Consider the following 461373-nt stretch of genomic DNA (forward strand, 5'->3'; position numbering starts at 1 on the left):
GGCGCACTACGCGTCAGGACAGACTTCCCACATTGATTAGAAACTGTAGCTGAAGGTGGTGTCGCTGGTACAGGTGTCACACTATAAGTTACCTCCGTAGCAGGCCCCCAGCAATTGCTGCTGTTTCTCCAACGGGCATATACCTTAGTCCCGGAGGTTCTGGTAGTGGATAGCCCTGATTCGGAAAGACTCGTCCCACTTGCACTGGACTGCCAATACAACGTGAAACCTGCCACTGTAGGCAGAGGAATAATATCGTCTTCTTTAATCAATTCTTCTTCAGGTAAGATCCTAATGGCTGCCGACAAAGTCGTACTGCCACAATTGTTGATTATAGAACTAATCACAGGAGAAGGTATGCCTGCCGGTAAAGTATAGGTTACCGTGCTTGCCGATGACCAACAACCCGTAACTGTATTCTTTGATCGTAGATAATACTTAGATCCCGATGTCCTGGTAATCGATTTGGCTGAACTGCTCGTACTCGTTCCAGATGTACTACTTTGCCAATAGTAGGTATGATTCGACGGTGGATTGGCTCGCGTGAGTGTATTGCCTTCACATACCACCAGCGTAGTGGGTACAGGGGGTGTAGCAGGTACACTTTTGATTGCATAGCTCATACTTCGAGCAGAAGACCAGCATAAGGTAGTATTATTCCTTGCTCTCAAGTAATATTTAGTTCCAGAAGTACGATTCAATGTAGTAGATGAATTGCTTGTACTTTTCCCGGATGAACTACTTTGCCAATACCAGGTAATACCTGATGGAGGTGTGCCTCGAGTCAATACAGACTTTCCACATTGGTTGGAAACTGTTGGTGTAGCTGGAGTAGTAGGGGCAGTATTCACAGTATAATTAACCGTCAGAGCAGGGCCCCAGCAATTACTACTATTTCTCCAACGGGCATATACTTTGGTCCCGGAGGTTCGAGTCGACGTCAACCCCGAAGTTGAAGTGCTGGTACCTGTGGAACTGGTTTGCCAATACAGGGTATACACTTCAGATGGATTTTCCGGTATAATCAAATCCTCTTCAACTGGTGAATTATTTATTAATGTTAAGCTCGGTCTAATGGTGATCAGAGTAGAGCCACAATTATTAGTTGTTCCGCTAAGCACTGGAGTAGGTATTGCAGCAGGCAAGGTATAACTTACACTTCGGGAAGAGGACCAACACAAAGTAGTATTGTTTCTGGCTCTCAAATAATAACTGCTGCCTGAAGTACGGTTTATAGAAGTTGCCGAACTACTCGTACTTGTTCCTGATGAACTACTTTGCCAATACCAGGTCACACCTGATGGAGGTGTTACACGAGTGAGCACAACTTTTCCGCATTGAACAGAGACTGACGGGGTTGAAGGTGTAGATGGCTTACTTTTTATGGCATAGCTTACACTTCGGGCAGAGGACCAGCATGAAGTAATATTATGTTTTGCTCTCAAATAATAGGTACTACCTGATGTACGATTTATCGAAGCTGCAGAATTACTTGTACTTGTTCCCGACGAACTACTTTGCCAATACCAGGTCACACCTGAAGGCGGAGCTCCACGAGTCAATACAGACTTACCACATTGGTTTGAAACCAAAGGTGTCGCTGGAGTAGATGGCTTACTTATTATGGCATAACTAACGCTTCGAGCAGAGGACCAGCATGAAGTAGAATTGTTTCTGGCTCTCAGATAATATTTACTTCCCGATGTACGTGTTAAAGTAGTGGCAGAACTGCTTGTGCTCGTACCTGATGAACTACTTTGCCAATACCAGGTTACACCTGATGGAGGCGTACTTCTAGTCAGTACTGATTTGCCACATTGATTGGAAACCAAAGGTGCCGAAGGTGTAGATGGCACACTCTTAACAGCATAGTTCACAGTTCTGATGGAAGACCAACATAAGGTAGTATTATTCCTTGCTCTCAAGTAATATTTAGTACCTGAAGTACGATTCAATATAGTAGATGAATTGCTAGTACTTGTTCCAGATGAACTACTTTGCCAATACCATGTAACGCCTGATGGAGGTGTTCCACGAGTCAATACAGACTTACCGCATTGGTTGGAAACTGTTGGTGTAGCTGGAGTAGTTGGGGCCGTATTCACAGTATAATTAATCGTTAGAGCAGGGCCCCAGCAATTACTACTATTTCTCCAACGGGCATATACTTTGGTCCCGGAGGTTCGAGTCGACGTCAACCCCGAAGTTGAAGTGCTGGTACCTGTGGAACTGGTTTGCCAATACAGGGTATACGATCCAACTAAAGGTTCTGGTGTTATGGATTCGTCCTCAATAAGCGATTTTTCTGTAAGTGTCTTTGGCGTTAAAATTGGTTTAATCGTAATTTTTGTAGACCCACAATTTTTTGTAGTCCCACTAAGAATTGGCGTAGGCATTGCAACTGGCAAAGTATAACCTACACTTCGGGAAGAGGACCAGCACAATGTAGAATTGTTTCGTGCTCTCAAATAATACGTACTACCTGATGTACGATTTATTGATGCTGCCGAATTACCTGTACTTGTTCCTGATGAACTACTTTGCCAGTACCAGGTAACGCCTGATGGAGGTGTTCCACGGGAAAGCACAACTTTTCCGCATTGAACAGAAACTGACGGTGTTGAAGGTGTAGATGGCTTACTTTTTATGGCATAGCTTACGCTTCGAGCAGAGGACCAGCATAAAGTAGAATTATTCCTTGCTCTCAGGTAATATCTGTTACCTGATGTACGTGTTAAGGAGGTTGCAGAGTTGCTCGTACTTGTTCCCGTTGAACTACTTTGCCAATACCAGGTCACACCTGACGGAGGCGTACCGCGGGTCAGAACAGATTTACCACATTGGTTGGAAACCGATGGGGTTGATGGGGTAGATGGTTTACTTTTTATGGCATAGCTTACGCTTCGAGCAGAGGACCAACATAAGGTAGAATTATTCCTTGCTCTCAGGTAATATCTGGTACCTGATGTACGTGTTAAGGAGGTTGCAGAATTGCTCGTACTTGTCCCTGATGAACTACTCTGCCAATACCAGGTCACACCTGATGGAGGCGAACTTCTGTTCAGTACTGACTTGCCACATTGATTGGAAACCAAGGGTGTTGAAGGTGTAGATGGCTTACTTTTTATGGCATAGCTTATGCTTCGAGCAGAGGACCAACATAAGGTAGAATTATTCCTTGCTCTCAGGTAATATCTGTTACCTGATGTACGTGTTAAGGAGGTTGCAGAGTTGCTCGTACTTGTTCCTGTTGAACTACTTTGCCAATACCAGGTCACGCCTGATGGAGGCGTACCGCGGGTCAGAACAGACTTACCGCATTGGTTGGAAACTGATGGTGTTGATGGAGTAGATGGTTTACTTTTTATCGAATAGCTAACAGTTCTGGGTAAAGACCAAGCTCCCGTGCTAATGCTCCTTGCTCTTATATAATATACTGAACCCGACGTTCTTGTTATTGATACAGAGGATGAACTAGTACTTGTTCCTGAACTACTGCTTTGCCAATACCAGGTCACTCCTGCAGGAGGATTGCCGCGAGTCAAAACGGATTTACCACATTGATTGGATACGGATGGAGCTGTTGGAGGGAATAACCTAGTAGGTATTGGTTCATCTCCATCATCTATAAGATCCCGGTCATCTATAAGCAAAGTCTTTTTTGGAATTTGCGAATAACAATTATTGCTTAATGAAATAAAAAGAATAATAAAGAACGCAAGGGCTTTACCATATATCATTAGATTAATTTTTTGATGGTATTTCATATTGTCTAAAATTCAATAATGTTTATTCCTGATGTTAATCGAATAGAATCCTCAGCTACTTTGGGAAGAAGCTAAATCTGAAGTAATAGTTCTAAATAATTCAAACTACCCCTGGCATTCCAAGAAAACTTTAATGAGAGTTAACTATGAATGACTTGAGGTTAAGAAAAATTTAGAAATAGAAAAGTTAGTGACTAAGCCTCTGGAGTACACTGCTGTAGTTAAACAATATGGATTGATTCAATTTGTCGTTTGACTCAAGAATTGAGGGCACGGACTTGGTGTGTTGTTTGGACATGGGATTGGTTGGTTAAAGTGCTAACTATAGCAAATAAAAAGTTTTGTCGCATAAAAAACAAATCATGAAGCTTTTCCAATTTTTTTCAGCGGGTGAGAATCATGCGAATGACTCTCATACGGCTTAGACCGGGCGAAAAAAATTGAAGTTACTTAAAGTAACTTTTTAATTACAGCCACTCTGTTGACCAATCAAAAACAGAAATAAATATGTATGACCTTAATAGAAAAAGCCCCTAACAATCAATCGATTATCAGGGACTTGATGTACCCAGGGCCGGAATCGAACCGGCACGGCCGAAGCCACTAGAGTTTGAGTCTAGCGCGTCTACCAGTTCCGCCACCTGGGCATTTTGGTCAACTTTTTACTCGTAAAAAGTTGCGGTCTGGTATCCTCTCTTTCAAAAGGGATGCAAACATATCCAAAGATTTTCAAGAAGTCAATATACCGAAGAGATATCAGTCCAATTTTATTTTCTGATGGTATGAATGTGCTACCGGGGAAGCAGCAAAAAGCCTCTTTGTTTCCGGCCACACTTGTCCAAATAAGTCAGAATCTCTATAGGCGTTGAGCCCATCTTCGTTGTTCCATATACTGTAGGTGGAGTAAACATTAGGGGCATGAGCATCGCTCAGCAACTGTAAGTGATTGCAACCTTCAAAAGCGCGTATTTTTTCCTTACTCTTATCAAAGATCTGGAGGAAATCGTCTATCGCATCTTCTCTGAATGTCATTCTTACTACACGTATAATCATGTTTCTAAAGTAAAGTCTATAAACACCTGGTCCCCTACCATCAGACCCAGCAATTCGGCACCCCTTCCCTGATTGATCCCGATTTGCAACCTGCCCTTAGAGTTAAAAATGACAAAACACTCACCTGAGCCTACATCTGAGTAGTGATTGTGAAGTTGAAGCACCTTTTCTCTCCTGAAATTCACTACATAAGGGAACTTGTCATTGATTTTCCAAATGGCATCAAAATCTGTTTTCATAATATTGGTAATCAGATTGCCATAATGGTCAATTCTAACAATGTTTCCTGCTATCTGTTTTTTTGTGGCTTTGGCTCGTGTAGGCATCAAGCGTTCAAGCTCGTCGAGTCGCTTGCCAAAATCCTGAATATCCTTACCGCTAGCTACTTTTCCGGCCAACGGACCATAAAGTGTCTTAGCAATAAAGGGCGACCGAACCGGCTTTACACCATTGATATCCACGATAGCTGCTGGCCTATCTTCGCTCAGCAAAGAAATCAATCCAGAATCTTCTCCAATAAAGATGTGATTTTCTAGCTTAACGGCAACGTTTTTCGCATTTCGGTTGACTGTATTGGATACGGCAATTACATGTACAGTACCTTCCGGGAAATCTCTAAATATGGCATCTAAAACGTAGGCGGCATGCCCAATGTCTCCGACAGAGATATCATGAGAAATATCTACAATATTAATATTAGGATTTTCTTTCAATATACTCGCCTTCACTGCTGCCACGTAATGATCGGAATGTCCAAAATCAGAAAGAAATGTAACGATGGCCATACAAGCTATTGGAAAATCTGTTTATTTTGTCTAACAAAAATATAATTTGACCGCAAATTAGATACTTCATTTGGTAGAAAAAATTATTACCCTAGAGAACATTCCACTCACTGAATTTTTGGGTGTAGAAAACCAGAACATCAATGAAATCGCTACGGCTTTTCCCAAGTCGAAGATTATTTCACGCGGTAACGAAATTCGCATCCAAGGTACTTCACCTGAAATCATCAAAATCAATGAAATTCTTAATTCATTGGTAGAGCATTATCACAAGTTTGGCAAGATTACCAATGATCAAATCAAGACGTATCTGAATCAGGAAGAGGATAAATTTCTTGATGGAGAGAGTGATGTACTCGTGTATGGTACTAAAGGATTTAAAATTTCGCCTAAATCCAAAAACCAGAAGAAGCTGGTCGAAACGGTAACAAAAAAAGATTTGGTCTTTGCCATAGGACCTGCCGGTACCGGCAAAACCTACATCTCTGTCGCACTGGCTGTCAAGGCGCTTAAAGACCGAGATGTTAAAAAGATCATTATTACACGTCCGGCTGTAGAGGCTGGCGAAAACTTAGGTTTTCTACCAGGAGATTTAAAGGAAAAAATTGATCCCTATTTAAGACCTATCTATGATGCCCTCCACGATATGGTTCCGGGAGAAAAGCTGAGATACTACATGGAAAATGGAGTCATCGAAATTGCTCCACTCGCCTATATGCGTGGTCGTACATTAAACGATGCCTTTATACTGCTTGATGAGGCCCAGAATACAACTCCCATGCAGATCAAAATGTTTTTGACGAGAATGGGGCCTAATTCAAAAGTCATCGTAACTGGTGACATGACCCAAATAGATCTGCCGATTAAACAGAAATCCGGTTTGGCAGAATCACTAAAAATTCTAAAAAGTGTCAAAGGCATAGGTTTCGTTGAACTAGACGGAAAAGATGTAATTCGTCACAAACTGGTTCGATCCATTATCGAAGCATACGATAAAGAAGAAAATTCTTAATTCCTTCGCCATAATCTCATTTGATTAGCTAAATTAGGCCAACAACATTCCTAGATTATCATAGAAATGTTGTATTGGACGAATTACCCTTTTCTAAGAATTTTATTCGCGTTTATCGCTGGCATTTTTATGGCCAGATATTCGAACCCCGCTGATTTAATACAAATCAACCCTTTTCTCCCTTTGTCCCTATTCATTGCTATTTCCCTGGGAAAGTTGACGCTAAATCGTATTTCAAATACAGTTTGGGGCAATCTATTATTGACTACAACTTTCATTATTGGATTTTCTCATATGCAATCCCATAGTCTGTCAAGCAGTCAAAGCAATCCCAATTCCGACTGGACCGAATGTGAGGCATATGTCGGTACTATTTCGTCATTTCCAATTCACAAAGAAAAATACATCATACACGAGGTTGAGGTCAACACGGGCATTAAGGATTCGGCGATCTTACAATCTCCTACTAAGTTACTGCTGTACGTAAAAAGATCAGATAGCTATCCCTCGGGCCTGAAATATGGTGACAAAATCAGAATAGAAGGCACTCCAGGGCCGATTCGTTCGCCACGTAACCCTCATGAATTTGACTTCAGCGCCTATATGGCCAATCGGAGTATCTTCTTGCAACACTTTGTATATCAAGACCAAATACATTTAATATCCTCTGATAATGGTAATGGTTTAATGAAGGTCATATACCAAATCAGATCACGATTTGAGCAAATTATAACTGAGGATATTCATGATTCAAATGAACAAGCTGTAGTCATGGCATTGCTCTTGGGTATCAAAGGGCAACTTGACCATGAGATCAAAAGCGCTTACGCTTCGGCCGGAGCCATGCATGTACTGGCCGTTTCTGGGCTACATGTTTCTATTGTGTGCTTTATTCTTAATTGGCTATTTAAGCTTCTGCCCTCAGGAAAGTCCCAACGTGTTATTGCGCCAGTAGCCTCAATCTCTGCCTTATGGATTTATGCCGTTTTAACGGGCTTCTCTCCATCCATTCTACGTGCCGTTTCGATGTTTTCAATTATTCTCATCTCAAAGATTCTGAACAGAAGAACGCATGCCTGCAATTCCCTTGCATTTGCCGCCTTTGTCCTACTTCTATTCAATCCCCTCTTCTTGTTTGATGTTGGCTTTCAGTTGTCCTTTTTGGCCGTAGCCGGTATTCTTTACCTATATCCTAAAATCTCTTCTGTATGGAATGTTACAAATTGGTTCGGTAAATGGGTCTGGCAACTTACATGTGTCTCTCTTGCAGCTCAATTAGCCACTTTTCCTTTGGGGTTATATTATTTTCATCAATTCCCAAGCTATTTCTTACTCACTAATCTGATTGTGATTCCTGCGGCTTTCATCGTGATGATATTAGGTATTGGCTTGATTGTCATTGGTTCATGGTTTGATTGGATTGGATGGCTGCTGGAACATACCGCTTTTGGTCTCAATTTGTTTGTACAACAAATACAAATTTTAGATGGTAGTGTGATTGAACGGGTATTTATTTCTCCCTTGCAGGTGATCCTAATCTATGCACTAATGGTAGCTTTTCTGGCTCTATTATCTTCAAAAAAGTCATATTACATGTGGTTGATCATATGCAGTGCACTGGGAATCACTCTCGACCGATCAATCAGACTTATTGAGCAATCGAACAAAAAGGAATTGTTGTTCTATTCTATCAATAAGGACCAGCTAGTTGATCAGGTGACTGGCCTCAGTGCTAAACTTTTCACACTTGATTCTATCAAAGACGCTAAAGTCTATCAGAAAAGAATCGCACCCTTCAGGCTACGACATTTTCTTCCTTACCCTGATTCAGTATTTCACATTGATAACGGGCTTTCGGACTTTGCCAAAATTCAGGTCTTACATAAGAAAAAGATTCTTTATTTCATTCAGCCTTTTGATTCCAACCAAATTTCTTACCCACTAAAAGCCGATATAGTGGTAATTGCCAATCAATCTTTTGAATCATTGGCTCAGTTGTCTCAAACTGTGACATGCGACAAGATTATTCTTGACAATTCGAACAAGAGAGAGTACTCGTCTAGACTAAAAATTGAAGCACTAGATTTAGGGATTGAAATAGTTGACCTAAAGGATCACTCCTATCTTATCTCGCAATCAGGGAATAAGAAATTCTTGAATATGTTTTTTTAATGATTCTTTATCCGCGCAAAGGTCTGGGTCGGCATAAATCTTGAGCATTAATTCGAATAACACATCCTCTTCATACCCAAGTTTAGCAGACATCTTCGCGCAAAATTTAATCTCCTCATTGTACAACTTGCCATCAATTTTCATCAATTGTACAATGGAGTAAATCAGATCATACTTTTCATCGTCGCTTAAATCAGACAGGTCTCCTATGGGCAACTCTACGTCAAAGCAGGATGCTATCTCCTCTTCGGTCATCCCATTAGCCTTGCCCACTTCGTTAATGAGATCTACTTCTTCCTGAACCACGATACCGTCGACTTTCGCCAATTGTACCAAAATATTAAGATGAGACTTTGCCATATGCTGCTGGTTTTGGTTTTAACAAATATAAGAAATCAGGAGAAAAGCCCTATATTATATTCGAATGAACTATCTATCTCACCTTTACTTGTCGTTTGACGACGATTCTATTGCTATTGGTAATTTCATCGCAGACTTCGTGAAAGGTAAAAAATATTTGGAGTACCCAGAGGGAGTGAAAAATGGCATTTTAATTCATCGTGAAATCGATAGCTATGCGGATTCACATCCAATTTTCCTGGATGGAAAGAGAAGGCTTGCGAAAGAGTACCGGCACTATGCAGGTGTGATTATGGATGTGTACTACGATCATTTTTTGTCCAAAAACTGGTCAGATTATTCCAATGAGGGATTAAAAGATTTCTGCACCAGGTATTACAAACTCTTAAATGACAACGAACAGTTCCTTCCTGAAAGATGTAGCTACTTGCTTAAGTATATGGAGTCTGGAGATTGGCTATATAATTACCAGTTTTTGGAGGGCATTCAATTTGCACTAAGCGGAATGGCCCGTAGAACGTCTTTTGATTCGGGAATGGAAAAAGCTGTCAAGAATCTAACTGACGACTATGCGAGATTTGAAGATGAATTTCAGCGCTTTTTTGAAGAAATATTAACCCATATCCATAATTTTACTGATCAAATAAAAATCAAATGATCATTTCCAAACCAAAAGTTGGAACCCTCTTTTCAGTAGGGCTTTTTATTGCGATGGCTCTGGGTCTATTCGTCTATGGATTAGTACAAATCCAATCTGTCACAGACCGGACCTGGTGGTATGTGTTGGTTTACACATCAGGTCCTGTTGGACTATTGGTACTCATGAAAATTCTGATTACACTAAAAGTGTTCAAAATCTCTAAAGAGAGGTTCGAAATTCGATTCCCATTCAAATTTCAAAAATATACTTTTACAGGAAAGGAAATAGACCATTGGTTTCATACCAGTATCAAGACTTATGGCGGATTGTACGAAGAGCTTAATATTGTATTGACTTCAGGAAGAAAGTTAGCCCTCAGCAAACAGGAAAATACGGAGTATGACAGGACACTTACTTATATGAAGAAGAAATTTAAGCGGCTTCAGAAATGATCAGATTAGCGTTTTTTGTAGGCCTTGGAGGCATGATCGGTAGTGTCTTGAGGTTTTTGATTTCACAATGGATGTTGAAAAGCACGCCTGGAATTGCTCCCATAGGGACATTGGTAGTAAATATTCTGGGCTCCTTTTTACTCGGGTTCCTTTTTCATTTTGTAGGCAAAATGGACCGTTCCTACTACGTCTTGCTCACATCCGGATTTTGTGGTGGCTTTACAACATTTTCTACCTTTAGCGTCGAAAACATCGATCTGCTCTTAACAAACAGCATAAGTTCGGCCATTTTATATATTTCACTTAGCCTGGTACTGGGGCTTGCAGCGGCCGGTTGCGGGTGGTATCTTGGGAAAATATATTTAGCATAAATATGATGACAATATCTACAAATAAAAATATAACCTTCTGGATCTTAATTCTACTTTTGTTTTCAACGTGTGGTTCTGAAAAAGAAACCTACGTACCATTTACGGCAGAAGAGGACTCACTTTTCGTATATAATAATTATGACAAGAAAGAGGTTTATATCCCCATGCGTGATGGCACCAAGCTCTTTACGGCCATCTACACACCAAAAGATCGTGAAGAAGCCTACCCAATAATCATGTATCGTACACCTTATTCGGTCCAACCCTATGGAGAGCAGAGGTTTAAGATTGACTTAGGGCCGAATATGCGTATGACAAGAGATAAATACATTTTTGTCTATCAAGATGTTCGGGGCAAATTTATGTCTGAGGGTAACTTTGTAAATATGACCCCGCACAAGCGAAGTACCAACGAAAGTACTGATACTTTCGATACCATAGAATGGCTGCTCGCTAATATTGAAAATCACAACGGGAAAGTCGGACAATGGGGAATCTCCTATCCTGGATTCTATACCGCGGCGGGAATGATCAACTCACATCCAGCGCTAGTTGCTGTTTCACCACAGGCTCCTATTGCCGATTGGTTTTTCGACGATTTTCATCACCATGGTGCTTTCTTTTTACCTCACACGTTCAATTTTTTCTCCAGCTTCGGGTTGCCTCGTCGAGAATTGACCAAAATAAAAAATCCAAGGTTTAGACACGGAACAAAAGATGGTTACGGTTTTTTTAAGGAAATGACCCCGCTCTCTCTGGCTAATCAAAAGTACTTAGGAGATAGCGTAAATTTCTGGAATGAGATAGTGACTCACCCGAATTATGATCAATTTTGGCAAGACAGAAACCTTCTACCGCATCTCAAAAATGTAAAATGTGCTGTACTCACAGTTGGGGGATGGTACGATGCCGAAGACCTCTATGGTCCATTGAAAATCTATGAAGAGGTGGAGAAAAACAATCCTGCAATCACCAACGCTCTAGTCATGGGACCTTGGAGTCATGGCGGATGGAGACGCACCGATGGAGACTACTTGGGCAACATCCATTTTGGTGCTAAAACCTCAGAGTTTTATAACAATGAAATTATCTATCCATTTTTTTCCTATCATCTAAAAGGTAAAGGAGAAAATGAACTGCCCGAAGCTTATATGTTTCAAACCGGCACTAATGTATGGAAAACATTTGATGAATGGCCTCCCAGAGACATCGAAAAAGTGAAATTTTATTTTAAAGTTAAAAAAAGACTGTCTCGAACACCTCCTGGTGACAATGAATTTGGTACTGATATTTTTGAGAGTGACCCTGCCAACCCGGTACCATTTATCGGATACAAAGATAATGGCATGCCAAAGCCTTATATGACAGATGACCAGAGTTTTGTCAACGATCGGCCTGATGTATTGTATTACCTCTCTGCACCACTTGAAAAAGACTTAAATATGGCAGGCCCCATTATGGCCAATTTGGTAATCAAAACAGATCAAACCGCAGCCGACTGGATCGTAAAACTGATTGACGTTTACCCCAGTAGCCATCCCCCCTTTCCACATCAGCCTAAGCAATCGATGAGCAGGTACCATCAGATGGTGCGAAGCGAAGTAATGAGAGGTCGGTTTAGAGATAGTTACGAGTACCCCAAGCCTTTCGTGCCAAAAAAACAGGAGGTCATTCAACTTCCGTTGCAAGACGTTCTTCATACCTTCAAAAAGGGTCATCAGATTATGATTCAAGTACAGAGCTCATGGTTTCCGTTGGTAGATATCAATCCACAGACTTATGTCGAAAATATTTTTGAGGCTAAATCTGATGACTTTGTAAAAGCCAAACATTTCGTAGGCAGATCAGGAATTGCACCTTCGTTTATTGAAGTAGGAATTTTAGAGGAGGAGGAACAAAAATAAAACCATCCTGGGTGGGATGGTTTCATAAACTGAATTAGGTCAGTCTGATTTTTGGAATTTTGTAGTTCTAAATTATTAAAACTTTTGGAGGAATCAAACTTTTTCATCGACGAATTGGCTGTTTTCTTCGACAAATGAAAAAAATTATCGTATTTCTCAGGAATTAAAGGTTTCAGCGCACAATATCTCGCTTAATATTTTTCCCTTCAAAATATCTTCTTAAGAGTGGATACATAATCACCGACAGCACTATGATCAGTGTACCCCAGTAAAAACTACCGTCCATTTTTTCTTCACTGCCAAACAAAAATACAGCAACCGTAATCCCATAAACCGGCTCCAGGTTGATTGTAAGATTAATAGCAAAAGCGGTTAAGTGATGCATCAGTTTGACTGCAATAGAATATGCGTAAACAGTACAGACCAAACTCAGGATAAGAAGATAGATAAAGTCATTAGTCGTTAATGCCAATGACAAACCATCCTCGGTAAACCAATAGCCATAAATTGGGGAAAAAATCACGATTGTCAGGCAGGCTCCTACCATTTCGTAATAAGTGATAGTGAAATGATTTTGTTTGGCCACCAACTTTCCGTTGATCACTGTAAAAACAGCGGACAAAAGGGCGGCAGCTATCGCTACTAAAAAGCCAATGGCGGCATCAATGGTAGACTGAAAAACAATCACAATTCCGATAACAGAAACAATTGCCACTAGTGGCTCATAAAATCTTACTTTTCGTTTATTGACAATCGGATCAATAAAACTGGTCCAAAGGGAAGCAGTCGCCATTCCGGCCAGGCAAACAGATACATTTGAAATTCGGGCCGCAAGGAAGAAAAGAATCCAATGTACCGCTATGAGGAAACCTGTTCCTAAGATTGCCCATAACTGTTTTCTTGGTACATGGGTTGAGATTTTACGCCATTTGAGCAGAATGTACAAACCGATGCTAGCCAGTAATGTTCGGTAAAACACGATTTCCACAGACGGTATTTCTATCAACTTACCCAGAATAGCGGTAAACCCCCATATGAACACAATGAAGTGAAGTTGAAGATAGGCGTTTAGTAACGAAGGCGTTTTATTCACAGACATGGGCTCGATTGCAAATTCTATTTAGGCACAAACCTGTACATCACGAGTGCAGCAACCAGGCCTACAATATTTGGAATCCATATAGCCAGAATGGGATGCATAGATCCTGCTTCGGCAATAGCTTTTACCAAAACGAAGAGCAGGATAAACACAAATGCAATCACAAAACCCAGTGCAATCTTAAATCCAGCTCCTCCTCTGGTTGATTTCTCCGCTGAAACGGAAACGCCCATCAAAGTCAAAATAATGGCTGTGAATGGGAGCATGTAGCGAATATACTTCTCAATTTCATACAGTCCTACTTCACTCGATCCACGTGATTTCAACAAAGCTATATATTCTTCCAGTTCGCCCATATTCATAGTGGCGTTAAGTTGATACTTGGTGTCAAAATCGTCAGGAGAGATATTTACTGCTGAATCCAAATCTTCTCCTCGTGTAAATCTTTCAGCAAAGTTCTTAATCTCCCGCAATTCCCAATGTCTAAAATGCCAGGTTTTCAGCGAATCATCCCAGGTCATTTTTTTAGCAAATAGTTTGGCCTCTAACCTGTTGTCGACAATTCTTTCCATGGTTACCCTATAGGCCGTTTCGGTACGATTGTTATAGCGCTGAATATATATATAGTCATCATCTGCTATTTTCAGATGAATATCTCTTTCATTGAAATAGAATGGTTTCTTCAGATGCTCAATTTCGAATGCAATTCTAAATTTATTTGAATTGGGAATTAACCAGCCATTCACATAGAAGCTCACAGATGCAATCAAACATGCGCCCATCAGATAGGGCACCAGCATTCTTCTAAAACTCACACCGCCAGACAGTATAGCAACAATTTCTGTTTTGACAGCCATTCCTGATGTCACCAATACCGTTGTAATGAAAACAGTAATTGGAGAAATTAAATTGGCTATCCAAGGTGCAAAAGCGAGATAATATTGGATAATCGCATCCGCTGGCACCTCATTTTTTATGTACTTCTCATTTTTCTCCGTAAAGTCTATCACCATGATAACAATGACCAATAGGCCAACTACGAAAACATAGGTTTTGAGAAATTTTGACAGTATGTACTTATCGAGCAGTTTCACCAATTATTGCTTAAAGTCGGGTAGAAAGTTTGGGCAATATAGCATTTTTCCATGCAGCAAAATCACCTTGCAAAATATGTGCCCTTGCCTCTTTTACCAGCCATAAATAAAATGACAAGTTGTGAATACTTGCAATTTGAGCTCCAAGCATTTCGCCTGTTCGAATAAGATGCCTTAGGTAAGCCTTTGAATAGTTCATATCCACATAACCTGCCAAATTAGAGTCTATGGGGGAAAAGTCCTTCTCCCACTTCTCATTCTTGATATTTATTATCCCCTCTGATGTATATAGCATCCCATGTCGAGCGTTTCGAGTAGGCAGTACACAGTCAAACATATCTACGCCTAAAGCAATACACTCAATAATATTGCTTGGCGTCCCTACTCCCATCAGATATCTCGGCTTATCCTTGGGCAATATATTGCAGACCAGATCGGTAGATTCATACATCATTTCTGCTGGTTCTCCTACCGACAACCCCCCTATTGCATTCCCTTCTCTTTCAAAAGAAGCGATGGTTTCGGCCGATTGAGTTCTCAGGTCGTGATAAGTGCTGCCTTGTACGATTGGGAAAAGTGTCTGACTATAACCGTACTTTGGCTCAGTCTCATCAAACCGATCACAGCAACGCTTGAGCCATCTGTGCGTCATCTCCATGGAATTCTTTGCATATGGCTTATCACACGGATATGGCGTACATTCATCGAACGCCATGATAATGTCAGCTCCAATGACACGTTGGATGTCCATGACATTTTCAGGGGTGAAATGATGGCGTGAGCCATCAATGTGGGACTGAAATTTCACCCCTTCTTCTGTAATTTTTCTTCTGTCCTTCAATGAATACACCTGATATCCTCCACTATCGGTAAGCATGGGGCTATCCCATCCATTGAATTTGTGCAGACCACCAGCTGACTCTATAACCTCCAATCCCGGACGTAGGTACAAATGGTATGTATTGCCCAATATTATTTCAGCCTTGACATCTTCCTTGAGTTCTCTCTGGTGAAGGGCCTTGACGGTACCGGCAGTACCTACGGGCATAAATATTGGGGTTTCGATTTCGCCATGATCGGTAATGACCTTGCCTGCCCTGGCTTTGGACTTTGAATCCGTTTGAAGTAATTGAAAATTCATCTTGTCGGCAAAAATAGGTTGATTTATAAAATAATCTTTTCACCGAGACTCATATCTTTGCATCCCTTTTTTAACAATCAGTTTTAATGGAGTATTCAGTAGTATTGGTAGTGTCAGTTTCCCTCGGGATATTAATTATTTATTGGACAGTCTTGTTGATCAAGATCCTGAGTTACAGGACAAAGCCAAAAAAGAATCATCCCGTTTCTGTTATTGTATGCGCACATAACGAACTCACTAATCTAAAGAAACTCATACCATTACTTTTAGAACAGGAGCATTCGAACTTTGAAGTAATCATTGTGGATGACAGATCTGATGATGGTACTTATGATTACTTACTGGAAGCTCAATCAGAGCAACTCAAATTTGTTAGAGTAGATCGTGTGCACGATCACATCAATGCAAAAAAGTTCGCTTTGACTTTAGGAATAAAAGCAGCCGTCAATGATATTGTTTTGTTGACAGACGCTGACTGCGTACCGGCCTCTGTTCAGTGGATCTCTGAAATGACCGGAAATTTTGTTAAAAAAACAGAGTACGTATTAGGTCTATCACCTTATAGCAAAAGCTCTGGCTTATTAGGTCATTTTATTCAGTTCGAAACGCAATGGACCGCAATGAACTATGTAGGCTTTGCACTAGCAGGCAACCCTTATATGGGTGTGGGGCGAAATCTGGCTTATCGAAAGTCTTCATTTTTGGAGCACAAGGGTTTTAGCACAATACAACACATCGTAGGTGGTGACGATGATCTATTAATCAATGAAAGGGCAAATAAAAATAACACCAGGGTGGTTATCGGATCCGATTCCCTTACTTACTCTATCCCAAAAGCAACCTGGAGCGAATACATTCGACAAAAAATCCGTCATTGGTCAGTAAGCAAATACTACCGAATCAAAGATAAGTTTCTACTTGGCCTACAAAATTTCGCAAACCTAGTTTTTTGGTTGGCTTTGACTATTTTAGCCGTACAAACCAATAACTATCTCATTCCAGCCGGGATGTTAATTTTTAGAATGGTATTTGTTACCATTTTGGTCAATTTGACATCCAAAAAGTTCGGTTATCGTATGAACATTTGGCTTGTACCCCTGATGGACATTTTGTACGCAGGATATGCATCTATATTTGGCATAATTGCGTTATTGACTAAGAAGGTTAGATGGAAGAAATAAAAAAACAATTCTCAGATAAAGCACTTAAGGATTTTAAACTCATAGATCATGCGGTGAATGAAGGGGACGAACAGGCTTTTGCCGAGCTCATGGAGCGATATAAAAGACCCGTATATCACATGATTCTTAAGATGATCAGAAATACTGATGATGCGGAGGATTTGACCATCGAGGCTTTTGCCAAAGCATTTAAGAATCTCCACAAGTTCAAGAAAGACTACACGTTTAGTACCTGGCTTTTTCGAATAGCTACCAATAATACTATCGACTTTATCAGAAAGAAAAAACTGAACACGTTCAGCCTGAATACTTCTTTTACTGATGACGGTGGCGAATCTGTAACTATTGATGTTGAAGACAAAAATCTGAACCCGCAGGAGGAAACCATCAAGGGGCAAAAAATTGAATTGGTGAGAATGTTTGTATCGAAACTGCCTCCCAAATATCAGCGACTGGTAAGACTCAGGTATTTTGATGAATTGTCTTATGACGAAATCGCAAAAACGCTTGATGCTCCTTTAGGGACGGTCAAAGCTCAATTGCATAGGGCTCGCGAGTTGATGTACGATTTGGTAAAAGACAAAAAGAAGCACATCTAGCCCAATTAGAAAAAACGATGTGAGTAGTTTTGCCTGATGGCAAACATGAACGAAGATATTGTATTCAAATACTTTCCTGACTTAGACTCAAACCAAACTGAGCAGTTCGCTCGGCTCATGCCCCTGTATGCAGATTGGAATTCCAAAATTAACGTAGTTTCCCGAAAAGATATTGATGAACTGTACTTGCGTCATGTGCTGCATTCGTTGGGTATAGCCAAGGTACAGTCATTTCTACCAGGCTCTCATATACTTGATATAGGCACAGGTGGGGGATTTCCCGGCATACCACTTGCCATTCTTTTTCCAGAAACAGAATTTGTTCTGGTAGATAGCATAGGCAAAAAAGTTCGAGTGGTAAATGAGGTAGCAAACGCCCTTGAGCTAAATAATGTGAAAGGCATACACACTCGGGTGGAAGAAATAAAAGGCCAATTCGACTTTATTGTTAGCAGAGCTGTTACTCGGATGAAACCATTCTACTCATGGACCAAGGGAAAAATAAAAAAGGAGTCCAGTCATGAACTCCAAAATGGTATTTTGTATCTAAAGGGAGGAGATTTGTCAGAGGAACTCAAAGAGTCCAAACTGAGATTTAAATTGTTTGAGCTCCCTTCCTATTTTGATGAAGATTTCTTTGACACAAAGAAAGTCGTTTATGTTCCACGTCAGTGACTAAATGTAGCCCCACTCATACTCAATGGTAAACACTACGTTTCCTCCCATGCTGTCTCCTTCCTCAATGATGTAGTCAACTGATTCGTCTTCCTGAAAAACTTCAAATTCAACCTTCCAGCCGTTACCAGATTCGCAAGTATGACATTTTGCGTTAATCAATTTTATTTCGACTATAGGATCAACTTTTCCTGCAATGTGAGGATTAAGGTCAAACTCGACTTCTTCATTCAGGTCCCCACCAGAGGCAGCCTTTGTAAAAACCTTTTTTCCATCAACATAAACTTCTACCCAGTCATCAATTTCCAGGAAAAGAAGTGAGTTTCTTTTAGGTGCTTCTGCATATGACAAGTGTACCAGCGCCATAAGCACCAATGAGAAGGCCAGGGTTTTACAAAAAACAGTTTTCATAATTCTAAATTTTAATTAAGCGTCGAATACGGCACTCATTTCAAATACCGTACCAATGTGCAAAACTAGGTATTAGAATACTTAACTGAAACATATGTCAGTGCTTTGGACATTTACGAAAGGTCCTTACAATATCCTTGGACTAAAAACTATCATACATGCGGATAATCTCGCCGTTCCCTTTTCCTTCCAGGCTTCTGATATAGCCATTGACCACCTTTCTCATTGGAATTGCATTGTGGCCTGGAAAAAAGTCTTGATACTTTTCTACTGCGTCTTCTACCAAACCAGAAGAAACTGCATTGATCCGGACTCCATTGGTCATTTCAAGAGCTGCAGCCTTCACAAAGCTATGGATGCCTCCATTCACCATCGCGGCACTGGTAGTGAGATCAACAGGATGGTCAGCCAATATTCCAGTTGTAAGGGTGAACGAGCCATTGGGTTTGATATACTCCATTCCAATCCTTACCAGGTTGACTTGCCCCATTAATTTGCTTCTTATGCCTACATAGTAGTCACCTTCTTTCATATCCTTCATAGCAGCCCATTTAGCTTCTCCGGCAATACTAATCACAGCATCAAATTCCTCTACGGTCTCATATAATTCTCTAATGGACTCAATATCAACCAAATCTACGTTTACATTTCCTTTGGATCGACTGGCTGTAACGATATCATGTTTTTTGGCTAGTACATCCACCACTCGGCGCCCGATGGCACCATGTCCACCTACTATTATTATTTTCATTGTAAATTGAATTAATAAACAAAAAGTCAGGCCCCATCAATTGCCTGACTCGTAATATATTAATAATCGATAATTATTCCTTTTTAGGCAACATATCTTTGGGAATCACTGGGTTGCTGAGTAGCTGACCCAGAGGCACCCAGCGATCATCAGTCGTCTCCGACTGTGATTCGATATAGTCCTTAACCAAGTCCTTGCCATAATTATAGTTGACCACATAGGTCCTGTATTTCTTGATGAAAGGGACAGATGTCGTTATCAAAGCATAGTCCTCCAGCCAGTGATTGATCTCTTCCTGGCTCATAGATCCGTTGACTATTCCCCTGGCTGCTTCATTACGTGCATAATTCAGTTTTTCTTTGATTGTGATATACTTGAAGTAAGCGCCCGAACCTGCAGTATCCAATCCAGCCAAAGGAATAAGAACTTCTTTAGCAAATTCATCGAACTTTTCTCCTGGAAAAGCCATATCGATGCCAAAATTTGCACTGCCTTCTGCGATCAACGACTGTGGACTAAATAGTGGATACAATGAAATTTCCACCCATCCTTTATCTACGTATAAATTCTTCTCCAACATCATATTATACACGTGATGCCCCGGATATCCCTCGTGACAAGCCAGGTCAATCACTCGATCCACAAGAATTGGGTGATCGGTATTGATTTGAATTAAACTTTTATATCCTCCCTGATACCAATTGTATCCACTCCAGGTCTTGTCCTGTACATACTCCAAGGTAAAAGTTTCTTCTGGCGGAAGGTCAAATCTTTCCTGGGTTATTTTTCTGGCTGCTTCGATGGCCACCTGAAATACGGTATCCATTCGCTCTTTTGGAATGGCAAATCTAGCAGTCAGCGCTTTTTCTCTCTCTTGCAAAGAGCCTTCTCCCGGCAGTGTTTTGTCAAGATCATCGATAAGAGCAATGAAATGTGCAGAGTCATAACTTGGGATCTTCACACCAAAGAGATCCTCCGCCTCTTCGTCAAATGTCCCGTAATCCTCCGCTACAATTCTGATTCGCCTATCGAAAGCAGTTAACTGCGAAGAAATCCAGTTGGCACGCATGACAGCTTCCTCGGGAGACGTTGATTCGCTGGCTATGGCATCCAGATTAGCTTTCAATTCGGATACTCTTGCCCTGAGCGCTTCGTGAGGAAATGTATCTGCTACCTGACCCCTGAACTTTAGCGAATCAGGTCCGTAGTATGCATCTACAAATACCGGATCATATGCTCCAATTTCAAGTCCCAGACGCACATATGCTATGGCGAGGTCATTGAGGCTTTTTTTGACTTCTTTAGGCTGGCATGCAGCAAAAAACAGCACAGAAACCATCATGTAAAATATCGATTTTCTCATAGTCTACTTGGGTTAATTAATAATCGCACAATTAGGCCATAACGGCAGAGAATTGCAAGTTAATTATGAGAATGGTTCAAATATCACCACTGATGGTGAAAATGACATCTGCCCTGCCATTGTTGTATTAACTGACCACTACCTATTGAAAGGATATTCATTGATCCAGTGAAACCCGCGATTCATTAAAAGGAATTCATCCTTTTTTTTGCGTTTAGCTTGAAGCCCAATTGAATCCGAAAATAAGACGCCATGCATGTACAGGGAAGAGTCTGATAATTCGCAAGCCAAGCGGTATCGGTTGGTAGTATCTTGGCGATCAATTACTATCAATTCTTGCGACAATGAGTCCCAGTCAATTTTGTGATAAGACCTGGATTTGTCCATTTTTTCGACGCTCATGAATGTCTTGTAGTCTACAGCGATTTTATTCCATCGATCGGTATTATTAATATTCGCCGGAATAGTATCTCCGTTTTTAACAAACCAGTCAATTTCATACAATCCATATAGCGGTGGTTTTACTGCTCCGCTGCCGTAGGATTCATAGCTTGAACTAATTCCTGCCAACATCGGGTAAAGGATTAGTCCCATCATCAAAATTTTTCCTCCTTGGGCCATTCGAAGATGCTTCCCTTTGGCAAAAGTCAGGTGATATTTTTGAGTAGTATCTACGGCCTGATTGAAAAGAACTCTGAACAACCGATTCATATCTGGGGCCATTATTATCATAGACATGACGAGTAAATGGGATGAAAAGAGCTTGACAGGTACATCGAAAAAGAAATTGATTGCGACGATATTGACTAAAACAACATTACAGACCAGGCTGCCAAGCAAGGATGTTCTGCGGTGTAGCAATAAAACACCTCCAAAAGCTTCACCAAGACCAATAAACAAATTGTAGCCTTTCGAGTAGCCCATAAACGTCCAGGCCAGCCCCATTGGAGACATATCTCCAACCGATTGAATTAGCCTTCCAAACGAAGGGTCAGAGAATTGTAATTTTACAATTTTGATTAGACCATAGTGTAATAAAATAAACCCAACTGAAAAACGAAGCCATACTATTAGCCAATAATTCAGTTTTTCAAAATTTCGTTTTTGCCTATCAAACACCGCCCAAACCGAGGCACCAATTAGCGAGACTACCGCCCAAAACAATACCAGCACATAATCATATGTGGTATCTCCGCTACCGTTACTAAAAACAGTAATATCTTTTTCCAAAGACAATATGTTTTTACCCAACCAGGGAATGATGATCTGATAAAAAGACGTTAACCCGTCATCCACAAACTCTAAGGGTTCAATATATGCTAAAAAAGAAGGGAACTGATAAAGAAAAAAATAGATGAAGAGCCATCTGAATAAAAAAGATTGATTGGTTATCATGAAGTATTTAGGTTAATCTGCCACTTTCAAAAAAATAAAAATAGGAATAATTCCTTAAAGGAAATCATTCAGCCTTTCCCCGTCCTTTCAATAGCTTTGAAAATTTTCACTGCATATTTTATGAATCAAATAGGTTGGAAAGCATGCCCAATTAGTTCTATTTTTGCGACCCTCATTTTTAAGTATTTTAACAAACCAAAAAAGTATTCAACATGAAAATCTGGTATCAGTGCAAGGCAAAATATGCAAAAGAAAACGATGAAGGGATGCTCAAGCAGACATCCGAATTGCACCTTGTAGATGCGGTATCCTACACAGATGCGGAATCTCGTATCTATGGAGCCATGGAGCGAACCGTAAGTGGTGAATTTCAGATAATGACCATTGCGAAGACGAACATTGGAGAGGTCATTAATTTTGAGGATGCTGACTACTGGTATAAATGCAAAGTACAATACAGCACGGTGGATGGAGATTCCGAGAAGGAAGTAAAAATCACGACATATATACTCACCAGCGCCGAAAACGTAAAACAGGCCTATGAAAGAGTGGAGCAAAGCCTGGACAATATGCTGGTTCCATTTGAAATATCGAGCATTGCCAAAACAAATATCGTAGAAGTGTTTCCTCAAATGGATGATGAAATTCCTGACAATTTGACTCCTTTAAGTGAATCACAAGAAGAATTTGAGGCAGATGAGGAACGTGAGCTGGTTGACTAATAACCTGAGCCCGAGTCTTAGGGCTCGTCCTTTTCAAGTCTAAGCGTAATATCGATTAGCGCCTGATCAAGGTCGTCTGACTGCCCTTTCAGCTTTTCGATGAGTTCTTCCTTTTCTTCAATCGTAAGCTTGAAATCAAATAATTGGATTATGCCTTTAATATTGGCCACAGGCACTCTTAGATTGTGGGCATTCATAAAGGCATAATCTGAAAGTGTCTTGTTCTTGTTTGTCAATTCCTGGGTTCTGTCCTTGACCATTTTTTCCAAATTAGCGTTGACCGAATTCAATGCCTCATTAGCCATATTTAACTTTTCAGATTGGGTAGAAATCTGTTTGTTTTTTTCAGTTAGTTTTTCGTTGGCCAGTTTTATCTCCTTTGTCCTCTCATTTACAACCTGCATAAGCACTTTTTGGTTTTGACTAAGCTGGCTTATCCTCCACCTGAATAGTCCATACAACACTGCAATAAACAGCAGGACTCCAAGTACGCGCGCCCAGGTATTTTCGTACCATGGTGCCACAATCTGAATCGGATAGCTTAATGTTTTGCTGTAGACATTAGACTCCCCTATAGCTCGAAAATCAAATACATAAGACCCATATGGGATGTTTCTGTATTCGGCCACACCATCGGGCTGGAGTGAGCTCCAAGCTTCATCAAATCCTTCTAATTTGTACTGGTATTGCAATTTATGAGGAGCCGCCCAATCTATAGCTGAAAAATGAAAAGTCAGATGATTAAGATGATGTGGTAATCTGAGATTTTCCGGGTAGTTATAAAAAGGGATTACTGGACTATCTACATCGGTAAGTTGACCACTAATACCACAATCTGAGCACTCGCTTTCGCTAAGTCTTCTAAAGTCCACGAACTCCTGATTGATTTCCACATAATTCAACTGTACTTCTGGCTGCTTACCACTTACTGTAAACGAATTCAAATCCAATTTTGTGATGCCCTTACCATGCCCCCACCACACTTGATTATTTCGATCCAGACAAACAGCGTTTAGTGCGAGGTCCAATCGTTTCAGACCGTCCCACTTGGTCATATTGGTACAAGTAAAATTCTCGTTAGACTGAGACGATTGAAGTACACTTATTCCTGCTTCAGTGCCCACCCAAATGTTATCATTTCTGTCCTCAATTATGGACAAAACCAAATCATGAGTCAACCCACTTTCTTTCGTGAAATGCTCAAACTTATTACCGTCAAATTTGCATAAACCACCTCCCCAAGTTCCAAACCACATGTTGCCTTTTTTGTCCTCATATATGGTCATTATAATATTACTAGGTAGGCCGGACTGCTCGCTCAGATTCATCAATCTGGTTCCATCATATCTGGAAACACCACCACCATCAGTACCAAACCATAAGTTTCCTTTCTTATCTTCGGCTATACATCTGACAATATTTCTTCCTAACCCGTCCTGTTCACTTATTGTTGAAAAAGATGTTCCATCAAATCGACTAACCCCACCTCCATAGGTGCCGAACCAAAGGTTGCCATTAATATCCTCGTGCATACTTCGCACATTGTTGTGGGCCAGACCATCTTCTTCTGTATAGCTCACAAAATATTCTCCATCGAATGAAAAGACTCCTCCTCCACGTGTACCAAACCAAAAAGTACCATTCCTATCTTCCAACATGCAATAAATATCACCATTAGGAAGTCCGGTAGCCTTCGAATAGGTCTCATAGACACTGCCATCAAATTTGGTCATACCTTCACCATCCGTACAAAACCATATGTTGCCTCTCCGATCTTCGATTATAGACCTTACGGTGTTGTTTTCAAGAATGTCTTTGCCTAAATAACTATTGAATGAATTCTCTTTCAGCTTGCTGACCCCACCACCGTTGGTCCCAAACCATATGTTGTTGCTCCGATCTTCGAGAATACTCAGCACAGTATTGTCTGAAAGCCCGTCCGTTTCTGTGTAATGACTGAATTGATGCCTATCAAATTTGATAGCTCCTCCGCCATATGTACCAAGCCAAAAATTGCCTTCTTCGTCTTGAATCATTGAAAGAATTTTGCCATTCGGCAGACCTTGTTTTTCTCCATAGAGGCTTAATGTTTTTTCATCGTATTTGCAGAGTCCGCCTCCGTTGGTTGCAATCCAAATGTCACCAAATTCATCCTCAATAATCTCACGAATTTGATCGTTAGGCAATCCATCTTTGACTTGCAATCGAATCGTTTGCTCTCCGTCATATATTGATATTCCTCCTCCATCAGTCCCAAACCACATATTGCCCGCCAGATCCTCCATAATGGCGTATACTCTTTCTCCGCTCAGACCATCCGATTCATCTAAAGTGAAAAATGAGTCCCCGTCGAAACGACTTACTTTACCATTAGCAAACCCAAACCACAGCTTGCCTGCTCTATCTTCATGTATGCCATATACTCGGTTATCTGCGAGACCGTTGTCGGTTGAATAATTTATAAAATTCTGCCCGTTGTATTTAATCACTCCACCTCCATTGGTTCCAATCCAAATATTGCCAGACTGATCTTCCAATATCACTCGAATCCTGTTATTCGAAAGGCCTTCTATATCCGTATAATTGTGAATATTTTTACCATCGTATCTGCAAAGCCCACCTCCATAAGTTCCAAACCAAAGATTTCCTTTTTTGTCCTCATAGATAGAGTATACGAATGACGAAGAGATTCCTTGTTCCACATCCAGATACTGAATATTGAATTGTGCAGCATCCTTAAATCGCATGGGTAAGGCTTTAATTGGAACTGGTTGTGAAATCAATTGAGGCTGAATATCACCAATTGTTGTGATTCTATCCTCTTTGGCCTCGACTTGAACAATTTCCAGATTTCTCCTGTTAATTGGGATAATCTGAGGTTCTTTACTTTTAATGTTAAATGACGAAATTTTGCGTTTCATCGGGGCCTTCGCCTTCACTTTGGTTCCGACTGCCTTTGTTGGCTTTAGGTGGCCAATAAGTGTATCGGACGTCGAAGACAGGTTTACAATTAGGTTTGGTTCCAGAATGCCGTACTTCTTCTGTTCGCCAACATCTTCGTTGCGAGACTCAACCTTTTTACAGCCCAATATTCCAATAGAAAAAGTAGCTAAAATGACAATGATCATTTTGCTAAAGCGAAGAATTTGGGAGTACTTAATGGTGTTTTTTAAATCTTTGAATTTAAAGTGTGTGTTTAAGCACATTCCAGCCTAATTCAGTTATTCAATAAGTTAAAGAAATTCTTCCTCAATAAAAATCCACTGAACTTCAGATTTGAAAATAAGAATATCAAATAGGACATAACCTGGCAGTATTTGACATAAACAGTGTTTTGTTTTACCCAATTCTGATGGATTGGACCTTGACAAATCAACTTACAAAATAAACTGACTCAAATCCTTGTTTTCAACCATTCCGTCTAGCTTTTCCTGCACTTTAGATTTATCAATTACTATTTTAGCATTCGGGCCTATGACATCTGGAATATCAAAAAGAATGTCGTTCAGCAATCTGCTCATTACGGTATGAAGTCTCCTCGCCCCTATATTTTCAATCTCTGCATTGATATTGAAAGCAATTGAAGCAATTTCATCAATGGCTTCATCATTGAATGAAATATCTACATCTTCCGAGCCTATTAGCGCAGTATATTGTTTTGTCAATGCATTTTTAGGCTCGCTCAATATTCTTACGAAGTCTTCTTTGGTAAGATTTTCTAATTCTACCCTAATAGGAAATCGTCCTTGCAATTCCGGGATCAAATCTGACGGCTTTGCGAAATGAAATGCACCTGCTGCAATGAAAAGGATATGATCTGTATTAATCACTCCATATTTGGTATTCACGGCACTGCCTTCTACTATGGGTAATAGGTCACGCTGTACGCCTTCTCTACTCACGTCAGGCCCTCCCTTTTTCGATGCTCCAACAGCGATTTTATCCACCTCATCAATAAAAATAATACCTGTATTCTCGGCTTTTTCTATGGCTTCTTCCTTCACCTCATCCATGTCGATCAGTCGAGAGGACTCTTCTTCCATTAATAACTTTCTGGCATCCGCTATGGTAACTTTTCTTTTCTTCGATTTTTTAGGCATCATCTGCCCAATCATCTCCTGAATATTCATCATGGAGGTTTCGTCCATAGCCCCGCCACCAATCATGCCAATGCCACCTGAAGAATTTTGATTCACGCTAATATCTATCTTACGATCTTCCAGTTCACCGTTTCTTATTTTCTCTCTGAACCGTTCGCGAGTTTTTTCATTCAATTCGGTGTCGTCCATCGGAATAGTCTCAAATCCATCAGAGTTACCACTCAAGCTCGGGGTTGATTTTTTTATCGGCGGAATGAGGGCGTCGAGAATAATGTTTTCTACAATTTCTTCTGCCTTTTCTTTGACTTTGTCCTTTTGTGCATGTTTTACCAGGCTTACTGCCTGTTCCACTAAGTCTCTAACCATGCTTTCAACATCGCGACCTACATAGCCCACTTCCGTAAATTTTGAAGCTTCCACTTTTACAAAAGGAGCATCTGCCACTTTGGCCAATCGCCTCGCGATTTCTGTTTTTCCTACTCCAGTTGCACCTATCATAAGAATGTTGTTGGGTACGATTTCACCTTGGATTTCTGTTTTTACATTCATCCTTCTCCATCGGTTTCGAAGTGCAATGGCCACATTCCGCTTGGCATCTTTCTGCCCTATAATGTATTTATCCAGCTCAGCAACAATCTGCTTGGGAGTGAGGTATTGATCTTTTGATAACATCTTATATGATTGACTTTTTCTTAAATACTCTATTCAAATTACTCGTAATGGTGAAATAGCTTCGACCACTATCTACATGGTACGTGGTAAAGGTATACGCTAGTTCAAAGGACCTTACTTTGGCCATCAGGCCAATAGAAATGCCCGAAAGACCTGATTTTTCTGCAAGGCTCAATTCCTTTCTAATCCGATGATTGTAACCCAACCTTATGTTAAAATTACGGCTGAATAAAATTTCTGTTCCAATATTTACATGTCGGAATATTTTATCCCCTATACCAGGTTCGCTATTCCCGGCATCCAACCTTTCGTCGAAGTAATTTTGATTTGGGTGAAACAGGTTGTGTCCTGTAAACGAAAATCGGAATGGCATGTGCTCAGGCTTGAAAGTAATCCCTATTTGTAAATCAGTTGGTAAAGAAGAATCGGAAGTATTGGAATAATCTGATAATACGACTCCCAAATTTTTGAATAATATAGATATTACCAACTCCTTGTTTGGATGGATGAACATACCACCTATATCTAGCGCAAGTGCGGAAGAGCTATATGTGTATATTCCTGAATGCACATACTTCAAATTAGCACCCAACTTAAAAATGCTAAGCTGGTGGCTGTGAGAAACAGTGACTGCGGTTTCGTTAGCATTGAATGTTCCAATGGAGTTGCCGGATGCATCGTAGCTATCGATAGATCCATAGCCCAAATGCTGAATCCCAATACCAAAAGTCCCAGCTTTTTCAAATTTTTTAGCATAAGCCAGAGAATTGTATTTCACATCCGCGTAAAAACCCAGGTGGCTAAAAGAGACATGATTATCGTTTGTTGAGTCCAATAAGGCTGGATTGGACAAAAATAGATTTACGTCATTGTCTGTCGCAGATGCAATAACACCACCTAATCCGGCCACTCTAGCCCCAACGGGAAGGTTCAGGAACTGGAATGAATTGTCTGATTGGGCAAATAAAAAACCTGCCTGTATCCAAAAAAGAATGACATAGGCAGGTTTCTTCATGTTGATTTTATTTTAGCTATCAAAGATAAGATGATTTTACCCTTAATTTTTGACTGTGCTCACCAATTCCATTGCGTTTTGAACTTTCTGAGGAAGAAGAGCTACTGCCAGCACTTCCTCCACCGTCTCGGCAAAGTGAAATTTCAAACCTTTCAGATATCTCTCATCAATCTCATCTATGTCCCTCTTGTTTTTCTCACAAAGAATTATCTCCTTGATACCGGCACGTTTGGCAGCCAGTATTTTCTCCTTAATCCCACCCACAGGTAAGACCTTCCCGCGAAGGGTAATCTCTCCTGTCATGGCCAATTTTTGTTTCACCTTACGTTGTGTAAAAACTGAAGCCAGTGAGGTCAGCATAGTTATACCAGCAGATGGACCATCTTTAGGTACAGCTCCTGCTGGCACATGGATATGGAGGTCGTAATTATCAAAAACTCTATAGTCCAGCTTGAGATTTTCGGCATTAGACTTAAGATAAGAGAGTGCTGTCATTGCTGACTCTTTCATCACGTCCCCCAATTGGCCGGATAGGGTCAGTTTGCCCTTGCCTCTGCTCAAACTAGACTCGATGAATAAAATTTCACCTCCAACCGATGTCCAGGCCAAACCTGTTACCACTCCTGCGTGGGTATTATCTTGATAGAGCTCTTTATCAAAAACCTCTGCACCCAAAATTCTACGAATCTCTTCTGGTGTAACTTTTTTGGCATATTCTTCCTCCATCGCAATAGACTTAGCGGCATCACGTACCACAGCTCCTACCTTGCGCTCAAGGTTTCTTACCCCGGATTCACGTGTGTAGTCATCCACCAGTTTGGCGAAGGCCTTTTGATCCATAGACAATTGACTCGACTTCATACCATGCTCTTCCAGTTGCTTTGGTAAAAGGTGCTTCTTTGCAATTTGGATTTTTTCTTCGAGTGTATAGCCTGTAATTTGGATGATCTCCATTCTATCACGAAGCGCAGGCTGAATAGTATCTAGAGAGTTTGCGGTGGCGATAAACAGAACTTTTGACAGATCATATTCTACTTCAAGAAAATTATCTTTAAATGTTTCGTTTTGCTCAGGATCCAGTACTTCCAACAGCGCCGATGAAGGATCCCCTCTAAAGTCAGAAGAAACCTTATCAATCTCATCTAAGACAAAAACAGGATTTGAAGTTTTTGCCTTATTAATGTTTTGAATGATCTTACCTGGCATTGCGCCAATGTATGTTTTTCTATGTCCGCGAATCTCAGCCTCGTCGTGCACTCCGCCCAATGACATACGCACGTATTCTCTGTTCAATGCCTTGGCTATAGACTTACCCAAAGAAGTTTTACCTACACCAGGAGGTCCGAATAAGCATAAAATAGGTCCTTTGAGGTCATTTTTTAGTTTTCGTACCGCAAGATATTCTATGATTCTGTCCTTGACTTTTTCGAGCCCAAAATGGTCTTGATCCAAAATCTTTTTAGCACGTTTGAGATCAAAATTATCTTCTGAAATATCATCCCAAGGCAGTTCAATCAATAGTTCGGCATAATTCATCGCCACCGGATATTCTGCCGCCATTGGGTTCATTCTTTCGATTTTACCCAGTTCTTTTTCAAAATGCTCTGCTACCTCGTCAGGCCAGTTTTTCTTCAATCCTTTGGAACGGAGCTCGTCTAGCTCTTGCTCAGCACCACCATGTCCTAGTTCATCCTGGAGCACTTTCATTTGCTGACGCAAATAGTAATCACGTTGCTGCTGATCTATATCAGTATTTACCTTGTTGTGTATCTCGTGCTTGAGTTCAAGTACCTGAATGTCTTTCAACATGTACTTAAGAAGTGCCTCAGCGCGCTTATTCCCATCATTAATTTCAAGCAGTTTCTGCTTGTCCTTCACCTCCGTGTTGATATTGGAACACAAGAAGTGTGTTAAAAATTTATAGCTGTTGATGTTCTCTAGAGCTGCCTGTGCTTCTTTAGGGATTTCAGGGTTTAGCTTCAATATCTTTTTGGCCGCGTCCTTCAAAGAGTATATGATCGCTACAGTTTCTTTGTTCTCATCTTCCACAAAGTTTTCATGTAGCAGATTGACTTTAGCTGTGAGATAAGGGTTTTCCTGCACAACCTGCTGAATCTCCATTCTACTCTTGCCCTGAATAATAATAGTTGTATTGCCATCAGGCAAAACCAACATCTTCAATATTTTCGCTACAGTGCCTACCTTATATATTTCTTTTTCTCCCGGATCTTCTGCTTCCGAATTCATTTGCGCAGCCACGCCAATGATCTTGTTGGTCCGATAGGCCTTCTTTACTAACCGGATAGACTTCTGTCTCCCCACGGTAATTGGTATGACTACGCCTGGAAAAAGAACTGCATTCTTTAATGGTAAAATGGGCAGGTCATCAGGTAGATCCTTCGGATCCAATTCATCATCCTCTCCCGTAAGGTCAAGAGGGATAAGCTCCTCTGAATCCTCATCTGCTAGTTCCGAAAAAAGGTAAGAATTATAAAAATTATTCAACTCCATAAACTATTCATCCAATGCTGTCATATTGGCACAATTACCCGAAGACAGCCGGTCTATTTTTTAGAACAACATAAATTACAATCGGCATGCCAAAGTAACTATATTTAATCACAGCTTTCATTCGTTATCAAAGTTGTCTGCACTAAATTTGAAAAACGCTGTGTGGTCTTATAAATTCTTAAGATAGCTGATGTACTTGTAACGAAAAAAGGAATTTTCATTGATTAACTTTTCATTCAAAAATATCTTCTTATTTCTTTTCACCCTGATCTTGGCATACTCTTCGTCAAATGCACAGTTATTGGGTAAGAAGAAGGAATCAAGTGCACTTTTACAAGTTGATACACTGGGTACTGAAGGACAATTCAGTATTTATAATTTTAAAAACATCAACGTCATTAATGAATATTATAACAAAGGAAAAATGCAGCATATTCAAAAGTTGGAGGCTGATAAGAAATGGGCTCAGCTCTATCCTGCTCTCCAGGATTATGTAATGCAATTTGGAATTCGTAATTTTTATGTGGACACCTATTGGATTTGGCGACTGGCCAAATTGACAGAGATTTATGGCACGGAAGAAGAGGCCCGTTCACTTTACAAACTGGCTTTGAGGCATCACCATCAGAAGATCGATGTCCGTGAAATAGAACTCTACTACGACTCTCTCAATACTCAAGAAATAGACAACTTTGTGCCTTTAGACTACTACTACAAGTTGGTAGAACATCGGAAGGCAATAGATACTATTCGACCGCCAAGAGGAGTACTGTTAAATATGGGACGAAAGATTAATTCTCGTCAGGCAGACTATGCACCGACTCTTGGTATGAATAATCAGGTCATGATATTCACATCCAAAAGAAATGAACAGCTACAAGGTTTGAGTTATCGAAAAAACGAAGATCTGTTTATCTCACTCAAGTCTGATGGCTATTGGGATTTAAGCACTGATATGAGGGAAATCAACACGCAGTACAATGAAGGATCGGCTTGCATTTCCAAAAATGGAAGAACACTGTATTTTTCGAGATGTGAATCACCCGAGTCAATGGGCAACTGCGACATATTTGTGGCTAAATTAAATGAGGATAGTGTTTGGACTGATATTGAAAACATCGGATTTTCAATTAATAGTGTCAGTTGGGATTCTCATCCAAGCCTATCTCATACTGAAGATACGCTATATTTTGCTTCTGACAGGATAGGAGGATTCGGCTTATCTGACATTTATTTTACTTACAAAAATGACAAAGAGGAATGGATGCCCGCACAGAATTTGGGACCGGTAGTCAATACTCGAAAAAATGAGGTGAGTCCATTTTATCACCCCAATTATGAAGTCCTATTTTTTAGCTCAAACGGCCAGCTGTTCAAGTTTGGAGAGTTTGATATTTACAAAACCTATCATAATAATGACCAATGGAGTGAACCCATCAATATAGGTCCACTCGTAAATGGAAGAGGCAGTGAGTTCTATTTTTCAATTGATTCTGAATCTAAGGATCTATTCTATTCCAGGTCTGCGACAAGAGACTTAAACATGCTCGACTTATACTCATTTCCATTGCCAATGGAAGCACAGCCAGAAGCCCTGACTACCATAGCGGGCTCACTCACTGATTCTTTGACTGGCAAGCCATTTACAGGTATTGTATCGGTAATCGATTTAGACGAAGGCACGGCCGTGGCTCCTAAATACCTCCGACCGGATGGTAGTTTTGAGTTCGATTTGATCAACCACAGAAACTACTTGTTAATTATTCAAGGGGATGAATTTTTCAGAATTGAAGAAATGTTTTACCTGGATGGCCCAGTCCAGTTTCACGAAGTTACTGAACCAATAGCCAGCAAAGTGAAATTCGAATCTATTGAATTCGATGCAGGTCAGGCCAATTTGAAAGTAGAAATGTATGGTGATTTGAACAAAATCATAAATTTCATGTACGACAATCCAGATTTCTATTTGCGTATATCCGGACACACAGATAAATATGGATCAGATCTGTTGAACTTACAACTATCCAAAGACCGTGCGCAGACGATTCGGGATTACATCGTAATCTTTGGTGGTGTAGGTTCTAATCGGGTCGAACATGACGGTTTCGGCAGTGCCCAGCCCATAGTAGATGAAGTAAGTGAAGAGGACCGTAAGCTAAATCGCCGTGTAGAATTTGAAATCTATCGTCCTGCCATCGTTAAAGAGCAGGATATTGATAGTCAATTTGATGATCAGTAGGAATATTATTCTATTATTCCAAACCCAATCCTCTCATATAAGCTTCGTTATTTGAAGGTCGACCAAGAAATTCCTCCACGGCTTCTACCACGTCTCTCTGGGTACCATTGGCCAGAATTAACTTCCGATAACGCATACCTGTCGCCTGATCCTGCAATCCATTTTCCTCAAATACGCTGAACATATCCTGAGCATACACATCGGACCATAGATAACCATACATATAGACCGGATGTGTATTGATATGAATCCAGCTGGACTGGGGATGGGTACCATCTACGAAAGCATCCATAAGACCCAACTCTTTGTCAATTTTCTTCCAGATGTCGTCTGTAGGTATCTTGCTATTTGGGTCATAAAGGTCATACAGATTTAAGTCGTATATACAACGGCGAAGTGAATTAATCGCCGACAATCCAGAAGTGATATTTTTAGCCCTAACCATATTGTCAAACAACTCTTTGGGTAAAACCTCTCCTGTCTTATAGTGCATGGCAAACGTACTCAAGGTCTCATAATCCCATATCCAATTTTCAAAAATTTGTGACATCGCCTCCGAAAAGTCTGATTTTGAATTTGCTTGAATGGCAAAATCTCCTCCGTACGACATACCGTCAACAATGTGTCCAAACTCATGAAATAAGGTGCTTAATTCCCCGTGACTCAAAAGTGAAGGTAGAGTTTCTGTAGGTCTTGTAAAATTCCCTAGCAACATGGATATCGGTACTTCATAGCCATCTTTCATCAACCTGCCATCAACCAAGGGTACGCCGTAGAACCAGGACTCTTTGTTCGGTCTGGGAAAAAGGTCTAAATAGAATCTGCCTTTCAAATTACCCTCCTCAAAAACCTCATACATCTCAACTTCTTCATACCATACCGATCCATTTTCAACCTTTCGGAATTCTAAGCCTAAGAGGTTTTGGTAAAGAGTGAACATTCCTTCCAGACAATCATCCATACTCAAGTATTCGCGGATTTTTTCTGAATCAACGTTATACTCAGTTTTTAGCAGTTCATTTTTATAATAGGATACGTCCCATGGATCCAATACTGCGTTGGGTTGACTGACATCTTTGGCTCTGGCCTTATCCAATAGCGCCAAATCCATCTTTGCTTTCTCCGTAGTTTTCTCCACCAGATCATTGATAAACTCCCAGACCGTCTCAGGATTCTTCGCCATTTTAGGTGTAAGGTTATACTCAGCATAAGTATCATGACCCATCAATTGAGCCAATTCGTATCTTTTTTGGACAAGAGTATCCAAAATATCCAAATTCTTGTCTGCAGCTCTATTATTGAATTTGACATAGTAAGCCTTTCTGGTGGCTTCTAGAGATGCATTTTTCATGACGGGTCCATTCGTCGCATTTATGACAGGTACCTGGTATTTGCCTTCTCCAAATGAATAGGTCTCTTTGAAATTTTCAGGAAGACCTTCTGCACCAGCCTCATCCAGCTCTAATAATTCATTCGAGGTATTCATGTTGTTGGAATACCTTGAGGTCAGGTCATTAATTTTTTGTGTAAGTCTTTTATATTCAATCAACTGATCTTCGTCCAGGTTCACACCTGATCTCCTGAGTCCATCAATTATGTCATCTACAAGGTTCTTCTTGTAATCCTCCAGATTTTCATAATCTATAGAATTACTGAAACTGAGCATTTGATTGAATAGACCCTTGTCGGAATAAATAACCGTGAACAGAGAGTCTATCTTTTTATATCCCGACAAACCTGTAACCCTGGTCAGCGAGTCGGGCGACACCCAGTAGAGCATAAAGCAGTTATTGGAAGCCTTGGTCATTTTATTATTTGCGGCATCCATGGCAGCAAACACATTGTCGAAAGATGGGGACTCCACTGCTTTGATTGATTCAATGTCTTTTGCGGCTTCGCTGAGTGTTAGAAGCGTATACTCTTCGAGATCTTCAGCTGTGGTTTTTGCGTAGTCAATGGGTTCGTTGAGTGGAATGAGAAACGGATTCGAGATGAGATTTTCGGGTGATTCGGCAGTTGGCTGACAGGCTAATACTATTGTTATTAGCGGTAGACAATACAAGAATTTCATTTTGGCGATGTTTAATGATACTTTGAACATGTCCAATGGATATACTGACTAGCTATATCATAGACAAACAACAATTTACCACCAATCCACAAAATTACCTTTGATCAGGAGGGATATTCTCGTTTTTCTCCATGAGCGGTAGAAAGGTCTCCATATCCACTGGATTAAATACTAGTTTGCCGCTTGGTGGGTGCTTCGCTATTCCGCCTTTTGGCCGAATGGGCCTTTTTTCAAACCCTCCACCGCAGTTGGGGCAGACATTGTGCAGAACCTCATTTACGCAGTCCGCGCAAAAGGTACATTCATAGCTGCAAATCATAGCTTTCGTACTATTAGGTGCTAGCGATTTATTACAATTTTCGCAGTTGGATCTGATTTGGAGCATGAGTTTGAGTTTTTCGACTTGTTTTAAGCAATATCCAATATAACCAAAACAGGAAGTAATGAATAAAAGAATCTCTTCAAATTTTAAAACTTTGAAGAGGCTTGCGATAGCCCGGTTTGTCCTGGTGCTAACCTGTTCTTTTAAATTAACTTGGTCAATTAAAACCCAATCTTGAGCGAGGCATAAACATTCCTACCAGGTCTAAGTACGCCTCCCCAGTCCAGATGCTCACGATAATTTTGGTTGAACAGGTTTTCTATTCCGGCTGATAGATCAAAGTTATTTTTGTTCCAACTCCAGTCCTTACTACCTCGAATGTGAACCAGCTGGTAAGCCGATGTAGCCTGCTCACCGGTATTTTCGCTTACTCGATTTTGGGCTATTGACCATTCGCCCTCTACTTGAATTTTGAACCCTTTTAGCTCTCCTACAAATGTTAAATTATTTTTTAGTGGAGGAATCAATGGCAAAGGTTTACCATCGTCATCTGAGGCATAAGTAGCCTTCATAGCGTACAACACTTGTAGGAATTGCGCCGGGCTGTAAATAGCCTGAGCATCAAACCCTCTAAAAGTCACCCCATCGATGTTTTCATATACTTTTGTGCCATTGGCACCTATGGTCATGGCATCTAAGTTTTCATCAACGTAACCAATGATGTAGTCATTAAACCAGTAGTGAAATCCACTCACATTTATTTCGAAGTTATCCACGGGTTTGTATCGAAATGACCCTGTCAACTGATAAGATTTTTCTTTTTTGATGTTTGGGTTGCCAACATAATCATAGCCATCAAAATTATTGTAGAGATAGAATCCATACATTTCTGAGACTGATGGCAAACGTTCACCATAACTCGCTCCAAGCTGGGTTGAGAAACTTTCTGACCATTGGTAATCGATCGAGGTTCCAGCATTCATCACCATTTGATTGACTTTGAAATCTCCGCTATCATGACCGAAAACAGAGAATTGTTGCTGACCCATCTCACTTTTCATTTGAGTAAAGGCCTGCTCTACACGTAAGTTGGCAGTTGCTGTCAAACGGTCCAAAGGTTTCCATTGATCAGAAAAAAACAAGCCAATATCCTGACGGTCCACGTCTGGCCAGGTGAGCATAAACATGTCTAGCTCGTTGGGAATGAACATGGTCATCTCGGCATAGGCATTAGTAGCATAGCCATCTAGCTTGGCCTGAAAGGCATGCTTCCCTTTGATAGCACTTGTTTGAACATAACCGCCATAGGTTTTGGTTTGACCAGGCATATCCATACGTACAGGGACGTCCATTCTTTTAGAGTCATCCATCAAGTGATTGACTGCATTCGCATACCCTTTAAATTCAATCTCCTTTATCCAGGTCAAAGGTTCAAAAATAGTATAACTGACCGCTCCTATTTTCGCTTTGGCATATGCCACATCCATGGGCAATCCAGGATAACCAATATCCCTGGCATCGTCCAGCAAAATGTCGAAATTCACCAGATTGTTTCCCAGAGTTCGGTAGGCCACACCTAGCGAATAGTTTAGTTTTTTGTATCCGGAGTGATAGACTTTTTGGCCACTGCCATTGGTATAATCCTGATAATTGCGATAGCCGCCATTCATACGAATAGCCAATCTATCTGTACCGTAATTCACATTAGCCGATTGACTAAAGCCATTGGACACTGACTCGAATCGTGAATTGATGCTTCCATTTAGAGCTGAATTAAACTTAGGGCGTTTGAGTTTGAAATCAACGGCTCCTCCGACTGTACTACCATGAGCACTTCCTCCTCCACCTTTTTCTATCACGATACTTTCTAAATTATTAGGTTCTACGTAGGAAGACACCGGATCCATCTTGTCGGTGCAGGCACCAAACATACGCATGCCATCAATCGCAACATTGATTTGACCACTACTTAGGCCGTTTATTGTAGGCTCCCAAGCATAATTACCTCGTCGAATCATATTGATGCCAGCCAAACGAGACAAAACCTCTTCAGTACTATTCAGTGGATTGTTCTTGTAAAAACCAAAAGCTACAGCTTCACCCGAATTGCGCTTACCAGTCAGTTCCAATTCATCGAGCAATACTTCTGTACCCATATAAGATTCGCTTTGTATAGAATCTAACCAGGTATCATAAGAGACCTGTGCCTTTCCAGCTTTTGCGATTAGGAGCCCTGCAATGATGATATAGATAATGCTTTTTTTCATATCAAAAGAGCTGTTTCAAGGTCATTTGACTTAATCAAACAACCTTGAAACAACCATTTCTAACTATAATTCAACTTCAAAAGCTTCTTCGGCGAGTACAGTGTCACCATCCTTGATAGTGACGTTGATTAACCATTCACCGGTCATAGTAAAGTTGACAGTGCCTTTGTAATGTCCAAGTGCATCGTGCACAGGATTCACATTATTAGGGGAACCATGACCCATAGCCGGCATTTCCGGTTCAATCTCGATAGTAAGGTCTTCAACAGCTGGCCAGCTCATCATGGATTCTCGCATATGCACGGTAAGCTCTAAATCATTGCTTCCAACTTTAAAATCCTGAGTATTCAACATGGAGATAAAATAACTTTTCTCATTACTCGTGACAGATTTGAGTCTGGTTAATTCTGGTGCCGTCACAGTGACCGGCAGCGAAACTGTACCTTCGAACTCAGAGTCCATCTCCATCACGCTCACGTTCAGTGTCCAGTCTCCTGCGGTAGAAGGCATCACAAATACGGTGGCAAATGACTGCAACATATCCATGCTGGCGTCGTGTACTGTTGCCTCAAATGGTGCGCTATGCATCATATCCATTTCGAACATTTCCATCATGGGTGTAATGCTGAGATGTGAATTACTCATCCACTCTCCATCAGCGCTGTAGAGGCCTAGAGAAAAGTGGTTGTATCCAACTTCTAAAGAACGAGCCTCCTCTATATACATGACTACTTTGAAATCAGAGTCGGGTATGGCGACTGATGCTACTTCGGTCATCCCCGAAGCGGGGTTCGTTCCTTCGTTATCATCATCCGAACAGGCTTGCGTCAACGCCAATATGGCTATAAATAATACTTTATGTAATTTTTTCATCGCTTAACTTGGTTTGTATTCTGACCTTGATTTAACGCCAGCATTACGTTTATTGAAAAATTTGAATGTACTTCCTCTATACAAAGAGAAGAAAGAGGGATTCCCTATTTAATTAACAATCCCAAATCAAATAAGAAGGGTCATCCAAGATAGATGACCTTAAGCGATGGGTGGTTGAAAGATACCGTTCAGGTATCCTGTCTGTACTGGTTCATCTTCTCCGCTTTCAATCAGTATGAAATCAGAGTTTGAAAAGTGAAATTTTGTAAAAGCATGAATATTCATCAACTCTATTTTGCTCAACTGGGTTAATTGCTTCGCTTTGTGACTTTCGCTGTCATTGATTTGCTTTTTAAGCTTCGTCATCAAAAAACATTTCCCCTGACATTCCAGTTCAGGCCGACCCTGATTCTCACAAAGGTATGCGGCTATATAGTCTCTATTCATAGCGAAGTCCACAACAGTCCATGTGCACAAAATAGGCTTGTACATCATAACTGAAATAAGCAATATGGAGAGTAACCGTATTGGCATGACGCAAATCTAGCCTAGTATTTTCAAAAAAATATGACGCCCATCATTGTTTTGAATGAAATTGGTCAAGAGTATTGAAATGATTACATTCACGATTGCGTTTAATTCTATATACCTCAATTATGACATTATCACCCGAACAAGATCGTTTTAGAAAAAGAATGCTCAATGCATGGTTGTTCAGAACCTTTCTTTTCTTTAAAATCCCTTTAGGGTGGGCGTCAGGCATGAAGGTTTTAGAACTGAATCATGATTTTGCGACTACAACTGTCGCTTTTCGCTGGCTCAATCAAAACCCTTTTAGATCCATGTACTTCGCAGTAATGGCAATGGCTGCTGAACTGTCCACAGGAGCCATAGCTCTAATGGCTATCGAAGGAATTAAGCCTAGTGTTGCTAGCATCATTGTAGGCATGGAAGGTGATTTTAGAAAAAGGGCTACTAAAAGAGTGAAATTTACTTGTTCGGAAGCTGGTCGAGTATTTGAAGCCGTAGAAAGGTGTATGGTCTCCGGAGAGTCAGAAACGGTAAAGTTGCGTACTGAAGGAATTACCACGGATGGTACTGTGGTCGCCGTTTTTCATTTTACCTGGTCGTTCAAACAACGTATGGACAAAGCATAGTCATCTGTCAGACAGCCCGTTAATTCACCTTCACATTATACCAATTCGGTAAAAAAGTTCTCCTGCATAATCTTCAGTCAAACCAGGCAGGTCATTAAAGACATCCTCAAAGTAGTTGAAAGCTTCTTCATTTTCATTGAATTCTACATCGGCAACATTGAAATTATTGATTAAAATATCCAAATCAATCAATTCGTTGGCCTAAGATTCAGTAGGGTCCTGTAAACTTAAAATGCAGCAGGACCGGAAACCGTAACTATGAATATTTGCTGAAGGCGAACCTGAGTAGTTAACTTTTTAATATCCTCTTTAAAAAGTAGGTTTTCAAAATCGTTATTAGTTGGTTGAACTTCAGCCCTCACACCAAATGTACACCCATCTTCTCCAGGGATGTTTAAGTCCAACCTATATTGGGTATCAGATTCACTTTCTAACAACACGTGGAATGTTGTTGGCTTGATAAATGTTTGAACCCTAAATATAGTATATCACAAGAGCTATATGTCTTTTAGAAGCTTGTTGCCTTTCGACTTACAAAGATCGACCTGAAGTAAATCAAGTGATTTTTCAATGGTCAAAAGATTTTTAACTTCAGTCTCGTGAAGCTTTCTATCTCCATCCTCTTCTAATTTTTTTAGGACAAAATTGATATCAATTTGATTAATGTCGAGTGCTGGCAGGTAAACATAATTGGCACCTTCATCACTCAAACTTCTTGCTAGTACACCTGAGGTTACCAGTCTATTGATCGCATTGCTAACAAACCTATGGGGAATTTGAAGGTCTATGGCTAATCCACGTTTTGTCCACGGCTTTTCGTTGTTTTTAAAGGCTTTTACTATGGCATGAACAATCAACAATGCAATTTTATTTTTCTCTGCCATGCTAAATTTCACATCTTTTTCATCCGGTATATACTCATCTGCCTTTTGGATGGCGAAAGATAGTTCTCCTCCAATACAAACTATTGTCCAACTCAACTGGCAAAAAATAAAGAATAATGGAAGCACTGCAAGTCCGCCATAGACAGCACCATAGTTACCCATTAAAAAAGAAAAAGTGATAAATCCCTGTTGGACGATCTGGAAGAGTGTTCCAGCTATGACACCCGCGATCAGTCCATAAATGAACTTTACCTTAGTGTTGGGCATGATGACATAGATCATAGTGAATAATAACCAGATCAGTACAAACGGAGATAGTTGAACAAAAAATGCAGCAACTGGGGTTACATAGGCCTCAATTTCTCCTGTCTGTCCAATTTTCCTAAGTTGCTGCTCGACGAAAATGGTGACACCACTAGATAAGATGATTAAAATTGGTGAGATCACAATCAGTGCCAGATAATCTGTAAACTTTCGAATGATATTTCTTCCTTTTTGCTTGCCCCATATGTTGTTAAACACGTCTTCGATATTGTTGAGCAGCTTCATCACGGTAAAGAAGAGTACCACAATCGACACTCCTATTATAAGACCACCCTTTGTATTACTTAGCATATTTTGAGCAAATTCAAAGATGGTATCTTTCACCACTTCTTGACCCAAAAACATTTTATCAAGTTCGGTACGGATCAGGTTTTCAATTCCAAAGCCCTTAGAAATACCAAATATCATTGCAACAAGCGGTACAATAGATAGGATGGTCAAATAGGTTAGTGCAGAGGACTGCAAAACAATTTTGTCCTTTTTGAACTCCTTAGCAGTAATGATTAATATCTTCAGAATCCGCAGACGTAATCCTTTCCAACCCTCGGTTTCGGTTGTTTTCCAAATTTCAGTTTTGATAAATTCAGAAGCTTCTTTGGTCTTTGCTAGAATACTCATGTAAACTTGAAGATACTACAATCCAGCTATTATTCTAACGTATTCTTATCATAAAGAAAACTTATGATCCCGTCTTTTAGACCTACATCAGGTACCATAATTTTCTTGGCCCCAGCTTTTTTCATGATTGTTATATAAATTTCCGATGCCGGGATAATTACATCTGCACGATCTTCATTAAGTTGAAGATTGACTACTCGTTGATCGTAGTTCATATTTTTAAGGATCTCGAGCTCTTCTTCAAGTTTTTTCAGACCTATATACTTGCCTTTTTCCTTATTTGTCAACTCATACAATTTCCGAATGTTGCCTCCAGTTCCTATGGCGGTCAACGGGGCTTCCTTTCCTTTATGGTTCATAATCCATTGCAACATTTCATCCCAAGTACCTGCATGTTCAGATTTTTTTAAGAGACGAACCGTTCCAATTGGAAAAGAGTTCGAAACTACTTTTTGACCTCCATGATACAGAGTCAACTCAGTACTACCTCCACCTACATCAATGTGGAGATATTGTTCATCTTGCTGCAGATTGAAGGCAATTACTCGATTGATCAGTTCTGCTTCCAAGTCTCCGCTAATAATATTGATATCAAGGCCACAGGATGCCTTTACTGCTTGCAGAAGTGCATTACCATTTTCAGCCTCACGCATGGCTGACGTGGCACAGGCGTAATATTCGTCAACCTGATACAAATCAATCATAGCCTTGAAAGCATGCATGAGTGTAATGAATTCTCTAAATTTTTGATCCCCAATTTGCCTATTCTCGAATACATCAGTACCTAACCTGAGTGGAAATCTGATGTACTGAAGTTTTTTAAAAATGGTTATCCCATCATAGGTTATTGGGCGGCTAATTTGAAGCCTGACGGCGTTTGAACCAATATCGATTGCAGCTAATATCATTAGTCGGTTTCTAGCCCCTGACCCATTAAAAATGCTTTGATGTAATCATCTAAATCGCCATCCAACACATTCTGCACATCAGTACGCTCTACTCCAGTGCGAGCATCCTTGATTAACTTATAGGGGTGTAATACGTAATTTCTTATCTGACTTCCGAAATCAATTTTCATCTTATTGCTTTCGATCTCGTCTCTCTTTTCATTTCTCTTGTCTACTTCGATTTGATAAAGCCTGGACTTCAACATTTTCATGGCATGCTCCTTATTAGCAAGTTGAGAACGCTCTATGGAGCAAACAATCACAATTCCGGAGGGTTTATGAGTCAGCTGTACTTTAGTCTCCACCTTGTTTACATTCTGGCCACCTGCACCACCTGATCGCGAAGTTTGCCACTCAATATCTCCTTGATTGACCTCAATTTCGATAGAATCGTCAACTATAGGATAGACATAAACCGACACAAAAGAGGTATGTCTTCGTCCTCCGGAATCGAATGGAGAAATCCTTACTAGCCGGTGAACTCCAATTTCTGACTTTAGATAGCCATAGCCAAATTGACCATCAAATTCCAAAGTGGCTGATTTGACACCTGCAGTTTCCCCTGCTTGGTAGTTGAGCTGCTTTACAGAATAGCCATTCTTCTCACCCCACATGATGTACATCCTCATGAGCATAGAAGCCCAGTCCATGCTCTCAGTTCCCCCCGCGCCTGGATTGATTTCCATTACAGCACCTAGTTGGTCCTCTTCTCCGCTTAACATGCGTTTGAATTCCAGCTCCTCAAGTACCTTTATGAATTTTTTATATTCAGTATCAACTTCTGACATATCAACCTCATCCGCTTCGTAGAACTCATAAAGCGTCTCCAGGTCTTCATACATTCCATTTACTTTAGCGAATCCGTCAGTCCAGATTTTTTTGGCCTTGATTTGTTTCAGCATAGCTTCTGCTTGCTTGGGGTCATTCCAAAAGTCTGCTTGGGTAGTTATTGATTCTTCTTCTTCTACTTCTTTTACTTTGATATCGTAGTCAAAGATACCCCCGGAGATCACTCACTCGGGCCTTTGCTTCTTTCAACTGATCTGATGTCATTGAATTTGATTTGTTTAAACAGGTGGCAAATTTATCAATCAATTGCTTTTCCAATCATGTATTCGCTATTTTTTCGTTTCTATCTCACTAGTTTATTTTTTTGATTTAACCTATTTTTGCGCTCCTCCTGTCTAAGTACTTGGATAACAAATATTTTATGAAAACTCTTTTTGAAGCAGAAGATGCTATCTTTCAATTTGATGAAGACAATACCACATTTCAGTTTGGCTGGAAAGGTACAGTAGGCCTGGTCTCTATGCAGAAAATCATGCGCATGGCAACGGAAATAGCCAGTGATTTTAAAAATGTTCATTGGCTGGTCGATCGTAGAGCACTAGAAGGATATTCTCCTGAATGTCGAATTTGGATTAAGAATGATTTCGTTCAGAAGGACGGGAAAGAAATGCTCGTTAAGATTGATAAAATCGCCGTGCTCGAATCTGAGTCTCCAATGGCTACTTTATCGTCCAACGTACTCGCCGATGCAATCAAAAAAGTAAACCCGTCTATCGAATCAAAAACTTTTGATTATGTACAACCCGCTAGCAATTGGTTGGCCGGCATAGTTGTTGAGCCAGTTGTCGAAAAGAAATCAGGTTTAAGAAAACTTTTCAGCAAAAAATAGATCATGCTCTATTTTCCCAAGAAGGATAAGGACACAAAAAAACCCATTTCTTAATAGAAATGGGTTTTTATTTTAATCAGATGGTTAGAAATTATCCGATTGTAATTCTTTTGAACTCAGCAACAGTCATTCCCTTATTTACACTATCCAAATATTGAGCAATGTTCATACTATTGTCTTTCACAAATGCCTGGCTCAACAAAGTATTTTCTTTGTAGAACTTGTTCAATTTACCAAGTGCTATCTTCTCAAGCATGGCTTCAGGCTTGCCCTCTTGTCTTGCTTGATCTTTTCCGATCTCGATCTCTTTCTCCACTACCGAAGCATCAACTCCGTCTTTATCCACTGCGATTGGGCTCATCGCTGCGATCTGCATGCCTACATCTTTTCCTGCTTCCAGTACATCAGTACCATTCGTGTTTTTCAAAGAAACTAAAACGCCTAATTTACTTCCAGCGTGGATGTAGGGAACAACTGCTTCTCCCTCCATTACTTCGTAGGCTACGATGTCCAATTTCTCGCCAATTTTACCAACAAGCTCAACAATTTTGTCGCCCAAGGTAATATCCCCGGAGGTTAAGGCCTTCAAAGCGTCTGCATTGGCAGGTTTATGAGTAAAAGCAGCAGTTGCTAGCTCTTCACCTAACGCTACAAATTCATCATTTTTAGCTACAAAGTCAGTCTCACAAGAGAATGCCACCAACACACCTACTGTATTGTCTTCATTCGTCTTTACAATAACAATTCCTTCGTTAGTCTCTCTGTCCGCTCTTGAAGCAGAAACCTTTTGTCCTTTTTTTCTAAGAATTTCGATCGCTTTTTCGAAATCACCTTCAGCTTCTACCAAAGCCTTTTTACAGTCCATCATACCAGCTCCGGTCATCTGACGCAGCTTGTTTACTTCTTGTGCAGTAATTGCCATTATTAATGTATTTTTTGTCTTTAAATCGATTTAAACAAAAATTGAACACCGAGTGATCAATGTTCAATTTTCTTATATTGTAAGCGAATATTTACTTAGTAATTATTCTGCTGCTTCTGCTTTTTCATCAACTGCCGCTTTCGCTGCTGCTTCTTCCTGATCCTTCTTCTCGTCTCTATCTTTCTTTCTCTCAGCCAGAGCTTCTTCCATTTCTTTGCCGATGTGATTGATAATCAATTGGATTGATTTGAATGCATCATCATTAGCAGGAATAGGGAAATCTACCTGATTTGGATCAGAGTTTGTGTCTACCATTGCGAATACAGGAATGTTCAATTTCTGTGCTTCTTTAATGGCAATGTGCTCTCTTTTGATATCTACTACGAAAAGTGCAGCAGGCAATCTTGTCAAATCAGCGATTCCACCAAGGACTCTTTCTAATTTCACTTTTTCTCTGCTGATCATCAACTTTTCTCTTTTCGCAAGATTCTTGAAAGCGTCGTCTTTCAACATCTTATCCATAGAAGACATCTTCTTAAGAGATTTTCTAATTGTTGCAAAGTTGGTAAGCATACCACCCAACCATCTATCGGTCACGTAAGGCATTCTTAATCTCTTTGCTTCTTCAGTTACGATTTCACGTGCTTGCTTTTTGGTAGCAACGAACATTACTTTTCGTCCTGATTTCACGATCTGCTTGAGTGCATTTGATGCTTCTTCGAGGCATTCAAGCGATTTATGTAGATCGATAATATGGATACCATTCTTCTCCATGAAGATATATGGTGCCATACGCGGATCCCACTTTCTCGTCAAGTGTCCAAAATGAACACCAGCATCAAGTAAGTCTTTATGCTCTAATTTGGCCATTAAGTTTACTTATATATAAAATTTAATATGATTAACGCTTACTGAACTGGAACGCTCTTCTCGCCTTTCTTCTACCTGGCTTCTTACGTTCTACCATTCTAGGATCTCTAGTCATGAATCCCTCTTTCTTCAATGCTGGTCTATGCTCAGGATTAACTTCTACCAATGCTCTTGATATAGCTAATCGTATCGCTTCGGCCTGACCTTTGTAGCCTCCGCCTCCAACATTCACTTTAAAATCAAAGTTGCCATCCTCTTCAACCAATACTAATGGCTGCTTCACGATAGTTTGATAGATCTCAAATGGGAAATACTCTTTCAACTCCCTGTTGTTGATTTTTACCTCACCTTTTCCAGGTGTCATGAACAATCTGGCTACAGATGTTTTTCTTCTTCCAATGGTGTTTGTTACTTCCATCTAGATTATAGTTTTATCTCTTTAGGACTTTGAGCTTCATGCTTATGCTCTGCGCCTTCATATACGTACAAATTACCGAACAAAGCTCTTCCAAGTCTGTTCTTAGGAAGCATACCTCTTACAGCTCTTTCAACAAGAATAGTGGATGATTTAGCCAACACTTCATTTGGCGTTTGCTCTCTCTGACCTCCTGGATAACCAGTATGAGAAATGTACTTCTTATCAGTCCATTTTTTACCAGTCATTTTTACTTTGTCAGAGTTGATAACCACTACGTTATCTCCACAGTCCGTATTAGGTGTATAGCCCGGCTTGTGCTTTCCTCTTATCATCTTGGCCACTTCACTAGCCAATCTTCCCAATACTTTTCCATCAGCATCCACAACTACCCAGTTTTTACTGGCAGTTGCCTTGTTGGTCATCGCTGTTTTATAACTTATTGAATCCACTGTTTTTATCGATTTTTTCTAGTCAAAATCCTACTCCCCTCAAAAAGGGACACAAAAATAGAAGTTTAATTTTTGAAATGCAAAGGAATGATGAAAATTAGAAGTGACGGCTAATGGATATGGCAATTTAATTCTGATTACAGCCACTTGTTGGCTCAATAGGCCCTAAATCCTTCTGTTGCTGTATAAATTCCAACACTAATGCGTCTGGGTACCGATTGCGAATGTCTTTAAAAGTTGACACGCCCCACCTTCCTCTGTTGTACTTAACCATACTTTCATCTTTATAAGCCCCGGAGACTGCCTTATCACTTATGGGCCACCACAAACTTTCTGAATTTCTATCCCAAAGGATGAAACTTTCTTTTGCGTCATATGCATTAGGATCTTGATACGTAAAACCACTAACGGCAAAAGTCAAAGTCCGTCCACAGTATTCACGCGTATATACTGAAGCTAAATCAGCCAAAAAACAATAGACAACTGCAATGGGCTCACCATCTACAACTTCATTGACAGTCTCATGGCGTCGAAGAATTTGATAAGGGTAAACTTTAACCGTATTTTCAAAACTAACAATAACAGCTCTTGAAGTATCAGGATAGTTAACCGATGTCTCGCTAAGTAGTTCGTAATCAGGATCCGTAAGAGCATAAAATGCTTCTCTACCTAAACCCTTTTTTAGATTGCAGGAATTCAGGGTCCAGTCTGTTATCTCAAAATGAGTGGCGGTATCTTGTCCTCCCCATAGAAAAGTCTGGTCATCCACCTCATAATATAAGCCAGATTCTATCACCCTATTGCTACATGCAGATAAGTCTTCCGGCTCCGGTGGAATATAAATTTCGTCTATACCTTCACAGCTTCCTATAAAAAGAAGAATGCCTGTAAGATATAATAAATTAACTTTCATCAACCTTTTAACAAATTATGTGTTTCCATAGTTCAAATATCAAGGTCAAAAAAAACTCCCATGGTATAACTAGGCTGAACGTACATTAATTGACCTGAAATTGCCTTGGCCATACTCGCGGACACGCCCCATTTATCAGACATTTTGAATGCCAATTCTGGGGAGACAATAGTATACTCAGTATTATTGGACAGGAGACCTTCGAAAAACAAATTATCATCTACTGATCCGTTATAGAAGCTTTTTACTCCAAAGACTTTAAAAATAATATTCCATTTACCAGCTCCTATTCCAGTTTCAAATCCGTATCTAAACTCATCAGAAAAACCTTCTGTCCGATTATTGAATCCTGTATTTAAAGAAACATATGGATACGCACCTGCAACCTTGATTGACGAGCTGAAATCGAGGCTTATCATCTGATTAAACTCACCATCTCCAGTTTGCAATGATCCATCTGTACCCTTATTCACTTCACCAACTGGCAGGCCTAATGTAAGAGAAGCACTTACCACAATGCGGCTTTGAGTCAGAAGTCCATACTTGATAGCAATGTTGGTATCTCCTATGGAGGAAAATGTTTCGCCATCATGCAGCACCATTCCGTTCGCAGAGTTTTTTTGCTCAAACAGAGTTGATTTGCTATAAAACGGAAAATAAACGATGCCCGTCAACCTATCGGAAATGCCATACTCTGCATAAAGAGAGGTAGTCCCAAAGCTTCTGCTTCGATCTGTAATAGTTGCTCCATCCTTGTCATAAAATTGATTAAAAATGACCCACTGTTGCCCAAATTTCAAGTAAAGTTCCTTTTTGCCTTGGGTCCAGCCGCCTCCTGCTTCAGCGTAAGAAGTACTAAGTATAAAACAAAAAATGGTTAGATATCTAATCATGAAGTCAGTTTTGATTTCCCATCAATAAAACATTTTATTGACCTCAATAATTCCTTTAAAGCAAAAAACCATCACACAAATGTGTGATGGTTTTTATTATTAGTTTTAATCAATGCTTATTGATTCCAGAATACTCGAGTGGTCACTGCATCTCCACCAATTTTGGAAGCTGCAGCACTATAGTTAGTGCCGTTCAACGTAAGCTCTCTCAAAGGATAAGTCATACGAACAGGAATGTCTGCTACAGTCATTGTTGGAGGAGCATTAAAGGCAGGGTAGCCCATTCTTCTCCAAGTAGACCATCCTTCCAAACCTTGGTTGTACAATGCCAACCAAAGCTGAGTACCGATCTTCTGCTGCCAAGTACCAGTAGCAGTAGTATAAGCTACAGTTGGCTCAGTAAGGTAAGTACCAATGGTAGCTCCCCACTGATCAAATGAAGCTGTAATACCAGCGTTATAGTGAGTTTCAGCAGTACCAGTTACACTGTAACCACCTCTTTCTACCATTTCAGCCATCAAAAAGTGAGTTTCAGCAGCATTGTACAATACTCCAGGAGTAGTTGGCTGATGCAGAATGTCACCAATTTGAGTGAAGTTTGCATATGCGTTGGCATCACCATAGATACCTCCATCAAATACTCCAGCTCCAAGATTTTCTCTGAAATAAACAGATCTTCTTGGATCATTATAAGTATTCATCATATCAACAACAGTATTGGCCGCAATAAAATCCGCTCTTCCACTCAAAACCAAATCCTCATGAACTGGACTTGTATTAGGCGAACTAGTTTGATACGTCATTGCAAAATTCTGCGCATTCGTGGTAATTACACCGGCAGTCATAGCTTCGTTAGCCCAGGTTACAGAAGTAGCAGAATTAGTACTTGCCAACTTCATAGCCATTCTCAACTTAATTGAATTAGCAAATCTCGCCCAAGCAGCAGCGTCTCCTCCGTACACTAAATCAGAAGAACCGAATCCTCCTTCAGCAGTGTTAGCCAAAAGTGTAGTACTAGCTGTAGTCAAGTTACCAGCAACTGAAGTATAAATAGTTGCAGCATCATCATAAACCGGATTAAGATTCGTAGGATCCAAAGCCTCAGTATAAGGAATGTCACCAAAAATGTCAACCATAGTTATGTATGTGTAACCCATCAAAATGTCAATAATTGCCATTCTGTTTCCAAGGTTTGCATCGCTATTACCAGAAGTCCCTTCAGCTAACTCAGTAGCTATGATTTGTCTGGCATCTTTCAAATCAATCAATACATCTCTGTACTGGTTCGTCCAGATACCCAGAGATATTTCACGAGCGGTGATTGTATATTGACTTTCATCAGGATACGTAGTTTGCGCCCACATTTGTGAATATAATCTGAAAGGATTATCGTTTACGCTCATACTAACAATGTTATCCACTGCCTCTCTGGTAGCTCTTGCGAACAAGGACTCCGCAGCCACTGAAGCAGGATTCTTCTGGTCAGTATTTAATTCTTCTAATCTGTCGTCACACCCTACAAATATTACTGTAAGAAGGACTATATATAATAAGTTTTTCATATTTCTTCTGATCAATTATTACAATGTAATTTTAATGTCAAATCCAACAGATCTAACCGTAGGATAAGATCCAGACAAATAACCTTGAGAGAATTGACCTCCAAGACCTGATTCAGGATCTGCATATGGTACATTTTTGTTAATAATCCACAAGTTTCTACCTACAACAGAGATATCAACTCCTTGAGACCATGATCCTACCAAACTTGATGGCAAGCTATAGGTTAATCTCATTTCTCTCAATTTAACAAATGACGCATCATACACTGTCATTTCGCCAGGGTTTCTTGTAGCGTTACCCCAGTAGAATGCACCTCCGAAGTAATCTGCAGGAGCTCTGGTTGTATTCTCAGAACCGTCGGCCATTACACCTTCGTTCAACACACCACCACTTGTAGCATCAGTAGTAACTGGGTTTCTGATTGGATTGCCCAAATCGTTAAGTCCAGCAGTATGCTCCAATACACCAGTTCCTTGTCCGTAGTGCATATCCAAAGAATAAACATCACCGCCTTGTGAAACATCAATTAAGAATCCAAGAGTTATTCCTTTGAAAGAAACTGTATTATTGAATCCTAATAAATAATCAGGGTTTGGATCGCCTATGATTTGATCAGCTTCAGATAGGTAACGACCTTGTGAGTCTACCACTCTTCTACCATCCAAATACTGGTATCCAGTACCTTTCAATACACCTAAAGGCTCACCTACTGTAGCGTTTGAAGAAATATTTCCTTGGTAACTTTGGATCGTATAATTATCCGTTGAGTTGCCATCAGCATCATTCAAATCCAAAACTTTGTTTCTGTTTCTGGTGAAGTTTATAGCAAGATTGTACTTAAGTGCATCAGTTCTAACAATATCACCACTCAATACCATCTCAATACCTTTGTTCTCGATAGTACCAACATTAACAAAAGTACTAGAGTAACCAGTAGCTCTTGAAATTTCAACAGGCATCAATTGATCCGTTGTTTCTCTGCTATACCAAGCAAAATCAACATTCACTCTTCTATCTAAGAAAGAACCTTCAAATCCAACCTCAGTTTCTGTAGTAATCTCAGGCTTAAGGTTTGAATTGTTTTTGTTACTTCTCACAGTAGTCATAACTGTGCTCCCGAAGTTGTCTACACGAGCATAAGTATCATTTACTCTCAAAGCACGGGTATCATTACCCACCTGACCAATACTTGCGCGAACTTTACCGAAGTCCATCCAGCTTACGTCAACCAACTCAGAGAATACAAATCCAACACCCACACCGAAGTAATCATACTGATTGTTAGCTACTGGAAGAGCTGAAGAAATATCAGTTCTGTAGTTAGCATCTAGGTATAAGAAGTCTTTATATCCAAGGTTTACGTTAGCGAAGTAGCTATAAATCTCTTTCTCCCATAGAGTTTCAACAGGGAAAGGGTTAGTTCCAACAGAGTTACTCAAAGCATATAAGCCCGGAACAGCCAATCCACCACTAGTAGATCCGAATGTATTTGAATATCTCTCTTTTTGAAGGTTGAATCCAACCAAACCTGCTAGGTTCAAATCATCGTTCAACTGCTTGTTGAAGTTCAACATAGCGTTGTAATTCCACTCGTGGTTTTCTATGTCAGTTCTAGCATATCCAGAAGGCTCATCAGTCAAGTTCACGCCAAATTCAGCAGCGATACTACCTACAGCTCTTCTTTCTTCTCTTGTTTCTGTGTAGTTATCCAGAGATACTCTACCATTTACAGACAACCAATCGGTCAGTTTGTACTGGAATCCGAATTTAGTCAAGAATCTATCTCTAGTATCAGAGTTGAAGTTCTCATATCTGGTCCAGTATGGGTTATCCCAGTAAATTGGAACTAAAGGAGTGTCATGGCTCGCACCATTCCAAGTATAGTTCAATCCAGTTCTATTATAAACTCTTTCCAATTGCTTAACATCAACGTTAACCTGCCACCACTGACGGAACTGAGACATTAAGTTATCGCTATATCCAGTAGAGAATCTACCAACAGCGTTTTGCTTATTGTACTGCATCATCACATCAGCAGACAATTTTTCGCTCATTTTTGTAGTAGCATTGAAATTGAAAGTATGCTTTTTCAAAGAACTATTAGGCAAAATATCATCCTGATCATGGTTGGTATATCCAAATCTGAATGTCGCTAATTCTCCTCCACCTGTTAAGGCAATGCTATTTCTCTTGATCACCTGAGTTTCGAAGAAGTCTACCGGAGTAGTTGAACCAGCTACATAAGGATAAGACTGACCGAAATTAGCTTCACCAGGAACAAATGAATCCCACTGATAAGCACTAATAGACCCATCTAAAGCATCTCCATAAGAAGCATCTTCAGTAGTTGGAACTACATTGTCATCATTACCATCTCCGTTAACGTCAATTGCATAAATCGCACCGTTTGGCGTATGGCTACCATAGTATGGTCCATATCCAGCTCCATATTCGTTTTGATATTTAGCGAATGTAGACTTGTCAATTTTACCTATAGTAACACCTGTAGATAATTCAACGCCAATACCTTTTCTAGACGTTCCTTTTTTGGTTGTAATCAAGATTACACCATTTTGGCCCCTAGATCCGTAAAGTGCAGTCGCTGCCGCACCCTTAAGGATAGACATAGACTCAACATCTTCAGGATTGATATCAGAAGCAGGGTTACCATAATCATAACCTCTACGTCCTTGCGCCTGAACAGCTGTGTTAGAAGTTCTGTTACTTACAGGAACACCATCAATAACAAATAATGGGTTGTTGTTCGTAAAAGAAGAGTTACCTCTGATGTTAATTACAGCAGAACCACCCATTGCAGTAGTTTGTCTCACCTGAACTCCAGCAGCTTTACCAGAAAGTGAACCGATGATGTTATCAGACTTAACTCTGTTTACATCCTCAGTACCCAATGTTTGCTGAGCATATCCTAAAGAAGCCTTTTCTCTAGATACACCCATTGCGGTAACAACTACTTCAGTCAATTGCTGAGCGTCTGGCTGCATAACAAGATCAATCACGCTTCTAGAGCCGATTTCAAGTTCTTGTGTAGAAAGACCAACAAAAGAATAAACTAGAGTACCTCCTTCAGAAGGGACAGATAACTTATAGTTCCCATCCAAATCGGTAGTTGTACCTGTAGTTGTACCTTTTAGTACAACCGTCACGCCTGGTAATGTTGAATCGTCTTCTGCAGACGTAACTTTACCAGAAACTGTCCTGTCCTGTGCGGAGGCTTGTGCTATCAAACCTGACACGAACAAGAAAATCAGTAATAGTTTTCTCATAATAAAATATGGTTTAGTTAAAAATAAAATAAAAAATCTTCCAGCAGTTCACTGCTTGAAGTTGGTTTAATTCTTTATTTCAAAAATTTCAATCATCTGCTTGAAAATTGCTAATATCTCAATACAGACAACTGTAGTAACAGCAATATTACTATTTTGACAACATTTATGAAACTTTATTGACAATATTTAAAGTCTTGGTGTAATTGGCGACATTTACAAACAATTGATTTATAATATAAAATTCCAATATTCATTGAATTTTAATTGAACTTATTAAGTTTTTTAAGAATTAGACTCATATCCTTTGGATAATCGCAAGATATCGAAATAAAATTTTTATTAACATTTGTTAGTTTAATTGCCTGCGCGTGAAGACCTACACGGTTAAATAGCGGCCGTTCGTCCACATCTTTCTTCCATTTGAAATCTTTTTTGACCGCTGAGAGATATATCGGCACTCCACCATACAGGACGTCTCCAGCTATCGGGAATTCCAAATATGCCAAATGCGCCCTGATCTGGTGCATTCGACCTGTTAGCGGCTTAGCCTCAACAAGCGTATAGTCCTTGAAAAACTGCTTTGGTCTAAATAAGGTAGTAGCTTCCTTGCCATTCCTCCTGTCGTTTACAGCCTTTCCTGATCCAGATGTGCGTAATGGGACATCTACCTTTATAACTTCGTTCATAAACCTTCCTTTGACCAATGCGTGATAGACCTTTTCCACCGTTCTTTCCTGAAACTGCATCGCCGCTGACCGAAACGCTTCGTCATTTTTTGACAAAATCAATGCACCGCTCGTTTCTTTGTCTAGTCTATGGCATACTTGATAACTTGCATTCAACTCTCTAAAAAGACTTAAAACGTTGGTGCTGTCATTTCGATCCTCCAAAGTAGACAATGAAGCAGGTTTATTTATTATAGTGTAGTTGTCATCATCATACACAATCATTTCCCTTGCATTCCAGGCGTTTTTTTTCATAAAGGCAAAGTAATCACGAAAACGACTAATATTTAAGAAAGCGAAGAATTCTATTCTGAATGGAATAAGTCAAGCTCAAAGCTAAAGGAAGAACCTTCAGTAACATTGCTTACTACTTTTACCTCACTGCCATGCGCCTCAACAATGTGCTTTACAATTGAGAGCCCCAGACCTGTTCCTCCTTGCGCCTTTGAGCGACTTTTGTCCACTCGATAGAAGCGCTCAAATATCCGATTAAGATGTTCTGGAGGTATTCCAATGCCATTGTCCTTCACTGTAACATCGAGTTTTAATTTATTGATTGCGAGTGAAATAACAACTTGGCCGTTTTCGTCAGAATATTTAATAGCGTTAGAAATCAAATTAACGAATACTTGATGGATTCTCTGACTATCAGCTAAAACTAAGATTTTGCTTGGTTCTTGCGTCTCCAGCTTAAGGTCAATCCCCTTTTTTGCGGCTCGCTCCTCTAATTGATCAAAAATCTCATAGATTACCTCGCAAATATCGGTCGGTTCAAACTGCATTGTGATATCGCCCGCCTCCATGTGAGATACCGTGAGTAAATCTTGAACCAGCGCATCTAGTCCATCAAGATTCTTGGCCGCTTTTTTTAAAAACTTCATACGAATCGCCATATCATCTATCGCACCATCTAATAAGGTATGTACGAAGCCTTGTGCGGCAAAAATTGGTGTTTTGAGTTCATGGGATACATCAGCAAGAAACTGCCTCCTGAATTTTGCCATTTGTTTGAGCTCTTCAATTTCAGATTGTTTGACATGGGCATAAGAATAAATTTCCTGCTGAATCTGGTTTAATGAACTGTGGCCATATGTTCTTTTTGGCTTGATGGTGGACAGATCATTTTTTCTTATTTTTTCGAACATCTCATAGATGTTTCGCAATTCTTTGAAAAACAAAAATTCCAAAACCACATTAATCAGAATATAGCTGGCTCCAAAACAAATAACAGGAACCAACCAAAATACAAATGCCGGTAGCTCAGGAATTAGCAAGAGACTTGCTCCTATTATGACAGCGATACTCGCAGCAAGAATAAGTGCTAAACCCTTAGAATTTAATAACATTTACTATTTGTTAGTCGAGTTCAAACTTATAACCAACACCTTTGATGGTAGATATATAACCATCACCTATTTTTTCTCTTACTTTTCTGATATGAACATCGACGGTTCTGGCAAGTACAAATACATCAGTTCCCCAGATATTAATCAATAAATCGTCCCTACTAAATACTTTTCCGGGATGTTGAGCCAGAAAGAATAATAGTTCGAATTCTTTTTTGGGAAGAGTAAATTCGCGATCATTTTGCGTGACCACGTAGCTCTGTCTGTCTATAACTAAATCTCCAGCTGTTATTTTCTCATCTACATCTACTTCTTTTTTGGATCGCCTAAAAATAGCGTTTATTCTGCTCATCAAAGCCCTTGGTTTAATTGGCTTTGTTAAGTAATCATCTGCACCACTGTCGAATGCAGCAATTTCAGAATATTCTTCTACTCTTGCGGTTAAAAAGAGAATGAATGTATTAGAAAGTGATTTTAATTCACGAAGTTGTCTACAAGTCTCAACTCCATCCTGACCAGGCATCATGATATCAAGCAGGATTAAATCAGGAACAAAAGTTTGTGCAACTTCAACTCCCTTTATCCCATTATTTGCTACTTCTACCTGATACCCTTCCTTTTCCAGATTATATTTCAAAAGGTCCAGAATATCTATTTCATCATCGACCACTAGGATTTTTTTATTCCCTGACATATTTAGAAAGTGATTAACTTATTAATGTAAAATTTAGATTAACAATTTCTACATGCAAATTCCCAAATATTAATTACTTAACCTGTCTGATAGAAAAGACATAACAATTATTTAATACTTGGGAAATATAATAAATGCCCGTCAGTCTTCCATTTTATAGAATTCTATAAATTTCTTGAGGTCCCCACGGAACTGACTCTCCAGCTGAAATTTAAAGTCTTCTTTTTTTGAATCATAACGCTCAAAAGTCATAAAAAAGGCATTATTGGGGAGCTTCTTTTGGAATCGCCCATGGTAAATGCTATCATCTGAAAAGGATATTGAATCTAACCTTTGAACCCAGTCCTTAAGATATGTTTTTTTGGCTTGGTTCTTCTCCGTATTCAACATCTCTGAACTAAAGCCTGAATATAAACTATCTAGCTCCTTTACTCCTAATAGACAATGTTTTATGAATTTTTGGACATCAAATTCACTCTCAATGTATTTACTATAGACCATATTTTCAATCCCATGTTTATTGGCCATAAAAAGTTTTGCTCCCTGCTCTCCAATAAAAGATGCCAGGTTTTCATTGAACGTTAATGAATCTTTAATAAAAATATTTGCATGAGTAATTTCATGAATAAATAACTCTGCAATACTCCCTTTACTTCGTTCTAAATTCTTGGATAGAATTGGATCGGAAAACCAACCCAAAGTTGACCATGCATTGACAGGCCTTATCCTTGTGTCATATCCTTCTTTCTTTAACAATTGTTCTTCAGACTTCGCCCTTTCTAGATCAAAAAAACCTTTATAGGAAACACTTCCGACAATTGGGAAATACCACTCTACGGATTCCAGTACATATGGCTTGCTTGCCGATAAATTCCACAAAATATCTTTCCCATTTTGGTCATAGATGGTGGTGTAGAGACCGTCAGACTTTAAACCCAATTCCTTTTCGGCAAACAATTTGACTTCCCTCACAAACTCAATTTTGGTCTTCAGCTCGGCATCGACCGTTTCGTCTGTTAGTACCGCATCAATAGTTCTTGCATTCCACAGTACATTTAATTGTCCTCTTGCTTGCATAAGAAGATAACTAATCAGGTCATGCTTTATCAGTCCTATGAATAAAAGTACGATAAGGCCTGCAGCAAAAGTCTTCTTTAAAAATTGTTTCATTATAAAAATTCAATAGCCAAAAATAACAAGAGTGATGTCTCAATCAACCTTTATAACCGGCTATATTTAAAAGGGCTAATACTAAATTTTTTAGTATTTTAGATAGAATATTGATTTTATAGTTATACATTTACTAAAATTTTTATGCAAATACGGCAATTAGATGCGCTAATAGTCGTGGAATTGAAATAAATTGCGTCTTTATTAGAATCTGAAAAAATCTTACAATGAGCGAAAATGCTGAAAAATTAAAAGCACTTCAACTGACCATAGACAAACTCGAAAAGTCATACGGTAAAGGAGCCGTAATGAAATTGTCCGATGAAAGTGTAATAGACATCCCATCCATCCCAACAGGCTCTGTAAGTCTCGATGTTGCCCTTGGTATTGGAGGTATTCCCAGGGGTCGAATTGTAGAAATATATGGCCCAGAATCTTCAGGTAAAACTACATTGACTCTGCACTGCATTGCTGAAGCACAAAAGCAAGGTGGAATGGCAGCTTTTATAGATGCCGAGCATGCTTTCGACAGAGGATATGCTGAAAAACTTGGAATAGATACGGAAAATCTATTGATCTCACAGCCTGACAATGGAGAACAAGCCCTGGAAATAGCCGAACACTTGATCCGCTCAGGAGCCATTGACATTATAGTGATTGACTCAGTAGCAGCCCTGGTTCCAAAAGCAGAACTCGAGGGAGAAATGGGGGATAGTAAAATGGGACTCCAAGCCAGACTGATGAGCCAGGCCCTGAGGAAACTGACAGGAGCCATAAATAAAACAGGCTGTACTTGTATATTCATTAATCAACTGCGAGAAAAAATCGGTGTTATGTTTGGAAACCCTGAAACCACAACGGGTGGAAACGCGCTTAAATTTTACTCTTCTGTCCGGTTAGATATCAGAAGAATTGGTCAAATTAAAGAGAGTGCTGATAACGTTTTAGGTAATAGAACCCGCGTCAAAGTAGTAAAAAACAAAGTGGCTCCACCCTTTAAAGTCGTGGAATTTGACATCATGTATGGAGAGGGGATATCCAAAGTAGGCGAAATCATTGACCTGGGTGTAGAACTCAGCATTATCAATAAGGCCGGTTCCTGGTTCTCGTACAAAGGAAATAAATTAGGTCAAGGCCGTGATTCTGTCAAAACTTTACTCCTTGATAACCCAGAACTGATGGATGAAATGGAACTCGGTATACGAAATAAAATAAACGGCGTCGAAGAAGTTGATGAACCCGTAAATACGGAAGCCTAAATAATTAACCTTACAAAAAAGGAATGCTAACCCAGCATTCCTTTTTTTTGTCCTTTTCTGGCAGCAGTGCTCGACATTAGCTCTTAAAAAAAGGGTCTAAGCGCTGAATTTTTATAATTTTGCCGTTCAATTTTTTAATGACGAGCAATGTCCATTTCTACAAAATATGATCCCGCGGAAGTTGAAGGAAAAATCTACCAAGAATGGCTAGAAAAAGGTTTTTTTCATTCAACTCCGAATCCTGATAAAGAACCCTATACCATTCTTATTCCTCCTCCTAATGTCACCGGATTGTTGCACATGGGGCATATGCTCAACAATACCATTCAAGACATCTTAATACGTAAAGCTCGTATGGAAGGTAAGGAGGCTTGTTGGATACCAGGAACTGATCATGCGTCTATTGCCACAGAAGCCAAAGTTGTAGGTATGCTGCGTGAACAAGGCATTAAGAAATCAGATCTTACCAGAGAGGAATTTTTGTCGCATGCATGGAAGTGGAAAGAAAAATATGGAGGGATTATTCTCAATCAACTTCAACGCCTCGGGGCATCTTGCGATTGGGATAGAACATTTTTCACTTTGGATGAGAAAAATTCAGATGCCGTTGAAGATGTGTTTATCAGCTACTTTAAAAAAGGGTTGGTATATAGGGATTATAAAATGGTAAACTGGGATCCAACCGCTCAAACTAACATTTCTAATGAAGAAGTGATTTATCGTGATACAGATGCTGCTCTTTATTATGTAAAATATGCCATCAAAGGTTCTGATGAATTTGTAACAATTGCCACAACACGTCCGGAAACCATTCTTGGGGATACAGCCATATGTATCAACCCAAATGATGAGCGCTATACTCATTTGAAGGGTAAACAAGCTATTGTCCCACTTGTAAATAGAATCATCCCAATTATTGAAGATGACTATGTAGATATTGAATTTGGTACGGGCTGCTTGAAGGTGACTCCCGCCCATGACACCAATGACTATGATCTGGGCCAGAAACATGACCTAGAAACTATCGACATTCTCAACGATGATGGCACACTCAATGAGGCCGCACAATTCTATATAGGTGAGAGTCGGGAAAGTGCCCGAAAACTGATATCAAAACAGCTTAAGGAACTGGGTAGCCTTATCAAAACCGAAAACCTGAGACATAAAGTAGGTTTTTCCGAAAGGAATCCCGACACAGCCATAGAGCCTAAACTATCCTTGCAATGGTTTGTAGACATGCAAAAATTGGTCACACCAGCGCTTGAAAATGTGATGAATGATAATATTCAGTTCTTTCCTGACAAGTTTAAAAACACCTACAAGCATTGGTTAGAGAATATCAAAGACTGGCCTATATCGAGGCAGCTATGGTGGGGACAACAAATACCAGCCTACTACTACGGAGAAACTGGAGTTGCCGTTGGTAAAACAAAGGAAGAGGCCCTAGATATGGCTAGAAAAGACTCAGGCGATGAAAATTTATCCCTTAATGATCTAAAACAAGACGAGGATGTCGTAGACACCTGGTTTAGTAGTGCGTTGTTACCGATTTCAGTTTTCGATGGATTTAGAAATCCAAATAATGAAGAATACAAATACTATTATCCCACTCAGGTATTAGTAACCGGTTGGGATATAATTTTCTTCTGGGTAGCCAGAATGATCATTTCTGGCTACGAGTTCGGAATGGATAAGCCCTTCGAGAAAGTATATTTCACAGGTATGGTCAGGGATTTGCAAAGGAGAAAGATGTCTAAGCAGTTAGGCAATTCTCCAGATGCACTTGGTCTTTTGGATCAGTATGGAGCAGATGGAGTAAGAGTTGGCATGCTCCTAAGTTCAGCAGCAGGAAACGACCTCCTTTTTGATGAGAAGCTTTGCGAGCAAGGTCGAAATTTCTCCAACAAAATATGGAACGCGTTTAGACTCATTAAATCATGGGAAGTGACTAATATAGAACAGGATCCAGCAGCAGCAGTAGCAGCTTCCTGGTTTGAAAATCGATTCAATGAAACTCTTGAGGAAATCAATGATCTATTTTCAAAATTCAGGCTGTCTGAGGCTTTAATGGCCACGTACAAACTGGTATGGGATGACTTCTGTTCTTGGTATCTGGAAATGATCAAACCTGGTTATCAGCAGCCAACCGATCAGACTACGGTAGACCAGGCAATTGGCTTTATTGAGCAATTAATGCGTGTGCTACACCCATTTATGCCTTTTATTACAGAAGAGATTTGGAAAAATATCAAATCGCGTGGGGAAAATGATTATTTGATCGTATCAGAATGGCCTGTTGTGAATTCATTCAATAAGAAGGAGCTTCAATTGACTAATGAAGTTTTTGAAATTATTTCCAACATTAGAAACGTGAGAAACTCGTCGGGGATATCACCGAAAACAGCATTGCAGCTATTTGTAAAATCAAATGAGTCACTTCCTTTTGAGCATTATGAGGTAGTTATTAAAAAATTGGCCAACATTGACTCAATTGCTACAACATTAGAAAAAATTGAAAACTCTTCAAGCTTCATTATAAGAAGAAATGAATTCTTCGTTCCATTAGGAGAACATGCCAGTGCCGAAGATCAGAAGGAAGATGCGATTAAAGAGATTGGTAGACTGAAAGGCTTCATTACGGGAATTGACAAAAAACTTAGCAATGATAGATTTGTGAATAATGCGCCGGAAAAAGTAATTGAAATGGAAAGAAAGAAAAAAGCTGACGCCGAAGCAAAAATTGCAATATTAGAAGCACAATTATAATTTAAAGCCAAAAGCACATGTTTTGATTGGAAGTATTCTTATTTATAACTACTTTGAAGAAATATAAAAATCAATCCAATAACAGAATGACAATTAAAAATACAGTTCTTGCATGTGCTCTTTTTTTTGTTTGTGCTTTATCATCATGCACAGGCGAACTTGAAGCGGAAAATGCCCAACTCAAAAAAGATTTAGCAGAAACTCAGGCCCAGCTTAAGGAGCAAACAAAACGTTCAGATTTTTCGAAGGAGCAGGCCACAACAGCGAAAAGAAGAGCTGATGAGGCAGAAAAAGCCTTAGCTGAGTGCAACGGAACAAAGTAATTCCTAAAAACGTGCCGCCATAAGCAGATTTAAATCTTTGAATCGTAATTTGAACTTCTCTGATAGGTGATAGTTGGTCATATATCCTTTATAGGTATAGACCCCTTTCATAAACCATTTGTTTTCAAAAATCATTTGATCAACCCCACCGTTGTTGGCAATACTGTTCAGGATGGGAGTAAAAATGTTACTAAGTACCTTGGTAGAAGTTCTAGGAACTTTTGACGCTATATTAGGAACGCAGTAATGTTTTACTCCAAATTTTTCGAATACCGGATTTTTCAAATTAGTGGGGCGTGACGTTTCGAAACATCCGCCTTCGTCGATACTTACGTCTACTACTACAGCACTGCTTTTCATTGCTTTCACCATATCCTCACTTACGATTTTCTTGAGAATTCCCTTATCAGCCCGGACGGCTCCAATCACCACGTCTGCTTCCATTAACGCTTTTTTCAATGCTACTTGATCGATTGTAGAAGTAAACACAGGTGAAGACAGAATGTGTTTCAGTCTATGAAGCTTGTAGAGATGTCGATCAAATACCTTTACTGAAGCTCCAAGGCCCAAAGCCGTTCTGGCTGCGTATTCAGCCACTGTCCCAGCACCAAGTATCACTACATTAGTTGGCGGCACGCCTGTTATTCCACCAAGTATGATCCCAACACCACCCTGATTTGTGCTCAAGTAATCTGCGGCAACAGGTATTACTACCGCCCCTACAATTTCACTCATAGCTCTGACTATCGGGAGTCCTCCGATTTGATCTTCAATGAATTCATACCCAATGGCGGTCGCCTTTTTCTGATTCAAGAGAGATAGTCGCTGTCCTAAATCTTTGTCAGCATGTATAGTTGAAATAATCGTTTTTCCCAAACTCATCATTTCAATTTCCTTTTTTGTTGGAAATTCTACCTTAAGGATCAAGTCCGATTTGAATATTTCGCTTGCACTCTTTGTGATATTGGCACCGGCCTCTGTGTACTCCTTATCAAAAAAGTTGGCAGCATTGCCTGTCCCTGACTCGATGAGTATTTTGTGACCATGACTGGTGAGGGCTCCTACCGCCTTTGGAGTAAGAGGCACACGATTTTCGTAGGTCGAGTTTTCTTTTGGAATACCAATGTTCAAAGATTGATTGGTTGTACGTACAGACGCCAATTTCTCTTGTGGATACAATTTAGATTCTTCTACCAGCGCCGATACGCTGCCCATCAAATGCTTATTCATGCTTACTTAGGCTGACAATTCGATTCCTTTCGTTATCTAAGTTAATACTAATTTTTAGGTTTTTAGCTGGGATTAGAGAAGGTATCCTTTCCCACCATTCGATAAAGCATAGTCGGCCTGAATAGAAATATTCATCGGCGCCTATATCGACAGCCTCGATTTCATTTTCTATTCTATAGAAATCAAAATGATAGAATTCATCACCAGACTGATTTTCGTAGACGTTCACCAGAGCAAAAGTTGGCGAACTTGTTTCGTCAACTATACCCAACTGTCTGCAGATTGCTTTTATGAGAGTTGTCTTACCTGCTCCCATCTCTCCTTCAAATAACCAGATGGTTTCTCCTTCAGCATATTTAATGATCTCATTGGCTACGCTGTCAATGTCTTTTAAGTAAGATAGATCTAATTGCACAATTTTAACTCTTTGGGATCAAATGGATCAGCGGTACAATCATTTCCTCCATGGATATCCCTCCATGTTGGAAAGTGTCTTTATAATAGTTTACGAAGTGATTATAATTATTTGGGTAGACAAAAAAATCATCCTTCAAACCAAAAATATAAGAACTGGATACATTTTCCTTTGGTAGATGTAACTCTTCCGGGTTTCGGCAAATCATAACACCTTCCGTATCATCAACATTGAGGTTTTTCCCCACTTTGTAGCGCAGGTTGGTATTTGTCTTTTTGTCACCTACTATTTTGTAAGGCTTTTTCACGCGAATCGTTCCATGATCTGTCGTGATAATTACTTTCACATCTTTTTGAGCCAGTATTTGAAGTAATTCAAGTAATGTTGAATGCTTAAACCACGATAATGTCAATGATCTATACGCTGGTTCATCCGGCGCCAATTCACGAATCATTTTCATGTCCGTTCTGGCATGAGAAAGCACATCAATAAAATTATAAACTATAGCATTCAAATCATTGTTGAGCAAGTTATTCACATTAGCCACTAATTGGCGACCATGCTGTTTTTGCAAAATCTTATGATAAGAGAAGCTAATATCAAAATTATTTCGTTTCAGGTTTCTTCTCAGAAACTCCTCTTCCTGCATATTTTTACCCTCCTCACCATCTTCAGATATCCAGATATCACTATGTTTTTTGGCCATCTCGTCAGGCAACATGCCACTAAAGATTGAATTTCTTGAATATGCAGTTGTTGTGGGCAACGTGGCATAAAATGGTACTTCCTTTTCTATGTTATAATATTCTGAAATAATGGGTTCTAGTATTTCCCATTGATCATACCTCAGATTATCAATCAAAAAGAAAAAAACCGGTCTTTTTTCTTCTAGTAAAGGAAATACTTCCTCTTTCATTAAACGATACGAAAGCAACGGCTTATCTATATTGGGGTCGTTGAGCCAATCCGGATAATTATCCATTATAAACTGACAAAATTCAGAATTAGCCTCATCTTTTTGCATATTGAGTACTTCAGCCATTGCCCTTTCTTGAGTGTCATCTATTTCCAGTTCCCAATAGACCATCTTTTTGTACACATCTATCCACTCCTGAAAATCGAGGTTTTCATTTACGGCAGAACTAATATTCCTGAAATCCTGCTGATAATTCATATTGGTTTTCTCAGTTACCAGCCTTTTATTATCTAAGATTTTCTTAACGGACAGTAGTATTTGATTAGGATTCAGAGGCTTGATCAAATAATCGGCAATCTTTGCCCCAATGGCCTCCTCCATGATATGTTCTTCTTCACTCTTAGTGATCATCACAACAGGGACATTGGGATGGCTTGTTTTTATTTCGGCCAAAGTTTCCAGCCCTGTAAGTCCGGGCATATTTTCATCCAAAAACACTACATCGAAAACATTGCTCTTCATTACATCCAAAGCATCTGAGCCACTATTTACCGGTGTGACATTGTAGCCTTTGTTATTCAAAAAAAGTATATGGGGTTTTAAGAGATCAATTTCATCATCGGCCCATAATATTTCATAATTTCGCATATTGTATATTTCTTTGAATAATTTGAATGCTCTTTTGCAAGAAGGTTCAAAATAAGGGAAACCGGATACAACTACCTACTAATCGCATCTCAATTTGACTACTAACAAAAACAAAATTATCAATGACCCGGTATATGGCTTCATCACCATACCCAATGATCTGATATTTGAAATTATACAACATCCCTTTTTTCAGCGCCTTCGCCAGATCAAACAGCTTGGTTTGACCAGTTTAATTTATCCGGGCGCATTACATACCCGCTTCCATCACGCATTAGGTTCAATGTATCTAATGCAGCAAGCGTTGCATAGTCTACGCTCAAAAGGCATAGAAATTTCAGACAAAGAGTTTGAGGGCTGCCTAATTGCCATTTTACTACATGACATCGGTCATGGACCATTCTCTCATACTTTAGAATTCAATTTGCTCAATGATATAACTCATGAAAAGATTTCTGTACTTTTCGTAGAGCGCCTCAATACAGTATTTGGTGGAGCCCTCGATACGGCGTTAAAAATTTTCACCAATCAATACCCTAGAAATTTCTTTTATCAGTTGGTTTCTAGCCAGCTCGATATCGACAGACTTGACTACCTGAAACGTGATAGTTACTTCACTGGAGTGTCAGAAGGTCATATAGGTTCGGAACGAATCATTAACATGCTGAATGTAAAGAACGACGAAATCGTGGTTGAAGAAAAAGGAATTTATAGTATTGAAAATTTCCTTAGTGCTCGGCGCCTGATGTATTGGCAGGTCTATCTACACAAAACGGCCGTAAGTGCTGAGGAAATGCTCATCAAACTCATCCAGAGAGCAAAGTATTTAACCCAAAACGGAGTGAATGTGCCTGCAACCCCGGCACTTAAAATACTTCTGGAACGAAATATAGCCCTCAAACATTTTGAGGAAGATTCTGAAATACTTGACCTTTTTGCTTTGCTTGATGACAGTGACATTTGGGGCTCAATGAAATTTTGGAGAGAACACGAAGACATCATTCTTTCAGGCCTAAGCACTAAGCTACTTGAGCGGCGAATTTTCAAGATTATCCTTGCAAATGAAAAACCCCTCTCAGAATGGGTAGATGCTCTCAAATCTAAAGTACAGGACAAATATCAACTCAATTCAGATGAAATCGACTACTATACGGGGTCGGGTCAAATTAGCAATTCAGCCTATATATCAAGTGGTCAAAAAATCAAGATTTTAACTAAAAAAGGATCAACGGTCGATATTGTAAAAGCGACAGATCTACCTAATGTAAAAGCTATGAGTAAAATTGTAACTAAACATTTTTTTTGTTGGCCTGAGGTAGATTGAGCTTAGGATAACTTTCATTTGAGAATAATTATGTTCGGCCTTCGCAGAAGGCTATTATGTTGCGGAATTTTAGGTATTAGCATCTCATCTTGAATAAAATTCCGCTAAATTGCCGACTTCAAATCAAATCAAACAATTGTTAATAAATTCAGCATGGAAAAAACCGAATCAGTAGTTCCGGCATATGATCCAAGTATGCCAGCGGCTTTTGACATCAATCAAATCACAAAAATTTTACCACATCGCTACCCATTCCTTCTTATTGACAGGATTTTTTATAAGGATGAAACCACTGTGGCTGGTATAAAAAATGTGACTTTTAACGAACCTTTTTTTCAGGGACATTTTCCTGACAACCCAGTAATGCCTGGTGTTCTGCAGATCGAAGCTATGGCACAGATTGGTGGAATTCTGGTATTGACTTCAGTACCTGATCCCGAAAATTACTGGGCCTATTTCATGGGTGTTGAAAAATTTAAATTCAGAAAAATGGTTTTGCCTGGCGATACACTCGAAATTAAGTGTGAGCTGCTTGAGCCTATACGAAGAGGTATAGCCAAAATGAAGGGGACTGCGACTGTAGCTGGAAAAGTGGTTTGCCAAGGAGAAATGACTGCTACTATCGTTAGAAAAGATAGTTAAATCTACCCTCAATATCTCTCGCAAGAGGTGAAAACTATCTCATTTATTATTCTATGTTTCGACTTTACTTTATTCCAAATTCGTGGAGCGAGATTTTTAGAAAAAAATGATAAATCCAAAATTGCAGCTCCATACTGAGATAATAAGTACCTTTCCAACGGATCGGCATGGATTCACAACAAATTTGGTAAGGAGTAATTTCATCGAATTATGGATGGGTTATTAGGTATAATATTCAAAAAGATATATTTTTGAGAGATTAGGATTTTATTAATTTAAAACACACAACAACAATGAAACATTTTTCAAACATTTTTAAAAGCGCGCTATTCCTATCACTCGTAGTAGCAATGGCGAGCTGCGGAGGAAGTGATGATCCAGGACCAGGAGAAGACACTACTCTTGCAGATGCTTTAGCAGGATTGATCAAAGGTCAAGCTAATTTTAATTCCGTAGTTAAACCTACCGGAGCTACAGATTTAGATTGGTCTGCTATGACTATTCAGTTTTCAGGAACAGTGGATGGTGGAACATACGCTACGACCAATTCGGCTGATGCAACAGTCTGGCCTGCTTCTGGCACGTGGGTTTTCACTGATGCGACCGGAACAAAGGTGACCAGAGATGACGGCGTAGTTGTAACAATTAGAGTTGGAACGCAGCTAGAAACCGAATTCACAATTCCAGAGCCAGGGGGCAGAACAAAAGTTGTCTCAGGAGGATGGTTATTCACTTATGATTATCAATAAATAAGAAATAAAACAATATTCAAAAACCTCTTGAGCCTAGCTTGAGAGGTTTTTTTGTGACTATACTTTTCTGCCTCAGATTAAAACCTGTATTTTTAAAAAAAACATCTTCGACTATGAAATCATATGCAATGAGCAATGGCGATCAAATGCCTGCACTTGGACTTGGCACCTGGAAGTCTGAACCCGGAGACGTATATAAAGCCGTCCGCTCAGCGTTGTCCGTAGGCTACCGCCACTTTGATTGTGCCTACATTTATCAAAATGAACAAGAAATAGGAGCTGCACTACACGATGCGATCATGACTGGTGAGGTGAATCGCGAGGAACTTTGGATTACTTCCAAGCTTTGGAATACGCATCATGGGCTATCAGATGTACGAGAATGTTTGCAAATCACCTTGAAAGCCTTACAGCTTGAATACCTTGATCTCTATCTGATACATTGGCCAGTGGCACAGCAAAAGGATGTCATCTTTCCTGAGGACGGAAGTGGATTGATTAGTTTGAGTGAAATCACTCTTGAAGAAACCTGGAGAGGCATGGAAGAAGTGCTTTCCGAGAAACTTACCAGGCACATTGGAGTGTCCAATTTTAGCACGAAGAAAATCGATAGGGTAAATCAGACAGCAAAACACAAAATTGAAGTTAACCAGGTTGAGTTACATCCTTTGCTTCAGCAAAAGGAGTTGTTAGAGTATTGCAATGAAGAGAATATTATTGTCACAGCGTATTCCCCACTTGGTTCACGTGATCGAATAGCACAGATGAAAGCTGATGATGAACCGGATCTATTCAAAATCCCTGAAATCGTAGATATTGGAAAAGAACACAATTGTTCTCCTGCTCAAGTACTCATTGCCTGGGCCATCAACCGTGATACAGTAGTAATACCCAAGTCTACCAATGAGGCTCGGCTAAGACAAAACTTTGAGGCTGCAGATATCAAACTTTCCCTTGAAGAAATGTCTCAAATTGATCAGCTAGATAAACATTATCGGTATGTGACAGGTGCTTTTTTTGCTTTACCTGGCTCAGACTATACAGTTGCTAACCTTTGGGATGAAGAGTAATGAAGAAGGAAGATAGCAGTCTGAAAAGGATTGCTCAAACCACTCTTGAAACCAAGTAGATTTATCTTATCTCTGCATTGGGAGGCTCAATGACTCCATTCGGCGAATACCTTTCTAAAAAAAGAGAAATCAGTTTAATTTCATGTTAAAAGAATGATGATTCTAATCACCTGAAAGATTCCCATATGAAGATGGCAAACAAATTGTTATTGATGGTTGGATTTGCTCTTGGTTTAGCCGCTTGTGGAACCGAGAAAAGCCAATCAGAAGAACCTCAAAAAGCTTTTATTGAAAACTCATTAGACATCATAGCTTATTACAGCGGAAGCGGGGCTGATATCGGCAACTATCCTATAGAGAAGCTGGATCAAATCATCTATAGTTTTCTACATTTAAAAGGTAATGAGTTGGCCGTTGATAATGCAGAAGACAGTCTGTCACTATTGCAAATCGCAGCACTAAAAAAAGAATACCCTGGCTTAAAAGTACTAGTTGCACTGGGAGGTTGGGGAGGTTGCGAAACCTGTTCCGAGATTTTCTCAACTGAGGAAAACAGAAAAACATTCGCCTTATCTGTTATTAGCCTTTTAAAAAAATACAATGTTGATGGACTCGATCTCGATTGGGAATATCCTGCGATCAGCGGCTATCCGGGCCACTCCTACAAACCAGAAGACAAACAAAATTTTACGGCTTTGGTGCAGGAATTGAGGTCAGCCATGGGCAACGATTATGAGTTAAGTTTTGCTGCCGGAGGGTCTGACAGATTTCTCATAAACTCAGTAGAATGGGATAAGGTCATGCCCATGTTTGATCGGGTAAATTTAATGTCTTATGATTTGGTCGGTGGCTTCAGTGGATCGACCGGCCACCATACTCCTCTATATTCCAATCCGGATCAACAATCGTCTGCAAATGATGCCATACAGTTTCTCGATTCGATTGGCGTTCCTATGGAAAAAATAGTAATTGGAGGAGCGTTCTATGCAAGAATGTGGGAAAATGTAGCTAACGAGAACAACGGCTTGTATCAATCCGGAAAGTTTCTCAAAGCTATAAGCTATCCCGAACTTGATGACATACTATCTACGAGCAATGATTTTACAACCTTTTGGGACTCTACTTCTATGGCTCCGTATGCCTATAGTGAATCTTTAGAACAATTTGCAACATATGATGATCCCAGATCATTGGCAGCCAAAGTGCAATACGTTAAAGAAAAGAAGCTTGGAGGGATTATGTTTTGGGAATTACGCAATGACAAAAAACAAAATGGATTGCTCAATGCTATTTACGAAAGTGTAAATAAATAACTAACCATAAAAAAAGGGTCACCTTATGATATGACTCAAGTGCCGGGCACCGCTCTTTTCTTTAAAAGCTCGTGAATCAAGCAATCCTTTACTTACAAAATCAAATTTCTAATTTGACTTCACTTTTCTAATTCAATTCTTTTAAATTGCCTCCTTTGTAAAGAGAGTCGATCATTAAATCAATACTATGAAAAATATTCTGAACATCCTTTGTATCGGATTGCTAGTTGCCTCGGTTGTAGCTTGTAGTTCTGGTAAAAAATCTGAAGAAGCTGACAAGGCCACGTTGGAAAATGTAAAAGAAAAAGTAGAAAAAGAATTTGAATATCCTATTCCTACCTCTTTCGAGGTGACCGAACTACTTCAGGATGCCGGAGCAGCATTTGTATGGAACATTACCAATCCATCTACCAATGTGGATAAATATGAAACACAACGCGATAAAGCCCTAAACCTCGGTGTATATGGGGCCGACCTGAGTTATGCATGTACATACAATAGCCAAGAGGAGACCATGGAAATGCTTAAAGCTTCTAAGACGCTTATAGATGGTTTAGAAATCCCCAGCGTATTTGATGACGAGATGGTGGCAAGAGTAGAGAATAACTTGGGCAACAAAGATTCACTAATTCTTATTGTGACAAAGTCGTTCTACAACACTTATTCCGAATTGAACAAAGCAGGTCAGGACAAAATGTCTTTTCTTGTAGTAGCAGGTAGCTGGATAGAGGGCATTTACATTACTTGTCAATTGGCTATCTCAAGCGAATACGATCCTCGAATGTTGAACATTGTTGCAGAGCAGAAAAAATCGGCTAACAAACTAGCTGAGTTTGCTACTCAATATGCAGATGATCCGGATATTGAGGCTGTAAGACCGCTTCTAGAATTCATGAAGATCATTTATGAAGGAATAGACCCTGCTACGGGTATTACAAAGGGACAACTTGACGACATCTTCAGCAATGTAGAAAGCACAAGAAACGAGATTATCGGATAGCCGAACAAATAAAAATAGAATTAAATAGAAGGCATCTCGCAGTAGCGTGATGCCTTTTTTTATATATTTATTTCCTGAAGCCTTAATAAAGAACTTACCTGTATGAGTGAATCGATTATCAACGCATTAATGCGTTTGTTTGCCATTATTGAAAGTGTGAAGGACGAAGTGGTCGATTCTGGCGATATAATCGTAAAACCTTATCTCGAAAGACAGCTCAACCACGATCTCGCACAGCAATACCTGAATCTGTATCAGGACTATGTAGAGTTTTATAGACGTGAGGCTTCATCATCTGAAGAAGAACTCGAAAACGAGACTAAAAACATCATCCAGGTTACCAAAATCTGCCAACAACTCAATAAAGAATTACTACAGCATGAGCGCGTAATCGTTTTTATCCAGCTTGTAGAACTGATCAATACTGACAATAAGGTTTCCGACAAGGAAAACGACTTTATGCAGCTGGTAGCACTAAATTTCAACCTTCCAAAGCAGGAGATCAATGACATTACGTCTTTCATCTTAGATCCGGACATAAAGAAACTTTCCAAGGCAAATGGCATGTTGATCGACAATAAAGTGACCGAATGGCCTGAAGAAATCGCCTGGATGATGAAAAAGAAAAATCAGCCGGGCATTACTGAGTTTCGACATATTCATGTAGAAAACCTCTTTGGACAGATTAAAGTACTGTTTGTTCAGAGCATCAGTACCTTTGTAATTCAATACGAAGGGCCCCTCAACCTATATCTCGAGGGGAACAAAGTTTCAAAAAATAAAACTTACATTCTCAAGTCGGGTGCGATTATCAAAGGCAGTACCATAGAACCAATCTATGAGTCTGAGATAAGCAAGCGCTTTCTCCTCGATCTTAAAAAAATCAATCTGGTCTTACATGGCGAAGACATGCAGTTCCGATTCAAAAATAGTTTCAATGGCATCCAGCCCTTTAGTTTTTTTGAGGAATCTGGTCAGCTCATTGGGATCATGGGAGGCAGTGGAACTGGTAAGTCTACGCTGATAAACCTACTCAATGGCAAGTTGGAGCCTTCTGCAGGAAAAATTAAGATCAATGGCCATAGCATTCCACGTTGTGTCCATTCTGGAGTAATCGGATATGTGCCACAAGACGACCTTTTATTTGAGGAGCTCACAGTATATCAAAACTTGTATTTCAATGCTAAGCTTTCATTTAGTGACTTCTCTAAAAAGAGACTGGATTTGGCGATCAACAAGGTATTGGAAGACCTTGATATCGATGAAATCCGGGACCTCGAAGTTGGCAGTCCGCTCAATAAATTCATCAGTGGCGGACAAAGAAAGAGGCTCAATATTGCCCTTGAACTTTTGCGTGAACCCTCAGTCCTTTTCGTGGACGAACCTACCTCAGGGTTATCTTCTACGGATTCTGAGGCAGTAATGAATTTATTAAAAGAGCAAAGCAGGAAGGGAAAATTGGTTATAGCCATTATTCATCAACCATCTTCAGATATTTTTAAACTATTTGATAAGCTTTGGCTGCTAGACAAAGGTGGATACCCAATCTATAATGGCAACCCCGTCGATGCAGTGGTTTATTTCAAAACGATGAACACCCAGGTGAATGCCGCTGAAAGCGAGTGTCGTGTTTGCGGCAATGTGATTCCGGAACAAATTCTCCACATCATCGAGGCCAAGGAAATCAACGAAAATGGAGAAGCTACCAAACAGCGGAAAATTTCTCCAAGTCAATGGTATGAAAAGTACAAGGAGAATCTGGCCCCAAAACTCAAAAAGATTAAATATCAGACGGCGCTTCCTCCCTCCAACTTCTTGATTCCAAACTTGGCTCAGCAGTCCAATATCTTTCTCCAGCGAATACTGCTCTCCAAAAAAACCAATCTTCAGTACATACTGCTCAACTTGTTTGAGCCTCCACTGCTCGCATTGATATTAGGGATTCTTTCTAAATATTCGGTAGGAAACGAATATATTTTTAGTGAAAATAAAAACATTCCCGTCTATCTTTTTATGACTGTCGTGGTTGCGCTCTTCCTGGGATTATCCGTCAGTGCCGAGGAGATATTCAAAGATAGAAAAGTGCTTGAGCGAGAATCATTTCTTAACCTCAGCAGATTTAGCTACATAAATTCCAAAATTATATACCTTTTCGGATTGTCTGCTTTGCAAATGTTCATATTTGTTTGGTTTGGCAACTATCTGCTTGAGATCAAAAATTTGAATTTCAATTTCTGGCTGATTCTATTTTCTACCGCATGCTTTGCCAATATTGTAGGACTCAACATTTCTTCCGGCTTGAACTCGATCGTTACCATATACATTTTGATTCCACTGATACTGGTGCCGCAACTATTGCTTGGTGGAGCTATGATCAAGTTTGACGAATTGCATCATAAGATTGGAGATAAAAAACATGTACCGCTGATTGGAGATACCATGGTTTCCAGATGGGCTTATGAATCTCTGGCAGTTGAGTTATTCAGCAACAATGACTATGAACAACACTTTTTTGAATTTGATAAGAGAATGAGTGATGCTAGTTTCAACTATGCTTACCTCATACCAAGAATTCAAAATAAGTTGAACGTAGTCTATCACAATATTGAAATCGGCAACCTCTCCACGGCACTGGAACGTGAAATAGATTTATGTCGTAGGGAGTTAGAAAAAATGCAGGAGAAGGATGATAATAACCCATTTTATCGACTAAGGTTTCTCACGAAAGACAAGTATGATTCAACATCCCATCAGCAGTTGCTTTCTCAATTAAATCTGCTCAAAAAGAGGTATAAAAACCTAAAGGATGAGGCAGTAAAAGAAAGGGAGGCCCATTACTTCGAATTGGTCGAAGAAATGGGAAAAGATGGTCTGTTGAAATTAAAAAACAGCAGTCACAATAAGACTCTTGAAAACCTGGTCACTAATCGCGATGAGATCGAAAAAATCTTCGAAGCGGACGACGAACTGATACAGAAGAAAGATCCCATATTTAAGACACCAGATTCTCATTTTGGAAACGCACATTTCTATTCTCCAGTTAAAGTTTTTGGATCCCTACACATAGATACTTTTTACTTCAATATTATTGTTATTTGGTTGATGACCATGTTCTTCTATATGACTTTGTATTACGATACTCTTCGTAAATGCATTACGTTTATTACCAATAAATTCAATAAATATTAAACATCACCTTTAACCTTTAACTCAAAAATGAAGCTCAATTATTTACTCATTCCTCTGGCCATGCTATGTACGCTGGCAAGCGCTCAAAAAAAGAAAAAAAATAAGCCATCTCAAGAAGCCGTTTCTGCAAACAATAGCAGTCGTGTTTCGGGTTTTATCGACTATTCTTTGGATGAAAGTCAAGACCGAATCCTTCTACACGTTTCCCGGCTGGAAGAAGAATTTCTTTATCTGAGTTCTCTATCTTCAGGTGTTGGTTCAAACGACATCGGCCTTGATCGGGGGAAATTAAATGAAGAACAGGTCGTAAGATTTGTCAAATTCGGAAATAAGCTGCTACTGATTCAATCCAACTATAGTTTTCGAGCGATAAGTGACAATCCGGATGAGACACGTGCCGTTCGTGAGGCGTTTGCTCAATCTGTCATTTGGGGATTCTATATAGAAGAAGAAATCAATGGAGTTTATACGGTCGATGCTACTTCCTTTTTTGTTCGTGATGCAGCCAGCATAAGCCAAACATTGTCCCAAACAAAGCAGGGCAATTATAATCTAGATTTGACCCGATCAGCACTCAATTATTCCCGCATTAAAAACTTTCCGAAAAATTCAGAGTTTGATGCATTTCTTACTTTCGTCGGCGAACCCAAAGGTGACTGGATTAATTCAGTTACACCTTCGCCAGAGGCCGTCACAGTAGCTGTCCATCACTCATTTGTGGCGCTGCCAGATTCTAACTATCAACCTCGCAAATTTGATCCTCGTGCTGGCCTATATGGTATTGAATACTACGACTTCGCTACTCCTATAGGGGAGCCTTTAAATAAAAAATTTGTCAATCGACACAGGCTTGTCAAGAAAAATCCGTCGGCCGCTAAATCAGAAGCAGTAGAGCCCATTGTCTATTACCTTGATAGAGGAGCACCCGAGCCCATCCGAAGTGCACTAATGGAAGGAGCCTCCTGGTGGAATCAAGCTTTTGAGGCAGCCGGTTTTATCGATGCCTTTCAGGTAAAACTATTGCCAGAAGGTGCAGACCCAATGGATGCCAGGTACAATATCATACAGTGGGTTCACCGTTCTACACGTGGTTGGTCGTATGGTACGGGCGTTTCCGACCCACGTACCGGTGAAATCATAAAGGGTCATGTCACCTTAGGCTCTCTTCGAGTCCGTCAGGATTATTTAATTGCTGAAGGTCTTCTTTCTCCTTATGTCAATGATTCAACCGTTTCTCCCGAAATGGAGAAAATGGCGTTAGCCAGATTACGCCAGCTTTCGGCCCACGAAGTGGGTCACACACTAGGTTTAGCACATAGTTACGCATCCAGTTCGGAAGGACGTGCTTCGGTCATGGATTATCCGCATCCCAAAATTGATTTGATTGATGGAAATATATCTTTAGCGCATGCTTATGATGACAAAATTGGTAACTGGGATAAAGTAGCTATTGCCTACGGTTACACACAGTTTACTGAAGATACCGATGAAGATGAGGCGCTCAGCGAAATCATCTCAAAGTCACTGAAAAATGGTCTCACTTTCCTTTCTGATCAGGATGCAAGGCCTCAAGGCGGTTCACATCCTTACGCACACCTTTGGGACAATGGAAAGGATGCCGTTGCTGAACTCCGTCACTTGATGGAGGTACGAAAAATTGCTCTTAGAAATCTGGGTAAAAATTCAATACCGAAGGGAACCACTTATGCAAAATTGGAAGAGATACTAGTACCTATTTATTATCTGCATCGTTATCAGGTAGAGGCGGCAGTCAAACTTGTAGGTGGTAGAAATTATCGCTATGCACACAAAGGTGATGGTCAATTAATCACTGAGGAAGTACCCGGAGACTTGCAGATAATGGCCATCGATGCCTTACTTAAAACAGTAGAACCTCATAATCTGGTTTTACCTGAAGATTTGCTTGCCATGATACCACCTCGCCCATTGCATGTCGCTCGAACTAGTGAATTAGTAGAATTACGAACTTCACCCAATTTTGACGCGCTATCAGCTGCAGCAACTGCTAGTGATCTGGTATTTTCACTTATGCTCAATCCACAACGTGCTTCACGAATGATTGAGTACAGCAGCCGCAACACAAATCAGCCCGGCCTTGAACTATTAATCAACAAAATGATTGCTGCTACCTGGTACCAAAAACCTGAAAAAGGCTATTTGGGAGAAATCCAACATGTGGTCAATCTCAACTTACTGAATCATTTGATAAGACTGGCAGCAGACGAATCAGCAAATCCACAAGCCAATGCATTGGCCTATCAAACTCTTTTGAAGCTAAAGGGTCGTTTAGCTGGCAAACTACCAGCTTCGCCTAATAGCAACACACTGGCCAATCGCCAATATGCCGTTAGGTTGATCGAATTGTTTCAAAATGATCCAGATGATTTCGAAACCAACAAAGCTCCTGAAATACCAGCAGGTTCACCTATCGGAATGGATATGAGGTGCGGGTTCTAATGTATCAATTGATGATCTTGAACACAATCTTTTCAGTTTTATACCTAAAGATGTTCAACTCTTAATTGCTGCATGATGGCTTGAATTGCTTGTTCTCCACCGTCTAAAATCCGTTTCGCTTTGGCAGCATCTTCGGCATCCACAGGCTTATATTTCAAACTCCACCTGACGTTTTCCATCAGTACGGGAAATAGGTCTATACCCTTGTCCGTAAGTAAGTAAATAATTTTTTGCTTGTGATTAGGATCGTTCTTCCTGTGAATGATACCCTCCTCTTCCAAAGACTGAAGTCGGCTCGTTAAAATATTGGTTGCAATTTTCTCTTTCGACTGAAGAAATTCTCTGAAATGTTTCTTTCCCTCGATCATCATATCACGAATAATAAGTAGCGTCCACTTGTCGCCAAACACATCGAGAGCCAGGTATTGAGGGCAATGCGATTTGTATTTTTTTTGTTCGGGCATAAGAAATGTTCAATTACCACTTGCAATATAAAACTAGTTTATTACATTTGAAACCAGTTGTATTATACAACTGGTTAATTTTACTGATTTACCCCCTTGTCATGAGAAACGAAACTATTTTAGAAAAATCTTATCAGCGGTCAGTCTTGCTGAATACTGCTCCTCAGAAAGCGTTTGAAGCTCTCACAAATGAAATTTCCAAATGGTGGGGGGACACCTATCTCTCAGCCCAAAAAGTGGGAGATACTTTCAAAGTGTCATGGGGAGAACCCTACTACCAGTTTGAGGTGACTCAGTTAAAACCAAATGAAAAAATTGTTTGGGATTGCATCGACTGTAATCAAATCCATGAGGGACTCGAAGGAATCGAAAAGGAATGGGTGGGCACAAAGCTCTTTTGGACTATAGAAGACATGGCCAACGGGCAAACCAGGGTTAGTCTTTTGCACGAGGGGCTGGTTCCGTCTTTCATTTGCTACGATGTCTGTCATTCAGGTTGGGATCATTTTATTAAGGATAGTTTAAAGAACTATCTAGAAGGTAATTAGTCCATCGTTGGAATTTCTGTTTTTGTAAAAGCTAAAAACGCTAATACCGATTCATTTTATCAGATAGAAGTCAAAGATTTTCACGCGGCTCTTTCCATCATTAAAATGGACCCACGGATCAGAATCTGTCATATCTTAAAGACTCACCCAATCATATCAACGGAGTCGATTACTTAGAAGCTGTATTTGAATCGGCCAAAGATCAGCGATCCGCCGTCTCCGTAAAGCGTCATTCGATCGCCGCGAAACAGCTGAGCTGCGATCAAAAAATCAAAATTTTCTACCACAGACCAGCTCACGTTTGGGCCAATAAACAATGAACCGTCTTTTGGATTTATCATAGATGCCAAAGCGGCACTGAGAATAGGTGATAATGCTCCCGAAACCTGGAAAAACAAATTATGCATAGCCGGACTCAGTGTTTGCACACTTAAACTTCGATCCAAATAAAAAGCTGAATAATTACCATTTTCAACGTTTAGTCCTCTGGAATTAAAAAGGTAGGCTGTTTGTAGATAGATACCGTTCGACATCGTATAGTCAAACTCAACCGTGCCTACAAATTGTGTTTCTTCAACTTTGTCTTCTTTTGGTATAAAATAAGTCCCTTCTCCCTTGAAGCCGGCACCTTTTATATCACCAGCCCAGCCTCCACCAACCACAAAAAATTCGCGTTGATAACCTCCGATGAATTGAATGTCATAAGTGTTCTTGTTGAATTTGTATTTGGCCGCTAGCGTACTTTGTTCTAAATCATCTGCCAGCGCATAGACCATACTCACCGACGATGTGGATCCCGTATAATAATTGAACTGAACAGCATCCGTACCTGGACGCTCTTCATAATCAAAGTCGAAAAATGAATAGGAATTGAAGATATCATTCGGGTTCCAAATCAATGCTGTCCCCCAATTGACACGTTGTCGCCCGGCTATAATTTCTAGTTTGTCATTTTGATAAGTCAGATTCATCCGATCAAAAACAGAATGTAATGCTGTACTGGTGCCATTTGACCAGAGTATGCTTAAATCAAAGTATCCGGTGTCATCGCCCAGGTTAGAGTAGATAAATGGAATGTCTCTTACCAACTCTCCCCAAAAGAAGCGATTTCTCATAGAAGTTTTAAAAGTAAGATTTTCACTCAGATACCAGGTATAGTTCAAACGATTGTGAAGAAAATTGTCTGTGATCATGGTGCTGTCATATGCCGGTACGATTGTCGTATGCATATACTTCAGATAGCCGTTGAGCGTCATGTTGCTTTTCCCATCCTGCGATTGAATATGCTGCGCTATTGAGACCAGCACACAGACCAGCAAGAGCTTACTTGGTTTCATCGGCGAGTACTTTACCATCATCCAATTTGATCAATCTCTTAGCGCGGCTCATCACCCGATCATCATGAGTGGAAAAAATAAATGTAGTCTCTTCTTTTTCATTCATTTTCAACATGAGATCCAGTAGGTTATTGGTAGCCTTGCTGTCCAAATTGGCCGTGGGTTCATCCGCTAAAATGAATTTTGGTCTCGAAGCCAGTGCTCTTGCTACCGCCACTCGCTGCTGCTGACCTCCCGATAGTTGATTAGGTCGCTGATGTGCTTTGTCAGCTATCTCCATGGCTTCTAGCAATTCCATCACTCGCTCTTCGACGGTTTTCTGCGGAAACTCCTGTAACTCCATAATAAAAGCCACATTTTCGTAAGCGCTCATTACCGGTATGAGGTTATACGCCTGAAATACAAAGCCAATATTATGTAATCTAAAGTCCGTTAGCTCGGTGCCTGTCAGTTTGGAGATGTCTTCTCCCTCTACACTTACTGAACCCGTTGTTGGTGTTTCTAATCCGCCTAATAGATTCAAATACGTGGTCTTTCCGCAGCCAGAAGGTCCCACAATGGCGGAAAATTCCCCTTTCTCAAAAGAGAGAGTGATGTCATTGACCGCATGCACTGGCACCGTGTCCGGGTTATATACTTTACTGACGTTTGCTGTTTGTATAACACTCATGATTAATCTCTTATAGCTAATGCAGGGTTCAACTTAAATGCTCTGATAATTGGGAATATAGAAGATAGCACGGCTGTAAATACAACCATTAATGTGATAATCGCATAAAAACTGTAGTCCAGTTTTGGATAAATATGAGCGGACATACCAAACTGTTCCATGCCTTCTTTGAAGCTCTCGAAATGCATACCTGCACTTCCGAAATATTCTATAGCTCCAAGTGCCAATAGGTTACCCATGACACCTCCTACCAGACACAAGAAGATAGTTTCAAGGGTAATCATTTTGGCAATCTTTCGCTTACTCATGCCTAGTGATCTGAGCATACCTATTTCTTTAGTTCGTTCCAGTATCACCATCAACATGGTATTGATAATACCAAAGATCAGAGCAATGAGGACTATTCCAACAAGTATGTAATTGAACAAGGTCATCATTGAGCCACTCATGCTCAAGGTAGGGTTAATTACTTTCCAGTCCCGTATTTTGAAATCAGGGAAAGTATGCTGTAAAACATTGACTGTGCTTTCCAGGATTTCCGGGCTGGTCACCCGAAGTGCTACCTCATGCACTTGGCCATCTTCCAGTTTTAATATTTTTTGTAAATCAGATTTCCTGACAAACACATTGCGATCATCGAACATGGTACTGTTAGTATCAAAAATTCCATTCACCTTGAAATTCTCATAGGCCATATTTCCCGTCTTATCTGCAAGCGTAAAGATGATTTTAGATTTCAACCTTACTTTGAGTTTTTCCGCTAACCGCTCTGAAATTATGACGGGTTTGAATTTGGACTTGGTTTCTAGGTATTGCCCATCAATCATGAATTGATGCACTTCAGTTACCTTTTTTTCCTCCTCAGGGTCTATCCCTATCAAGCTCACCTGAGTGCTATTATTGGCTGTCATTGCCATCGCCTCTGTTCTTATTCTCGATGTGTACGACCGCACATTCGTATTCTTTTTTAGTACGGAAGCTAGCTCCTTCTCTCCCATGGTTAATCCTAGTTCTTCCATGATCAGATATTGTGCCTGATGAATCTGAACCTCTGAAATTTCGTTTTCGATCGCGTTTTTAATCCACTTGTCGACCATGCCATTCGACATGCTCGCAATGAGCAAAGCACCAAAAAGCCCCATGGTCAGTGCTAAAATCACAGCAAAGCTCCGGGTCTTATTTCTCCATACATTACGCCATGCGAGTGATGCGATCATTGTCTTCCACGAATTATATCCACAATATTAAATTTCATGATGTTGTTGAGCGGAATGACTGAAGCAACAATACTCACGCAAAGAACTACAGCAAATTGCAACACCATATATCCGGGTTTAATAGATATTTGCAAAATTGGCTCCATGTTCATTTGACGATACATATCCGCACTCTCCTCAGGTACCGGAATAGGGTTCAGATAATAAAAATACACCGCAGGGAAACTAATGATTAGTCCGGCCAGAGCCCCTATTCCTGCAATCATAATAGACTCAAGAATAACCTGAGTCAATAGCTTGGTTCTACGCATACCGATAGCAATCATGATAGAAAACTCTTTCTTCCTCTCCATGGTCATCATGAGAATGGTTCCGAAAAGCCCAAATCCGATCACCATGTATAAGATACCGATCATGATTTTTCCGAAAAAATTGTCGGACTCTATACCAGACAAAATCTCCTTGTTCATGGTTCTCCAGCCTCTGGCTTCGAGCAATGTCGTATCCATTTTCGATTGGTAGTAAGTCTGCGTATTAGATACTTCTTCGTTATCCTTGAGTACTAAGTTCACATTGGTAAGCCTACCTTCCATAAAAAACAAATACTGTGCGGTGGCCAAGGGCAAAAAGACCAGTCGTTTATTAAATTCAGCCATGGGATGATCATAAATACCCTTTATCGGATATTTGGCCGCCGCAGTGACTCCCATATAGCCTTGACCAAGCAACACAATCGTGTCTCCCACGCCAATTCTGAGAAATAGCGACAGTTCCTTTCCTATTAGGACTGCTTCATCTTCATCACTCAAATATGAACCCTCAATAATTTTTTCCGATAGGTTAATCTGACGATCCTGCACTTGCGGGTCAACTCCCTGCACCAAAACGCCTCGGGTATGCTGGCCCGAAGAAACCAGTGCTCCGCTGAACAGTTGGGGTACCCAAAAGTCCAGATTAGGGTCAGCCCTGAGCACCTCTTCCAGGTTTGGCGGGAACTCCATGCTGTTCAAAAGTGTCTTATCATCCCAATAGAGTTTGTCCATCAGTGCCACATGGCCCGTGGTTGATGTGATAGCATCATCAAGCATCTTATCATAAGTACCCAGCTGTAATCCACGCATCATTGTGGCAATAACCACCGCAAATGTCACGGAGGCCAACGTGATGTAAGTTCGCTTTTTATTTCGCCAGAGATTCCGCCAGGCCAAGATGATTTTTCTTTTCACGTGTTTATCATTTGATTTTTATAGGTCACATGGAACCGCCATGACATAATCCACTTATAAGTATGATCCTTCTACATGATGGTTTCATCGTACTCGTTTCATGTTTTGTTGAGAAAAGAAACCTTGCTGAAGATTGGTACTAAATTTCAAATTCTTATTTAACATGATCGTTTGGTTACCTGGCTTATTCAGTGGTGTCATGACCAACTTAGCAGGCAGTTTTCGATCATCAAACTGCGTAATCTCAGAAGCCTCCATAGTATTGATTAATTCAAAATCTTCATCAAAATACTCGCCCTTCATCTGGTAATATTCTTCCTTAGAAACCCACATGTTAATTTTTCCCCACACCACCGATGAGTTCGGCTTTGGGATAAGTTCAATTTTGTAACAATCAAGACCATCTATCTGATCTTCTCCAATCAGTTTATGAGTATAATCTTCTACCAGGCTATTCATTTTCACTAAATCGTCGTTGGTGAAATCCGATCCCATCCAATTTTGTCCCATCATGGATGGAGGCAATTTTATCATTCGGCTAATATTCGGAATCCAGTTCCACATGTCCGTTTGCCTCTTCAAAAACACCTGACCCTTGTCTCTGGCCGGACCGGTTATATAAATCAAAAAATATTCATTCCCTAAACTCCATGATTTCATAGTCATGGATCGTGTATATCTTGGTCGGACGATGGTCATTTCCATTTCGCCCTGGCTACTTTTTCCGTTGAGCTTATCAAGTGATTTCTGAATGATTTCTGTTGAATTCTGCGCAAATGCCGAAAGGGAAGTAAGGCATACTAGAACAAGTATCTGAGTTAATTTGATCATGAATTGAATTTAAAACATATTGTTCAAATCTATAGTCGAATATGATTCTAAAAGGTTCAAAAAAAGGCGTAGTTTTTTTTTCTCGAATTACTGTATCTTGTCTTTCAAAAAAAATGAAATCCATTCCTTACCTGTTTATTGTCTTCATTTGTTTCGGATGCGATGGCCAAATGAAAAATAGGACTCCAGAGCAAGCCACTACGCCTGTCAAAAAGAAGCGTCCTGTCTCAGCCGACAATGGTAAATTTTTCAATTTAAGTGATACTCGGATGATGTATGGCGGCAAAGACAGCACCCAGCATTTCAACATTTCTAATCTCACCCTAAACGAGGGTCAATTTCACTATGGCATTGGCAGAGAAGCATTTCCTGCCCTACTCGCTCCTGAATTCATTTCACTGGAAGCCGCTGATACCATCTGGGCCGATAGTACGAGATTTCTAGTAGGTTCGCTGAATGGCGAGACCAAGGCTTATTCAGTTCCCGACCTGACAAGACATGAAATCGTAAATGACAGCCTCGGCGGAAAACCTGTAATGGCAGCTTATTGCATTCTGGCTGATTTAGGAGCTATTTATGAGCGTACATATGATGGAAAGGCCTTCACCTTCGGGCTAAGTGGATATACCTACTACGATCCTAAGGTTTGGGATGGTTTGGATGGATTTGTTTTTTGGGATAGAGAAACCGAAAGTCTTTGGTGGCCACTTGTAGGCAAGGCTGTCTCCGGACCACTGGAAGGAGTACCTTTACTGGAAATGGATAAACAATATTGGGAGGATGTCACCTGGGAACAGGTAAAACAAAAATACCCTGATGCCAAGGTGCTTACTTCAGGGCAAGACTTTGAGCGCCCATTATCCTGGAAGAAGTATGAAGATGTGGCCTCAATCATTGAGAAATATTCGAATTAAAATAGATCACAACCAATCACTATACTGAAATGAAAAAATATACTTTTTTCTTACTTGTTCTTTCGGGATTGATGGCCTGCGAACCCGTCAAGACCAAGGATATCATAAGCGGTCAGTTTGCTCACACTGTTTTGATATGGTTAAACAATCCTGATAGCGAATCTGATAAGGCAAAACTGGAAGCGGGGCTGAAATTACTTATCGAAAACTCTGATTACGTAAGGTCTGCTCATCTTGGTGTGCCTGCATTGACAGATAGAGAAGTGGTAGACAACTCTTATACATATTGTTTAATTGTAACCTTCGGATCAAAAGAAGCACAGGATAAATATCAAGTAGAACCTGTCCATAAAAAATTTCTAACTGACTGTAAGCATCTTTGGAGTAAGGTCTTGATTTATGATTCTATCAATGTGCTTGAGGAGGGTGAACGTTTGAAGTAGGAATATTATATAAATTATATTCTTCCTCAAGAAGCGGATTTGGAACCCAAGATGCTTTAATCATGTCTGAATATTAATTTGGAAGGGCGGATATTCAAAACATCCTTGTAGTTTTGGCCAAACAATACACGTCTTGAATATGAGTTTTCCCGGTAGAAAAAGCCTTGTCTCATTCATTTTCCTTATTTCCCTGAGTTACCTTTCAGATGCGGATCCTGGAATAATAAATGTGCAAGCAGATACACTTGCAGCAAGCCAGCACTACGCCCTTGCCGACTCACTGTACGCAGCTGGTAATTATGAAGATGCCATTGTACTATTTCAAAAGGCAGCTTCAAATTTCGAGCAACTAAAGTACTGGCGAAGATTGGCTGATTGCTTCTTCGGATTATCTAGTACGTATTTGAAAAAATTCCAGTTGGACCTTGCTGAGGAATATGCGAATAAAATTCTTTATGAATGTGCGCCCAAGATAGATGAGCCAGGCCTGCACCAGGGAAAGGCCTATTATCGTTTGGGAGGAGTAGCTACACGTAAAAGAGAATCGAGCAAAGCGCTTATTCACTACGAAAAAGCCATCCGTGCAATCAAGCAGAAAGAAGATCAGCACCCTTTTTTATTTAATGTCTATCAGGAACTGGGTAAAGAATACTATATGCAAGGTGAGATTGACGAAAGCTTAGCTGCCCTTAGTACCGGGTTAGAAATATCGGTAGCAGAGTATGGTGAGGAAGATTTAAATACCGCCGTTTGCTACAACAATCTCGCAAACATTTACTTCAGGGCCAGAAAGGAATTTATACGTGCGAGAATATATTATGAGAAAGCGATTAGTATAAGATTAAAAAGATATGGAGAGAACCACAGTTCCTTAATTTCCCCATACGCCAACATTGCTAGTCTGGATATTTGGCTAGGAAATTACGAAAAGTCACTGTTTTATAGCCAGAAGGCCCTCCAGTTAGTTTTGAATACTTTCGGATCCGATCATCCATATGTAGGTATGCTATATATAAACATTTCCGAATCCTACCGAAAACAAGAGAAATACGATGATGCACAGGTCTTTTTGAATAAAGCCCTAAATCTAAGTCAGACAAAAAACCATCCTGACATAGTTGGGCTGTCTAATATCCATGCAGGTCTATCAAAAAATTATACCTTTCTAGAAAATTATGAAAAGGCTATCCAACATGCTCAAATTGCCATTTCACTGTCTGAGGATAATGGTGAAGACAGCAATGAAGTGGGGGCCATAAGCTATGGTGCACTAGCATTTGCAATACTAAACCAGGGCGATTATAGGGAGGCCATAGAAGTGGCTAAAAAGGTAAAATCTATCTTTAGAAACCTCTATGGTGTTTCGCATAGTCAAACAGCCTATCAAGATGAAAATATTGGCATCGCTTATCAAAAATTAGGACAATATGATATGGCTATTGCGCACTATGACTCTGCTCTTTATGCTAATTCCGAGTTACTTTCAGATGACTCCAAGATCAACAAAACATTAAGTTCAATTCTTGACCCTATTGTCCACCTCGCAGGTCTAGCTCATAAAACTGATTGTTTGACTGAATACTATCTATCCAATGGTGAAGATGAATTACTAGAACAAGCCATTAAGCATGGTCAGTTAACTGATTCTCTGATTATTATCCTCAGGTCCTCACATTATAACGAACTTGATAAAATATCTTTCTCCAAAAGAGCTGCAGAGGCTTACGAATATGGTATAAAAGCCAATTTTCTTAAGTACAATAGTACTGGTGCCGAGTCCTATAAAAAGACCATGTTCTCCTATGCAGAAAAAACTAAGAGCAATCAATTAAAAAACGTTGTTCATTCTTCTCTTGATATCGATTACTCAGGGCTTGCGAATAGCCTTATAGAAAAAGAAAAGTTGATAAAAGCTGATATTAGACACTTGCAGTCCCGATTGGACAAAGCGAAACTCGGGTATCAGTCATTGGACTCAGTGAAAATCAAAACGTATAAAAGCAAAATATTTGAATTGAGCAGATCACATGAACAACTTGTAAATACTCTGAAAACTAATTACCCGGATTATTTTAATCTAAAAATTAATAGCCAGCTGGCTTCCCTGCAAGAAGTTCAAAATATGCTCGACGAGCACTCAACACTAATTGAATATTTTGTAGGAGACAGTGCCATTTATACTTTCGTTATTGACAGAGACAGCTTGTACGTGCATCAGCAGAGAGCAATAGAAAATCTGGACGAAATGATAGAATCCCTTCAAACCGCAATCGTTGATAGTGATTATGAAAGCTATATTAAAAATGCATCTACTCTCTATCAACTATTGATCGAACCAGTGAAAGACAAAATAGCAGGCAATCGGCTTAAAATAATACCAGATGGCGAATTATGGCATGTTAATTTTGATATGCTACTCACTTCAGATCAAAAGGAAACTTATAAAAATCTAGACTATCTGATTAAGGATTATGTAATTAGCTATGGCTACTCAGCAGACCTTATGGTTCATGAGTCTCAAAAACTATACTTACAAACATCAAACAAGGGCCTGTTGGCCTTTTCATTCAATAAGGATGAGAAAGGAGCTGAAGGCGATTCTATACCCTTGAGAACCTTGAGAGGTATTGCAGATGACTTACCTGGCAGCAGAGCAGAAATCAAAGCCATTTCGTCACTGGTAGATGGAGAATACTACTATGGCAATCTGGCAGACAAAGTCAATTTCAAAAAAAATGCCAAAGACTACTCCATCCTGCACCTGGCTTTGCATGGAACATTGAATGAGGATTATCCGATGAATTCAAAACTGCAGTTCACTTCGAACAAGGACTCGATTGACAATGGGGCGTTGTATGCTTACGAGTTATACAACATGTCACTCAATGCAGAATTAGCTGTACTGAGTGCTTGCAACACAGGTGCGGGACGGATAGCTAAAGGAGAGGGTATTATGAGCATGGGCAGAGCTTTTACTTATGCCGGATGCAAAAGTATTGTACTTACACAATGGGCTGTACCAGATGAAACAACTCCCCAGATCATGAAAGCTTTTTACCAAGAATTGAAAAACGGAAAGCCTAAAGATGTTGCGTTGCAGCAGGCAAAACTTGAATACTTAACCAAATCTAGCGAACCTCTATCTGCTCCGCTTTATTGGGGATCTTTTGTTCTCTTAGGCGATAGCGCTGTGATAGATTTACATAATGATCATAAATTACTGTTGTATGCAATCGTTGGCATTGTGCTTATCCTGATCATTATCTCTGTTAGCATCTATAGACGGAGAATTGCAGCATCCATAGAATAGAACTTACTGAGGCGTTTTAGGCAAACCTTAACAGCTCTCAACACATATGTCACATTGATCCAAATTTTTAACAAAGTAACGTTACTTTTGCAGTCCGGTGAATGGAAAATAAAAGATGAATCTTGACCTAAAAGAACTGGTTCAGCATTTAAAAAGGAATGACAATACCTGCCTAAAAACAATCTTTTTGGAGCATGGTAACTATTGTACAAAAAATCTGATCAAAAAAACAAATTGCTCAGTAGAAGATGCTGATGACATATTTATCGATGCTATTATCAATTTCAGAGAGCGCTTGCTGTGTGATAAAATTGAATATCTGACGAACATTAGAGCTTATTTATTTTCAACCTGTTACAACATGTGGTTGGTAAAGTATCGAAAATCTAAACAACATGAATCTCATGCTGAGGACATCAGAAGCTTCTACAAGGATTCGGCCAACACCTCAGATCTAGATAAGGAGGAACTCTATACTCTAGCAAATAATGCCATTTCTACCTTAGGCGATAAGTGCCAAACCATAATCAGGTTGTTCTACCTCAACAAATTGACTATGACAGAGATTGCAGAGGAGATGGGCTTTGCAAGTGCGGGCGTAGCCAAGACTATAAAAGCTCGCTGTTACAAAAAACTCATGGAAGAAGCCAAGAAACAATTAGCTCAAAATAAAGTATATTTAAGTTGATGAATGATTTGTCTGAGAGCGATTACAGGCTGATTGAAGCCAAAATTGATGGATCAATGACTGACCAGGAGCAAGATTTATTTGCTCAAAAGCTCAAAGATTCCAAAGATTTTGAACATGAATTCCAAACCCAAAATATGGTCATTGAGTCTTTGGTTCAGTCAAACAACGAAGTACTCAGAAAAGAATTCAGACCGTATCTTGAAGAATCCAAACAGCAACGCAAAATAGATGACGCCAGAAGAACACTGATGCTTGCAGCATCACTGTCATTTCTCGTGCTATGTGGTATTGTGTATTATTTATTTTCGCCTGAAGTAGTCAATCATGAGACTATCTATCAGGCATATTTTGAGATCTATCCTGCCCCACCGATTACACGAGGCAATGAGGTTGGGGCCAACCTATCTGATTTTGATCACTATCGGAAAGGTGAATACCTTCAAGCTATTGAAACTTTCAAGTCGGGTCCACAAAGTGAAATGACACCTGTTTATCAGGCCATGTGCTATCTAAAAACAGATCAAGTTAATAAGGCCATTGAACACCTTAATGAAGCCCTGGGCTCCAGTCATCTAATTGTTAATCAAACTGCTGAATGGTATTTAGCCTTGGCTTATCTAAAGGAAAATAAGGTGAATAAGGCGCAGGGCCTTTTAAAGAAAATCACAACTGAGAAACAGTTATATTATAAACAGGCACTTGAAATTCTCAACAAGATTAGCTAGGCGGTAACTGCATTTTAATGGTATTCGAGTCACCATTATTACTATCTCAAAAATTTCGGAGGGTTCAACCTTTTTCCAATAAATATTTTTAAATTACTAACTCCCCGCTCAAGATAATCTTCCTTTTCTCGTTCACCGGAAAAGACTCCAACAGCAGCGAGTCCAGCATAAAACTTTTCAGAGTTGTAACCAAGAGCAGTCCGCAAAGCCAACTGTCCTGTGAATTTCGCCTCAACATCTGCTTCTCTCCCATTTAAAGCAGGTGTTTTCTTGATTTCAGGTCCTAAACCAATAGCGAAAGTCAGAGAAAAGAAAACCCGTTTCCCAATAACGAAATTGTGCGCATAACCACCAGAGAGGCCATACCGGATATATTCACTGCCTCTAAAATCAACCTCTGCATTAAAATTTGCCACAGCTTCCATTGGGATCAAAGTGGAATCTGCATCCATTTTGTAATAGCTAAAAAATGGCCCAGCAAGAAAGGAACCTGCTCCTTTTATTTGTCGCTCATTGTAGGTGAATGCGCTTCGATAAGAAAACTTATCATGTTTGAAAATATAAAGTGCACTGATCCTAAAATTAACAGTTCGAATATCCGACCGGATGGGATAGGGATTGTCAGGGTCGTAGCTCGTTCTGTAGTCTTCCGGATTGGCACCATAATACCCCTTGTATTTTAATAGGTTAACATCTATGGCGAACTTTCTTGCATATATATTGGATTGAATATCGAATCTTTTGGTGTTTCCGAAGGTCTCATCATCATCGTTAACCCCAGAAAAATTAAACGCCAAATCGACTCCAAACCACTTGTACCCCAAGCCAAATCCAATGTTGAAGTTTTCATTAGGTTTATATTCAATCTTTGCCTCTGTCTGATGATTTACATGGGCGATTGTGTTCGATTTTATTATGCCATAGATTTTAACAGACAGTTGGTCTGAATAGTCTATGATATATCTTTCATTGATTGGACGCGTCTCAAATCGCTTGTATTCTTTTTGCTGGGCTTCTAGAAGAAAGGGCATCAACAGCATCATAAGATGCATGATACATTTTAACAAGTTTTTGTTTTGAATATGGACAACGTTCATCTTTGACTAAAATACAACCACAACCGAATATTTCCTAAAATTTCATCCTCCCAACATTTGAACCGGGTCAAAACAAATTGTTTTAGCATCAACATATCAATTTCCTGCACAGCAAAAAAAATCTATTTACAGACCATATTTTGATTTGTAATTCGTAATATTGTTAAATTAATATGTACTACATTATTATTTAATGAACAGCCAATCACTACTAAGCAATCCAATTCCAACACCAAACAAAACAGAATTGGTGGTAGATCGAATCATGGATTACCTTCAAAATTCTGACGTGCGACCCGGTTCATCTGTTCCGAAGGAAACTGAACTAGCCGCTAGTCTGGGTGTCAGCAGAACTATTGTAAGGGAGGCTCTCAGTCATCTCAAACTACTCGGCTTAATTGAGTCTAGAAAAAAAAGGGGAATGATACTTTCCGAGCCAAAAATGGTACCGGCACTGGGTAAGGTTCTACTCCCCAAACTCTTGGAACAAAAAACCAGACGTGAAGTTTTTGAGCTCAGATTGATGCTTGAAGTAGGCATTGCCGATGCTTTGTTTGATAGAGTCTCAAATGAAGATCTCAAAGCACTGGCCCAAATCATTAAGGGCGAACAAGCACTGATGGAACAAGAGAAGACCAATGTTGTCATGAAAAAATTGATTGCCATCGATACCAACTTTCACGCCTATCTATACGAGATCACTGGAAATACTATCCTGCAGTCATTGCAAGAAGTTTTTCTGCCTACAATCGAACACGTGATTAAGCATCAGTTCGACATAGACCCTATGTCGTACGGGCAGGTTTCACACCAAAGATTACTGGATGTACTAAAATCAGGTACTGCTGAGGATTTCCGCCTGGAGATGAGAGAGCACTTATCTGTCCACTTTGATCAATTATTCCATACCAATGAAAAATCCAACTGAACTCAAAAATAAAGTAGTCCTTATTAGCGGTGGCGGTGGTGCACTTGGGGGAGCGGTAGCCTCCTTTATGGCTCAAAAAGGAGCCAGAGTAGTAATCATTGGGCGCACGGAAAAATCCATAAAAGAAAAGGAAGATCAAATCAATGATAGTGGCGGACTGGCTCTGGGGTTGGTAGCTGACGTCTTATCTCAAACAGATTTAGAACAAACCCGAGATAAAATTCTTGCAAAATGGGGGAGCATCGACATCTTGATCAATGCTGCCGGCGGCAACAAACCTGGGGCTACCATAGGCCCAGATCAAACCATATTTGACCTTTCGATAGACCATTTTAATCAGGTAACCGCTCTAAATTTAAACGGAACCGTATTGCCTTCATTGGTATTTGGAGCGGTTATGAAATCACAAGGCGCGGGTGCCATAATCAACTTTTCGTCAATGGCAGTTAATCGTGTACTTACGCGAGTCGCTGGATATTCTGCATCCAAAGCAGCCATGGAAAATTTTACCCGATGGATGGCCGTTGAGGTCGCTATGAAGTTTGGTGAAAGTATTCGTGTAAATGCCATAGCTCCAGGGTTTTTCATAGGAGATCAGAACAGAGACCTGCTTCTCAATGAAGACGGGACTCCAACAGATAGAGGTCAAACCATTATTCGCAATACCCCTATGGGGCGGTTTGGTGAGGCGGATGAAATTAATGGAGCTGTGGAGTTTTTATCAACGAGTGCTTCCAAATTTGTTACAGGCATAGTCATTCCTATAGATGGCGGATTTAGTGCTTTTAGCGGGGTTTAAATCAAGGAAAAATGAGCTTATTCAAAACTTGGCGATGGTACGGACCCAATGATATTGTTTCATTGGATGATATACAGCAAACAGGTGTGAGCGGGATCGTTACGGCCTTGCACCACATACTAGTCGGAGAAGTTTGGAGCGTAGAAGAAATTCAAAAACGGAAAAAAAATATTGAATGGGATGAAGCACAAAACCGTCCCAGAAATTTGGTCTGGTCTGTTGTAGAAAGCGTAAATATACATGAGTCCATTAAAAAGGGACTTCCGGAGCGGGATATTTACATTAATAACTACATACTAACACTCAAAAATCTTGCAAATGAGGGTATAAAGACGGTTTGCTACAATTTCATGCCCGTGCTCGACTGGACACGTACAGACCTCGATTTTGAAATAGCAGGAGGTGGAAAAGCACTTCGCTACGATACTACACGTCTGGCTGCATTTGATCTCTATATTCTGGAGCGATCTGAGGCCAAAGAGGAATACGATGAAACAATGAAATCGAAGGCAAGAGACCTTTTTCTCTCCCTGACTCCGCAAGAAAAAGATCTACTTCAGCGCAACATATTAGCAGGTGTGCCTGGCAGTGGAAGCACCATGTCTTTGGATGAGTTCAAAGTATTTTTAGATGGGTATAAAAATATTGATGCCGCTGCCCTCAAAAACAATCTCGCCCACTTTCTCCAAAAGGTAATTCCGGAGGCCGAAAAACTGGGTATCAAAATGTGCTGTCACCCCGATGATCCGCCCTACCCGATTTTTGGCCTTCCACGCGTGATATCCAATGAATCAGACCTTGAATACCTGACACAATGCATCGATAGCCCAAGCAATGGTATCACTTTCTGTACAGGCTCTCTGGGACCTGACGCGTCTAACGATTTAAGCGGAATCATTAAGAGACTCGGACACAAGTTTCACTTCATTCATTTACGCAATGTCCAGCGGGAAGTGGACGGCAGCTTCTATGAAGCTCATCATCTGGGAGGCAGTGTAGATATGTATGGAGTGATAAAAGCATTAACCGTAGAAATGAATAAAAGAAAGGCTGCAGGTAGAGACGATTATGAAATCCCCATGAGACCGGATCATGGCCATCAGATGCTTGACGATTTAGATAAAACAATCCCTTTTCCCGGATACTCCGCCATTGGTAGGCTCAAAGGCCTGGCAGAGCTTTGCGGATTGGAACTGGGAATACAACGAAGTAATGAAGCTTTAAATAAATAGATATGACCAAATTTTTACTCCTCTTTTTCAACCTATCAATCATTTGTCATCTAACACTGGCACAACAAGGAAACTGGGAACAACTATTCAACGGGAAGAATCTAAGGCATTGGAGAATTGTAAATGGTACGGCCCAATTCGAAGTTGATCAGGGGACAATCGTAGGTACAGCCGTCGACAATACACCTAATACTTTTTTAGTTACTCAAAAAAACTACGCCGACTTCATTCTGGAATATGAAATGAAAGTGGACATAGGACTCAACTCGGGTGTTCAAATCAGGAGTCAAAGCCTCCCTGATTATATGAATGGCGCTGTGCACGGTTATCAGGTAGAATACGACGATACAAACCGTGGGTGGGCGGCAGGTATCTATGACGAAAGTCGAAACGGATGGCTATATTCTTTGGAATACAATCCTGAGGCTAAGAAGGCTTTGAAAAAAGGAGAATGGAATCAATTTAGAGTAGAGGCCTTCGGAAATCGTATTCGTACTTTTCTTAATGATCAGCCGGTTGCAGATTTACTAGCCGACTACAGTTCAATGGGGTTTATCGGTCTTCAAGTACATTCTATCAACGGCCAACTTGAAAACGAGGGAAAACAGATCAGGTGGAAAAACATTCGCATTCTCACCGACCATGTGGAAGATAATATGCGCCCCGAAACTACAATCAGGCAAGTGAACTACTTAAATAATGTACTATCCGAAAAAGAGAAAGAGGAAGGTTGGAAATTGCTCTGGGATGGTGCAACCTCTAAGGGCTGGAAGTCTGCTAAATCGGAAAAATTCCCTGAAAACGGATGGAAAATAAGCGACGGTATCTTGTCGGTTGAAAAAAGTAATGGTGGAGAATCTACAAATGGCGGAGACATCATCACGGAGAAACAATACAAGGATTTTATCCTCGAAATTGACTTCAACATCACCAAGGGAGCCAATAGTGGCATCAAGTATTTTGTAGATCCCAGTTTGAATCAAGGAGCGGGATCTGCCATTGGGTGTGAATTTCAGATTCTGGATGACAAAGTGCATCCTGATGCTCAGAAAGGAGTAAATGGAAATCGCACCTTAGGCTCGCTTTATGACCTCATTCCTTCCAACGGTAAGCTTTTCAATCCCCACCTCAACAAAAAAAGATTCAAGGGCATAGGTACCTGGAATCGCGCAAGAATCGAGGTTCGTGGTCAAAGGGTCACACATCATCTTAACGGGTCTAAGGTGATCGAATATACTCGAAGCACTCAAATTTGGAAAGCCCTTGTGGCCTATAGTAAATATAAAAACTGGCCTGCATTTGGTGAAGCAGTAAACGGGCATATCTTATTACAAGATCATGGCGATGCTGTCTCTTTTAAAAACATCAAACTACTGGAACTGGAAAAAATTGATAACTCTTCAAAATAGAATTTGATTATGGAAAATAAAGTATCAAGAAGAAAATTCATTAAAAAAACAGCATTGGCAGGAAGCGGTGCACTAGCCCTTGGAAGCCTTCAAATGCCCGCCTACAGTTATGCTAAGATTTTAGGTGCTAACGATCGAATCAATTTTGGAGTGGTAGGTATGAATGGTCGTGGTATCCAACATATCAACATGGCAGCGAAAGCCAAAAACACGGCCATCAGATATCTGTGTGATGTGGACAGCAGAGTGCTTGAAAGAGCAAACAAAATGACCCTTGAACTCACCGGAAAAAAGGCTAACCCTATTGAAGACTTCAGAGAGCTTCTAGAGAAAAAAGATCTCGATGCGATTATGGTAGCTACTCCTGAACATTGGCATGCTCCCATGGGAATCATGGGCATGCAAGCCGGAAAGCACGTATACCTGGAAAAACCATCAAGTCATAATCCCAGGGAGGGAGAAATGCTCGTTCAAGTTCAGCAGTCTACTGGAAAGACATTACAAATAGGTACACAGCAACGATCGGCTCCCACTTCATTTCAGGCAGTCAAAGACATCCGTGACGGCATTATTGGCAAGGCTTACATGGGCAAGGCCTGGTATTCGAACAAAAGAGGGTCAATTGGTATAGGTAAGCTAGCATCTATACCAAATTGGCTCAATTGGGAACTCTGGCAAGGACCGGCGCCGCGCACTGCCTATAAAGACAATATTGTACATTATAACTGGCACTGGTTTGAACGCTGGGGTACCGGAGAAATACACAACAACGGCACCCACGAAATAGATATTTGCAGATGGGCCTTGGGCGTAGATTACCCAGCTCGGGTTACCTCTTCTGGTGGCCGCTATCATTTTCAGGACGACTGGGAGTTCTATGACTCCCAGATGGCGAATTTTGAATTTGAGGGTGGCAAAATGATTTCCTGGGAAGGACGAAGCTGCGCACCATTCAAGCATCATGGCAGGGGCCGTGGCGTAACTATTCATGGAACTGCAGGAACAATACTCCTAGACAGAAATGAATACATCGCCTACGATATGGACAATAACATTATCAAGAAGATGGCCGAAGATGAAATAAGTGCTACTACAGATACTGTAGGTGCTGGGGGATTAGATGATTTTCATATCAATAACTTCCTTGAATCCATTCGATCAGGAGCACCACTCAACGCACCGATTCAGGATGCCCATAAGACCAACGTACTTTGTCACTTGGGAAATATTTCGCAAAAGGTGGGCAGAAGTTTAAACATTGATACCAGCAACGGTAAAATTCTCAATGATGAGGAGGCTATGAAAAGCTGGTCTCGTTCTTACGAAAAGGGCTGGGAACCTAAATCATAATTTGATGATGAAAAGAAGAGATTTTGTTAAGTTGAGTGGCCTGACCGTTTCTGCCACTGCATTGGGTGGCCCTAACGTACTTTCGAATTCGCTGAAGGGAAGTAACAAAGTAAGGATTGGTGTCATAGGTACCGGTAGCAGAGGTCTTGGAATGATAACTGAAATGAGTTCGATTGCAGACCTGGTGGTAGTAGCCTGTGCTGATATTATACCCTCTCGTTTAAGCGAGGCGGTACAAAGGACCAACGGACGATCCGAGAGTTACCAGGATTACCGAAAGCTACTGGATGACCAAAATGTAGATGCGGTCTTCATTGCCACACCTTTTTCCATGCACGCCCAAATGGCGATTGAGGCATTGGATGCAGGAAAACACGTTTACTGTGAAAAGACCATGGCCAAAGGAGCTGAGAGCATTCGAAAAGTAGTAAAAGCTGTTCACGCGTCTTCTAAAGTTTTCCAAACCGGCCACCAGTATCACAACTCCAGATTATATCAGGCTATTGCCCAAATGGTTTCAGATGACAAAATAGGGCCCCTCTCCTCGTTTCAATGCCAATGGAATAGAAATGGTGACTGGCGAAGACCTGTAGAGGATCCTAAATGGGAAAGAATGATCAACTGGAGAATGTACAGGGAATATTCCGGAGGAATGATGGCCGAACTGTGTTCACATCAAATAGATTTTATCAATTGGATCACCGGAAGCCGTCCGCAGACAGTAATGGGCATGGGAGGTATTGATTATTGGAAGGACGGACGTGAAACCTACGACAATATTCACGTAATGATGGAGTATAAAAATGGGCTTAAAGGAAAATTCACATGTCTAACCACCAATGGCTTTGATGATTACAAAATCAAGTTATTTGGTAAGAAAGGAACCATTGTGGTGGACTATGCAAACGCCTGGCTGTACTCAGAAGCAGACACTGAAAAGAAAGAATTTGATGATATAGATGGTGTATCGGGAGCAACTGTTAAACGATCCGGACATCGAAACTACGTCAAGATAAACGTACCACATAAAGACCCTTCAAGACAAGCCCTCATAGACTTTAGGGATAGCATAAGAGACGGGCAAAAGGTAATTTCCGATGTAAAAACAGGAGCTCTTGCTGCTTATGGCGTATTTATGGCTAACCGTGCCATGCAAAAGCAGACGATTGAAACATGGGATGATAATTTTTACCAAATCTAGAAGCCGATCACATGTCTTTCATCACCGAAAATTTCTTACTTCATTCTAAACCTGCTCAGAAGCTCTATTTTGATTTTGCTGAGAAACAGCCCATCATCGATTATCACAACCACCTCAGCCCACAAGAAATAGCGGAAAACACATCTTTCCCAAGTATTACAGAAATCTGGCTAAAACATGACCACTACAAATGGAGAGCGATGCGGGCCAACGGCATCGATGAAGCATTCATTACTGGTGATCGTTCGGACGAAGAGAAATTCTGTCAGTGGGCGACAACAATGCCTTATACCATACGCAATCCCTTATATCATTGGACTCAGCTAGAGCTTAAGCGATATTTTGGAATAGATGAGCTTCTAACCCGGGATAACTGGCGGGTCATTTTCGACCAATGCAACCATGCACTATCCCAACCTGAGTTTACACCCAGAAGTCTTTTGCGTAGATCAAAAGTAAAAGTCCTTTGTACAACAGATGATCCTTCCTCTAATTTAGAATTTCATCAGATGATAAGGGAACAAGGAATTGGGATACAGGTGAGACCCACCTTCAGACCTGATCAAAGTCTGCATATTAGCAAGCACAGTTTCGGAAATTATATAACTGATCTATCGACTTTGATGGAAAAGGAAATAAGAAATGCGTCTGATCTAATCGAAGCCTTGGCGGAAAGGGCTAAATACTTTAATGACTTGGGATGTTTTATTTCTGACCACGGCTTGTCCCATGCCCCTTCTATGAATTTTACCGAACAAGCTGCCAATCAAATATTTTCCAAAAGAATGACTGGCCATACTATCACCGAAGAAGAGGAAGATATTTACGTTTCGTACGTGTTATACCACTTAGGACTTATCTATCATAAAATGGGCTGGACACAACAGCTCCATCTAGGACCCCAGCGAAACAACAGCAGCAGAATATACGCTCAACTTGGCTCGGATATGGGCTGTGATTCTATAGGAGACTATCGTCAATCCACCAACCTGGCTGCATACCTGGACGCACTGGATAAGACCGATCAGCTACCCAGAACCATACTCTATAATCTGAACCCTTCACTGAATGAGGTTTTTTCCACCATGGCTGGAAACTTCAACGACGGAAGTATACCCGGCAAGGTGCAATGGGGACCTGCCTGGTGGTTTGCAGACCAAAAGACTGGCATAGAAAATCATCTGAATGCACTATCAAATGCAGGTTTATTGAGTAGATTTCTTGGCATGGTCACCGACAGTAGAAGCCTATTATCCATGACCAGGCACGAGTATTTCAGAAGGATTCTCTGCAATCTGATTGGTAACGATATTGAAAATGGTGAGCTACCCAATGATATTACCTGGCTGGGCCAAATGATCGAAAATATCTGTTATCGCAATGCTCGACAGTACTTTGATGTATATGACTAAAGCAATTGAAAACATATGGATCGCTCACATTTTCCTCATAAAAAACAGGTGGAAACATACGACAGTAATTGTTGTCGCTATCATATGCTTTACATGTTTATCATGTAGTGAGAACAATTCGTCCAAAACTCTCTTTCTGGCCCACTCCTTACCCGAGACGCATCCGGTACACCAGGGCATACTCGACTTTAAGAAAGAACTAGAAAAAATATCTGGTGGTAACCTGAAAGTGAAAGTCTTTCCCAATGGGCAATTGGGATCCGAAAGAGAAGTGCTTGAATTATTGCAGATTGGCAGCATCGCCATTACCAAGGTGAGCACCAATACCATGGCCAATTTTGCTCCCAAATATGGCATTCTAAGTGCGCCCTATTTATTCAAAGGCAAGACACACTTTTTTGAGGTGTTAGAAAGTGAAATTGGCGAAGAAATCCTTGAGAGTAGCAGCAATTTTCTGCTAAAAGGGTTGTGCTACTACGACGCTGGTAGTCGAAGTTTTTACACAAAAGATCGACCCGTCCGAACACCGAAAGACTTGCAAGGGCTAAAAATAAGAGTTATGAACCACCAATTATCTATCGATCTAGTCCAAGAATTAGGTGGATCTGCCACACCCATGTCATTTGGCGAATTATATACCGCGCTACAGCAAGGCGTAGTAGATGGTGCTGAAAACAATCCCCCCTCCTTTGTGTCATCCAATCACTTTGAAGTATGCAAATACTATACGCTGGATGAGCACAGTTCCGCTCCTGATATTTTGGTGATCAGTACAAAATCTTGGAATTCATTAAGATCTCAACAACAGGGCTGGGTAAAAAAGGCGGCAAAGATATCCGCCCAAACGCAAAAGGAATACTGGAAGGCGTCAGTAGAAAAGTGCATGAAAATATTGGAAGAAAACGATGTCGAGATCATCCGTCCGAACAAATCTCTCTTTCGTACTAAGTCTGCACCGCTTCTGACTCAGTTGGCAAAGGAGCCAGAAATGAGCTCAATCATTCAAAAAATCCAATCCTATAAACAAAAATGAAAAAGGTGTACAATTTCATAAATCTGAGCATAGAGTATCTGATGGTGAGCATTTTTGCCATTCTGGTGATAGATGTACTGGCACAGGTCTTTGCCAGGCATCTGTTTTCGAATTCACCTTCTTTCACCGAAGAGTTGGCCCGCTATGCACTCATTTGGTTGAGTATTTTGGGCATGGCCTATTTGAGCGGTAAGCGAGAACACCTGACTATGAATTTTCTATATAGAAAATTAACCATAGCATCACGAATCAGGGTTTTCATTTCGATCGAGCTGATGATCATCTTATTTGCGGCAATGGTGATGGTCATCGGAGGTGGAAATCTGGTGATGATCACTTGGACTTTAGATCAGGTATCTCCAGCGCTACATTTGCCACTAGGCATGATCTATTCTATTGTGCCACTAAGTGGCCTGCTTATAATCTACTACGCCATCTACAATATTCTAACAGGAAACAAAAACGAAAACGAAAAGTGACAGAGCTTGAAATCATAGCGGCGATTACCTTGTTTGCTACATTCTTCGCATTGCTTTGTATGGGACTGCCCGTGGTGTATTGCATAGGTATTTCCAGTACCGTCGCGCTATTGTTCCATATCGACATGATTCCTGCGGTAACCACGATTTGTCAGCGAATGACAACAGGGATCGACAGTTTTACACTTCTAGCCATACCGTTCTTCGTCTTGGCGGGAGAGCTCATGAAACAAGGGGGAATTGCTGATCGGCTGATCAATCTGGCTCGCGCCATCATAGGAAGAATGCCGGGTGGTCTTGCTTATGTCAATATACTGTCAGCCATGTTGTTTGGAGCAGTTTCCGGATCAGCGGTGGCCGCCGCTTCCGCTATAGGTAGCATTATGACTGATCGAATGGAGAATGAAGGATACCCCAGAACGCTCAGCGCCTCCATCAACATAACAGCTTCTACGACGGGACTGTTGATTCCACCGAGCAATATTTTGATTGTCTATGCACTGGCCAGTGGTGGTACCGCATCTGTGGCAGCACTATTCGTGGCCGGCTATCTTCCCGGCTTTTTGACTGGTCTGGGCCTTATGATCACAGCCAGCTATATTACGATGAAGCATAAACTGCCGCGTCGGGTGCGTGTTCCTTTAAATACTGTACTAAAATATTTCCGAGAAGCTTTTTGGAGTCTTATGCTTCTCGTTGTGGTTGTGGGAGGAATTGTAGTCGGTGTTTTTACAGCTACCGAAGCCGCGGCTATTGCGGTATTGTATGCCACCATTTTAGCTTTTATTTATAACACCATTCGGATCAAGGATTTATCAGGTATTCTGCTAAAAAGTGGGAAAACCACTGCCATGGTCATGGCCGTCATCAGTACTTCCATGGCTATGTCCTGGTTATTTTCCTTTCAAGGCATTCCACAAGCTATCACCTCATTTCTTTTAGATACATTTAGCCACCCTATTGCTATTTTTCTTATTATCAACATTATTCTATTAATCATTGGAACGTTCATGGATATCTCTCCGGCTGTATTGATATTTACGCCCATCTTTTTACCGGTTGTGACTTCTCTCGGCATGGATCCCGTTCATTTTGGAATTGTGATTGTATTGAACCTGTGCATTGGGATTTGTACTCCACCGGTAGGTACCTTACTGTTTGTGGGAAGCGGTATTGCCAAAGTAAATGTTTCAGATGTCATCAGACCTCTCATTCCATTCTTGGTTACGATGATTATCGTTTTGATGCTGATTACTTACTTCCCAAAGCTTTCTCTATTTCTCCCTGAATTGTTTGGGCTATAGAAACCTCCAAAATCTAATAATTGTTAGTACTGTCCGGTGCCAAGCATGACCAAAGTACAACCAAAAACAACCTCAATACCCTGTGATTCAGCGGCTTTGGCCAACGCCATATTTTCTGTTCCGGGATTGAAAATGATTCTAACGGGAGTGAGACTCAAGATATAATCGAGCCATTCGGTAAGGCGAGGAGCCCCTATGTATAAAGTAACTGTATGTACATTTTCAATAGCAGGCCTGTCTCTCAAATCCAAAAAAGACTCTCCGAACAATTCTCCTTTCTTGATACTAACCAATTTGAAAGGTTTATCATGGTTTTGCAGGCGCTCTGCTGCCAAATAGGCATATCTGGATGGATTTGGAGAAGCTCCCAATACCACGGTTAAATTCTTATCGTCAGACATTAATATATTGCTCAATTAGTTTTTCGGCACATTTTTCTCCATCAATAGCTGCAGACATGATCCCGCCCGCGTATCCAGCGCCTTCTCCACAAGGAAACAACCTTTTGAGTTGAATATGTTCCCAGGTTTCCTTATTTCTTGGAATATGCACAGGTGAAGAAGTCCGGCTTTCGACTCCTACTACTACGGCTTCGCTGGTAACGTACCCTCTCGATTTTTTACCAAAATCCTTAAACCCCAATTGCAACCTACGATAAATCGGCTCCGGTAGGACCTCGGAGAGCCTGGTAGCCTGTAGTCCTGGCTGGTAGGAACAATCTGGTAGGTTTTGAGAGAGTTGATCGCCAAGAAAATCGGTCAGGCGCTGTGCAGGTGCTTTTTGTTGGCCTCCTGTAATCTCACATGCCCTTTTTTCTATTTCAGATTGAAAGGTCAACGCGCTAAAATTTCCGTACTTGTGATACTCCTTCAAGTCACTATTCTCAATGGCCACAACTATTCCCGAATTGGCAAACTTGGAATCTCTTTTCGATGGGCTCATGCCGTTTACCACCACTTCGCCCGGTGCTGTGGCGGAAGGAACCATAAATCCTCCAGGACACATGCAGAAAGAAAATACCCCTCGCTGCACATCATTCAACCGGGTTTGAGTGGTCAGGGCATAGGGAGCAGCGGGGAGATAATCACCACGGTTGTCGCAATGGTATTGAATGCTGTCAATCAGCTTCTGAGGATGCTCGACCCGAACACCAAGAGCAAAGGGTTTCGACTCGATTTTAATTTTTTTCTTTTCCAAGAGCTCAAAAATATCTCTTGCTGAGTGGCCAGTCGCAAGAATCACTCCGTCGCCTTCATGTTTTTCTCCATTTGCAAGTGCTATCCCCTTGATTTCGCCATTTTTTAGAATGAAGTCCTCTACTCGGCTATTAAAATGAATTAGTCCTCCTCGTGATTCAATGGTGTCACGGATATCAGCGATGACTTTGGGCAACTTGTTGGTACCAATATGTGGATGGGTATCAATCAGAATATCTTCGCTTGCTCCATGTGCCACCAACATTTCCAGTATTCTACGAACGTCGCCCCGCTTTTTGGATCGGGTATAAAGTTTGCCGTCAGAATAAGTCCCGGCGCCGCCTTCACCAAAACAATAATTGGAGTCAGGATTTACAACATGTTCTTTATTAATTCTGGCCAAATCTCTCCGGCGTTCCTGAACATCTTTTCCGCGTTCAAACAAGATGGGCCGAGCTCCAAGTTCCAGGCAGCGCAGGGCAGCGAACAAGCCGGCGGGACCCGCACCAACAATGAGAACTTTTCTGGCATTAGAGACGTCTCGTTCTGGTTTTTGATAGGTGATTGACCAAGGGTCCTGTGTGTCTTGAAACAATCCAATTTCCACATCCACGCTTACCTTTCGTCCCCTGGCATCTATTGATCTTTTCAGCAACTTCCAGCTCGCGCCATCCTTTATTTTAGGAGATACAAAAGAATGCAGGTTCTTTTCATCCAAAGCGATTTCTGGCTTGAGCCTATATTTCAGAATTTTATTCATTTGCCGCGGGTTTATCGTGGCGAAGGTATCGGATTCTTAGTCTTTTTAAATCCCAGGTAGCCAATATTTATTCCAAAGAAGATTGGGATATACAGACTGGATTGATTCACATCCGTGAAGTATTGATCGTAAGTAGTGCCACTGTAGAGCGGAGCATAGTCTCTTTTACCTATGCCCACACCAATGTAAAGATCAATTGTCAAACCGGCATTTGCAGGGTCTTTCAGCAATCTGTCTCCGACAAAAACTCCATAGTAATATCTATTCTCTTTCGCTCGAACCTCATGAGTGGCTAAAGTTCCCCCCTCGCTGATATGCGCAGCATGCTTGATAAAATCAGCGCCAATTAGATGTCCAAAGTACAGCATTCCCATTGGTTCATCCTTGCTATAAAATTTATGCCTCAAAACCACACTGGAACCTGTAGCATATAAATCTCCAGTTGAAATGCGATTATGATTTTCGAAAAATGGCTTTCTATGGTAGGTATAAATTAATTCAAACCCCTGTCGTTCCTGCAGGTAGTATTCCACTGCCAAGGGCATAAATCCCAATATCGGGTACAATGGGTTTGATCCGAAAATCACTCCTTTGTACTCATTTACTCTTGAAGTGAAGTAGCGAGATTTTCTGTTTTTGAATTTATATTCGGGCTTGTCATAATCCTCTTTGTTCGCTTGTTCGACAAACGCTTCACTTTTCATAAACACGGGATTATTCTCCCCATAAACGGGAAGATAGGTACCTGCAACTTCGCCGTTCTTTTTATAAAGGGTCCATTCACCAACTCTCCGGCCTTGAGACAAATTCCCCATCATTTTCACATTCCCATTCAGATAGTAACCTTCGTATTTTCCTATGCCGTCTTCATCGAATTGAGCCTGCCCTTCTACATTACCTTCTTCGTCATAATAAGTCCACTGACCATAATTTAGGTCTCCTCTAAAATTGCCCGTAACTTTTAAATTTCCACTGATGTAGTACTCCTTATATTCTCCCGTTCCTTCGTCGAATTCCCCTACACCTTTGATCACTCCACTGTCATAGAACATCTTCCAATAACCATCCTTAGACCCGTTCTTTTGAAGACCTTCAGCACTTTTTGCTCCGTTGGAATAATAGTAAATCCAGTTTCCCAATGTCTGTCCATTTTCATAGCCTCCTTCAGCTGATAATTTTCCATTTTTGTAAAAGTATTTCCAGGGTCCGGTTTTTAATCCTTGCTTATAATAGCCTTCGGCCATTTTTTCTCCTGATTCGAAGTAATGCACCCAAAGACTGTCGCTCTTACCTGATTTATTGAGACCTTCTGTCTTTAACTGACCAGAAACATAATATTCTTTGTACGTACCACTACCATTTCTGAACATCGTCTGAGCCTTCATACCTCCGCCTTCATAATAATATTCCCATGTGCCAGTCCTGATTTCATCATCATATTGTCCCCTACTTTTCAAGCTACCTACCTCATAATAATATGACCATTCTCCTCCCTTTTTTCCATTAGACAGTATCCCCTCCGATCTCAGTTTCCCATTTTCGAAATAATCAGACCAGATTCCAACCGTACGACCATAAAGAAAGGACCCCGACTGCCTGACTCTTCCATTTTCGAAATAATAAGTCCATTGACCCGATGCCTTATTGTTAGTATAATAGCCCTCCGACTTTTTTATTCCTGAAAGATAGTAGGACGTATATGGTCCATTAAGTTGATTTGAAATTGTATCATCTACTGCAAATACCTCCTTTACAACTGTTTTTTCTTGATCATAATAGGTACGCAACACTACCCCCTGTCCCAATAGGGAGGTGCTGATCAACAATAAACCTATGGCAAGAAATTTCTTCAATTAATTCTGTTCTATTTATTAAAAACGGTTTCTTCCACCCAGTTCTTACCCCAATTGTCCTTTTCTTCCTTGCTCCATAATTCAGGAAAGAATATCACTCTTTGAAATCTTGGTGGCAGATACTTTTGCCAGTTTGTACCTCCAGTTGCTGCTATTACTTCTGGATCTCTCTGCAAATACCTAACGGCAGATTTATAATGTGCAAGTCGCCACTGCACATTTGAAAGCTGATCCAATTTTCTTAGGGCCTTTACTATTGTCTCACTCTTATCAGAAGATTTATAATTGCTATTGTATTTCTGCCACACATTGGTGCTTCTGTACTTATCTGATAGTTTTAAAAAATCTCCTGCGTACTTACTTTCAAACTGCTTCAAAGTCAATGTTTTCTTGCCTGTGGCCAACTCGGTAGCTCCTCTTTTCCAGTAAAGGTGATCGTACATCTGTTGCACATTTTCAGTGTCCATTTCTGTCCTCTTATTCTCTTCTACAAGATTGAGCAGGTCAGTGCATGAGATTTCGAACATTCGTATCTGAGCAGACTGAAATCCACTAGCAGGAAGAAGAGACATGCGAAAGTCCAGAAATTGTTTCTGATCCATACCATCTATCATCACATCGAAAGAGTCGACAAGATGCAATAAGTAACGATTGATCCTGTTCACTCTCAACAGAAAACGGTCTGGTTCTACCTCATCCTCAAAAGACAACTGCTCTATTTCATTCAATATCAATTTGAAATAAAGTTCTGTGATTTGGTGATAAATGATAAATATTTTTTCATCTGGAAATTGAGTCTTTGGATTCTGTAGACTTAGCAAAGTATCCAAATGAATATAATCCCAATAGGTCAGATAATCAGCATGCAGCAATCCATCCAAATAAGAAGATAAATCCTGTCCCATGGCTTCATATTTTTCTTCTAGCTGCCGTAGTTGTTCTAGTATTTTTGTATCAAAGTTCGAATTAGTCATGAGGGTATTGTTGTCATTTAATATTGTAAATTTGCGCCTAAATTTGAATAACCTACTAACAACAAAAGTAATTATTAGACAAAGTATACTGAATCTGATGATTATCATAAAAAAATAATCATGCACATGGCTTTCCAGACCATATTTCAAATTTCAGGAGTGCCGATGGTACGATTTTAACCTGTTCGCAAGGTTATTTAAGATTGCACAGGCAAAATTTCATTATTACCCAAAACGGTAATATTTTGAGCCCAGAATGAATGAGTTAACAATTTTAAACAACAGCCCTTCTTATGAAATCTAATTTTTCTGACGAATTCGAATCTCCTGACTTTTACCAAATTGATGATTTATTGACCGAAGAACATCGGATGATCCGAGGTTCAATACGCGATTTTGTAAAAAAAGAAATAACCCCATTTATCGAAGATTGGGCTGAAAGAAACCACTTCGAGTACCCAATGGTCAAGAAATTCGGAGACATTGGGGCCTTCGGTCCTACCATTCCTACTGAATATGGCGGCGGTGGTATGGACTATATCTCATACGGTTTGATCATGCAAGAGATTGAAAGGGGAGACTCTGGGATGCGGTCTACGGCATCAGTCCAGGGATCCCTGGTGATGTACCCGATCTACAAGTTTGGTTCTGAAGAACAACGAAAAAAGTATTTACCTAAACTTGCTTCAGGTGAGTGGTTAGGATGCTTTGGCCTAACAGAACCTGATCATGGTTCCAATCCAAGCGGTATGGTCACCAACTTCAAAGACATGGGCGACCACTATTTGCTCAACGGTGCCAAAATGTGGATTTCAAATGCTCCTAAAGCAGATGTAGCAGTGGTATGGGCAAAAAATGAAGAAGGCAGGATTCATGGTCTTGTAGTAGAAAGAGGCATGGAAGGATTTACCACGCCGGAAACCCATGGCAAATGGTCACTTCGTGCCAGCTGCACTGGTGAGTTGGTCTTTGATAATGTGAAAGTGCCCAAAGAAAATCTGCTACCCAACAAGAGTGGCCTTGGAGCTCCTATGATGTGTTTGGACTCCGCACGATACGGCATTGCATGGGGTGCCATTGGTGCTGCAATGGATTGCTACGACTCAGCAAGGAGATATTCATTGGAAAGAATCCAATTCGACAAGCCGATCGGCTCATTCCAGTTGATTCAAAAGAAACTATCAGAAATGCTAACTGAAATCACAAAAGCGCAATTGCTCAATTGGAAACTTGGCAAAATGTTCGAGGAAGGGAAAGCAACAACACCCATGATATCGATGGCTAAGCGCAATGCTGTTGCCACTGCTTTGGATATAGCACGAGAGGCGCGTCAGATTCACGGAGGCATGGGCATCACAGGCGAGTATCCCATGATGAGACACATGATGAATTTAGAATCTGTGGTAACGTACGAAGGTACTCATGACATTCACTTGTTGATCTTGGGAAATGAAATCACAGGTATTCCGGCATTTAAATAACCAGATTAGGTCAATCACTTTGGAATTATCCTCAAAGTGATTGACTCCCTTTTCAATTCCACGAAACGTGCAAATCAAACGTTTCCTCGCCCTTGGACAAGGCACTCAATATCTCGACCTTCACGTTTTTACAATTGCAGATTTCTGCTGCCCTTTCTATCCATCCGGCAATCCTAAATTCTAACAAACTGTTATTAACCGGCAGTTTAGTACAGCGAATCTTTACGCTTCGATTTGAGCTTTCAACCACCTTCAACTCGCTGGGGCGGTAAAATGTGGACATGATACGTGGTGCTTTCTTAAGAATATACGTTGGTGTCGCGATCATCGCAAAAACCTTGTAAATACCTGTAAGCCCTTGCTCTGCAGCGAATCTGCCCATTTCCCATGCGCCAATTTTTTCGTCTGAAAATATTAATTCACAAACTACCAGAGAAGGTTGTATCATTCCGTCCTGGATTGAACACCAACTTGACACAGATGAGCTTGCCATCAAAACCTTGGTCTCACTTGGAAGTCGACTCTCCCACTTAGCGTAATTTGAGGAATGCTTAATTTTTACAAAATCAACAATACCTTTTAGGATTGACCCCCTGACTTCCATAGATTTCTATTTTTTTTTTTTAGTATGAGGTCAGGCATGGAGCAATACTATACCTATAACTGAATAACAAAAAAAAAATTCGCCTAGGCTATCCAAACACTCGGCGAAAGCCAATTATCGCTCTTTAAAAATCATAGTACTTAAACCCTTCTGAAAATTCCTCAGCGGCTATTTCGGGGTTGACAACCACTTTTGAATATTCGTACAATTCGTATAACCCTTTGTCATCAAATACTTCCATTTTTAGTGGGACAAACTCCGTGGCGTCAATGATGAGATTCAATTTCGGAGAATAATCATTTGGGATCAGAATTGTTTGGCCTGGAATCACATCTTCGTAATTCTTTATTTTAGGATTCTTTTCAAGGATCATGTAGGCGCTGAGTTTATATTTGTCGGCAATATGCTCAATCGTCTCTCCTTCTTCAATCTGGTATTCAATTAATTCGAAGTAGGGATTTACAAATGTAATCGAGTGGCTCATTCTGCCGTCTTGCATCACTTCACCATTATAGACCACCATCTCATCGATCCGGTCTTTGTATTTAATGCAAAGGAATTCAAGAATAGATACCACATGATCAAATCCGGACTGAAAAATAGTATGGTGCTGGTCGTTCCTCATGATTCCATCGTGAGGGTTCAATTTAAGATTGAGCCAGGGAAATCCGTTTGGATTGATTAGTGCCTTATCGTTATTCAATCCTTGTACATAGAGAACTTCCATACCGTCATTTGGATAGGTCTGTCTTAAATAGACGGCATAGGGACTCTTCTGCATTTTGGTAAAGGAAACCTGCTTAATAATCTTACCTTTTATTCTCTCTTGTTTGGTAATCGTATAAGTGAGCGTTTGGATGTCTGCTGTTCTGCCAAACATTTCTCTGGCAATTTCATAGCCTGATGGGTTGTCACCCATCATAAAAAAAGAGCTACATATAGTGCACAGAAGAATGAGAATTGAGAAGCCAGTCTTTGTCATGAGTATTTGTTATATCGTTTGGGAAATCCGGCGTGTCCAAATTTATTAAGTGCACAAGCTAAATAATTATTATATTATCTTGGCGCAGAGAGGATGAAAACAAAACAGGCCTCGCTGATGCGAAACCTGTTTCATTTTTAACTGTTTTTGACCATTGGGGTTCAGAGGCGTCTCCTCTGACCTCATTATATTATGAGTATACAGATAAGATGCACCCTAAGGTCAAAAAGTTGCACAACAACGGCGTAAATTTTAAATTTTTATCGGAACCACCACTTTTGTAAAGTCCCAGACCATGGCTAACTCGACTCCAGAATCATTTGACGTCAGCTCGATAAGAAATTGCTCGGTACATGAATCAGCCTTCTGTACGGGTACGGTAACCTTCGCAATGTCAAGGGTATAATCCGGCTCCCAATACCCCCATTTTTCTGTCTCTGAATTTAGCACAACGTCCCATTCGCTTTCTCGAGGAATTGTGTAAATCCTATAGCTCCCGGCCCTGATAATGTTAGCCCCAAATGTAAAGTCGTTGGAAAATGTAATTATTGTAGGTTCATTTGCTCCGGTACGCCAATAGGTGTCGTATGGCAACAATTCTCCAAATATCTCCCGACCTTTCTTATAGGGTCTACAGTAATCTACCTTGATATTATAATTTTCAGTTTTCAATTCAGCAGTTGCGGCAGGGCTATGCTTCTTTGTAGTAGCAATTTGGTATATGACTATTGCCGCAAATATGATCACAGCTGCTCCTACTACCCAGAGTATTTTTTTTATCATTAGTTCGTTTAATTAAGGAATAGATAGGAATAGTACTCTAAATGTCGACCCGGAGTTTCGAAAGATGATAAATATGTGGTTCAATTGACTATTAGACCGTATATAGATTGAAAAATAAAACCAATGCCTATATTATATTAATTAAAGGGTTAATTTTGAACCTTGCAAAAAGAGCAAATCACATCTCATGATAGAATACAATACAATTAGAGAGCGCGTCACGCTGAAAGAATACGGAAGAAACGTACAAGACCTGGTTGCCCATCTGGCCACAATAGAAGACAAGGAAGAAAGATCAAAAAAGGCCGCTACTTTGGTCGAATTGATGAAACAAATCAACCCAGCCATGCAGAATACGCCTGAAGTAGAGCAAAAGCTTTGGGACGACCTTCACATTATATCCAAATTCACTGTAGAAATTGACGGCCCTTTTCCTACACCGAGTATAGAAATATTGGAAAAAAAGCCTGAAAAAATGAGCTATCTCACCAATGAGATTACTTTTAGGCACTTTGGCAGAAATATCGAGCTTTTGGTAGACAAGGCGATCACACTAGAGGATCCCGAAGAGCAGGAAGCAGCCATCATTCATGTTGGCAAACTGATGAAAACATTTATCTATTCATACAATAGAGACAATATTGAAGATGATGTTGTTTATCTAAATATCCGCAAGCTGTCTAAAAACAAACTGGACATAGATATGGAGAAAGTGAAAGCAGGTAATCTGTTTGAACCTATTCGAAAGGAAAGACGTAGTGATCGTGATAACAGCGGAGATCGAAGCGAAAGAAACGATCGAAATAGAAATAGAAATAAACGAAACAGCAATCACAAAAGAAGAAGATAAATGGCTTCATTCCGGGTCGTTGGAGGGCATCCTCTGAAAGGCGAAATTACCCCTCAAGGCGCCAAAAACGAATCGCTTCAAATCTTATCCGCAATACTCCTCACCAAAGAAGTAGTTACTATTCATAAGATTCCTAATATCAGGGATGTCAATAAGCTAATCGAGCTGCTTGAAGAAATGGGTGTGAAAGTCACAAAGCTTGGAGAAGAGTCCTACTCGTTTCAAGCCGATGATGTGGATACGCATTTTCTTGAAACTGAGAAGTATAAGCAAATGGCCAGCTCACTGCGGGGATCAATAATGATCCTCGGCCCCATGCTAGCCAGGTTCAAAAAAGGTAAAATCCCACAACCTGGAGGAGACAAGATAGGCCGACGTAGATTGGACACTCATTTCGACGGCTTTCAGAAGCTGGGAGCTAAATTCAAATACGAAAAGAAGACCAACTACTATAACATCGATGCCTCGCATCTAAAAGGCGCTTATATGCTCCTTGATGAAGCCTCGGTGACAGGTACTGCTAACATTTTGATGGCCGCATCACTCGCGAGCGGCACTACCACTATTTATAATGCCGCCTGCGAACCATATATACAGCAGCTTTGTAAAATGCTCAATAGAATGGGTGCCAAGATCAGCGGCATTGGCTCTAATCTTTTGAAAATCGAAGGAGTTGAAGAATTGGGTGGTACAGAACACACCATGCTTCCGGACATGATCGAAATAGGTAGTTTTATCGGACTAGCTGCTATGACCCAGTCTGATCTAACAATCAAAAATGCCGGTATCGAACACCTGGGTATTATTCCCGATATTTTTAGAAGGTTAGGAATAAAAATGGATTTCCAGGGAGATGATATACACATACCGGCTCAGGATCACTACGAAATAGAGACGTTCATCGATGGTTCTATCATGACAGTGGCTGATGCTATTTGGCCTGGTTTTACTCCAGATCTGTTGAGTGTTGTGCTAGTTACTGCTACTCAAGCAAAAGGCACCGTGCTTGTCCATCAGAAAATGTTTGAAAGCAGGCTTTTCTTTGTCGATAAATTGATCGATATGGGTGCACAAATTATTCTTTGCGACCCTCACCGGGCGACTGTGATCGGATTGAATAAATCGACACCATTACGAGGAATTCAGATGACTTCTCCCGATATTAGAGCTGGTGTTTCTCTTCTTATAGCAGCCATGTCTGCGGAAGGAGAAAGTTTGATTCACAATGTGGAGCAAATCGATAGGGGATACCAAAATATTGACCAGCGGTTGAATGCTATTGGGGCTATGATTGAAAGGGTTTAGATAATTAAATCTTCAGTAGCATAACATGAGAACATTAATTCTAAGCCTGGTACTCTTACTAAGCTGTCATTTGGTCGATACCCAAAAGGGCGATACCTCCTATCCTTCGCTCAAATTGAAATCGGTACATCAACTCATCATGACCGATACGCTCAATTTCGACTTCAGTGGTATTGTGCAAAAGGATGATTCCATTTTTGTAGTGGCAGACAAACCATGGAATACCTATATTTATTCAATTGCTTTTAATCAAGACGGATGGTTTGTTGATGCTCAGAGGGCCATTACCAGTACGGAAAAATTTGATCTGGAAGCCATTGATTTCTCCGATGGTAATTTCTACCTAGCAAATGAATATACAGGTTCGGTGAATCTTCTTGTTCCTGGAGCTACAGAAATTCAGCCAATACCAATCAATTTCGATGCTCATGGATTGGCCCCAGGTACGTGGAAAAATGCCGGATGGGAAGGACTAGCTATAGATGCTACAAAAAAAACCATGTATTTGACCAAAGAACGCCAGCCGAGGTTCATCATTGCTGTAGACATGGCGACCTGGACTATCAAAGAGCAGTTTGACATTCCGCAAACTGAAAGCAATGACTTCTCAGACGCCAAGTTTCATAAAGGACACCTCTACCTATTAGAACGAAACGGCAACTATGTCACCAAGATAAATCCAAAGACTAAAAAAGTACTTGCCAAGTATCACTACAGACATATTGCCAGTCACCCTAAGGGCAAGCTGTACGAACCTGAAAAATATGGCATGGCAGAGGCACTGCTTCTTACTGAAAATGAGATTTGGATAGGTATTGACAACAACGGGTTGGATGTATCAGACTATGCCCAGCAGGCCTATCGATTAAAAGCCAAAGCCCCGGCCATTTTAAAATTTGAAAGACCTAAGGACTTTTAAAAAAAAGCCTGGCATAATGCTTTGCATGTCTAAAGAAAAGTTTGGGGCTCACCTGACAACTTCTAAGCAACCAAATTACGAACCGATAGTCGCCACTTTTTAATGCCACCATTGCCATTTTGAGCCAGCAGAGGCTTTTCATTGACTTACTCGTTGAATAATTCCTGTATACTGAATGATAAAATTTTATTTTAGAAGCAAATGAAGCCTGCAACGAAGCACTTCTTTCATGAAGATGATATCTGCTCCCTATGAAATTCACCTTTTTAAATTTCAAACCTTTTTGAGCCAGTGCCAGCCAAAAGAGCATATCCTCTCCATAGTCATATTCAGACAAAAACCTCGTACCTCCTATGGCCTCACATCTGATCAAAAATGAATGTACCTGGGGATGATATAGAAAGATATGTTCTGCAGGCCGATCTTCCATTTGATAGAGGTGGTCAATAGAGTCATTTTGCTGATGGTTGTAAGTATTTATCTTATTGTCCGGTAGATGAGCACCTACTACCTCAACTCTACAAGAAACCAAATCTATTTCTTCTTTTTCGATCACCTCAATCGACTGCTTCAACATATTTGGCAATAGTACGTCGTCGTCGTCCAAAAACAAGATATAATCCCCTTTAGCATTTTCCAGACCAATATTCCGACAAGTAGGAACGCCCGAATTGGACATATTCCTTTTTAAGTGAACCCGAGAACTAAGGCTGGATATAGCATCAATTTGGTTTTGGCTTTCAGGATCTGAAGCATCGTCAATAATAATAATTTCTAAATCTTCCAGTCTCTGATCCAATACTGAGTTCACAGCCTCCTTCAACTGTTCGGGGCGATTGTAAGTTGGAATGATAACGGATAATTTAGTCATGAATCTGGATTGCTCGTTCAAAAAAAGGCAAAAAAAGGAGAACCTGTTACTTTTGTAGCATGAATAGTATCAGAGAGTTTTCAGAAAAGATAAATGAGGCGTTGAAAACACAACAATTGGTAAAACTCACATTGAGTAAACCAGTTTATAAATCAAATGGACTTCAAAAAATATTTATCCGACTTGTCGAGATAAAAGGTGACGAAAAACTTTCTTTCAATAACAGATACAAAACCAAGGATATAACCAAAAACTATGATCGGACAGACGGTCTGATTGAAATTGAATCCTTACTTACTGAAAAATTCAAAAATGCGACTCTAATTACCAATCAAATCACCTATCAACTTCTTCAAAATAAGAAAGGTAAGGTAACGATCACAGCATCAGAATCAACTCAGGTGACAAGTTCGATTAATCATGACAAAGAGAAAAATAAGCGAGCCCCACTGGCCGCTCTCTATCTTCATGAACTCGGCATTACCAATTCTGATGGCGAACTCATTCCCAAGATGGCAGATAAGTACCGTCAGATCAACAAATACCTGGAGATCATGGACAACCTTATTACCTCAGGCATTCAAAAACCAGAGTTAAATTTGGTCGACATGGGGTCGGGCAAAGGTTACCTGACATTCGCGTTGTATGACTTCTTGTGGCGCATCAAAGGACTTTCGGTAAGAATTACTGGTATTGAGTTGAGGCAGGAGCTGGTTGATTTTTGCAATGAGAAAGCCATGAAATGCGGATTTGAAAAATTGCAATTCATTAACCAGAGAATCGAAGAATATGACAACAATGATATTGATATCTTGATTGCCCTTCATGCCTGTGATACGGCGACAGATGATGCCCTGGCTAAAGCTATAATGGCTAAAGCTCATTTGATAGTCTGCGCCCCTTGCTGTCACAAACAAGTACGTCAGCAGGTAAAAGGTAAATCTCAGGAAAATCCGTTATTAAAATATGGCATCTTTCAAGAGCGCCATTTTGAAATGGTAACTGACACAATTCGAGCCCTAATTCTTGAACAACACGGATACCAATCCAAAGTTTTCGAGTTCGTATCCAACGAGCACACACGAAAAAACATCATGCTTGTAGGATCCAAGTCATCCAAAATTGATCATGAGCAAGCGTCAGAAAAGATAGCAGCTTTAAAAAAAGAATATCACATTGACTACCAATATTTAGAGCAATTGGTTAATTTAAAATAATAACGGATCAACCAGCAAAGTCCGAATTATTGCCAAACTTGAAAAGTACCAAGGCCATGTTTGCTCCATCATTGACTAGGCCATCTCATCCGAGTAGATTGAGATGTCTTGTAATACTCGTCTGTCTTCTCCTCACTTCATTCCGACACTACGGGCAAAGTCTTGAAAGTCTAACCCAGTACATTGAAACCTGTGAGACCAAAACATGTCTGGATACCTTGAGGACTTTGGATTTACAAGCTTACCTAAATGAAATAACGCTGAGTAAGAAACTGCTAAAAGTTGCACTTAAGAAGGCGAAATCAATTGAACATAGCAAATTGCTACCAGTGATAAACACAGAACTCGCCAGGCTATTTTACTACCAAGGCGAGATTGATTCAAGTTTTTATTATCGGATTGAAGGTATAAAGCAATTTGAAGCAATGAACGAATTATCACTGGCAGGCCGTGAATATGCAGAGCTAGGGTATCAATACAAGAGAATTAATCTGGAAAAAGGGTTCAAGTATATGCGCCTAGGAGTAAATATGCTTGAAGAAATCAATGACACTATTGGTCTTGCTAATACTTATAACAATTACGGCGTACTCTTCGAAATGAAGCACAAAATGGATAGTGCGCTGTACTATTATCGGTCTAGTCTAGAATTGAAAGAACACCTCGATGACTCCCTGGGTATACCTTACAGTCTGGAGAACATAGCGCTGATTCAGCTACTAAATAATGAATACAATCGAGCGGAGTCAAATCTAAAAAAGGCGCTCAAATACAGAGTGGCTCTAAATGATCAACAAGGTCTACTTGGCAACTATATTAATTTGGCTGAACTCTATCAATATAAAAATGAACTACGAACCTCAATTTCATACTTTCAAAAAGCACTAGATAAGGAGAATGAAATAAGTCAGCCCTATGCCGCTCAATATTGCTATGAAAAACTAACTGGGGTTTATCGAAAACAAGGAAACTACCAATTGGCACTCGACTCACATATCAATTATACAGCCATCAAAGACAGCCTCTCCACTGAGCAAAATGTAAAAAATGTAGAAAGGCTAACCATTCAGTATGAAACAGAGAAAAAGGAACAAGAAATAGAATTACTCTCTGTTGAGAATCAACTGAAAATTGCAGAAGTCAAAAATGCCAATAATAGATTCTACGCTTCTCTCGGAGGAATTGGCCTGATTGTATTGAGTGTATTCCTATTATTCAATAGATATCAGCACCAGCAGCGCGCACTTTTGGCTGAGGAAAGATCACATAGCCAGAAACTTGGTTTTAAATCCTTGATCGAAGGTGAGGAAAAGGAGCGAAAACGAATTGCGCAGGAATTGCACGATGGCCTTGGACAATTATTATCCACAGCCAGACTCAATATTTCAGCCATAGAAGACCATGTCGAGTCACTAGTCGTAAAACAATGGGAGAATTCGGTCAAACTGATCGACCAGGCCGTAACTGAGGTAAGACACATTTCTCATAACATGATGCCTAATGCTTTGATTTCAATTGGACTCGAAGCCGCTATTAAGGAACAAATTCACATTATTAACGACGCGGGAAAAGTTCGGGTACACGCTGAAATGCCTGCTGAAAAAATCAATCTGCCTGAAAGCGAGGCCATCGCACTCTACCGCGTCATTCAGGAAGTGCTCAACAACGCGTTGAAATATGCTGAGGCAGAAAATATTTGGCTAAAAATCAAAAGCAAGGACCAAATTCAAGTTTATATAAAAGACGATGGGAAGGGCTTCGATAAAAATCTGTTAAGTAAAACAAGCGGTATTGGATGGAGAAATATTGAGTCAAGAATGGAAATTCTCAATGGAAAACTAGACATTCAGACGGAATTGGGTAAAGGATCTGAAATTTCTTTGAAACTTGCTATCTAATGGATCAAAAAGAAAAGTACAATATTTTAATAGTCGACGATCATCAGATGTTCATTGATGGCATTCAGTCATTGTTAATCGGACAGGACAAATACGGCATTAGCCATGAAGCCAACAATGGCAACGATGCACTCGAAATACTAAAAAATGATGCGCATAATATTGACATTGTTATTTCAGACTTGAGCATGCCTGAAATGCCAGGGTCAGAACTTGTGAAGATTGTAAAAGAGAAATACCACGAAATCAAGGTGCTTGTACTGTCCATGCACAACAACAGGGAGACGGTTAGTGAAATTTTAATGTCTGAAGCCGAGGGCTACATCTTGAAAAATACAGGAAAAAAAGAACTAGTAATAGCTTTGGACCGCATCACAGAAGGCAGTACGTTTTACAGCAAAGAGGTAATGTCAATCATGCTGGAAAAAGTCCAAAAAGAAAGGAGAATCAGTGAAGAGACAAAGCACCTCACAGATAGGGAATTGGAAATTCTTCAGCTCATTGTTCAGGAGTTTTCCAGCGAAGAAATTGCTAACCAGCTATTTATCAGTAGGCGTACTGTAGACACCCATCGCAAACATATTTTAAAGAAGACCGCCTCGAAAACTATCGTTGGTCTCATTAAATTTGCCTTCAGAAACGAGCTAGTGACCTTAGCTTAGGACACTACTTCTAGTTGTTGCAACACACGCTGAGCCTGGATGATGTGGCGCTGATTGTGACCAATCAAAAACCTAAAAGCGTCCCCCAGTTTAAAAGTAACAATCGGACCAATAGCCGATGTTATTTTAATCTTGTTCAGATCCAATGCTTTACTTTTTTCCAATGCATCAATGAGCTTTTCCTGATCTTCAATGAATTTAGCTAGTGTATCATATTGCACATTGACCTCAGGAATAAACTTTCTCATCGTTTTCATAGGTGATGGAATAGTACCATCTTCCCTCGGTTTGATCATTTTGACAAAATAGTTACCGATCCAACCTGGCTTGAACTTTGGGTTATCACTGGTAATAGCGTCCTCCAATTTTTTATCGAACTGGCCTATATAATGAGCATCCGCAATATTGAGATGCTCGATGCACTCTAATACACTCCATTGTTCTTGAGTAGGTTTATAATTCAATTCTTCTTTGCTCAGTGATTCAAAAGCTTTAGCCTCATCCTTTACTTGTTGGGTATCCCTGATGAGCGAGTTGAGTAGATCTAATTTATCCATTGTGAGTTCCTTTTTTTTTGTAAAAGTAGAGATTGTCGAAATACAAAAAATTGATCTATATCAAGAAAGGTAATGGAGCTATTCCTTCCCGATTCTTTGCCTTCGCATTCTACTGAAGGTCTCCGGTGTCATGCCCACATAGGAAGCAAGGTACTTTTGAGGAACCAGCTGAAAAATATGTGGGCTTTGATTGAATAATCGATCAAAACGCTCTTCAGCCGAAAAACTTCTAACCTCAACCTGTCGCCTGCCCATACCAATCAGTGCCTGTGCATTAAATATTCTTCCCCAGCGTTCCAATGACTTATATCGATCAAACATTTCCATTAGGTCTGCAAAACCTATTCTCAGTAGTTCGACCTGTGATATAGTTTGGATATTCCAGTCTGTAGGCTTTTGGTCCAGAAAAGAGTCATATGCACCAGAAAAATCACCATTGTAAGAAAATCCCACACTCACATCCACTCCTTTATTGAGCACGTAAGCCCTCATTACACCATCGTGGACGAAATAAAAATATTTTTCAGTCTGCCCGACCTGTATAATATGTTGGCCCTTTTCAATAACTCTTGTATCCCAACGAGATGAAAAGTCTTCCCATTCTTGGTCGGTCAATTTCGAAAGGCTATTGACTTTATTTCTTAAATGTGTAAGTGCATCCATACTTCAGTAAAAGTAAATCGATTTGAAATGATAGTCATTTCGATTCTGATTTCTTTAAATATCCCTACCAATACGGATTGAATTTGGCCACTTATACGACTTTATTTGGAGGATTCGACACAAACCCAGGCTATGGATTTATCCCAACGAGAAAAAGAGATACTAAAACTGATTGTTAGAGAACGTTCTTCTTTGGACATTGCCCATGAATTAAAGATTAGCATTAGAACGGTAGATACACATCGAAAAAACATAGCCAAAAAACTCAAAACAAAGTCACTTATCGGATTGACAAAATATGCCATACGCGAAGGAATGGTAGATGGGTTTCTATATTCTGGCAAGAAGTAGACACAAAATACCTAATAGTAGGTATTCCCTCGATTTGAGTTAATACCTATTATTACTTAATCAAATTTTAATGAGGTATGAAAATCGTAAAACTAGTATTTTCAATCCTTCTGTATATCCTCACCATTACATTGTTCATTTGACATTTGTCAGATAAAGTGAGGTTTTAACTGATTTTGCGGCTCATTCGTTACAGGTGAAGCTAGTGAGAACCTCCTAATTGCGTCAGTTAGGAGGTCTTTTTATGTAGCCCCTATTGATCTGCTTTTTTGTCGGATTGAACCAAGCGCGCGAAAACCATAATAAGCCCCTGGCAAACAGACGCTATTAGTATGAGGTACATGTAATCTTCAAAGGACATAAAATCGGTAATTTCTATCAAAAGGACTGGAATGGTCAAAACCACTACTGCAGGATCAATTTTATTGATGAATTGACAAATCAAGACATTAACCCTATTTCGCCCATTCTCCAAGCACGAACAGATAGGAACATACCATTGACATAATAAACTCCTGCTCAGTTTTATTCCTTGTCAGTTTTTATATTTTTGTCGGTTACAACTAAATAAAAATATTTAACCCTGGCTTATGCAGCAACTCAACGATTTTTTGCTCCTTATTGATAGTTTTATTGGAAGCGCCATTTGGTTTCCTTATGCTTTACTCGGCACCGGGCTATTTTTTACCATCTATTTGAAATTTCCTCAAATCAGGTTTTTTGGTTTTGCTATCAAAATAGTAAAGGGCAAATTCGATAAATCAGATGACGAAGGGGATACCTCGCATTTTCAAGCCCTTGCTACGGCATTGTCAGGTACAGTAGGAACAGGAAACATAGCCGGCGTCGCCTTTGCTATCCACATTGGAGGTCCTCCGGCACTTTTTTGGATGCTTATGACTGCAGCCGTAGGTATGTGTACCAAATTTGTGGAAGTCACGCTTTCTCACAAGTACAGGGAAAAAGCTGCAGATGGTACTATGGCGGGTGGCCCAATGTACTTTATGAAAAACAAAATGAATATGAAATGGCTGGCAGTTGCTTTTGCAATAGCTACAGTTCTATCCTCTTTTGGTACAGGTAGCTTGCCACAAGTAAACAGTATTTCTAATTCCCTTAATGCAACATTTGGTATTGACCACATCGTAACTGGGGCTGTTTTGGCAGTTTTGTTGGCCTTTGTTACCATAGGAGGAATCAAAAGAATCGCGGCCGTTACGGAAAAGTTAGTGCCTGGAATGGCCATTATATATTTCATCGGCGCCTTTGCAGTCATATTATATAACCTCGACAACATTGGTCCATCCATAGTTTCAATCTTCGCAGACTTATTCACTGGTTCAGCCGCATCCGGCGGGTTTATTGGAGCATCCATCGCTTATGCATTTAATCGTGGCGTAAATAGAGGTTTATTTTCAAACGAAGCCGGGCAAGGTAGTGCACCTATTGCTCACGCATCAGCAAAAGGCCATGAGCCGGTATCGGAGGGCATGGTTGCCATATTAGAGCCATTCATAGACACCATCGTTATCTGTACGGTGACCGGGCTGGTACTTCTATCTTCTGGTGTTTGGAATCAAAAGCATGTAAATGACTTTCAGGTTTCTGACATGAGTATTGTAGTAGGTAGCGGATATTCTGATTCAACTGACGATGGCATCGCTCAACTCTACGGACATATCTCTGGAGAAAAACCACTTTCCGTATTCTCAGGAGATCTCGACATCCAAAACGGTCTTATAAAAAATGACGTAACAGTTCTCCATGCAAGATCTTTGGCAGAGAACGTGACCATTACCAAAGACGGACAACCATTCAACGGCCTAGTCAATATTGCCGATGGTAAACCGAGTGATCTGAATGTAACATTCACAGGTAAGTCTTTAGTGCATAGTGCGCCGTTAACTACTATCGCCTTCACAAAAGGCTTCTTTGGTGACTGGGGACAGTATATTGTGTCCATCGGCTTGCTATTATTTGCCTTCAGTACCGCCATCTCATGGTCCTACTATGGAGACAGAGCTATGACATTTTTATTAGGTAGTAGTTCCGTCAAATATTATAGGATGGTTTATGTTGTAGCATTCTTTTTTGCTGCTTTCACGGATACTACCATAATCTGGACATTGTCTGCTATTACAATAGCTGTCATGACATTGCCTAACCTGTTTGGCCTGCTATATCTAAGAAAGGACATGAAAACCACACTTGATGAATTCTGGGTAAACTTCAAAAAGGAATACCCTGACGAAAAAACACCGCAATAACTTATTAGTAGAAAGCCCTGTGAAATTCGCAGGGCTTTTTACTTACCATAAATTACCGCATGAGCAAAACACATAACTATAATAGTAAACTTGTTTGGACCGGCAACTTGGGGAATGGAACAAGCGATTATCAATCATATGACAGGTCTTTTGATCTGCATAGTGACGGCAAGCCTGTAATTGCCGGCACGTCCGATCCTGCTTTTAGAGGAGACCCCTCAAAGTATAACCCGGAAGAGCTCTTTCTCTTTTCAATCAGCAGCTGTCACATGCTCTGGTATCTTCATCTTTGTTCAGTGCATGATATTGTTGTGACCGACTACAACGATGAGGCTATAGGAACTATGGCAGAAGAAAATGATGGCAGCGGTAAGTTTATTGAAGTAGTCCTACGCCCCTCAGTTAGAATCACTGATTCCTCCAAAAAGGAATTGGCCTTGCAGTTACACCACAAGGCCAATCAGATGTGCTTCATTGCCAACTCATGTAATTTTGAGATTAAACACGAAGCACGAATCCACTAAATTCCAAAATCAGCTATCTCTTTGCAGTAATCAAGTCCCAGGTAAAAGTATTTACCTCGACAGGCTCACTGTCATATATATTGTCAAAAATTTCTTCTACTACCACGAAGCTTGCTTGATTATGCTCATTTTCATAACCCAGCATAAAAAACTCCCAAACCTCTCCGTCCAATTCTATATCAAGCTCGTACACCGAGAGAATATCTAAGTCATTACCAAACTTCTCAATAAATTTCTTGGCGGTCTCCTCATCTACTACATTGGCTTTGCTATGCCATAGTTCACCAGACTTCACAAATGCCTTAACGCTTAGCGTGCCACCATATTTGTGGTGATGAGGATGCTGGATCACAATAAAATGATCAAAATCCTCTAACTCAGGTTCACTTCTGAACTTACCTGAATAAAACTGAGCATTCGCGCTCAGTGCCAAAATCAGACTCAGAGATAAAAAAGTGATTAAGCGTTTCATTATTTAAGATAGTTTTGGTTGCCTTGTTCAAATCTCAAAATGTATTTAGCTGGCTTCCTGATTCAAAACAGTACATTTTCACTATCTATTGATAATCGTATCGATGAATGACTCGGAATTTTCGATGGGAATTTTAGACATATTAGAATAGTACAATTTGCTATTAACATGTGACAAAATCACCTTACAACCGCACTTATCATCGAGTTCGCCTAAAAGATCACATCGATCCAACCATAACTAAACTCGCTGTGTCTTGGTATAAACCTTTAATGTACAAGTCATGAGACCAACGTATGTAAGAATTAGACTTATGAGTGTCTGATTATAGTTATAGCGGTTCCATATGACATATAAAAAACAAATTACAAACAGATGAAAATAATAACTTACCTTGTCTTGTCTGCGGTCGTTTTATCCTCTTGCGGCAGTCAAAGTCCTGTGCCAAGCGAATTAAATCAAGACTCTTCAAATAGCGAGTACATTATCTTCGGTCATTTCTACGGATTCTGTGGAGGAGAAGAGTGCATTGAAATTTTCAAAGTGACCAATGATGCGTTGTTCGAAGACACTAATGATTTCTATCCCAATAGCGACAATGTTTATGACGCCGAATTTATCCAACTCGATCAATCTAAATTTAACAAATTGAAAAGTCTGGATTTTGTAATACCAGATCGATTGTTTGACGAAACTGAAATTATAATCGGGGCACCCGATGCAGCAGACGGAGGTGGAATTTACCTTCAATTGTCAGACGGACGCTACTGGCTTTTGGATATGAGTTTGACGTATCTTCCGGAATACCTACACCCATTACGTGAACAAATCAGATTGACCATAGAAAAAATTAATGAATAGACCTAGCTACTTGGCGTTAGTCTGATAAGCCAATTTCTTCTTGTCTGAACGATCCATGATAGCATCATCAATGCAATCATGGATACGTTCCAGCCCGATCTTGTGCGACAGACCAGATTTGAACAATTTGTCTCTTACCGGCCCTATAATGTTGACCATATGAAATTGGATCTCACGATCACTCAAGGTTCTAACAATATCCTCCAGACCATCGAGCCCACTGGAATCCACATCACTAATACTTTGCGCATCCAGGATCAATTTCTTCATTGCCGGCTTTCTTTTTACCAGGTCTTCAATTTTAGATTTCAATGAGCCAATATTTGCAAAAAACAGTCTGGCATCAAATCTGAGAATGCTAACCTTAGCATCATCAATCGCGGAATCAAAACGGTCCAGGTTTCTGAAATATATGGTTCCTTCCACTCTACCCAGAACCGCCATGTGTGGTGTAGATGTTTTATAAACCAGAACGAGCAAGGAAAGCAATATTCCAACACCAATACCCCATTCGATGCCTAATACAAGCGTCCCTAAAAAAGAGGATAACAGCATAGCAAAATCATATTTATCGTTATTCCAGAGATTTTGTGCGATTCGAAAATCGATAAGTCCTAATACAGCCACAAAAATAATGGCCCCAAGTAGTGCCTCAGGCAAGTAATGAAAAACAGGCATAAGAAAAAGTAAAGTGACTATGACAATCATAACAGATATCAAAGCAGCTACTCCTGTCTGTGCTCCCGCACCTTCGTTTACTGCAGAGCGACTAAATCCTGCCGTTGCCGGAAATGACCTAAAAAAAGAACCAACCACATTTCCCAGACCTATCCCTATCAATTCGCGATTTGGATCAATTTCATATTCAGTCTTGTGCTTTGATTGGAGACGCTGGCCAATTGAATAAATCTCAACGAACCCCATTAAGGCTAGAGTAAATGCCAACGGTAGTATTTCTTTAATGGGTAATGCGTTGAATTCAGGAATCGCAAAAACAGGAAATCCACTTGGCATAGCACCAACCAAATCAATCCCAATCTGATCAAAATGAAAAATGTATGATAGCAAAACACCGGCAATCACCACTAGAAGGCTCGTTGGTGCTTTTGGAACCCATTTTTTCCCTGCAATTAGAATGAGTAAAGCGCTTAATGCCAATAGCAAAGTAGACCCATGAACAGCATTCAGATTTGAAATATAAAATGCAAATTCAGTAAAAACACCGGTCGCTGATACAGGATCTATCTTAAGAAGATATTTAATCTGTTTAATCGAAATAATTACAGCCGCGGCAAAGGTGAATCCAAGAATTACTGGCTTAGATAAGAAATTTGCAATAAATCCCAATCGAAGAAAACCCATAGCCAATTGAATAGCCCCTACTACCAAAGTAAGTGACACTACAACTATAATATATTGTTCAGTTCCAACATTGGCTATTGTGCTAACTCCAGCAAACAGTATCAAAGAGTCCATAGCAACAGGCCCAACAGATACATGCCTTGAAGAGCCAAAAAAAGTATAAAGGATTGAAGGAAAGATGGCGGTGTACAAACCATATACAGGCGGGAGGCCTGCAATCATGGCATAAGCCATGCCCTGAGGTATTAGCATAACTCCAACTACAAGTCCGGCGGCAAGGTCCTGTCTAAACTTTACTCCCGTGTATGACTTCAGAGAATTGATAAAAGGAAACACTTTCTCCATTTACATTTTGAGGGTTAATTGGGGACAAAGGTAAGTTTTTCGAACTGCAAACCATGTAACCTCAATTGGCCATTTAAAGAAATTTAATGTTGATTCGGCCCATTCAATCCAAAATATTTAATGTTTCCGATATAAAATATTCAGAGCGCCATAAATCCTTTCAAAATTCTAGCTAAGATTTTAATTATTAACAATATATATCTAAATTTGCGCACTCATTTCCTATACAAGGAAAAATGAAAGAAAACAGACAATACAAAATCGACATTTACGGACTCAAATTAGGGGTTCATGAATTTGATTTTGTGTTTGACAAAAAGCTCTTTGAAAATGTTGAAGATAGTGTGATTGAGTCAGGTCATGGGCAATGCACCATTGTACTGGACAAAAAAGAAACACTGATTTCAATCGATTTTAAAATCATTGGGGTGATTGAATTGATTTGCGACAGAAGTCTGGAGTCATTCGATTATCCAATAGAGATTAAAGATAACTTGATCGTGAAATACGGTGAGGAGTTCGATGATAGTAGAGATGATCTTTTGATTATACCTAATACTCAGGAGAGTATAAATGTAGAATCAAATATTTACGAGTATCTAACACTTGCGGTACCAATGAAAAAGGTTCACCCTGATTTTCAGGATGAGGAGGAAGATGAGGAAGAGCAAATAGCATTAGTTTATTCATCACAAGATGAAGAGACTGACAACGAAGAAGACAATGATGTAGTGGACCCAAGATGGGCCGCACTAAAGAATATTAAAGATTTAAAGAAATAAAAATAAAAGAAAGATGGCACATCCTAAGCGGAAAATATCAAAGCAGAGAAGGGATAAAAGAAGAACACACTACAAGTGTGAAGCAAAAACTTATGTAGTTTGCCCTACTACTGGTGAAGCCCATTTACCACACAGAGCCTACTGGCACGAAGGCAAGCTTTACTATAAAGGTAAAGTGGTGATTGAAAAAGAAGTATTAGCTTAATATTTCTTTTGAATTTCTATAAAATAAACGAAGTCTGCTTTTCAAGCAGACTTTCTGTGTTTTATATCAGTTATGCACGCATACTATTTTGATCGCCAAAACAAGCTATCAAAAGTCAATTAATTCATTAAATTGCCAACGTTTTTTGGCGACTCGTCGAATAGCAAGACCAGTTCAAAAGTATAAATACTTCAAATGACTAAAATAAGAGCAGCAATAACGGGTGTTCATGGTTATGTCCCTGATTATGTATTAACTAATAAGGAATTAGAAACCATGGTAGAAACCAGTGACGACTGGATTACATCACGTACCGGCATCAAAGAAAGAAGAATTCTAAAGGGTGATGGTCAAGGTACCTCAGTTATTGGCATCGAATCTTCTAAGGCACTATTGGAAAAGACCAATACTGATCCTAAGGACATCGACCTTATCATTTGTGCAACAGTCACTCCGGACATGCCATTTCCTGCTACGGCCAATCTCATCGCAGACGAAATCGGCGCAATCAATTCTTTCAGTTATGATATGTCTGCTGCTTGCTCGGGTTTCTTATATGCCCTAACCACCGGATCTCAGTTTATCGAAACTGGTAAATACAAAAAAGTGCTGGTGATTGGAGCAGATAAAATGTCCTCCATCATCAATTATAAAGATAGAACTACTTGCATCATTTTTGGGGATGGCGGTGGTTCCGTACTACTCGAACCTACGGAAGAAGAGGTTGGCGTAATGGATTCTATTCTAAGATCAGATGGATCAGGAGCTCAATACTTGCAAATGCCAGGCGGAGGTAGTCGTATGCCAGCTACGGTTGAATCGGTAGAGGCCAATAAACACTACGCCATGCAAGAAGGATCGGCAGTATTCAAGTTTGCGGTAACTAACATGGCTGACGTAGCTGCTGAGATCATGGAAAAAAACAGCTTGTCTGGTGATGATATATCATGGCTTGTTCCGCATCAAGCCAACAAGAGAATTATAGATGCTACTGCTCGCAGAATGGGAGTTGAAGAAGACAAGGTCATGCTCAATATTGAAAAATATGGCAATACGACAAGTGGAACACTCCCGCTTTGTCTTTGGGACTATGAGAAACAACTAAAAAAAGGTGATAATGTAATTCTTGCCGCCTTCGGAGGTGGGTTCACTTGGGGCTCCATCTATTTGAAATGGGCATACGATTCTAAATAACAACATAAAAAAGCAACAAAATGGCTTCAACCGCTGACTTTAAAAATGGGATGTGCATTGAATATAATCATGGATTGTATTTCATCATCGAATTTCAGCACGTAAAACCAGGTAAAGGTCCTGCCTTTGTCAGAACAAAACTTAAAAACGTCAAAACAGGAAAGGTGATAGACAACACTTTTACCTCAGGACATAAGGTCAACACCGCTCGTATTGAGAGAAGAAATTATCAGTTTCTTTATAAAGACGATATGGGCTACAACTTCATGGATAGCAGCACCTATGAGCAAATCAGCATCCAAGAAGAACTCATAGATGCACCCCAATTCCTGAAAGATGGACAAGAGGTGGAGGTTATCTTTCACGCCGAGGAAGAAATGATCTTGGGCTGCGAACTACCCAATCATGTTATTATGGAAATCACCTATACGGAGCCGGGGTTAAAAGGTGACACCGCTACCAATGCTTCGAAACCAGCAACCACAGAAACAGGAGCCACGATTCAAGTTCCGCTTTTTGTCAACGAAGGAGACATCGTGAAAGTTGATAGCAAAACAGGAAATTATGTAGAAAGAGTAAAGAAGTAATCCTTACTCTTTTTTATAGAGATCACCAAGTTTTTATATCAAGTGATTCTCTTTAATTTTGAACATTGAAATAAACTAGAGGATGCCAATCCTTTTAAACATCACTAACTAATTAATCACGTTTGCAAAATGTTCGCATTTTTCAGACTAGCTTAACAACGAATAAACACTTAGCAGATGAAGGTAAAAGAAATCAGAGATTTGATAGACTTCTTATCAAGTTCAGGACTTGAAGAAGTAAATATAGAAACTGACGAATTTAAGATAAAAATCAAAAGGAGCAACGAGGCTCAGGTAGTTGAAAGAATGGTAGCAGCTGCACCTGCACCACAAGCTGCACCTGTAGCAGCAGCTCCGGCCGCTGCACCTGCGCCAGCAGCAACTCCAGCTGAAATCGCTACCGACAGCGCTCCTGCTGGCAACTACGTAGAAATCAAATCACCAATGATTGGAACGTTCTACAGGTCGGCTAATCCTGAATCACCGGCATTTGTAAACGTTGGAGACAAGATATCAGCAGGATCTACGGTATGTATTGTAGAGGCCATGAAACTTTTCAACGAAATTGAATCTGAAGTATCAGGTACAATAGTAAAAGTATTGATAGATGATTCTCAACCAGTTGAATACGACCAACCATTATTCTTGGTTGATCCGTCTTAATTGATTTTTATAAGTTAAAGACTAACCACGTGTTTAAGAAAATATTAATTGCTAATAGAGGCGAGATCGCTCTTAGAATCATCCGTACTTGCCGTGAGATGGGTATAAGTACAGTAGCAGTCTATTCCTCAGCTGATAAGGAAAGTTTGCATGTGAAATTTGCTGATGAGGCTGTCTGCATCGGTCCCGCACCGAGTAAAGACTCCTACCTTAATATGAAGGCAATTATCTCCGCTGCGGAGATTACCAATGCCGATGCAATACATCCTGGATTTGGTTTCCTCTCAGAAAATGCTGAGTTCTCGAAAATCTGCGAAGAATACAACATCAAATTTATTGGTGCCAGCGAAGAGATGATCAACAAAATGGGAGACAAGGCCAGTGCCAAGGACACCATGAAAAAAGCGGGAGTTCCGACCATTCCTGGTTCAGACGGACTTCTCGATTCTGTTGCAGAAGGAAAAAAGATTGCCAAAAAGATAAAATATCCAGTAATACTGAAGGCTACCGCCGGTGGAGGTGGTCGTGGAATGAGGATTGTAAAAGAGGAAAGTCAATTTCAAAAAGCCTGGGATGACGCTCGACAAGAATCTAAAGCTGCTTTTGGAAACGATGGCATGTATTTGGAGAAGTACATAGAAGACCCTCGCCACGTTGAAATTCAGATCGTAGGAGACAATAGAGGCAAGGCTTGTCATCTGTCAGAGAGAGATTGTTCTATCCAGAGAAGACATCAAAAACTGACCGAAGAGACACCATGTCCAGCCACGGTCATGAATGATAAGCTTCGTAATAAAATGGGTGAGGCAGCTATCAAAGGTGCTGAGGCTATCAAATACGAAGGTGCCGGCACAGTAGAGTTCTTGTTGGACAAGCACGGTGATTTCTATTTCATGGAAATGAACACCAGAATTCAGGTTGAGCATCCAATTACGGAAGAAGTGACTGATTTTGACTTAATCAAAGAACAAATCAAAGTTGCAGCCGGTATAAAAATTTCAGGAAAGAATTACTTCCCTCAACTACACGCTATTGAATGTAGGATAAATGCGGAAGACCCAGCAAAGGATTTTCGTCCGTCTCCTGGTAAAATCACGCATTTGCACATGCCGGGCGGGCATGGTGTACGTGTGGATAGCCATGTTTATGCGGGCTATACGATTCCACCTAACTATGACTCAATGATTGCAAAATTGATCGTCTCTGCTCAGACAAGAGAAGAAGCGTTGGTTAGAATGAAGAGGGCTTTGAGTGAATTTGTCATTGAAGGCGTAAAAACAACCATTCCTTTCCATATAAAACTGATGGATGACGAAAATTTCAAATCAGGCCAATTTACCACGGCTTTCATGGAAACTTTTGATCTGACTGATTTGTAATTATTTAATTCGAAATACAATATTTACTTTAGTAACCACGCTATTCTCATGGCGTGGTTATTTTTTTAATATGCGATACACAAACTTCCTTTTTATAGTTGTAGCTCTTGTCTTGCCAGAGGTCGAATGCTTGGCTCAGGATTCATTGCAACGAAAGAAAAAAGAAATTCACTTTGGACTTGGACCGGCATCATATAGTGGTGATTTAGGTAATGCTTATTCCAGCAGTTCTCTAATGGTGAATTTTGGTCTGAAATTAAACAAGGAAAAGAAACTTAACGGAAATATCAAAGTATCGATAGGTAGGGTTACTGGCCAGGAACTAGATTACACAACTACCGACAACAGTGGAGCCGTTGCCACACCAAATACATTTTTTAAAAGCACTTTTTTTGGTCTCAATTACGAAGTTCAATATAATCTGATTGATAAAGACAAAATAAAAGTTTACCTCTCTCAAGGTATTGGGTTCTTTCGTTTCGAACCACAGGATCAATCCGGACAAAGCTTGGTTGATCAAACTGATACGCGACCATTAGGGGAAACATACCGAAACCTGACTATTCAATTACCCGCTCAGATAGGTGCCAAATATTACCTCTCAAATGATTTTGGAGTAGGTATTCAGGTTGGATTTGTGAACCCTATCACAGATCACCTTGATAATCTAGGAGTTTGGGGCAATAAAAATGGCAATGACAACATATTGTCTATTCAGTTTCAAATTCACGTGCCGATTTCGTTCTAAAGTGGCATTTAAACTGATTTGCTTATAAGACTTCAAACATCCTGATTTAAGCCATTTTTCATCTTATCGGGAAAGAGTGAAAAGATAAGCAAGAGTATTCCTACTCCGCTCAATAAACCTATAATAAATGCTCCCAGTACCCCATTACGTAATACGATACCATCTAATAGCTCCATATTAAAAATCAGAAATATCCCAATTCCTAAAAGTCCGATAGAAACTAAAAGCATTTGTTTTCGATATTTATTCATACTCTGAACAATTTTAATATCACTAACCAAGGAACACATACAATCATTTTATTCCTTTGAGAATCACCTAATACAAAAAACAGAAATGTCACAATGAAAACATTCCTAAAGGAACTTTTTTTGGACAGTAATGATATTCATTTCAGAAATCAGCAATTATGTCTAAATGATAGATTCATAATATACACCTATTCCATCACAAGGGGCATGAAAATGCATTCAAAGTAAACCTGAACTGCTCTTTTGCTAATAAATATTTTAATTTATCTACCCATCGCCTGCATGTTGATCTGTTGCTGCTTGTATCCGTCAGGTATTGTAAATTCGTCGTCAGAAATAGATTGTTCGGTTAGTGATTCTACAATATTTTCATTTGCAGCTCTACCTTCCTTATAAGAAATGGTTTTAACTGGTATTCCGTCTTTTAATATTGGACTATTTTCATCAAAACTTAGTTGAGAAAAAGAGCCACCTGTTGGCAAGAGCGCCACCACTTCTTGTAAGTTTTCTTTGAAGTAATTCATCATTTTTTTCATTACCTCAAATTTATCCTGATCGACACCGAGTGTTTGATAAGAAGCTATATTCATTTGAAACAGTTTGTTATCCTCACTAAGTCCATCATAACCGGTCGTTTTCCAGGAGCCAATTTTATCGTTTTTGCCGTTTGTTTTGTAAGTCATCATATCACCTCCGGGGTTCAAAATTTTATCAAACCTCTGTTTTTGATCAGCCGGCATTTGAGCAGCAAATTGCTGCATCATTTTGGCCATCATTTTGATTTGCTCTTTGAGCTGCAGCAATGTAGGCTTATCAAACTGATAGTATTCCTTTTTTTTATTGTCAATAAAGGTAAATATCTCCGTGTTCGCGTCGAAGATGATTGAACTATTGTCAGCCCCTGAATTTTTCACTAACATCCGGCTGGAAGTTAGATAGATTTCAGAAGTGGAAATACTTCCATTCTCTAACGTTTTGGTTTTTGATAGAATAAATATTCCATCCCCTGCCCATGCTGAAAAACATAAAAAGAAGGTCATTCCAACTAGGAGTAATTTTTTCGATGCAATCATTTTAATAATTTTTTAGTCGTTGTAATTCACTGATTCAAACGAAGTAAATGCTTCTTTTGGCACTTCATTAAATACTTTTATTTCGGATAATTGTCCCTTTCCTCGATTACCTGACAGCAGAATGTTACCATATTTCTGATAGTCGTCCCACGGCGTAATAAAATCTGGGTGTGGGTTTTCAGAAGACTCATAAAAGGCCCATTGGGTTACTAAATTACTCTCTTCATCTACCCAAACCTGATAAACATTGTCTGGTGTATCTCCTACATTTTCGAACGTCAACTGAAGGACAAATGACCCCTGCCCAGTCTGGGTGGTGTCATTCCCCACATAAAATAAAGAAACGCCCGAATCCTTTAATTTGTATGGCATCACCAGCCAATACGAATCATTTATCCAAATACTTTTTGCTTTCTTCAAATAGCTTGCCAAAGAATCAGTATTGCTGATTTCCTGAGTACCTACCAGAGCTCGGCCGTTTAAACTGTGAATGTTCACCAACAGTTTTTCGTCTCTATCCAAATACTCAATTCGGACGTCACCGGTAAACTTATCCCAGAGCAGCTGACGCCTTCCAAAAAAGGTCCAGCCAATATACCTGGTCTCATCCCAAGCTTTTCTGCCACCCATAGCCGTCATTACCTTATCCGCAATTACTACTGCTTCGGGATCCGACTCTTGATAGTTAAATCCATCCATTGGAAGATTTACATCTGTGATCTCAACAACTGTTTCGTCATCTTCCGTATCACTTTTTTTTGATTGACAAGATACCAAAACCAAGCCTAATAGGGCTATCAGTATATTTTTCATTTGTTTATAGTTTATGTTTAGTGTCAGCGATTCTCTGCTGGGATCGGCCCATCGAAGCGGGAACTTTTCCATAGTGAATTAAAAATTGTATAGGTCTGTTTTTTTGAACACCATCCACAAGCTCATTTTAACTATCTCTCCCATATTCTTACAATCCATAAACTTAGGTTCATGATAAAAATCAGCTAGGTCTTTTTTAAGTGACAGTACATTTTTAGGGAATGATATTGTATCAGCGATCATGGCACGCATCAAATCTACCACCCGATATCTCGCCACTCTCAACCGATTGGCGATCAATGATCTTTCTTCTTTTTGATACTGCCGTACTGTCTCGGGAGTCATATGCTTAAGACCCATATTGATCAGTGCATTATTTTGTTTAAAATATTGTGGAAGGTATATATTTTTCCGGCCTTCATAAGACTGTTGATCAAAGTCTATCGCTTTCAATCTATAAGAGATTTGCTCAAAATCCGGAATAATATTCACTACAAAGTTACTTGAATGCATATCTCCGAGCAGTACAACAAAACATCGTTCGTTGAATTTTACAAACTCCTTAGCCAATCTAATTTCATTGAGATTCTTGTCTTTCAGATATTCCTTAATGAACTGGTCTCCCGGTATTCCTGCAATGTGTTCCTCTATCAAGGTATTTTTGTGCACCACATAGTTAATCCGATTCGGCGACAATAAGTGCTCAAGCTCCAATCCATATATCCTTGAAGCATCCGCGTTTTTGATATAGAAGTAATCAAAATTATCATTGATTAGATTCACAATTCTTACCCTAAAGGGTTTAGTATTCCCATACTGACAAATGTCTACCCGTTCTACCATGAGATGATCCATTACACTCACATCACCATCTGCTTTGATTTCAGAATAGATTTGCTTGAGGTCATGATGGATCATAGCCATGTCGGACTGAGGGTAAAAGACAGTTTCCCAGAGGGTATCCACTCCTTTATTATCGTACAGAGGAATAGAATTGTCATACCTCAGCAGCGATTCATACTCTATAGGCACAGCAATTGTCCTCTTGTACTTATGCAAGTACGATCTTAGCTGTTGGCTAATTTTAAACGGAATCTTTTTCTTGCTTATTATGGCCATTAGAAGGTATTCTTACCACTAATATAATTAGGGTAAATGCTTACTTGCTGATAAGATCGAAATATTTTACCGCGGAAATGTGAGTGTAAATTCGGTACCCTCATTGACTACCGATTGAACTGATATGTTGCCATTGTGCTTCCGCATGATCTGCTTTGAAAGACTTAATCCAATCCCGGAACCAGATTTTTTAGTCGTAAAAAATGGAATAAATACCTTTTTAAGTGCTTCTTCATCTATTCCTGTACCGTTATCTTTAATTTTTACTAAAATTCTTTCGTCACTTTCGACTACGGTGCAAATGCTAATTTCTTTGGGTTTGTCCAATTCTTCATTTTCTCCCATTGCCTGGATCGCGTTTTTGATCAAATTAATCAGCACCTGCTCAACCTGTTCCTTATCGGCTCGAATCATTAGATGTTCGGGCTCAATATTCAAATTCACATTGATTTCATTCTGTTCAATATCAAATCGAAGTAAACTCAAAATTGGCCTGATCAAATCACAAATCAGTAAATCTTCGTGATTGGGAATGGGAATTCTTGTCAAATTTCTGAAGTCGCTTACAAATTTTATCAATCCTTCGCTGCGCTTATGAATGGTATGAAGAGCCATGTGAAAATCTTCAAGGTCGTCTTTGGAAATATTCTCAATCTTGAAATCCTTTGAGTTAATTTGACTTTCCAATTCTGACTCTACTGTTGCCGCCAATGAAGAAATCGGTGTCACAGAATTCATAATTTCATGGGTCAATACCCGAATCAGATTTTGCCAAGCGTCCATTTCTTTCTCTTCCAATTCACTTTTGATGTTTTGAATTGAAATGAGCTTGAATTCCTCATCTCTTCGCATCAGTTCGATGGCATAAATGGCCAATTGAACATCCTCCCCTTTCTTTTCGATCTTCATCAAATCCCGCCCTCCGGTTTTAAGCTCCATTAGACTATCCACCAGCTCTTTACTAACGCTTTTCAACTGTTTGACATTCTTGATTAGATCTACCCCCAAAAGTGACTTGGCTGTTGAATTAATGATTTGAATTTCACCAGTTTTATCAAAGGTTATGATACCAATACCAACATGCTGTACGATTGTCCTTAAGTATTGATGCTGAGCTTCTTTTTCAGCTCTAATTTCACGAAATTTCTTGATTACGTTATTAAACTGATGATATAGAGCATCCATTGAAGTGCCCGTTTTTTTAGTTGTGTAGGTGTGCGTAAAATCATCGTATTTTATAGAATTGAGAAAACCAGCCAGCTCCTTGTTGGTTTTATCCAAATACTTAATCAATACATAGATTTCATAGACCAGTAATCCTGCTACCAGCACCTTAGTCAACGAATAGGATTCACCGTAAAAGAGATCAATCAACAGCATACAAGTACAAAAAATAAGAATGACTCGTACAATCAGATTGATCTTGAAATTATTGTTATAGGCCATGCTTTTCCAGTCGACGGTAAAGTGATGCTCTGGTCAGTCCCAATTCCTTTGCAGCTTTTGATATGTTACCATCGTGACGATCGATAGCCTTTTTAATGACATTTCTCTCTACTTCATCCAAATTGAAGGTATCGGTTTCGCTGTCCGATTGCCCTTCGGGTTTATGATTCAGAAAGAAAAAATCTTCGGGAGATAATGTAGATTCGTCACTCATTATTACCGCACGCTCTATAGCATGTTGCAATTCTCTAATATTTCCCGGCCAGTGATATTTTTGCAACTTCTTTAGTGTAGTTGCTCCAATCTTCTTTCCACTTTTTCTGTATTTAGAGCTATAAATTTTCACAAAATGCTCTGCTAAAAGTGGAATATCATCCAATCTTTCTCTTAGTGCAGGCAAATGTATTTCTACCGTGTTTATTCTATACAATAAATCTTGCCTGAAGGTACTTTCCTCCACCATATCGTAAATCGGCATATTAGTAGCACAGATTAGGCGAATATCTATATTGACTGGCTTATTCGCCCCAATTTTTGTAACCTGTCTGTTCTGGATTACAGTGAGCAGCTTGGACTGTAGCGGCATACTAAGGTTGCCAATCTCGTCCAAAAATAAAGTCCCTTTATTAGCCACTTCAAATCTTCCCGTTCTATCTTCTTTAGCATCAGTAAATGAGCCCTTTTTGTGACCAAATAGTTCACTTTCAAAAAGAGTTTCAGTGATGGCACCCATATCTACTCCTACAAATACATTGTCCTTGCGAAGAGATTGTGTATGAATGGCTCGAGAAATCAGCTCCTTTCCAGTACCATTCTCCCCTAGGATCAGTACGTTGGCATCGGTTTCGGCTACCTTCTCTATGATCTTGAATACATCCTTGATGACTTGGCTTTCGCCTATAATTTCTTTGAAAGGTTGGTTAATCTCTTCTTCGAGCTGTTTTTTTGCGCTTTTTAATTGATCAACTTCCTTGTAGGATTTTTTCAATTTAACAGCCGTATTGAGTGTGGCCAAAAGCTTCTCGTTTTGCCAAGGCTTCAGTACAAAATCAGTAGCCCCTTCTTTGAGAGCCCGAACTGCCATCTCAACATCTCCAAAAGCTGTAATGAGAATTACGACAGCCTTAGGATCACGTTCTAGTATCTGCTCAAGCCAATAGAAACCTTCTTTGCCACTGGTGATATCTTTGCTGAAATTCATATCAAGCAAAATGACGTCATACGTGTCGTTGTTCATCAAGAAGGGAATCTTCTTGGGATTCTTTTCGATGATCACATTTTTGGCATGTTTCTTTAACAGCATCTTGGCTGCAAATAGTACATCTTCATCATCATCAATAATCAGTATGTTTCCTAGTTCTTTATCCACGGTTTTTTATTTATTAAAATCTTGTTACTCAGAATATGTGCCAAATATGAAAATGTATGATTCTTTCTATTAAAGCCCTTTTTACATTAAAGGCAAATCAGGAAACGCTCCATATTGAACAAAAAACTGTATCAATATCGGACACAATATAATGAAAAAAATGACGGCATTGGATGCTTGTTGCACTCGATGTGGAGTCGAATCGATAAATGCTTACAGATTTATTTTTTTTGTCAGGTTTTGTTTACCTGATTTTACTTTGATTACAAAAATCTTGGACTTGATTTCGTCGAATTGATACTCTAATTCAGATTCTTTAGCTTGTTTGACACTTTCTTTCAATATTAAATTGCCAATGACATCATAAATTTTAATGTCAAGATAATCCGAAGGTTGATTGATAAATTTAACCTTGAAAGCATTTTCCCCAACAGGAGATAGCTCATATTCCAGAGGTTTAGTGACCAACTTGTTATTGTAATTAAGGGTGCTTTCTGGTGGACGTGAAAAAGTCAAAGCCGACTTCTCTTCATTAGCAACAACTGCTTCCTGGCCAATAAGCAGCGAAGAACAGATCAGCACTATTAGAGCAAAGAGAAGTAAAGGTTTGTTCATTGGTCGAATTTTACAAAAAAATCAAGCCAAAACCTTGCCAAGCTAGGCTTTAACCTGATCTATTAATGATAAATTTTAAAGTTCGGTTGTCTGAGGCTTACTAAGCTTCTACAACTTCTTCAAATTCCTCCACAGGTATACAGCTACAGAAAAGATGTCTGTCTCCATAAGCATTGTCTACGCGACCAACAGAAGGCCAGAATTTATTCCTTCGTAAGTAATCCAGTGGATAGGCTGCCTCAGATCTTGAGTATCCATGATTCCACTCATCTGCTAAAACTGAGTCCGCAGTATGCGGAGCATTCTTCAGCACATTGTCATTAGCATCCATAGCACCGCTCTCTACTGCTTCTATCTCTTCTCTTATTTGCAACAACGCATCACAGAATCTGTCAAGTTCTTCTTTCGTCTCACTTTCTGTTGGCTCAATCATTAGAGTACCGGCCACAGGAAAGGAAACGGTAGGTGCATGGAACCCATAATCCATCAACCTTTTAGCGATATCTTCTACTTCAACACCGAATGATTTAAACGCTCGACAATCAACGATCATTTCATGTGCACAACGTCCATTTGTCCCTGTATAAAGAATTGGGAATCTGGTTTCTAATCTGGCCTTAATATAATTGGCATTTAAAATAGCCATTCTCGTAGCATTCAACAGACCATCTGCTCCCATCATAGCCACATATCCATAAGATATTGGCAAGACACCTGCGCTACCAAATGGAGCAGCCGAAATCGATGAAATAGCCTTTCCGTTATCAATATCGATTAAAGGACTACCCGGAAGGTAAGGAGCCAAATGCTCTGCCACACCGATAGGTCCGATGCCTGGTCCTCCACCACCATGTGGAATAGCAAACGTCTTATGCAGGTTCAAATGACAAACATCAGCTCCAATATGGCCAGGGCTGGTCAAGCCTACCTGTGCATTCATGTTGGCGCCATCCATGTACACCTGTCCTCCGTTTTGATGAATGACATCACAAATTTCGATAACACTTTCCTCGAATACACCATGTGTAGATGGGTAAGTGATCATAAGCGAGGATAAGGTATCCTTATATTCTTCCGCTTTTGCTCTCAAATCAGCAATATCAATATTTCCTCTTTCGTCACACTTTACAATCACCACTTTATTACCAGCCATTACAGCACTTGCCGGATTGGTTCCATGGGCTGATGACGGGATTAGAGTAACATCTCTATGACCCTCTCCTTTGTCCTCTTGATAAGCTTTAATAACTAAAAGACCAGCATATTCTCCCTGTGCCCCAGAGTTGGGTTGTAAAGATGTAGTATAAAAACCTGTAATCTCCGACAGCCATTCTGTAAGATTTGTAATCAGTTCTCTATATCCTGCGGTCTGATCTACAGGCGCAAATGGATGCATCAAGGCAAATTCTGGCCACGTGATTGGAATCATTTCAGAGGTCGCATTCAGCTTCATCGTACACGACCCTAATGAAATCATAGAGTGTGCCAGGGACAAATCCTTATTTTCCAGTCTTTTCAGGTACCTCAGCATTTCATGCTCTGATTGATATTTCTGATAAACCGGGTGTTCGAGAAATTTTGAGGTTCTTTCGAATTCACTATTGAATTTAATCTCTACCTGATTGGCAGCTTCAAGTACCTCCGATTTGTCTATTACCTTATTTCCAAGTTTGCTAAAGATCGAAACTAATTCTACCAGCTCTGCTACGGTATGGGTTTCATCGAAAGCAATACCAATAGACCCAGCGTTGTAGTAATTGAAATTTATTCCGAAAGCCTCAGCCTCCTTTTTAATCTTTTCTTTAAGTGAATCGTCAGCTTTAATCTTTAGTGTGTCAAAATAGACTTTGTTTGATTGCTCAAATCCCATCTCAGACAAATACTTGCTTGCCAATTGAGCCAGACCATGGATTCTAGAGGCAATTCTTTTCAATCCTTTTGGCCCATGATAGACAGCATAAGCCCCGGCTATCACACCCAACAACACCTGAGCCGTACAAATGTTAGAGGTCGCTTTCTCTCTTCTAATATGCTGCTCGCGAGTTTGAAGAGCCATTCTGTAGGCTTTGTTGCCGTGGCTATCCTGTGAGACACCTATTATTCTTCCTGGTATTTGTCTTTTGTAGTCTTCGCGCGTAGCAAAAAATCCGGCGTGTGGTCCTCCAAATCCCATTGGGACACCAAATCTTTGAGTAGTTCCAATCACCACATCTGCACCCATTTCTCCGGGAGGAGTCAAAAGAACAAGGCTCATTAAGTCTGCCGCAGCAGTAATAAATACCTGATTTTCCTGGGCTGTCGCAAATAATTGACGATAATTTTCAACACTACCTTCAGCATTTGGGTATTGAACAATCAAACCAAAATATTCTGATGCAGCAATGTCAATATTTTCATATTTATCAACGACCAACTCTATGCCCAATGGCAATGCGCGAGTTTTTAGTACATCCAATGTCTGAGGAAATATTCTCTCATCTACAAAGTACTTGGTAGCTGCTTTCTTTTCTTTTTTTCTTAGCGAAAACTGCATTGACATCGCTTCGGCGGCTGCGGTCGCTTCATCCAGCAGAGACGCATTGGCAATCTCCATTCCGGTAAGGTCTGACACCATCGTCTGAAAGTTCACTAATGCTTCCAACCTTCCCTGCGCAATCTCTGCCTGATATGGCGTATAGGCGGTATACCATCCAGGATTTTCAAGTATGTTTCTCTGGATAACTGCAGGAGTCACACAGTTATAATAGCCCAGCCCAATAAAGGACTTAAACACTTTATTTTTGGAGGCCATTTCTTTGACAGAACGAACATAACTGAATTCGTCCAATGCCTCCGGAATATTTAGGGCAGCTCTTTTTCTGATATTCTCTGGAACCGTCTGATCGATTAATTCATCCACGGAATCAACACCAATGGTGTCTAACATTTGCGAAATATCATCTCTGGATGGGCCGTTGTGCCTTTGCTGAAAGTGGGTGCGCTCGTTAAGATTTGCTATCATTTTGGATTTGGAGTTTACATCTAGTCAAACAAACAAATTTTACTTCGAAAATTTGCGCAAATCTAATCTGAATTAGGCAAAAAAAGACGAACTAATTAGCTTAAAATGATACTTAATTGGCTTACAAAAATGATATGATATTGATGAAGGTTGAAGTGAGGTGAGATCGATACTTGTGGGATTAGGTACCGATGTACCTATTCCCCACAAGATCTTTTCAACCAGCTATGGAAAGAAAGACTTTTTAATCCATCTTTCTGTAGCAATTATAACCTCTTTCTTTATTCTGGTAAATTAAATTCTATGAATCGAAATATTTTTTCGACGAATCAGTCAATTTCTTAGACGAATGAAACGAGATCATCGCTTCCTCTTTTTGGTATTTTTTGATTTCTGACTTTTCTTGTCATGAAATGCACCTTGGTAAGTAGGATCTAGTTTCTTTTTGCGGTAATCAATTTCCCTAAGTTGTTCTTGTTGCTCAACAAAAGGTGTCTTCTCCACGACAATTTTGGCTGGAATAGATTGAACATCTATTTTCTTATCAATCAACTTTTCAATCTGCTGTACATGAAACTCTTCGGCTTGATTGGCAAAGGTAATAGCCACACCCACATTCATCGCTCTTCCAGTCCTTCCAATTCTGTGAACATAGTCTTCATAGATCAGCGGGACATCAAAATTTATCACGTGAGAAACCATGCTCACATCTAATCCCCGAGCAGCTACATCAGTAGCAACAAGAATTTTAATTTCTCCTTTCTTAAAGGCGTCAATTGAATTAAGTCTGGTGTTTTGTGCCTTATTTCCATGAATTACTTTTACAGACTTGGTTACTTTTCGTTCTATGAACTTGAATATGTTGTCCGCATTCGTTTTGGTCTTCACGAAAATAATTACTCTGACGAACTCCTCCTGATCCAGAAGGTAGTCCAGCATGTTAATCTTGGATTTGAAATTTGGTACCAGATATAAGTGCTGAGTAATGGTATCGACGGTTGAAGACTGCGGTGTCACCTCTACTTTCTCAGGAAACTCTAAAAACTCAGCTGATAGGTTTTCAACTATAGCAGACATGGTGGCCGAAAAAAGAAGATTTTGACGTTTGACTGGAATGACCTCCAAAATCTGCCTGATCTGTGGCATGAACCCCATATCCATCATCTTATCCGCTTCGTCGATCACAAGGGTCTTAATTTGTTTGGTATGGAAAGCTCTTTTTCTATACAAGTCCATAAATCTACCGGGTGTCGCCACCAAAATATCTATGCCTTCAGCCAACTTCTCCTCCTGCACTTTCATACCTGTACCACCATACACGGCCGTAAATCTCAAATCTACATATGTACAGTACTTATTGATGTTTTCATTGATCTGTATTGCCAGTTCCCGGGTTGGTGCCAAGATCAACGCTCTGGGGTCATTGGTCTGAGCATATTTCAATTTCATTAGAAGGGGTAGAACAAAGGCGGCCGTCTTACCGGTACCGGTCTGCGCAATGCCCATGATGTCATGACCAGCCAAAACCAAGGGTATCGCTTTCTGCTGAATAGGCGTTGGTGTTTCATAACCAGCCTCCTCTACAGCATTGAGAATTTGTTTATTGAGCTTAAAATCTGAGAAATTTTCTATGTTATTCGCCATCGATAGCAATTAGATGCCAGAGCCAGTTAATTTTGCATGCAAGTTATGAAATAACATGGAATCCTTAAGTCAATTACGCAAATCGCTGGAATTGATACTGGCAAGAACTAAAGTCCAAATACCTTAAGAATCCTTGAACAAAACCGAACAAAAGAATGGCCAAATACACGCTCATTAAAAATGCTAAAATTGTAAACGAAGGCGAAATACTAGCACATGATGTACTTATCAAAGATCAGCGCATAGAAAAGGTGGGTTTTGACCTTTCTCATGACTCAGCTGAGGTCTTGGATGCTGATGGCAAGTTTTTAATTCCTGGTCTAATCGATGATCAGGTACATTTCAGAGAGCCAGGTCTAACGCATAAGGCTAACATTTACACTGAGAGTCGTGCCGCGGTGGCAGGAGGTATTACATCTTTTATGGAGATGCCGAATACAGTTCCTAATGCCCTGACTCAGGAATTATTGCAAGACAAATACGACATAGCTTCTCAATCATCCCTGGCCAACTATTCTTTTTTTATGGGCGCCTCAAACGACAACATAGATGAAGTAATGAAAACCAGTCGCCAAAACGTCTGCGGTATCAAAGTATTTATGGGTTCATCAACCGGCAATATGCTGGTGGATGACGAAAAGACCCTTACCGAGTTGTTTTCCAGAGCGGAGCTGATTGTAGCCGCTCATTGTGAAGACGAGACTACCGTTAAAAGAAATACTGAGTTATTTAAGGAAAGGTATGATGGGAAAATACCTATGACTGCCCATCCGCTTATCAGAAGTGAAGAAGCTTGTTATTTGTCTTCTTCGAAAGCTGTCGGGTTGGCCAAAGCCAATAATACCAAGTTTCACGTGCTGCATATTTCAACAGGTAAAGAAACCGAGCTATTTGATAACACTATTCCGCTCAAAGACAAATTAGTTACCGCTGAGGCTTGTATTCATCACATGTGGTTCTCTGATGAGGATTATCTCACCAAAGGTGGATTGATCAAATGGAACCCTGCGGTAAAGACAGCATTTGATAGGGACACCATCTTTCAGGCCATGTTGGATGACAAGATTGATGTGATAGCCACCGACCATGCACCTCATACCTTAGATGAAAAAAGTGGAGATTATCTTAACTGCCCTTCCGGAGGGCCTTTGGTGCAACATGCCTTACCTGCTATGCTGGAGCATCACCTTAACGGCAAAATTTCGATAGAACGCGTAGTTGAGAAAATGTGCCACAATCCTGCCATTCTTTTTGAAGTGAAAGAAAGAGGATACATCCGTGAAGGGTATTATGCCGATCTGGTACTTGTAGACACCAAAGATTCCTGGGTAGTGCAAAAGGACAATGTACTTTCAAAATGCGGCTGGAGCCCATTTGAAGGGCAAACTTTCAGAAGCAAAATCTTGCACACTTTTGTATCCGGCCACCTGGCTTATGAGCAGGGAAAATTTAACGAAGGCACGGTTGGTGAAAGAATGCTTTTCGACAGAAAATAAATGCTAAATTAATTTTGGAAATTAGGTCTAGTAATTTCTAAATTTGCACTCCTTTTTAAGGGATCAACCAACGGGTTGATTAAATATGGTGATTGTAGTTCAGTTGGTTAGAACGCCTGGTTGTGGTCCAGGAGGTCGCCGGTTCGAGTCCGGTCTTTCACCCAGATAAAGCCTTGCAATAATGCGAGGCTTTTTTTGTTTTGGACTTTTGAGAAGATTATCATTCGGTTATCTGGTATTATGATTCTTTCCTATCCTTTTGATACAAAATTGATCAATATGTTCAAAACATTGACCATTTCAACATCAGTCAAACCGGCTCACCCGAAAATCCATTAAATTACTCTAAACAACTATACTGCAAACATGAAACGAAGCTTCTTGATTGGCCTGATGTTGTTGAGCACTTTGCCTTCCTGGTCACAGGCTCAATTGACATTGGAAGACATTTATAAGAATGACACCTATAAAGCGGAACGCTTTGGACCAGTTCGATGGATGAAGGATAACTTGGGGTATTCTACGCTCGAAAAAAATGAACAAGTTGATGGTGATGACATAGTCAAGTACAAAGCACAAACTGGTGAAAGAACGGTCCTTGTTTCTGCCCAAAAACTGATACCAGCCTCTGGAAATAAACCATTGTCCATTGCCAACTATGAATGGTCATCTGACAATTCAAAACTTCTTGTCTTTACAAATACGCGAAAGGTATGGCGCTATCATACCCGAGGAGATTATTGGGTGCTTGACATGAATTCAGGCAAACTCACACAATTGGGTCAAAGCGTAGTGCGAACCACTATGATGTTTGCCAAGTTCTCGCCTGATGGCACTCGCGTAGGCTATGTGAGCAAAAACAACATTTATGTCGAGGATATCTCCAATGGTAAAATTACTCAACTGACTTTCGATGGCGGTGAATCGATAATTAATGGCACTTTTGACTGGGTGTATGAAGAAGAATTGGATTGTAGAGACGGTTTTCGCTGGAGTCCTGATGGCTCTCAAATTGCCTATTGGCAGTCGGATACCAAAGGCATGGGCACCTTTTATCTGATTAACAACGTCGATTCGATTTATTCCAAGCCCATACCTTTTCCTTATCCTAAAGTGGGTACAGACAATTCAGCCGTAAAGGTGGGTGTAGTCAGTGCTTCCGGTGGTGAATCCAAATGGTTAGATGTACCCGGAGATCCCAGGAATAATTATTTGGCACGGATGGACTTTATTCCCAATTCTACTGAAGTGCTAATTCAACAACTCAATAGAAAACAAAATACGAATACGGTGTGGGTAGGCAATACCCAATCCATGAAACTCACCAATATTTTCACCGATAAGGACGAGGCATTCCTAGACGTTCACGACAATATCATGTGGCTGGACAATGGACAGAGTTTCACCTGGACGAGTGAGAAAGACGGATGGATGCATCTCTACAAGGTTTCAAGGGACGGCAAGAATTTTAGCACCATTACCAACGGTGATATTGATGTCGTGAAAATTGACTGCATAGATCCAAAAGGAGGCTTTGTCTACTATACGGCTTCTCCTGAAAACTACACGCAGAGATATTTATATAGAAGCAAAATCGATGGGAGCTCCAAGCCTGAGCGTGTAAGTCCAAAAAATCAACCCGGGCAACATGCCTATCAAATTTCGGGAGATGCCGCTTTTGCTATTCACACCTTTCAAAATTCGACTACACCGAACAAAATATCACTGATCGACCTTCAAAAGCACAAATCCATTCGGACTCTGGAAGACAATAATGCACTGAAAGAAAAAGTAGAAGCCTTGAATCTCAAGCCAAAAGAGTTCATCAAAATAGATATTGGTGAGGTCGTATTTGATGCCTGGATGATCAAACCAATTAATTTCGATATTTCTAAAAAGTATCCAATAGTCTTCTTCATCTATGGTGAACCCGCTAATTCGACGGTACAAGATGCCTGGCAGCGTGAAGACCTATGGCATCAGTATTTATCTCAGCAAGGGTATGTGGTAGTCAGCATAGACAACAGAGGCACCAGAGCACCAAGGGGAAGGGATTGGAGAAAATCCATCTATGGACAAATAGGGATACTGGCCACACACGATCAAGCTGCTGCGGCTAAAGTATTGTTTAAAAGCTACGACTTCATTAATACTGAAAAAGTAGGCATGTGGGGCTGGAGTGGTGGAGGCCAAATGACTATGAATTGTCTGTTTAGATACCCTGAGATTTATAAATCCGGATTGGCACTCTCGTTTGTCTCGGATCAAAGGCTTTATGACAATATCTACCAGGAGCGATTCATGGGACTACTTCAAGATAATGAATCCAACTACATCGCCGGTTCTCCCATCACTTACGCAAAAAACCTCAAGGGCAATCTCATGATCATACATGGCACGGGCGATGACAATGTGCATTACCAGAGTTTTGAACGGCTTGTCAATGAACTGATTAAGCATAATAAACCTTTCGAAATGATGTCTTACCCCATGCGAACACATAGCTTGAACGAAGGAGAAAACACCTCTCTACATTTGAGGGAAACAATGGCCAGGTATTGGCGGCGGGTTTTCGACGACTAGTAAAGAGGCCAATACTTGCCATCATCAGCTATTAAAATATTAACTTTAATAAGACTAAACCCGAAAGATATGGCTACTTCGAGTATTTTCAATGATGTGATTGGACCCGTTATGCGTGGACCTTCAAGTTCTCATAGTGCGGCCGCTTGTCGAATAGGGCTACTTCTTCGCGATCTGATGAAAGGCGATATCTCGCACATGTCGATTGATTACGATCCCAATGGCTCATTGGTGACTACACATGAAAGTCAAGGTACGGATATGGGTCTCTATGGAGGTCTCCTGGGCTGGCAAGCAGATGACCATCGCATGATGGATTATAAAAAGCACATCGACGAGTCGGGCATCAACATCACGGTCAATTACTTAAGTTATGATGCAAAACACCCGAACAACTACCGCATAAGAATAGGCAATGACACCATTGCACACACATTGTCGGCCATCAGTACAGGTGGTGGTATGATGGAGGTACAAGAAATAGATGCATCTGAGGTTTGCATCAATGGCGATTATCATGAGCTGCTTATTTATGGTGCTGAACTTGAATTGATTGACAAGCTTCTTCCTGCGCTGGCTTGTGATTTTAAACTGGTCCATAAAAGTTTTATAGAACTCAAAAGTGCGGATCCGTTTGAAGAATCTCTCATCGAAAAAATTGAAGGCATACCGGGTGTAAACAATGTTTGCTATCTGCATCCAGTACTACCGATTCTCTCCAGAAAAGATCTTGAGGTTCCCTTTCTGACCTGCAAGGACATGATGAAATTGGGTCAGTCGCAGCAACTGGATTTGTGGCAACTTGCTGCTTTATACGAAAGTCAGCGAGGGGGAATTACCGAGCAAGAGGTTTTATCCAAAATGATGGCTATTGTCCAAGTCATGCGAAGCGGAATCGAAGAAGGACTAAAAGGCACTTACTACGAGGACCGTATCCTACCTGTTCAATCCTTGGGATTCAAGGATAAAATGGATGGGAAGCAGCTTCTGGATGGAGGAATGCTCAACACGATTGTCTTGAATACCACAGCCATGATGGAGGTAAAAAGCTCTATGGGTGTATTCGTGGCTGCGCCTACAGCGGGATCTTGTGGTGCATTGCCTGGAGCCATTTTTGGTGCTGCGGAAAAGTTAGGAAGTTCAGATCAGGAGATTGTACGTGCACTGCTGGCTGCTGGTATCATGGGGGTATTTATATCAGAACATTCAACATTCGCTGCAGAAGTTGCGGGGTGTCAGGCTGAAACAGGAGCTGGTGGATCTATGGCTGCTGCTGGTTTGGTGACGCTTATGAATGGTACCTTGGAGCAATGCGTTGCTGCGGCATCACTGGCACTCCAAAATTCGCTGGGCATTGTCTGTGATCCTATAGGCAACCGTGTCGAGGCACCTTGTCTCGGAAAAAATGTAATGGCCGCTTCGAATGCCTTATCATGTGCCAATATGGCTCTTGCCAATTATGAACACTTGATTCCCTATGATGAAGTCGTTCAAAGCATGAAAGAAGTTGGCGATATGATGGCCCATGAGTTGACTTGTACGGGTCTAGGTGGTCTAGCCGCTACACCAACCGGTAAGGCGATAGAGGCCAAGCTTAAAGAAAAAGCAAAGTACTGTTGATGACCTAATCCGTTGGTATCAGATAAATACTTTCGGACCGCCTTTTAGTAGGTCTTGAAATTCTGATGGCCCAATCAATTCTTCCTGCAAGCGACCGAATTCGTCCAAGGTCTCTGGTGATAATAATTCAACTACCTCGTCCATGGCAACGCCGCTTAGCATATAAGGGTAGTCACCCATGACCAGCTGATCACCGACGCATTGCCCATAAATTTGGCACTCCGCAAGATCTTCCGCCTCGAGATTTTTAACTACACAGCGATTAACCCACGGGGCTAAATCGGTATACGATTCGTTAGTAATCAATTTCTTACGTCCTTCAATATCTATATGCGAAGCAAAATACTCATTGATGCTTTGCATCGATTGACTCGAAATTTTGCTCTGATAGCCAGTCATGCAATCCATACACATGGCATATTCAAAAATCGTTGAATAAGACCGCAATCCGTCGTATGGTTTTAATGCCTTTTCAATCATGTAGGGCACATTTCCATCTAATAAATTGCATTCGCAAGAAATACATTTATCCATTGGGGCTCCAGTGATGTCGGCATAAAAGAGTTTGGGTATTTGAACGAGATTCCCCGGCTTATTCTTTTCTTGATTCATTATACAAATGAATGTAATGGGCTTATAAATTCAAAATTGCCTTGATAAGTTCTCTAATTTGAGGAACTGCCTTCCATGGCTTCGATAAGCTCGTCCACTGTAAGGTTCTCTGCATAGGCAACTTCTACTCGCAGTGCCCGCAAACCTGTTACCCCTTGAAGATCCTCCAGTTCCAAGTCCTCAAATCCTTTTTTCACATATCCTTTAGCAGCCAGGAACTGCAGGTACTTTCGGTATTCGCGAGCGTCCTGCTCTTGGGAATAAATAATGGCCAGACGACCGGGTTGTGTAATTCTTTCACTTGTTCCCTTAATATGTGCTTTGTCTACACGTTTTTTGACAATTTCATACCGTGCATTGTAGGCACCTTCTACATCAAAACGCTTTTCATCCATTCTGAAATGCACGGACAAGGAGGTGTTGTAAACCAAAATAAGCGACGCGATTTCAATAGGCATGGGCAAGTCTTTTTGCATTGCCCTGAATTCATTTTCCATCTCGCACATCACAACCAATTGCCATATCCTGAGATTTCTAAGGAATATTTTATCAAATTTCCGATCCCTGGAAATGGACTGACCGATATACATGTTGTACTCCACACCATCAGTTTTGTACCGTTCGAAGTAATGCGGAAACATTTCTTGTGCGACAATCTGTTTTTCGTCAAGATACGAGGCCAATCTTTGATTGATCTGATTTACGCTGGTATCGTATTTCTTACGCTCCTCATACACTGTTTTCAGATCGGGATCCAGTAAGGTGTTATAATGATCTACCAATTTTTTCAGGTAGTCGTCCTTTCTTTGTAAATGATCGAAGATGGGATATATTTCTGATTTGAGGAAGCTTAGTATTTTATGTTCGCTACCTGCTGACAGCCCTCTCTTTAGTTCGTTTTTGTGATTATCCAGGCGAAAGGACAATTCATCGTAAGCTGGCATTTTAGTATGCTCAAAGGCATACTTCAGGACTTTTTTTATCGCATTGATCTGCTTGAGAAGATCTTTGCTGACAGCTTCATTTCGTCGCGCAGAAGAGCCCTTAATATCCATTTGCCCGTACAGCGGGTATAGATTATTGAATTTGATGTCTTTGAATACTGGTTGTTCGTTCTTGAACTGCTGGTTCATGAATTTTTCAGCTTCCTGCTCAAACCTCCACTTCACTGAATGATGAATGGTAGTACATTCCTGCTGAATGATGGCTTCGATACGATTCTGGTCTTCAGTCATAAAGCGCTTATGAGCCATTGCCAGTACGGGCAGTACTTCGTCCAGTCTGGCCATTGTTCCGGGATTTAGTTCATATCTACCCGGGGCTGCCAACTCCATAAACCCAAGGAGCTCTTCCTCATGAATTAATGGTGCCACTAGGTAACTTTTGAAGTCGGACGTTGCCAATTTCTCAGACAAGCCGCTTTCAGATCTTTTATGAAAATAATCGACATCTGAAATAACCAAAGGTTCCTTCTTGTTCAGCAATTGACCATATGCGTAATCACACAGATCAGTTTTACAGTCCAAGGCCTCATCTTTACTCAGGACAATACTTCTAACTTGTTCTTTATTCAAGGGCACCAGTTTATTCTGGTCCAATGTGATGACACCCATTTCCAATTTCGGGTGGTTGAGTAAGCTCCTGATACTGTTCTGAATCTTTTCAAACGTGTCAGTGGATTTCACCAGGAGATTAGAGGTAATTGAAGACATGGATTGATCCAGAGAAATATCGACCAAATTGATGATATTGACACCCTTCATAATCCAGCTGTTGGGGGGAAATTTTTTCTTCCAGATTTTGATGTCCCCGAAGTTGTCCACGAGTTCTTCAAAATCTTCACGGGATATATCAATCGCCTTCTTTGTCGGAATAAATTCACACATGTCGGCATTGATCAGCATCTTGTAAGTGCGCATCAATCCCTGATCTTTGTTAAAGATTTCCAGTTTCATGGCTCCTCCGCCTGGTGCAGGGTATCCATAATAACTGCCCAATATGAAATAGCAGCAATACAGGTAGAAGGTATCCTCGTCAATATCCTTCATTTCGTATGAAAACTCCTTACCAGATGCTTTAACGATATTGTCGAACCTGGTAGAGGTATATATGGGTTCGAAATAAAAAGGAGGGGTAAGTGCTTTGATTTCGTTAGTCAAAAGAGCGTCCGGAAAAAGGATTCTACCTATTTTTTGAATTGATTTCTTATACTTTTTTAATTGATCAATACTCCCAATACCGTCTTTCAATTCCGGATACTTTTCCACTTCTTTTAAAAGCTGCAGCGCATAGTTGACAACACCTTGATCCGTATCCTTGGCCATCAATTCCAAAGCTTCAATCGCTTTGAAGAAACTAATCTGCATCACTGCAGGGAATGGCACTTCTTTTCCATTATAAATCATAACCCTCTTGTTTTGTCGGACTTGCTAGATAAATTTATACGATAGATTACTGAAATAGTATGTCTTTTTCTAATAAAGCAGTTTCAAACTGGAATTAAAGATTTATTTCTTTTGAATATACTCTGGTGAGATAGTCGGCAATAAAACAAAAAAGAGGCTCTCGAATATCATTCAAGAAGCCTCTCTAACTTACTCAACAACCTCTAACTAACTCTCCTGTTAAGTTTTTTATGTCATTTATTATTTCACCACCAATGTATACTCTGGGGTGGGGTTCATTGGACAAAAGTATTTGTACGTACCCTTGGTTAGGTTTACTTCTTTGGAAGATGAAGTTTCACCTTTGTTGATCGTCTTTGCCAAATAACCCGCCTGGATATGCTCTCCCGCCTTGCCTTCTGATGTAACCGGAGCGATTACAAAACCTACTTCTTTGTCTACACTCTGATTGCTAACTTCAAAAACATAGGTTCCGGGTTTTAACGTCAGTTCCTTGGTGGTAAACTCGCCCTCGACCTGGCTTAATTTAACTTTCTTGGCTTTCTTTTGAGCAAACGCCTCGTTGCTTGAGATGATCACTGCCATCATTACAGTAAGGATTAAGAATAATTTTTTCATCTGATTTTAATTTGTTTTATATGATTAATTTAATTCTTGTTGAAGTTCGGCAGCCAAAGGAAAATCTATCGGCGTGTCCGCGACGTGATTGATGTAATTGGTGAATGTATTTAGTGCCACATGACCAATTAATTCTGCAAGAGCCGCTTCATTATATCCGGCGTTAAAAAATTTTCCGATTAGTGTTTGTGACGGTTTTCCTCTTGTGATTACCAAACTAGTGGCCAACCTTACAAGTGCACTGAGCCTTGGGTCATCAATATCTCCAGTCCTGATCTGAATGGTCTCTGCTTCAGTCAACCCGTTCATTTTAGCAATTTCTGTATGTGCAGACAGGCAATAACTGCAGCTGTTGGCCTGACCTACGGCAAGCGCAATGGCTTCTACCTCTTTTCCGGAATATTCGCCTCCGGTTAAATTATCCCCGAGGGATAGCATCGAATTCAGGGCTTGGGGCGAATTGGCTACTGCCGCATATAAGTTTGGCACCAAGCCAATTTTGCGTTTCAACTTATCAAAGACCTGCTGTGTTGGAAGATTTACTTCCTCTCTCGACAAAACTTTCAGATTACTCATTTGGAAAAAATTTAGTTGTTGATTAATTACAAATACACAATCAATATGTAACTTTAAAAGTTCCATATTGAGATAAAAAAATTTAGAAAACCCCCTTTATAGCTTCTGACACTTCTTTTTCTCCTATAATTTTTTTCAGTTTGTTTGTAAGGAAAGCGATCGATACCTTTTTCAGCTTGGGTTTCATGGACCGTTCGGCCTCCTGGAAAGCGTCGAACAAGAGTCCTGAGAGATTGCTGCTCACCACACACTCGTGGTTTACCTTGGGCCTGTGAAAAAACTCTTCTTCTTTTGTTGCCTCAAAAATGTTCCACAGAGATATTTCTTTGGCTGGCCTCAGCAGATGGAATCCACCTTGAGAACCTGAGACACTTCCAATGATGTTGTGTTTTCTTAGTAAAGCAATAAGTCGCCTGACCACTACCGGATTGGTCTTGAGGCTTTCTGCCAACTGACTGGAGGGTATGAGTTTTCCTTTCAGATTGATGTAGATACAAATATGAATGGCTTTCGTGAAATTGGCACTGGCTTGCATGCCTTAAATATAACTTAATATGTTACAATAAATTTCTCTATCAAACTATATTAATACCTGTCAAGTAAGCTTTAAAAAAGCTAGAGCAAATTTTTCAAGTAGTCGTTACACCAACATTAGATTTACTGTTCTACCACAACCGCCCCTTTAGTTTTTTTAAAAAGCGAGTCATCAAAAGTTGATTCAGAAATTAGTACCTTTTCAAACTCGGCCGCACCTTTCGGTTCGGTGATCACTCCTTCTTCAGACTTATACCAGGTCATTGACTTCGGCAATATCAACTCTTCGAGTGTCTGCCAATCATTATACCTAATCCATCTAATGTCCGGACTTTTTTCTTTTGAAAAATAAGTAACCGTATAGCCAAGCCATTCCATTTGATAAGTTTCCGGATCATAGTGAAGGAAATATTCATCCTGTGCACTCATGCCCACACCTGCATTGTAGCTTATTTTGATTCCCGGATAAGATTTATCTTCAAAGGATAGTTCATCAGCCTCAGAGTAGATAATACCTTCATCCGCCAAAACAAAAGGCATGGCATAGAAATAAAACATTAGGTTGTGATAGAATACAGGATCGCCGCTATAGGTCGTATCGGTTTCCAACCAAATATTCTCCCCATCATAACCGGTCACGAAATTGGCAGCTTCAATGCGCTCCCTCCTATCGTGCAAATGGATCATTTGCTTTTCATTCATTTCCTCACCAACTATTTCATAAGAAAGGGACTTCATTTTTTTCCATGTATCGAGGGATCCATGTTTAGTAAGTATTTTCTCTAATGCAGGTGGATATATGCTATTCTCGGTCTCCTCTATTGAGGATTGTTTAGGACCGCTACAAGCGAGCAATAGTCCTAATAGAAAAAGTGTAGTTCTTTGCATGGTCTTTTTTTAATGTTTGCGCAAGCTATATTTTTATGGGCCGTCAAGTAACCTAAACCCAATCTTGATACAAAGCGTTCCTTGGATTGAGCAAAGATCAAAAAACTCCCGTATTATTATTAAGACATACGAAACTAATCCCACTTGCTACAAGTATTTACACAAGTAGATTTGCCCCTCAAAACCAAGAAATTCTCCTCCGTTTTTATTAACTTATTTGTCCTTTTTTCACTTCATAAACCACTTCATTATGGGACAGTCCAAATTTGAGATTTTTAAAGGCTCTAACGACCATTTCTATTTTCATCTAAAAGCTGGCAACGGCGAGGTTATCCTGGCCAGCCAGGGCTATACGACCAAGGCCAATTGTCAAAAAGGTGTCCATTCTGTAAGCACTAACAGCAAAGACGAGGGAAATTTCGCCAAGAAGAAATCCAAGGATGGGAAAAATTATTTCGTACTCATGGCTACTAATGGACAAGTAATTGGCAACAGTCAAATGTATACCACTTCATCAGCCAGAGATCATGGCATACATTCTGTCTATCAAAACGCTACCTCTGCCGTGATTATTGACATTACCAAGTAGAGTGCCCAGCGGCTTAACCTTCTACTTGTTAAGGCTATTAGAATCAAAACCAAAAGGGAGAAGGTCTCTCACTGTGGTCTTCAATATTTGATTGCCAGGCCGTATGAACAAAAGTTCAATGGTCTCTTCTTGTCTGCTTTGATACTCCATCATTGCCTGGCGGCAGTTGCCACAAGATGAGGCGGCCACGAAGTCCTTTGCCTCAGCGGGTTTTGCAGCAATAGCCAGTTTTTCAATTTTGACATTGGGATGATTAGCTCCCGCACTGAAGATCGCTACTCGCTCAGCACAGAGACCAGAGGGATACGCTGCATTTTCCTGATTACTTCCTTTTACCACAATGCCATCAGCCAACAAAACCGCTGAGCCGACATGAAAATCAGAGTAGGGAGCATAGGCACCTGCGACCGCTGATTTGGCATCATCTACAAGGCACCGTTCTGAAGAACTTAGCTCGGAATAATCTAATATTTCGGCTTCCACCTGCTGTATTACTTTCTTGGCCATGGTTGGAAATCTATGTTTAAATGCACTAAACGAATATGGACAATTTAATACTTATTTTTTTAACTAAATGTTTTGCTTGTGACCTTGAAAATGAAATATTTGCTTCTTTTTTGGGCCAACCAGCAACTGAAAAATACAACATGTTAACCCAAAACATAATACATCTATAATGAAAAAAGTACTTGTACTTGGCGCGGGAAGATCTTCCTCCACATTGATCGGATTTTTGCTAAATCATGCTGAAGAAAATGACTGGCATGTGGTCGTAGGAGATCTGGATGAAAACTTGGCTAAGGAAAAAATAAACGGCAGTTCAAGAGGGGAAGCGGTGCGCTTTGATATTTTCAATGAAGCTCATCAGCAGAAATTGACTGATGGTTTTGAACTGGTCATTTCAATGATGCCGGCCTCCTTTCACATCCATGTCGCTAAAATTTGTGCAAAGCATGGTATTAACATGTTGACTGCCTCCTACCTGACTGATGAAATCAAATCATTGAGTAGTGAATTTGAGAAAAATGGTGCCGGTCTAATCATGGAAATGGGATTGGATCCGGGCGTTGATCACATGTCGGCCATGAAAGTGTTGGACAGAATTCGGGAAGCAGGGCATGAGCTACGCGCTTTCGAAACTTTCACGGGTGGACTCCTGGCACCGAGTGACGATGACAATCCATGGGAGTATAAATTCACCTGGAATCCAAGAAATGTCGTATTGGCCGGTCAGGGCTTTGTGAAGTTTATTCAAGAAGGCCGATACAAGTACATCCCCTATCAAAAACTTTTTAGAAGAACAGAAGTCATTCACATTCCTGAATATGGATACTTCGAAGGATACGCCAATAGAGATTCTTTAAAATATCTGGATGCCTACAAACTCCGTGGCATAAAAACTTTATATCGTGGTACACTTAGACGGGTCGGCTATTCCAAGGCCTGGGACGTATTTGTGCAGCTGGGAGCGACTGACGATACCTATGAGCTGCACGACGTATCTACCATGACACACCGGCAGTTTATCAATTCTTTTTTATCTTATAATCCCGACGACTCCATTGAGCTGAAATTGGCGCACTATCTGAATCTGGATCTTGAATCAGACGAAATGTTCAAGATGAAGTGGCTAGGTTTATTCGATGATGAACTTGTAGGTCTGGAAAAAGGTACACCAGCTCAAATCCTGGAACACATCCTAAAGAAAAAGTGGACGATTGAGCCAGATGAAAAGGATATGATTGTGATGTGGCACAAATTCGAGTATTACCAAGATGCGGCATTGAAGCAAATTCAATCCTACATGGCTGTGGAAGGCGAAGATTCGATTAATACGGCGATGTCCAAAACGGTCGGGTTGCCATTGGCGGTATCTGCACAGCTAATTCTTCAAGGAAAAATGAGCCCTAAAGGTGTTCACATTCCTACGGAAAAGAGTGTTTATATGCCTGTACTTAACGCATTGGAATCGCACGGAATCACATTTAAGGAATGTGAGATCACCAGTTGATTTGGGTAAGTAACGTTACTCCTCTTTCAAAAACTCAACCGGATTGATGATGCACGCCCTGATCAATTTGTTGATTATTGAAAGTAAGGAAAAAGTGACAATAGCGGTAAGTACGGCAGGGGCTATCCAGAGCAGGTGGTCCCATAGTTCAATTCTGTAGTGAAAGCTCGACAACCAATTGCTCATAGCGTACCCGGCTAATGGAATGGCGACGACACTTCCAAACAGTATCCAAAGTATTATTTTAGAACCCAATACCAAAAATAGATCGGTAAAGGAAGCTCCTACTACTTTTCGAATCGCTACTTCCTTGCTTCGGGTATTAATTAAAAACACACTCAATGCCAGCACACCAAGAACGGAGAGTAAAATGGTAACAAAAGCGGCATATGTGGTAATTTTCTCTGCTCTCAGTTCATTTTTATAAGTACTAGTAAATTGATCATCCATAAACTGGTAGTCAATCACATAAGCGGGATCATAGTTTTGTATGACGGACTCAATAGTGCCGATGGTCTGCTTAAGATTATCTTCTTTGAGTTTCAGCGCCAGAACCTTTCCATGAAGGTTTTCAAATGTGAGAACCAGCGGACTTACTCCATGGTGTAGAGACTCAAAATTGTAGTCTTTCATGACTCCAATAATCTCTCCTACTCTACCACCCATGTAAACCTGGGTTCCCAAATCCGGGCTTCCAATTTTCTTATAGGCAGACTCGTTTAGAATAAAATTTTTTCGATCCGATTGCAAGTCGTAATCATAGTCACGACCTGAAACCAACTTCAAATCAAATGTATTGATGTAATTGTCGATTACACGTACGTGGTTAACTGTTATCTGTTCATGATCAGGAGCGCTTTTCACCTTAAAAAACTGGCCACTCGTGCCTCCGCCCGGTGCGGCCTGTGCCAGACAAATCTGTTCTATCCCAGCGAGTTTTCCGAGTTCATATTTAATCACATCGTAATTTTTCACCAGGTCAAAATTATTAACGAGCAATACACGCTCCTGATCAAACCCTTTGGGCATATCTTTCATAAACTGAAGCTGTACATGCATGATCACAATAGAAACCATGAGAAGAGAAGATATCAAAAACTGAGCTACTACCAGTGAAAGTATGGCCGGATGCATACGATGTTTGGTCTTACTTAGAGACTTGTGGAGCGTAATAGATCTGGATAAATAAATGGCAGGATAAATGCCAGCTAAAAACCCTGTGGTTACTACCAGAAGACCAAATAGGAGAAAATATGAAAGCGTCCAGTGCTCTAAACTGAATAGCTCCGGAGCGATCAATTCGGGATCGATCATTTGAGCAATCACTTCCAACAACCCTAGGGCCAGCCCACCAGCCAAGGCCACAACAACTATAGATTCAATGACTATTTGCAAAGCCAGTTGATTTCTGGAGGCGCCCACTACTTTCCTCAGACCTATTTCTTTTTCTCTGCTTTGGGCACCGGCTATCTGAAAGTTGACATAATTGATTGCGGCCAGGATCAAAATAAACAACCCCAAGACACCAATCACTTTCAGTGCTTGCAAATTCCCTGCACTCAGGCTGTTTGTAATATCTCCTGATTTCATATGCAGTTCTTTGAGGGAAATCAAAAAAGAGTCTCCCGCATAACCTTGCCATCTTGAATCAAGTGATTCGTTATAATGGTTTGCAAGCAAATCCAGGGTTTGCTGATGGTCAGCATTTCGTTCTAGCAGCACGTAGGTATGAAATTCTAACCCAGATTGATGGACAAGTGAGCGATAGTCTGGCATAGATGCGAGAGGAATCACAATGTCAAACTGAAATTGAGAGTTGAGCGGCACATTTATTACGTCGCTCACCAGATAGGTAACATCCTTGAATCGCACCTCTCGCCCAATGGCTGACTCGTCCCCAAATAATATTTTTGCAAATTTCTTACTGAGAATGGCTTGATCTGGTCTCGCGAACTGTCTTTTTTGGCTATAACCAAAATCAAACACATCAAAAAATGAATAATCTGAATAGCCAATCTGAACCTGATTGAATCTTTCCAAGCCAACTTCCAATTCTCCGACTTGTCTGTAATAGCGTGTGGCAGTCTCTACCTGTTCAAAATTGGCCAGATATTCATCGGCTAGTGTGCCAAATGAAATCCCATAGCTACTTAGCTTTCCCTTGGGATCATAAAATTTCGAAATAACCTTATACGTTCGGTCAGAATTAGAATGAAAATGATCAAAACTGGACTGATAGTGAATATATGATGCTAAAATTATAACAATGGACAAGCCAAGGGTCAGTCCGGATATGCTGATGAGGCTGATCGTTCGGTTCTTGACAAACCGTCTCAAACCTGCTTTAATATGAATGAGCATAATCTGAATTTTTGAGTGAGAGATTCAACGTTGTCATTAAGATGTTCAACTGAGGCAAAAAGTTCTAATCGCTCTTATTGATAGATCTCATTGGAATTGTATTCCAACACTGACTTTTTATATTTGTAGCCTCAAAATTTAGATCGAAATGGGAAGAGCATTTGAATTCAGAAAAGCACGAAAACTAAAAAGATGGGGCGCCATGTCCCGGACTTTTACCAGAATTGGAAAAGACATTGTTATTGCCGTAAAGGCTGGTGGCCCTGACCCTAACACCAATTCAAGGTTGCGAGCAGTCATGCAAAATGCCAAGGCTGCCAATATGCCCAAAGACAACATCGAAAGGGCAATCAAGCGTGCATCAGACAAAGCGCAGGGAGATTTTAAGGAAACTTTGTTTGAAGGCTATGCACCGCATGGCATTGCGGTATTGGTGGAGACCGCTACAGACAACAACAACAGAACGGTAGCTAATGTAAGAAGCTACTTTACGAAATGCGATGGCAACTTGGGTACTTCAGGTTCGGTAGAGTTTATGTTTGAGCATACTTGCAACTTTAGACTGAGCAAAGATGGATTGGATGCTGAAGAACTGGAGTTGGAGTTGATCGACTTTGGAGCCGAAGAGGTTTTCGAGGATGAAGATGGCATGATGGTCTATGGTGGTTTTGCAGACTATGGCACACTTCAGAAGTACTTTGAAGAAAACAACATCGAAATCCTTTCTTCAGGGTTTGAAAGAATCCCAACTACAACTAAAGAACTATCCGAAGAACAACAAGAAGACGTAAATAAGCTACTCGAAAAACTCGAGGAAGATGATGACGTACAGAATGTCTTTCATACGATGGCCTGACACTTAACTGCTTCATTTTGATGCAATCCTGAAAAACAGTCAAATTATTGACTAATAGCGTTTAATTGCCTTTTTGCAGCTCTTATCTTTAAACTTAGAATAGATAAGAATATGCGATGAGAGGGTTTAATCAGATTGTATCGGGCTTACTTATATTGTCAATATTCTTTGGGTGCAATGAGCTAGAAAAAGGAAAAGGCACACTATTCCATAAAATCAGCTCCACACAATCCAACATTCATTTTCAAAACAACTTAACTGAATCAGAACGATTCAATTTTCTCACTTACGACTACTTCTACAATGGCAGTGGAGTGGCCATAGGCGACATCAATGGTGACGATTTGCCTGATCTCTATTTTGGTTCTAATCAGGGAGCGAACAAACTCTATTTAAACCAAGGTGATTTTTCATTTAAGGACATTACCGACAAAGCGGGAGTTGCGGACCAATCCGGATGGACTACTGGTGTCAATATGATTGATATCAACGGTGATGGGAGGTTAGACCTATATGTTTGTAAGTCTGGCCCCATTCGGGATGCCAAACTCAGAGAAAACAAACTCTATATCAACAATGGTGATTTAACATTTACAGAATCAGCGGCCCAATTCGGTTTAAATGACAATGCGTTCAGTACGCAATCCTATTTTTTTGATTACGACAAAGATGGTTGGCTTGACCTCTACCTGGTCAATCACAGAATAGATTTCGAGAACAATTCTTATTTATCCAGAAATATTGAATCTGCCTATGAACGTGAATCAACAGATAAGCTCTATCGGAACCAGGGAGATGGCACTTTTGAAGATGTGACTTACCCGGCCGGTGTGCTGAACAAGGCCTGGGGACTAAGTGCTGCTATTGGCGATTATAACAATGACAGCTGGCCTGACATCTATGTTGCCAATGACTTTGTACAAGGAGACTATCTCTACATCAACAATCAGGATGGTACTTTTAAAGATAGTTTAAAACATTTTGTGAATCATACCTCATATTTCGGCATGGGCAGCGATCTGGCTGATATCAATAATGATGGTTTTGAGGATTTGATCGTGCTAGACATGGTACCTGCCGATCATGTTCGATCCAAAATGCTGATGAATAACATGAGCACTGAGGCTTTCAATGTTCTGGTAGATTTTGGGAATCACTATCAATATATGCTCAATACTTTGCAGTTGAACAATGGTAATGGAACCTATAGTGAGATCGCTCAACTGGCCGGCATAGACAAAACGGATTGGAGCTGGGCGCCCTTGTTGGCTGACTACGACAACGATGGGGATGTGGATTTGTTTATTACTAACGGCATCAAAAAAGATGTCACTGATAATGACTCCCGGAGAGCTATTCAGGCCAAAGTCCAATTCGAAAAAGTGGAGATTCAAAAATTGCTTAACCTGCTTCCGGAAGCTAGAATAAAGAACTATGCCTTTGAAAATAATAGGAATCTTACCTTTTCTAAGTCGGGTAAAAGATGGGGACTTGATGAGGCTACCAACTCCAACGGTGCTGCTTATGCCGATTTAGACCAGGATGGTGATTTGGACCTGGTGGTCAATAATATCGATGAACTGGCCGGAATTTATGAGAATATGGCGGACTCGAACAACTACATTCAAATCAAATTGACTGGTTTGCATGCGATAGGCTCAACCGTTGAAGTGGCTACTAATAATAGCACTCAACTCAAAAGGTATTATCCTACTCGAGGCTACTTATCATCGGTTGATCATGTAATTCACTTTGGCTTAGGTCAGGCATCAGAAATAGTTCAAATCAAAGTAAGCTGGGCTGACGGTAGAGCAACTATCAAAGAAAACGTGGATTCGAATCAATTAATGGAACTGGATTATTCTCAGGCGGTTATTGAAGCAGAGGCTAACGCTCAGACCAGGACCCTGTTTTCAAAACTAAACCCAATTGAACTCGGTCTTGATTTTACACATCAAGAGGATCAGTATGATGATTTTTCCAAAGCGCTTTTATTGCCACATAAGCTATCCACCCTCGGGCCCTTCATATCTACCGGTGATGTGAACAACGATGGATATGAAGATGTTTTTATTGGTAATGCCAAAGGAGCCGCAGCCGCACTTTATATCCAAAATGAAGTGGGCCTTTTCAATTCATCCAATAATAACTTATGGCATAGCGACAGGGCATTTGAAGACATGGGTTCTGTTTTTTTCGATCTGGAAAATGACGGAGACCTGGATCTTTATGTGGTCAGTGGTGGAAGCAAGGACCTTAAAGGCGATTCTGGCGTATTGGATCGACTATACATAAATAATGGTAAAGGCCAATTTTCAAGGTCCCGCAACTTGCCGCATATTGCCACCAGCGGGCAAACAGTACGCACCGCCGACATTAATAATGACGGTTATGCTGACTTATTTGTTGGTGGTCGCTTAGTGCCAGACGCCTATCCAAGTCCAGCTTCTTCGGTGATTCTTATCAATGAGCAAGGGATTCTGCTGGACAAAACCAATGAATTAGCGCCAGAACTGGAACGAATCGGAATGGTAACAGACGCCCAATGGCTAGATGTAGACGGCGACAGCGATATTGATCTGGCCATCGTTGGTGAATGGATGGCTCCTACATTTTTTTTAAATGAAAACGGGCGATTCAAAAAACAGTCGTCAAATGTGATAGAAGACCGTGGGTGGTGGTTTTCTCTTAGCGCTGTGAATTTGAACAACGACGGAATCCAGGATTTGATTGCTGGAAATTTAGGGCAGAATAATAAATTTCATCCATCTACAGCAGAACCACTAAACCTATTCTACAACGATTTTGATGACAACGGCACCATGGATATCGTGCTAAGTCATCAGTCCCAAGGCAAAGAAGTCCCGGTCAGAGGCAAACAATGTTCGTCAGAACAAATGCCTTTCATCAACGATAAATTCCCAACATTCAGATCATTTGCCGAAGCTGACCTGAATGAGATTTATGGAATAGAAGAACTCAATCAGTCGGTTCAGCTATCTGCCAGCACATTCGAAAGTGCGGCGTTGGTAAATCAAGGAAATCTTGATTTTAGAAAAATTACCTTGCCGAAAATGGCTCAATTCTCCGCTTTGCGCAAAGTTCTAAATCTGGATATTGATAAGGATGATAATCAGGATTTGATTACAGTAGGTAATTTGTATGATTCTGAAGTGGAAACTCCGCGATATGATGCAAGTTATGGCGCGGTTTTGAAAGGAAACGGTGATGGCTCTTTTGAAAACATAACTGTCACGCAATCCGGCTTTGATGTAAGAGGGGATGTCAGGGACATGGTTTTGATCAATTGGAAAGACAATAAGTCAAGGCTCCTACTCGTATCTGCCAATAATGGCTCATTGCAGGCCTTTGAAGTCCAATTCTAACTTTCTAACCCACCGAATTGATCAAATTTTCAAGGTAGTTTTAATATAACTGGCGAGCATATCGGCCATTTCTTTTTGCTCAACAACGGTGGGATGTGCCTTTGTTTTCCGATAAGGAAATATTAAGGGGAATAAATTCTTTTCACCAAGATCTCTGAGTTGACCAACGGCTGATTCAACATATCCCGGCCATGGAGAACCTTCTTCCGCTGCACTCATATTTCCCAAAACGCAAAAAACACTTGCCTCTGGGTAATGACCTCTGATGATTGATACAAAGTTTTTGTAGACATCAATGATTTCTTTTTCTTTAGGCACAGGGTCCATTTGCTCTATCAACCAGGAGTCATTCTGAAACAAGTTAATCACAACGACGTCCGGAGTCCAGAGTGCGAAATCCCATCGACTGTTCTTGTCATTTGGGTTGAGCCTATTATACATTTCGGGCATGGTGAGTGGATACCAGCTTTTGATGATTCCAATGCCGCTCATGGAAATACATCTATAATCGGCGTTTAAAGCTCTTGAGGTGATAGCGCCATAAGCGTAATAGTTGTCCCAGGTGGTTCTATTGTCGTTGTTTTCTCCTGACTCGTCCAAAACCCCATGGCCTGAAGTGATGGAATTGCCATAAAACTCAATTTTTAAGCGGTCGTTGGTCGGAGATTCTAGTAGGTGTCCATTCCTTTCAATCAAAAAACCGAGAAACTTAGTTGCAGGACTGGTACTATCCGTTCTTCTGACCAACTCAATGGTATGTGGTCTGTCTTCCAGGTGATCAGCTACCGTGTAGGTATTTGCACCAGCATGGCAATCAATTTCTATTGCACCTGCAGCATCTCCATCAATAATAGCTTTGTAATAGTTTTCACCATTGTCCTCTAGCTTTACTCGAATCGTTGTGCCTTGAAATGTGGCCGCTACCGAAGTTCCTGCCCAATAAAGTATAGGTTCTTTTGGATTCGAAAAATCGATTCTTCCTGAGTAGACAAGGCCTTTATGATCCGGACTTATAAGTTGATACTCTTGATTAGAATCAATCGTTTTTTTCCTTTCTGTGCATTGGATAGTCACGCATAAGAAAACCAGACCCATGCAGAGCGGTTTGATACCCATCATCAAATCTACTTTTTGATTAATTTGAATGTACGGTTCACATTGCCCTCTAAAATAAGGTAATACAATCCTGTTTCGAATTGACTGAAGTCTAAAGTATCAGTATCCCGCTGCCAAACAACTCTTTTTAGTTCGTTTCCGGCTAAATCTACCACTCGAAGTGGTCCTGCAAAGCCCTTGATCGAAAGCGTGTATGCTATCGGATTAGGATAAATTGCCACTTCAACGTTGTTTTCCTCTACATCCAGAACTATGGTATCCGATGAGTCATTTCCGCTTCGTGCCAGTGCAGCTACCAGTATGGATCGAAGTTCTGTTTCATTCGGTTCACGTCCATTCTCGGCTATGAAGGTCTCTACATCCTCTTCTGCATTCGCATAATAATTTTCGTGTGTGTAATAGATTTTCTGCTTTTCATTTTTGTCGTTGATCAACCAAAAACCATTCTGCTTACCGTCTATTACTTCATTGTTGTACAATTCCCAATACAAAACAAATGGGGCTCCCCATTCCAGGGCAGCGCGCATCACATGACGGCTTTGGGCATCTTGTTCTGTTTCATTGGTGGGGTCCAGGTAGCCGATGTTTTCAAAATCGTTCCGCCCATTCGGGTAACCATATTCGCCAATCCAAACGCGTTTGCCTTCCGGTAATCCGTCTTTATCTTTTAACTTCTCTTCTATGAGGTCCAGAGCCTCTTTGAGTTTTGTACTTACTCCTTCGTAAGTATTATCCCATGAGGTCGCATCATAGCAGGAATAAGAGACATAATCCACATTTACAAATGGAAGTACTTTGCTAACCAAACTTGGCAATTGTTTTTCAATCGTCTTTCTGACCAAATTGGCTTCGACGTAGAGATAGACCTCAACATTTTCATGAGACGTAGCTGCTTTGGCATCATCAACTGCCTTTTGTCTGATATTCAACCAATCAATCATACCCTGAACTGTCTCCGGGGCCAAAATACTTTTGTTGACATCCCATTCCGTGTCCGGTGTATTATAGTCGTCAACCAGGTGCCAATCTCCTTCCCAGTTGCCCAGATAGAACGTTTTTCCTGTTCCTGAGTAATTGGTTAAAAAATGCTCGGTCAGTTCATATATGGCATCATATTCCTCTTGTTCCTCTGCTTCAGTTTGTCCATCATAGAAAAAAGAAGGTCCGTAGGCCCATAAGTGGTAATAGCTAAAATCCATACCAAACACTTGCTTAAAAGACCGATGTTCAGCTTTGTTTTTTAGTGTGCCAGTCAAATCCGTCAAACCGTAGCTATCGCCAAAAGACACCTTCAGCACATTAGAACCCATAGCCCTTGTGACTTCAGCAGATTCGATCAATTTATCTTTTGAAGTAAACTGATAGGCAGGCCCAATAGACTGCGTACCCAATCGAAAATTAAATCGGGAGGACACTTCAGTCAAAATGCCACTCCCCGATAGTGTTGTTGCTTCAATAGAGCTGCTTAGTTCGGAGATGTTTCCGAAAATATCTTCGGCCTTTACCGACCACGAGTAAGTAGTAGAAGCAGTCAGTCCGGATACGTAATGGTAAGTCAATGATGTAGTTTTTATCTGCTCGGCACCCTGGTAGATCAGATAATTCTTTACGGCCACGTTGTCTTCAGACTCATCCCAGGTCAACCTTACAGACGAGTCGGTAATTTCTGAGCTGGTAAGATTCGCCGGTATGCTGGGTGCCTCGGTATCACCAACACCCTCTCGCTCTACTTCGTCAATAAACCATTCATTTCCGGCGGTGGCCCCATTCAGGTCAAAAAATATTACCATTTTGGTATACACGCCTGAGCCTTTACTGCTAAAGTCGAATTCATACGCGTTCCACTCACTTGGCGTGGGTGTGACCTCTTCTGAAAATGACTGACTATTGTCTGCGTTTTCGAATTTCAAAAGCACCTTCCCGCCGGATGCCGGTGGTAGTACTTTAAATCTAAAAGTAGAAAACATGGCAAAATCGAAGGCTGATGCCTCGTTGAAAAGTATCAGATCATATTGATTGGTCGTGCTTTTGATCTTACCACAATTTGCGGTTGAATTAATCAGACTGGCCGGTATGGGGTTAGCCGTCTTCTCCAGCGAGTTATTATTTTGCCAGCTGGCTGTTTTACTATCCCAATCTGAAATAATATCTATCTGCTGACCCATGGCCCACTGAACCAATATCAACCAAATCATCACTACCAATACTCCTCCTTTTTTCATCTGTTTAATTTTTTTATCGGTCATATGAACCGCCATGGCATGATTATCCCATCGTGGGAAGCCTTGTATGCCTGTTGGTTTCATCTTCTGCTTTGTTTTTAAAATGGGAATGGCCCTATACCCAAAACAAATGAGCCATCCCTTTTTGTAATTCCTTAATAATTTAGTGTTGAATGACAATTTTGGTAGGTCTCTCTCCTTCCACTTTCAATACATACACACCGCTTTTAATACTTACAACATCCAACTGTCCTTGTCCAATCACGGTGGATGCTACCAAGACCTGGCCGCTAAAATTGACTAATTCAACCGTTTTCCTTTCGTAGTTTTTCATATCCAAGTTCAAGTAATCTGAAACTGGGTTTGGATATATCTGATAGCTCAGTTGCTCCTCAACCACTGAAGTTACCAGCTGGCAATCGAATGCGGTCGGATTTTGCTCAAGCTGTCCTTGCGAACTCAAGTCTTTACCTGAAAAGCCAACATAGTTGTGGGGGTATCTTATGGCTCGAAAGACAAAATTATCAGGATTTGTTCCTCCTTCCGGGATAATATCATCTCCTTGCGAAAGTGCTCCTCTGATGGTGATCGGATTGATGTATTTCCAAACCATCTCTCCTGCTGCATTGATTTCGAAGAATGTACCGTGCGCGCCGTCGTCTATCAATATGTTGCCATTCGGCAATTGCTGGGCTCCGGAAATAAACCATGAATAGAAATCTGTTGGAGTAGGCGCCACATACTCCCAATCGTAGTCTGTCGGCAAGAATCTGCCCTGATCTGAGTTGTATCTACCTTCATTGCTCACTGCCGGATCAATTTTGACAATGCTTGTATACTTTCCATCAAGTCTGTTAATACCATTATTGAATACCATTATTTTGCCAGCATCGGGAAGTCCGGCTGGTATCCAATGTGTATTGTGTTGACCAAAAAGTTTTCTATCCTCTTCTGTCCCCATTTTGTAGGCCATTGGGTTGCCCCAACGGTAGATTAAATCACCCGCGGCACCTTTGGCTTCTTCCGTTGTGGTATTATGATCGATCACCCAAAGCTCATCAAATACCCTTGTGCTGATCATGATCTGGTTCAGATCGGGATTGTAGTTCAAAGCGTTGGCATGAATCCAATCAGCTTTTCCTTCACCACCATTCGTAAAGTTGAGATCTATCTTGTTGATATTTTCACTCACGGATCCGTAGTTGGCCTTGGTTTCATCAAAATCCTGAACCAGGTGGTCCCAAACGTGCCATTCCCATACCATCTCACCTCCATCTGAGCCGGTGGGTTTTATTTCGACGACATGCTCTGGCCATACTGCATCTTCTGTGATGAGCGACGGGTTTCTCCCGGCTGCTAATGCCTCTTCTGAGGTTTTCAGCTCCCAGGCTAAAAGAAGTACGTTGCCATTAGGCAAGACCTGAAAGTCATGATGCTGTCTGTATTGGCTGGTTGAGTATTCATATTGCCAAACCAGATTGCCATCCCAATCAAATTTCTCAACAATTCCTCCTGCCCCACCTGCTGTGAGGTCCGTGCCGGATGTCTTACCGGCTCGATACAGGCTCCCATCTTCAGTTAAGTAAACCGAAACACCGGGAAAATACGTGCTGTACCATTCGTGTACCTTTTCTCCACAATTGTTGATCAGGTAGATGCTGGTGTTGCCATGGGGAGAAAATAGCGTATATCCGTTGAACGTTTCTTCACCGTTGAGCATAATCCCAACAGTCCTTTCCTGGGCTACCGCCATTGACGTAATGGCCCACGCTAATATGAATGTCTTTAATATTTTCAAAATGCTCAATTTCGTCTTAGAAAAAAGGGAATTCGATATTGATTAACCGAATTCCCTACTAAAAATTTAGACTATTCTTTTACCTGTCCAAGATTGTCCCAGTAAAACTTTCTGGCCGTGTCGCCATTGCCTTCGTCAAAATGCCAGGTGATCTTTTTCAACTCACCCTGTGAGACATCTGTTCCTGAGAAATCAAAATATATGGCTTCCCATTCATTGGCCTTTGTGGTCTCAACAGTTGCCTTAGGATCACCGGTTATACCTTCCAGTTTCATGGTGATTTTAGCATTTCCATCTGCATTCGGATTGTAAACGTGCACCTTAAAGACTTGCCCATTCGCAAAATCAAAATTAGGGAGCTTACCGTCTTCGATGCTAATGCCGATCAGTGCAAGCGACTGATTGTAACCATAGGAATAGGCATCCACTTTCGTCAATTGAAGCACTTTGGTGCTATTATTGGCATCCGTGGCATCAGGATTGTCAGCGATTGCCGCTGCCCCACCCAACCAGCTTACGCCAAAGTCATTGGTTCCGTCCTCAAAATCTGCCAAAAAGGTGATGTCCTCCTCTGGTAGTTTGTCCAACTGCTCTAAACCGTCCCAATAGAACTTTCTGGCTGTATCGCCATTGCCTTCGTCGAAATGCCAGGTGATCTTTTTCAACTCACCTTGAGAGATGTCTGTCCCTGTGAAGTCAAAGAAAATCTCTTGCCATTCATTGGTTTTACTGGTAGTCACGCTCGCTTTCGGATCGCCAGTAATACCTTCTAGTTTCATGGTGATTTTGGCATTTCCATCAGCATTGGGGTTATAAACCAATAATCTGAAATATTGTCCATTCGCAAAATCAAAATCGGGAAGCTTACCATCTTCCAGGCTAATGCCTATCAGCGCCAACGATTGGTTGTAGCCATAAGAATAGGCGTCCACTTTCGTCAATTGAAGCACCTTGCTACTATTGTTAGCGTCTGTTGCATCAGGATTATCTATGATGGCCGCAGCTCCTCCAAGCCAGCTCACTCCAAAATCATTCGTGCCATCATCGAAACTGGCCAATTGTGTACGTCTTGGTCCATCTACAGGTGGCACATAGTTCACGGCTGTAATTTCCCATTCCTTGGTTCTGCCATTAGCCGCTGTAATGGTATACACTACAGGTTCAGTGAAATCCTGCGCCGACCCGGAAGCAGGAACAACAGAAGTACCTTCCGTAGTTTCAATCACGGGTGCTAAAGCTGTAAGGTCTACCGATTCGCCTACAGTTACTTTAACAAACGCTCTTACAATGTGATCATCAACAATTGCTTCGCCAAGCATTTCATCCATGGATACGGATACAATTTCGGCCTGGTATCCGGTGTCATTGATTATACCTTCTTCATCTTCGCATGCCCCAAACATCAGGACAGCAAAAAAGAAGAGCAAATGATATTTTTTATAATTTTTCATTTTTCTAATTCTTTAAGTTCTAAATCCCGATTAGTTGGTTCCCAACAAATCATTTTGATCCAATTCGACATCCGGGAGCGCATAATAGTAGGCGTTTCTCACGATGGTCTTAGCGTATTGTCCTTCTAGCACTGTTTCCATCTTACCTAGTCTTCTCAAGTCAAAGAGGTGCTGAAACTCATAGGCCAGCTCCCAGGTTCTTTCCTGATAAATGGCTTCTCTGAAAGTATTCACATCCATGCCACCCGCGAGATTGGGCAATCCTGCTCTCGATCTTACCTGATTGACGGCGGCGTAGCCTTCGGCGGTAGGGCCAACAGCTTCTGCGTAAGTCAGCAGCACTTCGGAAAACCTCACTACGTGATATTTGTTACCGGATATTTCTACTCCACTAGATCGTCCTGCATCTAAGTACTTCAGGGTGAATGGCCTATCCAACTTTCCGTTGGCAACGGACCATTCCTGACCATCTTCAGCAATCGCACTGGTAGCAAAGAGTATGTTCTTCCTGACGTCCGCATTATCAAAAGTGTCGTAAAACGGCACTTCTACAAACACGTGCTGCCACCCAAATCCAATCTCATATCCGCCTTGCTCTGCGCTCAGTGTGGCTGACTGTTGATCAAAATATGGGGTGGTGAGCGTACCTGCCAGATCTGTAGCAGATTCGCCGATTTCAGTTCTACTGGCAATCACCTCGAAAATACTTTCTGGCTCATCGACTACTTCCGAATTATACATCGATACCAAATCACTGTTGAATGAATAGGTAGACTGATCGTTGATTACGTTTCCGGCAAAATAGGCCGCAGAATCATAATAAGTAGCCGTGTTGGCTGTAGCAAATTGATACCCATCCAGCTTGTCCGTATTTTGGCCTGCTGAGGCCATAAACAAATACGCATTAGCCAAAAGACCTTGAGCGGCCACTTTATTGGCCCGACCTCTTCTTCGGGTATAGTCCATCATCGATTCCGCTTTTCGCAAATCTGAAATAATTGAAGCATAAATCTCTTCGATAGAAGCCAACGGAAGATGTGCATCATCCAGGCCTTGCAAACTTGTTAGCCTCAAAGGAACTGCGCCAAACAATCTCACTAGATTGTAATAGTTCAGTGCTCTTAGAAAATATCCTTCACCCACGTACTGATTTCTCAAATCCGTATCCATGGTGATATTTGGAACATTTTCTATAATGGCTATCGCTCGATTGATGCCAATATAGGCATGTCTAAAAGCCTGCTTTGTATCTCCATTCGTTTCACTTTGTGCTAATCCATCGAGATCTTTTTGATCCTGACTGGCATCACTTTTTTGTGTAAACTCTTCGGTAGTCTGATGCAAGGAGTAGAAAAAATGTCTGGAGTAATAGCCCATCGTAGGCAATACTGAATATGCGTAGACTAAGCCTGCTTCTGCATCGGCTGCCGTCTTATAAAAATTCTCTTCGTTCAATTTGCCGAAGACCTCTTCATCCAGTGAACATGATTGAAATATCATGGCCACGGTGGAGAGCATTGTTATATATATTTTAAAATTTTTCATGTCTCTATTTTTTATTCAAATGACACTTTTAGCCCCAGCGAGAATGTTCTTGATTTTGGATAAGAACCATAATCGATGTTAGGCACATCTCCGTTCGCTATTTCCGGATCATATCCTGAGTAGCCAGTGATCACGGCCAGGTTGTCGGCATTGACATAAACACTCAAAGTCCCAATTCCATTGATATTGGCAGTATTGACATTGTAGCCAAGCGTGACATTAGAAACTCTTAGGTAAGAACCATCTTCCACCCACCAATCCGATATAGCACTCTCTCTACCGCCTCTCAAACTTGGGTAATCCTGAGTGGGGTTATCAGCTGTCCATCTATTGATCTGGTTAGATCCTGAGAATTTCCCAACGTTGAATATGTCAGCTCCCATGGCGCCAGTCATTAAAATACTGGCATAGAAACCTTTGTATTCAAAATTGTTGGTGATACCGAAGCTGACGTCAGGATGCGTATTGCCCACGATGGTTTTATCGTTTTCATCGATCACACCATCGTCGTTGAGGTCCACATATTTGAATTCTCCTGGCAGGTATTCTTCTGTGTCCAAACCAGTGACATCGTATGTCTCACCGTCTTGAATAATGCCCTCCGTTCGAAATCCCCAAATCACATGGGTAGGTTGTCCCACCTGCAACCTTGTGGGATTGTCTCTGAATGTTTCCAAATATGGGCCGGTTTCGATGCCATCTCTATCGGACTGATTGATGCTTTTGAGCGTGTTTTTGTTAAAGAAAGCATTGGCACTTACGTCCCACTTAAAGGCTCCTTTAGAAAAAACTGCCGCCGACAATTCAACTTCCCAACCTTTATTCTCGATTTCCCCATCGTTGATCAGAATTTTGTCATACAATGAAGAATAAGGCAAAAACTCCTCTCGTAACAGGTCAGAAGTATTTTTGATATAGTAGTCCAGCGTCAAGCCAACCGAGTTATTGAAAAGGCTGATGTCCACACCCACATCAAATGTAGTAGTGGTTTCCCATTTCAAATCGGGGTTGCCAAAAATATTGTGATCTGGTCCGAAGCCAGTTGCCAGTCCAGGGTTCTGTGTTCCGTTTGGGTACTTCTGCGCAGCATAAAGATTTAAAGAACTATATGGCGATAAGGCCCCAATATTTCCTGTAGAACCATAGCTGGCCCGTAGTTTGAACTGGTTGATTACGCTCAGATCAGACATAAAAGACTCTTCATGCAATTTCCAGGCTACCGCCGCAGATGGAAAAAAGCCCCATTTGTTGTTTTCACTAAAGTGATTGTATCCGTCTCTTCTGCCTGTAAAACTTACTACATATCGATTGTATAGGACATAATTGATCCTTCCAAACTGTGAAATGAGTAAGTCTTCTCGCTGAGAATTTTCAAGATTTTGCAATTCGCCTGTGGACAAATCCTGATTAGCCAAAGCGTCATTTACAAACTGCTCTGCTATCAATTTGGATTCGCGTACATTGGTGTTCTGATAAGTTACCCCGGCAACTACATTGAGTTCATGTCCATCGGCTACCTCTTTGTTGAAGGTCAGATAGGTCTCACTCAAAATTCGAGAGTCGTCGTAGTTACTAAGCTCTCCCCGGCCATTCGTGGCTCGTCCCTGAAGTGTAGTAATCGGAAAGTATCTATCTGCGATACTATTACCCAATTTCATTCCAATGTTTGAGCTTAATTTTAGGTATTCCAAGATATCCCATTCCAATCCAGCCTGTGCGATGACATCATAACCTTTGCTTTTATCTGTCAGTTGCTCCGAGAGCACCACTGGGTGGGAATTATCCTGTCCTATAAAAAACAAGGTGCCATCTTCATTATAAACAGGGAAAATTGGTGATCTACCGACGCTATTAAGTGCGCTTGAGTTGTTATCCTTGATAAAACTCATCTTCAAATCACCTGTTATTTTAAGGTTGTCCAGCACTTGCTGCTGAAGGTTTATGGCAGCCGATATTTTGTTGTAGTCATTTCCTATGACTGTTCCTTCCTGGTCAAAATAAGTGCCACTCAGTCTAAACTGAGTTTTATCATTACCTCCTGAAAAAGCCACATTCACATTGTTTGTTACGGCCGGTCTATACACAAAATCAATCCAATTGGTTTGATATGGCCATGCGTTGCTTTCTAATTCCGCCACCGAAGGGTAATAGGTTCCTGATCTAATACCTCCATCATAGGGTAATTCAAATACCCGAGAATCATTGGCGGCTACTTCATTAGCCAGTGTAGCGTAAGTCACGGGATCTTTGATCAGATCCAACTTGTCTACCAGTACATTAGTCACCCCTGATTGCGCAGTGATATCTACTGAATTTCTACCTCTTTTTCCTTTTTTGGTAGTAATTACAATCAGACCGTTAGCCGCCCGAGTACCATAGATGGCTGTGGTTGCCGCATCTTTCAATACTTCAACAGATTCTATGTCCTGAGGAGAAATTTGCTTTAGTTCGCCAGCTCCTCCTATCGGAAATCCATCAACAATGATCATTGGCGCATTGTTTCCACCAAAGGAGCTACCTCCTCTTAACTGCACAATTGCATTGGAACCAGGCTCACCGCTACTACTTGTGACTTGCAGGCCAGGAACCTTTCCTTGTAGCATAGCCTCTACATGAGCAGTGGGTATCTGAGGAAGATCACTACCTGCCACCTTTGAAATAGACCCAGTCAGATTTTGCTTCTTTACGGTACCATAACCTATCACTACTACTTCATCGAGCTGAGTTAGGTCAGGGCTCATTGCTACATCGATGGTGGATCTTCCACTGACCGCATTTTCGGCCGAAATAAATCCGATATAAGAAAACACTAAAGTGGTGCCGTCTTCTACTTCGATAGAATAATTGCCATCGAAATCAGTAACGGTACCATTTGCGGTTCCCTTTACCAACACGCTCACTCCAGGTAGTCCTGACCCATCCTGATTGTCAGTCACTTTACCCTTTACAATGGTAGACTGTGCATACATCTGTTGAGATGCTAAAATGCATATCCCCATTATCAAACCTGTAAATAATTTTTTCATAAGCTTTAAATAATTGTATCAAACTATTTAATCACTACCGCATGATTAAATCAATCACTCATCTGACAGGAGAGTATTAACTTAATATATTTTGGCAAATTAGGCGGTTGCTGAAAGTCAAACCAATATGTTCGTGGTTATAAATGATACTTTTATGAATACAGACCCACAATTTCTGTATAATCTCTTTGATTTGTTATACTTTCATTAAAATTACCTAAGATTCAACAAATAACAATATGAAAGTATATCCGGAAATCACACCTGTAAAAGACGACGATGTTTTCGTGATCCTGAATCATAAAGATGCTGATTTTGACTATCCTATTCATACGCACCCGGAATACGAGCTCAATCTCGTGATCAATAGTTTAGGAAACAGGATTGTGGGTGATTCGGTATTAGAATACGGCCCGATTGATCTAGTGTTGATAGGACCAAAAATTTATCATTGCTGGGATAATGACAAAGAGAAGACCAGTGGTACAAGTGCACAGGTCATTACTATTCAGTTTGATGAGAATTTGTTTGATGAAAAATTCTTATCTCGGGATACTCTCCGACCGATCAAAGAATTGTTAGAATTTTCAATAAGAGGAATTTCATTTGACGGAGATACCAGGGATGACATCATGGTAAGAATGAAAAAACTGAGTCATATGAAAGGTTTCAAGGCCACACTGGAGTTTCTTGACATTCTACACACGCTGGCTGTTTCAAAAGACAAAACCTACCTGGCAAGCGTTGGGTTTTCATCTATGCCAGAAAAAACGACTTACAAGAGGATCAATGTTGTTTATGACTATATCCTTGAGAAATTTACTGACGTAGACCTAAATCTGACTGACGTAGCCAAAATTGTGAGCATGAGTGATTCCGCTTTTAGCCATTTTTTCAAAAAATGTACTAATAAGAGCTTTACGCAGTTCGTTGTGGATTTGCGCATTGGATATGCCTCCAAGCTGTTGCTTGAAACTCAGGACAGTGTAGGGCAGATTTGCTACGCTTGTGGATTCAACAATGTATCTAATTTCAACAGGCTTTTTAAGAAAAATCGAAGTCTCACACCAAAAGATTATCGAAAGCTATTTAACAAGGGCTCTATGCTCGATCATCACAATCTTACAGCTGCTGTAAAAACCCAATTTAGCGTGGAGGAAGAGGCTGTGGGCTAGGAAATTTGAATTCAGTGGAGTCGGTGCATCTTTAGCCTCATTATACCTTACGGAATATGTTCACCTACCAATCTTACTAATAAATCGTTCAGTTTTTCAACCTTAAATTCTCCAATAGTAGGTTCAAGATGATCATTGCCAATACCACTATCATCTGTAATGAAAACGTAGGTTCCATTCGTCAATATGGCAAAAGAGCGCATTAGATATTCCGTTGACTTATCGATACCAGAAGCTGTAATTGGTATTATTTTAATTCCCTCTTCTGCAGCTTGAATTAAGTTTCTTTCAATACTTGAAATAACCTCTTGCGTGTAGTGTGGTGGTGCGTCTAATAGCAGAAACATGATGCGGGTAGAGGCATTTTCATTCCAGGAGTTTTGAGTTATCGCAATATCCATAGCAGAATGCACGGCTTCCGGAAAATCTCCTCCTCCATCGGCAGATTGGTCTGTTATAAAGGAAATCAGGCTTGTTTCATCATTTGTAAAATCAAAATTGCGAGTGATATACTCATCTCCTTCATCTCTATAAAAAACCGATCCAAATCGCGTTTCTAACAAAGGATTGTTGGCTTTTACCTGTTCAATGACATTGTTTAACTCCGCTTTTAAGTAATCAATTTCATCCCCCATTGATCCAGTTGCGTCTACGGCAAAGTATATATCTATGATTTCCTTACTTGCTATTACTCTTTCCAACTGTACTTCGTTGATACCTTGAGTGTACTCTTTTACGTCGACTACAATTTCTTCAACACCTTCAACCTCAATTAAAGCAGTTGGTCCATCAAGTTCTAAATCTGACCATAGTGTAGCTTTTCCTTTGTGGTCTGTTTTGGTTTTCCATACTTCTACTTCATTAAAAATGAGGCTGATTTCGGCATTCGCCACAAATGATTCCTTTTCATCTACAACCAAAAAACTGTACCTTTTTATTTCTTTCAGGTTCCATTTGTTTACATCATCATAGTACTCCTGATTACTTAACAAAGTATTCCAGAAATCCCAGTTATCAAGATCGTTCCATTCACCAGCTGTTAATACTCCCGGTTCGAATTGTCTGTCTGGATTTCCGCTTCCCCAATCTCCCGAGCTGCTTGTTGAACCTCCTTCTCCAAGTGCAAATGATTCAGTGGCCGAATCTGTATATTCTCCACCTTCGTAGATGTTATCTAGGTTCGGCTCAGGCTCGATGACTTCCCCGAATAAACTGGTCTTTCCGCTCGCTACTTTTTTTTGAGGTTCAACATTTTGCGAACAGCTGTATAACAATAATACAATGGCTACTAGCGCTAGTCTTTTTGATCTGTTTAGTCGTCTCATAATAAATTCGTTTATTACAGGACACTTCTAAGAATTCAAATGGTTGGAAAAGTCTAGATAAAATTTCCAATATTCTTCTTTTCCTATTATCAAATTAGTTTTTTGAAGTCATTTAGGCTAACAACTGAATATCACCAATACAGGATGGCAAATAAGAAGCAGAAGGCAATCAATAAGAAAGACAGCACTCTATAATTCTTGTACCATACCACACCTTCCAGTTCCTTACTATCTTCTTTAAATACTTCTGCGGACCAGATCATACCTTTCAGTGATTCTTCAGTTGGTTTTTCTGTCATTAAACTCACTGTAATTGCAACAAGTAATGAGGCAATTAGAATAAATGGCACCATCAATAAAAAGTGAAGATCGACCAGTGGAGTAAGGTCTTTGTAGAGCATCAGAAAAACTGCCACCACCAAACCGCCAATCAATCCGGCAAATGCACCTGTTGCGCTGGCTCGTTTCCAAAACAGCCCGAGTAAGAAAACACCTACAATTGGAGGTGCGATGTAAGAAATCATGGTCTGGTAGTATTTCACCAAAGTACCAAATTTCTCTACATGAGGTGCCCAGATGGCGGCTATTATGATGATAACCACGGAGGCCAATTGCCCGACTCTTACCAATTTTTTAGAGTCAGTCCCGGGATTCATCTTGGAATAAAAATCCATCGTAAAAACCGTAGAGGCGGAATTGAGCACGGCACTGAGTGATGAGGCCAACGCTGCTACAAGTGACGCTATAATCACTCCTATCAGGCCGATAGGTAATAATTCTTTGATCAATGTTGGGTAAACTCTGTCCGGATTGTCCAACCCGGGAAACAGATAACTTGCCCATACGCCAGGGAAGATGAAAATGTATAAGGTGAGCACCATCAAAGCGCCAGCTAAAAATAGCCCTTTTCTTCCGTCATCAACAGATTTGGCACTCAATACACGTTGCACCAAAATTTGATTGTTGCCCCAAAAGAAGAATGCCAGCACGGGTACTCCTACGATCATTCCCAGCCAGGGAACAATGGGGTCGTCCATGGGGCGTACGATATGGAGTGTCAACGTATTTTCAAACTGAGCCATAAAAGCCTCCCAGCTGTCGATGGCGTTGTAAGTAAAAACAGAAAGAATGATTGCGCCTATAAGCAGGATCACAGCCTGCACCAATTCAGCATTGATTGCAGACGAAAGTCCGCCGGGAATCGTGTATGAAGCCACGACAAAGGCTATGCAGAAAATTATGATTTGCATATCGACCCCAGGAAATACCAACTGAATAAGTACTGCCCCGGCGTAAAGAGTAACTGCTGCGTCCACGAAAACATTTCCAACGATAGTAATCACTGAAAAGTAATACTTGGACCTCTTATCGAATCTTCTTTCCAAAAACTCTGGCATGGTGTACACGCCGGACTTGATATAAAAGGGTAGAAAAAACCAGGCAAAAAAGATCATCACCAATACAGATATCCATTGAAAATTGAAGACGGCCAAGCCGGTATCATAGGCTTCTCCCGACCATCCCAGCAAGGAAGAACTTGACACACCAGCAGCAAACAATGACAAACCTACGGCCGGCCATTTCATATCCCGACCGGCCAGGAAATAGGCTTCTGAGCTTTTATTGGAGGCGTGACGAAGTGCCCACCAAACAATAGCCACTATGTAGACACCAATGATGGTTAGATCAATTGTACTTAAGGATATCTGATCCATTATTTCTGAATTTAACTAATTGAAAATTAATAATTAATGGTAGTAAGCACGACCACGCTACCGGCTGGGAGGTGTACTGACATGGGCTCGTTCAAGGCCACCGACGTCCGCACTTCTGATACTATAGTCAGTTGGTTTTCTTGCTGATTGAATTGATCCGGATAGTAACCGTATGAGTTTAAATCCATTTGAGAATCATAATTGAGGTTTACTGAAATAGCTTGATTCCTATTCGAATTGTTGACCAGAGCCACCGAATAATCATCGCCATATCTGGCGGCGGTTAATCTGACCTTATCAAAACCTGTGGTGTCTGACCTCAAAATCGTGGACCCGTTTGGAAAATACTTGCACATCCACGACCACGGATAGTAGCCTGGTCTGATTTCTTCATCTTTTGGATTACCACATATTTCAGTTCCCAAAATATTCCAAAAACCCCATCTTTTCAGTTTTGTAGTATCTCCAGTGTCGCCCAGCGTATGCATGGCATCATCCAAATCCCAGACTACTACTCCATCAACACCTGCATTCATACCCTGGATGGTGGCATCCACCAAATCCACGCCATAATCAAAATCATAGACGCGCATATTGGAGTCGTCACTGGCATGGGGATCATCTTTGATCCGTTGGTCATTTCGAGCCTTGGTCTCACCTCCCCATTCCTTCAGCCCTAATTCACCCAGGAAAAATGGCTTCCCAGTGGCATTAACCTTGTCCATGACACCGGTCACACTTAGATAGTCCAGGTATGTTCCATTCCTGATGGCAGCTTGGTCCACATAGGCATGAACATCGTAGTAACCTATTTGATCATTTAATTCATCAACCGATTTGGGCAGCCATTCACTGCCTTTTACTTCCGACTTTTCATTGTCAAATTGGGGGACGCTACCGGGACCAGATGCGGCAATGTATCGGTCCAATTTATTGGACTTGAAAGCAGAATCCAGCCTTTTGATTCCGGACTTCCACTCTTCCCAGTTGCCGTCTGCCGACGACCAGTACCCATTGGGTTCGTTTACCAGATCATATATTTTGATACAGGTATATCCCTTGTCGATGATCAGAAAATTCAGATAATCAACAATCATCTGTATCCATTTGAGATCATTGGCATCACTTTTCGGATCGATGGCAGAACCAATTTCTCCAAACAAAACTGTGATGTTGTTTTTTTGACAATAGTCTAATATTTTGAAAAGTGACTGGACTTCTTCGCTGTCGAAATCGTTAATTGGGGTACCATTTTCATCCAGACCTCTGAAGTATCTCCATTCGGCCATATCAAATATTCTAATGAACTGTGGCTTCATGTAGTCCAATCGACTGTACAAGGTATCCCACTTAGCATCCGTCATTATATTACCCCATTCGGCAGTTGAAGCATCGGCATGAGGATAGGCAGACCACTGCACGCCATTTCCTATAAAATTCTCTCCAATGACTTGATCAGGATAAATGTTAATGACACTCCCTTCTTGATCCTTATTCGCTGAATTGCAACTTAGCATCAAGCTCATTGCAAACATCACTAACATCCAACCTGTTTTCATAACTCAATTATTCACCAAAATCTTTAAACAATTTATGCATTTACTACTTCTTGGTTAGCTCTTTCCCTTGAGTTAGACTTGATAAACCCTACTAATTCATCAACCTTACAGGTAGCTACACCACAATATTGATCGGCAGCACCATAGTATACATACAGGGTGTTATCTACGATTACATTTCCTGTGGGAAATACACAACCATTGTACAATCCTTCATTTTCATAGTCAAACTCCGGCTCCATGATAAAGTCTTTGGTCTTCGCCAAAACCTTTGCCGGGTTTTCCAAATCTAACAACATGGCACCCACACGATAAATCCCTTTGTTATCCACACCGTGATAGAGTGTCAACCATCCGTCTTCTGTATACAATGGTGGCGTAGATCCACCTATTTTCTCTTCCCAGGCTTCTTCTCCCTGAATCACCATGACACTCGTGCTGTAATCCCAATTCATCATGTCGTCGGACAGAGTCAACCATATGGCCGGATATTTACAACCATAATCAGGCCCTATCCATTCTTTTGGTCTATTGAGCAAAGCATACTTTCCGTTAATTTTTTCTGGAAAAAGAATTACATCACGGTCGTCCAGAACCGTTTCTGTCATTCTGCCTAATCTCTTAAATGATTTAAAATCTTTCGTAATGGCTAAGCCCGTATTTGCGATGTTTTTGTTTACCACTGCCGGCGCATTTTGCCCGTGATTGGCAACATTTACCTGATCCGGTGCCATAGTCCAGTATTGCCCTGGAGGAAATGGTCGATAGGCATAGGTGACATAGTAATAGTCGTCGAATTTCACGATTCGAGCGTCTTCTACGCAGCCAGCATCAGGTCCGTCGCTACTGGGTGAAAACACCGGCTGGTCTGACATTCTTTTGAAGGTAAAGCCATCATCGCTCACTGCTAATCCAAAATGAATCAAATGATCTTCGTCGTCCCCTGCTGCACGGTATAATAAATAGAATTTCCCGTCTTCATACCAGGCGCCTGGATTACAAACCGCCAGGTTCTCCCAACTGTTGTTTGGATTTGGTGATAAAATCGGATTTTCTGAGTTCTTTTTTAATTTCATAAGTCCTGTCTAATTGAAGAATATCTGCTGTTCAGATTTGAAATGCACCAAAACGAAATAGTCTTTAGAATAACTGTGATTCAACTCTCTCGTTTTGGTTTACTTCATTAATTCTAGTTGTTGTAAAAAAAAAATTATAATCATCCTGTCAAATGATACTCAAAAGTAGAATGGTGCGATTTTGGAGACTATTAGTATCAAGTCAATAACTGACACTATTATGAATTCAACTTGTCTTCGAGGAAGAAAGAGGCCATGGCTGTATGATTTGTGGCCATATCTTTCGATCATAGGTTAGTTCCTATTAGTACTAATACTTAATCATTATTGGCGTTTTCAGAGCAAAAAAGTATTATTTTATAAATATTATGTCTGGAATTATAAATTGTACTTTTATGAAAAGTAAGTCTTATGAGCATCAACAAAATTGAGAAATCAGGCGCTTACTCCTGGTACTATTTTGAATGAGGCGGAAAAATCAAGCTTATCTCATCTTAGTTATTATTCTGTCATTTGTAGCATTGATTTTTAGTCATCAGTAATGTCGGGCAGGCCCTGACAAAGGCTCCCCTCGCTAGACGATGCTTACCCTATTTGTTTTGGCCGTAGCCCTGATGTGCGCTCCTGCTAAAAGATATTCTTCTTTGCTCTGGAGATGTTCCATGATAATGGGTAGATCACCATGCAATCTGGAAAGGCAGATAAGCAACATTCCTAAATCTAACGTGCCCTTACCCGGACGCACCTCACGGATACAAGCTGGAAATTGATGATCCAAAACAACGTCCTTGACATGACAACTTTTGATATACGCCCCAAGTCTCGAAACAAAATCATCTATTATTTCCCTATGATTGAAATACCTTTTCGGTGAGTAAAGCAAATTGACAGGATCAAAATGTACTGCAAAGGCTGACCGATCTATCGCTCTTATTAATTTGAGGTAAGAATCTGCAGATTCCGGAAATATCCAAGGCATAGTTTCCAAGGTATAAAAAGTTCGCCGAGGCTGAACTTCATCTATAATCTCTCTGACTTTTTCAACAATCATATCAAAAGTCTCTGAGGAGAAATTGGTGCGATGAGGTCCGTCCCAAACCTTAGAGCGAGAACCCGCAATATTTACACTGCAACACGCACCGATCCTATCTGCCAAATAGAGACGCTTTTTCGCTTCCGAGGTGGCCAATTGCCTTTCTTCGTCATTGGGTGAAATCGTATTGTTCCAAATCCCTACCTCTGCTATCGTTAGATTATTTTGAGTGATTAACCTACTCAAAAAATGAATGTCAGCCTCGCTTGCATCTGACCCTAAAGGGCAAATAGCAGTTGAGTAGTTGTACGCCTTTACCCTTTCAATCCACTCCTCCAAATTCTCCCATTTCTCGGGAATATCTCCTCCAATCTTCATAGCTGCTGTTAATTAATTATTCCAAGATAATGAAGCTAAAAATCTGGAGAAGAATTCTTTCATAATAGTATCAACGATTAGCCAATGGATGTAGAATTGGCCTGTATTCAACCCAAAATACAGGCTAAATACATGTTAAATGACAGTTGCGTTTATGTATCCCCATAGCGAATTCCCTCTTTCTTTCATGATAATGTCAGATATCTGCGGCTGGGTACTAGAGTGCACTTTTAATTATGAAAACCTTTGAGGTTATCAAAAATCTAAAAAATGCACGATGAGAAACGTTATTATTAAAAGTATCACAAAACCTGCCTTTTGTATTATCCATTTTATAATAATCCTAACCCAATCTGCATGGGCACAAACCGATGTGCCGACGAGCCTTAGCGCTACTAATGAAACTTCAAGTTCTTTCATTTTGAACTGGACAGCACCTACCGGCTATACCATCCAGGGCTACAATATTTACAAAGACAACAGCTATGTGGGCTGGGCCAATGGGGCTGCCATTTCCTATCAATTGAACGGAATCAGCCAGGGAGTCAGCCACGACTATGTGGTCAAGGCCATAGATGGCTCATTCAATGAACACGCCAGTGCGGTATTCAATTTCACCCTCGGAGGAGGTTCAGATACTCAGGCGCCAACGGCCCCAACACTTGCTTCATCGAATGTGACAGAAAACTCAGTGACACTATCCTGGAATGGTGCTACCGACAACGTCGGGGTAACTGGATATAAAGTTTACCAGGATGCTTCCGAGATTGCTAATTTGGCGACTTCCAGTTATCAGGCAACAGGCTTAACTGCATCCACTTCCTACGCTTTTACAGTGCTAGCTTATGATGCCGCTGGAAATCAATCCGTACTCAGTAATACAGAAAATGTGACAACCAGTGCCGCCTCGGATACTCAGGCGCCATCAGTACCCAATGGACTATCAGCGTCGAATGAAACATCGAGCAGTTTTGCATTGAGCTGGAACACATCATCAGACAATGTAGCTGTCACCGGTTATAAAGTCTATCTGGACGGCGTGCTGAACCAATCTGTGAGTAACACCGGCGCTTCTGTAAGTGGGCTAAGTACTTCTACAAATTACAGCGTAACTATTTCGGCCTTAGACGCAGCCAGCAACGAGTCTGCGCAAAGTGCAGCACTACCGGTAACTACCACTGCTTCATCTTCGAGTGACGTGCCGACAAACCTTCATGCAACAAACGAAACAGCGACCAGCTTTACGCTCAACTGGACGGCTCCAACCAACTATACTGCGGCTGGATACAACATCTATCTGGACTCGGATCAAACCTGGATTACCTGGATCAATACAGGCACCACTTCATATACTATTGATGCCAACGCACATACCAGTATCAGTCCCGGAGTTAATCATGATTATTTAGTTATCGCGTACAACCCTTCCTGGCAGCCATTTCAAGCCACATTCAATTACACAATTGGTGGCGGAGGCTCGGATACTCAAGCACCAACGGCGCCCACACTCGCCTCCTCTAATGTTACCCAAAACTCAGTTGATCTTTCCTGGAGCGGAGCAACTGATAATATAGGAGTTACAGGATATAAAGTATACCAGAACGGAACTGAAATCGACGACTTAGCCTCTACCAACAAAACGGTGAGCGGCTTGACTTCATCCACTGCTTACGCCTTCACCGTTCGAGCCTATGACGCAGCCGGTAATCAGTCAGTACTGAGCAATACCGAAAACATAGTAACTCAAGGCGTCGGGTCTCCGGTAATCATAGCTCCAACTCACCCAAAATTAGCCTATGTAGGACGACTTGACTCCACGAACAATCAATTCGTCAAAATGGATTGGCCAGGCACTGGCGTGAGGCTGAAATTTCAGGGATCGTCACTAAAAGCTAAGATCAACAGCGTGCCAAGCGGTAACTCTGACTATGTCATGGTAGTTATTGATGGATCTACTCCGACAAGGCTCCAGCTATCAGCTGGAGGAGTAGAATACACTTTGGCTTCCGGGCTAGACGCCAATCAATCACATACTGCTGAAGTTTACAAATTGACCGATGCTTCAGATGGTTATATCGGTTTTGAGCAATTCGAATTGGAGGCTGGCAAATCATTAGAGGATTATACGCGCCCTCCATACAAGATCGAGTTTTACGGTGACTCTCAAACGGTGGGTTATGCCATGGATGATCCTAACAGAGCCGATGGCGATAGCGGAGACGCTCAATACAAAAACAATTACATGACTTACGGAGGAGTAGCTTCAAGAACCCTTGAAGCTGAATATCATACCATTGCCAGAACGGGTATTGCTATCAAATCCGATCCATATGGTACGCCAATTATGCCTTCGGTATACAATCGCACCTTACACGCTGATGCAGGTGCCTATGATTTCTCCAAATGGAAGCCTGATTTGATCGTTATCAATCTTGGACAGAACGATCATTGGAATGGAGCCGCCAACGGAGACATCACCAGCAACTATGAAAGTTTTGCGAATACACTTAGGACTGCCTATGGTGACAACCAACTTCCGGTGGTCTTATCATTAGGAGATATGGACGCTACTGCAAATCCAAATTATGTGAACTACATACAAAATGCAGCGACCAATTTGGGTGCCAACACCTACTCCCTCATATTTCCGCATGATGCTAGCTTTCAAGGACACCCTAATCAAGCGCGTGCTCAGGTCATGGCCAACGCACTGGTAAGTTTGGTTCAAACCCACAACCTGCTTAGCGGAACGCCTCCACCACCAGTTAATCAGATCATGCATGAGGTCATTAGTAATTGGGAAGATGTGACTCCTGCCTGGGTAGAAAGTGATGGAGCATATAGTACTGTGTCAAATCCGGAATCCACAAGTGACAACAATAGTGCAAGCTGCGGTAAGCTGGTAACCAATGGAGGTTCTTACCCCCTGTTGAAATTAGAACCGGGAGGAACTTATGATTTCAGCACCAAACCTTATTTCAGAATGAAAATCAATGGTGCCAGTGACAGAGGATTGATTATGTTGAAATTTGAAAATCCTGATAATTCTCAATCCTATTATAAAACAGCTTTTGCACATGGCAAAGGGGAGACCGGATGGGAAGAATTGATTTTCGATATGAGCGGTGCGCAATCAGGTGTATTTACCAGAATGGTGATTCTTATTGATTTAGGTGATTATAATGGTACCAATGGAGATAACTGGTACATTGACGAAATCGAAAGATTTGGTGTAAGCGGAGATACACAAGTACCATCAGTTCCCTCAGGGTTGTCCGCCAACCACCAGGGGCAAAATTTTATAACCGTGGAATGGGACAAGTCTGCTGACAATTCTCAGGTAGCAAGTTATGAAGTGCATGTAGATGGTAGCCTGTTTACTACAAGCAAAGACAATTCTGTATTAGTCTATGACCTGTTGCCCAACACGGCTTATAGCATACAAGTAAGCGCGGTAGATATGGCAGGAAACAAATCTGCCCTGAGTGGCGGATTGACTGCATCAACCATTGCAAATCCAAATTCCATAGTACCTGATGATTTCAATTACATTTTGGGTACTCAGACTTTCAAACCCAACTATCAATTTACCGATGCCAATGGTCTTACGGAAACAGCCAACGGCATGATTGCTATGGGATCGAACATTTTAAAGATGACGCTTCAGCCTGGCAATTATATTGAGCCTGATCCTGGCTACCTTGCACCTATGGATGCGATCAACAACTATCCTTTCTTAAGAGAAGCGATGGATATGCCGCAATTCAAGCATATTTTCTTGTGGGTTTATTCTCCAAATGTTTGGGTGAGAGATGACGGTATGAGATCTGACGAATTAGCTAACGAAGACAATACTGTTTATGCCTTGACCAAATATTTGCTACAGCAATACAACGGCACAGACAAAACCTTCTACATCGGTCAGTGGGAAGCAGACTGGGAATTGGTAAACGATGTCTCCGGTATTGAAGATTGGAATCAAAACAAACCGACCGTCGATCAGCACAGAATAGACGGTATGATTGCCCAGATCAATGCCAGACAAGCGGCTGTGGACCGAGCAAAAGGAGAAGGCGGTTTTAGTGGGGTTCAGGTTTATAATTACACAGAAGTGAATTTGCCAAAAGCAAGATCTTTAGATCAGGGATTAGCGAGTATGCTTTCCCATGTACTTCCACATGTAAATGTAGATTTTGTGTCTTATTCGTGTTATGATGCCATCAGAAACTACAGTGATGAAACTACCATCAGGCAAAATCTGATGACTGTGATGGATACCCTTCAAAATGCATTGCCAGCCAAAGCCGGGCTTCCATTTGAGAAACGCGTGTTCGTTGGAGAGTTTGGATTTCCAAACGGACGTGAGGACAAGTACAACACTTATGCCGAACCTCAAAGCCAGGAGGATCAAGACTTATGGTCGAGGTACGCCATGAAAGCGGCCATTGAATGGGGGTCGCCTTTCGCCTTATACTGGACGTTCTATGGTAATGAGCATAAGACTGTCGATGGCATAGATTGGAATACACAAAATGGGTATTGGATGATTGATAACATCAATCGTAAACAGAAGATCTATCATACTTACAAGAACTATTATGCTGCAGCAAAACAAGGAGTCGCAGACTTCATGAACGCCAACAGCAATAGCTTGCCAAGTGAAGCGCAGTTCAGAACGATTGCTCTAAATGCCTTGAATGGCGCTTCCAATACGTCTTCAAGAAATTTCGAAGAGGAGCGTAAAGTACTGGCAGAAGAAAAGCCAAATTTGAGTCTAAGAGTTTATCCAAACCCCGTCACGGATCAATTTTTTATTTCTAACCACTCACTTAGCATCAGCTCTGTTCATCTTTTCGATTTGTCCGGTAATAAAATACTGACAGCGTCTAAGTTCAACCAAGGTGTCATTAGATTGGATGTCTCCGCACTCAAAAAAGGTATTTATCTTTTGAAAGCAACTACAATTGAAAACACCATTTCGACGATCAAGATCATGAAGAAATAGATTGAGCAAATCTATACCTTCGAAAGCCCGGCCCTTTAATAGGCTGGGCTTTCTCTTTATAGAGCTTGGCTCATTATCATACCATAGCTACACTTAATTGTATTTATTTTTCTTTCATCAAAAGGAGATCTTTATGGATTCACCCAAAAGGTTTGGTTTGCTCAATCGGTGCCCTGGCACTTTAGGATTTTTTTAAATCTTTCACTAAATCTTTTTTGTATGAACAAAACAACTACAAACATTTTTCATAGGAGCTTGATGTGCCTTATTCCGGCCATTCTGTTCTTTGTAACTACCGCTACCGCCCAAACTACGTGGACCGAAGTGGCCAACGATGATTTTGAATCCAACTGGGGCACCTGGAATGATGGGGGCTCAGATTGTCGCAGAAGCATCAATGACGCCTCAAAAGCCAATAGCGGTTCTTATTGCGTACGCCTAAGAGACAATACCAACACCTCTGTGATGACCACTGACAACCTCGATTTGAGCAGTTATACATCAGCCAAAATTGAATTCTCCTTTATTGCCAGTAACATGGAAGTGAATGAGGACTTCTGGCTTCAGTATTCAACCAATGGAGGCTCCAGTTTTACTACAGTGGAAGACTGGATCACCGGTACAGATTTTTCTAATAATCAAAGGCTGAACCCATCAGTTGAAATTGCCGGTAGTTTTACGGCTGCGACACAAATCCGTTTTCGCTGCGATGCCACGGCCAACAATGATTGGGTTTACATTGATGATGTCGTCATCTCGGGAGGGACAACATCTGGCGGTGATACAGAAGCTCCAACAATACCGGGTGGGCTTTCGGCTTCCAACATCACCGAGACTTCGTTTGATGTTTCCTGGAACGCTTCTACTGATAATGTTGGAGTGATCGGCTACAATATTTATCTCAACTCTGCTTACATAGGTTCCACAGGCACGACTTCTACACCTTTGAGTAGTTTAACAGCTGACACGCCATATACCGTCCATATCGAAGCTTACGATGCTGCGGGAAATACTTCGGCATGGAGTAATGTATTGAATGTGACGACGGCCACACCAAGCAATAATGTTGTCATTTCAGATTGGGACGGCACGACTGCTTCTTTTACAGTCAGCAACGGAGCTTCCTACAGCACGGCAACCAATCCTAGCCAGGGCGGTATCAACTCCTCAGCCAACAGCGGGCTTTTTGTTTCTACTGCTTCGCAGTGGGACTATCTCAGATTGGATCTATCCGGCACTACAGATTTTACAGCCTTTCCTGTTTACAAACTCAAAGTAAGAGCAGACTATACAGGTGGTGAAATACTATTCAAATTTGAAGCAGGAACAGGTGGCAATTGGGTGTCTCGAACAGGCTCACCATCAGTTGTAGGACAATGGGAAGAGTATACTTTTGATTTTACCGGAGAGACAAGCGATACTTTCAGCAGATTAATCATCGCATTAGACAGGACCAATACTACAGCCGGAAACAACTGGTATGTGGACGACTTGATCAAGGTAGGAACTGGTGGCGGAGGAGACACAGAAGCTCCTTCCACTCCATCTGGTCTTTCTTCCAGCAATATCACAAGTAGCTCGTTCGATGTGTCATGGACAGCCTCTACAGATAATGTGGGCGTGACAGGTTATAATGTTTATCTGGACGGGTCTCCTCACTCTTCGCCAAGCAGTACTTCCGCTTCTTTTTCTGGGTTAACGGCTAATACCAACTATGCAGTCACTGTAGAGGCCAAAGATGCTGCCGGTAATATTTCAGCACTCAGTTCTGCTTTGATCGTACAAACAGCGGTAAGTCAGGGAAGTCCAAAGACATGTCAAACCACTATTGACAATTGGAATGGCACTACAGTCACCTGGGCAGACAATGGCCAAATGCAAACGGTGGCTAACCCGGATCAATCCGGAGTAAATACTTCCAGTACTTCTGGTCTATTTACTTCCTCCATTGGCCAGTACGACAACATCAATACAACATTTGGACAAGAGATAGATCTCGCAGCCAATCCTGTATTTCGGATCAAAGTGTTGGCTCCACATCATGGCACCGTGGTGATGAAGTTTGAGAATTCGGATAATTCTGCCAGTACTTCAAGAAGCCTGGTTCCTGACAAGCAGGGAGAATGGGAAACGTTGGAATTTGATTTCACCGGGGACGCCAACAATGGCTATGTGAAAATGGTCATCTTCTTTGACTTGTTTTATACCCAGGTGGGTAATCTATGGTATGTGGATGATGTAGAGCAAATTAGTGCCAGCTGTGTAGCTACCGCTGATAATTATGCTCCCGATGTTCCTGCCAATCTTGCAGCCATTGATGCTTACGAAACCTCAGCGATTATTTCCTGGGATGAATCTATCGACGATTGGAAAATGGACAAATACAATATCTATGTGGACAACGTACTGGTAAAATCTACCACGGGAACCAAAGAAACACTGGATGGTTTGACTGGAGGAAATTCTTATGCTGTAGAAATTCAGGCTCAAGATGCAGCCGGTAATACTTCGGCTAAAAGTAGTTCGATACAAGTGAATACTACATCAGCTAATGCACACGTCATACCGGCTGACTATAACCTCAGGTTAGGCACTCAGATTATTGGGCCATCCTACGCTTTCACAAGCAACGAGCTCATTGAAACTGCTACAGCCATTCGTGAGATGGGGTCTAATATTCTGAAAATATCGACGGACGTCAACTCATACGATGGTGTGAATGGAAGTTACAATTCTGTAAAGGAAACGGTAGAACTCAACTCATCTTACCAGACGGTATTGAACATGGACTTCAGTCATTACTTCCTTTGGGTATATGGTAATGGCTGGTTTGCCGATGGACTGACACCAGCAGAGACCACTCAGGCCTACAACGAGGCTTATGACTTGACAGAATACCTGCTAACACAATACAACGGCACCGGTAAATCATTCTATCTCGGTCACTGGGAAGGAGATTGGCATTTATATCAGGATAGCTATGACGACCCTTGGGGGCCATTGGTCCTGCAAGCGGTTACGGGTATGATCACCTGGCTCAACACCAGACAGGACGCCATTGACGCAGCCAAAGCGGCGAACCCGACCAGTGATGTGCAGGTCTATCATTACACGGAGTGTAATTTGGTGACCAAGGTATTCGATGGCTATGAAGCGTTGATTACTGAGGTATTGCCCAACGTGGACATAGATTTGGTATCCTATTCCTGTTACGATGCCACATCATATCACAACACCTACGCGGATGTCAACACGAATTTGACTGCAGCTTTGGATTTGATCGAATCTTACCTTCCGGCAAAAGCGGGATTGCCTTTCAACAAACGGGTTTTCTTAGGAGAATATGGCTATCCAAATGGTAGAAACGACTTCGAAAACAAAGGCTACAAAGATCCTGTCAACCAGCAGCAACAAGACGAGTACAGCAAAAATGTGATGAAAGTGGCTCTCGAATGGGGTGTTCCTTTTGCACTCGTTTGGCAGATGTATGATAATGAGGAGAAATGGACAGACGGCACGGGCAACGGCTTTTGGGTGATCAACGACGACAACGAAAAGCAGGACTTGTACTTCACACATGTAGACTACTACCAGGAGATGGAAGATCAGGTGGAAGCGTACATGGCTGCCAACAGTGGAGCTACTCCTTCTTTCAGCGAGTTTACCACCATGGCGGTAAATGTGATTGATGGCAATATTTCAGCCAGAATGCTGACTAAAGAGGATGGCAACTTTGATGAGGAATTGGAACCTTCCGGGCCAATCACCATCTATCCAAACCCGGCCAGGGATATCTTAAACATCTCAGATCCTGGTGGGAATTTATTGAACGCAAGTATTTATGATCTTTCGGGTCAACGAGTATTGCAAATAGATCTGAGGAGTAAATCTGTTTCGCAACTCAACATTGGCAATCTGGACAAGGGTATGTACGTGCTACATTTACAAACTGTAGATCAGCAATTAATCTCCAAAAAATTCGTAATAGAAAAAGATTGATATAACTGATAAGCCGGCCTGGTCTTAGGACTGGGTCGGTTTTATTTGTTTAGGAATAGCCCACCCCAGCCCCTTCCAGGAGGGGCTGGGGTGGGCTCGTTAGGGTTATCCACCATCTTCCTTATTGTTCTCGATCCAATGATAAATCTCGTTTACTACCCAATTCATGTTTTTCTTGACATCCAAATCATCGAACCGGAGGAACTTCACACCCAACGATTCCAAACGCTCCTGTCTTAAAGCATCTTTTTCTGGTGCATCGTCATGATAGTGGTTATCCCCATCTATTTCAATGGCGAGCATGAGAACTTAGTAATAAAAGTCTACTATGTAGTTATCTATGGGGATTTGCCTGCTAAATCGAACTCCTAATTGTCGGCCTTTGAGTTCCTGCCAAAGGAGAATTTCGCTTAGCGTCATGTTGGCTCTGAGTTTTTTAGCTAATTCGACCAAGTGCTTTTTGTATGGAATAATTTTTCTCAAATACTGAACTGTTGGATTGTGTTGAAGCGCTGGCAAACGGTAAGTGGCTAGGTTCGTCCTGGCAGCGATGAATTTAGGAAAATAGTGTGAGGTGGACAAAGGCAGGGGCTGATTTGATGGAATTAGAAGTTTTTTGATGCTCTAAACCTGGCTGCAGCCAGTCCGTAAAATTTGCAATAGAGGTGCCACTCACGAATCCGGTTACCGTTTCTTCTGGCAGGCCAAACCATTCAATTAACCATTTCTACACCACAGTTTCCGACCTGGAGGTTATCGGAGACATGACTTGCATGGCTGAGTTCTGATCCCAAAAAGTAGCCAGGCTTTTTGCGGCCAGACCAACAGGTACAGCGTCGGCATTTACAAAACCAAAGTATCTTTCCCCAATTTGAGAAACGGTAGCAGGAGACCCAAGTGAGTTCAGTTGATTCAGTACCTCCTAGGCCTCACCGTACTTCACTGGCATATACTCTTCAAATCTTGACAGTTCTCTAAGTGCCTCTTCCGTAGGATAAACATTTCTATCAAACGCATCTTTCAGATATTGTAACGCATAACGGTCTACTTACTAGAAAAGAGTCTTGTTTTTAATTTCAGAAAGCTTTGTTTCCCGCAGGTTCTGTTATTTTCTATTTTAATTTCTTGCTCATTGATTGTTTATGGGCCTTACGCAATGTCCACATCAAGGTGACAAACAATAGGTATTCAGCCCTGGATATTACAGAAACAACAGGAATTTTAGTTCATTGGCAAAGTGAACCCAAACGTGCTACCCTGACCCTTTTTGCTTACGATGGTTAGTTTCCCTCCATTCATACGGGTAAACTCCTTGCACAGCGTAAGCCCCAGTCCAGTCCCCTTCTCGGACTGAGTTCCGGGTGTAGATTCAACCGCTCGTTCTTCTAATATGCAATCAGCTTTTTCTTTTGACATTCCCACTCCGTTATCTATTACTTCGACCAGCACTTGCCTGGTATTTCGAGTAGCAGAAATACGAATGAAGCCACGTTCTTTTGTGAATTTGGTGGCGTTGTTAAAGAGGTTGGCAATGATGCTTGAAGCCGTAGGCCTATCTGCCTCTACAACTAAATCAGGGTCCACCTGCAAATCGATTTCCAATTTTTTCAGTTCAGCACTTAGTCTATAGGGTGCAATACTTTCTTCGACCAATTCCTTAAGGTTAAGTGGCTGCTTTTTCAATTCAATGATCCCTTGATGAGAGAGCGCCCAGTTCAATAGGTTTTCAAGCAGTTTATGAACGCTTCCCGAGGAATTGGTCAGCATTTCCAAAGCTTGTTTATGGGCGTTTATATCGCCTTGGCTTGACTTTAGTACCTTAGAGAGTTGATGAATATTGGCAATAGGACCTCTCAGATCATGGGCGATAATCGAAAAGAGCTTATCCCTTGTATCGAGGGCACTTTTGAGTTCTAGTTCTGAACACTTAAGTGCCGTAATGTCCCTGGTAAAGCAGGCTACTCCAACAATTTTCTTCTCAATTTGCACCGGATTGTAAGACACCTCAATGTATCTGGGGGAATTATCAAATTCAAATGAATCTACTACCTCAAAGCGCTCTCCGGCCAATGCCCGATCATAACGTTCTTTCCAAACCGCCTTCAAAGATTTGGGCAAATAGTTGATGACCCGATCTCCTATTTTCAAGTTGCAGCGAAAGCCCTGACTGAATTCTTTTTGAAAAACAGAATTCATGGTGACCATTTCGTATTTGTGATTGACGGACCAGATGCTGTCCGATGTATTTTCAATTTGAGCATACAAGTTGGCCTCACTCTGCTTTAGCTGAATCTCAGCCCGCTTGGTAGTGGTAATGTCTTTTGAGCTACAGGCAACTCCTGTCACTCTACCATTTTCAAACACAGGATTAAATGCCACTTCTACATATTCTGGCACACCTACAATCTCAAAGCGATCTACCAACGTAAATTTTTCGCCGGTCAGCGCACGATGATACCTCTCTCTCCAAACAGAACATATCGGTTCCGGGACGTTTTGTAGAACATTGATGCCAGGGGCCAATCTTATACCAAACGCCTGAAGATAATCATCACTCATGTTCTTGTTAACAAAAGTGCAATTAAGATCAAGATCATAGGACCACAACCGATCATTAGTATGTTCGAGTTGCGCGAGTAAGTCTTTTTGCTTCATTACTCAACTTATTCTTACCATAAGTTAAGCAATTTCTAAGATGAAAACGCCCTAAATACTTAAAGAGGTCAATATTCTATTATAATTTTAATATTGATAGGCAAAAAGAAGTTTGAGATAGCCGGTAGAATCAAGAGGCCACCGGCCAAATATTCAGGCAAATTGCCCTACTTGGTATGCTCCTGCTTTTGTTTTAAAAGCTTTCATAAATCTGTTCCATCCGTTGATTTTTACAATGGCCAAAGTCAAGGCAGCGATTTGATTTTCACTGTAAAACTTTCTAAGTGATTGATAAATTTCATCATCGATATCATATTGAGACAAGAGTGTCAATTGCTCTGCATATCGGAGAGCTGCTTGCTCCATTTCGCTAAAAACATCTGTTTCCTTCCATGCTGATACCATGCTCAATCTGACAGCAGATTCTCCTACCTCAATTGCTTCTTTGAAATGCATGTCCAAACAAAAAGCACAACCGTTGATTTGAGATATTCGATAATCCACTAGCATCAGCAGCTTTCTGTCGAGCCCCGCATTTTCTACATAATTACCCATTTGATAGAGGCCATTGTATAAGCCTTCCGGTGTCGTTTGAAAACTAATTCGTTCCATCTCTATGTGTTTTTAAGTGATTAATTATTTGTTCACTCAAAGCTCTATCGAAGATGGTATTTATTTCTTAATGTAGTTCAAGAACGACTGTCGACTTTCTTTTTTCTGATCTTACTTAGGAACTCCGGAGTGAAGCCTAGGTAGGAAGCCAACATATACTGTGGTACTCGTTGGACAAAATCAGGATTGTGATCATTAAATGTATCGTACATCTCCTCGCCAGTCAGGTTGAACATATACTGAATACGCCTTTGATCTGAAATATGCCGCTTTTCTAGAATCACACGGAAATAATTATTGATGGCAGGTGATTTTGTTATCAATTCGTCAAAATCGGTCTTGCTTAGACTAACTACTTCACAATCTTCCAGCGCCTGGATATTGAGCTGTGAGATGCTCTCGTTGACGAAGCTGTCGTAGTCAGCCATCCACCAATCTTCTATCCCGAAGTTGACGATTTGTTCTACTCCCTTATTATTCACAAAGTAGGAACGCATTAAGCCTGAAGTTATAAAATGTTTAAAATGACATCGGTGTCCTTCAGTGAGAACATGTTCCTTTTTGGTAAAATGTCTTTTTGAAATGGCGCCTTCAAGTAATTCCAGATCAGGTTCTTCAACTTTGGTAAATTTTCTGATATGCGCAAAAAGCCTTTCGATCATTTTATGGTAGTGATTTGTGCCATCTGCTTACACGTAGGACAGACTCCACAAGGTTTAGCATTTTTATTCTCATCATACTGTGGATGTCTACACCACCAGGTATGCTGTTTGACAGGTTCGGGAAGAAAGTTCCATATTTCCTCTTTGGTGAAATCAATAACTGGAAACAGATATTCTGGCGTTTCGATGGCATCGAACATAATGACGGATTCAAGAATGGACTTGGTACGTGCAGTTCGCTTGACATAGCTGGTGTCTGCACCTTCCAAATCTGTTTTTGTTCTTCCTCTCACTATCTTCGAAATGGCCGGGTAGGCAGCCACCAGATTGGCAGCCATAAAGGTACAAATATCCATATCGAAGGGAAATCTTTTGGATTGCAGCGGTGCAAATCCAGTAGTGTCCGAAGTACTCTCAGTATATATAAACTGGGCCTGAAGATGGTCTACGTAATAGTTTAAAATGTTTTTTACGGCCTGCGATTCTGCCAGGGCACGGCGTTCTCTATTCACAATATTGATATGATGCACGATCAAATCGAAGCCCTGGTATTGGTCATTAGTAATCAGTTGATGCAAGGCCCCGGTAGAATCAACACCTCCGGATAATAAACAAAGGATCGCCGGCTTCATGATTGATTTCCAATTATCGGAGCCATATCCTTACATGATATACACGCTCCACAGGTTTGTGGATCGCTTCCATTTTTGTATACCGGTCGCCGACACCACCAAGAGCTTTCGCGAACTTTTTCAGGAAGAAAATCCCAAATTTCTCTTTTTGTGAAATCGACAACAGGAAAGATATATTCAGCGGGCTCAGCACTTTCAATTGTCAAAGATGATTTAAAAATGGCCTGAGCTCTTCTCATTCTTAGGGCAAATCCTTTTCCACCACCTTCCACATCGCTTCTGGTTCTACCCATGGCAACATGTTTTATGGCTGGTTGTGCTGCATGGAGTTGTGCTGCGGTAAATGCACAAACGTCCATATCCATAGGAAATCTATTGGATTTTAAAGGTGCAAATCCCCTGGTATCGAAGGTGTTTTGCGTAAAAACAAATGAGGATTTTCCTTCATTCCTATAATAGTTGAGGATGTTCTTAACTGCCTCTAACTCTACAAGAGCACGGTTCTCTCGATTCCAGAGATGGATGTGATGAACTATAAGGTCGAAAGTGCTATATTTTTCATTGGTAAGTAGCTCATGCAATACACCAGCGGAGTCTACTCCACCTGAAAACATGCATAAAATCGTAGGCTTGCTCACAAGTAAGTTCTATTCAATTACTACATCCAAGATAGTCATTTTGATAGTTTCCTTAAATAAACAAGACATCTTTCACAACGGGTTTTCCAAACTCTTTTTCGAGCAATTGAATGACCTTGAATCTTGAATTATTAAGCTCATGCTTGAGCGGGGCTGAATTGAGCGTCACTATCAGAATATTGTTTCGTACTTCAATCTTGGTGGTACGATTGGCAATGGCCTGACCCATGATTTTATTCCAGGTCGAAACCAGCGTTGTCTGATCAAATTTCTTGCTCAGATTATAGGATTTCAACATTGCATTGATCACATCCTTAACAGTAGCGGTGCCTTCATTCCTTATACTAGCAGCGTGTGGTTTCCTTTTTGCCATACCTAGAGAGGGTTTAATGGATCTTGCTTCAAAAGTAGCACTAAGATCCCATAGAGGTTGGGCATCAGGCTTTTAAATTTTTCAGGCCGTTCAAAAAAATTCTCTACGGCCACTGAGAAAAATTCATCAGGATTTGTTCCTGCATAGTCTCTAAACATTCTGCTGTTGCCATTTGCGATGCTCTTCATCTCCGAATCTGCAAGTACCTGCCAGCGTTCCAATACTTCTTCATCCAAAAAGTTGTACTCAGCGTTTAGAATTAAGTTTTCTAATCTTAAGGCATGTGCCATCTCGTGCAATCCCAAATTCTTACCATCGGATTCACTAATGTACCCTTCTACAAATGCTTTCCATGCGAGCACAATTGCTCGAAGCCTGGGATTTACTTCTCCTTTATGATAGGCTTTGTTGATGGTAGAATAATAATTGTCCGGATAAATCAGAATTCGCTTAAAATGGCTTAGAAAAATTTTGGGATAACCAAAGGTCAACTGCACTGCACAAGCAGAAATTAGCACCTTCATTTCTTCTGTTACCGATGGTATTTGCCTGGGAATAAACTCTTTAACATGAATAAAATACTGGACCTTTTGCTCAAACCTGCGCTTTTTATTATCTGAAAGGCCATTATAAAAAGGGAATCTTTTCCTCAATATCTCCTTCCTTTTGCTTGGCAATGGATTTGGAAAGCCCGGCACTCGAAATCCCATGTTGACGCGGCCAGATAGGGCCGAAAGTACAATCACTGCTATGCTCAACAAAGCCAGAACGACGACATCAACAAAGTTGGCCGGTGGAGGGTCTGCCTGAAGTAGGAGAGCAAAAAAGGCTTGCGTCATTTAGAAATACGGATTTGCTGATCTAACACTTGTCCATGACAAAGACTCTTCCAAAATTTATCGTTCAGATATTTCTCTTTAATAAAATTCGCCAGTGCTTCAAAATCTGACAAGTCACCTGTCAATAGAGCTAAGGTAATCTTTTCCTCAATGGTTTTTTTGAATTCCTCCAGATCAGGTGTAATCCATCCTGAACTATCGCCGGCGATTTTGAATTTGCAGTAATAATAGGCGGTAAGCTCCTGCTCACCAATTTCCGGAATGATAAGTTCATATTCGCGATTCAGGTTTTCAATGAGCTGATCCATATTCTTTCCTGCCAGATCATACAATACCAATGACTTGAAGGTAATATGAACTTCAGCTTCCTGAAGTTGCTTCCAATGTGACAGTAAGGCTTGTGTGTCCCCATCTGCCATATGATGTCTTACGATATCTTTTACTGAAACAGTTGGATCAATATTTTTGAATTGAACACAGGCATCCAAAAACTCATCTTGAAGCTCAAAGAACTTGGTTAAGGCTCTTGCCTCTAAAAATGTAATTGAGAGTCCTCGACTTGCAGCCTTACGCCAAGCCGATACAACAGACCATAAAGAAGCGCTCATGAGCGCCAGTCCAAATAGTCCCACTGCTATCAAAATCAGGAATATGATATCCATCTAGAAAAGATAGGGAAGAATGAGGAAAGCAGGAAGTCATACGTAAGAAGACTCAAATCGAAGACAATTTCCGATTGCCATCTCGCATATTCCCGCTCCTTTTACAAGGTCTTCAACAGCTTCTTCAAATCAACTGCATTCTCGATTTCAGAAACCACTTCGTCTACAGACACTCTGCGCTGCTCCATAGAATCTCGCTCGCGGATGGTGACCATCCCATCCTCCAGGGTTTGGTGATCCACTGTGATACAATATGGTGTACCAATTGCATCTTGTCTTCTATATCTTCTGCCGATAGCATCTTTCACGTCCATCTGAACATTTACTGAGAACTTGAGCTCGTTCATGATTTCACGGGCTTTTTCAGGTAATCCATCCTTATTGACCAAAGGCAATACTGCAGCTTTTATTGGAGCCAATACTGGAGGAATCCGTAGTACAACTCTACTACTGCCGTCTTCTAAAGTCTCTTCCGTATAGGCACTTGAAAGTACGGCTAAAAACATTCGATCCAATCCAATAGAGGTTTCAACTACATATGGAACATACGATTTCTCTTCTTCCGAGTCAAAGAATTGCAATTTCTTGCCACTATGCTCTTCATGCGCCTTCAGGTCAAAGTCAGTTCTTGAATGAATGCCTTCTAGTTCTTTGAAGCCCATCGGGAAATTGAATTCAATATCGCAGGCAGCATTGGCATAGTGAGCCAGGTTGAGATGATCGTGGAATCGGTAGTTCTCCTCACCGAGGTCGAGTGACTTGTGCCAATTAATTCTTTTTTCTTTCCAGTTTTCGTACCACTCCATCTCTGTACCCGGCTTAATGAAAAACTGCATTTCCATTTGCTCGAATTCCCGCATTCTGAAGATGAACTGGCGTGCAATGATTTCATTTCTAAAGGCCTTACCCGTTTGAGCAATTCCAAAAGGCAGTTTCATTCGACCTGTCTTTTGTACGTTTAGGTAGTTGACGAAAATACCTTGTGCGGTTTCAGGTCGTAGGTAAATCTTACTGGCTCCTTCAGTAACGGCTCCTAACTCGGTAGAAAACATGAGGTTGAATTGCTTCACTTCCGTCCAGTTCTTTGATCCACTTACCGGGTCGGCTATTCCCAATTCTTCAATTAATAATTTGAGATCTTCAAAGTTTTCTTCCTCAATATCCTTTTTGAATCTGGCGTTGATGGTATCTATTTTTTCCTGATTCTGAAGCACTCGTCCATTGGTGGACAGAAACTCATCTTTGTTGAAAGAGTCACCAAAACGTTTAGCGGCTTTTGTTACCTCTTTATCAATTTTGGCTTCGATCTTAGCCACAAACTCCTCTATCAATACATCTGCTCTGTATCTCTTTTTAGAATCTTTATTGTCGATCATGGGGTCATTGAAGGCATCTACGTGTCCGGATGCTTTCCAGGTGGTGGGATGCATGAAGATAGAAGCATCAATACCCACAATATTTTCATTCATTTGCACCATGGCTTTCCACCAATAGTTGCGGATGTTTTGCTTCAATTCCACCCCATATTGGCCATAGTCGTAGGTGGCACTTAAGCCATCATATATTTCGCTGGAAGGGAATACATAACCATACTCTTTAGAGTGAGCAATGATTTTTTTCAACAGATTTTGATCTTCATTTTTCGCCATAGCCGCAAAGATATACGAATCAATGATTTGGCGAACTTATGGCTGATCAAAGTTTGCTGAACTTGAAAGGTGCATTGCAATAACAAGCATTTCCAAAGTTTAAAATTTTGTAAATGCTAATAAGAGTTTCAAGAACCAGCCAATTCTGCTTTTCTCTTGGCATCTCGCCTACGTAATTCGTCCACAGAAAACCGGCCTCCGCCGAAGAGAAGGTAGACGATCAGTCCTACGAGCACCAAAGCCGACATTTCAAGTTCCATGAGGCTATCCATGGTAAGGAAATGAGTAGCATTGAAAATGACTGCACCAAACAGTATGGGAACATTCAATGCGCACATCACGCGGGTATAAGCACCTAACGCAATCATCAGACCTCCTGCGGCATGCGCCAAATAAATATAATGCGCTGCGATTACAGCGATGTAAACCAGACCCATTGATTGCACATTGTCCGCAAGGACTTGAAAATTTGCGGTGAATATTAAACCTTTGACGAAAAGGAAAATTCCAAGGACAACTCTAATAATGTCTAGCCAGGCTGGTGCGAATCGTGCATCCATCCATTGGTCAATTTTTGTGATGAGATTCATGATATTACGATTTTTGGGAGTACATAAGATACTCAAAATCAACAAGAAAGGCAAGTGAAACGCTAGTTAGAAGGCAATGAGACCGTAAATACTGAGCCTTCATTTTCTACACTCTTTATCGTAAGTCTACCTCCGTTTATTTCAATAAAATCCTTGCAAAGCGTGAGACCAATTCCATAACCCTTCTCGTTGTTCGTACCGTAGGAGGTATGATTCTTGTCATTGGAGAAGAGTTCGTTCAACGCCTTAGGGCTCATTCCAATACCTGTATCTTCTAGCGAAAATTTTAAAAAACCATTCCTTGAGCTCATTTTTAAGGTAATCTCACCATTAGCCGGAGTGAATTTGATGGCATTCGACAACAGGTTTCTAACCACGAGATCTATCATGTCCTCGTCCGCAAAGGCGTACTCATCATTCAATTCTGTAGTTACGCTAATAGCTTTCTCTTTGAATAGCGTCAAAGCCAATCGAAGGTTGTTTTCAATTATAATTTTTGGTTGGATCAGGTTTGGTTTTGCCTGAATACCATCCATCTGAGACTTAGCCCAGTAAAGTAGGTTATCCAACAAATTCAAAGTACCGTCTAATGACCCCTCCAACTTTTTTGCAAATAGCCGAAGTTCATCGCCCTGCAAGGACTCCCGCTTCATTAGCTCTAGCACGCTCTTTACCGAATTGAGCGGATTTCGAAGATCATGCGAGACGATCGAAAAAAGGTTGTCTTTTACTCTATTTAACTCTTCCAATTCAAGTCTTTGATCTTCTATGGATTCATTAGCCGAAGAAAGTGAGGCCGTACGTTGTTGCACCTGTTTTTCTAGCTGCTGATTGATGTCTTGCTGAATATGAAGTTTCTCAGACTGAAGTTTATTGATACTATAACCAATCACATAAGAGAATAGAAAAAGTTGAAAGAGCACACTGCCAAAGAGTACCAGGTTCGCAACCCAGGCCAAATGTGCTGTAGCAGCTATGAGTCCAAGATGATTCGAAAGCCAAAAAGCAATAAAGGCACAACAACCAACCAATAACGGAATATTTGTAAGCAGAAACAAGCGTCCCCTGGGACTTCCTTTTCGGTGAATGCGATAACCTACCCAGAGCCAAAAGGGAATGGTACTTAGACCTACCAATGCTGCACCAATTGCCAGCCCGTTATTGAGAGAAGTGTTGTTCCAAAATAGAAAATTTGAAATAAGAAGTGCGCCAACACCTACAACAAAGTAGAGCAAGAACTTATAGTAGAAAGCGGCACCGCTCAAGTGCTTTTCTATTCTTAGAAACTCTCCGGAAAATAAAGCGCCCACGGATATCATAGTTGACGCAGAGATAATTGATAAAGGGGCCACTATAGCTCTTGAAAATACGAGCGTGAGCGTGATCAAACTGGCATATAAACCAAATGAAAAGATATAATAGCTGTAATAGTAGTATACCTTCCTTTTCACCAAAAAGGCCAGTAGAAGATTATAAATGGCAAACGTGAAAAGTATGGCTGTGAAGATGTAGGAAACGATCAGGCGCTTGTTAATTTTTTGATCTACCTGTTCGAAGTCCTTGATTTCCGCCCCCAATTCTTTTTCCGCACTTTCCGGAAATTTCATTAGTAGAACCACCTCTTCTCTGGCGGCAATTTCTATTGGCAGGGCGTTTACAAATGACATTCGATAAGCTGCATGATCAGGGGCTACTGTGGATCCCGTTCGAAGAAACAATGGCTCCGCTTTCTCTGAGAATTTAATAGCTAATAACCGTTCGATCCGGACATTGAAAGTGATCATTACTTTCTGATGGTGACTACCACCAAGTAGCTTTAGCGCAGCGATGGAGCTCTGGAATTTGTCTTCATTGTCAAGGAAATGCTCGCTGAAGACTGCACGCAATGAATCTTCCGATTTATCTCTGAGAATAAAATAATCGGTAATTGGAATGGTCTTACCATCGAAGAAATCGAGACTTTCAAGTTTAAGGATGTGGTTGGAGCGGTTCTGACCAAAAAGTTCGAAGACCTGAAAAAACATGCAAAAAACAAACACAAATCTCATAGGCTGCTATGAATGTGTTCTTAATATAAAAAAAGTCAGCCATAATTCCGATGGAATCTGACTGACTTATCACTTTGGGTTAAACCGTCTTAATACGAAAGAAAATCTTCTGCAGAGTTAAACAGCTTCAAATCAGCCCTTTAATTCTCCTCGACAAGATTTTAATTATGAAGCCGGAAATCTTCTGAGTTTATTGTGCTGCGTTAGTACTCTCGAAAATTTTGTCTGCTGATTTGGCTATAAAGCCTTGAAAGAGCTGTCCATCGGTATCTTCATACCTTCTGGCAAATTCGTAATAGCAAGACGGTACTTCGAATGAACCTTCGGCAAATTCAATAGCTTTCTTGTCAGCAAGAATGCTAGACTGCTCTAAAAGTGCTTCCGGTGAGCCTTTGATCTCTCCACCCGAAACGTTCATTGGAAATCCATTGTCTTTTAGGAAGGTGTTCATTTCTTCCAATGATTCGATCGCGGTCAGATGATTCACATTAATCGTGAAATGGTTCGCGCAGAATCCATATACATACATCCAGGCTGCATATTCCGATTCTTCTCTCAACTTCAAATAGGTTTCGTGTGAAATCGTACCCCAAGGTCTCCCTGCAAAAATGGTTGAGTTTGTCTCAATCAATCCCATAGGGATTTCACTGATTTTCTTCAAAACCAAATACTGTAGTTCTTCTGAAAATTCTTCCAGCAACAATTCACTAATGAATATTTTTGGAGCTTTAGGGTCAGCATGCTGATAGTGTTTGGCTCTCAATTTCTTCGCTTCAAAAACATAGCTGTCCTTTTCCTCATATCCACAAGCCAGAAATGGTTTGGCCAATTGCTCTACATTGATGCTTGGATGATTGAATGTACGGAAGGCAATGTGATCATTACTGATTCGCTCTCCCTTTGCCTCAAGTAAGTCATGAATTTTACCTGCCGAAGGAGTAGTTTTTACATATTCCTTCCAAAAGATGTTAATAATTTCTTCGTATTGCATAGCTTAAATATTTGAATGCAAAGTGAAGTTATATTTATCTTATTCAATGATTTAAGGAAATAATTATCTAATTATTAAATGATTTCATGTCAAATTATCTTAAATCACATGCATAATAAGTAATTTAACAATATCAACTATTTATTATACCTATGATTGGTCAATTTGACTCGACAGATAAAAAAATATTACACAGGCTCAGTGAAAATGCGCGTGTTCCCTACTCCACTTTAGCAAAGGAACTGGGTATCTCTAATACTATGGTTCATCAGCGTGTGAACAAACTCAGGCAAAGTGGAGTGATAAAAAATGCGACCTTCGTATTTGATCCGAAGGTGCTAGGATACACCACCGAAGCCATGACCCGAATAGAGGTAACCAATGCCAAATATGTGAACGGACTAATCGCCTCACTCAAAGAAATTCCTGAAATTGTGGAGTGCTCAAACATCACGGGCAAATACGCTTTGATTATTAAAATCTTTGCCAAGGATAACAGCCACTTGCGAGATGTACTCTACAGCCGTATCCATCCGTTAGCAGGAGTAGAAGGTACAGATACGACTATATCTTTTGAGACGGCCTTTCAAAAGAATATCGCAATCGATTAGTACTTATTGAGTCTTCACCAATTCGAGATTTTCGATTTTATCAATTTTTATACACTTCTCGGTTCCGTTGCCTACGGTGTATCGTAAAACAAAATCTTCTTCATAGGAGCCCGTGGTTTCTTTACCCTCATCGGAATTGCTCTTTACCGGTACTCCATCCATCTTTGCCTCGATTTGACCTCTTAGCGTATACATCTCCTTATCATTGATGGACGCCACCTTCTTGTTATTCGCATCGAATAGCTCCCAACTCGCTTTTCTATTCTTGAGCCACACGTCCTGGATCGAGACCTTTTTATTGTTATTACTGCTAATCTGAACTTCATACTTGGTGACCACATAGCCGGTGGACACGCCCGGAGCAATTTCTTTGAAGCTCGAATCCATTATTTTAAGTTTGGTCCCAAAAATGCACATGGTGCTAACCAGGACGGAGGTCAATAAGGTATTCATCATTTTTCTTTATTCTGAGACTAAAAATTTTTGTGTGTATAAGCCTTTAGCTGTAGAGGCTTTCACTATGTAAATACCAGGCGTTAGCTGTGCCTTGACATTCACATTGTTGTTCTTGAAGGAGCTTCGAGCGGTGTATGTGGCCATTTTACCATCCATTCCATACACGTTTATTTCTGCGTACTTGATGGTCTGATCCAAAAACTCTAAGTTGATTCCACGATCAAATACAGTGACCTTCATTTTATTCTCCGTCAATTGATCTTCCACACCTGCAACAGTTGTAGTTGTGAAATTCCAGGTAGTTTTATCAGCGATTCCAGCGAAATTACTTCCACCTTCATCCATAAATGCTGTTGGCTCTATTTCAACGTAATAAGCCGTAGCAACCTCTAAAATTTCTGTAGGATTGATTGTTACCACCGCATCCGCAATTGAGATATTGGCTGATGACACAAGCATGGATTCTTCAACGGAATCGTCCGCTTCTTTTTTGATAATGACTGATCCTCCTGCATCGACCACATTCTCACTAAATGTAATCGTCAAATCATCGGCCAGGCCTACGTTAACTGCGTCATCGGTCGGTATACTAGATACAATGACTGGAGCCGCTGTGTTAGCCGTGAAGTTCCAGGTTGTCTTATCACTAATACCGGCAAAATCGTTTCTTCCTATATCTTCGAATGCATTGGACTCGATCTCTATGTAATAACCTGTAGCTGTTTCCAAATTAGCGGTAGGATTTATTGTAACCACCTCATCTACTATCGAAACCAATGCCGATGATACTAAAATTGATTCCACAATGGCGTCATCAGCTGTCTTTTTAATAATTACTGATCCTCCTCCATCTGCTACTGTTTCACTGAAAGTAATCGTCAAATTGGCAGTAAGATTTATGTCTACTGCATCATCAGCTGGTGTTGTAGAGACAATCGTCGGAGGTGTAACATCCGTCGTAGAAAATATGTTAGCGCTAAACATTCCTTTCCCATGAGTCCCTATTGCCACATATCCATCTACCTTACGTGATCTAATCATTGATACAGGTACATTTCCAATTGTGGAAGGGCCTTCTTGCGTCCATACGGTGCTAGTTCCATCAAGGGTAGATGTAGAGTACAAACCAGTGGTAGCTCCGACCAGATAAACATTAGTAAAGTCCTTCTTTTTAAATACATGAATCCATCTAATTGCTGGTCCTGCACCAGACCCGTCAACATTTTCTTCAAGATTACCACTGATATTGGTCCAGGTGGCTCCGGCATCAGTACTTCTGAAAATGGAGATGATTTCATAATTGGAGAATGTGACATAAACATGATCTGCATTGTCCGGATCAACATCGATAGAACTAATAAAGCCCGTGGATAGGCCCGAAGATACATCAGTCAGAGTAACGGAGGAACCAGTATGTGCATCCGCAATTTTATAAAGTTTACCTAGGGAGGTGCCTACATACAAGACATTGGCAGGCGTCACAGAAGTTTCCAGAGCAGTGATATTGCCTTGCAAAGTTGCACTAAAAGTCAAATTAGTCCATCCTTCGCTGGTTCCATTAAAAGCCGCTCCACCTACATTTACAGTGGATATAGTGTTATTACGCCATAATTCTTTTTTTGCCGTATAGTACATGATATTCGCGTCATTTCTGTCCAAAATAAAAGGAGAAATAAAGGTATTGGTACTGCTTGATCCATAGCCACTTGGGTTTACTCCCGGTCCATTGGGAACAGTTGTTGAATTTCTTTCTATGAGTCCATTTTGCTGAGAAATGTACCATATATCTCCACCCGGGGCCACTGCGTTCCAGGCACCATCGCCGCCATAGGGTTCTTGATTCCAGTTGGAGGTGCCTGAGATATTAGTTGTGCGAAAATTTCCATTGTCTTGAAAGCCAGCTACAATGTCGGGGCTGTCTTCTGTAGTTGGATCAATAGATATGGCGTAAGCCTGTGTGGTGTAGAGTCCATTATTCAATATCGTCCAAGTCACAGGATGCGGTTTAGAAAAGCCAGAAGGCACCCCGTTACTAGCTATAATATCAGTGGTCATGCTCAATCCACCATCGTGGCCACAAAGTACCTTTTTGGGGTCACTGGGAAAAAAGACTAATTCATGAACATCCGGATGATGATTGGGATAACTACTTACATCATTGTCCGGAGAGTAGCCTCCAATCCAGGTGGTATTGTCAGTATTTGGGTCATTTGCTGAAGTAGCTGAAGTGGCAAACCCATCGGTAGACCTCCATAATTTGGTGTCTCCAATGAATACCGTATTTTCATCATCCGGTTTTACACGCATCACCATATTGTACGAACCTTGGGTATCGAAATCTCCTACATCTCCGCCCAGAGTGGGTATTTGAGAGGATCTATCAGTCCAGGTGGTATTGCTGTGTTGATACTTGATCAGCATGTCACTGGCAGGAGACAGGGCATCTCCGTGTGCCAAAAACCAAACTATATCAGTATTACTTGGTGCAATTGAAACACGTATTCTTTCCCAGGTACCGCTAAACCCAGAAGGCGCATTAATGGAGCTCCAGGTCACGCCATCTGTTGACCTCAAAAAACCAAAATTAGTTCCTGTACTGTGTGCACCGGCATAATAGACTCTGTTACTGGCATCCACTTTAGCGACATCCAGGTGAACCACATCTCCAAAGCGGGTATCGCCTGCGGCGTCAAGCACTTCGGTCCAGCTCGTTCCTCCGTCGGCAGATCGGTAGATACCTCCGATATTACTTACGAGCACCGCTCCATCTATTGGGTCAATTGCGATGTCATTACAGAGCTGCCAATCAGCTCTGGCCCCCTGACCGAGGAGTGCCGTATTCTCCGGTGCCGTACTAGCTAATTGCGTCCATGTGACACCATTGTCAGCAGATTTGAACACGCCCGCGCCCAAATAACTTTGCGTTGCCTGGTTGGTGTTGACACTTTCCTTTACCTCACCGGTGATATAATACCAAGTATCCTCGTTCAGGGGATCTTGTGCCACACCGACAATTGCAGGATTGGCTTGTGAATTAGATACGAGAGACCAGGACGCTCCGCTATCTGTTGTCCGATACATACCACCGGATGTTCCTCCAGCCAAGATGATACTTTCATTTCTGGCATCAATGCCAATGGCCTTTGTTCTACCACCCTGGTTGAAAGGCCCTCGCTGGGTCCATGTTTGTGTTTCTTCCGTCCGTCCATTCGATTGGGGTCTGAGTCGGGCGTCGAGGCCGGCTCGTTGAGACTGAACGAATTGTAGTTCTTTTTGCCTGATGTTTCCAGGTACTTTTTTGGTCAAAGGGTTTTTGTACATGTTGTACTCATGCTCAAGTCGGCCTTGGCGGTCTTCTTTTTTTCTCGGTGATTGTTGGGCTAAAGCCTGACCAATAAGGCATACCATAGCCAGCGTAAGGGAGTGCTTCCAAAATGAGGTCATATCCAGAGTTTGTAGTTGAGGATTATTTAATACAATAATTCAATTTAATCCATAATTCCAAATCTAAGTATATTCCGCACGATTCATTCGTCGAAAAGAATTCCCTATCTCATACGCTTAACCTAATTCCTAATCAAAATTAAACATCTCTTCTAGGAAGGCAGCCACTCCAAATCTAATACCCCAATCTACGTATTCGCCATCCTGAAATGCGGCCACCCCTTCCAGCCTGAAAAGACGAAAGATGTTGTCGATACTGTAGCCCGCTTCGGTATAGTTGAGCGCTGAATTCGTTCCCAGGTAGTTGACAAATACACTTTCTCGAACTCCACGTTTTCTAGCAAATTTGAATCTTGAGAAGAAGAGCTTTCTGAATTGATAATGCGTAAGCAAAGTAAAATAGGCATCGTCTGTACTGAAATTGTAATAGGGCAACAAGCGATAACTCTTCACTACATCGATATCCTGAACAGGGGTTCTGTTACCCATAAAATGGTTGTAATCTAAGAAGGTCACGCTATCCTTGGCCAGGAAGCCTCCACCACCTACACGAAAACTCAATCGCCCCCTGATTCCGACATCGAGAGAATGCCGAATGTCAGCCGTCCATCTGTGAAACGAAATTTCTGCATCAGCTACTGGTAAGGCATTATCGTATGACAGTGTCACCTCTGGTGAAGAATGAGTGATAGCTCGTCGCTCCTTGTTTTTAATGTAGTACTTCTGCCATGGTTTCATACTCACTTTTACTGTGGTCAAAAAAGCATGATGTGCCATAAAAGATGTATTTGGAAGCTCAACATTTGCTGGTGTATTGGGAGTATACTCGTGATCCTTTTTGTTAAACCAGGTGTGACTGGTACGATTCGTCATTGGTAATCTATTAGCATATTCTGCAATGACATTCACACGATACTTATCAGATATCTTGTGATTATATTTCAAAGACAAAAACTCTTTTTGATAAATTTTCATGTAATTGTCTTCTAGCATAAGTGTGACCAACGAATTGACAATTGGATAAATAGGTTGATCGGGATTGATCTGATACACATGTCTTCCACCCTCCAGTGATATACTTTTATCATTGAACTTATAGGTAGTCTTGAGTTTACTCTGGAATTGCTCAATAGAAAATCCGTATCGAACCAATGGAGCAATCTCTAGCCAATGCTTGTTTTCGAACGTTTTTGTGAAGCTCAGCTCATAGTTAAAATTATATCCCTCCACTGTATTAAAATTGAGCGACTGCAAGGGTGATACTATTTCCAAATGGGCTCTCTCTCCTATTTTATAGGTGTTGCCCAGTGCTAAATCATAGATTTTAAATCCCTCTTTGCCTTGCTTAGTTTTGATTGTATCTCCTTCGGCTTCACGCTTATCAACGAGAGCCATACTGTCCATTTTGTGATAGCCCTTGATCTCATAGTCGGAAAGTGGTACCGGTCGGACTGATTGCCAAAAAGAAGAGTCTTTTTTATAGGCCAGGGAGTCTATGATCACATTATTGATATACTGTACATCAGGAATGGTATCTTCCTCCATTTCCATTTTTTCGTATTCGCGCATGAGCTTTCTCATCTCTTTACGTGTCATCTCTTTCCCACTGGTCATTTTCGCCAATGTCTCGTTTTGAACATTCTTGTTTTGAGCTTCCAACTTAGCGGCCAATTCTTTGTCTACCTTTTCATCGATTACTACCAGCTCCACATCAAGATCTTTATTCAATTCTATTTGATAGTTGCTAACTGTGGCCAGATAGTCATACTCAAATTCAAATCCAAAGAAGGTTCCTTCTACATCAAACTGATGGCTGATGGGTAACCAGACTTTGTTTTGGATTGGGTTATAGATTTGATTGATGTTAAACTCTATGCCCAAATAGCTGGTCTTTAAATTGAGACTATGAATACTCCAATACTCTTCAACAATTGAGATTTCTCCTTCGAACACGTCGTCACCTTTTGACCTGGGAATGACCCTAATCTTGCTGAATTCATAGTCCTGGTCTTTGTAGGTACCCAGATATTCAAATCGATAATACCCGAATGCCTTAGGGGAGAGGGGCGAAATGGCATTGCCTAACTTTGATTCATAAAAACTGCCCTTGAGATATTCCATAGGGCTGGTATTGTTGTCTTCGCCATTGCTTCGAATGGAAATCACCTCTTCCTCATATACATTGGGTCTGGAGTATTTTACCTTCGTAATGGATTCCGTAACAAAAGCTGTAGTAGAATCCACTCCCTCTTTGGCTATGGTTTTGCGCAAAAAGAAGGGAGAGTCTATGAGTCTTCCCGATCCCTTGATATATACCTCAGCTTCATAGCTATCCAATTGCTGTTGATGGAATTTGGCCTTGGCTATCGCCTTTCTCATTATGGTGTAGGCGGGATCTTCCTTACCTGCCCTAATCTCCACATCCCTGAGGACGATAGTCTGTGGCTGCAATTGGATATTGACTTCGCTGAAACCTTTGGAAACCTCTATAAATTTGACCACCGATTTGTATCCCAAATATTGAAATACCAGATCGTATTTGCCGGCTGGCAAGGGGTATTCGAAATATCCGTTGTCGTTAGAGGTCGTTCCGGTTTCTATGTTTCGAACATATATGGTCGCAAAGGGTAGAGGTTCTCCACTAGATGATTTAATGGTTCCTTTAATTCCCTGTGAGTATGTTGTGAATGAGGATGCAAGCAATAAAAAGAAGAGAACACTTCTTTTAAGAGTAATACAATTAGGCATGAGTAGATTTTACTATGAGTTTTTTATTAGTCTACATCCATGATGCAGAAGTTACAACTTGGGTTGCTTGTTAGATACAAATTAAACAAATGAGCTTGAATATTTTCTAAGCGTGCGAAGAGCAAAACCGATACTCATAAAAGTGAATACTGCGCCCATCAGGTATGGAGCTCCAGGAAAATAGACTCCCAGAGAATCATTAGTAAACCTTGCAAATAGATCTGTCATCAGTGGTGGGCCTACAATGGCCGTAAGACTGATCATACTGGTAATTGCCCCTTGTAATTCTCCTTGCTGATCAGCAGGAATCTGTCCGGTCATGATACTTTGCAACGCAGGCCCGGCAAATCCACTTAATGCATAGGGTATCATAAAAACAAACATCATCCAGCCTTCGGATGCAAAAGCGAAAAGTACAAAGCCTATGAAATATAGTGTTAGTCCGAGGTAAACCCCATTCCTATCGCCTATTTTGGGAATAACTACCCGAATCAATCCTCCTTGAACTATGGCAACCATCAACCCGACAAAACCCAACGAATAACCCACCATTTTCACATCCCAACCAAATTTTTCCATGGTATAATAAGCCCAGGTACTTTGTGTAGCATGAGAGGCCAGGTAGACAAAGAACATGGATACCATAAGACTGACCGTAACGGGAAATTTCTTGAGTTGCATGAGAGAACCCAGAGGATTGGCCCTCTTCAAACTGAATGGCCTCCTCTTCTCTTTGTCCAGTGATTCGGGAAGTATGAAATAGCCGTATAGCCAATTGAGCAAAGTCAATGCAGCAGCAGCTATAAACGGCACGCGAGATCCATAGACTCCCAGTAGTCCACCAATAACAGGTCCTATGATAAATCCCAAACCAAATGCTGCTCCTATCATTCCAAAGTTTTTGGCTCTATCCTCTGGCTTACTAATGTCAGCTATATATGCCGATGCCGTGGTCATGCTTGCCCCAGTAATCCCTGCCAGTATTCTTCCCACAAACAACCATCCAATGGTTGGGGCCCAGGCTAATAGCAAATAGTCAATCCCAAAGCCAAATAAAGAAGCCAGTAAAACCGGCCTTCTGCCAAACTGATCACCCAAACCTCCCATGATTGGAGAAAAGAAGAATTGCATAAAAGCATAGGCGAACATGAGCCAACCTCCATAAACAGAAGCCTCACTCAAGGAACCTCCTATTAACTCTTTGATTAAATCGGGAATGACAGGAATGATGATACCAAGCCCTGTTACGTCAATTAATAGTGTAATAAAGATGAAGGTTAGGGACGCCTTGGATTTGCTCATTTAGGTAAGTTTTGATCGAAGATACGGGATATTGCACGTTTTGTTTTCCAGCCAACAAAAGAGTATAAAGTATGATGCAAAACAATCAATTGGTTATGGCTATCTTCATGTTGACAAGCAAATCTTAATTTTTTTGTCCAAAATAATTAAGACCAATCGTCATTGTACCAAAACAATTTAAGAACTATGAAAAATTTTAAAACTCTACTATTTACTCAGGCCCTGATTCTTTGCGGACTGACCGTCTTCGCTCAGAATTCCTTGACTAAAGAAGAAAAAAACACTGCTATCAATCATCTGAAACAATCTCAAAACGAACTACTGGTAGCTGTCAAAGATCTGACTGAAGCACAGCTCAACTATAAATCAAGCGAAGAAGTTTGGTCGATTGCTGAGACCATGGAACATATTGCGATTGCTGAAAAGAACATTTTCGGAATTGTGGAAATGACATTGAAAGCTGATCCGGATCCATCCAAGAGAAGTGAGGTGATGATGTCTGACGAACAAGTCTTGGCATTGATCACAAGTCGTGACCAGAAAGTAAAAACAAGGCCAGAATTCGAGCCGACCAATAGTTTCGGATCGTACACAGGATCATTAGATGCATTCAAGGCACAGAGAAAATCGAATATGGTTTTTGTCAAGAAAACCAAGGAAGACCTGAGAAACCGATATTTTGATTTTCCATTTGGCAAGGTAGACGCCTACCAAGTCGTTTTGTTTATGAGCGGACATACACAGCGGCACATGAAACAAATCGTTGAGATCATCAAGAGTGATTCATTTCCGAAAGCCTAAAGTAATTGAACCCGTCTGGTTTCCAGTCGGGTTCTTTTAAATCCTTTAGATCAAAGATAGAATTTCATCAAGTTTTTCTTTATTCAAAGGCTTAGACAAGAAACCCCTCACTAAATCGTGCGACTTGGCTTTTTCAATATCTTCAGGGTTCACTGAAGAGGTGAGCATAATTACCGGAATATTTTTACTGACGGACATTGTAGAAAAATTCTCCAAAAACCCCCAGCCGTCCAATACTGGCATGTTAATATCTAGAAGAATAAGTTCAGGAAGATCATGAACTTGTGAGTTATCAGCAAGAAATTCTGCGGCGTCTTTACCATTTTTGAATTCCATACTTTCCAGAAATGAAGGATGTTGGTCAAGTGCAAGTTTGATAACAAACGAAGAAATAGGATCATCTTCGACCACAAAAATTGATTTAACGCTCTTCATCGAAAAATATAGTAAATGTGGTACCATGTTCTACTTCACTATCGACTTCTATTCTACCTTTCATGGCTTCAATTTGATTTTTGGTAATATACAACCCAAATCCTCTCGCATCCTCGTTGGCATGAAATGTCTTATACATTCCAAATATTTTATTCCTATGAATGTCCATATCTATACCTAATCCATTATCTGAGATGATGATTTTCACCAAACCATCACTCGTAGTAGCATTTATTTTCACTTCGGGAAGGATATTTGGCCTCCTGTATTTGATAGCATTACTAATTAAATTCAAAAGTATGCTATCCAAATAAGCCGGGATGATGCTAACCTCAAGATCGGAAGGAATATCAAGGATGATATCTACTTGATTTTCATGTATTTCTCCTGCCAAAACTTGAATCGTTTTTTCAGTCTCAATGAGAAGGTTTCTTTTTTCAACAGGTTTGTTGAGGTTTTGATTGACTGTAATGATTTCATTCAAATTCATTATTGTCTCTTCCAACTGACCGGTACTACTCTTGAGCATCTGAAACATCTTCTCCTTTTCTGCTTCAATTTGGGTAGTTTCCATAAATGAAACCAGCGAAGTCAAATTGGCACTATGAGAGCGAATATTGTGAGATACGATATGCGCAAAATTCTGCAGTCGCTTGTTTTGATCACTAGTCATGCTCAGCAAATTTTGTAGCTCCTCCTGCTTCTGATTTTGTGTCGTCACATCCCTCAATATACCATGGTGGAAAATTTTATTTCCTGATTTATCATATTGATAGAATCCATGATCTTCGACCCAGATTTCGTTACCATCTTTTTTTCTTAACCTATATTGGTTGGAGTGCTTAAACCGATCCTGTTCGCTAAAGTATAGTTCCTTCTTAATGTCAATGGCAAGCAATTCCTCTTCAGAATCATAACCGAGCATTTTCACCAATGCCGGGCTCACCTCAACAAACTTTCCCTCAGGCGTACTTTTATAAATGCCGTCCAATGAGTTTTCGAATATGCTGCGATATCTTTCTTCACTTGCCCGAAGCACATTTTCTGCTTCAATTCGATCGGTGATGTCTCTCATGATAGCCTGAACATACTGCCCATCGCCAAAACTAAATTCTGACAAAGTCACATCAACGGTAAAAAAAGAGCCATCTCCTTTTGTATGCAGCCATTGAAAATTATCTGTTTCCATTTCACGATCAGACAATTGTCCATCCGGTTGAATCTCTGGTGAAAGTTCACAAGGTCTAAAACCGATCAAATCCTTCCTTTCTCTTCCAAATACCTCCAGGGTGCGATCATTACATTCTATAATGATATCATCCTTCAATATGAATATGGCATCGTTGGCCTGAGAAAATAGCATTTGATACTTTTCTCTTTCTTGATTTAGCTCATTTCTTGTCGTTTCCGCGGCGGTAATATCCCTTGAAATTCCAGACAAATTGGTGCATTTCCCTCGCTGATCAAACACCGGGGTCAGTTTTGTCTCAACTATCGTTTGACTCTTCCCTGAACCAAAGGTTATTTGATAGGTAATAGGTTTTTTAGTTTTTATAGCCTGTCGAAAGTATCCGAGAATTGTATTGGCCCTTTCCTCATCCCATATTTCATGTATGGTTTTATCAACTACTTCATTCTTCTTTTTCTTGGTCAGTTCCAAATATGCACGGTTGGCAGAAACGCATCTAAATTCGTCATTCGGTTCAACTGCAATCAAGAAAATCAGGTCATTTGTGCTACTATAAATTAGATCAAAGCTTTTTTCTCTAGCAGCCAGGTTCTCTAAGTGGCGTGCTTGCACAATTTTGATTGCCACCATTGAGGCTATAGTAGTAAGGATATTAAGATGAATAGGTTGAAAAAAATCCTTATCAGGGTGTTCGGAATCTATTATACCTATTAGTTCATTTTCATGAATAATAGGAATGGTGATTTCCGAAAAACGCCATTGATCATCTGGAATATAGTCTTCGCTGCTGCTTGTATCGCTGGTAATTCTTGCCTTCTTTTCAATAGCAACCTTACCAACAATACCTGTCCCCATTTTGATTAGGGCGGCATTGGTAACTTTCGTTTCTTTGTTCTTATAAGCTTGAGAGGCTACTTGTATGAGGTTTTGTTTGTCATCATCCAGCAAGTAGATGGCGCAATCGTAAAAGTCGAGTTTCGATACCACATTGTCAATCACACTCCAGAGTGTTTCCTGGATTGTACTTTGACTCAACAACCCAACAGCAAATTGATTGATGATGTCCAAATACTTTTCTTCCCTGATTTGTGTCCTCGGCATATTTGGTGGCCTTTGTCCAAAACTTAATAGCTTGAGGTCGGTCAGCTTACTTTGAGCCATAACCTTCCTCTCTTATTAAATTTAATCAAAATAACGGAGGAATTGGAACCACATTTCGGCAATAGTCCCAAAGTGTCTGATTGAGGAGACTAAAAATGTACCAGTCCGCAAAGTACAAGAGTGTACGTTTAGATTTAGAATTAAAGAAGATCAAACTCTGGAGTTTATTGCTTGATCTATTAAATACGTACCGTAATTGGCTGGATACAAAAAAAGGCTACGCTTGCGCGTAACCTTTACCACCTTAATAAATTACTTTAGAGCCTTCGCTAAATACCTTAATTCCCATAGCTGGTAAATACCGAACCCCGTCTGTCATGCAACAAGCAGGTAATTAATTGCTAATGTTGCCTCTAATCCTTCTCCTGCTGGCTCTTCTGTAACTATATCATTACACTCAGCATCGTGCACGCCAGTACAAACCCAAAGGTTAATATCGTACCCAACACTACCTGTCTCACTACTCTTTCTGCTGATTTGAATTTCGGTTTCATAACTTTGTTGTTTTCTGTCCTACTAAATATTTTAAGCCGCGTTGAGTTGCGGTTCTTCTTCTGTTTCTTCTCCGAGAGAATTAATTACTGGTACTGATACAAAGTTGAATTCATATCCAAAAAACGAACTGAAATCCTCTCCCGCTTCCAACATGTCGTCGTCTTCATCCTCATAGTACCAGTTTACGATCACTCGCTTTCCTTGCTGATCAAAGTTTTCCAGTTTTCTGAGCAAATTAAATATGCACTTAGATGAGCTGGTATTAAAATATTCAAACGCCAGATTCACCGTAATATTTCCCGTACTACTTTTTGCGTAACGATCCATATTCAAAAGAAGGGAACCATAAAAACTTAACGGGTTTTCCGGACTCGACTTCCCTCGTAGATCCAAAAGCTCCTTCTTAGGATTGAAGTAAACTGATGGTGTAACTCTTGATGATCTGATAAAATATCCTTGCATAGTTTAAAAAATTTTAATCCAATTCAACATTTTAGTTGTTTGCATTCTAATTCTATGGTTCAAAGATGAAGAGCTTATTGCATTAATAAAATACAGGATATCCGTAAATAGTTTTTTAAGCAAAGAGGAAACTAAATTTTGATAAAAAGAGAGAAAAAAATTAGAAGTGCTCATACTTCTCTTAAAGGGCGATTACTCCGCTTTAAAGTGCAAAAAAAGCTAAGCAAATTACCTAGGATGTAAGAAAATCCTTCAAAATCAGGCTTTTTTAGACACTATTTATTCCGAGAGTCCTTGCTCATTTTCCATAACATGGGGTAACATATGATCTCATCATTGTCGATTTTTTCACCAGACTGCTCGAACCCAAGCTTCTGATACAGACCTATCGCATGGCTTGATGAGAAAAGTGTTAATGACTCTGGATTTAGATGCGAAAGCATATGTTGCCATAGTCTGGTCGCTATTCCTTTTTTTTGATAATCGGTATGGACGAACAGATTATATAGGTGTGCAGGTAGTTTGATGGCAATTAGCCCAACCATTACCTCCTCCTCGAATGCTCCCCAGTACATAAATCCATCTTCAAGGTTCTTTACCATGCCTTCGTTCAAAACCTTAGATTTAAAATTTTGATAACCCCTTTCCGTAAAATCATCGAGCGTATATTTATTGCTAACCTGTTCTATGAGCTGACTAGCCTCCGCCACATGGGCTTTGTTTAATTTTCTAATTATCATTTCTTCGAAGATAAAAAAGCCCTGATAAATATCAGGGCTCCAAAACCAACCTCAATCAACTTGAACTATATGATCTTTAAATGGGTTCCGCTCAATCCCAATCTCCTTGCCCTTTAGACACACTGTACTTACCAGCACCCAAAAATGCTATTGCAAGTCCTCCCACCAAATAGAGCAAAGGCAATTCAATCATCCAGCCACCATAATCATCCACGCTAAAAATATCTCCTGAATGAGCAATAACTATAGCGAACAACATTGTGAAAGACATCACCAATCCACCCAGTCGAGATTTGTATCCGATTAAAATCAACAAGGGAGCTACCACTTCACCAAGTATTACTCCATATCCTATAAAGCCAGGTATTCCCATCTCCTGTAGCATACCAGCTATGTAACCTGCGCCACCCATGATCTTGCCGTATCCGTGTATCAGCATGGCAAATCCCAAAATAAATCTCATTAGAAATTTTCCCTGGTCTTCAGCGTTTTCTCCTTTTAGTAGTTGTACTAACGTGTTCATTTATTTTTATTCTTAGTGATTAATATTTTATAGTGCCTTTTCAAACTGAATCACTGCTTCCCTCAAACTACCAGATGCTGTCTCCTCGGTGACCACACCCGCTCCTTGATCGAACGTATCGTAGAAAGAACCCAGACTAAAAGTAGCTGCCACCTCTCCGGCAAAGTACTTCATCTTAGTATTTAGATCGGCCAGGCTACCTGCCGCACCTCGCGGACCACCTGAGGTACTCAACAAAAGCGCGGGCTTACCTCCAAAGAACTTGCCTTCCAGCCTTGATGCCCAGTCTAAGATATTTTTGAAAAACGCTGACAAACTACCATTGTGCTCTGGAGCACCTATTATATAAGCATCGGCCTCAGCCAGTTTGCTGACCAGAGCCTGAATTGACTCTGGAATGCCCGCCTTTTCTAAATCCGAACTATATATTGGTGCATCGTAGTCTCGCAGATCAATGACTTCAACAGTCGCACCTTTCACCAATGACGCAGCATACTTTACTAATTGTACATTAATAGATGTAGAACTGTTGCTTCCTGCAAATGCTATTATCTTGCTCATTTTATTTGTTTTTACGTTTGTTGTATTTACAATTGTTTAGGTAAAAAAATTATCCCCGAAGCTTGTCCAGCAGATCACTTAGCTGCTCGGATTCTTCTTTAGTCAACGCGTTATTCTCAGAATTTTGCATCTCCACCTTGGGGTCCAGATCACTGAGCAGTTCCAAGCCCTTGTCTGTCACTTTGAGGTTGATCATCCTTCTATTGTCAGGATTGATATCTCGTTCTACCAATTCCATAGCTACCAGTTTGTCTAGCAGTCTGGTTAAGTCTCCCCGTTTGTTTATCAATACTTCTTTGATCTCTCCCGGACAAATCGTGTGAGGATGACGACCTCTCAAAATCCGAAGAATATTAAAGTGTTGTTCGTTGATTCCAATGGGCTTCAATATTGATTCAAATCTATCTCGCAACCAATTGCCTGTGTAGGAAATATTAATAATGGCCTTTTCCCTTGGGTCTTTGAATGCTGACTGCTTGATCTCTTCTTCGAATTTCATATTGCGACTATTAACGGAGTTACGTTATTTGTAGTTACAAATATTATTGATTTTTTTCATTAATAGAAAATATTCCTTCACAATAGCAGATATTAATCGCTGATGATTAATATTGAATTACATACAACCTCTTTTTTACTATGGACGCATTGATGACTCCCGAGGGGCTTATTGCCTTACTTACCCTTACTTTTCTCGAAATTGTACTTGGTGTAGACAATATTATCTTCATATCGATAGTATCCAATAAACTACCGCATGAGCAGCAGGCAAAAGCTAGAAACATTGGCTTACTATGTGCGCTTGTTTTTAGAATAGGCCTTCTATTTGGTATCACCTGGATTATTAGTTTCTCAGAGCCTTTGTTTTCTGTGTTCGGCCATGCTTTCAGCGGGCGCGATTTAATCCTGGCCGGAGGAGGGCTCTTTCTTATGGCCAAAAGTACGGTTGAGATCAATCATAAGATGGAGGTGCTGGAGCACAAAGAGGCCGCCAGCAAGACTACCGCAACCATTGGAGGAGTTATTGTTCAGATCATCATGCTGGATATTATTTTCTCTTTTGATTCCATACTTACCGCCGTAGGTCTTACGAGTCATTTGATGATTATGATTATCGCAGTGATTATTGCCATGTTCATTATGATGTCCTTTGCAGGAAAAATCAGTTCTTTTATTGCTAAAAATCCGTCACTAGAGGTGCTTGCATTATCATTTCTTATTTTGATTGGTTTTATGCTGATGGTTGAATCCATGGGACATCATGTGCCGAAAGGATACATTTATTTTGCTGTATTCTTTTCGTTAGTGGTCGAGATGCTGAATATTAAAATCAGAAAAGGAAGGCAAAAGATTAAGCTGAACAAAAGAGTTTCCCAGGAGGGTATCATCAATTAATCCTACTTTGTCATGCTATAATCGTTAGTGCCCGTATTATCACATACAAATTACCTAACCATGATTGTTTACATAGGCACCTGTGTGTGCGTTGACATGACAAACCACGACCTTAGTTTAAACAGGCAGTTCAGGTAGCCTTTCTGATTACCCTTTTTAGGCTTTTTTATTCCGGCGGATTCGTAGTATCAAAACTCCAATCCGTTTTTTGCGAGAAAAAATGATACTTTTCCATAATTTGATCTAACTGTTGATTTACCTCATCTGACCCATGCATTTTTACCTGCCAGATATATTCTTCCAAGGCTTCAAAAAGTTTGTACTGCTGTGTTTCTAAATTTGCCCTGGCTACTCTTATAGGATCGGCCTTTTTCTTTCTAAGGACTTTCCTTATGCTACTTCTGATATTCATCACTATCATTTTGGTTATTATCTTATTCGGTATACAACGGAATCAAGGTAAGAGCGACCCAACTGATTATATATCTGTCAGCCTACATATTCCAGTACTAAAAAAGTTGTCATAACCAATTGACTGGAATACTTCTCTAACCTTTTCAACCGATCTTCACCCAAATATGCTGCTATTGAATTCGGTTTCGCTATGACAAGGAGAAAGACAGGCAGACCGTCTGTCCACCTGTTATGGTAAATTTCAATAAAAATTAGTTGCTATAATTCAGAAACTTACCTTTCTACTTGCTTACTATTTTATGTTTCCTAATCAGGTGTGGTACCGAAAAGTAACCCACCTGTTATTACCCATCCCTTCATTATTTTGCCACGAGCAATTTCTGATAACTCCTCTTTCCACCTTGTACCATCTGCATGTGATAAATACCCGGCTTGAGCGGTTCATCAAACCTGATCTTCACATTCAGATTGTTCAATACTTCGGCATTGATATAATGCTGGGCTACTACCATTCCGGTTGTGCTCATGATCTGAATTTCAAGATCATCTTCCAAATTATTGGTCATCACAGCCAACCTAAACGCCTTGCCATCAAATGGCATCGGGTACACATGTGACACCAACAGAGGAATCAGATTGTCTGTCTCGACTGCCACTACTTTGGAATAGTAGTCTACCGTGTCAATCATCTGTTTCAAACGATAGAATACGATGTTACTGAAGTTGATCTCATCCATATGATTCTCAATGTTGCCATTGTACCTGGCGATTTCCACGAAGTTGACCCCATCTCTCGATCGTTCGATCATGGTCTCATCATAGAGATCGTAGGAGGTCCAACTCACCTCAATTTCGCCGGTTTGTTTTCTGTCGGCCGCCAAATCTGTTGCTTGCCTCGAACCGGTATTGAGATAGCCAAAATCCTGAAGGGTAAATCGTATCCATTGATCCTCCTGTTGAGCGTTTCCGTACTTGTCCTCCAAGCCCGACAGGTATACTTCTATCTCTTCGTTAGAATAAATCACTTTGAAGTTTTCTGTGGGAAAGATTTTCAACACACTTCCTTCGGCAACAACCTGATACAAAGACGCATTTATGGCTACAGGTACTCCATTGACTATCTGACTAACGCTAACCGTACCTGACACATTTTCGTCCAAAGCTTCGGAATAATCGAAACTAAAGTAGTAATCTGTGTCATTCAAGACTCCATCCGACGGTCCAAAAACTCCTGTATACCATGGAGCCTTGGTGTCTATGACACCATTGGATGAATTGGAATACAAAGGCTTGCCATTGTCTCCGTAAGCCACAGCCTGTACTGCATAACTACCATCAGACAGGGCCGTATTGCTAATGTCCCAGGTAATTTCTACCATTGGCTCTGAATAAGCCGATGTACCTGATTTATATATGGCCCTAAGGTCAGCTATCGTATAGCTCGCAATTTCATTAAACTGATTGCCATTGGTCTTGCGGTATACCAGCTTCAGACTGTCCAAATCCTTACCCTTGGTACCGTGCAAGTCATAATCATCTACAAAGAAATCCACCGACTGCGTATTTGCATTCATTACCCATGTTTTAGGGGTATTGATATTCACTGGAGAAACATTTTCAGCAAAATTGCCAATGGCAAACGTGATGAGATTTTCTTCGAGGAGATTCCCATAATAATCGGTGACTCCCAACAACTCGATTTTTAGTGTATCACCGAACGCTGAATGTAGCAGTACATCATCAATATCATTGAGGGTAAACCCGGTCCAGTTGGAGTTGATAAACCCTTGCATGCGATCTGTAAAATCCGTAGATGACCCGTCATCATGAACAATTGCTGCACTAAAACTTAAGCCATCCCGGTCATACATTTTCTCACTGTAAGTGACCCTGATCTGGTCTCCCCAATCTACCACCCTACTGTCCGGTGCTACATTCATCACAAATGGATTGATCCGATCGAATGTACCGTTGATACCGTTGGAAGTACGCAATCGACCTTCTCCCCAGGCCACCAGCCTGAAGTTGTACTCTCCGTCCGGAATATGTGCTGTGACTAGCATGATCGTATCCTGTGGCTTTTTGGTATGGTCCGGGCTGTACAATTCATAACTCTCCCGCATCTCATCGATGGTCAGTGCGTCATAGGTCAAATAGGTATCAGTACCTACCTTTCTATATTGCAGTTCCACAGAGTCTAAGACACTATAATTCTCATACAACTCCATGGCCGCCATCACAAAGGGTATTTCGCTACCGGAAGACTTATTGACCAGTACTACGGATGGATCATACAATTTGATCGGTGATACCGGAAACTTGAAGTTGTCCGATCTAAACTTCCACACCACATCATCCGCCACATTGCCTACCAGGTCCTTAAGCCCGGAGATGGTAAACTCCACATCCTTGCCGTCTACTTCTCCCAATATCTCCTCATCAATGATGATATCGATACCCGATCCACTGCACCTCAATTCGTACTCCGATATCTCCGGATCGCTATGGAAGGTCAACGTACGATATTCCGTACCGTCCAGCTCATAAACTGTCAAATCTGTCAGTTCAGGGTGGGCATAGAAATAGTCACAGTTAAGCATCTCATCCATACTGACACCGATCACATCGCCTCTGGACAAAATTTTGTCTGTCGGCTGTGGCAGATTGACCACTCTTGGCGCTCGGCGGTCTATCGTACCCAGCGGGAAGGTCGGTGAATAACCGATCTCTCCATCAGGATGGACGATGGCTGCCCGGATCATATAGTTACCGTCCAGGATACCGGCATCCGGCGTCCAGGCAAACGGATAGTATTCGTAAGGGTAGATATGACGGAATTGATCATAATATGACTGCAAAAATTCCTTGCTCAGCACCGTTTCTTCATCCTCGTCCGTCATCTTGGTCCAGCTGTAGTTGTCTCCATCAGTTCTTCGGTATTCCAACCAAAGCTCTTTGAAGTCTGCCTGTCTGATATCCAACCGGTAATTCTGGATCCCAAAGGTCCACGACGGTACATTTTGCGTGATGAACCAGTTGTCTTCCTGCTCAAAACCTACCGGTGGCAATGGCCTTCTGAAATGGATATTCAAAGTAAGGGTGTCCGTGGTCTCAGGATGCACCCAGCCATTGGCGATCTCACACTGCGGACCTACAATCACATGGACATCCTCAAAGTCATAACCCAGACCGGCACCATAGGACCCAAAGCCCAGCTGACCATAGGTAGGCTCATCACCGTGTACATACAACAGTTTTGAGGTAGATTCCCCCATAATCTCCTGACCATAGACCATCTTTAACCCCTGCACGTTGCCATGCGCCCCTTGCATGATGCCCCATTTACGGGTTTCGTAGAAGGGTGCCAGGTTCGTAACCTGTAAAGGTATCGGGTAAGAACCCTGGAATGGTCTCAGATCATAATAATTAGTCGGGTACTGCACCCCGTCTTCATCCATGGCTTTAAGCTGTGGCATATCCCTGGGGATCGTACCCTCTTCATAAGGACAGCTACTCTTGCCCGCCGCCAGGATAAAATCAGGTGTAGCAGCATAGTTGTATCCTGTCGGATCATGCAGTACCCACGTGTTGAAGTGATCACCCGGATCATTGTCATCGAGGGTATAGCTGATCTTCAGCGACTCACCCGTCGTCCATCCCTGGCTGAAATCAAAAGTAGCGGTACCTGATAAGCCAACTTTGAAGTTAGTTACAACCTTAGTACCTTCTACCTTAGTTATTGTACCGGCACCAACACCAGCGAAAGTACCATAGATGACGTTTTCTGATGAAACCTTAGACGATTTTGTAATATCTATTCCCAAAGAAGCTTTTAAATTTTCCGCCAGCGATTGGACAATGGAGGTAGAAGAAGTAATGGTTTGTGTATAACCTGCCCCTGACGAAAACGACCGGTTTTCTACCAGATCTCCAAAACTTTCATTCTGGGCGTAATCAGTGTAAAATCGATCCAGGTCGTTTTGATTGACAAATGCACCATTATAATCAAGGGTACTGGCCTGCCTGACCACTTCCCAAACGTTATATCTTGCCCATACCTGCTGGAAGTATTCGGAATGATCTTTGTAGTCATCAAAGTCTTGATCCGTCCACCGTCTGCCATAGCTTGCTTCATCACCGCCCACGAGATTAACGTATATACCTTCTTCAACATACTTGAAAAGATTCGAATCACAGAAATCTTCAAGGTCTTCAAATTCTGTTTCTCTATCCTTATCTCCAACAATAAACCTTTCGCGTTCGATGTAATAATCTCCATAAAACTCTCCGTCTTCATCTTTATGAGGTTTACTCCCTACTTTATCGTCTAAAAGGTTACGAATCCCTTGGACCATGCGACACATATTGGCAGGGGCCCTGTTTCGATAGTCATGCCACTCCAGGATAGATTCCCAGTTGTCTCTGATTCCTCCCCATTTGTCTCTCAGACCTGCTTCGTCATCTTCACCTTCAAAAGATACCTCGGGGTCATTAAGCAGCTTGTCATAATAGTCAATATTACGTTCGATCTCAGAAATGGTATAGCTCCAGGTAGTCGAAATATCAGCCAGATCCACAGTGATTATCTTCTCTTCAGTAATATCACATGCGTCATCCGCATTTGATACCCTGCGAGCTACACCATAGAGCAGGTTGGCTCCCATACCCACAATAATATCGGACTCTCTGCCCATCTGGTACTTCTTTCGATCCGGATCAAAAGTAGCGCTGCCCGGAGTAGACAAACTTTCTTTGAAATCCAGGCTGAAAGAATAGCTGTTGCTATGTGTACTGGATTCATCTAACCCAATTTTTAGGTTAATTTTACCTCCAAGACCGAAAAAACTGTATTTAAAATCTTTATCCCATTTTTGACTCCCTGAAAACACCATTTTAGACGCATAATTGTATTTGAGGCTGGTGCCTTTTTCGATGGAAGCTTTACTGGCATCACCAGGTGGGTCGCGCAAGACGAAAAGCGGAAATTCAGTCTCCTCCGGATCGGTCACAAAATCCGAATCCCCGATGTTTTTCATACCGGTCACGATCACCTCCTGCAATTGGGTGGCCAGGTACTTGTCATGGGCATCGAAATAATGTACCTCAATGAGCATGGTATAAGGCGCCACCACATTCAGGTCAGCGGCCGTAAAGGTATAGGCACCATCCCATCCCTGGCTGACTGGATTCCATTTTCTCCAGGCCGGTAAGCTATCGTCATACCGTAGGGTATCTATTGGATCCGAAGGCAACATATTGTTGACCACTAACAGATACCCTTCGGTCACCGTACCGAGATTCCCGTCGAAATCCTCTTCAACATCAAAACCCAGAGTAACTGAAGTAGGGCTGTCGGCGCTGATCCCTGCAATCACCGGCAGGTCCTTCACATCGGTAGACACATCACAATCAGACCTTTCCAGTCCGCTTACCCTGATATTGGGGACCTTGTGAAACACCAGGTCTACGTCGGTGACAAACAGTTCATCCTGTTTTTCGTATACCTCAGCCTTAGTCACTATACCATCTGTAAAACTTTTGAGGCTGTCCTGATGGGCCAGCTGGATGGTTACCGGACGGAAGTAAGCGATCACTGCCTCGGCCAGCGCAGTCTGACGATCCACGCTGATCAAATTGACCTCATAGTTGAGCGGAGGAAGCTGAGCAAGGAGTACTCCGGCCGGGTTGGTGGTCAAAGTAGTATCCACCTCTCCGCTCGTGTCTCTAAAGCGTAATGTCCATCTATAATCATTCATAGGACCGGCTACAGTCCTGACAGCAAAACGAGTGGACACTCTGAGTGTGTCTTCAAAAGAGGCACGCAATTCGTCCCCGGACCTCAGCGTCGTGGCATCAAGCAATTGAGAACGCACCTGCCCATTGTCTTGCCCGAAGTATGTATAGTAATACTCATCTGCTACTGTAGGGCCTTCCTGGTCACTATCTTCCACCTGAGAATTGTGATATTCCGGATCCAACTGCACCTGGTAAGCCACGTAAGTTGGGTCGACAGGCCTACTAAAACTATAAGCCCCGTCTTCGGATTCTTGTTGGTCCAGCTCTTCTGCAACTCCGTTCAAGGAGGTATAACCAAGAAGCTTGACCATGACATCAGGGACTTTAGATCCTTTCCATCCATAGTCGAGAATACCTGATACTGTAAAGCTACTCTCATCCCGGAATGCATTTACCGCTTGTGTGGTCTCGGCTGAAGAAAGATATACCTCTTGATTTTCAGGCATGATCACACGATCCACAGACATAGGCGTCACGGCATAAACAGCAGGTTCCTGCGGATCTTCACCATACGGAATACCGGTAAAGAAATATTTACCATCACTGCGTGTAGTGACCTCTTTGGAAATCATCCGGCCATCAAACATACCTGACAAACGCATGGTCACACCTCCAATGCCTATCCCGGTAAAGGAGGTCACCGAACCAGACACCTGACCATCCGGATCAGCCAAAGGACCTGCCAGTACAGCATCAGACTTACTTCCTTGTTCTACTTTGTATAGGTACCGTTCACCTGGGTTCACCTCTTCATCTACATATACCTGATCTAATCCCGAAGCCCAGGTCTGCAGCAATACACCGTCTTTGTACAGTTTGATTTCAGTGGCTACGCTTGAAGTGATGGACAGGTCAACCGCATAGGCCTGAGGGGTGGCCCCCATCGTTGCTGTAGCTCCACCGGCCAACGAAACGGACATAGTTCCCGCTGACGATGAGGTTCCGCCCGTCTTTTCTGCTTTTATAGCAACAGTTTGGCTTCCTGAGCCCTTGATAAGAAGCGATCGCTCCCCGGCCTCCAGTGTTTGTGTTGATGGCGAGGTTACGGACCAGTGATCCAAATCAAAATCCTCGTAATCCCAGGTGATCAGGGCGTATTCGGTGCCCTGCTCAGCTACTGTCAATACAGGCGCCGGTAATACCGGAAAAGTCTCAGTTGCGCTATAGTCAGGCCCCTGATACAAAACATCGTTGCGTGTCGTCATGGGGATGATGCTAAAGTCATAAGCCTTTCCGGATATTCCCCGGTCAAAAGTGAATGAGTGAGTTGTTTGTCCAGGTACAGCTTCCAATTGACGGATAAGCACCAGGTCCGATGTTCCTGCCTTGTTCACCGTTACTTGAAAACCATCCAGGGTCTTGACTGCATAATCCCAGGAAAGGGTAAGTGTCATGGTCTCCGGATATGGCTGTGCCTGATGGGTATCAATAGCCGGTAATTCAGGATAGAGGATCTGCACCTCCTGGCCTACCGACGGGACTGCATCTTCGTCGTTTGATCGATAGGTCGTGACCCTGTAGGTATTCACAATACCCGGAATACCGGTAGTATCTTCAATCGAGGTAGGTAGTTCTTCACTCAAAGACAATACTTTTCCGTTGCGTTCTACGGTGACCCGGGTGATGTCCGCACTACTTTCATAATCCCAGCTCAGTGTTGTCGTGTTGGTTTCCACATCAGCCAACGAGGTGATCGATATTACCTCCATTGGATACGGGTATGTTACGGTTACTTCTTCATAGCCACTACTTCTGGCAATGTAGTCTTCCTGTGGTCGCAAGGTGTGTACTTTGTATCGGTAGACATCTCCTGCCTTACCGGTCTCATCAATGAAGGTATTTTCACCGTTAGTCAATACCGCTATTTCCTCCTCATTTCGCAGGATCTGGTATCCATTATTTGCCACAGCATCGCGCCAGATCAATTCAATTTCTCCGTTCCGGATTTCGGCTACGAGGTATTTCGGTGCATCCAGTGCCGGATAATACTCGGTGATGGAGGTTTTTTCCATTCCATATACCCTTTCTCCCTGATTATCATACACATATGGTATGGCCAGATAGCTATAATCAAGGCCACTTTCTCCGCTATGGTCGGTCCAAGAAAGGTCAGAGAGATTATCTATCTCAGTGATCAACCTTCCACCACGATAGACCTCTACTCCATCATAATCTCCATTGGACGCTTGAAGCTTCAGATCCATCGAAAAGCCATCGGCATCAGGATAAGCATGGAGCGCAAAAGCATCTGCCACTTGAGTGCTGCCAGACGGTACCACTTCATAATCGTCAGTGATCCGGAAGTTGTGTATGGTGACAGGCCGGGTTTGATCAAAAGTTATGGCTACGTCATCCACCATCATCTGGTAGTTGTCTTTGGTCAGATCAAGCGCGTTTTCCAACCAAGTTGCCCGCAACATTACAGACTCCTGGTCAGGATAATAAAGCTTATTCAATTGATAATACCCCGTGCTGTCCGTAAGTACAACTGAGTTGGCTACATTGACCTTGATGTATGGCACACCGTATCCATTGGCATCATACACGTGGCCTTCAATAGTGAAGGGTACCCTGATCATCCCCGCTGCCGTAGCACGAGAAGAGTGATAGTCAATCTGACCGTCCTCATCCTCATCGTAAATGGCTCTGACCTGGTAGGCATGATATTCGTTGACAGCTATAGATGCGTCCCAGGGATCAATAAAATGATGATCCGTGACTGTAGCCAGCAAGATATTGTTTCTATAAACTTCGAACTGTGCGTGGGAAAATTCTTCATGCTCCCAGGTCAGAAATACTTCATCTGAAAGGTCTGTACTGGCCTGCAGGTTTTGAATTTCCGGGAACACGGCACTTCCACTACTCAATTCACCGCTAAGTTCGATATCTTGAGTTTGAAGCAGATTATTCGCTTCATCATATTCATTGAGCGACCAGGACAAGAGTACACTATGCCAACTAAATATAAAACTGCGAACAGTTGGATCCAAGTCATAATTAATACCACCGTCAGATACCAATCGGGTACGTGCGGTGGTCAATGATAATTTGTCCTGATCGGACTGGTCCATTGTCCAGGTTACTTTGGCATAACCTTCTCCTTCGGTTATTGCGATGGTTTTGTTCGATAGATCACCGCCATCTGCAAAGGCAGGTTCATTAGAGAAAGCTGTCTTATGAACTATCGCTGTGAGGTCCTCATTGGTTTTGTAAAATCCATATTTATAGGCCATCACGTCACCTGCCGATCCATTACGATTTTCAAATTGATAATACCTGGTGGAGGTTCCATCCCTGAGTAGCTGATCAATACTGCGGGTATCTATGGCCTGGCCATCGGCATAGAGTACCACGCCATCCACAGGATAGTGATTGTCGGCATATGCTGCATCCAACCCGTCTATTGTCAACTCGATTTTGTGCCCGGGAACATTCGTTAATGGTACTACACTTGCCAGGCCAACTTGCAAATAATCGGTCACGGCCGGATAGGTGATCATGACTTGGTTTGACGAGGCAGATTCGTTTGCGCCTGTTCTGACTATGATTTGATAAGTATAATCCGTACCAGGGATACCGGTGTGGTCAGTAAAGGCATAAGATGTTGATTGATTATTGATCGATAATGCACCGATCAGTGTAGAATCTCCATCGGCGTACGAACGATAGATATCAAACGCATCTACCAGAGTCTGATCTGCCGAAGTATAGCTAAAGCTGAGTGCTATGGCGTCGCCTGCTCCGGAAACCTGTGCTACCAAATCGGATACAGCCGTCATCCCAGGATAAACTCCTGATATCAAGGTGTCCTTGTAATGAAATTGCTCTTCAACCGCATCATAGTAGTAAGTGAGAAATTTATAGGCATATTCTTCTCCTGAAATCCCAGTAGGATCTGAAAAAGACTGTTCGATGTAAGCACCCTCACCCTCTTCTAATCTCTCTCTTCGATAAAGATTCTTGTTATGAGAGCAGGGATATGCTTCAATGATCTGCGGGTTTGTTTCTAACACCCATGAACCATTCCCATCATTGGGGCGACATTTATATTCCAGAGTCGTTAGTTGTGTAGTTTCATGTCCATTGTTTCCACCACGAACAATACCGATCAATTCATCATTGCGATACACATTGGTGTAGAGATGGAAATCAGGGTCGTGTAGATCCACGACCCCATCTTTGTATTCAGTATACCATCTGAAAGAAAAAGTATTTTCGATATCCGAGTGATTATCACCTAACCAACTTAAGTTATGAATCAGATTTTTGTCCTCACTGGCCGGTGCAAGGGAATCGGTCTTCAGAAAAACCTCTTTTTGAGGATAGTCTTTGCTCAATTCGAAAGTGGCACCCAACAGATCCTTTAAGCGGTAAGTGGCATGATCACCATAGTAGATACCTGATCTGATAAAACTACCGTCTGCCTGATTTGCATCAAGCGTAATTGTTTCTTCGGCACCTTCGATACTCGCACTGGCCTCAATCGACGTATTAGCCAAAGCCAGATCGTTTCTTTTGTCGATCAGGTATCCACTGATCGTACCATTGGTACCGGTCTGCTGCTCCGTATATTGCCCAAACACAATCTGAGCGTTTCTCACCGGATGAATCCCATAAGTATGTGTCTTGCCATAAGTCATCTCCTGATCGACATAGGTATCAGCTCCCACCAGGCGGGCAATAACCTCCCCGTCCCTGGTGATCATTACGGTGTCGGTAAAATAAGTGGCTATGGTAGTCTGGTCCCAGCTCAGTGTAATATCATCCACTCCGGGGGTGGACACCAGACCCATATCCAGTGCCTGTTGACTATCGGAGACCTTTCCGATTTCATCATCTAAAAAGGAGGTCTGTTCGTAGTAAGGGATCACCTCATAGGAATAATTTGTACCTCCTCGTATGGATTGATCACTGTCAAACGCATAAAAATCTTTGAGAATCATGTCGACCTGGCCGCGATCGTCTTCCTCAATCTCTAGTTCATCGATCTTGATTCTTGTATCGGGATCTCCGCCGGTGGTACGCCAGACTTCAAATTTTTCGGCCACACTGGCACTTACGAAGTGAAGCTCAACGGTGTCCTTGTGGACATTAGTGGTATTTAGAGTAGCTGCAGGTGAAGAGTATGAAGTAGCCGATGCGGATGCATAAGTATGTCTAATTCCACTGCCCACTTCAAATATTTCCATCAGAAAATCATGGGTGATGTCGGGTTCTACATATTGGGTATAGGGAATTGTGATATCGATATTGCTCAATACAAAACTCTCTACCCATTCGAGCTCGAAAGATTCCACATCAGTTGTGGTAAAAGCCAATGTACCTCCATCTGATTTTCCGTCAAGTCCATTGTTGAACCCAAACACATCTGCGAATACCGGATCGTCCATGACCCACTCGTTGATCATACTCGATGGGGCCGAACCCTGTATTCTGTAGAGGTCTAGGTGATCTTCAAGCAACTGATCCTGTGTGCGAGCACCCTCCCAGGCCCGTACCATGCCCACGTCCATATTTTGGACAAAGTTTTCATGATTTCTGTTTCCGTTGATGAATTTGGGTCGTTCTGAGGACGCTACGGGCTCTAATGCAGGAGTACCATTGATATACATCCGGAGTTGTCCGGCCTTGTTGACCAGCGATAAATTGAACCAGGAGGACATTGGTAAGTTTTCACTGATCGATTCGTTCTTGAATCGAATCTTTCCTTCCTGATTATCTATGACTACCAGGGAGGTATTGTCGTTGCTGACAAGCGCTGAAACGTCAAAGGTACCGAGTGAATCGACCTTCAAAATCATTTCTAAAGTCCAGTCTCCTGAAAGATCAGTGAACGAGGAAGGCAAAGTACCATAAACACCCTGTGCGTCGCTTCCTTTAGCTTCAAGAGACAGGTCCCAAAAGCTACCTACCTGTTCGCTGATATGATCGATCAAGCCGTTTTCACTCCCGGCTATTTCTTCTCTTAAAGACTGATCCGTAATACGAAAGAAAAGCGAATTATTTTCAAAACCTGTAAAAACATCATAACTGACCGTAATCTCATGTCGCAGTTCATATTCATTCATTGCAGCTACGTTGTAATTTATACCTGAAGTGGTGCCCTTTACACTAGAGCTATATTCGGTGATCCAACCGGCTTCGAGCGAAACATTGAAGGCCACCACTTTGTAGTAGTATTCTGTTCCAAACTTGAGATTATTATCCTCGAAGGTTGTCACGTCTCCCCAGGTGGTCGCTACGGCGTAGTCCAATTCCGCATCTGTCCAGTTGTCGTCAGATTCACTACGAAACAACATGTATCCATCTGCAGCAATACCTTCGTTGAAAAAAAGGTCCCAGCTTACCTCAATCCTTGTGTTATAAATTTCATTTGAGGCACCCAAGAGTGCTGCCTGTTCCGGCAAATAATGACCAAAACCAATTGAATTGGTATGTTCGAAATCACCACAAAGGTCGCCTATGGTATTGCCAGGCATATAGACCATCACCTGCTTCCCTGACGGAATCAGTGCGCCAAGATCCATATCGGCACCAGGACAGTCCTCAAAAGTGGAAGTTCCGTTAATGTAGTAGGGCATCTGACCATCTTCTTGTGTCATGGCTGCCGTATGAAACCACATAGTTTCATTCTGAATGACACGATGATTCCAGTCCTGGCCAAGGGCCACCTGTCGACCGGATAGACCAATCAGTATCCATCCGATAATTATGTATATTCTTCTCATTTCTGATTTCTTTTATAGTGTGATCAGGCAGTTCGTGGAAATCGACATTTCAGGCCAGCATTTTTCACATGCGTGGCGTGGTTGATTGTCACATTCATCCACCCTACCCTGGGATACTAAGTCTTGAATGATGACCTTGGGATCTGTAAATGTTCAGATCCGAAACTTCATTATTTCAAGACAGGGGATAATACAAAAGCAAGCTCAGGTCAGGCTTGAAGAGCTGGCTCACTAGTCTAGCAGATGATCAAGTTGAGCTTTCAAAGCCTCATTTTCTTTTTTCATCTCTATCATGTACAGCGTAAGTTCCTCGATCTTTTTGAGTAGTGTAGCATCCATTTCGGCCACGTCATAGCCATGATCGCTTATATGCTTAGCGGATGGCACCTCCGGAAGATGATGGTTTTGGTCTATAAATGATTCCACCTCTTTTAAAGTCCTTAGTCTATAGGAATTGGCGAACACATAGTCCGGGAAGGCCAGCGTCGGATTGACCTGCTGGTTTTTAACGAACAGGTATTCCATTTTGGTTGTACCACTTATGCTTAATCCGGAAGCTTCTATGTCGCCGGTCAACGAACCGTTTAACGTGACCGTACCAGAAATAGTGGCGTCTCCGTTTACCTCCAGCTTAGCTTCGGGGTTATCTGTACCAATGCCCATACGATCAGCATTTACGATCAAAAGAGAACCATCTCTATTGGCTTGTGTAAAGTCGTCTTGTTGACCAGAGCTTCTACCTAAAAGTTGAAGTAATGGGTTAAGGTTATCTTCACCCTCCTGTCCATTATCGCCTACCATAAAATCCATTCTCCCTCCGTTCTTGTATCCATTAGAATATACCCTTATTTTAGCCTGATTGTGCCTATTATTTCCATCCTGATATCCAAAAGAAAGGGTACTTCTTAGCGCTTGGTGATGTGCGGTAAACCCACTTATAAATTTCATGTGAGTAGAGCTACTATTGGCGGTTTGCTGAAGCAGCAAATCCCCGATAACATGGAGTTTTTCTTCGGGTGCCGTCGTTCCTATTCCTAAATCACCGGCGTCAGTCAGAGTCATGTATGTGGGGCCGTTAAGCCTGAAATCCAGATTGCCTACACCTTTTTTGTGCACAAAACCATGAGAACCACCATGTCCTATTTCCGTTCGGTCGTTAAATGATGTGGATCCCGCATACACAATACCCTTGGCAAAGATGTTACCATTTACCTCAAGTTGTTGGGTCGGATTTGTAGTATTAATACCTACTTTGCCGTCTGACTTGACACGGATTCGTTCTTCGGTGTTGGTGAATAATCCAAGGCCATGATCGGTCCAGGTACCTAACGCACCAATCTGCAAGCCGCCAAACCCGCCGCTGTCCGTTCCATCAGCTCCTACCCTCATTCTAACGTTATCACTGCCGTCACGCCATTGGGTAAAACTGGCATATGTACTATTAGTGCTCTGAAGATCCAGGAGATTACGGTGAGCTCCGTCAATATTCACCTGATCATTAATATTCACACGGGCATTGAATTCCGCCTTGTCACTCATCAATGAAAAAACATTTGTATAACCGGAATTCGGTCCTTCATCTTTGTGTATCCAACTGTCCGAATGGAGAAATTCCAAACTGTTCGGAGAGACATCTCCTTTACTTCTGATCAGCCATGAATTTTGATCATCCGGAATAATAAAACCTTTTCCGTTGTTGTATGCAGAGGGATTATCTGTACTCTCATCATCATCCAGGCTGTAATACTCATAGACAGTTCCACCTTGAGCATACCCTGATTGTGTGATAAGCATTGCTGACATTAGTATAATAGAAAACCCCAGCCAAAACCTGAGCGGTAATCGCACCCTCTGACAGATTGCCAGTACATCGCTTATGTGAAAAACACATACCTCATCATCGAATATCGTGGTTCTTTTTGCGTTAGTTAAGTTTTTCATAATGCTTCTTTTTTCTTTAAATAAGGGCGGATCCTCGATGTTCAATTCAGCGCCCAAGCCCTACTCAGCGCTTGTTCAAAAGAAGCAAGAAGTATGGGTATTTGACCCAAACAAATCGGACAGTGTCTGATTTGTGATGATATAGTCCGAAATGTAATTAAACTAATTTTGAGACCTTATGAAACGGACAGTACAAATCGGACAAGAGTATACCTCTTATCTACAACAGAAACTGTGTTAATCTTATTTTGAGCCTTATCCAGGATAGGCAGGAGCCTTACATTCAAATCTGTGATTTGAAATGCCCTCTTAAAATAATAAACCACCGGTCTTGTACGCTTGGCCCGGATGGACCGTAGGTATAGACTATCCGGAGGTTAAACTGAAATTCCATGCTATTTAGTTGATTATCATGTCCCGAGCGAACAGATGCATCTTGTGATACAATCCACAGGTTCCATAAACAGGCAAAGGACATGGCTAAAAAGCAGGAATGTTTGATATAAAATGAATTCAGCTTGCCCAAGCTAGACTGATCTACAAAGTGAGGAATCAAGATAAGTTTTGGAGAACCACCCAGGTTATGAATGTCGCACTATGCTCATCGGTTCTGGTCGTAAATGTCAGATATTAAGGATGCCTGACTTAGGCTAATCAAGTGCTTCATAGATAAAGTCAGAAGGCCTTTTCCCAAACCTTTCATAATATATTTTGGTAAAGTAGCTCGGGCTCTCTATACCTACTGCGTAGCTTACTTCTGCAACAGAACGTTCATTACCAGCCAGAAGCAACTCCCTGGCCTTCATCAGCCGTATTTCCCTAAAAAAGTGATTGGTACTCAAACCGGTAGCCTTTTTGATCTTGCGCAGAATAGTCCTTTCGCTGATACCCAGCTCTTCTGCCAGGTCATGAATGCTAAACTGAGGATTAGCCAATTCACGCCTCAGGATTTCTTCTGCCTTTTTTAACAATGACACGGGAGAAGCAAAAAATTCCATGCCTGGTTCTTCTTCATTTTGATGCTCGAATTCTTCTGCATGTAGATCAAAGTTAAGCCGCTCTTGCTTCCTTCTGAGTAGATTTTGACAACGTACAAGCAATTCCTCAGCCGAAAAAGGTTTGGTGATATAATCATCTACACCGAGTCGCAGGGCACGGGTTTTGTCTTCCTGGCCTGTCTTGCCTGTCAACATGATTAAAACGAGCTCATCGAACTTTTCGTCACTCCTTATTCGCTCAACCAATGTAAACCCATCTACTTCCGGCATCACTGCATCTGTGATCAGCAGATCAATATCATAAGTTGATGAATGCAGAAGGTCCATTGATTTTTTGCCGTTTTCGGCAACGATAAGATTGTAATGTGGACTCAGAATGTCCTGTAAACAGCTCCTCATACCGGGATGATCTTCCGTCAAAAGTACAGTCAGTTTATCTTGATTTAGTATGGTGTCCATATTTTGGGAAATTCCGAGAAAGTCATTGTATGCTTTATCGGGCCCATGACTTACCAATGATTGATCCTCCACCTTCTGCACTATCTTCATAGGAAGGAGAAGTGTGAACGTGCTACCCTCACCCAAACGACTACTCACTTTTATTTTTCCCCCAAATAACTTGGTGAGTTCCTCCACGTAGGCCAAGCCTATACCTACTCCGCCGGCGCCGGTAGCCAATCCAGATTTGGCCTGATAATAGCGATCGAATATATACACTTTGTCTTCCATGCCGATGCCGATGCCGGTATCCTTTACCACGATTTTTAACTGGTGGGTTTCCAGGGTTTGATCTACACTTACTATTATTTTACCGCCGGACGGGGTGTATTTTATGGCATTGTCTATAAGGTTGCGAACGATCACATTCAATTTATCAACATCAGTCTCGATCCAGATATTTGTATCCAGTAAATAATTGAGTTGATAATCAATTTGCTTTGATTCGGCTCTGGATTCAAATCTTTCAAAGCAAGCATGGATCAAAGAAGATATATCTACCGGAGCTAAATCCAAATCTATCTTTTTTTCTGTGAACTTGGACAGATCCAATATTTGGTCGGTCATCATTTTTAATTCATCGGCTTGCTGAATGGCTAATCCAATTCTCTGTCGATTCTCTTTGCTTACGTCATCCTGTGAAATAACCTGCGATAAGGTTCCCTGTAAGACTGCCAGAGGTGTACGTTGCTCATGAGAGATGTTTGCAAAAAATCTGGATTTGATTAGCAGAAGTTCTTTATTCAGCAAGAGATTTTTTTGGCTAAACCTCAATCGGGCTCTGAAATAAAAAAGCATGACCAGACCGAGTAAGACAGCAAGCACTACAGCCCAGGTCAATAAAAGTTTTTGCCTGGCCTCGGCAGTCCGACGTTCTTTCAGCATGGATATTTCCAGATCCTTTCTTTGGATTTCGTTTTGGCTTTCAATTTTCGAAAGCTCCCATGTGTTGACCTGATTTATTAAGGAATCTTTCAATCTCAAATGGATCAACTCAAAATGCCTGGATTGATTTTGATTTTGCAGATTATTATAAATTTTACTAAGGGTTTTGGCCACTGTTATTTTGAGTTCATTGGACCCAATTTCATCTGCAATCACAAATGCATTATTTGCCTCTTCAATAGCTAGGTTACTTTCTCCTTTTGCGCTATAAATTTCACTCAGTAGATTTAGCGAAATCCCCACCCTTGACTTACTACCTAATTCCTTTTTTAGTGCAATCGAACGATTGACCAAGTCAAGGGCCTCTTGAAATTGACCACGGTCGAAATATACTCTTGCCAGATTATGCATAGTTATTGCAAATGGAATTTCCTTCTCGGATTGTCTTTGAGCGAAATTTTTTTTATGAAAGCTGATGGCTTTGTCATAATCTCCCGTTTGTCTATAATAGGCCCCAAAGGCATTATAAATGTCGGAAAGTCGCTTTTTGTCATTGAGCTTCATACTCAGTTCTTGTGCCAAAGTAAAGTACTTATGTGCGTTGTCATAGTTTTTGACATCCATAAAACACCAGCCAATTCGTAAAAAAGAATCTGCGATCAAGGATGAATCTCCAATTTCCTGGCTTATGTTCAAACACTCCAGATGATACTTGAGCCCGATTTCAAAAACCCCCAGAACTCTATATACACGTCCTATACGATTCAAAGCAAAAGCCATTTCTTCCTTATTGTCGCCTAATTGATTTATTATGTACAGCGTATTGAAGCATCTGAGGGCCAATTGATACTTTGAGCCCTGTACGAGGATGCTACCCAATCTTCTCAAGTTTGAATTGACTGGCGGAGAATAGGGCAATTGATGAGATAATTCAAGTGCTTCACTGATCAAAGTAGAAGCTACCTCTGAAGAGTCTTTATGAAGCTGTATTAGATCCAGGTAATCTACGAGGAGTTCCAGCCTCACGGTGTCATTCGCTTGATGTTGTTGGATTCTTTGATAAAGATCAATTTCTGGTTTCTTATCAAATTGGGCCACCTCAATGGCGCTATTTTGCCACGCTCCAATCAAAAGGAGAACAGGCAATAAGATCACAGTGACCATTAAGTTGTTGGTAATATTAATCTTTCTCATATGCGTCTCATTAGATCTAAATTTTAGCCACTACTCCGCTATTATCCGGTTTTCTTTCAGCATTCCTGAAGAAGCCGTGTAGGTTAAGTCGCACAAGTATTGTAGGTTAGGTAGGTGCCCTTAAGCTTTTTTTTCGTCGGGCATCATGTTGATCGTTTACTCCTGAGATCGGTTGGTCCGTTTTATCATTGAGTGATTTATACATAAATCAGGCACATCGCAGTTCGACCATATATCTCCTTTTTATAACAGGATAGGTCGTTTCATAATAGCAATGGCAAAAAAGTTTCCCTTATATCGACATGTTGCACACTATTCTCAGCCTTCTGACAATTTATTAAAAATCCAAAAGCCGACCCTTTACCAAGCTCACTTTGAACGAGCAAACAGGATTCATGAACATGTAACAATTCCTGACAGATTCTAAGGCCCAATCCAACTCCCTTTTCATTGAAGGTTCCGCTGGCAGGTTCGATGACTCTGCCAATCTTGTTCACTTGCTGTTCGGGCATACCTAAACCACTATCTTTAACCTCCAGATATATCCCGTTATTTTTAATTGTGGATGATACCGTTATCTTTCCTCCTTCTTTTGAAAACTTTATCGCATTATTTAATAAATTTCTCAGCACAGCTTTTACGATTTCAGAATAGCAGGGGAGATGAACTACATTCAAATTCAAATTTAGTGTTAGGTTTTTTTCTGCTAATTGTTCTGTAAAGAATATCTCCAATTCTTCTATGGCATCCTTTAAGTCCAAGTCCGTTGATTCCAATTTAGTATCCCCGGATTGACTTTTCACCCACATGAGAATATCACTTATCATTGCGGTTACACCATTTACTTGTTTGCCTAACTTACTCAAAATGGCAGTGGAGACATCTTCATATAGAGATTGCTGATTCACAAGGTTTAGTGTCATGTTAATATTATTCAAGGGAGATCTGACGTCATGCACAAGCAGTGCAATAAAACTTTGCTTCAATGCGTTCATTTGCATCACTTGCCGATTTTTTGCTATCAAATCAGACTCGTTTTGCTTAAGCAAATTGTTCTTATGAAAACTTTGACGCTGCAGATACTCTGTTCTGTATTTGAGCAACCCAATGCCCACAAAGCTGATCGACAGAATCAGTATGGCGAATATGACAAAGCTCCTGTCAAAACCATGATCCTGAAAAAAGAAGGCAGCTAACATGGCAACAAGGATAGGACTCATTTGAAGCGCATGAAAATAGCGAACACCTGAAAAACCATAAATTCCAAAAATAATTAATGGCATAATGCCTACCACCTTTTCTTCACCATAACCATTGAGCATAATCATGGCCAACTGAGTGGTAAATGTGAAGAGAAAAATAAAAAAGGTTAAAGCGTAATACCTATTATAAGATAGGTTGCCATAGGTCAGTAAAATCCATGACAGCATATAGAACGGAAGTACCAGGTAGAGTTGAACATGTATAGAAATCATCGCCCGATCAGGATTAATCAGGATATCTTTGACTGCAAAAAACAGGTTCACCGCAAATAACAGTACCAGAAAATACCTCAGAAAATGTATCTCCTTTTTTTTCAAGGCTAAACAGAATGATTTTTCCATCTTGAAATCAACAAACTTCAGAGAAGATGGCACCATAACTTTTGCATTCAAAAGCCTTTGCTCGACACTATCGTTTAATTGATTTAAACCTTCCATAGTTTACTTAGCCTATCCAACTGGAATTGATCCATTCAAAAATCAGGACTAGCCCATTCTGAATTTACTCAAGGCCAATTGCTCTGGTCTCTGCTAATTATATGCTGCAGACCCTTATTCTAAAGATAAATGCTATATGTATGAATATCTGCAGGTAAAAACATCTATGGCAGTTTTGTTTCAAATATGGCAGAAATACCCTAATGTTTTGTGAAGAGGATCCTGGAGGCAAGAGTTGTTAAAAAATAAAATACCAACGTCAGACTTATTAATACCAGAGTTATGACAATTAAAAACCCCTGGTTTTATGCTTAGTAGGTTGATGTCAACTTTCTGTAGAGGTCTATTAGTCGACAGATTCGTACAGGTACTGGGATGGCTTTTTCCCAAATCTTTGATAATAGATTTTGGTGAAGTATCCTGGATTGTCAAACCCTACCGCAAAACTGACTTCGGATACGGATCTGTATTTACCGGAAATCAGCATGTCATGTGCCTCTACCAGCCTTAATTCTCTAAAGTAGCCATTAGGGTTTAGGCCGCTAATATTCTTTATTCGGCGGTGAAGTGTGCGATAGCTTATCTTCATTTCTTCGGCCAGGTTCTCCATCAAATATCCGGAATTACCGAGTTCGCTTCGCAGAAGATTATCGATTTGATTCATAAATCGCTGGTTTGCTGTCATCTGCTCTTCCGGTGAGTCCATTACGTCATTATTAGCCTCTCTACTCTTCAGCCTGTTCAATTTGAATTTAAGTAGGTTACGACATCTTGCCAATAATTCTGAAGAATCAAATGGCTTACTCATATAATCATCTACCCCGATAGTCAGTGCCCGGATTTTATCATCAAATTGTGCCCGTGCAGTAAGAACAATGATGGGCATGTCAGACAGGTCCGCATCAGCTTTGACCATCTCTAATAAAGTAAAACCATCCATCTTTGGCATCATAATATCGGTAATGACAAGATCTATCTTACTATTTTCATCTTGTAAGGCAACCCACGCCTTCTCCCCATTTTCCACACTAATAAACCTGTAGTAAGGCAAAACGATGTTCTCAATGTATTTACGCATGTCCGGATTATCTTCTACGATCAAAACGCAAACAGACTCTTTTGACAATTTAGCATCAGCTTCCGAATATCCTTCTTCTATCCAATAGTCAGCTGGTTTTGCTTGCTGATATGGTTCCTCCGGCGTGGCAATTTTCCTAGGCAGGATTACTGTGAATGAACTTCCTATCCCCATTTCGCTTTTTACTTCTATGCTGCCTTTGAGCAGATCTACCAGCTCTCTGACCATCGCCAAACCGATACCAAGCCCTCCTTCTATAGGCGTATCCTGGCTACTTACCTGATAATATCGATCAAATATATAGTCTATATCTTCCTGTCGAATCCCTCTCCCATCATCCTGGACCATAAATTTAACCACCTTCTGATCGGCTTGGTCAGTACATACAGCCTTTACATGACCTCCCTGGTCCGTATACTTTAGCGCGTTTCCGATCAGATTATTCAATATCTTTTCCAACATGACCGGATCTATTTCTAAACATAAATTGGGAGGGAAAGAGATAGATAATTCATAATCAATTGATTTGGCCTTTGCTGCGGACTCAAAAGCCCCCAAAATCCTACGGATCTCATGCTCAATCATCACTGGTTCCGGCTTCACTTGTACGGCATCAGATTCGAGTTTGGACAGCTCCAATATTTCATTATTCAGCTTTTCCAGTTTATCAGAATACTTAAGCGCAGTCTTTAGTTTTTCGTATGATTTATCATCCAGGTCGTGATTTGCATCTAAATCCGTCAGTGGTCCCTTTATCAGCGATATTGGAGTCCTTAACTCGTGTGAGACATTAACAAAAAACCTTGTTTTCATGTTTTCAAGTTCTTGTTTTTTCTGAATAAAAAGGTTTTTGCGGGCAATCTCCACTCTTGCCCGCCAGAAGGCAATAAGCGCAACAACAAAAAGAACTAGAGAAAAAGTTACGATCATTGTCCATCTTTGCCTTGCCAGCTGATTATTTAGTGTGGCGTTGTCTATCGCCTTACTTAAAAGTTCTTTTTCTGCTTCTTTTTGTTGTAATTTTAGTTTGGTGTCCCGACTGTCAATTTTCCTGGCCGTTTCCAAATTAAATATTCTCTCATGAATTTTTCTGTTTTCTTTTTCATATCGAAAGGCAACTTCGAACTGTCCTAGTTTTGCATATTCTCGTGAAAGATTGGCGGTAATTTCCAGTAGCTGCCTGTCCCGCTCTAACAGATTAGCCATGGTGTAGGCCTCTTGCCAGTATTTGATGGCTGTGCGAATATTTCCCTTGTAAGATTCCAGATTTCCCAATTCAAATGTTGCATCTGTCAGACCTGCGGGAAATTCCAACCTACCCGCTATAGCATAGGCCTCTCGAAGAAAACTTTCTGCCTTATCCGGGTCTTCTTTGGCCAAATACAACTCTCCGATTCCCACAAGACCTGAGATCATTTCCGCCTGATTTTTTTCTGCTCTTTTTATATCTAAGGATTCCAGTAAATAATTTTCTGCCAGATCATAATTACCCAGACCAGAATAGCAATTACCTAACTTTTCTATAGTTGCGGCTAGATTTCTCGCATTGTCCTGCAGCCTTCTGATCTCCAAACACTCATTATAATAAGCTAATGCCTTTTCATAATTTTTCATATCAAAATGGATGCTACCGATATTGCTTAAGGCAAATGAAATTCTGGACGAATCCTCTATGCTTCTGGCCAAACTGAGAGATTGTAAAAAATAGTCAAGCCCCTCCTCAAACAACCCTCTGGAAGCGTAAATAATACCCAGTGAATTAATTGTGATAGATTGCCCTACTGTATCATCCATTGCATGATAAATTTCCAGTGCCTTAAGTCGACTCGTAATAGCTTCGGTATAATTGCCAAGTTTTTTTTGAATCTGTCCGTAATTATTGAGATTTGCGGCTTCTTGAGATTTGTGTCCAATCTCTCCGGCCAAACTAGCAGCCAATCCAAAGTATTCGGCTGATGTTAGGTATTCCGATTGATAGTAGTAAATGTGTCCAAGATCGCTTAAGGTAAGCGACTTTAATTCCATTTGATCCTTTTCGAAATAATCAAGAGATATCAAATAAAACTGCTTAGCATATTCTCTCGGTTTATGATCCTCAAAAACACGACCCAATCGTCTGATAAAAGGAGCATTGTTGTGAAGGTCTTGATCAGAATTAAATGCTTCATCCAGACGATCAATATATTCCTGTAGTTTCTTATGATTTTTTGACTTCCATCCTGATAAAAACAGTCGAAGAAGAGTTGTGTAATAGTCTTGCTCACGACTAACTGAGAAGTCCGGTCTAATCGCCATCAATGCTTTCAAATTTTTTGTATATCTGATTTTTTTCAGAGAATCCTCGCTTACCGTTCTCCAATATTCAGAAATGAAGATTCTCAATTTGTTTCGAAAAGCAGTTTCATCACCTGTCATGGCAGACGTTTGCAATTGTACGAACAAGGTATCCAATGGAAGTGTATCTTCACTGCGGGAATTGTCATATGCCAGACTACTAATTGAACCGGTTTTGGTTATAGCATTATAGGAGGTGAGAGCTAATGGCATGGCGACGAGGTGCCCACCGAAATTTGCGACAAAACCACTCATCATCACTACGGCGGGAATAATAACCAGGCCTATCAAAAATTTGATATCCATTTTCATGCTATGAAACTTATTTCAAGGTAAAACTGGTTAGGTAGGTCACTGCATAAGGCTACCAGAAATGAAAATTTGCTCCGAAACTGACGTCCTCAATTCTTACTATGCTAGAAGTTAATTTTTTTCCCCCTTATTCTGCATATTCTTTCTGTTTTTTGTCATCGAAATGTGAGGTAATATTCTCCGCCTTTGCATAAAGGCCGGTACAATTATCATTGTAGTAGAATCCCTGATAAAGAAGGGTCCATCTTTAGTTTGGTAGTAACGCAAACTGTATGATTATTCCATTTCGTCCGAATATGTACATTTTCTTCACAACAACATTTTCGTAACTTACTTGTAACCTGATACTTACGATTATGGCATAGTATTAGTCCAATAGCCCATGACTTATACTTGAAATTATGCTAAAACACTACTTTGCTCAGTTCTTCAGAAACCTGATGCGCAACAGGTTATTCTCGCTAATTAACATTCTAGGCCTGTCTGCTGGAATCTGTACGTCTTTACTCATTTACCTATATGTGGACTATCAAACCAGTTTTGATAATTTCCATAAAAATGGAGATCATCTTTACAGAGTCAATCAGACCTTTATATGGAGCGACCAGGTAGATGAGCAGTTTGGCTCTACTGGTCCAGCGGTGGTATTCGCTGTGTCAGAAGATCTGCCAGAGGTAAAGCACGGAACTAGGCTACTGCAGCTCAATGAATATTTGGTTTCTTATGAGAACGAAAGTGGCCAAAAGGTTTCTTTCAAAGAGCCACGTGTAATTGCCGCTGATTCTAACTTCCTCGACCTATTTTCTTTTGAGCTACTACGAGGTGATCGAAGCGATCTACTTACTGATCCTAAAAATATTCTCTTAACCGAAACCACAAGCCATAAGTATTTCGGGAAAAAAGATCCCATCAACCAATTGCTGGAACTTGAATCCGCAGGCAAAATCTACACTTACAAGGTGGCCGGAATCTTAGCTGATGTCCCTTCTAATTCACATATCATTTTTGATATGCTCCTACCAATGAACAGTATTTCTAGAGTAAAAAGGCAGAACTGGTCATGGGTTTGGACTGGGTTTGTCACTTTCGTGGAACTAAACCCTCAGGCCAATCTTGCCCTGGTCAGGGAGAAACTTAAAGACATTCCGCGTAAGCATGCAGAACAAACACTACAGCGGGTGATGGACATGTCGTACGATGATTATCTCAAAGAAGGAAAGCAATGGGATATTTTCTTGCAGCCGCTGTCTGATATCCATCTTAATACCAACGTGATCAATCGCATCAATCAGCCCGTAAATATCCAAATTGTTTATGCTTATGGATTAGCTGCTGGATTTATCATACTCCTGTCCTGCATCAATTTCACAAACCTGACCACCACTCAACATTTGAAACGCGCTAAATATTCTGGAATTAAGAAATTGCTTGGTTCTTCCAGATGGCAATTGAGCTTAGGATATATGACAGAATCCCTGATTTACTGTGTGATGTCGGCAGTTATTGGCGTCATAGTTCTGTGGTATGTCTTACCATTCTTCGGAAATCTAACTCAGACACATCTATCCTATAGTGACATTTTCCAGTTGGAGGTTATTGGCCTGTTGGTCGCTTTGATATTGGGCATGACTCTGGTAGCTGGAGGTTATCCTGCTTTATTTCTAAGTGCTTTCAAGCCCATTGATGCCATGAAAGGCAAGATAAAAAGTGGCAAAGAAAGTGCTCCACTCAGAAATGGATTGGTGATCGTTCAGTTTGCCGTATCTGTCATACTGATTTCCTGCACGCTTATTGCCTTCAAGCAGCTCAGATTCACGAACGAGAAGGATGTTGGGTTTAACAAAGACAATCTGGTAACCATCCACAATATGGAATGGATGGAGCCCTCAGCCAGGCAAACCTTCCAAAATGAGCTGGCTCAAATTTCAGGTATAAAATACGGTGCCATTTGCACATCAGTACCTCCAAATCATTGGGCCGGCGATCAATTTGAGCCTGTCAATGCCTCGGTCAAAACTACGCCCATCGATTACACATTGGTAAATGAAAATTATTTAGAAACTTTCCAGGTTCCATTGTTGCTTGGCAGAAATTTTTCAAAGGAATTTCCTGATGATGTCAACTCGGTGATTGTAAGCGAAGAGGCAGTAAGAAATATCGGCTGGACTCTGGACGAATCTGTCTTGGGAAAGAAAATAAATTATGACAATGGTAGAAAAAAATTCAAAATTATAGGCGTCATTAAAAATTTCCACTATCGCGGACTGAGAGGAACTATGGAGTCTTTCGCCTTATTTCATTTGGGGTCAGGATTATTTGAAAGTGGTCGACACTATCTTGTCACGTCTATGCAGACTAGTTCGTTGGATCAAACAACAGAATTGCTGTCACAAATTGAATCCAAGTGGCAACAGTTCGTCATAGATCGTCCGTTTGAATACCAATTCGTGGACGAGGTCTTTGCGGCTGACTTTGTAGAGGAACAAAACTTCTTTAAAGTACTTTCGCTTTTCTCCAGTCTTGCTATACTCATTGCCAGCTTGGGTCTGTTAGGTATTATTATTTATGCGATAGAACAGCGAACGAAAGAGATTGGCATCCGCAAAATTGTGGGAGCCAGTGTCTGGCAGTTGGCCATATTATTGTCTAAGCAGCATGCGAAACTGATCTTAGTTTCCATTGTGTTGAGCGTACCAGCTACCTTATATATGATGCAAAAGTGGCTCAATGATTTTGAATACAGAATTAATATCTCCCCATGGACTTTTGTGATTTCCGGGCTTTCAATCCTGGGACTTACACTGGCTATATCTGCTTTTCATTCGGTCAAGGCTGCCTTGGCCAATCCTGTAGATGTAATTAAGGATGAATAACCCCTACTCTTAAGTAAGTTTAGACACTTTTCAATACTACAATTAGGAAATTACTCAGGATTTCTTTATCCTTGCAATACTACAATTAGGAATTAACCATGGGTAAGAACCAATTAGGTGAATTTGAAGAAATCGTAATGCTCACCGTAGGCGTCCTTTACGGAGATGCTTATGGTGTCTCTATTAAAAAAGAAATCGAGTCCAGGCTTGAGCGTAAGGTCAGTGTAGGCGCACTGCAATCGGCTTTGGTCAGGCTGGAAAACAAAAATTTCCTTATTTCGAAAGAAGGGGGAAACACTAGTGCACGCGGAGGAAGGCCTAAAAGATATTTTACTATCACTGCGCTTGGTAAACAGGCGATCCAACAGACCAGGGATATGAGAAACCAGCTCTACAGTGCTATTCCTGAGATTGCACTAGACGTAAGGTTTTCCTAATATGAAACCCGCTCCTTTCCGATTTTCAATCAAATTTTTCCGGTGGTTTTGTAATCAAAACCTACACCCATCGATCGAAGGTGACCTTTTGGAATTATTTGAAGAAAACGTCAAAACCAAAGGAGTTTTACGTGCTAAATGGCTTTTTCTATTCGATGTCATCAAACTCCTTCGTCCAGACATCATTAAGTCCAGGCGGCAAACCTCTCATTTTAATCAACTCACTATGATCAGAAACTACATTAAACTCGGATGGAGAAATATTGCCCGTCAAAAGCAATTCTCTGTTCTCAATATCATTGGCCTTAGTGTAGGTTTTACTTCTTGCCTACTTGTATTTCTTTATGTTCACAACGAGCTATCCTATGATACCTACCATACCAAGCTGGATCGTATCTTTCGGGTGCTTCACGCATACGGCAAAGAAGAACCTATTGCTCCCGAAGGCTATCAGGTTTGGGGTGGGGCACCGGTAGGCCCGGCTCTTCTTGAAGAATTTCCTGAAGTAGAAAGCTTTTGCCGGTTTACGAGTCCAAATATCATGCTGCTAGAGCATGGCGAAAACAGATTTCAGGAAAACAACATCCTATTTGCCGATTCTACGGCTTTTGAAATATTCAGTTGGAATCTGCTGGAAGGTAACCCGGCCACGGCCCTAAAAGAACCAAATGCCATAGTACTTACCCAATCGATGGCCAAAAAATATTTCGGTAACGAAAGTGCTTTGGGCCAAGTTATCACGGTAGATCACAAGGACTTAGTAACAGTTACCGGAGTCATGGAAGACCTACCCTCACAATCTCAACTGACTTTTGACGCATTGGTATCTATGGTTACCTTCCATCGTATGCGCCCGAACATATTTGGTTATTGGGGATATGTTGATTTTTATACCTACGTACAATTGAGTCAACCATCTGCTGTTCAAGCCTTAAAAGAAAAAACAAAGACTTTGTATGGTCATCGGATACCAGAAAATGTAGGAGCGGCCCGTCTTGATTATGAACCGATGGAAGGCTCTTATTTGAATTCGGTGGCATCCAGGCAACCAGGCCCTACAGGCAACCTGACTGACATTTACATGATCTCTTGTATAGGAATTTTTATATTGGTCATTGCCTGTGTCAACTTCATCAATCTCACCACAGCCCGATCCGTAGAACGGGCCAAAGAAGTAGGTGTAAGAAAAACCCTTGGTGCAAGGAGAAGAGATTTGGCCTTTCAATTTTTGGCCGAGTCCGTTCTGATTACACTATTTTCTGTCATCCTGGCCATCACAGCAGTTGCATTTTTATCATACTACCTTTCTCAACTGGTAGGTAAGCCTATTGCGTATGACGTTTTATTGACCTGGCAATCTGGCTTATTACTCATTGGCTTAACCCTATTTATTGGAATTATTGCAGGGCTTTATCCTTCCTGGATATTGACCAAATTCAGACCCACCGAGGTTCTGAAGGGCAAGTTCAAATCTTCTCGCTCAGGTTCCAATTTGCGTCGTATTCTAGTTGTATTCCAATTCAGCCTTGCCACCTTATTGATCATCGCCACGACAGTAGTTTATAATCAACTTCAATATTTAAAAAATCAGGACCGGGGATTTACGGAAGATCAAATGTTGGTGATTGACTTCGGCTGGGATAGCATTGTCCAAAACAAAATCCAAACACTTAAGAACGAATATCTGGCTCACCCCGAAGTGGTTTCGGCCTCTGCATCAAGGGCCGTTCCGGGAGATTTCTTTCCAAATGCCCATACCGGTATCGAAGACTCAAATGGAGACTTACTCTATCACGGCCCGGCCATCTATGAAGTGGATGCTGACTTTATCTCTAGTTTTGGTATGGAAATGGCTGCAGGTAGGTCATTCTCACGCGACTTTTTGAAAGATTCAGCACAATCACTAATGATTAATGAAGCTGCGCTTGGTCTATATGGCTACTCCAAGGCTGAAGATATTATAGGGAAAAGGTTCGAGCAGTGGGGTAGACAAGGAAAAGTAGTTGGGGTCATCAAAAATTTCAACTACAAATCACTTCACAACAACGTGGAACCTCTGGCGGTAAGGTATGGACAAGCGCTGGACTTAAGAAAATTATCCTTACGGATACAATCTAATAACATGCACCGCAGCCTTGCAGAGATGGAAGAAATTTGGAATAAACTGGTTCCGGAGCGCCCGTTTAATTTCACATATCTTGATCAATCCTTTAATGCACACTATCAGACAGAAGTCCGATTTGGGTATATCTTTGGCACATTTACTTCGGTAGCCATATTTGTTGCTTGTTTGGGATTATTTGGCCTAACCGTCTATATCACCGAACAGCGCACCAAGGAAATCGGTATCAGAAAAGTATTAGGTGCCTCAGCGGCAAGTATCATGAAATTGGTAAGCAAAGAATTTCTAATTCTTATACTCCTTGCCATGATAATGGCAATTCCAACTTCCTGGCTTGGTATGAATCAATGGCTTGAAGGGTTCGCCTATCGTATGAAAATCGGCCCTGGTATATTCTTGACCGCAATATTTCTCACGGGGCTTATTGCCATGGCAACTATGAGTTGGCAGACTGTAAAAGCAGCTCACAAAAATCCGGCGGATGTAATCAAAGATGAATAGTTACAGATTCGGTCTGCTACTCACTTCTCAATGAATCAACCGGATTCAATCGAGTGACAGCAACAGCATGATAGCCGGTGACACTTACGGTAATTACCAAAGTGACAAAACCAGCTATTATGAATATCAACCAATTAATATCAACAACATATTCAAAATTAGACAGCCATTGCTCCATCAGGAAATAGGATACGGGCCAGGCGATGAGGTTGGCTATCGCCACCATATAAATAAAAGGTCTGGCGAGCAAAAGAATGACGTGACTGATCCGGATTCCCAAAACTCTTCTAATACTTACTTCTTTGGTTCTTTTCGAAACCATAAAGGAGCTCAGTCCGAAGATGCCAATACCAGCAATTATCAGAGCCACTATCACGGCAAGATTGACAAGATCCGATAACTTTTTTTCACGAGTATAGAGCGTTTCAAGCTGTCGGTCTAGCAGTTTGTACTCCAACGGCCATTTCTGACCAAAAGCGAGCCACACTGATTCCAATTTCTCAATTAGTGCCGGATAGTCATCCGTTTGAAATTTCAAAAGGTAATGATCAAAACTTGTAGTCAAATCAAAAACTGCCGGCCCAACCGGATGATGCATAGACTCATAGTGGTAATTTTTAATGACGCCTACCACTTTTCCCTCCTTCACTATTTGCTCTGTCCCAGCTCCAAACAGTTCTAGTTTTTTGCCAATTGGATTATCTGTCCAACCCAAGACTTTCACAGCTTCCTCGTTCAAAACAAAGGCCTTGTCTTGATCCGATGGGTGCTCCCTGCTAAAAAAACGCCCGTATTTCATTTCTATATTGGCCGTTTCTGAGAAATCATAACCTGTCCATGTGACCGGAAGTAGAACAGGTTGTGATCTGTTACCCTCTTCAGGAACAAATCTTGAGCTGTTCATCCCTGTACCTGGTACGTCAGTGATGCCACACAAATCCGATACCTCAGGTAATTTTATTATTTCATTTCTGAAGGCTATGAAATTCTTGTTGTATTCATTTCTGGCCTTGATGACCAGCATATTGGTTTTATCAAAACCCAAGTCCTTCGTGAGTAAAAACTCTCTTTGCTCATTGACTATGATGACTGAAATGATAAGAACCACGGAAGCGAAAAATTGAAAAATTACCAGGGCAGTTTTAGTGGCAGATTTGGAAAGAGCAGATTCTTTTTTCGAAATATTAAAGGACTTGAATCGAGCTAAATGTACCGCCGGATATATTCCAGCCATCATACCGATCAAAGTGATAAGGCAGAAATACAAAAACAGGTTAGAGAAGGTAAAATAATTTGCAAGTGAAATTGACCGATCTGTCAAATAGTTGAGATACGGCACAGTCCACTGTGTGAGCACCAATGCAATTATTCCAGACGAAAGACATAAAAGGACAGTTTCAATAAGCATTTGGCTGATCAGAACTGATACGGAAGCGCCTAACGTTTTTCTAATTCCAATTTGAAAAGCCCTGGTCATTCCGTCTGCCATCATCAGGTTGACAAAATTGATAACTGCAAGTAAGAATAAGATGATTGCAATCAATGAGAAAATTTTGAGATTGCTCAAACTTCCGTTGGGTTTGATTTCGAAAAGCAGATTAGAGGTCAGATGAATGTCGTCGATTCTTTGCAAATCTATTGAGCTATCATCTTTCCACTTTTGTGGAAAATGAGCCTGAACAAAAGCCGGCAGCTGTGAGGCTACATACTCCTTCTTTTCATTGTCAACAAATTTTACATACGTCCAGGCACCCGTCCAATACCATTTATTTTCGCGCCCTTCAGCACCTGTTTTCTGATGCCAATTATTGAGCTGTAATTGTAATGGTGAAATAAAATCAAAATCGAAATGGGAATTAAGGTCTGAATTGTCCACTATTCCGGTAATCTCCAAAAGCTGTTGACCGTTATATTCCAAGACCTGTCCCACTGGGTTTCCTTCGCCAAAATACTTTTGTGCTATGCGCTCTGAGATCACGACACTATTAGGTTTTTGCAGCACTTTTTCAGGGTCTCCGGCTATAAGGGGATATCCAAATACGCTGAAAAATGCCTCGTCGGCAAAAAAGAATTTGCCCTCTGTATACTTCAGATCCTCCCGGATAATTAGTGGAGTACTGAGTGGCTTGAATATTCTTACCACCTCCTCTACCCCAGAAAAATCTTCATTGATGGCCGAGGCCATTGGAAACTGCGTGCCTGCCTCATTATAAACTACTCCGCCCGATTTAATGGAGACCGTTAGCCTATAAAGGTTTTTATGGTCAGGGTGAAATTGATCATAACTCAATTCATCGCTTACATAAAGGCCAACATTTAAGCAAACCAATACCGCAAGCACCAGCCCCAAAAGATTGATAGAAGTATACATCTTATTTCTCAATAGGTTTTTATAGGAGGTTTTGAGATGATTTTGGAACATATGCGCTGTGTTTAGGGGCTTGGTGTTTTTTAGAGCAAATGGTCGAATGAGTTTGAATACTTGCATCCAATAATTGAACTTGGTTTTCCAGTTCTTGACTTCTAATCTCTCGTAGGATTCATGCAAGTCTCCTTGAATTCCTTCTATCAGTTCTGACTTACAGAACCAATTAAGAAATTTGTCTGCTAGACGTGGCGGTATATCCTTATTAGTGGCCACTTATATTTTGTTAAGAGCCAAATCTGGAATTTGCGTCCAGAGCTTCACCTTAGCATCTCGGCTTTTGATTAGTGTACTTTTACCCGAATTTGTCATTCGGATAAGTCTTTTCCTTCTACCCCCGCGTTCATTAGTTGGGTCGCTCATAAAAGTCTCAACAAAGCCTTTCTTCTCTAGTCTGGCCACAGTAGCATGCACAGCGCCTATACTCGCTGGTCGGCCGGTTTGGCTTTCGATTTCATCACAAATGGCCAATCCATAGGCCTCATCCTTCATCATGGCTACCATCAGCATGACGAGCTCTTCAAATTCTCCTAAATATTCCTTGCCCATTTTATATTAGTTCTATTTAATAGATCTAATGTACGGAATTAAATTCTTATTTGTTCTATTTTATAGATATAATGATTGATTAGGGTCTTTCCCGCTAAGATATCCGATCTAAAAACAGTAAATAGATTTCACCGCGAGAAGGAAGATATCTTCAAAAAAAACCTAATAATTAAATACAAGGATATCTCAATTTTGTACTATATGAAGGAGTTCCTGCTTAAAAAGCAGCTCAAAATAATGGTCCATTTTTCATAGGAGAATCTCCTAATTCATCAGAGTATCCCCTATACAAATATGTTAATAATCCTATTTTTACTTCATTCATCGAACAAAACTAGTCAGTCAACTAATAATATTTATATAATTAAACCCTGAAGGTAGTTTTGTGAAGTATAGGATAATCTATGATGAAAAGGGAATTAAAAAGGATGAAGTCAATTAGGACAATACTTATTTGTATTTTGCTCAAAAGTGCATTCATCACCTTCGGCCAATCTCCAGGAAATGTCAGTACTAATCTCAATCTTTGGCTGAAAGCGAATGCTGGAGTAACAGGTACCTCTTCGGTATCAGCATGGGCAGATCAAAGTGGACAGGGAAATAATGCTGAACAATCCACGTCTTCTAAAAGACCATCACTTACAACTGATGCTTTTAATTTTAATCCGGCAATCACCTTCGATGGTACCGACGATATGCTGGACGTTCCATACAATGCCAATCTGAACGGCTCTAATGTAACAGTCTTTTCGGTGCACAGACTCAATGCCGATGACAATACATGGAGGTCTCCCTTTACTAGTAGAGATGATTATCCACAGCGAGGGTATATTATTTACGTAAGACAGGATACGGATCAATATGATCTATGGACCGGCTCTGACTCAGGATGGGACGCTTTTACTCAAGCCATTTTACCAGGAGCGGATGTTCAGGTGCTCAATGTCACGTTGAACAATAGCCCGGGGGACAAAAATTTCTATCTTGACGGCAACTTAGAATCAAGTGGTTCAGGTGAACTATACACTCCCAATACAGCTCGGCCATACAGAGTTGGTGCAGGTAGTACTGAAACTACCTCAGGCCAGTATTTCTGGTTTGGAGACATTGCAGAGCAGATCGTATTCAACCGTGAGATCAATGCAGACGAACGATTGAGAATTGACACTTATCTCGCCATCAAATATGGAATTACACTAACCCACGACTACTACAATATAAATTACGATGGCACTAACGCAGCCTCTACTGCAGTATATGATGTAGATGGTGGTTATGGAAATGATGTAGCCGGAATTGCTCAGGAAGATGCTGAATCTTTGAACCAAACCAAATCAAGAAGTATCAATGACAACTCAATTGTTACGGTTACTTCAGCATCGGATTTGGATGATTCTGAATACCTGGTCTGGGGAAACGATGGAACATCCGGAACTACTACTAGTGATCTACCAGTTGGTTTTGATCAGCGACTAAATAAAGTTTGGTACTTCGCCGAGACAGGAGATGTAGGAACCATAAGCATCAAATTTGATTTGACAAAAATAGGTGGGACTACCACAGACCCCAACGATTTCGCACTCTTGACCAATAACGCAAGTGCTACTTTTTCTTCTGCTTCTATTCATACCAGCGGCGCTACGATTGTAGATAACATACTTACATTCACCAACGTCGAAATTCAAGACAATGACTATGTGACACTTGCCGTGTCTCCAGTTGGAAGTCCCGGAGGCGTGGCCAGTAATCTTATGCTGTGGCTGAAAGGTGATCTGTATACGACAGATATTGATGGTATCACTTTAGATCTGTGGTCGGATCAAAGTGGAAACTCTAATCATGCAGAACCTAATCCATTCAATCGGCCAGAAATAGAAACTAGTAGTACCCTCAATTCAAATGCCTACATCAACTTCACAGCAGATAATGCGGGTCAGGTTGCGCTAGCTTCTTCTTCAGAAGAATTCGAATTTCTTTCAGTCCTTAGGACTTCCACTAATGGTAGTGATATTTTTGAACGTGATGATAATTCCAATCCAAGATTGGAAGTAGAAAACGGTGTGTATCGAGGCAATGGTAATGGTGGTTTTGTTTCCACCAGCAATACCGGCGACTGGCATATTGTTGGTTTTGAGCAAGATGCCACAACTGAGAATCTATATATAAACGGAATAGTAGAAGATGCCGTGACTGGAAACATAACCATTCCATCTTCTACTAACTACAACCTATTTTCGGATTTTACAGGTGAGGTCGCTGAGGTCATTTTCTATGAAGTGGCATTGAACAGCACCAATCGCAGAAAAGTAGAATCCTATCTTGCCATTAAATATGGTATTACGTTAGACATTACATCTCAAGATTATGTAGATGGTTCGGGAAGCTCTATTCTTGACCGAACAGCATTCAGCAGCTATGCCTTTAACATAGCGGGTATCGGAAAAGCGGCGGCTGAAAATGGAGATGACGCACAAGTCCTGAATCAAGTTCAATCCCAGAGCATCAACAACACAGGAATAGTAAACATAGGCAATGCCTCAGGTATGGAAGACGGTGAGTACCTGATATGGGGTAGCAACAACGAAACCGCCCTGGCCTCTCTTACCGAGTCGGCACCGTTGCCTTCCATTTCTGGAGTGGATATGATTCTTGGAAGAAAGTGGAAAGTAGCAGAAACAGGAGATGTCGGAACAGTCACTATTTCTCTTGATTTGAGCAGTATTAGCTCAGTAGCTGATCGAGAACTTGCAAGTTATTCATTGATTATCGATGACAATGAAAATATGAGTAGCCCCACGAATATTCTCAAGCCGTCATCCGTTTCGTCCAATGTAATCACGTTCGAAAATGTAGACTTTTCGACTGGCGATTACTTTGTACTAGGTACAGCCGTTAGTGCCTCGCCAGGCAACGTTTCCTCAGGACTTTCCCTGTGGTTTAAAGCAGGGGCAGGAGTATCCACGTCCGGATCAAATGTAACCAGTTGGGTCGATCAATCTCCAACAGGTCTTGACCTGAATAGCCAAAATGGTGATCCTACAATGAGTGCAGCGGCCATCAATTCCAATAGCGCAGTAGCCTTTGACGGGAACGACAATGTCTATAACTCAGGGACCTATGATACGGAGAATCTTCTCTCGGGTGGAGCCTTGACCGGACAACATACGTTTTACATAGTAGCCCAACACACTGCGGCGAACCCATCTGCCAGAAATGTCTTTTTCAGTAACGGCAGCGACCAATTCCGCCAAGGACTTCACACCAACCCAAGAGTACATATCAGAGAATCCGGAAGCGCCAACAATAATGTTAGCCCCGGATCAATCAATATTGACAATCCCAACATCTATGTCATCAAAAGAACGAGCAATAATACGACTGGCGGTGGCACGCTTTATATAAATGGAGTGACGGTGACCAACTATAATACAGGTAATGGTGTTACGGATGACACTAAAATAGTGATAGGTGGAGAAAATGACGCAAACGGCTCTAATGGGTGGGTCGGGAACATTGCTGAGGTAATTGCTTTCGCAACCAGTGAAGATGATACTGACAGACAAAAAATTGAAACCTATCTGGCCATTAAATATGGCATTACACTATCCAGTAATTACCTGGCCACCAGCGGCAGTCCTATTTATAATGTATCCAATGGTTATGCCAACGATATTGCCGGAATTGGACGTGAAGATGATGAACTACTGGCCCAAACTCAGTCGAAAAGTGAAAATTCAGATGCTATAATCACCATAAGTAACGCAGCGGAACTCGATGACGCCGAATATCTAATCTGGGGAAATGACGACGGCGCCACTACTGAAACCACCTCTGGCCTTCCTTCAGGAGTCAATCAAATGTTGACTCGTAAGTGGTCTACCACCGAAACAGGTGATGTGAAGGGTGTTCAAATTCAATTTGACTTGACAGGCCTTACGGTAACAGGTACAACAGCCAACGATTTTTCTTTGATCGTAGATGGAGATGCAACATTCAACGACGGCGATGAGATACTATTTACCGCAGATGACTTCAGTGCTAACATAGTTACGTTCAATAGCATTGACCTTTCTGACGGAGCTGTGTTTAGTCTGGCCACTAGCGTAAGCAGTAATCTTGTGGAAATTGCAAGTTCGGTAGGAGATTACGAGGTGACTTCCAGTTGCCCTGTACTTAGCGGGAACAGCTACATTGATGTACGAGATAGTAACAATAGACTAGTTTATTCTATCAATCCAAATGGCAACGATTTAGGCGCTACATGTTGGGGTGTTAGAATCCGTGCCAGTGGTAGCTCTAGTGATGACCTGGTGAACAATGAGGATTATTACCTGGACCGCAATTTTTATATTACGCCAACCACACAGCCTTCATCAAATGTTTCCATAAGGTTTTATGTACTAAGTGATGAAATCGATGACATCAGAAATCGATTAACAACCGATGGAAAGTCCTCAGGAAATGATGTTGCAGAATATCTGCAGGATTTTCTAAGGATAACCAAGCAGGAAGGTTCCGATTTAGATCCACTTACAAGTGCTGGTTCAAGTCAGGTATTTGCCCCTACCATTGCTGCCTATGGCTCGTCAGGTTATACAATAGAAGTCAGTGTAGGAAGTTTTTCCGAATTTCTCCCAGGTACTGACTCTGAGGACTCAAACTCTTCTCTGCCTGTAGACCTGCTTTATTTCACAGCAGAGGTAGAATCGGAAGGTGTCAATCTCAGCTGGGCCACGGCATCAGAAATCAACAACGACTATTTTACTATAGAAAGAAGCAGAGATGGCAAGCATTTTGAAACGATAGAAGAGATATATGGAGCTGGTAACAGTAATGAAACTATCGTCTATGAAAGCGTAGATTATTCTCCTTTTTCCGGTCAGTCCTATTATCGATTAAAACAAACGGATTTTGACGGAACTTTCAGTTATTCCGAAATCGTAATGATTGAACGTCAATCACATACAGAACCTTTCGGAATCAGCTACTATCCCAATCCAGTCAAAAACCATCTAAATATTGAACTAAGCACTTCATTATTTGATGCTGATTATCGCCTGGAAGTATTTACACTCAATGGTAGTCCCGTTCAAGTATCGAGCATTCAAGAAAACGATCATTTGATTCGTCTGGATACGTCTTCTTTGTTTAGTGGAATGTATGTTGTTCGATTGACAACCGGAGGACATGTATCCTTCGCAAGGTTTACGAAGTAATCGAGGGCCAATTCCGTTTAGATAAGGTTACTAAGCGAATAAAAGCCTCGATCCGTTTCCGCAAACGGAAGTGATTTGTGAGGACATAAACTATAGTAGAGCTACCATCAGCATGACAAGCTCTTCAAATTCTCCTAAATATTCCTTGCCCATCTAATATTAATTCCATTTAATAGATATGACTACTGCAAGGATTGAGAGAAGTACTGAAATTGAGCGGAAATGACTAATTTAGAATCTTACGACCAAAAACTCAATTATGGCGAGCAATTCTAAATCTTACCTCCTTCTCATTGTGCTAACTACCATTGCCACTGAACTTTTCTCGCAAGCTCAGTTCAAAAAGGACCTTGCACATACCTATTCGGTCGTGCTCAGAGATAAAAACACTGGAGAGTTGGCGGTTGGCGTCCAAAGTCATTGGTTTGCAGTAGGTACACGTGTATCATGGGGGAAGTCCGGAGTTGGTGCCATTGCAACACAATCTTTTACAAATCCTGCCTATGGCCCTGATGGTTTGAAATTATTATCTCAAGGGAAAAGTGCAACTGAAGTGCTGGAAATAATAACCAAAGGAGATGAAGGAATTGATTTCAGACAGGTAGCTGTGATAGATGCCAACGGAAATGTAGCTGCACATACTGGTAAGAAATGTATCAAATCGGCCGGTCATCAAATTGGCGATAACTATTCTGTTCAAGCTAATATGATGCTCAACGACCTGGTGGTACCAGCCATGGCTAAATCTCTCGAGCAGAGTATCAATCTTCCAATTGCAGAACGAGTTGTCCAGGCCTTGCTAGCTGCCCAAGATGCTGGTGGCGATATCAGAGGTAAACAATCGGCGGCACTGATTGTGATGGGATCAAAAAAGACAGAAAAACCATGGTTGGACAAAACCATAGATTTAAGAGTGGATGATCATGCCGAGCCATTGAAGGAGCTTCAGAGGCTTCTCACCGTGCATCAAGCCTTTGTTTATATGAATGAAGGGGATGCTGCGATTGAGACCGGTGATATGGCAAAAGGGCTGGAACAATACGAGGCTGCGGCTAAAATGCTCCCAGACAACCTGGAAATGAAATATTGGAGAGCAGTCACATTGGCCAATAATGACAGACTGGACGAGGCGTTAGTCATTTTCAAAGAGGTGTTCGGCAAAGATGAAAATTGGAGAGAACTTACTAAACGATTGCCGGCATCTGACTTATTGAATTTATCTGACAAAGATCTAGATACTATAATTAAACTATAAGAAAGTTATACAATAAATCCTTTTGCAATTACTTACCAGGACAGCTTGACTGCAGGAATCCACGATGAAAGATAAAAAGGCTTTTGAGGATCTTTTCAAAGAGTACTATCCGTACTTGTGCTCGTTTGCAAAAAAATATGTCGCCGACATAGACGACTGCAAGGATATTGTGCATAACGTATTTCTGAATCTCTGGCAAAAGCAAGCTGATCTGCATTCAGATACTTCATTAAAATCATACCTTTTTAAATCCGTTCACAACCGATGCCTGAACTACATCCGTGATCGGAAGAAAATAGTCCATCATGACTTGAGTATGGAGAGTCTACCCCTGGCCGATTATATCGAATCGACAGATTATTTGGAGCAATCCGAATTAGAATTAAAAATAAAAGTGAGCATAGATGACTTGCCTGATTCTTGTCGCCAGGTCTTCATATTGAGCAGGTTTGAAGAGAAAAAATATAAGGAAATAGCCGAACAACTAGGCATATCTGTAAAAACAGTAGAAGGCCAAATGTCTAGAGCATTGAAGATCCTAAGAGAAAAACTGGGTGCCTATTTGCTTGATTTGCTGATTTTGTTGACGATTACCATAGGGTCTTGATGCACTTATGTGTGTAAAGAATATATAACTAATGAAAGAGGATACTAAACATACGGAATTGATTGATTTGACCATTAAAAAAATGGCCAATGAAGCGTCGCAAGCTGACCTCGATCGTTTGGCCGTTTTACTTGCAGATGACCCTGCAAATCAGTCTATATACGACGAGCAAGTTCGCACCTGGGAACTTACAGCGAAAGCCAAAGGGATTTCAAATCAGGAAATAGAAGAAGAATGGAATCGTCTGGATCAGGCCATTGATGAATTACCGCTTAAAAAATCCTCATTCTCCTTAATGAAAATTGCAGCTGCAATCACCGTTATTTTAGTTAGTTCATTCCTCGCCTTTCAACTTTTATTCAATACCGGTGATGTCGAAATCATTGCTGACCAGCTCATAGAAACGCAGTTAGAGGATGGGTCGCAAATTACACTGGATATGAACACCCAACTGAGCTATTCCAAAAATTTCAATAAAGAAAAAAGAGAAGTTATCCTTAGCGGAGAGGCCTTTTTCGAAATAGCACGTGATACCGAGAAGCCTTTCATTATTCATGTTCATAATACAGATATACAAGTATTGGGCACCTCCTTCAACGTAAAGGCCGAAAAGAAAAGTGCAGTCACAGAAGTCGTAGTTGTCACCGGAAAGGTACAAGTTTCACATCTTTCAAATCGCGTGACTCTCCTGCCGGGAGAAAAGGCTGTGGTGAATAAAAAGACTGGAAAACTTTTCAAAATCCAGAATGATGATCCGAATTTCCAGTCATGGAAGACGAAAAACTTTATATTCTCCGACTTGCCACTTTCTGAAGTGGTAACCTTGCTCAATGATGTATACGGAGAATCCATTTATTTGAAAACTAACAGAGCCTCCAATTGTCCAGTCACTGTTTCCTTCGAAGGTCAATCTTTAGATTCGATTGTCAAAGTATTAGCTAATACTTTAGATCTTACCGTAGAAAAGTCGAGCAAAGGATTCATCATTGATGGAGATGGTTGTGAATAACAGGTAACTTAGCTGTACACTTTGAGGCCCATGTCAAATGTTCAATTAGTTCTAAAGTTCTGCCTATCGGCTGTCATATTTTTGATGGCCAATGACGCTCGGTGTCAGGAGGAAATTTTGCAAAGAAGAACCTCGATTGATTGTGAGAATATTTCCTTGCATGAAGCGCTAAAAAAAATTGAAGTCTCCGCCCGAGTTACCTTTTCATATAGTAGCAAGCAAATATCTTCATCCGAAAAAGTCTCACTCAAAGTCACGGATCGTCCATTACAAGAAATTCTAGATCGTTTGTTTCAATATCAAAACATTGAATATCTGGTCATAGAAGGCAAAATTATCTTAAAGCAATCAAAAGCAGATCTTACAAAAGTCAAATATACCGTCAGTGGTCATATCCAGGATGCCGATGACGGTGAGACGCTGATTGGCGCAACGGTTCTGGTTACCGACCTGGCGCAGGGCTCCATCTCCAACACTTATGGATTCTATTCAATCACATTGCCAGCAGGCTCTTACAAGCTCAAATATTCATTTGTAGGCTACAAAGATGTTGTTCAGAACATCGAACTACGAGCTAACCAACAGGTTGATATGAAGCTGGCACTGAATACGGCCCAACTGGACGAGATAATAGTGTCTCCGGATGATTCCACTACAATTATTGAAAACATACATACAAACTCCTATGCTATAGACCATGAGACCGTTCTTTTGAAAACCGCTGCGATGGGTGAATCTGACGTCATTAAATCATTGGATATAATCCCTGGCATACAGCTTTTTCGTGACGGTTCTACTTTCTTCAATGTAAGAGGAGGCGATCGTGATCAAAATCAAATTCTGGTAGACGAAGCCCCAATCTATAACCCTGCGCATTTTATGGGTCTTTTCAGTTCTATAATTCCGGAATCAATCAAGGACATGAAAATGTATCGAGGAGATCTGCCGGCCAGTTTTGGAGGACGGTTGTCATCCGTCTTAGATATAAAGACGCGGGACGGTAATCTGAGGAAATTTAGCGTAAACGGGAGTCTTGGCCTCATTTCAGCCCGCCTGGCTGTAGAAGGCCCCATCAAAAAGGAAAAGAGTTCATTCTTTATTTCCGGTCGTCGTTCGTATATCCAGAGCGTATTGAAATCTGCAGATTCTGATCTAAACAAAATCTATTTCTCAGATTTCACCGCCAAGACTAATGTGTGGATCAATCAGAAAAATCGTTTGTTTCTATCCACCTATCTCGGAAGAGACGAGTTCAGTACAGACGGTGGTATCGAATGGGGGAACAAAGCCGGGACTATACGCTGGAATCACATTTACAATAGTCGGTTATTTTCTAATACCACTTTCTATTCAAGCAAGTATGAATATACTTTGATCCAATCGCCTGAATTCATCTGGAAAAATCACATTTCCAACGTGAGCTTAAAAATGGATTTCACTAATTATCTAAGTCTCTCCAATACGCTGAAGTTCGGATTCAAGTTGAGCGGTCATAATTTCAATCCTGGTAATGTTGAAGATCAAACCGGCAATATCCCTACTGGTCAACCTTTTGTGCCTAAGAAAAATGCAACGGAGCTTGCCCTTTACCTAAGTCATGATCAAAAAATCGGCGATCACTGGCTCATTACCTACGGACTTAGATTGAGTAGCTGGACCAACATCGGTAAGACGATTGAATATGAAATTGATGAGGATTACACAGTGGTCGATTCTACCGTCTATGATACCAGAGATTCCTACAATGACTACGGCAATTTGGAACCACGTCTTAGCCTGACTTATATTGTTAATTCCAAAAATATAGCCAAGCTCAATTATTCGAGGTCAGCACAATACATTAATTTAATCAGCAACTCCATAAGTCCGTTCAACAACCTCGAAGTATGGCTGCCCGCCAGCGTTAATATCAAACCACAAATAGCTGATCAATTCTCCCTGGGTTGGTTTAGGACATCAGAAAAATGGCAACTGAGTGTAGAAGGCTATTATAAATTCATGCAAAACCAGCTGGATTATGTAAATCAAGCAAATATTCTTCTCAATCCTTATTTGGAAGCGGAATTGAGGTCCGGAGATGGCAAGGCGTACGGATTAGAAACCTCACTGACCAAAAGAACCGGCAAATGGACAGGAACCATATCTTATACTTATTCCAAGTCTGTCAGAAAAATATCTGGTATCAACGATGGAAAGGAATATGTATCACTTTGGGACAAACCACATCAATTTGCTATTAATGGCAATTGGTTACGTTCAAAAAGAATGACACTCTCCGCCACACTCTATATTAGCTCCGGAGGACCGATTACTACACCCACATCCTTTTATGAATATTCAGGGCGTACAATTCCAATTTATGGTAATAAAAACAACGACAGACTTCCGGTGTACCATCGCTACGACATGTCTATCAATTTTCGCCTAAATAAGACCGACAGAAAATTCAACCATTATCTGTCATTCTCACTATTCAATCTGTATGCACAGAAAAATAGCATCCTGCTCAATTTTAACAAAATAGAAGAAGGAGATAAGCATGTGGTTCCATCTAATACTTTGGGAGCCAATCCCGTGGTTTCGTCTCAGGTGTTTGTTTACAATATTGTACCATCTATTAGCTATTCATTCAAATTATGAGGAGTCTTAGATACATAGTATTGCTCTTATGTCCTTGGTTCATACTTTGCTGTGAAGAAAGCTTCGATTGGAAAACTGAAGGTCTGGAAGAACCACTTTTGGTCGTAGAAGCCCTTCTCACCAACGAGAAAAAAAGGCATCAAGTGAAACTTAGTCTGACCAGAGATGATCTGGCTCAAATGCCCGAGTATGTCGATAATGCTTTTGTCTTTATCCATGATGGAGATACCTCCACGCTACTTGCCAAAGACCCCAATCAGCCGGGCGTATATTTGACAGATTCTATTCGAGCCCTTTTCGGTAAATTTTATACGCTATTCATCGTCTATAACCAAAAGGAATATTTCGCGCTGGCCACCTCATCGTTTGGAGCACCTCTTGAACCGCTCATCACCTCAGAAACTGAGGATGGTCAATTGGAATACGTCTACCAGGAAAGTAGCTCCCCGTCCATGACAGAAGTGGAAATCAGATGGACAGACCTTGATGAATCTTCTGACCCGGATATCAGGGCATATTACTATACCTTGAATGTAATCGACATCAACAAAGTTTTTGCTCCGGACAAGGAGAAAATAATATTTCCGAAAGGAGCGCAAGTGACTCGAAAAAAGTACTCCCTTACGCAAAATCATCAAGATTTTCTTAGATCGCTTCTGTCAGAGACAGACTGGCGAGGTGGCCTGTTTGATGTCGCTCCGGGAAATGTAAATACCAATTTGAGTGAGGGCGCCGTAGGTTACTTTGCTGTCTCTATGGTAAGTACAGATGTGTCTCAAGTAGAGTGAAAACAATTTTTTCACTCTGATTATCAATTAGTTAAGTAACTTTTTAATAAAAAATAGATTTTCACAAAGGGTAAACAAGGGTTGGCGTGTGATAGTATCGAAATCAATAACAAAGTAAAGATCTAAAAAAATTAAAATCACATACACATGAAAACTTTAAATCTAAATACACTGTTGATCGCATCGTCCTTCCTCTTGCTGACTATGGCATGTGATGATGCTCTGGAACAAACTTCGTCGGGTGAAAATATCGTACCTGCTAAATTCAAAGTGGACGTACCTGAAACACTGACTACCTCTCCCGCCAATGGCAGGACAAAAAACGGATTATCTAAAGATGAGCTCAACGGCAACGAAATTTATGAAGCCTTGAGCGCATACATTAAGATTGGTGAGGCCTCCGCAGAAATTATAGAAGCAATTATGACGAGTATCGGTAATATTGGTATTCATGGCGTCATATTTATTGCTTATGAAAGCGATGACGATGGCAGAGTAAAAAATCTGACCGTTACTGAAAATTCGGATTTTGAAGGAAAAACCTACCAATATCAGTTGACAGTAACTGATGCAGATTCAGAAAGTAATGACGACGGAGGTAAAGCCATGCAAGTCTTTTGGAACCTGGACCCTATAGAAGGTATAGCAATTCTTAAGCCCTATAACATTGACCGGGTAAAGGATATCGACGCTGGAGATGCAATCTACAGAATAGACTACAGCGAAGTGGAAACTGATGGATACGAAGCGCATATGATTGTGTCAATCAGCAATCTTCCATTAGCCAATCCATTAGATGACCCATATTCAATCGACAACCTGAAAATGTTTGTTGGTAAGACTGGAGATGTTGTCGACGTTTATGGAAACTCTAATCATCCTAATGCGTCCTTTTTCACCAGTGACGCTGGATTTACCTGGTCATTCGTTGCTTCAGGCATCGACAGTGAAGATATTGGAGTTGCGGAAGTGGGATTACCTCCTAATAATCTGGACGAAACCGACAGAACTGTAATTCTTGAAGATTATGCGATCAAAACAGTATTTTCTGATCAGATATCTACTGTATGGCCTAACCTGGATCAAAATCTAATTGACCAATACCTGACCAATACTGAAGCTCCAGGATTTTTTGCGAAGAATGGCTTTGTGCAAGGAGGCACCTCTCCCAGCGCTGATTATGACCCGCTGGTCTTGAGAATTCAGGATTTGACGCCATATAAACCGCTAGACATTAAGAACCTTACGGTTGAGTTTAAATAGCTGATTGATTACCAAAGGCCTTGTTTACTCATAGCAAGGCCTTTTTGTTTTGCAAGAAATTATGAAATTGAAATAATTTTCTAGCTGAGGATAAATTCAACCCATATAAATTTAAGAGCTTCAATTACAGATTACTTACGTCAACATTTGAAGCGCAAAATCAACTCTAGTGCCCTCTTAGCAAATATTGATTTTAACAAACTACCCTTAGTATTCATTGGTTTTTACAAGATGAGCCATATCACGACTAGCAATGATATTCATTGTTTTCAGACGAAATCTGAACAAGAGAAAACAAACATCATTACAAGTACATATAGCACTAATCTTAAAATCAATACTCCCGCCTTTATATTATTTTCTCCACCATACCAAAATGAAAAAGGGGTTGCTCCCTCTGCAACCCCTAAATAAAAACCAGAGCCTTAAACACGCTCTTATTTTTAGAATGCATATGGCGAATGATTTTCATCCAAAAAATGTAAGAAATTTATATTTCGGAAACTAATGGCCACAGGAAAGCAGATGCTATGACCATTGTTTTATTACATTTAAGAATTCTACAGGCGCGAAGAACCATTTCAAGCGTTAGCTGGCCATATCAGTTATTTCTTGTGGCACTCTTGATTTTGGCAATTACAGGGACAGTGATTAAAGCGAGTCAGCCTCAAGGCAGCATAATGCTGTCATTCGCGTTTGCTGGGATCATAGGATCTTTTCATTGGTTCAGACCAGATTATCAGTTTCTAAGAACATACTTTATCGAGTATCGTTGGCTATGTTTTGCAGAATATACCGTTTTGTCTATTCCGTTCCTAATTGCAGTTCTGATGTCGCCCAACAGCTACTTAGCTCTTTGTTATTTAGCCTTTCTACTTAGCCTGACTTACTTGATTAAGCCATTTAGACGAACGTCAGGAAAGACGAAATCGTTATCATTCATTCCCAACTCGTTCTTCGAATGGAAAAGCGGATTAAGAAAATATTTTTACCCTATGCTAACCATCTGGCTATTGGGTATGTTGTTCTCCTTTCAAATGGGAGTAAGTATTATCTCTATCTTTCTTTTAGGCTTGATTTCACTTGGATTTTACGATAATTGTGAGCCACTGAGCATACTGAGTGCTTCGCGACTGGGACAAAGAGCCTTTCTTTGGACCAGAATTAAAGGTCTGTTATTCGCATCATCCCTGATGTATTTGCCTTTGCTCTTGCTATTCTTTGTTTTCCATCCCGTCCACTGGTTTATTCCATCAATAATAGCACTTGTTGTTTTGTCTTATCAGTTTTATGCTTTGACCATAAAGTATGCCTTCTACGAACCTAACACCAAATCGAGCAAAAACACGGTACTGCTTTCCCTAGGTGCCCTAGTGTTTGTACTTCCATTTATTTTACCAGCTATCTGGGTCCTTACAGTTCGATTATATTTTAAATCCATAAAAAAACTAAGTTTCTATTTAAATGATTACAATTAATAATCTTACCGTTAGCTACGGTAGTGAGAAAATGGTCATTAATAACCTTCATCTGTCACTTTCTTCCGGACAAATTCATGGTCTTGTGGGATTGAACGGAGCTGGAAAAACAAGCTTACTCGATGCGCTACATGGATTACTCCGGCCTACATCTGGTAGTATGAAATACCAAGAAAGACCCTTGAACAAGAAAGATATCAGTTTCTTGCCAACCGAAAATTACTTCTACCCAAGCATTACCGGAAGAGAATATTTAAACCTATTTCCAAATACTGACTTTCAAATTGAAGACTGGAATGAACTGTTTCACCTTCCTCTAGACCAGCTGATTGACGGTTATTCTACAGGAATGAAAAAGAAACTCGCCATACTGGGTGTACTCAAAGAGGATAAGCCAATATTGATTCTGGATGAGCCTTTCAATGGTTTGGATCTGGAGACTGGAAGAACGTTACACTCGATTCTTTCAAACTTAAAATCAAAGCAAAAAACCATACTCATAACTTCTCATATCTTGGATTCATTGATAGATTTATGCGATGAGATTCACTATCTTGAAGCAGGAATGATCAAAATCAGCATCCAAAAGGAAAATTTTGAATCGTTCAAAGAAGAGCTGTTCGAAAAGATGGCTCAAAAAACCAAGGGCAAACTCGATATGTTGTTGTAACTGTGACTGAAAGTAGACCGCGAAATAAACTTCTGAATTTCATTCATTTTATGAATGCCAAGTACAGAGAGTTCGTCCTGTTCACTCTGCTCATGGTCATAATATTGATCGTATTTGAGTCATTTCAGCAATACTATTACATTCTACAATTCAACCTGGTACCACCATCGAGTTTTACGTTTTCAGAATTGATAATCGGACAGACCTATCGTTGGTTAATGTGGTTGGCTATAACCTTGGCCTATTTTGGAACTACCATCTATAGTGGCCAGTCTGACAAGCTTTTCAAAATTACAAGACCATGGCCGAGTGCCTTTCATTTGATGATATTAATTGGCATCAATGTACTTATTGCTTCCATTCTTCGGTTCTTTTTGAATGACCAAGCTATTAGTCTGGACAACCTGTGGGATAATTGTGTGTTTTATTTTTTTCAAAAAACTCCCATTTATACTTTGGCACATGGAGCCATGCTGGGTCTGTTTCACTTGGTGAACTCCAATCAGAACCTGGTCGTTGAAATTCTTGACCTGAAAAATCAAAAAGAATTAACCACGTCGGAGACTCCGCAGGCTCTTTCTATTAAAATAGGTACGCGCAATAAGATCATTCCCCTTAGTGATATCGTTTGGATAGAAGCATACGATTACTGCGTGAAAATTCATACCATCTATCAACATGCTTACGCCATGCGTAATTCACTGAAAGCTTTGGAAAAGAGGTTGCTTGAGCATCAATTTCTACGGGTTCATCGAAAGGCGATTGTTAATATGAATAAGGTATTGGAAGTTACTTATAATTCATCCTCATTTTTAACGCTTGAAGATCAGACCAAAATTGATATTGCTCAAAGCAGAATAAAAAACATTAAAACCTTTTTTGGATAATTGATGTTTGTCCATAAAATCGATATTTAAAACATGATCAGCTACACTAAATACACTCACGACTTACGATTTCCTCCTCTCATAGTAGTTGTTTTTATCATTCTTCTTCTCAATGCGTGTAGCTCAGATAACGATCCGACACCTGCTGAAAATCAATACCTAGAATCCTATACTAAAGTCGCCGACTATGGTGCCGTTCTTTTGCAATTTGGGGCAAGCCAACAGGGATTGTCATCCGTGGCAAGTCAGCTCAAATACGACATCGCGATATATGAAATTGAGTATAAGACGAACTACTTGGGGTCAGAAATTATCGCATCAGGCTTGATTGGAGTTCCCAACACGAATGAAGAAGTTCCCATTTTAAGTTTTCAGCATGGCACGATAGCGGCCAACAGTGATGCACCAACCGAAAGCGCTGAAGGTGTATTTTATGCCTCTTTTGCATCACTTGGATACATCTCGCTTATTCCTGACTTTATTGGTTTTGGCAGTTCTTCAGAGATCTTGCATCCTTATTATAATGAAGACCTGATGGCCAGCTCCATTATTGATATGATTAGGGCTGCGAAAGAGTTCATTGCGGAAAATGACATAAATTCTGATAATAGGCTTTTACTGGCAGGATACTCAGAGGGCGGTTATGCTACCATGGTCACCCATAAAGCGATTGAGGAAAAGTATGAAAGTGAATTTGATTTGATTGCCTCTGCCCCAGCTTCGGGCGGATATGATCTAGTGGCCATGAAAGATTATATGGTGTCTCAGGATACTTACGCTCAGCCATTTTATCTGGCATTTGTCACAGTAGTTTACGCAGGCATCAATAATTGGACAACACTTGTTTCTGATCTTTTCAATGAACCGTATGCTTCGGCTATTCCAGCACTATTTGATGGAAACAATAGCGGTAGCCAAATAAACGCTGCCCTGACTACAGATGTATCGGCCTTGCTTACTGAAGACTTTCGGCTTAATTCTAATAGCGACTCAAAATATGAACAGCTTAATGAGGAGTTGCTAAATAACAGCCCAATTGACTGGCAACCTATCCATCCGATGTATATGTACCATGGTACCGCCGATATCACCGTTCCGTTTGAAAATTCCCAGTCCGCCTATGACAAGCTCATAAGTGCTGGTGCGTCTGCTGACAAAGTATCATTTGTTTCTCTCGAAGGAGCAAATCACAGTACGGGAATAGCTCCTTATATCATTAGCATAATCGACCTTTTCAACAATCTGAAATGACCTGGTAGATTAGCCGATCTCTCTTTCCCGCTGATCAGACTGCTTGCTTACTGCAAAACTTGCTACGCTCCCTGCATGAACTTAGGGTAATTCAATTTCTGCATTGATATTGTCTCAAAAAACAAAAATTATGAAAACTCAAATGATATGTGTGCTACTCGCACTATTTTGCTTCAACTGCTTTGCTCAATACGATTATGCACCCAGCAAAGATTACCCATATGGCAGACCTCACCCCGATGCTCCAAAACAAATCATGGATTATGAACCTATGATCGGACAATGCCAATGCAAATCTTTTCGAAAGGGGTCAGATGGCAACTGGGGTGAACCTGTAGATATGGTTTGGACTTTCCAATATATTATGAATGGAAAGGGAGTTCAGGATTTTACGTTGAAATCTGATGGGTCTCATGGCGGCAGCATACGGCAATATGACATAGATAGTGCCACATGGAACGTGCATTATTATAGTTCTCTTTCTACGGGTGTTGGTCCTCTATCCAATTGGACGGGCAATAGAGAAGATGGTAAAATTGTACTTTACAAACCTCAAAAATCTCCACAAGGTTATGATGGATTTTCAAGATTAACCTTCTACGACTTTTCAGAAAATGGATATAAATGGATCGGAGAATGGGTTGATGTGGGTAACACCATTGTCTTTCCTTTCTGGAAAATTGAATGTAAACGGGAATAAAAATAAGCTGAAAGAGTGATTGTTTCTTCGAATCAATTACTCTTCAGCCCATCTTCTGAATTACAGGTGAAATTAAGCAGGTTGAACCAAGATCTTGTGCCTTTCAGATGGGCTATGCACATTTGGTTCATCATAATAATTAATCTTTCCCAACTGAACTTAAACGCCAAAATAAATAATAGATCTATTTATTGCAAATGGTGCTACTGTCATCGCGCAGTAACTTATTTCTTGTATTGGTAAAAAACATACATATTTGGTATCTTGAAATTGGCCCAAATCGAGCCACTCAATATGCCTCAAAAGTTATTCGACTTTCAGAATAGAAACATCAATCAAACAGGATATGCAATTCTATTTGGTGTAAGCTCTATGCTCTTAGGCTTTGTGCAATTCAGCGTGCCTGGTGTTGAAGGCGTATCGAGCGACTTTAGAGAAGTACCCCTTTTGATCAGCCTATTTTACCTGAAGCACCCCATTTTCATTGCCATAGAGTGCATCATTACCACAGCTAACATCCCACCTGACGCATCTTATATCGGTTCTTTTGCGATGCATTTTTTTCCTCTTTGGCTGGGTCTATTCTTTTACAATCAAGTACTCAGTAATAGAACAACTACACATTGGAAGCTAACATTACTCTGGATTTTATTCACAACTGCTTACTATTATCTTCTGATAATTCCCATCATGATGTTGATCAATGAGCTATTTGAATTGACACAAGGAATGGATTTTTTAAATAATTACTGGAGCGTGATTTTCTCTATAAGGTTTGAAACACTTAGCACTATTTTAATTACAAGCATTTTTTTGGTACAACTGAAGACCAGACAATCGCTTCAGGAGCATGAAAAGAACTTGGTTGTTACCATCAATGACAAGACCAAGGCGTTGGCGGACGCTAACGCTGAGCTAAAAATAATGAATGAAAATCTTGACCAACTGGTGAAAGAACGTACACAAAAGGTTCATGATCAGTTCGATCAATTACTTAAATATGCTCATCACAACTCTCATGAAGTCCGAGCACCTCTTAGTCGTATGCAAGGCCTGATGTCTATCATCATGCGGGAAAAGGATAACCAGGTCAAGATGGATCTGATTGAAAAGTTGAAAATATCTTCTGAAGAATTGGATGCAGTCATTATCGAAATGAACCAAATATTGGAATCCGAAATACTTAAAGAGAAGAAATGAAGTACTGAAGGTCGCTTTGCTGCACTATCCTTCGATTTCTTTCACCAGGTCTTCATACCACTGCTCTCCGTACTTCCTGATAAGTGGCTCTTTTAAAAATTTATAGATTGGTACTTTCAGTTCGTCACCCAACTGGCAAGCAGGATCGCAAATATCCCACTGATCATAATTCAATGCATCATAATGATCGTACTTGGTGATTCTAATGGGGTATAGGTGGCAGGAAATCGGTTTTTTCCATTTTGTCTTTCCATCCAGATAGGCTTGCTCGATGGCGCATTTGAGGATGTTTTTCTCATCATAAATAGCAAAAGCGCATTCCTTTCCATTGATAGTAGTGGTAGAATAATCACCTTCCTCATCGAGGATATAAGTACCTTCCTTTTCAATTGCAGCCAATCCTTCATCTGATAAATAGGGCTTCACTGCTTCCAGCACCTCCTCTATTTCAGGTAGCTCGTTTATTTCCAATGGCGCACCTAGATCTCCTTCTACACAACAGGCTCCATGGCACTTGTTGAGATCACACACAAAGTGCCTTTCTTTGATGTCGTCGGATAATACAGCATTGTCGAGAATGATCATATTTACTTATTTACAAGACAAAGTTAAAAGATCAAAAAGTATTAAGCGATAAGTAAACTGGAATTGACAAGTAATATATGCGCCTCAAAAATTCTAAATTCGCATATGTCTTTTGAAATCATAGAACCCAAATTAAATCAAGTCCCCATTCTGGTGAGTGTACCACACTGCGGTACGGAGATTCCAGACTCGATTCGGAGCCAGTACGATCCGGAAATGATTCAAGCCATTGACGATACCGACTGGTTTGTTGATCAATTGTACGATTTTGTCAGTGATTTGGGAATCAAAATGGTCAAAGCCAAATACAGCCGGTGGGTAATTGATCTTAATAGAACTGCCGATAGCAAGCCACTGTATGATGACGGTCGGGTAATTACCGCACTATGCCCAACCACCAACTTCAATAGCAAGCCGATTTATCTGAGCAAAGGACCTGATCAGGAAGAAATCAATCAACGAATAAGTAGCTACTATTACCCATATTATGACCAGGTTCGCCTTGAGCTTACAAAGTTGCAAAGACAATACAAACATGTTTTGTTCTTCGATGCACATTCCATCCGGCAATTCGTACCTGGAATTCGAACCGAAAAATTTCCTGATCTAATTCTTGGAGATGTAGATGAAAAATCTGCCGATTCTGATATCATTCGAGCTGCGACTGAGATACTTGGAGCGTCAGGCTTTTCGTTCAACCACAACCACCCATTCAAAGGAGGTAATTTGACACGAACTTTTGGGCAACCCGAAAAGCACATCCATGCCTTGCAGCTGGAGATGGCTAAAACAGTGTACATGGATGATAGTGAAACAAAGTATGACCAAATAAGAGCAGAAAAAATCAGAAAATATCTACGCAGAATGTTCGAAGAACTGATCGCCACTTTAAACGAAATGAACAAATGAGTAAAGTTTGGAAATTCGACGGCCTACTACAGGAGGAAGGATGGCTCACGCCGTGCTACGTCAAAACTGATTCAAAGGGTCATATTGAAGAAATTTCTCAAATCAGACCAAACGATACTGGACATTTGGAGTCGGTTGAAGGGTTTGTCATTCCAGGCTTTCAGAATTCTCACTCCCACTCCTTTCAATATGCCATGTCTGGTCTGGCAGAGATTCACCCAGACCCGGCCTCTCAGGATGATTTTTGGAGCTGGAGAGAAACCATGTACAGTATCGCTCTCTCTATGAACCCTGATCAGTTTGAGCATATTGCGGCCATGCTTTATGCTGAAATGCTGTCTCATGGCTACACACATGTGGCAGAGTTCCATTATGTACATCACAACAAAGACGGAAGACCCTATTCCAATCTTGCAGAAATGGGAGAGCGGTTAGTCTCAGCTGCAAAAACGGCGGGGATAGGAATTACGCTGGTTCCAATTTTTTACCAAAAAGGAGGATTTGGAAAGAAGGCCGTTGAAAAACAGAGAAGATTCATTTCTAAAACATCGGCAGATTACCTCGAACTACTGTCTGCCTCAGACAAAGCAACAAATAACTACAGCAAAGCCAATATAGGACTGGGTATTCATTCCCTAAGGGCTGTGGATCAGCATTCGATTGGTGAGGCATTTCAAGAGAGCAAACATTCACCTATACATATTCATATAGCCGAGCAACTCAAAGAAGTAGAAGATAGTTTGGCCTTTTACAATCAGCGACCCGTAGAATGGTTGCTGGACAATTTCAACGTCAACAAAAAATTTCATTTAGTCCACGCCACCCATCTTAGTGAAAATGAAGTTGCGGGAATCGCTAGGTCGGGCGCTCATGTAGTGCTGTGTCCATCTACGGAAGGCAATCTTGGTGACGGAATTTTTCCACTTCATTCCTTTCAAGAGCAAAGTGGCAATTGGTCGATTGGCACTGACAGTCACATAGGCCTAAATCCTCTGGAAGAACTTCGAATACTGGACTATGGGCAACGCTTGACGACTCATCGTCGAAATCAATTCATCTCCCCGACCAATGGAGATTCGGGCCTGTTTGCAGTGGACATGGCACTCACTTCAGGAAGAAAGGCCATGGGTAATTCCAACGAAACTTATTTCAAGATAGGACAACCGATGGATGCAGTCGTTATTGATTCTAAGAGCCCATTGATCGCAACTTGCGAAGCAAAAAACATACTGTCTACCTTGGTCTATAGTGGAGATAGAACCAACGTATACGGAACACTAGTCGATGGTGAATGGAAAGTAAAGGACGGGAGGCATCAGAAATTAGATGGTATACTGTCCAACTTCAAAAAATCGCTTAGTGAATTAAAAATAAGGTAATTAGAGATAAGTGTCTATCTCTTTCAGAATATCAGAAGTCAATGGCTTAGTGAAAAGCTTCTGTACCTCCCGATATTGATCAGCTAATTCTGCATCCTGATAGTATTGAGAAGAAGTTAAAACAAAGAGCTTAATCTTCTCACTCTCTACCGAGGTCATCATTTTCCGATACTCTCGAATGAAATCCCATCCGCTTATGGTAGGCATATTAATATCCAGTAAGATTACATCTGGTAATTCCTCAGAATTGTTCTTAACTAAATCCTCCAAATGGGTAAGCCCCTTTGTGGAACTGGTGAGAGATTCTACTGACATTTCAGGATTATAATCTTTGATGACCTTAGTGCAAATCAGATTATTTATTTCGTCATCATCAATTATTAGAACCTTAATTTGTTTTGCCATTATACTTATTAGAGGTGGTGGACAATAAGACCGTCAATTTAATTTAAAAATATGAGAATAAGGAAATAAATCAGCCATTGACCCTCATCCATATAAAAATAAACAAGAACCTATCTGTGGGCATTTCCGTTTCCAAACCAAACAAAAAACTTGAACTAATGAAAAAGAACTTAACAATTTCGACCACTACCCTTTTGATCGTATGTCTCATGACAACTTTCAACATAAACGCGCAGCAAAGAGCCAGCCCGGCCAAAGTTTCCGAAGCCACCGTAAATGGCAACAATATTACAATTAAGTACAGCAGCCCATCGAAAAAAGGCAGAGATATTTTTGGAGCATTAGAACCTTATGGTAAGGTATGGCGAACAGGAGCAAATGAGGCTACTACTATTGAACTCTCAAAAGACGCTACTGTAGGTGGCGTGGCTGTGAAAGCAGGCAAGTATGCCTTGTTCACCATTCCAGGTGAAAAAGAATGGACGGTAATTATCAATGCAGATGCTAAGCAGTGGGGAGCTTTTAAATATGATCAATCGAAAGACATAGGAAGATTTACAACTTCACCATCTACACTGAGTGATACTGTCGAAAGTTTTACTATCGATGCGAACGACTCGGGAACGGTTGCCTTAAGCTGGGACAAAACTAAAGTGGAATTCAGCATTAAGTAAAATATTTTTTCTTGTAAAAAAAGGCTCTGAATTGAATTTCAGAGCCTTTTTTGTGTTTACTGAAAATAAAATGAAACATTAATCGTAATTTTACGATAATAGGTTTAGTTAAAAATTAATCGTAATTTTACAATCAATATGAAAACATCAGAATTTTTAAGCATCCTCAAAGAAAATCCCGATTTGGGATTGGAATTTGAAATCGAAAGTGGAAAGTTCGTAAAGCCGACCTTCCACATCACCGAGGTAAAGAATGTCTCCATTGAATCGGTAGACTGCGGTGGTAACCCTGATAGTTACAAACAGACCATTGTTCAGCTCATGGTCAATCCCCTTGAGGAAATGAGAAGGCCATGGTCGGCTCAAAAAGCACTGGACATTTTCAACAAAGTAGAGGCCTTGAAGCCTATGGATCATGAAGCCGAAATATTTTTCGAATATGGTGATCTTGAAATCCGTACCTCCAACTTTAGCGTTGAAGACATACTTTTTGCTGACGGAAATATTAGACTTGAGCTATTCGCTAAACCTACAGTTTGTAAGCCAAGTTTGACTCCCGGTGCCAAACAGTGCTGCTGACGACATGAGTCGTTCAGAACGAAACTTTAACAATACTGTGGTTCGTATCTTCACGAACCACTATTTCATTGACAGCAACCCGCTTATCTCTAAAACAATCAAATGAAAAACCTTATTATTCTTTGTACTGGTAATAGCTGTAGAAGCCAAATTGCAGATGGCTATTTCAAACATTTTGCCAATGATGAATTGAAAGTTTACAGTGCAGGTATTGAAACTCATGGTGTAAATCCCAGAGCTATTAAAGTTATGGCTGAAGATGGTATTGATATTTCGGCCAACACTTCGAACAATATCACAGAATATCTTGATGTCAACTTCGATTATATCATTACCGTATGCGACCACGCACAAGAAAACTGTCCGTACATCCCGGGTAGTGGAGAACGTGTTCACTACAACTTCCCTGACCCTGCCAAGGCCACAGGAACAGAAGACCAAATTTTGGATAGTTTCAGGTCAACACAAGGTATGATTAAGGACTTTGCTAAAAAATTTGTTGAAGATCGGGGACTATGACTATAGTCCCTTTGCTACCGAATCATTGGCCGGCAGTAGAGAAAATCTATCAGGACGGTATTGACACTGGGCAAGCGACTTTCGAAACTACTACTCCCTCTTGGGAGGTCTGGGATAAAGGTCATTTTGATACACCCAGATTGGTCATGCTAGATAATAGTAATAAAGTTCAGGGTTGGGCAGCCCTATCCCCTGTTTCCAAGCGCAAGGTCTATAGTGGTGTAGCTGAAGTAAGTGTCTATATAGCCACCAATCATAGAGGGAAGGGAATTGGAAAAAGGTTATTAGAAGAATTGATTATTCAGTCCGAAACCGCTGAGGTTTGGATGTTGCAGGCCGTTACCTTTCCGGAAAACGAGGCGAGTGTCAAATTACATCAAAGTCTCGGTTTCCGATTAGTGGGCAGAAGGGAAAAGATTGCTCAACAACATGGTATTTGGAGAGATACGGTATTGCTAGAGCGACGGGCCACAGACGGCTAACCCAGGAAACATCATTAGACCTGTTGCTTAAAACCATATCTGCTCCTCTTGGTTTCAACAAGGTTTTTTTGGCCTATATTACAGATCAATCAACCTAACATCTTTACCAATTATGACGATTAGAAGCCTAACCCCTTCATTGCTGATTGCACTTGTGCTTTCCATAACAATTACCTCGTGCAACCGCAAAGCCCACATCTATGTCTACAAGAGTCAGGAAAATAATTTCAACTTCCCGGAAAAGGAACTAAACCTCCCCTCTACAGGTATCTGTTTTTCAGGTGGTGGGACCAGAGCCATGACCTCCGCCATTGGCCAAATGAAGGCTCTGGACAGTCTCAACCTATGGAGTAAGGTGGGGTACATTTCATCTGTTTCGGGGGGTAGTTGGGCATCTTCTATTTTCACGTATTACCAGCCTACGCCCAACGGCCCAAAAAATGACAGTGAATTGCTAGGAACACCTCTGGGGGCAAAACAATTGACAATTGCTGAGTTAGAAGCCCCTATTTCGGTCAAACGCATGACTCATGTGATGACAAAAAACCTTACAGGTAAACTCCTTGAATACCTACTCAAAGGAGATCTGAGCCGTGGTTTACTTGAAAAACCACAAGATATCTGGATTGACGCCGTCGGTGCTACTTACTTACAACCCTTTGGGTTATACGGAGGAGAGAAAAAATACTTTACGCTCAATGACTCGACCGCCAAGAGCATCGTAAGGCGATCTCCCAAGCTCAAGCTTTCAGTTGCCGATTTCTACGTGGTACATCGGCAAGCCGAGGATGTCAAGCGCCCTTATCTGATCATCAATTCTGCTGTACTAGCACCTGCTGAACTCCTACCATTACCCAAGCCGGACTCAATGACGGGATTCAATTATTCACCGTTAGGTGTAGGGTTAGCAAAATTTCAAGAGATCTCGGTAAATAAAGAAATAGAAGGAATAATCAATTATCCTGTAGGCGGTGGTTTCATTGAACCATATGCTATGGGTGGTTCAGCGCCAATCGGTGCCACTGCTCCATGTGGGAATGTCAATCATTGTGCTACCATTGAATTGCCGACAATGCACAAATTCAGACTGGCGGACGCTGTCGGAACGAGTAGTGCAGCTTTTGCCTCAACCTTGGCTCAAAGTATTCCAGCCGAAATCCTCTCCGAAGTGCTCGCCAGAGGATCTATCATACCAGAAGAACCGTACTGGTCAGTTGAAAGACCTCAAATACCAGCAAAGCCCTATCGATTTGCAGACGGTGGCAATCTCGAAAACTATGGCATTATTTCTTTGATCCAGCGAAAAGTAAAAAAAATAGTGGTCTTCATCAATACAAGTAGCCCGATAGACACCACTTTCGTCGCTGGTCAGTCTGCACCTACTGCCAAAACAATCGACTATGATTTTTATACCCTCTTCGCAGATTATAAGTACGAAGACTTTACCGCAAATCAGACTTTTTCCAAGGAGGACTTTGTAAATGTCTTCAATCAATTCAAGAAATGTATCCGTGACAGCACAACGGTATTGGCAAGGGTAAAGACGAAGACCATTACAAATGATTGGTGGGGAATTCCAGCTGGTCAGGAAGTAGAAATCTTATGGATCTACAACTATAGCGTGCCAAAGTGGGAGGATCAACTTAATTCAACGATCAGAAACGAGTTGAGTAAAGGGGAAAATGGCATGTTCCCCAATTTCCCTCATTATAGTACCATGTTTCCTTACATGAAAGACAGGCTTGTCGAACTATCTCCAGCAATGACCAAGCTCTTGTATGAACTCCAATTTTGGAATGTATTTGAGAATGGAGACACTTTTCAAGATTTCTTTAAGAATTAAGGAAGGAAATTCGCGCAATTATTTTTAGGGAGGACAAATTCAATACCCGTACTTGTCCTTCCACTGCGCTTTCAGTTTTTTTCGCATTTCTTCCTCACGGGGATTCTTACCGGGTTTAAAAAGTACCTTACCTTTTAGCTCTTCAGGCATAAATTCATAGTCCACAAAATTTCCGGAATGATCATGTGCATATTGATAGCCCTGTCCGTAGCCTATTTCTTTCATGAGTTTGGTCGGTGCATTTCGAATACCAAGCGGTATCGAAAGATCTCCAGTCTCTTGTACCAATCGCTGTGCGTCCTTGATAGCCACATAGGATGCGTTGCTCTTGGCAGAACAAGCCAGATAAGTCACGCACTGACTGAGTATAATTCTAGATTCCGGATAACCGATCACGTTCACAGCTTGAAAGGCATTATTCGCTATCACCAAGGCAGTAGGGTTGGCATTTCCAATATCCTCAGAGGCTAATATCAACAATCGTCTGGCAATGAACTTCACATCCTCCCCTCCTTCAATCATACGTGCGAGATAATAAACTGCCGCATTGGGGTCGCTGCCGCGAATTGACTTGATAAAGGCGGAGATGATGTCATAGTGCATCTCTCCACTTTTGTCATAAATGGCTGCTTTTTTCTGTGCGATCTCTGTGACCACGTCGTTGGTAACGATAGCTTTTTTACCTAACGAATCTACCACCAATTCCAGCAGGTTTAAAAGCTTACGACCATCGCCACCAGACAATCTCATCAAGGCTTGATCTTCTTTAATTTCAATTTTCTTGTCCTTAAAAATATCAGGGTGATTAATGGCCTTGTCTATGAGATCATTGAGGTTTTCTTTAGCCAGGGCATTGAGTGTATAGACTTGACATCTGGATAGCAGGGCGGCATTTACTTCGAAACTTGGGTTTTCTGTAGTAGCTCCAATTAATGACACCTGGCCTTTTTCTACCGCGCCAAGGAGCGCATCCTGCTGTCCTTTATTGAAGCGATGAATCTCATCTATAAAGAGTATGGACTTGCTCCCTAATCTTGATTTTTGAATCACATCACGAATGTCTTTCACGCCGGCGCTTATTGCACTAAGTGTGAAAAAAGGCATTTTAGCCGAATTGGCAATGATGTTGGCAATCGTAGTTTTGCCAACTCCCGGAGGTCCCCAAAGAATCATAGACGGTACGGCACCCGAATTAATAGCACGTTTAAGAATGTTCTTCAGATGATCCTGACCGACCAGTTCATCCAATGTTTGTGGTCTCAGTTTTTCCGCTAGAGGAATGGGATTGTCAAGCATAATATACGCTACGAAAAATGAAGAAAAAAGAATGGAAAATTACATGGAATCCATGAGATAATCCGCATGGAATGTATACAAGTTCGTTCGCTTGATGGGCATACTGCTAGATTTTAGCATGTTTCGTAAACAGATCCGCTGTGCTGAAATGAGAAAAGAAGATCAATTTTCGTCTTCAGGCTCATCCGGAGTTTCAAGGTTTTCTTCAGGAGCAATCTCTTCCGAAGCAGGTACCCCATCGACCGGCTCTTCAACGGCTTCTTCGGGTTGGTCCTGAACCTCGTCATTCTTCTTCTTGAACAGTCCTCCCAGACCCTTCTTTTTCACTTCCGTTGTATCAGACTCCTGCAATTGTTCTTCTTCCAGTTTTTCGGGCGATGGAGGGGGACGATTGTCTATAAATAGCTCTCCATAATACTTGTTGTAATACACTTGTTCCTGATTGTACCCATTATCAAGCGCATAACGATATTTGTATTTGGGCCCTTCCGGTTCCTCTTCCTCCACTTGTGCCAGCAGTGGTGCGGTAGAAAGCGAGTCTACACCCAATGTATCGGTATCAACAAAATCCTCGGCAATGAAATCACCCTGATCAATTATCATCTCGGAAGTGGTGTCCACCGGGATTGGTGCCAGAACATTTTTCTTAGGGGCGGTCATCAACTCGTAATTCTTTCTGAATAGGCTTGTATGTTTGTTCACTCCATACTTAGTTCTTCGGCCAGCCATGGCAAATTTGGGGGTACTGTCATTGGCAAAATAGGAGTATTTGGCCAGACGCATAGAATCATCCAGAATATATGTACTCTGAAAAGCCGGGCATACCACGTTGTCTTTACAAGAGTAAATCACAAGGCATAACACAAATAATATAGGAAAACTAGTTCTCCTCACAAACTCACAAATTTTATCAAATTAGAGATTAGGTGGATACAATCACTAACCCTCAAAAATGGATAATATTTCCTGATTAATATAATTATTTGATTCAATTCTCAACATTGAATTGGCCGTATAAATCAAATATGAACATATAATCTTTAAATAATCCTAGTTAACTACTTTAGCATGGCGTAGACCTTGTGATATGCAGCATCAACCCATTCCTTATACATTTTTCCTGAAGGATGCAGCCCATCCTCTGCGACAAGTGAACGGTCTTCAGCAGCTCGTCTACTTCCTGGTGTGATATCAACAAAAACCACTTGATAACTGTCGCAAATCGTCTTGGCTATGCTGTTATATTCGTCGAGTTCTCTGGCAATTTTTGAAGGATTTTTATCGGAAGCAAAAGGCGTAACACCATAGTCTGGTATGGACACAACAAAGGTACGGTCTCCTCTCCCACCGGCAAACGCAATAGCTTGTTTGAGTAATAATTCAAATTCAGTTTTGTATTGCTCGATCGGGTAACCTCGGTATTGATTGTTTACCCCGATAAGCAATGAGACGAGATCGTAGTTATTCGAAGGTTTTTCCTTATCGATGGCAGCTTGCAATTCATCTGTGGTCCAGCCGGTGGTGGCAATAATTTCAGGTAATTCCATTTTGATTCCATCACCTACCAATCTCCCCTGTAAAACATGGGGCCACCTTTCATCTGCTGCGACTGCTTCACCAATTGTATATGAATCACCTAGTGCCAGGTATTTATATGCCATTTTATGCGCTTTTCATTTTCGAATGCTGTGCATCAAATAAAAGCAATTGCAGATAGAGTACAAAATGAGGATATCAAGAGCGCAGTAAAATTTTGTTGTTCAAATGGCCAATTAACTTTTTGAAATAAAAGTCATAGGTATGCCTGATCTAGAGCTTATTTTTTGGCCTTCGCGCAGACCGCCTAAGTGCTCTCTATCGTAATACCAAATGATTTCTACCTCTTCCAGAGCGCTGCGCTCGCTCCAAACCTTGGTGAGTACCTGATAGATCCACCCCAAAGAGCCTGTTTCCATTATATCAAGGTCAATTCTAATTTTTTTAAGCCGGTTTCCGTGGTTGTAGTACGAATCAAGAAGTTCCAAAACTTTTGTACGAAAGGCAGACATTTTTAAAGAAAGATAAATTTGTCCCTGGATCAATAAAGAATTGTCAATAACAGATATGCCTGCAAATGGAGTGGTTGATGTTTCCTCTATCATATAGCTTCTGAGCTTGTAGGCATCGATAGCCTGAAGGTGGTTTCTGAGCATAGTTAGTTTATTTTTTTATTTAAAATATTACAACTATTTCTCTAAAATACTGCTGCGTATTGAAATGGTAATATGAAGCTAGCCATGTTCTGATAATATCGCAATAGGTACTGATACCTATACGAAAAGCCCTGAAATACCTATTAAATTAAGAAATAGGCGTAACCTGGTATAAATATTAATCAGGCTCGTATTGAGATATTTTGAATAATTGTCAAAATTATATTTCAAATTAATAATGTCGATATTAATTGTTTTACCAGCACAGAGCAAGGGGTAATAAAGAAAGTGCGAGAGCGAAATACTATAATTCGTATAACAAGAGAGGAGCAGTCAATATGACTATCATAAACTAACCAATTGGAAACAGTTACAATTTTTTTCCTAAGAAAACCAGCGCAATGGCAATGAACCCGACTCCGGTAATGCCCGGAGGCAGAATATTGGCTTTTACTGAGAGATAAATCATGACAACACCAAGAATGATTAGAAGGTAGGCTACGGCTTTTTTCATTGTTCTTTTTTAATGTTCGCCATTCTGGCAACCATGAATTTATGCAAAAACCGGATCTAATCAAATACAACCGCTATCGAATCATTCATACCTTAAGTTGTCCACGGGATTTAACCGCGCCGCTCGCAGAGATTGTATGCTGACCGTCAGCACCGCAATTGACAAAGAGATAAATGTTGCGACAATAAAAAACAGTGGACTCAATTCTATCCTGAAGGCAAAATCATCTAGCCAGCGTCTGGTTAGAAAATAAGTGACCGGCAAGGCCAGCACGATAGATATGCCTACCAAACGGAGAAAAAAAGCTGAAACAAGATACAAAACATCTGAAACAGAGGCGCCAAGTAACTTGCGAATGCCTATCTCCTTGACCCTCTGCTCAACATGAAAAGCTGACAGGCTGAATAATCCTGAGCAGGCTATCAGAATGGCAATGGCGCTAAATAAGGTCATAATTTTACTGAGCTGATTTTCCAACTGATACTGCTCATTGAATCGCTCGTCGAGAAAATTCAGAGTGAAGACTTGGTCAGGGTATAGCTTGGCCCAGGTATCTGAAACAAACTCTACAGCCTCCCTTACGTCTCCATTAATCTTGATTGACATAAACCCAACACCTCTCTCGGTTGGAAGGATAATCATGGGAGGCACTTGCTCATGTAGAGAGTAATAATGAAAATCTTTTACAACTCCTATAATCTTACCCCCTCTACTTCCCCACTGAAAATCTTGTCCGACGGCCTCATCATTGGTCCAACCAAACTCTCTGGCTCCTGTTTCATTTATCATAAAAGCGTTGGTTTGATCTGTGATCATATCGCTGGAAATATCTCTTCCAGCTACTATCTCGAGTCCATAAAGTCTCAAAAAATCATCTTGTGTCAATAAAGAAAACATGACCTTACTTTGAGATTCATCTCCATTGGGATAGCCTACTCTATTGAGTAACTGTTCTCCCGGAATGCTGTTCGATGCCGTAACCAATCTGATGTTCGGAGATTTCAACAGCTCCTCTTTAAGAATAGAAGTGTTCTCTCGTGCCTGTCTATTGTTCCACAAATCTATAACAGCAACTTGCTCACGATCAAAACCCAACGCAGACTTTAGCATAAAATTAAGTTGTCCATCAATGATCAAAACCCCGCATATCAATAGAGTAGCCATTGCAAATTGCATCACAATCATGCTTTGATTGGCCAATTTTTTACTACTCCCCATATTGAATTTTCCTTTCAGGTTACTTATTGTCTTAAGTGACAGGATTCGTACAGCAGGAAGAAGTCCAGCTGTCAGGCCTACTATGAGTACAAGTACACCTATAGTGGTCATCGAAAACCAACCTGTCCACTGCGTGGTAAGGCTTCTTGAAACCAGGATTTCAAAATAGGGCAGTAAAGGATAAACCAACAGAGAGGACAACATGAAACTAAGGCAGACCAGCCATACGGTCTCAGTCATAAATTGATGAATCAACTGAATTCTACTAGCTCCTAATACCTGCCTCACTCCAACTTGTTTCACAAACTTGGCCGATCGTGCAAAACATAAATTGATAAAGTTGAAAACACTAATCAAAAAGATGATACCCGAGATCCCACCAGCTATTCGTACGTATTGGATATTACCGTTTGACGAAATTTCACTACCTAAATCAGACTTCAAGTGGATATCCCACAATGGCTGTGTAAAGACCTTTATGTTAAATCCAATTTTCTCAGCTTCCTCTCCGTAATTATCCATGACGATATTTTCAACCTTTTGCTCAAAAGCAATGGGATCAACATGTTCCCTTAGTCGAAAATAAGTGTGGGTCCCAAGTGCAAACCAACCTTGAATATGTGGATAGAGTTGCTCACGGGTTTTATGAGAAATCAGATAGTCGAAGGTGAAATGAGATTCATTTGGGACATTGGCAATTACCGCAGTTATCTTTAGATTGAGCGTATCCCTCATTCGTAGTTGTAGAGTTCTCCCTATAGGATTTTCATCCCCGAAATACTTGATTGCCATCTCCTGGGTAAGTACTGCTTCGTAGGGTTCATCGAGAGCTGTTGACAAGTCTCCATGCAAGGACTCAAAACTAAAAATGTCAAAGAATTCCTCGCCAGCAAAAAAGCCTCCGTCTTCGAGAAACACCTCATTCTTAGCAGAAATCATCGTGCCTTGACAATTTCGTATTCTAACCATCGATTCCACTTCTGGATACGTTTCCGCAACGGCTGGCCCGACCAATGCTGATACCCAGGCCAATCGTCGTGTCGGTTGGTTTTCATTCTCTAGCTGATAGCCGAATCTAAAAGTGCGCTCGCCATGTTTGTGAAATTTATCATAGCTCAGTTCTTCGGAAATAAAAGAGACAAGCAAACCACAGGCGGCCAAACCAATGGATAGGCTGATTACATTGATTAAACTATACAGGCGGGAGTTCGCAAGATTTCTAGCGGCATACCGGAAATTGAGCATTTGCATTTCAAATGCACTGAGCCCTTTTTTGTTTGACCTTCTTTTTATGGCAAAAGGCCTGAAAAACATCATTACGTTGAAAACAAACAGGATTCGAGCTTTTGTCGGACCATAAGCCTCCACTCTTCTATCAAATAGCTCTATCAGGTCACCTTCCACGGCATCCGAAAGATCTTCTCTACAGAACCATCTCAAAAACTTTAGAGCCCATTTCGGTGGTCTAATATTGTTTTTTACTTCGTCTGCCATATCATTTCGGGTATTGCGTTCCACATCGAGTTTCTGAGTTCTTTTGACTGCTGAAGACATTTCTTGCCTGAAGTTGTCAATTCGTATAGGCGCTTATTCCGCCCTCCTCTGGCGTCCGTAGCTCCGCCCATGAAGGATTTTAGAAAGCCTTTCTCCTCCAATCTCACTAAGGCTTTATGCACGGAACTAATTGTTGCCTTACGTTTGGTTTGCCGTTCCAGCTCATCTGTGATAGCCAGTCCGTAAGCATCCTGGTATAGGATCCCGACGGTGAGAAGTACGAGCTCCTCAAACTCTCCAATACTTGTTCTCATAATATTATTTGTTTCACCTTTGCCTAGTAAACTGAAAAAATGATGAAAGGGTTACAATTGGGTAATTATTTGTGAAAGCACTCGGACATGGTAAATACCTGAGATGAACGTAAGACCTTTGTGTTCATCCAACAATGCCATTGATAAATTTTAAGAATTAGAGCCGAAAGTAGATTTGGTTTCTTGACATTCCTATAGATATTTGCGCGTCTTGAGATTTCTAAAAAACATAGCCATCGGTCTACTCACTCTCCAAATGATAGGGAGCGTTTGGATGGTTCCTTTGATTCACCTCGATTTTGAGTTAAGACGAAACTACATTGCTAACGTGTTGTGTATCAATCGCGACAAGCCCATGACTGTATGCGGAGGAAAATGTTTTCTTAAAGATCAATTGGAAAGAACAGCGCAAAGACAAAGTCATGAAGCCGAATCTGTCATGCAAGAAATTGAGTTCAATTTCTTCAATCAGGAGATCGGTCAGATGGCATTCGGCCTGTTGTTTCCAGCCGTCGAAACTGACTTTTCCGGATTAACCTCCATGGAATTCTCCAGCACGTTTATTGGTGAAATATTCAAACCTCCCCGTCTTTCATAGTTTATTCTTCTTGATCAGATCCTTCTGATCCTCTTTATTTTAAATTATCTTATAAAGAATTCAATACAAAAATTGTATTGAATGAAGGCGTTATGCTCATGATTTTCATAACCAAAAACTCGTGGCCGACACGCCTTTAAATCATCTATAAACATGAAGACCAAGAGTCAATTAATATTTCTTATCGGCCTGCTTTGTATGGCCATTGGTGCAGAAGCACAACAGATTTTGAACGGAGTAATCACGGATAAACAAACCGGTGAACCACTTATTGGCGCGGAGATCCTCATTCCGGGAACTTCAATGGGAACCTTAACTAATTCCATTGGCCAATTCACTCTTGAAACCAAGGAAGCGGTAAAAATTCTGGAGGTTCACTATATCGGCTATGAAACGCTACAAATCACAGACTTTACTCAAGGCATGCATGTGGCTTTGGAAGAATCCGTGAATTCACTCGAGCAAGTTGTAGTATCGGCCAACAGGGAAAAAGAGCTACGCTCGGAGGTTCCGGCTGCCATAGCAACAATATCGCCCAAGGTCATAGAAGAAACTGCTCCAAATACGCTAGATCAGGTCTTAAACAAAATTCCTGGCGTATTCGTAGCTGACCTGGCCAATGAACAACACATGACCAGTATTAGGCAACCCATTTCTACAAAAGGGCTATTCCTTTTCCTGGAAGATGGACTGCCAACTCGGCCAACTGGTGTGTTTAATCACAATGCCATGAACGAACTCAATCAAGGTGCCATCAGAAGCATCGAAGTCATTCGTGGACCTGTCTCTTCGACCTATGGTGCAGAAGCAATCGGTGGAGCTGTTAATATTATTACGCACGCTCCTTCTGTAACACCTACAGGGCGTGTTGCTGTGAGAAACAACAGCAACGGGCTTACCAGAAGCGATTTCAAAGCAAGCAACACTTTTGGAGAGACTGGTTTTTTTGTTGGCGGATATTACTCGCGAAGAAGGGATGGTTTTTTTGAGCATAGCGATATGGACAAATACTCAGGGACTCTGAAAATCACACAGGTGCTTTCACCAAAGACGGATTTGAATTTTTCATTGACCTATACTGATCATGAAACAGCTATGACCGGAAGTTTGGACAGTGCCTCTTTTTTTGGCGGAGATGTGACCAGTACCCAAACTTTTACTGAGCGCACTGTCAAAGCCCTAAGGGTGCAATCTACCCTCAACCATGACTGGAACGAAACATCCAGCACTACCACCAGGTTATTCTTCCGTAATAATTCGGTCGGTCAAATTCCATCCTACCGCATTCGTACAGATAGAAATTCCGGAATTGTTTCTGGCACTATCAACGAGCAGAGTTTCCGGAGTTTTGGTGGTATTGTTCAACATGCGTTGGAAATACCAAACCTACGTGCCAAACTCATCGGTGGATTGTCCCTGGACTACAGCCCTACCGAGTTTTTCGAGGACTATATCCTGGTGGAACAAAACAATCAGGGTATTAATGTGGGCTATACCGCACTCGATTCTGCTTTAACAAAAAATGAGATCGATTTGACGAATTTGGGTACCTATTTCACGTTTCAAATTTCACCTATTGAAAATTTAAAACTGTCAGCATCGCTCCGTTACGATCGGTTTAATTACAATCATCGAAATTTTCTGACTCCTTCTGCATTCTCAGGTTCACCAAATGCCGAAAGCACCTTTGATGCCGTGACGCCGAAGTTGGGTGCTACCTATGACTTTGGCAACAACCAAGGAGCATACATGAACTTTGCACAAGGCTTTGTTCCTCCACAGGTTGGTGATTTGTATCGTGGCGTGGAGGTTCCAACCTTAGAACCTTCTGTTTATAACAACTATGAAGTTGGTGGCTGGTTTTCCTTTCAGCTGTCAGATCAAATCAAGGGTTACACCAATCTGGCCATTTATCAAGTCAAAGCAACCAACCAGGTCATATCGGTGCAATTGGAAGATGGAACCAGGGAAAATCAAAATGCCGGCGAAACCAAATCCATTGGAATGGAATATATGCTTAGGCTAAGTTTCACTAAACAGCTGCAATTCCGCTGGAGCGGGTCATTTGCCAGACATGAATTCATAGAATTTGTAGAAAACGGCAACGTATACAATGGCAATGAAATGCCACAGGGAGCTCATATCCAATACAATTGGGAGGTCACCTACCGGCCATCGTTTATTCAAGGATTCAGGGTTTCACTTGAAAACCAATTTCTCGGACCTTACTGGATGAATAGTGATAATACCAAAGAATATGGCGGATTTAGCTTATTCAATATTCGGACCGGATACCGCATCAAAGGATTCGACCTCACTTTTGCGGTGCTGAATCTGTCAGATGAACTCTGGTCTCCGCGAGCGAATGCTTCGCGATTTGGTACGACCTATACTTTAGGTATTCCGAGAACCTACCAGTTCGGTTTGGCTTACAACTTTGGAGGAAAATAAGATCATGCAGGCCAGTCGTCTTTCGGCAGGCCTCTCTATTCTTTCAGATATGAAAAAGTCTTCTTACAACTGGATATGGAAATGGCATTTTATCAGTGGTCTGGTTTCATTTCCGATAATCTTTGTATTGGCAATAACAGGCATTATCTACCTGTTTAAAGATCAATATGAAAAGCCAAGGTACGCTTCCATCAGAGAAGTAGAAATAGGTGTCGACCGATTGTCCTATGATGAGCAATGGCTAATTGCTCAAGATCACTCAAATGAACCGATCAGCAGCATCGTCCTGCCTTTAAAGAAAAATCAAGCCACTGAATTTATCTCCGGCCGCTTCTCGGGAAAATCGAGCCTCTTTGTGGACCCCTATTCCGGTAAGGTAACAGGAACGCTAGCCACTCGGGAAACTGATATGTTTAAGGTGCGAAAACTGCACGGAGAGTTATTAATGGGGAGTTTTGGCACCAAAATAGTGGAACTAATCGGAAGCTGGTTGATTGTGCTCATCATGAGTGGCTTGTTCCTATTTTTTCCCAGAAGGAAGAAAGATTGGATTAAGCTTTTTAGGATTCGTTTGACAGCTTCCAGGCCAGTTCTTTTCAGAGACTTGCATCAGGTAGGTGGGTTTTGGTTTTCCATTGTCCTTCTTTTGATCCTGTCGGGCGGCATGCCCTGGACCGATGTATGGGGTGATGGTTTCAAATGGATCCAAAAGCAAACGGGTACCGGGTATCCAATAGCTTGGAACGGAGTAGGAATCAATTCTATAAATAGTGGCGAAAGGATAGCGTTGGATCAGGTCGTTGATTATGCCGAATCCTTGGCATTACCGGGTGAAGTTTCCATCACCTTCCCAAAATCACCTTCGGGCGTTTTCAGTGTGCACAACATCTTCTACCGTGATCAATCTCAACAAGTCGCGGTCCATGTGGACCCATACTCAGGCAAACCACTGGCTTACCTGGAGTGGAAAGATGTAGGTATACTCATGCGAGGAAGAATGTGGGCGATGGCCTTTCATCAGGGACAACTCGGAATCTGGAACTGGATGCTGGTATTAGTAACTGCGATTGGCTTACTTGTTTTGAGCGGAGCAGCGGTTTCGTCTTATTTCTTAAGAAAAAATAGCGAAGACTGGAGTGTGCCACAGACAGCTTCCATCCCGGCTGCTCCTGGGTGGTATGCACTCATTATATTAATCGGTATGCTTTTGCCTCTTTTTGGGCTGAGCATAATATTTATCTGGGGAATAAGCGCTCTGAGAAGGAAAGGAGTGGAACTCATACAAAATAAACGTTTGCTTGATCGTACCTAAGATTTAGAAAAAAAAGGAAGCCGCGTCTCGGCTTCCTTTTAGTCTACTTGAAAAGGTTGTTGGGGTAAAGACTATTGTTTTTTCTGAATTTGCATTTCCATCGATCTCTAATTCTCAGGACTCAGCCACCGGAGACCGGCCCAAACCAATACATAGAGTAGTTAAAAACGGTATAATTATAGGCTTAAGCATGATTCCTATTTTTTAATGATTCTTTGGGAATGGATTAATTCTCCATAGGCTGCAACCTGGACAAAGTACAGACCTCTTTCTCCATTGATCTGAAGTGTCTGCCTCCGGAATGAATTAAAGTGTTCATTAAAAAGAACATCTCCTCCTAGAGAAAGTATCCGAACTTCCACCTGCTTTAGAGACTCCCCAAGATCAATAGTGAAAGAGCCGGGAGTCAACGTAGGGAAAACCCTCGCTTCGGCTTTATTTTCTTGTGCAGATAGAACCCAATCAAAAAACACACACTCGGAAGTAGCGGTACAGACTCCATTGCTTACTTCTACATAGTAGTTACCGGTGGTTGGTGGGGTCAATTGGGGCTGATCCTCTACGCCTATTGGCTCCTCTGTATCACAATCGTACCATCGGTAGGTCGCTCCGGATTGTTCTTCCGCAAACAACACTACACCATTTACTTCTATTTCGGCTATGGGTTCTGGAACTTTCCCAAAGGTTAGGGTGACCAGTGAATCGCACCCGGATTGATTAGTGAATAACTCATCATATACCCCTGATTCGGTCAGTAACTTTGTACCAAATTGGTAGTCTCCACAGCCATCTATGACCGCCTCAACTTCATCTGGTTCGCTAATCTTTAGATTCAACGTCACCAAACTGTCGCAAGAAGATTGATTGGTGAATACGCTGATGTATTGTCCTGATGTGGTCAGTACAGATCCATCAAATTCATAGCTTTCACAGGCCTCTACATTCAAGATTTTGTTATCTCCCTGGAAAGTGAAATCAAGACTGACCAAACGGTTACACCCATCTTCTGTTAGAAAGTTGTGTTGATAAGTTCCGGTAGCGGATAATTGAGTGCCATAAAAATCATATACTTCACAGCTGGCTAACTGCTGCAATTCTATTGCTTCGGATATGCATATCGTGTTGCGGTAGAATCTTGCAACATTACCTTCCTGTAGGTGAGAATTTCCGGTTATTATTAAGTCGTCATCAAAATCACCGTCTATATCAGCAAAAGCAACACCTCCTCGTCTGATACCATGGAATTGGGTGCTTTCAGATTTAGAAAAACTGCCCTCACCATCATTTAAGTAGAGAATAGTAGTGGCACCAGCATAAGATGTGTCCGATTGAGAAATGGAACCCGACACAACAAAATCCAGATCCCCGTCGAGATCAACATCTGCAAATGATGCAGCACTGGAGTGCAGCCCATCAAGTTGCTGAAAAAAGTTAAAAGTACCTGACCCATCATTTTTGTATATCACCTGATCCCCACTCCCACCGATGAGTAAGTCCAGATCATCATCATCGTCCAGATCCTGCAATGCAACATGACCATCGCTAACATCAATAAAACTATTTGTGACATCTTCTGTAAAGTTCCCTATTCCGTCATTGATGTACAGTTTTGTTGAAGCCAAGTCAGAATCATCGAGTCCACTCAGTAGGACATCTAATGTCATATTGCCATCCACATCTCCAATGGCAACAGCTGTCATGCTAACTCCATCTATTCCAGAGACTGAAGTAGTGAAATTTCCAGTACCGTCATTGATATAGAGTTGAGCAACTTTTGAGTCTGAGGCATCCAGACCAACGAGGAGTACATCCTGATCATCATCTCCATCCGCATCAAAGAATTTAGCCTGACCTTTGCCAATTCCTATGAATGGTGTACCTGTATCAAGTGTGAACAATCCATTATTATTCAGATACAGATTGGCGATTGGAACATCAGAATCTGAGAGGCCGGTCAGTAACACATCCTCAAACCCATTGTCATCCACATCTGCAAAATCTAAGCTGGCGTATCGAACACCCGGAAATAGTGCATTCTCATCCAATTCATAATTTCCCAAGCCATCGTTGGTATAAACACTTGTTATCCTGTCCTCATCTATATTCCACCCAGCCATCATCAAGTCCAGGTCTCCATCCCTATCTATGTCTGAAAATTTCAGATCGGATTCACTTAACTCTTCAGTGAGGTTAAATTCTTGCTTCACAAAACCATTTGTTTGATCGTTTATGAAGTACCAGTTTCTTACCGACTCCAGACCACTCGTATAACCATTATGGAAAATATCCTTGTACCCATCACCATTGAGATCCCCCACCGATAGAATTTGACCAAAGCGCAAACCTTCGTATGAATCGCGATCTACGTACTCTCCTGAGCCGTTATTTTTCAAGACGAACATAAAAGATGAATTGCCTATAAGGGTGCCTAGTTGGAACATGATAATTTCCGCAGCTCCATCTCCATCAAGGTCAGTGAAAATGCTTCCCAATCTATTTGACACAACCATTGTATCCAGATTTACGGTTGATAAGCTGTAGACACCATTGCCTTCATTGATATATAATTGATGATAATATATGGTATCAGACTGTATAGTTCCTTCCAATAAAAGGTCTTTATCACCATCTGCGTCTGCATCTGCAAATTGATGGTGTCCATAGTAAAACGCGGGAAAGAATGAATCCGAAACAAGATTAAAATTACCCGCCCCATCATATTGGTAAAGCGCAGTTACCTCAGCAAAACTGCCATTGTATCCGCTGATTATAATATCTCGCTTGCCTCCATCATAAGCTGGAGAAATGGCATGTGCGCCTGCGAAAGAGAAATCCAATGAAATGGATTGATCCTCGGTAAACACTCCATTTCCATCATTCAGATATAAAAAAGCACCCCGATTTGTCGGATCACTTCCAGTAATAAAAATATCAAGATATGTATCTTGATTGATATCTACTACGCTAATATCTCCCTTGGTCGCCGATGGCAGTACTTGCGCAGTGTTTTCAATCAGTCCTGCATCCTGGGTTCCCCAATAAATATGAGTAAGGACAAGTGGGTTAGAGTTTTTATAGTATCGGTAATGTGGTCCTCCAACGACCAAATCATTTATACCATCACCATTGAGGTCACCCTGAGCAGAAACCGGATAGTTTAGACCAAGCGCATGAATTTTGTCCAGATCGTAACTTGTATCCGTTTTTTCAAAATGACCATCACCATCATTTCTATATACGTTTGCTTCACTTACGCCAGAGTTTGTGTCGCTGTATTGAAGGATGTCCTTGTCACCATCATTGTCCATGTCATAGAAGACAACAAATCCGTTCTGCCCTAACTCAAGATCAGCGTTTATATCTGCCGCATTGGATGGATTCATTACCTCAAAAGAAGGATCTTGAGACTGTGCCTTCAGGGAAGAAATACTTCCCTGAAGTAACAAAAGAACTATAATCCACAGTTTAATATCTCTGACAATTTTAATCGTCATCACGGTTTCTTATTCAGCCCTACTTTCCACCCTCCTCTGATGCCCAAGGTTCTACTGGTAGTGTTTTCATCGGCTTCGAAATCAAATTCGAGACTTTCACCGTCATCACCGATTACTAAAGTAACCACCAGTCCGTCATCCCGAGTCAATTCAGTGAATTCATCATTCAGGTCAAAAGAACCCGAAGTAGGCCATGGAAACTCTTCGAGGGTCAGTTGGTCACTGTTGGTTACAAAATTCAGATCTCCATCTATTGCAATCTCAAAACCGGTCAACAGATGCGTGATATCCTGGTCTTCGATGAGGACATAGCTGTCCTCATCTACTGTCCAGGTTTGGGAAATATTATTGATAAATGCCTCTTTGCTGGAGGTATCAAGCGTTGCTTCTGGTCCGCATCCCGTCGTTAGGCTGAGGCTGACAAAAACTGTTAGTAAAAAGGGTATAATTATAGGCTTATGCATGATTTCTATTTTTTAATGATTCGTTGGGTATTGATAATTGTGCCAGCGGCACGTACCTGAAGGAAGTATATCCCGGTAGGCTGCTGAACTTGAAAAGTTCCTGATGTAAAGGACCCGTATGACTTATTGTAAAGCATGGTTCCGTCCATTGAAAGCACCCTTATATCTACATCGTTTGTAGGATATTGCAAATCCACGGTTAACTCTCCATTAGTAAGTGTTGGATACACCCTAACCTGATTCACAATGGGTTGAGTTGTGGAAAGTACCCAATCAAAAAACACGCATTCGGAGGTAGATGTACATGCCCCATTGCTGATTTCGACATAGTAATTGCCAGTAGCCGGTGGGGTCATTTGTCGTTGATCTTCTCCTTCTATAACTTCCTCAGTATCGCAATCATACCATTGATAGGCTCCTCCGATTTCTTCAGTGGCAATCAGTACTACTCCATTCACTTCTACCTCTGCTAAAGGCTCTGTAAATTGAACAAACGTGAGTGCAACAAGCGAGTCACACCCGCCCTGATTAGTAAATACTTCATTGTATTCACCGGATTCAGTGAGCAGTTGTGTACCAAATTGGTAGTCTCCACAGGCATCTATGACCGTCTCAACTTCTTCTGATTTGTTAATCGTCAGATTCAAGGTAACCAGACTATCGCAGTTTTGTAGGTTAGTAAACATACCTTGGTATTGTCCTGTGGCAGTCAACACATTCCCGTCAAAAAGGTAACTGTCACAGGCTGATGCGTTTTCTACTACATTATTTGATTGAATTGTAAGATTCAAGGTCACCAGACTATCACATCCCACTTCATTTGTAAAGAATCCCTGATACTGACCAGAGGCAGTCAATGTCGAACCATCGAACAGATAGCTGTCGCAAACACCGACGTCTTCAATCACATGATCTGATTCATTAATTGTTAGATTGAGTGTGACAAGGCTATCACACCCAAACTGGTTCATGAACATTCCTTGATATTGACCGGTGGACATCAATGTATTTCCATCAAATTCATAACTATCACAAGACACTACATTTTCAATCAAAATATCTGGATCATGGATCACAAGATTTAGTGTCACAAGACTGTCGCATCCATGAGTATTTGTCAGCATTCCCTGGTATTGACCGGAGCTTGTAAGCGTCATTCCATCAAATTCATAACTATCGCAGGCGTCAATATTCTCTACCACAACATCATCCGAATGTATGGTCAAATTCAAAGTCACCAGGCTGTCGCATAGATGACGATTGGTGAATATACCCTGATACTGACCAGTAGTAGTCAGCGTCATTCCATCAAATTCATAACTCTCGCAGGAATCAATATTTTCCACAACATTATCCGACAGTATGGTCAAGTTTAGCGTCACCAAACTATCGCAACCCACCTGATTCGTGAACATACCTTGATACTGGCCCGAAGCAGTTAATACTGCTCCATCGAAAGTATAATCATCGCAAACTTGTACGTCTTGATTGACGTTGTCAGCAAATTTATCTGCATGTACGGTAACCGTCCAGTACTGGCTGTTTGATCCATCTTCTGCAGAAATCAAGTATGTGACAGGAATACTAAAATCATTGGCGGTAACTCCACTTATTTGTGGAATAGAACCACTCATCCCTAGAACTTCAGCTGTAGCTCCGGGGGAAAGCTCGAATGAAAAAATAAGGGCAGTAGGGTCTGTGCAATCTGCTACAGTCACGTCAATGGTATGGTTCACAGGATCAATTATGGCCGGTGCCAACAATTCTATTACCGAAGCACTCTCAAATCCGGCACTTTTCAATATCATATTCGGATTTGCAATAGTACTTAGCGCATCACTAGGTACGTCAAAATCTCCAAAACTTGCTCCTGAACCCAAATTCCGATAGATCTCTAGGACACTTCCATCAGTAAGGTTGGCCCCTGTCAAAATAATATCAGGTTCCCCATCATTATCCAAATTATCACTAGTGATAGAGAGGGTAAATATATTTGTACCAATATAGACCTCATCACCAAAACTTATACTGCCTACCGTACTTTCATTTTCTAAGATGCTAAATCCATTGAATAAGTCTGAAAAGAACATGTCCAATTTGCCATCACCATTGATGTCTGAAAGGGACATCCAACTAGCTTTTTCACTTAAATCGGTGCGCACAAAACTTAAAGAACCAGGTGAGCTGGTATTTCTAAACAATTCAATTTTGTTTTGGGAACCGGAAATCATAGGAGTAGCGATAGATGAAACTGCAATATCAATTGACCCATCCTCATCAAAGTCACTAGTGACAATGTGTTTCGGTTCTCCGCTTAAACTATAATCTTGTTTGGTAGAAAAACTTGAGGTTCCAACAGAACTAGTATTGAGCAGAATAGACAATGATCCTGAGGCATTCGCTACAAGTAAATCTGGTTTTAAATCTAAATCTATATCTGCAATGGCCACACGGGAAGGTTGATCACCTGTTGCAAAATCTACCTTGGTCGCAAAGCTAATAACTCCAACACCGGAACTTGTATTTCTAAGAATTGATACCACATCATTGTCCCAATCTACAACAGCAATATCCACTTTCCCATCACCATCCACATCACTCACAGCCAATGAGGTCGGACTGGAACCTGCAGCAAAATCTACCTTTGCATCGAAACTAATACTTCCACTACTGGTATTTCGCAAAATAGAGATATTTCCAGATCCCCCATTTACTACTGCCACATCTAGCTTACCATCAGCATCAAAATCTGCGGTTACCAATTCACTTGGACTAGAACCGACCTGATAGTCTACCCTGTCCTCAAAATTGATATCTCCAATGCCAGTGCTTGAATTTCTCAACAATGATATATCATCATCCATCGAATTGCTTACTAGTATGTCCAACAGTCCATCTTCGTCCAAATCAACTGTGACACTTTCCCAGGGACCCATTCCTGTTTCAAATAATTCAGATGTATCAAATGACTCCTCTGCAATATTTCCATCACTTTCGAATGTAACTTCAAAGGGTTTTGTAGACATAGCAATTGATCCGTTTACTAAAACCGAAATCCGTTCATAAGATGCTCCCGGCGGAACAATTATAGTCAGGTGAGTAGAAGTGGCCGAAGTAACGGTGGCTTGTGCTGTCCCGAAAAATACTTCATTATTCGCTGGTGTGGGGTCGAAATTGGTACCGTTCAATATTATGCCAGAACCAACTGGCCCACTGGTAGGGGTAAAGGTAGTAATAGTTGGCACTTGAGCTACTACCTCACATATAGTTAAACATAGCACTCCAAGGAGGCCTATTAATTTTCTCTTCTTCATAGCTTATTATTTTAAGATTAAAATTTTGACCATTTAATAAGAATGGCCAATTCGCTTTTATTGATTTTTAAATCGTCAAAGCGCAGGATGAATGAGACAATTCAAAATTCCATGCACAATAGTATATTTTGAATACTGAATAGGATCAACATGACAGGTCACTAAAGGTCACGCTAAGAATACAAAAGGTTACAATGAAGGTTACAACAGGTTACGTTTATTTTAAAAATGACTTCTATTGCCGTTGATGGCTGTTTTCAAGGACTAGATGTTTTTTATCAATTCATTCAAATCTACCGCCCCACCTAGTTTTTTTCTAATCCTGTGGCGTGCAGATTTGATAGCGCCTTCTGTAGTATTTCTGAAATGAGCAATGTCTTTATTACTTAAATTGAGGCGGATAAGATATATGATTTCAATTTCTGTCTTTGTAAAATCGGGATAGTGTTCTTTTAGACGTGATTCAAACTCGGCGTTTACATGATCTAATTGGTCTTCAAAAAAGTCAAACTTCTTTTCCTTGTCTACCTGCATTCGGAGGTCTAGAATCAAACTGTTCATCTTCTTAATTAAATCGGAGGGTTTCGCTCTTTTGAGTTGTTCCAAATCTTCCAGAAGTGCATTCTTAAATTGATAACGCATTTTATTATCAGAAATTACCATGGTTAAGTCGCTCTCTCTGAATAGTAGGTCACGTTCGAGTTGGTTTTTGTCAATCAAAACATTGTTATACCTTTTAGCCAAGGCAAATGAAAGGGCAGACACTTCTATTACAGAACCCACCATATATAGGTTCTCGGTGATGAAATTGATGGGCAATACACCTACCAACAATAGCACGTACATCACTACTCCAATCCAACCGATGAACCACGCCACCAAGTAATATATGGCATTGCGATCACCGTGGCGTATGGCTACAATACCCGAGACCACAGCAGTAATTGTGAACAGCAGGGTGGCATAAGAAAGCATTTTGAAGGTCGACGGGTAACCCACTGTATGGAGAACATAGGGAAACAGAATTGCGAATAACCCATACCCTACCACGGCATAAAACATATAATAGGCCAACTTGCTGTATTCTCGAATATTGATAAAGCGGATGCAGAAAAAGGAGCTTAGTATTGAAAAACTCGCAATATTCACCGGCACAAAAAACAAGGACAGTTCAGGTTGATTATTGAATACATAGCCTGTAAAGAAGCCTTTCAACGTTAACGTTGCGATTAACGAACCAAAATTTGAAAGGGCATATAGTAGATAAAGCGGGTCATTAATACCGAAGCCTAAAAACAGACTGTAAGCAGTGATGATGATTAACGCACCCAGATAAAAACCAATAGTAATGGTAGAAGCCTGTTCATACTCAGCATGTTCGTAATCAGACGTCACGTATATGGCAAGTTGCTTACTGTGCATGCTGACAATTTTTAAATAATATTTAACCGTGTCTTGAGCGGCAACCTGTATTCTGAAATAATTGGAGGTACTATGTTTGAATTCTTGTTCTCTAGCCACCAGTGCTCCGGTCATTTCTTTTTCAACCACCCCTTCCGATGAGTGATACAGCACTAAAGTGTCAAGAATAGGCTTATTGATCCTAAGTATTCGACTGACATCCTTATTGCTTGAATTGGCAAAAGTAAAAGCGAGCCAGTCCGCTCCGATATTGTAGCCAAAATTCAAAATTTCGCTTTCGCAAACTTCGAATTCTCGGTTTTGAACTTCCCCATAATCCAGTTCATTCAAAGGATCGTAAAAATGCGAGAAGTGCAACCCAATAGGAGTTTCTACCGGTCTAACTATATCTAGTATACTTTGCGCAGCAAGTTCTATTGCACATTGTAAGACCATATAAATAACAAGTGCCAACCTGAGCATTACTTTTTTTCGGTAATAGTAGAGTGGTCCTATTTTCTTTCCAAGAATATAGTAGTACAAAAGGTAACAGATGTCAAAAAATGAAATTGGTAGGGGTTACAAAGGTTTAAATTCGGGATAAAGCAGCCTTAATTCATTAACTCTCGTGCGAAACCAGGTCTCAGAATTCTGATCGAATGAAGTCATCAAGATTCTGGTTTTCTAGTCGAAGTTTTGATTTCAGGCGATATCTGGCCATTTTAATCGCTCCTTCTGATGTACGCCGGATATCTGCTATCTCTTTCAGAGACAGGCTTGTTTTAATGTATTGACACATCTCGATTTCAGTCTTAGTCAGCTGAGGAAATGCCGATTTCAGTTTCTTCTCAAAACCCGCATTAAGTACTTTTATATTATCCGATTGATAAATAAATTTTTCTTCACTATTCAGCCCTTGTCTGAGATTCAGTATAAGTGATTTAAGTTTGTTTTGTAAATCATCCGACTCATGTCTCACAACCTTATTTAGATCGGACAAGAAATTTTTACGTTCGGTGTATCGGATCTTGTTGTTAACAGCCAACGTACTAAGGTCCTTTTCTTTAGTTTGCAAATCGACTTCCAGTTGAAGCTTCTCATTTTGGAGGCGGTTATATCGATCAGCCAGAGCAAAAGACAATAGAATTGATTCAATCACACCTGAGGTATACACAAAGTATTCACTAAACCAGGAACTAGAAATCACTCCAACAATGGTCAACAATTTAATCATCAAGCCAAACCAAAGAACCAGCCAGCCCACCAATAAAAAGCGCGCATCACGATTACCTTTTGAGTAGGAGACAACAACAGTAACGAACGCGAGGTTGATAAAAATTAAATTTACCACTGGTATTAGAAGGTACGTTCCATCAAACAAATAGTAGTAAATGGTACCATGCACTATAGCCAGAAATTCAGCCATGATAAGACCTAACATGGCCCAATACCAAAATTTATCTTGCTGCCTCAATTTCAAGAATTGAATAATAAAATTTGCAGAAAAGATTCCAAATAGACCAACGCTCAAAGTCGTTACAAACGGAGAGGTATTATAGGGTATGAAAGGAAAAACAACTGGCATTAGTCCTAACATGGTCGTAGAGGCTATCGTCTCTATAAAATTGGCGGCAGCAAAGTGAAAGTATAGTCTATCACCTAAGGAAAAACCTAAACACAAGTTGTACAAACTGATCACAAGCAGGGAGCAAAAAATTGCTCCGGCAAATAAATTAAAGACCTGCTCATCTTCGTCCAGTTGTTTTCTATTGACCAGCGAAATATTCATTTCTTTATTGTATGGGGTATTGATTTGCAAAAAAAAGATACTTACAGAGTTTGCATAGAGTGTCACAGGAAAGCTTATTGCATTCAAAACCATCTCTTTTTCAGCGTCATCAATAGAGTGTCCGGATATACTTTCACGTACACCATCCTCTCCAATTTCATAGAAATGAACATAGTGTGTTAGTCCTTCCTTCCAACGCAAGAACATGCCAAGGGTCTCGTCTCCCAGATTCTGTACAGTTATTTTTACCCAGGTCACATCACTGGAAAGTCCCAGGTTTTTTACAGGACTGACAGTTTTGAAGAGCCCGATACTGTCCAATCGCTGTATCTCAGGTAAAGCGAGTTTTTTAGTAGCATCATGGTAGATTGAGGTTTTGATAACTACTGGGGCATCTTGCGCATGCACGCTGATAATCATTGATGTGAGGAGAATGCTAAGAACACCGAACAAAAACGAGGTTGTCTTGTATCTTTTTACCATATTTAAATCTAGTCAAGTTAGATTATTTTGAAATTTACATTTACTTAATTCAATGCTCCAATTCGTACTACAAATTTGGTAGCATAAAAATATGAATAATACCTTCCTCTACCCCTTAATCAATTCTGAATTCAACAGTTTTCAATTTTATTTAACCGGAGCATTGTCCAAAAAAAAGGAAGCCGCGTCTCGGCTTCCTTTTAGTCTACTTGAAAAGGTGTATTACCTTCAAACTTGTACTAGTCAGTTCTTAATGAATGGGACACTCACATTCTGGCTTCCACTCGATATTATCAGTATATACTGCCCACTTTCGAGCTCTGGTAAAAACAATGTTTTCGTCTCAGAAAATTCTGGGAAACCTTCCACGCTCATCACATCTTTTCCTTCCAGGTTGGTGATTTTGTAATAGATGCTTTGACCCTCCGCTACTGTCCCTGTCTTTACGTTAAGCAGGTTGTGTTGAACTGGATTGGGATATACCAAATAATTAGTTGTGAAGCTATCATCAGCTAAAACTGAAATGACCTGGCTGAGTGCCGAACTGCCATCATAATCTACCTGCTTCAGTCGGTAATAACTGTAACCTCTCAATGGTCGAGTATCGGAAAAAGAATAGGTTTTCAAGGTGTTCACGGTACCATGGCCATTCACCATACCGATTTTTTGAAAATTCTGACCATCGCCTGACCTTTCTATTTCAAAGCGATCATTGTTTAATTCCGAAGCGGTAGCCCATTCAATGAGTGTCACGCCGACATTATTTGTCCCGGTAAGGCTTATTAATTCTACAGGAAGTAGCGTATTCCCTTCTTCTGTGCCAATGGTGTGATAGTCACTTGCACCAATAAATGAGGAGATGGTACCTGTGATTGAACTCAAATTTGCCAGATCTGAATTATTGGCGTCCAGCCCCAGATCTTCCCAGGTGCTCGTGCCATTGTTATACTGGATCAGCTTCAAGTGCGTACCATCTAGAATTTGGTCATTGTCTGGCGTAGAGCTGCTGGTGGATTCTTTGTAAAAGAGCTCCACTGCCACATCACCAGTTCCTGACCCACGCTGAATTTCCCAATAGAGAGAGGCCATTTCGGATGCAAGCCCGGTCCCTACCGAAGTATTGTCCGGAGGGTTGCTGTTGAAAAATTCTATTGCGACATTGGAGCTGGAGACAGGAGAGATAATGACGGGTCTGTATACTGCCCCGTCTCCTACATGGAAAGTGTAGCTACTGGATATCCCCTGAACTTCCAACGGGCCATCGAAATAATTGGTGCTGGAAGCCCCAACTATAATTGCCGAACTAGTGATTGTAATTACTTCAGAGGAGGAAGAAGTAGAGAACACCCCACTGGTTAGGGTTAGCCGTTCGTTGATCGTGAGGTTAGAATTCAGGATTACCCCGGAGCTGTTGTTTACGGTGACCCTGCCCGCCTCAGTCACACCAATCGTTCCGAAGTTTAGGGTTTGCCCGCTTGCACCCTCAAAGTTGTACTCCACCTCATTGCCAATGGTGAGGGTGCCCTCTGCTGCAAGCGTAGCGGCCAGGCCGGTAGTCGCATTTGAATTGATGATAGCACCGTCAGCGATCGTGAGATTCAGGTTGTTGTTGGTTCCGTCGTTTAATGAAAAGGTATACCCATTGACGGTACTCGTTCCATCGATAGAGAAGGTACCATTGAATACCTCTTTATCTGATTGCAATTCAATGATGGTTGACGAGAAGGAAAGTGATCGAGTGTCCAGATCTAAAGAGCCACTTCCTCCTAAAAATAAGGTGCCTCCGGTATAAGTAAAATTGGCACCATTATCCAGTATGATGTTTCCATCGCCCAGAAACCCATCCCTGATCGTGACGCCATTTCCCCCATCAATGGTGAAGGTACCCGAGCTTACTTTGAGGATACCGTTCAGCGACCACAAGCCTGGGTCGCCGGTGGCCCCATCTACCTCAAGAATTGGATAAATTCCTGTGGCTGTGGCAGGAAAAAAGTCGGTATTGTAAGGAAAATCACCAGTCGCCGTGTAGTACAGGACGGCATCTGTCTGCCACTCGATCTGGGTGGACTCAGCGATATCATCAAGTGCATTTGTATTGGAGCAAGAGAACATTCCACCACTTTGAATCTGAGCCGTGCCGGTTAAAACCGGTATGGCATTTCCATCAGATAAATCCCATATGCCACCACTCTCTACCGATAAATCAACTCCAGGGCCATCTGCAAGGGTAAGAACATCACCATTTTGATCCATGCTGATAGTGCCCCCACTTTCGATGACGACTTGATCTGCTGTGATATCTGCATCTACAGAAATGTCATGTCCGGATCGTATGTAAATGGTTCCAGTGGTAGCGCTTGGGTACGTGATGGCCGTTTGCCATCCCGTGCCATCCCAAAATTCCCAGATTGTGGCAAAGTCCGCTGTCCAGTTTCCAGAACCAGCGGTCTGATAAGAAATAGCTGCCGTGATGTCGGAGGAAGTGATTGAAGTCAAAAAACTACCTCCTGAATCATCCACATCAATGTTGAAGTTTTCTGAAACGTCATACCTCAGGTCGGAATAACTGTACCTTCCTGCGGTGAGAGTCTTGGCAGTAAGAGCAGCATAGCTGGCTCCGGATTCCGTGAGTGTGTTGGCGCCAGTGCTTCCCCGACTGAGGATAAAAGTAGAGCTGTTGTCATCCAGGTCAATGTTTCCTGATGCGTCAGTAGATATAATGGTCAGTCCAAAATCCTCCAGGAGCCCCACTGTGGTTGGAGGTTCTTCGAATCCCCAGTTGGTTCCTACTACTTCGATAGTGTTGTATAAAGCATTGGAGGATGCGGATTCGGTCAAAGTGATAGTGCTGGTGGCCCCACTGAAGGTGAAGTCTGATCCGGCAACACTAACTTGAAGCAGATCTCGATCTATCTCTTCAGAGATGGAAGTATTGAGCCATACACTCAGTGTAAATGTTTCACTGCCATCGTCCGGAACGTACCCAACATCTGACGATGTGATACCAATACTCGAAAACACTATGGTATTGCTGGTAACAGCGGTGGCATTGATCGCATTTCCTCCACTGTCCTCAAGGCGTGCCCCGGCGATCACATCGCTCCAGTTGTCGGTCCCATCACCTGTCGCTTTGTTGAAAACCACATCGGTGAATTGTATAGGAAAGGCGTCCGCACCGGTGGAAGCATCATCTGTGATGGTGAAATCTAAAATGTCCTCTCCCGGATCGGTAGTAGAAGTGGAAGAGAAATCTCCGAAGTTTGTTGTTCCTGCAGTGATGGTTCCTTCTCCCGAACCAGCGGCTATAGTTGCGGTAATATCAATATCTATGATGGCAATAGCGGCAGCATTTGCATCATGTTCTCTCCAAACCCATTTGAGATAATAGTACGCACCATCGCTTATTGTAGTATTAGCAGTTCCAGTCAGCGTGATTGCCGCAGCTGTCATATTGCTTGGATTTGAATAGGAGGTACCAAGCCCCGCAACCTGTGTATAACTGCTATTGTCCGCACTGTAGTAGAATTCAATTTCGGCGGCGGTGCCACTACCGACATAACCTTGGAGGTCATATTCAATATCCCAGCTGGTAATGTCCCCACCCGTGTTATTTTGTAACCGGAGAATAGCACCAATATCTCCCTGGTGACCGGTAAATCCGTTTCTTACACCCAATCGATTCACACCATTGTAGGTGTACGCCTGGAAACTACCCGGTGGCCAATTCCCTGCATTGTATGCACTGGCAGAAGCATTATTAGCGTAGATTCCAGCTGTATTGGTATCACCAAAGTCCGAATCCATGGTTCCATTATCATCCAGGTCAACACCCCAGGTATTTGAATCGAGAGACCCGGTTGTGGCGGCACCTGGACTAAATCCTGTTCCTGTATAAGACGTGAAGTTGATTGTTTGTGTGGCATCTCCCGTGATGGAGTACTGTGCTGAACAAATGGTCCAATTGAAAAATATTACTCCCAAAAGGAGCCAAACCTTAGCTGATATCTTCATAGCATATGATTAGAAAAACAATTATTCAATGAATGCGAGCCTTCTGCTCTTATGGCTAAGTCAGTACTGAATACAACGATCTGAAACAATCCTGTGACGCTGGAAAAAGTATCACTCCCAATTGATTTAAAAATATTTGTCCCCTTTGAATTACTTATGATCATTAGTTAAATACTGTCATGTCTTCTTGTTGCTTAGTTAGTAGTACAAAGGCCAGTAACTGAAAATCCCTACCATCTACCATTCTGCTTTTCATATTGAACATCATATTTTCTAAGAGGTAACATAGACTGTTCCTAAGTTTCGTTTGACCTGAGTGTTTTTACTTTCAAAGCAATAACTAAAAAGCTGCGTGACCTTTTCCTGATTAAGAGGCTTGGTCATGTACATATTGACATTTGCCCTTCTTTCTATTTCGTTCAAATCACTTTCATGTGTCGAACTGGAATGAATACAGATAATGGGGTCTTCATCAAATGGGTCAAGTATGGTCGAATAGACGTCCATAAATTGCCAACCATTCATGTGCGGCATTTCAATATCACAGATAATGATTTCAGGCCATTTCTTTCGTCTTTCGGCTAAATAAACCAGTGCTTTATGAGCTGAGTTCATGGTTATGATTTCTGACACCAGATTGAACTCCTTAATAGTTCTCGCATTAAGTTCCAAAAGGATTTCATCATCGTCGATCAGTAGTATTGAATTAAGTCTTTCCATATGAATAGCTGCTACGTTTGATTAAAAAGGGAGGCTTCCCAACCTCCCTCAACCACCAATTACAATTTTTTGATCTTTTGAAGAGGCACTCCATTGCAGGCGAACGTATTTATCTCCTGCTCAAATGACACCTCCAGCCACCTCGAATACCAAGTGTTCTGCCGCCTGTATTTTCGTCGGCTTCAAATACAATGAGTAATTCACTCTCATCTTCAGATAAATCAAGGTTGATGACTAATCCATCGTCACGTGTGAGCACGGTCAGTTCGTCATTGAGTGCAAAGGAGCCCGAAGTTGGCCATGGGAATTCTTCTATGGTCAACTGGTCACTGTTGGTAGTGAAAGTCAAGTCTTCATTTATCGTCATCTCAAAGCCCATCAAAACTTCAGTTATATCCTGATCATTGATCTCCACCTGGCTATTTTCATCAATGGCCCAGGTATTTGCTATACTCGTGATGAAAGCATCTTTACTCGATGTATCTAATACTTCCTCCGGCTCACAACCTGAGAACAGTGTGATGCCAGTACAAAGCGTAATTATGAACGGTATTATTATTGGTTTCTTCATAGCTAATTATTTTTTGAGTACTCGTTGTGTATCTATGATTTCACCCTGTGCACTTACCTGTACAAGGTACATTCCAGATGGACCTTTAAGAGTGAAATCTGATTTTGAGAAGGACGTGTAATAGTCACTAAACATCACACTGCCATCCATGTAGAGAATCCTGACATTTACATCAATTGCTGATTGATTAAGATCTAGTGTGAAAACATCGCTTGTAATGGTGGGGTGCACCTTTATTTGGTTCCCCTGTGCTGCTTGAGCCGACATCACCCAATCAAAAAAGGTACAATCTGAGGTGGCTGTACAAAGTCCATTGCCGACCTCTACGGCATAGTTGCCTGTTCCAGGTGGTGTTAGCTGACGTTTATCTTGTCCTTCGATAGCCTCACCGGTATCGCAGCTGATCCACTGGTATGACGAAGCGGTCTGGTCTGCTGCAAATAGTACCACTCCATGCACCTCAATCTCTCCACTTGGTTCTGGCAATTGGCCAAATGTGAGCACCACAGTTGAATCGCATCCTGCCAGGTTGGTGAATGTTTCGGTATAAATACCAGACTCGGTCAAAAGTTGAGTGCCAAACTCATAGTCTCCACATTCATCTACGAATGTTTCTACTTCTTCCGGCTCCAAAATGGTCAAGCCCAAATTAACCGGATAGGAACAACCATATTCATCAATATAGCTACCTTGATAACTGCCCGATTCTGTAAGTGTCGTTCCGTCGAATGCATAACTGTCACATGCACTAATCGTCAAGTCATTCGATACAATTGTATTAATGTAAAGTCCGGAGAAAGGATCCGACCTATTCAATCCACTGATAAATATATCCGGGCGAGTATCACCATCGACATCTCCTGATGTAATAGAAGCATGTCTTAACCCTGGAAAACAGGAAGTTGACTCTGTAAAATGACCGTAACCATTGTTGATGTATATGCTGGTGTGGGTTCCGCTGTCTAGTGTTTTGCCGCTAATAATGAGATCCTTATCGCCATCCATATCTAAATCAGCGAACTCCGCATCTCCGTTGGCAATCTTTACAATATCAGAAGATACATCAGTAGAAAAATTACCGTTACCATCGTTGATATAAAATTGAGAGAACTGAAACCCAGCACTATTAGACTTCCATCCTGCAACAAACAAATCCAGGTCATCATCGTTGTCAATATCTGCAAATTCCACGGTAGATAGGTACATTCCATCAAAGGGTTGATTAGTCTTTTCTTCAAAATTTCCTAATCCATCATTGATGTAAAGCTCTGCAATCATGCCTCCACTTGAAGGATCACCCGTAACAAACACGTCCTGATCGCCATCACCATCTACGTCGCCAAAGTCTACTGTACCTAACGTTGTACCGGTAAAAGGAGTACCTGGTTTTTCAGTAAATCCACCGGAACCATTGTTGAGTAATAGTCTGGTTACCTCCGATTCCCCATTGAGCATAAGATCCTGGTCACCATCTCCGTCGACATCGGCTGCATCAATGGCTGTTTGGTATTCTGCGGGAATGTTAGCGTCCGTTTTTTCCGTAAAACTACCTGTCCCATCATTTATGTATAATTTACCAATCGCATTGAATGGACTTGGACCATCTGGGCCAGTAACGACTAGGTCCAAATCGGTATCTCTATCCACATCAACCAGAATTGAGCCTTCTGGCCAGGCAGTAGTACCAATTATCCCGTGATCCGTATCTTCAATCATGGTTCCATCTCCTTGATTAAAGTATATATTTGTATGGTACACAGACAGGCTCGCACTTTCATTATCTGATCCGGTGATCACAAGGTCAAGATCTCCATCTTGGTCGAGATCCGCCAAATGCGATGAACCCAACCACAAATCATTTACTGGTGCATCAGCATCTTCTTTAAACAGTGTGAAATCTTGTGGATCATAGGTGTCTGGTTCGATAATAAGATTAATCACAAGCGTACTATCGCAGCCGGTAGATGCTGTATAAGGTCCAAAAGCGTATTGACCCGATGTATTTGCCACACCGTTACCATCAACATCATAGCCCTCAGTCGCATACACATTTTCATAAAAGTGCGTCGGAAGAACGGTTAAGTCTAAGGTGACCGTACTATCACAGTCAGCCTCGTTCAGGAACTTCCCTGTATAGGTTCCTGAGTTGGTCAGCATTTGACCATCGAATTCGTAACTCCCGCAGGCTTCTACGATTTCGTTGACTTCATCAGCAACGCATCCCAGTGTAATTGTGACGGTCCAATCCTGAACCCCTGATCCATCTTCTGCATATACCGTGAATGTCATTGGATTGGTATAGTCAAGTGCGGAAATTCCAGAATCCGGATTGAGGCCACCTACGGCAGGCAACGCTCGGTGTGAAGTAGTAAACGTGGCAACAAGGTTGGTTAAATCAGGGACATCACTTACCTCCAGGTCAATCGTATGCGCGTCAAAGTCAATTGCAGCGACTCCAGTTTGCTCTGCCATACTAAAAGTGAGCATATCGGTTCCTGACCCCAGGTTTCTGGCTACGTACATTATTGGGGTAGGTGAACCAAAGAATCCTCCAACCCCTCCCACAGTTACAATCTCAGGTTCTCCATCACCGTCCATGTCGTTTGCAGATACATTAGACAAGGCATAATCCAATGGAATACCAACATTGACTGCGACTGAACTAGCAAAACTTATACTTCCGATGGTACTCGTATTGGTGAGTATTTTTAAATTATCGGCTCCATCATCCACCATGGCATCAAGCATACCGTCTCCATTTAGATCACCCAGTCCAGGAAAACCCTGACTAGTATTGAATATGATATCCTGATCCGTCACGAAGCTTAGATTTGAAATTGAACTGGTATTTCTGAGAACGGTAAGGTACCTGGCATTCTTAGTGACCACATCAGGAAGTCCATCTCCGTCTATGTCTCCTATCAAAACTACATGGGTCGAGCTAGTGGAGTTCACCGAAACATCCACCTTGGTTTCGAAACTCAATACCCCACCTGATGTCGTGTTCCTAAGTATCGAAACAGACCTATCATCAGCATTCGCTGTAATGATATCAGACAAACCATCTCCATCAATGTCTGCAATTGCTACAGAAACAGGCTTGGCTCCAGTAGTCAGGCTTAATTCTGAACTAAAGTTGACGCTTGAGGGTGATGAGGTATTTTCCAGATAAATAACCTTATCATCTACCGGGTCCAGAACAACCATGTCTACTTTACCATCAGCATTCAGGTCTGCTGCAGCTATAGCAGGAGTAGAAAAATCCAGCAAGACATTAAAATCATTCGTCATACTAATATCTCCTGGAGTACTGTTGTTGGTCAGTACTGTCAAATTTCTAAGTAATGCATTTCCATTCGAATTCGCCGTGGCAATGTCCATTTTTTCATCCCCGTCAAAGTCAGCCACGATCACATGGTCTGGTTCAAAAGAAACCAAATCAAAATCAGTGTCTGCAGTGAAGCTTAGATCGCCGGGTCCCGAAGAAGTATTGTGAAAAACAGACAGGCTCATATCTGAAGACTGATTGGATACGATGATGTCGAGCAAGCCATCCCCGTCCAAGTCGGTTTGTACATTAAAACTAGGGCTATCACCGGGTGTCCAACTTATCGCACTATTGAATCCTGTTGAAGTAAGTGACCCATCACTTTCAAAAGTGACTTGGAAAGGGTTTGGAGAATAAGCGACCCAATCATGGGCATGTACTGATATCAGATCGTTGGAAGCCCCTGCAGGTACTTTCACTATGATTTCCGCTCTGGAAGCAAAGAGCATCTCTGCTTTGACTCCGCCAAAATAAATTGTATTGGCCTGTGAAGGACTGAAGTCTTCCCCGTTAATGGTGACTTCTGTACCAATCGGCCCACTCGTGGGATTGAATGAAGTGATAATTGGTACTTGAGAAAATAACGCAGTTGTCAATAACACCATACCTAGAGATAAGGCACCCCTTCTTCTTCTTTTCATAGCTTATAATTTTGTAGACAATTCGTTGATGATTCAACCAACAGTGCAATGGTACTTAGGGGAGAGAGAATAGCTGTATTCTCTCAGGTTACCAAAGGTTACATGTGCTGTACAAAAGGTTACAAAGGTCCTATGCTTGCTGTAAAGGCATTTTTATAAGCGGGTGACTTCTCGATTCAATGAAAAAATTTGTTCAATTAAAATTGGATCTAAAGTTCTCGTATTAAGGTATCAATCGTTTGATCCGTCAAGCTCAATTTCTTTTTAATTCTATGCCGCATGACCTTAATAGCTCCGACAGAAGTTCCGCGTAATCTTGCTATTTCTTTGGTAGATAAATTGAGCCTGATATAGTGACAAATTTCTATCTCCGATGAGCTTAAGTCAGGATATTTGGCTTTGAGTTTGGATTCAAACTGGGTGTTGATTTTTTCAATGTTTCCTTCTATGTAATTGAATTTCTCTTCGGTCTCTAATTGGAGTTTAAGGTCTGTAACGAAGCTGTTCAGTTGAGATTTTATATTTTCTGTTTCGGAATTATTGATTTCCTCTACTTTTTCAAGAATAATCTTCCTGAATTGGTACCTCATTTTATTATCGCTAATCACCATGGCCAAATCTCCCTCTTTGTTTCTCAAATTTCGTCTTAGGGTATTACTTTCGGTCTGCAGGTAATTGTACCGATCTGCGAGCGCAAATGATAATAGCAAAACCTCCAGTACCGAACCTATCAAATAGAAATTGGCCGTAAAGTAATTTCGCTCAATATAACCAACAATCATCAGCGTATAGAGCAATACACTCAACAACAGTAGGGTCCAACCCATCAAATAATATTTCGCATAGTGGCTACCATTTCTATATGCCATTATGCCCGCATAGATAGCAGTGATAGTAAATAATATATTGGCATGTGCCAGCGACAAATTGTGTATAGTATATCCAAAAAGCCTCACCACACTAAGTCCCACTGCAAGCAACAAGGAAATAGCGGCAACCAAGAGCATCATGTAATAAGCATGCCTGCTGTATTTTCGAAGATTGAGTATTCTAATATTGAAATTAGAAGACAAAGCGATATATAATGCGGTAACTCCTGTTATTAAATGTGGCGTCCAACCCGCATAATCATCAGGAAAATAGTAGGAGAAAAATCCTCTCACAGAAAGGGCAAGCATGATGGCTGCCAAATTAGCCATTGCGTAGTGAAAATAGACGTTGTCCTTAATTGAGAACCCAAGGAACAGATTGTAGAGAGTAATAATCAACAGCGCTCCCAAATAAAACCCCTGTATCAAAGATTCATTCGTATCTCTGGATTGAAGTTCTTGTTCATCCAGTATTGAAATAGAAAATTGAATCCCATATGTACTGACCGCTCGTAGATACAGAGTCGCAGTATCCTGACCTTCAATTTCAATTGGGAAATAAGAACTTCTACCCTTAATCAGTTTTTGTGAGTTTGGTATATTGACACCTGTCATCACTGAGCGCCAGTGATCTCCCTGCTTAAAAAATAACTGAACGCTATCTACGAGTAATTTACCGACTTTCAATAATCGATTTTGTACAGCGTTCGTAGTGTTAACTACTTCAAGTGCAAGCCAACACGCGTCATTCGTAAACCCAAAGTCAAGTACACCTGTCTCACTTGGCTGAAAATTGGTCTTGTGTATTTCATCAATCGTTGCTGTTCGAGAGGGGTCCTTATAAATTCCGATTTGACGGATCTCCAGAGTAGAAGGGTCTACTTCACTCACGTGTTCCTTCTTTTGACAAAAAGAGCAAACGGGTAGAAGGATCAACAATACGAAGATATGCACAAAAGCATGACCTGACCTGTACTTCATTTAAATAGAATGGAACTCAATAAGTTAAATCCCAAAGCTAGTTAATTCACACAATTGTGATCGGTCTTTTTTATGCTTCCGTGTTCTGAAGTGTTATTTCCACTTCTTCTAAGGACGAGACATTCATTTTCTTCTTAATTCGGTGCCGCGCCACTTTAATGGCACCTTCCGAAGTTTTTCTCAAACCAGCGATTTCTTTATTGGATAGATTCACTTTTATGAGGTAACAGATCTCAATTTCTCCTGGAGTAAGTTCTGGACAACGCTCCTTTAGCTTGGCCTCAAACTCGGCATTGATTCGCTCGATTTTATCCTGAAAATAGTTGAGTTTATCTTCGGTCTCAAGTTGCATCTTAAGTGACGTGACAAAGCTGTTTAGCTTACTTGGCATCCTTTCCATGCTGGCATGGTTTATTTCCTGCACTTTTTCCAGCATATTCTTTTTAAACTGGTGACGATACCGGTTGTCGCTTATCACCATCTCCAAATCTCCCTCACGATGTCTGAGATTTCGCTTCAATTCGTTTCGTTCGAGTTGAATGGCATTGTATCGACCTGCAAGACCAAATGACAGCGTGAGCACTTCTATTACTGAACCGATGAGGTACAGGTTTTCGGTGAAGAAATTGAGCGGAAGAAATCCATTTAATAGTAGCGCATATTGCAAAGCACCGATCAGGCCAATGGTCCATCCCGCCAAATAATATTTAGCATTTTTGTTTCCGTTGCGCACTGCAATCACTCCAGAAACCCAAGCGATAATGGTGAAAACAAAAGTACCAATGGACAAAGGCATGTAGGTGGAATGAAAACCCATTTGAGTCATCGAATAGGGATACACCACAGCAATCACTCCAAATACAATCACTCCAATAAACAAATAGTAGGTCAATGCACTGTATTTCCTGATGCTGACCATCCGGATACAGAAACAGGAAGAAAACAAAGTAAAACTAATAATGCAGACCGGTACGACGATCAATATGGCCTCAGGGTTGTTAGGAAAAATATAGCCGGTGAAAAAACCTTTGAGTGCCAACGTAGCTAATAGTGCACCTAAATTTGACAGTGCATAAAACAGATACAATGGATCTTTAACCGTAAGACCTAAAAACAAATTATATAAAGTAATGATCAGCAGGGCTCCAAAATAGAACCCTATGGTCAGCGTCACTCCCTGCTCGTACGTACTATATTCATAATCATTGTTGACATGAATGGATACCTGCTTGCTGTGCATACCAGTAACTCTTAGAAAATAGGTGATCGTGTCTCTGGCTGAAAGAGCTATCTGAAAATAATTGGATTTACTATGTTCATATTTCTGTGATTTGAGGACCATGGCTCCTGTGATCTGCCTTTTCATCACCCCGTTGGATTCATAGTACAATTCCAGGCTGTCTATAATGGGTTTGTCAATTCTGAGGATTTTCTCGACCACCTGTTCGCTAGAATTGAAGAGTGTAAACTTCAACCAATCCGCGCCAGTATTGTAACCGAAATTGGGTACTCGTGCATCCAGAGCAATAAAGGTTTTACCTTTGATTTCCTGATACCCCATTCCTCTCGACGAGTCATAAAAATGGGTCGTTCGCTGTCCAATGGGGTTTTCAATTACTTCTTCCCCCACATCGATAATTTCTTGTGAGTAGCTGCACAAAGAATTAAAAAATATCCCTAGACCAAAAACCAAAATAACTATTTCTCTCTTCATGCTGCCTGCCGGTTATAATCAATGTAATATTAGGAGGCCGACCATCAATCACATAACAATGGGTGGGGACAAATGGGTGACATGAATTTAATGCACTGATAATCAAGAGTTTACAAAATATACTTTCAGACAATTTGAAGGGACAAAAAGTTATCTTTGACAAACAAAAAATTACCAACGAATAACTCTTTTCTGATATGAAGTGGATTCGAAACGCTATAACTACGTTCCTATTTACCTGCACCCTTATACTTTTCGAAACAGAGTTGATTGGACAACCCGTCTCCACTTTGGATTCTTTGATAGCCGTATTAGAAATGGAAATTTCAGACAGACAAAGAGTAGACACATACATCAAAATATCAGAATTTTACGGCGCTTCAGATTCAACAAAAACAGTATCTTATGCCAACCAAGCGATCGATCTTGCTAAAAAGATTCAATACAAAACAGGCGAAATTGATGCCTACTATGCACGTGTCCATGTAGCCATGTCGATGGGACACATTGCTGTGGCAGCCAAAGAATTCCACCGAATTGTAACCCTATCCAAAGCGATTGGTTATAAAAGAGGAGAAGCCAACGGATTGAATGGTCTGGGTGCTACCAGAGATTTTCAAGGGGATTATTCAAAAGCACTCGAATACCTTTTTCAGTCCTTAAGGATCAGCGAAGAAGAAGGAGATCAGAGAGCCATTGCCAGTAGAACCAACAACATTGGTCTGGTTTTTTCGAGTCAGGAAGAATATACGGATGCTATAAAATACTTGACCAAATCACTTCAAATCCATAATGATTTGCAAGACACATATGGCGTGGCATTGGTTAATAGTAACATCGGCGAAGTCTACATGAAGCAAAATCAATTGGACAAGGCGCAAGAATCTTTCAATCGATCGATAAAATTTTATAATGAGATCCAGGATCAGAACGGTATTGCCTATACCTATAAAAACCTAGCCGACGTCTGTCTGAAGAAGGGAGATGTCCCAAAATCGATCGAACACTACAATTACGCATTGGACATCTACGACAAGATCGGAGGACAGTATTTTATATCCTACACACTTATAGGTTTGGGAAGGTCTCACATGATGATTAAGGAATGGCAGACAGCTAAGAAGTATTTCAAAAAAGGGCTCAAACTGGCCAGCGAATTGAGGCATATGGTCAACATTCGTGATGGCTGGAAGTACCTAGCCGTAATTGAGGAAAATTTAGGGAATTATAAAGCCGCCTTGGAAGCACGGAAAAATTACAAAGCAGCAGCTGACAGTATTTTAAATACTGAACAAACCAAAAATCTAACTCGACTTGAAGCCAATTATGAATTTCAAAAAGAAAAAGACTCTATCGCCTTGGAACAACACAAAGCCGAGCTAGCCTTTGAAAAAGAAATCGAGCGGCAGGAATGGCTGAAGCTCGTGGCCTTTACCGCCGCTTTGTTTGTCACCATAATCGCCCTGATCATCTACCGTTTCTATTTGATCAAACGGGACAAGAACAAAGAATTGGCTAATAAAAATGAGATCATTGATTTGAAAAATAAGGAACTCATCTATCGAAATGATCAAATTGTGACGTTAAGAACGAACGAAAAAGAATTGGCTGAAGAAACGCTGGCTTTGAAGGAACGGGAGTTGGCCACAGTAACCATGCTCTCTCACGAAAAAAATTCGCTTCTTCAACAACTTGGAGAACAAATTGGGTCACTTGCGAATAAAGTAGACCAAAAGATTCTGCCCGACCTGAAGGAAATCAAACGGACCATTAAAGCAAATCTGAATGAGGAAAGCTGGTCCATGTTTATGTACCAGTTCGAAAAAGTGCATCCAAAATTCTTCAATGAGCTAAAAGAAGAATATCCATCCATTACCCAGCATGATCTGCGACTTTGCGCCTACATCAAGGTGGGTATGGACAACAAAGAAATCGCTCAGGTTTCTAACATTACTACAGCAGCGGTGAAAAAGAGCATCAATCGGATGAAGAAGAAGATGGAATTATCACCGGAAGTAGATTTGAGAGATTTTTTGATTCGGAAATAAAACGTTCATAAGCTTTCCTGCAATCACTTGCATCTACGTCACCCTTCATAACTTAAATTGTTTATGAAACAATGGCGTGCTCTGCGCATGAATTGCTAATAGTAAACGCCTCAAATAATAAGGGAATATCAAATGGTAGGACAATCTAAAAGAAGCCTACCAAGCAAAAAATAATTAGAGGTTCAACGAATTTTTAACTACTCCGCCTTCAAAGCATTCACTGGATTGTCCATGGCTGCCTTGTAAGTCTTTAGCCCGATGATGCTTATGGATATGGCACCAAGCAGCAGTATCGGTAAAACAATCATTGGTGCATCTATAACAATGCGATAGTCGAATCCATTAAGCCATTCGTTGCCCAAATAGTAAATAGCTGGAAACGCAAGAATAGCACCGACCAGGATAAGCTTTAAAAAACCAAAAACAAGATGATACATAATTCTTCTCGCTGTTGCTCCAAGCACCTTTCTGATTGCAATTTCCTTCGTTCTTCGTTCGAGTGAAAAAGCAGCTAAAGAGAACAATCCAATCGAAGCAATGATTATAGCCAGTCCTGAAAAAGAAGTAAATACATGACCAAACCTTCTCTCTTCAGCATATAATCTATCGAAAGATTCGTCCAGAAAAAAACCTTCGAATGGATAACCCGGAACATACTTATTCCAAGCAGTTTCAATCACGGAAAGGGCTTCTACAAAGTCACTAGAAGTCCTGATGTGAATGTAACGTGCAAAGTACTCTGGGTTAGATGAGGCGTATCTAAATATTACTTCTCGTGTGTTGTATTGACCATTTCTCAAAATAAAATCTTTGACCACTCCAATCACCCTGAAGCGTGTAGACCTCCCACGATTAAGCAATTGACCGACTGGTTCCGTCCACCCCGCTTTTCTTGCGAAGGACTCATTGACAACAACCGCTGTAGAATCTGTGGCCATTCCTTGAAAAAAACTCCCTGCTACCAACTGCAAGCCCAAGGTTTGCAAAGCAGACGAATCAGCGAATATGTTGTCAGGATTCAATGTAACTGCATTTTCGCCCATGGTCAGGTAGCTCCAATCATATATTCGTCCGGAAGGATAGTGACTCAATGCGCCTAACTGTTCTATATGGACTGAGGACATCAAGTCATTTACAAAAGCCTGATAGTTGTTTCCCAGCCTATCATCATTTCTAACCACAAAAATTTGATCAGCATTCATTCCTAAATCTCTACTGGAAACGTGTTGTACCTGATGGAATACGATGAATGTAGCAGTAATTAGAAAAACAGAAACCGTGAATTGAAAGATCACCAATACCGTCCTTAGTCGACTACTTCTGCCTTTGACGGCCTCTTTGCGCAAAGAATCGATGGGTTTGAATGAAGAAAGGTACAGCGCCGGATAGCTGCCTGCCACTAAGCCCACAACAATAACAAACGCAACGACCCACCCTAGCATATTCAAGTTGATAATATTTCGCCAACCATAATCCGCATCTGTCATGATATTAAAATAGGGCAACACCAGAATAGCCAGAATCACTCCCAGAAGGACTGAAACCAACGTAATAAGCACCGACTCCAGCAAAAATTGTTGTACAAGATGCTTTCTCACCGACCCCAGCACTTTTCTTAGTCCAACCTCCTTGAGACGCAAAGAAGACTTGGCTGTTGACATGTTGATGTAGTTTATACAAGCAATGAGCAGTATAAAAGCAGCAATAATGGAAAAAGTGAGCGTATTATTCCGGTTACCTGGATTATTCAATGTTAGCCTTTGATGATTTAAGTGAATATCCATCAGTGGTACAATTTCAAAAGAACGATGGTTACCTGCAGCCAGAAAATCACTCCAGGAGTCATACTCAGACATAAAGGCAATCAACTCTTCCGAAAGGTGTTTTTCGGTAAATTCCAGGAATTTCTCCCTCAATCTTTCTGGATCTGCGCCAGCCTTTAATTTCAAGTAGGAATACACATTATTGCCTGACCAGTTGCCATCAGTCAACCATTTGTCATGGGGAAAAGAAAATATCGCACGATATGGAATGGTTGAGTTTTTCGGTTGATCTGCCACTACGGCCGTGACCTGATACGCGTCTTCGTCATAGACGACTGTCTTGCCCATAGGATTCTGGTCTTCGAACAACTGATCAGCAACGGACTGAGTTAAAACGATTGAATTTGGAGAATTAAGAGCATACTCCACTTTACCATTAAGAAATTTTGTAGGAAAAATATCGAAGAATGTGGAATCTGCGCTCAGTATGTCATTTTGCTTAATAAATTGATTATCCATTTTAAGCACTACATCATATAAACCATAAATTCTGGTGCCTGACTCTATCTCCGGAAATTCAAGAAGCATCTGCTGTACAGCAGGAGTTGGTGTGAAAGGACTGTAGTTAGTCGAACCACGATCATTAACTAACCGATAAATTCGATGTCCGTCCTGGACATATTTGTCAAATGACAATTGATGAGAGATATGTGAAATCAGTAAAAGACATGAGGCTATTCCTATCGACAATCCAAGGATATTCAGGAGCGTGTAGGTACTGTTTTTTCTCATGCTTCTCAGCGACACTTTAAAATAATTTTTGAACATACCGTATGAAGTTTTGGGTCTTATATCTTCTAAATTTTTAATGTACCGGATCCGAAAAAAGCGAATGACGTTCCATAAGAATCTGAGTTTTACATATTTGACATGAGCAGCAACCTGTCTCTCATATATTTCGATCAAGTCGCCTTCAACCGTTTCCTTATAATAGGGCTTGCAAAACCAGCTCAACAGTTTGAGAGGCCACTTTGGTGGCTTGGTTTTTACATCTTTCATTGTCCCAACTTGAGTGATACTGCGGGTATTTGTGCGTAGAGATTGTTTCTTACTTGTCGATTAATTTCAATGGCTTGAATCCCAAGGTTGGTTACTTTGAAGAATCGCTTTCTTCTACCTCCTCTTTTTGCCTGTGCTCCCCCTACGTATGAAGACAAAAAACCTTTTTTCTCCAATCGATCCAGCGCCGTATGAACGGCACTAATGTTTACCTTTCTACCCAACTGACTGGCGATTTCGTCCATCACATTGACCCCATAGGCCTCTTCATGGAGTATGGCAGTAATGAGCAGGACTGTTTCCTCAAATTCACCCAACTGTACTCTTTCCATAACATTTACAAATATGAAACATAGGTAAATGTATGGATTAACTATTTCATTTACAATGATGAAACAAATAAATACTGCTTTGCGTCAGCCGCTCGATTTTTAGAATTCGTTTGTGACTGGCCAGGATTTATTTCTATCCTTCACAGGTTTCTCTTGCCTTAAGCCTGGAGAAAGAAGTGGTAGAAATTGATAACTAAAGTTAGTTTCACTGATCTGCCGCAGTTGCTTTTTCAAACAACTCACTGGTATAATCCAGCAACTCCCGGCCGCCCCAAGAGCCATGTCCTGGTACGATTATTTTAGCCTCGGGAAATTCTGATTTTATTTTTTCTATGGTATTCGACCATTCCTCAAGATTAGCGTCTCCGGTATATCCCTTTGAGGCATTCATCTTCTTAATCAAGCAACCTCCAAACATTACCTGCTTGGATGGTACATAACCAATTATATTATCCCTGGTATGGCCTTCGCCTACATATTTCATTAGCACTTCCTGATCACCTACAGGTAGCGAAAATTCTGTATCGAAACCCATCAGGGGTGCTGTTTCTTCATTTTCTGATGCTAACTCCACCGTCAGCTGATTGGCGATTGATACGATGCCCAATGGATGAACTACACTCAGTCCGCCCAGGCAGTCATCATGGAAGTGAGTGGGCACAAATGCAATCACTTTAGCATTTAGCTGATCTGTTACGTAGGCGATCAGCTCTTTGGTCGCAACGGTATCCGGAGGAGTATCAAATATGACTGCCTCATTTTGGTTGACATATATCAGACCATTGCATCCTACTTTTCCCCAACTTTCTGTTTGTAAGTAGGCTTCATGAACATAGACGCCTTCATCAATGGAGTGAATCTTCAGTTGATCTGACGAATAAATAACGGCACTTTCTTTTTTTTCGCTGCAGCTAGAACACACTAGAATCAGGACTGCAAATAGGGAGATTAATCTTTTGTTCATATGTCTTCGAAAATAAAGCTCCTTGCCTTTATCGAAAAGAAATTATGCAACAAAAAATAAGTAGCCAGCTCCCCAGGACAAACGCATTTAAAATCAGATCCCTGCCAGGGTTACACTTAATCGTACAACTGAGATTTCAATACAGTCCATGCTTATCCAAACACAACCCTGGTAGGGTTTGTAGGCAGTTTAAATTTTAAATGCGTTTGTCCTGATCAGCTCTCCTTGTGATCACTGTTCAGCAAGCACATCGACGGGGTTTTGTGTGGCAGTTTTAAACGCTTGCTGCCCTACGGAGACTGAGGCTATGAATAAGCTGAAACCAACTGCCAGAAGAAATACCAGTAGAGGCATATGGGTTCTGAATGCAAATCCATCCAGCCACTGATCCATGACCATATACCCAACAGGAATAGCAATCAAATTGGCAATTAGAATGAGTTTTAAAAAGTCCCAGGCTAAAAGTCCGATCAATTGTTTTTCGGAAGCGCCGATGACTTTGCGGATACTCATTTCCTTTGATTTTTGATAAACCATAAAGGTCGCTAACCCGAAAAGTCCAAGCGCTGCAATGATGATTGAGAGGGCTGTAACGATTTGAAGCAGTTGACCTAGCTTCTTATCCGCATCGAAATGCTGAGCCAATCGCTGATCCAGGAAAGTATAGTCAAAGGGTATCTCCGGAAACAGTTCTTTCCAAATCGCCCCAATGGCCGCCACCTGGTCGCTAATATTTTCCGCCCGAACTTTTACCTGAATAGAAAAAGCATTTTGCAGGCCGATTTGAATGACCAACGGATTCAATTGCTCCTTGAGTGTTTCAAAATGGAAATCCCGGAGGACGCCAATAACTTTACTTTTTGTTCCTCCACTATGCACCAGACGTTTACCCAAAGGGGCTTCCAACCACGTTGGGTCCATGCCCGATAGATGACGGATAGCCGCCTCATTGACTAATAGACCTAAAGTGTCAGAGCCAATGTCACGATTAAAATCTCGTCCCTTCATCAGTTCCAAATCGAATGTTTTCACAAATTCATGGTCTGTGTAAATAGTCCAGAGCGCCATGTTTTCGTCCGCAGGCCATCCTTCGGGAAGATATCTTGCAGACCAGTGGCTTTCAATATCTCCAGGAAATGAAGAGTTGGCAGTTACAGATTGGATTCCCTCGTATTTCGTGACAGCGCTTCTAAACAATTCCATTTTACCGGCATCAGCCGCTACTACTCGAGCCCCATTCAATACAAGTATCTGATCCTTGTCGAAACCCAGGTTTTTTGTGGTCATAAAACTGACCTGATGGTAAATTACACCGGTAGCAATCAGTAGTAGCACGGCTAAAGTGAATTGAATAATAACCAAAATCTTTCTTGACCATCCGCTTTTTAGCTGATCACCCGATCTGGAACTTAATATGGATACGGGCTTGAATGACGATAGAATCAGAGCCGGATAGATCGCACTGAAGACGCCTATTAAAATGGCCATACCCAAAGCCAGTAAGAGGTTAGAAACAGTCAATAACTCTAGCCAGAAAAATTCTGTACCTGCAATCAAATTGAAATCGGGAAGGATGAGAACTAATCCGACAATGGCCAGAAAGGTAGATATGAGCGTGAGCAGGATGGACTCCATCACAAACTGCAAAAAAATCTGGCGTTTACTTGATCCCAGAATTTTTCTGAGGCTGGTTTCTTTGACAGCCTTCAATGATTTAGCCGAGCTGATGTTGACAAAGTTGATTACTGCCATGGCCATGATACCAAAGGCTACCGCGAGAAGGATCAATACATGCTGATGGTTTCCACGAGGTTGAAAATCAAACCGGAGGTCTGACTTCAAGTATATGTCTTCCAATGCTTGTACATCAGGTGTGTATTTATCTCTCAAAGATTCGCCTCCGTGGCGTTCTAGGAAATTCTTCATGTCTACCCGCAGTTTGACCGGATCAAAATCTTTGCTCATCACAAAGTAGGTATGGCAAAAATGAGAGGTCCATGAGGCAAATGCGGTTGGAGCAAAAAAATGTCTTCTTACCCATTGAATGGGAATCAGAAATTGGAATTGAATGTGTGAATTTGAAGGACAGTCGACCACACCTTCTATCTCATAGGTGACAAACGTGCCCCACAGATTGACCTGCAGGGTTTTTCCAATGGGATTGTCACTCCCAAAATATTTCTCTGCTGTTTGAGGTGTGATAAGCATCTTATTTGGGCTTTTTAAAAAGCCTTCTTTATTACCGCTAACAGTGGGAAAATCGAACAGGTCCAGAAAAGTGGAATCAACACCCAGAAAACCATGTTGGGCAAATACGTCATCTCCTTGCTTTACCGTCAGAGCAATGGTAATATTTTGAAAAGAAGCGACGTTCGCAATTTCAGCTATTTCGTTTCTCATCTGGTGGCCCCAGGTGTAGGGTACAATCGCGGCTATGCGCTCCTTTGTCGCAGAGGTCAATCGATAAATTCGATCCGATTGTTCATTGAATTGGTCGAAACTGTATTGATGACGGACATAGATAAGAATAGTGAAAAACACAAGCAGTCCTAATGTAAGTCCTGCAATATTTAGCAGGGTATAGAGCCTCTGCTTAATCAAATTTCTAACTACAAGTCTTGCTATCAGCTTAATCATAACTATCGCTTTTAGCAAGAATATTCCATGCAGGCCGCAAGAAATAGAATCCTTTTTACCGATTAGAACAGATTTTACTTTTTGGACTTAAGCATGGATTTTCTAAAGTCGCTGGGAGGTGTGCCCATCTGCTTCTTAAATATTCTGGTGAAGTGGCTCTGATCTGAAAAGCCGGTTAGGTAGGCAATTTCTGTCAATGAATAATTGGTCTCTTCCAGGAGCTTGACTGCCCGCTCGATTCTTAGTTTTCGTAAATACTCACCGAAATTAAGATCATCAAAATACTTAGAAAATTCACGAGAAAGATAAGCCGGGTGCACCTCCAGACTCGATGAAACTTCCTTTAAACTTAATGTGAGATCCGTATCGATTTTATCTTGGATCATCTCTTTGAGCTCTTCTACCCATGGCGGAATTTTCTTTGTGCTTTTTTCAGAAAGAAATTTGCGATAAACCGCTAAAAGCATACCCTCGGTGGGGTTTTGTGCATGCTTTTCATCCTTATGGTATTTGGCCCAGGAATAGAGTGCGTCATAGATGACCATGCCAATGTCCAGTAGTTCATGATCATTGCTATAGTTGTGTGACAATCCAGCAGTAATGGCCCAGAGGCCGGCAGCCTGACTGGCCAGGTCGTATCGATCAGTGTCAGCAGCTCTCACTATTTTGGCTATCTCATGTACAGCCGGGTCTTCAATTTCATACTTTTTCACAAAGTAGTCAAAGGTGCATTGGTCTGAATAGTGGGTGAATTCTACGTAAGCCACATCGTAGGGTATGGCTCCGGTTTCTTCTGCTTTTGGTATCACTTCATCTACAGGCACAAAAAGAAATTCTGGCTCATCATCGATAAATCTGCTGATCAGCCAGGGGCATGCCAGTCGGTCAATTTTGGGTTTTTCGCGGGTGATCCATTTCATAAATAGCTCTTACGTTCTTAACAATCTGATGGATCTATTTCCTGAAATACATTTTGACCGGTACCTTGATCCCAACTGAAATTTTCAATAAGCTGCAATCTCCCGTCGGGTAGGTTTTTAACATCACAAGCTGACTCGCCACCCGCAATATTTCCATCCATGTGCTCCTGAGCATATTTGAAATGTAGCTGATTTTGAATGAGTCTGCCTGCCAAATAGCCTCTGATCACCTGACCTCCCTCATATCGAGCAGATACCACTTCAGCTTTCTGTGTGAAGGTGAAAATAGTATCCTGATTGACCACACCGTTACCGGCGGTTTTCACGACATTCATTTGTTTTCCATCGAGATTTGTCATGGCTCGGTTTTATTTAATAAAATATGAAATACAATTTAAGATGCTAAAGTGAATGTAGTCAGATAAGTCAATAAATATTTATTTTAGAACAGACCTTCGATACAATGAAACAAACCATTCTAATTTTTGGGAGTTTAGCGGCAGCTATCTTTATTCTGTTCGAACTGAATAAGTTATCACTTTGGGGTCTGGAGGATTCATCAGATCTGTTTATTATTTGCTCTGGTGTCCTCTTTATTCTTATTGGTGTGCTGATCAGTCGATTCATGCTCGGTAAACCCGAAAATCCAAAATTCCGTGGGTTAAAGAAATCAAGCCTGACCAAACAAGAATATAAAATATTACTTCTGATGAACGACGGTCTGTCCAACCTGGATATCGCAGAACAACTATACATTTCGGAAAGTACAGTCAAAACCCATGTATCTAATATTTTATCCAAACTTCGCGCTAAAAGAAGAACAGAAGCAGTCAAAATCGGCCGTGACCTGGATATTATTTAAACTGGTACTTTAGTAGGAATTGTGGCTGAAATCTCAAAATCCTACTTTAGACTGAGTTTTTTGCAGGCCGGTTCACCTATCATTGTTGGACATCAAATGGCAACAAATATGAAAAATTATGTACTGAGATATGGGCTTATCGCAGGTGTGGTCAACATTGGCCTAGGCCTGTTCAACTGGTTTACTGTAGCTCAAATTTATGGACCTACACTTTCCCAGACGCTGGGCTATCTTTCTATCGCCGTTGGGCTCTTGTGTGTCCCAGTGGGCATCAGATATTTCAGAGATCAAATCAACGGAGGTCTTGTGTCTTTTAATAAAAGCATGAGCGTTGGGCTAGGCATCACACTGATCGCGTCCTTAATTACTTTTTTGTACAGTATGCTCTTCTTTGTTTTCGCTGGTGATAGTTTCGACGAGTGGAACAAGCGAGGGCTTTCGACTGCTGAACTGGAAGAATTGGAAATACAAATCGCACAAACACCTGACTTTGTTTTTACCGCATGGTTTCAGGGTTTCATCTTGTTTCTGAGTGTATTTTTGATTGGCCTGATCATCAGTCTGATCAGCGCCATGATTTTGAAGCGCGCTTCGGTAAGCAAATGACCTTTGTAAATGTTAAAAACATTAATTCATGGAAGCAGAACATTTAGTCAAAACCTGGTTTGAGAAATGGGATGAAGGAGACTTCCTTCACTTACCCATTGCTGATAATTTCAAACATACTAGTCCGTTTGGCACCATCGATGGAAAGCATGCCTACCTCAATTTGGTGCAGCAAAACAAGGACAAATTCCTGGGCTATACATTCGAAATACATGATGGGATTTATAAGGCACGCCAGGCATGTGTGCGTTATACCGCAAAACAAGGAGAAGGTTTTGCACTGGACGTGAGTGAATGGTATTATATAAAAAATAATCTGATCGAAGAGATTGTAGCGTATTATCACATTGGTGAAATACGAGAGGAGAGGCAGCTTTCAAATCCAGAGTAGACCCTAAAAAAAATGAGTGAAGCCAATAAAATGGCTTCACTCAATAAGTAGGAAATCAACCCCCATCCAGTTCTGTATTTCCTGTGGTTGTTAGCCAGGCAGACCAGGCTGATGTGCCGTTGGCATTAGTTGATCTAATCCGCCATCTCCCCGTTCTTACGCCATTACTATAATGAGTCAGGGCTGTTGGGTAGGATGTCGTGTTGCTATTACTAATCGTCTTTATTGAGTTATAAAGCTGATTTCCCGGAAAGGGGTCCGGGGTAGTCTCAATTTGGATCTGATAATTTGCACTGGTGACTTTATCCCAAAAGAGTGTAACCTGATGTGCAGAAACGGCGGTCAAACGAAAATTTGATGGAGTAGGAGGCTTGGTGGATGCCGGAGGATCAACATAAAAAGTGAATGATGGCGAATAACTGCCTGAGCCATGTTGATTGACTCCTTTTACACGCCAACTGTGTGTACCCGAGCTCAGATTTGAATAAGAAGCATTCGGATAGGTGACTGCAGGCTTTGTTACCCCATCCAATTGTACCACATAGGAAGACGCATTTATTATAGGATACCAGGTCAGGTAGACGGAGTTGCCATTCACACTCGAATTCAAAGACCATGGGGTGGATGGGACACTGGCTACGGGTATCTCTATCTCGTGTGTGTCTGGTTCGGCACCGGTAATAGTTACCCTGATTTGGAAATTTTGAACCTGGGTAATATAACCTTCAAAATGTGCTGAGTTGCTGCCAGCATTTATCCAATTGCCATTTAAGGCTTTGTAGGCCCATTGATAGTTGTGGTCATGTTCTACTCCCAACTTTATCGCATCCAGCGAAACATGAACACTAGTTGGACTTGAAACTACATGGTTGATTCGTATTTCTTCATTTCCTGTTTCTCCAAAAGTGTCTGTGTCCTTGAGCAGTGCCTGGTCGGCGAAACCAAACCAATCGTTCCATGCAGGGTCACTCGTTCCGGAATTACCCTCCAGAAAGTATTTTTTAAATAGATTTCCTGCCCTTCCATGCGGGTTATCATTCGCGTCAGTCCATCTAACAGATGAATTATTATGTGAAAACCCTAAAACGTGAACCAGTTCATGGGCCATGATTTGTGCTTTACGTTCAGCAGAATAAGAGGTGTTGTATAATTCGGCTGACACGACTACTAATTCGTTAGCAGGCATCACTTCAGTACCAACTTCACCCATATAATAGGTTCGACTTGTCGCTGCTACAGCTGTACTCGGTATCGGAGTATCACCATTTTCAATGACATCGGCTGAGAAAAAATGTGTGGTGTAGGGTGCAGGGTTAGAAGATGGGCTGGGGTCATTGAAGAACACCGAAATGTCTCGTATTGTATTCCATCGCCTTACTGCCTCTTTCAGCGCATTTACCCAGGCAGTAGGCATGCTGGGTTCGTAGGTGATGATAAGGTTTGAGGAACGTGCCTTCGTAATGATCTTTGTCGGTACATCAGAATTTCTTGGAGCGGTATAATTAAGCGTTGTTCCCGGACCGCCGCCATCACCATCATCGGGAGGAGTGATTTTTTTAGGCTTCCCGCCTCCTTCATCGTCTGGTAATTCACCACCTTGATGGGCACCACTGCGCTGATCGTCTATGGCGGGATCCTTTGGCATTTCGAAATTTTCCTGACAGGAGAAAACGAATAGCGTCGCCAAAACGCCTGATAAAAGCATTGTTTTCAATGAATTCATTGTAGTTTGGTTTAATGTTTAACTAATAATTATGGGCCTTTAAGGCCCGATAACAATGAAGTAGGAGATTTGAGAAAAGTGTGACACTTTATTAGAAAAACCTTCCGGTAAAGGTCTTTCTTTGGCTTAGGACGTAGCCAAAAAAAGGTGTGGCCAATGACCACACCAACTGTCGGAACCCTATTCAACCTGTCCGTTCACCAACTAATCTGTGGAGATATCAGGAATCTCCCATTTTCTGAAGTCTTTCTATGTCCTGGTCTATCGAAAGGATCAACAAGCACGTGGCCGTACAAAATACCGGGCTGGTAATACAGTGATGACCACTCCAGCTACCATCCGTATTTTGGATATGCACGATGCGCCCGGCAGTATCATCAAACCATTTGGCCCATTCATCTCCACCTGCTATGACCATGGATTCCCCGGTTTGCAAAAAACTGAGAAATTCTTCTCCACCATTGTTTCCAAACCCATCAAGTACTTCATCTTCCTGTGCTTTGTCTTTGGCAGATTTGAAAACATTGAAGCTCGTATTCAACCTCGAAGACTCTTCTTTGCTTAAACCAATTTCTTCGAGCAACTCCTCAGAAATCTCTGCATCATCCGCAATTTCTCCTCTTCGTTTGGCTTCTTCGATCATATCTTTAGCCTTTTTGGCCTCCTTGGCACTTGCCCGAAGTGAACCGGATACGGCATAGAGCATCACTCCTGCGCCTTTTTCTGTGTTCACTTTGCCAGAACTGACATCGTAGTTGCCTTTTTGAAATTCCCTGGACCGAACCAGAGCATCTTCATCTACATCAATACCATTAGCTTCGGCCGCCTCTACCGCCTGGTTGGCATAAGATGATTGGAGCACACCGGCCCAGCCGTCACCTTTCAGACTGCCATCCTGGTTTTGGTTGGTCTGAATTCTGGATACACAATCGGCCAACGCTGATCTGATTCGATCCTGGGTTTTGGCTGGCAGATCTTCCAGTTCCAAAAGGTTATTGAAAAACTGCGCAGCCAATACGGCATCTATGTTGTCCCCCAGTTTCACCTGGATTTGGGTGCCCTGCAGATCAGTGATTTTCAGTCTGTCTTTGGGGGTAGTTTCTACCGCATTGAGCAGGTATTCTGTGGCTTTGGCCAATGCTGCTGAATATTCTCCTTGTATCAGGGTACTCTTGGTCCGAAGCATGGCCATACCAACCATAGCTGTGGTAGCGGGATCGGTACTTACTGCATTGGCATCTCGGATGTGCTGATAGCTGTGACTGCCAGCTCCCCACCCTCCATTTTTTTGTTGGACGGATGCCAGGTAAGTCAATCCTGTACCTACGGCATGTTCGACTTTTTCGACATTTTTGAAATGGCTGTGCCCTTCTGATGATTCTTCGCCAAAAATGGTTTTGAAGGTACATCCTTTGGTTCCGCATATTTTCACGTGATTGTGATCCAGTGGGTTCTTTCCGGAAGGTTTAAAACCCGGAGTCAGCGCCAAGAGTAGGCATCCCGCCAGCCCTGCGATCAACATTTTTACTTTAGTCTTCATAGGAATGAGTGTTTGGTTTACATCGTTATTGATATAGCCAAATACGACACTTCTACGACCAATGTAAATGTGCATTTAGGGAAGAGGGACTTTTGGTAAGTGAGGGGTGGATGTGAGTTAGTGTAAGTTTTTAGCACTACACAGAGTCCTGGCTCATGGAGACACGAACCTGGGCATTTGGATAGATATAATCAGGATTTGGGAAGCTGCCGTGCCTTATATCTGAAAACTTATTCCTTTCTCAAGATTTTCTCCATCGACTTGCCTCTCGCCAACTCATCGATCAACTTATCCAAATAGCGAATTTCCTTCATCAGTGGCTCCTCAATATCTTCCACCCGGATACCACAAACCACCCCTTTGATCAAAGTTCTGGAGGGGTTTAGCGCTGGTGCTTCTTCGAAGAAGGCCTCAAAGTCAATTTTGTTATCTAATACCGCTTGCAGTTCTTTCTGACCATAACCTGTCAGCCAACGAATGATTTCGTCAACTTCCGCCTTAGTACGCCCCTTTTTCTCTGCCTTTGTAATGTAATGCGGATAAACACCGGCAAAGCTCATGGCATACACCCGATGTTTTGTCTTTTTTGAATTATCCATAGCCAAGTTTAGTTATAAAATTGTTAAGTGTTGATCGATATCTTGTTAGTTTGAATACCAGATGTATTTCCTACCATGAAACTCAAAAAACTATCTATGCGACTGTGGAAGCAGGATGCCCTGAGGAAGTTGTCCTGGATCATTAAATATTTGCATCCACAGCATAAAATTCTGGACCTAGGCAGCGGCCCTTGCTTTTTGAGTTCCTTGCTCATAGATAAAGGTTTTGAGGTAACGCCAGTTGACGTGCAAAACCTATCTTCCATAACAACCATCTCTCCGCTTATCTATGATGGGAGAAATTTACCATTCAAAGAGAAGGCATATGATGTGGTACTACTATTGACGGTCTTGCATCATGTGAAGGACTTCAGGGCTACCATCAGGGAGGCCAGAAGAGTTTCGAATAAGATCATCATCATAGAAGACATCTACTACAATACTTTTCAGAAGTACCTGATCTATTTTTTCGATTCACTGGTCAATTTTGAGTTTTTGAATCACCCGCATAACAATCTAAACGACCTTGAATGGAAAGCACTTTTCCATGGGGAGAATCTTGTGTTGGAAGATGCACAGTATCATCCCATTACTTTTTTCTGTACCCAAGCGACCTATTGTCTTACTGTTAAGTAGAGGTTAGAAGTTGTTTAGGTACGGACATTCGGGAATTGCTGGTGAGAACGCTTGAGTAAATATTGGCTTACTACGCCTCCTAAACTCTTTGTTTAATTAGACTCTCCTATTTCTTTTCTAGCACATCAAATTCGAATTAATATTTCAGTCGCATGAAGCTTGCGACCCAGCGGAAAAAATGAAATCCTTTATCTTCGGAATAAATAAGTCTATGAGCCATCGTATTGCCATCTCGCGTATAAAATCAGAAATCAAGCTAACTACTGCTCGTAGTGGTGGCCCGGGCGGTCAGCATGTGAATAAGGTAGAGACGAAAGTCATGCTACGATTTAATGTACTGGAGTCCACGTGCCTTACTGATGATGAAAAAGAGATTATTCGTGAAAAACTGGGGAGTCAGCTCACCAAAGACGGTGCCTTGATCATCGCAGCCGAGAGTCAAAAATCGCAACTTAAAAACAAGGAGATCGCCTTCAAAAAACTGGATCGCCTGTTGGCCAAAGCCTTTTTCATTCCAAAAACCAGGAAAAAGACCAAGCCATCCAAATCGTCCATAAACAAGCGCATCAAGGCCAAAAAACAACATGGAGAGAAGAAAAAATGGAGACAAAAGCCATGATTGTCTGTGAGGGCAAAGGAGGAGACAATCAGGCCAACAAATAGTCCTTTGGGGTTTTCAGTGTTTTGATTTTTAGCAAAGATGCAATGTGAGAATAGGCACAAAAGGACGCCCTACAAATTGTCTGACGCCCTCCTAATCGCTTTCTGTTTTTATTTAACACCAGACCACTTTTTATGGGCTGCAGCTATTAGTATAGTCGTCTCCGCATTCCAAGGCTCCATAGAATTGAAATTACCACCATTGAATGGGCCATTAAAAAACAAGTATAGTTTGCCATCAACAATATCAAATGTTTCAGGGTTGATAGGATATTTAGCCTCTTTAGTCGCGATTCCCCAAGCGCAGTATCCGTCAAACTGCGGTAAGTATTTGGTTGGGCTCTTTTGAAAGAGATCTCGATTTGCCTTTGAGGAAAATTGGTACGTTGCATTCTTATATTTCGCTGTAATACCCTCATCGCCTTTAACTGCGTTGTTTGAAAAATAAGCTACTACATCATAACCTCCAATAGCTAACCCATCATCATCCACCGGTGGAATCTGGGCATTGATACTAAATACTATAGTGCTTAATATCAGGGCTAATAAAACTCTGTTCTTTTTCATATTTCGTTCTTTTTTAAATTGTTAATCCATCTAAAAGCTATGGCTTCTGGATTCCTGTCTTTTTTCTACCTTATTGACTAATTAGCTGAGTGTGAATCGTACGTCTTCCCGCTGATCTTCCATTGTCCATTTTTTTTGTAAAGCACGAAGAAGTCTGTAAACCTAAGCCCCGCCCAGTCGATAAATTCTACTTTCGCTGCTGCTGCTGGACCTGAGATGTCAATCCAAGCAATATGATGCTTAATGTTTTTTGACGGTCCGGTTGAACTAATCACCTTGGCAAACTCATCGGCACTAACTGCTGAAAATTCTCCGCCCACTGATCCAACAATATAAGCGTGATCGTAAAACGCCGATCGACTCAGTATTCCATCTCCAGTTTTTGCACTTTCTATATAGGGACTCAAGGCTTTTTCCACTTCCACATACTCGTTGAAGCTTCGAATTTCATCCTCCTTAGTCTCTGTTTCAACTTTGATGGGCTGTGCGATTCCGCTAACCGTTAGCATCATAATTAATGCAGTTTGAATAATTTTCATGATTTTGATTTTTGAGATTTGGTATTTAATTCTGGCTATGCGAATCGTACACTTTTCCACTAATTCTCCACTCCTTACCATTCTTGTACAAGACAAAGAAGTCTGTGAATCGGAATCCCTTCCAATCCTGAAATTCTACTTTTGCCGCAGCAGCTGGACCTGAGATATCAATCCAGGCAATGTGGTGCTGAACATTTGGTGACTCACCTAAAGAGGTAATCGCTTCTGCAAATTCATCTGCAGTATTATTTTCAAATTCACCTCCTATAGAACCTACGATATGAGCATGATCATAGAACGCAGGCCGGCTTAAGTCACCATTACCTGTTCGGGCACTTTCAATATAGGGTTGAAGGGCCTTGACTACTTCCTGATACTCGTTGAAGCTTTGAACTTCATTTTCTTTTGTTTCCATTTTCATTACTGTTTTTTTTATTGATAACTATTGTCAGAATAGATTACATAGCATACTGTGCTAATTCTATTCTGAGTACAAAGCTATCTTCCCAAAGGAATGATGGAATGGAGTAAAGGACCGTAGATATGGATTATCCGTTCAACTTGCCTGATCGGCGCGGAAGGCAGTTGGAGAAGTACCTGTTTTCTTTTTGAATAGCCTGGTAAAGTATAAAGAGTCATTGAATCCTACCTCATAGGCGATTTCACTTATTTGCATTTGAGTCATGCGAAGGAGCTCCTTAGCCTTTTCTACTTTTTTCAAGTTTATGTAGTTGTTGGGCGTATCATTGAACTCTGCTTTGAACTCTCTTTTGAATGAGGACAAACTGAGGTTGCTCAACTTCGCAAGTTCCTCTACACTTAGATTTGAAAATAAGTGCAATTCGATCATGTTCTTTAAATGGATGGACCTGGTGGAATATAAATCCGTGACTAAGTCCAGGATTGAACCTACATTTTTGGTCTGCACCAGTAAGAGAATCAACTCCTTGATTTTTAGTTCGATAAGGTCATTATTAACCAACAAAGGGTTTTTAAAGTAAAATTCCAGGGACTCAATAAACTTTGCTATAATATCGCTAGATCTTACAACCTGACTCTGTTGAGTGTAGTTGCGCTTCTCAATCAGTGCTGGCAATTCTCCTACATAAAGTTTTTTTAGTATCTCGGGAAACAGATGAACGATAATGACTTCAACCGTTTCATCATCCTTTTGCTTAAGCAAATCCAGAAAATGGGTACCGCATTTTAGGAGTACCGCTTCCTGGTTTTTCATTTGAACATTATTCTCAGAAGAAAGTAGTCTCGGAGCTCTGTCTTTAAAGTAGATAAAACATCCTCTGTTTTGAAAAGTACCCTCATACTTTAAAGGAGTTTTGATCGTCACTTTCTCGATGAGTACTTCGTTTTGGTATTCAAAAGTTTGTCGATCTAAAATCATTATTTTGTTCCGTGCGTTTCAGAGCCCAATACAGTTATGTACGTGCCCCTAATTGTTACTTATGAATGGAAGTTAGCGAAGGGTCAACATTCCAGATATCTACTACATTTTTCCAGCTACCATCAGCTTGCCTTTTCCAAATTTCCACCCCTTTTTCGAATAGCTTTATTTGCTCGTTGTTTTCGTCGTTGTAGGTGACTAGAATTTTGCTAATGACGTAACCAAGGTCTCCACTGGCCGAGACAAACGCTTCTTGCGGCTCCCATGTAATACCAAATCCGGGGATTGCCGTAATTACTTCCAGCACTTTTGCAATATTTGCTTGTCCTTTAACAATAGATTTTCCTGGCTCCATGAAAAGGGATTCATTATTCCAATAACTTAAGAATTCCCCTGGCGATGCAGAATTTGCCCACTGGCGACTTACTTTCATTAGTTTTTTGCTTTCTTCCTCCTGATTTACCGTCTGTTGTTCTACGATCTTTTGATCATTACAAGCATTGATAAAAAAGCTTACGATCATTAAGTAAAATATATTTTTCATGATTTCAATTATTTGATGCAGTTATTTGAATCATAGTCAAAAGTTTTATAACAACCAGGCATATGCCGATTGTAATTACAAAACTATTTGCCAGACAGGTGGGCAGAATGGAGTAAAGGGTCATTGATATGGACGATCCGTTCATATCGAGTGATGATGTGCCTGCCTCTCAGCCCTTCAGCTCCTTTTCTGCGGTGTTAAAGAATTCGATGAGGAACCAAAAATCGACGGCTTTATCTTAGAAGTCGAAGGGCAGAGCATCGTGCTCATCGATGATGTACTGCAAATACACGGTGAAGAGGCGCTCAGCCGCCGCAGCGACCTGAAATAGGAGAAAAATGAAGATTTTGGCCTACTCAGTGCTTGGCGTACCAGAAAATAAATTTTTCGGAGCAATCCAGGTTTGGGAAGCCAAAAAATAAATTTTTTTAAGTAAACAGCGCTTGGGACGCCAAAAAAAGAAATTTCTCGTAAGAATCAGCACTTGGGAGCTCAAAAAAGAAATTTCCTGGCTTCCCAGGTGTCTGGAAGACTAAAAAAGAAATTTTCTGGTTTCCCATACAGATGGAAGAGCAAAAAAGAAATTTCCCGGAGTAATCAGTACTTGGCAAGCCAAGCAAGAAATTTCTCAGCCTACCCCTATTACAAATTAGTCCTCCGATAGTTATTTGGAAGCCTTGCTCCCAAATTCTTTCAACATTCGCATAAAGACGGTTGAAGAACTCAATTTGCCTTTCTTCTATCAGTTATTTCTCTTTGGTTTCGTTTAGTGGGACTATTGTAGTATAATGTCTCCATCAATTTTAAGTTCATGATGAAGTTTTCTAGCAACTTCTAAAGTGATATCTCTTTTCCCTCTTAGATACTCACTTACTCTTGCCTTTGGAACCTGAAGAGTATTTGCAAGATCAGTTTGCTTTAATCCCATTTCATACATTCTTAACTTCACAACATCAATAAGGGTAGGTATTTCTATTTTGATATTTTCATCCTCATAGTCTGCGACTAGATCAGAAAGACGATCCAGCATAACAAACTCAGGATTATCATAAGAAAGATTGTAACCTACTTTTACGATAAGTTGATCAATTTTCTTTAGAGCTTCTTGATACTCGCTTATTGTATTAATTGTCGCCATTTTTAAAGTTCCTTTGCATTTATCTTGTCGTACTCAGCGTGAGTACCAATCCATCTAACATATACCTTCTGAGAGACGTAAATAATAATAGCTATCAATCTATAATCATTTCCCTTAATGTTAAAAACAACTCTATTGTTCCCCACGTAGTCAGCACTCAGGAAATCATTCTTAAGCTGGTTGAGATTAATCCATTTTGCCTTGTTAACCTTTTTATACCAATCTTCTAATGCTACTTTACTAGTTGAATGCTTACTGTAGTAGTCAACTAGTTTCTTACGGCTTACTACTCTCATTAATGCACCAAAGTTACATTTTATGTAACTAAATTACAATTTATCTGAAGTTTGTTTTCTACTTTTTTAAGGACTAACTAAGAATCATTTCAAGGTTCGTTTTGTGAGACTAAAAGTTTGGAAAGTTGCAGGTTATGGCGTGTTATAATTACCTGTCATCACCGCCCAAATTGCCACAAGAATTAACAAGAAAAACATTCCAATGAAGATGAGTCCCCATGTTGTACTATTCCTGTAATCATCTTCCTCGTTGTTCTCTTTCATTTCCTTTATATCAATTTGAAACTAAATCTTCCAACTCTGTGTAGGAGAGTCATTATTGTTACCAATTTTTTATCAAGTTCGTTTTAAGGTACTGCTATTGGTTTACTTTGCCAATCTAAACCCAAGTGTTGGTAGTCGCAAAGAAGAACCTCTTCCGTTTCTATCTATGATTCTAACGCTTTGGATCCGATGGCCAAAAGACCCACCTCGCAAAACTTTAGACTCAAATGTTTTTCCAATTTCGTCACATGGATAAGGCTTTTTTGCGTTGCTGCACCATTCCCAAATATTGCCGCTCATGTCAAAAATTCCCAATTCATTCGATCTCAGCAATCCAACAGGATGAGAAACATTCTCTGAATTCCTCTCGAACCATGCCACTTCTGCTGCATTATTGCTTCCTGCATACACATGATTCTTGCTTTTTGTACCACCCTTAGCTGCAAATTCCCATTCTTCCTCTGTTGGTAGTCTATAACTTTCGTCATACTTCAAATTCAATTTCCTGATAAATTCTTGGATATCGTCCCATGAGACCTGCTCTACAGGACAATCTTCACAGTCATTATGTTTGCTAGGATTTGTGCCCATAATTGCCACCCAATCAGCCCCCATTACTTCATATTTACCAATAGAAAAATCTTTAATCGTGACCTCATGTGGGCATTCGTCTGCAATACGTAATTCAGGCGAACCCCCATCATCTACATTGTCATTTCCTCCCATTATGAAATCACCCCCTTTCACATCAATCATTACAAAACCAGATTTATCCCTTTCTGCTATTTTTAGCTCATTTTGACCTGGCAATGTTACCACTTTAGCATCCGAACTTCTTTTTTGATCATCGCAGCCTAAAGAAACAATTATTAAAGTTGATAAAGTCAAAAAGGTTAGATTTTTGATTAACATATGCCGATGATTTTTATATGCAGCAACACCTTAGTAAACAAACAGAAGTGTTATTTATTGCTAATAATCAAGTCAAATCTAGCCAGGTTTTATTTTGTCGTTTTACAGAACCTCGTTTCATCAAACTACTGCTTTGTTTTAAAAATGTAGAAACCTCTACCCCATTCCCAGCCATTCAAACGCCTAAAAGGACTGATCTGCACAGAAAACCTAGATCTGATAAACCAATAAGCTGCCAAATTCTCTAACTTAATGCTATTAAAACCCTTATAACCATATTGGTCCTGCTACATCTGAGCTCCATCGTCGAAGCCCAATCAGAAATCGACAGTCTGAAACACCTGGCAGAAACCACCACAAATGAGCGTACTCGTGTAGAGGCATACATCAAACTTTGCTACAAATACCATCGTGTGGATGCTGCGTTGGCGCTATCTTACGCGACACAAGCAGAAACGATAGCAACCCAGGCTGAGCTAGAAGATGCGTTGGCCTATGCTAAATTTCGTCAGGGCACGGTCCTAATTATGATGGATTCACTGGATCAGGCTGAAACAGTATTGAAAGAAGCCCAGATCATCTTTGATCGATTACAGGATGGAACAGGCCTTGCTCTTGTAAAGATTGAGCAAGCCAGAATACAACAACGAAGATCCAATATCGAGACCGCTATTAGAATCTACCTGGAAGCCCTTCCATTGCTAAAGGAGACAGACAATAAAAATACAGAAGCACGTGTGCTTAACTATCTCGGAAGTCTCTACAGGTCTCAAAAGCAACCTCAAAAAGCCATCGAATACTATGAACAAGCCCTTGATCTGGTCACAACGCTGGATTTTAAGCCTGGAATATCCGCATGCCTGATGAATTTGAGCACCATGTTTCGGATCACTGAGGAGTATGAAAAATCCATCTCTTACCTTGAAGAGTCCATAGCGATAAAACGTGAGACAGGTGATAAATTAGGACTTGGCAGAGGTTTAGAGAACCTGGCTAAACTTCACGCTACCCTTAAAAACTACGAAAAGGCAGAAAACTTCTATCAGGAAGCACTCACAGTAGCATCCGAGGTAAATGATTCAGGGTTGAAAAACATTGTCCTGTTCGGCCTCGCCGAAAATCATTTCAATACGGGCAATTACCATTTGAGTATCGGGCTTTCCAGGGAAGTGTTGACAAGCCCAGTGGTATCAAACGACCTGGAGCTGCAAGTCGAGCTTTACGCAATATTGGCGGACAGCTACGAAAAAATTGGAGATGTAAATAAGGCCTACACAAATGCCAAACTTCATAACAAACTATCTGACAGTTTGTACAATGAGCAAATTGTAGCCACAACAAATGACCTGGAAGCCAAATACCAAAATGAACAAAAAGCGAAAGAAATTGCAGTCCTCGAATCCGAAAATAAGGTTCAGCAGCTGCAAATTCAGAGTAGAATGCGAGAGCGCAATTACCTGCTCGCTTTCGTAATGATCGCCCTTCTTTTGATAGGTTTGATTTACAACCAATATCGCGGAAAGCAGAAGTCGAATGCAAAACTCAAGGAACTTGATCAGCTCAAGTCAGAATTTCTAGCCAACATCTCACATGAATTTCGCACACCACTAAGTCTCATTATCGCTCCGCTGAAAGACAAAATAAGGAGCACAACAGATCCTAAGGAAAAAGCGGTATTTGACCGAATGCACAGGAATGCAGAGGATCTGTATCACCTGATCAACCAGCTGCTTGACCTATCGAAATTGGAGCATGGTCAATTGGCCATGAATCTGGTTCCGACAGAGGCATTCGGGTTTTTTCGGGTGCTAAGTGCCTCGTTCACCTCATTGGCTGAGCATAGCGGAATCCATTTTAAAAGTCAGATTCCTGAGGGTGAATGCTGGATGGAACTCGATCCCGACGTGGTTCAAAAAGTATGCTACAACCTGTTGTCCAATGCGTTCAAATTCACTCCTGAAAAAGGTGAGATTATGTTTAAAGTAGAGGTTGAAAGCCATACGCTGAAGATTACCGTGAGTGACACAGGTATCGGAATCCTGGCAGAAGACCAGGAAAAGGTCTTTGATCGGTTCTTTCAGTCCTCCAACACAGGTCACATGGGAACCGGTATTGGCTTGGCTCTTACCAAACAGCTGGTGAACATTCACAACGGGGATATTACGCTCCTGCGATCCGACGAGAAGGGGACGACATTTGGTGTTCAAATACCTTTGAAAAAAGTAGACCCAGTTGAAAACCAGCAGATCGCGGAGAGGATTAAGAATGTGAAGATTGACAGGGAAAAAGATGATGTGGTAACCTTGTCAGATGAAAATCGCGGACCCGTTGTATTAGTCATCGAAGACAATGAAGACTTGAGTAGATACCTCAAGGAGTTGCTCAGAGAAAACTACACAGTTCATATGAGTAGTAATGGAATGGAAGGCGTTGAGAAAGCAAAGGAGCTCGTCCCTGACTTAATCATTAGTGATGTAATGATGCCCAAAAAAGATGGTATTGAGGTGTGCAATGAACTTAAAGAAGCTCATGAAACGGATCACATTCCAATCATTTTGCTTACTGCCTTGGCAGACCGGGAAAGCAAACTTAAAGGACTAGAGCGAGGTGCCGACGATTATCTTTTGAAACCGTTTGATCCTAAAGAACTCGCCGCTCGGGTGAGCAATCTGTTGAGCCAAAGAAGTAAATTAAAAGAAAAATATGTAGGACTGTTGCGTTTAGATGTTGCGAACATAGAGGTGAGCAACCGAGAAGAGCAATTCCTAAAGAAACTCATGGAAGTGATCGGTGATCACCTCAGTGATTCAGCATTTAGTGTGGAGCAGCTAAGCTCAGAAGTGGCCATGAGTCGCATGCAGTTGCATCGTAAACTAACTGCGTTGACCGGCCAATCCGCCAGTACATTTGTCCGAAATCATAGACTCAACCAGGCCACCAGACTCCTTCTTGCCGGAGAGACCGCGACTCAGGTAGCGTATGCCGTTGGTTTTTCAAGTCCCTCCTATTTTACGCGAGCTTTCAAAGAAGTATATGGCGTAGCACCGAGCGAGTATGCTGGGATTGTAGCCTGATATTTCTTCACGTTACGTCAGTTCAAGAAACTGTTACACTGATTAAAGCCTTTTTTTCCTATGCATAGGAACTTGGAGATCTAATATCTCCACTATGAAAACATCATTTCTACCTGTAGCCTTCTGTCTCATCACAAGCCTGGGAATAGCCCAGCCTACGTTTGAAAAAAGTGACTCCTACCACACCGGAGGCTCACTATATGGCCTGAAAGCCGGAGACTTCAACAATGACGGTTTGATGGATATGGTCACAGCGAACTTTACTTCTGCTCCCGAATCAGTCAATATCCTGATCGGGCATTCATTTTATGGATTTCAGATAACAGATATAGGCACCGTCTCAAGCAATATTGATCTCGATACAGCAGATTTTAATTTGGATGGAAATCTGGACTTTGTCGTGGCGAGTAATTCCAATGATTTAATCACGCTGTTTCTGGGGAATGGAGATGGCACGTTCGCTTCGACAGCATTTGGAGCAGGGGAAGATCCCCTTGATATAGTCACAGGTGATTTTGATAAAGACACGCATCCTGACGTAGCAGTTCTACATCGATTCAGCGACGACATGTATGTCTACTACGGCGATGGGCAAGGCGGGCTAGGCACACCTCAGATCATTCCGATTGAGTCAACGGCATACAAAATGACAACAGCAGATTTTGACAATGATGGAGACCTTGATCTTTTAACCGGCGGCAGTACATCAGTTGAGTTTCACGCAGGCGACGGAGCCGGCAATTTTTCTTCACCTGTACCCTCAACTGGTTTTTTTGATTTCGTACACATGTCCTCTGCAGACTTTGATGACGATGGCAACCTGGACATTCTTGCAGCCGAAACCACCTTCCTCTATCGTGCTTTTGGCAACGGGGACGGGACATTCAGTGATATTCGATTCTTTCCGGAAGGTGGAAATGCAGCCGTAGGTGCAGATTTTAACAAAGACGGTATGGTTGACGTTGCCTCAAGTCGCTACATGATGAACTACTACGAAGGAGAAGGAACACGAGACTTCACCATTTCAAGAAGAAACCAAACGGGTACCGGTCGAGGAATAGCAGCTGCAGATTGGGACAACGACGGAAATTTGGATCTAGCCACAGCAGGAGGTCCTGTTGTGAATGTGGTCTATGGGAAAGGGAATGGATTTTTTAAAACACCAAATGGATACCAGACTCCTTATGACACCCATGGATTGGCCTTGGGAGATTTCAATGAAGACGGACTGGAAGATATTGCGGTGTGCGCAGCCACCACGATCGCACATTTGACAGACAACCTTTTTATTTATGAAGGACAAGCCGGTGGTGGGATGATTCCGGTTGACACGTTAGATGCTGGATTTCCGTGGGACATTGAAACCCTGGATATCAACGGAGATACACACATGGACATTGCCATTTTAGATTCGTGGAACAATCAGATAAAACTATTCACAGGAGATGGGACGGGTTCACTGGCAGCCGCAGGAAATTTTTCAATAGCAGCTGAATTTTCGATGTCCTCTAGTGATGTGAACAAAGACGGCCTGGCTGATCTGATTTTGGTGGGAGGCAGTCTCAACAATGTTGAGATCCATAAAAGTAATGGTGATGATACATTTACCCTGTTGATCGACCTTGATGCAACCGAGGAGGTTGAAGATGCAATCGTGGCAGACTTCAACGGAGATACCGAACCAGATCTGGCGGTGATTGTAGACCCCAGTTCAGGGTCAGATCAAGTGCGATTTTTCCAAGGCGATGGCTTGGGTGGATTCACGGCTGCCGGTACCAACATTGATATGATCGGAGGTGCGGTCACACTTACGAAGGCTGATGTCAATGACGACGGCAACATGGATTTGGTCGTCGCCACCGGGTCAGACGCGGACATCCTTCTTGGCGATGGCACATTTGCCTTTACAGTGTCTTCGGTCAACACAAATGTAAACGAAGTAACGGCTGTAGCTGACTTTGATGGCGATGGTTTCAAAGATTTGCTAGCCAGCAGAGATGGCACGATGAGCATGTATAATGGTGATGGAACTGGAAATTTCCATACCAATTGGTCTTGGGGGTTATCTGGAGCTGGTGGCTTCAGATTGGCCATTTCTGATTTCAATGATGACGGTTATGATGATATTGCCACGCTCTGGAATGGCTCACCGCTCGATGGGCTCAACATTTTGCTCAATTCCTCAGCACCGCCACCTTGTGTTCCTGCCCAGATAGATGGCACTCCTGCTTCAAACATTTCTCGCTGTGAAGGTGAGGGTGTTTCGTTAGCGATCACTGCCAGTGGAGACGCTTCCTTGAGTTATCAATGGAAAAAGGATGGAGTTGACGTTATCGGAGCCACTTCGTCTTTCTTGTTCTTTGCAAATCTTGAAAGTGCTGACGCCGGCACCTATGTTTGCACCGTGAGCAATGCCTGTGGGAGCGAAAGTTCGACACCTTCAAACCTAACCATCAACACCCTCCCTGCTGTGCCTTCTGTAGTTGGAGCAATTGGCTGCTCACCTTCCACAGTTGTGTTAACAGCATCGGGTGCGTCGGATGGAGATTACCGCTGGTATGATGTCGCCTCGGGTGGTACGGCATTAGTCGGGGAAGTGAACAGTAGTTTTACAACTCCATCGCTCAATGTCAATACAAACTATTATGTTGCAATTGACAATGGATCTTGCGAAAGCAGCAGGGTATTAGTGGTAGCCACCATCGTAGAACCCGCAGCAATCACGACACAGCCCGCCAGTCAAAGTAATGATCCGGGTGAAGACGTTACCCTCACACTCGTTGCAGCAGGCGAAAACATTTCCTATCAATGGAAAAAGGATGGTACCGCAATTGATGGCGAAACTGCATCCTCTTTAGATCTCACAAATTTCGATTCAGGAGATGTAGGAGACTATACCTGCGAGGTTTCTAATTCTTGCGCTACGGTAGAAAGTACTGCAGTGACATTGTCGTTGAATTCTGCTCTGCTCAATGTTACTGAGAACTGGCTAGATGGAGAGGTCTGTGAGGAAGCGGCGGCATCCTTTACAGTCTCTGCAACGGGCACCACCAATATCTCATATCAATGGCAAGAGAGTGGGGGCACGGGATTTATGGATATTTCAGATGACAACCAATTTTCAGGTACAAACACTTCAACGTTGTCCATCTCAAATGTTAGTTTGAGTATGAACGGCTTCCAGTACCAATGCATCGTCTCAGGAGATCATGCCGCTGACAAAACTTCCGCAGCGGTTGGTTTAGTAGTGATCGAGAAGGTCTCATTATCTTCTCAACCGTCTAGCCAAAACGCAGAATTAGGCGAAAAAGTCACATTTTCTGTAGATGCAGCTGGAGACAACCTCACTTTCCAATGGCAAAAAAACGACATTGATATTTCAGGAGAAATGACAAAGACGTTAACGATTTTATCGCTCGAGTCGACCGACGCGGGCAACTATTCCTGCACTGTGTCCAATAATTGCAGCGCTCAGGCAAGTACGGTGGCTGTCCTTACCATCGACAATGTACTTGGTATTGAAAATCAGATTTCAGCAGCCTTGTATCCAAACCCCGCAAATGGCGTCTTCAATATAGCCTTATCAGGAGCTTACCATGGTGAAATAATAGTGAGCGTTATAAGTACAGCGGGCCAAACGTTGTTTTATGAAAAAATGGTGAAATATTCTGAGAAGTTTGAAGCTACTCTTAATCTAGCCGATTTGAATCCGGGAGTCTACTTTGTTAAAACCTCAACATCCTATCATAGTATGACGATTGGTAGATTGGTTATTGAGTAGTACACTGTATCAGCATCTACTACAACTCAGCTTTTCTCCCACCTTTAACATCCACCCTACTCATCCCTCAAGGCCTGCACCGGATTGCTCACCGAAGCACGGATAGACTGATAGCTGACAGTGACCAGGGCAATGAACATGGCCAGAGTCGCTGAAATGGCAAACACCCAAATGGACAAGTCAATACGATAGGCATAGTTTTCCAGCCACTGGCTCATGACATACCAGCCGAGCGGGATGGAAATGACCAGTGAGAAGAGTACGAGTCGGGTAAAATCATAGGTGAGCAACAAGAATAGATTTTGAACCGAAGCACCAAGCGCCTTGCGGATGCCGATTTCTTTGGTTCGCTGCTCGGTGGCATAAGATACCAATCCAAACAGTCCCAGACAGGAAATCAATACAGCCAGCACAGCAAAATAGGTAGCGAGTTTGCTGGTCCGAGCCTCTGCGGCGTACAAACGATCGAAATCTTCATCCAGGAAATAGAAATCAAATTCACGATCCGGGAAAAATTGATCCCACACCTGCGACACCGTCGATACAATGTTTCCTTCTTCACCGGGTTCGAATCTGATAAAGACCCGATTCAAATTGGTTTCGTTGAAAATAAGCAGTGGTTCGATTGGGGTATGAATGGATTTGAAATTGAAATTTTTTACCACGCCTACAATTTTCCAATCTCCTCCCGCATCGATGCTCTGTCCGACGGGGTCTTTCAGGCCCATAACTTCCCTTGCTTTTTCATTGATAATTACTGCTGCCGAATCCGTATGCACAAATGAACGACCTTCTACCATTTTCATTTCCATCGTAGCCGAATAGTGTTCATCCATTCCCATATTATGTAGCAGTATGGTTTCGTTTGGATCTTTGCCAGGCCAGCCAAATCCTGAAGAACTACTCAGCACATAGCTTGGGTGGCGATTGGTTCGGCCAGCACTCAGGACGCCTCGCTGCTTTCTTACTTCTGCCGCAAAAACTTCGGACCTGCCTTTGGGCAAATAGGTGTATAGGATATGGTTGCGATTGTATCCCAGGTCTATATTTTGAATATAGTCCAACTGTTGGTAAACCACCAGGGTACCAATGATCAGTATGACCGAAATCACAAACTGTAGCACAACCAAAACTCGTCTCAGTCCAAATCGCTGGCGTTTAGACCGAACCGCATGGGCCTGGAGGGCATGAATGGGCCGGATGGAACTTAGATAAATGGCAGGATAGCTACCAGCCAGAAGGCCGGTAAGTATCGATACCACCAACAACCCGAACGCCAGTGCGAAACCATTGCCACCATCCAGCAAAACCAGCAGATCAATGGACTTGTCGGTCAATTGATTGAAAGCGGGAAGAACCAAGGCAACAAGACCTGAAGCAATAACTAATGCCGAGAAGGACAGCAGTACAGATTCACTCAAGAACTGCAAAATCAATTGCTTGCGACTGGCTCCAATCGTTTTTCGTAAGCCCACTTCCTTAGCACGTTTGGCAGAGCGAGCTGTGGACAGATTCATGAAATTGATACATGATATCAACAAAATAAAAATAGCTACAATAGCGAATATGCGGACGTACATCATTTCTCCCTTGCGGTCTACCTCCACCACAAAATCGACTTCACCCAAATAAATATCCGTGAGCGGCTGCAGGTAAATATCAGTTACAGATCCTTCGGAGTACTTTTTTATCTGTCCAATGACTTTCTCATTGACTTCTTGCAAGTTGGCCTGAGGGTCGAGTTCTACGTAGGTGTAGAGCCAATTGGACCCATAACTGTTGGCTCTGTCCGGGTTTTTGGTAATATAATTTTCAAAATTTATAACATACTTAAAATCGAGGTGCGAATTATTCGGCACATCCCGAAAAACGCCAAGCACTTGAAATTCTTCATCACTCAAGGTGATGGATTTCCCCACCGGGTCTTGGTCCGGAAAATACTTGTCGGCAAGCTCTTCGCTAAGCAGCAGACTATTGAGTTGTTCTTTAAAAGATGACAGGCTGCCACTGACTAGAGGAAAGGAAAACATCTCGAAAAAACGATCATCTACCATGATTCCACCAGTTTCTCTGATCTTCTTTTCTCCAAGTTCGAAACGAAAATTCTCATTGGACAACCGGGTAAAATTGACCACTTCAGGGTATTCATCGAGAAGAGATGGTCCCAGGGCGGTGGGAGTGACAGCTACAGGAAATACTTCCTGACCAGCATAATATTGATTTTCCACCACCCGATATAGCTGGTCTTTTTTAATATGAAACTGGTCAAAACTTAATTCGTCGCTTACGAAAAGGCCAATCAACATGACAATGGACAAACCCACGGTCAGGCCGATGATATTGATCATCGCGTAAAACTTATGTTTCCGCATATTTCTGAGGGCAATTTGAAAGTAGTTGTTGAGCATGATGATATTGAGTATTGTGTATTGAGTTTTCTTTTTTTGATTCCAAAGTTCTTCTTTGGCCACGATTTGTATCTCTCCAAACGATTCAACAGCCTTTTCAAAAGCCTCGTGAGGTTCATGACCTTGAGCGATCAGATCATCGATGTGATCACGGAGATGAAGCTCCATCTCACGCACCGAACCGTGATTGAAGGCCTGATGCTTTCTAAACAGCCGGAGCCAGAGTTGGATAGAGCTTTCCAGGTCAAACATGGTCTAAGCCTTAGTAGGTTTGGGATTCCATATTTTATCCAGGACGGCATTGACCTCAAGCCATTGCTGTTGCTCTGCGATCAGTTCTTCCTTTCCTGCAGCGGTGATTTCATAATACTTCCTGGGTCTTGAATCATCACTTAGCGTCCAGTTGGACTGCACCAGCCCTTCCTTTTCGAGACGATGCAGCACTGGATATAGCATGCCATCCGACCATTCCAATTGGCCACCGGAAAGTTCTTTGACTTTTTTAATAATCAGGTAGCCATAGCTCCTACCCTGTCTGAGTACACCGAGGATAATCGGTTTGGTCGAAGCAGCAGATAAGTTTTTTGTAATCATCTCTTGTTGGAATTTACTTTTTCTATGTACAATTATAATCTATATACATAGAATTACAAAGTATAAAAATATAAAAGTACTTAGCCACTCACTTCCGTTAAACCCAATTGAGCTCAATTGTGAAATAAGCCATCAAAAACCCTAGACCGAACAAAAAGGCAGTCACAGTTGTTTGACTTACTAATATCAGTGATAACTTAAAGGTTGGATGAAGTAAAAAGCTGAACATACCTAACTAAACATAAACCCATGAAAGAATTTGATGCGATTATTATTGGCACAGGCCAGGCCGGACCTTCGATAGCGGCGCGATGTGCTGCTGAAGGATTGAAGACAGCGATTGTAGAAAGAAAACGTTTTGGTGGTACTTGTGTAAACAATGGCTGTACCCCAACGAAAGCGCTGGTCGCCAGTGCCAGATCTGCATTTATGGCCCGAAGAAGTTCTGATTATGGCGTAAACATCGAGGGTGAAATTACGGTTGACATGAAAGCGGTGAAAGCCCGTAAGGATAAAATTGTGAATCAATCCACGACCGGGGTTGAGAATTGGCTGAAGAATACAGAAAATATGACCGTTTTTGAAGGTCATGCCCGATTCGAGGGTGCCCATACGGTGAGCGTAGGAGAAGAGCTGTTGAAGGCTGACAAAATCTTCATTAATGTTGGAGGAAGGGCCTATGTCCCTGAAGGGTTTGAAGGTGTAGATTATCTTGACAACAGCAGTATCATGGATGTGGACTTTGTTCCGGATCATCTGATTATTATAGGGGGCAGTTATATCGGGCTGGAATTTGGCCAGATGTACAGGAGGTTTGGCAGCCAGGTCACAATTATTGAAAAAGGACCACGACTGGTCGGAAAAGAGGATGAAGATGTATCTGATGAAATCAGAAAAATCCTTGAGGAAGAAGGCATCAAGTTTCGATTCAATGCCACATGTCTGGGTGCCGCGATGGACGGTGATCAGGTCAAAGTTAATGTGGACTGTAAAAGCGGTGACAACGAAATACTGGGAAGTCACCTACTTGTTGCTACGGGCAGGCAACCCAATACAGACGACCTCGGATTGGAAAAAGCTGGCATCGCAGCAAATGAAAGAGGGTTTATTACTGTCGATTATCATTTACGCACCAATGTCGACGGTGTGTGGGCCCTGGGGGATTGCAACGGCAGAGGTGCCTTTACGCATACGGCTTACAATGATTTTGAAATCGTGGCTGCCAATCTGTTTGATCATGATCCGCGCAAAGTTTCAGATAGAATCACCTGCTATGGCCTTTTCATTGATCCTGCCCTGGGCCGAATCGGCATGACAGAAAATGAAGTCCGAAAATCCGGAAAAAAGGCCTTGATCGGCACACGTACCATGAAACGTATAGCTCGTGCAAAAGAAAAAGGAGAGACCCATGGTTTTATGAAAATATTGATCGATGCTGAGACCCATAAAATATTGGGTGCCACGATATTGGGGATCGAAGGGGACGAGATCATTCATTCCTTACTGGATATCATGTACGCAGATGCACCGTATAAGGTGATTCAGCGAGCGGTACATATACATCCTACGGTATCTGAACTCATCCCTACAACTCTCGCTGATTTGAAGCCGTTGGAATAGGCATGAAACTTAAAATATCTGCTATGGTGTCAAAATACTCGCTCTTCCTGGTACTTCTTCCTACGCTCTTTTGTACGCAGGCATGCGCTCAAAATGATTCGACCATGCCTTTTATTGATGTCACTACTACCCATTTAAATGTAGCCGGGTTAGGCAACAACACCATGGACGCTGCGGTAGCTGATATTGATAAGGATGGAGACCTAGATGTGATTCTTGCCATGGAGTATGTGGAGAACATAATCCTGATCAATGACGGCAAGGGTTCATTTGCAAATGAAAGTACGAGCCGGTTTCCACGCATCCGACGCGATTCCGAGGATATCGCCATCGCTGATTTTGACAATGACGGGGATCCGGATATCATATTTGTGAGCGAAGATGATCAGGTCAATGAATACTATCAAAACGATGGGAATGGTTTCTTCGTGGATATAGGTGACAAAATCCCAGTTCAGGGCACCTCAAATGCCGTAGAAACCGCTGATCTCAATGGGGATGGATTCTATGATTTGGTGATTGGAAATGCCGGTGCTAATTATCTCTTGATCAATGATGGTAGCGGTGGATTCATAGATGAGAGCGAGGCACGTTTACCTTCGTTGTCAGCGACTGCACAGGACATTGAGCTGTCAGATATTGATAACGATGGCGATCTGGATATCATAGAGGCCAATGAAACCACAAACGCGATACTGATCAATGATGGAAATGGCGTATTCAGTTACGATTCCAATCGCCTTCCGGCAATCAATGACCAAACCCGGGAAGTAGACCTGGGAGACATCGACAATGATGGTGATCTGGACATCGCATTCGCCAATGTAGATTTTGGCGGTATTGGTGATCCACAAAACAGATTGCTTTTAAACGATGGTCAGGGGTTCTTCACCGAATCACCTGGTTTACCCAAAAGTGCCTTACGCACGGTAGATATAGATTTCGCTGATTTGAACGGTGATGGGTTTTTAGATATCCTTTCCGGAAACCGGTTTAATGGTGATGAAAAATTGGTCTTGATCAACAACGGCAATCTAAATTTTGAAGATCAGACCACCTCCTATTTTCCCTCCACCAACATGTATGTGTTCGACTTTCAGATAGCAGATTTTAACGGCGATGGCATCGATGACATTTACCTGTGTGGGTTTAGAGGGCCGGACAAATTGTTGTTTGGGACAGGGGAAAAATAAATTAAGTACGTTGACCAAGTCGCTACACTCGGGAAGCTAATATTTCAACCCTATTTCCAAACCTGGCTCCGGCATATAAAACATCTCCATTCCATTCTGCTTCCATTCGAATTCCTCATTGAACTTAAGGATGAATTTTTTCATATTGGTGAATCTTACCGTTCGTTTGGGGTCGTCCTGATAGGCTCTGAAGAAATCCTCCCAATGTCCGATGATTATTCTTTTAGGCTTCAGATTAGCAATCAATTTTTCAGGATAGTCCTTCCCTTTCACATAATTAAAAGACGCTGCACCCAGAATAGCCAGATCAATGTCCTTTTCATTCAACACTTGATCATGCACAAATCCGTTAGGCGAAGGAGCTGCTGAGGACTGCACATAGATCCTGAACAAAACTTTTTTGTCTTCCATGAAATCAATCAAAAATGCGAAAGTCTTCCCTACTCTCCATTTCCCTGCTTTCGTTTTGTCAGTATCTGACGAAAAGCCCTTAATGGGTTTTGCCTTACCCCTGTAGAATCTAAATGGTACTGACAATAATCTAAAATGAGGGGCATGAGAAGTAGCAATGGGAAGCACCCGGATATTGGTGTTTGGAAGTGGTATCCACTTCCCTTCTTGTCTGGTATCTGCCTGATTAGGTTCGATATTCACCATATTGGCCCGGCCAATCACATTCCCAATTAAAGAATCTGCGGAGGCTGAGCCATATATCTTGGCATCTGGATCTAAATACTGATTATAAACATATGGAACATCCATGAGGTGATCATAATGAGAATGGGCGGCAAAGACTCCCACTACCTTATTCCTAAGATCATTTTTTATAGGGTCTAATGCATACGCAACATCCTTAGTTTTGGTAGCAACTTTTCCTGGCGGAAAACTATGGTGTGAAAAAAAAGGATCAATCAACAGGGCGTCCTCATCATTACCTATATAGTAACCACCACAACCGAGATAGCGCAAAAAGATTTGACCCCGAGGATTGGACGAAAAGGAAATATCAAAGTCTGTTGTTTTGAGCAATGACGAGTCAATTTCCGCATTTATCATTTGGCGTTTCTCGAAGAGGTTCGCTGTCTTCTTGCTACAAGAGCTACCTATAAGGAGAATGAACAAAAAAGGGGCAAGCGGCTGGCGTAATAACATAACTCTCTTAAAGAAACGAAAGTAACGAATTTACGGCGTATTCTTAAGCCACTCCAGTGGTCACTTCCTTGATGGCCTCATCAATTTCTGCAACATTTAAGGGCTTATTAAACACTTTCTCTATCAAATTGTCATTGATGGCCTGTTCCAATTCATCATCCTGATCTAGCGAGGTGAGAATAAAGCAAGCCATATTTTTGTATTGGTCTCGAGCTTCAATGATAAACTCAAGACCGTTCATTTCTGGCATTCGCATGTCACTGATGACAACGATGAATTCATCCTCAAGTTCCGCTATTTTATCCAGAGCTTCCTGACCGGAGCCAGCTACCAGAATCGAATATTTGGACTCAAAACTTTTTTCGAAAATCAAACGAGGGATGTCCTCGTCATCCACGTAAAGTACAGTAGTGTTCATATATTTTCCTTTCGCTGGTTTAAAGCTATAATTTAATCAATATTTTTTCAGTTGAAAAACCTGAGAGGAGTAAAGCAGGCAATTGCATTTAAAATCAGATCTCTGCCTGGGTTACTCCTAATCGAACAATTGAGGTCTCGAGACAGTCCATGCTTATCTAAACACAACCCTGACAGGATTTATAGGTACTTTAAATGCGTTTGCACTGGAGTGTAAAGACTTTGTCAGGCAGATTTAGGAATCACTGCTACACGGTACAGACCTCAAATAAAGCAATCTGTTATATCGAACCAATCTTGGCCATGTCCAGACATGGCTTGCATTTACCGCAGATTTGAGGGCTATTTTCATCCTTGTATATCGGTCGACGGCACCACCATGCCATTTTTCTAACCTCATCCGGTAGGAAATTCCAGATTTCTTCTTTGTCCATATCAATGACAGGATAGAGGTATTCCGGTTTTTCCATTTTGGCGAGTTGCAATACTAACTCCAGGATACCGTAAGTTTTGAGGTGCTGCTCTTCATCGGAATCTGTTCGATTTTCTAAATCGGTTTTTGTTCTACCCCGGGTTACTATTTTGATATTGCCATGCGAAGTACATACATTTCCAGCCACAAACGAACAGACATCCACGTCAAATGGAAACCGGCTGGTATTGAATGCATCAAATCCATTGGCATTAAATACACACTGAGAATATACAAAGGGCACTTTATGATTTTGGCTGTAATAATTGAGGATGTTTTTGACGGCAATCATTTCAGCCCGCGCCCGCTTTTCTCGATTGATCATGTGTATGTGATGAATGATCAGCTCATACTCATGATATTTTTCTTCGGTGATCAGTTTATGCAATACGGCTGTAGAATCCAGTCCCCCGGAGAACATGCAAAGAATACCTGGTTTTTTGTGTTGTTCCTCCATCGATCATGAAATTAATAACTTAATGATTACTTTTCATCAAGTAGCAAGGACAAAATTAGACACGCCGATCTTTTCCACTCAAAAATGGATTCAACTCTAACGCGTTGCAAATCCTCCGCTTGCAACCCCATCTAGCCACCAAAAATCGCTGATTATCTATCATTCATATCCCAATGGATGTGTAAAAAAAATTACATATTATTTCTTTATGTAAAAATAATTACATTAATTAGACCTTATGAACGCCCAGGAACTCAACAAAAGAGAACGACAAATATTAGACATCATCTACCAACTACACGAAGCCAGTGTGCAGGAAGTAGTGGATAGAATCGCGGATGCGCCCAGCTACAACGCCATTAGAGTGACCATGTATTTGCTAGAAAACAAAGGCTTTCTGATCCATCGTAGAGAGGGTGCTAAATATATATTTAAAGCCAAAAAAGCGAAGACCGAAGCGGGAAATTCTGCATTGGACCATATCCTGGTAACCTTCTTTGAGGGTTCAATACCTAAGTTGGTTAACTCTCTGATGGGCAGTGGTTCCAAGAACTTGTCAAAGCAGGAATTGAAAGAATTAGAAGCGCTCATTGAAAAAAAGAAAAAGCAAGAAAACAATCAATCATGATCGAATATCTATTCTTATCGAACTTCTGGATATTTAAATCGTCGTTTTTTTTAGCGATTGTCTTCCTATTCCAATGGTTGTTCTTAAGAAGGAAATCTGCTGCTTTTCGTCATATGATATGGGTTGTCGGCTTTGTCGGCGTACTGTCCTTGCCACTACTCTCTTTTTTTGTCAATCACACAGCGTCTGGTATTCAAATCCCAGTGGATGGAAATATCATTTTCTCGAGAGCTATTGCTCAAACCAGCACCGGTTTAACTGAACAGTTCAAAGGACATCCAGGCACTGCCAATATTGCGCACAATGAAGCAGAAGCCAATTCCAATTGGCTTGCAAAAACAAACTTGAAATTTTGGATAAATGCGGCATGGATTTTTGGGATTGCGGTCTATTTGATACGCCTGGTTACAGAAAGTATTTTTCTACATTTTCTGTATAAAAGATCTAAAAACGGAAATAGGCAATTGCATGAGCTACTTGATGAACTAAGCGGGATCAAACCCTCGAAACGGCAAACCAAAATTGTGCTCAGCGATCATATTGACATGCCTTTTACTACAGGATGGTCCAACTCCGTGATCTTTATTCCAACTCGTATCGGGCAATCCGAAAAACAGAAGCAAAGACTCATTTTGCTGCACGAATTGGCTCACATCGAAAGACTCGATGGGCTCAGTACTTTACTCACCCAATTGGCCTGTGCAGTGTGTTGGTACAATCCGTTGGTTTGGTTAGCTGCGAAAGCCAGCAAATTGGATATGGAAAAGGCATGTGATGATAGAGTTGTTCGAACCACTCATCATAAATATGATTATGCCGGAATGATGCTCGACATTCTTGAAATGTCAAGCCTGCGTCCGTTACGCGTTCAGAGCCGCCTGGCATTAGCTCATAAAAATGAGCTCAAATCCAGAATGACAGCACTACTCGATGACCAAATTGACCGTAAAAGGCTTGGAAGACACACCTTGGTTTCGGTAACCGTAATTGGTCTGGTAGCGCTTATTGGTCTGGCCACCCTCCGTGTCGTTGAAGAAATACCTCCAAAGAAACAGTCGACAGTCGACATCACTCAATACCTGCATCAGCTCGAAAACGGAACACACGAAGAACAAAAATATGCGGCATGGGCCTTAGGCACTGCCGAGACCGGGCTAGCTACTGACAAGCTTCTGCAGCAGCTAAGTCATCCGAACCCTGAAGTTCGAACCATGATTGTCTGGGCGTTGGGAGAATTGAAAGTTGGCAAAACACTATATCCATTATTGGCTTCTGCCGAGGACCCTGTTGCTTTAGTGAGGGAAATGGCCGCCAAGTCTATAGGAGAACTAGAAAACCCGGCTGCCATTGGTACCTTAAAAAGCTTATTGGTCGATGATGACATTGGAGTCAGGACTTCCGCCATATGGGCCTTGGGCGAAATCCGGACCAAAGAGTCACTGACGTTAGTCGGTCAGGGCCTATCCGATCAGGCACTGATGGTCAATAAAATGGCCTTGAAAGTGCTCAGTGAGAGAAAATTTCAAAGCTCCATTCCTGCAATTGCCAATTTGATCGATAGTGAAGATGAGCAATTGAGAGTATCGGCGACTCAGGCTCTCGTCCAAATGCGAGCAACTTCAACCTATCCTTATCTAATCAAAGCACTACAAGATCAAAGTCCAACCGTTCGAATGCAAGCCGTAAAGGGATTGGGAGGGATAAAGGACAAAAAAGCTGCACCCGTCCTGATACCTCTATTACAGGACCCCTCGATTCAAGTCCGGGAGATGGTGGTTTGGGCATTGGACGAACTAAAACTATAAAAAAAATTTATCATTAAATGTAAATATTTTTACATGTACAAATCATACCTCCTACTCTTCATTTTATTGACACCTTATTGGGATTGTAAAGCTCAAATTAATAACCAAAATCAAAGGCAAATTGAAATTAAAAAAATCAACACTTCGATACAGATCGATGGCAAAGTGGATTCCATCTGGTCTATAACTCATGCCACTACTGATTTTGTTAATCATAGACCATCAGATGTTGGCTTGGCCAAATCTCAGACAGAAGTGAAAATGCTCTACAACGATCAATTCATCTATATTTTAGCTAAAGCCTACCATTCGCACCAAGAGCACATCATCCAAAACCTTAAACGTGATGACTACTTCAGCAGTGACGGGTTTGGCGTACTCATGGACCCGATAAACAAACAAACGAATGGTTTCTTTTTCGGAATTAACAGTCGGGGTTCGCAGGCCGAAAGTCTGATCACTTCGTCCGGAGGCACAGATTGGAATTGGGATGCCAAGTGGTATTCGCGCGTCACGCACCACGATACCTATTGGATTGTAGAAATGGCAATTCCGTTTTTCACATTGAGGTACAATGCCAAGAACACTGCTTGGGGAATCAATTTTCTACGCAACGATTTGGGCAATAACATGTTTTCTACCTGGACTTCTTTTCCTGCCAACTTCAATGATTTGGACCTCGGCTATACGGGTTCGTTGAGCTGGGAAGATGATATTCCTGAAGTGAAAAAGAAAATCGCTATGGTTCCTAGTATGACAACCACCACTGGAAAGGACTTTGAGCAAGAAAAGTCCACCGAATGGGATTTCACTCCTTCATTAGACGCCAAAATAGCAGTTACTTCATCGCTAAATCTTGATTTGACCATAAACCCAGATTTTAGTCAGATCGAGGTTGATCGTCAAGTAACCAATTTGAGTCGGTTTAGTTTGTTTTTTCCTGAGAGGCGGACTTTTTTCCTGGAAAACAGTGATCTATTTACAGGCCTTGGCAGGTCTCAGATAAGCCCATTCTTTTCGCGGCGCATTGGTCTGAGTTCGGGTAAAAATATTCCTATAAAATTCGGAGCAAGATTGACAGGAAATCTCACTGAAAAACTTAGGATTGGCATGCTGAACGCCCAGACCGAAAGGGTATCTGAAACGAAGGCCCAAAACTATGGACTGTTGACACTCAAACAAAGGATTCTGAAAAGGTCATCCGTCAGCGGAATATTTGTAAATCGCCAACAAGTCAATACGGACGAAAATGACTATAACAGGGTGGTAGGAACCGAATTCAATTATTCAACCGAAAATGGATTTGTATCAGGTGATATCAAATACTATAAATCTTTCTCAGATGGTATAAAGGGATCCAACGACTTTGTCAGTGGGTCTATGTTTCTCAATTCTCGCGGTTATAGAGTGTACACACAATTTGACCACGTTGGCGACAACTACCTGGCCGATGTCGGGTTTACGCCAAGATTGTTCAATTATGATGCACTACGCGACACTACAGTCAGGGTCAACTATCAGCGATACAACTTTTTTGGTACTCGAGATTACAGACCTGCGAGTGGGCCAATCGTATTTCATGGCCCTCGTATTCAAAGCATCATTTACACCAATGATGGGAATCAATTCAATGAGCGTTATTCCTATATAGGTTATGAAATAGATTTTGCTGATCAAAGTCAGTTCGACTTCTCTATCAACAGCTACACAATCAACCTTCTCTTTCCTACTAATTTTCTTGATGCTGATAGCCCATTGCCGGCCAGAACTTATAGTTATTATGATTTGGTCTTCGATTGGGATTCTGACCCTCGAAAGCTGTTCGCCTATGGAACTGTCTTCACCTCCGGTACTTTTTTCAATGGTAAAAGAACCGGACTTCGGTCGTATCTACAATACCGTTTTCAGCCCTGGTTGCGACTTAGATTGGACCACAACTATAACCAGATTGAACTCGAAGAGTTTGGAAATGAAGACATTCATTTGGTCGGTCTGCGTAGTGAAGTGTCATTTTCTAACAATGTATTCTGGACCACATTTCTTCAATTTAATACCCAAAGCACCAATTTCAACATCAACAGCCGTTTTCAATGGCGATTCGCTCCATTAAGTGATCTGTTTGTGGTATACACCGACAACTATTTTTCTGATACGTTTGAAAGGAAAAATCGCTTTATATCAATTAAGATCAATTATTGGCTAAACTTTTAATTGGTAATCGGGGTAATCCTGTTCTTTGCCAGTCCCTCGAATTTTATCCGAATATTCCTTCTTCCAGCAGAGGTCTAAGTCACTTAGCTGTGAGATGTCAGAAAGCGTATCAGTCTTCTAGTGCTCGCAATTCTTCTTTTAGTTTCTTTGGCAAACCAGCAACTATCAATTCATAAGAGTGATCAATCAACTCGAAGATCAACTGGTCAGGAAGAGTACCATCGACATAAACTGAGTTCCATTGCTGCTTGTTCATATGATAGCCCGGGCGAATGGCCGGATGCTTGTCGCGAAGCTCAATGGCACGTTCGGGATCACATTTGAGATTGATGAATTCGAAAGTATCAATATCGCATATAGCAAATATTTTGTTCATGACTTTGAAAACCAAAGCGGACTCACTGAAAGGAAATCCTTCAGATACTCCAGGCTTGGCCAGGCAGTAATTTCGGTAAGATTCAACGTTGATCATTATTGGAAGAATATTTTTTTGCTGATGAAATAGATCATCCCCAGCAAAAACGCAATTATGGCAAATTTGTTTATCCCGTGCATCATCCGCAGATTCAAGTCTTTTTTAGTGTCTGGTTCTTTCTTTCTAAAGAAGTAACCAAATACTTCGCCAAGCGAAAAAAACTCTTTCAGTTTACTCTTTTCTTGTTCTTCTTCCATCAGTGTAGGATTGCTTCTATTTGTTCTGGCTCTACCCAGTTGCCGTCATCTTTAATGATCTGAATTAGTTCGTCTACGGCATAATCCGAATGTACAGATCGCTTCACTACTTCTTGTCCACGATACAGGGTGATTTTGTCTTTTCCGGAGCCTACATAACCATAATCGGCATCGGCCATTTCCCCTGGTCCGTTCACGATACATCCCATAATACCAATTTTAACCCCTTTTAGGTGATCTGTCCGTTTCCTGATCATCGCTGTGGTTTCCTGCAGGTCGAACAGTGTACGCCCACAAGACGGGCATGAGATGTACTCGGTTTTAGTCATCCGGGTTCTGGCAGCCTGGAGTATTCCGAAGGCCGTTTCATTTTCCACTTTTTTGCTGCCATTGCCAGCTAACATGACGCCGTCTCCCAAACCATCAATCAACAACCCTCCGATATCTGTAGCAGATGCCAATTGAAAATCTTCTACATCTTTGATCTCCTGATGCCAGTTGATCACCACCGGTAGTTTGATTTCTTTGATAATCAACTCAAAAATGAATCGACGTAAAGACGCCATCGCATGTTTGTTGTTAGTGTGCAACAGAAGGATGACATTGTCAACCTCCATGAGATCCTCAATAGCCTTTAAATCATCAGCCTCCAAGGACACGAATGCGAGTTGGTTTTTTGCAACTTTATCTAGCTGCCCTACCTTTAAAAGCGGGTATTTATTTTGTTGATCTTCCACGCCGGCCCAAACTTCATAGTCCATGATTTCCTGTAGGCCATTTGGAAGCATAAAATCAATCGGCTGACTACCTGTGTAAATATAGTCTGCTCCGTTGTCATTCATTCGCCATTTGTCTGGCTCAGGCAAATAGAAGTGTCCGATATCTCGAAGGTCTTTTATTCCAATCTCAGCCTTCTTACTAAAGTCGGCAATTACTCTAGGTACATTGTGATCCCCAAAGTTCAGCAGCTCTTTTGTTATCCTTCTTTCATAAACAAATGGGTCTACCGGACTCTTAGCCAATGGTGCTATTTCTGAATGCCCCACTCGATCTGCATATCGGTCAATCAAGGCCTGGGCCACAGGAGATTCGAACTCTGGCTCCTCGGTCAACGATACTCTGACAGTATCACCTAATCCATCTTCAAGCAGTGCACCAATACCTACAGCAGACTTGATTCTGCCATCTTCTCCGTCTCCGGCTTCCGTCACACCCAAATGAAGTGGATAGGGCCTCAATCCCTCTTCTTCCAGCTTATGCACCAATAAGCGATAGGCCTGAACCATTACTCTTGTGTTGCTGGCTTTCATAGAAATAACTATGTCATAGAATTCCAGGTCCTCACAGATTCGAAGAAATTCCAACGCCGATTCAACCATGCCCAATGGTGTATCTCCAAATCGTCCCATGATTCGATCAGAGAGCGAACCATGATTAGTGCCTATGCGCATGGCGGTACCTTTTTCCTTACAAATTTTTACAAGTGGTTCAAATTTTTCTCTAATTCGCTCCAGTTCTTTTTGGTAGGTTTCGTCCGTATATTCCAGCTCTTCGAATTTCTTTTTGTCCGCATAGTTGCCAGGGTTCACCCGAACCTTCTCTACGATCTTTGCAGCTAGTTCGGCTGCATTGGGTGTGAAATGAATATCGGCAACCAATGGAACCTGATAGCCTTTCGCTCTTAGTCCTTTTTTAATCTCCTCCAGGTTTTGAGCTTCCTTGATACTGGGAGCGGTAATTCTTACATATTCACTGCCGGACTCCACCATTCTAATGGATTGTGCAATAGATCCCTCTGTGTCCATAGTATCTATCGTTGTCATCGACTGTACTCTAATAGGGTTGTTACCTCCCAGCGGCACACCACCGATATTAACTTCAATGGTTTTTATTCTCTGATATGCTGTGAGTGATGGACAGTATTTATGAGATTCGGACATGTTGCAAAAATAGTGATGAAGACCTTTTCCGAAGTTCTAAACTTTGGAAAAGATTAAGTCAATAACTAAATATCCCCTAGCTGAGGGCGGATGACCAGTTCTTCGATGACCGTACTTTTCGACATCTGATGTGCGGACCAAATCGATTCCGCCACATCTGAGGCTCGTATGAAACGTTCTTCAGGTAAGTCAACTCCTTCCCAACTGGCTGTATAGGTGGCTCCAGGGTGTACAGCAGTCACACGGATACCATGCGACTTTAATTCTTCTCTGAGCCCAAGCGACAGTCCATGCAAGGCAAATTTGGAGATGCTGTACGACCCGCCATTCGGATAAGCTTTGAGGCCGGCTACCGAACAAATATTAAAAATGTCTCCTGACCTCTCCTTTATCATCATTGGTATAATACCACGGGAAAGATGATATGCACTATACAGATTGGTATTAATCATATGTTCAAGAGCGCCCTCTTCCTCAGCATGAATTTCTCCCGGCACGAAAGTTCCAGTATTGTTGACCAGCACATCCACGGAGGTAACGGACGATTGTACAAAATCAACAAAATTTTTGGCTTCTTCGATTTTAGACAGATCTGCCTTACACGTCAGAACCTTGATGTTTTGATGATCATTGGACAATGTTTCTTTCAATGCATTCAGATCCTGAGCATTTCTTGCACAGGCAATAATATCAAAGCCTTCTGAGGCAAATTTATTAATAATAGCCCGGCCAATTCCTTTGGTTCCTCCTGATACTACGATGGTCTTGTTCATGCTGTCGTATTTAATCTTGTAAGCAAATTAAGTGTTTAAGAAAATAATTGTTGGTAAAGTGATTTTAAATTCTGAGAGGTAGTCGAAAATTGTTATTTTGGTGGCGAAATTAAAAATCTGAATGGCTAGCCTAGGACGTTTTATATTATTTGTTGGATCTATGTTTGTGAGAAGGGAGAGCTTTCTTACCTACGTTCGACTGACGGTAAACGAAGGCATTAAAATCGGAATCAACTCCATTTTCATCGTGTCCATAGTTTCTATCTTTATTGGAGCAGTCACGACTCTTCAAACAGCCTACAACCTGGTCAGCCCATTTATCCCCAACTATGTGATTTCGCTAGTGGTCCGAGACATGACTATTTTGGAACTTGCCCCTACCGTAATGGCTATTGTATACGCAGGTAAGGTAGGCTCCAATATTGCCGGCGAATTGGGTACTATGCGAATTTCTGAGCAGATTGATGCACTCGAGGTCATGGGAATCAACTCCGCCTCCTATCTTGTATTACCCAAGATCATTGCTTCATTTTTCATGTATCCGATGCTTGTGGTGCTTTCAGCATTCTTGTGCATCACTGGCGGCTATCTTGCTGGTACGCTTACAGGTACGCTCACAGGGTACGAGTATGTATATGGCATCAGGTATGAATTTGTTGAATGGAATGTGACATTTGCGCTCATTAAATCATTCACCTTTGCACTCGTGGTGGCCTCTATTTCCGCTTATAAGGGCTATTTCACCAGTGGAGGCGCCCTTGAGGTCGGACAAGCGAGTACTGCTGCTGTAACCAACAGTTGCATTGGTATTCTAACCGCTGATTTTCTGCTAACTAAATTATTGATCTAAGGATGATAGAAGCGCAAAATATCAGCAAAGCCTTTGACGGTAAAGAGGTTATCAAAGATATCAGCATAACATTTGATCAGGGTAAAACCAATTTGATCATTGGGGCCAGTGGTACCGGGAAAAGTGTACTACTAAAATGCATTGTCGGATTGATACAGCCTGATCAAGGTCATGTTCTTTTTGATGGCCGCGATTTCACAAATGCCGGAAAAAATCTAAAAACTCAAATTCGAAGAGAGATCGGCATGCTGTTTCAGGGAGGTGCACTTTTCGACTCAATGACGGTTGAAGAAAATGTCATGTTTCCTTTGAATGTCCTGACTACCATGGAAAAGGAAGAAAAATTGGATCGTGTAAATCATTGTCTTGAAAGAGTTGAATTGACGAATGTCAATACAAAAATGCCTTCAGAGTTAAGCGGTGGAATGAAAAAGCGTGTTGGAATTGCCAGAGCTATTGTGAATCATTCCAAGTATTTGTTCTGCGATGAACCCAATTCAGGACTCGATCCACAAACCTCGATTACGATAGACAACCTAATCAAAGAAATCACCGAAGAACTCAACATTACTACTGTGGTAGTCACCCATGATATGAATTCCGTCATGGAAATTGGCAATAAAGTGAGCTTTATCCATCAAGGCCAAAAACTTTGGGAGGGCAATAATGAATCCATTTTCGACTGTGAAGTAAAAGAACTTCAGGATTTCATATTTGCAAACAATTTAATGCGAAATGTAAAGCGTCAGCGTAGTTGATTAGGTGTTGAACCAAAGTAACAATAAGGTTGCTGAATAACTGATCACTGCGGCAATGAGTTTTAAGATCTTCCAATAAAACTCGTCCCCTTTTTTAACAAGATAACCAAGTAACATCATAACAGGTAGATTTTAATGTTACTCGAAGTACAAAAAAATATTGATTAGATAAAAATTATTTATACCAAGTACGAGATAATCTCGATGGATTGAGCTTATTACACGGTTAACAGTTCTGATAAATCCTTTAAAATAAAGCCGTTACTTGCATTCTGCCCATATGAATGACAGGTCTGTCAGTAGACTTCCTACCCTCATAGCCAAGGTTAATTTGAAGACCTGAGATCAATTTCTGACTATAATTGAACCGCCAGGAATAGTTAGTTCCAGGTTGTAGGGCCTCAAGAAGTTCATATGCTGCGGCGGTGTTTAAGTCTCCTTCAAATGAAATGTCGGCAACTCGAAAGTTGGCATTCAATGCATTTTTAATACCATTCGACCAGCGCGACTCAAACAAAACTTCATGTATTTTTGATTTTTCTGTCCCATCGGCCACTTGCACGTTGTTTTTTGACGCAAGTCTATAGGTAGAGCTAAATCGCACGTTACTGGTAGGTTGCCAAATAAGGCCTGGCATAAATTCTGTTTCATTTATAAGATAGTTTCTATCTTCTTGAAACTGGGAGGCATTTTCTTTTTCAGCACGATTATAACCACTTGTCAGGGTAAGTTCCTGGGTAAGGTGAAACCGAACGTTCAATGTATATTTACGATTAGCTCTAGATTCAATACCTCTTGAGATCAGCTGCTTTGAATGATTGACCTGATAACCAATATCCCCACCAAAACCTCGGCCTGATCTATTATAGAAGAATACCGTTCGAAGTGCATCACGTACAAAAATCAAGTCAGCATTGGCAATATCAAGATCAAATGGGTTGAATCTGGAGCCAAAACTGTCGTTCGTATTTTTCTTATTGATATTGATGTTCGTTCGGTTCGAAACTTTAGTCAATGCTCGGCCTACTCTACCAGAATTTTTCCACTTTCTAGGCATTTGAGAATTGATAGTGAATGTAAAAACGGTATTGAAAGCATTTACGAAATCTGTGGTCGGTACAAATACTCTAATATAATTGCGCTCATCGAAATTAACCGCTTCAAAAAACTCGGTGAGGTCTTGCACACCATCTTGGTTAAGGTCTCTCCAGGTATGAGTGCCTTCTCCTCCAGCTACTTCTACATAGATGTATTCTCTAAGAATTTCACGACTACTCAAAGTGGCGTAGGAAAGATCCGTTCTGATGTGCTGATCCAGCAAACCACCTTGCCAATTAAGCCTGCCAAGAATTGAGCTTTCATCGTCCAACTCGCTAAATGCCTCCTGATAGCTTATCTGTCGATACGTAAATGTAAGATCAATACGATTGGCTTTGTTTAGATAACCGGAGGCATTGGAGGCAAACGTTTTCGAGTTTGAATAGGGAAGAATTGAGCCACTCCTTACATTCTTATCCTCTCTCAAAATATAGTCCAATTGGTAGTTAACTTTTAGTGAATCATTATTCCTTAGGTAAAACTTGTGAGAAGTAAAATTCATGGCAGTCCGATATAGCGAATCATTGGCGGCCAAACGCACTTCATTTTGATCTTGTTGAATTTTATATCCAGGTACTATAAAGAACTTATCCATGAAGATTTCGCTAAACCATCTCCTCCATTTAGACTTTTCAATGAGGTTCTCATTTTTTAAAAAGAAATGACCACCAGATAGTTTTACTGCGCCAAAACTTTTTCTTAATTCAAAGTCATGCTGAAAGCCGTCAATAGCATTGCGCTTCTTACGCATGGAGAACCTGGTAGAGGCCATATTCCTAAAGTCCCGATACAGCAAGGCAGAACTGTTAAATATATTGTCCGCGGTCCTGAAAGTGTCGGATTGAGGGAAATAACTCCAGTCTCTGTCATACTCAATGGTGCGATATCTATCTATAGGTTTGAAATCTGCACCATCGTGTTCAAAATCTAGCATAGCTGAAAACTCAGACTCAGGCATGAGTTCAAGTGGGATCTTTTCAGCCTTCAAACCCACCTTATACGCCATATCCTTGTTGTCATCATTACCAATTGGTGAAAAGAGGTTGAGGTCGTGATCTGAAAAGGCCAATTCTCCAAATGCCGAGATGTGATCAGATAATTTAATTTCGGCTCCGACAACCACTAATTGTCGGACATTAGGAGCTGGAACAAACCTGATGGACTCAAATGACCCCTGATTAATTCCTGCACTAGGCGAAACCCATTCGTAGATTCTGCCATTCACATCATTGATCAGCAACTGGTACGCTCCATTTCCAGCGCCCACGTCTGAAAATGCCACACGATAGAGCTGCTGTGTAGAATCTCTTGAATAAACAAAGACAGCACTCGTATTTCCGTCTAAATCGACTGTATCTCTTTTCTCATACAACACGGTGTTTGGATTGAAGTCCGCGGCACTTTCTCCTGAGATTGGTGCTGGTAACCGATCATCTCCTGACAGGCTCATTTGTGTTTTATCGTCATCGGTGAGTGAAAAAGCCAATGGTTTGTTTTCGTTGTCCTTTTCTCTGTAATACTCAATATGGAAAATACTTTTTTCAGTAGTTATTTCTTGTCTTGCGTTGATCACTGATCGGCTATAGTTCTGGTCAGAGTACTCATAGGTCACCCTGATTCTTGTAAATTGAGTGATTTGAATAGTGGGGGAAAATGTAATTTCTCCAAGATTGTAGTCAATGATGTAATCATTGTTGTAACCCCTCGTTAGCACTCTCCCATCCAAATATATCTTCTCGGAGTTGGCCAGGACTACCACAAATCGTTGTCCGCCAGGGCCAGACAACTGATAAGGCCCCTGCAATCCTTCGATGGCCGTAACAGTTATATCAGCGAACTGACCTTTTGCAGCTGCGACTGCCAACGAAGACCTTGCCTTGATTTTGGCGCTCATGTTGTAAGTAAAATCGAGCTGACCTCCTTGTACATTTTTATAATACCTCATAAAGTTCGAATGGCCGTTGGTGAGCACAACATCTCCAGCTTTGAGCGACAGGTTTTCATTATAAATTTCAAAGAGGATATTATCAAATTCTCTGAGCTGCAGCGTATTACCGTCAGGTTGAAAAGGAACATTTTGATCTGTAATATCCGCACGGATATTGAGGTTATCTGATAGTTTGCCTTCCATTTGAAAATTAAAAACTGAATTAACATTGAGGTTTTGCGAATTTCCAAAGGTTACACCACGCGATAAGCTGCCGGTCTTATAAATCTCAGGGGTTGAAAAAAGTTCTTCCTTTTGATAAACATAATTGTTGATGGTAGGTCGTCGGCTAAATGAAGCGGTAGAATCGTAAAGGGTTTTGGACTTGTGCGCATAAGTCTTGTGTCGAGAAATAGGAATTACTCGATAGCACAGTTTCATTGGTTCGGAAATAACATCGCTAAAAATCACCTTTCCAGTATCGGCATCATATTTAAAAAACTGTTCCGGAATCAGTGCTATTGACTCAGGATCGATAACCAAGCTGTCCTTCAAAACTATTGATGAGACTCCTTTCTCAACAGACAAGCATCTCAAAGAAGATTGTGCATTAGCCGTCAACGATAATACGAGTGAGCCCATTAGCCAAATACCTCCTATAACCCTCCGTGAAAATGACATAGCAGCCATTACTAAGCCTCAAAAAGAGGAAGTTCAATAAAAAAAGATGTGCCCTTGTTTTCCTCAGTTTCAAACCAAATACTTCCACCGGCATGTTCAATACCTCGTTTGGCCACAGCCAAACCAATCCCTGAGCCCGTTTCCTTGGTGCTAAAATTTGGTGTAAACACTTTGTCATTAATATCTTTTGGAATACCCTCACCGTGATCTTGAAATTCGATTTTCACACGAGTCTCTTCCAGATAAAGCCTCACGTCCAAACTTGGGGATTGGAGCCCTTTCATAGCTTGAAAGGCATTCAATATCAAATTGTTGAAAATTCTGCCAAACAATTTTTTGTCACCCATAACAGTGAAAACGCCTTCTTTGAGATCTTTGGAAATATTTTTATCAACATGCAAGTCAATAGATTTTTCAAGTATCTGCCTGATATCAAAAGGTTCTCTTTCTGGGGTGGGCATTTTGGCAAAATGACTAAATGAAGTTACAATTTCGTCCAGTGTATCAATTTGGCTCAATAATATTTCCAAGGACTTTTTATCACCTTCCTTTCCATCCAATATTCGCTGCAAATGCTGGATGGTAAGTTTCATCGGCGTCAAGGGGTTCTTTATTTCGTGAGCCACCTGCTTTGCCATTTCACGCCAAGCTGCTTCTTTTTCGTTACGGGCGAGCTCTATTTTAGTACTTTCGAGCTTGCTCAACATGTTATTATATTCGTTTACAAGCGTACCAATTTCGTCGTCCGTTTCCCATTCTATGGGTTCATTGACTTGTACAAATCCTGTCTGATGCAGTCGATTGGCTATGGCCACAATCGGCTTTGTCAGTTTAGAGATGATGAAATAGGCGATAAGAATAGAAAGGATAAATACAAAAGTGAAAATATTGATAATGTTTCCAAAAACTTGCAATTGTTGTCTTTTCAGATGATTCTTTGAAGCGAAATACGGAGACCCCAATACGCCTAGTAGTTCACCAGATTCAGGAGACAAAATCGAGACATAAGAAGTTTTGTAAAGGAAATCACCGATGGACTCGTCTAAAATTAAACTCTCCTTTCCTTTTCTGATCAGCTGTTCCATGGCTTCTGATACCAGATACTCTGAAACAATATTGGATTCGAATATCATCGGAGTGCTTGAAGCCAATAAACGTCCCTCTTTGCTATAAACATTCAGGTCCATACCGGAATGATTAGCCAACTCTGAAATAGCATTTCCTAATTCTTCCTTATTGCTATTTCTGCTGTAAAAAGAACCCAGATGGTCATTGACATCTTCGGTCATAACCAATGTCTTCTTCAAGTTAGACTTATCTATTTCTTTTCTATTAGAGACGTCTGTACTTGTCATCACTGCCATACCTACCAGTACTAAAGGGATAATAAACGATGCGCCAGAATACAAGAGAATTTTGGTAGAGAAATTGAGCTGAATGGTCTGGTTTGGCACTAATAGATAATTGAATATAAGTACAACACTTGCCACTCCCAGAAACAAGGCAAACAAAAATGAGAAATTCGAGACGATATATTCAGTAGGGTAAATTGGGCTAGAAATAAGGATTGTTTTATTACCTGATTTTGCTCCCAAATGATAAAACCCTTCTTTTTCAAGACCTTTTTCATAGAGTGCTGCTCTGCTAAGCAGTTCATCACTCACGATGGCCTCATAATCAAAATCTCCAGATTTGTAGATTAGATTATCTGATACATAAATGGCGTAATCATATTCGTTCGCGGAGCGCTGTGTTCTGTCAACGAGCAATTGCGGAAGCACTCTTTTCCCAGAAAATTTTTTAAGACGTAACTCTATTTCCAAATATCCTGTCACGTTCTGATAACGTTCTAACTCTACAAAGCATACGAATTTTTTTCGTTTTCTGATATCCATTTGTCCATCATAGTAAATGCCATCGAAGCCGGTAGCGAACTTTGGTGTTTCATATCTTTTTCTTAATTCATGAATGGTTTCCCCTTGATACTTACTAGATATCCCTTTGCCTTGTTCATCGAAAAGAGCGATTTCAATTTCGTAATTATTAAAATAGGTATTGAAGTATGTTCGTTGGATACGCTGAATAATACTGGCCTGCTGACTTTGAGGGTTGATCATTTTACCATTAATCACCAGATCATTCTTAATCTTATCCATCATACTCGAGAGGAGGTATTCTCCATCTATGTCCCTATCTAGCTGAAGATAAGTGGCAAACTTGCGAATGCGGTTGGTCTCTTTTTTTTCGAACGATTTGTAAATCAAAATCGAACCTGCCATGGCCAATAAAATTGCAGATAGCATCAAATAATTAAGACTATTAAACCTAAGTTTCCTTAAGTTGTCAGGTAAACTGAATTGGTAAACAACTACTTGATACAACAAATTACCGGTAAGTACCAACCACAAATTATCATAGGTAATTAGAGTTGCGGTTGATAGTATCAGACATACGGCGTGAATTCTCAAAAACTTACGACTGGTGCCCCCATCTTTTCGGAAAATTTCAAATCCAAAATAGGTGACTAAGAAATACAATGTTCCAAACAATGATACTAAAAGATAAGCTGCGACTCGTTCTATGGGAAATTGAAGTGAGTCCGAAATATCTAGTGAAAGTTGGGAATGATCTAATACAATCTGTATGCTATCACAAAACAGATAAAAAGTAAAATAACTGAATAGAATGGATACATAGGTAAACAACTGAGCTGACCTACTATTGGTCCATTTTCCAATGCTATTTGTTCGAGACAATACAAACACCAGAAATATATTCAGCGCTAATACGTTAAGTAAAGCATCTCCTAAGCTCGAATAAAACCACTCAAACTTAAAAGTAGAGCTTGCAAATACACCTAATCGAAAGTAAGCACTGGGAAATTGAGACACGATCATAATTCCTCTAACCGTACACAAAGCCCCTAATAGAAAGAACGCTGCATAAGCAAAACCGTAATCGAATTTGATCCTTACTGCCCCATAATATAGGGCTAAAAACAATCCAGCAAAAAGTAAAACTATGATTAGAAGTATGAGATTACTGGCTTCAGGTGTATAATTAGATCGTTCCGTCCATTGTACACTGAAAAGTTCTTTTCCATTAAAAAAAATGGGAATCGACTGGTTTCCATATCCTATTTCCAAATTATTAGGGATAATATCTCGATTATATTCATCGGGAAAAGATCTAACCGTGGAATCAAAAACTCTTCTGATCGGCACAATAGCTATTACTTTATATACCTCCAGACCTTCGTGCTTGTCGTAGGTCTTGAACAGATATTCGCCTTGCTGACCCGATAGCAATGGATCTGAAGGAGCGATAATAAACTGTTCCAGAGGGGGAATGAGCAGGTTATTCGTCCAGCTAATGAGTTTTCCCTTCTGATTATAGACCAAAAAATCCACTTCTAGTGTGGATTTCAAGAAGGGAATTCTATGCTCTATAAGCTCGTATGCCTCGTCAAATTTTTCATATTGCTTTGCAATTGTTTCTTCAATAGCCCTGGCCTCTTTCTCAACATCAATTTTAGAAAAAGCCATAAGGTAGACCAAAACAGCTAGCGCTATTGCTGATAGGCCCAGTCCAAAGTATATGTATTTTTTTGTGTTGATAGTTTTGGTATTATAATCAGTCGATCAAAATACACAAAATTACACTAACTGGAGTATTTAGGATTGAATCTAATCCCTCCGAATAGATGCAAGAAAATGGCTCTTGAATATTTGAACATCACTGGCCAAAGTAGAGCAACAAAACTCATTACGACAGTCATATAGACCCAGGTATCTGGATTGTCAAAAAAATTGTAGAGCACAAAACCAGTTGCAAGTGTAATGGCTGCTGAAAAAGCATAGCTTACAAACATGGCACCATAATAGAACCCTGGTTCGGGTTCGTAGGTTTGCTCACATTTTGGGCAACGGTCATACATCTCCATGCTAAACCATTTCTCCTTCAACGTGTATTTAAACATCTTGCCTTCTCTACAACGTGGGCATTTGCATGCCAAGAGGGCTTCACTCGAACTTCCTTTTTGCATGGTTTCTACTTTTTTTATACCACAAAATTCCAATAATCAAAATGGCAAGGTAAGGAGTAACAAACAGATACATAATGCCAAAATTCAATCCCTCTGCCAGGCTCAACTCACCATGGCTTACATTGTTGACTATTGTGGTTTTGCACATAGCGCATTGCGCCAAAGCTCCAAAATGGGATAGAAATATGCTAAAAAATATCAATATGCCCTTTTTCATTTGACTTGATTACTTCACAATTCTACTTACGGAAATTATTGCGGATAGTATGGACTAGCAAGGAAATAAACCAAAACTCCGGTAATTGACACAAACATCCAGATAGGCCAAGTATATTTAACAGTATTTCTATGCTTCTCAATTTGGTCTGCCATTGCAAAGTAGAAAGCAAAAAGAACTAAAGGAACAACAACAAATGACATTCCAATATGGCTAAGCAGCACAGTAAGATAGAAATACCTTAGGTTTCCAATTCGAATCTCCTCACCATGCTCCAATATCCCATTGAGATTCGTGTCGCCGAAAACAGCGGATGGGCTTGTTGAGTGGTAAAGTGAATACGCCAACACGAAAATTATACCCAATGTCAAAGCAAATGACATAAAGAATTTATGCCATAGAATTTCACCCTGTCGTGCATATCTTTTCCCCATCAAAAGGAATATCGCTGTTAAAGAATTAACCAGAGCGTTGAATTCCGGTATGTCCTTTAGCCAAACATAATCGGCAGAAATTTTATATGATGAGAATAGAAATACACCAATCAACCCTGGTACACCAATCGAAAGCAGGATAATTACCAACAATGCTACTTTGCTATCTTTCATTTTTAGTTTGTTATAAAGTAAGCCTAGTTTTCTATTCACTAAGCAGGATATATATCTCGGTATTTAACCGATCAATTTCTTTTAGTTTGAGTGGATCGTAATACCCACGAATTTGCAATTTTTTATCTACTAAGACCAGACCGCTATCTGCTTTCATATCAGAACCAATATCCAAACGTAATATACATCTTCCAAGGCTCAACAAATTACTGTCAGATAGATTAAATCGGTACCATGCACCATATCGGGACGGAGAAAACACGGTATCCTTTTCCTCCCTAATAGAAATTAAATTCACTCCTTTCCTATCTTTATACTTTTCCAAAAAGGTGTATAGGTTGTTTCTCAACTGATGTGAATCTCGGTTGCCAATTTCGTAAACATTGATAGATTCTTCGAATTCGTTGGTACCTAGTAGTTCTCTTATCGAAGCATGCGCTAATCGATAGGGACCATTTTTAGCATCATTTCCGCAGTCGTCCTGAGAATTCTGTAAACCACTTTCATAATAGACAGGAATTGCAAACTGGTTTTTACCGAAACCCTGAAGAAAGAGATAAATCAGTACCGGTAGTACTAGTATCAGAAATAATAATATGGCCTTGGTTTTATTCATCACGAACAAAAAAAAATGCCGTTTTCCAACGGCATTTCAATTCAGTATTTTTGTTTATCAACCACCAAAAACGGCCGTGTAAATCGCATCGCCTTGAATCAACAATGCTCCTATCAACCACACCACAAATATTAGTGGTAAAAGTATGCTCAGCTTCAACCCCTTGGTTTCATGCCCCAAGTGCATGAATTCAGACATAATATAGTAGGCTTTTACAATCGTCATTACAATAAAAATTATTGTTTTGATGATGCTGGCATCCAAATTAAATGCAATCACGAATTCAGCAGCGGTGATCAAGAACAGATACAAAGTAACTGTCCAGATATGTCTGATTTTTGCTTTATCTGCCGGAATTACTACCTGTTGTTTATTTTCTTGTTCCATTTTATAATGTCTTTTTATCTTAGATTAAGTAGAAGAAGGTAAATACAAATACCCATACCAAGTCAACAAAGTGCCAATACAGGCCTACCTTTTCTACCATTTCATAGTGCCCTCTTTTTTCCAACTTACCTACTACCGTCTGGTAGAAAATAATGAAGTTGATTACCACTCCACTGAATACGTGAAATCCATGAAACCCAGTAATGAAGAAAAACAGTGCTGCAAAATTTGGAGGCCCATATTGATTCATTGATAGGTTCGCTCCATAAAATATAGACCCGTCCAGCAAACTTCCACCATCATCCGTACCTACAATAAAGTGAGTCCATTCCCAGGCTTGACACCCAAGGAAAGTCAGCCCTCCGAGGATTGTCCATAACATCCATTTTTCAACAGCATTTCTATCATTTCTCTGACCAGCTTCTACTGCCAGTACCATGGTTACACTACTCATAATAAGAATGAAGGTCATAATACCCACAAACACTAACGGTAGGTGCATCCCATGCAACAGCGGCATGCCGTTGAAAACCATATCTGGAATAGGCCAATATTCTTGTGAAAATGTGAAGTTTGCTACATCTCCTTCAAAAGCAGGATGACTATATCTAATCAATCCATACGCCACTAATAAAGAGGAGAACGTAAACGCATCGGAAAGAAGGAAAAACCACATCATCAGTTTCCCATAACTGGCTTTCATCGGAGGTGTTCCTCCTTGCCATAATTTCTCGTTATTTTCTTCTACTACAACTGCTGAACCAGCCATGATCTGAAATTTTAATTTTAATGATTAAGTGTCAAAAATAGGTATAAATACAACCAAAGTCCACCCAAAAAATGCCAATATGTGGCACACATTTCAAGTTGATCTAAACTTTTGGAATGCACTTTATATTTAAAAGCGGCCACCGCCACTACAGCAATAAATATCAGGGCACTGATTAGATGAAACCCGTGTACACCTGTAAGTACATATAGGAAAGAACCAGCAGGATTTCCCACGAAATAAACACCTTGCTCGACAAGTGCCTGCCACCCTATATACTGCCCTATCAGGAATCCAATTCCAGTAGCAGCAGTCAAGAGAAGCATGATTCTCATCTTAATAATTTCATCCTTTTTTGCGAAATAATAGGCCAATTGCATGACTGCACTACTTGCAATGATGATGATACTGGTCATGTCAAAAATGAATGGTAATTCAAAGTCCAACCAGACTCCGTCGGATTGTTTTACTACGTATGCGCTTGTCAGCGCTGCAAACAACATAACTACGGATACCATGAATAGCCAAAGTGCAAATTTCTTCGGGTGCATTTTGAACTGGGTACCTTTATCTTTCTTAAGTATCATTGCTGCATTCATATCAAAGTTTGTCTAACATATAAGCAATCTGTACCACAGGTAAATACAGAAAGGAACCAAACATAATTTTCAAAGCTGCCTTATCAGAATTATCTCTCATCAAACTGAAAGTCTGCGCCAAAAATCCGCAGCCACAGATCGTGACTATTACAGCAGAGTTTAGACCCGTTACACCAAAATAAGTTGGCAACAATCCTAGTGGTAGTAAAAACAGGGTATAGATCATAATGTTGATCGCTGTTTTGAGATCTTTTCGCCCATTATTAGGAAGAAGCTTAAATCCCGCTTTTCTATAATCCTCGTCACCAACCCATGCAATCGCCCAGAAGTGTGGAAACTGCCATATAAATTGAATACCAAAAATGATCAGTGCTTCAAATGAGATCACTCCTGTAGCCGCCACCCATCCCAATAATGGGGGAAGGGCACCAGGAATCGCTCCTATAAACACAGCAATTGGCCCCACTCTTTTCATTGGTGTGTATACAAAGCTATAAAGTATCATAGAAACAAACGAAAGCAAGACCGTCAACGGATTTGTGGATAGGTATAAAATGTAGAGTCCTAGTACGGCAACCAAAAAGCTGAAGACCACAGCCTCCTTTTCTGTAATTCTGCCTGTGGGCAGCGGTCTATTTTTCGTACGCTTCATCAGAGCGTCGTATTCTTTTTCAATAATTTGGTTGATGGACACAGAAGCCCCTGATACTAACATTCCTCCAAGAGAAAGCAGTAGCAGATTTATCCAATTCAATTGGCCACTTGTCGCCAATATATAGCCAAATCCAGATGAGAATGCCACTAGAAATGACAACCTCGGTTTCAGTAATTCTATATATGCGCCTACTTTGGCTCCTGCACCCAAAGTACTTGTACTAATTATATGATTTTTTACCTCACCCATTTGTCACTTCATTTATCGAATCTTCTTTCTCTTTTATAATCAAGTATAAGAAATACTGAATACCGAAAATCATCAAAGCCATTAATAAATGTACAGGCTGTATTACATAAGGCAGTGCGAAATTCGCTAAGACTGCACCTGTTAGTATTTCTAGAATTACCAATCCCAACAGGCCCCAAACCAAATATTTTGACGTCTTAAAATCTTTAATGCTCTTTGTCAACCGATAAATCAGATAAGCATGCAATACCAATAAAATCAAAGAATACGATCGATGCATATAAAATATAATGCCAAGATTCTCGATCCAGCTAAACCTCTGATCTTCTCCTAAAGTAACTGCCAACGAATCAATGGCCTCTCTAACCTGAGTACCCATCAATATCTGGGCGAAAAAAAGTAGCATGCAAACCACCAACAACCTTCTGACTTTATACGGCTTGTATGCCAAGAGCCCCTCTATCTTAGATTTTGTTGCTTTGAATCTAACATTAAGCAATAAAGCGATCAAACCAATGGCCAAAATCATATGAAAGGTAATCATCCCTGGTAGCAGGTTGGTGGAGACGACCAATGAGCCAACCCATCCCTGAAAAATAACCAGTAACAAGGCAGTTAGAGATAGGACAAAAATGCTTTTTTTAGTATGTATGTAGCTATATGACAATACTGTGCAAATAATTATTAATAATCCTACAGTTACGCCCACCAGGCGATTGATGTATTCTGTCCAAGTTCTGGCAAAATTGAAAGCATGAGCTTCTTCTACATTTTTGCCTTTTCTGATATCTTCCGCCAGTTCTGAAAAACCCAGGTTTTTCAATAACCTAGCCAAACGTTCGTTTTTCTGAATCCTTTTATCAGCATAAAGCTGACGATAATCTTCCGGTAACTCATCGGCAGTGGTTGGTGGGATATACGAACCAAAACATTTGGGCCAATCCGGGCATCCCATGCCCGACCCTGTACTACGAACAATGCCGCCTACTAAGATTAAAAAGTAAACGGCAATGATCGTAATGCTATTAAATTTTATAAATAAACCCTCTTTAGGTTTTTTACTCATTTCTTAATTTGCTTTCTCCTCTTTTGCTTCTTCAGCTTCGTGAGGCAAATTCGATTCGGGTGTTTCAGACAACGGCACTGTCTGAGGAATGAAATCAGGATATGCAGCTATTTCTTCCGCACTCATCTTTGCCATTGCATCATCAGATAATGGCTTACTGTAATCATAAGGCCATCTATAGACTGCAGGAATTTCTCCAGGCCAGTTGCCATGCCCAGGTTCTCTTGGTGTCGTCCACTCCAGCGTATTAGAGCCCCAAGGGTTCGCAGGAGCTTTCTTTCCTCTCCACATAGAGTAGAAGAAGTTGAACACAAATATGAACTGGCCGCCAAATGTAACTATTGCTGCAATAGTTACGAACATGTTCAAATCACCAAATGAGCTGAAAGCATCAAAGTTGGTGAATGAATAGTATCTCCTAGGGAATCCAGCAATACCGATATAATGCATTGGGAAAAATACAAGGTAAACACCTACAAAGGTCAACCAGAAATGCACATAACCCAATTTCTCATCAAGCATCCTTCCAAACATCTTTGGGTACCAATGATAAATCCCTGCAACCATTCCAAAGAATGCTGAGCTACCCATTACCAAATGAAAGTGAGCAACTACGAAATAGGTATCATGCAAGAAAATATCCAATGCAGAGTTTCCAAGGAAAATACCTGTAACTCCACCAGAGATAAATAGGGATACCAACCCAATTGAGAACATCATGGCTGTTGTAAACCTAATGTTGCCTTTCCAAAGGGTGGTGATATAGTTAAATGCTTTGATTGCAGAAGGTACGGCGATAACCAGTGTCAAAATCATAAAGATAGATCCCAGAAATGGGCTCATACCGGTTACAAACATATGGTGTGCCCATACTACAAACGACAAGATTCCAATTCCCATCATTGAGCCAATCATGGCTCTATAACCAAATATTGGCTTGCGAGAGTTGGTTGAAATAATTTCCGAAGTGATACCCAGTGCCGGAAGAATAATAATGTAAACTTCTGGATGGCCTAAAAACCAGAACAAATGCTGGAATAAGATTGGGCTACCACCGGTATTAGGTAATGCCTCACCTCCTATATATATATCAGACAAGTAGAAACTTGTTCCAAATGATCTATCAAACACTAATAGCAAAGCTGCTGCTACCAATACGGGAAACGATAACAAGCCTAAAATTGCAGTTAAGAAGAATGCCCAGATGGTCAAAGGTAATCTGGTAAATGACATCCCCTGGGTTCTCAAGTTGATAATGGTCGTGATATAGTTGATACCACCCAACAATGTAGATGCGATAAAGAATACCATGGATACCAACCAAAGTGTCATTCCTAAGCCCGATCCGGAAATGGCCTGCGGCAATGCACTCAGTGGAGGATAAATCGTCCACCCGCCACCAGCAGGTCCTGTTTCAATAAACAAAGAGATAAACATGATCACACTGGATAAAAAGAAGAACCAGTAAGACAGCATGTTCATAAAACCAGAGGCCATGTCTCTTGCACCAATTTGGAGCGGGATTAAAAAATTACTAAAGGTACCACTTAGACCTGCCGTCAATACAAAGAATACCATGATGGTACCGTGCATCGTGACCAGAGCCAAATAGAATTCAGTGTCCAATTGACCCGCCTCAGTGATCCAGTTTCCTAGTAACGGTCTTAACCATTCCAATTCGATTCCAGGAAATCCAAGTTGTAATCTGAAGATGATAGAAAGTCCACCTCCAATGATCGCCCAAAAGATACCAGTAATTAGAAATTGCTTTCCAATCACTTTGTGGTCTTGCGAGAAAATATAATTTGTTACAAAATTGCCATGATGCTCATGATCGTGATCATCGTGCCCTGCAATATGTTCGTCTAATTGTACTTCAGTAACTGCCATGATTTCTTTTATTATAATGAAGTATTCACTTCCTCACCACTTACATTTTCTTCTACAGCCACTTGAACAGGGCTGGATCCGTTGATATTAGCTAGGTAATCAGGGTTCTTAGACAACCATGACTTTTGCTCTGCCTTCCACTTCTCGTAGTCTTCTTTTTCATCAACTATCACAATCGCTCTCATAGAGAAGTGTGCCTTTCCACATATTTTGTTACAAACCAATTCATATTGAAAATCAGGATTGCCAGTTTCAGCAGCCATATCGGCTGTAGATTTAGTTGGAACAAACCAAAATTGGGTAGGCATGCCAGGTACAGCATTCATTTGCAATCTGAAATGTGGCATATACACGGAATGAATTACATCCCTTGCTCTAATTTTCAATAATACAGGTTCACCTTTAGGAATGTGAATTTCTCTAGGAATAAAGTCATCTTTTGCGTTTTGATTAGAGAAATCAACACCTAGTCTATTGTCTTCATCGATTAATTTATAGTCGGATGGCCCCAATTTACCGTCGGGTCCCGGGTATCTGGAAGCCCATGCATACTGATAGCCAAATATTTCAACTATTTCGGCATTGGCCGGAGCAGTGTCTGTAATCTTCACCCACGCTTTCCATCCGGAAAAGATCAACAGGGCCAAGACAACCGCAGGTATAAAAGTCCAGATCATCTCCAACGTATTGTTGTGAGGATAGAAATGAGCCTTCTGACCTTCTTTATATCTGTATTTCCATGCGAAGTAAAACAGAGCGGCATTGGTAAGAATAAATACTGCTGTCGTTATGGCTGTGGTGATCCAAAATAAATTAAATGTGATTTTTCCATGCTCGGAAGCAACCGGCACGGTATATCTATCAAACTCTGTGTAAGAATATCCAAAGAACCATGCGGTTCCCAAGATCAAAAAGATCATGAACAAGGCCCCATTCACTTTATTGCTGGTACCCATTGGATCACCTTCTTTCCCTCTAACGACTTGCACCAGGGTATGTGCTCTGAAGATGGTAACCAGAATGGCTACTATCAATACCGCGGCTAACAAGATTACAATATTCATCATGTCCTTAAATGTCTATTTTGTAATTAATTTCTTAAATATGATGATGCAATGTTTCCTCCATCATAGGGTGATTCTTAGCCACTAGCGGATGCTTAGCCAATGAATGCAATACCGTGTAAACGAAAGCCGATGCATATACCATAATCAATCCTACTTCTAGTAATCCAAATCCACCATTTTCTTTCAAAGTACCCGGAGTTACCATGAGATAGAAATCTATCCAATGTCCGAACAATATGATCGGAGGAACCACTTTCAAGAACCTTGAGTGTCTCTTCGCATCTCTTGGCAGTAGCAATAAGAATGGTAAGAAGAAGTTCAAGATTAAATTCAGGAAGAAGTAAACTGAATATTGGTCACTTCTCCACCTTTCTACGAAGTAGATTGTCTCTTCAGGAATGTTTGCATAGTATATCAAAAGGAACTGAGAGAACCAGATGTACGTCCAGAATATGCTAAAGCCCCAAATGAATTTCCCAATATCGTGCAGATGGTTAGCGTTCACAATTTTCAAGTAGCCTTTGTCTTTCAACAGGACTGCTATAAAGGCAATCAAAGCCAACCCTGATACCCACCAACTGGCAAATACATACCAACCGAACATCGTACTGAACCAATGAGGATCAATTGACATGACCCAATCCCAAGCGGCTATACTTGAAGAGTAGCCAAAGAATACCAAAAAGATGGCTGATAGGGTTACATTCTTTTTCCAGCTCGTTACACCACCATCAATGTCTTCGGCCAGCATTTGCTTTCTAATTTGAGTGAATAACAAATACCAAACGCCGAAAAAGACAACCATTCTTAAAAAATAGAAAAACGGAAATCCTCCATTCTCAAAAGGTGCAAAGAAATATCCTGCCTTTCCAATTAAAATTTCATCTCCTCCCTCTTCAGCATATACGCTTTCATGCGTCCAGTGGAACAAATCGTGACTACCAAACAAGAAAACCAAAATCATCAATACTGCACCGATGGGCAACCAGCTTGCCATTGCCATAGGGATTCTTTTCAATCCTACTGACCAGCCTGCTTGTGCCACATATTGGATGGCTATAAAGAAGATGCCAATCGCAGCCAATCCAGTAAAGAATAAATTATTGATCCAAAGGTTGGCGTATAGACGTTGTGTCCAATGAAATCCGTGATGACCTGCGTCTGCAGCAGCTTCGGTACCATGTGCATCATGTCCGCCCATATTCATCATTACCACACCGATGGCCGCAAGCACAAGACCCGCCACGAATGTGATTAGAATGTTTTTTTTGGCTCCTGCTGAGAATATATATTTTTCGTCGCTCATAATATGATCTCCTTAAGAATTATAGGTTTTGAAGGGTTTGAACAAATCGAACAATTTTCCATCGGTCATTTACACTCACTTGCGAAGCATGAGCTCCCATTCTTCCTTTACCCATCGTAATAACATGAAAGAGGTGGCCCTCTGGCTTATCTTTTACCGCTCTTGAATTATAAGGAGTTACTCCTTTAAATACTTTTCCAACTAATCCATCTCCTAAACCTTGGTCTCCGTGACAGTGCAAACAATACCTGCCAAAAAGAACCTTGCCTTCAGCCACTACATCGGCAGTAGAATCCATGGGGTTTTTCAAGGTTCTTGCAGCAAGTGCTAATGAATCTTTAGGTATTCGATAAGGCAAGGCCTCTCCTCTTCGAACGGTATTAGGTACGGCCTCCCGCATGTTCATTTCATTCGGGTTATTGGGATTGGAAGTATAGAATTCAGCTTCTACGCCTTCTTGAGAAGTCAACCATCGACCGGCTTCTTTGTCCTTGATTTGAGAAAGTCCTTCGTAAGGTACTGAGTGATACATCTGCGGAGCATATTCTACTCCAGTATCATTGCCTCTGGAAGCGCAAGATGCTACAACAAATCCTGTTGCAAGTATGACGATCCCGTTGATGTATTTATTAAAATTCATTTTAATATTTTTTCCTAATTAGAATCCTAAGATTTAGTCGAACTGTTTGTTATTCACTTCTTGAGCACCAGCATCAGACAAAGACTTTTTAATGTCAGCTTCACTCATGTTATTCTTATCTAAGTCGACTGCTACGATGTGCTTGTCATCAGTAATTCGCAAGTCAAAAATTCTTGGTTTAGCCCACGGCTTCAAGTCACTCACCACGAAGAAAGTGCCTACCATACCAAATGCACCAAGTAGTACTGTCAATTCGAACGTCACGGGAATGAAAGTAGGGAAAGGTAGAAAGTCTTTACCTCCTACGATCATTGGCCAATCTACCGTCATCATACCAATCTGCATAGTCAATGCCAGGACGGTACCACAGAGTCCAAAGATAAATGCTGCAATAGACAAACGTGATCTTCTGTAGCCAAGTACATCATCGATACCATGCACTGGAAATGGAGAATACACTTCGTGAATCTTTACACCACCTTGACGAACCTGAGTAATTGCCTTAAGCAATACATCTTCGTCATCAAATACGCCTAATACAAAGTTTTTACCGTCGCTCATTTTATTTCTTTTTTTCTCCGGTTGCCTTAATAATACTTTTAACCTCTGCCATGTTGATCACAGGGAAGAATTTCGCAAATGCGAAGAAACACGTGAAGAACAGACCAAATGTAAAGATATAAGTCCCTACATCCACCCAGGTAGGGTAGAACATCGCCCAACTTGAAGGCAAGAAGTCTCTATGCAAGGAGGTTACTATGATTACAAATCGCTCGAACCACATACCAATGTTCACAATAATTGAGATCACGAAAGTAGCGGCGATACTTGTTCTAATTTTTTTAAACCAGAATAATTGAGGGGATATCACATTACAAGTCATCATTGATGCATAAGCCCACCAGTAGGGCCCCAGTGCTCTGTTGAAGAATGCGTATTGCTCACCTTCTACTCCGGAATACCAGGCAATGAAAAGCTCGGTGATGTAAGCGATACCCACGATAGAACCTGTCACCATAATAATGATGTTCATCAACGAGATGTGTTCAATAGTGATATAGTCTTGTAGTTTGTAAACGTGTCTGGTCACAATCATCAATGTCAGTACCATGGCAAAACCGGAAAAGATCGCTCCAGCTACAAAATAAGGAGGGAAAATTGTGGTATGCCAACCTGGTATAACTGAAGTCGCAAAGTCAAAGGATACAATTGTGTGTACAGAAAGTACCAATGGTGTAGCCAGCCCGGCTAAAACCAAGGCTACCGTCTCATAGCGAGACCATGTCCTCGCAGCTCCATCCCATCCAAGGGCAAGCGCTCCATAAATATTTTTGCTGATGCCAGTAGCTCTATCTCTTATGGTTGCAAAATCAGGTACAAGACCAATGTACCAGAAAACCAATGACACAGAGAAATAAGTTGAAATCGCGAAAACGTCCCAGAGCAACGGAGAGTTGAAGTTTACCCAAAGTGAACCGTAAGTGTTAGGCAGTGGCAAAGCCCATATTGCCCCAATCCATGGCCTCCCCATATGAAGCAAAGGAAATTGTAAAGCACATATAACCGCAAAAATGGTCATCGCCTCTGCAGCACGGTTAATCGACATTCTCCAGCGCTGTCTGAAAAGCAATAAGATGGCCGAGATCAATGTACCAGCGTGACCGATACCCACCCACCATACAAAGTTGGTAATATCCCAAGCCCAACCTACGGTTTTATTAAGACCCCAGCTTCCGATACCTTCCCATACAAGAGTGAAGACAGCGTATGCGCCATAGCCCAAGAGTGCCAATGATACGGCCATTGCCGCATACCAAGATTTGGCAGGCGCTTGCTCTACTCTAATACAAATATCCTCAGTTACGTCGTGTACCGTTTTACCTCCTGTTACGAGAGGTTTACGAACTACTGCTTCTGCGTGCATATTGTTTCTAATTTATAAATTAAGCGTTCGCTTCGTTTTCTTCTTTATTTCTAATCTTTGTGAAATACCACACATTAGGCTTCACTGCAAGCTCTTCCAACACATGATATGCTCTTTCTTCTTTTACTTCTGGTCCGTTTTCACCATTTTCCAATTTCAACATTTTTGAAATTCTGGAATTTGGATCTTTCAAATCTCCAAATACAATAGCTTCTGAAGGACAGGCAGAGGCACAGGCAGAGTTAATTTCTCCATCCACCGGTCTTCTTCCATCTTTCTTAGCTTCCAACTTACCATGCTGGATTCTCTGAACACAGAAAGAGCATTTTTCCATTACCCCTCTTGACCGAACGGTAACGTCAGGATTCAATACCATTTTACCCAAATCATTGTTCATTGAAGTGTTTTCAGGGAACTGATCGTTGTCATGGTATTTAAACCAGTTGAATCTTCTCACTTTATAAGGACAGTTGTTGGCACAATATCTTGTACCGATACATCTGTTATAAGCCATTTGGTTCAACCCTTCCGTAGAATGGTTCGTAGCAGCTACCGGACATACTGTCTCGCATGGTGCATTGTTACACTGCTGACACATCATCGGCTGGAAAGTCACTTCTGGTTGCTCAGCAGCAACTTCCATTGCTCTCAAATCACCTTCTGGTGCATCACTGCTATAGTATCTATCAATCCTCAACCAGGACATTTCCCTTCTATTGAGTACTTCTTCTTTTCCTACTACAGGTACGTTATTTTCTGCCTGACAAGAAACTGTACATGCACCACATCCGGTACATGAGTTCAAGTCGATAGTCATCCCCCAATGATGGTTTGGGTACTCGTGCCCGGACCATAGCGATACATTTCCAGGTTTAGTCTTTCCACTATAGGTAGTAATCATAGGGAAATCTCGGCCTGCACTTGGGTCCTTTTGATATTTTGAAAGAATAGACTCTTGAATCACGTTCTCTCTACCCATATAGGTATGATGAGTTTGAGTCTGTGCAACTTTATATTCTTCTCCGCTCAATGCTACTGATACTCCGGTAGTCACCGCTCTGTTTTGGAATCCAGCTTTGTAGTCAATCAGCGGATAGGCATTGACTCCAACGTCTTTTGCTACTTTTCCAGCTTTTGTTCTACCGTAACCTACTGCCAACCCAACCGTTCCGTTAGCCTGACCCGGCTGTACCATGGCTGGTACTTTAACCGTTTGATTGCCTACTGTCAACGTAACCAATTGCGTAGTCATGTCGCCCAGTGTTAACCCAATTTCTTCTGCCATTTTCGGTGAAATGGTCAAGTAATTGTCCCATACGGCCTTAGTGATTGGATCAGGCATTTCTTGTAACCAAGGGTTGTTAGCCTGAGACCCATTGCCGATGGCTGCCTTCTCATACATCACAAGCTCAACGCCCGATGCTGTTGATTTAATTGTAGAAGCTGCGGCGGCTACATCTCCACCAAAAGTAACCGTCTCAACTGCAATAGTATTTTCCAATACACCTGCCTGTACAGTGGTATCCCAATAAGTTTGCTCATCTCCTGTGGCATTTGCGGTCCATCTTGATTTTACAAAATCAAAATAAGATTCCGAACTACCCGACCATACCAAGAAAGATTGTCCTACCTGGCGTGTATTGAATAAGTTAGAAATGGTAGGCTGAGACAAACTTAATTTACCTGTTACTGGCTCAAAATCATTCCATGATTCCAGGAAGTGATTGTCTGGAGCAATTGCACTCGTCAAGCTTGCGGTTTCATCCTTTCTATCCGATGTAGAAAGTGAGAACTTAGCTTTTTTCAAACCTGTAGCAATCTGCGCTCCCATAGCGTGATCATAAACAGGATTGCTATTAAAAAACAAAACTCCATCAATATTCCCTGCATTCAGGTCTTTGATGAAGTTTACCATGGCTTTGTCGTCTCCTTTTCTGGTATTGACTGCGGCTGCCATATTGATGGTTGTTGAATAGCAACCTAATAAGCTGTTGATCGCGTTGATCAGGACCTGAATATTTTCGTCATTAGATCCTGATACAACCAAAGATTTTGCTTTACTCGACCAAAGGTCATTGGCCGCCTTTGTAAGTACGGCAGTATCTCCAACTTTTGGAGCTGATACCGAAGGAGCACCAGCCTTTGCGGCAAGCATGTTATATAAGTTCGCTACGTAAGTCCCTTGCTGAGATGGCTTAATTGCATTTCTATAATCTGCGTTTGAGCCAGTCAATGAAAGGTTAGACTCGAAAGAGTATAACCTCGACATGGTTTTCTTTTTATCGTTCAGTCTTCTCGTTTGAGCAAATTGCTTACTGTGAAGTGTGGGGTTTAACCAATTGCCTAAGAAATCAGCATCAAAAGAAACAATTGTATCTGCCTGACTGAAGTCATAAGAAGGAATGGCTCTTTTACCAAAAGATTTTTCATTTGCTGCTAAAGCTCCACTAAATGAAGCCTGATCGTATTGGATGTGCTCAATTCCAGCATACTTAGCCTTCAAAGCGTCTATAGTGGCCAGTGTTGATGGACTAAATACTGAAGAACTTACTAAAGCAATTCTTTTTGATTCAGCCAACTGGTTAGCAACCTCTTTGTCCAATTCATCCCAGGTTACAGATTTACCTCCGAACTCAGGTCCTTGCAATCTTTCTTTATCATATAATGACAATACTGAAGCTTGCGCTTGAGAAGAAGTACCTCCCCCACTTACAGTGGATAATTTGTTTCCGTCTATTTTGATTGGACGACCTTCTCTGGTTTTAACAACGACACTGCAATACTCATTGCCGTTCACATAAGACGAAGCATAATAGTTTGGAACTCCGGGATCTACGTCCACAGGCTTGTTCAAATAAGGAATCGCTTTTCTGACCGGGGTTTCGCAAGCAGCTAAAGATGCGGCAGCTACTCCAAATCCCATCAATTTCAAGAAGTCCCTTCTACTGGCTCCAGCTCCTTCCGACTCGCCACTTATTGGCAAATATTCTGGAAACTCTTTGTCAGCATGCTTTTCGAATTCCGGGTTTTTGGTCAATTCCTCTAACCCTTTCCAATATTGCTTTTTGGTCTCTTTCATGTGTTCTTACTTGACTTTATTAGTCGCATGAGGCGTTTACCGCTTCATTAATGGTGTCTTAATATTCTTTATATAATTAATAGTGGCATTTAGAGCACTCAAGTCCTCCAATGTCCTCTACTTTCATTGGTTCTTTGCTATGCGAATTGTGCATATCTACCAACTTATTATAATAATCGTTTCCTTTAGTATTCACATCTGTCTCTCTGTGACAGTTGATACACCAGCCCATAGTCAGTGGCGCATATTGTGAAACTTTTTCCATTTCTTCAATCGGTCCATGGCATGTCTGACATTCTACTTTACCAACTTCGACGTGCTGCGAGTGATTGAAATAAGCTAAGTCGGGTAAGTTATGTATTCTAACCCACTCAATTGGTTCGTTGTTTTCAATCGCTGCATAGATCTTTTGAATCTCAGGAGATTCAGTCTTGATCGATGAGTGACAATTCATACAAATATTCGGTGATGGAATATTTGCATTCTTACTCTTTCTTACACCAGTGTGGCAATAGTTACAATCTATCTTGTAGTCTCCTGCATGAATCTTATGGGAAAACGCTATTGGCTGATCTGGTTGATAGCCTTGCTGTACACCAATAGTAAATATGCCGTCGATAGCTGACTTCATGATAATTGCTGTAAAGATGAAGGCTGCCAAACCAAGGAACGCATTGCTTTTTACCAAAGCCCCTAAGTCGAAAGTTTGCTCTGCTATCTCTCTGTCATCCTCAGACAAATCATCCTTCTGAGACAAGTATTTTTTCAGCATGGTAATAATCATCGCCAATACTGCAAGGATTAAAACCAAAACCACCAACAGCACAATCATTACTGTATTCACAAACTGGGATGGTTCTTGAGCAGTAGCATCTCCTCCGGTTGATGCTGTAGTCTCTTCTACTGCAACTACAATTTCTTTAGCTGACTCTACCTTAAGGTATCCGACAATAGCGGCTATTTCCGCATCTTCGAAATCGAAGGCTGTCATTTCCGTTTTATTGTATTCGTTATAGAGATTCACGGCGTATTCATCACCACTCTTGATTACTTTCTGAGAGTTTTTGACAAATGCTTTGATCCAGTCAAGATTTCTTCTCTTGTGAATATCTCTTAACGCAGGCCCGATCACCTTATCGTTTACAGCATGGCAAACTGTACAGTTAGCCTTAAATAATTTCTCTCCAGTTGAAATGGCCGCCTCATCTGTTGGAATACCGTCTGCGTCCTGCGCAACAGTCACATTTTGAGTGAACAAAACTGAAAAAATCAAGGAGAGGAAAAGGACGGTTTTAGAGCTTAAAAAACGCGTTCCGGAGTGTAAACTATATTTTTTTGACATCAGTTTTAGCTTTCCTTTTTTGTAAAGTGGTGCAAATGTAACATCGGGTAGTTGTATTTCAAAAACATAATAATGCCTTCTACGTAGCTCGACGAAATACCCCCCACGATTAGCACATTATCTCACTGTATATCAAGTCATTACATGAGAAAATTTAGGGCAAAAAAATACTATTTAGAATTGATATAAATAACTAATTTTCCTCTTTCCTGTTTCGCCCTCACATTTATTTATATAGTATAATTTTCACTACTTAAGCGATAAAATTGAGATTTCCACTCATTAAATTTTTATACATAATATTCTTATGTATATTTGCCTTATGTATTCAAAAGAACTACTCAAGGGCACGCTGAAAACGATCGTGCTCAAATTGTTATCAACCAATGGGCAGATGTATGGCTATGAAATCACGCAAAAAGTCAAGATACTGACCAACGAAAAGATTCAATTGACTGAAGGTGCACTTTATCCCACATTGCACAAATTGGAAGCAGATGGAATGGTGACTACTCGTGTAGAAAATATAGGCGGACGTAAAAGAAAGTACTATCAGGTAACTGATTTGGGCAGCAACGAAGCTACCTCCAGATCAAACGAATTCACGGAATTTGTTCAAACAATGCTATTGCTGCTCAACCCACAAATAAGTAAGTAATCTTAATAACTTGGAAGAACATGAAAACATTGACAAAAACGCAATACCTCTATATAACCAATGACCTTAAAGCGAAAGGACTATCTAAGGGCTTTAGAACGGAATTACTAGATCATATTTGCTGCATGGTAGAAGAACAACTTTCGGAAAATAAAACTTTCGCTGAATCTTATTCACAAGCTTTGAAAACCTTTGGAGATGTTGGATTTGAGGAGCTGAAGCAAACTTCTCCGATTGTGAAGAAACAGCGGCGAACTTTCATCAGTCAAATATTAACCTCGGGAGTGGCTGCGTCAATTTTTATGATGGTCCTTGGAGTGGATGCACAAGAGCCTCCAACAATTTCACCGCTTGATCACTACAAAAGAATAACTTCCAACTTCGGAGAAAGATACAATCCACTTAAGAAGAAACAAGATTTCCATAGAGGAATTGACTTTTCTGCTGAGGTGGGCACACCCGTTCAATCCACTGCTTCTGGAACCGTGAAATCAACAACCAACAGCCCTGGAGGGTATGGTCTTCATCTGGAAATCCAACATGGCGATGGTTTCGTCACTAAGTACGCCCACTTATCTGAGATCAAAGTAAAAGAAGGAGAAATGGTGACTCTCGGACAAGTAATCGGATTATCTGGTAATACCGGATGGTCTACTGCGCCGCATTTGCACTACGAAGTGATCAAGGATGGAGAGTATGTTGATCCTAAAAACTATTTCTTAGCACAAGAAGAACATATACAGGAAAAAGTACTTTATCAAAAAGCTAACTGAAGTTCGGATGTAATCTCTACTCCCTCATCTTTGATCTAATTGAAGATTGAAAAGGCCATCATTGACTCGAAGTAGTATTGGCATTTAGTAATCTTAGATGTATGTTTGATCCATCGAATTGATCTCGACTTGACTAACATAGACAACGTTCGGCACTGGCTTAATTTTCTGTATTTGATTCTCAAAAAGGGCAATCTTTTCAGGATAACTTTCGACAATGAAGCTTACAAGCGCCAGATACATCAGTACCATATTTCGGATAATCAATTTGCAAATGTAGAAGTCAATCTATCAAGATGGAAAAAGTTTTTACTAAAGTTTCCTGTTATTGGGCAAATTGTATCCCTAACTAGCCTGTACAGGGACCAACGCCGATGGCCCATATTTGTATACCATTGGCCTGAGAAGAAACTGGCCTTCGTACGGATATCTAAAAATGCCAGCACTACTATTCTGGCGTCTATCATGAAGGCTCAATTTCCACACTTGGATATTACCACTTGGTCTGTTGATGAAATCAATCTACTTGCGCAGGCCAGTATGAAACCATATATTGAAGAGGGATATAATAGTTTTACGGTGGTAAGACATCCTATTGACAGGCTTAAGTCATGTTATTTTGATCAGGTATTGGATCGTGCTGAACTTTCATATTTTAGCCGTCTTTATTTCGGAATCTTTCCTAAAGATATTTCCTTTTATCAGTTTGTAAAGAGGGTCATGAATATACCAGATGAGCTAAAAGAGATCCATTTTAGGAAACAGGTTAAGTGTATTCCTCAAGACATTGAACTCCGTATTTTCAAATATGAAGAGTTTGACGAGGAACTTACCGCATTCTTAGAATCCTATGAGGTTATAGTTAAGAATATGACGCTGAATAAAAGGACCAGAACTCCAACCATAATTAACCACGGTGAAATCAAATCACTTATAATGGAAGGCTATAAAGAAGATTTTATCAAGTTTGGGTACAACTAAAGCATGATCAAGTTAATTACAAAAAATAATGAGTTATGCGTCGATTCTGGCTTGTTTGAGGACTTCACGCCTGAGTCCTTACTTTTCTTAGGCATGCGTACGGTAGTTCGTGGTACCAAGGCAAGTCATTCCACTTCCTTCTATCATACTTTACCGATAGAGCATACGAATATGTTTCCGGTAGAGGTGAGTTGTAACGGAAGCCATCCCACATATAGTGAAGTATCAAAAATTTGGTTGGCTGAACCGCTGATCCATGCTTTGACTTCGGACCACGAAGAAGAGGTGAATGTCACTGTGGAAAGAAAGAAAGAACACGACAAAATAATCATATTAAATTGCCTTGATTCATGTTACGGCCATGCCCTCGACAAACTCTTTAATATTCAACGTCATCTCGATCATCATGCTCATTTGGGTTTAGTTGTTATTATTCAGTCCTCTATGCGGAACTTAGTACCAGAAGGAGTGTCAGAAATTTGGGAATTAGATACACCCTTTAAAACTTTCGAACATAGGATCAAGGGTTTTGATCAACTAGTGAAAACACGAGTCCTGGAAAGTAAAGAAGCATACTTAAGTCGGGCAGACATGAACCTGGACTATAGTTTACTACGTATTCCTTTATTCGTTAAGCATAATCCACTACGATTTGACAAACTTTATGAGTATCCTGCCAGGATTACATTTATATTGAGAGAGGATAGGTTTTGGTTGACAAACAAGGTCAATCATTTTTTATATCTGGTTGCCAGAAAACTCGGTCAGCTGTCGTTGATCAAATTCTACTTCATTATTCTTCAAAATCGAAACTTTCGGAAACTCGCAAAACTGCTAGTTAAACAATATCCCGATCTACAAATCACAGCGATTGGAATTGGCAGCCCCGGCGGTATGAATCGATACGTTCAAGACCTGAGGGAGCCCTATCAGGAGTACAGAATGCACGAGGATGAAAGATACAGATTATACTCAGAATCACATTTGATTTTCGGCGTACATGGGTCGCATATGATTTTGCCATCTGCGCTAGCTGGGGCATTTATTAGCTTGCATCAGGACTTCAAGATTCCTCACTTCAGCGAAGATTTCATACCCAGGCACTCAAACCCTCAACGTCAAGCATTTCTTGGTCGCTTTCTCTCCGACAGAAACTCACCGAAAGCTATAGCATCTCATATCAAAAACTTGTTTGGGGCTTTGTATTCAATGGAGAAAACAAAATTTTAAGATTGGATTCGTTAAAACAAATTTTATATTCCTCCTTCATCCATCTTAATCTTCATCAAGACTGAAAACGCATCGTTGATATTTTTTTGTTCTACTACAATTGAGAATTCGTTAGAGGTGGAGATAACCTCAATGACGGTGATTCCATACCAGGCAATCATTTTGAAAATATAATAGTACAGACCATAAGCTCGAATATTCGACGCTTTTAGCATGACAGTCGCGGAACTAAGTTGGCTGTTACCAGTGACGTAAGTTTCCTTTTCAAATATTCGTTTGACACGATCCACAATATTTTCACTTACTATCAGCGTGCGTTCATACATACCTTGGGTAAAAGAACAATATGTATCTGGCAGATTTTGAACCTCATGCAATAAACGAGTTTGATTTTCAGTCAAGGTTGGAGAATTCGCATAGGTAAAAGTGGAAAGTCCTGAGCGCACAAATATATCTCCAATATGTTCGCGAAAATTCTTTGGATTTAAATTCAAGGCATTAGCGCCCATGGTTGAGCGACGCTTGAGGGCCATAAGGATAGAAGCTTCGGTGGCATCCTTCATTAATACTTTCGACACGTAAGGTTGAAGCAAGCGTGCCAATGAGGAGTAGTTAATCAAGTTGGCCGTCATTGCTTCCTCTATAAAGGGCATTTTTCTTATGCCTTCCTCTACAATATCTGATATTTTTTTCATGCCGTTAAATATTTAACAAAGTGCAAATATTATGAATAATTACAACATTTATTTCACACCACAGTGCTTTAAAAATATTTTTGACTCAGAATTTAAAATTGAAACTCAAAATGTCAGTAAGAACTCCTTTTTATTACTATGATTTAGCACTTCTCGAAAACACCCTGCAGTCCATGACTGAAGCAGTTACTAATCCCAATTTTAAAGTACATTATGCAATAAAGGCCAATGCAGAAGATCGAATTCTTCAGACTATAAAAGATCATGGACTTGGCGCAGATTGTGTGAGTGGTAATGAAATTAAGAAAGCGTTAGAAATTGGTTTCGAACCGCAAGATATTGTCTTAGCGGGAATTGGAAAATCTGACGAAGAGTTGGATTTAGCTATTTCCCATGGAATTCATAGTATTAATTGCGAGTCAATTGAGGAACTTGAGGTGATCAATGAAATCGCCGAGAGACATAATGCCATTGCGAACATTGCATTTCGAATCAATCCCAATGTTGACGCCCAGACGCATCACAAGATCACCACTGGATTAAATGAAAATAAATTCGGTATTCCGATCACAGAATTGGACGCAGCAGTCGACGAAATTCTTCAACACAAAAACCTTGCGCTGAAAGGAATACATTTTCACATTGGCTCTCAAATTTTAAGTCTTAACCCCTTTGCCAATCTTTGCCAACAAGCGAATAATGTAATCGATAACCTTAAGGCGCGAGGTATTTTTTTAGAGCATATCAATGTAGGTGGGGGTCTAGGAATCAACTATACCGATCCAGATGCTCAGCTCATTCCTAACTTCATAGAATACTTCAAAGTATTTGAGAAATTTCTAAGGCTAGAAAAAGGACAAACCGTGCATTTCGAATTGGGGCGTTCTATTGTTGGCCAGGCTGGCTCTCTAATTTCGAAAGTACTGTACGTTAAAAAAGGTGCCAATTCTAATTTCGCCATCATTGATGCAGGCATGACAGATTTGATGCGTCCGGCACTGTATAATGCTTTTCATAAGATTGAAAATTTAACAAAGGATGGAAATAACGAAAGCTACCATGTGGTAGGACCAATTTGTGAAAGCTCAGATACCTTTGGCAAAACAGACTTGCCGAAAACGTCTCGTGGAGACTTTTTGATGATAAGATCTGCTGGAGCTTATGGGCAGGTACTAAGTTCTAATTACAATTTGAGAGATCGAGCTGAATCTATTTATTCAGATGATACTACTCTTGAGGAGTACATTTCAAACAGCAAAGAGGTACTTGAAGAGCAAGCCTTCTAAGTATTACAAAAAACTAATTAGTTAAATTTAAAGGATTACGGCGGGCAAGTTCCCGCCTTTTCTTTTCCAATTCTCATTTGCGCCGCCTTTTAGCAAATTATTATTTACCCGTTTTCTTCTTCAAGAGTCCCCAAAAAATTGTACATTTAAAATCCACACTTAAGACCCGGGTATTGTCCGACTGTTTCGGCGATATTTTTACAAGGATTTATTAACGCAAAGTTGATTGACAAGTGAAAAAAAACTTATCAAAGCACATTTCGGGAGCTAGCTTATTCCTAATAGTGCTGTTGATTGCGATTGGGATTTTTAGCATGATGAGGGTGTACAACAGCCACAACTCTATTGATGAAGTTGCTCGTATTGATGTCCCCTTGATAGAAGCCATGACTAATATTGAAACTCATCAGCTTGAGCAATCTATTAATTTCGAAAGAGCGGTACGCTTCGCAGAGGAAATTGGCAAATACGACAATGCCCGTAGAAACTTCAAAGTTGCAGACAGTCTGTTCAGGAGTCTTGCTCTACTTGTAGATGAAGAATTACTTCTAGCAGAGGAACAGGTAAAAACCGGGATAAGAGATGCTATTTCTGATAATCAGCGCATTATAATGAAGGAGTTGCTTAACTCACTAAAGAAAATGGAGAAGGAACACCTCACCTACGAACGAGATGCCCTGGCCGTAATTGACCTGCTCATTTCTAACAAAATTTCAGAGGCGATGGAAAGAGTAGTCGATGTGGAGGCTGAAGAAGAAAAGTTCAATAAAGAAGTCGAGCATGTGCTGATTCAATTGGAAAAATACACCGAACAGGTGGTTAAAGCAATTGAGATCGAGGAAAGAACAACTCTTCGATTGGTAGTCCTATTCACTTGCTTTTTCGTAATGGCTTCCATTATCATTTCATTTATGTCCAGCAATAAAACCAGCATTCCAATCAATCAATTAACAGAGGGGGTAAGGCGCGTAGCACAGGGTGAAAAATCAGTACAAGTGAATACACCTCCTTCGGGCCTAACCTCGGAGCTAACTACTACATTTAATGAAATGGTCATAAAACTGCAGGATGCGCAAGAGGAAATTGAGCGTCATATGCACTTTTCCAATAGAACAGCTCGAGACTTGACTGCACCCATCACTGATTTAAACCACCTCTTGGACAAACTAGAAGACAAACCTGAAGACTATAGCCAAATTCTTGAAAATGCCAGAGCTTCAGCTTTACAAGTTCAATCTATCGTGCAAGCCTTAAATGAGGTCAATGCCCTGCGAGAAACACTTAAATCAAAGACGGAAGTCTTAAATTTTGAAAACATCCTCAGCGAGGTAGAAAAAAGTATTGAATATGAAATGGAAAATTCTAATGTAATTATCACCAAGTGGTTTGCCAAGTGCCCAACGGTGAAATACCCATCAGAACAACTAAAAAGTATTTTCCTTCACCTAATCACCAACGCCATAAAATACTGCAGCCCAAATCGATTACTTGAAATAGAGATGGAATCTTATGTTGAAAGTGGTCATACTGTCTTGGAAGTCCGAGACAATGGTGTAGGGTTCGACTCTAACATTAATGGCCTGGAAATTTTGGAACCTTTCAAGCAATTAGACTCATCGAAAGGTGGAAATGGCCTCGGTCTCTACCTCATCAAAACCATTATTGATCATCACCATGGTCATATTGACGTTAAAAGCAAGCTTGGCAAAGGCAGCATTTTTACCATCTATTTAAATTAACCGACATATTACTCCTTTTTAAGTTACCCATTAAATGGTCAAAACCTGATTGATGAAGTAGCCAAAAAAAATCATTTTGCTCAGACCAAAACAGCTTCTGTGATTACACTTTCTAAAATTTCCAAAACTTACACAAATAAGGTAACTGCCTTGTCAGAAATAACTTTTGAAATTATGGAAGGTGGAGTGGTCTATGTGCTTGGCGAAAGTGGATCTGGAAAAAGTACCTTGCTCAAGATAATTGCAGGATTGGAAGACTCAGATCATGGGTCGGTCTCAGTCGGCAACGAAATAATTACCGGGCCTTCGCAGAATCTCGCACCTGGTTATGACTCGATTGCTCATGTAGCACAGGATTTCAAACTTCAGCAGTTCTGGACCGTGCGCGATAACATTGGGAAGAAAATCTCACATTATTCAAAAGTGGATAAAGAGGAAAGAATCAGGGAGCTGCTTGCTCTATGCAAACTGGAATCGCATGCCGATAGATTCCCTAAGGAACTATCCGGAGGACAGCAGCAAAGAATAGCAATAGTTGCTGCTATCGCTGATGAACCTGATGTAGTTCTTCTCGATGAGCCTTTTAGCAATCTCGACTTACCTATGAAGTCAGAGGTGAGAAAAGAGATAATTAGTATGCTCAGGGCATTGGGAATAACAGTTATGCTAATCAGTCATGATCCGGCAGAGGCCCTGGCTGTAGCCAACAGTATCATCTTATTACGAGATGGAAAACTCGAACAAATGGGTACTCCGGAAGAAGTATATCGAAATCCTATTTCCTTTTATGCTGCGAAATTTTTAGGGCCGGTCAATGAACTATCAGTCAATAAAAAGAATGAACTCATACGACCCGAAGATATCAGAATTGTATCTTCCGGATTGTACGAAGGTCAAATTGAGTCGACCACTTTTATGGGCATGCACTATCAGGTTTATATTTCATCTAAATTATCTTCCAAAGCTCTATTAGCTTATTCTAGCGAAGCTCTAAAACGAGGACAATCTGTTAGATTCAGTATAGCCTAATTTTCTGATAATCAAACGTATAAAGTTGTAAGCATGGTTTTTTGAACCTTTTCTTATTCTCATTGGTTAGATATTGGAATTTAGAAGAAACCGTTAGTATCATGGATGCATGCAGAGAAATCATAACACCAGAACTCCTGGCCAAAAGTGTCGATTATAAATCTTATCGAATGCTAGTAGAAGAGCGCCTTAAAGTGGGTAAAACTACAGGAGAAGACCACTCGGAATCTCTCATTAATTTTTCCCAGCTGAATCTTCAAAGGATGAAAAAATGGGATAAAATCATTCAATTATCAGAAGACCTAAAGCTTGCTATAGGTCAAATTGATAGCAAACAAGAATGGATCGTCTTAACTGAGGGCTGGTGCGGTGATGCTGCACAAAATTTACCGCTGATTAATAAGATTGCTGAATCCAATGACAATATCACGCTGAGATTGCTATTGAGAGATGAAAATCTTGATCTCATGGATTGTCATTTGACGAATGGTGGAAGATCCATACCTAAACTTATTGTACTCGATGCAGAGACTAAACAAGAATTAGGCACCTGGGGCCCAAGACCTGCACCTGTTCAGGAAATGCTCTATGAAATGAAAGCAAAAGGGGATTTTTCTTACGAATACTTTTCGCTGCTTAGTCATACCTGGTATGCTAAAGATAAGTCCAAAACTGCGCAGGGAGAGTTTTTGTCAATAATCAAGAATCTGTGATCAATCCAATTAGGGTCTAAATCTTGATTGGATTACCTATATAATTTGCTTTCCATAGCTAAGCGAATCAATTCCACCGAGGTTTTGACTTGTAGCTTGTGCATAATATTTCTTCGATGAGTCTTCACTGTATGCTCACTGATGAATAATGTATTGGAGATGGTCTTACCATTAAGTCCACCGGCCAGGCACTTAATGTACTCTTTTTCTCTTTCCGACAACTCATCAAGACCGGTATTAGACTTACTCCTGACTCTGAAATAGTTAAATACCTGGTCATTGCTTTTATGATGGAAATAGTTTTTCCGCTCGCTCGTGATGACGATCACCAGTTGAGTGAAATACAGGTTGGTGCCTTCGTGGCGAACAATGACACCACCACCTTCGGTCTGCCAGAATTTAGAGGTCGAAGACTGATTGGCGCTGGTAGTGGCGCAGGACTTGGGTCAACCGGGAGGGCTCCAAACTATGACCTTGCAACTGACGCAGATACCTGCACACAATCATGTGATAACCAACACACCCACAGTTCAAAACAAATTATCCGTAGCTGGATCTGGCACCCTGAAATAGCCCTTTTTTACATACATCAGGTGGATATGAGTCCATAAAAAAGGCAGCCAACTTGGCTGCCTTTTACATTATTCAGCGCGTTACTTATTATTTATCGTCGTATCTCATCATCGTGGTCTTCGATATGTTGTCTGCGTCATCGCGATAGACCACATAGGCAATATCATTGTCAACAATCATATCCAGGTGATTGACATTTCCTGTAGAAAAACCTGCGTCACCTAGTGGCGACCAGTTACTTCCATCGAAATTCATCACAGTCGCCTTTCCACCATTGAAGCTATCGCGGAAGGCTACATGAAATTTGTTGTCCATGATTCCCATTTTGATATACTGTCCGCTGCTCAGCGAAAATCCTGCCGTACCAAGTAATGACCATGCTCCTTCAGAGTATTTCATTACTGTCACCTTTCCGGCCTCGTCGTTATCAGAAAAAGCCACAAGGGGAATGGCACCGTCGAACATCATGTGTACATGACTCGCCTCGCCCGAACTAAATCCGGCCGTCCCTACCACAGACCAATCACTGGTTTCAAATTTCGCCACTGTCACTCCTGAGCCATTACCATCATCTTGATAAGCTACGTAGGGAATGTCGTTGTTGAATCTGAGCGTTATATAGCTTGCTGCTCCAGTTGAGAAACCTGGTGTACCTACGAGCACCCAGTCACTACCATCATATTTCATTACAGTCAGTTTTGCACTCCTACTCCAATCCTTATATGCGACATAAGGCACATCGTTGTTGAATACCAGGCTTTGATACTCCGAAGTAAAGGATACGGCGTAAGATCTCTTAGCAAATCCTTTTGACCCGACCAACTGCCAACTGTCATTTTCAAACTTCATTACGGTCGTTTTTCTTCCATTCACATCGTCTCTATAAGCTACATATGGAATTCCATTATTAAAAGTTAAGCTCTGGTGAGTGGCATATCCATCAGAAAAGCCTGCAGCACCTACAACCTGCCACTCGTCATTCACAAATTTCATAACGGTAGTCTTGTTTCCATTTTCTTCATCTCTGTAGGCTACATAGGGCACTCCATCATATATGGCCAAGCTCTGATTATGGGCTTTTCCTGCTGAAAATGCCGCTTCGCCAATTACATTCCAGCTTGGCAAAACATCAGTCAGCGTAATGGTGACACCTACTTCCGTAGAAACATCCCCAGCAGAGACTTTTACGGTTGCAGTCAGCTCTGTTCTGACCTCGTAATCAAACAAGAGCTTATTTTTTACTGTTAGTCCACCCGTACTCGCATCAACAGTAAGCGCTCCAGCCGGCTCTTCGGCAATGATCGAAAAGACAAAGTCTCCAGCATTTGTAGTAGCGGATATACTCCCTATATGCTCTTCATTTTCTGGGTTCTCGGCTATTGTTTTGGTAAAGTTTTCTGAGACAACGCCGGAGACGTCTACACTAATATTGACCGTTTTGCTTACGTCACCGTTGACTACTTTGGCCATGCCGGTAAGTTGCTCATTTACGGTATAGTCGAACACAGAAGCATCTCCTACAGTCAGTTCCCCGGAAGATTGGTCCAATTGAAAGGCGCCCGATACGCTCTCAGATTCTAGTGAGAATGCAAGGCTTCCTAAGTTGGTTTCAGCCTTTAGGTTACCTATGACATCCCCGGCACTGGGGTTGTTATTTATTGAGGCTGAAAAGTCTTCTACGGTCAGTTCCACAGTTGGAATTAGATCGTCTTCACTACACGACGCCAACACGAGCATCATAAAAATTCCATTTAATACATTTTTCATCTTTCTTTTATTTTCTTTCACTTTTTTCATGATCTTTTATATCCGTTCATTAATAAAAAACCAGATGTGATTTCTCTGGTTTGTGATCAATCCAAACCAAATATATGAGGGGTAATCAACCAGATTTGCCGAGATGATTATTCGTATGGTGTTCTCGATTATTCGTTGAGAATGATCTATTATTTGTTTTGGTGGAGGCAAAGTGTTTGTCCACTTGACTAACTGAAAAGAATAGGTAGGAAGAAACGGCACGGAGATTAACTGCTGTTGATTCGGATAGATTCCCCTGAAAAGCAAAAGAACCGAAGCAGAAAGGTAATTCGATGGGAATTAATATCGGATTCAAAAGAACAGGCTACTATCTAGAGAGTGTACCTGTCTGTAGGCTGAGAGAACCCGCTCTACTGGATATGATGAAGCCAATAGGCCTTTGGGCCATTTTCTTGCAGCCTATGGTTATCTTACTTTTCTGCCATCCTTTTAGAAATTGCAATGGCGTACTCAGTAGCTTTCTGCTTTGTCATGTCAGCTACTTTTTTATCGTCTTTACTATAGAAGTTGACATAGCTGAATTTGTCCCAAACAGCTTTGCCCAGAGGAGTCCCTGGCGCACAACTCACAAAGCTATCTTCGTCATAGGTGATCATATAAAGACCGTAACTATTGAAAAAAACAGGAATACCTAACTGTTTACTCGCTTCTTCCTGATAAGAATATACGGCCGGAATGCATCCTTTTTCACAACCAAGTGCGGCCAGCATTTTTTGCCCGTTTACTTCTCCGTACTCCATCTTTTTTATCTTGGTCGGACCCTGAGCTGAACGCTCAGCTTCCAGCAGCTGATAGTCTCCATTGATGGCAGTAGTAGCCACACCTGATTGTGCATGGGCGGTCAGTAAAAATGCCACATAAATAAGGAGAGTCGAAAATAATTTGGTCTTCATGATTTTTCTTTTTTTCTAATAACAAACACCTTGTTAATTAAAAGTATACAAAAATATTTGTGGCCGAATGTGATTATCTGACAGATGATTATCCGATGCCGTGCGTCGATTATTCGTTCAGGTATATTTAGTATTTGAAAGATTGTAGGCCATCATAGGTCTATAGCTCTTCTAATGCAGACATCAGTGCGTCCTTTTTACGAATAGCTACTGGAAGTGTACTTCCATCTTTCATATGGACGATTCCTCCCTCTTTTTTTTCATACCTATCAAAATGAAGCAGGTTGATCAAGTGCGATTGGTGGGCTCTAAAAAAAGATTGGCCCTCAAAAAGTTTGTCAAACTCTTTCATGGTTTTAGACACCATCACCATGCGGCCATCTAAGAGAAAAAATTTCGTGTAATTAGCTTCAGATTCACATCTGATAATATCTTTTACCGATACCAAATATACCGTTTCGGCATCCTTGAGAATGATTTTTTGGTCGAATGACGGAGTGCTTTTGTTTTGAACCAGATTAGCTACTTTCAGGTTTTGAACATCAGAATCGTGAGTTTGAGCGGCTTTTTCCAGGGCTGATTTTAAGTCGTCCGGATCTACCGGCTTCAGTACATAGTCAATAGCACTATACTTAAAGGCCTTGATAGCATAGGCGTCGTGCCCGGTCACGAATATCAACTTAAAATCAAGAGGCCCATAAATGGACAACAAGTCGAATCCGGTTCCGTCCTTCATTTCCACATCGAGCAAGACCATATCCGGTTTGTGATTGCGAATGCAAGTTAACCCCTCCTGCACACCACTGGCCTCCCCTACCACTTGTGACTCACTCGCATAGAGAGAAAGCAAAATTTTGAGGTTCTCACGAACCATGGCATCATCATCAATTAGAACTATACGCATGTTGATCAGATCAGACTCAAATGTAGCTGAAAGGCACTTTCAATTCAACCTTAGTTCCCTGTATTTCGCCTCCTTCTCCCTCTATATTTCCTAGTATCAGCTGAATCTTTTTTTTCAGTGTTTTATTGAAGATATCCATTCTTTCCTGGATAATGGTAGAAGACAAGGAAGTATGATCACCAGCGCCCGGACGGCTTTGTTCGAACCCTCCTCCATTGTCTTTGACAACAATCGATATGTATTCTCCTTCTTTTTCGAAATGAAGATTTATTTGCCCTTTGCCTTTGGCCTGCGAGATTCCGTGCTCGATTGCATTTTCCACAAAGGGCTGAACAAACATAGGGGGTATGGTATCTGTTTCAGGATCGATGTTGTCGCCTATATGAATTTGATAATCAAAGGCGTCATCCATTCGCATTTTGTGGATATCCATGAAATTGGTCAACATCTGCAATTCGTCTTCCAAAAGAATGAATTCCTGTCGTGAGTTTTCCAGTGTTTCTCTCATCAGTTTTGAAAACTTAGAAAGATAAATTGCAGCCTCTTCAGGTTGCTTCTTTAGCATGAAATTTTGCACTGCCAGCAGGGCATTGGAAATAAAATGGGGATTGAGTTGGGAGCGAAGAAAGCGCTGCTCCAGCTCCATTTGTGCCTGCTTGCTCTTCAAGGTTCGCTGCCTCAACACCATATACACTCCGCTTGCTATTAAAACGAGCAAAATCACTCCGACTAAAATGGCTATATTTTTTTGCTTAATTTCTAAGGCTTGAATCGTTGATTGTTGTGACAACGCAGCAATTTCGGCTTCCTTCTTTTCCGTCTCATATTTGGTTTCTAATTCTGTCAATTGTTTTGACTTTGTTGCATCAAGTATTTCATTGCTGAGCTTGGTGTATTCAAATTGAGCCTTATAGGCTCCTTTGAAATCGCCAAGTTCTCTATAAGCAACTGCCAAATCCTTATACACTTTATAATACAGTTCCTTTTGTCTTGATTTTTCCCCGACTTCAATTGCCCTTAGCCCCTCATCAATTGCTTTTTTGTATGCTTTCAATGCAATATAATTTGTGACATTATTGGCATAAGCTGACGGCAAATATTGATCGTAACCTAAGGAATGGGCAATTTCAATCACTTGATTATTAGACAGTATAGCTTGCTGATAATTACCTGACATATTATGAGCGTAGGAAATGCCCTGCAATAATTGCACCTCACTATTCTTATTCTTTTCCTTCTGATTTACTTCCAAACCTTCTTCGAAATACTTGAGAGCCAGATCAAATTCTCCGCTATCCGTTTTGAGATAACCGAGCCATTCGAGCACGCTAATTTCCCTTGCCACATCCCCAATATCACGAGTAATTTGAAGCATTTCCAAAAAATCAGATGTTCTCAGTTTATGTGGTTGGTGGTCATAATATAAGGTGGCGATATTGAGTTTTGCCGTAATGGCAAGAGGCTTTTCGTCTATTTGTTCAGCAATTCTTAGTGCATATATATAGTTATTCATGGCAGAATCAATTTGTCCTCTGTGCTGATACATAATTCCTAAACCAACGCTGGTGGAACCAATAGAAAGACTGTCTCCTACTTTTTTTGCAAAGTCCTTCCCTCTTCTCAAATAATAAGTACTTGAATCAAAGTTGCCGGCAGATTGATAGAAATAACCCAAACTGCTGAGCAGTTGTCCCAGGTCCTTCTCTAACTCATGGTCTTGCCCGATTTTGACCGCTTTTTTATAGTAATGAATTGTACTATCCAATTCTCCTAAGCAATGTTTGATATCACCATAGTTCTCTAGGGCCTTTGCCAGTCCACGAGGATAGCTCTCAAAGGCGGGTGATTTTGTTATTGATTGATAATATGTCAATGCAACACTGTCGTTATCGCACTTATAGAGTGCCATTAGACTATTCAAAATGTCTATCCTATCATGGCCGGTTGATGTCCTCAAAGTGAGCTGAAGACTATCGATCGAATGGGTTTGAGAAAATATTTGATGGGTGACAATGAATAAAAGGATACAAAGCACCCTTTGAAATTTTAGCATAAAGTGTAGTGTTGATCAATACTAAATTACATCGTAGAATTGGATTCATTCTATTTTCATTCAAAATTTCATGTCTGAATATATCTACCAATGGAGCCACCAACGAAACGTAGCGTGAACACACTATTTATAATTGCATTAATTGAAAAAGCTGGAACTGTAGAAATCGTCCTGGTCAAAGCCAGTTCTCCCACTGAACTATGAACTGTTAAAAAGTAAAAATCGACCTTGCTAATTTGGATGAGTCAAGATTACAATGATAGATTTATCCTTTTTTAAAATTTAACTTTAGTTGATAAAACTGCGCTGCCGCATTCACCACTTCTTTGAATTCCCTGTAATGTTTTTTGTTGATTGAGACCTCGTGATAGTTTTCTGAAACCCTAATCGTGATCTTCTGATCAGAAACCTCAAATTCAGAATGAAACGAAGCAATTACATCCCCTTCCACATCGAGTATTCTGTCGATAACAAAGGCATCCAGATTTACGGCCTTATAACCTTTTGGCACATCTACCAAAAAGGTGTGCTGATAAGACAAAGGAGATTCAAGCTCGATTGGGTTACTGCGAAAACCAGGGTCGGTCAGTTCAGTCTGAGGGCCCAAAACTTTACCAATAGATAAGCTATAGGCTTCCCCATTCTTTTCAAAGAGGCTATTACTTTGCAATTTGGCATGTATTTCTAATACCTCGTTTTCATAATTGCTCTCCAGGTCATCGTTTACGACCCAAATGCTATCCACTTTTGTTTCATCTATTTCAGCTCGGACTAAATCCGAGAGGATATGCTTACCCTGTTGCCTTATTGCCCCTCTCAAATTGTACGCCCGATATCCTTGATACCAATTAACCTTATGAAGATTGAGTACATTCCAGTCTTCATTTATATGGAATCGAGTAGTAACGCCTAACCGATTATCGTCTGCAGAGGCGATCGGAATTTGATCCATTCTGGATCTCAATTCATTTTGCTTCTCATCATAATAAATATACAAACCTTGATTATGCGCCAATTGAGGCGGAGCAAATCCAAGTTTATATTCCATTGAATAGGGAGAAATGAATTTTTCCCACTTATTAAAATAAAATAGAATCTCCTTTACGTTCAAGTAGGTCGGAAAATCAGGATCAAATTGCGCCAGGTTTCGATCGCATGTTGCCACTATCTCAGGATTGATCCCAAAGTGTTTAAGTGATTTTAGCATTAACCTAGAGATGCCTAGAGCGTTAGTTCGACGATATTTCAACACGCTATCCACTTCAATCAATCTCAAATCGGGTTCATTCACGATGGTAAAACTATTTTTGATAACCGTTTCAATGGCCTTAATCTGATCCTCCTCTTGTGCATACCTATTTATTCCAAGGACGAATTGATCGAAATATACAGAAGTGGTAGTGTCTATGAGATTGTCTACAATCTCTCCAACTATGGGAATCCAGTTATTGGTAGCTCCCATGTTTCTATTGATGATTTTATAATCGATGCGAAATCTATCGGCCTGAGGCACAGCATAGTGCTCAGGAATATAAGGATCAATTTGAAAGGTTTGGATTGAGGGATCATTCCCTGATTTAGGCGAATTGTAAGCTTTAGTCATGAAAGACATATTGTCTGGATGAAAAATGCGAAAATCCATAGATTTTACAGGTAGTTCTTGCTGAAAAACCTCACGCCCGTAGGACCAATATTGATCAAGGTACACATACATGTATTCTATCTGTGCTCCCGGGATTGCCCCTTTGGCTTCAAACATTTCACATGTTCCTCCCCAAGGACAAGCACCTATCGATCTGTTTCCTTCATATTTAGTAGAGATGACGCGCCCGTCTGACTGGACTGTCCTGATTTTTAAATCGAGTAGGTTTCTACTAATATTCAACGGAACATACACGTATCGATACTCTGATGTTGCCAGATCATTATTAAGATGAATTTTCTTGTAGTTGGTCAGTCTGCGAAAAATTTGAAAGTCCTCCTCTACAAACTCAACATAGCGCTTGTCGCTGAGTATCAATGCTGGATGCAGTTCATCCTCGGCAGTGATGGTTTCATATGTTGCCTGAGTTGCCCAAATTGTTGGGATTGACGGCTGACCAAAGCCCAAATTCGAAATGAGAAGTAATGCGAGAATAAGCCAGAGATATTTAATCATATTGATAACCTAATAACTATTGTATTAAAAAAAAAAATGCCGTTGGCATCCAGATTACCTCATGCTCAACTACTTTTTATTCGATCGAGATGGCCGAAGATATCTTGTCCAAGCCTAAACATGGAAAGTGAAACTATAAATTCCGCCGTGCAAATTCAAACTGACTATTCTATCACCACCGGAAAGTCCTGTCCTCGTGAATAAGTCACCGGATATTGAGGTTTGCCCTTGTATTGACTGGAGTACTCTGGCACCTGCGAGTCAATATAGGCTTTGAGTTCGTAGATGGTAACCCTTCCATCTTTGGGAGCTCCGTCTGCAGCACCACTTAAGGCTTCTAATAGCACATAAGTGAACAGGCCATGTCCTAATTCAGCAAACTCAGTGGCAAACTGCTCACTGCCTGAGGCCGCCAGCACATGCACTCCTGAACTTCGTGATAGCTGTGCCATGGCTTTTTCTTCACTCGCACCCCGTACGGCTAGTAGTTCGGTGGACCCACCGGACTGACAAGCATCTAGTACCACCAGTTGCTTGAGGGCGCTGATGTTGGCAAATTTTTGTTGTAGTGTAGCGGCATTTACGGCCTCATTCGTCAGCAAGTCAAAATCATAAAGCCTGATGTTTTCTGTTGGGATAAAATAGAAGTTGCCTTCTACCATACTACCATGACCGGCATAATAAAAGAAAAATACATCCTGAGGCCTGGCATTGGCGGCTATATCATCGAGCATGGCCAGCATGTTTTCCTTTGTGGCCTCTTCATTGAAAAGTGAATAGACCTGAGTTTTGTTGAATAGTTTTTTTCCTTTGGTTTTCACCAATTTCAAAAACGCCTCTGCATCCTCCAGCGCATAGTTTAGATCTAGGCTCGGGTTTTTATACTTGTTGATCCCTATCGCCATCACGTGGCATGTGATATCTTCATGAATGCCATCAACAAACAACTCTCGCAGGGTCAATTCGGACTCAATACGCTCTTCGCTAAAAGCGGAAATCGAAATCACATTTTTGCCCGGCACCAGCTGAACAGGATAATGGTGAAAAACCGATTTACCAGGTTTTGGTTTTGTACTAGCCATACGATCGTGCCCTGGAAGACGCTTGCCATTGTGAAGAAGCTTCACCTCGTCCAATCCTCCTCCTTCATCAGTTATTTTGACCATCACATCTATTTCACTTTTAGTCAGGTGCTCACCGGAAGATGGTGATATAATCTCAACACTAGGAGGTGGTGAGTTCTTCAGTTTGGATTTGATATCGATATTGTCATTGAGTAACCCGCCTTGTTTTAATGACTCTCCCAAAATGCCAGGTTTATAAAAGTCTTCAAAGAATTGATCAAGTGAATAACTTTTGAGACCCCGAACGAAAAATATGTTTTGCTTGGCTTTTTCCGTTGCATCAAAATATCCGTTTCTATTGGTAACGAGCCAATCCTTGTCGTTTAATAAAATATGTGAAATGATCTCTTTTCCCGTGGCTATGTCCCAAATCCGTGTAGTACCATCAAGGCTGTGTGTGATTAAGTGTTTGTCCTGATGGATAAATTGCGCCGCCGTAATGGCATCAGTATGTCCTTCGAATGTCTTGACGATCTCTCCAGAATCAATATTCCAAATTCGCACAATGCGGTCAGAGCCTGCTGTGACAATCCATTTACCCCCTTCGTCAAAAGAAGCAGTGTAGATTTGCCCTGTGTGCCCAACATATTTCTGAATACTGAGCCCGGAAGCTAACTCCCAGAGTTTGGCCTTTCCGTCCCAACTGCTCGTTAGCACCTGACCATCACGTACCTGAAGATCAGACACTATTTCTGTATGTCCTACAAAAATCCGTGCCGGCTCGCCGGTGTCTATTTCTATCAGCTTCAGATCTTTGCCCAAACTTCCAACCACGAAATACAAATCATTTTGGGCGAAAGACAACGAGTAAGGTGAATTCTGATCCATCCGATAGGCTTTAATTTCCTCTCCTGAACTGATATCCCAAAGCCTGGCCGTAGCATCCCAGCTGCCAGAGACCAAAAATTTTCCATTTTGGCTCTGGGCCAATTCAAAAATAAGTTCTCTGTGCCCTTTGAAAGTCTTTACTTCCTTGCCGGTTGCTATTTCCCACATTTTGATGGTCTTGTCACCGCTGCCTGTGAAGATATGTTTTCCGTCAAGGGAAAACTCGAAGCATGTTACCCCGCTCTCATGTCCTTCAAACGATCTAATCACTCTCCCTTTTGTCAAGTCCCAAAGTTGAGCAACAGTGCCCACGGCCTTGATTACGTACTTCTCGTCTGGTGAAACTTTAATCGTCTCTCGATAACTCACATATCGGCTGATGTTGTATTGCCAGTAAGACTCAGGATCTAATCCTAGCCCATTGTCAACAGCTTCATTCAAAAAGCCTTTCAACGATTTTTGTATTTTACCACTTTGAGCATTCCAGATTCTGGTGATTCTGTCATTGGTGGCAGCTGCCACATATTTACCATCCGGAGTAAGAGTTGCGGAATTGATTTCAGTGTCTGCTAAGAGAATTTTTTTAACCAATTGCCCAGCTCTATTCCACAACTTCACCGTATCTTCATCAGACACGAATACTGTGTTTCCTTTCATGCCGACAGCAGTGTACTCTTTTGCTTCTGCGCCATATTCTTTGATTTTTTTGCCTGACTTCAAATTCCATAGCGTGACAGGACCACTCCGGCTTGCCGAAATCAACTCTGACCCATTTTCACTGAGTTGAATAAAACTAGGACATCCACCGCAAGAACTGGGACTAATGTTTCTTAAGGTGTCTCCAGCCATACCAGATTCCAAATCATAAATAATAATCTTGCCGTCATCATTGCCCGTAATCAGTTTTTTACTGTCTTTAGAAAACAACACTTGAACACCAACACCAATGCCTGTTGCTGGATTCCCTTTGTACTCACCTACCTTTTCTCCGGAGGCTGCATTCCATACATATACCAGTCTGTCCCATCCGCCGGATGCCAGCAGCGCGCCATCTGCACTAAAATCTAAGGAGGACACACGCTTCTTATGGCCGGTAATTTTAGTTCTTACTTTTCCTGTAGCTACTTCCCAAATCATTATTGAGTTGTCGGACGAACCACTGGCCAACCACTGACCGGTTGGGTCGAATGTCAGCGTATTTACCGGATTGAGATGACCAAGAAATGTGCGTATCTCTCTGCCAGTTGATACTTGCCAGAGTTTGATGCTATTGTCCCGACTGCCGGTTGCCAGAAACTTACCGTCCGGGCTATACGCAACTGCTCTAACTGCCGCACGATGACCGCGCTGGATGACGGTTTCCAATGGATATTCCTGAGCAAACACTTGAACGCGGATACAAGACAGCAGAGCAAAGAGGAAGACTGTATTTTTCAATATATAGGGATTTTGAAAGTTCGGTTAAAGGTACAACGAGAATACGTAAGAAGAAATACTATGACAGGAGGCAGACCATTCAGGCAATTAGGTTTTCACTCAAATTTTATTTCTGCTGTTGCCTTCGAAATACTCATTTCCTTTTCATAGAGCATGGCAATATTGTTTATTTTTGAAAACGTGGCTTTTTGTATGGCTGGGTATTGAAATTGTACACGATGTCAACAGAGAAATTAGAAATACAGCTGTGAGATATTCTCTTTATATGTGTTGTGGTTTTTTATTAAAATTAATAACCACACTCACACTATTTTCTCATCCCTCTATAGCCAATGAAGACTATTACGGCTTGTTATTCAAATCCTATGCTTATCCGCAGAATGAAAGAACTTCCCTTGATCTTAGTTTGAATCATTCTTTTAATGTCCATAAAAAGCAAAAGCTTGAATTCGAGCTTTCGATGTGGCAGGCAGACAAATTCGGATATATTTTTCGTAGCCTGAGCCAAGACAATAACAAACTAGACCTTATTTATCTACCGCATGAAGCGGAGGGCCCAACTTTAAAATTAGTATTTAACGAAAGTCAAGAATTGATTTCTTTATCCGTACCAGCAGAGAAAATGGCAAGGAATCAATGGCATTCAATTCAATTAAATTTTGAAGAAGGAATACAGCTGAAGTTGAATGATACTACGATTTTCCATCGACAACCTTATCGATTCCAATCTCTGACCTTCGGTCTAAATAAAAATACAAGCAATCAAACTTTCGAGATCCCTCCATTTGCGTTAAAAAATATTATCTACACAGCGGACGAAAAAGTATTGCATCAGTGGCTGCTCAATGAAAAAGCGGAGCAAACTGCTCATGATGAAATTGGGAACTGGCACATACAAATTAGCAACCCAAGCTGGATTCGTTCAAAATACTTTAACTGGGAAGAAAAGGCCACACTCAATGGTGATATGATGCCTGGACTGGTCTATAATGCTGACAACCAAAGCATCAATATCATCAGCAATGACCGCATCGAACGCTACTTCATTCCGCACAGTTTTCAGGATGTCATATCTTACAATGCATCGCTGACAGTCACTGATCCTGCTAAAAAGGGTATATATAATTACCTCACTCATGAACTTCTACTATACGACCTGCAGCCTACCGGAATGCACATTTATCAGGATACTGAATCATCCTGGATCCCATTGAATGATAAAAAAGAAGTCAAACAGCAAATATGGAAGCATTCGGCTTTCATCAATCCGCTGGACAGTAGTCTATATGTCTTTGGTGGATATGGTTTCTTTACTATGAAAAATGATTTATGGAAATTTGACAGAACTGACCAAAATTGGAAACAAGTGCCACTAAGCGGAGACAAAATCTGGCCCCGTTATCACGTCAGTGTTGGAAAAGGATTGAAGCCCGGTCAGTTTTATATCTTTGGAGGAATCGGTAATGAGTCCGGCAAACAGGAGCTTGGCCAACAGAATTTCTATGATCTCTTTCAAATCGATCTAACGGATAGTACTGTTTCCAAAATTTGGGAGCTTGATCCTCCTGACAATCATTTTCTTCCGACTAATAATTTAGTAGTCAACCCTTCAGATAGTAGTTTTTATGGTTTATCTTATCGAAATTTTGATACCGATGGCAGTCTGGCCTTAATACGGTTTTCACTTCACAAACCTACCTATGAGGTGGTCTCAGATAGTATTCCATATTCCGCCACAAGAATGGATTATTCTGATGTACTGCTAAGCCTCAATAAACCTACAAAAGAGCTTTTTGCGGCGGTTAAAATGTCTGATGATAGAAAGCAATCAGAGACTAAAATCTACTCTTTATTGTTTCCACCCTATCACCTGGACGAAGGTGAGCCTAAAAACGCTACCAGTTTTTTTGCGAAACACTCGAAACAGCTGAGTTGGACGCTGTTTGTACTATTCGCTCTACTAAGCTTCTTTGTCATCAAAAAAGTGTTGCAAGTAAAAAGTAATCAGCCAATAAAGTATCAACCCACTAAGGGCAGCTCAACCCCCGCTACTAATACCCAGATTTATTTGCTCGGCGGATTCACTATCATCCATAGGGGTAAGGATTTGAGTAAATTATTTAGTCCAAAATTGAGAGAATTAATGATACTTCTTCTCCTTACCAACACAGGCGAGCTTAGAGGTATAGGTACAAAAACATTGACCCATGTCTTGTGGCCCCTCATGGATCCGGCGAAAGCCAAAAATTCGAGGGGAGTAACCATCCAACGTTTGCGTCAAGTCCTTGAAAAGATCGGAGGCATGGAGCTGAGATTCAGCAATGACAAATGGAGTTTGAATTTTCGCGAAGAAGTATATTGTGATGTGCTGGACTATTACACTTTGAAATATAGATATGGCGAACAATTTCCCATGGCCGCTCTTCAGCAAATGATAGCTTTACTCAAAAGAGGAACAATCCTGCCCAACATGCAAATGGAATGGCTCGATACAAAAAAGGCCGAATTCATCAATGATGTCCTGGATACCCTTTTGGGTCAAACTGAATACCTGGACGCAAAACAGGATGCCGAACTATTGCTTGAGATTTCACAAGTAGTACTGCTATTCGACGATTTGAATGACCAGGGATTAGCCTTAAAGTTATCAGCATTGACAAACCTGGGAAAACACGGCTTAGCAAAAACTGAATTTGACAGATTTCAAGAGAAATACAAAAAGGTGTTCGATGAGGCATACCCTAAGTCTTTTCATGACCTTATTCATTAATTTTTTAAAAGAAATCAAGCTGTAACCCATTTTGTAACCCTTCTCATAAGCCCCTTCCCGATAAAATAGTGATTTAAATCATATTATTGATTTCGCACTATGATAAAAAGGATTAAAAAAACATGGGTAATCAGCGGTCTGGTGGCCATAAGTATAGGGCTACATTCATGCTCTACAACACCTCCTTCTATAGCCATATCAGGCAATAATGAATTACCAGATGTAGTTGATTTCAATTTTCACATCAAGCCCATTTTATCAGACCGATGCTTCGCTTGTCATGGGCCAGATAAGGGTTCCCGATTGAGTGGCTTGCGTTTGGACACGCCAGAAGGAGCTTTCGAAGCTATTGGAGAGGATAAGGACAGATATGCCATAGTACCGAATCATCCTGACAGCAGCGAAGTCGTAAAGAGAATACATCATCCGGATCCTAAGGAGGTCATGCCTCCACCAGAGTCTAATCTTACTTTATCCAATTATGAGAAAAAACTGATTACTAAATGGATAGAGCAAGGAGCCCAATGGAAAAAACACTGGGCATTTATCCCACCTGTAAAGAATAACGAACCTCAGGTAAAAAGTAAAAACTGGCTAAAAACTCCTATTGACGCCTTTGTACTTCGCAAGTTGGAAGAAGTCGGCCTTGAACCCGAAGCCCCTGCCTCAAAAGAACAATTGCTCAGGCGTGTAACCTTTGATCTGACAGGACTCCCACCATCCTTGGAAGAAATTGACGAATTCATGAGTGACCAATCACCTAACGCATTTGAAAAAGTAGTAGACCGGCTGCTGTCTTCATCCGCCTATGGCGAACGAATGGCGAATGAGTGGCTCGATGTTGCCAGATATGCAGACACTCACGGCTATCAGGATGATTTGAAAAGAAATATGTGGCCCTGGAGAGATTGGGTAATCAAGGCATTTAACGACAACATGCCCTATGACAATTTTATCCAATGGCAGATCGCAGGAGATCTATTTGAAAATGCCACCTATGAGCAAATATTAGCCACCGGCTTCAACCGGAATCACCGGGTCAATCAAGAAGGAGGTATTATAGACGAAGAATTCAGAGTGGAATATGTTGCAGACAGAACCAACACCACAGGTACCGCTTTCATGGGTCTGACGGTGAGTTGTGCACGATGTCATGATCATAAGTACGATCCAATCTCGACCAAAGAGTACTATCAAATGTTTGCTTTTTTCAACAATGTACCAGAAAAAGGAAGAATTGAATATGATGAACCAGTAAAGCCACTACTCAAAGTACCTGAAAGCAAAATTCAGGAAGTCAAAACTTATCTGAATAAACTCATCGCAGAAGAAAGCAAGAAAATATACCAGCGGGAGAAAGAAGTCAAAAAGGACTGGAGGCAGCTAGAGGCCAGTTGGACCGCCAACCAGAATAGCAACCCTAACGAGCTTCCGGTAAATATGCTTACCTATTTTGGTTTAGATGGCATTCAATCGGAGGTCAAACGGCTAACAGTTGATCCGAAACGCCCGGGAAGTGAGGAATCATATTTCAATGAAGGGATATATAGCCGAGCACTAGAATTAGACGGCTCCAGTTACTTTGAACTAGACAATACCTTCTCACCAGAATACAATCAACCTTTTAGTATTGGTTTCTGGCTTCAAACTTCAACGCTAACCGGCGACGGTGCCATTTTGGCCAAAATGGACAAAATCAATAAAGGGAATGGAATGAAAGGATTTGATCTGTTTCTAGACAAGAACAAACTGGCCGTGCACCTGGTAAACAACTGGCCATTTAATGCAATTAGTGTAGTCACCAAACAACCCATCCACCCAATGAAATGGACCCACGTGATGGTTTCTTACAATGGAAAAGGCAAAGCCGAAGGTATCAAAATCTATTTGGACGGTGAATTGCAAAGCACAACGGTTGAAACAGATAATCTCAGCGGATCTATATTGAGTGGCAACAGCATGAAAATAGGATCTCGAGGTGGCAATCATGCGCTGGGTAAATGTAAAATTGATGAGCTCAGTATATATGAAAGTGTACTCAATGATACGGAAGTTGTACAAGTACACCAATATAATCCTATTCAGCGCACGCTGGCATCCACACCAAGAAGCGAGCAAGATGACCAAAAACTTTTCTATCACTATCTATATAAGCAAGATGCTTCATACAAAAAGCATACAATGAACAAGTATTTAGGCGAGCAAAGAAAAGAATTTTTGAATGACCCGACAGCCAATGAAGTCATGGTCATGGAGGAAATGAAGGAACCTAGACAAGCCTATATTTTGGAAAGAGGGGGATACGAAAATCACGGTGAGCCGGTGTCTCCGGGCACCATCCAATCCGTACTTGAATTCCCCGACCATCTACCAAAAAATAGACTTGGACTCGCACAGTGGTTGGTTTCTGAAAACAATCCGCTCACAGCTAGAGTTGCAATAAACAGGTATTGGCAATTACTCTTTGGTATGGGTATTGTCCCAACACCCAATGACTTTGGCAGTCAGGGAGAGTTACCAACTCATCCGGAATTACTCGACTGGCTGGCCGTTGATTTCATGGAGTCTGGCTGGGATCTCAAAAAGGCCATGAAACAAATAGTCATGTCTGCCACCTATCAGCAAGCCTCAGACATTACTCCTGAAAAACTTGAAATTGATCCTGAAAATCTATGGCTTGCCCGCGGAAGTAGATTTAGACTCTCTTCCGAAATGCTTAGAGATCATGCCCTGGCCATTAGTGGATTATTAGTCAATCAAATTGGCGGCCCTTCTGTCAAACCTTATCAGCCTGCCGGACTATGGGCGGAAGTCACCTCAGGAAGAGGTCTGGCCAGCTATATAGAAGGCATGGGGAATGATTTATATAGAAGAAGTCTGTACACTTACTGGAAGCGAACCGTGCCTCCGCCATCCATGATGATTTTTGATGCCTCGGAAAGAAACGATTGTACGGTCAAAAGACAATCCACCAGCACACCTCTACAGGCATTGGTTTTGTTGAATGACCCTCAATTTGTAGAAGCATCCAGGGTACTGGCCGAGCGAATAATTCTTGAAGGAGGAGAAGGTTTTGAAAACAGAGTTCAGATGGCCTTCAAGCTGGCCACCTCAAGGCGAGCCGAAAAAGAAGAATTGGAAATACTCAAAGAAATGTACGAACAACAACAGGCTGGTTTCGAGCTGCACCCGGAGGAGGCTGGACAGTTACTGAGTATTGGTCGAAGAAAGCCGGATCAAACAATCAATCCAGTCGAATTGGCTTCTATGACCGTGATCACCAACACAATCCTAAATTTAACTGAAACGATTACCAGGGGGTAATAGACCATAAAGATTATGACAGACAAAGAAATTCTCAATTACCAGTACAATCAAAATCGAAGACATTTCCTGAGCAAGGCCAGCATGGGTCTTGGCGCCGTTGCACTCTCATCGCTCCTAGATCCTGCAAAGGCTTTCGCCAATAAAATCAATGGATTAGCCAATATAAATTCAGGTAACGGTATTCTAAATGGAGGTCACTTTATGCCTAAGGCTAAACGTGTTATCTATTTATTCCAAAGCGGTGGCCCTTCACAATTGGAATTATTCGATTACAAACCGCTGCTTGATAAACGACGCGGACAAGACCTTCCCGAGTCCATTCGGGCAGGACAAAGACTAACAACCATGACTTCGGAACAGAAGTCCTTCCCACTCGCCAACTCACAGTTTAAGTTTTCTCAACATGGTCAAAGTGGAATGTGGTTCAGTGATCTACTGCCTTATACCTCGAAAATTGCTGACGAAATATGCATGGTAAAGTCCATGCATACCGAAGCCATCAATCATGACCCGGCCATTACTTTTTTTCAGACAGGGCATCAGCAAGCGGGTAGACCCAGTATAGGTTCCTGGTTGAGCTATGGGCTTGGCAGCGACAACAACAACCTTCCGTCATTTTGTGTTTTGCTGTCAAAAGGTACAGGCAGACCCCAGGGACAACCGCTGTATTCAAGGTTGTGGGGTAATGGATTTTTGAATTCTCTGCATCAAGGAGTCCAATTTAGATCAGGCAAGGATCCAGTCCTGTTTCTCAACAATCCAGATGGGGTATCTCGGTCAAAAAGAAGAGAAGTATTGGATCAATTGGCCAAGATGAATATGATGCACATGAAAGACGTAGGTGATCCTGAGATTGTCAGCAGAATCGCCCAGTATGAGATGGCCTATCGGATGCAAACCTCGGTACCAGAAGTCATGGACGTCTCTAAAGAACCGGAGTGGGTACATAAAATGTATGGGCCTAACGCGTCCAAACCAGGAACATTTGCAGCCAATTGTCTGCTTGCAAGAAGACTCATAGAACAAGATGTGAAATTTGTTCAATTGTATCACATGGGGTGGGACCAACACGAAAATCTACCAAATCAAATCCAACGACAAGCCCAGGATGTAGACCAGGCTTCTGCAGCTCTCATCATGGATCTGAAACAACGTGGATTACTGGAAGACACATTGGTAGTCTGGGGCGGAGAATTTGGTCGTACCAATTATTCTCAAGGTATGCTGACGGAGACTAATTATGGGCGTGATCATCACCCCAGATGCTTTTCCATGTGGATGGCCGGTGGTGGTCTGAAAAAAGGAATCACTTATGGCGAAACCGATGAGTTCGGTTACAACATCATTAAAGACCCGGTACATGTGCATGATTTTCAAGCAACCATGCTCCATTTACTTGGCGTCGACCATGAAAGATTGATCTTTAAGCATCAAGGCAGAAGATACAGGCTCACGGACGTTTCGGGAAAAGTCATAAAAGACCTCATCGCCTGATCATATGGATAAGCGATCTTTTATAAAAAAAACGGCCCTGGCTACTGCAGGCATGATCACCCTACCCAATATCATTATTGCAGGCAAAACCAGACCGCAAACGGGCATTTTAGGGCATGGTAGTCATAAATATCGGGTGGTTTACGATTGGGGAGTCCAGGATGTCTCCAAAATACCGGTAAAGGATTGTCATGAAATGATTCAGGATAGTCGAGGCCGCCTGGTCTTACTTACCAATGAGACAAAAAACAATGTAATTATCTACGACAGATCGGGCAAGGTATTGAAAACCTGGGGTACTGAGTACCCTGGGGCACACGGACTCACTCTCGCTAAGGAAAATGAAGAGGATTTTCTGTTTATTACAGATCAAGAACGACACCAGGTATTCAAAACTGACCTGGATGGAGAAGTGCTGATGACACTTGACTTCCCCCAAGGAACAGACCATTATCAATCACCCGACCAATATAAACCCACGGAAGTAACTGTGACACCAAACGGGGATTTTTATGTGGCCGATGGATACGGTGAGCAACACATCATGCATTACAACCACAAAGGTGAATTGTTGAACATTTTTGGAGGTCGTGGAGAAGGCCCGGAATATTTCGACAATGCCCACGGCATTTGCTATGATGATCGAGACAAAGCCAATCCGATATTATTAATAACAGCCAGACAGCAAAATGCGGTAAAACGATATACCCTAACCGGGGAATACATGGATACCATCGCGTTACCTGGTGCCTCAATTTGCAGACCAGTCATTGATGAGGACAATGTCTATTTTGCAGTCATCGTCTCTCACGGAAGGTGGTCCATGCCTAGTGGTTTTGTCTGTATTTTGGACAAAGACAACAAGGTAATATCTAATCCTGGAGGCAGCATACCTATATATGATCAGGGAGAACTCCAGAAAATGCATCAGACCATCATGCTGTTTACTCATCCACACGATGTCTGTGTAGATCAAGATAAGAATATTTATGTGCCCCAATGGAACAGTGGCCAAACGTACCCTATTAAACTGGAAAGAATATGATTCGATTCCCATGGAGTTCAAAAAAATACGCATTGAAAAGAGTGATTGGTGTAATGTTATCAGCAGGGTTTTATGTTACATCGTCTCAGCCGGCATTTGGTCAGGGCGACGGCGATGACATCAGCCAATGGTTCAGTTTTTTTGGACATTTTCATGCCCTGATTGTACACTTACCCATAGGTTTTCTGCTATTGGCAGGAATGATGGAGGCCTTCATGTTTATCAAGAAGCAGAAAGTATTCGAACCAGCCATTTCATTTGCCTTGTACCTGTCGGCCGGAAGCAGTCTGGTTGCTGCACTATTTGGCTATATGCTATCTCTGGATGGCGGATATGGAGATGATCTGCTGAATACGCACATGTGGCTTGGCATTCTACTTACAATCTGTTCTTTTATTTTAATATTTCTGAAAGCGAAAAAAATGAATGCAAAAATATATTACCCGGTATTGACTTTGTCACTAGTACTTTTATCTGCAACTGGCCACTATGGTGGATCACTCACTCACGGAGAGAATTACCTCACCAAAGACATGCCAACCGGCCTCAAAGGACTATTAGGTATAGCCCCGCAGAACAAAGGAATATTAGCCAATGTCCAATCGATAGACGAAGCCATTGTGTTTGCCAATATCATTCAGCCCGTACTCGAAGACAAATGTGTCTCCTGTCACAATACCAGTAAGTCTAAAGGAGGGTTGAAAATGCACTCTTTGGAAGCACTACTGGCCGGAGGCGAATCCGGACCTGCATTTGTACCTGCGGATACCGGTCAGAGCCTAATGATCAAACACGTGAGTTTACCTTTGGATCAAGAAGAACATATGCCACCAAAAGGTAAACCACAACTGGATACTGATGAAATTGCACTCATGAAATGGTGGGTAGCCAGCGGAGCGGATACAAAGTCCACCGTGGCTACCTTAGAAAAATCGCCTGACATTGAAGGTATTCTGAAGAAGCTGGAGGAAAAAATGACAAAAAAAATCAATCCGGTGTTTGCCAAAGAGATTGATTTTGCAGATGAAGACGATCTGATGGAAATGATGGAAAACCAGGTGACTATTACTCCGCTCTCATCTGAATCACCTTTCGTTCATGTGAGAATCGACAGCGAGGCCTCAAACCTTGATGACCTTCTAGAACCCATTGCAGAACAAATGGTATCGCTCGATTTGAGCAAAACGCAGAGTTCAGACGCATCCCTCAAAGAGATACGAGACTTCGGAAATCTGATTAAACTCTATTTACAAAACACGAATATTACTGATAATGGACTGAAACATTTAAAAAAATTGACCCATTTGGAGTATCTCAACCTTTACGGAACGCAAGTGACCGATCAGGGAATTGCTCACCTGACGGAATTGAAGCTTCTCAAGCATCTCTACCTCTGGAAAACTCAAGTGAGCGACGAAGCCACGCTCGCTCTGGCGAAAAAAAGGCCTGAACTGGTGATAGAAAAAGGTATTGATATCGCACAGCTTGACACTGTCCGTCTCGCCAAGCCATTCATTGAAACCGAGAGACCAATTTTTAAAGACACCACTCAGGTGAAACTATCGCTTGGCATCGAAAACGTAAAAATCTATTATACACTTGATGGCTCGGAACCCGACGGCTCTTCAAAATTATATGTTAGCCCGATTACAATCACCTCATCTTGCACCATAAAAGCCATTGTTTCTAAAGAAGGATGGAGACCCAGTAAGGCCTCTGTGGTGGATTTGACTAAGGTGAAATTCCTAATACAAACGGCACAATTACAAAACCAGCCCAGCGAACAATATCGTGCCAACGGGCCACTAAGTCTAATTGACAGCAGAAGAGGAAGCGATGATTTTAGAGACGACCAGTGGCTCGGATTCCATGAGGTTGATCTGGTAGCTCAACTGGACATGGGCAAGACTATCGATATGAAAAAAGTCACTTTAGGCTGTTTTGAAGATATTTCTTCTTACATATTTTTTCCAACCAGCATCACGATTTCCTATTCCAATGATGGTACTACCTACACAAAACTTGTAACCAAAAAAATAACACCTGCCAGAGAATCCAGGCAAGCCTCATTAAAAAATTACCAATTGGATTTTGCAAATACCAAGGTCAGATACCTGAAACTTGAAGCCTCCAACATGGGACTTTGCCCATCCTGGCATCCAGGCGCTGGAGACAAAGCCTGGTTATTCGTAGATGAGATTATTGTCGAATAATCCTGCCCTCCACAAGAAAAAGGTCTAGGCCGTAATAAAAAAAGAGTCCATATCTTGGTCTCTTTTTTATCCTATTCTAAGTGCTTTTTCTAACAATAATCTCGGCTGCTGCCAAATTCGGAACCCAACACAACCATGATACAATCAAATAGGCAGTAATAAAGTCCACACCTACTGCTCCCTGAAGCATCGGTAACCATATTCTTAGCGTCACTGCTGCCCAGCAAAGTGCATAACTTCTTATCATCCAATTTTGATGGGCTTTTATATCCCCATTTTTCACGGTCACAAATGCCATTACCGTTGTGCTCAACCATAAAACAGCCATCGTGCCAAACCCGAAGCCAGCCACCGCCCCTCCTGTAGCAAAAAAAGATAGGTACAGCCCTGCACTTCCACTAAAGAGTACTGCTAGTACATAGATTTTTCCTAGCATGCGATGAACGTTTATCCTTCTAGCTCTTAGATTTTTACTAAACTGTGTCCATCCTGTAAGCATGCTGATGGCTCCAAACCCAATGTGTTGATAAAAAAGCCAGTTCCAAACGCTACTTTCCAATATCCCTTCAGATTTGCCACCTAAAAACCCCTGACTCATATCAACCAAACCGTAAAGCACCGGGTATATACCAATCACAACAGAAAAAAAACCAAATACTATCCAGCCGAGTCTTTTCATTATTTGATATTAAGTTATCCTTTATTCACTTGTCAATTCCTCCAGGTAAGTTGACAATACTCAAATAATATTACAAAGACTGAAAAAAAATTAAAGGTTGCTTGGGTGGTACCACGATTTTGATTGTCGTAATATAAATGTAGGTAGGGGTTTTTTATTTGACTCTCTGAATAATTCTATTAATAATTCTAAGAGTCCAATTAATATGGCGAATCCTTCCAATCAAAATTTAATTTGGTCGTATTATTTAGCTCCTAGGTTTCATCAAAAAAGGGCACAATATTTCAAATTAAATATGAATAGAAAGCCAATAGATATATCTTTGCGCATTATTTTTTGATGGTGCGCAGCAACCCAAATTAGGTTAATGATTGAAGTAGTAAAGGTTCAGGACAAAAAGGAATTAAAGAGGTTTATTGATTTTCCTCATGCCCTATATGAGCATGATGCAAATTACGTGCCTGAATTATACCTTGCGCAAAAGGATCTTTTGGACAAAAAGAATCATCCATTCTTCAAACATTCCGAAGCTGACTTTTTCCTTGCCTATCAGGATTCAAAAGTTGTAGGTAGAGTTGCTGCTATCAAGAATAATAATTATCTGAATTTCACTGGAGAGAAAACCGGGAAGTTTGGTTTTTTCGATGTGGTTGAAAATTACGCAGTGGCTGAAGCCTTGTTAAACACTGTAACTGATTGGCAAAAAGAGCGGGGCTTGGCCAAACTAGCCGGTCCGGAAAATTATTCAACCAATGAAACTTGCGGTACGTTGATTGAAGGGTTTGACTCTTCTCCAACTATTATGATGCCATATAACAAACCATATTATAAAGAATATCTTGAAAAATATGGTTTTGAAAAGGACATGGATTTGTTGTCTTATATTATTTACACTAAAGATGTTCCTGACAAATTGATTCGCCTGTCTTCTAAAATTCTTGAAAGACTAAACGGCAAAGGGATTACGATCAGAAAGATCAATCTGAGTAAATTCTCTGAAGAAATCGACAAAATCATTCAAATATACAATTCTGCCTGGGAGAAAAATTGGGGATTTGTACCCATGACTGATGAGGAGTTCAAGCATGCCGCAAAGGACATGAAGCAAATTGTTGATCCTGATTTTGTCTTAATCGCAGAACACGAGGGAAGGCCAATTGGATTTTCTTTGAGTATTCCGGATATGAATGTTCCATTAAAAAAACTAAAGAAAGGAAGACTGCTTCCATTTGGACTATTCAAGTTGCTTTATTATAAAAGAAAAATCAACCGGGTACGTGTTGTTACACTTGGACTGGTCGAAGGATATAGGAAGTTGGGAATTGACGCATACTTTTATATGAAGGCATTTGAAGAAGCAAAACGCAAGGGCATGCTATATGGCGAGGCGTCATGGATATTAGAAAATAATGAACTGATGAACAAAGCCATTGAGAATATCAATGGTGAAGTATATAAAAAACACAGACTGTTTAAAAAAGCAATCTGACGAAATAAATAAGGGACTAATTGAATTCTAAAGAATATAAATTGGTAATTTGCTAGTTTTGGGAAGATAATTCTTGAAACATCAGCTATAGGGACGGTATAAAGCACCAATATATTCTTTACAAAACCGATAATTGATGAGTATTTTACGAGAACGTTTGGCGAGGTACACAGTAGCTAAGGAGGCAAGAGCTCAGGGTCTATATCCGTATTTTAGAGAAATAGGCTCCAATCAGGACACGGAAGTTATTATCAATGACAATAGGGTACTGATGTTTGGTTCCAACAGCTATTTGGGATTGACGAATCACCCAAAGGTGAAAGAAGCGGCTAAACTAGCAGTAGACAAATATGGCACCGGTTGCGCCGGATCTAGGTTTTTGAACGGAACCTTAGATCTTCACGTGCAGCTCGAAGAAAAACTCGCCGAATACTTCAAAAAAGATGCTGCTTTGGTATTTAGTACCGGTTTTCAATCAAATCTGGGAACCATATCGTGCCTTACAGGGCGTAATGATTATATCCTTATCGACGAGCTGGATCACGCCTCAATTATAGATGGCACCAGACTATCATTCTCCAAAGTGCTTAAATTCAAGCACAACGACATGGAGTCCCTGGAAAAGCAATTGAGTAGGTTACCAGACGATGCGGTCAAAATGATTGTAGTTGATGGTATATTTAGCATGGAGGGCGACATCGTTAAGCTTCCCAAAATTGTGGAGCTCTCAAAAAAATATGGTGGGACGATTATAGTAGATGACGCTCACTCAGTAGGTGTAATTGGTAAGCAAGGATCTGGAACTGCTTCACATTTTGGTCTGGAGGACGATGTAGATTTTATCGTTGGAACTTTCAGCAAGTCGCTGGCTTCACTAGGTGGGTTCGTAGCTGCAGATCATACTTCCATTGAATACATGAAGCATCACGCGCGGGCATTAATGTTTAGTGCCAGTATTCCTCCTGCGTCTGCGGCAAGTGCGTTAGCTGCCTTGGAAATCATCAAAACTGAACCAGAAAGAATTGAAAAACTTTGGGATAACACGAATTACACCATAAAGTGCCTAAAGCAGAATGAATTTGACATTGGAGATGCAGAATCTCCGATTGTTCCAATATACGTTAGAGACAACACCAAAACTTTTCAGGTGACTCAGATGCTATTTAATGAAGGAGTATTCGTAAATCCTGTTATTTCACCGGCTGTACCAAGTAATTCTTCACTATTGAGGTTCTCATTGATGGCGACGCATTCGCATGAGCAAATTGATATCGCAATGGATAAATTTATTAAGGCCAGAAAAATAATTGGGTTCGGAGAGCCGGAAGAGGTTCTTGCGGAGCCGGCGCTATTATCCAACAAAGCATAAATATAAAAGCCTGAGTTGTTCAGGCTTTATTTTTTCAAATGATCAAGACTGGCTTTTTCCCATTTTAATATACCAATGAACATACTGATCACAGGGGCTACTGGATTTATTGGTAAGTTTTTGGTAGACTATGCCTTGAACGAAAAGCTCAATGTATTTGCCGCCGTCCGAAAGTCTAGCAATCGATCAAGCCTTAAAAATAAAAACATCGGATTTGTAGAACTAGACTTATCATCAAAGGAAGTACTGAAAATTCAATTATCAGAATTTATTGAAGAGAATGGCTCCATTGATTATGTGATTCACAATGCTGGCATTACCAAGTCGACTGATAATTCTGAATATGATCTGGTAAACTGCAGCTATACCATCAATCTAATCAAGGCGCTAGAAAGTACTGATCAGCCAATTACCAAATTCACATTAATCAGCAGTTTGGCAGCTTCTGCCCCCGGAAATAGCAGTGAAATGATCAAAATCGACGCTGATGGCAGCCCTGTTTCAGCCTATGGTTGGAGCAAGAAAAAAGCAGAGACCTATATTGAGGAGAAATGTACATTACCTTATGTAATTTTGCGCCCGCCACCGGTTTTCGGACCAGGTGACAAGGATATGTTTCCTGTTTTTGATTTAGTAAACAAAAATCTTGAATTATACATAGGGGGTAAACTTCAATTATTGTCGTTCATATATGTCAAAGATTTAGCTCGTGGCATTATAAAAGCGACTATTTCACCATTGGTAAATAAAAAATATTTTCTATCGGACAATGGACAATATGACAACGTAAAGTTCAATTTGCTGATCAAGCAGTATTTAAACAAGAAAACATTAAAAATTAAGCTACCACTGTTTGTGGTTTATATTGTGGCTTTTTTCTCTGAAATTTATACCAGAATTACAGGGAATTTGTCGCAACTCAACATTGAAAAAATAAAGGAACTCAAATGTTCGAACTGGATGTGTGACTCTCGTGATTTTTATAAAGATTTGGCCATTGAGCCGAAGTATACCCTTTATGAAGGGATTCAAGAGACCATCGACTGGTATAGAAGTGAGCATTGGTTAAAATAGCGTTAAAATAGAATATAGATGTCAGACAAAATTACAATTCAGGAGCCTAAAGGAAAGCTAGGCATTCTAACCCCAGGAATGGGAGCGGTATCTACCACTTTCATGGCAGGTGTACTGAGTATCAGAAAAGGATTATCAGACCCAATAGGATCTCTTACTCAAATGGGTACTATTCGATTGGGAAAAAGAACCGAAAAAAGAAACCCATTAATCAAAGATTTCATTCCATTGGCACCATTGGAAAATGTAGTACTTGGTGGATGGGATGTTTTCGAAGACAATGCGTACGAAGCTGCCATGCACGCTCAAGTGTTAGACAAAGACCTTCTCAATGAACTAAAAAGCGAATTAGAGCAAATCAAACCCATGAAGGCCGTTTTTGACAAGAACTATGTCAAGAGACTTGAAGGCACCCACATCAAGACTGGGTATGCCAACAAAATGGAACTGGCTGAAGCCTTGATGGAAGACATGCGCAAGTTCAAAGAAGAAAATGGTTGTGACCGTTTGGCTATGGTTTGGTGTGGATCAACTGAGATATACATCGAAGAGGGAGAGGTACACTCCACCATTGAGAAGCTCGAAGAAGGCATGAGAAATAATCACCCTGATATTGCACCAAGCATGATTTATGCTTACGCTGCGGTGAAAATGGGAATTCCTTATGCGAATGGAGCACCTAACTTGTCTTGCGATGTCGATGCTATAGTCGAATTAGCTAAGCAAACAGGTGCACCAATTGCAGGTAAAGATTTTAAAACTGGTCAGACGTTGATGAAAACCATTTTGGCTCCTGGCTTGAAAGCCAGGTCGTTGGGTATCGATGGCTGGTTCTCTACGAATATCCTGGGTAACAGAGATGGCGAAGTATTGGACGATCCGGACAACTTCAAAACTAAAGAGGTGTCAAAACTCGGTGTATTAGAAGAAGTACTTGAACCAGAGTTACACCCTAAACTATACGGCAATCTTTATCATAAAGTAAGAATCAACTATTATCCTCCAAGAGGTGATGACAAAGAAGGTTGGGACAATATCGATATTAAAGGTTGGTTAGGTTACAAAATGCAAATAAAAGTGGATTTCCTTTGTAAGGATTCCATTTTGGCGGCTCCTTTAGTACTCGACCTGGCTTTGTTCCTTGACCTGGCGTCGAGAGCAAAAATGAAAGGTGGTATTCAAGAGTGGTTATCTTTTTATCTAAAATCTCCACAGGCAGCGAAAGGCTTGAAACCACAGCATGATATTTTTGTGCAATTGATGAAGTTGAAAAATACTTTGAGGCATTTAGCAGGAGAAGACCTGATTACGAACCTTGGACTTGACTATTACGATTGATAAAGGTCAGATTCTAAGAAAAACTTTAGTCCTTACCGAGCATTCGGTAAGGATTTTTTATTTCAGGTAATACGATTTAAAAGTATCAACATCTGGCTGCTTACCGACAATTACCAATACAACTTCAGATTCGATCAACACTTTGGAAGAGGGATTGAAAACAAACTTCCCCCCCTTGTCATTTAGGCCTACAACAGTAACCCCAGAACGGTTTCTTATATCCATGAATTCAATGGTTTGCCCCTGATAGTCCGACTTCAGATCTTCATATTTTATTTCTTCCAGGCATAAGCCATTCTCATTAGTCCCAGACAATTGATCTAAGTACTCAATTACAAATGGCTTTGTAATGTGCTGGGCCATATGCAGGCCTCCTATGGCATCTGGCATAATAACGTGCTGTGCCCCTGCCTGCTTCAACTTCTTAATCGTACTTTCTTCGGAAGCTCTAGAGATTACCTGTATCTCTGGGTTTAGTGCTTTTACGGTAAGTGTCAAAAAAACATTTTCGGCGTCACTTGGCAATGTTGTAATAAGTGCCCTGGCCTTGTATATACCAGCCTCCTGCAAAACCTCCTCCTGTGTTAAATCTCCTAGTATAAATTTATACTTTTTTACATTTTGGATCAGATCTATCAAGTGCTCATTTCTATCAACCACCACGAATTCAACATTTTGGCTCTGTAGCTCTTCGCATGCCTTACTCCCATTTCTTCCGAATCCACAAACAATAATATGATCTTTCATTTTTTTTACTTCTTTTCCAAAAACGAACTTTCTGTACAATCTATTCAGCTCTCCTTCAAAGAGATAGGTAGAAAAAACTGACACTACATATGCAAATATCATTAAGTTAATAATGATATATATACTGGTAAATAACCTGCCCTCATCAGACAAAGGATATACTTCGTTAAAGCCAACTGTAGAAAATGTAATAACCGCCATATAGAAAGACTCTATCCAGCTAAAATTCTCAATGGTCAAAAAGCCCAGTGTACCGACTACCAAAGAAGTAATCAGCAACAATAGACTGATGATAAATTTTCTAAATATTTTATATTGTTCTAAAAGAAACATCAACTTTTAGTTAGCGCGTTCTCTTTTCTTCAACTTCTTCTATCTTTCGAATGGGCTTTTTTGGAATGGGTTTATCTCTAAATCTTAGTTTATAGATGATATAGTAATTAAACCCAAACTGGCTACTCTTATCTGCCTCTCCAAACCCCGGAATTTCAAAAGGTTGAAGTTCTCCATTTCCAGAAAGTGTTTGAGAAAATTTAAATCTCATTGTATAACCCAAGTATAAAGGTTCCAATACTTTTACATTAATTCCCATATTTGCCTCAAACCAGCGTGCCTTCAAGTTTTCATTGGTGTGGGCAATCACTTCGTCCCCCCAGCCTACATCTGGTTGTGAATAACTAATCTGATCTTTAAATGAACTTCTGGCATACATCAACCCAAAGAAAATACTACTACGATGTCTGTTGTAAGGCATGAGGTTCACCTGTGGCCCCACCCGAAAGAAAGTTCCTTCGGAAGAATAATTGAATCCAGTCCCAATTGGATTAATTTTATCAATACCGAATTCTCCGGCTAAATAAAAATGATGAAAATCAATTTTTGCATGAAACTCCAACGAAGTTTCATCAGTAAATAGGCTCTTACCCAAATCAATTACATCCGCAGCAAAAATCACTTCAGACGGTTTAAAATCCTTCTTCGCTTCCTGGGCCAAGCCACCCCAGCTAACAAAAAGAGCAATTAGACTAGTTGTATATTTTAATATTCTCATCAATGGAGACGTCTATAAACTTTGAGGTCAAATCATAGGTAAATGAAGAGCCTAATACTTCCAATTCGCTATAAAAAAAAGTAGGTCCGCATTCTTCGGACAGCCACTCCAATTGTTTGTTGTAACTAATTGTAAGAGTATCAATCGCAGTAGCCGTTTGAAATACATAAGTCAATTGACTAGTATTAGGATTCAAGTTGAGTGTAAAATTTGATAACGAATCCTTTGAGGTATAAAACACGCTGTCTGTACTCCTTTCAGTAACACCAACAAATTTCATAAATTGTGCAGTGGAGTCCTCACTGCTATAAAACTGAATCTCGATGTTATTCTGAGGTACACCTAAATCACAATCTGGCTCCTCACCACAAGCCCATAGCAACCCTAGTCCCAGGCAAACAATGACAATTTCACGCATGTTTATTCCAACAAATATATTTTTCCTTACCAACTTATTTGCTGCTAAGATACTTATATATATCGAATCCCTGAGCCGTAACAGCCACAAGCCTGTCATCAGAATAGCGGATTTTTGAGAACTCGCCCGGTGGCAGTTTTAACCTCTTATCAGGTCCTGAATAGAGGTGAATCAAGTTCAAAAAACCATCTTCCTGATAATATAGGTAGTCCTTATCAAACCCTGCTTCCTCAGGTCCATGCTCCATCAATCGAAACAGGAAGTTTCCAATATTATCAAAAACCTGAACGCCTGAGTAAATGTCTATGAGGTACATTCGATTCTGATGAGCCTGGAAAGACATTATCTCTACCTTCTTTTGGTTGAATATCAAAGCCAAAGATTTCTCTTCAAGCAATCTCTTTTCCCTTACATCGATCATTTTTAAAGAAAAACTAGATAGGTCGACAACCCAAAGTGCTTGCTGGTAATTTTGAGTAACACCTTCGACATACCCCAGATCAAAATCAGAAAATCGATACAGAACAGGAGAAGCTAAATATCTATTTAGAATTACAAATTCTTGTAAATCCTTATAAAATAAGGTCACTTTTAACTGAGAGGTGGCGACTATTTCATGAATCTCTGCCAATTGCACTGAGGCATATTCCAATATTAACTCGCCGCTTTCGTCATATTTAGCTACTGATCCTTGTCCATCAGTTACATAAATATTACCGACATGATCCAATGTGAAGGTGTCAATATTCTTACGATCTACATGTTTTATCCGTTGCCAAGATTGAGCATCTAAGATGCATGGCATACATACGAGCAGCATGAGAATAAAACTAATCTTCATTTAGAAATTCTCTAAGTTCCAATTGTTCACCATCATATACAGCATACGAACTACCGATTACCCACTCACCCAGATTAACATAGGTAGCATCTTGAGTCAGAGGGCTTTTCGTTGGTATATGGCGATGCCCATAGATGTAGTAGTCATGATGGCTCTTTTTTTCAACCTGGTTGCTGTGGATAATGAGCCATTCTTTATCACCATGAAAAGTCAATGGATCATCCACCTGAGCAAGGCGGCTACCTCTTGACCACGATCTAGCCAACATAATTCCTATATCAGGGTGGAGCCATTTGAATAGCCACTGACAGGTTCGATTGGTAAATATTTTTTTGTAATACTTAAACTTGGTGTCTCCAGGCCCAAGCCCATCTCCATGTGCAACGTAAAACGAGTGAGACCCAATTTCAAAAGACCCAGGTCGGTGATGCAGCACAGCTCCAATTTCTTTCACCAAGTAGCCTTTTAGCCACAAATCATGATTACCAGAAAATATAACTATTTTGATTCCTTGGTCTGCTAGCTGAGCTAGCTTACCCAAGAGCCTTACAAAACCCTTCGGAACGACATGTTCGTATTCGAACCAAAAATCAAAAATATCTCCTAACAGAAAAATTGCCTGCGCATCGTATGATATTTGCTCCAACCACTGGACAATGCGTTTTTCTCTAACAATCGATTGCTGATGATCAGGGACTCCTAGATGGAAATCACTGGCAAAGTAAATTTTCTTATTATTTGCTAATTCAGACAGGGAATTATTCATCTGAAAAGTATTTGGGGCTATGAATCATAGCCCCAATTTATTCTATTATTTAGAATCTTTTGCTGTTTCTTCTACATTCTCCGAAGACTCAGGTTCTTCCTTTTCTTCACTTTCCACTTCGGATTTTATTTCTGATTTCAGCTCTTCTATCGCTTTTTCATTTTTTTCCTCCTCTACTCCTTTAGGCCCCAATGCACCATTCGTGAAGGCTTGGTAATTGGTATCTTTCTCAAAAGGACGTTTACCGATTAACTGCTCCAAGTCAGCCTGAAAAATGATTTCTTTCTCTAACAGTTCTAATGCAATTTTTTCGAGCTCAGGCCTTTTTTCAGTAAGTAGTGCAACACTTCTCTTGTATGCCATATCGACAATTTTCTTCACTTCCTTATCAATAAGTTCTGCTGTGGCCTCAGAGTATGGTTTATTGAAATTGTATTCGGACTGCTTTGAATCATAGAATGAAATATTTCCAATGGCTTCATTCATTCCATACACTGTCACGATACTATAGGCCATTTTAGTAATTCTTTCCAGATCACTCAATGCCCCGGTGGAGATCTTACCAAATACAATTTCTTCCGCTGCTCTACCCCCCAGTGCCATACACATTTCGTCCAGTAATTGCTCGGTTTGATGTAGATGTTGCTCTCTAGGTAAATATTGTGCATACCCTAATGCAGCGTAGCCCCTTGGTACAATGCTTACTTTAACCAAAGGATCTGCATGCTCTAAAAACCATCCCGCTACAGCATGGCCTGCTTCATGATAAGCTACAATTTTTTTCTCCTCAGGAGAAATTATCTTACTTCTTTTTTCCAATCCACCAATCACGCGATCAATAGCATCTTGAAAATCTTTCAGATCTACAGCCTTCTTATCTTTTCTCGCCGCAATCAAAGCTGCTTCATTGCAGACGTTGGCAATCTCTGCTCCGGCAAATCCCGGAGTCTGTGCAGCTAATTTTCTTGAATCAACATCCTTATCACTTTTTATTGGGCCCAAGTGTACTTTAAAAATGGCATCCCTACCTACAATGTCAGGTTTATCAATTCCAATTTGTCTATCAAATCGTCCAGGTCTAAGTAGAGCAGAATCAAGCACATCCGGACGGTTGGTCGCCGCCAAAATGATTACGCCTGAGTCGGTAGAAAACCCATCCATTTCAACAAGTAATGAATTCAGAGTATTCTCTCTCTCATCATTTGATCCCGGCATCTGACCTTTTCCTCGTGATCTACCAATGGCGTCAATTTCATCTATAAAGACAATACAAGGGGCCTTCTCTTTAGCCTGCTTAAATAAATCTCTTACTCTAGCGGCCCCAACACCAACAAACATTTCCACAAAGTCGGAACCTGAAAGTGTAAAGAACGGAACTGCGGCCTCACCTGCCACTGCTTTCGCTAGCAAAGTTTTTCCAGTACCAGGAGGGCCTACTAATAGCGCGCCCTTTGGAATTTTCCCACCTAGCTTGGTGAATTTTGATGGGTTTTTCAAGAAATCGACAATTTCTTTTACTTCTTCCTTAGCCTCATCCAAGCCCGCCACATTATCAAAAGTAATTTTGACTTTATTTTCCGCATCAAATAATGCAGCTCTTGATTTTCCAATATTAAATATCTGTCCTCCAGGACCTCCACCACCGGTCATCCTTCTCATCAACAACCAAAATCCTAGTATGATGATGATAAAAAAACCAGAATTAAGGAATATATGGGTATAATCTGATCGATCGTCAACCAAATATTCATAATCATTACCTGATTTAAGCTGAGCATCCAGCTCCTTCTTTTTGTTTGCAAAAATATCTATGCTCTCAATTTTGAAGAAATACTGAGGACCAGTAGACTGAACACCAAAACGATTTTGTTGCTCCAGTTGAATCTTATATTTACTATTCTGTAGTGCCTCGTCCTTCAGTGTAACTTCTACAATTTTCTGATTACCTATTAGTACGACCTGCTTCACATCGTTGCTGAGCACCATTTGCTCAAATCTTTTGAATGAAATTTCTACTGCAGAATTGCTGTTTGAAAAGTACGATATGCCAAAAATGAATGCCATTAATCCCAAAATCACCCAAATTTGATAATTGGGTTTATTGGGTGGGTTCATACTGTTCTTTCTCGGTTTATCTGCCATTATAAAATATTTATGAAATTGTGTTTAACGCCTTGCTGCTGATTTAGTTTTATTCTTCAATAGAAGTGATGATTGCGTCCCCCCACAGCTTTTCAAGGGAATAAAATTCTCTACGATCTTTTCTGAAAATATGCACTACCACGTCGGCATAATCCATCAAAACCCACTCTTTATTTTCTTTTCCTTCCTTTCTCCATGGATCACTTGACGTGGCCTTTTGGACTTCAACTTCGATAGAGTCAGAAATGGCATCAATTTGTGTATCTGAATTACCTGAGCAAATTACAAAATAATCAGCAACAGCATTGCCAATGTTTCTCAAATCCATCAGCACAACATCCGAAGCCTTCTTTTCTCTCATTCCCCTCATCACCGCCTCGCTCAATGTTTTGGAATTTTGAGCTCCCTTTACTTCTGTCATGCTTTGTATCTAAATTTACCACAAAATTAACTAATATAAGTTGCATAAAATCTTTGCCAAAACTCAATTCCTTGGAAAAAAGGTAGTTTTTCTGCCAGAATGTCATTCAACAAATGATACCGCCGTCTCTATTCTGAAAAAAAAACCTCAACTGGAGGGAACTACTATCATCACCTCTCATCAAACACACGGCAGAGGTCAGCGTGGTAATAGCTGGGAATCGGAGCCAGGAAAGAATGCCACTTTCTCGATCATTCTTCATCCAACAATTGTACCTGCAATCCAGCAATTTCAGCTTCATATTATTAGCACACTAGCCATTTATGCAACTCTATTTCCCGTTTTAGGTAAAAAATTAAAGATTAAATGGCCCAATGACATTTTTTATGGCGAAAGTAAACTTGGAGGCATACTTATAGAAAACGTATTAAAAGGACAAAATATTGAATCATCAGTCGTTGGTATCGGCCTGAATGTGAACCAAACTCATTTTATTAATAACAAGGCAACGTCTATTCTGGACATATCGGGTCAAAAAACCGAGATTGATGAAATAATAGAAAAGATTTTAGTCAACCTTGAAAAAAAGTACTTGGAATTAAAAAAAGGTAAGGTGAAATTACTTGAATCTCAATATTTAGCTAGACTCTATAGATTCAAAGTTGAAAGTATCTACGAAACCTCAGGCCGAATCTTTAGAGGCAGCATAGTTGGAGTCAACCAAAATGGTCTTCTGAAGATTAAAGAAGATGAAATGATTCATGAATTTGCGTTCAAAGAAGTTACCTACAAATAGATGAACCTCCTCTAATATTTTTACGTCATCATTAATTCCATTAACTTTGCGGACGCAAATTGCAAAAAAAGTAAAATGATAGACACAGCATCAAAATTCAAGGTTAAAAATATAGACCTGGCTGACTGGGGCCGAAAAGAAATCCGATTGGCAGAAGCAGAAATGCCAGGATTAATGTCTCTAAGAGAAGAATATGGAGATAGCAAACCGCTAGCCGGTGCAAGAATAGCAGGATGCCTGCATATGACCATCCAAACTGCAGTGCTTATAGAAACTTTAATTAAGCTAGGAGCTGAGGTTACGTGGTCATCATGTAATATCTTTTCAACGCAAGATCATGCTGCTGCTGCTATAGCTAAAGCTGACATACCTGTATACGCATGGAAAGGAATGAACGATCAGGAGTTTGATTGGTGTATCGAACAAACACTGTTCGCATTTGAGGGTGGCAAACCTTTGAACATGATCTTAGATGACGGAGGTGACTTGACCAATATGGTTCTTGACAAATATCCTGAATTAGTAAAAGATATTAAAGGGTTATCAGAAGAAACAACGACCGGTGTTCATAGACTTCAGGAAAGAGAAGAGAACGGGACATTACCAATGCCGGCAATTAATGTTAATGACTCTGTGACAAAGTCCAAATTTGACAACAAGTATGGTTGTAAAGAGTCACTAGTAGATGCAATCAGACGTGCTACTGACGTGATGATGGCTGGAAAAGTTGCCTTAGTTGCAGGATATGGTGACGTAGGAAAAGGGTCTGCTGCCTCATTGAGAGGAGCTGGTGCCCGTGTAATAGTTACCGAAATTGATCCAATATGCGCATTACAGGCCGCTATGGATGGTTTTGAGGTGAAAAAAATGGACAACGCGGTTGATGAAGCTGACATTGTAGTTACCACAACTGGAAATAAGGACATTATCGTGGGTCGTCATTTTAGTAAAATGAAGGACAAAACCATTGTTTGTAACATTGGTCATTTTGACAATGAAATTGATGTGGCATGGCTAAACTCTAATGCCAAGAAGACTGAGATCAAGCCACAGGTTGACCTTTATGATTTAAACGGTAAAGAAATCATTTTACTGGCTGAAGGAAGGTTAGTGAACTTAGGCTGTGCGACAGGCCATCCATCGTTTGTCATGTCTAACTCCTTTACAAACCAAACTTTAGCTCAACTAGAGCTATGGACAAACACTGACGCTTACGAGAACAAAGTATACATGCTTCCTAAGCACTTAGATGAAAAGGTAGCTCGATTACATTTATCTAAAATTGGTGTTGAGCTGGATGAACTAAGTGAAGAGCAGGCTGAATATATTGGCGTAACAGTAGAAGGCCCCTATAAACCGGAATATTACAGATACTAAATTTCCACTAAATGGAAATCATCCTGAAAGGCCACTTTACCTCGCAGTTTGCGATATCAAGTGGCCTTTTTTATTTTTAATTTGAGTTAAGTCGCCCAAATAATTTATTAACTCAGCAAAACCGTATAAATTTAAGAACGTAGGATTGTGTGTTCATACATATATTTGAACTTCAATCAAAACCAATGGAAGAATCTTCAACCAAGAATAACTATTCCTCGAGTGTGAAGGATAAAATCTTCAATGAAGAATTTATGCCCAACATTCATGCGATGTACAATTTTGCGCATCGGCTCACCTATGATGAAGATGATGCTAAAGATCTTGTACAGGACACTTTCATGAAGTCCTATCGCTTTATTAATTCCTTTCACCAGGGAACTAATGCAAAAGCGTGGTTGTTCAGAATCATGAAAAACAGTTTCATTAATGATTTTCGAAAGAAAAGTAAACAGCCATCGAAAGTTGATTATCAGGAAGTAGAGGGGTACTATAACTCTGAGGGAACTCAGAAATCAATCACTACCGATTTACGAATTGACACTGTAAAAAATCTCATTGGTGATGAGATATCTACAGCATTGGCATCTTTGGATGTTGATTTCAGAACCGTAATTATACTTTGTGATCTTGAAGGATTTACCTATGAGGAGATGGCCAAAATATTAGATATCCCGATAGGGACAGTAAGATCCAGGCTTCACCGGGCCAGAAACTTGTTGAAAGAAAAATTACAGGCCTATGCGCAAAGCATGGGATATTAATAATTAAATTTGCGGCGATTGTGAGCTTAAAAAAATTGGTACGCGAAATAAAACTCCGAACGGGCATGGCTAAATGTACGGAGTATATTGATTTGATTCAGTTGGTAATAGACGGAGAAGCCCAGCGGTCCCAAGAAGTTTATTTAAAGAGACACTTGAACATATGCCTTAAATGTCTTGAGAAATACAATCTGGATCAAGAACTAAAAAAAGTTTTGCAATTGAAATTGGCAAGCAAAGAAGTACCTATTGGACTTGCTGAATCTATCAGATCTAAAATCGCAAAATCCGCTTAGTACATGCAAAAAGGCAAGGCAATTATATTTTCAGCTCCCTCTGGATCTGGAAAAACCACCATTGTAAAGCACATTCTCTCTAAATTTCCGAATATCGAATTTTCAATCTCAGCCTCTACAAGAGACAAAAGAGGCCGAGCAGAAACTAACGGTAAAGACTATCACTTTCTAAGCCCTGAAGAATTCAAGAAAAAGATAGATCAAGATGAATTTGTCGAATGGGAAGAAGTCTATGAAGGAAATTTTTATGGAACGCTAAAGTCAGAAATAGAAAGAATCTGGTCTGAAGGACGGCACGTAATATTTGATGTAGATGTTAAGGGCGGAATAAGTCTAAAACAATATTTCGGAGAAGATGCTCTTTCAATTTTCGTGAAAGTCAAGGACATGGAAATATTAGCCGAGCGCCTCAAGGATCGGGGAACGGAGGATGAGGCTAGCCTTTCTAGGAGACTTTATAAAGCAAAATTCGAAATGTCGTTCGAAAACAAATTTGATGTCACTTTGATAAACGATAGACTCGATGAATCATTTGTGAATGCTGAAAAACTGATTACTGACTTTTTGAAATAAGTGCTACATTAGATTTATGAAAGTCGGACTTTTTTTCGGTTCATTCAACCCTATTCATATCGGCCACATGATCATTGCTCAGACTATGCTGGATAGTGGATTCATTGATGAATTGTGGTTTGTTGTGAGCCCCCAAAATCCGTTCAAAAAAAACAACAATCTACTCCACGAGTTTGATCGTCTGGATATGGTGAGTGCCGCCATTGCTGATAATCCTAAATTTAGAGCCTCAGACATTGAGTTTAATCTTCCCAAACCTAATTATACAGCTCACACTTTAGCTGTTCTGAGCGAGAAACATAAAGACAAAGAATTTGCGCTAATTATAGGAGGAGATAATCTCTCGTCGTTTCATAAATGGAGAAACTTTCAGACTATTCTTGATCACCATGAATTACTTGTATATCCTCGCCCAAACAGCAGTGACCCTCAAATAGAGTTATCAGACAGGATTCATTTTATTGAGGCTCCATTACTCAACATTTCAGCAACCTTCATCCGCTCCAAAATAAAAAATGGGTACTCGATCAAATATCTAGTACCCACAGAAGTAGAAGAATTTATTGAAAGAAAAAAATTCTTCCTATAACTTAAATTGTCATTATTTCCTTCTCTTTAGCCAGCACCAACTCATCGATTTTTACCACATGTTGGTCCGTAAGCTTTTGAACATCACCTTCTGCTCCCTTCACAGCATCCTCTGATACACCCTCTTTAATTAGCGCCTTTAAGGAGTCATTCGTTTCCTTTCTCACATTACGAACACTAATTTTCCCGTTTTCTGCCTCGGCCTTTACCTGTTTCATTAGGTTGATCCTTCGCTCTTCTGTCAATGGTGGAATATTGATTCGAATTTGCTCTCCGTCGTTTTGTGGATTGAGACCCAAATCGCTATTAATTATGGCCTTCTCTATTTCGCCAATAATACTTTTTTCAAAGGGCTTAATTGAAAGCGTCCGAGCATCAGGTGTACTAACTGATGCAACCTGATTAATTGGAGTCATGGCACCATAATATTCTACCATCAGGCCGTCTAACATGTTAGGCATCGCTTTTCCTGCCCTAATTTTTAAGAGTTCCTGCTGAAAATGTTTTACAGAATTGTCCATCAATTCTTTGGCCTCTTCCAAATACATTTCAATTTCTTCCATGACTGTTAATATTTATTCAAACGATTCTTTCAAATATAATGATTATCATAAAAATCAAGTTAGGAGATTAGTGTTCCAACCTCTTCACCTGTAACAATAGATTTTAAGTTTCCTTTTTTGTTCATGTCAAAGACAATGATGGGGAGATTGTTCTCTTGACATAGGGTAAATGCTGTCATATCCATCACATTCAATCCTTTTTCATATACTTCCTGAAAACTAATCTTTGGAAATCTGGTAGCTTTTGGATCCTTTTCAGGATCTGCAGAGTAGACTCCATCTACACGGGTACCCTTGAGTACTACACCCGCCTCCATTTCTATAGCTCGCAAACTGGCAGTTGAGTCTGTTGTAAAGTACGGGTTGCCAATTCCTGCGCCAAAAATTACAATTCTCCCCTTTTCAAGATGACGCACCGCTCTCCTCTTTATAAATGGCTCACAAACTTCTTCAATTTTAATACCCGACATGAGTCGAGTATATAACCCTGTTTTTTCCAATGCAGACTGTAATGCCATCGCATTGATAACCGTAGCCAGCATTCCCATGTAATCACCTTGCACCCTGTCTATTCCGGAACTTTCAGCTTGAACACCTCTAAAAATGTTACCACCACCGATTACGATAGCTATTTCTACACCAAGCTCTTTGACTTCCTTAATCTCATTTACATATTGCTCAAGTCTGGAAGCATCAATGCCATATTGGTTGTCTCCCATAAGAGCCTCCCCACTTAGCTTCAACAATATTCTTTTATACTTCATCGATGGTTTGTGATTTGCATGTTAAACAAAAATTTCACAAAGATAAGAGGGAATTTGACACGTGGAATTTATAATGAAAGTAAAATTTTTCCTTTCTCCACACTTTCGCCTTTACCAGCACAGAGTTCACTAACTACTCCATCAGCAGGGCATTTGATTACATTTTCCATCTTCATCGCTTCAAGAATCATTAAGTGGTCGCCTTTTTTTACCTCCTGACCCGATTGAACAAGTACCTCCAATATTAAACCCGGCATGGGTGCCTTGATATCTTTTGTTCCTGTTTGACTAGAGGATTCCATTCCCAGCTTCGCAAGAAGCAAATCAAGGTTGTCTTTTACACTAATCGTATATGGAGTGTTATTCACCTTGACATCTACTGTCTTTTCTTCTTTATTGGCCGAGAGAACCTTCGCCTGATATGATTTATTATTGACCAAAAAATGAAAATCTCCATTCCCGATCTGAGCAAGATCAAACTTAAAGGGTTGTCCATCAATTAATAATTCATCCTGATGGCGTTCGATGTCGTACGTATTATTTCCGATTTGGGCTTTTTTCATCATTGGGCTGTTTGAGCCAAAATTAACAGCCTTAACTCAAATCACAATAGATAAAGGATGATTATTATCCCAATTGAATAGGACGGCTCATGCTCTCATCGAGCGAAATGAATGTTTCTGTACGATCAATTCCGTCGACTTTTTGAATTTTATCATGCAATACTTCTCGCAAGTGATTCGTATCACGGCAATGAATCTTAATGAAGATGTTATAGTTACCAGTCGTGTAATGAATTTTCACAATCTCAGGAATGTCCTTCAACTTCTCTACAACGATATCATATAAAGAGCTCTTTTGAAGATATATTCCTAAAAAGCAAGTCACATCAAAACCCAACTTTGAATAATCCAGCTGGAGTGTCGTACCTTTTACAACTCCAAGCTCTTCCATTTTTTTCATTCTTACATGGACTGTGCCTCCAGATACATAGACCTTTTTAGCAATTTCAGTATAAGGTGTTTTAGCATCCAGCATCAAATGGGAAAGGATTTTCAAATCCACTTCATCAATTTCATAATTTTTTGGCATGATTCTATACTGATTTTAGTAATTATTCAACAATATTAATAATTTATTAAATAATATGTAAATTTTTTGTCTTTTTTATGTGATATTTTTAATATATCAGTCCTTTTCTTAATTTTACATTATCAAAACAAACGAAAAAAGATCCTTTGTTTTATACTGTAGGGTGATGAAACAGGCAGCCATGCCCTCCTATCTCGGGGGTGGAGATTTTGGATAAATCGCTCCTTGCGACTAACTACTCCGTGAAGGTTCGAATCCTTCTCCTACAGCTATCATTTTTGGGTTAATGTTGTTTAATGAAAGAGTCTGGTTTTCCAGACTTTTTTCATTTACACCTCTATAATGCCGGAATCAATGTTTTTTACCCCTATTTCTTTATTCCAATGCATTTTTCGCAATAAAGCCCAATATTTAACACTTAAAATTATGATATTATTAATTCAAATAGCAAAATAGTGATAATAATGTATTTTTTTAACTGTTTTAATGAAAAATTTTCAATATCAGGTTCGATTTACTACCTTTGAACTATCAAAACAAACAAAAAAACGTTCTTTTGTTTTATACTGTAGGGTGATGAAACAGGCAGCCATGCCCTCCTCTCTCGGGGGTGGGGAACTGGGACAAATCTTGAGCAATTGAGACTAACCACTCCGTGAAGGTTCGAATCCTTCTCCTACAGCTATCATTTTTGGGTTAATGTTGTTTAATGAAAGAGTCTGGTTTTCCAGACTTTTTTCATTTATAACGTTTTTTATTAAAAGGAGCCCCTACATTTTTGATAATTCCCATCTCATTGAGCATCTTTAGAAGATTTTTAAATCTTCATTTGGTGCAAAATGAAAGTTAACTTTGTGAATTAACAATACAACATGGCTACGCATACCTGGTTTCAACATTACCCTAAAGGAATTCCTCAAACCATCAATCCCGAACAGTACTCATCTCTGGCTGATCTTTTTGAGATTGGGTTTGAAAAATACGCCCACCTTCCTGCCATCGAAAACATGGGTAAGTGCCTGAGTTATTCAGAATTTCAAGAGCAAGTAAATCAGTTTGCCTGCTACCTACAAACACATACCAAATTGGAAAAAGGCGATCGCATAGCTATTCAAATGCCGAATCTAATTCAATATCCAATCGCTATGTTCGCTGCCCTTAAATGTGGGTTTGTTGTGGTAAACACCAATCCATTATACACCTCCGGTGAAATGAAGCACCAATTCAATGATTCAGGTGCAAAGGCCATCGTTATACTGGAAAATTTTGCCTGCAATTTGGAACGAATAATATCCGAAACCACCATTGAAACAGTAGTAACTACAGAAATTGGCGATTTACTCGGAGGAGCCAAAAAAGTAATAACCAACTTTGTGGTAAAGCGGATCAAGAAAATGGTACCTCCCTTTTCTTTACCAAAAGCCATCAAGTTTAATCAGGCCTTAAAACTTGGGAGTCAAGCAGTTTTTAAAAAGGTCGAATTGAGCGGAGACGACATAGCCTTCCTACAATATACAGGTGGAACTACTGGCGTATCGAAAGGTGCGATGCTGACACATAGGAACCTAGTTTCCAATTTGGAACAGGTGTGTGCCTGGATGAGTATCATGCTCAAAGAAGGTAAAGAAGAGGTTATAACGGCATTACCTCTCTATCATGTATTCGCTCTTACCTGTAATTGCTTGGTGATGTTCAAACTTGGAGCAAAGAACATTTTAATTACAAACCCAAGAGATATGCCGGGATTCGTCAAAGAATTGAGTAAGCACAAATTTTCGGTAATCACTGGTGTTAATACCCTTTTTAATGGCCTTCTTAATCAACCCAATTTTGAAAAGCTAGACTTCTCAAAACTCAAAGTGGCCTTCGGAGGTGGTATGGCAGTACAAAAAGTGGTTGCCGAAAAATGGCTAAAGGTAACTGGAGCCTCTTTGGCAGAAGGTTACGGACTGACGGAAACTTCACCTGTACTAACAATTAATCCATTGGATGGTACTGACAGAACCGGGACAATAGGATTACCTATTCCAAGCACGGAAATAAAAATGCTCGACGACGATGGCAATGAGATGAAGCATGGTGAGCCTGGAGAACTTTGCGCAAAAGGCCCACAGGTAATGAAAGGCTATTGGCAAAGGCCTGACGACACCACCCAAGTAATGAATGGAGAATGGTTCAAAACCGGGGATATTGCCGTTATCGACGATGATGGTTTCATTAAGATCGTGGACAGAAAAAAAGAAATGATCTTGGTTTCCGGATTTAATGTCTATCCGAATGAAGTAGAAGATGCCATTGCCAGGCATGAGAAGGTCCTGGAAGTTGGAGCCATTGGAGTGCCGGATAAAAAATCTACAGAAGCGGTTAAAATTTTTGTAGTAAAAAAAGACGATTCGCTAACTGTTGAAGAATTAAAGAATCATGCACATGAAATACTAACTGGATACAAATGTCCGAAGCACGTAGAGTTTGTGGATGAACTACCTAAATCCAATGTTGGAAAAATATTGCGAAGGGTGTTGAAAGAACAGGACGCAAAAACAAACAATTACGAGTAAATATAAATACCCTGCAATCTATAGAATTGTTATAATTTTGCGTGCTTTAAATCAATGACCCCTAAAAACCAAGTAATGAAAAAGCTCCTGCTAGCAGTCCTTCTTATATTACCTGCCATATCCTATTCACAAACAGACACCACTTACTGGAATAAGGGAGGCACCTTTGGTGCCACCTTTACTCAGGCCTCATTAACTAACTGGTCCGCCGGTGGTTCGAGTTCCATAGCTGGTGCAGTGAATTTTAAGTACATATTTGACTATCAGAAAGAAGATGTGCTATGGCAAAATACAATTGACATGGGCATGGGTTGGATCAAAGAAGCCGAATCCAAACAAAGAAAATCTGACGACAGATTAGTTTTAATATCAAGCTATGGGAAGAAAATTTTTTCCTCCGATAAATGGTATTTCAATGCAACGCTCGATTTCAGAACTCAATTTGCCAAGGGTTTTAGCGCTGACGATGTGAACAATGAAAATCCGATTTCGAAATTCATGGCTCCCGGATACCTGATGGCTTCTCTGGGTATAGACTGGAGGCCGAGCAAATATTTTAGTGTTGCGATAAGCCCAGTTACCGGTAAGTTTACATTTGTAAATGATGATGAACTTTCTGCAGCCGGTGCTTTTGGGGTAGACCCAAATAGCAAAACCAGAACAGAACTTGGCGGTAGTTTGAAAGCTACATTCAATAAAGAAATTTTCACCAATGGTACGTTCACTTCAAACCTGCTGTTGTTCTCAAATTACATGGACAACCCTGAGAAAATAGATGTGAACTGGGAAAATGTGTTGGTGATGAAAATCAACAACGTGCTTTCTGCGAACATCTATAATCAGATCATCTATGATTATGATATTAAGTTTGAAGAGTTGGATGCCAATGGAGACGTAATAAGTTCTACCGATAAGTGGCAATTTAAAAATATCATTGGTCTAGGCCTTGCCTTTACCTTTGGAGGATCAAGAGGATAATTTAGATAACCTTAAAAAGAGGAGCTGATTCAAGTATCAGCTCCTCTTTTTAGGCCATTATGCCTTGTCCTTCTGCATAAGTAAGATATGACACTTTCGCTGGAGATTCAATAATGAATAACCTCGAGTCAGATCCAAAATTTATACTCAAGAGGTCTTCATTCTTGACCACCAAAAAATCATCCTTGGTCAGTGTGCCGTAATCCGTCTGTCCACCTCCTTCCAACACGTACACGCTGTATACCGATTCCTTGCTTAACGGCATAGACCAGTTACCTTTCCTAATATCGGTCAGGTCTCTAACGCAGATCCCTTCTGTATCAAGTTGAAGTGGTGACTCTGCACCAACTATAGTCTTGACTGTACCGTATTCAAGTTTTTCAATCGGAAAATCTTTTTGTTTGATATCAGTGTATGAAGCTTCTTTTTTTAATGATTTACTTAAATCCGGATCAAACCAGATTTGGAAAAAATTACCTCCTGGCAATACCTTCTCTGCGTGTGAAATACCGTTACCTGCTCTGATGACCTGAGCATCACCTGTATCTAACCCTAGCCATCTATCATATTTTGTATCATAATGCGAAAGCTGACCATCCAACACATAAGACATGATCTCAAACCCTTGATGAGGATGAGTATCAATTAATCCTCCTACATCTGACCAAGCATGCGCCCAATAAAAAATGTTCGACATCGAATTCATTCCGCCATTTTCATGAGGAAATCCAATCGGCTTATTTTCTCTAATTCTGCCAAAATCAAATGCTCCTTGAGCTTGATGATGCTTACTGACTATCTCTACACTCATAATTCTATCCTAACGTAAATATTTATATGTTGTTACATATATTGTAATTACAAATTAATAATTGTTATATTTCGTTAGTTGACTTCGCTCTTTTTTTACTTTAAGTATAAAAAGCTGAACTCATAGCATCATAAATTTACGCCTTCCTATCACATGAACAAATAGCGGGTTTCAGTTATCTATTAATCCAATTTCTGGAAATGACACATCAATCAACCGAGAAAGTCTGATTCAAGAAAACCTTGATCAAGCCTAATTTGTATTCTGGTCAAATACACTAAATTCAAAAAAAACATCTAATTAACCTAAATATCGTAGGCCACCGCTTTCAAAACCTTTAAGATCAGCCCTGATAATCTGAAAGTGCCTATTGACGGCAAATCAATCATAGTCAACAAAAAGATACAATTACCTATTCGTCCCAAATCGCTCAAAATCGTATATTAAAGAAGGATTTTACCTGCTTTAGGATATATTTGTTTGGCACAGTGGTAGTGATAAACTGAATTTATGAAAATTGATCTAAACGAAATTTGGGAATTTATGGAGTTGGCTCCCAAGCCAAAGACTGCCAAAGAGGGCGAACAATGGATCTATGAATTAATGGCTGGAAAAATTACCATTTCACACCTAAAATCTGAAGATATTCTAAATCTGAAGAAAGAAGAAAACTACGATACGGAGCTCCTTCCATCTATCTTTACTTTCCGTGAAATACTCTGGCAACCCAACGTTTACACGCAACCTGCATTATGCATTCCTCAACTCAACATCCTCAAAGTTTTTTGTGAGGACTATGTAGAAGAAATGAAAAAAGAGCAAAATGGGGATGTTTGGCCCTATTTTGACTTATTGAATGGGTTGGCTTCCTTCTGTAAGGAAGCTTTGGATCGTATCAAAGCCGAAAATGATGCTGGCGAAATTCGTATTACTTCGATATTGGGTGATCTTCGAAAAAAAGCATTTCCAGTGATTAAGTTTTTTATTTTTCATCCGATGAATCGCAAAGACTACCAAACAGATGCCCTCAACAGATTGAACTACGCAGTCAAGATCATGCTCACCCAATACAATAATAAATACTACGATCTGCTCGATCCGTATTGGAATGTAACAGTAGGTAATCCTGATGAATTGTCTAAGGCCGCCCAAGCTGCGATCGTACAAGAGAAAAGCGATGATGCTACCCCAAAGACGTCATCAGAAGTGACAACTCAAGAAAATGATTCTGAAAACGTACTCCCTAAGAATAGAATTATTGCCCCAATTCTTACCAATACGCTAGATAGTGATTTAGAAGAACTTTAGGCTTTAATTTATTAAATGTGAATTAATGACTCAAGTCCTGTTCTTCTCATTTATTAGACGTAATTTTGCGCTTTAATTTTTAGAAGGATGACAGAAATCAGAAACGTTGCTATCATAGCACACGTTGACCATGGCAAAACTACCCTGGTCGACAAGATCATTTATGCTGCTCAGGCAAATGACGCAAAGCGCACACAGGACAATAACGAGTTGATCCTCGATTCAAATGATCTTGAAAGAGAGCGTGGTATCACCATTCTTTCGAAAAATGTATCTGTAAACTACAAGGGTACAAAAATCAACATTATTGATACTCCTGGTCACGCCGATTTTGGTGGTGAAGTAGAACGGGTCTTGAGTATGGCTGATGGTGTAATTCTACTAGTAGATGCATTTGAAGGTGCTATGCCGCAAACCAGATTTGTGCTGAGCAAGGCTCTTGGTCTTGGCCTGAAGCCTATCGTAGTAGTTAACAAAGTTGATAAAGAAAACTGTCGTCCGGACGAAGTACATGAGGAAGTGTTTGACTTAATGTTTAACCTAGAGGCTACTGAAGACCAATTGGACTTTCCAACCTTGTACGGTTCATCTAAGAATGGATGGATGAGTCATGATTGGAAAAACGAAACTGACAACTTAGAACCGTTACTTGATACAATACTTGAGACTATACCTGCTCCAGAGCAAAACGAAGGTGTACTGAGAATGAAGATTACGTCTTTGGATTTCTCTTCATTTACGGGAAGAATTGCGATTGGCAGAATTCATCAGGGATCAATTGCGGTTGGACAAAGTCTTGGATTGACTAAGAAAGATGACACTGTTAAACGTGTTAGAATCAAAGAATTACATGTATTCGAAGGTTTGGGCAAGAGAAGTGTTGACAAGGTCGAATGCGGAGACATCTGTGCAGTTACTGGTATCGATAATTTCGAAATCGGTGATACCATTACCGATTTCGACAATCCAGAACCACTAGATAGAGTGGGTGTCGATGAGCCAACTATGAACATGCTTTTCACAATCAACAACTCGCCTTTCTTTGGTAAAGAAGGAAAATTTGTGACCTCAAGACACTTGAGAGATCGATTGATGAAAGAGATCGAAAAGAATCTTGCACTCCGAGTAGAAACTACTGATAGCGAAGATAAATTCTTGGTTTATGGACGTGGTGTACTTCACTTATCTGTGCTGATTGAAACCATGAGAAGAGAGGGGTATGAACTACAGGTAGGTCAGCCACAAGTGATCTATAAAGACATTGAGGGCCAAAAACATGAACCTATTGAGCATTTGGTAATCGATGTTCCAGAAGATGTATCTGGAAAGGCCATTGAGTTAGTCACTAAAAGAAAGGGTGAACTGACCATTATGGAGCCTAAAGGGGATGTGCAGCACTTGGAATTCAATATTCCGGCAAGAGGTTTGATTGGCTTAAGAAATCAAGTATTGACAGCTACTGCTGGAGAAGCTGTAATGACTCATAGATTCAATGGCTACGAACCATATAAAGGTGATATTCCAGAGAGATTGAATGGGTCTTTAGTTTCTATGGAAACCGGCCCTGGCACTTCTTACTCTATCGACAAACTTCAAGACAGAGGTATTTTCTTCGTTGCTCCCGGAGATGAGTTGTATGTAGGGCAAGTTATTGGTGAGCATTCTCGTTCCAACGATCTGGCCGTGAACATTCAAAAAGGCAAGCAATTGACCAACATGAGAAAATCAGGTACTGATGCGAGTATGAAGATTGCTCCTCCCAAAAAATTCTCATTGGAAGAGGCTTTGGAATACATCAATAAAGATGAGTATGTGGAAGTGACGCCACTTTCGGTTCGAATGAGAAAGATTGACTTCAGAGCTTAGAAGGTAGGTCATTGCAAGATAAAACTGAAAAGCAGCTTCATTAAAGCTGCTTTTTTTATGCTTCTTTGAGAATATGCATTCTTAAATCAAATGCATCCAGGGATGCTAAAACTTCTTTAACAAACTCAGGATTGTTAATATAAAAATTCAGAAAGTTATCATGCCTTTCTTGCAAACCTCCACGAGGGAAGAGTTTATCCTTTATTGCACCGAGTTGATTCAAGGCCGTTTCGTGCTTCTGCTCTTCAGATTTTTTTAAGCGCTTAGCAATATTATCTAGTCCCTTAGCAGCTTTGGCATGTTCTGCAGCAATAAATCCCTTGAGGGATGAGTCCACTGTAGCTGCCTTCTCAGCCAAAATATCATAGACCTTCCGAAGATCATCTACTTCTCCATTCAAACTCATTGCCTTTTCGCCGTGTTGTGCCAGGTAGCCACTCCTAAGATTTTCTACATCCTTGAAAATGTCGACTGTTGATAAGTCAAACTTCCCCATCTTTTTGATAGATGCAGAATTAACATAGAGCGCAAAATTCCTTGGCAAAAGGATTGGAAATGCTACCTTATATTTATCAAATATCTTAGGCAATTGTAACCAATAGATCATCTCAGCAGGTCCTCCCACGTAAGCCAAATTGGGCAAAATAACCTCCTGATACAACGGACGCATAACCACGTTTGGGCTAAACCGTTCTGGGTGCCTCTCAACTTCTTCAAGAATCTCAGCCTCAGAGAACTTCAACCTGGTATTATTGACTAAATAATTATTTCCTTCTTTAAGGATACGCTCTCTGCTGTCATCTTTCAGATAGAAGAAATTGATTTCCCTAGAATGAATCTGCGGCTTATAGCCAATCGCTTCCAGTTCGGTATTGGTTGATTCCACTAATTTATTAGCCGAACTGGCAAGCAACTCATCCTTGATTATCGGAATAAATAGAGACTTGAGTTGTGCATGATCTGCATCCACGACAATAACTCCTTCCTCACCAAACAGCTCATTTACGTAACAACGAACTGCGTCAGCCAAATTATCATTTTCCAAATACGCTCTTTCAAAAATCTCAACACTTTCCGGCATCTCATTGATGAGCTCCCTCAATTCTTCTGTTTTGAATCGGCCGACAGCTCCTTTCTGATCCGTCTTCCATTCGAATTTTTTTCCAAAGAGATTGAAATAAGAAATTTCATCGAAATCATGGTCTTCGGAAGCCATCCAATAGACAGGCACGAAGTTGAAAGATGTATATTTCTCCTTTAAGATTTTACAGGCATTGACGACCGTCGCTATTTTATAGATGAAATAAAGCGGGCCAGTAAAGATATTGAGTTGATGACCGGTAGTAATGGTATAGGTATTGGAATTTTCCAGCTGCTCAAAATTCATGTTGACAGCTGATGATTTATCGAGTGACTTATATTGGTCTTTCAACACCTGACAAAGCACTTTTCTGTTTTCATCAGCGTACTTTTTTTTGCTGATTTGTTCTTCGAAACACTCCACTTCTGGGCGAAGTCCATAAAATGGTTTCAGTTCATCTTTATTGTCCAAATAGTCCAAAAAGAAGTTTGAGAAGGAGTGAGTATCGCGTAGATCAATTTTTTCTACTTGCATGCTTTGTCGAAATTTCGCTAAATATAAAAAAGATGCATGGGTTTACGCAGCAGCCTAAAATAAGATGCTGATTTGGTTGAAAACCATTCAATTATTAAATGACCGGTTCTCCGTAAAGGTCGAACGGCTCAGCAGCTGTAATTTTGATTTCGGCAAAGTCCCCTACTCGCAGGTAATGATCTTTGGCACTTATCAGTACTTCATTATCAACCTCAGGTGAGTCGAACTCTGTTCGACCCACAAAATACTCACCATCCTTTCTATCAATGAGTGTCCTGTAAATATTCCCAACTTTGGCTTCGTTGATCTCTAGCGAAATGCCTTCTTGAAGTTCCATTAGCATATCAACGCGTTCATTTTTAACTTCTTCGGATATATTATCATCCATAGTGCCAGCATGAGTATCTTCTTCATGTGAGTAGGCAAAAACTCCCAACCGATCAAACCGGCTTTCTTCAACAAAATCCATGAGCTCCTGAAAGTCTTCTTCCGTTTCACCAGGATGACCCACAATCATTGTAGTTCGAATAGTAATGCCAGGTACCTGCTCGCGAATTTTATTGAGCAAAGCTGTCGTTTTTAGACGGTCAGTACCTCTACGCATGAGCTTAAGCACTTTGGAAGACCCATGCTGCAGAGGGATGTCGAGATAACTGCAGATATTTTTCTTCTCCGACATGACTTTAAGAATATCTTCAGGAAATCCTGTTGGAAAGGCATAATGAAGTCTTATCCAGTCCAGGCCTTCTACTTCTGAAAGTTTCTCTAGTAACTCGGCCAGGTTTCTTTTTTTATAAATATCTAACCCATAGTAAGTAGAATCCTGAGCAATTATTAATATCTCTTTTACTCCATTTTTTACCAGATTCTTGGCCTCAGTAACCAACTCTTCGATCGGACGAGAAACATGCTTGCCTCTCATCAATGGAATAGCACAGAAAGAACAGGGACGATCACATCCTTCAGAGATCTTTAAATAGGCATAATGTGAGTCCGTCGAGGTTTCTCTTTCTCCAATCAGCTCATGCTTATAGTCTGCCTTAAACCTTGCCAAAATGGCCTTTAGGTCTGTCGTACCAAAATATTCATCTACATCAGGAATTTCTTTAGCCAAATCATCTTTATATCGATGTGAAAGACAACCTGTCACATACAACTTTTCAATATGCCCTTCTTGTTTGGCATCTACAAATTTGAGGATCGTGTCGATAGACTCTTGCTTGGCATTTTCAATAAATCCACAAGTGTTCACGATGACGGTGGTGGCATCATTCTTCTTTGACTCATGTACTGCATCAATGTCATTCCCCTTGAGTTGGGTAAGTATTACCTCAGAATCCACAAGGTTTTTTGCACAGCCGAGTGTCACAATATTCACCTTTTCCTTTTTCCTTCCTTTTGTCTTCAATGCCTTTGGATTTTATTGAGCTGCAAAATTAGAGGAAGTAAGGTGATTGAAGAGAGAAATAAGGATTTCTTTTGATCAGTTCAATTGACTCAAACTGACTTTACCTTTAATCATTTGACTATTACTTGCGTGGTATACTTACTAGAAGTGGTCTCAACGTGAAGAATATAGTGTCCTCTGCTGATTCTTTCATTTTCCAAGTCGATCTGGTAAGAAAAATCGTAATTGTTGGATACCTGAATGGCAGAATAGATCAATCTTCCGGAAGTCGAAATTAACTTTATGCTCGATCTCGCAAAAGTATCCTGGTTCAGAACCAAGCTCAAGCTGCTCCTACCCAAGACGGGATTGGGAGAAATTGATAGTTCACTATCTCCTTGCAACTGGCCTCTGGCCTCAATGACATCGGTGTACTCGAAGGCTCCGTCAAAATCAATTTGTTTCAACTTGTAATAGGAATGACCATCAAAGAAGAAATCAGTAAAAGCGTATATTTTTTCTTCATTTACAGTTCCATGGCCGCCAACAAAACCAATCTTTTGATAATCAATTCCATTTTCACTCTTTTCGACTTCAAATCCTTCATTGTTAAGTTCTGAAGCTGTTGCCCAATTGAGTACCACTCGGCCTTCAAAAGCTTCTGCAGAAAAATACTTCATTTCAACAGGAAGTTCCGTCGATGTACCATCAAGAAAATCGCCCACATTACCCAAACCATCTCCTTCCAGGTCATCAGCAGGAGACACGTCTGTGTACCCACTCGTTCCTTCAACATAGATAGTACCGGCTCCAAAAGTAGGGTCTCCTCCACCAAAGGCTCCAAAATTGCCTCCGACTGCTACTACACCTCCACTATTGACCGTGAAAGTGGTTCCCGAGTTGTAATTCAGATTTCCCATCACAATCAATAATCCATTGACAATAACTGTGTTTCCAGAAAAGAATCGTGAAGTTAATGTTAGGTCTTCAATGACCAATGTATCTTCTATTGTCAAAACATCCCCTCCTCCATTGGTCAAGTCTATCCTATTCCCAGCGGGTAGGGTGATATAGCCATAAATGGTGAGGTCTTCAATAACGTTGTCAAATGGAGGTGCAGTGCCCGAATTCCAGGAGGCATCTGTGGTCCAATCGCCGGTATAATTATCTAAACTGGAGTCTTGTGCAGAGATTGATAGGCATATGTGTACCGCCAGAAATAATAAAATAAAGTGTATTCTCATTGCTGATACTTTATACTTATTAATTAAAACTGGCTGACAATAATCTGATAAAACTAGTCGAAATTTTAAGGACCAACTTTACCATTCGTAAGATATGAACGCAAAAATGCTTAAATCATTATATACGTAATACCTTATTCACCTCCAAAATAGGCAAAATCATTGAAAATTAACAGTACTCAACTGAAGACCATAGTTGCTCGACCAAGGTCTATTATTGGCTATTTCCCTTAAATTCAAAAAACCGCTACCTATTGGCAGCGGTTTTTGAATTTGGAGTTTTGAGTTTTAACCTTTATAGCAATCCTCGATATACATCGAGTATTTTCTTTCTGAATACAATGCTGTACCGAGCATTAACCAATTCCACCTCAGCCCTGTTTTTGTTGTTTAAGCTTTCGAGATAGGTAAAAAAGTCTGTATTGCCATTTTCGTATCTTGTCTTCGCGAATTCGTAGGATTGATTGAGAGCAACAAGATTGTCTTGCGCCGCTTTATAAGTTTCCTGCGCCGCTACAAGATCTAAATAGACTTGTTGGACATTGTTAGTGAGAGTGATATCAGCCGATTCGAAGTCTAGCTCTGCATTTTCCTTATTTATCCTCGCAATTTGAGCATTAGTTCGGATGCTATATCGATTGAAGATTGGGACTGTCATCCTGAGCTCTAAGCTCTTATTAGTCAAATTACTATACTGGTCACCAATAGAAAGGTCTACTGGGGTACCTGAAGAGTTATCTTTGTTGAGTGAAGAGTATTGTGTAGAATAGCTTCCTCTTAAGCTCACAGTTGGAAGATAAGCACCTTGAGAGGCCCTATGGCCAAAGTGAGCAGCTTCTACATTTGCCTTTGCACTCTTCAAGCCAGGAGAATAAAGTACGCTTTGGGTAAGCACATCTGCGAATTTTTCATTCTCTAATACAGAAGATTCTTCCTCCAAAGTTATTGGAGCTATGGAATATTCTTTGGATAAATCCAACTGCAGTGCTTGCAATAGACTTAGTCGATCTCTTCTATATTGATTTTGAAGATTTACATTGTTCAAATTTTCATTAGCCAGTTGTGATTGAAAATTGTAGACTTGAGCCACATCCCCAACACCCACTTCATTTCTTTTCTTCTCACGCTCTAATTGAGCCTTTAACAGAGCTATTCTATCTTCAGAAATTTCTACTCTTTTTCTATCAAGAATTACATTAAGGTAAGCACCTAAAACTGTTGCATTAACGGCTTGCTCTGAGGCTTTTATCTGATTAATATTAGCTTCTAGAGTTTTGGCCGTTGCTTTTTTGTTGTAATGATTGGTTAATCCGCTAAAGAGTGTGAGATCCGCATTCACACTTAAAAAGCTACTTTCTCTTCCTCCTGTAAAAAACTGACCTGAGCTATTGTCAAATCCGGTACCGTTGTTCCATGTATAATTCCCGAACCCGCTTATTGCCGGCAGGTAGTTCATAATTGCCTGAAAATCATTGGCCTTTGCAATACGAGTATTGTTTCTTACCTGCTTCAGCTGAATATTGTTATCCATCGCAATTTTGAGACACTCGTCCAGTGTCAATACTTTTGCCTCCTTTGCCTGGTTGCCTGCAGTAGAGACCTGCACCTGTCCAATAGCCTGCAGACCGAATACGGTCATTACTATCAAACTAAAAGCCATCCTTTTCACCATTCCTTTCATCATTTTTTCATCTGTTTTGCTGACAATTTTATGTCAGATGGAACCTCTTATCATCTTCTAGCCAATTTCTGGGCTGCTGATCAAAAAGATTTCAAGTTTTCAAGTCTTTGAGTATACCTTGGGGTGGTTGAGTTTGAGTTTTGTCCCTGAGGTCGAATCGCACTGAGCCAGCCGGTATCACCTTTAGTGTGATACCGACTATCTCATAGAGCAGTTATTATTGGTAATTGATTTTATACTAATGCCTTGTCCTTGGCATTCACATTTTCAGATACAATCTGACCATCGAATAGGTGAATAACTCTATCAGCATATTCTGCATCTACTGGGGAGTGAGTTACCATTACGACGGTGGTTCCTTGCTCATTCAAGTCACTCAACAGAGTCATTACTTCCTGTCCGTTGGCCGAATCCAAGTTACCAGTTGGCTCATCCGCAAGAATTAGTTTTGGCTTAGCCACCACCGCTCTTGAGATGGCCACTCTTTGTTGCTGTCCACCGGATAACTGCTGAGGAAAGTGATTTCTTCTGTGCATGATTTTCATATGCTCCATCACTTCTTCCACTCTTTTCTTCCTTTCAGAAGCAGAGTACTTCAAGTAAATCAATGGCAATTCAATGTTTTCGAATACTGTCAATTCATCAATGAGGTTAAAGCTCTGGAATACAAATCCGATGTTTGCTTTTCTGAGGTCTGCTCTTTGTCGTTCGCTATATTCAGAAATCTCTTCGTCTCTAAAATAAAATTCTCCTTCTGAGGGATTATCGAGTAATCCAACAATGTTTAGTAAGGTAGATTTACCACAGCCTGATGGGCCCATGATTGCAACGAATTCACCTTCTTTCACATTGAGATTTACACCTGCCAATGCAGTCGTTTCGATCTCATCTGTATAGTAGAATTTTTTTAATCCGTCGGTTTTGAGTAGCGTATTCGCGTTTTCCATTTGAATATTGTTTAGTATGTTTTAGTTCTTAGTTTGATGCTTATTTAAATACCAGTCGGTCCTTGTCTTCATAACCATCGTATGAAGAGACAACAACTTTTTCGCCAGGTTGCAAGCCTTCTATTACTTCATAGAATCTTGGGTTCTGACGTCCTAGTCTTATATTTCTTCTGGTTGCAAATGAACCAGATTCGTCCACTACAAAAATCCAGTTTCCACCAGTAGTTTGATAGAAACTACCTCGTGGGATTTGTACTGCTTCTATGTTCTCGCTTAACTGCAATTTGATTTGAAGTGTTTGCCCTCTTCTGATACCATCGGGAAGTGCGTTTTCAAATTTCAGGTCCACAGAGAATAAACCATTAATGACCTCAGGGTAAATTTTATAAATATTTAATTGGTGGGTAGATCCCGCAAAATCAAATGTACCATCCAGTCCTTCGTAAATTCTAGCTATGTAATGTTCATCGATAGTTGCTCTTACTTTAAAGGCAGCTAAATCATCGATCTGCCCAATGTTTTGCCCCGCATTAATAGACTCACCTATCTCAACATTGACAGAAGATAAACTTCCTCCAATTGGTGCCTTGATATACAAATTATCCAGATTAGATTTAATCATCACCAAATTTGCTCGGGTTCTATTCAGTGTTTCTTTTGTCTGACGAATTTGTGCCTCAGTTGACTTAGTATCAAACTTTTGAGACTCAATCTCGATTATTCTATTAGACACCAGGCGATCATAGGCCCGTTTTAGATTCAAATACTCCTGCTCAGAAATCACATTCTCTTCACGCAGCTTTGCTCCTCTTTCGTAAGCGTCTTTTGCTGCGTCGATATCATAGTCCAATGTTGTTAATCTTCTTTTCAGCTCAAATTTGTTTCGCTCCAAAGAGAGTTGTGTATTGGCCAATTCGTTAACCAGTCTAAAGGTTTGGGTCTCCTCTCTAACAAAATTCTGAACCAGATTGTTGTTGGCTAATTTCAGGATAGTATCTCCTTTATTGACCATCTCACCACCTTCTCTGTATTTGATCTCTACATTTCCGCCTTCTATGGCATCTAAACGAATGGTCTTTATTGGCATTACATTTCCATCTACCGGGATAAATTCACGGAATTGCCCTTTCACTACGTCAGATATGTTGATTTTCTCAGCGGACACATTGAGTTTTGAGCCCTTATCAGCAAAAATGAAGTTGTATAGTACAAAAGAGACAAACAGTGCACCAAATGAAATGGATGAAATTTTCCCCACCGTCCATTTTTTCTTTTTAATCTTTTTATCCATTAGTCTTTTTAATTTCAAGTTCGGTCAGGTTATGCCAAGAAGGATGCCATATTCTTATTTAATTGAATATCAATTACTTACATATTATCTCTTGTCGGGCAAATGACCAAACTTGTTCAGGTATGAAACAACAGGTGTTCGATTTTGACCACTTTTAATTATTGCGACGGGCAAAAGGAAGATTTCTTGGAAGAGAATGAGTTTGGAAATGTCAGTTAGTTGTTGGACATAAAAAAAGGGTTCAAGACTCCTCCTGAACCCCAAGGTCAAAAACTCAAAATAAAAAGGACTAATCAAATCTTAATCCACAACAACAACACGAATATAAATACTCTATTCTTGAAATAAAAATACTGGGTTAAGTAATTCATTTATTTGCCTGGATTCACTAATAAATACGCCTTCCAATGTCATATCGCTTTTTTTACCACCAAATTCAAATTTTTTATTTAAACTTTCGCCAAGCAAAAACGTGTATGTCGCTGAATTGATATTTGATGAAAATTATTTCTCTTGACCAAGGATTTTTAGTATAGATTTGTCTCCAATGAGTTTTATTTATCCAATTTTTTTGTGGGGACTCACCGCACTAGCCATTCCGATCATTGTCCACCTTTTCAATTTTAGGAAAGCGAAAAAAATAAGTTTCTCAAATGTCAGATTTTTAGAGAGTGTCAAGAAGAAAAGTTCTTCGAACTTGAGAATCAGACACTTACTAATTCTACTCTGTCGATTGCTTTTTATTTTTTTTCTGATCCTAACATTTGCGCAACCTGTCATTCCAAGCAAGGAAGATGGACTTCGAAGCAAATCGGTGGCTATCTACCTTGACAATTCCAACAGCCTATCGAACCTGACTGTTAATGATGTGAGTGGATTCAACGAAATATTAAGCGTTGCACAGGAAATAACTCTTTTATACTCATCTGAAACGAAGTTTAGTCTGATCACGAATGACTTCCTCCCAGGCAGCCATATTGGTCGGTCCAAGAATAAAACGTCCGAAAAACTTACGGAAATTGAATACTCTAATTTGTCTCGAAACGGCAAAGAGATTTTTAGCAAGCTACGAGCAGGTGATCCAAACGAAATCAAGGATGTTTTCGTCCTTACAGACTTTCAACAATCTACGTTTGGTGATTTAAGTTTATTTAAAGATTCTATCAATTTCTATCACTTGGTAGCTACAGATCTACTTAAATCAAAAAATATTTCTGTGGATACGGTATTTCTTACCAATCCATTTTTAGTACCCAATCAAAAAAATAGTGTTCGAGTTAGAATTAAAAATCAAGGGTCAGAAATTAATGATCTTCATGTTAAATTTTTAATCAATGGCAGACAAAGCGGAACCTCAAGTATTGATATAGGAGCGAATGACAGCAAAGAAATTGTTTTCGAGCTTACAGGAGGATTAACTAAGTTAAATAGATGTCAAATCAGCTTTGAAGATTTTCCTATTTCTTTCGATAACGACTACTACTTTGCACTCAATCAGGCAGGTAAAATCAATATTGTCGAAATTTTTGACACATTCAATAATCCTATAAGTCAAGTCTATAAAAACAATGACTTATTCAACTTTACATCATTTCATTTAGAAAATATCTCCTATCCTGTACTTGAAAGTGCGGATCTCATTATCATAAATGGACTCCCAACTTTGGAAAATGGATTGAAAGCCCAAATCGAAAAACAGTTAGAACTTGGAAAATCGGTACTCTTTATACCAAAAGGTGGTGAATTTGCCGAGTATGAATTTGCCGGGCTTAGAATTATTAAGGATTCGGTGGGAGTCAAGACTCCGCTCAACGTACCGGATGTTGCGAATCCGTTCTATGAAAATATCTTTGAGTCTCTAAGTAGTGATACTCAGATGCCACTCGTATCTTCCATTTATAATTGGCCAAACAGAGACATAACCTTATTACGAACCAAAACTGGTCATTCATATTTGAGTCGAATCTCTCATACGGGCAATTTATATTTATTAGCCTCTCCACTAACTTCAATTTATACCAATTTTCATCAGCACGCGCTATTTGTTCCAGTCATGCACAGAATAGCTGAACTTAGTGGATCAAACAATCAACCACTTGCTTATAGTGTAGACGAAACAAACATTTCCTTAACCGTAGATAGTATCCCAAGTGGTCAGTTGTATAAATTGATGAAAGAAGACGGTGAGCTCATTCCATCTCAACGTATAAAAGCCAATGAACTCTTACTAGACATGCCTAAGTATTTACTCTCTCCCGGATATTATGATCTGATGCTTGGCGGCCAAAGAATCTCTGCACTGGCCTTTAACCATTCAAAGAAAGAATCAGAACTGAAGACCTGGCCAATCGAAGAAATTGAAGCTCAACTATCAGGAATCCAACATCTTCAAATCTATCAATCTCAAGATGCAAGGGCATTTTCTAAAATCATGAAAGAAAAATATCACCAGCGAGAATTATGGAAATATGCTTTAGTTTTGTCCTTGATATTTCTGTTTGCTGAAAGTGTGCTATTAAGATTTTTATAATGAATATACTCATCAGAGAAGTCAAAGTCCTCGACCCCCACTCTCCTCATCACAATAAAGTAGTTAATATTCATATCAAGGATGGGCAAATTGTAGCCATTGACAAAAAAGAACATAAAAGTGATACACGAATAGAGGGAAAAGGATTATTTGTTTCACCAGGCTGGTTTGATTTGCGAGCCAACTTTAATGATCCGGGCAACGAGCATAAGGAAGATTTAAAGAGTGGTGCTTCTGCAGCTGCACAAGGTGGATTTACAGGGGTTGCCATATTACCCAACACCAACCCTGTTATTCAAACCAAAAGCAATGTAGAATACATCCTGTCTAAAACTAAATCTTACTTGACAGATATATATCCAATGGCCGCGTTAACACTGGATACCAATGGGGAAGACCTGACCGAGATGTTGGACTTACATGCGGCGGGGGCTATTGCCTTCACTGATGGCGAAAAAACTCTTTGGCATACAGATATCATGCTAAAATCATTGATTTATCTACAAAAAGTAGATGGTCTTCTAATCAATCAACCTGAGGATCAAATGCTCACCAGGTTTGGATCCATGAATGAAGGCACCGTAAGTACTATGTTGGGATTGAAAGGTATACCGAGCTTAGCTGAGCATCTGTCGATAAAAAGAGATCTGGACTTATTAAAATACGCTGGCGGCAAAATTCACTTTTCCAATATTTCATCAAAAGAGAGTGTAAATCTGATAAAAAAGGCGAAGAAAAAAGGCTATAAGGTAACCTGTGATGTAAGTATTCATCATCTTATACATACTGATGAAGATTTGTCAGGCTACAACTCTAATTACAAAATCAACCCTCCACTTAGAACTGAAAAGGACAGAAGAGCCTTAATAAAGGGCTTGTACGAAGGAGTGGTTGATACCATTACCTCATCTCATTCTCCACAGGATGAGGAGAGTAAGAAACTGGAATTTGATCGGGCGGAGTTTGGAATTTCCGGGCTGCAGACGTTACTTCCATCCTTGTTGCAAATTCAAGGTGAACTTGACATGATGACCTGGATAGAAAAGTTAACATCAAGACCTCGGGCCATTCTTAAATTGCCAGCAGTTTCAATTGAAGAAAAGAAAACAGCCAACTTGACCGTATTCGACCCAAAAGCAAAATGGATACTTGATGATCAAACCAATCAGTCTAAGTCAAGAAATTCGCCATTTTTCGATCGAGAATTGACGGGTAAGGTAAAAGCAGTAATCAACGGTGAGCAATTTCAAATTTTCGAATAATCCTATATGAAACCCCTTTTTCAAGTTCCGCTGAAGTTTGGACTAATCGGAGCAGGTATCAAAATTCTTATGTTTTTTGTTTTGCTCTGGACAGATGCAAATCCGCTACTGGAAATGCAAGTTTTCAACCTCATTATTCTTCCTGTTTTTATTTTCTTTGGAATAAAAGAATTTAGAGATACTTTTAATCAAGGCATTCTAAGTTTTAGTGAAGGAATGACTATTGGGCTCATTATTTACCTTCTCATAGGTTTACTTTATGGAGCATTTTTGGCAGGGGCGTTAAATATTATTGACACATCTGTAATAATGGAAGAATATATTGCTACTAATCTGCAAAAATTGGAAGAAAGTAGGAGTCAGTTTGGTCAGAAAGAATTTGAAGAAAGCTACCGGGAAAATCAAAACAGCTCTATTTACGTCCCAATTAAGGACATTATAATTAGAACCTTACTCATCGGCTTTTTGCTTACGAGCCTTCTTTCGACCGTTTTGAGAAAGCAACCCAAAAAATAATTAAACGAAGCTGCTGTTAATTAGTCAGGCTTTACTTTATTTAACCTTAAACTATTACCAAAATGGAATCAAATTCAAGCTCAGCCCCTATAAAAAGTGGACTAATATTAGGCCTGATCGGTATCATTATCATGATGCTGGTTTATGTGATAGACATCTCACTTCTTACCAACCTCTTCTTTGGGTTAAGTATGATGGTTGTATCTGTCGTTTTACTTGTCATTTTTGGAAAGAAGTATCGTGACAACGAATTGGAAGGATATTTAGAATTTGGACCAGCCTTTAAATTTGTATTTATCGCCTCGTTAGTCTCAATGATTTTATCCGGGGTATTTCAAATCCTGCTTTACACCGTAATAGACCCAGAACTTCCTGAAATTCTTATTGAAGGTACATTACAAAATACCGAAGAGTTACTAGAATCATTTGGCACTCCTGCCGAAGATATTGATAAGGCCTTGGAGGAAACAGAGAAAAGTATGGAGGGCCAATTCACGGTTAAAGGCATCTTGTCTGGAAGCTATATATGGCTGATACTCAGTGTGGTTTATGCGCTTATAGCTGGAGCTATTATCAAAAAATCCAGACCGGAATTCGAGTAACTTAATGAGTGAATCTCCAGATATATCCATAATCATACCTCTTCTCAATGAAGAAGAATCACTGCCTGAACTTCACTCCTGGATAGTGCGCGTGATGGTGCAAAAAGGATTTCGCTACGAAATCCTTTTTGTTGATGACGGTAGCACTGATAATTCCTGGGAAATTATCAGTCAACTGGCAAAGGAAAATACCCATGTAAAGGGCATCAAGTTCAACCGTAATTATGGCAAGTCTGCCGCACTAAATACAGGATTCAAAAATGCAAATGGTGAGGTCGTCATCACCATGGACGCAGACCTGCAGGACAGTCCTGATGAAATCCCCGGACTGTACGACCAAATCACTAATGATGGATTTGATCTGGTGTCGGGCTGGAAAAAAAAGCGCTACGATCCTATTATGAAAACTATCCCTTCAAAATTTTTCAATTTTGTAGCACGTAAGTTTTCGGGAATTAAGTTGCACGATTTCAACTGTGGGCTGAAAGCATATAAGCAAGATGTGGTGAAGTCCATCGATGTCTATGGAGAAATGCACCGTTATATACCATTCCTTGCGAAAGGCCAGGGATTTGTTAAAATTGGTGAACGTGTGGTCCAGCATCAGGCCAGGAAGTACGGCGAAACGAAATTCGGATTAGAACGGTTTGTTTTCGGGTTCCTGGATCTATTGTCTATCTCTTTTGTATCAAAATTTAAGAAGAGACCTATGCATTTTTTTGGGTCTTTTGGTACGCTCTCCTTTTTCTTTGGAACAGTCATCACGCTTTGGGTGATCGGACGAAAATTCTATGAAATTCAAATGGGCCTTCCTGCTCGAGATGTTGTTGATCAACCGCTTTTCTTTCTGGCTCTGGTCGCTGTCATTATTGGTGTTCAGCTTTTTCTAGCAGGTTTTATCGGTGAAATGATGACTCAATCTTCGACGAGGAAGAATGATTATCTGGTGAGCAAGAAGATTGGGCTGAAAGATTAATCTTTTTTGCAGAGGTGAATAATTTCATTTTCCGGTAAGGCGTATTTTTCCTGATCTTCCGCTGACAAAGTATTTACAAAATCATCCTCCACAACCGTAAATCCAGCTTTGCGTAAGCGATCTGGATAATCATTGCCATATAATCTGACATGATCATCTTGACCAAACAGTCTTTCACGTTCTTTTGGATTGGTCACAGTTGCGTCTTCCAGAGTTACGTCGGGTACAGGATGAAAAATTGGAATTTGAATAATAGCCCAACCTCCAGGCTTCAGAACTCTATAAATTTCCTTCATTGATTCGATATCGTTGTCTACATGCTCCATCACATGATTGCAAAAGGCTACATCAAATCTATCATCTTCAAATGGCATTTTGTGAATATCCATTTTGACTTTGGCCAAAGGCGATTCCAAATCAGCTGTGATATAGTGATCACCATGAATTTCTTCAAACCTCTTGATAAAGCACAATTCAGGTGCAACGTGCAACACTTCCTGTCCTGCCTCAAAAAAGCTAGTTTTTTGCTTCAGATACAACCACATAAGCCTATGACGTTCAAGAGCCAGGCAATTTGGACAAAGCGCATTTGCCCTAGCTATTCGCCCATAGGGCACAAACTTAGAAAAATGACTTTCACAAACCGGACACGTCACTTTGTTGCCCCTGTAAAAAAGAGCAACGACTTTGAGCGCCACATGGCTAAAAAGCTGGAGGTACTTTCGCGGAATATGGCGAACGACAAAACTGATGATTTTCTTCAAGGCATTAGGAATTAATGCGCAAATATAACCCTAGCAATGAAGTTGAGAAGTGTTACTTTATTTTTCTATCAATTCTTCAAGTTCATGATTGATATGATCATAATCAAATCGATAGGTGTATTCTGAAGCTTCCATGTTGTCCAAAATCTCTCTTACGTGCGCAATCACCTTTTCTTCTCTATGTTTCAGCTCATCTGAATTCACAAATTTCAAAGAAGCAATCATCTCGGCAAACGTAGCATTCATGAAACGCATGGCTTTATATCTGTCTCCCTGGTCAAGATTATGTTCAGAAATAGTCATACAGGCATGAGCGATAGAATTCAAAGCGTTGAAAAAGGCTTTATTCAGATCAGTAACTACAAGTGAATCACTTCTGATTTCTCTCTCAACAATTTCCAAATCCTCCACTGCGCGTTCCATATGCGCAGCTGAAGAACTATCAGTATACTGTTCAATCACCCTCATTTCCATCATCGCATCATCAAGCTCTTTTATTGCTCCATTATAGTCCCCATTTACAATCAAATGGCGAGCATCTGACAAGTGTCTTACAGGTTCCATGGCCCGCTCGATAGTTAATTCATCATGAATCATATTTACTAGATGCAGTATACCTATAGAGACAATGATCACTAGCATACTTGGAATTGCTGTTGTTTTCACTTCCATGAAATTTGCTTACTTGGTACTTTATTAATCGATTTTAGATCGTAAAGTACGCAATAATCCTGAAACTATTTTCTATTCAATCCTATTTCAAGACTGAAATTCGACGAGTGTTGAAATAGTGCATTAAAATGTAAAATACAGCCAACCACAGTTCGTCCCTATTCCCTTAGCGACAATATTTTTTATTCTAGGCCGATCTCTTATCTTTGCGCTGGTTTAAAAAAGAGGGCTTTTTCGCCCTCTTTTAATTTTAAATAAGAGTTTAAAAAATTCTAGGAAAAGATATGAGTAATTTGATTTATGTGCCAATAGCATTGGCCTGTCTGGGACTTGTATTCATGCTTATAAAAATGGCATGGGTAAAAAAACAAAGTCCTGGAAATGAGAAGATGCAAGAAATCTCAAAAAACATCAAAGAAGGAGCTTTGGCTTTCTTGAGTGCCGAATACAGATTGCTGGCCATCTTCGTAGTGGCAGCTTCATTAGCACTATTCGGAATCTCTACTATAGTAGAGTCAACCAGCTGGATGATTGTTCCGGCATTTGTTGTAGGTGCAGTATTTTCTGCGGCAGCTGGCAACATTGGCATGCGAATAGCCACAGAAGCTAACGCCAGAACTACAGAAGCTGCCAGAACAAGCTTACCTAACGCTTTGAAAGTTTCTTTCGGCGGTGGTACTGTCATGGGACTTGGTGTAGCCGGATTGGCTGTACTTGGTTTAAGTTTATTCTTCCTTGTCTTTGTCAACATGTTCATGGGCAATGGCACTTTCTACGGCGACATGACTATGGTATTGGAAGCCCTTGCCGGTTTCTCATTAGGAGCCGAGTCTATAGCACTTTTCGCTCGAGTAGGTGGAGGTATTTATACTAAAGCTGCAGATGTAGGCGCTGATCTTGTAGGAAAAGTAGAAGCTGGTATTCCAGAAGATGATCCTAGAAATCCTGCAACGATTGCGGATAACGTTGGAGATAACGTAGGAGACGTAGCCGGCATGGGTGCTGACCTTTTCGGTTCTTATGTGGCCACTGTTTTAGCTTCCATGGTATTGGGTAACTATATTATCAAAGACATGGCCGATGCAGGGGTAGTGTTAGATACTTTTTATGGCATGGGCCCTATCCTATTGCCTATCATGATTGCCGGTGTTGGCATTGTTGCATCGATCATAGGAACTTTCCTTATCGGTGTAAAAGATAATGAAGCGAAAGAAGCTCAAGTGCAAAAGGCTCTAAATACTGGAAACATTGCGGCAATTTTAATTTCCGCCGTAGCAGGTTGGTTTTTGGTTGACTGGTTGCTTCCTGAAACTATCACAGGCATGGCTTTCTTTGGTGAAGGAGTAAAAGACATCCCTAGCAGGCACGTATTCTACGCTACTTTGGTAGGCCTGTCAGTTGGATACTTAATTTCACTTTTCACAGAATATTACACTGCGCTTGGAAAAAAGCCAGTTATGGATATTGTACAAAACTCATCAACAGGTGCTGCGACTAACATTATTGCCGGCCTATCTGTTGGTATGATTTCTACTTTCTCTTCTGTAATTCTTTTCGCTGTAGCAATTTGGGGTTCTTATGCCTTAGCTGGATTCTACGGAGTAGCAATTGCAGCTTCAGCCATGATGGCGACAACGGCCATGCAGTTGGCTATTGATGCATTCGGACCTATCGCAGACAACGCTGGCGGAGTTGCTGAAATGAGCGAATTGCCAA

At 40.9% G+C, this 461373-nt stretch carries 356 protein-coding genes, 2 tRNA genes and 2 pseudogenes (1 of these 360 only partly in view); 147 read left to right on the forward strand and 213 right to left on the reverse strand.

Features of this window, described 5'->3' with window-relative positions:
• The 4 genes from ABJD64_RS13825 to ABJD64_RS13840 form a co-directional block, all read right to left on the reverse strand.
• Positions 1-3740, reverse strand: a 3740-nt coding sequence (locus ABJD64_RS13825) for a hypothetical protein (RefSeq protein WP_348208201.1), incomplete at its 3' end; no start/stop codon positions are given.
• 592 nt (positions 3741-4332) lie between these two features.
• Positions 4333-4414: transfer RNA gene (locus ABJD64_RS13830), tRNA-Leu, on the reverse strand.
• 109 nt (positions 4415-4523) lie between these two features.
• Positions 4524-4820 carry an antibiotic biosynthesis monooxygenase family protein gene (locus ABJD64_RS13835; RefSeq protein WP_348182459.1) on the reverse strand — a complete coding sequence of 99 codons (297 nt, stop codon included), beginning with the start codon at positions 4818-4820 and terminating at the stop codon, positions 4524-4526.
• Positions 4817-5605, reverse strand: a complete 789-nt coding sequence (locus tag ABJD64_RS13840) for an SAM-dependent chlorinase/fluorinase (protein ID WP_348182463.1) — start codon at positions 5603-5605, stop codon at positions 4817-4819. Before ABJD64_RS13840 ends, ABJD64_RS13835 begins: the two co-directional genes overlap by 4 nt.
• Positions 5606-5675: 70 nt before the next feature.
• On the opposite strand from ABJD64_RS13840, the gene ABJD64_RS13845 reads away from it, so the two are divergent.
• Together ABJD64_RS13845 and ABJD64_RS13850 are read left to right on the forward strand one after the other, a co-directional pair.
• The gene (locus tag ABJD64_RS13845) at positions 5676-6617 is read left to right on the forward strand and encodes a PhoH family protein (protein ID WP_348182466.1); all 942 of its coding nucleotides are present in this window, start codon (positions 5676-5678) and stop codon (positions 6615-6617) included.
• A gap of 129 nt (positions 6618-6746) precedes the next feature.
• Positions 6747-8789, forward strand: a complete 2043-nt coding sequence (locus tag ABJD64_RS13850) for a ComEC/Rec2 family competence protein (RefSeq protein ID WP_348182468.1) — start codon at positions 6747-6749, stop codon at positions 8787-8789.
• Here the strand turns inward: ABJD64_RS13850 and ABJD64_RS13855 are convergent.
• A complete protein-coding gene (locus ABJD64_RS13855; protein WP_348182471.1) occupies positions 8754-9149 on the reverse strand; it encodes a TerB family tellurite resistance protein in 396 nt (131 codons plus the stop codon). The two genes, ABJD64_RS13850 and ABJD64_RS13855, sit on opposite strands and share 36 nt — an antisense overlap.
• 64 nt (positions 9150-9213) lie before the next feature.
• Here ABJD64_RS13855 and ABJD64_RS13860 point away from each other — a divergent pair, with 64 nt between their 5' ends.
• From ABJD64_RS13860 to ABJD64_RS13875, 4 genes are read left to right on the forward strand one after another with little or no spacing between them, the layout of a single operon-like run.
• Positions 9214-9807 (forward strand): ACP phosphodiesterase, encoded by a 594-nt coding sequence (locus tag ABJD64_RS13860; protein WP_348182474.1) that lies wholly within the window; start codon positions 9214-9216, stop codon positions 9805-9807.
• Positions 9804-10241: a hypothetical protein gene (locus tag ABJD64_RS13865; protein ID WP_348182476.1), complete on the forward strand. Its 438-nt coding sequence runs from the start codon at positions 9804-9806 to the stop codon at positions 10239-10241. Before ABJD64_RS13860 ends, ABJD64_RS13865 begins: the two co-directional genes overlap by 4 nt.
• Positions 10238-10612, forward strand: coding sequence for a fluoride efflux transporter CrcB (gene crcB, locus ABJD64_RS13870; RefSeq protein ID WP_348182477.1), 375 nt, complete (start codon positions 10238-10240; stop codon positions 10610-10612). The genes ABJD64_RS13865 and crcB overlap by 4 nt, the downstream gene beginning before the upstream one ends.
• 2 nt (positions 10613-10614) lie before the next feature.
• A complete protein-coding gene (locus tag ABJD64_RS13875; protein ID WP_348182479.1) occupies positions 10615-12516 on the forward strand; it encodes a CocE/NonD family hydrolase in 1902 nt (633 codons plus the stop codon).
• A 172-nt stretch (positions 12517-12688) separates the two neighbouring features.
• Here ABJD64_RS13875 and ABJD64_RS13880 read toward each other — a convergent pair whose 3' ends face one another.
• From ABJD64_RS13880 to tgt, 3 genes are read right to left on the reverse strand one after another with little or no spacing between them, the layout of a single operon-like run.
• Positions 12689-13615 carry a DMT family transporter gene (locus ABJD64_RS13880; RefSeq protein WP_348182481.1) on the reverse strand — a complete coding sequence of 309 codons (927 nt, stop codon included), beginning with the start codon at positions 13613-13615 and terminating at the stop codon, positions 12689-12691.
• A 17-nt stretch (positions 13616-13632) separates the two neighbouring features.
• Complete coding sequence (locus ABJD64_RS13885) at positions 13633-14709, reverse strand: LptF/LptG family permease (RefSeq protein WP_348182483.1); 1077 nt, start codon at positions 14707-14709, stop codon at positions 13633-13635.
• 10 nt (positions 14710-14719) lie between these two features.
• On the reverse strand, positions 14720-15850 hold the full coding sequence (gene tgt / locus ABJD64_RS13890; RefSeq protein ID WP_348182485.1) for a tRNA guanosine(34) transglycosylase Tgt: 1131 nt from the start codon (positions 15848-15850) through the stop codon (positions 14720-14722).
• 86 nt (positions 15851-15936) lie between these two features.
• Between tgt and ABJD64_RS13895 the strand changes: the two genes are divergently transcribed.
• Genes ABJD64_RS13895 through rsmG form a run of 3 tightly spaced genes read left to right on the forward strand, consistent with a single transcriptional unit; the run spans position 15937 to position 18305 of the window.
• The gene (locus tag ABJD64_RS13895; RefSeq protein WP_348182486.1) at positions 15937-17031 is read left to right on the forward strand and encodes a glycosyltransferase; all 1095 of its coding nucleotides are present in this window, start codon (positions 15937-15939) and stop codon (positions 17029-17031) included.
• On the forward strand, positions 17019-17630 hold the full coding sequence (locus tag ABJD64_RS13900) for a sigma-70 family RNA polymerase sigma factor (RefSeq protein WP_348182488.1): 612 nt from the start codon (positions 17019-17021) through the stop codon (positions 17628-17630). The genes ABJD64_RS13895 and ABJD64_RS13900 overlap by 13 nt, the downstream gene beginning before the upstream one ends.
• A 45-nt stretch (positions 17631-17675) precedes the next feature.
• Positions 17676-18305 (forward strand): 16S rRNA (guanine(527)-N(7))-methyltransferase RsmG, encoded by a 630-nt coding sequence (gene rsmG, locus ABJD64_RS13905; protein ID WP_348182490.1) that lies wholly within the window; start codon positions 17676-17678, stop codon positions 18303-18305.
• Here rsmG and ABJD64_RS13910 read toward each other — a convergent pair whose 3' ends face one another.
• The 4 genes from ABJD64_RS13910 to ABJD64_RS13925 all read right to left on the reverse strand — a co-directional run bounded on the left by ABJD64_RS13910 (position 18306) and on the right by ABJD64_RS13925 (position 22225).
• Positions 18306-18716 carry a hypothetical protein gene (locus ABJD64_RS13910; protein WP_348182491.1) on the reverse strand — a complete coding sequence of 137 codons (411 nt, stop codon included), beginning with the start codon at positions 18714-18716 and terminating at the stop codon, positions 18306-18308.
• A 142-nt stretch (positions 18717-18858) separates the two neighbouring features.
• Entirely contained in the window at positions 18859-19467 is a 609-nt protein-coding gene (locus ABJD64_RS13915; protein ID WP_348182493.1) for a short chain dehydrogenase, read from the reverse strand.
• Between the two features lie 73 nt (positions 19468-19540).
• Entirely contained in the window at positions 19541-20830 is a 1290-nt protein-coding gene (locus tag ABJD64_RS13920; RefSeq protein WP_348182494.1) for a hypothetical protein, read from the reverse strand.
• A 138-nt stretch (positions 20831-20968) separates the two neighbouring features.
• Complete coding sequence (locus ABJD64_RS13925; protein ID WP_348182496.1) at positions 20969-22225, reverse strand: hypothetical protein; 1257 nt, start codon at positions 22223-22225, stop codon at positions 20969-20971.
• A gap of 212 nt (positions 22226-22437) precedes the next feature.
• Between ABJD64_RS13925 and ABJD64_RS13930 the strand changes: the two genes are divergently transcribed.
• Positions 22438-22947 carry a DUF4494 domain-containing protein gene (locus tag ABJD64_RS13930; protein ID WP_348182498.1) on the forward strand — a complete coding sequence of 170 codons (510 nt, stop codon included), beginning with the start codon at positions 22438-22440 and terminating at the stop codon, positions 22945-22947.
• Positions 22948-22964: 17 nt separating this feature from the next.
• On the opposite strand, the gene ABJD64_RS13935 is transcribed toward ABJD64_RS13930, so the two are convergent.
• The 4 genes from ABJD64_RS13935 to lon form a co-directional block, all read right to left on the reverse strand.
• On the reverse strand, positions 22965-26075 hold the full coding sequence (locus ABJD64_RS13935) for a two-component regulator propeller domain-containing protein (protein ID WP_348182500.1): 3111 nt from the start codon (positions 26073-26075) through the stop codon (positions 22965-22967).
• A 249-nt stretch (positions 26076-26324) separates the two neighbouring features.
• Complete coding sequence (gene hslU / locus ABJD64_RS13940; RefSeq protein ID WP_348182502.1) at positions 26325-27719, reverse strand: ATP-dependent protease ATPase subunit HslU; 1395 nt, start codon at positions 27717-27719, stop codon at positions 26325-26327.
• 1 nt (position 27720) lies between these two features.
• Entirely contained in the window at positions 27721-28734 is a 1014-nt protein-coding gene (gene porQ / locus ABJD64_RS13945; protein ID WP_348182504.1) for a type IX secretion system protein PorQ, read from the reverse strand.
• A gap of 42 nt (positions 28735-28776) precedes the next feature.
• Positions 28777-31245 carry an endopeptidase La gene (lon, locus tag ABJD64_RS13950; RefSeq protein ID WP_348182506.1) on the reverse strand — a complete coding sequence of 823 codons (2469 nt, stop codon included), beginning with the start codon at positions 31243-31245 and terminating at the stop codon, positions 28777-28779.
• Between the two features lie 301 nt (positions 31246-31546).
• Here lon and ABJD64_RS13955 point away from each other — a divergent pair, with 301 nt between their 5' ends.
• Positions 31547-33484, forward strand: a complete 1938-nt coding sequence (locus ABJD64_RS13955) for an OmpA family protein (RefSeq protein WP_348182508.1) — start codon at positions 31547-31549, stop codon at positions 33482-33484.
• 13 nt (positions 33485-33497) lie between these two features.
• On the opposite strand, the gene ABJD64_RS13960 is transcribed toward ABJD64_RS13955, so the two are convergent.
• From ABJD64_RS13960 to ABJD64_RS13980, 5 genes are all read right to left on the reverse strand, one after another.
• On the reverse strand, positions 33498-35555 hold the full coding sequence (locus ABJD64_RS13960) for a M3 family metallopeptidase (RefSeq protein WP_348182510.1): 2058 nt from the start codon (positions 35553-35555) through the stop codon (positions 33498-33500).
• 94 nt (positions 35556-35649) lie between these two features.
• A complete protein-coding gene (locus ABJD64_RS13965; RefSeq protein ID WP_348182512.1) occupies positions 35650-35940 on the reverse strand; it encodes a DUF1272 domain-containing protein in 291 nt (96 codons plus the stop codon).
• 158 nt (positions 35941-36098) lie between these two features.
• Positions 36099-38144 (reverse strand): TonB-dependent receptor, encoded by a 2046-nt coding sequence (locus tag ABJD64_RS13970; RefSeq protein WP_348182513.1) that lies wholly within the window; start codon positions 38142-38144, stop codon positions 36099-36101.
• Between the two features lie 63 nt (positions 38145-38207).
• On the reverse strand, positions 38208-39017 hold the full coding sequence (locus tag ABJD64_RS13975) for a FixH family protein (protein ID WP_348182515.1): 810 nt from the start codon (positions 39015-39017) through the stop codon (positions 38208-38210).
• A gap of 159 nt (positions 39018-39176) precedes the next feature.
• Positions 39177-39383 carry a hypothetical protein gene (locus tag ABJD64_RS13980; RefSeq protein ID WP_348182517.1) on the reverse strand — a complete coding sequence of 69 codons (207 nt, stop codon included), beginning with the start codon at positions 39381-39383 and terminating at the stop codon, positions 39177-39179.
• Positions 39384-39673: 290 nt separating this feature from the next.
• Here ABJD64_RS13980 and ABJD64_RS13985 point away from each other — a divergent pair, with 290 nt between their 5' ends.
• Positions 39674-40174 (forward strand): DUF4442 domain-containing protein, encoded by a 501-nt coding sequence (locus ABJD64_RS13985; RefSeq protein WP_348182519.1) that lies wholly within the window; start codon positions 39674-39676, stop codon positions 40172-40174.
• A gap of 30 nt (positions 40175-40204) precedes the next feature.
• Here ABJD64_RS13985 and ABJD64_RS13990 read toward each other — a convergent pair whose 3' ends face one another.
• The 5 genes from ABJD64_RS13990 to prfB all read right to left on the reverse strand — a co-directional run bounded on the left by ABJD64_RS13990 (position 40205) and on the right by prfB (position 44000).
• Positions 40205-40357 (reverse strand): hypothetical protein, encoded by a 153-nt coding sequence (locus tag ABJD64_RS13990; protein WP_348182520.1) that lies wholly within the window; start codon positions 40355-40357, stop codon positions 40205-40207.
• Between the two features lie 44 nt (positions 40358-40401).
• On the reverse strand, positions 40402-40614 hold the full coding sequence (locus ABJD64_RS13995; RefSeq protein ID WP_348182522.1) for a hypothetical protein: 213 nt from the start codon (positions 40612-40614) through the stop codon (positions 40402-40404).
• A 57-nt stretch (positions 40615-40671) separates the two neighbouring features.
• Positions 40672-42000 (reverse strand): YihY/virulence factor BrkB family protein, encoded by a 1329-nt coding sequence (locus ABJD64_RS14000; RefSeq protein ID WP_348182524.1) that lies wholly within the window; start codon positions 41998-42000, stop codon positions 40672-40674.
• A gap of 29 nt (positions 42001-42029) precedes the next feature.
• Entirely contained in the window at positions 42030-42908 is an 879-nt protein-coding gene (locus ABJD64_RS14005) for a phosphatase (protein WP_348182526.1), read from the reverse strand.
• Positions 42908-44000, reverse strand: a protein-coding gene (gene prfB / locus ABJD64_RS14010; RefSeq protein ID WP_348182528.1) for a peptide chain release factor 2 whose coding sequence is annotated in 2 segments (ribosomal slippage) — positions 42908-43939 and positions 43941-44000 — 1092 coding nt in all. Because the reading frame shifts where the segments join, the coding sequence is not laid out codon by codon here. Before prfB ends, ABJD64_RS14005 begins: the two co-directional genes overlap by 1 nt.
• 157 nt (positions 44001-44157) lie before the next feature.
• Here prfB and ABJD64_RS14015 point away from each other — a divergent pair.
• Positions 44158-44625, forward strand: coding sequence for a hypothetical protein (locus ABJD64_RS14015; RefSeq protein WP_348182530.1), 468 nt, complete (start codon positions 44158-44160; stop codon positions 44623-44625).
• A gap of 91 nt (positions 44626-44716) precedes the next feature.
• Here ABJD64_RS14015 and tsf read toward each other — a convergent pair whose 3' ends face one another.
• The 12 genes from tsf to ABJD64_RS14075 all read right to left on the reverse strand — a co-directional run bounded on the left by tsf (position 44717) and on the right by ABJD64_RS14075 (position 57875).
• Positions 44717-45547: a translation elongation factor Ts gene (gene tsf, locus ABJD64_RS14020; RefSeq protein ID WP_348182533.1), complete on the reverse strand. Its 831-nt coding sequence runs from the start codon at positions 45545-45547 to the stop codon at positions 44717-44719.
• A gap of 102 nt (positions 45548-45649) precedes the next feature.
• Positions 45650-46417 (reverse strand): 30S ribosomal protein S2, encoded by a 768-nt coding sequence (gene rpsB, locus ABJD64_RS14025; protein ID WP_348182536.1) that lies wholly within the window; start codon positions 46415-46417, stop codon positions 45650-45652.
• Positions 46418-46448: 31 nt separating this feature from the next.
• Positions 46449-46835, reverse strand: coding sequence for a 30S ribosomal protein S9 (rpsI, locus tag ABJD64_RS14030; protein WP_348121285.1), 387 nt, complete (start codon positions 46833-46835; stop codon positions 46449-46451).
• A gap of 5 nt (positions 46836-46840) precedes the next feature.
• On the reverse strand, positions 46841-47284 hold the full coding sequence (gene rplM, locus ABJD64_RS14035; RefSeq protein WP_348182540.1) for a 50S ribosomal protein L13: 444 nt from the start codon (positions 47282-47284) through the stop codon (positions 46841-46843).
• Positions 47285-47411: 127 nt separating this feature from the next.
• Positions 47412-48197, reverse strand: coding sequence for a DUF3179 domain-containing (seleno)protein (locus ABJD64_RS14040; protein WP_348182544.1), 786 nt, complete (start codon positions 48195-48197; stop codon positions 47412-47414).
• 32 nt (positions 48198-48229) lie between these two features.
• Positions 48230-49090, reverse strand: coding sequence for a hypothetical protein (locus ABJD64_RS14045; protein WP_348182547.1), 861 nt, complete (start codon positions 49088-49090; stop codon positions 48230-48232).
• Positions 49091-49206: 116 nt separating this feature from the next.
• The gene (locus ABJD64_RS14050) at positions 49207-50652 is read right to left on the reverse strand and encodes a SusD/RagB family nutrient-binding outer membrane lipoprotein (RefSeq protein ID WP_348182550.1); all 1446 of its coding nucleotides are present in this window, start codon (positions 50650-50652) and stop codon (positions 49207-49209) included.
• An 18-nt stretch (positions 50653-50670) separates the two neighbouring features.
• Positions 50671-53937: a SusC/RagA family TonB-linked outer membrane protein gene (locus tag ABJD64_RS14055; protein WP_348182553.1), complete on the reverse strand. Its 3267-nt coding sequence runs from the start codon at positions 53935-53937 to the stop codon at positions 50671-50673.
• Between the two features lie 263 nt (positions 53938-54200).
• The gene (locus tag ABJD64_RS14060) at positions 54201-54920 is read right to left on the reverse strand and encodes a pseudouridine synthase (RefSeq protein ID WP_348182555.1); all 720 of its coding nucleotides are present in this window, start codon (positions 54918-54920) and stop codon (positions 54201-54203) included.
• A 50-nt stretch (positions 54921-54970) separates the two neighbouring features.
• The gene (locus tag ABJD64_RS14065) at positions 54971-56011 is read right to left on the reverse strand and encodes an ATP-binding protein (protein ID WP_348182557.1); all 1041 of its coding nucleotides are present in this window, start codon (positions 56009-56011) and stop codon (positions 54971-54973) included.
• A 10-nt stretch (positions 56012-56021) separates the two neighbouring features.
• Positions 56022-56705: a response regulator transcription factor gene (locus tag ABJD64_RS14070; RefSeq protein ID WP_348182559.1), complete on the reverse strand. Its 684-nt coding sequence runs from the start codon at positions 56703-56705 to the stop codon at positions 56022-56024.
• A gap of 141 nt (positions 56706-56846) precedes the next feature.
• Entirely contained in the window at positions 56847-57875 is a 1029-nt protein-coding gene (locus ABJD64_RS14075; protein WP_348182561.1) for an aminopeptidase, read from the reverse strand.
• Between the two features lie 227 nt (positions 57876-58102).
• On the opposite strand from ABJD64_RS14075, the gene recA reads away from it, so the two are divergent.
• The 3 genes from recA to ABJD64_RS14090 all read left to right on the forward strand — a co-directional run bounded on the left by recA (position 58103) and on the right by ABJD64_RS14090 (position 62223).
• The gene (gene recA, locus ABJD64_RS14080) at positions 58103-59134 is read left to right on the forward strand and encodes a recombinase RecA (RefSeq protein ID WP_348182563.1); all 1032 of its coding nucleotides are present in this window, start codon (positions 58103-58105) and stop codon (positions 59132-59134) included.
• Positions 59135-59281: 147 nt separating this feature from the next.
• The gene (locus ABJD64_RS14085; protein WP_348182565.1) at positions 59282-61900 is read left to right on the forward strand and encodes a valine--tRNA ligase; all 2619 of its coding nucleotides are present in this window, start codon (positions 59282-59284) and stop codon (positions 61898-61900) included.
• Positions 61901-61926: 26 nt separating this feature from the next.
• Complete coding sequence (locus tag ABJD64_RS14090; RefSeq protein ID WP_348182567.1) at positions 61927-62223, forward strand: hypothetical protein; 297 nt, start codon at positions 61927-61929, stop codon at positions 62221-62223.
• Positions 62224-62226: 3 nt separating this feature from the next.
• Here ABJD64_RS14090 and ABJD64_RS14095 read toward each other — a convergent pair whose 3' ends face one another.
• From ABJD64_RS14095 to ABJD64_RS14105, 3 genes are read right to left on the reverse strand one after another with little or no spacing between them, the layout of a single operon-like run.
• Positions 62227-63453: an alanine dehydrogenase gene (locus ABJD64_RS14095; protein WP_348182568.1), complete on the reverse strand. Its 1227-nt coding sequence runs from the start codon at positions 63451-63453 to the stop codon at positions 62227-62229.
• Entirely contained in the window at positions 63446-63868 is a 423-nt protein-coding gene (gene tsaE, locus ABJD64_RS14100) for a tRNA (adenosine(37)-N6)-threonylcarbamoyltransferase complex ATPase subunit type 1 TsaE (protein ID WP_348182570.1), read from the reverse strand. The genes ABJD64_RS14095 and tsaE overlap by 8 nt, the downstream gene beginning before the upstream one ends.
• Positions 63869-63872: 4 nt before the next feature.
• The gene (locus ABJD64_RS14105) at positions 63873-65432 is read right to left on the reverse strand and encodes a PglZ domain-containing protein (protein ID WP_348182572.1); all 1560 of its coding nucleotides are present in this window, start codon (positions 65430-65432) and stop codon (positions 63873-63875) included.
• Positions 65433-65526: 94 nt separating this feature from the next.
• Between ABJD64_RS14105 and ABJD64_RS14110 the strand changes: the two genes are divergently transcribed.
• From ABJD64_RS14110 to ABJD64_RS14145, 8 genes and pseudogenes are all read left to right on the forward strand, one after another.
• On the forward strand, positions 65527-66756 hold the full coding sequence (locus ABJD64_RS14110; RefSeq protein ID WP_348182574.1) for an HD domain-containing protein: 1230 nt from the start codon (positions 65527-65529) through the stop codon (positions 66754-66756).
• Between the two features lie 150 nt (positions 66757-66906).
• Positions 66907-67398: pseudogene (fabZ, locus tag ABJD64_RS14115) on the forward strand (3-hydroxyacyl-ACP dehydratase FabZ); the annotation flags it as partial.
• A 293-nt stretch (positions 67399-67691) separates the two neighbouring features.
• Complete coding sequence (locus ABJD64_RS14120) at positions 67692-68147, forward strand: hypothetical protein (protein WP_348182576.1); 456 nt, start codon at positions 67692-67694, stop codon at positions 68145-68147.
• 116 nt (positions 68148-68263) lie between these two features.
• Complete coding sequence (locus ABJD64_RS14125) at positions 68264-69220, forward strand: aldo/keto reductase (protein ID WP_348182578.1); 957 nt, start codon at positions 68264-68266, stop codon at positions 69218-69220.
• A 191-nt stretch (positions 69221-69411) separates the two neighbouring features.
• Positions 69412-70533 (forward strand): glycoside hydrolase family 18 protein, encoded by a 1122-nt coding sequence (locus ABJD64_RS14130; RefSeq protein WP_348182579.1) that lies wholly within the window; start codon positions 69412-69414, stop codon positions 70531-70533.
• Between the two features lie 187 nt (positions 70534-70720).
• The gene (locus ABJD64_RS14135) at positions 70721-71533 is read left to right on the forward strand and encodes a hypothetical protein (RefSeq protein WP_348182581.1); all 813 of its coding nucleotides are present in this window, start codon (positions 70721-70723) and stop codon (positions 71531-71533) included.
• A 102-nt stretch (positions 71534-71635) separates the two neighbouring features.
• Positions 71636-74722, forward strand: a complete 3087-nt coding sequence (locus ABJD64_RS14140) for an ATP-binding cassette domain-containing protein (protein ID WP_348182583.1) — start codon at positions 71636-71638, stop codon at positions 74720-74722.
• Positions 74723-74749: 27 nt separating this feature from the next.
• Positions 74750-77200, forward strand: coding sequence for a zinc-dependent metalloprotease (locus ABJD64_RS14145; RefSeq protein WP_348182585.1), 2451 nt, complete (start codon positions 74750-74752; stop codon positions 77198-77200).
• 44 nt (positions 77201-77244) lie between these two features.
• Here the strand turns inward: ABJD64_RS14145 and ABJD64_RS14150 are convergent, their stop codons facing one another.
• Entirely contained in the window at positions 77245-77664 is a 420-nt protein-coding gene (locus ABJD64_RS14150; RefSeq protein ID WP_348182587.1) for a helix-turn-helix domain-containing protein, read from the reverse strand.
• Between the two features lie 101 nt (positions 77665-77765).
• Between ABJD64_RS14150 and ABJD64_RS14155 the strand changes: the two genes are divergently transcribed.
• On the forward strand, positions 77766-78212 hold the full coding sequence (locus ABJD64_RS14155; protein WP_348182589.1) for an SRPBCC domain-containing protein: 447 nt from the start codon (positions 77766-77768) through the stop codon (positions 78210-78212).
• Between the two features lie 173 nt (positions 78213-78385).
• Here the strand turns inward: ABJD64_RS14155 and ABJD64_RS14160 are convergent, their stop codons facing one another.
• The 5 genes from ABJD64_RS14160 to ABJD64_RS14180 form a co-directional block, all read right to left on the reverse strand.
• Positions 78386-79549 carry a hypothetical protein gene (locus tag ABJD64_RS14160; protein WP_348182592.1) on the reverse strand — a complete coding sequence of 388 codons (1164 nt, stop codon included), beginning with the start codon at positions 79547-79549 and terminating at the stop codon, positions 78386-78388.
• The gene (locus tag ABJD64_RS14165; protein WP_348182593.1) at positions 79536-80219 is read right to left on the reverse strand and encodes an ABC transporter ATP-binding protein; all 684 of its coding nucleotides are present in this window, start codon (positions 80217-80219) and stop codon (positions 79536-79538) included. The genes ABJD64_RS14160 and ABJD64_RS14165 overlap by 14 nt, the downstream gene beginning before the upstream one ends.
• A 2-nt stretch (positions 80220-80221) precedes the next feature.
• Entirely contained in the window at positions 80222-81436 is a 1215-nt protein-coding gene (locus tag ABJD64_RS14170) for an FtsX-like permease family protein (protein WP_348182595.1), read from the reverse strand.
• The gene (locus ABJD64_RS14175; RefSeq protein ID WP_348182597.1) at positions 81433-82662 is read right to left on the reverse strand and encodes an FtsX-like permease family protein; all 1230 of its coding nucleotides are present in this window, start codon (positions 82660-82662) and stop codon (positions 81433-81435) included. The genes ABJD64_RS14170 and ABJD64_RS14175 overlap by 4 nt, the downstream gene beginning before the upstream one ends.
• Before the next feature lie 84 nt (positions 82663-82746).
• Positions 82747-83493 carry an outer membrane lipoprotein-sorting protein gene (locus ABJD64_RS14180; RefSeq protein ID WP_348182598.1) on the reverse strand — a complete coding sequence of 249 codons (747 nt, stop codon included), beginning with the start codon at positions 83491-83493 and terminating at the stop codon, positions 82747-82749.
• 113 nt (positions 83494-83606) lie between these two features.
• On the opposite strand from ABJD64_RS14180, the gene ABJD64_RS14185 reads away from it, so the two are divergent.
• The 5 genes from ABJD64_RS14185 (at position 83607) to ABJD64_RS14205 (ending at position 89576) form a co-directional block, all read left to right on the forward strand.
• Positions 83607-84407 (forward strand): DUF3179 domain-containing (seleno)protein, encoded by an 801-nt coding sequence (locus ABJD64_RS14185; RefSeq protein ID WP_348182600.1) that lies wholly within the window; start codon positions 83607-83609, stop codon positions 84405-84407.
• A 29-nt stretch (positions 84408-84436) separates the two neighbouring features.
• Positions 84437-84850 (forward strand): Dabb family protein, encoded by a 414-nt coding sequence (locus ABJD64_RS14190; RefSeq protein WP_348182603.1) that lies wholly within the window; start codon positions 84437-84439, stop codon positions 84848-84850.
• Between the two features lie 139 nt (positions 84851-84989).
• Positions 84990-88160 (forward strand): CHAT domain-containing tetratricopeptide repeat protein, encoded by a 3171-nt coding sequence (locus ABJD64_RS14195; RefSeq protein WP_348183460.1) that lies wholly within the window; start codon positions 84990-84992, stop codon positions 88158-88160.
• A 115-nt stretch (positions 88161-88275) separates the two neighbouring features.
• Complete coding sequence (locus tag ABJD64_RS14200) at positions 88276-88848, forward strand: sigma-70 family RNA polymerase sigma factor (protein ID WP_348182606.1); 573 nt, start codon at positions 88276-88278, stop codon at positions 88846-88848.
• Positions 88848-89576, forward strand: coding sequence for a hypothetical protein (locus ABJD64_RS14205; RefSeq protein WP_348182609.1), 729 nt, complete (start codon positions 88848-88850; stop codon positions 89574-89576). Before ABJD64_RS14200 ends, ABJD64_RS14205 begins: the two co-directional genes overlap by 1 nt.
• Before the next feature lie 41 nt (positions 89577-89617).
• On the opposite strand, the gene ABJD64_RS14210 is transcribed toward ABJD64_RS14205, so the two are convergent.
• Positions 89618-90628: a DUF4421 domain-containing protein gene (locus ABJD64_RS14210; protein ID WP_348182613.1), complete on the reverse strand. Its 1011-nt coding sequence runs from the start codon at positions 90626-90628 to the stop codon at positions 89618-89620.
• A gap of 238 nt (positions 90629-90866) precedes the next feature.
• Between ABJD64_RS14210 and ABJD64_RS14215 the strand changes: the two genes are divergently transcribed.
• The 10 genes from ABJD64_RS14215 to ABJD64_RS14260 are packed head-to-tail and all read left to right on the forward strand — an operon-like array spanning position 90867 to position 101820.
• Complete coding sequence (locus ABJD64_RS14215) at positions 90867-91601, forward strand: FCD domain-containing protein (RefSeq protein WP_348182617.1); 735 nt, start codon at positions 90867-90869, stop codon at positions 91599-91601.
• Positions 91585-92400, forward strand: coding sequence for an SDR family oxidoreductase (locus tag ABJD64_RS14220; protein ID WP_348182620.1), 816 nt, complete (start codon positions 91585-91587; stop codon positions 92398-92400). The genes ABJD64_RS14215 and ABJD64_RS14220 overlap by 17 nt, the downstream gene beginning before the upstream one ends.
• An 11-nt stretch (positions 92401-92411) precedes the next feature.
• Positions 92412-93632 (forward strand): mannonate dehydratase, encoded by a 1221-nt coding sequence (uxuA, locus tag ABJD64_RS14225; RefSeq protein WP_348182623.1) that lies wholly within the window; start codon positions 92412-92414, stop codon positions 93630-93632.
• A gap of 2 nt (positions 93633-93634) precedes the next feature.
• Positions 93635-95041 carry a DUF1080 domain-containing protein gene (locus ABJD64_RS14230; protein ID WP_348182625.1) on the forward strand — a complete coding sequence of 469 codons (1407 nt, stop codon included), beginning with the start codon at positions 93635-93637 and terminating at the stop codon, positions 95039-95041.
• A 9-nt stretch (positions 95042-95050) separates the two neighbouring features.
• Positions 95051-96391, forward strand: coding sequence for a Gfo/Idh/MocA family oxidoreductase (locus ABJD64_RS14235; protein WP_348182627.1), 1341 nt, complete (start codon positions 95051-95053; stop codon positions 96389-96391).
• A gap of 4 nt (positions 96392-96395) precedes the next feature.
• Positions 96396-97592 carry a Gfo/Idh/MocA family oxidoreductase gene (locus ABJD64_RS14240; protein WP_348182629.1) on the forward strand — a complete coding sequence of 399 codons (1197 nt, stop codon included), beginning with the start codon at positions 96396-96398 and terminating at the stop codon, positions 97590-97592.
• An 11-nt stretch (positions 97593-97603) separates the two neighbouring features.
• Positions 97604-99004, forward strand: a complete 1401-nt coding sequence (gene uxaC, locus ABJD64_RS14245; protein WP_348182631.1) for a glucuronate isomerase — start codon at positions 97604-97606, stop codon at positions 99002-99004.
• Positions 98997-100037 (forward strand): TRAP transporter substrate-binding protein, encoded by a 1041-nt coding sequence (locus ABJD64_RS14250; RefSeq protein WP_348182633.1) that lies wholly within the window; start codon positions 98997-98999, stop codon positions 100035-100037. The genes uxaC and ABJD64_RS14250 overlap by 8 nt, the downstream gene beginning before the upstream one ends.
• Positions 100034-100516, forward strand: a complete 483-nt coding sequence (locus ABJD64_RS14255; protein WP_348182635.1) for a TRAP transporter small permease — start codon at positions 100034-100036, stop codon at positions 100514-100516. The genes ABJD64_RS14250 and ABJD64_RS14255 overlap by 4 nt, the downstream gene beginning before the upstream one ends.
• A complete protein-coding gene (locus tag ABJD64_RS14260; RefSeq protein ID WP_348182637.1) occupies positions 100513-101820 on the forward strand; it encodes a TRAP transporter large permease in 1308 nt (435 codons plus the stop codon). Before ABJD64_RS14255 ends, ABJD64_RS14260 begins: the two co-directional genes overlap by 4 nt.
• Before the next feature lie 23 nt (positions 101821-101843).
• On the opposite strand, the gene ABJD64_RS14265 is transcribed toward ABJD64_RS14260, so the two are convergent.
• From ABJD64_RS14265 to ABJD64_RS14280, 4 genes are read right to left on the reverse strand one after another with little or no spacing between them, the layout of a single operon-like run.
• Positions 101844-102221, reverse strand: coding sequence for a CoA-binding protein (locus tag ABJD64_RS14265; protein ID WP_348182639.1), 378 nt, complete (start codon positions 102219-102221; stop codon positions 101844-101846).
• Positions 102214-103776 carry an FAD-dependent protein gene (locus ABJD64_RS14270; RefSeq protein ID WP_348182640.1) on the reverse strand — a complete coding sequence of 521 codons (1563 nt, stop codon included), beginning with the start codon at positions 103774-103776 and terminating at the stop codon, positions 102214-102216. The genes ABJD64_RS14265 and ABJD64_RS14270 overlap by 8 nt, the downstream gene beginning before the upstream one ends.
• An 11-nt stretch (positions 103777-103787) precedes the next feature.
• Entirely contained in the window at positions 103788-105629 is a 1842-nt protein-coding gene (locus ABJD64_RS14275; protein ID WP_348182642.1) for a hypothetical protein, read from the reverse strand.
• An 11-nt stretch (positions 105630-105640) separates the two neighbouring features.
• Complete coding sequence (locus ABJD64_RS14280) at positions 105641-106603, reverse strand: tryptophan 2,3-dioxygenase family protein (RefSeq protein WP_348182644.1); 963 nt, start codon at positions 106601-106603, stop codon at positions 105641-105643.
• A gap of 293 nt (positions 106604-106896) precedes the next feature.
• Between ABJD64_RS14280 and ABJD64_RS14285 the strand changes: the two genes are divergently transcribed.
• Entirely contained in the window at positions 106897-108084 is a 1188-nt protein-coding gene (locus ABJD64_RS14285) for an acyl-CoA dehydrogenase family protein (protein ID WP_348182646.1), read from the forward strand.
• A 52-nt stretch (positions 108085-108136) separates the two neighbouring features.
• Here ABJD64_RS14285 and ABJD64_RS14290 read toward each other — a convergent pair whose 3' ends face one another.
• The 3 genes from ABJD64_RS14290 to ABJD64_RS14300 form a co-directional block, all read right to left on the reverse strand.
• Positions 108137-108532, reverse strand: coding sequence for a hypothetical protein (locus ABJD64_RS14290; RefSeq protein ID WP_348182648.1), 396 nt, complete (start codon positions 108530-108532; stop codon positions 108137-108139).
• Between the two features lie 280 nt (positions 108533-108812).
• Positions 108813-109670 carry a DUF1571 domain-containing protein gene (locus ABJD64_RS14295; protein WP_348182650.1) on the reverse strand — a complete coding sequence of 286 codons (858 nt, stop codon included), beginning with the start codon at positions 109668-109670 and terminating at the stop codon, positions 108813-108815.
• Positions 109671-109922: 252 nt separating this feature from the next.
• Positions 109923-110453: a DUF2911 domain-containing protein gene (locus tag ABJD64_RS14300; protein WP_348182652.1), complete on the reverse strand. Its 531-nt coding sequence runs from the start codon at positions 110451-110453 to the stop codon at positions 109923-109925.
• 187 nt (positions 110454-110640) lie between these two features.
• On the opposite strand from ABJD64_RS14300, the gene ABJD64_RS14305 reads away from it, so the two are divergent.
• From ABJD64_RS14305 to ABJD64_RS14315, 3 genes are read left to right on the forward strand one after another with little or no spacing between them, the layout of a single operon-like run.
• Positions 110641-111303, forward strand: a complete 663-nt coding sequence (locus tag ABJD64_RS14305; RefSeq protein ID WP_348182654.1) for a DUF4290 domain-containing protein — start codon at positions 110641-110643, stop codon at positions 111301-111303.
• Complete coding sequence (murA, locus tag ABJD64_RS14310; protein ID WP_348182656.1) at positions 111304-112608, forward strand: UDP-N-acetylglucosamine 1-carboxyvinyltransferase; 1305 nt, start codon at positions 111304-111306, stop codon at positions 112606-112608.
• A 25-nt stretch (positions 112609-112633) separates the two neighbouring features.
• On the forward strand, positions 112634-113527 hold the full coding sequence (locus tag ABJD64_RS14315) for an SdiA-regulated domain-containing protein (RefSeq protein ID WP_348182658.1): 894 nt from the start codon (positions 112634-112636) through the stop codon (positions 113525-113527).
• Here ABJD64_RS14315 and ABJD64_RS14320 read toward each other — a convergent pair.
• A complete protein-coding gene (locus ABJD64_RS14320; protein ID WP_348182660.1) occupies positions 113514-114398 on the reverse strand; it encodes a glycosyltransferase family 2 protein in 885 nt (294 codons plus the stop codon). The genes ABJD64_RS14315 and ABJD64_RS14320 overlap by 14 nt on opposite strands.
• A 59-nt stretch (positions 114399-114457) precedes the next feature.
• Here ABJD64_RS14320 and ABJD64_RS14325 point away from each other — a divergent pair, with 59 nt between their 5' ends.
• Genes ABJD64_RS14325 through ABJD64_RS14335 form a run of 3 tightly spaced genes read left to right on the forward strand, consistent with a single transcriptional unit; the run spans position 114458 to position 118175 of the window.
• Positions 114458-115615, forward strand: a complete 1158-nt coding sequence (locus tag ABJD64_RS14325) for an SAM-dependent methyltransferase (RefSeq protein ID WP_348182662.1) — start codon at positions 114458-114460, stop codon at positions 115613-115615.
• A 38-nt stretch (positions 115616-115653) separates the two neighbouring features.
• Positions 115654-117513 carry a sensor histidine kinase gene (locus ABJD64_RS14330; RefSeq protein ID WP_348182664.1) on the forward strand — a complete coding sequence of 620 codons (1860 nt, stop codon included), beginning with the start codon at positions 115654-115656 and terminating at the stop codon, positions 117511-117513.
• Positions 117513-118175 (forward strand): response regulator transcription factor, encoded by a 663-nt coding sequence (locus ABJD64_RS14335; RefSeq protein ID WP_348182666.1) that lies wholly within the window; start codon positions 117513-117515, stop codon positions 118173-118175. Before ABJD64_RS14330 ends, ABJD64_RS14335 begins: the two co-directional genes overlap by 1 nt.
• Here the strand turns inward: ABJD64_RS14335 and ABJD64_RS14340 are convergent.
• Positions 118172-118732: a DinB family protein gene (locus ABJD64_RS14340; RefSeq protein WP_348182668.1), complete on the reverse strand. Its 561-nt coding sequence runs from the start codon at positions 118730-118732 to the stop codon at positions 118172-118174. The two genes, ABJD64_RS14335 and ABJD64_RS14340, sit on opposite strands and share 4 nt — an antisense overlap.
• A gap of 78 nt (positions 118733-118810) precedes the next feature.
• A complete protein-coding gene (locus ABJD64_RS14345; RefSeq protein WP_348182671.1) occupies positions 118811-119395 on the reverse strand; it encodes a Crp/Fnr family transcriptional regulator in 585 nt (194 codons plus the stop codon).
• Positions 119396-119527: 132 nt separating this feature from the next.
• On the opposite strand from ABJD64_RS14345, the gene ABJD64_RS14350 reads away from it, so the two are divergent.
• The 3 genes from ABJD64_RS14350 to ABJD64_RS14360 all read left to right on the forward strand — a co-directional run bounded on the left by ABJD64_RS14350 (position 119528) and on the right by ABJD64_RS14360 (position 122537).
• Positions 119528-119746, forward strand: coding sequence for a LuxR C-terminal-related transcriptional regulator (locus ABJD64_RS14350; protein WP_348182674.1), 219 nt, complete (start codon positions 119528-119530; stop codon positions 119744-119746).
• Between the two features lie 590 nt (positions 119747-120336).
• Positions 120337-122013: an amino acid carrier protein gene (locus ABJD64_RS14355; protein WP_348182678.1), complete on the forward strand. Its 1677-nt coding sequence runs from the start codon at positions 120337-120339 to the stop codon at positions 122011-122013.
• A gap of 59 nt (positions 122014-122072) precedes the next feature.
• Complete coding sequence (locus tag ABJD64_RS14360) at positions 122073-122537, forward strand: OsmC family protein (protein ID WP_348182683.1); 465 nt, start codon at positions 122073-122075, stop codon at positions 122535-122537.
• Positions 122538-122550: 13 nt separating this feature from the next.
• On the opposite strand, the gene ABJD64_RS14365 is transcribed toward ABJD64_RS14360, so the two are convergent.
• A complete protein-coding gene (locus ABJD64_RS14365) occupies positions 122551-123009 on the reverse strand; it encodes a hypothetical protein (RefSeq protein WP_348182688.1) in 459 nt (152 codons plus the stop codon).
• Between the two features lie 375 nt (positions 123010-123384).
• On the opposite strand from ABJD64_RS14365, the gene ABJD64_RS14370 reads away from it, so the two are divergent.
• Complete coding sequence (locus ABJD64_RS14370) at positions 123385-123870, forward strand: hypothetical protein (RefSeq protein ID WP_348182692.1); 486 nt, start codon at positions 123385-123387, stop codon at positions 123868-123870.
• A 6-nt stretch (positions 123871-123876) separates the two neighbouring features.
• Here the strand turns inward: ABJD64_RS14370 and sulP are convergent, their stop codons facing one another.
• Positions 123877-125577 (reverse strand): sulfate permease, encoded by a 1701-nt coding sequence (gene sulP / locus ABJD64_RS14375; protein WP_348182695.1) that lies wholly within the window; start codon positions 125575-125577, stop codon positions 123877-123879.
• A gap of 236 nt (positions 125578-125813) precedes the next feature.
• Here sulP and ABJD64_RS14380 point away from each other — a divergent pair, with 236 nt between their 5' ends.
• The 7 genes from ABJD64_RS14380 (at position 125814) to ABJD64_RS14410 (ending at position 131135) form a co-directional block, all read left to right on the forward strand.
• Positions 125814-126359 (forward strand): DUF177 domain-containing protein, encoded by a 546-nt coding sequence (locus tag ABJD64_RS14380; protein ID WP_348182698.1) that lies wholly within the window; start codon positions 125814-125816, stop codon positions 126357-126359.
• Between the two features lie 13 nt (positions 126360-126372).
• Complete coding sequence (gene rpmF, locus ABJD64_RS14385; RefSeq protein ID WP_348182700.1) at positions 126373-126564, forward strand: 50S ribosomal protein L32; 192 nt, start codon at positions 126373-126375, stop codon at positions 126562-126564.
• A 195-nt stretch (positions 126565-126759) separates the two neighbouring features.
• Complete coding sequence (locus ABJD64_RS14390; RefSeq protein ID WP_348182702.1) at positions 126760-127758, forward strand: beta-ketoacyl-ACP synthase III; 999 nt, start codon at positions 126760-126762, stop codon at positions 127756-127758.
• Positions 127759-127778: 20 nt separating this feature from the next.
• Complete coding sequence (efp, locus tag ABJD64_RS14395) at positions 127779-128345, forward strand: elongation factor P (RefSeq protein WP_348182703.1); 567 nt, start codon at positions 127779-127781, stop codon at positions 128343-128345.
• A 177-nt stretch (positions 128346-128522) separates the two neighbouring features.
• The gene (gene accB / locus ABJD64_RS14400) at positions 128523-129008 is read left to right on the forward strand and encodes an acetyl-CoA carboxylase biotin carboxyl carrier protein (RefSeq protein ID WP_348182705.1); all 486 of its coding nucleotides are present in this window, start codon (positions 128523-128525) and stop codon (positions 129006-129008) included.
• 29 nt (positions 129009-129037) lie between these two features.
• The gene (gene accC / locus ABJD64_RS14405; RefSeq protein WP_348182707.1) at positions 129038-130387 is read left to right on the forward strand and encodes an acetyl-CoA carboxylase biotin carboxylase subunit; all 1350 of its coding nucleotides are present in this window, start codon (positions 129038-129040) and stop codon (positions 130385-130387) included.
• 70 nt (positions 130388-130457) lie between these two features.
• Positions 130458-131135 (forward strand): DUF6089 family protein, encoded by a 678-nt coding sequence (locus ABJD64_RS14410; protein WP_348182709.1) that lies wholly within the window; start codon positions 130458-130460, stop codon positions 131133-131135.
• 32 nt (positions 131136-131167) lie between these two features.
• Here the strand turns inward: ABJD64_RS14410 and ABJD64_RS14415 are convergent, their stop codons facing one another.
• The 9 genes from ABJD64_RS14415 to ABJD64_RS14455 all read right to left on the reverse strand — a co-directional run bounded on the left by ABJD64_RS14415 (position 131168) and on the right by ABJD64_RS14455 (position 142466).
• Entirely contained in the window at positions 131168-131386 is a 219-nt protein-coding gene (locus ABJD64_RS14415) for a hypothetical protein (protein ID WP_348182711.1), read from the reverse strand.
• A 263-nt stretch (positions 131387-131649) separates the two neighbouring features.
• The gene (locus ABJD64_RS14420) at positions 131650-132459 is read right to left on the reverse strand and encodes a hypothetical protein (RefSeq protein WP_348182712.1); all 810 of its coding nucleotides are present in this window, start codon (positions 132457-132459) and stop codon (positions 131650-131652) included.
• Positions 132460-132471: 12 nt separating this feature from the next.
• Positions 132472-133272, reverse strand: coding sequence for a hypothetical protein (locus tag ABJD64_RS14425; RefSeq protein ID WP_348182714.1), 801 nt, complete (start codon positions 133270-133272; stop codon positions 132472-132474).
• A 78-nt stretch (positions 133273-133350) separates the two neighbouring features.
• A complete protein-coding gene (locus ABJD64_RS14430) occupies positions 133351-134391 on the reverse strand; it encodes a hypothetical protein (protein ID WP_348182716.1) in 1041 nt (346 codons plus the stop codon).
• 66 nt (positions 134392-134457) lie between these two features.
• The gene (locus ABJD64_RS14435) at positions 134458-135837 is read right to left on the reverse strand and encodes an ATP-binding protein (protein WP_348182718.1); all 1380 of its coding nucleotides are present in this window, start codon (positions 135835-135837) and stop codon (positions 134458-134460) included.
• Complete coding sequence (locus ABJD64_RS14440; RefSeq protein ID WP_348182719.1) at positions 135827-137206, reverse strand: sigma-54 dependent transcriptional regulator; 1380 nt, start codon at positions 137204-137206, stop codon at positions 135827-135829. The genes ABJD64_RS14435 and ABJD64_RS14440 overlap by 11 nt, the downstream gene beginning before the upstream one ends.
• A 213-nt stretch (positions 137207-137419) precedes the next feature.
• Positions 137420-137821 carry a T9SS type A sorting domain-containing protein gene (locus ABJD64_RS14445; RefSeq protein ID WP_348182721.1) on the reverse strand — a complete coding sequence of 134 codons (402 nt, stop codon included), beginning with the start codon at positions 137819-137821 and terminating at the stop codon, positions 137420-137422.
• Between the two features lie 100 nt (positions 137822-137921).
• On the reverse strand, positions 137922-140822 hold the full coding sequence (gcvP, locus tag ABJD64_RS14450; protein ID WP_348182723.1) for an aminomethyl-transferring glycine dehydrogenase: 2901 nt from the start codon (positions 140820-140822) through the stop codon (positions 137922-137924).
• Between the two features lie 360 nt (positions 140823-141182).
• Positions 141183-142466, reverse strand: a complete 1284-nt coding sequence (locus tag ABJD64_RS14455) for a DEAD/DEAH box helicase (RefSeq protein WP_348182725.1) — start codon at positions 142464-142466, stop codon at positions 141183-141185.
• Between the two features lie 155 nt (positions 142467-142621).
• Here ABJD64_RS14455 and ABJD64_RS14460 point away from each other — a divergent pair, with 155 nt between their 5' ends.
• From ABJD64_RS14460 to ABJD64_RS14475, 4 genes are all read left to right on the forward strand, one after another.
• Positions 142622-143962, forward strand: a complete 1341-nt coding sequence (locus ABJD64_RS14460; RefSeq protein WP_348182727.1) for a dihydroorotase — start codon at positions 142622-142624, stop codon at positions 143960-143962.
• A gap of 87 nt (positions 143963-144049) precedes the next feature.
• A tRNA-His gene (locus ABJD64_RS14465) sits at positions 144050-144125 on the forward strand.
• Positions 144126-144328: 203 nt separating this feature from the next.
• Complete coding sequence (locus ABJD64_RS14470; protein WP_348182729.1) at positions 144329-146545, forward strand: S9 family peptidase; 2217 nt, start codon at positions 144329-144331, stop codon at positions 146543-146545.
• Between the two features lie 69 nt (positions 146546-146614).
• Positions 146615-148165: an L-serine ammonia-lyase, iron-sulfur-dependent, subunit alpha gene (locus tag ABJD64_RS14475; protein WP_348182731.1), complete on the forward strand. Its 1551-nt coding sequence runs from the start codon at positions 146615-146617 to the stop codon at positions 148163-148165.
• Positions 148166-148183: 18 nt separating this feature from the next.
• On the opposite strand, the gene ABJD64_RS14480 is transcribed toward ABJD64_RS14475, so the two are convergent.
• From ABJD64_RS14480 to ABJD64_RS14505, 6 genes are all read right to left on the reverse strand, one after another.
• Positions 148184-148777 carry a hypothetical protein gene (locus ABJD64_RS14480; protein WP_348182733.1) on the reverse strand — a complete coding sequence of 198 codons (594 nt, stop codon included), beginning with the start codon at positions 148775-148777 and terminating at the stop codon, positions 148184-148186.
• Between the two features lie 53 nt (positions 148778-148830).
• Positions 148831-151182 carry a GAF domain-containing protein gene (locus tag ABJD64_RS14485; protein ID WP_348182735.1) on the reverse strand — a complete coding sequence of 784 codons (2352 nt, stop codon included), beginning with the start codon at positions 151180-151182 and terminating at the stop codon, positions 148831-148833.
• 240 nt (positions 151183-151422) lie between these two features.
• The gene (locus ABJD64_RS14490) at positions 151423-151800 is read right to left on the reverse strand and encodes a cupredoxin domain-containing protein (RefSeq protein ID WP_348182737.1); all 378 of its coding nucleotides are present in this window, start codon (positions 151798-151800) and stop codon (positions 151423-151425) included.
• Positions 151801-151824: 24 nt separating this feature from the next.
• Positions 151825-152376 carry a carboxymuconolactone decarboxylase family protein gene (locus tag ABJD64_RS14495; RefSeq protein WP_348182739.1) on the reverse strand — a complete coding sequence of 184 codons (552 nt, stop codon included), beginning with the start codon at positions 152374-152376 and terminating at the stop codon, positions 151825-151827.
• Positions 152377-152458: 82 nt separating this feature from the next.
• Positions 152459-152911, reverse strand: a complete 453-nt coding sequence (locus ABJD64_RS14500; RefSeq protein WP_348182741.1) for an Rrf2 family transcriptional regulator — start codon at positions 152909-152911, stop codon at positions 152459-152461.
• A gap of 122 nt (positions 152912-153033) precedes the next feature.
• On the reverse strand, positions 153034-153798 hold the full coding sequence (locus ABJD64_RS14505) for a DUF6503 family protein (protein ID WP_348182743.1): 765 nt from the start codon (positions 153796-153798) through the stop codon (positions 153034-153036).
• Between the two features lie 250 nt (positions 153799-154048).
• Here ABJD64_RS14505 and ABJD64_RS14510 point away from each other — a divergent pair, with 250 nt between their 5' ends.
• A complete protein-coding gene (locus tag ABJD64_RS14510) occupies positions 154049-154387 on the forward strand; it encodes a YegP family protein (RefSeq protein ID WP_348182745.1) in 339 nt (112 codons plus the stop codon).
• A gap of 21 nt (positions 154388-154408) precedes the next feature.
• On the opposite strand, the gene ABJD64_RS14515 is transcribed toward ABJD64_RS14510, so the two are convergent.
• Positions 154409-154894, reverse strand: coding sequence for a cytidine deaminase (locus ABJD64_RS14515; protein ID WP_348182747.1), 486 nt, complete (start codon positions 154892-154894; stop codon positions 154409-154411).
• A gap of 169 nt (positions 154895-155063) precedes the next feature.
• Between ABJD64_RS14515 and ABJD64_RS14520 the strand changes: the two genes are divergently transcribed.
• Positions 155064-156398: a saccharopine dehydrogenase C-terminal domain-containing protein gene (locus ABJD64_RS14520; protein WP_348182749.1), complete on the forward strand. Its 1335-nt coding sequence runs from the start codon at positions 155064-155066 to the stop codon at positions 156396-156398.
• Between the two features lie 15 nt (positions 156399-156413).
• Here the strand turns inward: ABJD64_RS14520 and ABJD64_RS14525 are convergent, their stop codons facing one another.
• A complete protein-coding gene (locus ABJD64_RS14525) occupies positions 156414-158759 on the reverse strand; it encodes an ABC transporter permease (protein WP_348182751.1) in 2346 nt (781 codons plus the stop codon).
• A 148-nt stretch (positions 158760-158907) separates the two neighbouring features.
• On the opposite strand from ABJD64_RS14525, the gene ABJD64_RS14530 reads away from it, so the two are divergent.
• Positions 158908-159615: a YebC/PmpR family DNA-binding transcriptional regulator gene (locus tag ABJD64_RS14530; protein WP_348182753.1), complete on the forward strand. Its 708-nt coding sequence runs from the start codon at positions 158908-158910 to the stop codon at positions 159613-159615.
• 116 nt (positions 159616-159731) lie between these two features.
• A complete protein-coding gene (locus tag ABJD64_RS14535) occupies positions 159732-163001 on the forward strand; it encodes a VCBS repeat-containing protein (protein ID WP_348182755.1) in 3270 nt (1089 codons plus the stop codon).
• 21 nt (positions 163002-163022) lie between these two features.
• On the opposite strand, the gene ABJD64_RS14540 is transcribed toward ABJD64_RS14535, so the two are convergent.
• The 6 genes from ABJD64_RS14540 to ABJD64_RS14565 all read right to left on the reverse strand — a co-directional run bounded on the left by ABJD64_RS14540 (position 163023) and on the right by ABJD64_RS14565 (position 174159).
• Positions 163023-164120 (reverse strand): SGNH/GDSL hydrolase family protein, encoded by a 1098-nt coding sequence (locus tag ABJD64_RS14540; protein ID WP_348182757.1) that lies wholly within the window; start codon positions 164118-164120, stop codon positions 163023-163025.
• Between the two features lie 5 nt (positions 164121-164125).
• A complete protein-coding gene (locus ABJD64_RS14545; RefSeq protein WP_348182758.1) occupies positions 164126-166423 on the reverse strand; it encodes a T9SS type A sorting domain-containing protein in 2298 nt (765 codons plus the stop codon).
• Between the two features lie 79 nt (positions 166424-166502).
• Positions 166503-168137: an aryl-sulfate sulfotransferase gene (locus ABJD64_RS14550; protein ID WP_348182760.1), complete on the reverse strand. Its 1635-nt coding sequence runs from the start codon at positions 168135-168137 to the stop codon at positions 166503-166505.
• A 71-nt stretch (positions 168138-168208) separates the two neighbouring features.
• The gene (locus tag ABJD64_RS14555; protein ID WP_348182762.1) at positions 168209-169588 is read right to left on the reverse strand and encodes a hypothetical protein; all 1380 of its coding nucleotides are present in this window, start codon (positions 169586-169588) and stop codon (positions 168209-168211) included.
• 30 nt (positions 169589-169618) lie between these two features.
• On the reverse strand, positions 169619-171133 hold the full coding sequence (locus tag ABJD64_RS14560) for a RagB/SusD family nutrient uptake outer membrane protein (protein ID WP_348182764.1): 1515 nt from the start codon (positions 171131-171133) through the stop codon (positions 169619-169621).
• Between the two features lie 11 nt (positions 171134-171144).
• Positions 171145-174159, reverse strand: a complete 3015-nt coding sequence (locus ABJD64_RS14565) for a TonB-dependent receptor (RefSeq protein WP_348182766.1) — start codon at positions 174157-174159, stop codon at positions 171145-171147.
• 239 nt (positions 174160-174398) lie between these two features.
• Here ABJD64_RS14565 and ABJD64_RS14570 point away from each other — a divergent pair, with 239 nt between their 5' ends.
• Complete coding sequence (locus ABJD64_RS14570) at positions 174399-175334, forward strand: AraC family transcriptional regulator (RefSeq protein WP_348182768.1); 936 nt, start codon at positions 174399-174401, stop codon at positions 175332-175334.
• A 47-nt stretch (positions 175335-175381) separates the two neighbouring features.
• On the opposite strand, the gene ABJD64_RS14575 is transcribed toward ABJD64_RS14570, so the two are convergent.
• From ABJD64_RS14575 to ABJD64_RS14595, 5 genes are all read right to left on the reverse strand, one after another.
• Entirely contained in the window at positions 175382-176659 is a 1278-nt protein-coding gene (locus ABJD64_RS14575) for a vWA domain-containing protein (protein WP_348182770.1), read from the reverse strand.
• 131 nt (positions 176660-176790) lie between these two features.
• Positions 176791-178374 carry a sodium:solute symporter gene (locus ABJD64_RS14580; protein WP_348182772.1) on the reverse strand — a complete coding sequence of 528 codons (1584 nt, stop codon included), beginning with the start codon at positions 178372-178374 and terminating at the stop codon, positions 176791-176793.
• A 26-nt stretch (positions 178375-178400) separates the two neighbouring features.
• Complete coding sequence (locus ABJD64_RS14585; protein WP_348182774.1) at positions 178401-179933, reverse strand: hypothetical protein; 1533 nt, start codon at positions 179931-179933, stop codon at positions 178401-178403.
• 32 nt (positions 179934-179965) lie between these two features.
• The gene (locus tag ABJD64_RS14590) at positions 179966-181009 is read right to left on the reverse strand and encodes a hypothetical protein (RefSeq protein WP_348182775.1); all 1044 of its coding nucleotides are present in this window, start codon (positions 181007-181009) and stop codon (positions 179966-179968) included.
• Between the two features lie 574 nt (positions 181010-181583).
• A complete protein-coding gene (locus ABJD64_RS14595; protein WP_348182777.1) occupies positions 181584-182420 on the reverse strand; it encodes a TIM barrel protein in 837 nt (278 codons plus the stop codon).
• Positions 182421-182697: 277 nt separating this feature from the next.
• On the opposite strand from ABJD64_RS14595, the gene ABJD64_RS14600 reads away from it, so the two are divergent.
• On the forward strand, positions 182698-187425 hold the full coding sequence (locus tag ABJD64_RS14600) for a fibronectin type III domain-containing protein (protein WP_348182779.1): 4728 nt from the start codon (positions 182698-182700) through the stop codon (positions 187423-187425).
• Between the two features lie 219 nt (positions 187426-187644).
• Entirely contained in the window at positions 187645-191424 is a 3780-nt protein-coding gene (locus tag ABJD64_RS14605; RefSeq protein ID WP_348182781.1) for a fibronectin type III domain-containing protein, read from the forward strand.
• A gap of 105 nt (positions 191425-191529) precedes the next feature.
• Here the strand turns inward: ABJD64_RS14605 and ABJD64_RS14610 are convergent.
• The 13 genes and pseudogenes from ABJD64_RS14610 to ABJD64_RS14670 form a co-directional block, all read right to left on the reverse strand.
• Positions 191530-192006 (reverse strand): annotated as a pseudogene (locus tag ABJD64_RS14610) (endonuclease domain-containing protein).
• A gap of 639 nt (positions 192007-192645) precedes the next feature.
• Positions 192646-194079 (reverse strand): PAS domain-containing sensor histidine kinase, encoded by a 1434-nt coding sequence (locus ABJD64_RS14615; protein ID WP_348182783.1) that lies wholly within the window; start codon positions 194077-194079, stop codon positions 192646-192648.
• A 153-nt stretch (positions 194080-194232) separates the two neighbouring features.
• Positions 194233-194691: a carboxymuconolactone decarboxylase family protein gene (locus ABJD64_RS14620; protein WP_348182785.1), complete on the reverse strand. Its 459-nt coding sequence runs from the start codon at positions 194689-194691 to the stop codon at positions 194233-194235.
• A gap of 77 nt (positions 194692-194768) precedes the next feature.
• Positions 194769-195353: a Crp/Fnr family transcriptional regulator gene (locus tag ABJD64_RS14625; RefSeq protein ID WP_348182786.1), complete on the reverse strand. Its 585-nt coding sequence runs from the start codon at positions 195351-195353 to the stop codon at positions 194769-194771.
• Complete coding sequence (locus ABJD64_RS14630) at positions 195350-195985, reverse strand: 7-cyano-7-deazaguanine synthase (RefSeq protein WP_348182788.1); 636 nt, start codon at positions 195983-195985, stop codon at positions 195350-195352. Before ABJD64_RS14630 ends, ABJD64_RS14625 begins: the two co-directional genes overlap by 4 nt.
• Positions 195982-196623 (reverse strand): 7-cyano-7-deazaguanine synthase, encoded by a 642-nt coding sequence (locus ABJD64_RS14635; RefSeq protein WP_348182791.1) that lies wholly within the window; start codon positions 196621-196623, stop codon positions 195982-195984. The genes ABJD64_RS14630 and ABJD64_RS14635 overlap by 4 nt, the downstream gene beginning before the upstream one ends.
• A 52-nt stretch (positions 196624-196675) precedes the next feature.
• A complete protein-coding gene (locus ABJD64_RS14640; protein WP_348182793.1) occupies positions 196676-196996 on the reverse strand; it encodes a DUF721 domain-containing protein in 321 nt (106 codons plus the stop codon).
• A gap of 2 nt (positions 196997-196998) precedes the next feature.
• Positions 196999-197835, reverse strand: a complete 837-nt coding sequence (locus tag ABJD64_RS14645; RefSeq protein ID WP_348182795.1) for a zinc-dependent peptidase — start codon at positions 197833-197835, stop codon at positions 196999-197001.
• Entirely contained in the window at positions 197832-198497 is a 666-nt protein-coding gene (locus ABJD64_RS14650; RefSeq protein ID WP_348182797.1) for a hypothetical protein, read from the reverse strand. The genes ABJD64_RS14645 and ABJD64_RS14650 overlap by 4 nt, the downstream gene beginning before the upstream one ends.
• Positions 198498-198598: 101 nt before the next feature.
• The gene (locus ABJD64_RS14655) at positions 198599-200146 is read right to left on the reverse strand and encodes a glycine--tRNA ligase (RefSeq protein WP_348182799.1); all 1548 of its coding nucleotides are present in this window, start codon (positions 200144-200146) and stop codon (positions 198599-198601) included.
• Positions 200147-200274: 128 nt separating this feature from the next.
• Positions 200275-200736 (reverse strand): DoxX family protein, encoded by a 462-nt coding sequence (locus ABJD64_RS14660; protein WP_348182801.1) that lies wholly within the window; start codon positions 200734-200736, stop codon positions 200275-200277.
• Positions 200737-200798: 62 nt separating this feature from the next.
• Entirely contained in the window at positions 200799-202784 is a 1986-nt protein-coding gene (locus ABJD64_RS14665; RefSeq protein ID WP_348182803.1) for a sensor histidine kinase, read from the reverse strand.
• Positions 202785-202974: 190 nt separating this feature from the next.
• Positions 202975-203775: a DUF1338 domain-containing protein gene (locus ABJD64_RS14670; protein ID WP_348182805.1), complete on the reverse strand. Its 801-nt coding sequence runs from the start codon at positions 203773-203775 to the stop codon at positions 202975-202977.
• 152 nt (positions 203776-203927) lie between these two features.
• On the opposite strand from ABJD64_RS14670, the gene ABJD64_RS14675 reads away from it, so the two are divergent.
• Positions 203928-204386, forward strand: coding sequence for an Lrp/AsnC family transcriptional regulator (locus ABJD64_RS14675; protein ID WP_348182807.1), 459 nt, complete (start codon positions 203928-203930; stop codon positions 204384-204386).
• A 3-nt stretch (positions 204387-204389) separates the two neighbouring features.
• Here ABJD64_RS14675 and ABJD64_RS14680 read toward each other — a convergent pair whose 3' ends face one another.
• The 4 genes from ABJD64_RS14680 to ABJD64_RS14695 form a co-directional block, all read right to left on the reverse strand.
• A complete protein-coding gene (locus ABJD64_RS14680; RefSeq protein ID WP_348182808.1) occupies positions 204390-204842 on the reverse strand; it encodes a hypothetical protein in 453 nt (150 codons plus the stop codon).
• A 6-nt stretch (positions 204843-204848) separates the two neighbouring features.
• Positions 204849-208286: an Ig-like domain-containing protein gene (locus ABJD64_RS14685; RefSeq protein ID WP_348182810.1), complete on the reverse strand. Its 3438-nt coding sequence runs from the start codon at positions 208284-208286 to the stop codon at positions 204849-204851.
• Positions 208287-208415: 129 nt separating this feature from the next.
• Positions 208416-211034, reverse strand: coding sequence for a DUF5686 and carboxypeptidase regulatory-like domain-containing protein (locus ABJD64_RS14690; RefSeq protein ID WP_348182812.1), 2619 nt, complete (start codon positions 211032-211034; stop codon positions 208416-208418).
• Between the two features lie 81 nt (positions 211035-211115).
• A complete protein-coding gene (locus ABJD64_RS14695) occupies positions 211116-212336 on the reverse strand; it encodes a TCR/Tet family MFS transporter (protein WP_348182814.1) in 1221 nt (406 codons plus the stop codon).
• Between the two features lie 186 nt (positions 212337-212522).
• Between ABJD64_RS14695 and ABJD64_RS14700 the strand changes: the two genes are divergently transcribed.
• The gene (locus ABJD64_RS14700) at positions 212523-213137 is read left to right on the forward strand and encodes a DinB family protein (protein ID WP_348182816.1); all 615 of its coding nucleotides are present in this window, start codon (positions 212523-212525) and stop codon (positions 213135-213137) included.
• A 45-nt stretch (positions 213138-213182) separates the two neighbouring features.
• Here ABJD64_RS14700 and ABJD64_RS14705 read toward each other — a convergent pair whose 3' ends face one another.
• From ABJD64_RS14705 to ABJD64_RS14735, 7 genes are all read right to left on the reverse strand, one after another.
• Complete coding sequence (locus ABJD64_RS14705) at positions 213183-213572, reverse strand: response regulator (RefSeq protein ID WP_348182818.1); 390 nt, start codon at positions 213570-213572, stop codon at positions 213183-213185.
• Positions 213559-215922 (reverse strand): PAS domain S-box protein, encoded by a 2364-nt coding sequence (locus ABJD64_RS14710; protein WP_348182820.1) that lies wholly within the window; start codon positions 215920-215922, stop codon positions 213559-213561. Before ABJD64_RS14710 ends, ABJD64_RS14705 begins: the two co-directional genes overlap by 14 nt.
• A 525-nt stretch (positions 215923-216447) precedes the next feature.
• Complete coding sequence (locus ABJD64_RS14715; protein ID WP_348182822.1) at positions 216448-216879, reverse strand: DUF1987 domain-containing protein; 432 nt, start codon at positions 216877-216879, stop codon at positions 216448-216450.
• A 275-nt stretch (positions 216880-217154) separates the two neighbouring features.
• Positions 217155-217619, reverse strand: a complete 465-nt coding sequence (locus tag ABJD64_RS14720) for a GNAT family N-acetyltransferase (RefSeq protein ID WP_348182824.1) — start codon at positions 217617-217619, stop codon at positions 217155-217157.
• A gap of 91 nt (positions 217620-217710) precedes the next feature.
• Positions 217711-218142 carry a DoxX family protein gene (locus ABJD64_RS14725; RefSeq protein WP_348182826.1) on the reverse strand — a complete coding sequence of 144 codons (432 nt, stop codon included), beginning with the start codon at positions 218140-218142 and terminating at the stop codon, positions 217711-217713.
• A 27-nt stretch (positions 218143-218169) separates the two neighbouring features.
• Positions 218170-218703, reverse strand: coding sequence for an NAD(P)H-dependent oxidoreductase (locus tag ABJD64_RS14730; RefSeq protein ID WP_348182828.1), 534 nt, complete (start codon positions 218701-218703; stop codon positions 218170-218172).
• Positions 218704-218752: 49 nt separating this feature from the next.
• The gene (locus ABJD64_RS14735; RefSeq protein WP_348182830.1) at positions 218753-219202 is read right to left on the reverse strand and encodes a MarR family transcriptional regulator; all 450 of its coding nucleotides are present in this window, start codon (positions 219200-219202) and stop codon (positions 218753-218755) included.
• 140 nt (positions 219203-219342) lie between these two features.
• Here ABJD64_RS14735 and ABJD64_RS14740 point away from each other — a divergent pair, with 140 nt between their 5' ends.
• The gene (locus ABJD64_RS14740) at positions 219343-220098 is read left to right on the forward strand and encodes a TerC family protein (RefSeq protein ID WP_348182832.1); all 756 of its coding nucleotides are present in this window, start codon (positions 219343-219345) and stop codon (positions 220096-220098) included.
• A gap of 166 nt (positions 220099-220264) precedes the next feature.
• Here the strand turns inward: ABJD64_RS14740 and ABJD64_RS14745 are convergent, their stop codons facing one another.
• From ABJD64_RS14745 to ABJD64_RS14770, 6 genes are all read right to left on the reverse strand, one after another.
• On the reverse strand, positions 220265-220510 hold the full coding sequence (locus tag ABJD64_RS14745; RefSeq protein ID WP_348182834.1) for a hypothetical protein: 246 nt from the start codon (positions 220508-220510) through the stop codon (positions 220265-220267).
• A 361-nt stretch (positions 220511-220871) separates the two neighbouring features.
• Positions 220872-233036 (reverse strand): hypothetical protein, encoded by a 12165-nt coding sequence (locus ABJD64_RS14750; protein WP_348182836.1) that lies wholly within the window; start codon positions 233034-233036, stop codon positions 220872-220874.
• A gap of 231 nt (positions 233037-233267) precedes the next feature.
• Positions 233268-234977 (reverse strand): hypothetical protein, encoded by a 1710-nt coding sequence (locus ABJD64_RS14755; RefSeq protein WP_348182838.1) that lies wholly within the window; start codon positions 234975-234977, stop codon positions 233268-233270.
• A gap of 650 nt (positions 234978-235627) precedes the next feature.
• Positions 235628-238552 (reverse strand): tetratricopeptide repeat protein, encoded by a 2925-nt coding sequence (locus tag ABJD64_RS14760; RefSeq protein WP_348182840.1) that lies wholly within the window; start codon positions 238550-238552, stop codon positions 235628-235630.
• Positions 238553-238815: 263 nt separating this feature from the next.
• Positions 238816-240252: a HAMP domain-containing sensor histidine kinase gene (locus ABJD64_RS14765; RefSeq protein WP_348182842.1), complete on the reverse strand. Its 1437-nt coding sequence runs from the start codon at positions 240250-240252 to the stop codon at positions 238816-238818.
• Between the two features lie 346 nt (positions 240253-240598).
• Positions 240599-243970 (reverse strand): tetratricopeptide repeat protein, encoded by a 3372-nt coding sequence (locus ABJD64_RS14770; RefSeq protein WP_348182844.1) that lies wholly within the window; start codon positions 243968-243970, stop codon positions 240599-240601.
• Positions 243971-244377: 407 nt separating this feature from the next.
• Here ABJD64_RS14770 and ABJD64_RS14775 point away from each other — a divergent pair, with 407 nt between their 5' ends.
• The 3 genes from ABJD64_RS14775 to ABJD64_RS14785 all read left to right on the forward strand — a co-directional run bounded on the left by ABJD64_RS14775 (position 244378) and on the right by ABJD64_RS14785 (position 249909).
• Positions 244378-246849: an ABC transporter permease gene (locus ABJD64_RS14775; protein ID WP_348182846.1), complete on the forward strand. Its 2472-nt coding sequence runs from the start codon at positions 244378-244380 to the stop codon at positions 246847-246849.
• A gap of 98 nt (positions 246850-246947) precedes the next feature.
• Positions 246948-247286 carry a helix-turn-helix transcriptional regulator gene (locus tag ABJD64_RS14780; RefSeq protein ID WP_348182848.1) on the forward strand — a complete coding sequence of 113 codons (339 nt, stop codon included), beginning with the start codon at positions 246948-246950 and terminating at the stop codon, positions 247284-247286.
• Between the two features lies 1 nt (position 247287).
• A complete protein-coding gene (locus tag ABJD64_RS14785) occupies positions 247288-249909 on the forward strand; it encodes an ABC transporter permease (protein WP_348182850.1) in 2622 nt (873 codons plus the stop codon).
• A gap of 16 nt (positions 249910-249925) precedes the next feature.
• On the opposite strand, the gene ABJD64_RS14790 is transcribed toward ABJD64_RS14785, so the two are convergent.
• Together ABJD64_RS14790 and ABJD64_RS14795 are read right to left on the reverse strand one after the other, a co-directional pair.
• Entirely contained in the window at positions 249926-252550 is a 2625-nt protein-coding gene (locus ABJD64_RS14790; protein WP_348182852.1) for an ABC transporter permease, read from the reverse strand.
• Positions 252551-252883 (reverse strand): helix-turn-helix transcriptional regulator, encoded by a 333-nt coding sequence (locus ABJD64_RS14795; RefSeq protein ID WP_348182854.1) that lies wholly within the window; start codon positions 252881-252883, stop codon positions 252551-252553.
• A gap of 404 nt (positions 252884-253287) precedes the next feature.
• Here ABJD64_RS14795 and ABJD64_RS14800 point away from each other — a divergent pair, with 404 nt between their 5' ends.
• The 13 genes from ABJD64_RS14800 (at position 253288) to ABJD64_RS14860 (ending at position 271847) form a co-directional block, all read left to right on the forward strand.
• Entirely contained in the window at positions 253288-258099 is a 4812-nt protein-coding gene (locus tag ABJD64_RS14800; RefSeq protein ID WP_348182856.1) for a LamG-like jellyroll fold domain-containing protein, read from the forward strand.
• A 259-nt stretch (positions 258100-258358) separates the two neighbouring features.
• Positions 258359-259354, forward strand: a complete 996-nt coding sequence (locus ABJD64_RS14805; RefSeq protein ID WP_348182858.1) for a DUF1028 domain-containing protein — start codon at positions 258359-258361, stop codon at positions 259352-259354.
• A 64-nt stretch (positions 259355-259418) separates the two neighbouring features.
• Complete coding sequence (locus ABJD64_RS14810) at positions 259419-259961, forward strand: RNA polymerase sigma-70 factor (protein WP_348182860.1); 543 nt, start codon at positions 259419-259421, stop codon at positions 259959-259961.
• A gap of 31 nt (positions 259962-259992) precedes the next feature.
• The gene (locus ABJD64_RS14815) at positions 259993-260970 is read left to right on the forward strand and encodes a FecR domain-containing protein (protein ID WP_348182862.1); all 978 of its coding nucleotides are present in this window, start codon (positions 259993-259995) and stop codon (positions 260968-260970) included.
• 117 nt (positions 260971-261087) lie between these two features.
• A complete protein-coding gene (locus ABJD64_RS14820) occupies positions 261088-263610 on the forward strand; it encodes a TonB-dependent receptor (protein WP_348195032.1) in 2523 nt (840 codons plus the stop codon).
• A complete protein-coding gene (locus ABJD64_RS14825; protein ID WP_348182866.1) occupies positions 263607-264398 on the forward strand; it encodes a DUF4249 family protein in 792 nt (263 codons plus the stop codon). The genes ABJD64_RS14820 and ABJD64_RS14825 overlap by 4 nt, the downstream gene beginning before the upstream one ends.
• A gap of 147 nt (positions 264399-264545) precedes the next feature.
• A complete protein-coding gene (locus ABJD64_RS14830; protein ID WP_348182868.1) occupies positions 264546-265661 on the forward strand; it encodes a hypothetical protein in 1116 nt (371 codons plus the stop codon).
• A 530-nt stretch (positions 265662-266191) separates the two neighbouring features.
• Positions 266192-267139: a hypothetical protein gene (locus tag ABJD64_RS14835; RefSeq protein ID WP_348182870.1), complete on the forward strand. Its 948-nt coding sequence runs from the start codon at positions 266192-266194 to the stop codon at positions 267137-267139.
• A complete protein-coding gene (locus ABJD64_RS14840; RefSeq protein ID WP_348182871.1) occupies positions 267126-267809 on the forward strand; it encodes an ATP-binding cassette domain-containing protein in 684 nt (227 codons plus the stop codon). The genes ABJD64_RS14835 and ABJD64_RS14840 overlap by 14 nt, the downstream gene beginning before the upstream one ends.
• A 50-nt stretch (positions 267810-267859) precedes the next feature.
• The gene (locus tag ABJD64_RS14845) at positions 267860-268696 is read left to right on the forward strand and encodes a LytTR family DNA-binding domain-containing protein (RefSeq protein ID WP_348182873.1); all 837 of its coding nucleotides are present in this window, start codon (positions 267860-267862) and stop codon (positions 268694-268696) included.
• A 33-nt stretch (positions 268697-268729) separates the two neighbouring features.
• Positions 268730-269947: a lipase family protein gene (locus tag ABJD64_RS14850; protein ID WP_348182875.1), complete on the forward strand. Its 1218-nt coding sequence runs from the start codon at positions 268730-268732 to the stop codon at positions 269945-269947.
• Between the two features lie 130 nt (positions 269948-270077).
• Positions 270078-270647 carry a hypothetical protein gene (locus ABJD64_RS14855; protein ID WP_348182877.1) on the forward strand — a complete coding sequence of 190 codons (570 nt, stop codon included), beginning with the start codon at positions 270078-270080 and terminating at the stop codon, positions 270645-270647.
• Positions 270648-270941: 294 nt separating this feature from the next.
• Positions 270942-271847 carry a hypothetical protein gene (locus ABJD64_RS14860; protein ID WP_348182879.1) on the forward strand — a complete coding sequence of 302 codons (906 nt, stop codon included), beginning with the start codon at positions 270942-270944 and terminating at the stop codon, positions 271845-271847.
• 24 nt (positions 271848-271871) lie between these two features.
• On the opposite strand, the gene ABJD64_RS14865 is transcribed toward ABJD64_RS14860, so the two are convergent.
• A complete protein-coding gene (locus ABJD64_RS14865; RefSeq protein ID WP_348182880.1) occupies positions 271872-272432 on the reverse strand; it encodes a DUF3109 family protein in 561 nt (186 codons plus the stop codon).
• Between the two features lie 105 nt (positions 272433-272537).
• Between ABJD64_RS14865 and ABJD64_RS14870 the strand changes: the two genes are divergently transcribed.
• Together ABJD64_RS14870 and hutF are read left to right on the forward strand one after the other, a co-directional pair.
• Positions 272538-273341, forward strand: coding sequence for an N-formylglutamate amidohydrolase (locus ABJD64_RS14870; RefSeq protein WP_348182882.1), 804 nt, complete (start codon positions 272538-272540; stop codon positions 273339-273341).
• Complete coding sequence (gene hutF / locus ABJD64_RS14875) at positions 273338-274720, forward strand: formimidoylglutamate deiminase (protein WP_348182884.1); 1383 nt, start codon at positions 273338-273340, stop codon at positions 274718-274720. Before ABJD64_RS14870 ends, hutF begins: the two co-directional genes overlap by 4 nt.
• On the opposite strand, the gene ABJD64_RS14880 is transcribed toward hutF, so the two are convergent.
• Positions 274721-275125: a response regulator gene (locus ABJD64_RS14880; protein ID WP_348182886.1), complete on the reverse strand. Its 405-nt coding sequence runs from the start codon at positions 275123-275125 to the stop codon at positions 274721-274723.
• A gap of 158 nt (positions 275126-275283) precedes the next feature.
• On the opposite strand from ABJD64_RS14880, the gene ABJD64_RS14885 reads away from it, so the two are divergent.
• The 5 genes from ABJD64_RS14885 (at position 275284) to ABJD64_RS14905 (ending at position 279222) form a co-directional block, all read left to right on the forward strand.
• The gene (locus ABJD64_RS14885) at positions 275284-275799 is read left to right on the forward strand and encodes a DUF2911 domain-containing protein (RefSeq protein ID WP_348182888.1); all 516 of its coding nucleotides are present in this window, start codon (positions 275284-275286) and stop codon (positions 275797-275799) included.
• A 138-nt stretch (positions 275800-275937) separates the two neighbouring features.
• Positions 275938-276378 (forward strand): DUF6428 family protein, encoded by a 441-nt coding sequence (locus ABJD64_RS14890; protein ID WP_348182890.1) that lies wholly within the window; start codon positions 275938-275940, stop codon positions 276376-276378.
• Between the two features lie 102 nt (positions 276379-276480).
• Positions 276481-276897, forward strand: a complete 417-nt coding sequence (locus tag ABJD64_RS14895) for an arsenate reductase ArsC (protein WP_348182892.1) — start codon at positions 276481-276483, stop codon at positions 276895-276897.
• A complete protein-coding gene (locus tag ABJD64_RS14900; protein ID WP_348182894.1) occupies positions 276894-277379 on the forward strand; it encodes an N-acetyltransferase family protein in 486 nt (161 codons plus the stop codon). The genes ABJD64_RS14895 and ABJD64_RS14900 overlap by 4 nt, the downstream gene beginning before the upstream one ends.
• 112 nt (positions 277380-277491) lie before the next feature.
• Positions 277492-279222, forward strand: coding sequence for a hypothetical protein (locus ABJD64_RS14905; protein ID WP_348182896.1), 1731 nt, complete (start codon positions 277492-277494; stop codon positions 279220-279222).
• 39 nt (positions 279223-279261) lie between these two features.
• Here the strand turns inward: ABJD64_RS14905 and ABJD64_RS14910 are convergent, their stop codons facing one another.
• From ABJD64_RS14910 to ABJD64_RS14940, 7 genes are all read right to left on the reverse strand, one after another.
• A complete protein-coding gene (locus ABJD64_RS14910; protein ID WP_348182898.1) occupies positions 279262-280518 on the reverse strand; it encodes a replication-associated recombination protein A in 1257 nt (418 codons plus the stop codon).
• 162 nt (positions 280519-280680) lie between these two features.
• Positions 280681-281412, reverse strand: coding sequence for a hypothetical protein (locus tag ABJD64_RS14915; RefSeq protein WP_348182900.1), 732 nt, complete (start codon positions 281410-281412; stop codon positions 280681-280683).
• A gap of 164 nt (positions 281413-281576) precedes the next feature.
• Positions 281577-282179 (reverse strand): SGNH/GDSL hydrolase family protein, encoded by a 603-nt coding sequence (locus ABJD64_RS14920; protein ID WP_348182902.1) that lies wholly within the window; start codon positions 282177-282179, stop codon positions 281577-281579.
• A 111-nt stretch (positions 282180-282290) separates the two neighbouring features.
• Positions 282291-282710, reverse strand: coding sequence for a SiaC family regulatory phosphoprotein (locus ABJD64_RS14925; RefSeq protein WP_348182904.1), 420 nt, complete (start codon positions 282708-282710; stop codon positions 282291-282293).
• A 370-nt stretch (positions 282711-283080) separates the two neighbouring features.
• Positions 283081-283224 (reverse strand): hypothetical protein, encoded by a 144-nt coding sequence (locus ABJD64_RS14930; protein WP_348182906.1) that lies wholly within the window; start codon positions 283222-283224, stop codon positions 283081-283083.
• Positions 283225-283305: 81 nt separating this feature from the next.
• Positions 283306-285936 carry an ABC transporter permease gene (locus tag ABJD64_RS14935; RefSeq protein ID WP_348182908.1) on the reverse strand — a complete coding sequence of 877 codons (2631 nt, stop codon included), beginning with the start codon at positions 285934-285936 and terminating at the stop codon, positions 283306-283308.
• A complete protein-coding gene (locus tag ABJD64_RS14940) occupies positions 285921-286250 on the reverse strand; it encodes a helix-turn-helix transcriptional regulator (protein WP_348182910.1) in 330 nt (109 codons plus the stop codon). The genes ABJD64_RS14935 and ABJD64_RS14940 overlap by 16 nt, the downstream gene beginning before the upstream one ends.
• 211 nt (positions 286251-286461) lie before the next feature.
• Between ABJD64_RS14940 and ABJD64_RS14945 the strand changes: the two genes are divergently transcribed.
• The 3 genes from ABJD64_RS14945 to ABJD64_RS14955 all read left to right on the forward strand — a co-directional run bounded on the left by ABJD64_RS14945 (position 286462) and on the right by ABJD64_RS14955 (position 290611).
• A complete protein-coding gene (locus ABJD64_RS14945; protein WP_348182912.1) occupies positions 286462-286848 on the forward strand; it encodes a hypothetical protein in 387 nt (128 codons plus the stop codon).
• A 153-nt stretch (positions 286849-287001) separates the two neighbouring features.
• Entirely contained in the window at positions 287002-289299 is a 2298-nt protein-coding gene (locus ABJD64_RS14950; protein ID WP_348182914.1) for a TonB-dependent receptor, read from the forward strand.
• The gene (locus ABJD64_RS14955) at positions 289286-290611 is read left to right on the forward strand and encodes a PepSY domain-containing protein (protein WP_348182916.1); all 1326 of its coding nucleotides are present in this window, start codon (positions 289286-289288) and stop codon (positions 290609-290611) included. The genes ABJD64_RS14950 and ABJD64_RS14955 overlap by 14 nt, the downstream gene beginning before the upstream one ends.
• Positions 290612-290808: 197 nt before the next feature.
• Here the strand turns inward: ABJD64_RS14955 and ABJD64_RS14960 are convergent, their stop codons facing one another.
• The 11 genes from ABJD64_RS14960 to ABJD64_RS15010 all read right to left on the reverse strand — a co-directional run bounded on the left by ABJD64_RS14960 (position 290809) and on the right by ABJD64_RS15010 (position 314391).
• Positions 290809-294105, reverse strand: coding sequence for a VCBS repeat-containing protein (locus ABJD64_RS14960; RefSeq protein WP_348182918.1), 3297 nt, complete (start codon positions 294103-294105; stop codon positions 290809-290811).
• Complete coding sequence (locus tag ABJD64_RS14965; RefSeq protein ID WP_348182920.1) at positions 294105-294569, reverse strand: hypothetical protein; 465 nt, start codon at positions 294567-294569, stop codon at positions 294105-294107. The genes ABJD64_RS14960 and ABJD64_RS14965 overlap by 1 nt, the downstream gene beginning before the upstream one ends.
• A gap of 5 nt (positions 294570-294574) precedes the next feature.
• Positions 294575-297883, reverse strand: coding sequence for an FG-GAP-like repeat-containing protein (locus ABJD64_RS14970; protein WP_348182921.1), 3309 nt, complete (start codon positions 297881-297883; stop codon positions 294575-294577).
• A gap of 264 nt (positions 297884-298147) precedes the next feature.
• Positions 298148-299827 carry a 7TM diverse intracellular signaling domain-containing protein gene (locus ABJD64_RS14975; protein WP_348182923.1) on the reverse strand — a complete coding sequence of 560 codons (1680 nt, stop codon included), beginning with the start codon at positions 299825-299827 and terminating at the stop codon, positions 298148-298150.
• A gap of 100 nt (positions 299828-299927) precedes the next feature.
• Complete coding sequence (locus ABJD64_RS14980; protein WP_348182925.1) at positions 299928-301556, reverse strand: 7TM diverse intracellular signaling domain-containing protein; 1629 nt, start codon at positions 301554-301556, stop codon at positions 299928-299930.
• Positions 301557-301799: 243 nt separating this feature from the next.
• Positions 301800-305567 carry a T9SS type A sorting domain-containing protein gene (locus ABJD64_RS14985; protein ID WP_348182927.1) on the reverse strand — a complete coding sequence of 1256 codons (3768 nt, stop codon included), beginning with the start codon at positions 305565-305567 and terminating at the stop codon, positions 301800-301802.
• Between the two features lie 273 nt (positions 305568-305840).
• Positions 305841-306287, reverse strand: coding sequence for a response regulator (locus ABJD64_RS14990; RefSeq protein ID WP_348182929.1), 447 nt, complete (start codon positions 306285-306287; stop codon positions 305841-305843).
• 109 nt (positions 306288-306396) lie between these two features.
• Entirely contained in the window at positions 306397-306858 is a 462-nt protein-coding gene (locus ABJD64_RS14995; protein WP_348182931.1) for a hypothetical protein, read from the reverse strand.
• A gap of 6 nt (positions 306859-306864) precedes the next feature.
• Entirely contained in the window at positions 306865-310827 is a 3963-nt protein-coding gene (locus ABJD64_RS15000; RefSeq protein ID WP_348182932.1) for an FG-GAP-like repeat-containing protein, read from the reverse strand.
• Positions 310828-311036: 209 nt separating this feature from the next.
• Positions 311037-312677: a 7TM diverse intracellular signaling domain-containing protein gene (locus ABJD64_RS15005; RefSeq protein ID WP_348182934.1), complete on the reverse strand. Its 1641-nt coding sequence runs from the start codon at positions 312675-312677 to the stop codon at positions 311037-311039.
• A gap of 70 nt (positions 312678-312747) precedes the next feature.
• A complete protein-coding gene (locus ABJD64_RS15010; protein ID WP_348182936.1) occupies positions 312748-314391 on the reverse strand; it encodes a 7TM diverse intracellular signaling domain-containing protein in 1644 nt (547 codons plus the stop codon).
• Positions 314392-314588: 197 nt separating this feature from the next.
• On the opposite strand from ABJD64_RS15010, the gene ABJD64_RS15015 reads away from it, so the two are divergent.
• On the forward strand, positions 314589-316439 hold the full coding sequence (locus ABJD64_RS15015; RefSeq protein WP_348182938.1) for a tetratricopeptide repeat protein: 1851 nt from the start codon (positions 314589-314591) through the stop codon (positions 316437-316439).
• Positions 316440-316636: 197 nt separating this feature from the next.
• Here the strand turns inward: ABJD64_RS15015 and ABJD64_RS15020 are convergent, their stop codons facing one another.
• From ABJD64_RS15020 to ABJD64_RS15045, 6 genes are all read right to left on the reverse strand, one after another.
• Positions 316637-319261: an ABC transporter permease gene (locus ABJD64_RS15020; RefSeq protein ID WP_348182939.1), complete on the reverse strand. Its 2625-nt coding sequence runs from the start codon at positions 319259-319261 to the stop codon at positions 316637-316639.
• A complete protein-coding gene (locus tag ABJD64_RS15025; protein WP_348182941.1) occupies positions 319258-319593 on the reverse strand; it encodes a helix-turn-helix transcriptional regulator in 336 nt (111 codons plus the stop codon). The genes ABJD64_RS15020 and ABJD64_RS15025 overlap by 4 nt, the downstream gene beginning before the upstream one ends.
• Before the next feature lie 205 nt (positions 319594-319798).
• Positions 319799-320557 carry a subclass B1 metallo-beta-lactamase gene (gene bla, locus ABJD64_RS15030; protein WP_348182943.1) on the reverse strand — a complete coding sequence of 253 codons (759 nt, stop codon included), beginning with the start codon at positions 320555-320557 and terminating at the stop codon, positions 319799-319801.
• A 231-nt stretch (positions 320558-320788) separates the two neighbouring features.
• Positions 320789-323194, reverse strand: a complete 2406-nt coding sequence (locus ABJD64_RS15035; protein WP_348182945.1) for an FtsX-like permease family protein — start codon at positions 323192-323194, stop codon at positions 320789-320791.
• A 74-nt stretch (positions 323195-323268) separates the two neighbouring features.
• Positions 323269-324114 carry a chromate resistance protein ChrB domain-containing protein gene (locus ABJD64_RS15040; RefSeq protein WP_348182947.1) on the reverse strand — a complete coding sequence of 282 codons (846 nt, stop codon included), beginning with the start codon at positions 324112-324114 and terminating at the stop codon, positions 323269-323271.
• 17 nt (positions 324115-324131) lie between these two features.
• Positions 324132-324473: a hypothetical protein gene (locus ABJD64_RS15045; protein ID WP_348182949.1), complete on the reverse strand. Its 342-nt coding sequence runs from the start codon at positions 324471-324473 to the stop codon at positions 324132-324134.
• Between the two features lie 104 nt (positions 324474-324577).
• On the opposite strand from ABJD64_RS15045, the gene ABJD64_RS15050 reads away from it, so the two are divergent.
• The 3 genes from ABJD64_RS15050 (at position 324578) to ABJD64_RS15060 (ending at position 325973) form a co-directional block, all read left to right on the forward strand.
• The gene (locus tag ABJD64_RS15050) at positions 324578-324976 is read left to right on the forward strand and encodes a response regulator transcription factor (RefSeq protein WP_348182951.1); all 399 of its coding nucleotides are present in this window, start codon (positions 324578-324580) and stop codon (positions 324974-324976) included.
• A 108-nt stretch (positions 324977-325084) separates the two neighbouring features.
• A complete protein-coding gene (locus tag ABJD64_RS15055) occupies positions 325085-325582 on the forward strand; it encodes a DUF4199 domain-containing protein (RefSeq protein WP_348182953.1) in 498 nt (165 codons plus the stop codon).
• A 28-nt stretch (positions 325583-325610) separates the two neighbouring features.
• Positions 325611-325973 (forward strand): nuclear transport factor 2 family protein, encoded by a 363-nt coding sequence (locus ABJD64_RS15060; protein ID WP_348182955.1) that lies wholly within the window; start codon positions 325611-325613, stop codon positions 325971-325973.
• A 55-nt stretch (positions 325974-326028) separates the two neighbouring features.
• Here ABJD64_RS15060 and ABJD64_RS15065 read toward each other — a convergent pair whose 3' ends face one another.
• The 3 genes from ABJD64_RS15065 to ABJD64_RS15075 form a co-directional block, all read right to left on the reverse strand.
• Complete coding sequence (locus ABJD64_RS15065) at positions 326029-327696, reverse strand: hypothetical protein (RefSeq protein ID WP_348182957.1); 1668 nt, start codon at positions 327694-327696, stop codon at positions 326029-326031.
• Positions 327697-327916: 220 nt separating this feature from the next.
• Complete coding sequence (locus tag ABJD64_RS15070) at positions 327917-329236, reverse strand: hypothetical protein (protein ID WP_348182959.1); 1320 nt, start codon at positions 329234-329236, stop codon at positions 327917-327919.
• A gap of 230 nt (positions 329237-329466) precedes the next feature.
• A complete protein-coding gene (locus ABJD64_RS15075; RefSeq protein WP_348182961.1) occupies positions 329467-329835 on the reverse strand; it encodes a DUF2200 domain-containing protein in 369 nt (122 codons plus the stop codon).
• A 75-nt stretch (positions 329836-329910) separates the two neighbouring features.
• Between ABJD64_RS15075 and ABJD64_RS15080 the strand changes: the two genes are divergently transcribed.
• Together ABJD64_RS15080 and arfB are read left to right on the forward strand one after the other, a co-directional pair.
• On the forward strand, positions 329911-330471 hold the full coding sequence (locus ABJD64_RS15080; RefSeq protein ID WP_348182963.1) for a class I SAM-dependent methyltransferase: 561 nt from the start codon (positions 329911-329913) through the stop codon (positions 330469-330471).
• Positions 330472-330649: 178 nt separating this feature from the next.
• The gene (gene arfB / locus ABJD64_RS15085) at positions 330650-331090 is read left to right on the forward strand and encodes an alternative ribosome rescue aminoacyl-tRNA hydrolase ArfB (RefSeq protein WP_348182964.1); all 441 of its coding nucleotides are present in this window, start codon (positions 330650-330652) and stop codon (positions 331088-331090) included.
• A 152-nt stretch (positions 331091-331242) separates the two neighbouring features.
• Here the strand turns inward: arfB and ABJD64_RS15090 are convergent, their stop codons facing one another.
• The 9 genes from ABJD64_RS15090 to ABJD64_RS15130 form a co-directional block, all read right to left on the reverse strand.
• Positions 331243-331698, reverse strand: coding sequence for a YHS domain-containing (seleno)protein (locus tag ABJD64_RS15090; RefSeq protein ID WP_348182966.1), 456 nt, complete (start codon positions 331696-331698; stop codon positions 331243-331245).
• A gap of 77 nt (positions 331699-331775) precedes the next feature.
• Positions 331776-332237, reverse strand: a complete 462-nt coding sequence (locus ABJD64_RS15095; RefSeq protein ID WP_348182968.1) for a nuclear transport factor 2 family protein — start codon at positions 332235-332237, stop codon at positions 331776-331778.
• 25 nt (positions 332238-332262) lie between these two features.
• Positions 332263-332652 carry a nuclear transport factor 2 family protein gene (locus tag ABJD64_RS15100; protein ID WP_348182970.1) on the reverse strand — a complete coding sequence of 130 codons (390 nt, stop codon included), beginning with the start codon at positions 332650-332652 and terminating at the stop codon, positions 332263-332265.
• A gap of 141 nt (positions 332653-332793) precedes the next feature.
• Positions 332794-333636, reverse strand: a complete 843-nt coding sequence (locus ABJD64_RS15105) for an AraC family transcriptional regulator (protein WP_348182972.1) — start codon at positions 333634-333636, stop codon at positions 332794-332796.
• 55 nt (positions 333637-333691) lie between these two features.
• Complete coding sequence (locus ABJD64_RS15110) at positions 333692-334180, reverse strand: DUF4440 domain-containing protein (RefSeq protein ID WP_348182974.1); 489 nt, start codon at positions 334178-334180, stop codon at positions 333692-333694.
• A 775-nt stretch (positions 334181-334955) separates the two neighbouring features.
• A complete protein-coding gene (locus ABJD64_RS15115) occupies positions 334956-335318 on the reverse strand; it encodes a helix-turn-helix domain-containing protein (RefSeq protein WP_348182976.1) in 363 nt (120 codons plus the stop codon).
• Between the two features lie 2 nt (positions 335319-335320).
• Positions 335321-335614 (reverse strand): type II toxin-antitoxin system HigB family toxin, encoded by a 294-nt coding sequence (locus ABJD64_RS15120; protein WP_348182977.1) that lies wholly within the window; start codon positions 335612-335614, stop codon positions 335321-335323.
• A gap of 132 nt (positions 335615-335746) precedes the next feature.
• Positions 335747-335878, reverse strand: coding sequence for a hypothetical protein (locus tag ABJD64_RS15125; protein WP_348182979.1), 132 nt, complete (start codon positions 335876-335878; stop codon positions 335747-335749).
• A gap of 102 nt (positions 335879-335980) precedes the next feature.
• Positions 335981-336790 (reverse strand): formylglycine-generating enzyme family protein, encoded by an 810-nt coding sequence (locus ABJD64_RS15130; protein WP_348182981.1) that lies wholly within the window; start codon positions 336788-336790, stop codon positions 335981-335983.
• A gap of 278 nt (positions 336791-337068) precedes the next feature.
• On the opposite strand from ABJD64_RS15130, the gene ABJD64_RS15135 reads away from it, so the two are divergent.
• Together ABJD64_RS15135 and ABJD64_RS15140 are read left to right on the forward strand one after the other, a co-directional pair.
• Entirely contained in the window at positions 337069-339864 is a 2796-nt protein-coding gene (locus tag ABJD64_RS15135; RefSeq protein WP_348182983.1) for a response regulator, read from the forward strand.
• A 94-nt stretch (positions 339865-339958) separates the two neighbouring features.
• Positions 339959-343645 (forward strand): FG-GAP-like repeat-containing protein, encoded by a 3687-nt coding sequence (locus ABJD64_RS15140; RefSeq protein WP_348182985.1) that lies wholly within the window; start codon positions 339959-339961, stop codon positions 343643-343645.
• A 56-nt stretch (positions 343646-343701) separates the two neighbouring features.
• Here the strand turns inward: ABJD64_RS15140 and ABJD64_RS15145 are convergent, their stop codons facing one another.
• Together ABJD64_RS15145 and ABJD64_RS15150 are read right to left on the reverse strand one after the other, a co-directional pair.
• Positions 343702-346305, reverse strand: a complete 2604-nt coding sequence (locus ABJD64_RS15145; protein ID WP_348182987.1) for an ABC transporter permease — start codon at positions 346303-346305, stop codon at positions 343702-343704.
• Between the two features lie 3 nt (positions 346306-346308).
• The gene (locus ABJD64_RS15150) at positions 346309-346647 is read right to left on the reverse strand and encodes a PadR family transcriptional regulator (RefSeq protein WP_348182989.1); all 339 of its coding nucleotides are present in this window, start codon (positions 346645-346647) and stop codon (positions 346309-346311) included.
• 249 nt (positions 346648-346896) lie between these two features.
• Between ABJD64_RS15150 and ABJD64_RS15155 the strand changes: the two genes are divergently transcribed.
• Together ABJD64_RS15155 and ABJD64_RS15160 are read left to right on the forward strand one after the other, a co-directional pair.
• A complete protein-coding gene (locus tag ABJD64_RS15155; protein ID WP_348182991.1) occupies positions 346897-348267 on the forward strand; it encodes an FAD-containing oxidoreductase in 1371 nt (456 codons plus the stop codon).
• A gap of 2 nt (positions 348268-348269) precedes the next feature.
• Entirely contained in the window at positions 348270-349460 is a 1191-nt protein-coding gene (locus ABJD64_RS15160; protein WP_348182993.1) for a VCBS repeat-containing protein, read from the forward strand.
• 36 nt (positions 349461-349496) lie between these two features.
• On the opposite strand, the gene ABJD64_RS15165 is transcribed toward ABJD64_RS15160, so the two are convergent.
• The 3 genes from ABJD64_RS15165 to ABJD64_RS15175 all read right to left on the reverse strand — a co-directional run bounded on the left by ABJD64_RS15165 (position 349497) and on the right by ABJD64_RS15175 (position 351958).
• On the reverse strand, positions 349497-350516 hold the full coding sequence (locus tag ABJD64_RS15165; protein WP_348182995.1) for a hypothetical protein: 1020 nt from the start codon (positions 350514-350516) through the stop codon (positions 349497-349499).
• A 139-nt stretch (positions 350517-350655) separates the two neighbouring features.
• Complete coding sequence (locus tag ABJD64_RS15170) at positions 350656-351030, reverse strand: response regulator (protein WP_348182997.1); 375 nt, start codon at positions 351028-351030, stop codon at positions 350656-350658.
• Positions 351031-351310: 280 nt separating this feature from the next.
• Positions 351311-351958, reverse strand: a complete 648-nt coding sequence (locus ABJD64_RS15175) for a hypothetical protein (protein WP_348182999.1) — start codon at positions 351956-351958, stop codon at positions 351311-351313.
• 238 nt (positions 351959-352196) lie between these two features.
• On the opposite strand from ABJD64_RS15175, the gene ABJD64_RS15180 reads away from it, so the two are divergent.
• Genes ABJD64_RS15180 through ABJD64_RS15190 form a run of 3 tightly spaced genes read left to right on the forward strand, consistent with a single transcriptional unit; the run spans position 352197 to position 356602 of the window.
• A complete protein-coding gene (locus ABJD64_RS15180) occupies positions 352197-352586 on the forward strand; it encodes a BlaI/MecI/CopY family transcriptional regulator (RefSeq protein WP_348183001.1) in 390 nt (129 codons plus the stop codon).
• Complete coding sequence (locus tag ABJD64_RS15185) at positions 352583-354391, forward strand: M56 family metallopeptidase (protein ID WP_348183003.1); 1809 nt, start codon at positions 352583-352585, stop codon at positions 354389-354391. The genes ABJD64_RS15180 and ABJD64_RS15185 overlap by 4 nt, the downstream gene beginning before the upstream one ends.
• A gap of 33 nt (positions 354392-354424) precedes the next feature.
• The gene (locus ABJD64_RS15190) at positions 354425-356602 is read left to right on the forward strand and encodes a DUF5916 domain-containing protein (protein WP_348183005.1); all 2178 of its coding nucleotides are present in this window, start codon (positions 354425-354427) and stop codon (positions 356600-356602) included.
• Between the two features lie 109 nt (positions 356603-356711).
• Here ABJD64_RS15190 and ABJD64_RS15195 read toward each other — a convergent pair whose 3' ends face one another.
• The 4 genes from ABJD64_RS15195 to ABJD64_RS15210 form a co-directional block, all read right to left on the reverse strand.
• Entirely contained in the window at positions 356712-357074 is a 363-nt protein-coding gene (locus ABJD64_RS15195; protein ID WP_348183007.1) for an MmcQ/YjbR family DNA-binding protein, read from the reverse strand.
• Positions 357074-357274, reverse strand: coding sequence for a DUF6728 family protein (locus ABJD64_RS15200; RefSeq protein WP_348183009.1), 201 nt, complete (start codon positions 357272-357274; stop codon positions 357074-357076). The genes ABJD64_RS15195 and ABJD64_RS15200 overlap by 1 nt, the downstream gene beginning before the upstream one ends.
• Positions 357274-359214, reverse strand: coding sequence for a (E)-4-hydroxy-3-methylbut-2-enyl-diphosphate synthase (gene ispG, locus ABJD64_RS15205; RefSeq protein ID WP_348183011.1), 1941 nt, complete (start codon positions 359212-359214; stop codon positions 357274-357276). Before ispG ends, ABJD64_RS15200 begins: the two co-directional genes overlap by 1 nt.
• A gap of 65 nt (positions 359215-359279) precedes the next feature.
• A complete protein-coding gene (locus tag ABJD64_RS15210; RefSeq protein WP_348183013.1) occupies positions 359280-359987 on the reverse strand; it encodes an SDR family oxidoreductase in 708 nt (235 codons plus the stop codon).
• A gap of 121 nt (positions 359988-360108) precedes the next feature.
• Here ABJD64_RS15210 and ABJD64_RS15215 point away from each other — a divergent pair, with 121 nt between their 5' ends.
• A complete protein-coding gene (locus ABJD64_RS15215) occupies positions 360109-360837 on the forward strand; it encodes an ABC transporter permease (protein WP_348183014.1) in 729 nt (242 codons plus the stop codon).
• Positions 360838-360839: 2 nt separating this feature from the next.
• On the forward strand, positions 360840-361595 hold the full coding sequence (locus ABJD64_RS15220; protein ID WP_348183016.1) for an ATP-binding cassette domain-containing protein: 756 nt from the start codon (positions 360840-360842) through the stop codon (positions 361593-361595).
• Between the two features lie 247 nt (positions 361596-361842).
• On the opposite strand, the gene ABJD64_RS15225 is transcribed toward ABJD64_RS15220, so the two are convergent.
• From ABJD64_RS15225 to ABJD64_RS15310, 18 genes are all read right to left on the reverse strand, one after another.
• Positions 361843-365301: a hypothetical protein gene (locus ABJD64_RS15225; protein ID WP_348183018.1), complete on the reverse strand. Its 3459-nt coding sequence runs from the start codon at positions 365299-365301 to the stop codon at positions 361843-361845.
• Positions 365302-365312: 11 nt separating this feature from the next.
• The gene (locus tag ABJD64_RS15230) at positions 365313-368846 is read right to left on the reverse strand and encodes a HAMP domain-containing sensor histidine kinase (protein ID WP_348183020.1); all 3534 of its coding nucleotides are present in this window, start codon (positions 368844-368846) and stop codon (positions 365313-365315) included.
• 116 nt (positions 368847-368962) lie between these two features.
• Positions 368963-369346, reverse strand: a complete 384-nt coding sequence (locus ABJD64_RS15235; RefSeq protein ID WP_348183021.1) for a DUF983 domain-containing protein — start codon at positions 369344-369346, stop codon at positions 368963-368965.
• 252 nt (positions 369347-369598) lie between these two features.
• Positions 369599-370171 (reverse strand): DUF420 domain-containing protein, encoded by a 573-nt coding sequence (locus tag ABJD64_RS15240; protein ID WP_348183023.1) that lies wholly within the window; start codon positions 370169-370171, stop codon positions 369599-369601.
• A gap of 31 nt (positions 370172-370202) precedes the next feature.
• Positions 370203-370787, reverse strand: a complete 585-nt coding sequence (locus ABJD64_RS15245; protein ID WP_348183025.1) for a hypothetical protein — start codon at positions 370785-370787, stop codon at positions 370203-370205.
• 57 nt (positions 370788-370844) lie between these two features.
• Positions 370845-371174 (reverse strand): cytochrome C oxidase subunit IV family protein, encoded by a 330-nt coding sequence (locus ABJD64_RS15250; RefSeq protein ID WP_348183027.1) that lies wholly within the window; start codon positions 371172-371174, stop codon positions 370845-370847.
• 19 nt (positions 371175-371193) lie between these two features.
• Positions 371194-371943: a cytochrome c oxidase subunit 3 gene (locus tag ABJD64_RS15255; protein WP_348183029.1), complete on the reverse strand. Its 750-nt coding sequence runs from the start codon at positions 371941-371943 to the stop codon at positions 371194-371196.
• A gap of 17 nt (positions 371944-371960) precedes the next feature.
• The gene (locus ABJD64_RS15260; RefSeq protein WP_348183031.1) at positions 371961-372542 is read right to left on the reverse strand and encodes a cytochrome c oxidase subunit 3; all 582 of its coding nucleotides are present in this window, start codon (positions 372540-372542) and stop codon (positions 371961-371963) included.
• 1 nt (position 372543) lies between these two features.
• On the reverse strand, positions 372544-373446 hold the full coding sequence (gene cyoE, locus ABJD64_RS15265; protein WP_348183033.1) for a heme o synthase: 903 nt from the start codon (positions 373444-373446) through the stop codon (positions 372544-372546).
• Positions 373439-374512 (reverse strand): COX15/CtaA family protein, encoded by a 1074-nt coding sequence (locus tag ABJD64_RS15270; RefSeq protein WP_348183035.1) that lies wholly within the window; start codon positions 374510-374512, stop codon positions 373439-373441. The genes cyoE and ABJD64_RS15270 overlap by 8 nt, the downstream gene beginning before the upstream one ends.
• A gap of 3 nt (positions 374513-374515) precedes the next feature.
• Positions 374516-376402 (reverse strand): cbb3-type cytochrome c oxidase subunit I, encoded by a 1887-nt coding sequence (locus tag ABJD64_RS15275; RefSeq protein ID WP_348183037.1) that lies wholly within the window; start codon positions 376400-376402, stop codon positions 374516-374518.
• Positions 376403-376413: 11 nt separating this feature from the next.
• A complete protein-coding gene (locus ABJD64_RS15280; RefSeq protein WP_348183039.1) occupies positions 376414-377469 on the reverse strand; it encodes a cytochrome c oxidase subunit II in 1056 nt (351 codons plus the stop codon).
• A 31-nt stretch (positions 377470-377500) separates the two neighbouring features.
• Positions 377501-378775 carry a quinol:cytochrome C oxidoreductase gene (locus tag ABJD64_RS15285; protein ID WP_348183041.1) on the reverse strand — a complete coding sequence of 425 codons (1275 nt, stop codon included), beginning with the start codon at positions 378773-378775 and terminating at the stop codon, positions 377501-377503.
• 19 nt (positions 378776-378794) lie between these two features.
• Positions 378795-379415, reverse strand: a complete 621-nt coding sequence (locus ABJD64_RS15290; RefSeq protein ID WP_348183042.1) for a cytochrome c — start codon at positions 379413-379415, stop codon at positions 378795-378797.
• Positions 379416-379448: 33 nt separating this feature from the next.
• On the reverse strand, positions 379449-379976 hold the full coding sequence (locus tag ABJD64_RS15295) for a DUF3341 domain-containing protein (RefSeq protein WP_348183044.1): 528 nt from the start codon (positions 379974-379976) through the stop codon (positions 379449-379451).
• Position 379977: 1 nt separating this feature from the next.
• Entirely contained in the window at positions 379978-381339 is a 1362-nt protein-coding gene (gene nrfD / locus ABJD64_RS15300) for an NrfD/PsrC family molybdoenzyme membrane anchor subunit (RefSeq protein ID WP_348183046.1), read from the reverse strand.
• A 19-nt stretch (positions 381340-381358) separates the two neighbouring features.
• Complete coding sequence (locus ABJD64_RS15305) at positions 381359-384418, reverse strand: TAT-variant-translocated molybdopterin oxidoreductase (protein WP_348183048.1); 3060 nt, start codon at positions 384416-384418, stop codon at positions 381359-381361.
• Between the two features lie 76 nt (positions 384419-384494).
• The gene (locus ABJD64_RS15310; protein ID WP_348183050.1) at positions 384495-385760 is read right to left on the reverse strand and encodes a c-type cytochrome; all 1266 of its coding nucleotides are present in this window, start codon (positions 385758-385760) and stop codon (positions 384495-384497) included.
• Positions 385761-386082: 322 nt separating this feature from the next.
• Here ABJD64_RS15310 and ABJD64_RS15315 point away from each other — a divergent pair, with 322 nt between their 5' ends.
• From ABJD64_RS15315 to ABJD64_RS15330, 4 genes are all read left to right on the forward strand, one after another.
• Complete coding sequence (locus ABJD64_RS15315; protein WP_348183052.1) at positions 386083-386418, forward strand: PadR family transcriptional regulator; 336 nt, start codon at positions 386083-386085, stop codon at positions 386416-386418.
• 20 nt (positions 386419-386438) lie between these two features.
• Positions 386439-387191, forward strand: coding sequence for a M23 family metallopeptidase (locus tag ABJD64_RS15320; protein WP_348183054.1), 753 nt, complete (start codon positions 386439-386441; stop codon positions 387189-387191).
• A gap of 174 nt (positions 387192-387365) precedes the next feature.
• Positions 387366-388172, forward strand: coding sequence for a sulfotransferase family 2 domain-containing protein (locus ABJD64_RS15325; protein ID WP_348183056.1), 807 nt, complete (start codon positions 387366-387368; stop codon positions 388170-388172).
• A gap of 3 nt (positions 388173-388175) precedes the next feature.
• Entirely contained in the window at positions 388176-389402 is a 1227-nt protein-coding gene (locus ABJD64_RS15330) for a hypothetical protein (protein ID WP_348183058.1), read from the forward strand.
• Positions 389403-389425: 23 nt separating this feature from the next.
• Here ABJD64_RS15330 and ABJD64_RS15335 read toward each other — a convergent pair whose 3' ends face one another.
• The gene (locus tag ABJD64_RS15335; RefSeq protein WP_348183060.1) at positions 389426-390097 is read right to left on the reverse strand and encodes a hypothetical protein; all 672 of its coding nucleotides are present in this window, start codon (positions 390095-390097) and stop codon (positions 389426-389428) included.
• Positions 390098-390177: 80 nt separating this feature from the next.
• Here ABJD64_RS15335 and lysA point away from each other — a divergent pair, with 80 nt between their 5' ends.
• From lysA to ABJD64_RS15360, 5 genes are all read left to right on the forward strand, one after another.
• A complete protein-coding gene (lysA, locus tag ABJD64_RS15340) occupies positions 390178-391383 on the forward strand; it encodes a diaminopimelate decarboxylase (RefSeq protein ID WP_348183062.1) in 1206 nt (401 codons plus the stop codon).
• A gap of 233 nt (positions 391384-391616) precedes the next feature.
• On the forward strand, positions 391617-393122 hold the full coding sequence (locus tag ABJD64_RS15345) for a HAMP domain-containing sensor histidine kinase (RefSeq protein WP_348183064.1): 1506 nt from the start codon (positions 391617-391619) through the stop codon (positions 393120-393122).
• 99 nt (positions 393123-393221) lie between these two features.
• Positions 393222-394151, forward strand: coding sequence for an ABC transporter ATP-binding protein (locus ABJD64_RS15350; protein WP_348183065.1), 930 nt, complete (start codon positions 393222-393224; stop codon positions 394149-394151).
• 101 nt (positions 394152-394252) lie between these two features.
• Complete coding sequence (locus tag ABJD64_RS15355) at positions 394253-394864, forward strand: thioredoxin family protein (RefSeq protein WP_348183067.1); 612 nt, start codon at positions 394253-394255, stop codon at positions 394862-394864.
• A 287-nt stretch (positions 394865-395151) separates the two neighbouring features.
• Positions 395152-395475, forward strand: coding sequence for a hypothetical protein (locus ABJD64_RS15360; protein ID WP_348183069.1), 324 nt, complete (start codon positions 395152-395154; stop codon positions 395473-395475).
• Positions 395476-395524: 49 nt separating this feature from the next.
• On the opposite strand, the gene ABJD64_RS15365 is transcribed toward ABJD64_RS15360, so the two are convergent.
• The 6 genes from ABJD64_RS15365 to ABJD64_RS15390 form a co-directional block, all read right to left on the reverse strand.
• Positions 395525-397204, reverse strand: coding sequence for a cadherin repeat domain-containing protein (locus tag ABJD64_RS15365; RefSeq protein WP_348183071.1), 1680 nt, complete (start codon positions 397202-397204; stop codon positions 395525-395527).
• A gap of 461 nt (positions 397205-397665) precedes the next feature.
• Positions 397666-398148, reverse strand: coding sequence for a hypothetical protein (locus ABJD64_RS15370; RefSeq protein ID WP_348183073.1), 483 nt, complete (start codon positions 398146-398148; stop codon positions 397666-397668).
• A gap of 160 nt (positions 398149-398308) precedes the next feature.
• Entirely contained in the window at positions 398309-399052 is a 744-nt protein-coding gene (locus tag ABJD64_RS15375) for a LytTR family DNA-binding domain-containing protein (protein WP_348183075.1), read from the reverse strand.
• A 16-nt stretch (positions 399053-399068) separates the two neighbouring features.
• Complete coding sequence (locus tag ABJD64_RS15380) at positions 399069-401105, reverse strand: tetratricopeptide repeat protein (RefSeq protein WP_348183077.1); 2037 nt, start codon at positions 401103-401105, stop codon at positions 399069-399071.
• A gap of 265 nt (positions 401106-401370) precedes the next feature.
• Positions 401371-403263, reverse strand: coding sequence for a hypothetical protein (locus tag ABJD64_RS15385; protein WP_348183079.1), 1893 nt, complete (start codon positions 403261-403263; stop codon positions 401371-401373).
• Between the two features lie 164 nt (positions 403264-403427).
• Positions 403428-406652 carry a caspase family protein gene (locus ABJD64_RS15390; RefSeq protein ID WP_348183081.1) on the reverse strand — a complete coding sequence of 1075 codons (3225 nt, stop codon included), beginning with the start codon at positions 406650-406652 and terminating at the stop codon, positions 403428-403430.
• A gap of 172 nt (positions 406653-406824) precedes the next feature.
• Here ABJD64_RS15390 and ABJD64_RS15395 point away from each other — a divergent pair, with 172 nt between their 5' ends.
• The 5 genes from ABJD64_RS15395 to ABJD64_RS15415 all read left to right on the forward strand — a co-directional run bounded on the left by ABJD64_RS15395 (position 406825) and on the right by ABJD64_RS15415 (position 417501).
• Complete coding sequence (locus tag ABJD64_RS15395) at positions 406825-409422, forward strand: hypothetical protein (RefSeq protein WP_348183082.1); 2598 nt, start codon at positions 406825-406827, stop codon at positions 409420-409422.
• A gap of 99 nt (positions 409423-409521) precedes the next feature.
• Positions 409522-412746: a DUF1553 domain-containing protein gene (locus tag ABJD64_RS15400; protein WP_348183084.1), complete on the forward strand. Its 3225-nt coding sequence runs from the start codon at positions 409522-409524 to the stop codon at positions 412744-412746.
• Between the two features lie 15 nt (positions 412747-412761).
• Positions 412762-414243: a DUF1501 domain-containing protein gene (locus tag ABJD64_RS15405; RefSeq protein ID WP_348183086.1), complete on the forward strand. Its 1482-nt coding sequence runs from the start codon at positions 412762-412764 to the stop codon at positions 414241-414243.
• A gap of 4 nt (positions 414244-414247) precedes the next feature.
• Positions 414248-415288, forward strand: a complete 1041-nt coding sequence (locus ABJD64_RS15410; RefSeq protein WP_348183088.1) for a 6-bladed beta-propeller — start codon at positions 414248-414250, stop codon at positions 415286-415288.
• Positions 415285-417501, forward strand: a complete 2217-nt coding sequence (locus ABJD64_RS15415) for a chitobiase/beta-hexosaminidase C-terminal domain-containing protein (protein WP_348183089.1) — start codon at positions 415285-415287, stop codon at positions 417499-417501. Before ABJD64_RS15410 ends, ABJD64_RS15415 begins: the two co-directional genes overlap by 4 nt.
• 76 nt (positions 417502-417577) lie before the next feature.
• Here the strand turns inward: ABJD64_RS15415 and ABJD64_RS15420 are convergent, their stop codons facing one another.
• The gene (locus tag ABJD64_RS15420) at positions 417578-418180 is read right to left on the reverse strand and encodes a DUF2306 domain-containing protein (RefSeq protein WP_348183091.1); all 603 of its coding nucleotides are present in this window, start codon (positions 418178-418180) and stop codon (positions 417578-417580) included.
• A 367-nt stretch (positions 418181-418547) separates the two neighbouring features.
• Here ABJD64_RS15420 and ABJD64_RS15425 point away from each other — a divergent pair, with 367 nt between their 5' ends.
• The 4 genes from ABJD64_RS15425 to ABJD64_RS15440 all read left to right on the forward strand — a co-directional run bounded on the left by ABJD64_RS15425 (position 418548) and on the right by ABJD64_RS15440 (position 423450).
• The gene (locus ABJD64_RS15425; RefSeq protein WP_348183093.1) at positions 418548-419669 is read left to right on the forward strand and encodes a hypothetical protein; all 1122 of its coding nucleotides are present in this window, start codon (positions 418548-418550) and stop codon (positions 419667-419669) included.
• Between the two features lie 136 nt (positions 419670-419805).
• The gene (locus ABJD64_RS15430) at positions 419806-421038 is read left to right on the forward strand and encodes a pyridoxal phosphate-dependent aminotransferase family protein (protein ID WP_348183095.1); all 1233 of its coding nucleotides are present in this window, start codon (positions 419806-419808) and stop codon (positions 421036-421038) included.
• Between the two features lie 75 nt (positions 421039-421113).
• Entirely contained in the window at positions 421114-422112 is a 999-nt protein-coding gene (locus ABJD64_RS15435; RefSeq protein WP_348183097.1) for an NAD(P)-dependent oxidoreductase, read from the forward strand.
• Positions 422113-422130: 18 nt separating this feature from the next.
• Complete coding sequence (locus tag ABJD64_RS15440; protein WP_348183099.1) at positions 422131-423450, forward strand: inositol-3-phosphate synthase; 1320 nt, start codon at positions 422131-422133, stop codon at positions 423448-423450.
• A 57-nt stretch (positions 423451-423507) separates the two neighbouring features.
• Here the strand turns inward: ABJD64_RS15440 and ABJD64_RS15445 are convergent, their stop codons facing one another.
• From ABJD64_RS15445 to rsfS, 7 genes are read right to left on the reverse strand one after another with little or no spacing between them, the layout of a single operon-like run.
• Positions 423508-424530: an NAD-binding protein gene (locus ABJD64_RS15445; protein ID WP_348183101.1), complete on the reverse strand. Its 1023-nt coding sequence runs from the start codon at positions 424528-424530 to the stop codon at positions 423508-423510.
• 10 nt (positions 424531-424540) lie between these two features.
• The gene (locus tag ABJD64_RS15450; RefSeq protein ID WP_348183103.1) at positions 424541-425248 is read right to left on the reverse strand and encodes a DUF6048 family protein; all 708 of its coding nucleotides are present in this window, start codon (positions 425246-425248) and stop codon (positions 424541-424543) included.
• Positions 425223-425666, reverse strand: a complete 444-nt coding sequence (locus ABJD64_RS15455) for a DUF6452 family protein (RefSeq protein ID WP_348183105.1) — start codon at positions 425664-425666, stop codon at positions 425223-425225. The genes ABJD64_RS15450 and ABJD64_RS15455 overlap by 26 nt, the downstream gene beginning before the upstream one ends.
• 34 nt (positions 425667-425700) lie before the next feature.
• Positions 425701-426507, reverse strand: coding sequence for a hypothetical protein (locus tag ABJD64_RS15460; RefSeq protein ID WP_348183107.1), 807 nt, complete (start codon positions 426505-426507; stop codon positions 425701-425703).
• Entirely contained in the window at positions 426497-427273 is a 777-nt protein-coding gene (locus ABJD64_RS15465) for a UDP-2,3-diacylglucosamine diphosphatase (RefSeq protein WP_348183109.1), read from the reverse strand. The genes ABJD64_RS15460 and ABJD64_RS15465 overlap by 11 nt, the downstream gene beginning before the upstream one ends.
• 45 nt (positions 427274-427318) lie before the next feature.
• Positions 427319-429415 carry an ATP-dependent zinc metalloprotease FtsH gene (gene ftsH, locus ABJD64_RS15470; RefSeq protein WP_348183111.1) on the reverse strand — a complete coding sequence of 699 codons (2097 nt, stop codon included), beginning with the start codon at positions 429413-429415 and terminating at the stop codon, positions 427319-427321.
• Between the two features lie 49 nt (positions 429416-429464).
• Entirely contained in the window at positions 429465-429836 is a 372-nt protein-coding gene (gene rsfS / locus ABJD64_RS15475) for a ribosome silencing factor (RefSeq protein WP_348183113.1), read from the reverse strand.
• 40 nt (positions 429837-429876) lie between these two features.
• On the opposite strand from rsfS, the gene ABJD64_RS15480 reads away from it, so the two are divergent.
• From ABJD64_RS15480 to nadD, 6 genes are all read left to right on the forward strand, one after another.
• On the forward strand, positions 429877-430632 hold the full coding sequence (locus tag ABJD64_RS15480) for a biotin--[acetyl-CoA-carboxylase] ligase (RefSeq protein WP_348183115.1): 756 nt from the start codon (positions 429877-429879) through the stop codon (positions 430630-430632).
• Between the two features lie 75 nt (positions 430633-430707).
• A complete protein-coding gene (gene ahcY, locus ABJD64_RS15485) occupies positions 430708-432009 on the forward strand; it encodes an adenosylhomocysteinase (RefSeq protein ID WP_348183117.1) in 1302 nt (433 codons plus the stop codon).
• A 185-nt stretch (positions 432010-432194) separates the two neighbouring features.
• Positions 432195-432773, forward strand: a complete 579-nt coding sequence (locus ABJD64_RS15490; RefSeq protein ID WP_348183119.1) for a sigma-70 family RNA polymerase sigma factor — start codon at positions 432195-432197, stop codon at positions 432771-432773.
• 20 nt (positions 432774-432793) lie between these two features.
• Complete coding sequence (locus ABJD64_RS15495) at positions 432794-433069, forward strand: hypothetical protein (protein ID WP_348183121.1); 276 nt, start codon at positions 432794-432796, stop codon at positions 433067-433069.
• A gap of 3 nt (positions 433070-433072) precedes the next feature.
• Entirely contained in the window at positions 433073-433642 is a 570-nt protein-coding gene (gmk, locus tag ABJD64_RS15500; RefSeq protein ID WP_348183123.1) for a guanylate kinase, read from the forward strand.
• 16 nt (positions 433643-433658) lie between these two features.
• Positions 433659-434231, forward strand: coding sequence for a nicotinate (nicotinamide) nucleotide adenylyltransferase (nadD, locus tag ABJD64_RS15505; RefSeq protein WP_348183125.1), 573 nt, complete (start codon positions 433659-433661; stop codon positions 434229-434231).
• A 1-nt stretch (position 434232) separates the two neighbouring features.
• On the opposite strand, the gene frr is transcribed toward nadD, so the two are convergent.
• The 4 genes from frr to ABJD64_RS15525 all read right to left on the reverse strand — a co-directional run bounded on the left by frr (position 434233) and on the right by ABJD64_RS15525 (position 436649).
• Entirely contained in the window at positions 434233-434793 is a 561-nt protein-coding gene (gene frr, locus ABJD64_RS15510; protein WP_348183126.1) for a ribosome recycling factor, read from the reverse strand.
• Positions 434794-434852: 59 nt separating this feature from the next.
• Complete coding sequence (pyrH, locus tag ABJD64_RS15515) at positions 434853-435557, reverse strand: UMP kinase (RefSeq protein ID WP_348183128.1); 705 nt, start codon at positions 435555-435557, stop codon at positions 434853-434855.
• 68 nt (positions 435558-435625) lie between these two features.
• Positions 435626-436123 carry a biotin/lipoyl-containing protein gene (locus ABJD64_RS15520; protein WP_348183130.1) on the reverse strand — a complete coding sequence of 166 codons (498 nt, stop codon included), beginning with the start codon at positions 436121-436123 and terminating at the stop codon, positions 435626-435628.
• Between the two features lie 61 nt (positions 436124-436184).
• Positions 436185-436649: an Lrp/AsnC ligand binding domain-containing protein gene (locus ABJD64_RS15525; RefSeq protein WP_348183132.1), complete on the reverse strand. Its 465-nt coding sequence runs from the start codon at positions 436647-436649 to the stop codon at positions 436185-436187.
• 872 nt (positions 436650-437521) lie between these two features.
• Here ABJD64_RS15525 and ABJD64_RS15530 point away from each other — a divergent pair.
• A complete protein-coding gene (locus ABJD64_RS15530) occupies positions 437522-439207 on the forward strand; it encodes an AMP-binding protein (RefSeq protein WP_348183134.1) in 1686 nt (561 codons plus the stop codon).
• 75 nt (positions 439208-439282) lie between these two features.
• Entirely contained in the window at positions 439283-440185 is a 903-nt protein-coding gene (locus ABJD64_RS15535; RefSeq protein ID WP_348183136.1) for a DUF3078 domain-containing protein, read from the forward strand.
• Positions 440186-440234: 49 nt separating this feature from the next.
• Here ABJD64_RS15535 and ABJD64_RS15540 read toward each other — a convergent pair whose 3' ends face one another.
• Entirely contained in the window at positions 440235-440996 is a 762-nt protein-coding gene (locus ABJD64_RS15540; protein WP_348183138.1) for a pirin family protein, read from the reverse strand.
• Between the two features lie 510 nt (positions 440997-441506).
• Between ABJD64_RS15540 and ABJD64_RS15545 the strand changes: the two genes are divergently transcribed.
• Both ABJD64_RS15545 and typA read left to right on the forward strand, forming a co-directional pair.
• The gene (locus tag ABJD64_RS15545) at positions 441507-442304 is read left to right on the forward strand and encodes a hypothetical protein (RefSeq protein ID WP_348183140.1); all 798 of its coding nucleotides are present in this window, start codon (positions 441507-441509) and stop codon (positions 442302-442304) included.
• Between the two features lie 87 nt (positions 442305-442391).
• Positions 442392-444170, forward strand: a complete 1779-nt coding sequence (gene typA / locus ABJD64_RS15550; protein ID WP_348183142.1) for a translational GTPase TypA — start codon at positions 442392-442394, stop codon at positions 444168-444170.
• 55 nt (positions 444171-444225) lie between these two features.
• Here the strand turns inward: typA and bshC are convergent, their stop codons facing one another.
• The 6 genes from bshC to ABJD64_RS15580 form a co-directional block, all read right to left on the reverse strand.
• Complete coding sequence (bshC, locus tag ABJD64_RS15555; protein ID WP_348183144.1) at positions 444226-445785, reverse strand: bacillithiol biosynthesis cysteine-adding enzyme BshC; 1560 nt, start codon at positions 445783-445785, stop codon at positions 444226-444228.
• A gap of 94 nt (positions 445786-445879) precedes the next feature.
• Entirely contained in the window at positions 445880-447193 is a 1314-nt protein-coding gene (rimO, locus tag ABJD64_RS15560) for a 30S ribosomal protein S12 methylthiotransferase RimO (RefSeq protein WP_348183146.1), read from the reverse strand.
• Positions 447194-447303: 110 nt separating this feature from the next.
• The gene (locus tag ABJD64_RS15565) at positions 447304-448416 is read right to left on the reverse strand and encodes a T9SS type A sorting domain-containing protein (RefSeq protein ID WP_348183148.1); all 1113 of its coding nucleotides are present in this window, start codon (positions 448414-448416) and stop codon (positions 447304-447306) included.
• A gap of 295 nt (positions 448417-448711) precedes the next feature.
• Positions 448712-450100 (reverse strand): TolC family protein, encoded by a 1389-nt coding sequence (locus tag ABJD64_RS15570; RefSeq protein ID WP_348183150.1) that lies wholly within the window; start codon positions 450098-450100, stop codon positions 448712-448714.
• A gap of 230 nt (positions 450101-450330) precedes the next feature.
• Positions 450331-451044 (reverse strand): ABC transporter ATP-binding protein, encoded by a 714-nt coding sequence (locus ABJD64_RS15575; RefSeq protein ID WP_348183152.1) that lies wholly within the window; start codon positions 451042-451044, stop codon positions 450331-450333.
• A 40-nt stretch (positions 451045-451084) separates the two neighbouring features.
• Positions 451085-452335, reverse strand: a complete 1251-nt coding sequence (locus tag ABJD64_RS15580; protein WP_348183154.1) for an efflux RND transporter periplasmic adaptor subunit — start codon at positions 452333-452335, stop codon at positions 451085-451087.
• Between the two features lie 547 nt (positions 452336-452882).
• On the opposite strand from ABJD64_RS15580, the gene ABJD64_RS15585 reads away from it, so the two are divergent.
• From ABJD64_RS15585 to ABJD64_RS15605, 5 genes are all read left to right on the forward strand, one after another.
• The gene (locus ABJD64_RS15585) at positions 452883-454865 is read left to right on the forward strand and encodes a BatA domain-containing protein (protein ID WP_348195040.1); all 1983 of its coding nucleotides are present in this window, start codon (positions 452883-452885) and stop codon (positions 454863-454865) included.
• A complete protein-coding gene (locus ABJD64_RS15590) occupies positions 454865-456127 on the forward strand; it encodes a dihydroorotase (RefSeq protein ID WP_348183158.1) in 1263 nt (420 codons plus the stop codon). Before ABJD64_RS15585 ends, ABJD64_RS15590 begins: the two co-directional genes overlap by 1 nt.
• Before the next feature lie 6 nt (positions 456128-456133).
• Positions 456134-456643: a DUF4199 domain-containing protein gene (locus ABJD64_RS15595; RefSeq protein ID WP_348183160.1), complete on the forward strand. Its 510-nt coding sequence runs from the start codon at positions 456134-456136 to the stop codon at positions 456641-456643.
• Positions 456644-456705: 62 nt separating this feature from the next.
• Complete coding sequence (locus ABJD64_RS15600) at positions 456706-457245, forward strand: DUF4199 domain-containing protein (protein ID WP_348183162.1); 540 nt, start codon at positions 456706-456708, stop codon at positions 457243-457245.
• Positions 457246-457249: 4 nt separating this feature from the next.
• On the forward strand, positions 457250-458221 hold the full coding sequence (locus tag ABJD64_RS15605; RefSeq protein WP_348183164.1) for a glycosyltransferase family 2 protein: 972 nt from the start codon (positions 457250-457252) through the stop codon (positions 458219-458221).
• On the opposite strand, the gene ABJD64_RS15610 is transcribed toward ABJD64_RS15605, so the two are convergent.
• Positions 458218-458985: a methyltransferase domain-containing protein gene (locus ABJD64_RS15610; RefSeq protein ID WP_348183166.1), complete on the reverse strand. Its 768-nt coding sequence runs from the start codon at positions 458983-458985 to the stop codon at positions 458218-458220. The two genes, ABJD64_RS15605 and ABJD64_RS15610, sit on opposite strands and share 4 nt — an antisense overlap.
• A 57-nt stretch (positions 458986-459042) precedes the next feature.
• The gene (locus ABJD64_RS15615; protein ID WP_348183168.1) at positions 459043-459651 is read right to left on the reverse strand and encodes a hypothetical protein; all 609 of its coding nucleotides are present in this window, start codon (positions 459649-459651) and stop codon (positions 459043-459045) included.
• Between the two features lie 290 nt (positions 459652-459941).
• On the opposite strand from ABJD64_RS15615, the gene ABJD64_RS15620 reads away from it, so the two are divergent.
• Positions 459942-461373, forward strand: partial view of a sodium-translocating pyrophosphatase gene (locus ABJD64_RS15620; RefSeq protein ID WP_348183170.1) — the 5' portion only. The gene runs 932 nt beyond the window's last position; 1432 of the gene's 2364 nt are visible here — the first part of the coding sequence; it begins with the start codon at positions 459942-459944; its stop codon lies off the right edge, out of view.

This window comes from Reichenbachiella sp. (genome assembly GCF_039944555.1).
Taxonomy (GTDB): Bacteria; Bacteroidota; Bacteroidia; order Cytophagales; family Cyclobacteriaceae; genus Reichenbachiella.

Bases quoted from the DNA above. Each gene is read 5' to 3' on its own strand.
- cyoE (WP_348183033.1), bottom strand. From the start codon at position 373,446: ATGGGTGAGGTAAAAAATCATATAATTAGTACAAGTACTTTGGGTGCA.
- ABJD64_RS14280 (WP_348182644.1), bottom strand. From the start codon at position 106,603: ATGACTAATTCGAACTTTGATACAAAAATACTAGAACAACTACGGCAG.
- ABJD64_RS13900 (WP_348182488.1), top strand. From the start codon at position 17,019: ATGGAAGAAATAAAAAAACAATTCTCAGATAAAGCACTTAAGGATTTT.
- ABJD64_RS15070 (WP_348182959.1), bottom strand. From the start codon at position 329,236: ATGAAGACTAAAGTAAAAATGTTGATCGCAGGGCTGGCGGGATGCCTA.
- ABJD64_RS15090 (WP_348182966.1), bottom strand. From the start codon at position 331,698: ATGAAAAAGAACAGAGTTTTATTAGCCCTGATATTAAGCACTATAGTA.
- ABJD64_RS14780 (WP_348182848.1), top strand. From the start codon at position 246,948: ATGGGTAAGAACCAATTAGGTGAATTTGAAGAAATCGTAATGCTCACC.
- ABJD64_RS14360 (WP_348182683.1), top strand. From the start codon at position 122,073: ATGAGCAAAACACATAACTATAATAGTAAACTTGTTTGGACCGGCAAC.
- ABJD64_RS15075 (WP_348182961.1), bottom strand. From the start codon at position 329,835: ATGGATAATTCAAAAAAGACAAAACATCGGGTGTATGCCATGAGCTTT.
- ABJD64_RS15405 (WP_348183086.1), top strand. From the start codon at position 412,762: ATGACAGACAAAGAAATTCTCAATTACCAGTACAATCAAAATCGAAGA.
- ABJD64_RS15155 (WP_348182991.1), top strand. From the start codon at position 346,897: ATGAAAGAATTTGATGCGATTATTATTGGCACAGGCCAGGCCGGACCT.
- ABJD64_RS15370 (WP_348183073.1), bottom strand. From the start codon at position 398,148: ATGAAGACCAAATTATTTTCGACTCTCCTTATTTATGTGGCATTTTTA.
- ABJD64_RS15255 (WP_348183029.1), bottom strand. From the start codon at position 371,943: ATGGCTGGTTCAGCAGTTGTAGTAGAAGAAAATAACGAGAAATTATGG.
- ABJD64_RS14500 (WP_348182741.1), bottom strand. From the start codon at position 152,911: ATGCAAGCCAGTGCCAATTTCACGAAAGCCATTCATATTTGTATCTAC.
- ABJD64_RS14750 (WP_348182836.1), bottom strand. From the start codon at position 233,036: ATGAGAAGAATATACATAATTATCGGATGGATACTGATTGGTCTATCC.
- ABJD64_RS15275 (WP_348183037.1), bottom strand. From the start codon at position 376,402: ATGGCAGTTACTGAAGTACAATTAGACGAACATATTGCAGGGCACGAT.
- ABJD64_RS14460 (WP_348182727.1), top strand. From the start codon at position 142,622: ATGGCCAAATACACGCTCATTAAAAATGCTAAAATTGTAAACGAAGGC.
- ABJD64_RS14040 (WP_348182544.1), bottom strand. From the start codon at position 48,197: ATGAAAGTTAATTTATTATATCTTACAGGCATTCTTCTTTTTATAGGA.
- pyrH (WP_348183128.1), bottom strand. From the start codon at position 435,557: ATGAAGTATAAAAGAATATTGTTGAAGCTAAGTGGGGAGGCTCTTATG.
- uxaC (WP_348182631.1), top strand. From the start codon at position 97,604: ATGTCTTTCATCACCGAAAATTTCTTACTTCATTCTAAACCTGCTCAG.
- ABJD64_RS15195 (WP_348183007.1), bottom strand. From the start codon at position 357,074: ATGATCAACGTTGAATCTTACCGAAATTACTGCCTGGCCAAGCCTGGA.
- ABJD64_RS15450 (WP_348183103.1), bottom strand. From the start codon at position 425,248: ATGAGAATATTAAAATATACAACTAGTCTAATTGCTCTTTTTGTTAGC.
- ABJD64_RS15220 (WP_348183016.1), top strand. From the start codon at position 360,840: ATGATAGAAGCGCAAAATATCAGCAAAGCCTTTGACGGTAAAGAGGTT.
- ABJD64_RS15355 (WP_348183067.1), top strand. From the start codon at position 394,253: ATGGATGCATGCAGAGAAATCATAACACCAGAACTCCTGGCCAAAAGT.
- ABJD64_RS14855 (WP_348182877.1), top strand. From the start codon at position 270,078: ATGAAAACTCAAATGATATGTGTGCTACTCGCACTATTTTGCTTCAAC.
- ABJD64_RS15585 (WP_348195040.1), top strand. From the start codon at position 452,883: ATGAGTTTTATTTATCCAATTTTTTTGTGGGGACTCACCGCACTAGCC.
- ABJD64_RS14305 (WP_348182654.1), top strand. From the start codon at position 110,641: ATGATAGAATACAATACAATTAGAGAGCGCGTCACGCTGAAAGAATAC.
- ABJD64_RS14125 (WP_348182578.1), top strand. From the start codon at position 68,264: ATGAAATCATATGCAATGAGCAATGGCGATCAAATGCCTGCACTTGGA.
- crcB (WP_348182477.1), top strand. From the start codon at position 10,238: ATGATCAGATTAGCGTTTTTTGTAGGCCTTGGAGGCATGATCGGTAGT.
- ABJD64_RS14320 (WP_348182660.1), bottom strand. From the start codon at position 114,398: ATGACTAAATTATCCGTTATCATTCCAACTTACAATCGCCCCGAACAG.
- ABJD64_RS14795 (WP_348182854.1), bottom strand. From the start codon at position 252,883: ATGGGCAAGGAATATTTAGGAGAATTTGAAGAGCTCGTCATGCTGATG.
- ABJD64_RS15005 (WP_348182934.1), bottom strand. From the start codon at position 312,677: ATGAAGTACAGGTCAGGTCATGCTTTTGTGCATATCTTCGTATTGTTG.
- ABJD64_RS14725 (WP_348182826.1), bottom strand. From the start codon at position 218,142: ATGAACACGTTAGTACAACTACTAAAAGGAGAAAACGCTGAAGACCAG.
- ABJD64_RS13960 (WP_348182510.1), bottom strand. From the start codon at position 35,555: ATGAAATTCTTGTATTGTCTACCGCTAATAACAATAGTATTAGCCTGT.
- ABJD64_RS14685 (WP_348182810.1), bottom strand. From the start codon at position 208,286: ATGACCTCATTTTGGAAGCACTCCCTTACGCTGGCTATGGTATGCCTT.
- ABJD64_RS15160 (WP_348182993.1), top strand. From the start codon at position 348,270: ATGAAACTTAAAATATCTGCTATGGTGTCAAAATACTCGCTCTTCCTG.
- ABJD64_RS14680 (WP_348182808.1), bottom strand. From the start codon at position 204,842: ATGATGAATACCTTATTGACCTCCGTCCTGGTTAGCACCATGTGCATT.
- ABJD64_RS14525 (WP_348182751.1), bottom strand. From the start codon at position 158,759: ATGCTCATTCATATTAAAGCAGGTTTGAGACGGTTTGTCAAGAACCGA.
- hslU (WP_348182502.1), bottom strand. From the start codon at position 27,719: ATGTTATCAAAAGATCAATACCTCACTCCCAAGCAGATTGTTGCTGAG.
- ABJD64_RS14620 (WP_348182785.1), bottom strand. From the start codon at position 194,691: ATGGAACGAATTAGTTTTCAAACGACACCGGAAGGCTTATACAATGGC.
- ABJD64_RS14665 (WP_348182803.1), bottom strand. From the start codon at position 202,784: ATGAGATTTGTGTTTGTTTTTTGCATGTTTTTTCAGGTCTTCGAACTT.
- ABJD64_RS14230 (WP_348182625.1), top strand. From the start codon at position 93,635: ATGACCAAATTTTTACTCCTCTTTTTCAACCTATCAATCATTTGTCAT.
- ispG (WP_348183011.1), bottom strand. From the start codon at position 359,214: ATGTCCGAATCTCATAAATACTGTCCATCACTCACAGCATATCAGAGA.
- ABJD64_RS13895 (WP_348182486.1), top strand. From the start codon at position 15,937: ATGGAGTATTCAGTAGTATTGGTAGTGTCAGTTTCCCTCGGGATATTA.
- ABJD64_RS15200 (WP_348183009.1), bottom strand. From the start codon at position 357,274: ATGGAAGAAGAACAAGAAAAGAGTAAACTGAAAGAGTTTTTTTCGCTT.
- ABJD64_RS15420 (WP_348183091.1), bottom strand. From the start codon at position 418,180: ATGAAAAGACTCGGCTGGATAGTATTTGGTTTTTTTTCTGTTGTGATT.
- ABJD64_RS14935 (WP_348182908.1), bottom strand. From the start codon at position 285,936: ATGGCAGACGAAGTAAAAAACAATATTAGACCACCGAAATGGGCTCTA.
- ABJD64_RS14270 (WP_348182640.1), bottom strand. From the start codon at position 103,776: ATGAATAAAATTCTGAAATATAGGCTCAAGCCAGAAATCGCTTTGGAT.
- ABJD64_RS15035 (WP_348182945.1), bottom strand. From the start codon at position 323,194: ATGATTAAGCTGATAGCAAGACTTGTAGTTAGAAATTTGATTAAGCAG.
- ABJD64_RS15525 (WP_348183132.1), bottom strand. From the start codon at position 436,649: ATGCCAAAAAATTATGAAATTGATGAAGTGGATTTGAAAATCCTTTCC.
- ABJD64_RS14370 (WP_348182692.1), top strand. From the start codon at position 123,385: ATGAAAATAATAACTTACCTTGTCTTGTCTGCGGTCGTTTTATCCTCT.
- ABJD64_RS15000 (WP_348182932.1), bottom strand. From the start codon at position 310,827: ATGAAAAGAAGAAGAAGGGGTGCCTTATCTCTAGGTATGGTGTTATTG.
- ABJD64_RS14865 (WP_348182880.1), bottom strand. From the start codon at position 272,432: ATGATCATTCTCGACAATGCTGTATTATCCGACGACATCAAAGAAAGG.
- ABJD64_RS15520 (WP_348183130.1), bottom strand. From the start codon at position 436,123: ATGATGAAAAAAGCCCAAATCGGAAATAATACGTACGACATCGAACGC.
- ABJD64_RS14420 (WP_348182712.1), bottom strand. From the start codon at position 132,459: ATGATTGCATCGAAAAAATTACTCCTAGTTGGAATGACCTTCTTTTTA.
- ABJD64_RS14835 (WP_348182870.1), top strand. From the start codon at position 266,192: ATGACCATTGTTTTATTACATTTAAGAATTCTACAGGCGCGAAGAACC.
- ABJD64_RS14335 (WP_348182666.1), top strand. From the start codon at position 117,513: ATGGATCAAAAAGAAAAGTACAATATTTTAATAGTCGACGATCATCAG.
- ABJD64_RS14655 (WP_348182799.1), bottom strand. From the start codon at position 200,146: ATGGCGAAAAATGAAGATCAAAATCTGTTGAAAAAAATCATTGCTCAC.
- ABJD64_RS15430 (WP_348183095.1), top strand. From the start codon at position 419,806: ATGAGTATTTTACGAGAACGTTTGGCGAGGTACACAGTAGCTAAGGAG.
- murA (WP_348182656.1), top strand. From the start codon at position 111,304: ATGGCTTCATTCCGGGTCGTTGGAGGGCATCCTCTGAAAGGCGAAATT.
- ABJD64_RS15110 (WP_348182974.1), bottom strand. From the start codon at position 334,180: ATGAAAAATATATTTTACTTAATGATCGTAAGCTTTTTTATCAATGCT.
- ABJD64_RS14565 (WP_348182766.1), bottom strand. From the start codon at position 174,159: ATGAAAAAATTATTTACAGGTTTGATAATGGGGATATGCATTTTAGCA.
- ABJD64_RS15565 (WP_348183148.1), bottom strand. From the start codon at position 448,416: ATGAGAATACACTTTATTTTATTATTTCTGGCGGTACACATATGCCTA.
- ABJD64_RS14605 (WP_348182781.1), top strand. From the start codon at position 187,645: ATGAACAAAACAACTACAAACATTTTTCATAGGAGCTTGATGTGCCTT.
- ABJD64_RS14950 (WP_348182914.1), top strand. From the start codon at position 287,002: ATGAAGACCAAGAGTCAATTAATATTTCTTATCGGCCTGCTTTGTATG.
- ABJD64_RS13840 (WP_348182463.1), bottom strand. From the start codon at position 5,605: ATGGCCATCGTTACATTTCTTTCTGATTTTGGACATTCCGATCATTAC.
- typA (WP_348183142.1), top strand. From the start codon at position 442,392: ATGACAGAAATCAGAAACGTTGCTATCATAGCACACGTTGACCATGGC.
- ABJD64_RS15310 (WP_348183050.1), bottom strand. From the start codon at position 385,760: ATGTCAAAAAAATATAGTTTACACTCCGGAACGCGTTTTTTAAGCTCT.
- ABJD64_RS14345 (WP_348182671.1), bottom strand. From the start codon at position 119,395: ATGGATGCACTTACACATTTAAGAAATAAAGTCAATAGCCTTTCGAAA.
- bla (WP_348182943.1), bottom strand. From the start codon at position 320,557: ATGAACAAAAGATTAATCTCCCTATTTGCAGTCCTGATTCTAGTGTGT.
- ABJD64_RS15120 (WP_348182977.1), bottom strand. From the start codon at position 335,614: ATGAGAGTAGTAAGCCGTAAGAAACTAGTTGACTACTACAGTAAGCAT.
- ABJD64_RS14300 (WP_348182652.1), bottom strand. From the start codon at position 110,453: ATGATAAAAAAAATACTCTGGGTAGTAGGAGCAGCTGTGATCATATTT.
- ABJD64_RS15130 (WP_348182981.1), bottom strand. From the start codon at position 336,790: ATGTTAATCAAAAATCTAACCTTTTTGACTTTATCAACTTTAATAATT.
- ABJD64_RS15435 (WP_348183097.1), top strand. From the start codon at position 421,114: ATGAACATACTGATCACAGGGGCTACTGGATTTATTGGTAAGTTTTTG.
- ABJD64_RS15230 (WP_348183020.1), bottom strand. From the start codon at position 368,846: ATGGCTTTTTCTAAAATTGATGTTGAGAAAGAGGCCAGGGCTATTGAA.
- ABJD64_RS14965 (WP_348182920.1), bottom strand. From the start codon at position 294,569: ATGCATAAGCCTATAATTATACCCTTTTTACTAACAGTTTTTGTCAGC.
- ABJD64_RS14390 (WP_348182702.1), top strand. From the start codon at position 126,760: ATGACTAAAATAAGAGCAGCAATAACGGGTGTTCATGGTTATGTCCCT.
- ABJD64_RS14210 (WP_348182613.1), bottom strand. From the start codon at position 90,628: ATGCATCTTATGATGCTGTTGATGCCCTTTCTTCTAGAAGCCCAGCAA.
- ABJD64_RS14350 (WP_348182674.1), top strand. From the start codon at position 119,528: ATGGATTTATCCCAACGAGAAAAAGAGATACTAAAACTGATTGTTAGA.
- ABJD64_RS15545 (WP_348183140.1), top strand. From the start codon at position 441,507: ATGAAAATTGATCTAAACGAAATTTGGGAATTTATGGAGTTGGCTCCC.
- ABJD64_RS15305 (WP_348183048.1), bottom strand. From the start codon at position 384,418: ATGAAAGAGACCAAAAAGCAATATTGGAAAGGGTTAGAGGAATTGACC.
- ABJD64_RS15465 (WP_348183109.1), bottom strand. From the start codon at position 427,273: ATGAATAATTCCCTGTCTGAATTAGCAAATAATAAGAAAATTTACTTT.
- ABJD64_RS14150 (WP_348182587.1), bottom strand. From the start codon at position 77,664: ATGCCCGAACAAAAAAAATACAAATCGCATTGCCCTCAATACCTGGCT.
- ABJD64_RS14985 (WP_348182927.1), bottom strand. From the start codon at position 305,567: ATGAAGATATCAGCTAAGGTTTGGCTCCTTTTGGGAGTAATATTTTTC.
- ABJD64_RS15335 (WP_348183060.1), bottom strand. From the start codon at position 390,097: ATGAAAAAAATATCAGATATTGTAGAGGAAGGCATAAGAAAAATGCCC.
- ABJD64_RS13920 (WP_348182494.1), bottom strand. From the start codon at position 20,830: ATGAGAAAATCGATATTTTACATGATGGTTTCTGTGCTGTTTTTTGCT.
- ABJD64_RS14205 (WP_348182609.1), top strand. From the start codon at position 88,848: ATGAATGATTTGTCTGAGAGCGATTACAGGCTGATTGAAGCCAAAATT.
- ABJD64_RS15530 (WP_348183134.1), top strand. From the start codon at position 437,522: ATGGCTACGCATACCTGGTTTCAACATTACCCTAAAGGAATTCCTCAA.
- ABJD64_RS14470 (WP_348182729.1), top strand. From the start codon at position 144,329: ATGAAACGAAGCTTCTTGATTGGCCTGATGTTGTTGAGCACTTTGCCT.
- ABJD64_RS14615 (WP_348182783.1), bottom strand. From the start codon at position 194,079: ATGAAGCAAAAAGACTTACTCGCGCAACTCGAACATACTAATGATCGG.
- ABJD64_RS14530 (WP_348182753.1), top strand. From the start codon at position 158,908: ATGGGAAGAGCATTTGAATTCAGAAAAGCACGAAAACTAAAAAGATGG.
- tgt (WP_348182485.1), bottom strand. From the start codon at position 15,850: ATGAATTTTCAATTACTTCAAACGGATTCAAAGTCCAAAGCCAGGGCA.
- ABJD64_RS14560 (WP_348182764.1), bottom strand. From the start codon at position 171,133: ATGAAAAATTTTAAAATATATATAACAATGCTCTCCACCGTGGCCATG.
- ABJD64_RS14475 (WP_348182731.1), top strand. From the start codon at position 146,615: ATGGCTACTTCGAGTATTTTCAATGATGTGATTGGACCCGTTATGCGT.
- ABJD64_RS15320 (WP_348183054.1), top strand. From the start codon at position 386,439: ATGAAAACATTGACAAAAACGCAATACCTCTATATAACCAATGACCTT.
- ABJD64_RS14520 (WP_348182749.1), top strand. From the start codon at position 155,064: ATGAAAAAAGTACTTGTACTTGGCGCGGGAAGATCTTCCTCCACATTG.
- ABJD64_RS14220 (WP_348182620.1), top strand. From the start codon at position 91,585: ATGAAAAATCCAACTGAACTCAAAAATAAAGTAGTCCTTATTAGCGGT.
- ABJD64_RS15425 (WP_348183093.1), top strand. From the start codon at position 418,548: ATGATTGAAGTAGTAAAGGTTCAGGACAAAAAGGAATTAAAGAGGTTT.
- ABJD64_RS14765 (WP_348182842.1), bottom strand. From the start codon at position 240,252: ATGGAAGGTTTAAATCAATTAAACGATAGTGTCGAGCAAAGGCTTTTG.
- ABJD64_RS14410 (WP_348182709.1), top strand. From the start codon at position 130,458: ATGCGATACACAAACTTCCTTTTTATAGTTGTAGCTCTTGTCTTGCCA.
- ABJD64_RS15150 (WP_348182989.1), bottom strand. From the start codon at position 346,647: ATGATTACAAAAAACTTATCTGCTGCTTCGACCAAACCGATTATCCTC.
- ABJD64_RS14160 (WP_348182592.1), bottom strand. From the start codon at position 79,549: ATGAAACCAAGTAAGCTCTTGCTGGTCTGTGTGCTGGTCTCAATAGCG.
- ABJD64_RS14190 (WP_348182603.1), top strand. From the start codon at position 84,437: ATGAAAAAATATACTTTTTTCTTACTTGTTCTTTCGGGATTGATGGCC.
- ABJD64_RS14490 (WP_348182737.1), bottom strand. From the start codon at position 151,800: ATGAAAAAATTATTCTTAATCCTTACTGTAATGATGGCAGTGATCATC.
- ABJD64_RS15445 (WP_348183101.1), bottom strand. From the start codon at position 424,530: ATGTTTCTTTTAGAACAATATAAAATATTTAGAAAATTTATCATCAGT.
- ABJD64_RS14755 (WP_348182838.1), bottom strand. From the start codon at position 234,977: ATGAAAAACTTAACTAACGCAAAAAGAACCACGATATTCGATGATGAG.
- ABJD64_RS14995 (WP_348182931.1), bottom strand. From the start codon at position 306,858: ATGAAGAAACCAATAATAATACCGTTCATAATTACGCTTTGTACTGGC.
- ABJD64_RS15535 (WP_348183136.1), top strand. From the start codon at position 439,283: ATGAAAAAGCTCCTGCTAGCAGTCCTTCTTATATTACCTGCCATATCC.
- ABJD64_RS14185 (WP_348182600.1), top strand. From the start codon at position 83,607: ATGAAATCCATTCCTTACCTGTTTATTGTCTTCATTTGTTTCGGATGC.
- ABJD64_RS15140 (WP_348182985.1), top strand. From the start codon at position 339,959: ATGAAAACATCATTTCTACCTGTAGCCTTCTGTCTCATCACAAGCCTG.
- ABJD64_RS15410 (WP_348183088.1), top strand. From the start codon at position 414,248: ATGGATAAGCGATCTTTTATAAAAAAAACGGCCCTGGCTACTGCAGGC.
- ABJD64_RS14325 (WP_348182662.1), top strand. From the start codon at position 114,458: ATGAATAGTATCAGAGAGTTTTCAGAAAAGATAAATGAGGCGTTGAAA.
- ABJD64_RS14145 (WP_348182585.1), top strand. From the start codon at position 74,750: ATGAAGCTCAATTATTTACTCATTCCTCTGGCCATGCTATGTACGCTG.
- uxuA (WP_348182623.1), top strand. From the start codon at position 92,412: ATGAGCTTATTCAAAACTTGGCGATGGTACGGACCCAATGATATTGTT.
- ABJD64_RS15460 (WP_348183107.1), bottom strand. From the start codon at position 426,507: ATGAAGATTAGTTTTATTCTCATGCTGCTCGTATGTATGCCATGCATC.
- ftsH (WP_348183111.1), bottom strand. From the start codon at position 429,415: ATGGCAGATAAACCGAGAAAGAACAGTATGAACCCACCCAATAAACCC.
- ABJD64_RS14580 (WP_348182772.1), bottom strand. From the start codon at position 178,374: ATGGATCAGATATCCTTAAGTACAATTGATCTAACCATCATTGGTGTC.
- ABJD64_RS14880 (WP_348182886.1), bottom strand. From the start codon at position 275,125: ATGGCAAAACAAATTAAGGTTCTAATAATTGATGATGACGAAATAAAT.
- ABJD64_RS14630 (WP_348182788.1), bottom strand. From the start codon at position 195,985: ATGAAGCCGGCGATCCTTTGTTTATTATCCGGAGGTGTTGATTCTACC.
- ABJD64_RS15175 (WP_348182999.1), bottom strand. From the start codon at position 351,958: ATGGAGGAACAACACAAAAAACCAGGTATTCTTTGCATGTTCTCCGGG.
- ABJD64_RS15245 (WP_348183025.1), bottom strand. From the start codon at position 370,787: ATGAATAAAACCAAGGCCATATTATTATTTCTGATACTAGTACTACCG.
- ABJD64_RS15020 (WP_348182939.1), bottom strand. From the start codon at position 319,261: ATGAAAGATGTAAAAACCAAGCCACCAAAGTGGCCTCTCAAACTGTTG.
- recA (WP_348182563.1), top strand. From the start codon at position 58,103: ATGAGCGAAAATGCTGAAAAATTAAAAGCACTTCAACTGACCATAGAC.
- lon (WP_348182506.1), bottom strand. From the start codon at position 31,245: ATGGAGTTGAATAATTTTTATAATTCTTACCTTTTTTCGGAACTAGCA.
- ABJD64_RS14195 (WP_348183460.1), top strand. From the start codon at position 84,990: ATGAGTTTTCCCGGTAGAAAAAGCCTTGTCTCATTCATTTTCCTTATT.
- ABJD64_RS14720 (WP_348182824.1), bottom strand. From the start codon at position 217,619: ATGATAATTAGAAAATTAAACAAAGCCCATGTGGCGGAGGCTAGTCAG.
- ABJD64_RS14255 (WP_348182635.1), top strand. From the start codon at position 100,034: ATGAAAAAGGTGTACAATTTCATAAATCTGAGCATAGAGTATCTGATG.
- ABJD64_RS14815 (WP_348182862.1), top strand. From the start codon at position 259,993: ATGAAAGAGGATACTAAACATACGGAATTGATTGATTTGACCATTAAA.
- ABJD64_RS15095 (WP_348182968.1), bottom strand. From the start codon at position 332,237: ATGAAAATTATTCAAACTGCATTAATTATGATGCTAACGGTTAGCGGA.
- ABJD64_RS13980 (WP_348182517.1), bottom strand. From the start codon at position 39,383: ATGACGAAGCTTAAAAAGCAAATCAATGACAGCGAAAGTCACAAAGCG.
- ABJD64_RS15065 (WP_348182957.1), bottom strand. From the start codon at position 327,696: ATGAATTCATTGAAAACAATGCTTTTATCAGGCGTTTTGGCGACGCTA.
- ABJD64_RS15260 (WP_348183031.1), bottom strand. From the start codon at position 372,542: ATGAATGCAGCAATGATACTTAAGAAAGATAAAGGTACCCAGTTCAAA.
- ABJD64_RS14905 (WP_348182896.1), top strand. From the start codon at position 277,492: ATGACGATTAGAAGCCTAACCCCTTCATTGCTGATTGCACTTGTGCTT.
- ABJD64_RS13970 (WP_348182513.1), bottom strand. From the start codon at position 38,144: ATGAAAAAAAGCATTATCTATATCATCATTGCAGGGCTCCTAATCGCA.
- ABJD64_RS14940 (WP_348182910.1), bottom strand. From the start codon at position 286,250: ATGAGAACAAGTATTGGAGAGTTTGAGGAGCTCGTACTTCTCACCGTC.
- ABJD64_RS15600 (WP_348183162.1), top strand. From the start codon at position 456,706: ATGGAATCAAATTCAAGCTCAGCCCCTATAAAAAGTGGACTAATATTA.
- ABJD64_RS14070 (WP_348182559.1), bottom strand. From the start codon at position 56,705: ATGTCAGGGAATAAAAAAATCCTAGTGGTCGATGATGAAATAGATATT.
- ABJD64_RS14535 (WP_348182755.1), top strand. From the start codon at position 159,732: ATGAGAGGGTTTAATCAGATTGTATCGGGCTTACTTATATTGTCAATA.
- ABJD64_RS15385 (WP_348183079.1), bottom strand. From the start codon at position 403,263: ATGATTAAATATCTCTGGCTTATTCTCGCATTACTTCTCATTTCGAAT.
- ABJD64_RS15295 (WP_348183044.1), bottom strand. From the start codon at position 379,976: ATGAGCGACGGTAAAAACTTTGTATTAGGCGTATTTGATGACGAAGAT.
- ABJD64_RS15235 (WP_348183021.1), bottom strand. From the start codon at position 369,346: ATGCAAAAAGGAAGTTCGAGTGAAGCCCTCTTGGCATGCAAATGCCCA.
- gcvP (WP_348182723.1), bottom strand. From the start codon at position 140,822: ATGATAGCAAATCTTAACGAGCGCACCCACTTTCAGCAAAGGCACAAC.
- ABJD64_RS14555 (WP_348182762.1), bottom strand. From the start codon at position 169,588: ATGAAAAATTATAAAAAATATCATTTGCTCTTCTTTTTTGCTGTCCTG.
- ABJD64_RS14355 (WP_348182678.1), top strand. From the start codon at position 120,337: ATGCAGCAACTCAACGATTTTTTGCTCCTTATTGATAGTTTTATTGGA.
- ABJD64_RS14800 (WP_348182856.1), top strand. From the start codon at position 253,288: ATGATGAAAAGGGAATTAAAAAGGATGAAGTCAATTAGGACAATACTT.
- ABJD64_RS14050 (WP_348182550.1), bottom strand. From the start codon at position 50,652: ATGAAAAACTTATTATATATAGTCCTTCTTACAGTAATATTTGTAGGG.
- ABJD64_RS14660 (WP_348182801.1), bottom strand. From the start codon at position 200,736: ATGAATCTCATCACAAAAATTGACCAATGGATGGATGCACGATTCGCA.
- ABJD64_RS14285 (WP_348182646.1), top strand. From the start codon at position 106,897: ATGAAATCTAATTTTTCTGACGAATTCGAATCTCCTGACTTTTACCAA.
- ABJD64_RS15170 (WP_348182997.1), bottom strand. From the start codon at position 351,030: ATGAACACTACTGTACTTTACGTGGATGACGAGGACATCCCTCGTTTG.
- ABJD64_RS14970 (WP_348182921.1), bottom strand. From the start codon at position 297,883: ATGAAGAAGAGAAAATTAATAGGCCTCCTTGGAGTGCTATGTTTAACT.
- ABJD64_RS14640 (WP_348182793.1), bottom strand. From the start codon at position 196,996: ATGGCAAAAAGGAAACCACACGCTGCTAGTATAAGGAATGAAGGCACC.
- accB (WP_348182705.1), top strand. From the start codon at position 128,523: ATGAAGGTAAAAGAAATCAGAGATTTGATAGACTTCTTATCAAGTTCA.
- ABJD64_RS14775 (WP_348182846.1), top strand. From the start codon at position 244,378: ATGCTAAAACACTACTTTGCTCAGTTCTTCAGAAACCTGATGCGCAAC.
- ABJD64_RS14710 (WP_348182820.1), bottom strand. From the start codon at position 215,922: ATGGCTCAAAGTAAGCTGACCGACCTCAAGCTATTAAGTTTTGGACAA.
- ABJD64_RS15215 (WP_348183014.1), top strand. From the start codon at position 360,109: ATGGCTAGCCTAGGACGTTTTATATTATTTGTTGGATCTATGTTTGTG.
- ABJD64_RS13860 (WP_348182474.1), top strand. From the start codon at position 9,214: ATGAACTATCTATCTCACCTTTACTTGTCGTTTGACGACGATTCTATT.
- ABJD64_RS14705 (WP_348182818.1), bottom strand. From the start codon at position 213,572: ATGAAGAGCGTTAAATCAATTTTTGTGGTCGAAGATGATCCTATTTCT.
- ABJD64_RS14095 (WP_348182568.1), bottom strand. From the start codon at position 63,453: ATGAATAAGCATTTGATGGGCAGCGTATCGGCGCTGGTAGAAGAATCT.
- ABJD64_RS14290 (WP_348182648.1), bottom strand. From the start codon at position 108,532: ATGATACAACCTTCTCTGGTAGTTTGTGAATTAATATTTTCAGACGAA.
- ABJD64_RS14480 (WP_348182733.1), bottom strand. From the start codon at position 148,777: ATGAATCAAGAAAAGAATAAGCCGGGGAATCTCGTTCAAATACCCAAA.
- ABJD64_RS14885 (WP_348182888.1), top strand. From the start codon at position 275,284: ATGAAAAAGAACTTAACAATTTCGACCACTACCCTTTTGATCGTATGT.
- ABJD64_RS14670 (WP_348182805.1), bottom strand. From the start codon at position 203,775: ATGCAATACGAAGAAATTATTAACATCTTTTGGAAGGAATATGTAAAA.
- rpsI (WP_348121285.1), bottom strand. From the start codon at position 46,835: ATGGAAGTAACAAACACCATTGGAAGAAGAAAAACATCTGTAGCCAGA.
- ABJD64_RS14005 (WP_348182526.1), bottom strand. From the start codon at position 42,908: ATGATATTAGCTGCAATCGATATTGGTTCAAACGCCGTCAGGCTTCAA.
- ABJD64_RS15185 (WP_348183003.1), top strand. From the start codon at position 352,583: ATGATCGAATATCTATTCTTATCGAACTTCTGGATATTTAAATCGTCG.
- ABJD64_RS15125 (WP_348182979.1), bottom strand. From the start codon at position 335,878: ATGAAAGAGAACAACGAGGAAGATGATTACAGGAATAGTACAACATGG.
- ABJD64_RS14000 (WP_348182524.1), bottom strand. From the start codon at position 42,000: ATGAGTATTCTAGCAAAGACCAAAGAAGCTTCTGAATTTATCAAAACT.
- ABJD64_RS15540 (WP_348183138.1), bottom strand. From the start codon at position 440,996: ATGAGTGTAGAGATAGTCAGTAAGCATCATCAAGCTCAAGGAGCATTT.
- ABJD64_RS14845 (WP_348182873.1), top strand. From the start codon at position 267,860: ATGAATGCCAAGTACAGAGAGTTCGTCCTGTTCACTCTGCTCATGGTC.
- ABJD64_RS15580 (WP_348183154.1), bottom strand. From the start codon at position 452,335: ATGGATAAAAAGATTAAAAAGAAAAAATGGACGGTGGGGAAAATTTCA.
- rsmG (WP_348182490.1), top strand. From the start codon at position 17,676: ATGAACGAAGATATTGTATTCAAATACTTTCCTGACTTAGACTCAAAC.
- ABJD64_RS14785 (WP_348182850.1), top strand. From the start codon at position 247,288: ATGAAACCCGCTCCTTTCCGATTTTCAATCAAATTTTTCCGGTGGTTT.
- nrfD (WP_348183046.1), bottom strand. From the start codon at position 381,339: ATGCACGCAGAAGCAGTAGTTCGTAAACCTCTCGTAACAGGAGGTAAA.
- ABJD64_RS14505 (WP_348182743.1), bottom strand. From the start codon at position 153,798: ATGCAAAGAACTACACTTTTTCTATTAGGACTATTGCTCGCTTGTAGC.
- ABJD64_RS15375 (WP_348183075.1), bottom strand. From the start codon at position 399,052: ATGCGTATAGTTCTAATTGATGATGATGCCATGGTTCGTGAGAACCTC.
- ABJD64_RS13855 (WP_348182471.1), bottom strand. From the start codon at position 9,149: ATGGCAAAGTCTCATCTTAATATTTTGGTACAATTGGCGAAAGTCGAC.
- ABJD64_RS15490 (WP_348183119.1), top strand. From the start codon at position 432,195: ATGGAAGAATCTTCAACCAAGAATAACTATTCCTCGAGTGTGAAGGAT.
- ABJD64_RS13865 (WP_348182476.1), top strand. From the start codon at position 9,804: ATGATCATTTCCAAACCAAAAGTTGGAACCCTCTTTTCAGTAGGGCTT.
- ABJD64_RS14920 (WP_348182902.1), bottom strand. From the start codon at position 282,179: ATGGCATATAAATACCTGGCACTAGGTGATTCATATACAATTGGTGAA.
- ABJD64_RS15440 (WP_348183099.1), top strand. From the start codon at position 422,131: ATGTCAGACAAAATTACAATTCAGGAGCCTAAAGGAAAGCTAGGCATT.
- ABJD64_RS14840 (WP_348182871.1), top strand. From the start codon at position 267,126: ATGATTACAATTAATAATCTTACCGTTAGCTACGGTAGTGAGAAAATG.
- ABJD64_RS14590 (WP_348182775.1), bottom strand. From the start codon at position 181,009: ATGAAATTAAAAAAGAACTCAGAAAATCCGATTTTATCACCAAATCCA.
- ABJD64_RS15570 (WP_348183150.1), bottom strand. From the start codon at position 450,100: ATGATGAAAGGAATGGTGAAAAGGATGGCTTTTAGTTTGATAGTAATG.
- rsfS (WP_348183113.1), bottom strand. From the start codon at position 429,836: ATGACAGAAGTAAAGGGAGCTCAAAATTCCAAAACATTGAGCGAGGCG.
- sulP (WP_348182695.1), bottom strand. From the start codon at position 125,577: ATGGAGAAAGTGTTTCCTTTTATCAATTCTCTGAAGTCATACACGGGA.
- ABJD64_RS15165 (WP_348182995.1), bottom strand. From the start codon at position 350,516: ATGATAAATGCGGAAATTGACTCGTCATTGCTCAAAACAACAGACTTT.
- ABJD64_RS14695 (WP_348182814.1), bottom strand. From the start codon at position 212,336: ATGAGCAAATCCAAGGCGTCCCTAACCTTCATCTTTATTACACTATTA.
- porQ (WP_348182504.1), bottom strand. From the start codon at position 28,734: ATGAAGAAACCTGCCTATGTCATTCTTTTTTGGATACAGGCAGGTTTT.
- ABJD64_RS14045 (WP_348182547.1), bottom strand. From the start codon at position 49,090: ATGATTAGATATCTAACCATTTTTTGTTTTATACTTAGTACTTCTTAC.
- ABJD64_RS14415 (WP_348182711.1), bottom strand. From the start codon at position 131,386: ATGAATAAATATCGAAAACAAATGCTTTTAGTTTCTATCGGACTTTTA.
- ABJD64_RS14065 (WP_348182557.1), bottom strand. From the start codon at position 56,011: ATGTTATTAAATTCTAAGGGTTTAGCACTTATTCTTGCTGCGAGTATC.
- ABJD64_RS15040 (WP_348182947.1), bottom strand. From the start codon at position 324,114: ATGAAATGGATCACCCGCGAAAAACCCAAAATTGACCGACTGGCATGC.
- ABJD64_RS14105 (WP_348182572.1), bottom strand. From the start codon at position 65,432: ATGCGAAATTATGAAATATTATGGGCCGATGATGAAATTGATCTCTTA.
- ABJD64_RS14140 (WP_348182583.1), top strand. From the start codon at position 71,636: ATGAGTGAATCGATTATCAACGCATTAATGCGTTTGTTTGCCATTATT.
- ABJD64_RS14085 (WP_348182565.1), top strand. From the start codon at position 59,282: ATGTCCATTTCTACAAAATATGATCCCGCGGAAGTTGAAGGAAAAATC.
- ABJD64_RS14425 (WP_348182714.1), bottom strand. From the start codon at position 133,272: ATGAAAAATATACTGATAGCCCTATTAGGCTTGGTTTTGGTATCTTGT.
- ABJD64_RS14645 (WP_348182795.1), bottom strand. From the start codon at position 197,835: ATGACGCAAGCCTTTTTTGCTCTCCTACTTCAGGCAGACCCTCCACCG.
- ABJD64_RS14365 (WP_348182688.1), bottom strand. From the start codon at position 123,009: ATGAAACGCTTAATCACTTTTTTATCTCTGAGTCTGATTTTGGCACTG.
- ABJD64_RS15315 (WP_348183052.1), top strand. From the start codon at position 386,083: ATGTATTCAAAAGAACTACTCAAGGGCACGCTGAAAACGATCGTGCTC.
- ABJD64_RS14200 (WP_348182606.1), top strand. From the start codon at position 88,276: ATGAATCTTGACCTAAAAGAACTGGTTCAGCATTTAAAAAGGAATGAC.
- ABJD64_RS14265 (WP_348182639.1), bottom strand. From the start codon at position 102,221: ATGTCTGACGATAAGAATTTAACCGTGGTATTGGGAGCTTCTCCAAAT.
- ABJD64_RS14295 (WP_348182650.1), bottom strand. From the start codon at position 109,670: ATGACAAAGACTGGCTTCTCAATTCTCATTCTTCTGTGCACTATATGT.
- ABJD64_RS13850 (WP_348182468.1), top strand. From the start codon at position 6,747: ATGGCCAGATATTCGAACCCCGCTGATTTAATACAAATCAACCCTTTT.
- rpmF (WP_348182700.1), top strand. From the start codon at position 126,373: ATGGCACATCCTAAGCGGAAAATATCAAAGCAGAGAAGGGATAAAAGA.
- ABJD64_RS14600 (WP_348182779.1), top strand. From the start codon at position 182,698: ATGAGAAACGTTATTATTAAAAGTATCACAAAACCTGCCTTTTGTATT.
- ABJD64_RS13910 (WP_348182491.1), bottom strand. From the start codon at position 18,716: ATGAAAACTGTTTTTTGTAAAACCCTGGCCTTCTCATTGGTGCTTATG.
- efp (WP_348182703.1), top strand. From the start codon at position 127,779: ATGGCTTCAACCGCTGACTTTAAAAATGGGATGTGCATTGAATATAAT.
- ABJD64_RS14910 (WP_348182898.1), bottom strand. From the start codon at position 280,518: ATGCTTGACAATCCCATTCCTCTAGCGGAAAAACTGAGACCACAAACA.
- ABJD64_RS14690 (WP_348182812.1), bottom strand. From the start codon at position 211,034: ATGCCTAATTGTATTACTCTTAAAAGAAGTGTTCTCTTCTTTTTATTG.
- ABJD64_RS15080 (WP_348182963.1), top strand. From the start codon at position 329,911: ATGAAACTCAAAAAACTATCTATGCGACTGTGGAAGCAGGATGCCCTG.
- ABJD64_RS14215 (WP_348182617.1), top strand. From the start codon at position 90,867: ATGAACAGCCAATCACTACTAAGCAATCCAATTCCAACACCAAACAAA.
- ABJD64_RS14980 (WP_348182925.1), bottom strand. From the start codon at position 301,556: ATGGTAAAAAGATACAAGACAACCTCGTTTTTGTTCGGTGTTCTTAGC.
- ABJD64_RS14830 (WP_348182868.1), top strand. From the start codon at position 264,546: ATGAAAACTTTAAATCTAAATACACTGTTGATCGCATCGTCCTTCCTC.
- ABJD64_RS14240 (WP_348182629.1), top strand. From the start codon at position 96,396: ATGATGAAAAGAAGAGATTTTGTTAAGTTGAGTGGCCTGACCGTTTCT.
- ABJD64_RS14380 (WP_348182698.1), top strand. From the start codon at position 125,814: ATGAAAGAAAACAGACAATACAAAATCGACATTTACGGACTCAAATTA.
- ABJD64_RS14445 (WP_348182721.1), bottom strand. From the start codon at position 137,821: ATGAACAAACCTTTACTTCTCTTTGCTCTAATAGTGCTGATCTGTTCT.
- ABJD64_RS14055 (WP_348182553.1), bottom strand. From the start codon at position 53,937: ATGAGAAAACTATTACTGATTTTCTTGTTCGTGTCAGGTTTGATAGCA.
- ABJD64_RS14700 (WP_348182816.1), top strand. From the start codon at position 212,523: ATGAAAAATTTTAAAACTCTACTATTTACTCAGGCCCTGATTCTTTGC.
- ABJD64_RS15400 (WP_348183084.1), top strand. From the start codon at position 409,522: ATGATAAAAAGGATTAAAAAAACATGGGTAATCAGCGGTCTGGTGGCC.
- ABJD64_RS14960 (WP_348182918.1), bottom strand. From the start codon at position 294,105: ATGACGATTAAAATTGTCAGAGATATTAAACTGTGGATTATAGTTCTT.
- rpsB (WP_348182536.1), bottom strand. From the start codon at position 46,417: ATGGCCAAATTAGAGCATAAAGACTTACTTGATGCTGGTGTTCATTTT.
- ABJD64_RS15050 (WP_348182951.1), top strand. From the start codon at position 324,578: ATGAAACAAACCATTCTAATTTTTGGGAGTTTAGCGGCAGCTATCTTT.
- ABJD64_RS14990 (WP_348182929.1), bottom strand. From the start codon at position 306,287: ATGGAAAGACTTAATTCAATACTACTGATCGACGATGATGAAATCCTT.
- frr (WP_348183126.1), bottom strand. From the start codon at position 434,793: ATGGAAGAAATTGAAATGTATTTGGAAGAGGCCAAAGAATTGATGGAC.
- hutF (WP_348182884.1), top strand. From the start codon at position 273,338: ATGAGTAAAGTTTGGAAATTCGACGGCCTACTACAGGAGGAAGGATGG.
- ABJD64_RS14165 (WP_348182593.1), bottom strand. From the start codon at position 80,219: ATGAGTGTTATACAAACAGCAAACGTCAGTAAAGTATATAACCCGGAC.
- ABJD64_RS15250 (WP_348183027.1), bottom strand. From the start codon at position 371,174: ATGGAACAAGAAAATAAACAACAGGTAGTAATTCCGGCAGATAAAGCA.
- ABJD64_RS14715 (WP_348182822.1), bottom strand. From the start codon at position 216,879: ATGCAAGGATATTTTATCAGATCATCAAGAGTTACACCATCAGTTTAC.
- ABJD64_RS14075 (WP_348182561.1), bottom strand. From the start codon at position 57,875: ATGAAACAATTTTTAAAGAAGACTTTTGCTGCAGGCCTTATCGTACTT.
- ABJD64_RS13975 (WP_348182515.1), bottom strand. From the start codon at position 39,017: ATGAAAAAATTACATAAAGTATTATTTATAGCCATATTGGCGTTGACG.
- ABJD64_RS14340 (WP_348182668.1), bottom strand. From the start codon at position 118,732: ATGGATAAATTAGATCTACTCAACTCGCTCATCAGGGATACCCAACAA.
- ABJD64_RS15360 (WP_348183069.1), top strand. From the start codon at position 395,152: ATGATGGAAATAGTTTTTCCGCTCGCTCGTGATGACGATCACCAGTTG.
- ABJD64_RS14170 (WP_348182595.1), bottom strand. From the start codon at position 81,436: ATGATCGCATCACTCGCATGGCGTAATGTATGGAGAAATAAGACCCGG.
- ABJD64_RS13930 (WP_348182498.1), top strand. From the start codon at position 22,438: ATGAAAATCTGGTATCAGTGCAAGGCAAAATATGCAAAAGAAAACGAT.
- ABJD64_RS14890 (WP_348182890.1), top strand. From the start codon at position 275,938: ATGAAAACATCAGAATTTTTAAGCATCCTCAAAGAAAATCCCGATTTG.
- ABJD64_RS15365 (WP_348183071.1), bottom strand. From the start codon at position 397,204: ATGAAAAATGTATTAAATGGAATTTTTATGATGCTCGTGTTGGCGTCG.
- ABJD64_RS14745 (WP_348182834.1), bottom strand. From the start codon at position 220,510: ATGAATATCAGAAGTAGCATAAGGAAAGTCCTTAGAAAGAAAAAGGCC.
- gmk (WP_348183123.1), top strand. From the start codon at position 433,073: ATGCAAAAAGGCAAGGCAATTATATTTTCAGCTCCCTCTGGATCTGGA.
- ABJD64_RS14810 (WP_348182860.1), top strand. From the start codon at position 259,419: ATGAAAGATAAAAAGGCTTTTGAGGATCTTTTCAAAGAGTACTATCCG.
- arfB (WP_348182964.1), top strand. From the start codon at position 330,650: ATGAAATCCTTTATCTTCGGAATAAATAAGTCTATGAGCCATCGTATT.
- ABJD64_RS15045 (WP_348182949.1), bottom strand. From the start codon at position 324,473: ATGACAAATCTCGATGGAAAACAAATGAATGTCGTGAAAACCGCCGGT.
- ABJD64_RS14180 (WP_348182598.1), bottom strand. From the start codon at position 83,493: ATGATCAAATTAACTCAGATACTTGTTCTAGTATGCCTTACTTCCCTT.
- ABJD64_RS15025 (WP_348182941.1), bottom strand. From the start codon at position 319,593: ATGGAAAGAGTACAGTTGGGTGAATTTGAGGAAACAGTCCTGCTCATT.
- ABJD64_RS14235 (WP_348182627.1), top strand. From the start codon at position 95,051: ATGGAAAATAAAGTATCAAGAAGAAAATTCATTAAAAAAACAGCATTG.
- tsf (WP_348182533.1), bottom strand. From the start codon at position 45,547: ATGGCAATTACTGCACAAGAAGTAAACAAGCTGCGTCAGATGACCGGA.
- ABJD64_RS13915 (WP_348182493.1), bottom strand. From the start codon at position 19,467: ATGAAAATAATAATAGTAGGTGGACATGGTGCCATCGGGCGCCGAGTG.
- ABJD64_RS13875 (WP_348182479.1), top strand. From the start codon at position 10,615: ATGATGACAATATCTACAAATAAAAATATAACCTTCTGGATCTTAATT.
- ABJD64_RS13985 (WP_348182519.1), top strand. From the start codon at position 39,674: ATGACATTATCACCCGAACAAGATCGTTTTAGAAAAAGAATGCTCAAT.
- ABJD64_RS14870 (WP_348182882.1), top strand. From the start codon at position 272,538: ATGTCTTTTGAAATCATAGAACCCAAATTAAATCAAGTCCCCATTCTG.
- ABJD64_RS14250 (WP_348182633.1), top strand. From the start codon at position 98,997: ATGACTAAAGCAATTGAAAACATATGGATCGCTCACATTTTCCTCATA.
- ABJD64_RS14895 (WP_348182892.1), top strand. From the start codon at position 276,481: ATGAAAAACCTTATTATTCTTTGTACTGGTAATAGCTGTAGAAGCCAA.
- ABJD64_RS15380 (WP_348183077.1), bottom strand. From the start codon at position 401,105: ATGCTAAAATTTCAAAGGGTGCTTTGTATCCTTTTATTCATTGTCACC.
- ABJD64_RS14850 (WP_348182875.1), top strand. From the start codon at position 268,730: ATGATCAGCTACACTAAATACACTCACGACTTACGATTTCCTCCTCTC.
- ABJD64_RS13880 (WP_348182481.1), bottom strand. From the start codon at position 13,615: ATGTCTGTGAATAAAACGCCTTCGTTACTAAACGCCTATCTTCAACTT.
- ABJD64_RS14770 (WP_348182844.1), bottom strand. From the start codon at position 243,970: ATGGATATCAAATTTTTGATAGGCCTGGTTATTATTCCCGCCGTAGTG.
- ABJD64_RS15225 (WP_348183018.1), bottom strand. From the start codon at position 365,301: ATGTCATTTTCACGGAGGGTTATAGGAGGTATTTGGCTAATGGGCTCA.
- ABJD64_RS13925 (WP_348182496.1), bottom strand. From the start codon at position 22,225: ATGATAACCAATCAATCTTTTTTATTCAGATGGCTCTTCATCTATTTT.
- ABJD64_RS15330 (WP_348183058.1), top strand. From the start codon at position 388,176: ATGATCAAGTTAATTACAAAAAATAATGAGTTATGCGTCGATTCTGGC.
- ABJD64_RS14575 (WP_348182770.1), bottom strand. From the start codon at position 176,659: ATGAGACGACTAAACAGATCAAAAAGACTAGCGCTAGTAGCCATTGTA.
- ABJD64_RS15240 (WP_348183023.1), bottom strand. From the start codon at position 370,171: ATGAAAGATAGCAAAGTAGCATTGTTGGTAATTATCCTGCTTTCGATT.
- ABJD64_RS14485 (WP_348182735.1), bottom strand. From the start codon at position 151,182: ATGATTTATAATGGAAAAGAAGTGCCATTCCCTGCAGTGATGCAGATT.
- ABJD64_RS15010 (WP_348182936.1), bottom strand. From the start codon at position 314,391: ATGAAGAGAGAAATAGTTATTTTGGTTTTTGGTCTAGGGATATTTTTT.
- ABJD64_RS14455 (WP_348182725.1), bottom strand. From the start codon at position 142,466: ATGGCGAATAACATAGAAAATTTCTCAGATTTTAAGCTCAATAAACAA.
- ABJD64_RS14545 (WP_348182758.1), bottom strand. From the start codon at position 166,423: ATGAAACCAACAGGCATACAAGGCTTCCCACGATGGGATAATCATGCC.
- ABJD64_RS14540 (WP_348182757.1), bottom strand. From the start codon at position 164,120: ATGATGGGTATCAAACCGCTCTGCATGGGTCTGGTTTTCTTATGCGTG.
- ABJD64_RS14585 (WP_348182774.1), bottom strand. From the start codon at position 179,933: ATGAAAACAGGTTGGATGTTAGTGATGTTTGCAATGAGCTTGATGCTA.
- ABJD64_RS14730 (WP_348182828.1), bottom strand. From the start codon at position 218,703: ATGAGCAAGATAATAGCATTTGCAGGAAGCAACAGTTCTACATCTATT.
- ABJD64_RS14805 (WP_348182858.1), top strand. From the start codon at position 258,359: ATGGCGAGCAATTCTAAATCTTACCTCCTTCTCATTGTGCTAACTACC.
- ABJD64_RS15280 (WP_348183039.1), bottom strand. From the start codon at position 377,469: ATGATGAATATTGTAATCTTGTTAGCCGCGGTATTGATAGTAGCCATT.
- ABJD64_RS14430 (WP_348182716.1), bottom strand. From the start codon at position 134,391: ATGGCCATAATAAGCAAGAAAAAGATTCCGTTTAAAATTAGCCAACAG.
- ABJD64_RS13935 (WP_348182500.1), bottom strand. From the start codon at position 26,075: ATGATCATTGTCATTTTAGCTACTTTTTCTATTGGAATATTGGGCTGT.
- ABJD64_RS15060 (WP_348182955.1), top strand. From the start codon at position 325,611: ATGGAAGCAGAACATTTAGTCAAAACCTGGTTTGAGAAATGGGATGAA.
- ABJD64_RS15590 (WP_348183158.1), top strand. From the start codon at position 454,865: ATGAATATACTCATCAGAGAAGTCAAAGTCCTCGACCCCCACTCTCCT.
- ABJD64_RS14930 (WP_348182906.1), bottom strand. From the start codon at position 283,224: ATGAAAAAAGCCGTAGCCTACCTTCTAATCATTCTTGGTGTTGTCATG.
- ABJD64_RS14595 (WP_348182777.1), bottom strand. From the start codon at position 182,420: ATGAAGATTGGAGGAGATATTCCCGAGAAATGGGAGAATTTGGAGGAG.
- ABJD64_RS14625 (WP_348182786.1), bottom strand. From the start codon at position 195,353: ATGATCGAAAGGCTTTTTGCGCATATCAGAAAATTTACCAAAGTTGAA.
- ABJD64_RS14435 (WP_348182718.1), bottom strand. From the start codon at position 135,837: ATGGCCTATAACAATAATTTCAAGATCAATCTGATTGTACGAGTCATT.
- ABJD64_RS14130 (WP_348182579.1), top strand. From the start codon at position 69,412: ATGGCAAACAAATTGTTATTGATGGTTGGATTTGCTCTTGGTTTAGCC.
- ABJD64_RS15415 (WP_348183089.1), top strand. From the start codon at position 415,285: ATGATTCGATTCCCATGGAGTTCAAAAAAATACGCATTGAAAAGAGTG.
- ABJD64_RS14120 (WP_348182576.1), top strand. From the start codon at position 67,692: ATGAAACATTTTTCAAACATTTTTAAAAGCGCGCTATTCCTATCACTC.
- ABJD64_RS15180 (WP_348183001.1), top strand. From the start codon at position 352,197: ATGAACGCCCAGGAACTCAACAAAAGAGAACGACAAATATTAGACATC.
- ABJD64_RS14135 (WP_348182581.1), top strand. From the start codon at position 70,721: ATGAAAAATATTCTGAACATCCTTTGTATCGGATTGCTAGTTGCCTCG.
- ABJD64_RS14760 (WP_348182840.1), bottom strand. From the start codon at position 238,552: ATGAGAAAGATTAATATTACCAACAACTTAATGGTCACTGTGATCTTA.
- ABJD64_RS15115 (WP_348182976.1), bottom strand. From the start codon at position 335,318: ATGGCGACAATTAATACAATAAGCGAGTATCAAGAAGCTCTAAAGAAA.
- ABJD64_RS14155 (WP_348182589.1), top strand. From the start codon at position 77,766: ATGAGAAACGAAACTATTTTAGAAAAATCTTATCAGCGGTCAGTCTTG.
- ABJD64_RS15100 (WP_348182970.1), bottom strand. From the start codon at position 332,652: ATGGAAACAAAAGAAAATGAAGTTCAAAGCTTCAACGAGTATCAGGAA.
- ABJD64_RS14735 (WP_348182830.1), bottom strand. From the start codon at position 219,202: ATGAAATTCGAAGAAGAGATCAAGCAGTCAGCATTCAAAGACCCAAGG.
- ABJD64_RS14860 (WP_348182879.1), top strand. From the start codon at position 270,942: ATGCCTCAAAAGTTATTCGACTTTCAGAATAGAAACATCAATCAAACA.
- ABJD64_RS14925 (WP_348182904.1), bottom strand. From the start codon at position 282,710: ATGCTCAGAAACCACCTTCAGGCTATCGATGCCTACAAGCTCAGAAGC.
- ABJD64_RS14900 (WP_348182894.1), top strand. From the start codon at position 276,894: ATGACTATAGTCCCTTTGCTACCGAATCATTGGCCGGCAGTAGAGAAA.
- ABJD64_RS15190 (WP_348183005.1), top strand. From the start codon at position 354,425: ATGTACAAATCATACCTCCTACTCTTCATTTTATTGACACCTTATTGG.
- bshC (WP_348183144.1), bottom strand. From the start codon at position 445,785: ATGCAAGTAGAAAAAATTGATCTACGCGATACTCACTCCTTCTCAAAC.
- ABJD64_RS14675 (WP_348182807.1), top strand. From the start codon at position 203,928: ATGATTGGTCAATTTGACTCGACAGATAAAAAAATATTACACAGGCTC.
- ABJD64_RS15605 (WP_348183164.1), top strand. From the start codon at position 457,250: ATGAGTGAATCTCCAGATATATCCATAATCATACCTCTTCTCAATGAA.
- ABJD64_RS15015 (WP_348182938.1), top strand. From the start codon at position 314,589: ATGAAGTGGATTCGAAACGCTATAACTACGTTCCTATTTACCTGCACC.
- ABJD64_RS15270 (WP_348183035.1), bottom strand. From the start codon at position 374,512: ATGAGTAAAAAACCTAAAGAGGGTTTATTTATAAAATTTAATAGCATT.
- ABJD64_RS14015 (WP_348182530.1), top strand. From the start codon at position 44,158: ATGAAAACTCTTTTTGAAGCAGAAGATGCTATCTTTCAATTTGATGAA.
- ABJD64_RS15145 (WP_348182987.1), bottom strand. From the start codon at position 346,305: ATGTTTGACCTGGAAAGCTCTATCCAACTCTGGCTCCGGCTGTTTAGA.
- ABJD64_RS14650 (WP_348182797.1), bottom strand. From the start codon at position 198,497: ATGGATATCATATTCCTGATTTTGATAGCAGTGGGACTATTTGGACTG.
- ABJD64_RS15210 (WP_348183013.1), bottom strand. From the start codon at position 359,987: ATGAACAAGACCATCGTAGTATCAGGAGGAACCAAAGGAATTGGCCGG.
- ABJD64_RS15290 (WP_348183042.1), bottom strand. From the start codon at position 379,415: ATGAATTTTAATAAATACATCAACGGGATCGTCATACTTGCAACAGGA.
- ABJD64_RS14315 (WP_348182658.1), top strand. From the start codon at position 112,634: ATGAGAACATTAATTCTAAGCCTGGTACTCTTACTAAGCTGTCATTTG.
- ABJD64_RS14060 (WP_348182555.1), bottom strand. From the start codon at position 54,920: ATGAAAAAAAACGCCTGGAATGCAAGGGAAATGATTGTGTATGATGAT.
- ABJD64_RS15575 (WP_348183152.1), bottom strand. From the start codon at position 451,044: ATGGAAAACGCGAATACGCTACTCAAAACCGACGGATTAAAAAAATTC.
- ABJD64_RS14515 (WP_348182747.1), bottom strand. From the start codon at position 154,894: ATGGCCAAGAAAGTAATACAGCAGGTGGAAGCCGAAATATTAGATTAT.
- ABJD64_RS13965 (WP_348182512.1), bottom strand. From the start codon at position 35,940: ATGCTCCAAATCAGATCCAACTGCGAAAATTGTAATAAATCGCTAGCA.
- ABJD64_RS14510 (WP_348182745.1), top strand. From the start codon at position 154,049: ATGGGACAGTCCAAATTTGAGATTTTTAAAGGCTCTAACGACCATTTC.
- ABJD64_RS15055 (WP_348182953.1), top strand. From the start codon at position 325,085: ATGAAAAATTATGTACTGAGATATGGGCTTATCGCAGGTGTGGTCAAC.
- nadD (WP_348183125.1), top strand. From the start codon at position 433,659: ATGAAAGTCGGACTTTTTTTCGGTTCATTCAACCCTATTCATATCGGC.
- ABJD64_RS13835 (WP_348182459.1), bottom strand. From the start codon at position 4,820: ATGATTATACGTGTAGTAAGAATGACATTCAGAGAAGATGCGATAGAC.
- ABJD64_RS15105 (WP_348182972.1), bottom strand. From the start codon at position 333,636: ATGATTTTAGATCGACAAACTTTTGAATACCAAAACGAAGTACTCATC.
- ABJD64_RS15285 (WP_348183041.1), bottom strand. From the start codon at position 378,775: ATGAGCGACGAAAAATATATATTCTCAGCAGGAGCCAAAAAAAACATT.
- ABJD64_RS15595 (WP_348183160.1), top strand. From the start codon at position 456,134: ATGAAACCCCTTTTTCAAGTTCCGCTGAAGTTTGGACTAATCGGAGCA.
- ABJD64_RS14740 (WP_348182832.1), top strand. From the start codon at position 219,343: ATGGACGCATTGATGACTCCCGAGGGGCTTATTGCCTTACTTACCCTT.
- ABJD64_RS15455 (WP_348183105.1), bottom strand. From the start codon at position 425,666: ATGCGTGAAATTGTCATTGTTTGCCTGGGACTAGGGTTGCTATGGGCT.
- ahcY (WP_348183117.1), top strand. From the start codon at position 430,708: ATGATAGACACAGCATCAAAATTCAAGGTTAAAAATATAGACCTGGCT.
- ABJD64_RS14825 (WP_348182866.1), top strand. From the start codon at position 263,607: ATGAGGAGTCTTAGATACATAGTATTGCTCTTATGTCCTTGGTTCATA.
- ABJD64_RS14570 (WP_348182768.1), top strand. From the start codon at position 174,399: ATGAAAGTATATCCGGAAATCACACCTGTAAAAGACGACGATGTTTTC.
- ABJD64_RS14495 (WP_348182739.1), bottom strand. From the start codon at position 152,376: ATGAGTAATCTGAAAGTTTTGTCGAGAGAGGAAGTAAATCTTCCAACA.